Genomic DNA, 451215 nt, shown 5'->3' with positions numbered 1-451215 from the left:
CCTCGGATTTCGATGGGGTCCGTGCAATAGCGAGGACGTTGGAAAAATGCATCACGTTGCTCCCTTTTCCGGCATGCGAGGCCGTCAATTCAATCGCTGCAGGCGTTTAGATGTTAATCGAATTGAATACGCCAAAACGTGACAAATTTTAACATTCGGCACTTTATTTACGGGGGTAAGGCGGTTTGCTGGCGGGTGTTGAAAGCGGATTTCTGGACGGGAGTACTCATATGCTAGTGCAAATTTTTTAGTGTGCGATAAGTATTTTAGGCTGGCTTGATTTTTTTGGCTGGAATGATTTAACCGTTCTAGTCCTTAAGCTCTAAAAATGCTTATACCTGACTATTTATAATAATCCAGCAAGGCGATAGCGGGCGTTGTGTGCTCGGATGTGCCCGCGCGGTCTGCCAGGTAGCGCGCCGGAGGTTTGCCGATGGCCTTGCGGAACATGGTGATAAAGCCGCTGGCGTTCTCATAGCCCAGGTCCAGCGCTACCCTCTGCACACTTTCGCCTTTGGCCAGGCGCTGCAGCGACAGGATCACATGCAACTGCCGGCGCCAGCGCCCGAAACTCAGGCCGATCTCCTCCAGCAACAGCCGCGTCATGCTGCGTTCGCTCATGCCGATGCGCACCGCCCATTCGCCGAGGGTGGCCTTGTCGCCGGGGTTGGCCAACAAACTGTCGGCCAGGCGTCTCAACCTTGGGTCCTGGGGCATGGGCAGGTGCAGCGCCTCGACCGGGGCCAGCGCGAGTTCGTCCAGCAACGTGGCCACCAAGCGGCCTTGCGCGCCCTCGGTGTCATACAGCGGCGGAAAGCTTACGGCCTTGCTGATCAACTCGTGTAACAACGGCGACACGGCCAGCGTGCAGCATTGCCGGGGCAGGGCGCTGGCGGCATCGGGGTCTACCAGCAGGCAGTAGACATCCGCAGGTCCCGAACCGCGTGCCGCATGGGAGAGGCCACCCGGAATCCACAGCGCGCACTGGGGCGGCACGATCCAGATACCTTCTTCGATGACGCAATGAATCACCCCGCGCAACGTGTACATCAACTGACCCTTGCGGTGCTGGTGCGGCATGTGCTCCCAGCTGGCGGAAGTGCTTGAGGCGCTCACCGCTACCACGGCTCGGGGAATCGCATCGGCCATGGCCGGGCGCAGCGGGTCACGGGTTTCGAGGCGGTGGGTATACATGGCAGAGGTACGTCTTGGCTGGAATGCGAAACATTCTGGCTATTCTGTGCAATGGCGTCCAGTGATGGCATGGCTATTATGAGAAACATTCTCGTTAAAGGAGCTTCCCATGCAACTCGACAGTGCAATGTTCCCCGTGGTGAAAATCGTCTTCGACGCCCCGAGCGACACGCCCCCGCAAGACACCTTTGTCGCGTTCGAGGCCTTGCTGCGGCGCCAGGAGCCCTTCGTTTTGCTTCACGAAAAAGCCGTGGATGAAAGCGCTCACGAGCACTCCCACGAAGAGCGCAAACACGCCTCGATCTGGATGAAGAAGAATAAGGTGGCCTTGCGCGCGTTCGTCAAAGGCATGATTCAGGTGGAGCCCAGCGCGGCCAAGCGCCTGGCGCTCAAGCCGTTTGCGGTGATGTTTGGCAAAGCGTGGGGCTACCCGCTGCTGGTGGTGGAATCCCGGGATCAAGCCTGGGCTTTGGCGCGGGACGTGCTGGACACCCAGGTGTCGGACGTGGCGCACTATTGAGTGTTGGGCGCTGCCGTACTGCCACGCAAGGCGAGTTCGAACGGCAACACCACCTGGCGTTCCGGCAGCGGGGTTTTCTCGATCAGGGCGATGAGCATCTCGACCGCCTTGCGCCCGAAGGTTTCGGCTGGCTGGGCGATGGTGGTCAGCGGCGGGTCGCAATAGGCGGCGAAGGGGATGTCATCAAAGCCCACCAGGGAAATATCCTGGGGCACGCGCAGGCCCTGTTGCTTGATGCGCTTCAAGGCGCCGATGGCCATTTCGTCGTTCTCGCAGAACAGCGCGGTGGGGCGCTCGGGCAAGGCAAGCATGCTGCCTGCGCCTTCGAAACCGGCGTGCAGGGTGAAGTCGCCGTGGCAGATAAGCGCCGGGTCGCGGGGGATGCCGGCCGCGAGCAAGGCATCTTCATAACCGGCCACGCGGTCACGGGTCAGCGGGCTGCTTTTCGGGCCTTTGATCAACCCGATGCGGCGGTGGCCGAGGTCGATCAAGTGTTGGGTCATGGCCCTGGCTGCACCACGGTTGTCGAGGCTGATGGTGGGATGGCGACCGTTCTGGATCACCTCGCAGGCGTTCACCAGTGGCGGTGAGTCGCTGCAGTCGCTGAACGGGTCAGAGGCCCGCAACTGAATCACCCCATCGGCCTGATGGGCGTGGACCAGTTCGGCGAACTGCTTTTCGATTTCAGCCTGGCCCCGGGTGTCGCACAACAGCAACCGGTAACCCGACGCCTGCGCCGCCTGTTGTGCACCGCTGATGACCCGGGCGAAAAACGTGTTGGCAATCGCCGGTACCAGGATCACCAGGTTACCGGTGCGCCGCGAACGAAATTGCACCGCCATGCGGTTCGGCCGGTAGCCGGTCTGTTCCACGGCGGCGTTGACCTTGTCGCGGGTCTCGGGGAGCACGCGTTCAGGGCTGGCCAGGGTCCTGGACACGGTGGCCACCGAAACCCCGGCCAAGCGGGCGACTTCGCGAATATTGGACAAGACAACCTCGTTATCAGAGCAGCAGCCGCCAAGTTTACCGCAGTCGGGGTTTGACACCGCGAGCAACTGGGCCTAAATTTCCGGCACGATGTAACCGGTTACATCATGATCCGTAATAGCCCAAAAAGAGAAGACTTGCGATGACGGCTGCAGTGCAAAAAATAAGAATGGGCTTTGTTGGCGGCGGCGCGGGCGCCTTCATCGGCCAGGCCCACCGCCAGGCGGCGGGGCTGGATGGCGGTTATGAACTGGTGTGCGGGGCCTTCAGCCGCGAGCCCGAGAACAACCGGAACACTGGCAGCGCCCTGGGCTTGTCCGCGTCCCGTTGCTACAGCGACTGGCAGCAGATGCTGACGGCGGAACAGGCATTGCCGGCCGATCAGCGCATGCAACTGCTGGTGATCGTCACCCCCAATCATCTGCATGCTCCCATCGCGACCCTGGCGTTGCAGGCTGGCTTTCACGTGTTCAGCGAGAAGCCTGCCGCGTTGAATCTCGCCGAGGTGCAGGCGTTGGCAAACGTCGTCAACACCAGTCCCGGACGTTATGGGCTGGCACATACCTACCTGGGCTATCCGATGGTGTGGCAAGCACGTGAGATGGTGCGCAGCGGTGTCATCGGCACCCTGCGCAAAGTCATCGTCGAGTACCCCCAGGGCTGGCTCAGCCAGGACGCGGCCGGGGAGGGCAATAAGCAGGCTGACTGGCGGAGCCGGCCCGAGCTGTCGGGGCTGGGCGGCTGCATCGGCGACATCGGCACCCACGCCTTTTCCCTCGCGGAGTTCGTCGCCGACCAACCGATCGAACAGCTCTGCGCCAGCCTGGGCACCCACGTACCCGGCCGCCAACTCGATGACGATGCCGCCATGCTGTTCAAGATGGCCTCCGGTGCCAGCGGCGTGCTGATCGCAAGCCAAGTGTGTGCCGGTGAAGAGAACCCGCTGAAGATCCGCCTCTATGGCGACAAGGGCGGCCTAGAATGGCGCCAGGAAGAACCCGCCAGCCTGATCCATCGCTCCCTCGATCAACCCCTGCGCATCCTGCGTTCCGGCGTCGGCCAGCCCTGGCTGTGCGACGCGGCCTTGCAACGCATGCGCCTGCCCGCCGGGCATCCCGAGGGTTATCTGGAGGCCATGGCCAACCTCTACCGCGACTTCGCCACAGCCATTCGCCAAGGCACTGAAGCCGTCGGCGTGCCCGGCATTGAAGTCGGCGTACGCGGCATGGCCTTTATCGAAGCCGTGATCGCCAACCATCGCGGCGACGCGAAGTGGACGACCCTGGCCAGCCACTTATGAAGGAGATCACACACATGCGCGGCCCCGGTATTTTTCTCGCCCAGTTCATCTCGGACGAAGCGCCTTTTGACACCCTGGCCAACATCGCCGAATGGGCGGCCTCCCAGGGCTACAAGGCAATCCAGTTGCCCACCCTTGGCACACGCTACATCGACCTGGCCCGCGCCGCAGAAAGCCAGGCCTACTGCGATGAACTCAAGGCGACCTGCGCCCATGCCGGCGTCGAAATCAGCGAACTGTCGACCCACCTGCAAGGCCAGTTGGTGGCCGTGCACCCGGCCTTCGACACGCTCTTCGACGACTTCGCCCCGGCCCACCTGCGAGGCCAACCCCAGGCACGCACCGAGTGGGCCATCGAGCAACTGAAACTCGCCGCCCGCGCCAGCCAACGCCTTGGCTTAAGCGCACACGCGACCTTCTCCGGCGCGCTGCTCTGGCCCTACCTCTACCCGTGGCCACAACGCCCCGGCGGCCTGGTGGAGCAAGGCTTCGCCGAGTTGGCCAAGCGCTGGCTGCCGATCCTCGATTGCTTCGAAGCGGCCGGTGTCGACCTGTGCTACGAAATCCACCCCGGTGAAGACCTGCACGACGGCGCCTCCTTCGAGCGCTTCCTCGAAGCCGTCGACCACCATCCCCGGGCCAACATCCTCTACGACCCCAGCCACCTGCTGTTGCAGCAAATGGACTACCTGGGCTTCATCGACCGCTACCATGCACGCATCCGCATGTTCCACGTCAAGGACGCCGAGTTCCGCCCCGATGCACGCTCCGGCGTGTATGGCGGCTATCAAGGCTGGGTCGACCGCCCCGGGCGTTTCCGCTCGTTGGGCGATGGCCAGATCGACTTCAAGTCAATCTTCAGCAAGCTCACCCAATACGACTTCAACGGCTGGGCCGTGCTGGAGTGGGAGTGCTGCCTGAAGGACGCGCAACAAGGCGCGGCAGAAGGGGCGGCGTTCATCCAGCAGCACATGATCCGCAAGACCACCAAGGCGTTCGATGACTTTGCCGGCGTGACGTCCGACGAACACTCCAACCGACGGCTGCTGGGCCTGCCCGACGCCTGAACACCGCTTCGCTTACCAAAATAACAATAAACCGGTGACCACAATGAAAGCGCGACTGAGCGTCATGATGTTCCTGCAGTTCTTTATCTGGGGCGGCTGGTTCGTCACCCTGGGCACCTTCCTCGCCAGCAACCTGGGGGCCAGTGGCGGGCAAATCGGCATGGCGTTTTCCACCCAGTCCTGGGGGGCGATCATCGCGCCGTTTATCATCGGCCTGATCGCCGACCGCTACTTCAACGCCGAGCGCATCCTGGCGATGCTGCACCTGATCGGCGCAGTGCTGCTGTACCAGCTGTACCGCGCGCCGGACTTTGTCGGCTTTTATCCCTACGTGCTGGCGTACATGGTCATCTACATGCCGACCCTGGCACTGGTGAACTCGGTGGCGTTCCGGCAAATGAGCGACCCGGCCCAGGAATTTTCGCGCATCCGTGTGTGGGGCACCTTGGGCTGGATCGTCGCGGGGTTGGTGATCAGCTTTGTGTTCGCCTGGGATTCCCAGCAGTCGATCACCACCGGCGCGTTGCGCAACACCTTCCTGATGTCTGCCATCGCGTCACTGGTGCTGGGTTTCTACAGCTTCACCTTGCCGCCTACCGCTCCGTTGAAAGCCGAGGCGGGCAGTGGTGGTGTCAAGCAACTGCTGGGGCTGGATGCGCTGGGTTTGCTCAAGGATCGCAGCTACCTGGTGTTCTTCATCGCCTCGATCCTGATCTGTATTCCCCTGGCGTTCTACTACCAGAACGCCAACCCGTTCCTCGCGGAAATCGGCGTGACCAACCCCACGGCAAAAATGGCTATCGGGCAAGTGTCCGAGGTGCTGTTCATGCTGCTATTGCCGCTGTTCATCCAGCGCTTCGGCATCAAGGTCGCGCTGCTGGTGGGCATGCTGGCCTGGGCGCTGCGCTATGCACTGTTCGCCTATGGCAATAACGGCGAGCTGGCCTTCATGCTGTTTACCGGGATCGCGCTGCATGGCATCTGCTATGACTTCTTCTTTGTCTCGGGGCAGATTTACACCGACGCCAAGGCCCCGGAGCGCTTCAGGAGTTCGGCCCAGGGGCTGATTACCCTGGCGACCTACGGCGTGGGAATGTTGATCGGGTTCTGGGTAGCGGGGCAGGTGACCGACCACTATGCGGCGGCGGGTGGCAGCCATGACTGGCGCAGCATCTGGCTGTTCCCGGCGGGGTTTGCGTTGCTGATCTTTTTTGTTTTTCGGTGGCGTTCAAGGGGCGGGAGCGGGCGTGACAGGTACAGCATGGGCATCGGCCAAGCCAGCTTTCTGGTAACGTCGTTGCCCCAGTCCCCTGTTCCGGAGTAGATACCAATGGCTTATGAGATCCACATCGAGAGAGCCGAAAGCAGCACAATCGCGCCTGAAGAATGGCATTCGTTTTGCGCGAATGACCCCTCGATGAACCTCGAAAGCGAGACAGTCGGTGTCAATCCAAAGACCGGTGAAACCATCACCGTCAGCGGCAATGAAACCGCGTTCTGGACCTCTCCGGCGACGCAGCAGCAGTACTACTTCGATTATCGCCGTGGCTCCATAGCGTTTGTCTACAGCGATGAGGCCCTTGCAAAAGCCAGGGAAATAGCCCGCGCCTTCTCTGCCAATATTCGGGGAGACGAAGGCGAGGCCTATTAACCCAAGGCCTGCCTGGGCCTGATGTTTCAGGTATCCTCCGCGCCCGCCAATCACTATTTTCCAAACCATGCCCGAACAAAACATGCAGGCCCTGTTGGAGTCGATCCTCGACGAAGTCCGCCCACTGATCGGCCTCGGCAAGGTCGCCGACTACATCCCCGCACTCGCCGATGTGCCGGCGCAGCAGCTGGGCATTGCCGTGTACGGCAATGACGGCTCGTCCTACTGCGCGGGCGATGCTCACACGTTGTTCTCCGTACAGAGCATCTCCAAGGTATTCAGCCTGGTGCAGGCCATCGACCATGGCGGCGAAAGCATCTGGGAACGCCTGGGCCACGAACCGTCGGGGCAGCCGTTCAACTCCATGGTGCAGCTGGAGTTTGAGCGTGGGCGGCCACGCAACCCGTTTATCAACGCCGGTGCGCTGGTGATCTGCGACATCAACCAGTCGCGCTTTGCCGTGCCGATCCTGTCGATGCGCGACTTCGTGCGGCGGCTGTCGGGCAACCCACAGATCCTGGTCAACAGTGTCGTGGCCGAATCCGAAGCCCAGCACGGTGCGCGCAATGCGGCCATGGCGTACCTGATGAAGTCGTTCGGCAACTTCCACAACGATGTGGACGCGGTGCTGCACAGCTACTTCAACTACTGCGCGTTGCAGATGAGCTGCCTGGACCTGGCCAAGGCGTTTTGCTTCCTGGCGAATGAAGGCGTGTGCACCCACAGCGGTGAGCAGATTCTGACCGCGCGGCAAACCAAGCAGGTGAATTCGATCATGGCCACCAGCGGGCTGTATGACGAGGCGGGGAATTTTGCGTATCGCGTCGGGTTGCCGGGCAAGAGCGGGGTAGGCGGCGGAATTCTCGCGGTGGTGCCGGGGCAGTTCACGGTGTGCGTATGGTCGCCGGAGTTGAATGCAGCGGGGAATTCGTTGGCGGGGATGAAGGCGCTGGAGTTGTTGAGTGAGCGGATTGGGTGGTCGGTGTTTTGAAGAGACTTGATCGCTCCCACGCTCTGCGTGGGAGTGACGCCCAGGACGCTCTGCGTCCGCCTTTGTGACGCGGAGCGTCACCGTAGGCATTCCCACGCAGAGCGTGGGAACGATCATTAGCGCGGGCTGGTTTCCGCGCATCGATCCAGCGCTTTGTCGACCAGCATCTGCACACCTTCCAGCATCCTGCAAATGCCCAGCGCCACATTGCGTTGAGTCCCGTCGACTTCGAAGGCCAGGTGAGCGGCGATGACATTGATCGACGCCAGGTCTTGCGAGGCATTGGCCAGCAAGGTTTCTGTGTCCAGGTCCTTACGCACGGTAAACAATCCATCGAACGGTAGCTCGGCGGGTTCAGGCGGTTGGGGTTGGGCGTCAGGTTTCAGATAGTGATGAATGGCGCGGTAAGCGGCTTCTTGAAGCCGGTCGGCATGATTTGGGGGATTTGGACTGTCTTTAATCATGGTGAAGCTCCGTCGATAAGTGGAGCTACCACCGTTCGCGGTCAAACGAGGAGGGTGGCAGCTGTACGCGGGTTGACCGACCGGTTATCAACGAACCCGGCATACCCGAAGGTATCCCGCGTACAGCCGCCGCGACACGATAACTCAGGCACAAAAAAAACGCCTGAAATAGGTGTTGGGCGTTGCGGTCGTTGATGGGTCGGACGGTCAAATCCGGCCGCTGAATGGGCAGCGACTGCGGGAGGTTAGTCAGCCCGAGTCCGACCGACAACCTGAAACAGTTGTCGGAAAAATCCGCGCGGGCCTCCCTGTCATTGAGGAGGGTGCTGATACTATCGACGCAATCACCCATCAGTCAGAGACGGTCCATGTTGCCCAATCGTGTCGTCCAGGCCGCCGCCAAGTCGGTATTGCAGCAGCTCGTTACGCGAATCACCCCACATTCAACCGAAGCGTCCATCGCCGAAATGGCAGCGCAGATGCTTGCGGATTCCGGCTATCCGAAGACCTGGTATTACGACTGCCCCGCCTTCGTATTACTGGGTTCACGCAGTGCACTTTCGGTGTCGGGCCGCGACTATCGTCCCAGTGACGAAGCGGTCGGTTTGCACAATCTGATTACGGTGGATTTGAGTCCACGCTCCGGCAATGTGTGGGGCGATTGCGCGCGCTCTTTCTATGTGGAGGAGGGCGTGTGCAGGGCGGTGCCAACGGGTGCGGAGTTCAGCAAGGGCTATGAAGTGGAGCACCGGTTGCACGCGATGATGCGCACCTTCGCCCGCCCCGGGACCACGTTCAACGACCTGCATGCGTTCGCCAATGAACTGATCGCATCCGAGGGTTTCGAGAACCTCGATTTCGCCGGCAACGTCGGCCACAGCATCTGTGAGCAGCGTGACCAAAGGCTCTACATCGAGGCGGGCAATCATCGGCGCCTGGAGGAGGTGACGTGCTTTACCTTCGAGCCGCATGTTCGCGAGCGGGGCGGTCGCTGGGGCTACAAGCATGAAAATATCTATTTCTTCAGTGATGAGGGAGAGGTTTGCGAGCTTTGACGAAGGCGCCGGTCTCCTGAGGAAACGCGGCGCCTTCGGGTTTTTCGCGAGCAGGCTCGCTCCTACAGGGATAGGCGGTCCAGCAGGCTGTACCACGCAACACCAGCGCCGATGTAGAAGCGTTGCAAGCCATGCAGTGGCAACCGCTGCAAAAGCGTTACCGGGTACGCGAAGTCGGAGCGGCTGTCACACAGGCGTCCGGCCAGTTGCTGGCCGAGGCTGGTGCACAGGGCTATCCCGCGTCCGTTACAGCCCAATGCCAGGGTCAAGCCGGGTGCGGGTTCGTGAACGTGAGGCATAAAGTCCCGGGTGATCGCGATCCGGCCCGCCCAGCGGTACTCGAATTCCAGCTTGCCCAACTGCGGAAACAACAACGCCAGCGAGCGTTCCAGGTGCGCAAAATCCGCTGGCCCGGTGGGGTCTTCGAACAACCCGCGCCCGCCCATCAGCAGGCGACCGTGGGCGTCCTTGCGAAAGTACAGTAGCAGGCGTTGGGCGGTTGAGACGGTTTCCTGCCCCGGCAAAATGCTCTCGGCCGCAGGCCCGCTCAAGGGCCGGGTAGCAACGATAAAGCTGTTGGCCGCCAGCACGCTCTGAGCCATGCCGGGCCACAGGTCGCCGCTGTAGCCGTTGGTGGCCAATACCACCTGGCCGGCCGACACCTGTGCGCCGCTGGCGGTCTGCAGCTTCCAGCCGGCGCCCGCCGGTTGAATCGCGGTCACTGCGCTTTGTCCGTGAATGCGCACGCCCGCCGCCTGCGCTGCACGCACCAGGCCGCGCGCATAGGCCAGGGGTTGGATGGCGCCAGCGCGGCCATCCAGCCAGCCGCCGGCAAACGCCTGGCTGCCCATGCGAGCGGATACCGCGTCGGCATCCAGGCGCTGCACCGGTACCCCGCGTCGCGCCCACTGTTCGGCCCGGGCATGCAGGCCCGTCACGCCTTTTTCAGAATAGGACACCTGCATCCAGCCCTTGCGTGTGGGCGCGCAGTCGATGGCGTGGCGCTCGATCAGGTTGAACACCAGGTCGGCCGAGTTGGACACGGTATGGATCAGCGGCTCGGCGCGCTCGGCGCCGTACCTCTGCACCAGTTGATCCGGGTCGTATTTGAGTGTCGGGTTGACCTGTCCGCCATTGCGCCCGGACGCGCCCCAGCCGGGCTCGTTGGCTTCCAGCACGCACACGCTCACGCCGCGTTCCGCCAGGTGCAGGGCCGTGGACAAACCGGTGTAGCCGGCACCGACGATGGCCACGTCGACCTTGATGGATTCAGCCAGCGCGGGTGTCGGCGGTGCGGCGGGGGCTGTCGCTGCCCAGAGTGACTTCATGACAGGCTCCGGGTGTTGGCCGTCGGGTGCAGCACGCGGCGCAGGAAGTCCTGGGTGCGCGGCTGTTGCGGGTTGCCCAGCACTTGCTCGGCGGGCCCGCTTTCCACGATGTAGCCGCCGTGCAGGAAGCACACGCGGTCGGCCACTTCGCGGGCAAAGCCCATTTCGTGGGTCACTACAATCATGGTCATGCCTTCATCGGCGAGGGTGCGCATCACTTCCAGCACATCGCCCACCAGTTCCGGGTCGAGGGCCGAGGTGGGTTCGTCGAACAGCATCGCATCGGGCTTCATCGCGAGGGCGCGGGCGATGGCGACGCGTTGCTGCTGGCCGCCCGAGAGTTGTTCCGGGTAGGCATCGGCCTTGGCCGACAGGCCGACTTTATCCAGCAGCGCCAGGGCTTCTTCCCGGGCCTGTTGCAGCGGTTCGCGTTTGACGTACACCGGACCTTCCATCACGTTTTCCAGCACGGTGCGATGGGGGAACAGGTTGAAGCGCTGGAACACCATGCCCATGCGGCTGCGCAGGGCGTGTACGGTCTTGCTGCCGCGTTGCACGGTTTCGCCGAACACATTGATGGTGCCGCCGTCGTAGGCTTCCAGGGCGTTGATGCAGCGCAGCAAGGTGGATTTGCCCGAGCCGGACGGGCCGATCAGGCACACCACTTCGCCCTTGGCCACGTCCAGGTCGACGCCGTGCAGCACACGATGGGTGCCGTAGTGTTTTTGCAGTTGGCGAATCTCGATCATGCTTTTTTCCTCCGGCCCAGGTGCTGTTCCATGCGGCGCAGGCCATACACCAGCGGCAGGCTCATCAGCAGGTAGAGCAGGGCGACCAGGGTGTAGACGGTCATGTTCTGGAAGGTCGACGAGGCAATCAGTTGGCCCTGGCGCGTCATCTCGGCCACGGTGATGGTCGACACCAGCGAGGAGTCCTTGAGCATCATCACCAGGGTGTTGCCGTAGGGCGGCAGGGCGATGCGAAAGGCCTGGGGCAGGATCACCCGGCGCATCATCAGCACCGAGCGCATCCCTAAGGCTTCGGCGGCTTCACGTTGGCCTTGTTCGACCGCGATGATGCCGGTACGAAAGTTCTCCGCCTGGTACGCCGAATAGGCGATGCCCATGCCGATCACACCCGCCTGGAACGCGCTGAGGTGCACGCCCATGTCCGGCAGCACGAAGTAGATGTAGAACAGCTGCACGATGATCGGCAGACCGCGAATCACGTTGATCACCGTGCTCGCCGCCCACGACAGCGCCTTGATCGGCGACAGCTTGAGCAACGCCAGCACCAGGCCGATGGCGCTGCTGAGCAGGAACGACAGCACGGTAATCTGGATCGTCACCCAGGCGCCCTGAAGCAGGATCGGCAGGAAGTCCCGGGCGTTCTGCAGGAATTCAGCCGGGTTCATGGCTGCACCTGGGCATCAAGCCCCCACTTCTTCAGGATCGCCTCCAGGGTACCGTCAGCCTTGATGCTGGCGATGGCCTGGTTCAGGCGTGCGAGGGTTTCGCTGTCGCCCTTGCGCACCACCAGGCACACCTCGCCGACGTTGACCGGCTGGTAGTCGGCGGCGAGCTTCACGCCTTTGAACAGCTTCTGGCGGATCTGGTACGCCACCACCGGCTGGTCACCCACGGCGGCCTTGATGCGGCCCAGGCTCAGGTCCCGGACCATTTCACCGATGGAGTCATAGGTGCGGATTTCCTTGAAGATGCCCAGCTTGTTGAGCATGTCGTAGAAGATCGTGCCGGCTTGCACACCCACCACTTGGTCCTTAAGCGAACTGAGGTCGGTATAGGTTGCGTTGTCATCGGCACTCACGATCAGCCCTTCGCCGTAGGCGTACACCGGCGCGCTGAAGTCCACCACCTGGGCGCGCTCAGGGGTCTTGAGCATGCCGGCGGCGATGAAGTCGAGCTTGCCGGAGGTCAGCGAAGGAATCAGCGCGGCAAAGTTGGTCTGCTCGATTTCGCTGGTGAAACCACCGGCCTTGCCCACGGCATTGGCCACGTCGACCATCACGCCCTGGATGCTGTTGCTCTTGATGTCGAGGAAGGTAAACGGCGAGCCGCTGGCCGTTGCACCGACTTTGTACGAGGGCGCACCGGCGGCGTGCACGGTGGCCACGCAAAGGGTGGCGCAAAGACCGAAGGCGAGGCGGCGAAACAAGGGCGAAAGACTGTTCATCGGGTTACTCCAGAAGGAAAACGGATCGTCAGTACCGCAAGCGGCTGGAGACGAAACCGCAAGCTCTGTGCCATTTCGATTCAATAAAATCGTTTAGTGGTACAGAAAATCGACAAAATGAACCTTTCGTATCGGTATGCGATTTTAAGTAGTCGAATTTCGCAGTTTGGTGTAGAAATATCGCCACGCTTGATCGACCTGACCGCGAGTCCGCCATGTCTGAAGAACGCAATAGCTTGCACAACCAATCCCTGGAAAAAGGCCTGTCGGTGCTCAAGGCATTCAGCGCCCAGCGCCGCAGCATGAGCCTTGCAGAGGTGGCCGAGGCCGCCGGCATGACCAAAAGCTCGGCCCAGCGCATGGTGTTTACCCTGGAGAGCCTGGGTTACCTTCGGAAACACTCGCGCACCCGCCATTACCAACTCACACCCCGGGTACTGGAGTTGGGCTTCAGTTATCTGGATGCGCATTCGTTGATTGAAGTGGCCAACCCGTTCCTCTCGGAACTGACCCGCCTGACGGGAGAAACCTCGTGCCTGACGGAGCCTGCGGGTTACGACATGACGTACATCGCGCGCTTCGTCAGCTCGGGCTTTGTGCCGGTGCACATGCCGATTGGCTCGCGGGTGCCGATGTACTGCACGGCGTCGGGCCGGGCGTATTTGAGTGCGTTGCCGCAGGAGGAGGCACTGGCGTTGATCGAGCACAGCCAGCGGGTGGCGCATACCAGCCAGACGTTGACGGAGGTCGACAGGATCATGGAGTCGTTGCAGCAAGTGCGCGAACAGGGCTACGCGGTGAATGGCCAGGAACTGTTCCTGGGCGACATGACCATCGGCGCGCCGGTGCTGGGGGCAAATGGCCGGCCGGTGGCGGCGGTGCACGTGGTGGCGCCCACCAGTCGGTGGAGCCGGGCGGATGCAGAGAAGCAGCTGGCGCCGGCGTTGTTGCAGTGTTCGAGGGCGTTGAGCAATTCTGCGCGCAATCTTGAATAGCCCCATTCTCAAGAACACAGCAAATCCAATGTGGGAGCGGGCTTGCTCGCGAAAGCGCTGGGTCAGCCGGTACATGTGTGACTGCGCCACCGCTTTCGCGAGCAAGCCCGCTCCCACATTTTGATCTTCAGTATTCTTTGAAATTTATGGGTGCCTGTAGGAAAGCAAACATCTCTGTCAGTTAAATCTTAATAAGGGTAGGGGTCCTTCACATTCTCAAGGCATTGCTCGACAATGCGCCCACTGTTCCGGAGTAGTTCAGCGGTAGAACACTCGGCTCTTAACCGGGTGGGCGCTGGTTCGAATCCAGCCTCCGGACCCATCCATTACACAGCAGTCTGGACATACTTCCAGATCACACGGAGTGACTAGCATGGATGCAGGTTATGCAGTCTTCCAGTTGTCCAGGGCACTGCTTGCGCACGATCAAACTTGTAGCCCTCTCGCCCGTTTTAATGCCCGCAGACGCATCTCGCGCTGGAAACAGGTTATTGCGCACATTCTGCAAAGCACTGCAGAGTATGGCTCTCGTACCCCGATTGCTGAGGTTCCCGCCTGGGTTACGCTGGAAGTAACTACAGGGGGTTCGCTACCGGTAATCTGTTGGCAGGTGGCGAATTGACCGACTATGAGCGTGAACTGGCCGCCTCCCTCCCGGGGATTCGTCGAGGGTTTGAGCGGTTGGATATCAATGCCTGGCATCTCACAGATGACGGTCTTGATGCGCTGCAGCAGCTCCTGGCCAGTTGTGACTATCGAGTTGATGTGCCGGAAGAGGCAGCGTTACTGACCGTGGCTTGGTTGTCAGGCCAGCGGCGTACTGACGAGGCGCGTGCCCTCATAGAGGCCATTGTTCCTTTTTTTGACCGATTGCGTTTCTTTCCGTCGATCTCTACGCAGCTTCCGATCTCCGCCACGCAGGTACATGTCGTTGACGCGGGTGAGGTGAAGCAGTCTCTTATAACCTTGCCTGCTCAGACTCAGATCGCTGTGCAGAAACAGGCGATCACAAGACGGTTACCCCTTTATGATTCAGCCATCGCACATTTCCTCCTGACTTATCAGGCTGGCTGGCCTTGCCGTCATTACCCACCTCAGTGGCACGAGCAGGCGGCCGAACTGGAGGAAAATTATAAAAAACTTGGCATCGACAGGTGCTCCCCTGACCGCTTGGCGGAACTGTTTTCTTTACTGGAGCAATGCTCCCGCAATGCTGAATCGCTCACAGGGCGTCAGGTAGGTCGTATACGACGAATTGTCGATGACTTCGTGCGCAAACATGGCACTCCGGACTCTGCCTCTCACTTAGCGTTCCGCGCGAACCAGCTTCGCCAGGTGGCGGGGCCAGAGCATCATCTAATTGCGCGTGTCGTGGCAAAGCGTCTGTCCAGGTATCCAGCGCAAAGTGGCATTTCGGATTTTGTCGATTTGGCCGCGCCGCTCACTGCTGCGGAGGCATCGGAATGTGCACAAGCCGAGGGTGTCGCGATACCAACGGCGATCCTGCGCCGTATTCAACGCTGTCGCAGCGGGACGATTAGCGAACTGATCAAGCATGGGCTGATCACTTCGGGTGACACAGTCGCACGGGTGCTGCCCGCGATGACCGCTCAGCTTAGTAGCTCGGGGTTGCGGGACGAAGCGTTGAGGATGGTCTACGCCTCGACCTACCGGGCGTTCCGTCGGCGGCGTTCATTATTACTGTTGAATCTTGAGCGTCAGGTTGGCCTGAGTGAGTTGCCCTGGATTGCTGCAATTGAGCGCGATCGTCAGTCAGGCATTGGTGCAGCCAGTGTCGCCAGACAATCCCTCGTTGAGTCAGCGGCATTAACGCTTCATGCCTTCCCTTACGCTATCCTTCCTAACAAGCTTCTCAAGGAGTATGGAGCACTGGCGGACACTGCGGAACTAGATCTTCCCTTCGTGGAAGAGGTCGCTGCAGATATCTTCATGGGGCAGTTTTCCAGTAAGTTTGCTGACGCTGCCAGGCGAACGGGGCCGGTGATAGCAGGTTCACTTTATATACGTTACTACGCCATTGATACCGACGAGCTGGCCGGCCTCGTCACCCGAGGGCGGCGACAAGCGCGAGTGGCGAGCGATGCGTTCGCGGCCTTGTGCGCGAGGCGTGCGGGAGCTGAGTTAGGCACTTGGCATCCGGCAACCAATGGCACCATTCTTGAGCAGCAGCAGATTTTAACCACGCAGAACCTTGCGGTATTGTTTGAATCGCTTGGGTTGAAGGTTTTGCTACGGTCTAAATTAGGCAGCATGGTGCAGGCGTGTTTTGAGTGGATATGTAGACGGCATCAGATGAAGATCGAGCATTATCATGCTCGGTTGATAATGCTCAAAAATACCGCCTATGCCTGGCGCCAGATGGTGTTCTACCTGGCGATGCTCGATGAAGATGATCGCAGAGAAGCCTTGGCGTCTATTGAGGCTTATTTCGCCATTCAGCCAGTGGCTTTTCGAGAAAGATTCCTGCCGCTGATGAGCGGCTTGCGCAAGGCTTGTGCTGGCGAAGTATTGCCTCAGCGCGCTCCAACTGAGGATGGTGCGAGAGTTTTTCTGGGATGGACAACGACGCGGCATTGGTTACTACCCCCGCAGGAAGTTACTTCAATCCGAGCTGTTGAGCAGTAGTGACGCTAAAGATTCAAGTGTGGGAGCGGGCTTGCTCGCGAAAGCGCTGGGTCAGCCGGTACATGTGTGACTGCGCCACCGCTTTCGCGAGCAAGCCCGCTCCCACATTTTGATCTTCATTGTTCTTTGAGATTTATGTGAGCCCCAACAAAAAATGCGCCCCTTCGGGCGCATTTTTTTGTTCAGTCAGCTATCACCCTCAGGCAATCGCATCCCAGGCACGGTCACCGTTCTCGTCTTTGATGCGAGTCGGCAAGCCCATCACGTCCAGCGCTTTCAGGAACGGCTCAGCCGGCAGTTCCTCGACGTTGGCCATGTGCTTCACATCCCATTCGCCACGGGCAACCAGCAGCGCTGCGGCCACCGGTGGTACGCCGGCGGTGTAGGAGATGCCCTGGCTGTCGGTTTCGGCAAAGGCTTCTTCGTGGCAGGCCACGTTGTAGATGAACAGCTCGCGTGGCTGGCCATCCTTGGTGCCCTTGACCAGGTCGCCGATGCAGGTCTTGCCGGTGTAGCCCGGTGCCAGCGACGACGGGTCAGGCAGCACGGCCTTGACCAGTTTCAGCGGCACGACTTCCAGGCCTTCGGCGGTAGTGACCGGTTTTTCGGAGAGCAGGCCGAGGTTTTTCAGCACGGTGAACACGTTGATGTAGTGTTCGCCGAAGCTCATCCAGAAACGCACGTTGGGCACGTCGAGGTTTTTCGACAGCGAGTGCACTTCATCGTGGCCGGTCAGGTACAGGTTCTGCGAACCGACCACAGGCAGGTCGTCGGTGCGTTTGACTTCGAACATGGTGTTGCTGGTCCACTGGCTGTTCTGCCAGCTCCACACCTGTCCGGTGAATTCGCGGAAGTTGATTTCCGGGTCGAAATTGGTGGCGAAATATTTGCCATGGGAGCCGGCATTGACGTCGAGAATGTCGATCGAATCAATGCGGTCAAAATGCTTTTGCTGCGCCAGCGCTGCATAAGCGTTGACGACACCCGGGTCGAAGCCCACGCCAAGAATGGCCGTGATGTTCTTCTGTTTGCACTCTTCCAGGTGGTTCCATTCGTAGTTGCCGTACCACGGCGGGGTCTCGCAGACCTTGCCCGGCTCTTCGTGGATGGCGGTGTCGAGGTAAGCCACGCCCGTGTCGATGCAGGCACGCAGTACCGACATGTTGAGGAACGCAGAACCTACGTTGATGACGATCTGCGATTCAGTCTCGCGGATCAGTGCCTTGGTCGCTTCCACGTCCAGAGCGTTCAGCGCGAAGGCCTGGATATCGGCGGGTACCTTGAGGCTACCCTTGGCCTTGACGCTGTCGATGATGGCCTGGCATTTGGAGATGTTGCGCGACGCGATAGCAATACGACCGAGTTCGTCGTTGTGCTGCGCGCACTTGTGGGCCACCACCTTGGCGACACCTCCTGCACCAATGATAAGAACGTTCTTTTTCAATTGCTTTATCTCTCCTTTATCTGTCCGCTTTACGAAAGGCTGGACAGGTAGTCGTCGTAACCAAATTCACGAACCACTTCGACTGTACCGTCGAGTTGTTTCACTACGATGGACGGCATTTTCAGGCCGTTGAACCAGTTTTTCTTGACCATGGTGTAGCCTGCCGTGTCGATGAACGACAGTCGATCGCCGATGGCCAGCGGCTGATCAAATTGGTATTCACCGAAGATGTCCCCGGCCAGGCACGACTTGCCGCACACCATGTAGGTGTGTTCACCGTCGCTCGGTGCCAGCTTGGCGTTGAGGCGGTAGATCAGCAGGTCCAGCAGGTGGGCTTCGATGGAGCTGTCTACCACGGCGAGGTTTTTGCCGTTGTAGAGGGTGTCGAGCACGGTCACTTCCAGGGAGGCGCTGTTGGTGATCGCCGCTTCGCCGGGTTCCAGGTACACCTGCACGTCGTACTTCTGCGAGAACGCCTTGAGGCGCTGGCAGAAGGCGTCGATGGCGTAGCCTTCACCGGTGAAGTGGATGCCGCCGCCGAGGCTGACCCAGTTGACCTTGTGCAGCAGCGCGCCGAAGCGTTCTTCGATGGTGTTGAGCATCTGGTCGAACAGGTTGAAGTCACCGTTCTCGCAGTTGTTGTGGAACATGAAGCCTGTGATCTGCTCGATCACGCCTTCGATCTTCACCGGGTCCCACTCGCCCAGACGGCTGAACGGGCGCGCCGGGTCGGCCAGCAGGTAGTCGGAGCTGCTCACCTGCGGGTTGACGCGCAGGCCGCGGGTCTTGCCTTCGCTGCGTTCGGCAAAGCGCTGCAGCTGGCTGATGGAGTTGAAGATGATCTTGTCGCAGTTATCCAGCATCTCTTCGATTTCATCGTCGGCCCAGGCCACGCTGTAGGCGTGGGCTTCACCTTCGAACTTCTGGCGACCCAGCTTGAGCTCGTACAACGACGACGAAGTGGTGCCGTCCATGTATTCCTGCATCAGGTCGAACACCGACCAGGTGGCGAAGCATTTAAGGGCCAGAAGAGCCTTGGCGCCGGACTGTTCGCGCACGTAGGCGATCTTCTGCATGTTGACCAGAAGCTTCTGTTTGTCGATGAGGTAGTACGGCGTTTTGATCATTTTCAGAGCCTGCGGCGGTGCCTGCCAAAAAAGGACACGCATTGTGCCCGCACTTGGGACAGATCGAAAGGTTAGTCAGCGGAATTTGCTGGCCCGGTTATAAGCTGGCCTGTGAATATGACAGCCTGTGGGTATGATGAGCCGCATTGCAAACGGATCCCGGCTTTGGCGACGAGAGGTGAGAATGGACGCATGGACACTGCATTGGCTGGAAGCTTCGGGGCGCCTGGCGGAGTTTCGCCCCGAGTTGATCCGTGAATTTGAGGCCGCCTACGGGGCGATTGCCGAGCTGATGCCGCCGCCGCGCCTGGATGTCCTGATCCAGCGATTGCCTGGGGAAACCCTCCCGGAGCTGGGCCTGGTCGGCCGCGCTTATCGCAGCACGATGTTCAGCATGACCCTTGACCCCGACAATCCGAATTTCCTGGCCAGTTTGCGCAGTGGCTCGCTGCGTCGGCATGTGGTGCATGAGGTGCATCATTGCCTGCGCATGGCGGGGCCGGGTTATGGGTGGACGCTGGGTGAGGCGATGATCAGCGAAGGGCTGGCCGGGCAGTTTGTGCGGCGGGTGCTGGGCAGTGAGCCGGAGCTGTGGGAGAGGGCGCTTACACCCGAGGAGCTGCTGGGTTCGCCGGTAGAGCTCCAGCTTCTGGAGGCGACGTATTACGACCACAGCGAATGGTTCTTCGGCACCGGGGCAAGGCCCAGGTGGTTGGGGTACACGCTGGGTTATCAGATGGTGGGTGCCTGGCTGGCGAAGCAAGGCGAGGTGGACGCCGCCACATGGGTCAACGTGCCCGCAAAAGACATACTCGCCAACGCTACCAGGGAAGGGCTAGTGACCCAGCCTTGAAACACAAAACCACCAAGCAACCCCCATCCCCTGTGGGAGCCGTCGAGCTTCAGCGAGGCCGCGAAGGCGGCGGCACGGCCGATAAACACGCTGCCTGACACCCCGCTATCGCAGCCTCGCTAAAGCTCGACAGCTCCCACATAAGACTTTCAGCGGATGACAAAAACCCATTCACGCTGACATCAAACCGTCATCTCCCCATCGCCTGACTGCCACATTCCCCCGTTACTGTCCTCGCCAATGAGATCGATCTCAAGCGAGTGACAATGACTGATTTGAAAGACGTAGCCCGGCTCGCTGGTGTATCCCGCGCCACCGCCGCGCGCACCTTCGCTTCCCCGGAACAAGTGCGCCCGGCCACCCGCGAGCAGGTATTCGCCGCCGCCCGCGAGCTGGGTTTCAGGCCCAACCTGCTGGGCCGTCAACTGCGCCTGCAAACCACCCAGCTGATTGGCGTGGTGGTGCCCAACCTGCTGAACCCGGTGTTCGCCGAGCAGTTCCAGGCCATGGAGCGCGCCGCACGCCTGCGGGGCTATAACCTGCTGCTGGCGACCACCGACTACAGCGCCGAGCGCGAAAGCAGCGTGGTGGAAGAACTGCTGCGTCAGCGCGTCGATGGCCTCGTGCTGACCGTTACCGACGCTGAAAGCAACAGCGTGCTCCACAGCCTGGCCACGGAAGAAACCCCGTTCGTGCTGGCCTACCACCAACCCGACAACCCCAACTACAGCGCCGTCTCGGTGGACAACCGCGCCGGCATGGCGCTGGCCACCCGTTATCTGCTGGAAGCGGGCCATCGCCGCATCGCCATGGTCGCCGGCCCCGCGTTGCAGTCCGACCGGGCGCGCCTGCGTTACGCCGGGTATTGCGATGCCATGGGCGAGCACGGCCTCGACAGCCGACCGGTGATCGAAATGCCGGCCCACACCCAAGCCGAATTCGCCGCCATCGAGCCCTTCCTGCAAGGCTCGCAGGCGCCCACCGCGCTGGTGTGTTCCAACGATTTTCTCGCCATCAGCCTGATCGCCGAACTGCGCCGCCATGCCTGGAACGTGCCTGAGCAACTTTCGGTGATGGGCTTTGACGGCATTTCCCTGGGCACCCAGATGCACCCGACGCTGTGCAGCGTGGTGCAGCCCATCGCGCTGCTGGCCAGCACCGTGATTGACCAACTGCTGGCGCAAATCGCCGGCAACGCCCCGGTTTCCCATTGCCTGCCGTGCCATATCCGGCCGGGCGAAAGCACCCAACCCCATAAAGGAGACGCTTGATGAGCATGCTCAGTAAAACGCTGGCGGCATTGCTGCTGTGCGGCGCGGCCAGCCTGGCCCAGGCCGCCGACACCGCGATTTGCTACAACTGCCCGCCAGACTGGGCAGACTGGGGCACGCAACTCAAGGCCATTGCCACGAGCACCGGCGTGCAGGTACCGCTGGACAACAAGAACTCCGGCCAGTCCCTGGCGCAGTTGGTGGCCGAGAAAGCCGCGCCGGTGGCGGATGTCGTCTACTACGGCGTGACGTTCGGCCTGCAAGCGCAAAAGGCGGCGGTGGTGGAGGGCTATAAGCCCAAAGGTTGGGAACAGATTCCCGCCGGCCTGAAAGACCCGGACGGCCAATGGTTCGCGATTCACTCCGGCACCCTGGGCATCATGGTCAACGTCGACGCCTTGGGAGGCCTGCCAGTGCCGCAAAGCTGGGCTGACCTGCTCAAGCCCGAATACAAAGGCATGGTCGGCTACCTCGACCCATCCAGCGCCTTCGTCGGCTACGTCTCGGCGGTGGCGATCAACCGCGCCATGGGCGGCGACCTCGACAACTTCGCCCCGGCCATCGACTACTTCCAGAAGCTCTCGAAAAACGCCCCCATCGTGCCCAAGCAAACCGCCTATGCGCGGGTGCTTTCCGGTGAGTTGCCGATCCTGGTGGACTACGACTTCAACGCCTACCGCGCCCGCTACAAGGACAACGCCAACGTCGCCTTCGTGATTCCCAGGGAAGGCAGCATCAGCGTGCCTTATGTGATGAGCCTGGTGGCGAACGCACCGCACCGCGCCAACGGCGAAAAGGTCCTGGATTTCGTGCTGTCCGATGAAGGCCAGGCACTCTGGGCCAAGGCCTACCTGCGCCCGGTGCGGCCGGTGAAGATGCCGGCGGACGTTGCCGCGCAGTTCCTGCCAGACAGCGACTACGCCCGCGCCGGTGTGGTGGACTACCAGAAAATGGCCGCCGTGCAGGAAGCTTTCGCCGCGCGTTATTTGAGTGAGGTCAAGTAAGTGAAGGCACTCTTGCGGCCAAACCCTGCCTGGGCCCTGGCCCCGGCGTTTGCGGTGCTGCTCGCTTTCTGGCTGTTGCCGCTGGCGCACTTGATCGTGCTGGGTGGCGAAAGCCGCGACAGCCACGGCAGCGGTTACTGGCAAGTGCTGAGCAGCGCGCAATACCTGGGCAGCCTGGCGCAAACCTGCGTGCTTGCGGTGCTGGTGACGTTGGCGGCGCTGCTGGTGGGCGGCATCACGGGCGTGTTTCTCGCACGCCAGCACTTCTTCGGGCGTTCGGCGCTGGTGGCGTTGCTGACATTTCCCCTGGCGTTTCCCGGCGTGGTGGTGGGCTTCCTGGTGATCCTGCTGGCGGGCCGCCAAGGCTTGTTCGCCTCGCTCGGGCTTCAGCTGGCCGGTGAGCGCTGGATCTTTGCCTATTCGCTGGCGGGGCTGTTTGTCGGCTACCTGTACTTCTCGATTCCACGGGTCATCCTCACGGTGATGGCAGCGTGTGAAAGCCTCGACCGCAGCCTGGAGGAAGCGGCCCATTCACTGGGGGCCGGGCATTGGCGGGTGGTGTGCGATGTGATTGTGCCGGGGCTGGCGCCGGCGTTGGCCTCCTGCGGGGCAATCTGTTTTGCCACGTCCATGGGCGCTTTCGGCACGGCGTTCACCCTGGGCACGCGGCTGAACGTGACGCCGGTCGCCATCTACAACGTGTTCACCAACTACGCCAATTTTGCGGTGGCGGCGGCGCTCTCGGTGGTGCTCGGCGCGGTGACCTGGGCCGTGTTGTTGCTGACGCGGCGCCTGGTGAAAAACGCGGGGACGGTCCTGTGAAGCGCTCATCGCTGTTTGTCATCCAACTGCTGTTTACCTTGCTGGTCTGCGCCTTCATGTTGGTGCCGGTATTGATGTCATTGCTGGCGGGGCTGACGCGCAATTTCTTCGTCGGCCTGTCCAGCGGCCTGACCTTCGACTGGTTGATCCAGGTGTGGCAGGCCTACTCACCGACGGTCTGGCTCTCGCTGCAACTGGCCCTGGCCTGTGCGGTGTGCGTCTGCGTGATCGGCGTGCCGGCGGCATACGCCCTGGTGCGCATGAACAACCGCTTCAGTCGCGCCTTCGAGGAATTGATGGTGCTGCCGGTGGCCATGCCTGGCCTGGCCAGTGCGCTGGCGTTGTTGCTGACCTACGGCCAGTTCGGCGGGTTTCGCAGCAGTTGGCTGTTCATCCTGGTGGGGCATGTGTTGTTCACCTTGCCGTTCCTGGTGCGCCCGGTGATGGCGGTGATGCAACGCCAGCAACTGCCGGTGCTGGAAGAGGCGGCGGCCAGTCTGGGTGCGGGGCCGATCAAGCGCTTTTTCAGCGTGGTGGTGCCCAACTGCCGGGCGGGGATTCTCGCCGGGGTGTTGATGGTCGTCACCCTGTCCCTGGGTGAGTTCAACCTGACCTGGATGCTCCACACGCCGATGACCAAGACCCTGCCGGTCGGCCTCGCTGACAGCTACGCCTCGGCGCGTCTGGAAATCGCCAGTGCCTACACCCTTATCTTTTTGCTGATGATCGTGCCGCTGCTGATTGCGTTGCAGGCCATCAGCGCTCGACTGTCCCGTGGAGAGCGTCGATGACCGCTATCACCCTTCGCCTGAAGGGATGCCGCAAGGCATTCGCCGACGGCACCGTTGCCGTGCAGAACCTCGACCTGACCATCGAGGGCGGCGAAACCCTGGCCATTCTCGGCCCGTCCGGTTGCGGCAAAACCACCACCTTGCGCCTGATCGCCGGCCTTGAGCGTCCCGATGTGGGCCAGGTGTTTTTCGGTGACCACGACGTCACCCGCCTGCCCATCGAACGGCGTGACGTGGGCATGGTGTTCCAGAACTACGCGTTGTTTCCCAACCTGGATGTGGCCGGCAACATCGTCTACGGCTTGAAGATTCGCGGCATCGCGCCGGCGCAGCGCAACAAGCGCTGTGACGAACTGCTGGAGTTGGTGGGCTTGCAGAATCACGGCAAGCGCAGCATCCATGAACTGTCTGGCGGCCAGCGCCAGCGTGTGGCACTGGCCCGCGCGTTGGCGCCGCGGCCCAAAGTGCTGTTGCTGGATGAGCCGTTGGCCGCCCTCGACGCACAGTTGCGTGAGCGCCTGCGCAGCGAACTGGATCAGCTGTTGCGTGGCCTGGGCATCACCTCGGTGTTCGTCACCCACGACCAGGGCGAAGCCATGGCCCTGGGCGATCGCATCCTGGTGATGGAGCAGGGGCGTATCGCGCAACTGGCCAGCCCACGGGAGATCTACCAGCAACCGGCCAACGCGTTTGTCGCAGGCTTTGTGGGCAACCTGAATGCCTTTTCGGTGCTGGATCGCACGGCCCATGGCTTGACCGTGTGCGGCGGTGAACTGCCGTGGCACGAACCCCATCTGCCGGCCACCGTGTACTGCCGCCCCGAACACCTGCGGGTGATGGAGCGCGAAGGGCACCTGCACGGGCACCTGCTGGCGCAGTTTTTCCAGGGCGCGCAAAGCCGCCTGCTGGTGGACGTCGGCGCCCCGCAACCGCTGCTGGTGGACAGCAACGACAACCTGCTTCATGCCGTCGGCGCACCGATTGCCCTGTCTATCGCCCCACACAAGCTGTTCACCCTGCATGCCTGAATTCAGAGAGCCTATTTTGAACCGTCCGTTTCTTGTTGCGCAGATCAGCGATCTGCACCTTAAAGCCGGCCAGCGCCTGACCTACGGCGTGGTCGACACCCTCGGTGCATTGCGCCGTGCGGTGGACCATTTGAATGCCAGCTACCCACGGCCCGATATCGTGGTGGTCAGCGGCGACCTGGTGGACTTCGGTCGCGCCGATGAATACGCCGTGCTGCACCCCGAACTGGCCCGTTTGCAGATGCCTTGCTACCTGGTGCCGGGCAATCACGACCACCGCCAGCATTTACTTGATGCCTTCAGCGATCACGCTTACTTGCCGCATGGCGCCGACGGCCCGCTGGACTGGGTGGTGGATGACTACCCGGTGCGCTTGATTGGCCTGGACTCGACGATTCCCGGTGCCCATGGCGGCCAGTTACTGGACAGCCAATTGCAGTGGCTTGATGAGCAACTGGCGCTGCGCCCTAACGTGCCGACCCTGTTGATCTTGCACCACCCGCCGTTTATCAGCGGCATCGGCCATATGGACCGCGAGCCGTTCCGTAACGCCGCCGCGCTGGAAACGGTCATCGCCCGTCACCCACAGGTGGAGCGCCTGCTGTGCGGGCATTTGCACCGGCCGATGCAGCGACGTTTCGGCGGCAGTGTGAGCTGTGTATGCCCGGGCACGTCCCATCAGATCGTGCTGGATTTGCAAGAGGCCGCACCGGCCCATTTCAACCTGGAGCCTGCGGGTTATCTCTTGCACCGTTGGGATGAACAGCAAGGGCTGGTCAGCCACAACGGCGTATTCGGGGACTACCCGGGGCCGTATCCGTTTTATGACGCTGATGGGTTGATTGACTGAAGTCTGTTAATGCTTCTGGGCACTTAATGGTTTGGCATGAGTTGCGTGCTCATCCATTACCGGCTCAAACCCGCAGCGCAGGTAAAAGGCGGCGCCTTCTCGGGTGTCGGTAGACAAGCGCACAACACTGAACCGCTGCGCAGCGTGTTCCAGAAGCCGACTGACCAGGGCCTTGCCCACATTGCGCCCCCTGGAAGCCCGGGCGACGTACACCCGGCGTAGTCTGCCGACGTCCGGCCCGGCGTAAGGGTCATGGGACAGCCCGCCAATGGCGATCAACTGCCTGTTGCTGAATACGCCCAACAGACATTCGCCGGGTCGAGCGAAACGGTTGGTGCCGCTATGCCATTCTGCAATCAGGCGCGTTAGAAACCTGAAACCTTCAGCTATCGCCTCTGTTTCCAGTGCCTGGATTTGTTCGGGCAATACCGAGATTGCGCGTATCGACAACCCATTCGTTGGTTCACCCATTGCTATTTTCCAGCTCAAACCACCCCGCCTTGGATTCAACGCAGGAGTGCTTCTGCTTGCCAGGAAGGAAGGGTGTATCGAGTGTGGCGATCGCTATCGAAATCCAGTCGGGGTAAGCGCCGTTGGCATCAGACCAGAACAGCGGCGAGCCGCAGTGTGAACAAAATTCACGAAACACACCCTCGGAAGATTCGTAAGCCTTGAGCGTTTGCAGCGAAGACGTGATGTGCACCGACGATTTCGGGGCGCTCGCGTACGTCGCAAACGCGGCGCCATGAACCTTCTGGCACTTTTTGCAGTGGCAATGAGTCACGGCTTTCAGCGGTGTGGATACTCTGTAGCTGACTGCGCCACACAGGCAGCTACCTTGGTGAAGTCCTTCCATGTTGATTCAATCCCAAGCTCAATGGAGTGACTATAACGCTCTCCCATGAGCCTGGAGCAAGTCCGGTCTCACGTATTGGTCTTCAACTTCGTCCACAACCGCGTCGCTAACCGCGCGATCGCCGGCGGCAGGTCCTCGACGATAAACAGCTTGTCCATCACGCTCTTCGGCGGGTAGATCGCCAGGTCTTGTTTTACCTCCGGGGTCACAAACTCATCCGCCGCGCTGTTGGGGTTGGCGTAGTGAATGCTGTTGCTGATGTTGGCAATCACCTTCGGTTCCAGCAGGTAGTTCATGTAGGCGTAGCCGTTCTTCTCGTGGGGCGCGCCCTTGGGCATCACCACCATGTCCAGCCACAACGTCGAGCCTTCGTCCGGGATCGAGTAGGCGATGTTGATACCGTTTTTCGCCTCCTTGGCGCTGGCGGCGGCTTGCACCACGTCACCGTTGAAACCGATCACCGCGCAGATATTGCCGTTCGCCAGGTCGCTGATGTACTTGGAGGCGTGGAAGTACTGGATGTAGGGTCGGATCTTCAACAGTGCCTGCTCGGCCTTTTTGTAGTCGGCCGGTTCGTGGCTGTGGTGCGGCAAGCCCAGGTAGTTGAGGGTGATCGGCAGGATCTGCGTGGGGTTGTCGATGATTGCCACGCCGCAGGCGCTGAGTTTTTTGATGTTGTTTTCATCAAAAAACAGGCTCCAGGAATGGGTGACGTCGGTGTTGCCGAAGATCGCCTTGATCTTCTCGACGTTGTAGCCAATCCCCGCCGTGCCCCACATATAGGGGAAGCCGTACTGGTTGCCGGGGTCGTTGGTCTCCAGCTTCTTCATCAGCAGCGGGTCGAGGTTTTTCCAGTTGGGCAACTGGCTTCGGTCGAGTTTCTGGATGGCCCCGGCCTTGATCAGCCGCGACAGGAAATGGTTGGACGGGCTGACCACGTCATAACCGGTGTTGCCGGTCATCAGCTTGGACTCCAGCACCTCGTTGCTGTCGTGAATGTCGTAGGTCGCCTTGATCCCGGTCGCCTGGGTGAAACGGGTCAAGGTGTCGTCGGCGATGTAGCCGTTCCAGTTGGAAATGTTCACCTCTTCGGCGGCGTAACTGGCTGCCGGGAGCGCGCTGAGGATAACCGCCAGGGACAGACTGTTGATGTGCATGTGAATCACCTTTGTTGAGGTTTTTTTGTTCTAGATTTCGGTCCGCGCCCGCACCGTTTCCACGCCCATACGCAGCAGGGCACCGATGTCGAACAGCGGGCGGGGAGGCAGCCAGCCGGGTTGCGCCCGGTGCATCACGGATTGCAGCAGCGAGGAAGCCTGGCCCGACGCCCATTCGGCGAGCAGCCGGCCCCACAGCGTGCCGCGGGCAACGCCCGAACCATTGCAGCCGGCGACGGCGTACAGGTTGTTTTCGACCTTCGCGAAATATGGTTGCCCGCTGCGGGATGCGCTCAGGTGGCCGGTCCAGGTGTAGTGGATGTCTTGTTCGGTGAGCCACGGGAAGCGCCGTTGCAAGCCCTTCACATGGTGTTGGCGCCGGTGCAGCAGCTCGCCGTTGGACAGGTCGCGGGTGCGGTATTCCGCCGTATTGCGGATCATCACCCGACGGTCCGGTGTCAGGCGCACGGTGGCGCCCAGTGGCCGGGTGGACAGCACGCCCCACGGTTCCACCGCGCCGATACGACGGTATTCCTCGTCGCTCAGAGGGCGGGTGAGGCTGGCGCTGAGTTCCATCGGGAACGTCGCGCTGGCCTCAAGGCCCACCCGTGGAATAAAGGCGTTGAGGCACACCAGCACCTGGCCGGCTTCAATGCAGGCGTCCAGGCCGTTGGCGCGAATGCCGCCATTGGCCATGCGCTCAAGGCTGGTGATGTCGGTGTTCTCAAAAAGCGTGACGTTGTCGGGCAGGGCTTCCAGCAAACCCTTCACGTACTTCGCCGGTTGCAGCAGGGCGTTGCCGTTGCCGCACCAGATGGCGGCCTGGTAATGCTCGGTGCCAAGTGTTTGCGCGAGCGCCTCACCTTCCAGGAAGTGCGCTGAAGCGCCGACTGCCCGCAAGGTCGCCAGCTTGGCCTCCACATGATTGAGCTTGTCGGGATCATGCACGGCGAAGAAGTAGCCGCTGTCCCGGAAATCGCAGTCGATGGCATGGCGGGCGATGCGCTGGCGCACCTCGTCGCTGGCGACGCGGGAGATCGAGGTGTCGACTTCGAAATCCGTGAAGCCTGCGTTGCCCATCAGTTCACTTTCAGCAGGGTGCTCATGGGCCACCACAAAACCCGAATTACGCGCCGAGGCGCCTTGGGCTGCACGCTGGCGGTCGACAATCACGATGCGGGCCTCGGGGTGCATCTCCGCCAGGTGATGGGCTGCACATGAACCGGTGATCCCGGCGCCGATCACCAGCCAATCGGCTTTCTGCACGCCGGTCAGTCGGTCCCGGACGGGGAGGCTTTCAGTCTGGGCAATCCAGCCACAGGTGTTTTCCATGATGATCCTCGGCTGTATGCGTTGTTCGCATGACTAAGTTCGGGCGACAGCTGGAATCTATAGGGCCTGGGGTGATACAACCAACGTTATAAAATCATCCAGCCATTCGGAAAACGCATGGATAACATCCGTCATGTGCCCTCGTTGCAAGGCTTGCAGGCGTTGGTGGAAGTCAGCGACTGCGCCAGCTTCACCGTGGCGGCACAGAAGCTGTGCCTGACCCAAAGCGCGGTGAGCCGCAAGATCCAGCAACTGGAAAGCCACTTCGGCGTGCCGATGTTCACCCGGACCAGTCGCAGCCTGCGCCTGACCGCCGAGGGTGAACAGGTGCTGGCCAGCGCGCGGAGCATCCTGGCGCAACTGAAGGGTCTGGAGGACCGGCTTTCGCCGCACAAACGCCCGTTTCGCATCCGCCTGCATGTGTCGCTGGCGGTGCGCTGGCTGCTGCCCAAGCTCAGCGACTTCTATCGCAACCATCCCGATATTTCCCTGGCGATTGAGACCGTCGCCACGGAGGTGGTTGAGCCGGCCAGTGACAGCGACGCCTATATTCTTTACCTGCCCAAACCCGACAACGACCCTGCGCGCCTGACCTTGTTCCACGAGTCGCTGGTGCCGGTCTGCGCGCCGGGGTTGGGTCCATTGGTTGCAATGGAACAGCTGGCGAACTTTGCGCTGCTGCATCGCTCGGCCGACAAACAGGACTGGATGACCTGGCTGGCCGCCAACGGTGCGCGGTCGCTGGATGATTATCGGCACATCCCGTTCAACCTCGACGAGCTGGCACTGGACGCCGCCGCGCGCGGGCTTGGGGTGGCGATGACCGACCTGACGCTGGCGGCGGAGTCGATCGAGCGCGGTGTGCTGGTGGTGCCGTTTGGAGAGCCACTGACGACCGGCGGGGTGTATGCGTTGTGCTTGCAGCCATCGGCCGCCTCGCACCCGGGCTGCGCGCTGATCATGCAGTGGTTTGGGCAGCAGGCGCGGCATGCTAACGTCACCGCTTAACTTTCCAGCGTCAGTCTATCCATGAAAATGCCCGATATCGACGCCATCCAGGCGTTCGTCCTGGTCGCCGAACTCCAGAGTTTCACCCGCGCCGCCGATGCCATTGGCGGCACCCAGGCCGCCATCAGCCTGAAGATCAAGCGCCTCGAAGACAACCTCGGCCGCAAGCTGCTGGAGCGCACGCCGCGGCGGGTCACGCTGTCGGCCCATGGCCAGATGTTCCTCGCCAGCGCCCGGCGTTTGCTCGACAACTACCAGGATGCAATGAACTGTTTTGGCCCGCAGAAACGCACCTTGCGCGTGGGCGTCAGCCATCACATTGTCGGCGCCGACCTCAGCCTGTGGCTGCGACGGTTGGCCACCACCGACCCGGACGTCATCGTCGCGTTCAGCCTCGGCACCTCGCGGGACATGCTGATGAGCTACGAGCAAGGCAAGCTGGATGTGGCGATGATCCTGCGCCACGACAACCGTCGCCAGGACGGTGAAGTGGTGGGCGTCGAACGCTTTGGCTGGATGGCTTCACGGGATTTCGAATTGCGCCAGGGCGGGGCGTTGCCCCTGGCGATCCAGCCGGAACCCTGCGGCATGCGCAGCATGGTGATGGCGGCCTTGGCCGAGCAGAACCGTGCCTGGGAAGAGGCGTTTGTGGGCAGCGGCATCCTGGCGATCGGTGCTGCGGTGGTGGCGGGGATTGGCATCGGTGCGATGGTGGGGCGGATGGCGCCCAGTGGCTGCGTCGACGTGGAGCAGCGTTTCGACCTGCCGCCGCTGCCCAGTCGCGAAGTGGTGCTGTATACCGCGCAGCGGGACGCTCAGGCGCAGGCGCTGATCCGCACCTTGAGCGCTGATATTGCGGCCGACTGACCTAGAAAATCAGGCGCCCGGCCCAGGCCATCAACACGGCCAGGCTGCCGATGCCGAGGATGGCCACGCCCAGGGCGGTGAGGTGAACGAGGAGGGTGGTCAGCGGCGGATGCTGTTCCATGTGAGGGCTTCCTGGGGTGTTCGGGAAGCAAAAGTATGCTGAGCGGGCAGGTGTCAAAACAGACGCTGCCGGCTATTTCAGTGATAAGCAAAACCGAAGACTCATCCGGTCATCATGAGTGGAACTTGTGATCATCTGGAATAAAATGAGTTTGTCTCACTATCACCTCGTCTCGACAATGGCTCCCATACCCACGCATTGGAGCTTTACGTCATGGCCGTTGCCCATTCCCTTGGATTCCCGCGCATTGGTCGCGATCGTGAACTGAAAAAAGCGCAGGAAGCGTTTTGGAAGGGTGAACTCGACGAAGCCGGTCTGCGCGCCGTAGGCCGCGAGCTGCGCAAGGCGCACTGGGACCTGCAAAAGACAGCCGGCATCGAGCTGCTGCCTGTCGGTGACTTCGCCTGGTACGACCAGGTGCTGACGCACTCATTGATGTTCGGTGTGATCCCTGAACGCTTCCGCCCGGTCGACGGCAAAGCCACCCTGCACACGTTGTTCGGCATGGCCCGTGGCGTCAGCGACAACCGCTGCGGCGGTGCCCACGCCCAGGAGATGACCAAGTGGTTCGACACCAACTACCACTACCTGGTCCCTGAGTTCAGCGCCGACCAGCAGTTCCAGTTGGGTTGGGATCAACTGTTCGAAGAGGTCAAGGAGGCCCGCGACCTGGGTCACACCGTCAAGCCGGTGGTCATCGGCCCGCTGACGTACCTGTGGCTGGGCAAGGCCAAGGGCGGCGATTTCGACAAGCTCGACCTGCTGGACCGCCTGCTGCCGCTGTACGGCCAGATCTTCCAGCGCCTGGCGGACCTGGGGGTGGAGTGGGTGCAGATCGACGAGCCGATCCTGGTCCTGGACCTGCCACAGGACTGGAAAAATGCGTTTGAGCGCGCCTACAACCTGATCCAGCGCGACCCGCTGAAGAAGCTGGTGGCCACCTACTTTGGCGGCCTGGAAGAGAACCTCGGCCTGGCCGCCAACCTGCCGGTGGACGGCCTGCACATAGACCTGGTGCGCGCTCCGGATCAGTACCCGGTCATCCTGGATCGCCTGCCGGCTTACAAGGTGCTGTCCCTGGGCGTGGTCAATGGCCGTAACGTGTGGCGCTGCGACCTGGAAAAAGCCCTGGCCACCTTGCAGCACGCTCATCAGCGATTGGGTGATCGCCTGTGGGTGGCGCCGTCCTGCTCCTTGCTGCACAGCCCGGTGGACCTGGGCCGTGAAGACAAACTGGATGCCGAGCTGAAAAGCTGGCTGGCGTTTGCGGTGCAAAAGTGTGAAGAAGTCGCCGTACTGGCCCAGGCCGTGAATCAGCCTGAAGCGCCAAGCGTGGTGGCCGCCCTGGCCGAAAGCCGCGCCGTACAGGCGGCCCGTGCCGCTTCCCCGCGCATTCACAAGCCGGCTGTGCAAGCGCGTGTGGCGGCGATCACCGCCAAAGACAGCCAGCGTCACTCGCCGTTTACCCAGCGTATCGAGAAACAACGTGCCGGCCTGAACCTGCCGCTGTTCCCGACCACCACCATCGGCTCGTTCCCGCAGACCGCCTCGATCCGCCTGGCGCGCCAGTCGTACAAGGCCGGCAAGTTGAGCGAAGCCGAATACGTCGAAGCCATGCACAGCGAGATTCGTCACGCGGTAGACGTGCAGGAAAACCTCGGCCTGGACGTGCTGGTGCACGGTGAAGCCGAGCGTAACGACATGGTCGAATACTTCGCCGAGCAGTTGGAGGGTTATGCCTTTACCCGCTTCGGCTGGGTGCAGAGCTACGGTTCGCGTTGCGTGAAACCGGCGGTGATTTTCGGTGACCTGAGTCGCCCGAACGCCATGACCGTGGCGTGGATCCGCTATGCCCAGGGCCTGACCAACAAAGTGATGAAGGGCATGCTGACCGGCCCGGTGACCATGCTGATGTGGTCGTTCCCGCGCGAAGACGTGAGCCGCGAAGAGCAGGCCCGCCAACTGGCGATGGCGATTCGTGACGAAGTGCTGGACCTGGAAGCGGCCGGCATCAGGATCGTGCAGATCGACGAAGCCGCCTTCCGCGAAGGCTTGCCGTTGCGTCGGGCGCAGTGGCAGCACTACCTCGACTGGGCCACCGAAGTGTTCCGCCTGTGCGCCTGCGGTGTGCGTGACGAAACCCAGATCCACACCCACATGTGCTACAGCGAGTTCAACGATGTGATCGAGTCCATCGCCGCCATGGACGCCGACGTGATCACCATCGAAACCTCGCGCTCGGACATGGAGCTGCTGGACGCGTTCGAAGCCTTCGCGTACCCGAATGACATTGGCCCGGGCGTGTACGACATCCACTCGCCCCGGGTGCCGGACGCCTCGGAAATGGCCAACCTGCTGCGCAAGGCGGCCAAGCGTATTCCGGCTGAACGCCTGTGGGTCAACCCGGATTGCGGCTTGAAAACCCGCGGCTGGCCGGAGACGGAAGCGGCGTTGATTCACATGGTGACGGCGGCGCGTCAACTGCGGGCTGAACTGGCGTGATCCAGGCACCCGGTATAACACGCCGGGTGAAGACCAGAAATGTGGGAGCTGGCTTGCCTGCGATAGCGGCGGACCCGCTTGCATCGTTGGCGACTGATACACCGCCATCGCAGGCAAGCCAGCTCCCACAGGAATTTCCAGCGCTCAAAAAACCGTGAAATTGCCAGCACCGCCGATGCAGATTAGAATGCGATCAATTCTTAATTACGCTTGAGCCTCACCGCTCCGGCGCGCCCCGGTGATCGGCATGTCGTCTCCCCTCAATCTGCATATCCAGGACCTGTACTGCGAACACCATGGATGGTTGTACCGCTGGCTGGACCGCAAGCTGGGCAACGCCAGCGATGCCGCCGACCTGGCCCACGACACCTTTATGCGCCTGCTGACCCGCCAGGCCAGCAGCAACCTGGGCGCCGAACCACGGGCGTTGCTCACCCATATCGCCAAGGGCTTGATGATCGACAGTTGGCGCCGCCAGGAAGTGGAGCGCGCCTACCTGGAAACCATCGCGCACCTGCCCGAGCAGCATGTACCGTCGCCGGAAACCCGCTGGTTGATCCTCGAAGCGCTGTACCGCATTGAGGCGATGTTGCGGGACCTGCCGGAAAAGACCCGCCAGGCGTTCCTGATGTCGCAGATCGACGGCCTGACCTATCAGCAGATCGCCGATGCGTTGGGCGTGTCGCTGATCTCGGTCAAACGCTACATGCGCGACGCCTTCCTGGCCTGCCTGAGCGTGGCATGAGCCAGTCGATCGATCCGCTGATCCTCGGTGAAGCCGCCGACTGGATGGTGCAGTTGCAGTCCGGCAGCGCCACCGACGAAGACCGCCGCGCCATCGCCCAATGGCAGGGCCGCAGCGCCCAGCACGCGCAGGCCTGGCAACGGGCGCAGGCGATTCTGGGGGATTTCAACACGGTGCCGGCGGCGATTGCCGGCGATACCCTCAAGCGCATCGGCCGCAAGAAGCCCCTCGGCCGACGCCAGGCGCTCGGGCTGTTGCTGGCGGCAGGCCCGGCGACCTGGCTGGCGTATCGGCAGTTACCCTGGCAGCAATGGACCGCCGACCAGCACACGGCGATCGGCGAACAAAAGAACCTTACTTTGCCCGATGGCACGCGTTTGCTGATCAACACCGGCAGCTCGTTGAACATCGCGTTCTCCGAGCAGGTACGGCGCATCGAGTTGCTCAAGGGTGAGGTGTTGATCACCACCGCCAAGGACGCAGCCCACCGCCCGTTTATCGTCCAGACCCGCCACGGCACCGCCCGGGCCTTGGGCACGCGGTTCAGTGTGCGGGTGGGTGAGCAGCGCAGCCGAGTGGCGGTGACCGAAGGTGCGGTGGAGTTGCTGCCGGAGCATGCCAGCCAGGGCGTGATCGTCAAGGCGGGCGAGCAGGGCGCCTTCAGCGCAGACGGTGTGGCTGCTGTGGAGCCGTTGGACATCAGCGCCCTGACCTGGGAAAACGGCATGCTCCTGGCCCAGCACATGCGCCTGGCGGACTTGCTGGATGAGTTGGGGCGCTATCGCGCCGGCGTGCTGCGCTGCCATGACTCGGTGGCCAACCTCACCGTGTCGGGGGCGTTTTCCCTGCACGATACCGACGCCAGCCTGCACCTGTTGCAGGAAACCTTGCCGGTCACGGTCAGCAGCCTCACCGGGTATTGGGTGACGGTCGAGCCGCGCTGAACTTTTTTCAACGTTCGCTGATACCTTTTTCGTTGTCGTTCGGTGTAGGGGAGAACCCTCAACTTTGCGCCGCGCCGACAGGAATGCCCATGACCGCCAGATCGCTCCCGAACTGCCCCCGCCCCCTGAAAGCACTGAGCCTGGCAGTCGCCCTGGCGGCCATCGCGCCGCTGCAAAGCGCGCAGGCAGAAGACGCGGCGCAAAGCAGTGCGGCGCGCAGCTACAACATCGCGCCGGGGCCGCTGGGGAATGTGCTGGCGCAGTTTGCAGCACTGTCCGGGGTGCCGTTGTCGTTCGATTCCACGCTGCTCAACGATCAACAGAGCCCGGGGTTGCAAGGCAGCTACAGCGCGCAATCGGGCTTTGCCCAGTTGCTGCAGGGCAGCGGTTATACCCTGCAGGGCACCGGCGCCAATGGCTACACCGTGGTGCCTCAGGCCAGCGGTGGCGCATTGGAGCTGGGCGCCACCACCATCAGCGGCGAGGCGAGCGGGGCGCAGGCGGACACGTACGGCGGCGGCCAGGTGGCACGTTCGGCACGCCTGGGCGTGCTGGGCAACCGGTCCATCAGCGACGTGCCCTTCAGCGTGGTCAGCTACACCTCGAAAACCATCGCCGATCAGCAGGCGCGAACAGTCGGCGACGTGCTGCTCAACGACGCCTCGGTGCGCCAGTCGGCGGGGTTCGGTAACTTCTCCCAGGTGTTCACCATTCGCGGCCTGCCGCTGAGCACCGATGACATCGCCTTCAACGGCCTGTACGGCGTGCTGCCCCGGCAGATCATCACCACCGAAGCCCTGGAGCGGGTGGAGCTGTTCAAGGGCCCCAACGCGTTCGTCAACGGCGTGTCGCCCTCGGGCAGCGGGATCGGCGGCAGCGTCAACCTTGTGCCCAAGCGCGCCGAAGATACGCCCACCCGCAGCGTGACGCTCGATTACGCCAGCGACAGCCAGACCGGCGGCCACCTGGACCTCGGCCAGCGCTTTGGCGAAGACAACCGCTTCGGCGCCCGGGTCAACCTGGCCAGGCACGGTGGCGACACCGGCGTGGATGACGAAAACAAAAGCTCGCAGTTGATTGCCGTCGCGCTGGATTACCGCGGCGAGCGCCTGCGGGTTTCCACCGACTTTGGCTACCAGAAAGAGCGCATCAATAACGGTCGTGCGGTGGTGTACCCGACCGGTACCCAGGTGCCCCATGCGCCGTCGGCCAACGACAACTACGCCCAGAACTGGAGCTGGTCGGAGCTGGAAGACACCTACGGCATGGTGAATGCCGAATATGATTTGAACGATAACTGGACGGCCTACGCCGCAGGCGGCGCCAAGCACACCCGGGAGAACGGCCAGTATTCATCGTTGTATGTCGGCAACGATGGCAGCGCCAAGGTGGGCTTCCTGTATTCGCCCCACGACGAAGACAACAAAAGCGCAATGGCCGGCTTGAACGGCCACTTCGCTACCGGGCCGGTGACCCATCAGATGAACCTCGGGCTGTCGGGGATCTGGGGCGAGCAACGCTCGGCTTATGAGGCGATCCTGGTGGCGAACCGTCAACCCGGCAACCTGTACAACCCGACGCAAACACCGCGGCCGACCAACACCTATTTCGGCAGTGATATTCACGACCCGCGGGTTGTGGGCAAGAACCGGATCAAGAGTGCGGCGGTGTCCGACACCCTGGGCTTTATTGATGATCGGGTACTGTTGACCCTGGGGGTGCGGCGCCAGACGATCGAGGTGGACAGCTGGAACACCGCCTCCGGTGTGCGGGGCACGCCGTATTCGGAGTCCATCACCACGCCGGTCTATGGCCTGGTGATCAAGCCGTGGGAGCACGTGTCGTTCTACGCCAACCGCATTGAAGGCCTGGCCCAGGGCCCGACGGCACCGCTCACGAACGTCACCAACCCCGGCGAGGTATTCCCGCCCAAGCGCAGCAAGCAGACGGAAGCCGGGGTCAAGCTGGACTGGGAAAACTACGGCGCCACCCTGGGCGTGTATCGCATCGAACAGCCGAACAATGCCACCACCCGCTTCCCGGGGCAGCGGCTCGACACCTTTACTGTCGACGGTGAGCAGATCAACAAAGGCGTAGAACTCAACGTGTTCGGTGAGCCCATCGACGGCCTGCGCCTGCTGGCCGGCGCCACCTGGATGGACACCGAACAGAAGAGCACCTCCAACGGCGCCACCGACGGCAACCGCGCCGCCGGCGTGCCGCGCTTCCAGTACAACGTCGGCGCGGATTGGGACGTGCCGGGCCTCCAGGGCGCGGCGGTCAGCGCACGGATGCTGCGCACCGGGGGCGAATACGTCAACGCCGCCAACAGCCTGAGCATTCCGGCCTGGACCCGCGTCGACCTGGGCGCGCGGTATGGCTTCAAGGCCGACGACAAGTACATCACCTTGCGCGCCAACGTGGAGAACGTGGCGAACAAGGCGTATTGGTCGTCGGCGTCGACGGCCAATAACTACCTGACCCAGGGCGAGCCGCGGACCGTGAAGTTATCGGCGACGGTGGATTTCTAAGCCGCCCAAACCTATGAATACCTTGTGGCGAGGGGACTTGTTGTGGTGAGGGGGCTTGCTGTGGCGAGGGGGCTTGTCCCCGTTGGGCTGCGCAGCGGCCCCAAAAAAGCTGGGAGCGCTGCGCACTCCAACGGGGGACAAGCCCCCTCGCCACAACAAGCCCCGCTAACCACAACAAGCCCCCTTTGCCACAAAAGTCCCTGCACCACACCTCCAGCTGGAACAGGCTGCACAGCCAAAAGGTCAACCCGCCTTCACTTCAATCCGGTCAAACCCCTTGAGGCGATACAGCATTACCGAGATCGCCCAACTGGCCACAAAGATCCCGATGATCATGTAGCCCAGCATCCCGAAGCTGTCGTTCAGCGCGCCGATAAAGCCCCAGAACGCCCCCTTCAAATCCAGCTGGTCACCAATCAACCCCAGCGCTTCAATACTGCCGATCACCACCGCGACCACCACCGACACCAGGGTGATGGTCATGTTGTAGTAGATCTTGCGGATCGGCTTCATATACGCCCACCCATACGCCCCCAGCATCAGGTGACCGTCGAGGGTGTCCACCAGGGACATGCCGGCACTGAACAGCAGCGGGAACACCATGATCGCCCACGGCGAAAGACCCTGTGATGCCTGTGTTGCAGAAATCCCCAGCAGGCCGATCTCGGTGGCGGTGTCGAAACCCAGGCCGAACAGGAAACCCAGCGGGTACAGGTGCCAGCTGCGGCTGATCAGGCGAAACACCGGGCGGAACAGCCGCGCCATAAAGCCACGGTCTGCCAGCAACAGGTCAAAGTCATCCTCCACGTACGCGCCGCCCTGGCGCACATGACGCCAGGCCTTGTAGATCGCGTGCAGGATCACCAGGTTCATCAAGGCGATCACCAACAGGAACGAGGCCGAGACCGACGTGCCGATCACTCCGCCGATGGCCTTGAAGCCTTCAAACCGGTCCTGCATCGCCGACGCCGCAAACGCGACGCCAATGGACGCCAGCACCACCACCGAAGAGTGCCCCAGGGAGAAAAAGAACCCGACCGCCACCGGGCGTTTGTTTTCCTGCATCAGCTTGCGGGTGACGTTGTCGATGGCAGCAATATGGTCAGCATCCACCGCATGCCGCAGCCCGAAACCGTAGGCCAGCAGCGCCGTGCCGAGCAGCACCGGATGATCATGGAACGCCACCAGCGCCCAAACCCAGGCGGCCACGTTAATGCCGATCAATACCCCGTAGATGCCAAACAGCTTGGTGCGAACCTGGGTGTTGGAGTCACTGAAAATCTGGGCGAGGCGTAGGATCATCAACAATACCTTTGTGCAGTAGAAACATTCAGACACATTCCGAAACTTTAAAGGTTTTGTTTAGAGTGATGATGAAATTTGGGGCGTGAGTGAGGAGAGGGTTGTGACGACGATGGAAAATGGATCGCGGGCGGTTATTGAGTTCTGGAAGCAAGCGGGGCCCAAGCTGTGGTTTGCCAAGGATGAGGCGTTTGACCAGCGCTTTCGGGAGGCTTTTTACACGTTGCATTTACAGGCGGCCCGGCGTGAGCTGGAGGGCTGGATGCAATCACCTGAAGGCGCGTTGGCGTTGCTGTTGCTGCTGGACCAGTTCCCGCGCAATACCTTTCGTGGCACGGCGCATATGTTCGCCACCGACCCGCTGGCGCGCCTGTATGCGCGGCAAATGGTCGAGGCGGGGATGGACACGTTGATTGAAACCCCGTTGCGGGCGTTTTGTTATTTGCCGTTCGAGCATTCTGAAGACCCCGAGGATCAGCAATTGTCGGTGGCGCTGAACAAGGAACTCGATGCCAATACCTATCACTGGGCAAAAGAGCATGCCCGCATCATCGAGCGGTTCGGGCGCTTTCCCCATCGTAATGAGGTGCTGGCCAGGGTCACGACAGAAGAGGAGCGGGCGTTTCTGGAGAGCGGTGGCTTTTCGGGCTAGGCCTCTGATTCGGCCACGATGTCCCTGGCGCCCGCCTGGCGAAAACGCCGAACACCTTTGAGATCGATCGCCCAACGCAGCGCTTGCGTCGCCGACGGGCGTTCGCCGAGGGTGATTGCCGCCTCATCGGTGGCCAGTTTACCGAGGTAGCCCTGCTTGCCGCCGCGTTCGCTCCAGTAGTGGGTGTGGCTGAGCCAGGACTTGGCCAGCCAGCCTTTCCACTTGCCCACGGTGACCGGCAGGTCCAGCACGCCGGCGCCCATCACCGGGCTGACCGGGCCGCCGACGATGTCGCCAAACAGGCCCATTGGCGCTGGGAAATAGAGGTTGGTCCAGCGGGTCACGGCGAACGCGGCGGCGTGGTGCAGGTACAGCGGTGAAAAGGGGCGCTGGCCCACCGTGAGGGAAAGCCGGCCGCTGTAGCCATAGCCCTTTTCGTCGAGTGTGGGCGGGCAGGCGGGCGCTTCGCGGCGTTCGATGCGGCGCTGGAAGTCGCTCACGCTGCGGCCCAGCAGCAGGCTGGCGTGGGCCATGGGGCTGCCGACGGTGACGAGGTCGGTGATGCGCCACGGGTTGCCGAGGTTGCGTTGTTCGATAAAGGCTTCGGCCTGTTGCTCGCGAAACCGCAGCAGGCTTTGCAGGCGACCGTCGAGGGCGTTTCCGGCCTTGGGCAGCGTGTCCTGGACCACCGGTTGCAGGCGCTCGTGGTTGGCGTAGCGGTCGGCGAGTTCCGGGCTGGTGGGATGCAACTGGTCGTGATGTTCGTGCCACAGGTAGCCGACGATGTCGTAGGCAATCACGCTGCCCAGGCTGTGGCCGACGACGATGATGCGGTCGTAGTCGCCCTTGTCGTGCAGGGCCCGCAGCAGGTCGACGCCATCGGCGCGGATCTGTTCGCGCACCGCCACGTTCTGCGGGTTGGGGCTCAGGTAGCGGGCGGCGTCGCCGAGGTACGACAGCGCCGAGTACTTCAAGCCCAGGCCGATCACCGCCAGCAGCACCGGGATCAGGGCAAAGGGATTGTCACTGTGGGGGAACCGGCCATACAGCGTCGCCAGGGTGCCGCTGACCAGCAGCACGAGCAGGGCCAGCACGGTCCAGCGGGTGGCGCGCCAGATCGGCACGATGGCGGTGGGAATATCCCGGCGCGGGCGCTTGAAAATGTCCCAGAGCCAACTCAGCAGGTGGCCGACCTTGGTGCCCTGCATCTTGTGGGCCCAGTAGTACTCGTAGAAATCCGTGGTGTTGCGGCCCGCCGACTTCAACACGCGCAAATCGAAGTTGCGCGAAAAACGGTCGGGTTTGCTCCAGTAGAACGGCGTGGCCTCGGGGGTGTCCGCCGGGATCATCGCTTCCACGAAGCTGCGCAGGGTGTCCATCGGGCGCTGCTCGCCGATGCCGTGGATGACGACTACCGCTTGTTTCATCTATTGATCGTTCCTTGATCTGTTTTTGGGTGTAAAGGGCAGGGTGGCTAGACGCCATAGTATTGCCATTATCGCTGGTATTCCAGACAGGAATGCCCCCATAAAAACCCTGCATTTCATTTGCGTCCCGGGATCTCGTAGTGTGGCGTTCCAGCCAAGGAGATCCCGTCGTGAACAATCGCTCGCTACGCCTGTACGTTGACGCCCACTTCACCAGCCCCTACGCGATGTCGGCGTTCGTGACCCTGCGGGAAAAAGGCCTGGAGTTCGAGCTGGTCACCCTGAACCTCGACACGGGCGAGAACCAGTCCGAGGCGTTCGCCCAGTTGTCGTTGACCGGGCGTGTACCGACCCTGGTGCAGGGTGAGTTTGCGTTGTCCGAGTCCTCGGCGATTACCGAGTACCTGGAAGAAGTGTTCCCACAGGTCCCGGTGTACCCGGCAGAACCTCGCCAGCGGGCGAGGGCGCGCCAGGTTCAGGCGTGGTTGCGCAGTGACCTGATGCCGATCCGCCAGGAGCGTTCGACCCTGGTGGTGTTTTACGGGCTCAAGGGCGAGCCGCTGTCGGCGGCAGCGCAATCGGCAGCGCAAAAGCTGATCAGCGCGGCACAGGCGCTGCTGGCTGACGGGCGCGACTACCTGTTCGGCGAGTGGTCGATTGCCGACGTGGACCTGGCCGTGATGCTCAACCGGCTGATCCTCAACGGTGACAGCGTGCCCGCCAACCTGGTGGCGTACGCCCGGCGCCAATGGCAACGGCCTTCGGTCCAGGAATGGGTCAAGCAGGCACGACCGTCGCTGTAGTCACCTTCTCAATTACAAAGTGAATCCTGGTCCATGAATATACTGTCGAGTGACTCCCGCCTGCCGCTGTACCAACGCTTTCGGGATCATCTGATTGAGCAGATTGCCAATAACCACTGGCGAGCCGGGGCGGCGATTCCCCCTGAGGCGGTGCTGTCCACCCAATACCAGCTGTCCACCGGCACCGTGCGTAAAGCCATCGAGGCGCTGGTCGGTGAAGGCATCCTGGAACGCCAACAAGGCCGGGGTACGTTTGTGCGCCGCCCGAAGTTTCAATCGTCGTTGTTCCGGTGTTTCCGCTTCCAGGGCCCGGGCGGAGAATGCCAGCTGCCACAGAGCCGGATCCTGTCGGTCAAGCCGGTGAAGGCGCCGTTGTCGGTAAGCGAGGTGTTGGGGCTGGAGCCGGATGCGCCGGTGATTTGCATCGTGCGGGTGCACGTGCTGGACACCGGGCCGGTACTGGCCGAGGAAATCTGGCTGCCGCGTGCGCGCTTCCAGGCGCTGTTGGACGTCGACCTGACCCGTCAGGGCTTGTTGTTGTACCCGACCTACGAAGAGGTCTGCGGGCAGGTCGTGGCGTCTGCCGAGGAAGCCCTTACCGCCGAGTCCATCGATGAGGTGTGGGCGCGCTGGCTGCAGGTGCCGGTGGGCAGCCCGGTGATGGTGATCGAGCGGCTGGCCCGGGATTACGCCGGCCAACCCCTGGAGTTGCGACGCGGCCGTGGCCATGCCGAACACTTCCGTTACCGCGTGGATATCCGCTGAGCCCGTTGCGCGCGGCTATTCGGCTTCCAGCAACACCAGCCATGTCTGTACCACCCGGCGGTCAAGGTCCTCCCAGTCGGCCATGCCCAGCACCCGGGTGGTGTTCAAACCGCGCAAGTACCCGCGCAGTTGCTGGGCGATGGCGTAGACCACTTCCGGTTCTGCGGCGTTGTGCAGCAGCACGTCCTCATAATCGACCAGGTACTCGGCAACCCGGTCGCGAAATTCCGGCAGCACGGCTTCACGGATGCGGTCGAAGGTTTTCTGATGGGGGTTCATAGGCATTCCTTATCATTTTGTGTGGGGCGGCCTGCACGACACTATTGCTCCAGATAATAGTCACCATCAAGTATTGCGAGTTCTGTTTTTCTGGAAAAGGAGGACAATTGCCTTCATCGGAAATGATGTGCAAGGACCCTGCGATGAGGACTTTTACTGGATTGGCCCTGGTGGCGCTGCTGATGAGCGGGATTGGCGCAGCTGCGTCGGCGGTGGCCGGGGGCCTGCAAGCCAGTCATTTATCGCCCATCGCCGCCAGCCCGCTGAGTTTGCAACACTCGCAATCGGTCGGCGTGCTCTACAGCGACAACACCCTCGATAACCTGCAGTACCTGGCGCGCTACCACGACATGGCGGTCAATGGTGCCAAGGGCCAATTGGACGAGGAAATTCGCCAGGCGTTTGTCGACAGCTCCGACCCGGACCTGGCGATTGACTGGCTGATGACGTCCCTGCGGCACACCTTTGCCTCGGTCACCCGTTACGACACCCTTGATGAACTCTTGCAGGCGCATCCGGATGTGGTGGTGCTGCTCGACACCTACAACCAGTTGTTGACCCAGCGCAATGACGTGGTGGAGGCGCGGTTTGTGGCCAAATTCTATGACATTGACCTGCAATACATCGCCAAAGCCGAGGGTTCGATGCAAATGCACTTGCCTTCTGTATGGGTACATGACAAAACGGCGCCCCAGATCGCTGCACAGATTGGGCAGCAGCGCGACGTTCAGTTGAATGCATTGAAACAGTTCGATGCCTCGCTCAAGGCGTTGGTCGCCGCCGGTTAGCCCACTTCTTCTATTTTTCAGGATTTTTTATGCGCGTGTTGTTAGTGCCTGCGATGGCTTTTGCTTCTGTTTTGATGACGGGCTGTGCGTCCGCCCCCAACGCTCCAACCCTCACCCTGCAAACTGCCAAGGAACCCGAGGCCTATGTGCAGTGCGTGGTGCCCAAGTTCGAGAAATACGAGATGACCGCCACCGTGACGCAGAACTCGCGGCACGCCCGGATCGTGGTGAGCAGCAAGATCGCCGCAGACAACATTCTGGAGGTCTACAAGGCGCAGGACGGCGGCAAGGTGTTCCTGTACGAGCGCAAGCCGGTGGCGTCGCCGTTCAAGCCGTCGCGTTTCGAACATGCGGCGCGGGATTGCCTGTAATCGACTGGCGCGGATCCAGTGTGGGAGCTGTCGAGCTTTAGCGAGGCTGCGATGGCATCGCTGCGGTCTTACAGTGACACCGAGGTGATCCCATCGCAGCCTCGCTGGGGCTCGACAGCTCCCACATTTGATCTTCATTGCCTTGAGCGAATGAATCAGCTCGGCTTTGGCTCGCTGCTGAACGCATCGACCGCCTTCACCAGGCCTTTTGCCGCCAACGCCACCAACTCACCGCCTTTTTGCGGGGTAGCCAGTGCCGGGTCCGAACCCATGCGGCCATCCGGGAAGCGGGCGCGGAAGTCGCGGGCTTCGCGGATCGGGCCCGTGTTGGCGATTTGCGGCGAGTAGTCAGCCGACTTGATCGCGTGCGGGTAGGCCCATTGGGTCACCGCGATCTCCGACGGCGTGGCATGGCTGCCGTGGCCGACCGGAAATTGCTGATGCGCCAGTTCGTTCACGCCTTCCAGGTCCCACCAGTTGCACAGCTTCAGCGCATAACCCGACGGGCGCCCGGTGAAGCTCGCTTCAGCGTACAGCTCGGAGAACGCCGCTTCGATCGACGCGATATTGCCGCCGTGGCCATTGAGGAACAGGATCTTTTCGAAACCGTGGCCCGCCAGCGAGCGCACCCAGTCACCAATCGCCGCGATAAAGGTGGAAGGGCGCAGGGAAATGGTGCCGGGAAAGCCCAGGTGGTGTTGCGCCATGCCGATATTGAAGGTCGGTCCGATCAGGATGTCGGCGTTTTTTTGCGCTTCATGGGCGATGATTTCCGGGCACATCCAGTCGGTGCCCAGCAGGCCGGTGGGGCCGTGTTGCTCGTTGGAACCGATGGGAATCACGATGCTGCGGCTGCGTTCCAGAAACTGACCAATCTCGATCCAGGTGGATTGATGTAAAAGCATCTAGGGTCTCTCTCTCATCAAGCCCAGGAACACGGTGAAGTTCCTGGTGGCGTGAGCCGCATGGTGCACGGCAACGGCGAGACCATCAACCGCCTTTGACGGTGCCGGCACTCGCCATCTGGCGTGGCTTGCAGTTGAGGTAGGCCGAGGACTTCAGCCAGCGCTGGTCGGGGTACCAGGAAAACATGAACTGGCCGTCCTTGAGCTTATCCACCACCTGGCGCGCCACTTGCGGGCGCACGGCCGGGCAACCCTGGCTGCGGCCGATGCGGCCTTCGCGCTTGCTCCACAAGGGGCTGACGTACTCGGCGGCATGAATCACGATGGCGCGGTCCCGCGCACGGTCATTGAACCCCGGCTCCAGGCCGTCCATGCGCAATGAGTAGCCATGGGCGCCTTCGTAGCTCTCCTGGGTGCGGAACAAGCCAATGCTGGACTGGTAGCTGCCCTCGCGGTTGGAGAACTGCGTGGCAAAGTTTTCCCCGGATTTTTGCCCGTGGGCCACCAGGTCCCGCAGCACTAACGTCTTCTTGCGCAGGTCGAAGATCCACAGGCGACGGGCGGTCGATGGTTGGGAATAGTCGATGACGGCCAGTCGATCGGACTGCTCAAGGCCGTTTCCTACAGCGCACTGCATGGCCGTGAGGGCACTTTTAAGCACAGCGGGGTTGAGTTCTGGAGCCGCGTGGGCGAGGCTGCTATACAGAGTATGAGGTTTACCCGTGTCTGCGAGCGCAACGGTGCTCAGCGAGGCAAAGGTCGAGATGATCAGGCCGAGTCGGCAGCAAAAGGTCAGCATGTATAGAGCATCTCCGCCGTGGATGGGAGCTAAGCGATTGTTCAAAAAACACGCATGTTACTTGAGCATTTGCCTGCTCGTTGCACCGCTGGTCGCGACAGCCGAAGACCTGTTGGTGGTGTCGCCGGCCCCGGTGCAGCTGGCGCTCTCGCAATTGTCGACGGTTTGCCCCGGCCTGGCCGGGCAAGTCGACGCCCCTTCACTGGCGCGCTTGCAGGCTTTTTATCAGCAGCAGGGGGACGTGGTGCTCTGGTCGGAGGGTGAGCGCCGCACCGCGTTGCAAGCCCAACTGCTGATGCTGGCCGATGACGGCTTGGATCCGACTCACTATAGACTGCCTTCGCTGGAGGCCACGGGGAACGTGCTGTGCAGCGACATCGGCAGCAGCCAGCAATACCTGCAAGCCCTGCAGGACCTGCATTTCGGCCGCCTGCAGCAGTCGCGCTTCGAACCCCTCTGGCATTCGCAACCACCGGCCCAGGACCCCGACACCCAGGTGCTGGCGATGGCCGAGGCCGGCCTGCAGAACATTCCCCAAGCCTTCGATCAGGCCCGCCCCAGCGCGCCGTTATACCTCAGCCTGCGCAGTGCCTACGCCGCACTGCGCCAGCAACCGTTGCCCCATTGGGACGCGGTCGCCAGCGGCCCGCTGTTGCGTCCGGGCATGGACGATGCGCGGGTGCCGCAACTGGCGCGGCGAATGGTCAATGGCGGCTACCTGAGCATCACCTCGTCCGGTACGCAGTACCGGGGTGAACTGGTGAACGCGGTCAAGACCTTCCAGTTGAGCCACTCCTTGCAAGCCGATGGCGTGATCGGGCCCGGTACCGTCACCGAGCTGAACATCAGCCCGGCGATTCGCCGCGAACAGTTGCGCATCAACCTTGAACGGTTTCGCTGGCTGTCCCGGGACTTTGAGCCCGAAGGCGTACTCGTCAACGTGGCAGCGGCGCAATTGAGCTTCTACCAGGGCGGCGTACCGGTGTGGCAAACCCGCCTGCAAGTCGGCCGCGCCGACCGCCAGACGCCGCTGCTGAAGTCGCGCATCACCCGGCTGACCCTGAACCCCACCTGGACCATTCCGCCCACCATCATGCGCGAGGACAAGCTGCCGGCCATCCGCCTGAACCCCGAATACCTGCGTCAACAGAACCTGCAGGTGCTCGACAGCCAGGGCAACCCGCTGGCGCCGGAACAGGTCGACTGGTCGCACCCCGGCAACATCCTGCTGCGCCAGGGCGCCGGCCCGCGCAACCCGCTGGGCCGGATCGTGCTGCGCTTTCCCAACCCGTATTCGGTGTACCTGCACGACACCCCGAGCCAGCCGCTGTTCTCCAAGGGGCCACGGGCTTTCAGCTCCGGGTGTGTGCGGGTTGAAAAGCCGCTGCAACTGCGGGACTTGCTGGTGAGCCCGGCAGAGAAGATCCGCACCGAAGAACTGCTGGCGACAGAAACCACCCACGAGTTCCGGCTCGCGACGCCGGTACCGGTGTTGTTGGGGTATTGGACGGTGCAGGTCGATGGCAAGGGCGCATTGCTGTACGCGCCGGATATCTACGGGCGGGACCCGGTGTTGATGAAGGCGATGGAAAGTGCGCTCTAAACCCTGAGCTGCGCGCTGATCATTGTCAGCGCCTCGCTGGGCGACACGTGCGCGGTGTCGACGGTAAACGGCGATGCTTGCCACGGCTCATATTCATGGGCCAATACGGATTGCCAGGTGGGCGGCGTGAGCCCGGGAATATCGCCGGTGCGTGTTTCCACCCGGCGTTGGTGTTCACGTGGGTCTGAGCAAACCACCTGGATATTCACCAGCGGCATACCCGCGCGCAGAGCGGTTTCGCGCCACGCCTGACGGCTTTCAGCCACCGGATTCACGCAATCAACCACCACCCTTTGGCCCAGAGCCAGATTGCTCAACGCCAGCGCATTGGCCACCTGATAACCGCTGCTGCCCACGCCCTGTACCAGGACCCCTGCGTCCCGGATGGCCTGCTCGATGGTGTCGATGCGCAGGTAAACAGCACCGGTCTGGACAGCAAGGGCCTTGGCAATTGTGGTCTTCCCGGTGCCGGGCAGGCCGCTGAATACGATAAGCATTGTCGATCCTTCGAATGGGTGAGTCGGCTCAGTCTAACGGACGGCTCACTTCAAATAACAGGCGCTGATCCAGTCCGAGGGTTTGGGCGCGAGCTGTTCAGCCACCGGCAAATACCGCGCGTCCAACTGCGCCGCCAGCCAGTACAGCGTATTGCTGCTTTTCGGGTTCCATTCGCCGCTGTAGCCCGGCTCGCCGACGCGGGCGCGGTCTTTGTCGAACTGCACGTGGGTGTGCACGAACTCTTCGTGGCTGCGCTGGCCCTTGGCATACGGGGCAAGCCAGTCCAGTGCTTCACTCAGGGAGCCACCGTGGGCGGCGGTATAGTCCAGCCAGTTGCCGCCAATGCCGTAGGGCTTGGCCGCCAACGCCGCCTGCACCAGCGGCTCCAGGTCGTAGACCACGTAGTGCAGGGCATCACGGTCCTGGAAGTCGGTGACCGAGCCGTCGGGCAGCACGTTGTCGGTGATCTGTTGTTGGAACAGCCGAAAGGCCTCTTCCAGCATCTCGCGGTCGCCCAATGCGGCGGCGGCCACGGTGACCAGCTTCACGCGGTGGCTTTGCCAGTTATTGGTGTTGGTGGCTTTCTTTTCGCCATGGAATTGCTTGATGCGCTCGATGTAGCCGTTGCCCAGGCTGGTCAGCAGCGCGCGGGTGGCGTCGCGGGTCTGGGGGCGAAGGTCGCTGGCGGTGAGCGCGTAGGCACCCATCAGCATGTCGAGGTTGGTCTCGTCGATCGGGTTGAAATCCGGCTGATAGGTGCTGGCCCAGGCGCTGAGGTAGTCGTCGACTTGCTTGAGGTAGCGCGTATCACGGCTCAGGCGCCAGGCCAGGGCCGCCTGGCGCATCACCGGCCAGTCCTTCTCGGCGGCAATGCTTTGCTCGCGGATGCCCTGGTTGGGCAGCGTGCCCTCGGTGTGCAGATGGGGCAGGGCGTCGGGCTGGTCGCCGAGGTGGCGCTGGGCGGCGGCGAGCAGCGATTTGGAGGTCGGGTTCGAGCTGGCGGGTTGGCACGCGCTCAGCACGGGGGCGCGGCCACCGCAGCGTGGGCGAACGAGGCGAGCAGCGCGGCCAGAACCACGGTTGTCAGGGGGCGTTGTAGCATGCTTTCTCTCTGGGATTGAGTGGCCATGGCGCAATCGCGCGACGTTAACATGAGCTTGCCGGGTATTTGATGAAATACCCATTACGTCCGTATGCTTGGGCGCAGAGACAGCTCTGGAACAGGACGCCCATGACCTTGCAGTTCGTAAAGATGCACGCCCACGGTGATGACTTCATCGTGATCGACCGGCGCGGCCAGCATGACCCGATAACGTCTGACGTCGCCCGCCGCCTGGGGGATCGCCATCGCGGCATCGGCTTCAATCAACTGGCCGTGGTGCTCGATTGTGCTGACGCCGCCGCCCGCATCCTGTTCTGGAACCCCAATGGCACGCCGCTCGACACCTGCGGCAGCGCCACCCGTGGGGTGGCAGACATGCTGATGCGCGAAGCCGGCACCACTTCCGTGCTGCTGCGTACCAACCGGGGCCTGCTGACCTGCGTGCGCGAATCGGGCCAGCGGGTGTCGGTGGACATGGGGCCGCCGTCATTGGGCTGGGAAGCCATTCCGCTGGCGCAAGCAACGAACACCGAACACTTGCCGCTTGAGGGCGACCCGGCGGCGTGCAGCATGGGCAACCCGCACTGCACGTTCTTTGTCGACGATCTGGCGGTCATCGACATTGCAGCCATCGGGCCGGTGCTCGAAACCCATCCGCTGTTTCCCGAAAAAACCAATGTGCACTTCGTGCAGGTGCTGGACCGTGGCCATATTCGCCTGCGCATCTGGGAACGTGGCGGCGGCATTCCGCAGGGCTCGGGCTCTTGCTGTTGTGGCGCAGTGGTCAACGGGATCCGTCGCGGGCTGCTGGATCACACCGTCGACGTGCAATGCGACGGCGGTACGTTGACGGTGCACTGGGCCGGGCACGGCGGGGTGGTATTGACGGGCGCCGTGCAAACCATTCTCCACGGCATTGTCGAGGATGCGGTTATGGGGTGCGCAATGGAAAGTGCACGCTGAAGGTTGTGCCCTGGCCCAGGCTGGAACTCACTGAAACATCACCCCCATGGGCCTGGGCGATTTCCCGCACGATGAACAGCCCCAGGCCTACGCTGCGCACCTCACTGTCCTGGTCGGCGCCACGGGTCATGGGTTCGAACAGTACGGCAATCAACGCTTTAGGAATGACCGCGCCCTGGTTATGCACCGACAACCTGCTTTCTTGCTCGTCCTGGTGCGAGGTGACCGTTATCGGGTGTTGCAGGTCGCCGTAGGCCACGCTGTTCGCCACCAGGTTGCCGATGATTTGCTGGACGCGGTCGGCATCCAGGAAGGCATTGGCGCTGCCGGTGGCCTGATGGTTCAGGGTTGCCTGGGGAAGGCCACCCGCAACTCATCGAGGCTGTCCCGGGTGACCGTGTGCAGGTCGATGACCACCGGGCTAATGCCGATGCCCTGGCCGACTCTGGCCAGGGTGAAGTCCAGCAGGTCGGCGATCATTCGCTGTGCCCGGTCGCTGGACAGGCCGATATGCCCCAGCAGTTGGCGCTCCTTGGGGCTGCGTTCGCCGCGGGCGAGGATTTCCGAGGCCATTTTGATCGCGGTGAGTGGGTTTTTCAGGTCATGGCTGACGATCGCCACCATTTGCTCGGCAAACAATGCCCGGCGCTGGGCAATTTCATAGGCGTTGTTCAGTTCGGCCTGAGCCTGCTGCAGCGCCATTTCGGCGGCGGTCTTTTCCAGCAGCAAGGCTTCAGCCAGCTTGCGGGCGTTGAGCAGTTCACGCTCATACTTATCGCGGTCGGTGGTACCGAACAGGGCCAACTCGTTGTAGACCGTGCCCGCCTGTTCATGCCGCACGCCGTTGAGCAGCACCGTGACGGTGTGCCGGTCGCGGTGCAGCAGGTCGAGTTTTACTTCGGCGATGGAGCCTTGCATTTTCATCAGCGGGGCGAGGTGGGTCTGATGGAAGATTCGCCCGCCCATCGTCAGCAAGTCCTGAAACCGCCGGCCCTTCAATTCGCCGGCACTGAAGCCGGTCCAGTCGCTGAAGCACTGGTTGGCCTGCTCGATCGTGCCGTCTTCCCGGGTGACCACCAGTGCGCAGGGCGCGCCGTCGAACAGGCGCTGGGCGTCCGGCAGTGACAGGTCATCGGCTGGCATCGGCGCCCACCCATGGCAACAGGAAACTGTCCATGGCCGCCGAACAGGCGCCGGGTGCACTCATGTGCGGGCAGTGGCCCACGTTGTCCACCAGGCAGTAGGTGCTGGCAGGCATTGCGGCGTGCAGGTACTCGCCCACACAGACCGGTGCGATCAAGTCGTCGGTGGACTGCAAAATCAGTGTGGGGGTCATCAGGCCGGCGATGTCCTGGCGGTTGTCCGACAGGAAGGTCACTCGGGCGAAGCGCTTGGCGATTTCAGGCTCGGTGCGGCAGAAGCTGTTGGTCAGTTCTTCACCGAGGGCCGGTTGCCCGGGGGCGCCCATGATCACCGGCGCCATGGTGCTGGACCAGCCGAGGTAATTGCTGTCGAGGGTATCGAGCAACGAATGGATGTCGTCGAGGGTGAACCCGCCCGTATAGGCACCCGAGTCGATATAGCAGGGCGACGGGCCGATCATCACATGCGCGGCGACTTTCCCGGGGACTGACGGTCGGCCAGCGCACCGATCATGGCGCTGACGGAGTGCCCCACCAGAATGACCGGGCCAATGGCGTATTCCTCAATGATTTCGCCCAGGTCGCGGGCGTAGCCGGCCAGCGAGCCGTATTTTTCCGCGTCGTACGCGCCCAGGTCGGACTGCCCCGCACCCACCAGGTCGTACAGCACGACGCGAAAGCGCCCGGTGAAGTGATGAAACAGATAACTCCACATGGTTTGATCACAGCCGAAGCCATGGGAGAACACCAGCGTCGATGGACCGTCGCCAAGTACCCTGACGTTGTTGCGTTGCTGAAGCTCCATGGGTTTCTCGTGTTGATGCGGGCGGTGACGAGAGTCTAGATAGTCGATGGCGTCGGGTCACCTGTTTATCGCGTCGATAGGGTAAAGTCGGCCCATTCAGGATGAAACTTCAGGTAACAAAACATGATGGTGTTCCTACGGCAGTGTGTGCTGGGCTTGCTGGTGATTTTTTCCGGCACGCAGGTGTTGGCCGATACCGCGCCCCCTGGGCTGGTCACGGTCCCCCTGGACCAGCGGGTGATCGACCTGACCAACACCCTCGACGCCGCCAGCCAATCCCGCATGACCGGGCAGCTTGCCGGCCTTGAGCAACGCAAGGGCGCCCAGGTGGCGGTGATGCTGTTGCCGAGCACCGGCGAGGCAAGCATCGAGGACTTCGCCAACCAACTGTTCCGCGCCTGGAAACTGGGGCGCAAGGACATCAACGACGGCATCCTGCTGCTGGTGGCGAAGGACGACCGCAAGGTGCGCATCGAAGTCGGTTACGGCCTGGAAGGCGTGGTCACCGACCTGCTGGCCCACCGCATCATCGAAGAACACATCACCCCGGCCTTTCGCCAGGGCGATTATGCGGGTGGCGTCCAGCAAGCCGTGGATGACCTGACGGTGCTGGTGGACGGCGGCAACTTGCCCGACGTGGCCAAGGCCGGTTTCCCGCCTGAGGCTTATGCGGTGCTCCTGGCGTTTATGTTTGGCGGGGTGGTCGGCGTGCTGATGGGCGCTGAAAAACTCCCTTGGCGCCGGGCGCTGATGGCGGTGGTGATTGTCACCGTGGCGCTGGTCGCGGTGGCGGGCGGCAAAGACTGGCCGGTGTACCTGCTGTTGCTGCCCTTGTGCATGTTGATCGGCGGCGCCACGTTCGGCGCGCTGTGGCAGGCGCGGGCGGCGTTTTATACGGTGCTGGCGCTGCTGGGCTATATCGCCGGCGTGCTGCTGACCGACCACTTTGTGCGCGACCTTTCCCTGATCCACTGGCTGGCCTATCCCATGGGCGGGCTGGTGATTCTGGGCCTGTACTTCGGCCTGTTCCTGGTGATGAAGGGCATGTGGCAAGAGAGCCAGGTTGGCTTTATCGCGCGGCTGGTGGCAGTGCTGGTGGTGTATGGGGTGGCCGGCACATTGATCGACAAGGGTGCCACGGGATGGCTGCTGGCGTTCCCCTTTGCGTCGTTCGCCGCGCTGTTCATCTTTGCCCATGGCATTAGCGACGGGTCGGGTTCGGGTTCGGGCGGGAGTTCGAGTTCCTCCAGTTCAAGCTCCAGCTCCAGCAGCAGTTCATCGGGTGGTGGCGGTTCCAGCGGTGGGGGTGGGGCGTCGGGGAGTTGGTGACGGCTTGCCTAGGCGCCAGCGCGAACACTCATTCCGCCATCTGCCATAACCACTGCGCCTACCATGTATGACGCGCGGCCTGATGCCAGGAACGCCACCACTTCGGCGATTTCCTCGGGTTGTGCGGCGCGCTTGATCGGCGTTTTTGTGCCGTGTTGTGCGAGGAACGATGGGCCGTCCTCAACCACGTTGTTGAGGATGTTGGTGACTACATCCCCGGAACCGACGGCGTTGACGCGTATCCCATGGTCAATGACCTCCAGCGCCAATGTGCGGGTCAACTGCGCCAGTGCACCCTTGGACGCCGTATAAGCGGCGATGGTCGGGAAGGCTTGGTAGGCCGCGTAAGAGGCGATGTTCACAATGGCGCCGCCGCGGTTGGGGATCATCACCTTTATCGCTTCGCGCGAATGCAGAAACGCTGCGGTTACATTGACGGACTGGATGGCTTCCCAGTCTTCCCGGGTCATGTCGATCACCCGCTTGTTGATGATGATGCCTGCGTTGTTGACCAGGATATCCAGGCGCCCAAAATGCTTGATTGCCGTGGCGACGGCTGTTTCGGCTGCACCGTCCCGGGTGATGTCTGCCACCAGGGGCACCAGGCCGGGTCTGGCCAGTTGTTCCACTGTCGCGTTCTTGTCTTCGGCCACGACTTTCGCGCCTTTTTCATGCATTAACAGGGCGACAGCGCGGCCTATTCCGCTGGCGGCACCGGTCACTAACACCACTTGGCCTTCAAATTCATTGCGGTTATCGGAAGTCATAAAGCTCTCCAGTTCAGGTGTCCAGCGACAGGGTGGCGCTGTAGACGTCCTTACTTTCGCCTATCCCGGGGGTTGAATCTGGCGCCGTCTTGCCTGACTGTCGCGATATTGCTTTTTTATCCACTATGATGGGGCATTTTCCACCGGTCTGGTGACCTGTCATGCAACCGCACAAGCCCGTGAAACGCCCGGATCAACAGGCCCGCATCCCTGCGCACAAGATGCCCGAATACCTTCCGGGGGCGGCCCATCAGGCGGTACGTCCGCGTCTGGATGCCGACGTGCAGATTCAACTCTACCGGCACCACAGCACCACTCAGGACCTGATCATTCCGGCCGTCGCCGAGCCTTTGCTGGTGCTGGTGATATCGGGTGGTGCGCGGGTGGAAGAGCGGGCTGTCGGGCAGGCGTGGACGGCGAATGTGGTGACGGCTGATGACTTCTTCCTCACGATGTCTCCCGAGCCCTATGAGATGCGTTGGCGTACCGAGCAGGATGCGGTGTTCGAAGTGGTGCACGTGTACTTGAGCCAGCGGTTGCTCGGGCTGGCGGCGCGCGAGGTGTTAGTGGGGCAGGCGGGCGCAGTCCGGTTGCGCGACGTGTCCGGCGCGCGGGATGCGCAGGTCTCACAATTGATGCGATGCCTTTATCAGGAGGTGATCAAGCATCGGGAAGCCAGCTCACTGTATCTGCAGAGTATTGGCCAGGCGCTGGCGGTGCATCTGGTGAGGCACTACCGGGATGACAGTGGTGACCTCAAACAGGCGAATGCGTTGCCTGCCTACAAGTTGCACGGCACCATTGAGCACATGCGTGCGGGGCTGGATCGTGATTTCAGCTTGTCGTCACTGGCCATGGCGGCGGGCATGAGTGACTTCCATTTCAGCCGCCTGTTTCGCCGGGCCACCGGGCTGTCGCCGTCGCAGTATTTCATCCAGATGCGGATGAACGCGGCGCGCCTGCTCCTTCTGGAGTCTACCTTGAGCATCGTGGATATCGCACTTGAAGTGGGCTACGGCAGCCCGAGCCACTTTTCCCAGGTATTCAGGCGCCATACCGGCGTCACGCCTCGCGAATATCGCCGCAAGTAAGTCGGGCTAGGCGGGTTTGTAGGCAATCCAACCCTTGAAGCTGAAACCCGCATAGAACAGCTCGACACCTTCAAAACCTGCCGCCCGCAGCAGTGCCTCATCGTCCTCGGGCGACAGCACCGGCAAATGGCTGCTGATCGCGGTAATCGCCCGCTGGGCATCTTCGGCCGGTACGCCGGAATCCACCGCATAGGCCGCATACCGCTTCAGCCAGCGGGCTTTTTCCTCTGGCGAGGACTGCGGGAAGCTGTGATGCGCTGCAATCAGCGGTGCCCCCGGCAACAAGCGTCGCCACAGTGCTTTCAAGGTTTGCAGGCGCTCTTCGGCCGGGATGAAATGCAGGGTCAGCAGGCAGGTAGCAGCATCAAACGGACCTTCGGGTGCGGTATGAATATAACCCTCATGCAACTGCACCCGCGTCATCAACGGGCCCAAGGTGGCTTCGGCCAGTTTCAGCATCTCGGCAGAGGGGTCCACGCCCACAAACTGCCACTGGGGCTGGCTGTCGGCAAACGCCTTCAACTCCAGCCCGCCACCCGCACCCAGCACCAAGACATCGCCGGTGGCCGGGACGCTTTCGCGCAGCAGCAGGGTGGTCATGCGTTGCAGCGACTCGAAACCCGGCACCAGCCTCACCGGGCCTTCGGCGTAGCGGGCAACAGCGTCGGGGTCTGAAAACCAGGTCATGGTGGCTCCTGTTGGCGGGGGGAAGCGATAACCCTACTGGGGCGAATTCCGGCTGGCAATTGCAGAGATGTGCAGTTGTGTTAAAACGTTGCCCTTCCTGAATTAAAGAGCGCCTATCGAATGCTCCCCGACATGCTTATCCGCGCTGCGCGGCCTGAAGACGCGTTATGCCTTGGCGTGCTGGGCATGCAGGTGTTTCTCGACACCTACGCCACCGAAGGCATTCGCGATTCAATCGCCGCCGAGGCGCTGCAAGCGTTTTCGCCCCAGGCGATCGCCGCGCTGATTGCCCAGCCGGGCACGGCGATTATCGTCGCTGAATCCAACGCGCATCTGGTGGGGTTTGCCCAGGTGGCGCTGGATACGGGCCATGCGCTGATCTCGACACCGAACGCAGCCGAGCTGCAGCGGCTGTACATCCAGGAACGGTTTACCGGCCTGGGCCTGGGTTACCGCTTGCTGCAAGCGGCGGAACAGCGTGCCGGGGAGGGCGGTGCGTCGTTGTTATGGGCGACGGTGTGGATTGGCAACGAGCGGGCCCTGGGGTTTTATCCGCGCCGTGGTTATGAACTGCTGGGTGCGCCGATTTACACGTTCCAGAATGAGAGCCATGAAAATCGGCTGTTTGGCAAAAGGCTTGAGGTTTAGCTGCCGTCAAACAGGTCGCGGGATTACCTCACCTGCATGATTTTCATCTGCTTGCCAATGTCGTCGCTCTGGTCGATGTTGGCCTGGTAGAAAAAACCATAATCAACCAGATAATAGTAATGCTGCATCGGGAACGGCGGCAGGTTTTCCCGGGGCTCGCGGCAGCTCAACGCCTTGGCGTTGCCACTCAAACCGGGGTTTAACTGACTGGCCGAGACCTCGCTGTCGATGGTGCAAACCGTCTTCCATGTTGCGTTGACCAAGGGCCCGAGGTAGTTGTCGCTGAGGGTTTGCTGAAGGGTGTAACTCACTTGACTGCCAACATTCATCTGCTTCCAGTCGCCTTCAAAACTCAGGCTGCCGACCTGGGTTGTGGTTTGTGAGCGGTTGTTCCACTGGCTGCTGGCGAGGGTCAGCAGGCCGCGCCAGCTGATTTGGCGCCCGTTGTGACCGTTCTCCGTGTAGTTGATCGCCAACTGCCCGGTCGCCGGGTCGGGTGCTATAAACAACTCGATACGTTCCGGTTTCGAGGTTTTGAGATAGGTAGAGGTGCCGGCCAGTTCCAGGTAGCTCAACGCCTTGGTCGGTGCCGGCATCTGTAACTGCTCGATGTCCCGGATCACGGCCGGATTGATGTCGGGCAGCTTATCGGTCGTGACACCGCCGTGGCTGACGGTGGTCGCGGGTTTGGAACAGGCACTCAGGGCGAGGCAGGCGAGGGGCAGGATCAGGCGTTGCACGGGTGTCTCCGTTGAGTCCGTCCGGTGGCGCGCCGCCGGGGGGGCGCGTAAAAAGGCGCACAGCATAGCGCCTGAGTGTTGCAGGCGTCAGCTAGCCACAGGGTTGAGTGTGATGGCTAGATATCCATCACCATCTCATGCCACGCCATCCCGCCATGGTCAGACGCCGACGGCTGCACATAGCGATAGCCCATGCGTTTATACAAGTCCACATGCCGGTCCTTGCACATCAGGTGAATGGTCTTCTTGCTCATCGCCTGCATGCGTTGCACGAACTCCGTCATCAAGCGCGTGGAGTAGCCCTTGCCTTGCCGGGCGGGGTCCACCACCACCGACATGATCACCACATTCGGCGCGTCGGCAGAATGCCCCACCAACTCCTTTAAGGCCTCATCCGACATCACCACTTCATCGGCGCATCCGCAGTTGATGAAACCGACCACAACGCCGTCCGCTTCCAGAATCAGAAAACCTTGCGGGTACAGGGCAATGCGCGTGGCGATCTTTTCCAGGGTGGCGGCTTCGTCGCCTTCGTAGGCCGAGATTTCGATCTCGTAGCAACGGTTGGCGTCTGCGGGGGTGGCGTTACGGAAGGCGAGGGTGGGCATTGGGTTTCCTGAGGGAAAATGGAACGACAGCCCCCATGATAAAGAAAGAACGCCCCGACAGCACCGCCGAACACAAACCCCACAAACACCCCGATCCCCTGTGGGAGCCGTCGAGCCTTAGCGAGGCCGCGATGGCGGCCGCATTAACAACACCAATACCCGCTACTCACCCACTTCGTAGCAACTGTCGAGCCCCGGCGAGGCTGCGTCAGCCCAACTCGGTCCGGCGTCCGGCTCGATAGCGGTGGCGCGCCCCACGTAGCCTCGCCTGGGCTCGACAACTGCTACGGCAGGCCTGCTTTCGTGCGGATACAAAAACCAGAAAACCCGCTAAAGCACTTTTTCTCACAACGCTGCCGCCGCCGGTAACCAATTTTTGATACCTTCGGGTTCCCATCGACAGTGAAAAATGCCCAGCCCTTTATAAGGAAATATCGTAGTGCTCACCTTCGAAATCATCCCGTTGGATTCCATCGGCCCTTTGAAACTTGGAGTGACCCGCGCAGAAGCCAGGGAAGCCATGCGAGCCATGGGTTTCCCTCTTGAGAGCGCCCGAGAGTCCCTCGATTATTTCCATCATTCCTGTATCCAGACCGAATGTGGCACAGACGGTAATGTCGAATTTATTGGCATTTCCTCCAGCCCGGAAATCACCGTCAGCTACAAAGGGCTGGATGTTTACTCGCTACCAGCGCCAGAGCTGTTTTCGTTTATTGCCGACCATGATGCATCGGGTACTCACATCTACAACACCTACCAATACCTGTTCCCCAATCAAATCATCACCTTGTGGGACGCTGACGAACAGTACGACCGGCAAGGTGAAGAAACCAGGCCAGTCTGGGCTCAAGTCGGTATCGGTAACAACGCCTACCTGGAAGCTATCAAGGCAATCAAATCAAAGTAGCGGCGATCGCGAGCCTCGCTCCGCACGCTGGCGCACACATAAAAACACCCCTGTCCTGCGGGTTTTTGAACCCGCAGGACAGGGGTGGAATAGACGCTATATCAACGCGATGGGTGGGTCACTCAAACCCCACCCACCAACTTCCCTCCCTCCAACCGACGCTTATACGCACTGTCCCGACTCGCTAACCAGAAATACAGCGGCGACGTCACCACCAACCCCACCAGCCAGGACAAATCCGCCCCGTTGATGTGTGCCGAAATCGGCCCCACATACAGCGGCGTATTCATAAACGGAATCTGCACCACAATCCCCACCGCATACGCCAACAGCGCCTGTGGGTTGTAGCGTCCGTAGATCCCGCCATCCACCCGAAAGATCGAACCGATGTCGTACTTGCCCTTATGGATCGCATAGAAGTCGATCAGGTTGATCGCCGTCCACGGCACCAGCACCACCAGCAGCACCAGCACCATGTCCACGAAGTGCCCGATGAAGTCTTTCGAGGCAAACACCGCTGCAATCGAGCACGCCGCCAATACCAGCACCGATATCACCGCACGAGCCTTGGCCGTCGGGATCCAGCGGTAGGCAAAGGTCTGCACCAGGGTGATCAGCGACAGCACCGCGCCGTACAGGTTGAGTGCGTTGTGGCTGATCACGCTGAGCAGGAACAGCAACAGCATCAGCGGGCCAATGGAGCCGGTCGCGAGTTTGACCGCGTCCATGGTGTCCATGCCCACCGGCGTAGCCAGTACCGCCACGGCACCAAAGATGAACGACAGGCTGGAACCCAGCACGGTGCCCAGGTAAGTAGTCCAGAACGTCGACGCCACCGGCACGTCCGCCGGCAGGTAACGGGAATAGTCCGAGACGTACGGCGCAAACGCGATTTGCCACAGCGCCGCCAGCGACACGGTGGCCAGCCAGCCGGAGATGTTGAAGTTACCGCGCGTCAGGAAGTCGGCCGTTTGCACGTGGGTGAAGATGTAGCCGAAACCCAGCACGATGCCCGCGCCCAGCACCCAGGTGCCGATGCGGTTGAGCACGTGGATGAAGCGGTAGCCGATGATGCCGATGATGCCCGAACCAATGGCGCCGATGACGATGCCCACCGGCACCGGGATGACGTCCACCACGCCGTGCAGGGATTTGCCCGCCAGCACGATGTTGGAGGCGAAGAAGCCGATGTACATCACGCCGGCGATCACCACCACCAGCAGCGCACCGAGGGAGCCGAACTGGGCGCGGCTCTGGATCATTTGCGGGATGCCCATTTGCGGGCCCTGGGCCGAGTGCAGCGCCATCAGCACGCCGCCGACGAGGTGGCCGACGAGGATCGCGATGATGCCCCACACCAGGTTCAGGCCGAACAGTTGCACCGCCAGGGCGCCAGTGACGATTGGCAGCGGCGCGATGTTGCCGCCGAACCACAGGGTGAACAGGTCTCTTACCTTTCCGTGGCGATCTTCCGGGGGCACGTATCCAATCGTGTGTTTTTCGATAAGCGGGGCGGAGGATGTTGCAGTGGTAACCATGACGAGCTCCAAGGCAAGGTGAGTACGTTGACGTACTTCGCTGGGCGGCGCGTGTGCGTCGCTTTTGTTGTTGGAGTGATCATGTGCAATGGCCACGGGGAGGTAAATTAGTAAGTTTGTTGCTATAGACCTTAAAAAAAGTATCTCGCGTGATTTTTTGCTCCGGTATGTTGCATGTACTTGAATCAGTGTGAAAAAGCCGATTTTCACGCACTTGTTTGGGGCGAAATCCCACGTTTATGGAGGTCCCGATGGCGGCCTATAACCTGCGTCAGCTCAGATATTTTGTAACCACCGCCGAGTGCGGCAGCGTGGCAGAGGCCTCGCGCAAGCTCTATATCGCGCAACCGTCGGTGTCGACGGCCATCAAGCAACTGGAAGACAGCTTTGGCGTGCAGCTGTTTATCCGCCATCACGCGCAAGGGGTGTCGCTGACCCCCAGTGGTGCACGGTTTTATCGCAAGGCCCTGGAGCTGCTGCGGGTGGCCCATGAATTTGAGCAGAACGCCCTGGCCGACAACGACGTAGTGGCCGGGCAGATCGACATCGGCTGCTTTGAAACCGTGGCGCCGCTGTATTTGCCGCGTTTGATTGCCGGCTTCAAGGCGCTGTGGCCAGGGGTGGAAATCCGTATTCGCGACGGCGAGCAGCAGGAGCTGGTACAGGCCCTGACCGCCGGCAGTATCGATGTGGCGATGCTGTTCGAGCATGACTTGGGTGGCACCATCGAGACCACGCCGTTGATGCCGCCGCAGCAGCCGTATGCGTTGTTGCCGGCGGATCACCGCTTTGCGCAGCAGGCCAAGGTGTCGTTGGCGGACCTGGTGCTGGAGCCGATGATTTTGCTGGATGTGCTGCCGAGCCGGACGTACTTTGTGAGCATCTTTGAAGAGCGCGGGTTGACGCCGAATATTGTGTTCAGCTCGCCGTCGATCGAGATGGTGCGCGGCATGGTGGGCAGGGGGTTCGGGTTTTCGATTCTGGTGACCAAGCCGTTTACCGAATACACCTATGACGGGCAGAAGGTGGTGTGTGTGCCGTTGGCGGAGACGGTGACGGGGTCGGGGCTGTCGGCGGTGTGGCTACGGCGGGCGCCGCTGACCAAGCCGGTGCAGCTGTTTGTGGACTACTGCCGCGAAGAGCTGGCGCGGTTACTGGGTTAGACACAAAACCAAAAATGTGGGAGCCGGGCTTGCCCGCGATGGCGGTGGATCAGTTTGCAAATCTGCTGGCTGATACACCGCCATCGCGGGCAAGCCCGGCTCCCACAGTTGATTTGAGTTGTTTGGGGAATCAGGTACGGATCGAGAGCAACATCCGCTGCAGCATATCGTCGCAGCCCTTCAGTTGCTCCACGCTCACAAACTCATCCGGCTTATGCCCCTGGTCCATGCTCCCAGGCCCGTACACCACGGTCGGAATGCCCGCCGCATCAAACAACCCACCCTCAGTCCCAAACGCCACGGTGCCAAATGCCCGCGAGCCGGAAAACGCCGCAATCAGCTCTGCCGCCTGGCTGCGCTGATCGGTGGCCAGCCCCGGATACGCCGACAACTCGCTGAAGCGAATCGAACTCTGCCGGCTCACCGCCTGCATCCGTGGCAACACCTGCTGCATCGCATAGGCTTGCAGCTCCTCAGCCACTTCGCCCGGGTCCATCGAGGGCAGGGCGCGCACTTCAAAGTCGAAGCGGCAATCCGCCGGCACGATATTCAACGCCTTGCCGCCGGAAATCACCCCGGTTTGCACGGTGCTGAACGGCGGGTCGAAGCGCTCGTCCTGGTGGGCCTTGAGGCGCTGGCCAATCCGGCCCAGCTCACCAATCAGCTCGGCCGCATACTCGATCGCATTCACCCCGGAAGGCGCATACGCCGAGTGGCAGGCCTCGCCATGCACATCACAGCGCATCGCCAGCTTGCCCTTGTGACCGAGCACCGGTTTCAGCTCGGTGGGCTCGCCGATAATGCACAGCAGCGGTTTCACCGGCCATTGCTCCAGCACCTTGAGCAACGAACGCACCCCAAGGCAACCGACTTCCTCATCGTAAGACAGGGCGATATGCACCGGCATCCGCAAGTTGGCCTCGACCAGTGCCGGCACCAGCGCCAGCACACAGGCGATGTACCCCTTCATGTCCGCCGTGCCCCGGCCAAACAGCTTGCCGTCGCGCTCGGTCAACTCAAACGGCGGCAACGTCCACGGCTGGCCATCCACCGGCACCACATCGGTGTGCCCCGACAGCACAATCCCGGGCACATTCGCCGGGCCGAGGGTGGCGAACAGATTGGCCTTGCTGCGTTCTTCGTTGTAGACCAACTCGCTGGCGACATCGAAGCCCGCCAGGTAGTCGCGCACAAACTCGATCAACATCAGGTTGGATTCGCGGCTGGTGGTATCGAACCCCACCAGCGTCTGCAGCAGTTCGCGGCTGGTGCTCATCGGTCGTCTCCGGCCACGCCGTAGCCCGGGGAACGGTCGGGGGCGAGGGCGCGGTCGATGTAGTCCTGCACTTGCGGGCGATAGGCGTCCCAGAGCTTTTGCAGCTCGGCGATCGGCTGCTCATCGGCCCAGTCCACCCGCAGGTTGATGATCGGCCAGGTCAGCTCGCCCACCACCACCAACGCTGCCGAGTGCACCGGCCCGGCTTCACCGCCGGCGGCGATGGCCGCGTGCATCGCCGCCAGCAGTCGGTCTGCCAATTGGCCTTCGCCTTGCTCGAAAGCCTTGACCATCGCCTCGATCACCGCGCGGTCGGCGAGCATATTGCCGGCGGCCACGCACTGTTCGCCCGACACCGCGTTATGGGTGCCGAGGGTTTCGCTGCCGCTGAAATGCACGGTGCGGCCCAGGTGATCAATCGCCGTCAGTTGCCGGTATTGGCTGTAGCCGTTGCGGGTCAGGGCTTTATCGACAGCGTCGGCGGGGGCAAGGCCTTGCTCCAGCAAGTCGAGCACGTCCGGGCCCAGGGCCGGCAGGGTGATGTTCTGGGTCGAGACCGCACCCACGCCGGGCCGCAGCCATGGGCAACGGGCGCCCACGGCGATGCTCGATGAGCTGATGGCAATGCCCATCTGGCCGGTGTCCGCGCAACGGGCGACGATTGAAAAGGTCATGTGCAGCTCCTTATTCGGGGATAACGGCGATCACATCGATTTCCATCAGCCATTGTGGCTGGCCCAGGGCCGACACCACCAGCCCGGTGGAGATCGGGAACACGCCCTTGAGCCACTTGCCGACTTCCTGGTACACCGGCTCGCGGTAGCGCGGGTCGATCAGGTAGGTGGTGGTCTTGACGATGTGGCTCAGGTCGCTGCCGGCTTCTTCCAGCAGTTGCTTGACGTTGCGCATGGCCTGCTCGGCCTGGGCGCGTGGGTCGCCGAGGCCCACCAGGTTACCGTCGAAATCGGTGCCCACCTGGCCACGCACATACACCGTATTGCCGGCGCGTACGGCCTGGCACAGGTCGTTGTCCAGGCTCTGGTTAGGGTAGGTTTCCTTGGTGTTGAACATGCGGATACGAGTGTGAGTAGACATCAAAAAAACTCCAGAAATAAGTGATCAGGCGCTGACAGGTGAGGTGTGAACAACCGGCGCGGGTTCGCGGTACTCAAGGTATTGGCGCTGGATGGCGATATGGTCGGCCACGTACTTGGCGTCATGCCAAACGCCCCAGATAAACGACGAGCCCCGGCGCGACTGCCATGGCAAACCGAGGAAGTAGATGCCCGACTCGCTGGCCACGCCGCGCTGGTGCTGCGGCTTGCCGGCGGCGTCAAACGCATCGACTTTCAGCCAGCTGTAGTCCACGGCAAAACCGGTGGCCCAGATGATTGAAGTGATACCGGCCTTGGCCAGGTCCAGTTCAAGGATCGGGTGCTTGATGCACTCGGCATCGGGAAACACGCGGCGCGCTTCAGGCTCTACCGGCAGGTCCAGTCCGTTGCGTTCGATATAGGCATCCGCCGCATCCAGCAGGGCCAGGTAGTTCTCATCGCCGCGCGCCAGGTTGTCCACCAGGTTGGGCTGGAAGCTCGCAACGCTGCCGTTGAAGGATTGGGTCAGGCCAACCAGGGTCATGCCTTGCTGGGCCAGCTCACGGAAGTCGATGGTCTTGCCGCCGTGGGCGCCGCTTACCGCAATGGTCACGTGCTCACGACCGGGTTTCATCGCCGCCTGGTCCCACTCGCCCAGCACCCCCAGCCACCAGCAGAAATCGCGGTTGCGATAGGCACGCGGTGGGCGGTCGTGGGCGCCGACCGAGAGGTACACCTGGCGGCCGGAGCGTTGCAGTTCATCGGCAATCTGTACCCCGGAGGAACCCGCACCCACCACCAGCACGGCGCCGGCCGGCAGTTGGGCGGGGTTGCGGTAGTCAGCGGAGTGGATCTGGTGCAGCGCAGTGTCTTTAGGCGCAATCGCCGGAATCACCGGCTTCTGGAACGGCCCGGTCGCCGCCACCACACGGTTGGCTTCGATCACGCCTTCGCTGGTGTGGATGGTAAAGCCTGGGCGGCCGACATTGCGCACCACGGACGTCACGTCCACGCCGGTGCGAATCGGCGCATTGAACTTGCGTGCATAGGCTTCGAAGTAATCCGCCACCCGCTCTTTTGGCGCAAAGCCATCGGGGGCGACGTTATCGAAGGCCAGGCCCGGAAAACGGTCGTGCCAGGCGGGGCCGTTGGCAACCAGCGAATCCCAGCGGCCGGTGCGCCAGCGCTCGGCGATACGGCTGCGCTCCAGCACCAGGTGCGGCACGCCTTGCTTGCTCAGGTGCTCGCTCATGGCGACGCCAGCCTGACCGGCTCCCACCACCAGCGTGTCTGTTTTTGTTATTGCTTGAGTCATGTGTCTGTCCTTGCGTAATGCAGTTGGATTCAGCTTGGGCATGGCTTCAAGGCTAGGGGGAGGGCGGTTTTTAATAAAATATTATTAAGCTGGGAAGTGAGCATAAATATCGAATGCAGGCTCACCCTATCGGGTGATTTCGAGGAGGGGAGGAGTGTGTGACCATCCTTGCAGTTCTTTCAGTGAGTCTTTGAAGTGGAAAACGACCGGCTTTCTTCTGCGCAATGGTTCGAACAGATGGCGCGGGTGACCGATAGCATCGGGCAACCGGGGTTCGCCGCGACCTTGTTCGAGGCCCTCGGTTATCTCCAGCCGATCCAGGCCACCACGCTGTATTTCTACCCGCGTGGCGGCATGCCCAGCGCGCTGTTCGAGCTGGAAGGGCCGTGGCTGCCACAAGGCAACGTGCGCCAGTACCTGTCGGGGTTTTATTTGCTCGACCCGTTTTACGGGGCCTGCGTGGAAGGCGTCAGCTCCGGGTGTTACGACCTGGCCGACGTCGCCCCCGATCACTTCGAGCTCAGTGAATATTTCCAGTCGTTTTACCGGCACTCCCATCTGGAGGATGAGCTGAACTACATCCTGCAGTCGAGCAACGGGTCGAGCCTGGCGGTGTCACTGGCCTTTACGCAAAAGCTCGATGCCGCGGTCACCCGGCAATTCAAGCGCATAGCCCCGTGGGTGCTGGCGGTGCTGGGCAAGCATTTCGTTGGCCTGGATGCCCACGGTGCGCGCTTCGAAAACCTGCTGGAACAGCGCATTCACTCGGCGCTGAACAACTTTGGCTCGTCGATCTTGACCGAACGGGAATGCCGGATCGCCCAACTGATCCTGCGTGGGCATTCCACTCGCTCGTTGGCCGAGCGCCTCGACGTCTCGGAAGACACCATCAAGTCCCACCGCAAACACATCTACACCAAGCTCGATATCGGCGCGCAATCGGAACTGTTTGCCTTGTTTATCGACTCGTTGGCCGAAGCCCAGGGCGTCCTGAGCAAAGACCCTCTGGAAAGCTATATGAGCAAGAACCGCTGAGCGGCGTTGCTCCCCTTTGCGTCACCACTAATAAGAGAGAGATACCATGAATGTACCCGCCCAACTGAACCGCCTGACCGAGGATTACCAGACGTCTGATGCGGCCCACCACATCCATGCATTTGTCGACCAAAAGGCGCTGAATGCCGAAGGCCCGCGTGTGATGGTGCGCGGTGAGGGCCTGTACCTGTGGGACAGCGAAGGCAAGCGTTACCTGGACGGCATGTCGGGCCTGTGGTGCACCCAGCTGGGTTATGGGCGCCGGGACTTGACCGCTGCCGCCGCCGCGCAAATGGATCAGCTGGCGTACTACAACATGTTCTTTCACACCACCCACCCGGCGGTGATCGAGCTGTCGGAGCTGCTCTTCAGCCTGTTGCCGGCGCACTACAGCCACGTGATCTACACCAACTCCGGCTCCGAGGCCAACGAAGTGCTGATCCGCACCGTGCGCCGCTACTGGCAGGTGGTCGGCCAGCCGCAGAAGAAAATCATGATCGGTCGCTGGAACGGCTATCACGGCTCCACCCTGGCCGCGTCGGCGCTGGGCGGCATGAAGTTCATGCACGAGATGGGCGGCCTGATTCCGGACGTCGCGCACATTGACGAACCTTATTGGTATGCCCATGGCGGCGAGCTGACGCCTGCCGAGTTCGGCCGCCGCTGCGCCCTGCAGCTGGAAGAAAAATCCTCGAACTGGGCGCGGAAAACGTCGCCGGGTTTATCGCCGAGCCGTTCCAGGGAGCGGGCGGCATGATCTTTCCGCCGGAAAGCTACTGGCCCGAGATCCAGCGCATTTGCCGTCAATACGATGTGCTGCTGTGTGCCGATGAGGTGATTGGCGGGTTTGGCCGTACCGGCGAGTGGTTCGCCCACCAACACTTCGGTTTTGAGCCCGATACCCTGTCGATCGCCAAGGGCCTGACCTCCGGCTACCTGCCAATGGGCGGCCTGGTGCTGAGCAAGCGCGTGGCCGATGCGCTGGTGGAGCGCGGCGGTGTGTTCGCCCACGGGCTGACCTATTCCGGGCACCCGGTGGCGGCGGCGGTGGCGCTGGCCAACCTCAAGGCGCTGCGGGACGAAGGCATCGTGCGCCAGGTGAAGGACGACACCGGGCCGTACCTGCAGAAAATCCTGCAGGAAGTGTTCGGCAACCACCCGATGATCGGCGAGATCCAGGGCACGGGCCTGCTCGCGGCCTTGCAGTTCGCCGAAGACAAGGCCACGCGCAAACGCTTCGAGCATGAAAACGACCTGGCCTGGCAGTGCCGCACCTTCGGTTTCGAAGAGGGCGTGATCATTCGCTCCACACTGGGCCGCATGATCATGGCACCTGCGCTGGTGGCCACGCGCGCGGAGTTGGACGAGCTGGTTGAAAAGACCCGCATTGCGGTAGATCGCACCGCACGGATCGCGGGAAAACTGTGAAGTGACCTGCGCGCCACTCCCCTGTAAGGGGTGGTGCGCACCCTCCATCAGGCAACGCTTGAACGGCATCGAGGTCATCGAATGCCGCGACGCCCTGCATCCCCATTTCCAGGAGTCACCCATGAATACAATAACAAACGTGACCGATACACCCGCTCATCAAACCTCACCCAAAGGCGCTTCATCCCGGCGCTTTCGTCAGCCGCTGGGCCTTGTGGGGCTGGTGCTTTTCGGCCTGGCGTACATGGTGCCGCTGGCGGTGTTTACCACCTACGGCCTGGTGACCCAAATGACCAAGGGCCACTTGCCGACCGCTTACATGCTGACCCTCGCCGCCATGCTGCTGACGGCCTACAGCTATGGGCGCATGGTCCAGGCGCATCCCTATTCGGGCTCGGTCTATTCTTATACCCGCAAGGCGTTTGGCGCTTACTTCGGTTTTATCGCCGGGTGGACCCTGTTGCTGGACTACATCTTTTTGCCGCTGCTCAGTTATCTGCTGATCGGCATCTACATGTCCGAGTACTTTCCCGCGGTACCGACCGCCGTGTGGGTGCTCGGCTCGATTGCGCTGGTGACCACGCTTAACCTGGTGGGCATCGAGTCCATCACCCGGGTCAACTGGATACTGATCGTGGCCCAGTTGGTGTTCATCGTGGTGTTCGTGGCGTTGTCGGTGCAGACCCTCAACGAGCAGTCCGGACCGGTGTCGCTGCTGGCGCCATTCCACCACGAAGGCTTCAGTGCACCGTTGATCATGGCGGGTGCTGCGGTGTTGTGCCTGTCCTTTCTCGGTTTCGACGCCGTGTCGACCATGGCCGAGGAAACCCCCAACCCGCGACGCACCATTCCTCTGGCGATCATGGTGGTCTCGTTGTTCGGCGGCCTGCTGTTCCTGCTGGTCTCGTATTTCGCGCAAATGGTGTTCCCGGAATGGAACAGCTTCGTCGACCCGGATGCGGCGTCGGTGGACGTCATGCGCCGGGTGGGCGGCGAACTGCTGGTGACGGCCTTTACCGCGACCTATGTCGCCGGTTGCTTTGCCTCGGCGATGGTCTCCCAGGCCAGTGTGTCGCGGGTGTTGTTCGCCATGGGGCGTGACGGCGCACTGCCCCGCGTGCTCGGCAAGCTGGTGACCAAAAAGCGCGTGCCGGCCACGGCGATCGTGCTGGTCAGCCTGTTCTCGCTGATTGCCCTGGTGATCACGCTGGACACCGTCGCCAACATGATCAGCTTCGGTGCGCTGTTCGCGTTCTCGGCGGTGAACCTGGCGGTGATCAAGCATTACCTGGTCGACCAGAAGTTGCGTGGCACCAGGAACTACTTGCTGTACGCGGTTGTGCCGGCGCTTGGGTTCCTCAGCACGATCTGGCTGTGGAGCAGCCTTTCCAGCCTGTCGTTCACCATCGGCCTGTGCTGGATGGGGCTGGGCCTCATTTGTTTGCTGGGCATCACGCGAGGGCTGCGGGTGAAGATGCCGGAACTGCAGATCGCCGAGTGACCCGCCCGTTTATCCAAAGCCATTTATCGGGAGTACAACGTGTTCGACCTTAACTACTGGCAACAGCGTGTTGCCCGCCAGACGTTCATCAACACCGCCTTAATCGGTGGCCGCTCAGTGAGCGCGGCCACCGGGGCCACCTTCGATGCAATCAATCCCGCCACCCAGCAGTTGCTGGCGCGTGTGTCGGCCTGCGGTGACGCCGAGGTTGACCTGGCCGTGCGCAGCGCTCGGCAAGCGTTCGACACCGGCCCCTGGCGACGGATGCCGCCGGTGGAACGCAAGAAAATCCTGGTCAGACTCTCCGAGTTACTGATGACCCACCGTGAGGAACTGGCGCTGCTCGATTCGCTGAACATGGGCAAGCCGGTGATGGACGCCTACAACGTTGACGTACCCGGCGCCGCCAATGTGTTTGCCTGGTACGGCGAAGCCCTCGACAAGCTCTACGATCAAGTGGCACCCACCGCTCACAACGCGCTGGCAACCATCACCCGCGAAGCCTTGGGCGTGATTGCAGCGGTGGTGCCGTGGAACTTCCCGCTCGACATGGCCGCCTGGAAGCTCGCGCCGGCATTGGCGGCCGGTAACAGCGTGGTCCTGAAGCCCGCTGAGCAGTCACCATTTTCTGCGTTGCGCCTGGCCCAGCTTGCCCTGGAAGCGGGCATTCCGGAAGGCGTGTTGAACGTGGTGCCCGGCCTCGGCGAAAGTGCCGGCAAGGCCCTGGGGCTGCACCCTGATGTGGATTGCCTGGTCTTCACCGGCTCCACTCAGGTCGGCAAATATTTTATGCAGTACTCCGCCCAGTCCAACTTGAAGCAGGTGTGGCTGGAGTGTGGCGGCAAGAGCCCGAACCTGGTGTTCGACGACTGCCAGGACCTGGACCTTGCGGCGGAGAAGGCCGCCTTCGGCATCTTTTTCAACCAGGGCGAGGTGTGCTCGGCTAACTCCCGCCTCTACGTGCAACGCTCCATCCATGACGAGTTCGTTGAGCGCCTGATTGCCAAATCACGGGCCTGGATGCCGGGTGATCCGCTGGACCCGGGCAGTGCTGCCGGTGCAATCGTCGACGGTGAGCAAACCACCCGCATCATGAACGCCATCGTCCAGGCCCAGGGCGAGGGCGCCAGGCTGGTGTGCGGTGGCGAACAGTTGAGCATCAATGGTTCCACCAACTTCATCCAGCCGACCATTTTTGCCGGCGTGACCCGCGACATGGCGCTCTCCCGTGATGAAGTGTTCGGCCCGGTGCTTGCCGTCAGCGCCTTTGACACGGAAGAACAGGCGATACAACACGCCAATGACAGCCTCTACGGCCTGGCGGCGTCGGTATGGAGTGATGACCTCAACCGTGCACACCGCGTGGCCCGTGCGCTGAATGCCGGGACTGTTTCGGTGAACACCATTGACGCCCTGGATGTCGCGGTACCCTTCGGTGGCGGCAAGCAATCCGGGTTCGGTCGTGACCTATCACTGCATGCCTTTGACAAGTACACGCAGCTGAAAACCACCTGGTTTCAGCTGCGTTGACTCAAGTTGTCATCCGGTCGTGTATTTATGGGTGTTCGGCCGGCGTCCATGCAGGCAAACTTCACCCGAACTCAGAGGGCTTTCAACAGCATGTCCACTCTTCGCGTAATGAGCGCTGCCGACTACGACGCCGTGCTCGAACTGATGCAAAACACCCCCGGCATCTCCCTGCGCGATGCGGACTCCCGCGAGGCCACCGAGCGTTACCTGGAGCGCAACCCCGGCATGAGTTTCGTGGCCGAGGTAGAGGGTCGGCTGGTGGCGTGCGTGATGTGCGGGCACGATGGCCGTCGGGGCTATTTGCAGCACCTGCTGGTGTTGCCGGAGTATCGGCGCCAGGGTATTGCGAATGCGCTGGTTGAGCGCTGCCTCAACAGCCTTGCGCAGCTCGGCATTCGCAAATGCCACCTGGATGTGTTCAAGACCAATGACAGCGCCGCCCGTTATTGGCAAGGCCAGGGCTGGCAGTTGAGGACCGATATTGACCGCTATTCGTTTACCCGACCGGGTGACGAGAATGCCTGATGTCCATGGAGGGACAGATGCTCGAGATAAGACGCGCCACGCAGGACGATGCACAGACCGCGTTTGATATTCGCTTGTTGGCCATACGCAGCCAATGCATCGGCGCCTATACGGCGGAACAGATGATGCTGTGGACCCGGGGCTGCGCCGAGGATGGTTATGACACGCTGATGGACAAGCATTTTTACCTGGGATGTATCAACGGTGAGCCGGTGGCTACCGGCATGCTGGACCTGGCGAACAACGAAATCGGTGCGCTGTTCGTGCTGCCCGGGTTTACCGGACGCGGGATTGGCAAGCAGATGGTGGCGTATCTGGAGGCGCTGGCGCGGGAATTGGGGATCGAGGAGGTGATCCTGGACGCGACGTTGAACGCGGCGGATTTTTACCGGCGACACGGCTATGTGGGCAGCGAACAGGCGATTTACCATTCGCCATCGGGGTTGCAACTGGCGTGTATTCCGATGCGCAAACACCTGTACCGTTCGCACTGACACCCCAAAAAAAACTGTGGCGATGGGGCTTGCTGTGGTGAGGGGGCTTGTCCCCCGTTGGGCTGCGAAGCGGCCCCAATAAGGCGACTGCGGTCTTGCAGGCAGAACTCAGTGACTGTTTTGGGGCTGCTGCGCAGCCCAACGGGGGACAAGCCCCCTCGCCACAGGTCATGTCTTGAATGCCCCACGCAAACGCTTGATCACCTCGTCTACAGCGGGACCTTGTACCGCCGGTGGAGTAGGGCTCTCACCAAACTCTCGCCAGATAAAAAATGTCAGTTCGGCTCCGTCGGTAGCCTCCTGCGGCACCCCGAAACTCTGCAACACCCGATAGCGCTCATCCCCCCAGAACAACGCTTCCACCCACTCGTAAACCGGAATGAAATGAAAGTGCAGCGGGAAGCCCGGCATATGCCCGAACCGGCTGATATAAAGCCACTTGGGCTGCAGTTGCGCCTCCATGATTCGCTGGGTTTTGGCCAATAACCCACCCAGCTCTGCGAGCGCCGCCTCGGGCATGTCCGCCAGTGAGTGGGCCGGCACCTTGGCACCCAGCATCAGGTAGCCCGGCAGTGCGGATGACAGGTGATGATTGAGCAGCCAATGCTCGGTCTCATGCACAACAAAGGATGGATCGATCTTCATCGACGGGCGTCCATGCGGAGGAGGGTGCAGGATACTGTATCCCGCAAATGCAGTGGATCTGTCTCTATCGCTGTGCGCACCTGTTCAGTAGGTTCTGACCATCTGCATTCACCGCCGAGACCCTCATGAACCTGACCGCAATTCCCTTTGGCACCACCGACTGGTCGACCCTCGAACCGGTGCTGCATCCCGGCGAAACCGGCAGCGCGTATTGGCGCACCTGCCAGTTCGGTTCAACCCGCGTGCGCATGGTCGAATACAGCGCCGGTTACCTCGCCGATCACTGGTGTTGGCGCGGGCATATCCTGCTGTGCCTGGAGGGCGAGTTGCACACCGAGCTGGAGGACGGCCGGCAGTTCACGCTGACGGCCGGGATGAGTTACCAGGTGGGCAACGACATGGAGGGACATCGCTCATCCACAGCCATCGGGGCGAAGTTGTTTGTGGTGGATTGACGTTTTATCGGCCCTCACCCCTTGCGGTAAACCCCCGCCAACTCCCGCGCCAACCCAATGAAGTTCTGCAACGGCGCTGACGGATTGAACGTGCGCCTGACCAGGGTGATCGGCGCCAGCAACCTTGGTCGCGCATCGCTGATCCGGCAGTACACCACGCTCTCGCGGTGCACATCACGCATCGACGCCGGCACCACCGAGATGCCCTCACCGGCGGCCACCAGGCTGACGTTGGTCAGCATGCGTTCCACTTCAAAGGCAATCTTCGGCTCGAAGCCGGCGTTCTGGCAGGCCTTGATCAGGTTGGCGTACATCCCCGGTGCGCCGGGGCGGCGGACCAGGATGAAGCGTTCGTTTTTGAGGTCGGCCATGGTGATCTTGGGCTCGGCACCCTTGAGCAACGGGTGCCCGACGGGCAGGGTCAGCAGCATTTCTTCGTTGAGCAGGCGGTGGAACGTCAGGCTCTGGTGGTCGCCCACCGGGGCGCGCAGGATGCCGATGTCGATGCGTTTTTCGATGGTGTCTTCGGTGACTTCCCGGGCGCTGCCTTCGTTGATCGAGAGTTCCACGCCGGGGTATTGCTCGCGGTAGGCGCGGATGATTCGTGGGATCAGCGGGTGGGCGGCGGCGGAGCTGGTGAAGGCGATGACCAGGGTGCCTTCGATGCCCTGGGCGGCGCGGGCAGCCTTGAGCGAGCCTTGCTCGACACGGGCGAGGATGATCCGCGCTTCATCGAGAAACACCAGGCCGCCGGCGGTCAGGTCGACACCCTTGGGGTGACGCTTGAACAGGTCGAACCCCAGCTCTTGCTCCAGAGCGCGAATCTGTTGGCTGAGGGGCGGTTGCTGCATGTTCAGGCGGGCGGCGGCGCGGGTGAAATGTCGCTCTTCGGCCACCATGATGAAATAACGTAAATGGCGAAGTTCCATGGTGGTATATCCCGTGACAAGACTTTATTATTTGTGGCCTGATGCGCCTTGGCGACCAATATGCCGAAAGTGGCCTGATCCGACAATAACAATAAATAAAAAGACCATGGAGCATTGATGTCGAGCCGATTTTTCAATAACGCCACCCTGCCTATTTTGATTGCCATTGCACTTGGCATGGTGTTAGGGCTGTTTTATCCGGGTGTCGCGGTTGAGATGAAACTGCTCAGTGACACCTTTATAAAAGTGGTCGGGTTATTGATGCCGTTTCTGTTGTTTGTGCTGGTATCGACCGGTGTCGCCGGGATCAAGCGCGAACCCCACCACCGGCACGTCGTGGGCCGAATTGTCCTGTATTTTCAGCTGATGTCCCTGGCCGCGCTGCTGCTGGGGATGGCGACGGGGTGGCTGTTCAACCTCGATCATGGGGCGGTGGCCAACCTGGATTTTGATCACCTGACACCGCCCGTCGCGCCGGAAACACTGCTGCACGAGCTGTCGATGACCTCGATTTCGTCCAGTCTCTACAAGGTGTTCACCCAAAGCCTGGTGCTGCAGGTGATGCTGGTGGCGGTGCTGTGCGGGCTGATGCTGGGGCGGGGCGGCCAAGTCGGCAACCGCTGCCTGGGCTGGCTGGAAGCAGCCGTCGCCGGGTTGTTCTGGCTGCTGCGGGTTATCTTGAAATTCGCACCGTTGGCGGCGTTCGGTGCGATGGCATTTGTGGTGGGAAAGTACGGTTTAAGTTCGGTGTTGCCGCTCTTGAAGTTCATTGTGGTTATTTATCTGGCGTGCGCCGTTTTCGTTATTTTAGTGTTCGCCACGATTACACGCCTGCTCGGCGTTAAATTGACTCGGCTCATTGTTTACTTGAAAGAAGAGTTGTTGTTGGTGACGTTTACCGGCTCGTCAGTGGCTGCACTTCCTGGTTGTGTGAGCAAACTTGAGGCGTTGGGCTGTGATCGCCAATTAGTGCGCCTGGTGCTGACCACCGGTTATACCTTCAATTTGGCGGGCACCAACATTTACCTGACCACCGCCATCATGTTCCTGGCGCATCTGGCTGGTGTGGAGATTGCCGTGCCCGAGTTGCTGGCGGTGCTGGTGATCTGCCTGTTCACCTCGCTTGGGTCCACCAGCGTCGCGGGCTCGGCGCTGTTTACCCTGATTGCGACGTTGAACATCCTGCAACTGGTGCCGCTGGAAGGGGTGGGATTGTTGTTGGGGGTGGAGCGGCTGATGAAGTGTCGGTCGTTGACCAATGTGCTGGGCAATTGTGTGGCGTGCCTGGCGATTTGCGGGTGGCAGGTGGCGATTGATCGTGAGGTATTGAAGCGGGAGCTGAGTCACTGAGCCAAACACAATGTCCAGCCCCATACTCGGTCAAATGTGGGAGCGGGCTTGCTCGCTCCCACACAAGCCCGCTCCCACATTCAGATTGCATTTCAGCCCTTGGCGTTCAGCAACTTGTCGAAGGCCTTGTCCAGATTGCCTTCCGCACCTTTCAATTTCTCACGTCGTTCCTTCAACCAGCTCTGGTCTGCGTCGAGGTTCTTGCGCGCTTCCACCAACATCCGCTTGACCTCTTCCGGCTGCGGCCCACCCGTGCCTTTACGGGTCTTGACCATCGTCGTCGGCGACAGCGCCGCACGGAAACCCGCCTCATCCAGCGGCAAGGCATTCGGTGTCCATTTGTATTTGTCCGCTGCCTGGGTGTACAGCTTCTGCGCGTCCGCATACGGGAAGGTCTTCGGCGTGGTGCCGTTGCTGCGCGCCTCGGTGACGATCAACGAAGCGAAGCTGTGGCCAATGCGGAACGGCACCTTGAACTGACGCTCCAGGGTGTCGGCCAGCTCCATCGAGGTGGTCCACTCCGACTCCAGTTCATCCAGCGCACGCTGCGGGTTGATTTGCAGCGCGTCCAGCACGGCATCCATGCTTTTGAACATCTCGTCGGTGGACTGGAACAGGCCCAGTGAATCAAACGCGAACTTGTAGTCGGTCATGCCGGTGGTGACGTTATGCGCGCGCAAGGTCACGGTTTGCGCCAGGCCCACCACATCCGAGGCCGATTCGCGGGTGCGCATCAACAAGCCCGGGTTGCGTTTTTGCGGCATTGCACTGCTGGTGTAAGTGGACTCTTCGTCCAGCAGCAGCCATGGGCGGATCTGATGGTATTGGGTATGGATATCGCCAATCATCGCGCCGATGCGGATCGCCGAAGACGCCGCCAGGTTGGCCGCTTCGATCGGGATGTCATAGGTCGACACCTGGCTCGAGTCCAGGGAGTTTTCCCGCACGCCGTCAAAGCCCAGCAACTCGGCCAGGCGTTCGCGGTTCAGCGGGTAGGCGGAGTTCGCCAGCACCGCGGTGCCCATCGGGCTCTGGTTGAGGCGGGTGTAGAGTTCCCGGATGCGCTGGCCGTCACGGTCAAACGCGGCTTCGAACGCCAGCAGGTAATGCGCATAGCTGATGGGCATCGCCTGCACGCCGTTGGTGTAGGCGGGCACCAGGGTGTCGATGTTCTTGTCGGCGATGTTCAGGATGCGTTGGCGGGTGGCGTTCAGTGCGTCGCTGTAGGCCAATACCTGTGAGCGCAGTTTGGCCAGGCGGTAGGTGGCGAGCATGTCCTGGCGGCTGCGGCCGGAGTGGATCAGGGAGGCTTCCGGACCGATTTTGTCGGTCATGATTTTTTCCAGTTGCAGCACGTCTTCCGGGCGTTTGCCGTCAGGCTGGTCGGCCTGGTCGATGGCAAAACGTACACCGCCGGCGATCTTGTGGCCCATGTCCGGTTTCACGATGCCTTCTTCGGTGAGCATCACGATCGAGGCTTTGTTGATGCGGTTCAGCCAGGCGAACTGGGTTTGGGTCGGGTCACCCTTGGCCTTGTGGGCCGTTTGCGAAGAGCCCGGCGTGGCGCCGACTTTGGCCGCCTGGGCCGCGCACTCTTCGGTGGTCTTGCAGGGCAGCGCACCGGTGTCGGCGGCGTAGGCGCCGTAACTGCTGAACAGGGCAAGGGCGACGGCCAGGTGGATCAGGCTTTTTTTGGTATTCATGTGCAACGCTCCGGGAAAAATCACAGCAAGGGCAGGGTGTAGCTGACGATAAAGCGGTTCTGGTCGATATCGCTGCCGCTGCCATTGCTGCGATACGTGCCATTGCGCCATTTCACTTCAAGGTTCTTCAGGGCACCGCTCTGGAACACGTAGCCGATATCGGTATTGCGCTCCCACTCGGTGCCTTCCAGGGTGCGAGTCCGCACGAAGTTGTCGCCTTTGAGGTAGCGGGTCATGAAGGTCAGGCCGGGGATGCCGAGGGCGGCGAAGTCATAGTCGTAGCGGGCCTGCCAGGACTTTTCCTCGGGGTTGGCGAAGTCCGGCGAGATCATCACGTAGTTCACGAGGTAGGAGTCGGTGCCGTCCAGGTGGGGGAAGCCGGTGGTGCCTTTCATGCGCTGGTAGGCGGCGCCGAACGAGTGGCCATGGATGCTGTAGGTGAACTTGGCGCCGAAGGCCTGGTTGTCGATGTTGCTGTTGCCTTCCTTGCTGGAGTCGGCGTATCGCAGGTCGGTCTTGAACGACTGGGCGTCGCCCAACGGCAGGGTGTGGACCAGGTTGAAGATGTGCTGCTTGTAGTTGTTCTCGAGGTTGGCGTAGTGGTAGCCGGTGACGAGGGTTTTGGTCCAGGCGTAGCTGGCACTGGCGAAGTCGAATTTATCGCTGGGCACGGCGCCCTTGATGCCTTTGCCATCGACTTCGATGTCGGCATGGCCGCTGTCGTTGCGCAGGGTGTTGCTGGTCAGGCGCCCGGCGTCGAAGGTCAGGCCGGCGATGTCCTGGCTGGTCAGTTGGGTGCCGCGAAACGTCTGGGGCAGCAGCCTGCCGTCGTTGGGCAGCACAGTCGGCAGCTTGGGGATCAACGTGCCGAATTTCAGCACGCTTTTGGAGATGCGCGCCTTGGCCGTGGCGCCCATTCGGCTGTAGCTGTCCGGCGCGCCGTCCTCGCCCACGGGGAGCAGGCCGGTGTTTTGACGGTCGGGGCTGGAGTCCAGTTTCAGGCCCTGCAGGCCGATGGCATCGAGGCCAAAGCCCACCAGGCCTTCGGTATAACCCGACTGGTAATTGAGGATCAGCCCTTGGGCCCACTCATCGCGTTTGGACTGGCTCGCGTTGGGCTGGCGGTAATCGCTGTTGAAGTAGAAGTTGCGAAATTCGAGGTCGGCCTTGCTGTCTTTGAAAAAGTCAGCTTCGGCAAAGGTAGGGAAGGCAAGGGTCAAACCGAGGGTGGCCGAAGTCAGTCCCAGGGTAATGGGGGATTTGTTCATTGTTATTCCCGTTGTCTGCTGCTTGTTTTTAGAATTATTTGGCCGGACGGCGACAGGGAGACGCGTCCGGCTTGCGCAGGCTAACGAGTTGTTTTGCAGATTGAAAATATATAGAAAGTGTTGAGGCGAGAGGTTTTAAATATGAGGGTGTTTCGCTGTGGTGAGGGGGGCTTGTCCTGTAGCGAGGGGGCTTGTCCCCCGTTGGAGTGCGCAGCGCTCCCGCTTTTTTGGGGCCGCTACGCAGCCCAACGGGGACAAGCCCCCTCACCACAAGTAACGGCGATCAATGCATCTTGCTGTGATCCATCGTTTCCATCGCATTCAACGCACGGGCTTCGGCCTTGACTTCAATCAGCTGCTTTTCACCCTTGGCATTTTCCACGGTGACGGTCAGCGGTACCTGGTCGCCTTCCTTGATCTGGGCTGTGAGGTCGATCAGCATCACGTGATAACCGTCCGGGTCGAGCTTCACGGCCTTGCCGGCCGGCAATGGCACCGAATCCACCGGGCCCATGCGCATCACGTCGTCCTTCATGGTCATCTCATGAATCTGCACGGTCTTGGCGACCGGCGACGCCACACTGAGCAGTTTGCTGTCGGTGTCGGCCGTCACGGTCATGAAGGCGCCGCTGGACGGCTGGCCCGGTACCGAGGCGCGTACCCAGGCGTCGGTGACCACTGCCTGTGCACTGGCGTGTGCCGCGAGGCCCAGCAGGGAGAGACCGAGGGCGATGCGCTTGAAGTGTTGAACGGCAGTCATTAGCAGACCTCCATGACGGTGAGCAGGTCTTCTGCGCACTCTTTGGCGTTAAGCGAAGCGGACAGGCCCAGGCGCAGGGTGCCCCGGGTGTCGAACACAAAGCTGGTGGCGGTGTGGGAGAGGGTGTAGCTGTCGCCGGCGGGGATCTTTTCATAAAAGATCCCGAATTCCTTGGCGGCCACGGCGATTTCTTCCGGGGTGCCGTACAGCGCCTTGAAGCTCGGGTCGAAGGCCTTGACGTAGGCGTCGAGAATCTCGGGGGTGTCGCGCTCGGGATCGAGGGTGATAAACACCACCTGCATGATCTTGCCGTCGCGGCCCATCAGTTTTTTCGCCTGGGCCATGCGTGCCAGGGTGGTCGGGCACACGGCCGGGCACTGGGTGAAGCCGAAGAACACCACCGGCATCAAGCCGCGGAAGGAACTCAAGGTGACGGTTTCACCGTCGGTGTTCTTGAGCTTGAAGGTACGGCCCATGATCTTGTCGCTCAGATCCTTGCCGTACTTGAAGTTCAGTTTCGGGCTGTTGTCACAGCCGGCCAGCAGGCCCAGGCCCAGCAATCCCATGCCGGTGAGGACCTTGCGGCGGGTGAATAACGTACTCATCAACTGTGCATCCTGTGAAGCGCCTGGGTACCACGAAGCGTTAAATCAGGCGAGGAGAGCGTGGCATTCTAACAACCCCTGCCTGCGGGCGTAATCTGCGACGTTCTGTCACAGGTGTGGCAGGGCAAGGCCAAATGTGGGCGCTGTCGAGCTTTAGCGAGGCTGCGAAGGTATCGCTTCGGTGCCCCTGCAAGGTCGCGGCGCCTGCATCGCAGCCTCGCTAAAGCTCGACAGCTCCTACAGGGGGAGTGGTAAAGTCGCCGCCATGAAACTGACCCGCCCGGACCGTTCACTCATTGCCTGGACCTTGTATTTTTGCGTCCTGTTCAATGTGTTCGTCTGTGGTTTGGGCCATGGGCAGATGATGGGCCTGGAGCTCAACGGCCTGGGTGGGCAATTCTGTTCAAGCCTGGGCACCAAGGCGCCGGCCTCGGACTCAGGCCTTGGCAACCCGACGGCCAGCAGCTGGTCGAACTTCTTCGCGTGCCCGGTGTGCTCCGCCGTGACCCTGGGCATCGTCTTCCTGTTTGGCCTGGCCTGGCTGTTGGGCCTTGGGCAAAAGCCGCGCCCGGCCCATGAGCGGCGCAACAAGGCCCCTCCGCGTTACTCCTGGCCCTCGGCCAACCCTCGCGCTTCCCCTGCATTCTGACGTGTGCCCCGGGCTTCCTGTTACCAGGAGGCGTTCTATCGTCACGAGTGTGAGTGCGTTCCATGAGCTCTATCCTGCCTTCCGGCGCTGCCCGCCTGGTCAGCAAGGCGTCGCGCCGTCCGACACGCGGCGAAGTATTGTTGCCGTCTGTCGAATACCCGAGTAATGCCCGCTGTTTCGTCCACCTGGACGCACGGTTGCTGCCGTACTGGCACACCTTGTTCGACATCTGCCCCGGCTTGCTCAAGCTCGACCCGCCAGAGGGCCTGAACCTGTTTCGCAGTTTCATGACCTGGGCGTACCGCAACCGTCCGTCGCTGAACTGGACCTATCACGTGAGTGTGTGCCGTTGGTTGCTCGGTTCGGTGTATCGCACGCAGATCGATGAAGAACCCATCGAAGCGTTCATGACGGCGGCAGCGGCCCGCTGGGTCAGTGATGACTCCAGCCAGGCCCGGGGCGTGGTCGTGGCCTGGCAAGGTTCGCCCCTGCCGGTGGTGGACTGGAAGCCGGGCTGTGGCGGGCAACTGCCAACGTTGCCGCCGCCGCCCGGGGATTTCGCCTGGTGCGCGCTGGATGGGCAGGGGCGGTTCAGCGGGTGGTTGCCGGTGCCTTGAGGTTCTGCCCGATCCACTGGGCAACGCTGGTCACGGCGATTTGCCGTTGCGCGTTGAAGGTGATGGCGGGGTCCCAGGACACGCCGTCGCCTTGGGCGAAGGCCACCCGGTATTTCATCAGGTTGTCCCCGGGCACGGCGGCCAGTTCGGCCTCCAGGTAGGGCACCGACCAGCGTTCGCGTTTCAGCGTGCGACCCAGTTGCGCATCCACCGTATCGGCCAGCTCGCCATAGGTCAGGGTGTCGCCGGCGGTGTACACCACCTGATTGGCGATCGGCGGTTCGCTGAACAGGATGCGCGCGGTCAGCAGCCCTATGTCTTCCGGGGTGGTGACGGTGACGGCGGTGTCCCAGTCCCCCAGTGCGTGCACGGTATTTTGCGCCAGGTCGACGACGCCGAAGGACGGTTCAAACAGGAAGCTGGTGAACATCCCGGTGGAGACGATTACCCAGTGCGTGCCTTGCTGGGCGCGCAGCAAGTCGCGCACGTCGAGCTGTTCATCCCACAGGTCCTGGGCCGAGCCGCGGCCGATCACGTCGTAATCCACACCGAACTGCCACGGCACGTAGCGCTTCACACCGCCCGCGATGGCGGCGCGGGTCAGTTTGCGCTGGGTACCGGCGCCGGCGGCAAAACCGATGCAACTGATCACGGTGTGATAGTCGGCGAACACCGTTGCCAGTTCAGCCTCGGAGTCGTTGGCCAAATCACCGGCCAGCAGCTCGATGCCCAGGGCGCGCAGCTCAGTGATTTCCTTTTGTTTGGCGGGGTCGGTGGCGTTCAGTGTGGCGGGGCGCAGCAACACGGTGACCGGCACGTTTTTCGGGGCGGCCAGGCGTGACAATTGGCGCAATACCGCCAGGCCCAGTTCGCCGGCGCCCAGTACAAGAATCGAAGCAGTCATAGGGTTCTCGGTTCAGGTGAAAGTCGTGCCATGCTTGCAGAATTGCCGACCGCGCATAAGAAGGCACACCAGTGATACCGGGAGTAGAAGGTGGATAACGACGAGATCATCAGGCGTTCACAAGCCGCCTGCGACGCCCTTAGCGCCGATGAAGACGGACTCAAGCGCCAGGTGTTGACCCATGCGGGAAACCGCTGGTCACTGGGCATCGTGCACCTGTTGGGGGTGAACGGGCGACTGCGTCACGCCGAGATTGGCCGGCGCATGGAGGGCGTCACCCAGCGCATGCTCACGCGCACCTTGCGCCAACTGGAACGCGACGGCCTGGTGTTGCGCCATGACTTTCAGGAGGTGCCGCCCAAGGTCGAATACCAGCTGTCGGAGCTGGGCAAACAACTGCTGGTGCACATGATTCCGCTGTGGACCTGGGTGGTGGAAAACGCCGGTGAGTTCAGGCGTTCCCGGGAGCAGTTTGACGTTGAGCAAGCACCCTGATCAGGGCTTGGGCCGGCAGTCTGCACGGGTGCTGCCAGCTCCATCCTCGGGAAACAGGTGGGCATGCAGGAAGTCGATAAACACCCGCAGCTTTGGCGTTGGATGCCGGCCCGAGGGCCACATGATCCGGAAGTTCTCCGCTTCCGAACAGTCCTTGAGTACCGGCACCAACTGCCCGCTGTCGAGCCATTCACGGATGGCAAAATCCGCCAGGTAAGCGATGCCGATGCCCTGCAACGCAAAGCAGATGCGCGCTTCCAGGTTGTTGCAGACCATCGCGGCGGGCAGCGGGAAATCGGGCTCAGCACCGTCCTGGCCCAGGGGCCAGCGTTGCATCTTGCCGGTGTTGGGATAGCGGAATTTGATGCATGCATGGTGGGCCAGGTCTTCCGGCTGTTGCGGCGTACCGCGTTCGGCCAGGTAAGCCGGTGACGCCACCAGCAGCATCCGATAGCCGCCCAGCAGGCGCGAGGTAAGGCGCGAGTCGGGTGCTTCGCCGCTGCGCAGTACGGCGTCGTAACCTTCCTCTACCACGTCCACGCGGCGATCGGTAAAACTCAGGTCCAGCTCGACCTCGGGGTAGGTCTTCTTGAACTGCGCGAGCACCGGCAGAAACGGGTGGCCCACCAGCGGCAGGCTGACTTTGAGCCGGCCACGGGGCGCCGACACGGTTTGCGAAAGCTCGGCTTCGGCCTCGTCGATCTCCATCAGGATGCGCCGGCTGCGCTCCAGGAACAGCTCGCCCTCGGCAGTCAGCGTGACGCTGCGGGTGCTGCGGTTAAACAGGCGCACACCCAGGCGTTCCTCCAGGCGCACCACGCTCTTGCCGACCGCCGAGGCCGTCACCCCCAGTACGCGCCCGGCGGCGACAAAGCTGCGGGTTTCGGCGACCTGCACAAAAACATTCAGGGTGTTGAGGCTGTCCATCGAGGCTCCGGTTTGGCTGAGGCGAGGCCTGGCTACCTTATCCCGATTGCGGAACAAAAGCTCCGTAGACAGTGGAGCCGGCGCCCCCTTAATCCCGTGAGGCCAGGCCCATATCCTTGTGGCATTGCCCATTCACGAGGAATACCAAGATGATCGACACCATGAAACGCTGGGAAATACCTGCACTGGGACTGCACACACTGCGCCTTGCCGACGTGCCACGCCCCACCGCGAAGGCGGGGGAAGTGCTGGTGCGCGTCGAGGCCGTCTCGCTCAATTATCGCGACGGTGAAGTGGTGGATAACAGCATGGGGGCGGAACTCACTTTTCCGTTCACGCCTGCCTCCGACATGGCGGGGACGGTGGTCGCCGTGGGCGAGGGCGTTACGCGTTTCAAGGTGGGCGACAAGCTGCTGTCGACGTTTTTTGCCGGGTGGGTCGATGGCGCTCCGCTGTCCTGGAGTGAAGCGCCGCCTCAGGGAGGCCCGCTCCCCGGCATGCTCGCCGAGTACGTGGCAACGCCTGCCGAATGGTGTGTGCATGCGCCCCTCAGCCTCACCGCCGGGCAGGCCAGCACCTTGCCAGTGGCCGCCTTGACGGCGTGGATGGCGCTGTTCGAACTGGGCCACCTGCACGCCGGACATACCGTGGTGGTGCAGGGCACCGGTGGCGTCTCGCTGTTTGCGGTGCAACTGGCAGCGGCCAATGGTGCCTGCGTTATCATCACCAGTAGCAGCGATGAAAAGATTGCGCGCGCCATCGAGCTGGGTGCCACCCATGGCATCAACCGCAGCCGGGTACCGGAATGGCACACGGCGGTGCAGGCGCTGACCGATGGGCGTGGCGCCGAACATATCCTGGAAATGGCCGGCGGTGACAACCTCACGCGTTCCCTGCACGCGGTAGCCAACGGCGGTCGCATCTCGGTGATCGGCTTGTTGGAGAGTGATCAATTGACTGCCCCGGTCATGGCGTTGCTGGCCAAGCGGGCGTCCATCATCGGCATCTCCGTGGGGCCGCGCCGGGCGTTGGAAGACCTGATTGCCATGATCGACCGCCACGGCATCGAGCCGGTAATCGATCACACCTACGGTTTCGATCAAGTGCCCGAAGCCTTCGCTCATCTCGGGCACGGTGCCTTCGGCAAGATCGTGATCGAGGTCGGCCGGTGATCTACATCAGATAAGGCGGAATTTTGTGCCAGATCAAAAGGGCTGTAAAGCCGCAGGTTGGCCTACTGAAAAACCGTCGGATTGGCTAGGGCGCTTGGGTTTCCGGTTGGGTACTGTCGAGGCTTTTGGCGTGCGCCCTTCAAGGAAACCCCACCGATGTCCATCGGAAAAAACTTCGCCGGCGTCATCGCCTTCATGAAAGTCGCGGCCAGCGAAAGCTTCAGCGAGGCAGCACGCGACCTGGGCATTTCAGTGCCTTCGGTGAGTCGCAGCATTACGCGCCTGGAAACCCAACTGGCAATCAAGCTGCTGGAACGCACGACCCACAGCGTGGCGGTCACGCAGGAAGGGCGACGGTTTTTTGAAGAGTGCCTGCCCAGTGTCGAGCATCTGTTGCGCACGACCGAAGCGCTGAAACACGCTACCCAGTCGCCGTCCGGCGTAGTGCGCGTGAGCTCTACCGTGGGCTTTGGGCGCAAGTGCATTGCGCCGTTGCTGCCTGGGTTCTGTAACGCACACCCGGACATCACCCTCGAATTTGACCTGAACGATCGCCACGTGGATTTCTCCGAGGGCCGGGTGGATGTCGCGATCCGCAACGGTCGGCTTGAGGACGCCGATGTCATTGCCAAACAGCTGGCGCCGATGAGTTTCGTCACCTGTGCCGCGCCCGAGTATCTGCAGCGAGCCGGTTACCCGCAGACCCTTGAAGACCTGGCGGCGCACAAAACCATCGCCTTTCGCCTGGCGCAATCGGGCAAGCCGCATGTGTGGGAGTTTGAAGTCAATGGGCAGTTCATGCGCCTCCCGTTGCCTTACAACCAGTTGTTCAATGACCCGGAGCTAGTGGCGCTCGCGGCCGTAGCCGGTGGTGGTGTGGCACAGCTGGCCGGCTATCAGGCGCAGCACTGGATCGCGCAACAGCGTTTGATCGTTTTGCTGCCGGGTTATGCGGCGAAGGCGCGGGGCAGGGGGCATTACATCTGCTATCGGCAGCGCGACAAGATACCGCTGCGGGTCAAGCTGTTCGTCGACTACATGGTGCAAGCCTTCCAGGCATGACCATTGGGTAAAAGGCTTTTGCCTGGGTGCCTAATTGTCGCGGGTGGCGATGGCTGGGCACTATCCGGTGATATTTATCACCGGGAAATCAATATGTTAAGCAAAGCTATCAAACCCTGGCTGGAGTGGCTATGGGTGCTGCCCTTCGCTGCGGCGCTGTACTATCCGTGGGCGCTGGCGTGGAGTAACCAGGCGCATGTGGCAGGCGCCGGCACCCCGGTCGTCCTGGCGTTGATCCTGAGTGCCTATGCCGTGCCGCTGCTTGCGTTTGCCTGTGTGTATGTGACCGGTGTCCAGCCGGTGATGAGCACGCGTCTGGTGCTGGCGCGGCGCTTGTCGTGCCTTGCGGTGGCGGCGCCTCCCGCGTACACGCTGATGGGCGTCGTGCTGTACCTGATGAAAATCTACGGCCACGACATCGCGGTATGGAGCAGCCTGTGGCTGGCACTGACGGGCTTTTTTGCGATGGTGTCGTCAACGGGCCCGAGCATCAGCCTGGTGACCTCCGACAAGACCTATATCAAGCTGCGTGTCGCCCACGGCATCACCTCGGTGGCGATCCTGTTGGTGTTTCTCGCGCCGCACCTGTTCAACCACCTGCTGGGTGTACTGGGTACCGATGTGCATAAGTCGGTGATGGAGGCGCTGCGAGTGGTGTATCGCAATGGCGTGTTGGAGCCGGTGATCATCGTCACGTTTTTCTTCCAGATTCTCAGCGGGCTGGTGTTGATTCGCCCGAAAACCGTCACCCGCGCCGATCTGCTGGATGCCTTGCAGACTGCGTCAGGTGCGTATTTGTCGCTGTTTATCGCGTCCCATATCAACTCGGTGTTTACCCTGGCGCGTTATTTCGGCACCGACACCGATTACGCCTGGGCCGTGGCCGAGCCGGTAGGGTTGCTGGCGGATCCGTGGAGCATTCGGCTGCTGCCGCATTACTCCCTGGCGGTGTTCTTGCTGATTGCGCACTTGGGTTGCGGTTTGCGTGGTGTGTTGCGTAACCACAATGTCATCGAGTCGCGCAGTTTGCTGGCGACCTGGTGGGTTATTGGGGTGGGCGGCGTGATCACAATCATCATTACCAGCGGCATGCTCGGCGTGCGGGTTTAGGCCGTTGGCGGCACCTGCAAAAAGTAATGTCTTGTGTAAGTTAAAGCGCTCACCGTATTATCCAAGCAAGTTCTTGTGTATATGGCTGAAACCCGATTTGCCCTTTCAGTGAATATGGAGGTTTGGATGAGCGTGGACGCATTGCTGCCGGGTGGTTCCACCGGTCTGTTCCTGGGGACGCAGGCCCTGGGCTTGAGTGTCTGGCTGACCGTCGCGGTGCTTAACAACGGGCAGGCTTTTCGCAGCTCGGTGGGTGCCGTGGGCGCGACCATGGCCATGGCGCCGCTGCACCAAGCTCCGGCTATCGATACGCCCTTGTTGAGGCGTGCGGTGCGCTCGCCACGCCTCCATCAGTGGGCACTGCTGATAGTGCTGGCCCTGCAAGTTGTCGCGGCAGTGGCGGCGTGGGCCGGCAGCTACCAATTGGTCCTCGGCGACGGCCTGGCGGCGGCCCGGCCATGGCTCAATCTCGCCCTCAGCGGCTTCTCGGCGTTCGTTTTCACGATGCTGCTGGGCGGCTTGTGGTTCGGCTATTGGATTCGCCAGGAGGGCTTGCAGCTGACGCATTTGGTGCTGCTGGTCTGGGCGCTGTTGGCATTTGCCTTGTTCAATCTGCAAGGGGCCTGACCTTGGCTTGAGGCCGAGGCTGCGATGGACTGCGCAGCTTTCGTGAAGCCTGACCCGTTGGTGTATCCGGGACACTGCGGTGATGGAATTACGGTTGCTGCGCAGCCCACCGCAGCCTCTTTTTTACTTGCGGGGCTGGATGCTGTAGGCGCAGCGCCGGTCCCCGGAAATCAAATGCTCGCACCGCTCCACCACATTCTCGTCCCCCAGCGCCGCCTGGAAAATCTGCAGCTCCGAGCGGCAGAAGCCCTGGCACTTGCGCGCAGCCACGCAGATGGGGCAGTGGTTTTCCACCAATAGCCAGCCATCGTCCAGCGGCTCCATCTGTGCCATGTACCCGGCGCGCTCGCGAATCTGCACCAGGATCTCGACTTTCTCCTGCAGGTTCGACGCGGCGGAGCAGGCCTGGATGTATTCGTGTTTGGCCGCCGCCTCCATGCTGGCGATGACTTTTTCCACGCCTTCGCTGCCAAAAATTCCTTCGATGGAGTCGATCAGGTGCAACGTCAGCACGCTGTGGGAATCGGGGAATTTGCTCTGGGCGGTTTCGGTCAGTGTCCACTTCAGCGATGGCCGACCGGCACCCGAGATGGGGGCCGATACGCCGACGATCAACTCCGCGACCTGTAGCTTCTGGATTTGCTGGCGGGCGGCTTCGGAGGTGATGTCCAACAGCGCAGCCAGGTCCGTGGTTTTCAGTGGGCCACGGGTCTTGAGCAGGAACAGGATGCGGTCCCCGGTGGATGCCTGGCTGTCGTCGGTGGGTGTGGCGTTCATAGATCGGGAATAACCATGGAAGTGACCGGTCCATTTGACCACAGGAGCCACGCCGGGGCACCTCTTGATCTGCATTAAGCCACGCTCATGGAGGGTTCCAGCAGATTTGTATCGAAAGCATTCTGCTGGCCCACTCTGCATTTTTCCCTCGCTACCATCGGCCGCCTGCCAAACCCACGAGGGAAAAGGAATGAGTGAGACCTGCGAAAGCCTGACCACACCACCCGAGGGGTACAGCGACTGGCTGACTGACCTCAAGGGTCGAATCCACTCGGCCCAGCAACGCGCCACGTTGGCGGTAAACCGCGAGCTGGTGCTGCTCTACTGGCAGATCGGCCAGGATATTTTGACCCGGCAAGCGCGGCAGGGCTGGGGGAGCAAGGTGATTGGGCGACTGGCGCAGGACCTGCGTTCAGCCTTTCCGGAGATGAAGGGTTTTTCGCCGCGCAATCTGAAATATATGCGTGCATTTGCGCAAGCGTGGCCGGATCCCGAATTTGTGCAAGGGGTGCTTGCACAATTGCCGTGGTATCACCAACTGGCGTTGCTGGATAAGCTGCCGGGGCCCGAAACTCGACGTTGGTATGCCGCCCAGGCCATCGAGCACAACTGGTCGCGCAACGTTCTCGTAATGCAAATCGAAGGTCGCCTGCTGGAGCGCAGTGGAAATGCCGTCAGCAACTTCGAGGGGCTGCTGCCCAAGGCCCAGTCCGACCTGGCGCGCGAATCGCTCAAGGATCCGTACCGTTTTGACTTTCTCGGGCTGACGCTCGATGCGCAGGAGCGCGAAATCGAAAACGCGCTGGTCAAACATGTCACCGATTTTTTGTTGGAGCTGGGCGCAGGTTTTGCCTTCGTAGGGCGGCAAGTCTTGCTGGATGTGGGCGGCGAGGAGTTTTTCGTCGACCTGCTGTTTTATCACCTCAAGCTGAGGTGCTATGTGGTGATCGAACTCAAGGCCGGCAAGTTCAAGCCCGACCACCTGGGGCAGTTGGGTTTTTACCTCGCGGCGGTGGACGCCCAGCTCAAGCACCCGCAGGACAGTCCTACCATCGGCCTGCTGCTGTGCAAGAGCAGGAATGAAGTGGTGGCCGAATACGCCTTGCGTGACAGCTCCCGTCCGATTGGGGTTGCCGAGTATCAACTGGTGGAATCGCTGCCGGCAGAGTTGCAAACCAGCTTGCCCAGCATCGAACAGATTGAGCGTGAGCTGGCAGGCGCTTCGTAACGCGGCGCCGCCAGGCTGGACATTGGCAATTGCCTCGGCACAATGGGCGCCTTGAAAGGAACTCATCCAAGGAAAGTCATGGCCCGCCGTATGAATACCGTCTACCCAACGTTGTTGCTCGCTGGCGTGCTGATGGGCGCAGGCATGCCCGCCAGTGGCGCGTCTTTCGAGTGTAAAAAAGCCTCCACACCGGTGGAAAAGGCCATTTGCGCCAGCCCCGAGTTGAGCGAACTCGACAGTTTTCTTGGCATTTACTACGGCCAGGCAATGGCCAAACTGGCCCCCGATCAGCGCGACGAATTGCGCCGTGGCCAGCGCACCTGGCTGCAGACTCGCAACGAGTGTGCCCGTGAGCCGGAGACACTGGTCGGTTGCCTGCAATCGAAACTGAGCCAGCGAGTGGTCGAGGTGGGTTCGATCACCCACAAGGACACGGCCGCTGTTGACGCAATCATTGCCAGCATTCCTTACCATCCGGCTCAGGCGGCAGAGGGGCTCAGGCGCTTTCCGATGAATGACCTGGCGGCCGCCTGGCTGGTCTACCTGCAGCGTTTTGAACCCGACAGTGGTGTCACGGCGAGCGAGGCCGAGGAGAATCGCAAGCAGGTCCTCGTAGCGCTCAAGGAAGACAATTTTCCCTGGTCGATCTGGCAGGACCTGCAAAACGATCCCGCCGTCAGCCGTGACCGGGTGATGTTGACGTTGCTGCGCATGATGATCGAGCGCGAACGGTATGAGCTGTTCGCTGACCAGCGTCCCTATGTGCACTGCTTTGTTTTCAGCCGTCAGGGCGAGGTCGCGTATGAGTCGTTCGGATCGCTGTACGGCTCCACCCGGGACAGCTTCGCACCGATTTGCGCGCCGCAGGGCGACCTGTTTGCGCAGCCGGCGTGGAAGCGGCTGGACGATAGTTTGACCGAGCCGTTGTCCACGGCATCGCAGAACGAAGGCACCATCCGCTTTGCCAGCTATGCCGACTGGAGCGCTCTTTCGCTCAAGGCTACCGCGTCGCCTCGGCTGTTTCTCCAACCGGGCACCGCCGGGCGGACCCAGGACCCTGAACTTACCCTGCGCGACTGGGGTGTTGATAAGCAATGGCCCGCCCAGCAACGCCGGCAGACGCTGGCGGCCGTTGAGCCAGCGCGGCAAGCGACGAGCGACTGGTTGCAGCGCGAGCGCGGCTTTTCTGCTGATGATGCCCGGCAAGCAGCTCGGGAAATCGTTCGGCAGTGGTTGAATCTGCGACTGGACTTTATCGGCGGCCCAAGCGAGCTCTAAGGGCTCAACTGCCCGATTCAGAAGCGGCTTTCTTGCCGGTCTTGCTGGCGGGATGCTGGGTCGAGGGGCTCTTGTGGCGCGTGCTCTTCACGCTTTTTGACGGCGCAGGCGCTTTGGTTTCAGCGTCCTTGCTGCCGCTGCTGTCGGCTCCGGACGGGCTGCTGGGGTAGGTGCCCGGCGGGAGCGCCGAGCCAGGGGCGCTGTTGCCGCTCAAGGCGGGTGCCTCGGGGGCGGTGTTGTCGCCGAAGGCTGCATAGGCGGGGGCATACAGTAGGAGCGTCAGGCTGGCGGCAAGTACAATCCTTTGGGAAATACAGGTCTTCATGACTCAATCCCTCTTGTTGGCGGTAAGGACCGAAGCCCGGAGCATCTCCAGGCTTCGGCAACGCCTCAATCAAGGCTTCCTGGAAGCAGGGGCGTGGCTTTGGGCCCCGCCATTTTCAAACCCTTCAGTGACGAGCGAATCAATGGTGTTGCCTGATTGGGAATCCGCCAGCCAAGTCAAAGTTTGAAAAAGTTTGCCTGCAAGCGACGAATGGGCATCACGCGGCCAGTGGCTTGGCGCCGAGGGCCTTCTTGTGCGCGGCTTTCATCGCTTCCATCTCTGCACCAAGCTCCTCCAGCAGCGCCTTGCCCAGCAGCTTTTTCGCCTGCGGGAACATCTCGCTTTCTTCTTCCTCAATGTGGTGCTCCAACAGTTCCTTGACCACTTTGACGCGCCCGGAAAACTCGGTGGTGGACGGGGAAGTCTGTTTCAAGTCCGGCAATACCAGAGAGTCGACAGTGCGATGTTCCTCCTTGGCTTCGTGGTACATGATTTCCTGGTCCTTGCCCCCAGCCTTGCGGAAAGCCGGGTAGAGGATTTCTTCCTCAAGCCGGGTATGAAGGCTGATTTCCATCTCCAGTTTGGCCAGCAACTCCGTACGCTTCTTGACGCCGCGCTCGGTCGACTCACTCAGTTGGCTCAAGATGGCTTTGACGCGTTCGTGGTCGGCCTTGAGAAGATCAATGGCGTTCATGGGTGACACCTCACGGATAGCGGAAGGGCGGGTCGAAATGCCCGCCTGTCCAGAGCTCTACAGCATGAGTTGTACCAAGTTGAACTGAATATTTATTTGTTTATAAAACAATGAGTTATTGATAGTCAAAGCGAGCTTGGATCGTGCAGCTTGCACGGACGGAGGGTGGCTTGCATGCATTAAACAATGCCTATCCTCCGCTGACTTTCCATTGCTGGATGTCTTCTGCGAGCACAATCTGCTCAACCTCATGGGTAATTCGGTAGACCAGCGACTCGTGGGCGGCAATCACTTTTTTCTCGGCCGACAAGCACTTGAAAATATCCAGGTGCGTCTCTGCCGTGGCGGCTCCCAGTTCGTGGATTTTCACGTGGCGCGTCAGGTCATCGGATGGACCTGCCGCAACCGTTGGGCGAGAGCCATCCGCTGCAATTTTAATGAACCCTCAGGCGTGTTGATTGACCTAACCCATACGACCTCAGGAGGATGAATCATGCAAATCGAATATGTCTGGATTGGCTTGGCAGTGATTCTGGTACTGCTGGAACTGTGGGCGATCAACAGCGTGCTGCGCAGTGGCAGTGGCTGGGAAACCAAGGGGTTATGGCTGGTGGTGCTGATCTTCATGCCGCTGTTGGGGCTGATCCTCTGGGCGCTGTTTGGACCTAAGGGCGTCAACCGTGCAACTCATGTCACCGGGCATGGCAAAGGCTGATACAGAATTGGAAAAAAAACAGGCGCCCGAGGGCGCCTGTTTGCATGGGCTGGCGTTAAGCCGCCAGTGCGTTGGCAATCGCCTGGTTGAACGCTGGCAGGTCATCCGGTGTACGTGAAGTGATGAGTGTCCAGCCGTTGGCGGGGCATTCTTTCACCTCAGTATCCACCCAGTTTTCTGCACCGGCGTTGACCAGGTCGGTGCGCACGCTTTTGTAGGAGGTGAGGGTTTTGCCGCCGATCACCCCGGCATCGATCAGGGCCCACGGGCCGTGGCAGATGGCGGCGACGGTTTTCCCGGCCTTGACGAAGTCGTTGATCAGCCGCAAGGCGTCGGCGTCCTGGCGCAGGGTGTCGGCGTTGACGGTGCCGCCGGGGATGACCAGTGCATCGAAGTCACTGCCGCTCAGCTCTGAGAGCTTGGCATCGGACTCCACGGTCCGGTCTTTCTCGGTGTCCTGAAGGAAGGTCTGCGTTCTGCCACCCTTGCTCGAACCGTGGGTTACCGTAGCGCCGAAACCACGCAGGGCTTCCAGCGGCTTGAGCAGCTCGTCGCGCTCGATGCCGGTGTTGGAGGTGATGATCAGAATCTTCTTGCCGTGCAGTTGCGAACTCATGGTCGAGTGTCTCCTGAGTAGGGTGTGCGAATGCTGCTACCGGACTGTTGAGCGGATGCCTGAGCAAAAGGTTTAAATTAATTTGCGCTTATTTCCCGGGGCCCCACCCGGGACAATTTCCTTGAACTATCGAAAACCCAAGGGCTCTGCTGCATAACGGCTCCGTGCTGGAGCGTTATGTTTTCAACAGGAGGAACACCCCATGGGCACCGCAAAAAACGCCGACAAAACTCCCGATGCCATCAGCTCCGAACAGGCGCAGAAAGGTCGCCAGGTTGATGAACAGGACAGCTCCCTGCAGCGCCCCAACCCCAAGACGGAAACCGTCGACAAGGTGATCACGCCGACGTCGATCAAGGACACACAACGGCAAACCGACCAGATCAAAGAGAAGGCTGCTGAAGTCGAGCGCAAGCTGGGTCAGTGAGGGACGGAGGCAGTCATGGGCCGATGCACTTAACCTGCAAGCATTGCCTGGCGAAAGGCATGAATGTGGTCAACGATTTGCCTTGATGCCTCGCTGATTGCGGTGCGTGTGTTGCCGGCGATATGCGGCGTCAGGATCGCGTTGGCAACGCCAGTCAAAGGCGATTCGAACTGGTCCTTTTCCCGGGCGAAGGTATCGATGGCGACCCCCTTGATATGGCCGGGAAAGCGCTGCATGAACGTCGCCAACTGGCCCTCGTCGACGATCCCGCCACGGGCGGTATTGATCAGGATCGACCCGGGTTTCATCCGTGTGAATGCGGCAGTGCCGAACAAGCCTTTGGTCTGTGCCGTGAGTGGCGTGTGAATGGACACCACGTCGGCCTCCTCCAGCAACGCGTCGAGCGAGGCGCGCCATTGCAGGCCCAGGTTCGCAGCGGCCTGTTGGGTGAATCGCTCGGAGCCGGTGGCGATCACGTTCATGCCCAGGGCTAGTGCCTTGTGGGCAAGCGACTGGGCGATTCTGCCGGTGCCCACCAGCCCCAGGGTCAGCTCGGCAATTTGCGGCGCGGGTGCGAGCAGGCCTTTTGACCACTGGCCTTGATGGGTCTTGGCGTTGTAGAGATTCAGGTCACGAGACAGGAACAGCGTTTGTGCCAGTGCATATTCAGCCACGGCCGTCGCGTTGGCCCCTGGGGTATTGAGCACGGTCACGCCACGCTCGGCGGCGGCCTTCAAGTCAATATGGTTAAGCCCGACACCCGCCTGGGCGATCGCCTGTAACGGGCTGCCCAGATCCGGCGACGCGGCGGCGTTGATCAGCGCAGCGCCCAGGGGAATGTTCAAACGGGTCTTGAGTACGCTGTAGCCGCCGGCCTCTACCACGGCACCGATCAGTGAAGGCGTGTCGTGGCAATTGATATCCACGAACTGAACGCGCCCGGCGTAGTGCGTCTGGACACTGTCCTGGTCGGCGAAGTAGTGCAGGTTTAGGGTGATTTCCAGCCCGTATGCCAGGCATCGCTCGATTTCGTCATGCAGTAAGGGCGGGCTGGGTGCATCCAGAATCAGGACGGGAAACGCCATGGGTCTATTCCTCTGCAAAGCTATCGGGCCAAGCCTGTGTCAGGCGTCCACTTGCATCACTTCCAGGCCCAGGCATTCATAAGCCTCGACACTGCCCGGCGGCACGTGCCACTCGGTAATCAGCGTGTGAATGCGGCTGCACGGCGCCACCACGAATGGCTCTACGGCCCCCAGCTTGTCGGCCAGGGTGACAGCCACCACGTGGGAAGCGCTGTCGAGCATAGCCTGTTTCACCGCAACTTCTTCGAAGTGCAACGAGCTGATGCCGACCTGTGGATGCAGTGCGCACACGCCCGTAAACAACAAGTCTGCCTTGATGCCCTGGATCAGCCGCAACGCCTCGTGCCCGCTGGCGGCCATGGTCACCGGGTTGAGCTGCCCGCCGGCAAGGATCACCGTCACATTGGGGTGCTCGGACAACGCGATGGCAATCATCGGTGAGTGGGTGACGGCGGTCAGCTTGATGGCGTGCGGCAAGGACTGGGCGATTTGCAGGGTGGTGGTGCCCGAGTCGAACAGCACGATCTGGCCGTCTTCCACGCGATCGGCGGCGAGCTGCGCCAGGTGGCGTTTCGTCGCGGTGGTTTCGCCAAAACGGGTGAAGAAATCCTTGCCGGTGTCCTTGGGCCTTGGCAGCGCGCCGCCATGCACGCGTTGCAGCAAGCCGGCGGAGGCAAGTTCGCCGAGGTCGCGGCGGATGGTGTCCTGGGAAACGGCGAAATGCTCCACCAGGTCCGAGGCGGTGACTTTGCCATCGCGCTCCAGCAGCAACAGGATTTTCTGTTTGCGCAAGGAGGGCAGGTCGATGGCGGCATGGGTATTGTGCATGTTTATGCTCGTTATTGCGTGTTTATGCGAGATTAATCAGGCGAAGAACTAAACGCAATGGGTGGCCGCATGTGGGCGGCACCGGAGCAGTCGGTGAACCCGAGGTGACGCAGGAGATTTTGCTCCCGAGGACCGTTCCGACAGGACGTTACTGAGCAAAAAAATCGTAAAAAAGTAAAAAGAGTTGTCCACGAAAACCGTGGGTATCTCTGTGGATAACTTCCCTTGAGCCCGGCGGGTATGGCGATTTAACCCGCGGTTAATATTTGATCAGCCGCTGTTTATGGCCAGTATGGGCAGGCTTTTCGTCTTGACAGGCACCGGCGAAACCGGTGCCGAAATGCACATTTAAGAGTCGTTGGGGCGCACGGTGGAGGGGCCGGCGACCTGTGTCGGCCGCTTCGTTTGCATCAGGTTGTTGAGGGCCTGGCGATAGCTGCTGCCGCCCAGGCGCATGCTGTCATTGTGAGTAGCGCCGGGCACCAGCAACAGGTGTTTGGGTTCTTGTGCGGCATCAAACAATTGCTGGCTGAAGCGCGGTGGCACAAAGGCATCGGCGAGCCCATGGACCACCAGCAGCGGCATGTGGATATCGGCGATCTTGTCGATGGAGTCGAACTTCTGCGACAGCAGCCAACGTACCGGCAGCGAGGTGTTGGCGACGGCCGTGGCCACATCCGCCAATGAGGTAAACGTGGATTCGATCACCAACCCACGCACCGGCGGCGGCCTATTATTCTGCGCGGCCTGCTTGCCCAGTTCTGCCGCCAGGTCGATGGCCACCGCGCCGCCCAGGGAGTGACCGTAGATCAGGCGCTTGGCAGGGTCGGGTTGCAGCACCTGGAAACGCTCCCAGGCAATGCGCGCGTCTTCGTAGACACTGGTTTCGGAAGGCAGGTCGCCCTGGCTCTGGCCGAAGCCGCGATAGTCGATAGCCAGTACCGAGAAACCCAGGGCCCGCAGTTGCTCAATGCGAAACAGCTGACCGGTGAGGTTCCAGCGTACGCCGTGCAAATAGAGGATCGCCGGCGCGTCCTTCTGCGCGGCCGGCCACCACCAGCCATGAATGTTTTGCCCGGACTTGAAACTTGCGGGTTTCAGGTCAAATTCCTGCACATCCCGGGGCAACCCGCTGTACCAGCTGGCAGTGCCCGGTTCCACACGAAACAGCAGCTCGCGCTCCTTGTGCTGCAGCACGGCGCAACCCACTGGCAGGCCGATGATCACCGCAGCCATGCACAGCAGGGGAAACCAGCGCAGGCCGAGACGGGACATAAAACGTGAAAGCATGAAGGTTCCAGAACAGGGGCAAAGCACGGGTTTTAACAGATGCCCTGGCCGTGCAGGAAATATTTAGACAGTCGTCACCGGGCATTGCTTGCAAAGTATTACAGCGTGCCTTCCAGCAATGAGACGAAGTGCCCGGGCAACGGTGACGGATTGTCGGTGTTCCTATTGAGGTAGAGGCCGATACTGGAAGACGCCGCGGTGAGGGGGCGAAACACCACCTTGTCGCTGTTCATCGAGCGCGCAATCGACTCCGGCACCAGCGCTACGCCAAACCCGCACGCGACCAGGCCGATCAGCGTGTGCAATTGATCGGCTTCCTGGACCACCCGTGGAGAGAACCCCGCGGCCTCGCACAGCCCGATCAATTGATGGTGGTAGCCACTGCCCAATACCTGTGGCGTGAACACAAAGTCGGCGCCGGCGAAATGCTTCAACTCGATAGCGGCGTCGTCGGCATTGGGATGGTCTACGGGAAGTGCCATCAGGATCGGTTCATCCAGCAGCAGCCGGGACTCGATGTGATCCGCCTGGCCCGGGAGATAGCGCAAAACGGCCAGATCGGCCTCGCCAGCCGAGAGTGCCTTGGCCTGGCTGGCGGAGGGCATTTCCTTGATCACCAACTGTACCTTGGGGAACGCGAGCCGAAATTGCCGCAGGGTTTCGAGCAGCCACGGGTAACCGGCAATCGACACCGACGTGATGGTAAGTGTGCCGGCGGTGCCTTGTGAGACTTGCCGGGCATTTTCGACACCGTGCTGCAGTTGCCCGAGGACCGCGTACGCCGTTTCAAGAAACGCCGTGCCCGCCGGCAGCAACTGTACCCCGCGGCGGTCACGCTCCAGCAGGGCAAACCCCAACTTCTCTTCCAGCCGATTGATTGCCTGGCTCAGCGCGGGCTGTGCCATGTGCAGGCGCAGCGCAGCCTTGTGAAAGTGCAGCTCCTCGGCGACAGCAATGAACTGGCGCAGCAGGCGGGTTTCGATCATCGGGTCTGTTCCTTCAGAGAGAGGGGCTGATACGTCGTGGGTATCAACATCGCTGTTTTTCAGTATTAAACAGGGCGGTCGCGGGTTGTTAGGGTGGAGTGCCTATCAGGAGAACGCAACGATGGACTTTACAGCTAAAACCGTAATCGTGACCGGTGCCGCCCGGGGCTTGGGCTTCAGTTATGCGCGCGAGTTGGCGCGCCTCGGTGCGCGGGTGGTGATCAGCGACATCGGCACCGACGCGCTCGGCGAGGGCGCTGACCCCCGGGTGGTTCAGGCGGCCGCGCTGGCGCTTCAGAGCGAGGGTTTGCAGGTGGTCGGTCACGCAACCGATCTGTCGGGTGAAGCGGGTTGCCGAGCACTGATCGAATGCGCCATCACCCATTTCGGGCAGCTCGATATCCTGATCCACAATGCCGGCTGGGTGGGCTATCAATCCATTGAGGCCGCCGACGCAGCGTTTATCCGGCGAGCGATGGACATCAACGTCTATGCGCCGATCTGGCTGGGCAAGCATGCCTGGCCCTACCTGAAGCGATCCGCCGCACCGCGCATCGTGCTGACCACCTCCGACCGTGCGATGTACACGCACTATGCCCAGCCGGGCCTGGTGGCCTACAGCGCCGGCAAGATGGCCCAACTGGGCATAATGAATGCGTTGAGCGGGGAAGGGGCCGAGGCGGGGATTCGGGTGAATGCCATCTCACCCGTGGCCAAGACCCGCATGTGGGGCGTAACCGGCGAGCCGGACAACCTCAAGCCGGAATGGGTAACTCCCGGCGTACTCTTCCTGGCCTCGGCGCAGTGCCAGGACAGCGGCTACATCCTGCGGGCCAGTAACGGTCAGTTCACCGCCACGCGTTTCGTTGAAAACCCGGGTGTCGAGTATCCGCTCGACCTGGCGCGGATCAACGCCGCCAGTGCCGAGCAGGTCGCTGCCCGCTGGCATGCCATCAAGCAGGGCTGACGCGCAGTCGTTCAAGCGCCAGGAACACCACCGGCGTGGTCAACAATGTCAGGGCCTGGCTCAGCAGTAAGCCGCCCACAATCGCCACACCGAGCGGCTCACGCAACTCGGCGCCGGTACCGAACGCGAGCATCAGGGGGACGGCGCCGAGCAAGGCCGCCAGCGTGGTCATCATGATGGGTCGAAAGCGCGCAATACAGGCCTGATAGATCGCGTCATGTGCACTCAGGCCTTGTTTCCGCTGGGCTTGCAACGCGAAATCCACCATCAGGATGCCGTTTTTCTTGACGATACCGATCAGCAGGATCAGCCCGATCAGCGCCATGATCGAGAAGTCCAGTTGCCAGGCCCATAGCAGCAGGATGGCGCCGACGCCTGCTGCTGGCAGCGTGGAGAGGATCGTCAGTGGATGCACCAGGCTTTCATACAGCACTCCCAAAATAATGTAGACCGCCACCAGTGCCGCCAGAATCAGGTAGGGCTGGCTGGCCAGGGACGCCTGGAATGCCTGCGCCGAACCTTGAAACGTTGCACTGATTGAGGCGGGCATTTCGATCTCCCGTTCCACTTGTTGCAGCGCCTCGACGGCCTGGCCCAGCGCGACACCGGGTGCCAGGTTGAACGACAGGTTGGCAGCAGGCTGCATACCATTGTGATTGATCAGCAGCGGCCCGCTGACCGGCGGCTCGATCCGGGCAAATGCCAGCAGGGGCACGGCCTCTCCGGTGAGAGGCGAGCGCAATTGCAGGTAGTTCAGGCTGTCGGCAGTGCCTCGCGCCGAAGGGGCGAGTTCCAGGATGACCTGGTACTGGTTGACCTCGGTCTGGTACTCGCTGATCTGCCGCTGGCCAAACGCGTCATACAGCGCGTTGTCCAGGTCGCGGGGAGTGAAGCCATAACGTGCGGCCTCGTCGCGGTCCAGGGTAATACGGGTGACGTTTGCGTCCAGTTGCAGGTCATGGGACACGTCGCTGAACAACGGGAGCGTTCTCAGTCGATCAGTCAACCGGGTGGTCCAGGTGGCGAGTTCGCCGCTGTCTTCGGCGCGCAACACATACTGGTATTGCGCTCGTGGCTGGCCGGCGCTCAGGTTGATATCTTGCACGGCGCGAAGATATACCTGGATACCGGGCACCTGTGCCAGTTGCGGACGCAAACGGTCGATGACCTGGCTGATGGTTGCATCGCGTTGCCCGGGGTCGTTGAGGACCAGCCACATCCGGCCATTACTGATGGAGTCGGTGATGCTGCCGCCGACGGCATGGTTGAAGTCGGTGACGTCCGGGTCCTGGCTGACGATAGCGGCCAGTTGCTGATGTTTGTCCAGCATGTCCTCATAGGAAATATCCGCCGAGGCCTGGGTCACGCCCTGTATGAATGCCGTGTCTTGCAGGGGGAAGAAACCCTTGGGAATCATCACGAAGCTGGCAACGCTGAGCACAACACTCGCAAAAAACACCCCGAGCATGCTGCGCTGATGCCCCAGCGCCCAGGTCAGTGCGCGTGAGTAACCGTTACTCAGCCACGCGAGAAACCCCTTGTCTGGCGGCCGGTGTGCGGGCGCATTCATGAACAGTGATGCCAGCGTAGGGGCCAGCGTCAGGCAGAGCACCACGGAAATCACAATGGCGGCGGTGGCGGTGAGCGCGAACTCGCGAAACAGTCGGCCGATCACCCCACCCATGAACAGCAACGGAATAAATGCGGCAATCAGCGACAGGCTGATGGAGCACACCGTGAAGCCGATTTCGCTGATGCCCTTGAGCGCGGCGGTGCGTCTGTCTTCACCGCGCTCCAGGTGTCGGTGGACGTTTTCGATGACCACGATGGCGTCGTCGACGACGAATCCGACCGCGATGACGATGGCCACCAGGGTCAGGTTGTTCAGGCTGAAACCGGCCACATACATGACCGCACACGTGGCCACCAGCGAGATACCGAGTACGGCGGTGACGATCAGGGTTGCCGACCATTGGCGCAGGAACAACGCCATCACCCCAATCACCAGGACAATTGCGATACCCAGGGTCAGTTGCACTTCCTGCAAGGATGAACGGATGGTGCGCGTACGGTCGTTCAGCACGTCGACCGTCACATCGGCCGGCAGTGATGCGCGTAGCCGGGGCAGGGCTTGCCGGATGCTGTCAGCCGTCGCGACGATGTTGGCGCCGGGTTGGCGAAGAACCACCAGCACCACCCCGGACTGTCCGTTGGGCCAGGCACGGGCATAGTCATTTTCAGCGCCCAGTGTGACGTCGGCGACGTCACGCACGCGCACGGCCGCGCCATTGCGATAGCTGACGATAACGTCGCCATATTCGGGGGCCGAAAACAACTGGTCATTGACCTCCAGCGTCGACACACGTGTGTCACCGAACAACGCGCCCTTGGGCAGGTTGATGCTGGATTGCCGCACGGCTTCGCGGATGTCCTGCAAACTGACGTTGGCTGCCGCCAGCGTCTCGGGGCGCGCCTGGATGCGGATCGCCGGGCGGCGCTGGCCGACCACGATGACTTGGCCGACTCCGCCGATCTGGCTGAGTTGGCGCGATAGCACGCTTTCGGCAAGGTCGCTGACGTCGATCAACGAACGGCTGCCGGACACCACGCTGATGATCAGCACCGGTCCATCCGCCGGGTTGACCTTGCGCCACACAGGCAAGCTGGGCATGTCACTGGGCATGCGTGCCGAAGCGGCGTTGATCGCCGCCTGGACTTCCTGGGCAGCGGTGTCGATATCCTTTTCCAGGGTGAATTGCAGGGTCAGGGTCATCTGGCCGAGGGCACTGGTGGACGTCATCTCGGTAATGCCGGGCACTGAACTGAACGCCACTTCCAGAGGCGTTGTGACTGACGAGGCGATGGTCTTGGCACTGGCGCCGGGCAGGCGTGCGGTCACCTGGATGGTCGGGAATTCGGCTTCCGGAAGGGGCGCGATGGAGAGGCGCGGGTAGGCGATCAACCCCAGTAGCAACAGGGCAACGCTTAACAAAAGGGTGCCGGTGGGGTGGTCGATGCACCAGGTGTAGACCTTGCGCGCCGCCATCAGAAAGCGGCTCCGCCATCAGACAAACCGGCAGTTTCGGCCGCGTTGAGTATCTGCACCGTGGCGCCGGGACGCAGTCGCGAATAACCATCCTCAACGATCAGGTCGCCGGGTTGCAGGCCTGTGACCACGGCGATAGAAGCATCGGCGTACGTCACCTGCACGGGCTGGGGCGCCGCCTTGTCCTCGGTGATTCTCCAGACAAAGGTGGTTTCCTGGCCCTGGCGCAGTGCGCGTTGTGGCACCACCAGGGCGTTGCTCAACGTGTCGGTTTGCAAGTTGATGACGACTGACTGATCCGGCCAGAGCGCCCCTTGTGGGTTGGCAAAAGTGCCCTTGATACGCACCGTCCCGGTGGCATTGGATACCCGGTTGTCGATCAGTGATAACTGCCCCTCGCTCAACAGGGTGCCGCTGTCGCTTGCATAGGCACGCAAGCTCGCTGCGGTTTGGCTGGCATCACCCAGCAGTGCCTGCAATTGCCCCAGCATGGCCTGGGGCAGGGCGCTTTCTATACCGATGGGGTCCAGTTGCACGACGGAGAACAAGGGCTGGGCATCTCCTGCCCGTACATAGCTGCCGGGGTGAATATTGCGAATGCCGACGTGTCCGTCGGTCGGCGACTGAATCCGCGTATACGATAGCTGCACCTCGTTGGCGGTGACGATCGCGTCGCGGCTGTGCAGGCCGGCGCGTAACTGGGCCACCAGTGCGGTTTGCTGGTCAAGGATTTGCTTCGAAATGGCCTGGCCGCTGGCCAGGGCGCGATAGCGCGCGAGGTCGCCATTGGCAGAGGTCAATTGTGCCTGGGCCATATCCCGTTCCGCCCGGGCTTGTTGCAGGGCGGCGAGAATCGCTCGATCGTCGATCTGTGCCAGCAGCTCGCCCTGGCGGACGAACTGGCCTTCGCTGACGGGTACGTCCAGCAGCAGGCCGTCGACTTGAGGCCGGATATCGACACTGCGCAGTGAACGCACATTCCCGATGGCCTGGACGATCACCGGTACGTCGCGCTGCTCCACGCTTGCCGCGCGGACCGGGACGGCGGCAGGGCCGGGAGGCGGCGCGGCGTCCGACACGTCCGGGGATAGCCAGTGCACGGCAAGCCCTATCGTCGCGAGGCTGGCAATTGAAAAGACAAGACTGAAAAACGTCGAGGATGTGCGGTGTTTCGGCATAACGGCAACTTCCTGTGCGAGTGGAGTTCACGCCCGAAAAACGCTTTCACCTTGAATGCCAGGTTGGCCCTGCGTAGTACTGCGCGCATTCCCAGGGTGGGGCATTCTGACCCTGGCGGAAAAAAGCGACGACTGGCCATTCGGCTAGGTAGTCGCCTGGATACGCATGGGCCTCACAGGCTCGACTTGACGATAACGACGCTTGAACCACATGCTCCCTGTCCCACGATAAAAGGACCGCTCATGGACAACAGCCCCGTTCGCATCCACACCGAAGAGTTGCTCTCGGATAACTGGTACGTGCTGAAAAAGTACACTTTCGACCTGCGCCGCCGCGACGGCAGTTGGCAGTCCCAGACCCGCGAGATCTATGACCGGGGCAATGGTGCGACCATCCTGCTGTACAACCGCGAGCGGCGCACGGTGTTGCTGATTCGCCAGTTCCGCATGCCGACTTTCGTCAATGGCTACCACGGCTACCTGATCGAATCCGCCGCCGGCCTGCTGGACAACGCCAGCCCCGAGGAACGCATTCGTCTCGAAGCGGAAGAAGAGACGGGCTACCGTGTGGGCCATGTGGAAAAAATCTACTCGGCCTTCATGAGCCCGGGCTCGGTGACCGAGCGCATCCACTTTTTCATCGGCGAATATTCGCCGGCCGACCGGGTCAGCGATGGCGGCGGGCTGGAAGATGAGGGTGAGGACATCGAGGTGCTGGAGCTGGGGTTCGAGGCCGCTCTGTCCATGGTGCAAAGCGGCGAGATCGTCGACGGCAAGACCATCATGCTGCTGCAGTATCTTGAGTTGCGGATGTTGAAAGAGGGCTGGTGATGGCGCGTCGGTTTTCCCTGGCGTTGGCGGTGTTGCTGGCGGGCTGCAGCGGCGTGAGTGCGGCGCCGGCGCCCGTCGGCGACGGCGGTGTTCCTGCGTTCTATACCTGGGCCGACAAGGTGCCTGCATCACCCGGGCAGATGCTGCGCAGTGAACCGTTGACGGCTCGGCAAAGCCTGGCCGATGCCGGGCAGAACCTGCGGATCCTGTACACCTCCACCGATGGTCTCGACACCCGCAAACACCTGGTCGTCTCCGGTGCGCTGTTCCTGCCAAAGGGCACGCCGCCACCGGGTGGCTGGCCGCTGATGGCGTGGGCCCACGGCACGGTGGGCAGCGCTGATGTTTGCGCGCCGTCGTTCGCCGGTCGCAGCGCGCGGGATACGCGTTATCTCAATTATTGGCTGGGGCAGGGCTACGCCATCGTCGCCACGGATTACCAAGGGCTGGGGACGCCTGGACTGCATCCGTATGGGCTGACCAGCCCGCTGGCCTATGGCGTGCTCGACAGCATCCGTGCGGTGATGGCCGGTGGTTTTGGGCTCTCCAAAAAAGTGGTGGTGTTCGGCCAGTCCCAGGGCGGGCGTGCCGCGTTTGCCACGGCGGTCTACGCGAAAGACTACGCGCCTGAGTTGAACATCGTCGGCGTGGTAGCTACCGGTACGCCTTACGCGGCCACCCATAAAACCGGCGACAGTGCCGAGCTGGAAAAAGCCCGCAGCTCGGTGGTGCCGACCTTTGCCTACAACCTGTTGCGGCTGAGTACGGCCACCTTGTTTGATCCGTCGTTTGTCCCTGCCGACTACTTGAGCGAGCGCGCAATGCCGGCGTTTGAGATCAGTCAGCGCGATTGCTTGCATGCCATCGAGCAGCGGGTGGTGGCGGATAAACTTACCTTCAACGACAGCTTCAAGCACTCGCCCAAAGCAGCCCTCGACAGGGTCTATCGCGAGTCGGCGTATCCAACCCTGAAGACGGACATTCCGGTGTTTGTCGGCACGGGTGGCAAGGACCGGGATGTGTTTGTGCCGGGGCAAAAGGCCTTGGTCAGGGACGCCTGCAAGGCAGGCGACCGGATCGAATGGCATTTCTATCCCGAGCTTGATCACTCAGCCACGGTGAATGGCTCGCTGGCGGATTCGACGCCGTTTGTGCGCCGGGCGTTTGCCGCTGAAGTGATCCCCGGCAACTGCGGGTTGTAGCAGCAGGAGCCGCTCGGCTCCTGCGACGGCCTTCAGGCCAGCTTCACGTCCATGGTGATCCGTGCGGTAAACACCAACTTTCCTTCCGCATCGAGCATGTCCACCGGCACCACTTTGTCACCCGCCGTCAGCCAATCAATCCCCTCGCCATTGGCGGTCGCCGTGACGCTGCTTTTGGCCTTGGCCAGGTATTCCACCGTCATCCCCTTGGGAATCCAGCGCGCGCCGGTTGGCACGGACACATCCGTCATTGTCCCGGCCGCCAGTTCCGCGGCGTTGCACATGGCGATCGCATGCACCGTCCCCAGATGGTTGGTGACGGCCTTGCTGAACGGCACCTCCACCGCCGCCAACCCCGGGCGCAGCTGGGTGATCAACGGATTGATGGTGCTGAAGTAGGGCGCCATCTGGCACGCCAGTTTGCTGAATGCTTCGGGGCCGACGCTGTTGAACATACTCAGGTACTGACTCATGAGGTGCCTCACTGAAGGTCTGAATTTACGGAATGTTGTTCCGTTACAGAATAATGTTCTGTGACGGAACAGTATTCTGCCCATGGGAAATCTGTCAAGCTGCGCCGACGTGTCCTCTCAATGAATGAGTTCGTGTTCAGCATGCAAACCCCGGATCTGCTCCAGCGCTGCTTCCCAGGTCGAAGGGCCGAATTGAAGCGCGATATCTTCAAGACTGCCCTCGACCTGTTCAACGAGCAGGGCCTTGAAGCCACCACCATCGAGATGATTCGCGCCGGGTGCGACACCAGCGTTGGCGCGATCTACCATCACTTCGGCAACAAGGAAGGGTTGGTTGCCGCGCTGTTCTTCACTGCACTGGATGACCAGGCCGAATTGCGTGCGCGCTACCTGGAGTCGGCCAGGACGGCGAAGGAGGGCGTGTACGCGCTGGTCCACAGCTATGTGGATTGGGTGGACAACGAACCGCAGTGGGCGCGTTTCCAGTACCACGCGCGTTTCGCCGTGACCAAGGGGCCGTTCGCCGCCGAACTGGAAAGCCGCAACCAGTCGCGCAACGCGGTGCTCAAGGAGTGGATGGCGCTGCCCGGGCGGGGTGATCAGCTCAAACAATTGCCCGCAGAGCTTTGGCCGTCGCTGATCATCGGGCAGGCCGACAGCTACTGCCGTGCCTGGCTGGCCGGGCGGGCGACCAGCAGCCCGCGGGTTTACCGCGAGGTGCTGGCCGAGGCGGCGTGGCGTTCGGTGGGCGGGGTTTAGCCAGACTCACGCACACGGCACCGGCGTCATCGCCACCTGATAGCGCTCATCAAAATCCTCCGCCAGCTGCGCCAGCGTCACCTCTCCCAAACGCTGCAGCAGCAACGCCTGGGCGTCATCAAAGGCCTGGTTCAGTGCTGCGTTGACGGCCTGTTCCACCAGGCACTGCGGGTGATCGGTGGACAGGCCGACGGCAAAGATCGACGACGTGCCGAGGGCGTTGTGGATGTCCAGCAGGGTGATTTCACTCAAGGGCTTGCCGAGCGTCCAGCCGCCCTGATGGCCTTTTTCCGAGCGCACATAGCCCTTTTCCTTGAGCAGGCCGAGGGTACGGCGCACCACCACCGCGTTGGTGCCGAGCATCTGCGCGATGGTGTCCGAGGTGGCGCGTTCCTCGTGGCGGCCCATGTGGATCAGCACGTGGAGCATGCGCGAAAGCCGGGTGTCGTTTCTCATCTGCAAGCCTCGGGAATTCCTGCGCGAAAGTATCGTTCGTAACGATTGGAGTTGCGAGACTCTTGACGAAGTATTTTTATGTAACTTATGGTGTGTCGTGACTGCCCGGCAACCGATGCACGGGCCACCAGAGAGGTCATCTTCATGGTTTACGACGTGATTATCGTGGGCGGCAGCTACGCCGGAATGTCGGCCGGCCTGCAACTGGCGCGGGCCCGGCGCAAGGTGCTGGTGATCGATGCCGGGCAGCGGCGCAACCGCTTTGCGGCCACCTCCCATGGCTTCCTCAGCCAGGATGGCCAGCCGCCGGAGATGATCGCGGCTGAAGGGCGAGGGCAGTTGATGGAGTACCCAACCGTCACCTGGGTGCAGGACGCGGCGGTCGAGGCGACTCAGGGCCCGCAGGGTTTTGTGGTGCAAACCCGGTGCAATGGCAGCTTTAACGCTCTGCGGCTGATTCTCGCCTCCGGAGTGGTGGATGAGTTGCCCGAGGTCGAAGGCCTGCACGAGCGCTGGGGCAAGTCCGTATTCCACTGCCCGTATTGCCACGGCTATGAGCTGGACCAAGGCCGCATCGGCGTGCTGGCGACTTCACCGCTGGCGATGCATCACGCCATGCTGCTGCCGGACTGGGGCACCACCACGCTGTTCACCAATGGCGTATTTGTGCCGGATGCCGAGCAGCTGGCGCAGTTGGATCGGCGCGGGGTTCGCGTCGAAAGCCAGGCGGTGCGGCGGATTGTCGGTGAGCGGGCGGACGTGGAATTGGCAGACGGTCGGGTGATCGCGCTGGACGGCATCTTCACGATGTCCCGCACGCGCCTGGCCAGCCCGCTGGCCGAGCAGTTGGGGTGTGAGTTTGTCGAAGGACCGACCGGGCCTTATCTCCTCACCAACGACACGCGCCAGACCACAGTGCCCGGCGTGTTTGCCTGTGGTGACGCCAACCTGGCCGGCGGTTCGGTGGCGCTGGCGGTGGGCGAGGGCGTGCGCGCCGGGGTGGGTGCGCACTTCTCGATGATCTTCAGCTGAGGTCAGCGCACCAGGCAGGGCCGCTTGTTATCGAACGTCCAGCCCGGAATCATGAACTGCATCGCCACGCTGTCATTGCGCGCACCCAGGCCCATGCCTTTGTACAGTTCATGGGCGTGGGCCACGGCGTCCATGTCGATGTCGACGCCAAGGCCCGGTTTGGCCGGGACCTTGATATGCCCGTCGACAATCTTCAGCGGCGCCTTGGTCAGGCGCTGGCCGTCCTGCCAGATCCAGTGGGTGTCGATGGCGGTGATCTCTCCCGGCGCGGCGGCGGCCACCTGGGTGAACATCGCCAGGGAAATGTCGAAGTGATTGTTGGAGTGTGAGCCCCAGGTCAGGCCCCATTCGTGGCACATCTGCGCCACCCGCACCGAGCCTTGCATGGTCCAGAAGTGCGGGTCGGCGAGGGGAATATCCACCGACTGCAACTGGATGGCGTGACCCATTTCCCGCCAGTCGGTGGCGATCATGTTCGTGGCGGTGGGCAGCCCGGTGGCACGGCGGAATTCGGCCATGACTTCGCGCCCGGAGTAGCCGTTTTCCGCGCCGCACGGGTCTTCGGCGTAGGCCAGTACGTGATGTTGGTCGCGGCACAGGGCGATGGCTTCTTTCAGTGACCAGGCGCCGTTGGGGTCCAGGGTGATGCGTGCGTCGGGGAAGCGTTCGGCCAGCGCAGTGACCGCCTCGATTTCCTCGGCGCCGCGCAACACGCCGCCCTTGAGCTTGAAGTCATTGAAACCATATTGCGCCTTGGCTGCCTCTGCCAGGCGCACGATGGCTTCGGGCGTCATGGCCTGTTCATGCCGCAGGCGGAACCAATCCTCGGCGTGCGCTTCACTGCGATAGGCCAGGTCGGTCTGCTGGCGATCACCGATGTAGAACAGATAACCAAGCATCTTCACCGCGTCGCGCTGCTGGCCTTCACCCAAGAGTGCGGCGACCGGAACTTCTAGGAATTGGCCGAGCAAATCCAGCAGTGCAGCCTCCATCGCGGTGACGGCATGGATAGTGATGCGCAGGTCAAACGTCTGCAAACCCCGGCCCGCCGAATCCCGCGCGGCGAAGGTCTGGCGCATGGCATTGAGAATGCTCTGGTACTGGCCGATGGGCTTGCCGATCACCAGGTTGCGGGCGTCTTCCAGGGTCTCGCGGATGCGTTCGCCGCCGGGCACTTCACCGACGCCGGTACGCCCGGCGCTGTCGGTGAGGATCACGATATTGCGCGTAAAAAACGGCCCGTGGGCGCCGCTGAGGTTGAGCAGCATGCTGTCGTGGCCGGCCACCGGGATAACCTGCAGGCCGGTGACGACCGGGGCGCCGTTGGCGTGGTGCTGGTGTTCTGTGTTCATGGGGTATTCCTTATTTGCTCAAGACGGGGGCGGGTTGCAGCACGCTGCTGGTGGTCGGGCCGGGCAGGGTTTTGGCGAAAAACACCAGGATCGCCGCGAGGATCGACGTGCCCGCCAGGCCATACAAACCGCCCTGGATCGAACCGGTGGTCTGTTCCAGGAAACCAAAGGTGGTAGGCGCGACAAACCCGCCGAGGTTGCCGATGGAGTTGATCAGCGCGATCACCGCTGCAGCGATCCGCGCATCGAGGTAACCCTGGGGAATCGGCCAGAACAGTGAAGACGCCGACTTGAAGCCGATCGCCGCGAAGCAGATCGCGATAAACGCAAAGATCGGCCCGCCGGTGGTGGAGAGGAACATGCCGACCGCAGCGATCAACAGTGCAGCAGCGACCCACGCCTGCTGGAACTTGAACTTGCCCGCCAGCGCGGCGAAGGCGTACATCGCGATGATCGAAATCAGCCACGGGATCGAGTTGTAGAAACCCACCTGGATGTCGCTCAGGTCGCCCATCTTCTTGATGATGCTCGGCAGCCAGAAGGTGGCGGCGTAGATCGTCAGCTGGATGCAGAAGTACAGGGCGCAGAACAGCATGATCTGGCGGTCCTTGAGCAGTTTGCCCAGGGTTGGCTTGACCGTGGTGGCGGCGTCACGCTCACGTTGTTCGCGGTCGATTTCGCCCACCAGCGCATCCTTCTCTTCAAGGCTCAGCCACTTGGCGTCATGGGGCTTGGAGTCGAGCCAGAACCACACGAAAAAGCACAGCAGCACCGAGGCCATGCCTTCGATGATGTACATCCATTGCCAGCCGTGCAGGCCCAGGCCGGTGATTTGCAGCAGCACGCCAGACAAGGGGCCGGAGATCAGCGAGGCGAGGGCCGAGCCGCTGAGGAAAATCGCAATCGCCTTGCCGCGTTCGACGCCGGGCAACCAGCGGGTGAAGTAGTAGATCACCCCGGGGAAGAAGCCGGCTTCGGCCACGCCCAGCAGGAAGCGCAGGATGTAGAAGTGGGTTTCGTTCTGGATAAACGCCATCAGCGTGGCGGTGATGCCCCAGGTGAACATGATGCGGGTCAGCCAGATACGCGCGCCGACTTTTTGCAGGAGCATGTTGGAGGGGACTTCGAACAGCGCGTAGCCGATGAAAAACAACCCGGCGCCGAAGCCGTAGGCGGCTGCACCAATGCCCAGGTCGTGCTCCATATGGGTACGCACAAAGCCGATGTTGACGCGGTCGATATAGTTGACGATGAACATGATCACGAAGAGCGGGAGCACATGGCTCTTCACTTTCTTGATCGCGCGGGCCAGGACCGGGTCGGTGGCAGGCGCAGCTGTCGCAGGGCTTGAAGGGGTCACGAGGTAAAACTCCCACTGATTATTGTTGTGCGGGGGATAGGCTCGGGTTGCCGGAGCTGTCTGACAACTTGATAGACATCATACAACTGCAATTTCAGAGATAGCAACACTTTGTAGGTGCAAGCTTGCACGCGGTAAACGTCAACGATTACACGGTTATATTGAAGGGTCACGGTGTGGCGGGCTTTTTCGCGAGCCAGCTCGCTCCTACAAGTATTTGTTTGTTGTCATACAAGTTGGTGCGCATAAAAATGCTAGTATCGCCAGGCGCCCCTGAACGGAATTCCTGATGCAAACCCCAACCTCGGCACCTCATCGCAAGCGCTCCCCGGGCCTTGCCCACGACATCGTCACCGCGCTGACCCAGCAGATTCTGTTGGGGCAGATGGCGCCGGGTGAGAAGCTGCCGTCCGAGTCCGCCATCGTCGGCGAGTACGGCGTCAGTCGCACGGTGGTACGTGAAGCGCTCTCCAAATTGCAGGCGGCCGGGCTGGTGGAAACCCGTCACGGTGTCGGCACCTTTGTGCTGGAGCGCGACGAACGCCAGGGCCTGCACTTGACCCACGACACCGCCGCCAGCGTGCGCGGCATTCTTGAGTTGCGCATGGGCCTGGAAACCCAGGCGGCCGCCCTGGCAGCCTTGCGCCGTACCGACGAACAACTGCAGCAGATGCGCCAGGCGCTGGATGATTACCAGGATTCACTGGCGAACAACGACAGTGCCGTTGAGCCGGATGTGCGGTTCCATCGACTGATCGCCCAGGCCACCGGCAATACCTATTTCACCGACGTGATTTATCACCTGGGCCACTCGGTGATCCCGCGCACCCGGATCAATGCCGAAGAGCGCGGGGATGTGGACTTGATGGCGTTGGGGCGTATGGCGAACCTTGAGCACGAAGCGATCCTGAAAGCCATCCGCCGCCAGGACCCGGACGCCGCGAGAGCCGCCATGCTGCTGCACCTGAGCAACAGCCTGGAGCGTATGACCGGGGAGTAGGCGTGTCTATTTGCTGTCCAGGAAGTCCAGCAGCGCGGCGTTGAACAGCGCCGGGTCTTGCAGGAATGCGAAGTGGCTGGTGTTCGGCAGAATCAGCAGGCCCGCCCCCGGAATGGTCGACGCGATGTATTCGGTGTGTTCACGCTTGATCGCTTCATCGTGGTCGCCGTCGACAATCAGAATCGGGGTCTTGATGGCCGCCAGTTGCGCGTCTGTCCAGTCAGGCTGGCTGGCCCACATATGGCTGATCTGCTCGACAAACGCGTCGTACTGTTTTGGCGTTGGCGAGAGCTTGGCGTACTCCTTGCCGGCGCGTTCGATGAAGGCGGCGAAGGTCGGATTTTTCTCCACGCCGTCCTTGACCCCGGACGTCTGGGTGTTGGCGGCAAAGGCAAATACCTTGCCGATTCGGTCCGGGTGGCGCAGGGCGAGGTCAATGCCGATGATAGCGCCATCGCTCCAGCCGACGATATCGGCACGGGGGATTTTCAGGCTGTCGAGCACGGCGACCACGTCATCGGCCATCAGGTCGTAACCGTAGGGTTTCTCGTCCCGGGAGCTGCGTCCGTGGCCACGACTGTCGAGGCTGATGACCGTGTATTTGGCTGCCAGCGCCTTGACCTGGTTGCCCCAGTAATCAGAGTTGGACAGGCCGCCGTGCAGCAGGATCACCGGCGAGCCATGCCCGGTTTTGGTGTAGTAGACCTTGATGCCGTTGACGGCTGCATAGCCGGTTTTGGCTCCCACAATCGGTGCCGGGGTCGGCGGAAGGGTTTCCCACCGTTCTGTGGCGTGAACCGCAGAGAAAGACAGCAAAAGGCAGACGGTTGCCAATAAGCGAAGTGACATGGCGATTCCTTTTTTAGTGGGAGGCGTGAGGTCATCCCGACGGATGTGTGCTCGACTCTAGCACCCAGCCAGCTGTCAAAAACATGCATTTTTTCCTATCAAAAACCGCCGTTGAAAAGAAAAAAATAGCGTTATATCAATGGAATAAAATCGTCTTTTGGATTGGCAGGCTAAAGGGTTCAACTAGTGGTTTTTGCGTCCATTTTGTCCAGGGGCATTTTCTTCAATACCAGGATTCATCTTGCCCTTAAGGTTCAGCTCATACCGCACAACAAAAAGGAACCGCAATGAGCTTGATCATTTCCATGGCCGCCTTCGCCCTGGCCACGTCCATCACGCCGGGACCGGTGAATGTGGTAGCCATCAGTTCAGGCGCACGCTTCGGGTTCGCCGCCAGCCAAAAGCATGTGGCCGGGGCGGCGCTGGGGTTCACCTTGTTGCTGGTGCTGATCGGCCTTGGGTTGCATGAGGTGCTGGTGCGCTGGCCGCTGCTGACCCAAGTGATTCAATGGGGCGGGGTGGCGTTCCTGTTGTACATGGCCTGGAAACTGGCGGTCGACAATGGGCGCCTGGAGGCCGACGGCACAGCCACGGCACCGTCGATGCTTTATGGGGCGATCATGCAGTGGCTCAATCCCAAGGCCTGGCTGGCGTGTGTGGCGGGGATGGGCTTGTTCGTGGCCGATGGCGATGCGCAACAGGTCTGGCTGTTTGCGACGATCTATCTGGTGATTTGCTACCTGTCGGTGGCGTGCTGGGCTTACGCCGGGACCTTCCTGCGACGCTACCTGAGCAACCCCCAGGGCATGCGCCTGTTCAATCGCTCGATGGCCGCCTTGCTGGTGGCCAGCGTGGGGTATCTGCTACTGGCCTGAGTCAGCCGCGGTATTGCCCCGGCGTCGCCGCCAGGTGCTGTTTGAACGTGCGCTGGAAATGCGCCTGGTCGGCAAACCCGGCGGCCAGTGCCACGTCGGCGATCAGCTCGCCATTGCGCAACTGGATGCGGGCAAACTGAATGCGCCGATTGACCAGGAACGCGTGGGGCGTCATGCCGTAATACTGCTTGAACGCGCGGATCAGGTACGACGGCGACAGTTCGGCGGCCTGGCAAATGTCCTCCAGCTTCAGGGCCTCGGTGCAGTGTTCGCGAATGTACTCGGCAGCCCGCTCCAGCTTGTGATTCACCTCACGCACCGGCGTTGTCGACGGGTTGAGGCGTTGCTGGACCTCGGTGAAAAAACTCACCACGGCGCTCTGCTTGTGCAGGTGTTCGGCCTGCTCGTCGACCAGGACTTCATACAGTTCGATCAAGCCGTCATATAGCACGACGTCACGGGTATGAGTGGCGGTGAAGGCGCGAAAGCCTTCGTCGGTGCTGAAGCCGAGCTGGTGCTGCAGGTCCGTCAGCCAGGCCGTGTCGATGTACAGCATGTGATACGACCAGGGCTGATCGTACAGGGGGTTGCAGGCGTGGACATCGCCAGGGTTCATCAGCACCACGGTGCCGGCGCTGATCTGGAAGGTGGACTGGCCATTGATGTACAGGCTTTTGCCAGCGGTGATTGCGCCGATGGAAAAGTGTTCATGGGAATGCCGGGTATAGCAGACCTTGCGCCCATCGGAGATGGTCCGGGCCTCGATAAAAGGCAGGGCCTCATCGCGCCAGAAGCGTGGTGCCCGTGACAGTGGGTCAATGGCGTTCAGCGACATGTCTGCAGCTCCATCCCGAGCAAGATCGAGCGCAGATCATTACACAGCCATGGGCGCAGCCGCCATGGCCGTCAGGTCAGAAATCCCAGCGGGTCGCCAATTGCAGGCTGCGCGGCTCGCCGTAAAAACCGGTGCCGAAGTTGCCAAGCCCGGTGTAGTACTTTTTGTCGAACAGGTTTTTCACGTTCAAGGTGGTGCTCAGGTGCTCGTTGAAGCGGTAGCGCGCCATGAGGTCCACCAGGAAGTAGCTGTCCTGGGTAATGCGTGAGTTGTGGCCGAAATTCACCGCGTCATTGGGATCCGGCTGGAACACGTTGCCGAAGAACTCGCTCTGCCAGTTCACGCCGCCGCCCACGGTGAGGTTCTCCAGGGCGCCGGGCAGGCGATACGTATTGAACAGCCGCACCACTTGCTGGGGCGTGGTGGTTTGCAGCACAGAACCGTAGACATAGTCACCGTTGGCGTCACGGGTGTGCTGATAGGTATAGCCCGCCGAGACGTTCCAGCCGTCCAGCACTTCACCGGCCAGTTCGACTTCAAAACCCTTGGTGGTGGCGCCGGCAATCGGGCGATACACCGAGTCGGTTTCAAACCCGGAGACGTACTGCGCGACGTTGTCCTGTTCGATGCGGAACGCGGCAAAGCTGGCGTTCAGGCGGCCGTCGAAAAACGCCGCCTTGAGCCCGGCTTCATAGGTATCGCCTTCAATCGGATCAAGCAACTTGCGGTCGGCGTCCTTGCTGTTTTGCGGCTTGTAGATCTTGGTGTAGCTGGTGTAGACCGACCAGATGTCATTGAGGTCGTAGACGATGCCGGCATAGGGCGTGACGATGCCGGTCTGGCGGTAGGTGAGGCGGTTGTCGGCCTTGGTCGGGTCATAGAAGTCGGTGTTGTCGGTGCCGCTGAAATTGCTCACACGGGTGCCGAGAATCACAGACAGGTCGTCGGTGGGTTTCAAGCGTGTGGCCAGGTACGCGCCGGTCTGGCGCTGCACGATATCGTTCTGGCCGCTGCGGGGGATGTCGGGTTTCGGGTATTCGCCGCGCCAGTCATAAATGCTGCCGCCCACCGGCGGGTAGACTGAGCCGTATACCGGCACGTCCTGTTTGGCCCGGCTGGCCATGAAGCCCATGATCAACTCGTGCTCCCGACCGAACAGGCTGAAGGGGCCGTTGAGGTTGATGTCCAGGGTGTTTTGCAGCTGGTCACCCTTGTACTTGCCCATGAACATGAACATACCGTCGCCGGTGGCCTGGTCCGGGTTGCCGCCGCTGGCGGAGGCGAGCAGGGTGTCGTGCTGGCTGCGCTTGCGGTCCAGGCTGACTTTCAGCGACCAGTCGTTCGCCAGCTTGTGTTGCACCGAGGCAAACAGGGTCTGGTTCTGGAAGTCACGGCGGCTCCAGTCGGCGGCCGGGTTGAAGGACCGCGAGAAATCGGTGCGCGAACCGTTGCTGAAGTACATCGGGAAGCCGGTCCAGCTGGCGCCACGGGAGCGGGTGTCTTGCTGGTCGATGCCGAAGGTCAGCAGGGTGTCGGGCGTCAAGTCGGCTTCGAGGATGCCGTAGGCGATGTCCTTGGTGTTCTGGTAGTGATCCTGGTACGACTGGCGATCCTGGTACACCCCGACAAAGCGCCCGCGCACGTTGCCGGAATCGGTCAGCGGCCCGGAAATATCGCCTTCGGTGCGGTAGTTGTCCCACGAGCCGAACGTTTGGGTGACCGAAGCCTTGAATTCCCGGGTGGGCTTTTTGCGAATCAGGTTGACCGTGGCCGAAGGGTCGCCGGAGCCGGACATCAGGCCCGCCGATCCCTTGATGATTTCCAGGCGGTCATACACCGCCATGTCGGTGCTGGTGGTGCCGTAGTCATACACGCCGTCGTAGGTGGAGTTGACGCCGTCGTACTGGAAGTTGGTGATCGGCAGGCCACGGCTGGAAAATTCCCAGCGTTCGCTGTCGTAGTTCTGCACGCTCACACCGGGCGCGCGGCGCAGGGTGTCGGCGATGCTGGTGGAGCCCTGGTCGTCCATTTGCTGGCGGGTGATGACCGTCACCGATTGCGGCGTCTCGCGCATCGACAGGGCCAGGCCGGTGGCCGAGGCCATGGCGCCGGTGGTGTAGGAGTGGGTGTCTTCGGTGGTGGCGCCCAGGCCTTCGCCGGAGATGGTGGTGGCGCCCAGCTCCAGGGCGCCGGTGTTGGCCGGAATCGATTCCAGCACGTATCCGTTGTTGCCCTGGGACAGGGCTTGCAGGCCGCTGCCCTGTAACAGGCGCTGCAAACCGCTGGCCGGGGTGTAGCTGCCATTCAGGCCCGGGCTGGTCTTGCCGGCTGCCAGGCTGTTGTGGCCGACGATGAATATCCCGGATTGCTCGGCAAAGCTGTTCAGCACGTTGACCAAAGAGCCCGCCGCAATGCTGTAGTTGCGTGCGGCTTCCTGGGTGGATGGAGCTTCGGCGGCCTGCACGTTGAGCGCGCCCAGGCACACAAAGGTGGTGGTAACGGCCAGCGCCAGGGGGCGCAAGGCAAAGCGAACGGGTTGCGACATGAACATTCCCTTTGGATCAAATCGATCGGCTGATTGAAAGCATCTGCTGGGTTAACCGAACGAGTTGTGGAAAAGGGAACTGACGGCTGAAAGTTTTTTATGCGGTCGGGTTTTTGGGCCTGACCGTGGCCCACCACGGCATGAGCGTGTCGACCCGAATCGGCAGGGCGGCCTGTAGCAGGCGCAGGGCGTGGTCGCTGTCCTTGAGCGGGAACGCGCCCATCACGGGCAAGTGGGCCACGGCCGGATCGCACCCCAGATGGCCCTGGCGATAGCGGTTGAGTTCGGCGATCAGTTGGCCAAGCGGAAGGTTGTCCGCCAGCAACACGCCACGGCTCCAGGCTTCGCGGGTGGCGGATGCCGGTAAGCGGGCAGTGAACCCGTCACGGGTGAAGGACACTTGTTGCCCGGCCTCGGTGATTTGCACCTGATGGCTCGCGGCGGTGCGCACTTCGACCCGGCCTTCAAACACATTGAGCAGCGTGCTGTCGCCGTCCTGCAACACGCTGAACCGGGTACCCAGCGCCCGCAGGCGACCCTGTTCGGTCTCCACCAGGAACGGACGGCCTGGGTCGCTGGCGGTCTCGATCAGTACTTCACCGAAGCGCAGGTGCAACAAGCGCTGCACGCTGTCGAAACGCACATCCAGGGCGCTCAACGCGTTCAGCCACAGGCGGCTGCCGTCCTCCAGCACGGCCTCGCGGGTTTCGCCGTCGGCGGTGGCGTAATCGGCACGCCAGCCGCCCACCCGCCGGGGCAGGGTGGTGTTGCGCCAGGCGCCCCAGGCCAGTGTCGAGCCGGCGCACAGCACCAGAAGCGTCTTGAGGGTTTGCCGCCGGGAACTGCGCAGGGCGCGGCCGGCGCCATGGGCTTGCTCGGCTAGCGGCGCAAAGCGTTGGCTGACCCGCTCTACATAACCCCAGGCGGCCTGGTGCTCGGGACTTTGTCCAAGCCATGCCTGCCAGTGCTGGGTCGCGTCTGGCTGGTCCTGCAGGCGCACGTACCACTGGGCCGCCTGTTCCAGGCTGGCGTGGCTGAGTTTTCCGGGGCCGTTCATTCCACCAGCATCCCGTCCAGTTCCGCTTCCAGCACTGCGCAATGCAGCAGTGCCTGGGCCATGTACTTTTTCACCATGCGTTCGCCCACCCCGAGCTGAATGCCGATCTGCTTGTAGGGCAGGCCTTGCAACTGCGCGAGCAGGAACGCTTCACGGACCTTGTGGGGCAGGCGCGCGAGCATGGCGTCCACTTCGTACAAGGTTTCGACAATGATTGCCCGTTGCTCCGGCGACGGCTGCAACGCCACCGGCCGATCCGCGAGGCTTTGCAGCCACGCGTGTTCCAGTTGGCGACGGCGCCAGTGATCGATGCACAGGCCCCGGGCGATGGTGGCCAGGTAGGAGCGCTCCCGGGTCTCGTCGGCCTCGTCGGGCGGGCGCTTGAGCACCCGGATGAAGGTGTCGTGGGCCAGGTCCGCCGCATCCCAGCGATTGCTCAGGCGCCTGCGCAGCAGCCCCAGCAGCCAGGAATGGTGATTGCCATAGAGGTCGCTGAACGAGGAGGGCGAGGTCGACACAGTATCCATCTGGCGCAAAAGCCTTGGGGTAAATAAGAATTGGTCGCGATTAAACCAAAGGGCCGGGCACGGCGCAAATGATATTGGTTTGCTTTTGCACGGGCTTAGCCGATGCGCTGCTCGGCGACCCAGGCGGTCGCCAGGTCGATAAAGGCCCGCAGTTTCGGCTGGCTCTGGGTTCGGGCGGGAAAATACAGGTACAGCCCGCTGCTGGGTGGCACAAAGGATTGCAGCACTTGCACCAGCGTGCCTGCGGCCAGGTCGTCCATCACCTCAAAGTCACTCACATAAGCCAGGCCCTGGCCGGCGCGGGCGGCGGCGATCATCAGGTTGCGATCATTGACGATCAGCCCGCCTTGAACGCCGACGGTGAACTCCCGGCCCGCCCGCTCGAATTCCCAGCGGTGCGCAGTACCGGCGGTCAGGAAGCGATAGCCGATGGTTTGATGGGCCGTCAGCTCCTCGGGCGTCGCCGGTTTACCGGCCTTGGCGAAGTAGTCGGGAGCGCCCACCACCGACCAGTTCAGATCCGGTGTGAGGCGCACGGCAACCATGTCCTTGTCGATGGATTCCCCCAGTCGAATCCCGGCATCGAAGCCCTCGGTCACCAGGTCCACGGTGGCGTCGTCCAGGGAAATGTCCAGCACCACATCCGGAAATGCCTCACGAAAGCGTGGGATCAACGGCTCGATCAACAGCTTGCCCGACAGGCGCGGCACCGTCAGGCGCAGGGTGCCCATGGGCCGGTCGCGGTAGCCGCTGAGGGCCGCCAGGGCTTCGTCGATTTCCCCGGCGGCGGGGCGCAAGCGGCTGTAAAGCGTCATCCCGGCCTCGGTCAGCGCCACCCGCCGCGTGGTGCGCTGAAACAACACCACGCCTGTGCGTTTCTCCAGGGTTTTGACCGCATGGCTGACGGCCGTGGGTGTTACCCCAAGGCGTGCGGCGGCCTGGGTGAAGTTCTTCAATTCGGCGACGGCGAGAAATTCGGTCAAGCCATTGAACGGATCAAGGTTCATCGGATTTCCATTATGAAGTTCAGTTTCATAGTGCTTGTAGCACGAGAGGGTTTTTCAGGCTAATGCGGCGGCGTACCTTGGCTTCACTTTCACTCCATCAGGTACGGATCATGACAACGGCACATTCCTTCAAGCGTGTTTGGCTGGTGACCGGGGCTTCCCGGGGCATCGGTGCAAAAATCGTCGCGGCAGCGCTGGCCCACGGCGACGCGGTAGTGGCGACCGCCCGTAATGCTCAAGCGGTGATTGAGCGATTTGGCGAGCAACCCGGCCTGCTGGCGGTGCAACTGGATGTAACCCACGAATCCCAGGCCGCTGACGTGGCCCGCGCCGCTGTCGAACACTTCGGGCGTATCGATGTGCTGGTCAATAACGCCGGTTTCGGCTTGTTGGGCGCGGTGGAGGAGGCGTCTGCCGATGAGATTCGTCGGCTGTATGAAACCAACGTGTTCGGCCTGCTTAACGTCACACGCGGCGTGTTGCCCTTTATGCGCAAGGCGCGCAGCGGGCATGTGATCAATATTTCGTCGGTGGGCGGCTTCCAGTCGGCGCCGGGCTATGGGGTTTATTGCTCCACCAAGTTTGCCGTCGAAGGCTTGAGCGAAGCATTGCATGGCGAACTCGCGCCGCTGGGCATTAAGGTCACCGTGGTTGAGCCGGGGTATTTCCGCACGGACTTTCTCGACAGCAACTCCCTGGTGGAGTCGCCGGCGAGCATCGAGGACTACGCCGCCACCTCGGGCGAGGTGCGCAAACTGGCCAAGGCCTACAACCAGCAGCAGCCCGGCGACCCGGACAAGCTGGCGGTGGCCATGCTCAAGCTGGTGGAGGCTGAACAGCCACCGCTGCGCCTGGCATTGGGCACTGATACCTTGCGGGTGACCGAGGCCAAGCTGGCCTATGTCCAGCAGGAGCTGAGTACCTGGCGGGGGCTGTCGGCCTCTACGGACTTTTGAGGGCTGAATCAGTCCTGAGTTTCGAACCAACCGGGCGCGGTGGGAACATACACGCCGCGTTGCGGCCAATACGAATCGGTGCGCAGTACGGTGAGCTCTCCGGCTTGCGCCCAGGTGGAAATGAAAATTTCCAGGGAAAGGTCCCCTGCATTCAGGTCGTTCTGTATCTGACTGGCAGTGTCAGGCGATGCGGGGACCATCATGCCGCCAAATACAAACTCTTCAATGGAGTTGCGTGAGGTGTACTTGATCAAGCCGCCCTCGTTGCTCGCCCAGTAGGCCTCGCTTATACCTAGGCCATAGGCCCTGAGCTGGAAGAAAAACTCAAAGGCCTGCGGGTGGAAAAAAGTGCCGGCGTTCGGATAGGGCTCCGGCGTTGGAGTGAGGTCTGAGTGCCGGGGACGGAAGTAAATCCCTCGCGGCACATAGCCTTGGGGCAGGGCCGGGCGTCGAGAGGCCTGCGGGGAAAAGGGCCCGATGTAGCGGTAGTCAAGCGTGCTCCCGGACAGTCCGATGCTTGTGACGTAGGTGTCCTGTAGGGGGTTCTCTAGAACAATTCCGATGATGGCCAGATCGTAGGCTTCAAGCTCTTGGGTCATGGCGTGCACAGCGTCGTCGGCGTCGATAAAGCGTTGCCGCATGACTGGCGTGAGGGCGCGATCATTGATCAGGGTGGGGGTGCAGGTGCCCAGTCGGCCGGGATCCGGCCGTGGCGGGTCCATGAGCCATGAGGGTGCAGTACGCGTAATTCGCCCGCCGCTGCCACTTGCCGAATGAACGCTTCGGGGCTCAGGGTGCCATTGGCCAGGGCGCGATGCACCTGGCAGCGGCTGCCGCCGAACGGGATGAGGACGTCGAGAAGGTGTTTTTCTTCCGGGGTGCCCAGGGAGGTGTATTGAAAAAGTGTCGCCTCCTGGGTGTAGAAGTAGGCGGACAGGTCGGGGTGCTGGAGCAGTTTTGACAACAGGGCGAATATCAATTCGGGCGAGACAAACAGACCCTTGCCGTTCAGAGCCAGGACGCTACTGTCGGAGCGGTTGCGCAACGGTGCGAAGTAGACGCCGCTGATGGTGTAGTCCGTTGGCAACTCCACCACTCCCACATCATTGCCCGGCAACAGGCTCTCGATGGCAAAGCCCGGGTCATTGATTGCCAGTGGGTAGGTGGGCACCACATGTTTCTCATGGGTGTGGGTCAGCAACAGGCCCGCGCTGAGTGTATGGGTGGTTGAGTGGGGCAGGTGTTGCAGTAACCAGTTCAGTGCTTCTACCGGCTTGAGGAAAGACGGGCCCAGGCGCTCGGCATTGATCAAGTCGTTGCCGTCGTGCAGCGGTTGCCATTTGGGCGATACGTCGCCCACAAAACGCCACAGTTGGCTGGCACGGATGACTTGCAGGCGTCCGGCGCCGGCCACCTGTTGAACGAAGCTCAACCGGCTGGCCGTCCCGGCAGCCAGCTCCTCGCTCAGGGGGCTGATCTTGCCGTTGGGTTTCTTGGGGGTGACGCGCAGCAGCAGGGCCTGGGTCAGGTCGGAGTCCGCGGGGGTAAATTTGAGTAGCGAACCGTCCGGATTCGACAGATAACAGGCTGCTCCCGGTGTCTGCTCGTAGAGCTTGATGGCCGCATAAATGTCGCCGGTGGAAAAGGAGTTGATTTCCAGCGGATCGGTGAGGACGTTGGGGTGGGAATGATAAATGCCCACCAAGTCCAAGTGGCGGGGCCATGTTGGGTGTCCGGCTGCGGTCCTGGGATAAACGTCGGCAGGTGTGAAACTGAAAGTCGAACCGCTCAAGGGCGTTGTGGCAATAAACCGCTCGCCGCGTTTGAAGATATAACCGCCATACTCTCGATCTCGCTGCTCGCCAATCAGTGCATGGGCGTAGGCGACGACGTCCTCGTCGCTGATGAATTCCGGCGTGTAGGTTGGGCGAAACGTCGGAGGTGAAACGGGTTCTGGTGGGGGCATGGTGACTTCACTGTGTGATAGATGAAGTCGAGCAGTATCAACAGCGTGAACCCCACGCAGTCGGTACTTATGTAGCCGCGCCCCGGAGCGCCCGGGGCACGTGCGAAGAGGTTACTGCGGGGTGGCGGGCACCAGAAACGCCGCCTCCAGCAATTGCCGCGTGTAGGCATGCCGGGGGTTGGCGAAGATCGCAGGTGCATCCCCTTGCTCTACCGCCTGCCCGTGCTTGACCACCATCAACTGGTGACTCAAGGCCTTGACCACCGCCAGGTCGTGGCTGATGAACAGGTAGGTCAGGTTGTACTTGGTTTGCAGGTTGCGCAGCAGCTCCACCACCTGGCGTTGTACGGTGCGGTCGAGGGCCGAGGTGGGTTCATCCAGCAAGATCAGGCGGGGCTTGAGCACCAGGGCCCGGGCGATGGCGATGCGCTGACGTTGACCTCCAGAGAATTCATGGGGGTAGCGATGCCGGCTTTCCGGGTCCAGGCCGACTTCCTTGAGCGCGGCGATGATCGCTGCTTCCTGTTCGGCCGCAGTGCCCATCTTGTGGATGCGCAGGCCTTCGCCGACGATCTCGCTCACGCACATGCGCGGGCTCAGGCTGCCGAACGGATCCTGGAACACCACCTGCATTTCCCGGCGCAGCGGGCGCACCTGCTGCTGGCTCAGTTTGTCCATCTGATGGCCTTCGAACCGAATGCCGCCTTTGCTCGCGATCAGCCGCAAAATCGCCAGGCCCAGAGTGGATTTGCCCGAGCCGCTTTCACCGACGATGCCCAGCGTCTGGCCCTGGGGCAGGCTGAAGTTGATGCCGTCCACCGCCTTGACGTAGTCGACGGTGCTGCGCAAGAAACCTTTCTTGATCGGGAACCAGACTTTCAGGTCCTCGACTTCCAGCAACGGCGGGCCGATTTCATTGGTGGCAGGGCCGCCGCTGGGTTCCGCCGCCAGCAGTTCCTGGGTGTATGGATGTTTGGGCGACTGGAACAGGGTTTCGCACTCGGCCTGTTCGACGATGCAGCCTTTTTGCATCACGCATACCCGGTGGGCAATGCGCCTTACCAGGTTCAGGTCGTGGCTGATCAGCAGCAAGGCCATGCCCAGGCGCGCCTGCAGTTCCTTGAGCAACTCCAGGATCTTTAACTGCACCGTGACGTCGAGTGCCGTGGTCGGCTCGTCCGCAATCAGCAACTCCGGCTCATTCGCCAGGGCCATCGCAATCATCACCCGCTGGCGCTGGCCGCCGGACAGCTCATGGGGCAGGGCCTTGAGGCGCTTGTGGGGTTCGGGGATGCCCACCAGTTCGAGCAACTCCAGGGTGCGTCGGGTGGCGACCTTGCCGGTCAGCCCCTTGTGCAGGCCCAGCACTTCGTTGATCTGCTTCTCGATGGAATGCAGCGGGTTCAACGAGGTCATCGGCTCCTGGAAAATCATCGCAATGCGGTTGCCGCGAATATGCCGCAGGGTCTTTTCTTTGAGCGTCAGCAAGTCATGGTTGGCGTACTGGATCGTGCCCGAAGGGTGGCGTGCCAGCGGGTAGGGCAGCAGGCGCAGGATCGAGTGCGCCGTCACCGACTTGCCCGAGCCGCTTTCACCCACCAGCGCCAGGGTTTCCCCGCGCTTGATATCGAAGCTGACGCTGTTCACCACCCGCTGGTGGCTGTTGCCTACGACGAACTCGACAGAGAGGTCGCGGACTTCGATCAGATTGTCCTGATTCATCTCATTTCCTCGGGTCGAAGGCATCGCGAGCGGACTCGCCGATAAACACCAGCAAACTCAACATGATCGCCAGTACGGCAAAGGCACTCATGCCCAGCCACGGCGCTTGCAGGTTGGATTTACCCTGGGCCACCAGTTCGCCCAGGGACGGCGAGCCGGCGGGCAGGCCGAAGCCCAGGAAGTCCAGGGCGGTGAGGGTACCGATGGCACCGGTCAGGATGAACGGCATGAAGGTCATGGTCGAAACCATGGCGTTGGGCAGGATATGGCGAAACATGATCGCGCCGTTCTGCATCCCCAGCGCCCGGGCCGCCCGCACGTATTCCAGGTTACGCCCACGCAGGAACTCGGCGCGCACCACGTCTACCAGACTCATCCAGGAAAACAGCAGCATGATCCCCAGCAGCCACCAGAAATTGGGCTGCACGAAACTGGCGAGGATGATCAACAGGTACAGCACCGGCAAGCCGGACCAGATTTCCAGGAACCGCTGGCCGGCCAGGTCGACCCAGCCGCCATAGAAACCCTGCAACGCGCCGGCGATCACGCCGATGATCGAACTGAGCACGGTGAGCGTCAGCGCAAACAGCACGGAAATCCTGAAGCCGTAGATCACCCGTGCCAGCACATCGCGGCCCTGGTCATCGGTGCCCAGCAGGTTGTCCCGCGACGGCGGGGCCGGGGCCGGAACCTTCAGGTCGTAGTTGATGCTCTGGTAGCTGAACGGGATCGGTGCCCACAACGTCCAGGCATCCTTGGCTTTGAGCAGCTCCTGGATATAGGGGCTTTTGTAGTTGGCTTCCAGCGGGAATTCACCGCCGAAGGTGGTCTCGGGGTAGCGCTTGAGGGCCGGGAAATACCAGTCGCCGTCGTAATGCACCGCCAGTGGCTTGTCGTTGGCGATCAACTCGGCGCCCAGGCTCAGGCCGAACAGGATCAGGAATAGCCACAGCGACCACCAGCCACGTTTGTTGGCCTTGAAGCGCTCGAACCGGCGACGATTGAGGGGGGATAGATTCATCTCAATGCTCCCGGCTGGCGAAGTCGATGCGCGGATCGACCAGGGTGTAGGTGAGGTCGCCGATCAACTTCACCACCAGCCCCAGCAGGGTGAAGATGAACAGCGTGCCGAACACCACCGGATAATCGCGGTTGATCGCCGCTTCAAAGCTCATCAGGCCCAGGCCGTCGAGGGAGAAGATCACTTCCACCAGCAAGGATCCGGTAAAGAAGATGCCGATGAAGGCTGACGGGAAGCCGGCAATCACCAGCAGCATCGCGTTGCGAAACACATGGCCGTACAGCACGCGGTGGTTGGTCAGGCCCTTGGCCTTGGCGGTGACCACGTATTGCTTGTTGATCTCGTCGAGGAAGCTGTTTTTGGTGAGCAGGGTCATGGTGGCGAAGTTGCCGATCACCAGCGCCGTCACCGGCAGTGCCAGGTGCCAGAAGTAATCGAGGATCTTGCCGCCCCAGCTCAACTCGTCAAAGTTGTTGGAGGTGAGCCCGCGTAACGGAAACCAGTCGAAGTAACTGCCGCCGGCGAACACCACGATCAGCAGGATCGCAAACAGGAACGCCGGGATCGCGTAGCCGACGATGATCGCCGAACTGGTCCACACGTCGAAATGGCTGCCGTGTCGCGTGGCCTTGGCGATGCCCAGCGGGATCGACACCAGGTACATGATCAGCGTGCTCCACAGCCCGAGGGAGATGGACACCGGCATCTTTTCCTTGATCAGGTCGATGACCTTGGCGTCACGGAAGAAGCTGTCGCCAAAATCCAGCCGGGCGTAGTTCTTGACCATGATCCACAAGCGTTCCGGCGCCGACTTGTCGAAGCCGTACATCTTCTCGATTTCCTTCACCAGCGCCGGGTCCAGGCCCTGGGCGCCGCGGTAGCTGGAGCCGGCCACCGAGACTTCGGCACCGCCACCGGCGATACGGCTGGTGGCGCCTTCAAAGCCTTCCAGCTTGGCGATCATCTGCTCCACCGGGCCACCGGGGGCGGCCTGGATGATCACAAAGTTGATCAGCAAAATGCCGAACAGGGTCGGGATGATCAGCAGCAGTCGGCGAACAATATAGGCCAGCATCTCAGTCGCCCCCGCTCGCCGGATCGGCGGTCTGGTTGGTGTCCAGGGTTACCGCAGGTTTGGCGTCGGGTTTGCTCCACCAGGTGGCGGTGCCGACGTCATAGCGCGGTGAGACTTTCGGGTGGCCGAGGTGGTCCCAATAGGCCACGCGGAAGGTCTTGATGTGCCAGTTGGGAATCACGTAGTAGCCGAACTGCAGCACGCGGTCCAGGGCCTTGGCGTGGGCTACCAGGCTCTTGCGCGAGTCGGAGTCGATGAGTTCTTCCACCAGTTGGTCGATGGCCGGGTCTTTCAGGCCGATGTAGTTGCGGCTGCCGGGCTTGTCGGCGCTGGACGACTTCCAGTACTCACGCTGCTCATTACCCGGCGAGGAGGACTGCGGGAAGCTGCCCACCACCATGTCGAAATCCCGCGAGCGGATGCGGTTGATGTACTGGGAGATATCCACCCGGCGAATCACCAGGTCAATCCCCAGGTCGGCCAGGTTGCGCTTGAACGGCAGCAGGATGCGTTCGAACTCGGTCTGGGCCAGCAGGAACTCGATGGTCACCGGCTTGCCCGTGGTGTCGACCATCTTGTCATCGACGATCTTCCAGCCGGCCTCTTGCAGCAACTGATAAGCCTCGCGCTGCTGGGTGCGGATCATGCCACTGGCGTCGGTCTTGGCAGGCTCGAAGGCATCGGTAAACACCTGGGGCGGGATCTTGTCCCGCAGCGGCTCAAGAATCGCCAGCTCGGCCGGGCCGGGCAGGCCGGTCGCGGCCATCTCGGAGTTTTCGAAATAGCTGCGGCTGCGGGTGTAGGCGCCGTTGAACAGCTGCTTGTTGCTCCATTCGAAGTCCAGCAGCAGGCTGATGGCCTTGCGTACCCGAACGTCCTGGAACATCGGCTTACGGATGTTGAACACGAAGCCCTGCATCCCGGTGGGGTTGCCGTTGGGGATTTCTTCCTTGATCAGGCGGCCCTGGGCAACGGCGGGGGTGTTGTAGGCGTTGGCCCAGTTTTTCGCGCTGATCTCCAGCCAGTAATCGAACTGCCCGGCCTTCAGCGCTTCAAGGGCCACGGTGTTGTCGCGGTAGTAGTCGGTGACGCGGTAATCGAAGTTGTAGAAGCCCTTGTTGATCGGCAGGTCCTTGGCCCAGTAATCCTTGACCCGCTCGTAGCGGATCGAACGCCCGGCCTTGACCTCGGCCACCTTGTACGGGCCGCTGCCCAACGGAATCTCCAGGTTGCCCTTGGAAAAGTCCCGGGTCTCCCAGTAATGCTTGGGCAATACCGTGAGTTGCCCGAGGATCAGCGGCAGTTCGCGATTATTGGTGCGCTTGAACTTGAACAACACGCGCAGCGGGTCTTCGGCGACCACTTCATCGACGTCGGCGTAGTAGGTTTTGTAGATCGGCGAGCCGTCTTTCATCAGCGTCTGGAAGCTGAACACCACGTCTTCGGCGCGAATCGGGTGGCCGTCGTGAAAGCGCGCTTCGGGGCGAATGTAGAAGCGCACCCAGCTGTTGTCCGGGGCCTTTTCGATCTTGCCGGCTACCAGGCCGTATTCGGTGATGGGTTCGTCCAGGCTTTGCTGGGCGAGGGTGTCGTAGATGAGGCCGATGTTGTCGGCCGGCACGCCCTTGCTGATGAACGGGTTGAGGCTGTCGAAGCCGCCCATGCTGGACTCGCGGAAGGTGCCGCCCTTGGGGGCCTCCGGGTTGACGTAGTCGACATGCTTGAAATCGGCGGGGTACTTGGGTGGTTCGTTGTAGAGGGTCAGGGCATGTTGCGGGGCCGCATTGGCGGCGCCGCACAACAACAGGCTGCCAAGGATCGCAGTACGCAAAGGTATCATTGGGCTTTCTCCGAAGCTTTCAGCCACCATGCGCTCAGGCCCAGGCTGTAGGGCGGCGTGGTGACGAAGGCGAACCGGTTGCGGTACGCCAGGCGATGATAGTTGAGGTACCAGTTGGGAATACTGTAGTGCTGCCACAGCAGGACGCGGTCGAGCGCCCGGCCGGCGGCCAATTGTTCTTCGCGGGTTTGCGCCGCCAGCAGTTGGTCCAGCAGATGGTCGACCACCGGGTTGGCGATGCCTGCGTAATTTTTGCTGCCCTTGACCGCCGCCTGGCTGGAGTGGAAATACTGCCACTGCTCAAGGCCGGGGCTGAGGGTCTGGTTGAGGGTCATCAGAATCATGTCGAAGTCGAATTGATCGAGGCGCTGTTTGTACTGTGCGCGGTCTACCGTACGCAAGCGGGCATCGACGCCGATGCTGGTCAAATTCTCGACATAGGGTTGCAGGATGCGCTCCAGGTTCGGATTCACCAGCAGGATCTCCAGGCGCAGCGGCTGGCCGTCACTGTTGAGCAGGCGTTGCCCGGACAGCTTCCAGCCGGCTTCGCCCAGCAACGCGAGGGCGCGGCGCAGGGTGTCCCGGGGGATGCCGCGACCGTCGGTCTGGGGCAGGCTGAAGGGTTGGGTAAACAGGTTGGCCGGCAGTTGATCGCGATAGGGCGACAACATCAGCCACTCATGACCGGTGGGCACGCCGGTGGCGGAGAATTCGCTGTTGGGGTAGTAGCTGAGGGTGCGTTTATAGGCGCCGCTGAACAGGGTGCGGTTGGTCCACTCGAAATCAAACATCAAGCCCAGGGCTTCACGCACCTTGGCCTGGCTGAAGGTCGGGCGCCGGCTGTTCATGAACAGGCCCTGGCTCTGGGTCGGAATCTGGTGGGCGATCTGCGCCTTGATCACATCGCCACGGTTGACCGCCGGGAAGTTGTAGCCGTTGGCCCAGTTCTTCGCCTGGTGCTCGATATAGATATCGAACTCGCCGGCCTTGAACGCTTCGAAGGCCACGTCGCTGTCACGGTAAAACTCCACCTCGACCTTGTCGTAGTTATAGAAACCACGGTTGACCGCCAGGTCCTTGCCCCAGTAATCCTTGACCCGTTCGAACACCAGCTGGCGTCCCGGCGAGACCTTTGTGATGCGGTAAGGCCCGCTGCCCAGCGGCGGCTCGAAGGTGGTGGCCTTGAAGTCACGGTTTTTCCAGTAATGCTGGGGCAATACCGGAAGCTCCCCAAGGCGCAGGATCAGCAACGGGTTGCCGGCACGCTTGAACACAAAACGAATGCGATGCCGATTGAGAATGTCGACCCGGGCGACTTCCTGCAGGTTGGTGCGGTACTGCGGGTGGCCTTCGGTCAGCAGCGTGCGATAGGAAAACGCCACGTCGTAGGCGGTAATCGGCTTGCCATCGTGGAAGCGTGCTTCAGGGCGCAGGTTGAACACTACCCAACTGCGGTCTTCGCTATATTCCACCGACTGGGCAATCAGGCCGTAGCTGGACGTTGGTTCATCGCCGGACGGGGCGTACTGGCCGGTGCCGACCATCAGCGGCTCATTGAGCTCGTTGACGCCGTATTGCAGGAAGTTGGCGGTGGAGACCGGGCTTGAGCCCTTGAAGGTATAAGGGTTGAGGGTGTCGAACGTGCCAAACGCCATCACCCGCAGTGTGCCGCCTTTTGGCGCTGCAGGGTTTACCCAGTCGAAGTGGGTGAATTTGGCCGGGTACTTGAGCATGCCGAACTGCGCATAACCGTGGCTCTCGGTAATGGTCGCGTTCGCGGAAAAGCTCAAGGCCAGACTTATTAGTAGAAGGAGGGGACGCTTCAAGTCAGAGATCCGATCCAGGCGGCTTGGACTTTATGAACCGTACAGTAACAGCTTGTTCCGATTGGAAAAAGGCTGGTGCCGTGGGAGGAAGACTACAGGCTTGGGGGGTGATAAGGAGGGCGAACAAAAAAGGGGGAACGGTCGCCCGTTCCCCCCTGTATTTGCTGCTTAGCGTGGCCCGGAAACCACCAGCATCTGCCCGGGCTTCAGCGCCTGGCCAGTGCGCGGGTTCCAGCGCTTGAGATGTTGCATCTCGACGTTGAAGCGCTTGGCGACGATGTACAGCGAGTCGCCTTTCTTGACCTTGTATTGCACCGGCTTCTTGCTGTCGGCCTTGGCCACCAGCTTGCGGGTGTCCTGCATCACCAGGGTCTGGCCGACCTTCAGCGCCTGGCCATTGAGCTTGTTCCAGCGCTGCAAATCATGCACGTCGACCTTGTTGGCCTTGGCAATCAGCGTCAGGTTGTCGCCGCTGCGGACCTTGTAGTTGCGGGTGCGACCGGCAATAGCCTTGTGCTCAACGTCGTCGAACACCGGCTTTTTCGGGCGCATGCTCAGCAATTCTTCCGGCTTCATCGCCGAAAGGCTGCTGGCCAGCAACTGCGCCTTGGAGGTGGGCACCAGCAAATGCTGCGGGCCGTCCAAGGTGGTGCGCTGCTTCAGGGCGGGGTTGAGCTGGAACAGTTCGTCTTCGTCAATCTCGGCCAGCGCGGCGACCCGTGACAGGTCCATGCTCGTTTTGATTTCTACCACTTCAAAGTACGGCGTGTTGGCAATCGGGTTCAGGTTGACACCGTATGCCTCGGGGGCCAGCACCACCTGGGACAGCGCCAGGAACTTGGGCACGTAGTCCTTGGTTTCCTGGGGCAGTGGCAGGTTCCAGTAGTCTGTCGGCAAGCCGAGCTTCTCGTTACGCTCGATGGCCCGGCTGACCGTGCCTTCACCTGCGTTGTAAGCCGCCAGGGCCAGCAGCCAGTCGCCGTTGAACATGTCATGCAGACGTGTCAGGTAGTCCAGGGCGGCGGTGGTAGAGGCGGTGATGTCGCGGCGGCCGTCGTAGGCGCGGGTCTGGCGCAGGTTGAAGTAGCGCCCGGTGGCGGGAACGAACTGCCACAGGCCGACCGCATCGCTGCGGGAATAGGCCATCGGGTTGTAGGCGCTTTCAATCACTGGCAGCAGCGCCAGCTCCAGGGGCATGTTGCGCTCTTCAAGGCGTTCGACGATGTAATGAATGTAGAGGCTGCCGCGTTCGCCGGCGTTCTCAAGAAAGGAAGGGTTGCTGGCAAACCACAATCGTTGCTGTTCAATGCGCGGGTTGACGCCTAACCCGTCCTGCAATTGAAAGCCCCGACGCATGCGCTCCCAGACATCCTGGGGCACTTCCGGGCTTGGCTTCTCTGATAGCCAAAGGGGTTTTTGCTTGATCTTGGCGGTAAGGTTTGGCTTGGGTTGCACGGTGGATTGTGCGGCAAAATTAGTCGATTGGCAGCCCGCCAGAGTAGCGGACACAGCCACCGCCACGGCTTGAGCCAGGCGGGTCAATGCGTCTGAATGGTTGGTTTTACGAATAGATGACGACATTGGCTGGAAGTAAGTTCCGGGCAAAAATGTCGGGCGATTCTAGAAAGCGCGTGGGTTGCGGTCAACCATTCAGAAATTACGTACTAAATTCCGCGCGCTTAGAACGTATCTTTCCAAGACCTCAAGCTAGCAAACACCTCGCTCCCGGCCCGGTTATCCCGGCCATTCCGTTCGTCTGCTTTTTCTTTAACGGATGTTTCAGAGGTCCGCAAAAAAGGGTTAGTGAGTTTTTCCAGGGCCAGGTTCGAGGGCAGCGTCATCTCGCCGTTGGCCCGCAGTTGCCGGACGTTCTCCACCCGTTCGGCGATATCCGCGTTATGCGGTTCCACGGCCTGGGCGAATTTCAGGTTGCTTTGTGTGTATTCGTGGGTGCAGTACACCAGCGTGTTCGCCGGCAATGCCGCCAGGCGCTCAAGGGAGGTGTGCATTTGTTGCGGGGTGCCTTCGAACAGGCGGCCACAACCGGCGGCGAACAGGGTGTCACCACAGAACAGCACGCCCTGGTGATAAAAGGCGATATGGCCGAGGGTGTGGCCGGGTACGGCAAACACCTGAAGTCCCAGCCCAGGACGTTGATCCGGTCGTTATCCTGGAGTGCGACGTCCCGCGCCGGGATCTTTTCATTGGCCGGGCCGTAGACCGTGGCGCCCGAAACACTTTTAAGTTGCTCGACGCCGCCGACATGATCATGGTGATGGTGAGTCACCAGGATGTCGCTGAGGGTCCAGTCGGGGTGCTGCTGGAGCCAGGCCAGCACGGGCGCGGCATCACCGGGGTCGACCACGGCGCAGCGCTTGTTCGGCTGATCCTGTAACAACCAGATGTAGTTATCGGTGAAGGCGGGCAGGGCACTGATCTGTATCATTCTTTGATTCGCCAAGCTGAACACATTGGTGCATCTTAGAACTTCTTGGCGAGTTGGAGAATGCAATGACTGATAAAGCGTTCGCCCAGGCCGATCCCGAGTGGCTGGCACTGATCGGTGCCGCCCGTGAATGGCTGTCCGGGCCTATCGGGCAATTTTTGCTGGATGAAGAGCGGCGCATGCTCGAAGACGAGCTGGGCCGGTTCTTTGGCGGTTACCTGGTGCATTACGGTCCGTCGGCACAAACCCCGCCGTCGGCGCCTCAGGTGCAACGCAATGTGCGCCTGGGGGCGCCATTGCCGGGTGTTGAAATCGTGTGCGAGGAGCAGGCCTGGCCGTTGAGCGAGCATGCCGCCGACGTGGTGGTGTTGCAGCATGGGCTGGATTTCTGCCTGTCGCCCCACGGTTTGCTGCGTGAAGCGGCCAGCAGTGTGCGCCCAGGTGGCCATTTGCTGATCATTGGTATCAACCCCTGGAGCAGTTGGGGGTTGCGCCACGTGTTCGCCCACGACGGGCTGCGCCAGGCGCGCTGCATCTCGCCGTCGCGGGTGGGCGACTGGTTGAACCTGCTGGGCTTTGCGCTGGAGAAACGCCGCTTCGGGTGCTATCGTCCGCCGCTTGCGTCTGCCAAGTGGCAGGGCCGGCTGGCCGGCTGGGAGCGCAGGGCCGGTGCCTGGCAATTGTCCGGTGGTGGTTTCTACCTGTTGGTGGCGCGCAAGATCGTCGTTGGCCTGCGCCCGGTGCGCCAGGTACGCCGCGAACCGATGGGCAAGCTGGTGCCGATGCCGATGGCCAAGGTCAATCGCAAGCAGAGCGAGCAGTAAACCTACCTTTTTTGATTTCAGGTCGAGCCTCTCGACCTCGGGCCTTTGTCGGTCGATTATCGGCAACCCGCTTTGATGGATCCCGCTTTGATGGATAGTGAAATGACCGATAGCGTAGAACTCTTCACCGATGGCGCCTGCAAGGGCAACCCCGGTCCCGGCGGATGGGGCGCCTTGCTGGTGTGCAAGGGCGTGGAGAAGGAACTGTGGGGCGGCGAGGCCAACACCACCAACAACCGCATGGAGCTGATGGGCGCGATTCGCGGCCTTGAAGAGCTCAAACGCCGTTGTGACGTGTTGCTGGTGACCGACTCCCAGTACGTGATGAAGGGCATCAACGAGTGGATGGTCAACTGGAAGAAGCGCGGCTGGAAGACCGCCGCCAAGGAACCGGTGAAAAACGCCGACCTGTGGCAGTTGCTCGATGAGCAATGCAACCGCCACAACATCACCTGGAAGTGGGTGCGCGGGCACATCGGCCACCCGGGTAACGAGCGGGCCGACCAGTTGGCCAACCGTGGCGTGGATGACGTGCGCGGCTACAAGCAGAGCTGATGACGGCTGACGTGTTAAGATCCCGCCCCTTGAAATGTACCAAACCGTTGAGAGCTGAACCCTGATGGCCATCCGATCTGTTGTACTCGATACCGAAACCACCGGCATGCCGGTGACCGACGGCCACCGGATCATTGAAATCGGCTGCGTCGAACTGATGGGCCGCCGCCTCACTGGCCGGCACTTCCACGTCTACCTGCAACCGGATCGGGAAAGTGATGAAGGCGCCATCGGCGTCCACGGCATCACCAACGAATTCCTGGTGGGCAAGCCGCGGTTTGCCGAAGTGGCCGATGAGTTCTTCGAGTTCATCAACGGCGCGCAGCTGATCATCCATAACGCGGCGTTCGACGTTGGCTTCATCAACAACGAATTTGCGCTGATGGGCCAGACCGATCGGGCTGACATTACCCAGCACTGCTCGATCCTCGATACCCTGATGATGGCGCGTGAGCGTCACCCGGGCCAGCGCAACAGCCTCGATGCATTGTGCAAACGCTATGGCGTCGACAACTCCGGTCGTGAACTCCACGGCGCGTTGCTCGACTCCGAGATTCTCGCCGACGTTTACCTGACCATGACCGGCGGCCAGACCAGCCTGTCCCTGGCCGGCAACGCGTCGGATGGCAACGGTTCGGCAGAAGGCTCGGGCAATCGCCCTTCGGGAATCCGCCGCCTGCCAGCGGATCGCCAGCCCACCACGATCATTCGCGCCAGCGAGCAGGACATGGCCGAGCACGCAGCGCGTCTGGAGGCGATCGCCAAATCTGCCGGCGCCCCGGCGCTGTGGACCCAATTGACCCAGCAATAACCGTCACCCCAGTGCCAGCCCCTGGCTGGCCCTGATCAAGTCATACGCCTTGCGCGCAATCGGGTTCGCCGTGTTCGGGCGGATCCACAGGTAGTACGTCACCTCTGGCATCCTCGGCAGCCCATCGTTCTCCCCCAATACCCGCATGTCCGGCCCGAGCATTTCCATGCTCCGTGGGGTCACGCCCAACCCTGCGCGGGTGGCGGCCTTGATCCCGATCAGGTTCGACGCCAGATACGCCTGGCGCCACGGGATATTCGCCCGTTCCAGCGCCTCCAGTGCATAACGTCGATAGATACTCGGCTCATCCACCAGAATCAGCGGCAGCGGTTCGCTCGGCGAATGAATGTATTGCGCCGAACAGATCCACCACACCGGCGAAGTGCGCAACGCAAAGCCTTCCAGGTTGGCGTCGGCGCGGGTGGAAATCACCATGTCGACCTTGCCCCGGTGCAAGTCATCCATCAGGAACGGGCTGCGGCCCACATCGATCTCCAGGCGCAGGCGCGGCGCCGAACGGGCGATGTGGCTGAGGATCGGCGGCAGGATGGTGTCGGCGATGTCATGGGGCGAGCCGATGCGCAGCACGCCGCTGAGGCTGCTTTCCCGCAGGGAATTAAGCGCGTCGTCATTCAGCGACAGCATCTGCCGCGCATGCCGTAATAACTGCAAGCCCGGTTCCGTCAGCTGTTTTTGCCGGCCGCGTTTCTCAAACAGGCTGACCCCCACTTGCTGTTCGAGGCGCTGCATATGCTGGGTAACGGAGGATTGCGTGCGTGCCAGGTGGGTGCCGGCTTCGGCAAAGCTGTGGTGGTCGACCACGGCAATAAAGGTGCGGAGCAGTTCGAGATCGAGGGTCGACATGGCCATTCCAGGGCGTTTTTTATATCAAGGGTGCGAAGATAAACATTACAGATGTTTATGTTTTGTCGCGTCGAATTTTTGCGAGGGCTAATGATTTCGAGTATATGGCCAAAAAGCAGCGCGTCCATATACGGGAAGTTATAACGATATTAGATATTTGAATTTCCGTTACCCCGGCACTCTCCCTAGCATGCCCCCACATCAGGTCGGGGTACGCCGATCGCTAATGAGGGGAGTTCCATGGGTTTTGTGCGCGCGGCGGTAAAACGAAGGTTGCCTGTGGTCCTGGGCGCATTGATTGCCCTGGGCGGCAGCGTGGTGGCTCAGGCCGATGCGACCCTGGACAAGATCCAGCAGCGCCATGTGCTGGTGGTCGGCGTGCTGCTCTCCGGCGGGCCGTTTGGCGGCATCGACCCTGCTACCCAGAAGCCCAAGGGCCTTAACGTCGACCTGGCCAACGAGCTGGGCCGTCAGTTGGGCGCCGAAGTGCAACTGGTGCCGGTATTGCCGGCCAACCGCGTGCAGTTCCTGCAACAGGGCAAAGTCGATCTGCTGATCGCGAATATGGAATGGACCGCCGAGCGTGGCGACATCCTCGGTTTCGTGCCGACCCCGTTCTACAAGATCGGCGGCACCGCAGCGGTGCTCAAGGACAGCAAGATCACCCGCTGGGCAGACCTCAAGGACCAGCCGGTGTGCACCTCCCAGGGCAGCAGCTACGTTAAGCCACTGACCGAGCTTGGCGCGCAGATCAAGGCCTTCAAAAGCTCCTCCGAATCCCTGCTGGCCCTGCGTGGCAACAACTGCGTCGCCGCCGTGCATGACTCCACGCTGGTCAACCCGCTGATCAACGACAGCGCCGAATGGAAGGATTACCGCACCCTCAGCCCCGAGTTGAATCCTGCACCGTCGGTGATCTGGACTCGCCGTGGCGAGAGCGACACCCAGGCCAGACTCGACCCGATCGTCAAGGAGCTGCACCGCAGCGGCTGGCTGATCGACGCCCAGACCCGCAACCACATCACCCCGGCTTCCCCGGCGCTGGTGGAGTTGCAGAAACAGTTCAAGGGCGCCTGAGCATGCGATTGAAATCCCTGACCGTTCTCGGCCTGGCCCTGTGCGCAAGCCTGGCCCACGCCGACGCCACCCTCGACAAGATCCAGCAACGCCACGCCATCAGCGTCGGCGTGATTCTCAGCGGCCCGCCGTTTGGCACCATCGACCCCAAGACCGGCGAACACCTGGGCTACAACGTGGAGTTGGCCAAGGGCCTCGGCCAGGCGCTGGGTGTGGAGACCAAGACCGTTTCGGTACTGGCCCCCAACCGCGTGCAGTTCCTGCAGCAAGGCAAGGTCGATGTGCTGATTGCCAACATGCAATACACCGACGAGCGCGCCGAGATTCTCGACTACGTGCCCACGCCCTATGAAGAAGTCGGCGGCGCGGCGTTGATCCGCAAAGGCGCCGGCATCACCCAGTGGGCCGACCTCAAGGACAAGCCGGTGTGCGTGTCCCAGGGCAGCAACTTCATCAAGCCGCTGCAGGAAACCTACGGCGCGCAAATCAAGGCGTTCCGCAGCCAGTCTGAATCCCTGTTGTCGTTGCGTGGCAATGGCTGCGTGGCGGCGGTGCACGTCAGCCCGACCATGCACGCGTTGCTGGACGATGCCGAATGGTCCGGCTATGAGATCCCGTTGCCGGGAGATCTGATCCCTTCCAAATCGGTGATCTGGATCCGCAAGGGCGAACACGATACCCAGGCCAGGCTCGACGCCATCGTGCGCGACTGGCACCGCAGCGGCTGGTTGATCGCGCTGGGCGAACGCACCGGCATGGCGCCGTCCCAAGCGCTGCGTGATTTGCATGAGCAGTACAGCCATGAGTGAACCGCTATTTGCCACCCTGCGACAACTGCTCGGCACCGCCCATGTGCAGCGCAGTGACGAGGCCGCCCAGTACCTCACCGACAAACAGGGCCGCTACACCGGTCAGGTAATCGCCGTGGTGCACCCGGCCAATACCGAAGAAGTCGCCGCCGTGGTGCGTGCGTGTGTGGCCCTGGAGGCGCCCATTGTCGTCCAGGGCGGCAACACCGGCCTGATGGCAGGCGCCACGCCGGACGCCAGTGGCCGCGCGGTATTGCTGTTGCTCGACCGCATGAACCGGGTCCGCGTGATCGACACTGATAACGACACCCTGACCGTCGAAGCCGGCTGCATCCTGCAAAACGTCCAGGACGTGGCCCGTGAAGCCGGCCGGCTGTTTCCGCTGAGCTTGGGCGCCGAAGGCAGCTGCACCCTTGGTGGCAACCTCGGCACCAATGCCGGCGGTACTGCCGTGCTGCGTTATGGCAATACCCGCGAGCTGACCCTGGGCCTGGAAGTGGTGACCGCCGAAGGCGAAATCTGGAACGGCCTGCGCGGTTTGCGCAAGGACAACACCGGCTATGACCTGCGGGATTTGTACGTCGGCAGCGAAGGCACCCTCGGGATTATCACCGCCGCGACCCTGAAGCTGTTCCCGTTGCCCAAGGCCCAGGCTACTGCGCTGCTGGCCTTTGATGAATTGGCCCAGGCGGTTGCATTCCTGTCCCACGCCCGCGCCGGTTTCGGTGCGAATCTCACTGCGTTCGAACTGCTCAGCGCCGATTGCCTGGCACTGCTGCGCGAACAGTTTCCCGAAGGCCCGCAACCGTTCCTGAAAGCCAGCCAGCCCTGGTTCGCCTTGTTGGAACTGTCGGATAACCACGGTGAAGCCCACGCCCGTGAAGCCTTCGAAACCGTCCTCGGTGAAGCCTTCGAACAGTCATTACTGGCCGACGCACTGATCGCTGAAAGCCTGGCGCAAAGCGAAGCCCTGTGGCTGCTGCGCGAAAACATGAGCGAGGCGCAGAAGCGCGCCGGGCGCAATATGAAGCACGACATCTCGGTGCCCATCTCGCAAATCGTCGCCTTCGTCGCCCATACCGATGCGCTGTTGCAGACGCATTTTCCCGGGGTGCGCAACTTCACCTTCGGGCACCTGGGGACGGCAACCTGCATTACAACGTTGCCCATCCGCTGGACTCGACGGTGGACGAGCACATGCGAAACTACGCCGAACTGAGCCTGCTGGTGCACGACAGCGCCCACGCCCACGGCGGCTCCATCAGCGCCGAGCACGGGATTGGCCAGCGCAAGGTCGGCATGCTGGGCCGCTACAAAAGCCCGGTGGAGCTGGACCTGATGCGCCGCATCAAACGCGCCCTCGACCCGAAAAACCTGCTCAACCCGGGCAAAGTCCTGGAGGTGCAGCCATGACCGTTCGCCTGTCCAGGCGCGTGCAGCGGGTGTCGCTGTCGGCCAACGCGGCAGCCAAGTCCCGCGCCACGGAACTGCGTGACGCCGGCCGCGACATTCTTGACCTGACCACCGGCGAGCCGGATTTCGATACCCCGGAGCACATCAAGCAAGCCGCCTACGCCGCCATCGCCGCGGGCGCCACCAAATACACGCCGACACCCGGGGTAAAAGCCTTGCGCGTGGCGGTGCAGCGCAAGCTGGCCGGAGAAAACCACCTCGACTATTCGCTGCCCAGCATCGTGATCGCCAACGGTGCGAAACAGATCATCTTCAATGCCTTCGCCGCCACCCTCGACGAGGGCGATCAAGTGCTGGTACCCACGCCGTATTGGCCGTCGTTCCCCGACAGCGTGCGCTTCAACGGTGGCGAACCGGTGTTTATCGAGTGCGGGCTGGAGCAAGGCTGCAAGTTGCTGCCGGCGCAACTCGAGCAGCACATCAACGAGCGCACCCGCTGGCTGATCCTGAACGGCCCGGGCAACCCGAGCGGTGCGGTCTACAGCGAGGCTGAACTGCAAGCGCTGGGCGAGGTGTTGCGTCGCCATCCCCAGGTGCTGGTGCTGCTGGATGAGCTCTACGAACACATCCGCTTCGACGGTCGCCCGGCCCAGAGCCTGCTGAACGTCGCGCCGGATTTGCAGGACCGCTGCCTGTTGGTGGGCGGCGTGTCCAAGACCTACGCCATGACAGGCTGGCGCATCGGCTTCGGCGCCGGGCCGCAAACCCTGACCAACGCCATGGCGGTGGTGCAATCCCAATCCACCTCCGGTGCGTCTTCCGTCGGGCAGGCCGCCGCGTTGGCCGCCTTCACCGGCGGGCTGGGCTTTTGGCCGAGCAGGTGGCGGCCTATCAACTGCGCCGGGACCTGCTGATGATGGCCCTCGGCACCGTTGACGGCCTGGAAGTGCTTGAGCCTCAAGGCGGGTTCTTCGTGTTTGTGCGCTGCGCCGGTCTGCTCGGCCGCTACCGCCCGGACGGTCAGCCGTTGAAGGATGACGGCGATGTCGTCGCGTACTTGTTGGAGGAGGGCGTCGCCGGTGTGGCGGGCAGTGCTTATGGCCTGTCGCCGTGGTTTCGCCTGTCCATCGCCACGGCCACCGACAGCGTGGCCGAGGCCGGCCGCCGTATCGCGGTCGCCTGCGGCAAGTTGCGGGGCGTCGAATGAGTCATTGGCTGGAGATGTTTGTGCACTGGGCCGCCGGCATTGGCCTGAACTACAACTTCCTGCTGGATGCCTATCAGCGCGGCACCCTGGCGCAGGGCGCGTTGACCACCGTGTTGTTGTGCCTGTTCACCATCGTCGGCAGCCTGCTGGCCGGGATCAGCCTGGCGGCGCTGCTGACCTCGGGCAACCCATGGCTGGCCAAGCCGGCGCGGGTGTTTATCGAAGTCACCCGCAACACCCCGACCCTGGTGCAGCTGTACTGCGCGTTCCTGGTGTTGAACATGCTGCTGACCCAGGCGGTCGGCGCGGCCAACCCGCTGACGCCGTTTGCCTGGGTGGTGATCGTGATCTCCCTGCATAAAGGCGCGTTTCACGCCGAAGCCCTGCGCGCCGGCATCGAGGCGGTGCCTGCGGTGACGCTGGAAGCCGCCAGTTCCCTGGCTTTCAGCAGCCGCCAATTGCTGTGGAATGTGCAGTTGCCGTTGGCCTTGCGCTTTGCGTTGCCGTCGCTGATCAACAACCTGATCGACCTGGTGAAAATGACCGCCGTGGCCTCGGCCATTGCCGTGGGCGATATCACTTACGCCTCGATCATGATCTGGACCCAGAGCGACAACGTGCTGGAGCTGATGATTTTGATCCTGAGCTTTTTCGGCTTGCTGAGCTTTACCGTCAATTGTGTGGGGCGCTGGCTGGAAGCGCGCCTGAGGATGCCCGGCTATGGCCATTGATTCATTCCCGGTGCTGTCGGCGTTGCTGCAATGGTCGCCGGCGCTGGTCAGCGGTTTTGGCCAGAACATCCTGATCAGCCTGGTGGCGATCGGACTCGGCTCGCTGCTGGGCCTGATGGTGGGCGCGCTGGCCATGTCGCCCGTGCGCCTGCTGCGGTTGCCGGCGCGGGTCTGGGTGCAGGTTTTCCGCAACGCGCCGTGGCTGGTGCTGATCTATTTCACCACCTACGTGTTCCCGTTCGAGATCCATATCGGCAGCAGCTACGTGTCGTTCCCCGACTGTGTCAAGGTGACCATTGGCCTCGCGTTGCCGGCCAGCGCCAACGTGGCGGAGATTTTTCGCGGTGCCATCGGCTCGATCCCCAGCACCCAGTGGGAAGCCGCGCGTTCACTGGCGTTCACCCGTGGCCAGATCTTCCGCTCGATCATCCTGCCCCAGTGCTTCAAGCGCATGTTGCCGCCGTGGATGAACCTTTACGCGGTGGTCACCATGGGCACCGCCCTGGCTTCGCTGGTGGGCGTGCACGACGTGATCGACACCGCGCAGATTGCCAGCAACACCGTGAACATGACCGGCTTTACCGTGGTGATCTACCTCAGCTTGCTGGTGTTGTTCTTCGCCTATTGCTACCCGATTTCCCGTTTGACCCAACGCCTGGAGCGCCGTTATGCCTTCTATTGAACCCCTGGTCAGCCTGCGGGACTTGCAGCTGTCGTTCGGTGACAACCGGGTGCTCAAGGGCATCGATCTTGATGTGCATCGCGGTCAGGCGGTGTCGATCATCGGCCCGTCGGGCTCGGGCAAGTCGACCATCCTGCGTTGCATCACCGGCCTGTTGCAGCCCCAGCGCGGCACCATCCGCGTCGGCGAAACCCGGGTCGATACCCTGACCCAGGAAGCCCAGCGCATCGAGTTGCGCAAGCGCGTCGGTTTTGTGTTCCAGCAATACAACCTGTTCCCGCATTTGTCGGTGCTGGAAAACCTGGTGATCGCCCCGCGCAAGGTGCTCGGCCGCAACCGCGCCGACGCCGAGAAAGACGCGCGGGCGCTGTTGGCCAAGGTGCGCATGGAGCACAAGGCCGATGCCTATCCCGGCCAACTTTCCGGCGGGCAGCAGCAGCGGGTGGCGATTGCCCGCGCGTTGGCGATGCGCCCGGAACTGATTCTGTTCGATGAAGTGACCTCGGCCCTGGACCCGGAAACCGTCGGCGAAGTGCTGACGGTGATTCGCGAGCTGACCGAAGAGGGCATGACCTGCGTGCTGGTGACCCACGAGATGCGCTTCGCCGAAGAGATCAGCGACATCGTCTACTTCACTGAAAACGGCGTGATCGTCGAGCACGGCAGCGCCGAGCAAATCTTCCAGCGCCCCACCAGTGAACGCACCCAGGAATTCCTGCGCCATGCCTTGGGCGATCCGGGCCGCCGTCCGCCGATCGCCAACGATCCGTACCTGTTGACCAACCTGAGCCGCTACACCCTGTCTGTCTAATAAGAGGAACCTCGTCATGAGTACCGCAAACCGTGCCGCCGTTATCGAAGACTTCCTGCAGCAGATCCGCGTCATCAACCAGCGTGGCGTAGACCGCGCGGCCCTGGTGGAAATCGTCGGGCTGCTGGAAACCCTGGCCGAGCGCCGGGACCTGTTCAACTTCAGCGAATTCCCCGCACCGGTGCCGGGGCAGGGCAGTACTGCCTTCCGTTATCGCCTGAACGACGATGGCGACACACCGACCCTGTACCTGAACTCGCTGCTGCCGGGCAAAAGCACCATCCCCCACAACCATGAAACCTGGGCGATCATCAGTGCCGTTGAAGGCCAGGAGATCAACTACGTCTATGGCCGCAACGATGAAGGGCGTGACGCAGGCTTCACCACCCTGACCCTTGAGAAAGAGGTCATCGTGCAGCCGGGTACTTCCATCTCGTTCCTCGGTGAAGACCTGCACGGGATTCGCGTCGAGGGTGAGCAGCCGACCTTGCACTTCCACCTGTATGGCTTGCCGCTGGAGTCTCTCAATGGCCGTTATGGCGTTGAAGCCGACGGCCGGATTCTCAACTACAACGCCTCGCAGATGGCCCCGTCGATCAAGGCCTACGCATGATCGACCTGTATTACTGGCCTACCGGCAATGGCCTGAAAGTCGGCATCCTGCTTGAAGAGCTGGAAGCAGAGTACCGCCTGATTCCGGTGAACATCCGTGAAGGCGCGCAGAAGCAGGAAAGCTTCCGGCGCATCAGCGCGAACGGGCGGATTCCGGCGATTGTCGACCACAGCCTTGAAGCACCACTGAGCCTGTTCGAGTCCGGGGCGATCCTGAATTACCTGGCCGACCAGGCCGGGCGTTTCCTGCCGCCCGCCGGCACCGCCGAGCGCCAGAAAGTCCAGGAGTGGCTGTTCTGGCAGGTGGGGCATATCACCCCGTACCTGAGCCAGTTGCAGCTGTTCAAGGAGAAGGCGCCGGAACCGATTCCCTTCGCCCTGGACCTGCTGAACGCCGAAGCCGCGCGCCTGTATCGGGTGCTGGAGCAACGCTTGGCCGAGGTGCCGTACGTGGCGGGCGAGTACTCGGTGGCCGACATGGCGATCTTCCCGTGGATCCAGCCCCTGCGCCAAGGCCAGGACCTGGCGGACTACCCGAACATCCAGGCCTGGCGCTTGCGGATCAAGGCGCGCCCGGCGGTCCAGCGGGCCTACGCCAAGGGGCGTGAAGTGGCCGCTGGCGAGCGCTCGTTGGCCTTGCAGTAATTCATCTCTTTTTTGCGGGACTTTCATGAGCCAGACCATCACACCCGGGCAATTGCAACAATGGCTGTTCGACGGCCAGGAAATCGCCCTGTTCGACGTACGCGAGCACGGCCAATACGGCGAGGCCCACCTGTTCCACGGGGTGAACCTGCCCTATAGCCGCCTGGAGCTGGAGGTGCAGCGCCTGGCGCCGAATCCTCAGGTGCGCCTGGTGATTTACGACCAGGACGGCGGCGAGGTGGCTGCCCGGACAGCGCAGCGCTTGCAGGCGTTGGGTTACAGCAATGTGCATGTGCTGCAAGGCGGCGCGGACGGTTGGCAGGCAGCGGGCCTGCAACTGTTTGCCGGGGTGCATGTGCCGTCAAAAGCCTTTGGCGAGTTGGTGGAAGAGGCCAGCCACACGCCCCACGTCACCGCGCAGCAACTGGCGGACTGGCAGGCCAAGGGCGAGCCGCTGGTGGTGCTGGACGGCAGGCCGTTCGATGAGTACCGCAAGATGACCATTCCCGGTTCCATCTGCTGCCCCAACGGTGAACTGGGCTACCGCGTGCACGACCTGGTGCCGGATGAGACCACACCGATCGTGGTCAACTGCGCCGGTCGTACCCGCAGCATTATCGGCGCCCAGACGCTGATCAACCTCGGCGTGAAGAACCCGGTCTATGCGCTGGAGAACGGCACTCAGGGGTGGTACCTGGCGGATTTCAAGCTGGAGCATGGCAGCACCCGGCGGTATGCCGATCAGGTCTCCACTGATCTGGTGCAGCAGCGCGAGGCTGCCCGGCAATTGGCCGCGCGGGCAGGGGTGGTCACTGTTGGGGCGGATCAGGTTCGCCAGTGGGCGCAAGATCTGTCCCGCAGCCTGTTCCTGTGTGATGTGCGCACCGCCGAAGAGTTTGCCGCCGGCAGTTTGCCGGGGGCGCAACATACCCCAGGCGGGCAGTTGATCCAGTCCACCGACCTGTACATCGGCGTGCGTCAGGCGCGGGTGGTGCTGGTAGACAGCGACGGCGTGCGTGCGCCGATTGTCGCCAGTTGGCTGCGGCAGTTGGGGCATGAGGCGTATGTGCTCAAGGACGGTGTCCAGAGTGGCCTGGCGTTACCGGTCAGGCAGGCTGTGCCGTTCAAGGCGTTGCCATTGATCTCGGTGCAGGCGCTGGCCGATGCCCTGAAAGACGATGCCGTGGACCTGGTGGACCTGCGCCCGAGCATGACCCATCGCAAGGGCCGGATTGCCGGTTCGCGCTGGTCGATTCGCTCGTTGTTGGCCGCCGGTGCGCGACCGTTGGTGCTGCTGGCGGATGACCCGGCGCTGGCCGCGTTTGCTGCGCTGGAGTTGGGCGAAGAGGTGCGCGTGCTCGACGGAGGCTATGCCGCCTGGGTCGCAGCCGGTTTGCCGGTGACCGAGGACGCGCAGACGCCCGCGGATAATCAGTGCATCGACTTCCTGTTCTTCACCCACGACCGCCACAGCGGCAACAAGGATGCCGCCCGCCAATACCTGGCCTGGGAAATCGGCTTGTTGGCGCAGATGAGCGAGGCGGAAATCGCCAGCCTCAAACCGTTGGCGCCCGTATCGCGCGTGCGCACCCGGCTGATTCATGCGGCACGTACCGAAGGCGGCAATGGAGGCCGGGCGGTGAACGTCCCCATCACCCGTTTGAGCACCGTGCTGTTCGACAACCTCGCCCAGATGCGTGACGCGCGTTCCCGGCGCGACAGCGAGCGTGTCCTGAGTTACGGCGCGCGTGGCAACCCCACCGCGTTCGCCCTGGAAGATTTGGTCACCGAACTCGAAGGCGGCTATCGCACGCGGCTGTATGGCACCGGCCTCGCCGCTGCGGCGCAGACGTTCCTGGCCTACCTGCGACCCGGCGATCATGTACTGATCACCGACGCGGTGTATTCCCCGGTGCGCAAGCTGGCTCGTGAGTTCCTGCAGCCATTCGGCATCGAAGTCAGCTACTTCACCCCGGACGGCAGCGGTCTGGAAGCGCAGTTACAGGCCAACACCAAAATGGTCTATGCGGAAGTGCCGGGTTCGCTGCTGTATGAACTGTGTGACCTGCCCGCGATAGCCGCACTGTGCAAGCCGCGCGGGATTCTGCTGGCGGTGGACAATACTTGGGGCTCGGCTTACCTGTACCGCCCGCTGGCCTTGGGCGCCGACATCTCGATCATGGCCCTGACCAAATACCTCGGCGGCCACAGTGACGTGATGATGGGCAGTGTCTGCACCAGCGAAGCAGCATGGCCGGCCCTGGCGAAAATGAGCGACACCTTTGGCAATGCGGTGAGTGCCGACGATGCCTACCTGATCCTGCGTGGCGCGCGCACCCTGGCTTCCCGGCTGGACGTGCACGAGCGCCAGGCGCTGAAGATTGCCCAATGGTTGCAGGCGCAGCCGCAGGTCAAGCGGGTGTTTCATCCGGCCTTGCCCGAGCACCCTGGCCATGCGCTGTGGAAGCGCGACTTCAGCGGCAGTAACGGTTTGCTGTCGTTTGAACTCACCCGCGCGGATGCCGGTTACGTCGAACGGTTTATCGACGGCTTGCAGCTGTTTGGCCTGGGTGCGTCCTGGGGCGGTTTTGAGAGCCTGGTGACCCTGGCCGACACCCAGGATCGCCAGAGCGCCGCCGACCGTGGACTGAACCCCGTGGTGCGTCTGCATGTGGGGCTTGAGGATGTGGAGGCGTTGATCGAGGATTTGCAACGGGGGTTCGTGGCGGCGGGGCGTTGAGTCCCGCTCCATGACAATTTGCGTCCGACCATAGGTGCCAATCGAACTTTGTGTTTAACTTCGGCACCTGAAATTCGTTTCACTACCACCACTAGAAGGATTCCGTTCATGGCTCAAGTTACCCATAAAGGCAACCCTATCCAGGTCGACGGCGACTTGCCACAAGTCGGCGCCAAAGCGCCAGCCTTTACCCTGACTGCTGGCGATCTGTCGGACGCGACTCTGGCTACCTTTGCCGGCAAGCGCAAAGTGCTGAACATCTTCCCAAGCATCGATACCCCGACTTGCGCGACTTCGGTTCGCAAGTTCAATGCCCAGGCCAACAGCGTGGACAACACCGTGGTGCTGTGCATTTCCACGGACCTGCCATTTGCCCAGGCACGCTTCTGCGGCGCCGAAGGCCTGGAAAACGTGAAGAACCTGTCGGACTTCCGCGATGCCGGCTTTGCCGTTGACTACGGAGTTGCGATCGCCGCAGGCCCGCTGCGCGGCCTGACCGCCCGTGCCGTCGTCGTGCTGGACGAAAATGACAACGTGCTGCACAGCGAGCTGGTCAGCGAAATCGGCCAAGAGCCGAACTACGAAGCAGCCCTGGCTGTTTTGAAGTAACTGTTACTACGCATTACTGTCGTTTTGCAGTAACACGCGTGATGCAGTATTACGGCCTGGCCTAGTCCAGGCCGTTTTTATTTGTGCTTCAGAGGCTTAGTCAGATAGCGAATGGACTAAGCAAATAAGTTAAAAGTTGTAATCCAAGGTAAATAGCCGGTAAAGGCGCTTTTCTTAACGCGCCCCAGTGCTTATCTTTCAGCCTCCCAAAGAAGAAGCTCTCGCGCCCAATGGTTGATCACTCCATGCAATCCACCCCTCGTCACTCCCGCCGCTGGCTGTTCGGCCTCCTCGTGCTGCTGGTCATTGCCGGCCTGTGCTGGAAATTCTGGCCTGGCAGCCACAAAGACAGCGCCGAGAAGAAGCCCGCCGGGCATGCCGGCAAGTCGGGCATGATGCGTCCGGGCTTTGGTGGTTCTACCGGCCCGGTGCCGGTGCGCGTGGCGCCTGCGGTGCTGGGTGAGTTCCCGGTGTACTACAAGGCACTGGGCACGGTCACCGCATTGAACACCATCAATGTGCGCAGCCGGGTAGGGGGAGAACTGGTCAAGATCGCCTTTGAAGAAGGGCAGATGGTCAAGGCCGGTGACCTGCTGGCGGAAATCGACCCGCGCAGTTACCAGAATGCCTTGCTCCAGGCCCAGGGCACGTTGCTGCAAAACCAGGCCCAGCTGAAAAACGCCCAGGTCGACGTGCAGCGTTATCGCGACCTGTACGCCCAGGACAGTATCGCCAAACAAACCCTCGACACCGCCGAAGCGCTGGTGCTGCAGTACCAGGGCACGGTCAAGACCAACCAGGGCGCGGTGGATGACGCCAAGCTCAACCTCGAATTCACCAAGATCCGCGCCCCGATCACCGGGCGTGTCGGCCTGCGTCAGGTGGACGTGGGCAACCTTGTGGCGGCCAACGACACCACCTTCCTGGCAGTGATCACCCAGACCCAACCGATCAGCGTGGTCTTCACGTTGCCGGAAAACACCCTGGAAACCGTACTGGCGCGTTATCACGCCGGCAACAAGCTGCCGGTGGAAGCCTGGGACCGTGGCGATGTGGCCCTCAAGGCCAGTGGCGTGTTGCAGAGCCTGGACAACCAGATCGACGTCACCACCGGCACCCTGAAATTCAAGGCGCGGTTCGATAACAAGGACCAGGCGCTGTTCCCCAACCAGTTCGTGAACGTGCACCTGCTGGCCGACACCCTGCATAACGTGGTGCTGGCGCCGTCGGCGGCGATTCAGTTCGGCAACACCGGCACCTTTGTCTACGTGCTGGATGGCGACAAGAAGGTCAAGGTACGTCCGCTGGTGATTGGTGATTCCGACGGCGACAACACCGTGATCAAGCAAGGCCTGGCCGCCGGCGACCGCGTGGTGCTGGAAGGCACCGACCGCTTGAAGGACGGCAGTGAAATCGAAGTGGTCAACGACAGCAGTGAAGTGCCGACCACCCCGACCGAACACCTCCAGGGCCAGCCGGCAGCCAAGACGCAGCAAGGCCCGGCTGATGCCGGCAAGGCGCAAAAGGGCGGCGCATGAACCTCTCGCGGCTGTTCATCCTTCGCCCGGTAGCCACTACCCTGAGCATGCTGGCCATTGTTTTGGCCGGCGTGATCGCCTACCGCCTGTTGCCGGTCTCGGCCTTGCCCCAGGTGGACTACCCGACCATCCGGGTGATGACCCTGTACCCCGGCGCCAGCCCGGACGTGATGACCAGCGCGGTGACGGCGCCCCTGGAGCGTCAGTTCGGGCAAATGCCCGGCCTGACCCAGATGGCGTCCACCAGTTCCGGCGGCGCCTCGGTACTGACCCTGCGGTTCAACCTCGACATCAACATGGATGTTGCCGAGCAACAGGTACAGGCCGCGATCAACGCCGCCACCAACCTGCTGCCCAAGGACCTTCCGGCACCGCCGGTGTACAACAAGGTCAACCCGGCGGATACCCCGGTGCTGACCCTGGCCATCACCTCCAAGACCATGCTGTTGCCCAAGCTCAATGACCTGGTCGACACACGCATGGCGCAAAAAATCGCGCAGATCAGCGGCGTCGGCATGGTCAGCATTGCCGGTGGCCAGCGCCAGGCCGTGCGGATCAAGGTCAACCCCGAGGCCCTCGCGGCCAACGGCTTGAACCTGTCGGACGTGCGTACCCTGATCGCCGCCTCCAACGTCAACCAGCCCAAGGGTAACTTCGACGGCCCCACCCGGGTGTCGATGCTCGACGCCAATGACCAGTTGGTCTCGCCCAAGGAATACGCCGAGCTGATCCTGGCCTACAACAACGGTGCGCCGTTGCGGCTCAAGGATGTGGCGCAGATTGTCGACGGCGCCGAAAACGAACGCCTTGCAGCCTGGGCCAATGAGAACCAGGCGGTGTTGCTGAATATCCAGCGCCAGCCCGGGGCCAACGTCATCGAGGTGGTGGACCGGATCAAGGCGCTGTTGCCGAGCATCACCGACAACCTGCCGGCGGGCCTGGACGTGACGGTGTTGACTGACCGTACCCAGACCATCCGTGCCTCGGTCAAGGACGTGCAACACGAATTGCTGATCGCCATTGCCCTGGTGGTGATGGTGACGTTCCTGTTCCTGCGCCGCTTCAGCGCGACCCTCATTCCGTCCATCGCCGTGCCACTGTCCCTGGTGGGCACCTTTGGGGTGATGTACCTGGCCGGCTTCTCCATCAATAACCTGACGCTGATGGCCCTGACCATCGCCACCGGCTTTGTGGTGGACGACGCCATCGTGATGCTGGAGAACATCTCCCGCTATATCGAGGAGGGCGAGACGCCGATGGCGGCTGCGCTCAAGGGCGCCAAGCAGATCGGCTTCACCCTGATTTCCCTGACCCTCTCGCTGATCGCAGTATTGATCCCGCTGCTGTTCATGGCTGATGTGGTCGGGCGTTTGTTCCGTGAGTTCGCCATCACCCTGGCGGTGGCGATCCTGATTTCCCTGGTGGTGTCCCTGACCCTGACGCCGATGATGTGCGCGCGGTTGCTCAAGCGTGAACCCAAGGAAGAAGAACAGGGACGCTTCTACAAGGCCAGTGGCGCCTGGATCGACTGGCTGATCGAAGCCTACGGGCGCAAGTTGCAGTGGGTGCTCAAGCACCAGCCGCTGACCTTGCTGGTGGCCATCGCCACCCTGGGCCTGACCGTGGTGCTGTACCTGGTGGTGCCCAAGGGTTTCTTCCCGGTGCAGGACACCGGTGTGATCCAGGGTATTTCCGAAGCGCCGCAGTCGATCTCCTTCGCGGCCATGAGCCAGCGCCAACAGGAGCTGGCGAAGATCATCCTCGAAGACCCGGCGGTGGAGAGCCTGTCCTCCTATATCGGGGTGGACGGTGATAACGCCACCCTCAACAGTGGCCGCCTGCTGATCAACCTCAAGCCCCACGGCGAACGGGACCTGAGCGCGGCGCAGATCATCACGCGCCTGCAGCCGCAACTGGACAAACTGGTGGGCATCCGCCTGTTCATGCAGCCGGTGCAGGACCTGACCATTGAAGACCGCGTGAGCCGCACCCAATACCAGTTCAGCATGTCCTCGCCGGACGCCGAGTTGCTGGCCCTGTGGAGCGACAAGCTGGTGCACGCCCTCAGCCAGTTGCCGGAACTCTCCGACGTTGCCAGCGACCTGCAGGACAAAGGCCTGCAGGTGTACCTGGTGATCGACCGCGACGCCGCTTCGCGCCTTGGCGTGACGGTATCGACCATCACCGATGCGCTGTATGACGCCTTCGGCCAGCGGCAGATTTCCACCATCTATACCCAGGCCAGCCAGTACCGCGTGGTGCTGCAGGCCCAGTCGGGCGAAACCCTCGGCCCGGCCGCCCTGAACCAGATCCACGTGAAAACCACCGACGGCGGCCAGGTAAGGCTGTCGAGCCTGGCCCATGTGGAACAGCGCCAGGCACAGTTGGCGATCGCGCATATCGGCCAGTTCCCGGCGGTGATGATGTCGTTCAACCTGGCCCCCGGCGTGGCGCTGGGCAAGGGTGTGGAGCTGATCAACCAGGCCCAGAAAGACATCGGAATGCCAGTGGGCGTGCAGACCCAGTTCCAGGGCGCGGCCCAGGCGTTCGAGGCGTCGCTGTCGAGCACCTTGCTGCTGATCCTGGCGGCGGTGGTGACCATGTACATCGTGCTGGGGGTGCTCTACGAGAGCTACATCCACCCGATCACCATTCTCTCGACCTTGCCGTCGGCAGCGGTAGGGGCCTTGCTGGCCTTGCTGCTCAGTGGCAACGACCTTGGGATGATCGCGATCATCGGCATCATCCTGCTGATCGGCATCGTGAAGAAGAACGCGATCATGATGATCGACTTCGCCCTCGACGCCGAGCGCAACCAGGGCCTGGACCCGCAAACCGCGATCTATCAAGCGGCGCTGTTGCGTTTCCGGCCGATCCTCATGACCACCCTGGCCGCGCTGTTCGGTGCCGTGCCGTTGATGCTCGCCACCGGTTCCGGTGCTGAGTTGCGCCAGCCCCTGGGCCTGGTGATGGTCGGCGGGTTGCTGGTGAGCCAGGTGCTGACCCTGTTCACCACACCGGTGATCTACCTGTATTTCGACCGCCTGGGGCGTCGCTGGCGCAAAGAGCCTGTGCGCCTGGAGCCGGTTGAGTCATGAACCTGTCCGGACCTTTCATTCGCCGGCCGGTAGCGACGATGCTGCTGAGCCTGGCGATCATGTTGCTGGGCGGCGTGGCGTTCAACTTGCTGCCGGTGTCGCCGTTGCCGCAGATCAACTTCCCGGTGATCGTGGTCTCGGCCAGCCTGCCCGGGGCCAGCCCCGAGGTCATGGCCTCCACGGTGGCGACGCCGCTGGAACGCTCCTTCGGCGCGATTTCCGGCATCACCACCATGAGCAGTTCGTCGAGCCAGGGTTCGACCCGGGTGATTCTCGCGTTCGACTCCAACCGCGACATCAACGGCGCCGCCCGGGAAGTGCAGGCCGCGATCAACGCCTCGCGCAACCTGCTGCCCAGCGGCATGCGCAGCATGCCCACCTATAAAAAGATCAACCCGTCCCAGGCGCCGATCATGGTGCTGTCCCTGACCTCGGACGTATTGCCCAAGGGCCAGTTGTACGACCTGGCCTCGACCATCCTGTCCCAGAGCCTGTCCCAGGTGCCGGGCGTAGGTGAAGTGCAGATCGGCGGCAGCTCCTTGCCCGCCGTGCGTATCGAACTTGAACCCAAGGCCCTCGACCAGTACGGCGTGGCCCTGGACGATGTGCGCAACACCATTGCCAATGCCAACGTGCGCCGGCCCAAGGGCTCCCTGGAAGACAGCGAGCGCAACTGGCAGATCCAGGCCAACGACCAGCTGGAAAAAGCCAAGGACTATGAGCCGCTGCTGATTCGCTACCAGAACGGCGCGGCCCTGCGCCTGGGGGATGTGGCCAAGATCAGCGACGGCGTGGAAGACCGCTACAACAGCGGCTTCTTCAACAATGATTCGGCGGTGCTGCTGGTGATCAACCGCCAGTCCGACGCCAACATCATCGAGACGGTCAAGCAGATCAAGGCCCAGTTGCCGGCGCTGCAGGCGGTGCTGCCGTCCAGCGTCAAGCTGAACCTGGCCATGGACCGTTCGCCCGTGATCACCGCGACCCTGCACGAAGCCGAGATGACGTTGTTGATCGCCGTGGCGCTGGTGATCCTGGTGGTGTACCTGTTCCTCGGTAACTTCCGTGCTTCGTTGATTCCTACCCTGGCGGTGCCGGTGTCCCTGGTGGGCACGTTTGCCGTGATGTACCTGTTCGGCTTTTCCCTGAACAACCTGTCGCTGATGGCGTTGATCCTCGCCACCGGCCTGGTGGTGGACGATGCCATCGTGGTGCTGGAGAACATTTCCCGGCATATCGACGAGGGTGTGCCGCCGATGAAGGCAGCGTACCTGGGGGCCAAGGAAGTCGGCTTTACCTTGCTGTCGATGAACGTATCGCTGGTGGCCGTGTTCCTCTCCATCCTGTTCATGGGCGGGATCGTCACCAGTTTGTTCCGCGAGTTTTCCATCACCCTGGCGGCGGCCATTATCGTCTCGCTGGTGGTGTCGCTGACCTTGACCCCGATGCTCTGTGCCCGGTGGCTCAAGCCCCACGTCCCGGGGCAGGAAACCGGTTTGCAGCGCTGGAGCGAGAAGGCCCACGCGCGCATGGTCGCCGGTTATGCCCGCAGCCTCGACTGGGTGCTGCGCCATCGGCGCCTGACCCTGCTCAGCCTGTTGGTGACCATTGGGGTCAACGTGGCCCTGTATGTCGTAGTGCCGAAAACCTTCATGCCCCAGCAGGACACCGGCCAGTTGATCGGTTTTGTGCGCGGTGATGACGGGCTGTCGTTCGGCGTGATGCAGCCGAAGATGGAGATCTTCCGCCAGGCCGTGCTGAAGGACCCCGCGGTGCTGAGCGTGGCCGGCTTTATCGGCGGCAACAACGGCACCAACAACGCGGTGATGCTGGTGCGGCTCAAGCCCATCAGCGAGCGCAAGATTTCTGCCCAGGGAGTGATCGAGCGTTTGCGTAAAGACGTGCCGCTGGTGCCGGGCGGGCGGCTGTTCCTGATGGCCGACCAGGACCTGCAATTTGGTGGCAGCCGCGACCAGACCACTGCGCAGTATTCCTACATCCTGCAAAGCGGTGACCTGGCCGCCTTGCGCCTGTGGTACCCGAAAGTGGTCGCCGCGTTGCGCGAGTTGCCGGAGCTGACCGCCATCGATGCCCGCGAGGGTCGCGGCGCCGCGCAGGTGACGCTGATTGTCGACCGTGACCAGGCCAAGCGCCTGGGCATCGACATGAGCATGGTCACGGCGGTGCTGAACAACGCCTACAGCCAGCGGCAGATTTCCACGATCTATGACAGCCTCAACCAGTATCAGGTGGTGATGGAGGTCAACCCGAAATACGCCCAGGACCCGATCACCCTCAATCAAGTGCAGGTCATCACCTCCACCGGCGCGCGGGTGCCGCTGTCGACCATTGCGCACTACGAAAACAGCCTGGCCGATGACACCGTGCGCCATGAAGGTCAGTTCGCGTCGGAAAACATTGCGTTCGACATGTCCCCCGGCGTCACGGTAGAGCAGGGCACGGCCGCCATCGAGCGGGCGATTGCCAAGGTCGGCCTGCCGGAAGACGTGATCGCGAAGATGTCCGGTACCGCCGATGCCTTTGCCGCCACGCAAAAAGGCCAGCCGTTCATGATCCTTGGCGCGCTGGTGGCGGTGTATCTGGTACTGGGGATCCTCTACGAGAGCTACATCCACCCCCTGACCATTCTCTCGACCTTGCCTTCGGCAGGTGTGGGTGCGCTGCTGTCGATCTACGTGCTGGGGGGCGAGTTCAGCCTGATCTCGCTGCTGGGGTTGTTCCTGTTGATCGGGGTGGTGAAGAAAAACGCGATCCTGATGATCGACCTCGCGCTGCAACTGGAGCGCCACGACGGCATGAGCCCGCTGGAGTCGATTCGCGCGGCCTGCCTCGTGCGGTTGCGGCCGATCCTGATGACCACCCTGGCCGCGATCCTTGGTGCCTTGCCATTGCTGCTGAGCACCGCCGAAGGCGCGGAAATGCGCCAGCCCCTGGGCCTGACGATTATCGGCGGCCTGGTGGTGAGCCAGATCCTGACCCTTTACACCACGCCTGTGGTTTACCTTTATCTCGACCGCCTGCGCCACCGTTTCAACGGTTGGCGCGGAGTGCGTACCGATGCTGCCCTGGACACTGCGCTATGACCGATTCAACGTTTCCCGCTGTGCAACGCCTGGCCTTGACGCGCGGCTCCAAGCTGCTGAGCCTGGCCCTGTGCGGCGTGATGCTCAGCGCCTGCGCTGTCGGCCCGGATTACAAACGCCCCGAGTTGACCGAGCCGGCCCAGTACAAGGAAGCCGAGGGCTGGCGTCAGGCAGCCCCCAGCGACTCGTTGGCCCGCGGCGCCTGGTGGGAGTTGTACGGCGACCGGCAGTTGAATGAGCTGGTAGAAAAACTCAACAGTGCCAACCAGACCGTGGCCCAGGCGGAGGCGCGCTATCGCCAGGCTGCATCGCAGGTGCGCAGTGCCCGTGGGGCGTTCTTCCCGACCGTCGACCTGAGTGCCACCAAAACCCGGGCCAGCCAGGGCACTGGCAGCAGTAACGCCAGCCTGAGCAGTTCCAGCAGCGGTATCCGCGACACCCTGAACACCCAATTGGGCGTGAGCTGGGAAGCCGATATCTGGGGCAAATTGCGCCGCGGCCTGGAAGCCAATGAAGCCAGCGCCGAAGCCAGCGCCGCGGACCTGGCGGCAATGCGCCTGAGCCAGCAGTCGGAACTGGTGCAGGATTACCTGCAACTGCGGGTCATGGACGAACAGACCCGTTTGCTGCAAGCCACGGTAGACACCTACCAGCGCTCCCTGCAAATGACCCAGAACCAATACCGCGCCGGTGTCTCGGGCAAGGACGCCATCGCCCAGGCCCAGACCCAGCTGAAAAGCACCCAGGCCAGCATGATCGACTTGATCTGGCAGCGCGCACAGCTGGAAAACGCGATCGCCGTGCTGATCGGTGTGCCGCCGGCCAACTTCAACCTGGCGGTGAGCAAGGACATTCCGGCCCTGCCGCAGATTCCGGTGAGCCTGCCGTCGCAACTCTTGGAGCGCCGCCCGGACATCGCCCAGGCCGAGCGCTCGGTGATTGCCGCCAACGCCAATATCGGCGTGGCCAAGACCGCCTACTACCCGGACCTGACCCTGAGCCTGGCCGGTGGTTATTCCAGCAGCACCTACGCCGACTGGATCAGCCTGCCGAACCGCTTCTGGTCCGTGGGGCCGAAACTCGCCATGACCTTGTTTGACGGTGGCCAGCGTTCGGCCGAAGTCGACCGTGCCGAAGCGTCCTATGACGAAACCGTGGCCAAGTACCGCCAGACCGTACTCGACGGTTTCCGCGAGGTGGAAAACTACATGGTCCAGCTCAAGGTCCTGGAAGACGAGGCGGTGGTCAGTAACGAGGCCCTCGACGCCGCCCGGGAATCCCTGCGCCTGACCCAGAACCAATACAAGGCCGGTTTGATCGCGTATCTCGATGTGGTCACCGTGCAAGCCACGGCCCTGAGCAACGAGCGCACGGTGCTGACCCTGCTGCAAACCCGGCTGGTTGCCAGTGTGCAACTGATCGCTGCATTGGGCGGTGGCTGGGATGGGCAGATGCAGTTGAGCGACAAGAAATAGGCACCGGTCTGGCAGGTGTTCGGGCTTGTTTGGGAGCGGGCTCGCTCGCGAAAGCGGTGGGGCAGTTGATACATCGTTGACTGGCACTCGCCTTCGCGAGAAAGCCCGCTTCCACAGGGTTTTGCGCTGTTTTTGAGCCAGCCGATTGGCGTCAAATTTTGAATGATGGCTATACGACAATATTTCAGGTGTACAAGAATTATTCTCGCTACAATCCCTGACTTTTCAGCCCGGCACGGATGCCGTTCGGCCCATTGGTCACGAGAAGTCCCATGCTCACCGGTAGTTATTCCCCCGCCCTCGTCCTGATTTCCCTGTTTGTCGCGATCCTTGCGTCTTATACCGCGCTGGACCTGACCGGCCGCATTGCCACGGCCAAAGGGCGTGCCGTCTACCTGTGGATGGGCGGTGGCGCGCTGGCGATGGGGGTGGGTATCTGGTCGATGCACTTTATCGGCATGCTCGCCTTTCGCCTGCCGATCAGCCTGGGTTATGACATCGAGATCACGGCGCTGTCATTGCTGATCGCGATCCTTTCCAGTGGTTTTGCCTTGTGGCTGGTCAGTCAACCGCGTTTGCCGGCATGGCAACTCGGGTTTGGCGCCTTGATCATGGGCGCCGGCATCAGCGCCATGCACTACACCGGGATGGCCGCCATGCGCATGACGCCCGGTATCGACTACGACCCCACACTGTTCACCGCCTCGTTGCTGATTGCCGTGGGGGCGTCGGCGGCGGCCTTGTGGATTGCCTTCAACCTGCGGCGCAACACGCCTTACGTGCGTTTGGCCCGGGGCGGCGCGGCGATGGTGATGGGCGTGGCGATCGTTGGCATGCACTACACCGGCATGGCGGCTGCGCGTTTCGCCGATGGCAGTTTTTGCGGCGCGGCCCTGAACGGCTTGAGTGGCAAGGGCCTGGACAACCTGGTGCTGGTGACCACCCTGGCGGTATTGATCATTGCGCTGCTGACGTCTCTGCTGGACGCACGCCTGGAAGCCCGCACCGCAGTGTTGGCGGACTCGCTGACCCAGGCCAACCAGGAACTGACCCACCTGGCCCTGCACGACATGCTCACCGGCTTGCCCAACCGCACCTTGCTCGCTGACCGGATTCAACAAGCGATACAGCGGGTGAACGAAGAGGGCGGTTGCTTTGCGCTGATGTTTATCGACCTGGACGGCTTCAAACCGGTCAACGACGCTTTCGGTCACCACATGGGCGACCAGTTGTTGCAGCAAGTGGGCCTGCGTCTGCGGGAAGACTTGCGCAGCCAGGACACCCTGGCCCGTATCGGCGGTGACGAGTTCGTGTTGCTGGTGCAGTTGGGTCAGCCTGACGATGCGTTGCGCCTGGCCGAGCGCCAGGTGGGTCTGATCAACCAGGCCTTCCGCGTCGCCGAGCATGAGCTGAAAATTTCCGCGAGCATCGGCATTGCGCTGTTCCCCGGCAACGGCGCCACGCCTCAGGAACTGCTGATGAACGCCGACGCGGCGATGTATCACGCCAAGGGCATGGGCAAGAACGGCTACAGCTTTTTCGACGTCTCGATGAACACCAACGCGCGCAAGCAACTGCAACTGCTGCAGGATTTGCGCAACGCTGTGGAGCACGAGCAGTTCCGGTTGTACTACCAGCCCAAGTTCGACGCCATCAGTGGCCGCCCGGTCGGTGCCGAGGCGCTGCTGCGCTGGGAACACCCGCAACAAGGTCTGTTGTTGCCGGACAAGTTTATCGAACTGGCGGAAAAGACCGGGCTGATCATCCCCATCGGCGAATGGGTGCTCAACGAAGCCTGTCGCCAGATGCAGGTGTGGTACGCCCAGGGCTACCACGACTGGCGCATTGCAGTGAATCTGTCGGCGTTGCAGTTCTGCCATGCCGGGCTGGTGAAGAGCGTTGCCAATGCCCTGGAGCGTCACCGGTTGCCGGCCAACAGCCTGACCCTGGAAATCACCGAAACCACCGCCATGAGCGATGCCGATGCGAGCATGACGGTACTGCAGAAGCTTTCGGACATGGGCGTCGACCTGTCCATCGATGACTTTGGCACCGGCTATTCGAGCCTGATGTACCTCAAGCGCCTGCCGGCCAATGAGTTGAAAATCGACCGGGGGTTTGTCCGCGACCTCGAGCACGACAGCGACGACGCGGCGATTGTCTCGGCCATCGTCGCCCTCGGCCAGGCCCTGGGCCTGCGCATTGTGGCCGAAGGCGTGGAGACCGACGTACAGCAGAATTTCCTCACGCGGCTGGGCTGCGATTCGTTGCAGGGGTATCTGCTGGGGCATCCGTTGCCGGCCGAGGGGTTCATGGCCGACATCCAGAGTGCCGAACAGGTGGTGCGTGCGCATTCGGTGACGTGAGCCCATGCAAAACCTGCGGGGCGCAGGTAGTATTGGATCCATCAGCTCACGTTGAATCAGGAGACCTAACACATGGATAAAGTCGTCGTCATCACCGGCGGCAGTCGTGGGATCGGCGCTGCCACGGCGTTGCTGGCCGCTGCCCAGGGCTACCGCATCTGCATCAACTACCAGGCCGATGAGGACGCTGCCCACCGCGTACTTGAGCAAGTGCGCGCCCTCGGCGCCCAGGCCATTGCGGTGCGGGCCGATGTCAGCATCGAAGACGAAGTGATCGGCTTGTTCCACCGGGTCGATACCGAATTGGGCCGGGTGACCGCGCTGGTCAACAACGCCGGTACCGTCGGGCACAAGTCGCGGGTCGATGAGATGTCCGAGTTCCGCATCCTGAAAACCCTCAGAACCAACGTGTTGGGGCCGATTCTGTGTGCCAAGCATGCGCTGTTGCGCATGTCGCCCAAGCATGGCGGGCAGGGCGGCAGCATCGTCAACGTGTCGTCGGCCGCCGCGCGTCTGGGCTCGCCGGGGGAATATGTCGACTACGCCGCATCCAAGGGCGCGCTGGACACCTTCACCCTCGGGCTTTCCAAGGAAGTGGCGGGTGAGGGGATTCGGGTCAATGGTGTGCGTCCCGGCTTCATCTTCACCGACTTCCATGCCCTGAGCGGCGACCCGGACCGGGTCAGCAAGCTGGAGCCCGGGATTCCCATGGCCCGTGGCGGGCGTGCTGAAGAAGTGGCGGAAGGGATTATCTGGCTGCTGTCGGACAAGGCGTCCTATGCCACCGGGACCTTTATTGACCTGGCGGGCGGTCGCTAGGTCTGTGCTCGTTGTGGCAAGGGGCAAGCCCTTGCCACACGCTCAATAGCCGGCCCAACGCAGTACCGTATAGCCCTTGTTCGAGAACTCGCTGAGTAGCCGGCCCTCGGAGTTGTCCTGGGTGCTGTAGCCTGAGTCAGAAAACCCGTCTACCACTCCATTTCGAGTGTGGCTGGCGTTCAGCTTGCGGTCGTCGAGGTTGTCAATGAACCGCAGCACTTTGTCCAGGTTGTAGGCGGCATCGGCGCGTGAGTCTGGATCCGGATTGGCTTCGGTCCAGTCGCCGACTTGCCGCTTGAGGTCATCGCCCACTGCAAGATGATCGTGCCCCCCAAGGAAATGGCTAAGTACGCTGCTTTGCTCAATGATCCTTTCTGCTGAACGATGGTCGCCAGCCGGGCGACCTATGGGGCCAGTCATTTCACGTACCTGGTTCTGTTCTGCTGCCGTCATGTAGTTAGGTGGGCCGGGTAGCGGTGTCAGGCCCGCCGGGGGAGAAATATTCATCGAGTACCTTTGATGTGGGTCAGGGAAAGGACGTTTTTCGTGGAGAGAAATGTCCCACTCCTGTGTGGTCCAGCACTCCGCGTGGTTCCAAGGTTTTAAAACGAACGCACAATCTTCCCCAGCGTTTCCATCGCCTTTTCACTCGACTCATCCCACGGGCTGCCGTAATTCAAACGAATGCAGTTCCTGAAGCGCTGCGTCGGCGAAAAAATCGGCCCGGGAGCGATACTGATGCCCTGTGCCAACGCCATCTGGAACAACTTCAATGAGTCGGTCTGCTCCGGCAACTCCAGCCACAGGAAATATCCGCCTGCCGGCTGGCTGACCCGTGTCTGCGCCGGGAAATAGCGCGCGATCGCCGCGAGCATGGCGCTTTGCTGCTCCTCCAGCGCATACCGCAACTTGCGCAGGTGCCGGTCGTAGCCGCCGTGTTGCAGGTAATCGGCAATCGCCGCCTGGGCCGGCATCGAGGCGCACAGCGAGGTCATCAGCTTCAGGCGCTCGATCTTCTGCGCATAACGCCCGGCGGCGACCCAGCCAATGCGGTAGCCGGGGGCCAGGCTTTTGGCGAAAGAGCCGCAGTGCATCACCAGGCCTTCGGTGTCGAACGCCTTGGCCGGTTTCGGAGCCTGTTGGCCGTAGTACAACTCGGCGTACACGTCGTCTTCGATCAGCGGCACCTGATGGCTGCGCAGCAACTCCACCAGCTCCTGCTTCTTGGCCTCGGGCATGGTTGCGCCCATGGGGTTCTGGAAGCTGGTCATGCACCAGCAGGCCTTGATCGGGTAGCGTTCCAGGCTTTGGGCGAGCACCTTGAGGTCAATGCCGTCGCGCGGGTGCACGGGAATTTCCACCGCCTTGAGTTTCAGGCGTTCCAGTATTTGCAGGCTGGCATAGAACGCCGGCGCTTCGATGGCCACCAGGTCGCCCGGTGCGGTCACGGCCTGCAGGCACAGGTTCAGCGCCTCAAGGGCGCCGTTGGTGATCAACAGTTCTTCCATTGGCAGCATCAGCCCGCCGACCATGTAACGCAGGGCGATTTGCCGGCGCAGCTGCGGGTTGCCCGGCGACATGTCGGTAACCACCATGCGTGGGTCCATTTCCCGGCTGGCGCTGGCCAGTGAGCGGGCCAGGCGCGGCAGCGGGAACAGCGTCGGGCTGGGGAACGCCGAGCCGAAAGGCACGGTTTGCGGGTCTTTGATGGAGTCGAGCACCGAGAACACCAGCTCGCTGACGTCCACCTCGGTGGTCTCGTGCACGTGGGCACTCACCACCGGCTCGGAAAACGGGCTGGGCGCATGGGTGTTGACGAAGTACCCGGAGCGTGGCCGGGCGCGGATCAGCCCGCGACGCTCCAGCAGGTAGTAGGCCTGGAACACCGTGGACGGGCTGACGCCATAGGTCTGGCTGGCGTAGCGCACCGAAGGCACGCGCTGGCCCGGGCCGAGGACGCCGGAGCGGATCAGTTCTGCGATGTCGTCGGCGAATTTTTCGTAGCGTTTCATTGGGGCCTAGTGCTTTGAACAGATTTTGCTGATTGAACACAGATCAAAAGGTGGGAGCGAGCAAGCCCGCTCCCACATTTGATCTCCAGTGTTTCTGAAACCCGGTTTTTAACGATTCAACGGCGCTACAAACCGGCTATCCGCCGCGCTGTAAACCCATGGCTCATCCACGTCCGTTACCTTGAAACGAATGGTCTGGGAACTGCTGGCCGGCTTCTCTGCGGTCATCGCCACCGACACCGGCACATCGGTGATTTCCCCGGGCGCCAGGCTGATGTCGGTCTTGCCCTGCAACTGGAAGCCGTCTGCGTCTACCAGCCCCAGGCGGTAATCCTGGCGCTGCTGGGTCTTGTTGATGACCTTGAGGCTGTAGATATTCTCGATCAGGCCTTCACTGTTCTCCCGGAACATCCCACGGTCCTTGGTGACGTCCAGCGACACCATCGGCCGTACGACCAGGGCCACCACCAACGCCCCGATCATCACCAGCAACACGGCACTGTAGCCGATCAGCCGCGGCCTGAGCAGATGGGTCTTGCCCCCTTGCAGCTGATGCTCCGAGGTATAGCTGACCAGGCCGCGGGCATAGCCCATTTTGTCCATGATCGAATCACAGGCGTCGATGCACGCGGCGCAGCCGATGCATTCCATTTGCAGGCCGTCGCGGATGTCGATGCCGGTGGGGCATACCTGCACGCACAGTTGGCAGTCGATGCAGTCACCGAGGCCGACGTCCGCCGGTTGCACATCACGTTTGCGCGGGCCGCGGTGCTCGCCACGGGCCACGTCATAGGAAATGGTCAGGGTGTCCTTGTCGAACATCACACTCTGGAACCGCGCATACGGGCACATGTGCATGCACACGGCTTCGCGCAGCCAGCCGGCGTTGAGGTAGGTGGCACCGGTAAAAAACAGCACCCAGAACAGGCTCACGCCGCCCATCTGCCAGGTCAGCAGTTCTTCGGCCAGGGGGCGGATCGGCGTGAAGTAGCCGACAAACGTCAGCCCGGTCAGCACGCTGATGCCCAGCCACAGGGTGTGCTTGGCCGAACGCCTGGCCAGCTTGTTCAAGCTCCAGGGCGCGGCTTGCAGCTTGATGCGCTGGTTGCGCTCGCCTTCGGTGACTTTTTCGCACCACATGAACAGCCAGGTAAACGAGCTTTGCGGGCAGGTATAGCCGCACCACACGCGGCCTGCGAACACCGTGATCGCGAACAGGCCGAACGCACAGATGATCAACAGCGCCGACAGCAGGATGAAGTCCTGGGGCCAGAACGTCGCGCCAAAAATGTGGAATTTGCTTTCAGCCAGGTCCCACAGAACGGCCTGGCGTCCGCCCCAGTTCAGCCACACGGTGCCGAAAAACGCCAGGAACAGAAAGCCCGCGCCCACCACGCGCAAGGTTCGGAACAGGCCCGTGAAGCTGCGGGTGTGAATCAGGTTGTCGCTGGAGGTGGCCTTCATCTTCTTTGGATGTGCAGGCTCATACATTTCTACGGTTCGGACGGGGATTCTATCGCTCATGGTCTTTCGCTCATCAGCCTCCATCAGGCAGATGAACTATGACCGGCGCTCTGTTTGCATAACAGGCTCAGGTATGGCGATTAAAAGCGGATCAGATGGGCCTGTGATGCGCGCCTGCGACAATGTGCTGCACCCTGTGGCGCGTGGGGTGCAGCGCTTTTGCGGGCGTGATGATCCAGGTCAATCAAATCACCGAATCACCGTCGGTGGCCTTCAGATGCTTACGGCCGTCGGTGGCACCTGCGACGGTCAATGCGTCGGCTTCTGCTTCGGTGATGTAGACGCGATCGCCATTCAACTCCACGGCCGACATGGACTTGGCGCTGTCGGTAATCACCGTGACATCGGTGGCGGGGAGGCTTTGTTCGTCGCCGTGCTCATCGACCTTGAAGTAACAGGTCTGGTTTTCGATACGTACGGGCATGGTGCTGTCCTTTTCCGGGGGTACTGAGGGTTAGGCGTTGCCCGTGGTTGAATGGTTCTGCGCAACTGACTGACGGTCAGCGTTGTCCATCCCGTATCGACCCTTGAAAGGACACGACCATGGACGCCTGGTGGCATGAAGTCTGGCAAACCCTGCAAGCGGAATTTGCCGACATTGGCGATGCCCGGCAACTGACACAGATCACCGTGCGGTTGCTGATTGCGGCCATTCTGGGCGGCATTCTGGGTTTTGAACGGGAACAGAAGGGCAAGGCCGCCGGGGTGCGCACCCATATGCTGGTGGCCATGGGGGCAGCGCTGTTTGTGTTGGTGCCGAATTTGTCCGGCTCCCAGGCCGACGCCATGAGCCGCGTGTTGCAAGGTGTGATTGCGGGCATTGGTTTTCTCGGCGCCGGTACCATCCTCAAGGGCAAGGAAGACGAGGAGGGCCAGCACGTCAAAGGCCTGACCACCGCCGCCGGCCTCTGGATGACCGCCGCCATTGGCGTGGCGGCCGGGATGGGACGTGAGTCGACGGCGGTGTTGAGTACGGTGCTGGCACTGATGGTGTTCAGTGTGATGCCAAGGATTGTCAGGTTGCTGGAGAAGGATTAGCTGGAGCCCATCCCTGCATTGATGTTGTGCTTGCTGAGGCGCGAGCCCAGATCTGTCAAGGTGTTAGCCATCGTCCCGGAGTGTCGAGCGCTCTGACGTGCCTGGGCCGCCGATTGGCGCCAGTCTGCCAAGGATTTCAGTATCGCGCTGTCGTCATCGGGGTCGGTTGCCATTTGAAAGAGCATCTCGGTTTTTCGTCTTTGAGTGTCCTCATCGATCGCTTTTTCCATGGCTTGCGTGGCGGCGCTCAGTCCAGGGTTGATAGCGTCTTTATTCAACAACTCGCCGATATCCATCAGCGTCTGGGCATTCGCCTGGGCATCGGGACCACGCAGCAGGGTGCTGATGTTCGCCGGGGTCAATAGATCACGGAGCCTGTTCAGGGTGTTGACGCTTCCTTGAGCGTCAGGATTGCGCAACAGCTGATCAATGTTGTCCTTGGTCAGCAGCGCTTTCAGGTCGTTAAGGGGTTGCCCGGTCTGGGGCCCGCTCGGGGGCAGCGCATTTTGCGGAGAGGGGTGGTAGGCACTCGGCTGGGTATTGATCGTCGACATGATGTTTTCTCGCAGGATGATGGAATAAACGCTACATCCCGAGGGCGTGCGTTTTCGCGAGATAAGTCTTATGGGGCGTATAGGCTCTGACTCTAAGAGTCATCTCTGTTGCCGGTAGGAAGTTTCGGTTTTGACGATCAGCCTGGATCGTCAAAACCTCAACTGTCACGTTCGCTTCAGACAATCACTGGCGGCATCGTCGTCGGTGGCTCCTCCACCGGTGGTGGCTGAGTGCCAGGCGGTTCTTGCTCGGGAATCGGGTCCGGTTCGGTGGGTGGCAGGGTGGGCTTGTCAATGTTCGGGTCCGGGGTTTCAGCCGGGATCGGGATATTCATCGGTGTGGCCTCCTTTGTGCTTTGCTCTATAGGTGGACAATCGAGCGGTGGATTTGATTCCCCGCCCGATGGCGGCATATCCACCTGAACTTTTCATCCGCCGGTACGCTCGGAACCTATACGGCCCTGCTCAGGGAGAGCGGTGCCGTTTCAGAATTTGGATCAGGCACAAGAGCGTCCACTGGGCGTTAAGGGGAGATGCTCGATGACTGCTGAAACACTGACGCACGATGATTCAACCTCCACGTTACCGCTGTCCCAGGCACTGTTGCTGCCAAGGATTGCGATTGAAAGCACCACCCCGGTCATCGATGGCGGCGAGTTTGCCGTCAAGGCTGTGGTCGGCCAGCGCGTCCAGGTCGCCAGCAAGGTGTTTGCCGATGGTCACGACAAGCTCGCGGTGCTGATCCGCTGGCGCCCGCGCAGTGAAGAAAGCTGGCACAGCGTGGTGATGACCGATGTTGGCAACAACGGCTGGGAAGGTGCGTTCACCGTGACCACCCAGGGCCCGCATGAGTATTGCATCGAGGCCTGGATCGACACGTTTGCCAGCTTCCGCTACGAATTGAGCAAGAAACACGAGGCCGGTGTGCCCGTCAGCCTGGAATTGCAGGAAGGCCGCAGCCAGGTACTGCAAGCGGCCGAGCGCAGCGACAACGAATTGCGCGACCGCCTGATGCTGCTGCACCACGAACTCTCCGGCCTGCTGGAAACCGAGCAAGTCGCGCTGTTCCTGCACGAAGACAGTGCACACCTGATGACCCAGGCCGACCACCGCGCCTATTTGAGCATCAGTGCCGTATACCCGATTGATGTAGAGCGCGAGGCGGCGCAGTTTGCCAGCTGGTACGAGCTCTTTCCCCGCTCGATCACCGATGATCCTGCGCGCCATGGCACCTTTAACGATGTGCACTCACGGCTGTCGATGATCCATGACATGGGTTTTGACGTGCTGTATTTCCCGCCGATTCATCCCATCGGCCGCAGCCATCGCAAGGGCAAGAACAATTCCCTGACCGCCGGGCCGGATGATCCGGGCAGCCCGTACGCCATCGGCAGCGAAGAAGGCGGCCATGAGGCCATCCATTCGCAGCTGGGCACCCGCGAAGACTTCCGTAACCTGGTCAAGGCCGCCGCTGAGCATGGCCTGGAAATCGCCCTGGATTTTGCCATCCAGTGCTCTCAGGACCACCCGTGGCTCAAGCAGCATCCGGGCTGGTTCAACTGGCGGCCCGACGGCACGATCAAGTACGCCGAGAACCCGCCGAAGAAATACCAGGACATCGTCAACGTCGACTTGTACGCCGCGGACGCTATCCCCAGCCTGTGGGTCGAGTTGCGCGACATCGTGGTCGGCTGGGTGGAAGAGGGCGTGAAGACCTTTCGTGTCGACAACCCCCACACCAAGCCGCTGCCGTTCTGGCAATGGCTGATCAGTGATGTGCGTTCCAAATACCCTGAAGTGATCTTCCTCGCCGAAGCCTTCACCACCCCGGCGATGATGGCGCGCCTGGGCAAGGTCGGTTACTCCCAGAGCTACACCTACTTCACCTGGCGCAACACCAAGGCCGAGTTGAGCGAGTACCTGAGCGAGCTGAACGAATCCCCGTGGCGCGAGTGCTTCCGGCCGAACTTCTTCGTCAATACGCCGGACATCAACCCGGGTTTCCTGCATGAGTCCGGCCGCGCCGGCTTCTTGATCCGTGCCGCGCTGGCCACCATGGGCTCCGGCCTGTGGGGCATGTATTCCGGCTTTGAACTGTGCGAAGCCGCCCCGGTGCCGGGCAAGGAAGAGTACCTGGACTCGGAGAAATACGAGATCCGCCCACGGGACTTCACGGCGCCGGGCAACATCATTGCCGAGATCGCCCAGCTCAACCGCATCCGCCGACAAAACCCGGCGCTGCAGACGCACCTCGGGCTGACGCTCTACAACGCGTGGAACGACAACATCCTGTACTTCGGCAAACGCAGCGAGGACGGCAGCAACTTTATCCTGGTTGCCGTGAGCCTCGACCCGTTCAACGCCCAGGAGGCCAATTTCGAGTTGCCGCTGTGGGAGATGGGCTTGCCGGACGACGCCCAGACCCAGGGCGAGGATTTGATGACCGGCCACCGCTGGACCTGGTACGGCAAGACCCAGTGGATGCGGATCGAACCGTGGCACCAGCCGTTTGGTATCTGGCGCATTACCGTTTCCTGAAGCTGATTGAGATCGTTCCCACGCTCCGCGTGGGAATGCAGCCCCGGACGCTCTGCGTCCCCAAGCGTGACGCGGAGCGTCGCAACAGGCATTCCCACGCAGAGCGTGGGAACGATCAGCGACCCCACGAATTTTCCAGGAGTTTCCAATGGCGAAGAAACCCAAGGCTGCCACCTTTATCAAAGACCCGCTCTGGTACAAGGACGCGGTGATTTATCAGGTTCACGTCAAATCCTATTTTGACTCCAACAACGATGGTATCGGTGACTTTCCAGGGTTGATCGCCAAGCTCGACTACATCGCCGACCTCGGCGTGAACACCATCTGGCTGCTGCCGTTTTATCCCTCGCCACGCCGCGACGACGGCTACGACATCGCCGAATACCGTGGCGTGCACAGCGACTACGGGACCATGGCCGACGCCAAGCGCTTTATCGCCGAAGCCCACAAACGCGGGCTGCGGGTGATCACCGAGCTGGTCATCAACCACACCTCGGACCAGCACCCGTGGTTCCAGCGTGCGCGCAAGGCCAAGCCCGGCTCGGCCGCGCGGGACTTCTACGTGTGGTCCGATGACGACCAGAAATACGACGGCACCCGCATCATTTTCCTCGACACCGAAAAGTCCAACTGGACCTGGGACCCGGTCGCCGGCCAGTACTTCTGGCACCGCTTTTATTCCCACCAGCCGGACCTCAACTTCGACAACCCGCAAGTCATGAAAGCCGTGCTGTCGGTGATGCGCTATTGGCTGGACATGGGCATCGATGGCCTGCGCCTGGATGCCATCCCGTACTTGATCGAGCGGGACGGCACCAACAACGAAAACCTCCCGGAAACCCACGACGTCCTCAAGCAGATCCGTGCCGAGATCGACGCCAACTACCCGGACCGCATGCTGCTGGCCGAGGCCAACCAGTGGCCGGAAGACACGCAACTGTACTTCGGTGACAAGAAGGGCGATGACGGCGACGAATGCCACATGGCCTTCCACTTCCCGCTGATGCCGCGCATGTACATGGCGTTGGCCCAGGAAGACCGTTTCCCGATCACCGACATTCTGCGCCAGACCCCGGAAATTCCGGCCAATTGCCAGTGGGCAATCTTCCTGCGCAACCACGATGAACTGACCCTGGAAATGGTCACCGACAAAGAACGTGACTACCTCTGGAACTATTACGCCGCCGACCGCCGCGCGCGGATCAACCTGGGGATTCGCCGCCGCCTCGCGCCGTTGATGGAACGTGACCGCCGACGCATCGAGCTGCTCAACAGCCTGCTGCTGTCGATGCCGGGCACGCCGACCCTGTACTACGGCGATGAAATCGGCATGGGCGACAACATCTACCTCGGCGACCGCGACGGTGTACGCACGCCAATGCAGTGGTCCATCGACCGCAACGGCGGCTTCTCCCGCGCCGACCCGGCGAGCCTGGTGTTGCCGCCGATCATGGACCCGCAATACGGCTACCAATCGGTCAACGTCGAAACCCAGACCCAGGACCCGCACTCGTTGCTGAACTGGACCCGACGCATGTTGGCCGTGCGCAAACAGTCCAAGGCCTTTGGTCGCGGCAGCCTGAAAATGCTCTCGCCGAGCAATCGCCGCATCCTGGCCTATACCCGTGAATACACGGGCACCGATGGCAAGAATGAAATCATCCTCTGCGTGGCCAACGTGTCCCGCAGCGCCCAGGCGGCGGAGCTGGACCTCTCGGCGTTCGCCGGCATGGTCCCGGTAGAGATGCTCGGCGGCAACGCATTCCCACCCATTGGCCAGCTGAATTTCCTGCTGACCCTGGCGCCGTATGGCTTCTACTGGTTCGTGCTCGCGGCAGAAAACCAGATGCCGAGCTGGCACGTGGAGCCGGCGCAAAGCATCCCGGACTTCACCACCCTGGTGCTGAAAAAGCGCCTGGAAGAACTGCTCGAAGCGCCATGCCGCACCACCCTGGAACAAAATGCCTTGCCGGCGTGGCTGCCCAAGCGCCGCTGGTTTGCCAGCAAGGACACCGCGATTGATAGCGTGCACATCGCCTACGGCGTGCGTTTTGGCGACCCCCAACACCCGGTCTTGCTCAGTGAGATTGAAGTCACCAGTGCCGGGCAGGTCAGCCGTTATCAGTTGCCATTCGGCTTCCTGGGTGAAGACCAGTTCACCAGCGCCTTGCCGCAACAACTGGCGCTTGCCCGTGTGCGGCGGGTGCGTCAGGTCGGTTTGGTGACGGACGCGTTCAGCCTCGACACCTATATCCGCGCGGTGATCCAGGGCTTGCAGGCCAACACCGTGCTCAGTTCCACCGACGGCGAGATTCGCTTCGAGCCCACGGCGCAGTTGGCCAAACTGGAATTGAACGACGAGTCGGAAGTGCGTTACCTCGCCGCTGAACAGTCCAACAGTTCGGTGGTAGTGGGCGGCAGCCTGGTGCTCAAGCTGATCCGCAAAGTCAGCGCGGGTGTGCACCCGGAGCTGGAAATGGGCGCCTACCTGACGGAAGCCGGCTACGAACATATCTCGCCGCTGCTGGGCTCGGTGATACGCCACGACGCCGACGGCCAGGACAACCTGCTGATGATTGCCCAGGGTTACCTGAGCAACCAGGGCGATGCCTGGGGCTGGACCCAGAACAACCTGGAACGGGCGATTCGCGACGAACTGGCAGAAGCCATGTCCGAGCAGGAGCAGCACTACAACGCCCTTGGCGAACTGGCGGACTTCGCCGGCTTGCTCGGCCAGCGCCTGGGTGAAATGCACGCAGGTGCTGGCAGCGCCCACCACCAACAAGGCCTTCAAACCCGAGGTTACTTCCCTCAAGGATAGCCAGGGCTGGGCCAGGCACGTGGGTGCACAAATCGACCGTGCGCTGCAGTTGCTCAAACAGCATCAAACCCAGTTGAACCCTGCTGACCAGGCATTGGTCAGTGCTTTACTGGAGCAGAAAAAGGCGATTGCCAGTCATGTTCAGGACCTGGCGAAAGCCACGGTGGGCGGGTTGCGCATTCGCGTGCATGGCGACCTGCACCTGGGCCAGGTACTGGTGGTCAAGGGCGATGCCTACCTGATCGACTTCGAGGGCGAACCGGCGCGACCGCTGCATGAACGTCGCGGCAAACACAGCCCGTACAAGGACGTGAGCGGGGTGCTGCGCTCGTTTGATTACGCGGCGGCCATGGCGGTGAATGTGCAGGGCGTCGACCAGTCGCCTGAAGCCAATGCGTCCCGGCAGCGGGTCGCGGATCGCTATTTGCATGAGGCCAGACAGGCATTTATCCAGGCCTACCACGCGGCCACGACTACACTGGGCCATGACTGGCAGGATGCCAAGGGCCAGGACGCAGCGCTGGCGTTGTTCAGCCTGGAGAAGGCCGCGTACGAAGTGGCCTACGAAGCAGAGAATCGCCCGAGCTGGTTGCCGGTGCCGTTGCAAGGTTTGCACGGGCTGCTCAGCGGGTTGAAACCAATATCGAAAACTGCACGCGGTGGGGAGACGTCATGAGTTTTACAAGCAAAGAACCGCTGCAGCCAAAGTTGACTGCGATGCCGGCGTCCAAGGACATCGAGGCGCTGGTGCGCGCAGAGCACCATGACCCGTTTTCAATCCTCGGGCCCCATGATGACGAGCAGGGCGGCCAGTTCATTCGCGCCTTCCTGCCTGAAGCCTTGAGTGTCCAGGTACTGGCCAAGGACAGCGGCGAGCACATTGGCAGCCTCGACGCGACTCAAGTGCCAGGCCTGTTTGTCGGGCATTTCGGCAGCCGCCAGGCGTACCTGCTGAAGATCCAGTGGGCCGGCGGCGAACAGATTACGGAAGACCCTTACAGCTTCAGCCAGCTGTTGCTGGGCGAAATGGACCTCTACCTGTTCGCCGAAGGCAATCACCGCGACCTCAGCAGTTGCCTCGGTGCACAAGTGACCAGCGTCGACGGCGTCCAGGGTGTGCGCTTTGCGGTGTGGGCGCCGAATGCTCGCCGTGTGTCGGTGGTGGGCGACTTCAACGTCTGGGACGGGCGCCGTCATCCGATGCGCCTGCGCCACCCGTCCGGGGTCTGGGAAATCTTTATCCCGCGCCTGCAACCGGGCGCGGCTTACAAATACGAAATCCTCGGGACCCACGGGATTCTGCCGCTCAAGGCCGACCCGATGGCCCTCGCCACGCAGATGCCGCCGGACACCGCCTCCAAAGTCGCTTCGCCGCTGCAAGTCGACTGGCAGGACCACGACTGGATGCAGTCCCGTGGCGAGCGGCAAAAGCCCAGCGCGCCGTTGTCGATCTACGAGCTGCATCCCGGCTCCTGGCAGTGCGAACTGGATGAAGTCGGCGAAGTGGCCCGCCAGTACACGTGGCGCGAGCTGGCCGAGCGGTTGATTCCCTATGTGCAGCAACTGGGCTTCACCCATATCGAACTGATGCCGATCATGGAGCACCCGTTCGGCGGCTCCTGGGGTTACCAGGCCCTGTCGCAATTCGCCCCGACGGCGCGCTTCGGCTCGCCGGATGATTTCGCGTTTTTCGTCAACGCCTGCCATCAGGCTGATATTGGCGTGATCCTCGACTGGGTACCGGCGCATTTTCCAACTGACACCCACGGGCTGGCGCAATTCGACGGCACCGCGCTGTACGAATACGCCAACCCGCTGGAAGGCTTCCACCAGGATTGGGACACCCTGATCTACAACCTCGGCCGCACCGAAGTCCACGGCTTCATGCTGGCGTCGGCGTTGCACTGGCTCAAGCATTTCCATATCGACGGCCTGCGGGTGGATGCCGTGGCGTCGATGCTGTATCGCGACTATTCGCGCAAGGCCGGCGAATGGGTGCCGAACCGCCATGGCGGGCGGGAGAACCTCGAAGCCATCGACTTCCTGCGTCACCTCAACGACGTGGTGGCCCTGGAAGCCCCCGGCGCCCTGGTGATCGCCGAGGAATCCACCGCCTGGCCGGGCGTGAGCCAGCCAACCCAACAGGGCGGCCTGGGTTTCAACTACAAGTGGAACATGGGCTGGATGCACGATTCGCTGCACTACATCCAGCAAGACCCGGTGTACCGCGCCCATCATCACAACGAGCTGAGTTTCGGTTTGGTGTATGCCTGGTCCGAGCGCTTTATCCTGCCGATTTCCCACGACGAAGTGGTGCACGGCAAACACTCGCTGATCGACAAGATGCCCGGTGACCGCTGGCAGAAATTTGCCAACCTGCGGGCCTACCTGAGCTTCATGTGGATGCACCCGGGCAAGAAGCTGCTGTTCATGGGCTGCGAATTTGGCCAGTGGCGTGAATGGAACCACGATCAGCAACTGGACTGGTACCTGCTGCAATACCCGGAACACCGGGGCGTGCAGAAGCTGGTGGGCGACCTCAACCGCCTGTACCGCGAAGAGCCCGCGTTGCACGACCAGGACGACGCGCCTCAGGGCTTCCAGTGGCTGATCGGGGATGACGCCATCAACAGCGTCTACGCCTGGCTGCGCTGGAGCAAGGACGGCCGGCCGGTGCTGGTGGTGGCCAACTTCACACCGGTGCCGCGCGAGGCCTACAAGGTCGGCGTGCCGTTTGCCGGGCGCTGGAGCGAGGTGATCAACAGCGACGCCGATACCTATGCCGGTTCCAACTTCGGCAACGGTGGCGGGGCGTTTACGGAGGATGAGCCCAAGCATGGGCAGCCATTGTCGCTGTCGTTGAACCTGCCGCCGTTGGGTGTGTTGATCCTGCGGCCTGAAGGCTGATCATCCAGGCGATGAAGACCAAATGTGGGAGCTGGCTTGTTGTGGTGAGGGGGCTTGTCCCCCGTCGGGCTCACCACAGCAAGCCCGGCTCTCACATAGAGGATTTGTTGTTTCTTAGAAATCGACTTTCAGGCCAATCGTGCCCTCCCGCCCATTGAGCGAATGGCTGTCCAGGTTCCGGTTGTACCCCACCTCGCCATACACCTTCACTGAACTGGACACCTGCAGCGTCGCCCCGGCGCTCAGGTCCATCGTGGTGGATTGCTGGTCGGTATTGATATCTGTCGACCGATTGAATGTGACGGTGTTGGTGCCCGCGCCGGCATGCCACACATTGGCCCGCACATAAGGTTGCACCGGCATCCCGCCGACCCTGTAGTCGCCCCGCAAGCGAACGCCGACGCGTGTGGTGACGTTCGTGTCGGCCTTGAACGAAATATCCGAAATGCCATCGTTCTGGCTGTCCAGCCAGGTACGGTCAATGATCACCTGGGCCTGCGGTTCCACCTCCCAATGTGCGGACACGGCGAACGGCATGCCGACTTCTGCCGAGCCCGCCACGTTATGCCCCTTGGTCTGCAATTTCACGCCCCGACTGGATTCGTCGTGGCCGTCGAACCGGGTGCCCATTACCACCAGGTCCAGGTAAGCACGGTTGGCACCCATCAGGGTCCAGTAGGTACCCAGGCTGTCGGCGCGCAGGGTAATGTCGCCGGTGTCGGTGTTCTGGAAACCACCGGCAAAGCCCTTCACATTCCCGGTCAGGCGGCTGTGGCCGACAAAGAATCCGATGCGCTGGTTCAGGCCATTGTCCGAGGTCCAGGCGTAAAGGTCGGTGCCCACCTGGAAGCCCGACAGCGAACTGTCCAGGGTCGGGCTCACGGTACCGGAGAAAGACTGGCGCGTGCTGCTGCCAAATACCCTGGCCCAGCCGGCAGGTGCCGCACCGGTCGATTGTGGCGGGCCCTGGTCACCCATGCGCTCGTGATACGTACTCAACATGCCCTGGACGATTTGCTGCACGGCGGGAAACAGCACCGAGTAGTCCGCCACTTCCGGGCGGTAGATGGGAATGGGTTCTTCACCCGGGAAAATCCCCGGCGTGTCTGGTGTTCCGTCGGCCGGAACCGGTGGAAAGATACCGACGTCGGGTGGGACTGGTGGAGTGATGCCGCCGTCGGGCGGGACCGGTGGAATCACACCCACAGGCCCTTCCGGGGTAGGAAGTGGCGGTGCTTCGATGGCCGAACGCAGGTACCAGTTTTGCGCTGTGCCGGGGGTGACGCCGCCTTTGTACAGGTAGTACTCGTAAGCCCCGGCAGACACTGCACCGCCTCTCAGGGAGAACGCCAGGTCACTGGCCGTCGCCCCGTTGGCCGCCTGGACCACCAGGATGCCGTTCTGCACCGTCATGGCGCCGGGGCCGGCGAGGTTGGTCACGTTGATCGTGGTGCTGCCTTGCATCGCGCCTGTGTTCACCACCAGCTTGTCGCTGGGCGCGTTGTCCCCGGCCAGGACACTTTGCAGGGCCAACTGTCCATGGTTGCCGGTGTAGTTGCCGTTGATGGTCAGGCTGTCGGTGGCGCTGGCGCTGTTGCTGGTCAGGTCGATCAGGCCGGCGTTGTTGACGTTGACGAGCTGGCCGGCGGTAAACGGGCTGATGCTGCCCTGGGTGACCAGCAACGTACCGACATTGATGTTCAGGGTGCCGGTGTGGGTGCCGGCGTCGCCGAGGGTGAAGGTGCCGCTGCCCAGGGTAAAAACCGAGGTGTTGTTCAGGGTTACGGTTTCCCAGTTGGCATAACGCGACGGTGTGGCAGCCCGGGTGTTGTCGAACGTCAACGAGTCATCGCCCAGGCCGCCATCCAGCAGGGGCGTGGAGGCAATGGTCGGCTCCGTCAGGCTGGTCAGGAATGCCCGGTCGGTACCGCTGCCTGTCACGATGGGGCCGTGAATCAGCCCGGCGTTTTGCCAGGTAAAAATACTGTTGCCATTGCCGGCCTGAACACCGCCGGTGATATCGCCGCCCTTGACGATGATGTCGTTGTCGCCGTTGCCGACGTGGATCTTGCCGCCAATGCTGCCGTTGGCAATGGTGATCTCGTTATTGCCATTTCCGGCCGCCATGTCGCCGTCGATTCGGCCGGTGCTCAGGGTCGCTTTATTGTCGCCGTCGCCCTGGGTCACGGACGCAATGGTCCCGCCACTCATGGCAAAGTTATTGCTGCCCAGTCCCTGGATGACAGCCCCGGCGCTGCCCTGGCTGATTTGCACAATCTCGTTGCCGGTGCCCTGGATGATGCTGCCGGTCACCGTGCCGCCGAACAGTTGGAAGATATTCGCACCGTCGCCCATGTCCACCGCACCCTCAACTGTGCCCGAGTTCATGGTCACGAGGTCACGCCCTGGCCCGAATGTCACGTCGCCATTGATCACGCCAGTGCCGGCGGCGGGAAACAGCAGGGTGTTGTTGCCGGCGGTGTCGACAACGCCTGCGCTGGTGCCGCTGCTGCAGGTGAAGGTGTCGTCACCGGCGGTGGGTACTACGGCGCAATCGGCGAGCGAAGCCAGCGGCCATCCCGCCAGCAAGGCTGAAGAGACAATTCCCAGGTGCATCAGGGTTGCAAGCCGTGCGGTCATGATTTGCCCTCGCTGGATGCCGCGAGGGCAAGCGTGGGCTTTCACGTTAGCGCCGCACGGGCAGCGCCGCTACTGTGAAAAGTAACAGGTACAGACGAGTACGCCGGAGCTACAGGAACACGATCTCGTACGGTTCGCGCATCCGTTCCAGCAGCACCTGCGCGAGGATCGGCTCCAGGCCGATTTCCGGGTCACCGGCCAATTGGCTGGCATAGGCGTGGGCAGCATGCAGCTTGCGGGCGACGCTCCAGGTGTCGAGCCTGACCTTGCGGGCGCGTTGCCAGGGGATGGCGGCAGTTTCCCGGACCGGCCAGTGCCACGCCCAGATCGGCAGCTCGTGCAGGTGCACGCCCTTGACCGCGCAGGCTTTGGCGGCGGCGCGGCCGACGGCGTCATGGTCGTCGTTGCCGTCATTGCGCCAGGTGGTGAACACCACGTCGCCGGGTTGCAGGTAGCGCGCAATGAACTGGCTCATTTGCTGTTCCCGCGCGGCCAGGGCGTTGTCGGCAAAGCCGCCGCGAATCCATTTCAGGCTGTGCAGGGGCACACCGAGCCGTCGCAGCGCCTCGACACTTTCCTGGGGGCGGACCACGCTCAGGCGCTTGGCCGGCCACACGGTAGAGCCCGGATGGCTGGCACTGCCGTCAGTGATGGAGATCAGCTGCAGGGCGTATTCGCGGGTGCTGAGCAATTGCAGCAGGCCGCCACAGGCGATCACTTCGTCGCCGGGATGCGGGGCGATGACGACTACGCGGCTGCCTTCGGGCACCAGGGTTGCGGGGTTGATAGCAGGGATTTGCGCGAGTTGCGGGGCGCTGTTCCAGATTTGCGCGGGGCCCCGGCGGCTGTCGGTTAACGGTGCAGGTTTCATGGGTATCACGTCCTTGTTCATCGGTGATGCAGGCCGTACCCCGTTGTCGGGACGGCTCTTGTTGATACACGAGCGTCGGGCAACCGACGCTCGCGGCGCGACGGCGTTCCAACCCTGGATTGCCGTGCAAGGAGTACTGATGATAGTTACGAATCGTCGCTTTTACATAGCCGGATGTCGCTATTTTTTCAGGAGGCCTGCATCAGGCTCTTGAGGTAATCCCCAAAGCCGCCCTGGGCGCGGCAATCCAGGCGGGCGCTGGTGATCACCTGGGGCGAGTGGCTCCAGGCAATGGACGCGCCGCAGCGCTCGAGCTGGCGCACCAGCTCGACGTCTTCATGGCACGGCAGGGGGTCGAAACCGCCGGCTCGCACGTACGCACCAGCGCTCACGCCGAGGTTGGCGCCATGGATATGCCGATGCCCGTCCCGCGCCTCATAGGCCTGGTGATAGCGGATTTGCGCCGCCGGGTCGAAGCCTTCGCTCCAGGCGTCCACGGTCACCGTGCCACACACCGCGTCCACTCCCAGGGCGAGTTGCGCCACCAGCCAATCGGGAGCCACACGGCTGTCGGCGTCGGTGCAGGAAATCCAGCGCGCGCCGTTGTTCAGCAAGTGCCGCGCGCCCACGCCGCGTACGTGTCCCACGTTCCGCGCCTGCACTTCAAGACTGTGCACCTGGTATTCGCGGGCGATGAGGGCGCTGCGATCGCTGCAGCTGTCGAGCACCGCCAGAATCTGCACCTCTTCACCCAGCAGGCCCGGATGACTGGCCGCGACCATCGCGGCTTTCAGGCATTCAGGCAGTAGTGTTTCTTCGTTGTGCACGGGTATCAGGATGCCGATCATCGCAGTCCCTCCAAGGTTGCAACCGTGGTGCCGTCACGGCTCCACAGGTCCAGTAGAAAATCGCTTTCGTGATGCTGTATCAAAGGCGGCATGCCCAGGCGCTGTCCGAGGCGCGCATGCACCTGTTCCGCCGTTTGCGGGCAGCCTTCGATGGGTGGTCGCCAGTGGCAGGCGAGGATTTGTCCGTCAGGTGTCAGCGAGGCGAGGGCGCGATCGATCAGCCCGTCGAAGTCCTTCGGGTCGAGGTAGTAGCACAGCTCGCTGAGCACAATCAGCTCGAACGTCTCGCTGGGCCACTGGTCCGGCAAGCGGCTCTGCTGCACCGTGGCATGGCTGAAACCGAGCAACCGCGCCTGTGCCAGGCTGACGGCGGCCTGCGCGGTGTCACAGCACAGCAGGCGGTCGCAGCGCGTGGCCAGCTCGAAGCTCAGCTCACCGTTGGCGCAGCCGGGTTCAAAGATCGAGGCGTAGCGCGGCCGGGTCAGCGCGGCAAGGGTCAGTGCCCGCTTGCGGCGTTCGTACCAGCGTTGGCGAAAGGCCCAGGGGTCGTCGTTGCCGGCAAACAGCTCATCGAAGTAGGGCGTGGCGACGCTCATACAAACACCACTTCAAAGGGTTGCAGCAGGCGCTCCAGCACGTAGGGTGCGAGCACCGGCGGCAGGCCGATCTGCGGGTCACCTTCCAGCTGGCTGGCAAATGCGTGGATCGCGTGGCGTTTGCGGGCCACGGCTTCAGGCGTCAGGAGGATTTTGCGCGCGCGGTGCCAGGGCACCTGGCTGTCTTCGGGGGTCGCCCAGTGCCAGGTCCACACCGGCAGTTCCAGCAAGCTCGCGCCCACGGCCCGGGCCGCCTTGGCACTGGCACGGCCCACGGCTTCATGGTCGCAATGGCCGTCTTCGCGCCAGGTGGTGAAGACCACGTCGCCGGGCTTGAGGTAGCGTTGAATGAATTGCCCAAGGTCCTCTTCGCCAGCCGCGACCTGGCTGTCAGAAAAACCGGCCCGCAGCCACTTCAGGCTGTGCAACGGCAAGCCCAGGCGATGCAGCGCCTGGGCCGATTCCTGCGGCCGCACCACGCTCAGGCGTTCCACCGGCCAGCGACGCGAGCCCGGGTGGCTGGCGCTGCCGTCGGTGACGGAGATCAACAGCATGGGCCGGTCCAGGGCGGCAAGGCCTTGCAACAGGCCACCGCAACCCAGCACTTCATCGTCCGGATGAGGCGCAATGATCACCGCGCGGCTGCCCTCGGGCACCAGCTCGGCAATCTCGACACAGGCCAGTTCGGCCAGCCGCAAGGAGCTTTGCCACAGGTGCAACGGTGTGCCCTGGCCGACGATAGGGTTGGTTTTCATAGTTGCCACTGCCCTGTGGTTTGTTCAGCGATTTGTTGGCCGAGGGCGCCCAGGTCACGCTCGGCGTGGCTTTGGCGGATGTACACCGGCAAGTCCGCCATCAGTTGGGCAAAGTGCGGGTCCTTGCAGTAAGGGCCGGCGCCCAGCGCGCGACCGACATGGCGCACCACCTGGTCGACCGAATCTTCGATACAGGCCCGCGACTGCTGAGCCAGCAGTTGCGCATTGGCCTTGGGTTGCCGGTCGATCTGTACCGCACTGTTGCGCAGCACGCAGGCGGCGCTGTGCAGGGCACTGTCGACCGCGCCCAAATGGGCCAGCGCGTGGGGCTCCTTGCTGCGGGCACAGTGTTCGCGCAAGGCTTCTGCCAGGCGTTGGGCGGCGCCGTACCAGCACGCCGCGATACCGATCCCGCCCTGCCAGAAGCCGGGCCGCGCCAGATAATCCCCGGGGCCGCCCACCGCCAGCCCGGTGGCCCGGTCGAAAATCACCTCGACACTGCCCGTCGCCGCCATGCCCACGGCCTGCCAGCCGTCATCGGTGACGGTCACCCCGGGCTGGTCCATTTGCACCGCCACCAACTGTTGACGATCCTCGTCATCCCAGGCTGTCAGCAAACCATGGCTGACCACCGCCGCGCCGGAGCACCAGGCCTTGCGGCCTTCCAGTACCAGCCGATGGCCGTCGCGCCGCACCCTTACCCGGGCGGTGGGCGGCTCGGCGGCCCACATGCCCCACGTACTGCCGATGGGCGGGAGCTCGCTGCCCAGTTCGGCGATGATAGCGAGGGCATCGGTATGCCCCTCGAACAGTTTGCACAGGCCCAGGTCATGGCCCGCCACTTGGGCCAGGCGACTGAACCGTTGCAGGGTATCGCCGCTGCCGGGCCGGGGCAGTTGGTCCAGCCCGGTCTCCACCAGCGTGCTTAGCGCTCGGCCCAGTGCCGCCGTGTCCGGGTAGCCTGGGGTATGTTGCAGGAAATCGTGCAAATCCATTTCACACCTCGTCCTCATGCTGCAGTTCAAACAACAACAGCGAGCGCCCGGTGACCGCGTATTCGTGGTCGAAATCAAAGCGCTCCTGGCCACGCACCGACGGCTGGTTGGTGTCGAGCATGCAGGTCCAGAAGCCGCCATCCGGTACCGGTGGCAGGCGGAAATTGACCATGTCGTGGTGGGCGTTGACCACCAGCAACAAGGTGGCATCGGCCCCGGGGCGACGAATCCCGGTTTCCTGGGCGCGGCCATCCATCAACATGCCCAGGCAGCGGCCATGGCCGTCCTGCCATTGTTCGGTGGTCATTTCATCGCCGCTTGGCGCCAGCCAGGTGACGTCCTTGACGCCGATGTCTTCGTTGTAGTCGCCTACCAGGAAGCGCCCGCGACGCAGGATCGGGTACGCCAGGCGCAACTTGATCAGGCGCTTGACGAACTTGAGCAGGGCCTTGCCGTCTTCATCCAGTTCCCAGTTGATCCAGCCGATCTCGCTGTCCTGGCAGTAGGCGTTGTTATTACCGTGCTGGGTGCGGGCAAATTCGTCGCCGGCCACCAGCATTGGCGTGCCCTGGGCCAGCAGCAGGGTGGCGAAGAAATTACGCATCTGGCGCAGGCGTAGTGCGTTGATTTCCGGGTCGTCGGTGGGGCCTTCGACACCGTGGTTCCACGACAGGTTGTTGTTGCTGCCGTCCTGGTTGTTCTCGTCGTTGGCTTCGTTGTGCTTGTCGTTGTAGGACACCAGGTCGTGCAGGGTGAAACCGTCATGGGCGGTGATGAAGTTCACCGAGCTGTACGGGCGCCGGCCACGCTGGTTGAACATCTCGCCCGAGGCGGTCATGCGCCCGGCGAAGTCGGCCAGTTGGCCGTCGTCGCCTTTCCAGAACGAGCGCACGGTGTCGCGGAAACGGTCGTTCCACTCCACCCAGCCCGGCGGGAAGCCGCCAACCTGATAGCCACCGGGGCCGCAGTCCCAGGGCTCGGCGATCATTTTCACCTGGCGCAGCACCGGGTCCTGGCGGCAGGCCACGAGGAAGCTGTGGCGCTCGTCGAAACCGTCGCGGTAGCGGCCGAGGATGGTTGCCAGGTCGAAGCGGAAACCGTCGACGTGCATCTCGGTGGCCCAGTAACGCAGCGAGTCGGTGACCATTTGCAGCACGCACGGGTGACTCAGGTCGAGGGTGTTGCCGGTACCTGAATCGTTGATGTAGAAGCGCTTGTCATCCGGCATCAGGCGGTAGTACGACGCGTTGTCGATGCCGCGCATGGACAGGGTGGGGCCCTGCTCGTTGCCTTCGGCGGTGTGGTTGTAGACCACGTCCAGAATCACTTCCAGCTTGGCTTCATGCAGGTGCGCGACCATCTCCTTGAACTCGGCAATCTTGCCGCTTGCCAGGTAGCGCGGGTCTGGCGCGAAGAAGGCAATGCTGTTGTAGCCCCAGTAGTTGGTCATGCCTTTTTGCAGCAGGTGCTGGTCGTTGACGAAGGCGTGCACTGGCAGCAGTTCTACCGACGACACGCCCAACTGGCGAATGTGTTTGAGCACGTCATCGACCATCAGCCCGGCGCAGGTACCGCGCACTTCTTCAGGCACCGAAGGGTGGCGCATGGTGATGCCGCGCAGGTGGGTTTCATAAATGATCGTGCGGTCCCAGGGCGTGCGCACTGGCTGGTCGTTGCCCCAGGTGTGGGCCGGGTCGATGACTTTGCACTTGGGCACGAAGGGCGCGCTGTCGCGCTCGTCGAAACTCAGGTCGGCGTCTGGATGCCCGATGGTGTAGCCGAACAGCGCCTCGGACCATTTGAGTTCGCCCACCAGTTGTTTGGCATAGGGGTCGATCAGCAATTTGTTGTGGTTGAAGCGATGACCGTTGGCCGGGTCATAAGGACCGTACACGCGATAGCCGTAAATCAGCCCTGGATGGGCGTCGGGCAGGTAGCCGTGGAAGGTCTCGTCGGTGTATTCCGGTAGTTCGATGCGTTCCAGCTCGACTTCGCCGCTGTCGTCGAAAATGCACAGTTCGACTTTGATGGCGTTGGCCGAGAACAGTGCAAAGTTGACCCCCAGACCGTCCCAGGTCGCGCCGAGGGGGAAGGGCAAACCTTCACGAATCCGCGACGGCTCGTTTTCCGGCGTCGAGTTGGGCTTGTTGGGTTTGCTCATTGAGATGCTCCTGCAAGTAGATTTTCCGGGCCGAACGAGGCCGTTCCGGCGTGAAGCCAGTTAAATATCGGTGTCTGGATAGCCTCCTGCGGTGCGGGCGCAGCCGCAGGAGGGGCTTTGGCTCAGGGGGCCTTGGGCTTCTTCGCCGCAGCGGGTTTTTCGGCGCCGGTGCCGCGCCTGGCTTGGGTGCAGCGGCCGGCTTGGCCGCGGCAGCCGCTGCCGGCTTGGCTTTTGGCTTGGCCTTGGCGGCGGCCTTTGGCGTCTTGGATGGCGTCAGCGCTTCGGCTTCTGCCAGTTTGCGCGCCATCTCCCAGTGTCGCGCGTCCTCGCCGTGGGGTTTACCTTCAGACTCCCAGATCTGATGCGCTAATTCGCGTATGCGTTTGTCTTCAGTACTCATCACAATGCTCCTCGCAGAAAATTTTCAGCTTTCTTGACCATCAGGATTGATAAAGACATTGACCGGGAAATCCCCCAGGGCAGCGCTGATCATGAGCTCCTTGTTTGGTGTGACTGCGCCTGTTCGGAAAAGTCCCTTCCAATTTTGGGTTGGGGCGGCGAACGGTAATCGGACCCGGGTATCGCCCCAAATCTGCGCGTTGATCAGGGGGTACACACCGTTTTCAAGCAGACGGTGCGGCCAGCGTGGCACCACCACCAGCAGCTGTTTGCCCTGGTATTCGCGGTAGAAGGCGACCACCCGTTCAGCGTGTTCGCCGACCACTTCCAGCGGCTCGTAGCTGCCCTGGCGAAACAGTTGCGCATGCGCCTTGCGCAACGTCAGGACCTGGCTGATCACCGCCTGTTTTATACGCCCGTCATGCCAGTTGAACAGCAACTCGCCGATGTCCGGCGGTGTGTGCAGCCCCTGTTGCCGTGCGTGAAAGTCCACGGGCCGGCGGTTATCCGGGTCTACCAGGGTGAAGTCCCAGAACTCATCGCCCTGATACAGATCCGGCACCCCCGGCACCGTGAGGCGAAGCAAGGATTGCGCCAGCCCGTTGAGCGCACCCGCCGGGGCGATGGCCTGGGCGGCTTCGCCGATGGCGTCGCGCAGGACCTTGCCGGAGTCCTCCAGCAGCAGCCGTGACAGGAACGCTTCGACACCTTGTTCATACAGCTCGTTGGGTGCGCTCCAGCTGCTGTTCAACTTGGCTTCACGCAAGGCTTTCTGCTGCCACTGCCAGAGACGCCGGTGATAGTCCGCCAGGCCCTCGGCATTGTCGCGGTGCAGGTCCAGGGGCCAACTGCCGAGCAGCACCTGATAGAGGATCAGTTCGTCACCCGCTGAAGGCGTCTGCCCATCGCTGCGCAGGCGGGCGGCGAGGGGGCGCCATTGCTCCACCTGTTCGGCGTACCACTCGGAGCATTCGCTGAGCACGGCCAGGCGCGCGCGGGTGTCTTCGCCGCGCTTGTGGTCGTGGGTGGCGGTGGCCAGCAGGTTGTCGGGGAACGTGCACAGGCGTTGCTGATTAACCGCATGAAAGTCGTCCAGCGGTGCGCTGAATTGCTCGGTGCTGAAACCCACGTCATTGCGCGACAGCAACACGCCCGAGCGATAGAACGCGGTGTCTTCCACGGCCTTGGCCGCTGCCGGCGAGGTCAGTTGCTGGAAGCGTACGCAGGCGTGCTTGAGCATCTTGCGTTCACGGCCCAATGGACGGTCACGCCAGGGTTGGCCACCGAGCCATTTTTCCAGGTAGTCGAGCACTGGCCAGTCGGCTTCGCTCAGGGTGCTGCGGGCACCGGCCAGGGCTTGCAGGAAAAACACGTCATCCAGTTCGCTGCGGCCCCGGGCGCTGATGTAGGTGCGGTATACCGGGAAGTGCACGATCAGTTCCTGCAACGCGCGGCGAATCGCACCCAGGGTCAGGTCGCGGCTCATCACATCGTCCCGGGCCACTTGCAGCAAGGCCTGGGCCACGCTTTCAAAGTCGCCGGCGAGGGAGCCGTTGAGGATCTGCTGACGGGCCAGCCAGGCTTCTTCGATAAACGAAGAGGGGCGTTCGGTATGGCGAGTCCATAACTCAGCCAGAGGCTCGAAGCCTTTGGGGTCTTGTTGCAGCAACGACAACTGGTTCATGAATTCGTAGCCGGTGGTGCCATCCACGCGCCAGTCTTCGCGCAGGGTTTCGCCTTCGCCGAGGATCTTCTCGACGAAGATCGGCAGGTGCCGCCCACCCGCCAGGGAATCCACCCGGCGCCGCAGTTTGCGGCAGTAACCACGCGGGTCGGCGAGGCCGTCGATATGGTCGATGCGCAGGCCGTCGATCAGGCCTTCGCTGATCAGTTGGAAGATCTTGCCGTGGGTGGCTTCGAACACCGCGCTGCGTTCAACCCGCAGGCCGCCCAACTCGTTGACGTCGAAGAAGCGCCGCCAGTTGATGTCGTCTGCCGCCGTGCGCCAACTGGCCAGGCGATAGCTTTGTTGTTCCAGCAGGGTATGCAGGCGGGCAAAACCGTCGGGCTGGCGCGCGTCGTAGAGCCCGAGGTTGTCTTCGATAGCCTTCAGGGTCTCGGGATTGCGGGCCGCCTCAGCCAGCTCCCGTTTCAGCGCGACCGCCTGAGGGTAGGCGTCCGGCTGGTAGGCCAGGCTGCTGAAACGGTCGGCCAGGGCCTTGATGGGCACCAGGTCGCCGTATTCCCGCGGGCAGATCGGAAAACGGTGTTCGTAATGCTCCACAAAAAAGCTGCCGTGCTGTGGGTCGAAGCGCAGGGGCAGGGCGCCGGATTGCAGGGCTTCGCCGTAGTCGCTGCCGAGAAACGGCATCAGCAGTTGGCCTTTGAGCAGCGGGTCCGGCGAGTGCCATTGAATGTCGAAGAATTCGCTGTAGGGGCTCAGTCGGCCCCATTCCAGCAGGTCCAGCCACCACGGATTATCGGCACCGCCGACGGCCATGTGGTTGGAGACGATATCGAGGATCAGCCCCATCTCATGCTCGCGCAGTGCGGCTACCAGACGGCGCAGCGCCGGTTCGCCGCCGAGCTCGGGATTGACGGTGGTCGGGTCGACCACGTCATAGCCGTGCATCGAGCCGGCGCGGGCGCTCAGCAGCGGCGAGGCGTAAAGGTGGCTGATGCCCAGTTCGGCGAAGTACGGCACCAGCGGCACGGCGTCGTCGAGGGTAAAGCCCTTGTGAAATTGCAGGCGTTGGGTAGCCCGCAGGGTCAAGGGCTTCATCGGTCACGCTCGTGGGCCTGGAGGCGCGCCACGGCCAGCAGCTCAAGGCGGCGGGCGGCGTTTTCATCGTCGAGCAGGGTGGCTGCATCGCCCGCGAGGCGGCGCCGCCAATTCGGGTGGGTGTCGGTGGTGCCGGGCAGGTTGGCTTGCTCCTCCACGCCCAGGGCATCTTCCAGGGGCAGCAGCACCAACGGCGCACGGGTGTGGCCCAGGTAGCGCACGCTGGCGTCGATAACGTGGTCGGTTTCGTTGCGCACTTCATCGGTGAAGTTCTGCGGGTCCTGGCTCAAGGCCTGGCGCAGCGCCTGGCGTTCCCGCAGGCGGTGCTCGCTCCATTGTTCGACGGTGGGGGCGTCGATCAGCCCCAGCTGGATGTTCCAGTCGATATCGCGGCTGTGCCACCAGCCGTTGAGGGTGGGCAAGTCGTGGGTGCTGGTGGTGGCCAGTGCGTTGTCCGGCCAATCCAGAATCGGCTTGAACTGCCCGCCATGGTCTTGCTCGAACAGCAGCACGCGCATGCCGAGGATCGAGCGGGCGATGAGTTTTTCCCGCAGGCCGTCGGGCACGGTGCCGAGGTCTTCACCGAGGACGATTGCCTGGTGGCGGCTCGACTCCAGCGCCAGGAGCCGTAGCAGGTCATCCACCGGGTAATACAGATAGGCCCCCTCCCGCGGCGAGGCATCCATCGGGATCACCCACAGGCGTTGCAAGCCCATCACATGGTCGATACGCAGGCCGCCGGCATGGGCAAAGTTGGCCCGCAGCATTTCGATAAACGCACGAAAGCCGTTGCGCTTGAGGCCTTCCGGGGAGAAGGCGGAGATGCCCCAGCCCTGGCCGGCACGGTTGAGAATGTCGGGTGGCGCACCCACGGTGAGGTCTGCCAACAGTTCATCCTGGCGGCTCCAGGCCTGGCTGCCGCCGCCGTCCGCGCCCACCGCGAGGTCGGCGATCAGGCCGACGCCCATGCCACTGCCGCGCGCCGCTTGTTGCGCACGCTCCAGGCAGCGGGCGATCAGCCATTGGTTGAACGCATAGAAGCCGATTTCAGCCCGATGGGTTTCGGCGAATTGCGCCAGTGCCGGGCTTTGCGGGCTGTGCCAGTCCTCGGGCCAGTGACGCCAGTCGAGGCTCTCGCCATTGGCTGCACGCTCGGCTTGCACGGCTTCAAAGCGGCAGTGGTTTTCCAGGGCTTCGCCGCCGGCCTGGCGGAAGCTCAGGAAGTCGGCGTACTGCGGGTGGTCGCCCTGGCGAAAGTCTTCATACAGGGTGCGCAACAGGCGCTGCTTGGCTTTGGCGGCGGCCGGCCAGTCGATCAGGCTTTGCTGCTCAAGGTCTTGCAGTTCGTCGGCCAGGCCGCTGGTTTCGATGGCGGTTTGCACCGCACGTTCGCCGAGGATGCAACCGGGGGAGGCGTACAAACTGTTGAGGAACAGCCGGCTGGAAGGGGAATATGGGCTGAAGCGGTCGGTGTCGGCGCTGAACATTGCGTGCATCGGGCTGATGGCCAGGGCATCGGCGCCACGTTCGGCGGCGGAACGGGCCAACTGCTCCAGTGCCTGGGTGTCACCAAAACCACCGTCGCCGCTGCGGCGCAGGGAATACAGTTGGGCGCTCAGGCCCCAGGCCCGGGCGGTTTGGGTGTCGACCGCTTCAGCGACGGTGTAGCAGTGGGTCGGTGCCACGGCCAGGGTGAAATGCTGGTCGGCGATATGCACCTGCTGGTAGCCGACCGGAATCGACCCGGGCAGCACCGCGTCATCGTCCAGCTTCAGGTCGAGCACGCTGGCGTCTTCGAGGTGAATCTGGCACGGCGTGCCGGGGGCGAAGTAGCGCGCCAGGTCCAGGCCGGCACCGCTGTCGACGGTCATCAGCGGTGGCAGGTGCTTGTCTTGCTGCACGCGTTCCAGGTCCAGCAGGCTGGCTTCGATGGCGGCATCGCTGTCGGCCGGGTGGCCCAGGCCTTTGAGCACGGCGCGCAGGGCGTCGGGTTTGACATGTTGCGGGCGGCCATTCGCGTCGATCCAATCGACGGCCAGGCCCGCTCGGCTGGCGAGTATTTCCAATTGCGCGTCGCTCAAGGGTGCTCTCCAACAGGGGAATGGGTGAGACTGACGCGGGCGCTGAACGGGGCCAGTTGTTGGGCCCCGCTGGCCTGCGTCACAAATAGGAGGTGCTCGGCCGCTGGGTAGTTCAGAGAATCGGCGCTCAGGTTGAGGTCGATCTGCAGCAGGCTGCCATTGCCCAGGCGCCAGCGCGCCGTGACCGCGCCCACCGCCAGTACGTGCGCACCCAGGGCCACGCTGCCCGGCAGGTGCGGCACGATATGTTGGTGGCGCAGGCTCAGCAGTTGGCGATAGAGCTGTGAGTCGCCGCAATCGGCGAGGGCGGGTGCCGAGCGGCGGAAGGTTTGCAGGGAATTGGGATCGGGAATTCGTTCGCGGCGTTCCGGGTCGCTGAACGCGGCAAAGTCGGCAAACTCGTTGCGCCGGCCCTCGCGTACCGCCTCGGCCAGTTCACCGTGGTGGTCGGTGAAGAACAGGAACGGCTCTTCGGCGTTGACTTCGTCACCCATGAACATCAACGGGATCATCGGCGACATCAGCAGCAAGGTCGTCGCAGCGCTCAAGGCCTGGGGCGAGCACAGTTGATGCAGGCGCTCGCCCAGGGCGCGGTTGCCGATCTGGTCGTGGTTCTGCAGGAACAGCACAAAGGCACTGGGCGGCAGGTGACCACTGGGCTCACCGCGTGAGTGGCCGTGGCGGGTGGTGTGGCCCTGGTAGATGAACCCTTCGCCCAGGCAGCGGGCCAGTTTGCCGGTGGGGTCTTCGGCGAAGTCGGTGTAGTAGGCGTCGGTTTCGCCGGTGAGCAGCACGTGCAGGGCGTTGTGGCCGTCGTCGTTCCACTGCGCATCGAACCCGCGCTCCAGCAGGCTGGCCTGGTTGAATTCGTTTTCCAGCACCAGCCATACATGGCGCCCCGCGTCGACTTGCTGGCGCACGCGTTCGGCCAGTTCCTCCAGGAATTCGGGGTCGTTGATGGCGTGCACCGCGTCCAGGCGCAGGCCGTCAAAGCGGTACTCCAGCAGCCACATCAGGGCGTTGTCGATGAAGAAATCCCGAACTTCCCGGCGATCAAAGTCAATGCCGGCGCCCCAGGGCGTGTGCACGTCTTCGCGGAAGAAACCTTTGGCGTAGCTGCCGAGGTAATTGCCGTCGGGGCCGAAGTGGTTGTAGACCACATCCAGGATCACCGCGAGGCCGTGGTGGTGGGCGCTGTCGATCAGCTGTTTCAACTGTTCGGGCGAACCGTAGGAAGATTGTGGTGCGTAGGGCAGGACACCGTCGTAGCCCCAGTTGCGTTCGCCGGGGAACTGGGCGATGGGCATCAGCTCAATGGCGGTGACACCCAGCTCCGCAAGGCGCGGCAGTTGTTTCTCGACCTCGGCGTAGCCCCCCAGCACGCCCACGTGCAGCTCGTAGATCACGGCTTCGTGCCAGGGCCGGCCTTGCCAGTGGCTGTGGCGCCACTGATAGGCCAGAGGGTCGACGACCACGCTGAAGCCGTGAACGTCCGTGGCCTGTGCCCGGGAAGCCGGGTCGGGAACGTCCTGTTCACCGTCGATGCTGTAGCGGTAGCGTGTCCCGGCGGGACATTGCAGCTGCACCACAAACCAGCCATCGGCCTGGGGCAGCATCGCTACCGATTTACCTTCTTCAAATTCAACGCTGACATAAAACGCGTCGGGTGCCCACAAGGCGAAACGGGTGTGTTCCGCATCCAGCATGATCGCGCCGTGGGGCCATGTTTCCAGAGTCCTTGACGGCATCTATGAAGACCTCTTTTTTAATTTTTCCCCGATCTTTCCAGTGATTTCGCCACCAGTTGTTCGTAAAGTTCGGCGTAGGGTTCCACCGCCTTGCACCAGTTGAACGGTGCGGCCATGGCCCGGCAACGCATGGCGTTGAGCAGGCCGGGAAAGGCGAAGACCTTGAACGCACGGCTCAGGGCCGCTTCGTAGCTCTCGACGGTGGATTCGTTGAACAGGAAACCGGTGACGCCATCCTCGATGGTGTCGGCCAGGCCGCCGGTGTTGCGGGCAACGGGTAGGGAACCGAAGCGCTGGGCATACATCTGGCTCAGGCCGCAGGGTTCATAACGGGACGGCATCAGCAGGAAGTCGCTGCCGGCGAACATGCGCCGGGCATCGGTCTCGTTGAAGCCGATGCGCACGCCAATCTGGCCCGGAAAGCGCAGGGCCAGGGCGCGCATGGCTTGTTCTTCTTCAGGCTCGCCGCGACCGATGATTGCGATCTGGCCGCCATTTTCGACGATAAAGCTTGAGACCGCTTCGGTGAGGTCCAGGCCTTTTTGGTAGACCAGGCGCGACACCACGGCAAACAGTGGGCCGGTGGACTCTTCCAGGCCGAACAGGTTGCGTACATGGGCGGCGTTCAGCGCCTTGCCTTCCCAGTCACCGATGTTGAAGGGGTGGGTCAGGTGCGGGTCAGTGGAGGCTTCCCAGCTCTCGTCGATGCCGTTGGGAATACCGCTGAGCAGACCTTGCTGGGTCTTGCTGGCGAGGAAACCGTCCAGACCGCAGCCGAATTCGGGGGTGGTGATTTCCTGGGCGTAGGTCGCGCTGACCGTGGTGATATGGCTGGAATACGCCATGCCGGCCTTCAGGAATGACAGCTTGCCGTAGAACTCCATGCCTTCTTGTTGCAAGGCGTGTTCGGGAATTCCCAGTTCCGGGCACGAGGCCAGGCTGACCACACCCTGGTAGGCGAGGTTATGAATGGTGAACAGGGTCGGGGTACGTGACCCGCGCCAGTGCATATAGGCCGGCGCCAGGCCAGCAGGCCAGTCATGGGCGTGCACCAGGTCCGGGCACCAGTGGATCTGCGCCAGGTTGGCGGCAATATCGGCAGCGGCCAGGCCCAGGCGGGCGAAGCGAATATGGTTGTCGGGCCAGTCGCGGCCGTTGTTGGCGCCGTAGGGCGTGCCTTCGCGCTCATACAACTCGGGGCAGATCAGCACGTAGATGACCAGGCCATCCTTGAGGTCCATGCGCCCGATCTTGCACGGTGGCAACGCAGCGTGGCCGCCCAGCTCACCGATGATATGAATGGGGTTGTCGCTGTCAAGCACCTGCGGGTAACCAGGGATCAGCACGCGCACATCGTGCAGGTGCGCCATGGCACGGGGCAGGGCGGCGGACACGTCACCCAGGCCGCCGGTTTTCACCAGGTCAGCCAGCTCGGATGTCACGAACAATACTTTCTTGCGATTGGGATTCTGACTTGGGACCGGCCGCAGCGTGTTGGGCAGGTCGGCCAAAGAGGTCGGCCCGCCAACCGGCTGACTAAAACGCTCTCCCTGAGTATCTAAAGCGGCACTGATCATAGTTCTCTCCCATGTATTGGTCGGCTGATGGCATATGGCAATCAGCGAAGGTTGACCGCATCCTGCGGCCAGGCGCACAAGCGCTACACAGACTGGCAAGGCTTATGCCAGTTGTGTTGGAGTCTTAAATAGAGTGGATGGACGGGCGTTTGGTGTGAACCGTCAGCGCTCGCCTTACCTTAAACCTGACCTGCGGCAGAGTTCGAAAGTTTCGATTTTTTGCGGGGTTTTTGTTTTGGAACGGACCCATCGGTCATGAGTCTAGGACAAGATCCCGGAGCCTGCGGGGTCTGTGGGGAATTTTGTAGGACAAATTTTTTTTCATGTACAAAAGCGCCCACTTCCTGGCCACCAGGAAGCGGGCGCTCTTAATTGGTGCGTGGAGTGATCAGGACAGCGGGCGAACGGGCACCCCTTTGGCCCACGCTTGAATGTCTTCAATCATCTGTTCGTAGAACTGGCGGTAATTCTGCTCGCTGACATAACCGACGTGTGGCGTGGCCAAGACATTCGGCAACTGGCGGAACGGGTGCCCGTCCGGCAACGGCTCCTGGGCGTACACATCCAGGGCAGCGCCTGCGAGCCGGCCATGGGTCAAGGCGTCAATCAGGGCCGCCTCATCGACAATCGGCCCGCGGGACGTGTTCACCAGGCGCGCAGCAGGTTTCATCCAGCCCAGCGCCTCGGCGTCCACCAGCCCGCGGCTGCGGTCACTGAGTACCAGGTGAATCGACAGTACATCCGCCTGTTCAAACAGCTCGCGCTTGCTGACCCAGGTTACGCCGGCTTCGGCGGCGCGTTCCGGCGTGAGGTTTTCGCTCCAGGCAATCACCCGCATGCCAAATGCCTGGCCGTATTTGGCGATCTTCTGGCCGATGCTGCCCAGCCCGAGGATCCCCAGGGTCTTGCCGTACAGATCGCCACCCAGGCCCACTTGCCAACCGCCTGCCCGCAGGGAATTGGCTTCGGCCAGCAGGTTGCGGGTGGAGGCCATGATCAGCGCCCAGGTCAGTTCCGGGGCGGCGTGCTTGTAACTGTCGGTGCCGCACACCTGGATGCCCAGGGCCTTGGCGGCGGGAATGTCGAGGGCGGCATTGCGCATGCCGCCGGTCACCAGCAGCTTGAGCCGGGGCAAACCTTGCAGCAGTGCCTGATCGAAGGGGGTGCGTTCGCGCATCACGCAAATCACCTCGAAGCCCTGCAAACGCTCGATCAAGGTGGCGGTGTCCGCCGGGTAGTCGTGGAGGAAGTGCACCTGGCCCACCGACGCCAGGACTGACCAGTCCACCACGCCACTGGCCACATTCTGCCAATCATCAATCACTGCGATCTGTACCGACATTCACGCGTGCCTCGAAAAGGTTGGATTAAAGGGCATTCAGCCCTTGCAACAGTGCCTTGTGAAACTGTGCCGGCTCTTCCATTTGCGGCGCATGGCCCAGGCCCGGGAATTCCACCAGGGTGGCGTGGGGGATCAGCTTGGCCACTTGCTTGCCCAACACGGCGTAGTTGCCGATCTTCGCCTTGACCGCCGGTGGCGCGATGTCTTTGCCAATGGCGGTGTTGTCGGCGGTGCCGATCAGCAGCAGGGTGGGCATCTGCAGGTCCTTGAACTCGTAGTACACCGGCTGGGTGAAGATCATGTCGTAAATCAGCGCCGAGTTCCATGCCACCTGGGTGTGGCCGGGACCCTTGTTCATGCCGGCGAGCATCTGCACCCAGCGCTCGTATTCGGGCTTCCAGTGGCCGGCGTAGTAGGTGTCGCGCTCATAATTGCGGATGCCGTCGGCGGTCAGTTTCAGCTCGCGCTCGTACCATTGGTCAACGCTGCGATAGGGCACGCCAATGGCTTTCCAGTCTTCCAGGCCGATAGGGTTCACCAACGCAAGCTGTTCGGTTTGTTGCGGATAAAGCAGGGCGTAGCGCGTGGCAAGCATGCCACCGGTGGAATGGCCGAGAAGCGTGGCCTTTTGAATGCCGAGTTTTTCCAGGAGTTGGTGGGTGTTGATCGCCAATTGCTGGAAGCTGTACTGGTAATTGTCCGGCTTGCTGGAGGTGCAGAAACCGACCTGGTCGGGGGCGATCACCCGGTAGCCGGCGTCGCTCAGGGCCTTGATCGAGGCATCCCAGGTGGCGCCGCAGAAGTTCTTGCCATGCATCAGCACGATGCTGCGGCCATTGGCTTTGCCCTTGGCCGGCACGTCCATGTAGCCCATTTGCAGGGATTTTCCCTGGGACTGGAAGGTGAAGTGCTCCACCGGATAAGGGTATTGGAAGCCTTGCAGTTCGGGGCCGTAGGTCGGGCCCTCGGTGGCGGCGAAGGCGGGAAGGGCGCTGCCGAGCAGCAGGCCGGCGACGCAGAATGAGCGGATGTTGGGCATGGGGACAGGCTCCGGAAACAGTGCCCGGATGCTGTGGCGGGGGATTAACGGGAGATTAAATCCAGTGCAGGGTCAGCAGGGCCAATACCCCGTAGCGCGCACCTTTGGCCAGGGTCACCAGCAGCAGGAAACGCCAGAACGGTTCGCGCATCACCCCGGCCACCAGCGTCAGCGGATCACCGATGATAGGCACCCAACTGAGCAACAATGACCAGTGGCCCCAGCGTTGATAGTGGGTGCGGGCCTTTTCCAGGTGTTTCGGGCTCACCGGAAACCAGCGTCGTTCCTTGAAGCGTTCAATCGAACGCCCCAGCAACCAATTGACCAGCGAGCCCAATACGTTGCCCAGTGTTGCAACCGCAAGCAGCAGCCACAGGCTGTAATGCCCGCTGAGCAACAGCCCCACCAGCACCGCCTCCGACTGCATCGGCAACAGCGTGGCGGCGCCGAAGGCGGCGAAAAACAGCCCCAGGTAACCGGCGAGCATCAATCAGCGGGCCGGGTAGTCAGCCACGACGACGTCTTTGCCTTCACGGGTCAGGCCGATCACCTGGTAGGCATCGCTGCTGCCGTCCATCTCCATGCCCGGCGAGCCCAGCGGCATGCCCGGCGCCGCAATGCCCAGCAAATCGTCGCGCTTGCGCAGGGCCAGCACCTGATCGGCAGGCACATGGCCTTCGACGAACTTGCCGTCGATCACTCCGGTGTGGCACGACGCCAGGCGCGGCGCCACGCCCAGGCGTTGCTTGACCTCACTCATGTTGGCTTCCACATGGTCATTGACCTTGAACCCGTTGCTTTCCAGGTGGGCAATCCACTTTTTGCAGCAACCGCAGTTGGCATCGCGGTGCACATCAATCGGGATCAGCTCGGCGGCCTGGGCCAGGGGGCTCATGAGCAGGGCCGACAGCACGGCCAGTCGCAGGGTGGTTTTCATCGTCATCTCATCAGGTAAAGGGCAACAGCCGGGCATTCTCCCTGCTTTTCAGCAAAGGGTTTTCCGGGAGTGTTACGAGGTTTTACGAAAAACCGACAGCACCAGAATAACGGCCTGGTGCTGTCGGAAAACTGAGGGGGAGATGACGGTTTTGTCAGGTAATCGAGGATTCCAGGCGCTGCTTGAGTTGATCAAGGGCCTGGTTGGAGAGCGCGACCATGCGTTCATGCAGGGTGGTCAGTTGCAGTTCGGTTTCATAGGTCAGGATGCGCTTGAACAGCGTGCCGCTGCCCCGTGTTTGCAGCAGGTAGTGGATACAGCCGTCGACGGCCAGGGACGTGAATGCGGTCTTGAACTCCCGCGGTCGCTGCGCAATCTGTACGCGATAGCTCATCGGCACCCGCACACCCAGCAGGTCGATGGTCTCGGTAAAACGGTGGCCGGTGGGTAACGAGCCGGTGATGCCGGTGTCGGCACCCAGGGATGTCGGATGCCATTCATGCCAGCGATCCGGTTGGGTGACGTAGTCGTAAACCGCTTCGATAGGGACTTGGATAAAGCGTTCCTGACTGATCTGCTCAGTGCGGATCGGGTGCTCAACTGCGTGCATGACACACCTCCTGTGTGGCGAGACTAAGCACTTTGAGCTGTCAGAATAGTCCGGCTCCCGCACATTGCACGGGAGTCGGCAGGCTATTTTTCAACGAACCTTGAAGCGTCCCATCAACGCAATTACCCGGCCATTTGCATCCAGCAGGCTCTGGGTGTTGTGTTCCGTGGCGTGGCCGCTTTGCACCAGTTCTTCGACCATGTGGCGGATGTGCACCATGCTGCGGTTGATTTCCTCGGTCACCGCGCTTTGCTGTTCGGCAGCCGTGGCGATCTGGGTGCTGAGGTTATTGATATGGCTGACAGAGCCGGCCATCTCGTCCAGACCTGTGTTGACCCGTGCGGTAGCGTCCGCGGCGGACTGGCAGCTGGCCTGGGTGGCTTCCATGGCGGTCACCGAAGAGCTCACGCCGGTGGTCAGGCGCGCGAGCATTTCGTTGATTTGCGAGGTGCTGGCCTGGGTACGGGCGGCGAGGGCACGGACTTCGTCGGCGACCACCGCAAACCCCCGGCCCTGTTCGCCGGCGCGGGCGGCTTCGATGGCCGCATTGAGTGCCAGCAGGTTGGTCTGGCCAGCGATGGCGCCGATCACACCGAGGGTTTCGGTAATGCGGGCGGCGTCCTGGCGCATGTTTTCCACGGTGTGAGTGGCGCTGGAAACCTCACCGATCAACGCGCTGACGCTGCGCGAAGCTTCCCCGACCACCACCCGCGAACGGTCGGCGTGCTCGTTGGCGCGCTGGGTGAACGCGGCGGTTTCGGCGGCGTTCTCGGCCACGGTGTCGGCGGTAGAGCTCATTTCGGTGATGGCGGTCACCGTCTGATCGGTCTCCGAGGCATGGCGCACCAGGATCTGGTTGGTCTGGGCCGACGTCTGCTGCAACTGTGCCAGGCTCGACGACATGGCGCCGGTGGCCTGGGTCACTTCACCGATCATGTTCTGCAGGTAGACGATAAAGCGGTTCACCGAATGCCCGATCGCCCCCAGTTCGTCCTCGGCGCGAATGGTAATGCGTCGTGTCAGGTCGGCATCGCCGTTGGACAGCGCGTCGATATTGGTCTTCAGCGCGGTCATCCGTTTAATCAATTGGCGGATGGCATACACCTGCAACAGCACCAGCAGCAGAATCATCGGGATTTGCAGCATCGCCAGGGTGCCCAGCACGTCATCCCGCTGGGCGGTGATCAGCGAGGTCGGGAGTGCCGTGGCCAGGAACCACGGCGTGCCTTCGATCGGGCGCATGAAGAAGGTGCTGGCCACGCCCTGGTTGTCGAACTCACTGCGCTGCAGGGTCTGATCGCGATGGGCAAGGCCCGCGCTGACCTGGGCGGCAAAGGCTGAGGTGCCGACCAGTTCGCTGATGTTTTTCAACACCACCGGGCTGCTGAGGCGCGTGCTGTTGCTGATGATCTTGCCGTCGCCTTCGACGATCAGCATTTGCCCGCCGAGGTCTTTTTCCTTGCTGGCCACCAGGTCGTTGAAGAAGCCCAGGGTCACGTCGATGGTGGCGACGCCGTACGCCGCGCCGTCACGTTGGATCGCCATCGCGCAGTTGGTGCGAGGCTCCTGGCTGGCGTCATCCTTGTAGGCTGCCGCCCAGGCGCACTGGCCGCGGGGTGAGGCGAGCCCGCCCTTGTACCAGCTCTGGTCGTAATAATTGGGGGCCGCGTCGCTGTTCCAGAAGGTATTCACGGCCAGCTTGCCCGAGGCATCGCGGTGCCAGAAGGTGCTGTGCTTGTTACGCCCCGGCGTGCGCTGGTTGGGCAGGGGCCAGATGCCGCCGCCGAACACTTTCAGTTCGCCGTACTGGTCCACCAGGCCTGGCAGCACCTTGTCGATGGCGTCGCTGTCCAGCAGTGGGATGGTTTGGGTGATGCTGCGTTGCTGGGCCTGAACCTTGTTCAGCTCGCCCTGGATCTGCTCGGCCACTTCGGCAATGCGATTGAGGGCCACCTGTTCTTCGGTGTGGCGCAGCTTGGGGGCCACCAACTGTCCGATGCCCACCACCGTCAATACGAATAACAACAGGACGAACAGCACCAGAAACAGGGTGTAACGGGCTTGGATAGAGCGCAATGAGGGCATGGGGTCGTCCTTACGAAGCGTTTATTGTGCGACGCGGCTTTGTTAGAGCTTCGAAGGGCTATCGGCTTGGGAGGGAGGAGCTTTAGGTACTATGGTGCAAGAAAGTAGTACGAATAAATAAAACTTGTAGGAGGCTTCTATTTTGGGTGGCCGGAGTGTTTGATGCGGGCTTGAATCTGCGACGGATCCCCCGGTAAAACATGGACGAAATCATCTATCAGGTGGTGAATTGGCTGAGCATTGAGCACCACACGCGCAGAGGCACCACCAACAACTACCTGGCGCTTTTATACCTGGCCGTCACAATTGGCGGCGTGGTCGTCGCCAGGGAGCTTGCCGCCAAGCGCAAGGCCCTCAAGGCACGCGCCACTGAGGCGTTAACCACTGCGCCATTGACCGCCACCTCATTTACCGAGGAGAACGGCCTACCGGTCAAGTGCACGGGCACCCTGCGACAGGACGCCGACGGCTATACCGTCAGCATCACGCGCAACAGTGTGGAGTCCCACAGCGAGCGGTTGGCGTCGCTGGACGAGGTTGATACCTGGCTGAGAGCCCACACGCCCTTCATCCTGTCGGACTTTCGCAAGCACCCTTGAGGGGGGTTATTTGTCGAGCATCTGCATGACGGCTTCCGGGTAACGCAATCCGGCGGTTGCATTGGCCGGGAAGATCGCTTCCAGCGCCGCCAGCTCGGCCGGGCTCAGCTTGACCTCCAGTGCGGCGACGTTCTCTTCGAGGTACTTGCGTTGCTTGGTGCCGGGGATCGGGATCAGGTAATCCCCTTGCGCCAATACCCAGGCCAACGCCAGCTGCCCGGCGGTCACGCCCTTATCGGCGGCCAGTGCCTGCACCTGTTCCACCAGCAACAGGTTCTTCGCAAAGTTCTCGCCCTGAAAACGCGGGCTGAAGCGGCGGTAGTCATCCGCTGCAAAATCGTCCGGGCTTTTCAGCGCGCCGGTGAGGAAGCCCCGGCCCAGCGGGCTGTACGGCACAAACGCAATGCCCAGGCGCTGGCAGGCTGCCAGGCAGCCGTTGTCTTCCTGGTCGCGGCTCCACAACGAATATTCGCTTTGCAGGGCGCTGATGGGATGAACCTTGTGCGCGCGCTCCAGGGTGGCGGCCGACGCCTCGCTCAAGCCCAGGTAACGCACCTTGCCTTGCTTGACCAGCTCGGCCATGGCGCCCACGGTTTCTTCAATCGCCACGTCGGGGTCGATGCGGTGCTGGTAGTACAGGTCGAGGGTTTCCACGCCCAGGCGTTTCAAGGTGCCATCGATGGCATCCCGAATGTATTCCGGGCGGCCATTCACGCCGCGTATCGTGGGGTTCGACGGGTCGCGCACGATGCCGAACTTGCTGGCAAGGAACACCTGGTCGCGCTTGCCGGCGATGGCCTTGCCGATCAGCGCTTCGTTGGTGTGGGGACCGTACATGTCGGCGGTGTCCAGCAGGTTGATCCCCAGTTCCAGGGCGCGATGCAGGGTGGATAGGGCTTCGGCGGTGTCGGTGCCCGTGGTGTAGAAATCGGTCATGCCCATGCAGCCGAGGCCGATGGCGGAAACCTGGGGACCGTTTTTGCCGAGTTGACGAGTGTGCATGGGTCCAGCTCCTGTGTGGGGAAGGGCTCCATTGTTGCCCTCGACAAAAGCGGGATAAACCGGCTAAAACCACTATCACTATTATGAAATTCTAAACAATCCTCGAAGGAAACCCGCCAGTGGACCGTTTTAACGCCATGCGTGTGTTTGTGCGGATCGTCGAACTGGGCGGTTTTGCCAAGGCCGCCGACAGCCTGCAGCTGCCGCGCGCCTCGGTGACGATCCTGATCAAGCAACTGGAAGCCCACCTTGGGGTGCAACTGTTGCAGCGCACCACGCGCCAGGTCAGCCCGACCCTGGACGGTGCCGCCTACTACCAGCGCTGTGTACGGCTGTTGGCCGACCTTGAGGAAACCGAAGCCGTATTCTCCACCAGCCGGCGTAACCCGCGCGGCACGTTGCGCATTGATATGCCGTCGGGGATCGGCCGTTTCCTGGTGATTCCGGCGCTGCCCGAGTTCACCACCCGCTACCCGCAGATCGACCTGGAAATCGGCCTCAACGACCGCCCTGTGGACCTGATTCGCGAAGGCGTGGACTGCGTGTTGCGCGGTGGCCTGGCGCTGGACGAGTCACTGGTGGCCCGGCCGCTGGCAATGATGGATCAGGTGACCTGCGCCAGTCCCGGCTACGTGCAGCAGTTCGGCCTGCCGTCGACACTGGATGATTTGGCCGGCCATCTGGTGGTCGAGTACTTCTCCAGCACCAGCGGCAAGCGCTATGGCCTGGAGTTCCAGATGGGCAATGACATACGGTTGGTGGACCTGCCCAAGCAAGTCGCGGTGAACAGCGCCGACGGTTACCTGGCGGCCTGTGAAGCGGGTTATGGCTTGGTGCAGACGCCTTACTATCACGCGGTTCGCCAGTTGGAAGCAGGCACCCTGGTGGAGGTGCTGGCGGACCTGCAACCGCCGAAGTTGCCATTGACCGCGCTGTACCCGCCGCACCGCCAGTTGTCGCAACGGGTGCGGGTATTTGTCGATTGGCTGGTGGAGTTGTGTGCGCGGCCGGGCAACGGGTTGCAGCGTCAGCCTTGAGCCTTGCGATAGGCGCCGGGCTGAAAGCCGGTGACTTTATGGAAGGCGCGGGTGAAGGCGGCCACCGATTGATACCCCACGGCCAGGGATACGTCTGCCACGGTCTGGTCCTGCTTGAACAATTGGCAGGCGTGGCGCACGCGCATCATCAGCAGCACTTGCCCCGGCGACTGGCCGCACAGTTCATTGAAGCGCTTGAAGAACGCCGAGCGCGACAAGCCGGTGCATGCCGCCATGCTTTCCAGGGTCCAGGGATCGGCCGGGCGGGCGATGAGTTGTTCCAGCAGGCGCGCGAATGCCGGTTGCCGGGCCAGCGCCGCGAGGCCGCCGAGTTCGGTGTTGTCCAGTACCTGTTGGCGCAGCACATACAGAAACAACAGGTGGCACAGGCGCTCCAGCAAGGCGGGTGAGGGCGCGGGTGTGCGCTCGCATTCCTGCAGGATCAGTTCGAACAGGTTGCGTGCGGCCGTCAGCGAAGGATCGCCCGCTCGCAGAATGATCCAGGCGGGCAGGGAGTCGACAATCATCGCCGACAGCCCGGATTGAAAATGAAAGAACCCGCACACCAGGCCCACACCGTCGCTTGCCTGGCTGTCCAGTGGCAGCATTGGCTTGCGCGGGCATTCCTGGGCGCCGGCGGCGGTGCCATCGCTGGACAAGCGATACGCCAGGTCCCGCAGCAGGAACACCGCGTCGCCGTTGTTCAGCGGGTAAGGGGTGGAGTTGCCATCGATGTGCATCCAGCAGTGCCCCTGCACCACCAGATGAAAACTCGCGCTCGCCAGGCCGTGGGTGCTGGCACGCCAGTCGCCGCAGTAGCGCCCGACGTGAAACAGGCTGGTGTTGAGTTCGAGGCTATCTAATAACCAATCGACGAGTGAACTGGACGAATTCATCTAATGGAAAGACTCAAGAGCAAGTAATCGCTACTTTAGACTATTGAGCGGATTTTTTATAACCAACAGACTGGGTGCACGAATCCATGAGGAGACCACTCCATGTCCCGCGTACCGATGCTAACCCTGGAAACCGCCCCTGAAGCGGCCAAGCCCTTTCTGGAAAATGCCCTGAAGGGTTCCGGGTTCATCCCCAATCTGCTGGCGGTGCTGGCCAACGCCCCGGCGGCACTGGAAACCTACATCACCGTGTCCGGCCTGAACGCCAAGTCGGACCTGAGCCTGGCCGACCGTGAAGTGGTGCAATTGATTGCTGCCACGACCCACGGTTGCGATTTCTGCGTCGCCGGGCACACTGCCGTAGCGCGCAACAAGGCCAAGCTTCCGGAAGACGTGATCGACGCCTTGCGCCAGCGCGGTGAATTGCCCAACGAGCGTTATGAGACACTCGCCGAGTTCACCCGCGAAGTGATCGCCACTCGCGGTGATGTCAGCGACGCCGGTTATGCCGCGTTCCGTGAGGCGGGTTACACGGACGGTCATGCGCTGGAGGTTATCCTGGGCGTCAGCCTGGCGACCCTGTGCAACTTCGCCAACGTGTTCGCCCGTACCCCGCTGAACCCGGAGCTGGCGCAATACCGTTGGGAAAAACCGGCAAGCTGAAGGCGCGCAAGCGTTCGCGATGGTAAACATGCTGTAACAAGGAGAAACATGAATGCTTGACCCAATCTTGAGCCGTTGGCTCGATGTTCAAGCGCAGGCCCTGGATGTGGGCAGTTGCGATCCGCAGGAAGTGCTGCCACGGCTGGCAGAGGCCAATGTATTACGTATCGGTGTGCCCAAGGACCTCGGTGGCCTGGGCGGCGATGTCACGGGCGCAGTGGAAGCCATTGCCGACGTGGCCAGCCATTCCCTGGCGTCGGCGTTTGTCTGCTGGGGCCAACGCTCGTTTATCGAGTACCTGCTGCAAAGCCCGAACCAGCGGCTGCGCGAGCAACTGCTGCCGGACCTGCTGAGCGGCAAGCTCGCCGGGGCGACCGGGCTGTCCAACGCGATGAAGTTTTTGTCTGGCATCGAGACGCTGCAAATCAGCGCCGAGCCGACGGATGACGGCTGGAACCTCAATGGCCGCCTGCACTGGGTGACCAACCTGCGCAAGAACGGGTTTGTGGTGGCAGCTGCCATCGAGCATGCCCAGGGCGGCGCGCCGTTTATCCTGGCGATTCCCGATTCGGTGAGCGGCTTGCAACGCTCCCGTGACCTGGAGCTGTTGGGTCTGCAATCAAGCAATACCGCCGCCCTCGGCTTTGAAGCCGTGGAACTGAGCCGCGACTGGCTGCTGCATGACGATGCGCGCAAGTTCCTGCCGGCGGTGCGCCCGGCGTTTCTCGGTTTGCAGTGTGGCATGTCCATCGGCCTGGCCCGGCGTTCGCTGGCTGAGGTGGCCAATCACTTGGGCTCCAGCCGCACCGTATTGCGCGAAGAACTGGAAGTGCTGCGTACCTCGCTGGAACAGGCAGTCAACGACCTCAAGAAAGGCCTGCTGAGTGGCCGTTTCGGTACCGAGCCGGTGCCGTTGTTCCGCCTGCGCATTGCCCTCGCCGAAATTGCCGCCAGCGCTGTTCAGCTTGAGTTGCAAGCCAGCGGCGGCAAGGCCTACCTGACCGCCCACGGCAGCGGTTTTGCCCGGCGCTGGCGCGAGTCGGCATTTGTGCCGATCGTGACCCCGAGCCTGGTGCAGTTGCGCACCGAGCTGAACCGTCAGGCCAATCTATGAGCCAGGCGGTATTGCACGCCCAGGGGATTTGCCTGGGGTACGCGGGCAATTCGGTGCTGGAAGGTTTCGACCTGCAGCTGCAGCCGGGTGAAGTGGTGTCGATCCTGGGCCCCAGCGGTGTTGGCAAGTCCAGCCTGCTGCGGGTGCTCGCCGGTTTGCAGACGCCCCAGGGCGGCAGCATCAGCCTGCTGGGCGAGCCGTTGAACGGCCCGCATCCACGGGTGGCGGTGGCGTTCCAGGACCCCAGCCTGCTGCCGTGGCTGAGCCTGGAAAAGAACGTCGCCTTCGGCCTGGACTTTGCCCGGCAACCGCACCTCAGCCCTGAAGAGCGACGCCAGCGTATCGACCACGCAATCAACGCCGTAGGCCTGGAACACGCCCGGCAGCAATTCCCGGCGGCGTTGTCCGGCGGCATGGCCCAGCGCACCGCGTTGGCGCGCTGCCTGGCCCGCCAGCCGCAGGTGTTGCTGCTGGACGAGCCCTTCGGCGCCCTGGATGAAGTGACCCGTGCCGACATGCAGCACCTGCTGCTCAAGGTCAACCGCGAGCAAGGCTCGGCGGCGGTGCTGATCACCCACGACATCGACGAAGCGCTGCTGCTGTCCGACCGGATTCTGCTACTGGGTAACCGCCCGGCGCGGACCCTCGGTGAATGGCGCATCGACCTGCCGCAACCGCGGGAAGAACAGGTAGAGGCCATCGGCATCCTGCGCATCGAGATTCTCAAAACCCTACGGCAGGCGAGCCGCACTAACCCCCAACCCACTGAACTGCTGGAGCCTTGCCATGTGTCTGGATGACCTCACTCACTCGCGCCGTGACTTTCTCAAACTCTCGGCCGTGCTCAGTGCCGCCGGTGCCTTGCCACTGCTCAGCAGTTTGCAGGCTCGGGCGGCCAGTGAGCCGGACGCACCGGTACGTATCGGCTACTTGCCGATCACCGACGCCACGCCGTTGTTGGTGGCCCACAACAATGGCCTGTTCGAAGCCGAGGGCATCAAGGCCGAGCGCCCGGTGCTGTTGCGCAGTTGGGCGCAGGTGATCGAGGCGTTTATCTCGGGCCAGGTCAACGTGATTCACCTGCTGTCGCCGATGACGGTGTGGGCGCGTTATGGCAGCAAGGTCCCGGCCAAGGTCGTGGCCTGGAACCACGTGGGCGGCTCGGGTTTGACCGTGTCCCCGGGCATTACCGACGTGAAGCAACTGGGCGGCAAGTCGGTGGCGATTCCGTTCTGGTACTCGATCCACAACGTGGTGGTGCAGCAGTTGTTCCGCGACAACGGCCTGACCCCGGTGGCGCGTGCCGCTGGCAGCGCGATTGCCGCCAATGAAGTCAACCTGATCGTGTTGCCGCCTTCCGACATGCCGCCGGCCCTGGCCAGCAAGCGCATCGACGGCTACATCGTCGCCGAGCCGTTCAACGCCCTGGCTGAAAACCTCAACGTGGGCCGGGTGCAGCGCTTTACCGGCGACGTGTGGCGCAACCACGCGTGCTGCGTGGTGTTCATGCATGAGCACGACCTGACCAACCGCCCGGAATGGTCGCAGAAGGTGGTGAATGCCATCGTCAAGGCCCAGGTCTGGACCCGTGACAATCGCGAAGAGGCAGTGAAGCTACTGTCCAAGGACGGCGAAAACCGCTACACCCCGCACGCCGAACCGGTGCTGCGTAAAGTCCTCGCGCCGGCGGCCAGCGACCGTGCCGCGTACCTGGCCGACGGCGCGATCCAGCACGCCAACTGGGACGAGCACCGCATCGACTTCCAGCCGTATCCATTCCCCAGCTACACCGAGGAACTGGTGCGCCGCTTGAAGGACACGCTGATCGAGGGCGACAAGAAATTCCTCGCCGACCTGGATCCTGCCTTCGTCGCCAAAGACCTGGTGGACGACCGCTTCGTACGCAACGCCATCGCGGCGGTCGGCGGCATGAAAACCTTCGGCCTGCCGGAAGGCTTCGAGCGAAACGAGGAGATTGGCGTTTGAATCACGGCAAAACCTTGGGACTGCCGGGCTGGTTGCTCGGCTTGAGCGGGCTGGCAGGGTTGTTGTTGCTCTGGTGGCTGGGGGTGAAGGTATTTGGCAGTGCAGACGGTTTGTCTGCGCGGTTCTCGCTGTCGGCGACCTTCGCCAGCCTGTGGGAGTTGCTGGGGCGCAGCGAGCTGTACCTGAACATCGCCGTGAGCCTCAAGCGAATCTTTGTCGGGCTGTTCCTGGCGTTGCTGATAGGTGTGCCCTTGGGCTTGCTGGTGGGCAGCTCGCGCAAGCTGGAAGCGGCGACCACGCCGGCCTTCCAGTTTTTGCGGATGATCTCGCCGCTGTCGTGGATGCCCATCGTGGTGATGTTGATGGGCGTGGGCGACCAGCCGATCTACTTCCTGCTGGCGTTCGCGGCGGTGTGGCCGATTCTGCTGAATACGGCGGCGGGTGTGCGTCAGCTTGATCCGCGCTGGCTGCAACTGAGCAAAAGCCTGAGCGCGACACGCTGGGAGACCTTGCGCCGGGTGATTATTCCCGGGGTGATGGGGCACGTGCTGACGGGTGTGCGCCTGGCCATCGGCATTCTGTGGATCGTGCTGGTGCCGTGCGAGATGCTCGGGGTCAGTGCGGGGCTGGGTTATTACATCCTCGACACCCGTGACCGGCTGGCTTACTCGGAGCTGATGGCGATGGTGTTGCTGATCGGCTTGCTGGGCTTTGCCCTGGATGCGTTTGCGCGGTGGTTGCACCAGCGTTGGGTGCATGGCGCCAACAGTTAGGCCTGGCCCTTCAAAACAAACCCGACTGGATGTCGGGTTTGTTGTTTATGCAGCGTGATCAGCGATGGTAATACCCCGGTCCGCCGTCGTAGTAGCGATGGTCATGCCACCCGCCACCGCCGTGGGGGAAAATAATGCAGCCGCTCATGCTCAGCATGATCAGCAAGGGAATCAGCAGTGTGATTCGACGAAGCATTTCCAGATCCTCTAGGGTACTCACAGGTTCAATCAGGCGTTGGACAAGCCAAAGTTTTTCATCGCCTGTAACATGAGACCCCGCCGACCCCATTCCATCCCCGCCAAAGGGTATGCGCTTGGTGTGGCAGTCGATACAAAGTGGATACAATTTTTCAGCTTCAGGAACCCGTCATGACCCAAAAGCAACGTTTGAAATACTCGATTCTGATCTCCCTGGTGGTGCTGGGGACGATGTTTGGCCTGTCCTACCTGCAGAACAACGGGGTCATCAGCGAAAAAACGTTCCAGTACATCGCCATTGCCGTGGCGGTGACCGTGGTGGTGATCAACGGTGTGATGCGCCGCAAGGTCAAGCCTAACCTCTGAGTCAGGCCCGGCCTTCCAGGACTTTGGCAGCCTGCTCGTGCAGGCTGTAGCTCTTGTCGGCGTTCAGGGTGATCACGCCTTCGGTGCACAGGCGCTTGAGCACCTCACGCACGCTGAGAAACGACAACGGGATGCCCAGCTCCAGCAAATGGCTGTGCACACCGCGCACGCCGAGGGTGCGCTGGTTGTCGGCGGCGGTCAGCAGGGCGTCGATGACCTTCAGCCGGATCAGGCTGGTGCGCAGGCCAAAGCACTTGAGCAAATGACGAATGCGCTGGTTGCCATGTTCCGGCGCCTTGCCGAACGCCTGGTTGCCGGAGCCAAAAGCGCCGTCATGCATGGATGAGTGTCCTTCCGTGGGCAGTTGCGAGTTGTACATGCAGAAACTCCTTATCAGAGCCTGATCAGGAAAATGATGGTGCTCTTAACTAATAAGACGTACGAGCAGCCGAAATCATGAAGCGCGGGATGTAGAAATTTTGTCGGTAACATCCCGGAGACATACCGACATGTCTGAATAAACGCCTGCGGCTGCTAAATTATTCCCGGTTTTTACGTCTTAACTGAGGTGTTGGCGAAGCTGTCCCTCGTCACGGTGTTTAATTTGGCTGTGGAGTCTGCGTGATTATTACCAACGGGTTGTTCAGGGTGTGCGTGGCGGGTGCGTTGCTGGGGCTGAGTCTTTCGGCCACGGCGCGGGTGCAGGAGCAGCAGGCCACGGCCGAGATCCGCCGCACCGGTTTTGGTGTCCCCCATATCCGGGCCAGCGACGAGCGCGGGCTGGGGTTTGGCATCGGCTATGCCTATGCCCAGGACAACCTGTGCCTGCTGGCCAATGAGGTGGTGACGGTCAACGGTGAGCGCGCCAGGTACTTCGGCCCCGAGCAGGCGACCCTGGAGGGGCGCAACAACCTCGCCAACGACGTGTTCTTCACCTGGCTCAACACGCCCGAGGCGGTTGCGGCGTTCTGGAAGGCACAAACCCCGGCAATGCGGCAGCGCATTGAAGGCTATGTGGCCGGCTACAACCGTTACCTCAAGGAGCGTACCGCCCAAGGCTTGCCGGCGCAGTGCCAGGCCGCGTGGGTACGGCCCATCACGCCGCAAGGCCTGGTCAAGCTGACCCGCCGCTTGCTGGTGGAGGGCGGCGTCGGGCAGTTTGCCGAGGCCTTGGTGAGCGCCGCGCCGCCGAATGCCGTCGCTCAACGGGATGCCAAGGCATTTGAGGTCGCCGCTGCCAACCAGCAGCGTTTCGCCCTGGACCGTGGCAGCAACGCCGTTGCAGTGGGCCGCGACCGATCATTCAACGGCCGTGGCATGTTGCTGGCCAATCCGCATTTTCCGTGGGTTGGTGGCATGCGTTTCTACGAGATGCACCTGACCATTCCCGGCCAACTGGATGTGATGGGCGCCGCCTTGCCGGGCCTGCCGGTGATCAACATCGGCTTCAACCAGCATGTGGCCTGGACCCATACGGTTGATACCTCCAAACACTTCACCCTGTACCGCCTGACCCTGGACCCGAAGGACCCGACCCGTTATCTGCTGGATGGCAAATCCGTGCCCATGGATAAAACCCACCTCAAGGTGACGGTGAAAGCCGCCGACGGCAGTACCCGGGAAGAGTCGCGCACCGTCTACAGCTCGCAGTTCGGCCCGATGGTGCAATGGCCGGGCAAGCTGGACTGGGATAAAAAATATGCCTTCAGCCTGCGGGACGCCAACCTGGGCAACGATCGGGTGCTGCAACAGTGGTACGCGATGAACCGCGCCGCGAACCTCAAGGAACTGCAAACCTCGGTGCACACCCTGCAAGGCATCCCGTGGGTCAACACCCTGGCGGCGGACGACCAGGGCCAGAGCCTGTACATGAACCTGTCGGTGGTGCCCAACGTCAGTGCGCAAAAACTCACGCAGTGCAGCGACCCGCGCGTGGGCCTGCAGTTCATCATGCTCGACGGCTCCCGCAGCGCCTGCGCCTGGGACGTGGACCCGCGTGCCGCCCAGGCCGGGATCTTCCCGGCCGATCAACAGCCGCAACTTGAGCGCACCGACTACGTGCAGCACTCCAACGACTCGGCGTGGATGGTCAACCCCAAGGCCCCGCTGACCGGGTTCTCGCCGGTGATCAGCCAGGAGAACATCGGCCTGGGCCCACGCGCCCGTTTCGCCTTGCAACGCTTGCAGGAACTCGACAAACAGCCGATCAAGGTCGTCGACTTGCAGAACATGGTCATGGACAACCAGGTGTACCTCGCCAGCCAGGTCATGCCGGACTTGCTGAAATTCTGCGCGGGTGCCGATGCCAGCGTGAAGTCGGTGTGCGACAGCCTGAAAAACTGGGACCAGCGCGCCAACCTAGACAGCGGCCTGGGCCTGGTGCACTTCATCAACCTGGCGGAACAACTGGCCCAAGCGCCAGACGCGTGGAAGGTCGGCTTCGACCCGGCACACCCCTTGACCACACCGCGTGGGCTGGCCATTGAGCGGGCAGGGGTGGCCAAGGCACTGCGCGAGGCGATGCTGGCGTCCGCCGCCGACGTGGCCAAGCGCGGGCTGACCGCCGACAGCCATTGGGGTGATATCCAGGTCTCGGGACAAACACCGATCCATGGCGGCCCGCAGGAACTGGGCGTGTACAACGCCATGCAAAGCGTGCCCCGGGCGGATGGCAAACGCGAGGTGGTCAGCGGCAGCAGCTACTTGCAAATCGTCACGTTCGACGAGAAGGGGCCGCAAGCGGTTGGCGTACTGGCGTTCTCCTTGTCCAGCGACCCGGCGTCGAAATACTTCAAAGACCAGACCCAGGCGTTCTCCGAGAAAAACTCGGGCCGCTGCCGTTTACCGAGCAGCAGATCAAGGCTGATCCGCAGTACCAATTACAGGTTGTCCGTGACAAGGAAGAAGCCGGACGGTAGGGTAGGCCACCGGCAACGGCCGCCCCTTGAGAGAATATTTTTTGAAATCAAGGGGTTGCAAGCCCTGGCAAATGAGTACATAATTGCGCCCATCGAACGCACTGAAGCATTAAAAACTTCAATGTTTTCAATGAGATAGAGTAGAGGCAAGCTTCACATAGCCCACTCAAGTTTGTATGCGGTGAATGTCGGTTGTAAGGCATTAATCGTTTGAGGCCGAGTAGCAAAATGGTTATGCAGCGGATTGCAAATCCGCCTACGCCGGTTCGATTCCGACCTCGGCCTCCACTCTTAAAACCCCGTAGATCAATGATCTACGGGGTTTTTTATTGCCTGTAATTTGGGATCGTTTCCGCAACTTTTAAGATCGTTTCCGCAACCCCGCGCTGATTTGATGTATCTAGAAGAGATTTTTTGGGGTGGAAGAGCCTTATGGGATCAGGGTTTTGACATCATCCAGCTTTATAGGGGTGGCTATATCGCCGGATTTCAACTGGCGCGGAGCGTATGTATTTTCATGCGCGTTTCGATAGGCCAGCCAGCAAAGGTCATTTTGTACTTTGCTTGTGATTTGTGTCTGTGCTTTATATTGGCTTGTGCCGGGACATTTTATTATTTTTGCTTCTTATTTTCTGGTTTTTATTTTGTTTTTATGGTTTCAGGTAGGGTTGTATAGAGGGTTTAAAACCGTCTAGATATTTATCGAAAGAAGTTTAAGCACCTCCAAATGGCTAACATGCCGGTTAACTCTTGGGGAGAATACGTTTTATCATATCTGTGCCTTTATTCCGCGCATTACCCGCCATCAGAATAGCATCGCGCTGCAAGTCGGTACTCTATCGATCCGAGTCCGAGGAAACACGCATGTAGCCAACCAACATAAGCGGATAACCATGAAAATTAGATTTCCGCATGGTAGTCCATAGCGACAAGGTTTTCCGTACATTTTTTGTTGCATTACAGCCAGTGTTTTGTAAATGGCTGCCGGCCTGTCGTAAAATATGTGTTTTCCGACAGGCCGGCAGCAACACTTTTTCCAAAAAAGCAACTCATTGTGAGATTTTTGAAACTGCTCACATTTTGTGTATGTCACGCAACCCATAGGTCATTGTTTGTATAGGCTAATCCTGGCATTGTAACTGTTGGTGGCTCGGCGGAGATAACAGTAGAAAAATTAACGGCAACTGCTTCTTTAACTATATCTTTTTGAGTAAAGCTACTAACCCCAACTATATCATTGCCATTTCTTGTATCTACCAACGGGCTGATGAATCTCAGGTCGATTTGAGAAATGCCAAGCTCATCCAATGAGTACAGCTCACTTACCTCCTGAAACTCATGGGTTCCATCTATAAAACTTTGGCCATCATGATTGGCATCAATCCAAACTTTCACATCCTTCCATTGCTCATCTTGGCTATCAAATATGAGGTCTTGGTTGCTATCTAAACTACGTAGCGCATAGAAAGCATTCTCAAACGTCTTTTCACTTGGCGACTCATTACTTCCTTGTACGGCGCCAAAATACTCTGACATTAACTCTGAAATATCATCAATCTTGCCATTTTTATTGAGGTCTAAAACAACAATCCCTTCTTTGATACTGCTCCACCCAGTTTGGACCTTCTGGCCATCGTTGTTCATGTCGAACTGAACGGGAAATACATGAGCACTGGTAAGTTTTACGCCTGATCCATCCAAATCCAAAATTAAAGGATCTACTTTGCCGTCTAGCTTGCATTTCATTCTTGCAATTTGTTCTGGGCTAACATACTCAAGACCACCGACACTCTCAAAAAAAATATCAACATTAGCAGCAGGCTTTTCGCCATTTGTCACAGGAATCCCGCCTCCTGTGCCGTAGTCGTTCGACCCAGAAGTGACTCCGCCTGGCCCTCCACTTCCGCCTCCGTCACCAACTCCCCCACCAGGTATAACGGGTAGTGATATGTTGATTTCTTCGTCACCGATTAATAAATCGCCAAACAGTTTCTTCGCGGCTATAGGCAAAATCATTGAGGCATTACCCAAATGATTTTCGAAAATCATTCCAACAGCTGCGAGGTTTTGTACGATAACCGTGGCCCAATTATTCATGCCTTCTAGAAATGTATCTCCTGGTACCTCAACGAAATTTTCGCCTAGCCCTCCCATCCACGTGGGGAAAACATCCCCAAGGGTCCCACCCCATTGCCATGGCTGCAATCCTAATTTTTGTACTGCCGACTGAACGTCTCTTTCGATCACTTGTTGAATTGGCAAAACGCCTTTAGCGTCAATAAAATCCGTAATTACATTTCGAGCCAATTCGTTGGAAGCATTTTGAAACATGGCCCCGGTAAAGTTTCTTCCGGATTGTTCAACTGCATATTTCATAGAGTTCAACACCATCTCGCTAACAAAAGTCCCATCATGATTATTAATAGACTTTGCAGAAATGAGCCAGTTGGCTGTCATTAGTAACTGATCTCTCTCATTTTGATCAGTTTGGTTGGGAATGGCGTTCTGCACAACATCATATAAGTATTGATACCCTCCTGCGTAATCATATACGGACAATCTACCTTTAAGATAGCTAATCTCGGCATCTGTCAATGGCATTTGTGTCATGCAAGTTACCTTTTCAATCAGTTAAAAAACGTTCTAGGAAACCCAGCACAAACTCATTCGCAGTTTTTATGTCTGAAACTCCATGTTTAAATATATACCGAACTATCAATTTATCCTTGTAAGCCAATTTTCCAACAAAAATCGTTCCCCAGTCAGAAATGTAAGCATTACCCCCATCGCTACCTAATACCCTATAGGTTTTCTCTCTTCCCTCTAATAATTCAACACCATCGATAGATCTGACAGTTTTTGTTTCGCTGTGTGCACGATTAATATCAAATGGAGGAACTGAGATCGGAGAGATCATCAAAGTCATTATGTTGTCAGATCTGTCTTTATAGCTCACTACTTTCATTGTTGGATACTCAACATGAATAGTGACCAAGCTTTCGCCATTAAATTTAATAAGTTTGCAGTCCTCATCTGAAACGCTATATGCAAAGTTGCTGGTATTTGTTTTTTTATCTACAAAAGAGCAGGCTGCATTGGCAGGCATAAATGTCCCACTGAGCGTAAGTGCTATGAATCCGTTTAGCATGTATCTCCTCATTAATGCGCTCCCGATTTAACTCTCAATAAAGTTTACTGGTTTCGACAGCAGACGGCCCTGAACACATAGCATTCTGGCGCTTTTAGAATAACGAATGGGGTACGATAAAGGTTATACAGCGGTCGCCTGAAGGCCGTTACAGAATATTTCAATAGCGCCCTGACAAGCTCGCGTTAAGGCAATCGCATTGAGAGTGCCGCTTCAACCTCCTTCTCATGGCGGCCAGTGGCTCTACTGCTTGTTCGCCCGACTGGCCTGGCGCCTCGGCGGATGTGCTCCCTAATAGCCCAATATGCTCTGCCACCGTCGTACACTCACGGTCACTAGAAAATAGCTTGTGACGCAGGGAATTTGGCCTGCTCCAATGAGGTGACGGAATTTTCTGGGGGGCCGGCTTACACCCCCAAGTAGGGCTGCTTTTTAGGGCCGCCTTCATCTACCCATTCAAACCAGTTGTCGATGGGCGTGATTGTCCGGTGAGGCCAGATCGCGCGGAAGAACGGACCGAGGGCCACCTTCTCGACGCGGGCATTGATCGGCGCGGCGCGGTCCGTGGCCCAGTGCGGGCGCCACCCCCAGCGCACCAGGTCGGCGTGCAGCAGATCGCCCTGCAGGTGGAGCAGGGCGACCTGGGTGGACGGTGCCACGTTGTAGCGCTCCAGCGGCAATTCACCCACGGAGTTCGCCAGGGCATTGGGCATGCTCAGCGCTGCTACAAAGTCGTGAATGCCGCTGTACTGGGAAAGTCTTCCGCACATGGTCATAACCTCCGAGGTTCAACTCAGGTTAGTTGCTGATCGTGGTTTGCCCAATACGGATCTGCCGCAGTAGCTCCTGGTTCTGGTGGAGAATGATATCCCGCTGGTTTTTAACGACCAGCAGGCTTCCAATTTGGCCATCAAGCTCTGACACTTTGCTTTTTAGCCCGGCAATCTCGGCTTGTGCTTTTTTGAGCTTGAGCTCAGCCGTGGCCTTGTCGTGTAGAGCACCAGCTTGCATCTGGATCAGCCCCTGAATGTCCTGCCTGGCTTTTCGCAATTGCAGGCTCTGCTCCTGGTACTCGTTCTCCAGCATGAGCGCGTGTTGCCTGCACATTTCTAGGGGTGTGGGGCTGCCAAGCCACCAATCGGTGTCTTCATCGATGTTCATGGTCGGGTATTCCGAATACTGTATGCACATACAGTATTCGAGATTCCGTGAAGAGGAAGGCTTGAAGCGACGAAATGCAGGTTTACCCGACGATCAGTCAGGCGTCATGAGGACCGCCAGAGTCAGCTTGATGAACTCTTCGTTCTCGTCGATGGTGTGCAGGGCGCCGCGCACGTTTTCCGCCACATCAGCGGAGCCACGCTGCTCGACTCAGTTCGAGATCTCCATGATGGACGCCTCAAGGGCCAGCTGGTTTTCGTAGAGCTTGGAGAGCAGAGAAGGGAGCAGGTCTGAGTTGGGCATCGGCGTTCCTCTTGTGGAGTGAACAGCGTAGCAGTTGGTGCTTGGGATCCCATTCTAAGGTCATGAGTGGCCGTTCTCGACCCAAAGCTGACGGTGGCGGCAGGTAGAAATCGGCCTTGAGCAGACATTCAAGAGGCGACGTCAGTGGGACTGCTACTAAGCACCTCATAGGTCAACCCAGACTCAAAATATGATGCTCTCCACTCAAGGAATCCTACTTCTGGCTCGCACAACAAGAGAACGGTACATCTAGCCTCCCCCATTGAAACCCTTTCCACCACGGCGATATCTCCAGGAGCCGCCTCCCGAGAACTCATCCAGTCCCTGAGTACCGCCGCCGCCCGGTCAATAGTGATCAGTTTTATGATACTGCCCTTGGAAAGTGTCATGCCGTCTTGCCTAAACTTGTAAACGTATCTGGCTTGTAAACCTATTTGGAGATTTAAGGAAGGTCTGCTCCTGGCCGATTTCTGCCTGTCACGACTGACCGAAATCGACCCAGAGCTGCGTCTCAGAGAGCTAAAACTGAGGTTGTCACTCGTCAAACAGAGTCCAGCCATGGCAAATGCCGTCAAAGTCTTTTGCCGTAAAAAATAATACAAGTTCCTCTGGGTCAAATTTTGTGTATAGCCAGTGTCCAGGAACAGGGCCTCTCGTTATCACGTATTCCAAGCGGTACTTTTGAACAACTGCAGAACTGAGAGAAGCTGAATTCAACTCAAATCTGTCACCTTGATTGAGTGCCCATAGCTTTCCAACAAGGCTATCATCAAGTACCACCTCTTCAGCTGTCTCCATCAGATGCCGTGTATGCAGTTTTTTTTGAAGCCTAACGCTTCTGGCCATGGATCAACCTACCTATAAACATTCCGAAGGCCGGCATAATAATACTGGAACGCGGAGATGACCGCTTTGTGGCTACTTCAGCCGATTCCGACAGGCAGCTATTGGCCGATTTTTGCCGTTTGTGACGGGCAGCAATCGGCCAGAGCAGGGCTTCGCTTATCGGCCCAAACCTGACCTTCTGTAAGGAGTGACAACCAGGTCTGGTGGACGATGCCCAATCGAACCCACTACCGCCTAAGTGGTAACCTTGTGTATGACACGTACTAATCCGTCTTTGAGTTTTCAGCTCGTGCTTGAGTAATATCGCAAATCTCAGCCCTGATATCGGTGCAGCAATGCCAGCAGAAATAAAGCAAGAGGATGGGCTGACACTGACCATCATTCCGTGTCCAAGCGGCCGGACTGGCTGCATTGTCGTTCGACTCTCGGGGACTGATCTGCACGCAGAAATCACATCAGAATGGATTTCCGCTGCGGATAACCAGCATCTACTTGACGGGTTCTTCACCACGATAGCGCAACTTGAGGAAGGCGACTCGAAAGACTGGCTTTCTGAAAGCGAGGATTTTGCGATCTCGGCCTGCCTGGATCCTGCTTTTCCGGGATTTGTTTTCTTGCGCATCTACTTGGGTTCAACGTCAGATGACGGCTGCGATTGGCAAATAAATGCTTCTCTTTTGGTCCTCCCGAGCCAAGTCGAGCTTTTTGCCAAAGACTTGTCCGCCCTTTAACTACGTGGTCTAACTCAAGGTATTGAAGAGCAAATGAGCAAACTGGGTTGCAAGTGTGGCCATGTGATTACCGATCAGACTGAATCACCCCGGGTTTCGTAGATACCCGACGGCCGCTTTTGGCCGAAATCGCTTGGGAAGGTTGTGCCTATGGGGGATCAGACCTTCTCATCAGATCGTTGCCCGATCCCACCTGGCGCGAGTTGCCAGGCTGAAAGCGCACTGATGGTGCGCTATGCAAATACCCATTCAGCTGTTTCTTTGAAAAAAACGACCGCGCAGAAAACTTTCAAATCCCTGCAATGTTACGTCCGGATACTGATTATTCCGCAGCGATGTCAACGCTGTTTGCCCGTTGAGCATGTACAGCTGATAAGCGAGCATGATCGCTTCCATCGGGTTGCTACCGGCCGCGTGGTCGAGGGCCGCACGCAGTTCTGCCTCGGTGCCCTTGGAGCGTCGCTCAAAGCGAATACCCGTAATTTTTTCCGCAGTGTCAGCTACTTGATGGAATGACACGTGGTCACCTGCAAATGCAAACTTGCCGCTTGTAAGGCTGCGATCCAGGGCGACATGCGCGGTCATTCGCGCAGTGTCGTCAACGGTGGTGACTTCGATTGGCCGCTCACCGTCGCCCCAGAAACTGATCACGCCTTTTTCGTAGTCCACCAAGGGGGAGCCGGGACCGAACATGTCCATGAAGCCGCCTTGCAGTACATGGATGTGCTCCATGCCTAAGGCCGCAATCTTTTCGTCAGCGCTGGCGCGCCAATTGAAGGCAGCATGCTCACCAGGGGTCGCCTTGAACAAATCCAAGCCAAAATCTGATGGAAGAATACGACGTACTCCATTGCGTCTACCTGACTCGGCCAAAGCCACTTGGCCTTCAACGACGACATCAGGTCCTCCCTGCACCGCAGAGACGATAACGTCAACGCCTTGAGTCGCACGGTCGAGTGACGTCGTATCTGTAAGATCGCCTTCGACCAGTTCGGCGCCACGCTTGACCAAGCCCTGAATGGTCTCACTCTTTTCCTTGTTGCTGACGTTGCGCACCAGCAAACGCACGTGTGTTTCAGGTTGTTCGAGCAGATGGTGAGCAATACGCCCGCCCAACATGCCTGTGGCGCCTACAAGAAGAACGGTCTGAGTCATGATCACTATCCTCGGGGTGGGTTTAGAGTCACGATACATCGTTCCAGTAATTTCGATTAGATGGCATTATGTAGACAAGCTGTGCCATTTTTGGAACAACAACTTTATGCTCAATCTATCTGACCTCACAGCTTTCGCTCGCATTGCCGACCTGGGGAGCATATCTGCGGCAGCCCGCTCACTGGCAATGCCAAAGTCATCAGTCAGCCGTTCGCTTATGCGCCTAGAGGAGACGCTGGGGGCTGTGCTTGTTGAACGTTCCACTCGCCATCTTCGGATGACGGATGCGGGGCTGTTACTCAAACAGCATGCCAAGCGAATCCTTGATGATGTAGCCGAAGCAGAAAACCGCATTAGCGGCTTGATCGGTAAACCCAGCGGGGACTTGCACATCAATGCGCCTTTCACATTCGCGGTAGGCCCATTAGCCGAGATGCTTCCCGCTTTCATGGAATATCATCCACAGGTGCGGATTGTCCTAAGCGTTGATAACCGACCGGTTGATATTCAAATGGAACATGTTGACGTTGCAATCAGGATCGGACCGTTGCAGGACTCAAGCTTGATTGCCAGGCGTATCACTTCCTTTGAGCTTTGGCCATGTGCCAGCCCTTCCTACCTAGATACTCGTGATCCAATCGTCAAGCCAGACGATCTGCGCCACCACCGAATCATTGCCCATGCCGATCGCCATGAAACTTGGCGGTTTTATGCTAAAGGAGGTGGGTTGCGAGAGTTTGAGTTCTCCAACCGATCGGTCATTCCGGAGCCCGATGTGCTGAAGGCCATGCTGATGAAGGGGGCGGGGATCGGTCTGCTCCCAGACTTTCATGCCAGGGACGCCGTTGAGGATGGCCGCCTCAGACGAGTATTGCCAGATCTGAGCACAGGATGCGTTGATGTCCATGCGCTTTATCCCAGTCATCGAAGCCTTTCAGCAAAAGTTAAAGTCTTCATCGATGAACTCATTGCCTACGTCGCGACAGTCTAGGCAAGCTGCCCGTCACACCTCCCAGTCTGGATCCGCTGGGTAGCCCCTCTGGCGCTTGCATGAACCACACATCCCGCTGCTGGCACTTGCTTTCAAAGTTTAAATACTCGCCCATGATCAATCGATCAACGACCGCTATTGGCCGATAGCTGCCAGGCGTTCCTTTTATGCAGTGGGCCAGTTGTGTGAAGCGACTGCGACGATGCCGGCGAACCAAGATTGGATCAAAAATCAGTTCCGCAATGAAAAATGAACGTCGCGCAAACAAAGGCCTCCCGCCGTTTTGACGCGTTACAAATGCGGAAAAGAATATTGTTTAAGTGATTGATTTATATTGTTTTATTTGTGGATTGAAAATCCGCCTACGCCGGTTCGATTCCGACCTCGGCCTCCACTCTTAGAAACCCCGTAGATTAACGTCTACGGGGTTTTTTATTGGGCGCGGGAAAGTATTAGGTGCCGGGGGATGATGTCGGGAACACTGGTCTGACCCTGAGGGATCCCGCTCGCCGGAAAGCGCCTGCACCTTTCGCTCGGCGGCGCTGACCGTGGCTTTCTGAATCATCCTGGCTCTCAGTGAACCGCCGAGGGCTTGATGCTGGGAGCCGGTTCATATTTGGAAATTTCTTTGACCCAGAAACGACGGTAGTTAGTCTGGTCTGGCGGGAGCGGTTTGTGATTTGACCATGAATGCTCACGGTTGATGGCGGCATGGTATGCCTCCCACTCCTTCATTTCGGCCACCTCCTTGGCCTTTTTCTCATTATCGAACCAGCCGAGTATGTACACCTCGCCTTGATCCATGCCGTGCTCGACCAATAGATAGATTTCTTTCATATGCTTGCACCCGCTACAACATTTCTTGAAGCCCCGAACGATGAGGCATTGGTTTGGTTATCGGCAAGTGCGTTTCAAACGGCGCCCGCAGCCTTGGCTTCCAATCCCAACCCGACTAGTATCGCGTTTTTTTACTCTAAGGATGGACAGATGTTTCCAAGGTACTTGCGATGGGTGTTTCTTGTTTGCGTGATAGGCAACGTCTTGCAGTTGCTGCTGCTCGGCTTCCAGGCCTACTCGGGCTCGGTCCCGCCAAGCAAGATGATCATGCCGATTGTGATGGTCGTCGTATTTGGCTGGATGGCCACCCAATCGACTAAAACGAAGTAGCCTGCGCCTGCCTCTCGAAGATTGCCTTCCGGATATATCTGGCAAGCATTCATAAGCCGCTCCCTACGGCAGCCAGGGGGGGCTTTGTTCATCAGCGTTTACATCCTTGAGGGCCGAGATGATCAAGCCCTCAGGAGCCGCTGACTATTTACCGGCAGTAATGCGCGCCATGAACAGGCGCGTCAGGCTGGCGATCTGTTCGGTTTTTTCATCGAGTGCGAAATGGCCCGCCTCCAGGATATGCACCTCGGCACCCGGCACGTCATCCTTGTAGCGCAGGGCCCCCGGCACAATGAACGACGGGTCGTATTTTCCCCACATGACCAGCATGGGCGGTTGGTTGTCTTTCAACCATTGCTGCCATTTAGGGTAGGAGGCGACGTTGTTCTGGTAGTCCAGCAACAACGCCGACTGTATGGCCCGCTGGCCCGGACGGGATAAGGCGGCAAACTCGTCTTCCCAGGCATCCGGGTTATAGCGCTCGGGATGGGTGCTGGTGCCCAGATGACGCTGCTTCGTGCCCTCGTACCCCGTGAACGCATCGACTTGCTCGGGATGTTCGGAAGGGGCCTTCCAATACTTGGCGATGTTTGCCCATTTGGCACCCAGGCCTTCGTTATAGGCATTGGCGTTCTGGATGATGATGCCGTGCAGTTTTTGCGGGGCGTTGAGGATCATCCGAAAGCCTACCGGGCCGCCGTAGTCCTGCATGAACAGGGTGTACTCATCGATTTTCAATTGTGTGAGCAGCTTGCTCATGGTCTCGGCCAGATGGTCGAAGGTGTAGGCGTAGGTCGCAGTGGAGGGCGCGTCGCTTCTGCCGAACCCGGGGTAGTCGGGGGCGATCACGTGATACCGATCGGCAAGCAGCGGTATCAGTGAGTCCCACATGCGCGACGACGAAGGGTAGCCATGCAGCAGCACAAGGGTTGGCGCGTCCCTGGGGCCGGCCTCACGATAGAACACCTTCACGCCGTCCACGCTGGACCAGTGATAGGCAGTGGACTCGCTGGTATAGGGGAGGGAAGGTACAGGTCCGGCCGCTTGCGCCGGTTCGGTCATCGACAGCGTCGTCATAAGTACTCCCAGTGTGCAAAAAGTCGCGATGTTCATTGAGGCCTGAGCTCTGAATTGCGCATTTCCCGGTGAAATGCAGCTGAGGTCAGAGTGGACGTATCTCAGTATCGGCACCATTGGCCCAATAACCATTTTTCATTAGAATCGGGCCAATCTTGATCAGGCCCGTCTCTGTGAAAAAAAGTGTGAGAGTGGCGGTCATCGCCTTTAATCGAATCAGTCCCTTTCACCTTTCCGTTCCCTGCCTGGTGTTCGGTAAAGACCGTAGGGTGGGGGATTCACCCTGGTTTGAACTGGTGGTCTGTGCTGGCGAGGATGGGGTGCTGATGACCAACGCCGGTTTTGCCGTCCAGTGCGACCATGGTCTGGATCAGGTCGTCGGGGCCGATATTGTCATCGTCCCCAGCTGGCGTGATGTCGCCGAAGCGCCGCCGCAAGCACTGGTCGAAACCCTTAAGGCCGCCCATGCAAGCGGCGCGTTGGTGGTGGGGCTGTGCCTGGGGGCGTTCGTACTTGCCCACGCGGGCCTGCTGTGCGACAAGCGGGCAACCACGCACTGGGCCTGGGCTGCGCATCTGGCGCGAGATTTCCCACGTATCGAAGTGGACCCCAAAGTGCTGTATGTCGAAGCAGAGCAGGTGCTGACCTCGGCGGGCGTGGCAGCGGGGCTCGATTGCTGCATCCACATCGTCAGGCGTCTCTACGGGCGGGGGTTGCCAACGCGTTGGCGCGCCAACTGCTCGTCTCGCCTCATCGCGACGGCGGCCAGGCTCAGTTCATCAGCCAGCCGGTGCCTCAAGGCGCCAGCGACCAGCGTCTCGGCCAGTTGCTCGACTGGCTTCGGGCCAATCTGGGCCAACCGTTGTCAATCGATCACGTCGCGCAGAGGCTGGCGATGAGTCGACGCAGTTTCACCCGGCACTTCAAGCAACTGACCGGCTCGACGTTTGGGCAGTGGCTCACCAGCGAGCGAATCAAAGCCGTTCAACTGCACCTCGAAACCACCGACCATAGCGTTGAGGCAATCGCTGACGCCTGCGGGTTTGGTACAAGCCTCTCTTTGCGTCAACACTTCTTGTCGATCGTGGGCGTGAGTCCCACCACCTACCGAAAGGCTTATCACCGGTAGGCTGGCAGAAAAAGCGCGCGGTTTCAGGCTATCAACCGCCGCCCCGACTAGGCCCGGTTGGCCTCACCAATCAGGATGTCCTCGAAGAACGCCCCGATCGGCAGTGTGGGATGGCACAGCTGTATCTCCAGCACCCAAACCATCTCGCTCGGTACGATCTCCACTTCAGCCAACTTGTCCTGCCCGAACAGCGCATGCGGGAAGTCGGCGATGCGGTGCCCGGCCAGGTTGCGTTCAAGGCGCCAGCCTTTGGAGAGGGCACTGTGCTCGGCGAAGTCATAGAGCTCGCGTCCGGTCAGCCCGCGGTGCCAGGCGTCGCGGGTTTCGTCGAACACTTGGTGCAGTGCCTTCACGCATGCGTCATGCAGCGGGTGCTCGCCGAACACGAAGGTGTCGCCATAGTCGCCTTCATAGCCGTCCCACACCGGGCCCAGGTCGACCACGGCGATATCGGTGGCACGCAGCTCGCGTAGCAGGTCGACGCCCTGGCGCGGGGTACGGACGGTGTCGTCGCCAAAACGTATATAGGTGGGGTGCCAGGTGTGAGACGCGCCCATGTCCTGCAATGTCTGGCTGGCCATTTGCAGCGCTTGCGCAGTGGTCATGCCGACTTTCAATTGGTCGGCGATGGCGGCCAGGGCTCTCACCGTTTGCTCGCGGGCCGCGAGCATGCCGTCAAGCGAGTAGCGCGGGCCGACTTTTTCCAGCACCGGGTCCAGCGTCTTGAGTGACGACGCCTGGGTCGACGCACCGCTGGGGACGAAGGCTTCGGCGACAAACCGATGCGCCTGCGCACCCGCTGCCAGGCAGGTTTCGCGGACCTGGTTGATCATCGTGCTATTGCCGCAGGCATAGATTTGGCTATCGGCCCAGTTATGGGGCTGTGCCAGTGCGACCTGTTGCACGCGGGCGTCTGCCGCCTGGACTCGATGCCAGTGAAAGCGTGGATGGGCCTCGCTGGCCCATTCGAGAAACTCGGCGTCGTAGAAGTCCGCCGGTGCCGAGTTACCCCAGTACAGGGTGACCTCGGCTTGGCGGGCCAGGGCTGTCAGCAACAAGGGTTTGACGCCGGCATAGCCGGTGCCGGTCGCGAACAGCACCACAGGGCGCTCATCTTCGTGTTGCCAGGTGCAGGCGCCCACGGGGCCTTCGAGTTTCAACGCATCGCCCGCTTGCAGGGTCGACAGGATGCGTTCGGAAAACAGGCCGCCGCTGACCTGGCGAATATGAAACACCAGCCGGCCGTGCTCCTGCGCGGGCAAATTGGCCACGGAGAAACAGCGGCTGTCGCCATCGTCGAGGCGAAACCTGAGGTACTGGCCGGGCCGCACTTCCAGTGGCTGGGCCGTCTGCAACACCAGCTCGACGATATCGCCGCTCAGTGCGCGCTTGCCGATCACCTGTGCGCTGACTTCCAGCGCGGGCGTGTCCAATGACCATCCGGGAATTTCCAGGCGCATGTCGCTGCAGGCATGGCTCTGGCACAGCAACATCTCGTCAGCCGCGAGCGGGTAGGAGGGCGCCGGGGTGTCTGGTGTGCGCATCTTTTCTCGATACTCGCCTGACACCACCTTGACCTTGCACGACCCGCAGGCGCCGCGCCGGCAGGAAAAGGGCACGGCGAGACCGCTGGCCAGCATGGCGTCGAGCAGCAATTGATCGGCGGCTTCGAAGGACCTGCCCGAGGGCAACAATTCAACGACATGGCGGTTATGCATAAATACCTCGGGGCAATTGAGGTTCGATTATTGCGGTAGACTAGGACCATAAGAACCTCCAGTTTTGGATAATTCACATGGTCCAGCTTCGCAAATGGCGCCCTCTGCTCAAGCTCGACGGGGCGCAGTCGCAGGCGTCGTATCGAAAAATCATTGAGGGCCTGGTGAGCGCGATTGCCGAGGGCCGCCTGCGCCCCGGAACGCTGTTGCCCGGCACGCGGGAAATGGCGCAGCTGTTGGACGTCAACCGCAAGACGGTGATCCTGGCCTACGAGGAGGGCGTGACCAAGGGCTGGCTGGTCAGCATTCAGCGGCGTGGCACGTTCGTCAGTACGCAGCTGGCGACAGGCACGGTGGCTGCCCCCCGCGCACCAAAGGCATTTGCCCTGGCGCTGCGGGAGACGCCGGCGGCGGTCTATTTCACGCCGGGCGAGCAGGTGACTGCGCTGCAACAGCGGCCGGGCGCGCTGTTCTTCGACAATGGCGCCTGTGACCATCGCTTACTGCCGCAAGCCGTCCTGCACCGCTACTACCGTAATGCCTTGCGCTACAGCTTTACTACCAACACGGTGCGCCATGGCAGCGAGGGCAGCGGTCAATACCTGCGCAACGCCCTCGCCGAAATGTTGCGCCATAATCGCGGCCTGATGGTCGCAGCGGACCAGATTTGCCTGACCCAAGGTGTCCAGATGTCGCTGTACCTGGCGGCCAGCGTGCTGATCAAACCCGGTGATGTGGTGGTGGTCGAACGCCTGAGTTACCCGCCTGCCTGGGAGATTTTCCGCCAGTTGGGCGCGCAACTGGTCACCGTGGACCTGGACGACGAAGGTTGCCGGGTCGATCAACTCGCCGAGCTGTGCCGGATGCACGACGTGCGGATGATGTATGTCACCCCCCATCACCAGTTTCCGACCACCGTCAGCCTGCGTGCCGGGCGTCGGCAGCAACTTCTGGAATTGGCCCGGCAGCATGACTTCTGCATCATCGAGGAAGACTACGACCACGAGTACCACTTTGCCGGACGGCCCTATTTGCCTCTGGCCAGCGACAGCGCGCAGCGTCATGTGATCTACATCGGTTCGCTGTCCAAATCCCTAGGCAGCACCTTCCGTTGCAGCTACATCGTTGCGCCATCGAATGTCATCGAAGTGCTCGAGCGCAAGGCGGCGGTGAGCCTGGGGCAGGGTGATGCAGTCATGCAACGGATGCTCGCGGACTTGATCAACAATGGCGAGCTGAAGAAGCATCTGCGTCGGGTTTCCAAAGAATACCGTCGGCGTCGGGAAACCCTGCTCGATTGCCTGCTGGAGGCTTTTGGCGAGCAGATCTCCGTGCAGGAACCGGAAGGCGGGCTGGCGCTGTGGGTAAGGTTCGCCGACTCAATCGACGTCGATCAACTGGCTGAAAAAGCGCTGGAGCTGGACGTGGTGGTGCGCGGTGGTCGGCTGTTTTCACCCTTTGATCACCCAGAGAATGCCCTGCGCCTGGGATTCGCCTCGCTCAACCAGGAGGAAATCCGCATCGCCACGCAGCGCTTGGCTCAGGCGGCGCAGGCGCTTCCCAAGTTTGATCTGTCTTAAATGCCCTGTGCATTGGTGGTCGACATGACTTCACCAGACGAAGTCTTACACACCGCGACGTTTCGATAGGCGAATAAAAGGCCCGCGATCGCAGGCCTTTCTCACCGGGCATTCCACCTTATTTGAACAGGCCGCCAATGGCGTTGATCGCATCCGCTGCCTTGTTCACGTTTTGCTGGTGTTGGGGGTTGGTGTTCACTTGCGCCTGGGTGTTGTAGGTGCTGTTGCTGCAGCTTTTGTTGGTTTGTGTCAGCGCCGCCTGAAAGGCCGTCGCGCGCAAGGTGTCGCCCTTGGCATTGGCCGCATTGATATTGGCCTGCAGATCACGGACCTGTTGCTGGCAGGAGGCGGTATTGGCGTTGACGGTGTTGGTGTTGCTGTTACTGGCGCCACCCAAGGCAGACGACAGGGCTCCCGTGAGGGCAGACAGATCGGCGGCATGGACGGGCAGGGTGAGCAGGCTGAACAGGGCGGCGGCTGGCGCGAGTGTGGAAAGACGCATGGCAAACCTCAATGTTTGATTGCCTGCGCACGTGTCGGAGCCCGAGCAGGCGCAGAACAATATCCGTATAGAAGTGAGCGCCCGGGTGGAGCCCGATATTATTTGGTCAATTTTTGACCTTCAATATTGGAATTCCATAAATGTGCGTTGTTTCACGTTGTTTGTAGGGCGCTGATGAGGCACTGCACCGAGCGATCCTTGCTGGTTCACCTGGCGCCTCACACACCCGAAAGCTTTGCCAGCAACGTCAACGCAACAAGCGCCCAGCCAACGTTAAGCGCCACGAACATCCATTCGGGCGGCTGCGCACCCAGCAAAATCACTGATGTAACCGCGATAAAACCCATCAAGCCCCCAAGGGGCAGCCAGCGCCAGAACCCTCGTGGGGGCTGACGTACAGTGGCTGCCGATGGGTTTTCTTCATGGAGCGTCATGGTTATTTCGCCTCGGTGGCCCTCTGCTTCAAATACTCGACAAAGGGCTTGATGTCAGTGCTGCACAGCAGGTGCGCCACTTCACGTACTTCTGCAACCGGCCAGTGCCACCAGGCCGATTGCTCAAGGATCAACCGGGTAGGCTCATCAAACCGCCAGCGGATAGGCTTGGCCGGGTTGCCACCCACGATGGCGTAAGGCGCAACGTCCCTGGTCACTACGGCCCCTGCGGCAACCACGGCTCCGTCACCAATGGTCACGCCCGACAGGATGATCGCCTGCGAGCTTATCCAGCAATCATTACCAATGACCACGTCACCTTTGCTGCCGCCGAAGTCAGTGATGTGCGCAACTTCCTCGATCTTGGCGGGGAAGGGGTAGCAACTCAGCCAGTCGGTACGATGATGGCCGCCTAGAAACACTTCGACGTTGCCGGCAATGGACGTATAAGCGCCTACGCGTAGTGTGGTGCCTTCATTCCAGTCGTGAACCTTCAAGTCGCCGTAGGTACCAACACCAAACGTGTACTTCGGGTAGCGATTGCGCAACTTTTGCGTAGCACGCTCAAGTTGGGGGAGTGCGCGCAGTGCCTTGCGCTCTTGATGTTCACGCCATTTACGCAACAGCTTCATGCAGTAGCCTTTTGCCGGTGTTGAGATGAAGAGCGCTATCCTGAGGAATGAGGCGGGGCGATGCAAGGCTCAATACTCCGCAGGCCCTTAACATCCTTCAACATAACGGCGTACCGCTCGGAAAGGCCGATGACCTGCCGCACAGGTTCGCTTGCATGCGTGCGCAATAGGCTCCTATCCGAATGAATGGACCCTGCTCCTGCACATAAGCGTATGGTGGGTGTTAAACACGCTTATTGAGGTACCCACCATGGACGATCGGCTCGGCGCCCGCCTGAAAGAAGAACGCAAGGCTCTCGGGCTCTCCCAGCAGGAATTCGGTGCGATTGGCGGTGTCGCCGCCAATGCCCAGGTGCACTATGAAAGTGGCGCGCGGATGCCCAAGTCCGATTACCTGATCGCCATCCGGGGCAAGGGCGTAGACGTGCTTTACGTGCTGACGGGGGAGCGGGCGGTCATTAGCCAGGACGACTTGAGCGACAAGGAAACGTTGATCATCAACCACTATCGCACGCTGGACGGGATGGATCAGGACGCGATTGCGCAAATCACTTCCTCGCTGTCCGACAGTTAACGGCGCCGGGCCAGTCACCGGTCGACGAAACACGAACCATCGACCGTTTGTTGGATGGTATTCATAGGCATGCTGTAATTCTTCTCGTCGTACGCAGTCTGGAATCGTGTATGTCGTTTCCATGTCCGGAGAAGCCTTGATGCTCGTGATCGCCGTCTTGCTGGTGGTGGCTGCAGTGTGGGTGTGGTGGACCTACCCACGGGTCGGGAACCTGTTGTTTGCGCTCATTGCGACGGTGGAGGCCAGGCGCGCCCGGCTGAAAGAGGTGCTGGTGTCCATTCAGCGTATGACTCTGGCAACCTATCAAGGTGGCCCTGTCAGCTCGCCGCCGCTGCTATTGATCCACGGTTTCAGCGCCGACAAAGGCGTGTGGTTCGGCTTTGCCCGGCACTTCACGGCGGACTATCGCGTTGTCATCCCTGACCTTGCCGGGCATGGCAAAAACCGTTTCGAGCACGGCGCGGACTACAGCATCGCGGCCCAGGCGCAGAGGTTGATCGAACTGTTGGATGCTTGCCGGATCGATGCCGTCCATGTGGTCGGCAGCTCAATGGGCGGTTATGTCGCCACCTGGCTGGCCGCACATCACCCCGAGCGTGTGGTGTCACTGGCGTTGATCGGCCCGGTCGGCGTGCTCTTGCCCCAGCCCAATGAAGTGGAAGAGTTGGTGAACCAGGGCGACAACCCTTTCCTGATTCACTCGCGGGCACAATTCGACCGGTTTTTCTCGATGACCATGGCATCTGCGCCGTGGATACCGGAAGTGCTGCTGGCCGCTGAAGCACAGGCCTATATCGAGCGACGCGATGCGCTTGCGGAAATTTTCTCGGATTTTTCCGGCAGCCCGCGACTGGAACCCTGGCTCAAGGATGTGCAGGTTCCCACGCTATTGCTGTGGGGCCGCGAGGACCGGATGGCGCCAATCGCCAGTGCGCAAACGTGGACCCACGGCATTGCCCATGCCCGGCTGGAATGTATGGACGGTGTGGGCCACTTGCCGATGGTCGAGCAAACAGCGCAAACGGTGGCGCGCTATCGGGAGTTTTTGAACGCTCAGGCCTGACAAAAAGTGTATGCCTGTATCTCCCCGTAGCTGTACGGGGCGCACACCGGTGCAACGTTCTAGTGTCGTGGCCACCGTATTTCGTTTGGATGTCGCGCCATGTTCATGTCTTCAAGCCTGTTGTCAGCCTTTGCGCTGTTCGCCTTCGTTTCCTCGATCACGCCCGGTCCCAATAACACGATGTTGTTGGCGTCCGGGGTGAACTTCGGTTTTGTCCGTTCGATTCCCCATGCACTGGGCATCAGTATTGGCTTCATGTTGTTGGTGATCGCCGTGGGGCTGGGGCTGGGCGAAGTGTTCAAGGCGCTGCCTTGGGCCTATACCGTATTGCGTTATGTAGGGGCCGCGTATTTGCTGTACCTGGCCTGGAAGATTGCGACCTCCAGCGCGATGTCCGATGACACCGATGACAAGCGCAAACCCATGACCTTTCTCGGTGCGGCAGCGTTCCAGTGGGTCAACCCCAAGGCCTGGGTCATGGCGTTGGGCGCGATCACCACCTACACGCCGGCCGAGGGTTATGTCACCAACGTGCTGTTGATTGCAGCGGTGTTTGCCCTGGTGAACCTGCCCAGCGTCTGTGTATGGGCCGGGTGCGGCAGCGGCTTGCGCAATGTGCTGCGCGAGCCACGCTGGTTGAGGGTGTTCAATTGGTCCATGGCGGGGTTGTTGGTGCTGTCGTTGTATCCGATGTTTTTTGCCAGCTGAAGCACTGCCGGGCATAGCCACAGGCCGCCATTGACGCTTTTTGGCGGCTTATTGCATGCTCGCCGTTGTTTTCAGGCCTGCTACGGGATGTTGCGGCACGAAGCGATTGAACGGGAGGTTGGTTCGACGTATCGCTTCCAAACTTCCTTATCCGAGATGCCCGACCGTGCTCCCAATCCCTGGTCGTTATCAGAAACACCTGCGTTTTTCGTTCCTCACGTTTACCCTCGCGATGGCGTCTGCCGGCACAGCCGTTGCCGCTCCCCAGGTTGGCATTCGCGCTATTGAAACCACCTACCATCAACTGCTCCAGGCCCTGGACCAAAGCCGTGGCGCCCGACCGGACGACGCCACACGCCAGCGCATCATCGTTGCAGCACAGGCGTTTCAGGACGCGATGAAGCGGGACGGCGGCGCCCGGGAGAACCTGCGCACTGATGTAAAAAACATCGTCGTGTCCCTGAGTGACGGCAGCTACAGCGCCGATGGCAGCATCAATGCACTGCGCCGCGATGCCAAGGGCAGCGTGATCGACGCCGGTCCGTGGAAGCCAACGCTGGGCGGGGCGTTGATCGCAGAGCCGGTCGGCACCCATCTGAATCAGACCAGCGAAGGTGATTGCGTCGGCATCTCGGTAGTCAGGGCGTTCGCCAATACGCGCACGGGGGCGGCGATCCTGCACAAGGGCGTTACCAGGAACGCCGATGGCAGCTTCAATGTCAGCCTGCCGGGCGACCCCGCCACGGTCTACCATTTACAGGCGGGCGACCTGGACCAATACGGCAAGGGAGATCCGCCTGCCGCTGCAGTGGTTGGCGCGATGTTCCAGTACTTCAAGCTCGACCCGGCCAAGGGCGCATTGCCCACCAATAAAGTCATGGAACTGCTGGCGGGCCAATACGGCGATCACCAGCGCCTGGCCGATGCCGAAAACACCCCCCAGGGCATCACCGATTTCCTGCTGAAAAGCGCCAGTGCCGTGGGCAGCCAGGCGGCGGTGGTGTTCGGCGGCAAGCCGGCGCGCAATGGGGATTGGTCCAGAGGCGACGGGCACGCCTTTGCGATCATCCAGATCAACCCGGCGACGGGCATGCTGAGCTACACCAACCCGTGGAACGAAGGGGCACAGGTACGCACGATAGCGATCAGTGAACTGGCAAGGCAGTCGTCGGGAACGTCAGCGGACTTTGAGATGGTTACGTTTCGCTGAGTACGCTGACGGTGAACCCTAGACCGGTGAGATGGTGGCAAGCAGACCAATCGCGATGGTCAGTGCAAGAAAACCGAACAGGAAAAATGCCATCTTAGCCATAAGGCCTCCGAAATGAACGGGCCGGCAGGACGTTTCCTGTCGGGCTCCACGGGCGTGTCGGGAGTGGGAGTATTGTCAGGGCTGGGCGAATTTCGATACAGGGGCAGATGCACAAGAAAAAAGCGTATCAGATGGCTCCGGGAGCCGCAGGAGCTGTAAAGCCGGGGAGGGCGATTTTCGGGTATCAGGGAATAAACAGCGGCTCAGTGGCGTTATGAAAGAGGGTGCGGGCCTATCCCGTTCATTTTTCCATTGAGGTAATCCCATGTTGGGTGTGACTGATTACGGCTCGTTTGTGCTCGCTTTTATCATCCTGTTGCTGATTCCGGGCCCGGGAAACTTGGCGCTGATTACGTCGACGGGCAAGGGCGGATTCCGCGCCGGTATGGCGGCGACCTTTGGCGTGATCCTCGGCGACCAGGTACTGATGTGGCTGGCGGTGGCCGGCGTGGCGGCGATTCTGCAGACCCACCCGGTAGCGTTTCATGCCGTGCAATGGCTGGGGGCGGCGTACCTGATGTGGCTGGGTGCCAGCTTGCTGTTCGCCAAGCCTGGCGCGGCACCGATCCTCGACATCAAGCCGCGGCACTACCTGCGTCAGGGCGCAACCATCGCGCTGCTCAACCCGAAAACCATCGTGTTCTACATGGCTTTTTTCCCGTTGTTCATCGACCCGGCGGCCAACCCTGGCCTTCAGACGTTCGCCTTGATGGGCGCCACGGTGGCGACGTTGACCTTGCTGTATGGCCTGATCGTAGTGACGCTGACCGGCTTTTTCGCGGCGAAACTGCGCGCCAACGCCAAGGTCTCCCAAGGGCTGCAGAAGTTGGCGGGCGTCTTCCTGATCGGCTTCGGGCTGAAACTGGCGGCCTTGCGGGCTGGTTGAGTTTGCTTAGGCAGAACGTGCCAGGTTTGGCTATTCTCACGCGGCGCGGGATAGCGCCACGGAGCACCCGGGGACGGTATAAGGGCGACTCACTGAAGCAATTTTCATCGGGGCGAGTAGGCAAATGGGCAAAACGTTGGCTGCGCTGTCGTTTTTGATGACCCTGGTTTGGGTTTCGGTGGTTATTGCGGTGATGACTTATTTTTCGTAGTGCGCCTGGGGGCGAGTGCCGGACGTGGCGAACCGGTGCGCCTCGCCATTGCCCGCTACCGCCGACTAAATCTGTAGATCACTGATCTGGCGAGCTTTTTTGTTTGCCGGGGTGCAGCTTGTTTGTTTGAAAAAGGCCGCCCCCGACCTTGCATCGAGGGGGCTGGATCTATATATTCCCTAGCCTGCTGCAACGCTCAACGGCTTTAGAAGCTGCTTGGCACGCTGTATAGCGCTACCGCCCGAATGGCGAAACTGGTAGACGCATGGGACTTAAAATCCCCCGCTCGTAAGGGCGTGCCGGTTCGATTCCGGCTTCGGGCACCATCATATTCAAGGGTTTGCGGGGTTTTAGGACTTGGCTGGCTCTTTGTTTTTTTCCGCAATATTCTTCTCCTTTCCGCAATTCACTTCGTCGGCGTAACTTTTTTGCCGATGCGTTTGCGGATGTAGTTCTCTGTCATCACCACGGTTGTGTGCCCAAGCTGATCTCTGGCTTGCAGAATATCCCCGCTTGATTCCGCCTTATCGGTACCAGCCTTTGCGCGCAGGTCCCGCATCTGAAAGTCTGCCTTTTTTACGCCGGCAGCTTCTCTCGCAGCATCAAATCTCCCCCGTAACATACTGCTGGTCATGGGCTGCCCGTTGTCCATAACAATGAGTTTGCTGGACCGGATTTTATGACTGTCTTTCCTGGCCAGTATTCGGTCGATAACAACCTTCAACTCCCCAACGATCTCAATTCGTCGCTTGGCTTTGGTTTTTCCTTGCTGCACAGCCAGGCGATCTTCCCTGATATCGCGCTCATCCATTTTGAGGGTGTCAGCGATACGCTGACCTGTCAGGTAGAACAAATCGAGCGCGTCTTTTAGTGGCTGGTCTGCGTGCAAATACACCATCGCGAGCATTTCATCTTCGACGTAGATGTCACGTCCGCTTTCCTTATTGCCTTTAACACCGGCGCAGGGATTGGCCAAGGACGTGTAGCCGCTGGTCCTGGCGAAGTTCCAGATCGAGCTGAGCAACGCTTTCTCGCGATTTGCACGAACAGGTGCGGTCTTTCCTCGATGTCTCAAGTACTGGGCAACGTGCTGGGGCTCAATAGCTTCCAGTGGGGCAGGTGGGTCATTGAAAAAGGCAAGTAACTGCTTAAGCTCTCTGGCGTTGTCTTTCTGCGTCGCCGGCGCTTTTGTTGGAACAACTTCCAGCATGTATTTTTCAGCGACATAGGCGAAAGTCAGTACGTCCTGCGCCATGGCCTGGGATACGCGGCTCTTTTCAAGCTTTGCATACTCCAAAATTGCCAGACCATAGTCCTTGCCCAATGGTATTTCTTTGCGTGGCGTCCCGCCTGTGTCGTAAAGGTAATACGTCGTGTCGCCGCGCTTCCTTTCGCGTAGCCGGGGAATACTCCCCGGCCGGGTTGGTTTGCGTCCCATTTACCCCACCAGCCGCGGTTGCCATTTCGGCTTTTCTATTACACCGGTAGCTTCACCGGTGAGTGCCGATGCGATGACGCAAGGCCACCCGCTGCGTTTGATGGTGTGGCGAATGCCGTTTCTTTTGAGAACCTGCACTTGGCCGGCTTTCGTTTTCGCGCCGGTTAGCGTGCAAACCTCTTCATGCGACAGGAAGTGAATTCCGTCCATAACTACCTCCCGCCGGCCGCCGTGGGCCGCGCTGTCTTGATGATGTGAATGACCAGGCCGAAGGTGATCAGCATCCAGCCGCAGGTGCCGGCGAAGGCGTAGAGGATGTCGGCCGTTTCGCCGTCCGCCAGAAGGCGAGGAGCGATCCAGAAGAACCAGCAGCCGCTACCGACTACAGGTACAGCAAAGCGCCCAGTAGTATGAGGGTGAGTTTTATTGCGAACATGTGGTGTCCTTGCCGCGCTGGGCGACAGAAGTCGGCGCACCGCTCTGCGATGGCCATTGGGGTATGGAGTAATAGCGTTTTGCCGGGATTTCTGAGCCCTTGGGATGGGTGTAAAACAGGTGTCCAATTCGTTGCGACTGTGGGAGGACGCGTGTCACACAACCTCGATGTGCCGATTGCTCATGAGTACCGAGGTCACACGGTATTCCTCAAGTTCGTCTGGAAAAGACCTAACGACCAGGTGCCTGCCTCCGCAAAAATCATCGAGCCTGTGGACACACATGGAATGGGTGAAGTCGCGGCTGAGTTGGCAGGGCCATGGACCGATTATCCAGCCGCCCTGGACGAAGCAATGTCAGCGGCTGAACGCTGGGTAGATAGTCAACTCAAATAGCACTCATATGGGTGGATCTTTCTATGCGTGTGGTTGTCATCTGAATAGGCGGGTACAACACACGGCATTTCCGTTGAGGCCCCTCATAGGTCCAACACATGTGCGGAATTGACGATTTCAGGCTTAGGTCTCATCAACTACTTATTGAGCTTGATGCCTCGACCACCAAAATGATGATGCTGGTTTCTTCAAGAGAAGTTCGGGGCGTCAATTGGGAAGCGGCAACGTTGCGTCATCGTCAAGCTTTTGAAGCGTGGGAGTCCTTCCTGAACTCGCCTGATTCAGCGCTGGATAGGCCACTGTCACCGCCTCAGATAGCTGAAGGTATGTAGGGGGATTGGGGTTAGGTTTTCGCTTCGGACTTTCGCTTCCGGGCCGCGATGACCAGCGCTTTCGATGTGCTTGCTACTCCGCCGGCAACGTCTTCGGGGAGAATCGCAGTCATGCAGTGGGGGCAGAGCGGTGCCATCTTCGTGCTGCGCCAGGCCTCGTCCATTACCTTCGCGGCGCGGCTACGTATCTGGAAAGTTTCGGCCTCTGCCAATTCACGCTGCCGCCGCTTCAGGGAATTCATGCCGCCACTGAAAACCCCGACAATGCCAACGAATGCGTCGAAGGGCTCGACCTCGGATTCGCAATCGCTGCACCAGACGCGGCGCTCTTTCTCGTCGTACACCAGTTTCTTGTGCTGGCAGGAGCTGGTCGGCCGTCGCGTCATACCCCGGGCAACACGCAAGTCTTCGATCTGCACGACCTTCACGCCGTACACGTAGTCCTGCGGCTCAATGGGTACGTCGCTCATGGCCTCGGCCCCTTGTAGATGAAGACGTAGGTGAACCAGAGGGTGGCGATCATGGCGTCACCCCATCGGGTTTGTATTTGGTGAGCCGCCACTTGGTGTTGTTGCTCTGGCTGTGGTCCGACTCGACCAGGCCTTCGCGCTTCATCTGCTCCAGTTCGCGGCGGATTTGCTTGGTAGTGAACGGCTCGATGTGGAAGCGGAACCACCAGGTGCAGAACCAGTTATCCCGGGAGCCGCCAACGCCGCTCATGTATGTGGTGATGCGCTGGCGTAGGGTCATGGCCTCACCCGCTTGCGCACCCAAACGCACATGGGGCCGTCGTCGGTATCGTGAATCGAGAAGATGAACCAGCCTTCGCCAGGAGGATTGGAGGGGTTCCAGGCTGCACAGTCGGCGATACCTTCAGCAAGCCAAGACGCCTGGACCTCTTCTGACGCGTCGTATTCGAAAGCCAGTTCGCGTACTTCCAGGCCGCGCGAGTCAAACCAGGCGTATGGGATCAACTCGTCTTCGGTGGATGGCCAGGCCGGGTGGGTCCAGTAGCCGTTTGCGTCGCGCTCAACTGGTAGCGGCTGGATCAAAACAGTTTCTTCAGGCATGACTTCGTCCTTGCCGCTAAAGCGGCTAGTGGCTTTTTGATTTGGTTATGCGACTATCCGCCGCTAATTTCTAAGGAGCGGATATGAAAGATATGAAATGGACAGAGCACCTCAGTGTTGTGAGCTCTGTTGCCTCCATTACTGGCGTATCACTTGTTTGGCTGGATAAGTCTACAAAAGACACGACTTTTATGACCGTACTATTTGGTGGTATGTCCAGCGTAGTAGGGGCGCTTGTTTCTATTGGCGTGCTGGTGGTAGTCGTGCAGTTATTTGCCATGGGACACCGAGTACTCAGGTCTAAGTGGCCATCGGCCGTTCCAGCCTATTGGCTCCTCGCAGGAGCTGCCATTATCTGGCTCGTATTTTGGGCGCAATTCATTATCTGGTTCATGGTTAAAGAGGCTTGGGCGACCCGGTTCTCGGCATTAGGCTGACTCGGCCTTCTCGGCCAGGCGCGCCTTGAAGCGATCGTATGGGCCGTGGGGTAGAGAGGCGATCTTGTTGGCGGCCTTGATCAGCAAGTCGCCAAGTGCCATCTCGGTTTTCGGCGTGAATAACTTGAAGTGGGCACCGGTCGGGTAGTGCGCTTCATAAGCCATGCGACTGAAAAGCGTGGAGGCGCCTCAAGCCCATAGCTACGACCTTATGCGATCAGGCTGTCCCGTAGATGCTTTGGGTTCAATCCTGGCAACGGGGTTTTGGTGAAGGTATTCGATGGCACGTGGTCGTTCGAGAGGTAGGAGTGACAGTTTTCTGTGGGCATGGGTATTGCTCGGAAGTATGATGCCGGCTTGACGGATCAAATTTAGAAACGGAGTTATTAATGAAATTCGAAACATCTCTTGTTTATCTTGAACAGATTCCCGAGATTGTAGTTAATTCGGGTTTTGATTGGGCAACGTTTTGGAGTTTCTCTGCAACCGTCTCTATCTTTGTTCTTGGTACATATTTGACAATAAAAAACTTTAATAAAACTATTGTTAGTCAAGAAAAGGTTGCTCTGGAGAATTTTGAATTACAACGAAAATTGATTTCCAGTCAAGAGACATCAGCGAATCAAAATTTCGAGCTTCAAAAGGAAATGATAGCCAGTCAAGATCTAGCCGCTAAGCAAACTTTCGAAATCCAAAAAGAAATGATTGCAAGTCAAGAAATTGTTGCTGCTCAAGCCTCTTTAAAAACTAGCAGGCAAAACTGGATCAACGACCTTCGCGATGCGTGTGCTACTTATATTTCCGCTGCTCTAAATCTTCAGAGACTAAACTTGTATCGAGAGGCTGCGCCGTCTTGGCACTCGGGAGATACAGCTTTACGCGAATGGTCTTTCTCACATATTCAAGCAATGAAAGAGCTAGTCAGCCTGAAGGCAAAAATTGAATTGTTATTAAACCCAAGCGAGCCAGAAAGTCAGGAGCTGCTTGAGTGCGTCAATGAACTTCATAATGCGTGCGATCAGGCCGGTGGCCCTGCTAAATCAATTTGCGAGAATGTAGTGGCACGTTGTCAGATTATCCTTAAGAAGGAGTGGGAGAAAGCCAAAGCCGGCCGGTAGACTATTGTCCTAGCCTTGACCTGACGGTTGAGTGACGTAGTTCAGAGTTGTTGCAAAAGCCTTCGCCCAAGCCAGCGAACCACAGTTACGGCCTTGCTGTTGCCGATCGCCTTGTAGCGGGGGCCATCCGGGCATTCGCTGGCTGGCTTGCCGCGCCATGGGATCCGGGTGTAGTCGTCGGCCATGCCCTGAAGGCGTTCGCACTCGCGTGGAGTGGAGCGCCGAATCCTGGAGTCCGAGAGGATATGTGGCGTGCCTCCCGGGTCTGGTGCGTGATATCCCGCTTGGAGGGTGTGGGTGAGCTCGCCAGTCAGCGAGCCGTTGCGAACATCCACTCCGTGCACGAAGAACGTCTCGCTTTCAATATCAAGTCGACTGTCCTTGGCGGTGAGCGTTGCCGAGCGTTCGATCGAGCCACCCAGACTATGCCCGCCGAACGCCGGAATGCCGCCGAACATATCTACTGCTGGTCCCTCATCACCCTCGCAGTCCGGGCAGCCGTATTGGCCTAGGGATTCAGCGAAGACGGATCCACATCCGCACTGGAGTGCAGGGCCGAAAGGAGCTGTTCCGGTAACGTCTTGCCCCTCGCCTCGGCGCGGCGCAGTATCCCGGCGCACGCCTTCGCGCTCAAAAAGTACCTCGGCAGGATCGAACCCGTCTCGAGCACTTGCGACAACGAACACACGACGGCGTCGTTGGGCCAGGCCGAAATATTGGGCGTCCAGGACCCGCCACGCGATTGTTCTTTTGGGTCCATACACACAACCAGCGTCCTGCCATTTCTTCCCTGGAGGCTGCAGCTCGCAGTCTTCCCCAGCAAGCGCGCCAAGAAAGCATCCGAAGGCGTTCCCTTTGTCGCTGAGGACGCCGGGGACGTTTTCCCAGACGATGACGCTGGCGGGCTTTCGCTGGCTGGCGCGAACATAGTCAACTGCATCTGCAAGCTCCACGTATTTGATTGTGAGGGCGCCGCGCGGGTCAGTGAGGCCTTCGCGCATACCGGCTACCGAAAAGGCCTGGCATGGGGTGCCTCCGACCAGAACGTCCGGCGCCGGGATCTTGCCGGCCAGCACCAGGGCGGCCAGCTTGGTCATGTCGCCGTGGTTCGGCACGTCGGGATAGTGGTGGGCCAGGACCGCCGAGGGGAACGGCTCAATCTCGGCAAACCAGGCAGCGCGCATGCCCAGCGGGTGCCAAGCTTGGGTGGCGGCTTCGATGCCGCTGCATACGCTTCCATAAGTAATGGGCATAGTGGCTCCTGGCCGGTATAGTCGGACAAATTTTCAAAGGAGGTGAAGATGAATATTGTGAAAGGTTTATTCAAGGTCGTTTTAAGTTTGTGGTTCACTTTATCGCTTATTGCTTGTTTTGGCGTATACACCGCACTTTCTGTATACCGCCAGGAGTTTAGTGGCGGATATTCTTCCAAGTCTGCCGATTGGTCGGCATTCGGTAGTTATATGGGGGGCGTATTAGGGCCGCTAGTTTCGTTTCTTACACTTGTAGCAGTTGTCAGAACTGTATATTTACAGCGGGAGTTGTTGAGCGCCCAGAGGGAGGAAGCTCTGGCGCTCAAAATTGCAGCAGCTCAAGACACTTCTGTAAAGGCTATTGACATGCTTATGGCTATGCAGGAAAAAGACTATGATAGGTATTTAGAGTTAGCGTTTAAGTATCATGAAGAGCATCGCGATGAGTTGGGTGACGATCCTGACATAGATACTGCAATTAAAGAAAAAAGAAATACAAAGCTTCGTAGTCTGCTTGACTGTAGAGATAGAGCTAGGCGTGGGGTTGCTTTGTTTTCAATGTTGGCTCTAAATATTGCAACTGGAAAATTTTATGGAGTTGAAGAGGTTCGAGAGAAACTGAAGTTTGAAGTTGAAAGTGTGTATAAGAAGCTGGATGAGGAGTATCCAAGTACGGCTAACAAAAAAGTCCCGGTCGTTTAGCTACTGAATAGGGGCCGGGGCGGGTGGGTAGACCCGGAGGTTCAGGCCAGTCCGAAAGAGGTAGAGGTGCCTAGGATTGATCGGCATCCCCTGCAGGGGGCATAGTCTTGAAGCCCATCTCCACCGCCACCAGATCCTGCGAATAGAGCCAGCTCATGCGTTTATCCTCCGTGCTGCCGACATCCTCGCCGGCTGGCGTGATTCGTTGATATGGGGTATTACGGGTGACCGGCATGGAGCCGGATCAAGGAGATCAAAATGACGAAGCGCGCTCAGCCATTGTTCACCGTGAATCAATACGCAAGCCACGTCCCATACATCAATATTGAATATGCAACTGCTGATGAAGGGATGCCCACCGAATTATTCGGCTTTGATCTTAAGCCTGGAACGTCGTTTGAGCGGGCCAGGGAGATCGCTCAATACATGAGCGATAATCTCGGAGATTTCACGATTACAGAGTGACCGGAAGCATCCAGCGTAATGGGCAATGTTGGATCAAGGCCTGTTGTTCGCCCCGCAGTTACGGCAGTCCTCCCGATAGCGCTGCGCGTCGCTGATGAACCGGCCGCAGCCATCGCAATTGAACATCATCATTTTGGGCTTCTTCGGCTTCTTCGGCTTGGTCAGCTTAATGCCGGTGCCGCTCAGGGCTTCTTTGATGTTCACATCATCGCGTTCAACCAGGCGACGGCTATGCTCGTCGATGTAGGGCTTGGGCCAGGCCACCGCACCTGACTGACCGAGTTTACCGATCCAGGTCACGGTGTGAGCTCTCTGTACCACCACGGCCTTGGCAAGGTCGCTTGTGAACACTCCGTCCTCACAAAGCCAAATCAGGTTGTTGCCGTTCCAGCACTGCGGCTTCTGGATGTAAAACTCGGCTGCGTCGGGGTGTTGGTCCAGCGCTTCGCTCAACGTCACACACTGGCAGTCGACACCAATACGCGCCCGGGCATCGACGTAGGCCTTGGGCCATGGGATGTCAGTGTCGCGGTGATCGCAAGCGCCGTCCCGGGTGAACACCTGGGCCTTGGCCAGGTCGGTGACATATCCAGAGCCGCCAAAGCCCCAGAAGGACAATCCATCGCCGACGTAGGCGTGGCTGCGGCTGTCTTGCAGGTAGAACTGGTCGTTCATGGACTATCTCCAGTCAGGCGCCGCCCACCGTTACCGGCCGCAACAAAGGTGTGGTGGCGTTTTGATTTTGTATGGGGTATTTGTTCTGTTCCGGCATGGAGTCGGAACAAGGAGAGAAACGAAAATGCCAATAAAAATTGATCGCAGCGGACTCGACCGATTAATCAAGAATGCAAAGGAATTGGAAGGCAAGCATCAAGTAAAGATGGTTGATGTGCTGAATCCTGAGTTCGTATCAGCTCACAGCAAGTTTGATGACCTCGAATCTCTTTTTGCGGCGTCCGGTTTCAAAATCGATGGTCCTGATGATTTTGCGGCAATACCCGATGACCAATGGGATGCGTTCATCACGGCAAATACTGACTTCGATAACTGGGCAGAAATGCAGAAGGCCGGCCACTTGCAGTATGTTTCGGGCAGGCTAAAAAAGGGCTCTAGCGCTTGGTCAGGCTCTATGATCTCGTCGCCCGGGTCTTTCTGGATGGCGAGCAGGCTTTTATTGCGGAATTCCCGCGCCACGTTTTTCGATATCTCGATTTCGTGGCGCGGCGGATTCAGCAGCGGCTGGCACTTCGCGGAGCCCATGGCGTGCAGGTGATGAATCATCAGTGTCATCGCCTCGCCCTGCTCAGTAATGCCTGACCACTCCATCAGGTCGGCCAGCGCCTGGCGGGTGCCGGGGCGAACCCTTAGCCTCAATTCCTCTTCGGCATTCGCCACGCGCTTCCTGGCAGACTTGGCCGAGCGTTCTTTCTGCGGTACTGCTGCCATGGCCTACCTCTTCTATTCCGCTGGTCGGCAGTGCGAGCCAGATTTGGCGTTTGCGTTGCTGGGTGCGGGCTATGCGGCGCATGAATCGACCTTCACCTGGTGCCAGGCGCCGACCGCTTCGAAGATTCGCGCTGCGTGCGCCTCATCGAGCGAAATCGCTTCAGGTATGGCAATCCAGCCCGAAGCCACCATCTGGCTTTGGTTGGCCTCGTCGCGCAGCTTCTTGTAGCAATGCTCGATCACGTCTTCCAGGTGGTCGGAGAGGTAAACGCCATCGGGCGCCACCTCCACTGACTTGCTGTATCGGTCACCGCGGGCATCGATGCAAAGGGCGCTGAGGTAGATCGTCCACCGGTGGGGGATACCGCAGACGGCCTGGCCGATCTTTCCCGGTGCGATGCTCTTCAGCGATTTGTAGTTGATCATGCCCTGGCGGCCGCTGGGGTCGATGTTCACCACTGCTACGTGGTTGGCGGCCAGCAGCGACCGGCAGGACCGGTCAATGCGGGCTTTGAGGTTGTGCGGCTTGCGCTTGCTCATAAAGCCTCCGCGAGTTTGCGCAGCGCTTCACGCTCGGCCCGGGTGATGGGCGGCTTGCGGCGCTTGAGGATGGTCTCGGGGTCGATCTTGGTGGAGCGCTTCGCCGGGGCGGGATTGATCGCCGGGCTCTCGCCGATTGTGAGCTTGCCGCCGGCGGCCAGGTGCTGATGTACCTGGCTGGAAAGCTCCAGTGCTTTCTCGCGTCGGAACTCGATATCAGATCTGAGGTTGCTGATCATGCTGCCGCCTTGCCGAGTGTCACCCCGGCCATGCTGAAGTTTGCACCTTGCGCTGCGACCATCGCGTCGAGCGCTTCCCAGTTGACCAAAAGCAGCGTGACCGGCGCCTGACCATATGCAACCGCTTTGATCAGTGCCTCGAAGTCCGTCACGCTGGCCTGCAGCGCTACCTGCTCGACCACGTGGCTCTTTACTGGCTTTGTAGCCTGGGCGACGGGTGCCGTTGTCTGAACTGGCGTAGCGCGGACTGGCTCGGGTGTCGCCGCTTTCTCAACGACTGGCTCAGGCTTGATGGCTGCCAGTCGCTGGGCTTCCTGCTCTTCGGCGATGCGCTTCGCGTCGGCCTTTGCCTGCTCCGCCTGCTGGTGTTCGGAGATGCGGAATTTGATCAGCGTTACCAGGTCATCGTTGGCCTTGGCCACGAGCTGCTGCACGTCGCTGAACAGGAAGGCATGATCAACGGCGAGCTCTGCCAGACTGGTCAGGTTCAAGCGGATGCCGTCCGCTGCCTGGCTTGCATCGATCTTCGCCCGGGCCAGCTCGGTATCTACCGCGTCCTGGAGGCTCGCGATGGTGCGCTTGTTCTTCATGGCGCCGGCGAAGTCCGAAACAACATGAGGCAGCGTGACTTTGCCGAGGGTCTTGTTGATTGCGGCGATGTGGTCCGCCAGGGCGAGTTCCGCCTTTAGCTTGATGGCGTTCTTCACCAGCAGCTCTTGAGCTTTCACCAGCTTGTCGACCTTCAGGCGGGTCTCGCGGGCATGAGCGCTGATGCGATCCAGCGATGAAAACAGCTCGTCGATGCTTTGGGTCTGCGACAGGGCCTGCTTCTTGGCGACGGCGACAGCCTCTTCAACATCTCCGCACCATTTGACCGCCTTCTTGGCGTCGGCGAAGTCCTGGTCGGTGGAGAGCGTGGTTTTCACTGAGTCGATGACAGCCAGGGCCGAGTCTTCAAACACCTTCAGGTTGCTGGCGGTGACCATGCCGGTCAGCTCGATGCGAAGGGCTGGCAATTCATCAGGTGCCTTGCCGACGACGATTGAAGGCGCGTCGGCCATCTCGAAGTTGGCCAGGTCTGCCTCGAACTGTTTCCATCCTTCGATCAACTGGGCCGCGCGGCCGGCGACTGGCCGGTACTCCATATGCACGAAGTTCTCCGGCGTGCCGTCGGAGCAAACAAAGATCACCCGCTCAGCGCCGCTGACCAAGAGTTGCTGCTCAAGCTGCCAGTAGTAGTGCGGAGCCAGTTCGCCGGCTTTCACCTGGGCGACAACCGACTCATTCCACAGCTTGTGCTCGAACAGAGTCTCGCCGAGCATCGTGGCGCCATCCATCGAGGCGAGCAGGTTGCCTGAAGTCCCAACGACCGGATACAGCTCTTCGCCGATCATCCCCTCAACCAGGGGGCGAGCCATCGCTTCGGTAGAGTGGCCTTTGTCGAAGATGTACTGCTGCGACTGCGTGACTTCTGGCGCAATGCCTGTCTTTTTCAGCGTCAGGAGGTCGGTGCGGGTCTGGTACTTCGAGGCGCCCATCATTGCCGGCGCTTCGGATGCGGTGAAGTGCTTGCCGCGTAGCGCATGCCATTCGGCGGAGCCTTGAGCTACGTTATGGATTTTCATGCTGACTCTCCGTCGATAGGTGTCATTCGATTGATTCTGTCGATTTGCGCTTCGCTGAGCGTGTATCGGGATTGAAGAAACGCGATCAGCGTCTCCGAGTTGGTTTTTCCTTGATCAATGCCGGCCTGCCAGGTCGGAAGCATCGTTTCGAACTTTTCATCCGAATAGCTTGGATTTTCTTCAGTCTCTTTGGCCGCCGACGGCTTTGGTGTTACATCGCGCGGCGCTTCCTCGAAGGTCTTGCCTTCCATTTCGTCGGCGGTTGGCGCCGATCCGACTTCTGGGAATGCTTTGCGCAGCGCCTGGGCCTCGGCGCATTTGGCGAGCTGGGCAAAGGCTCGACGTTTCCACATGGCGTTAGGCGCCGCAGTGTCCTTGCTTGATGTCGCGTAGTTCTCAAGCCAGCGCTCGTTGGCGGTGTACTCGGCCACCAGGCCGTTGCTCATCTGCCGCTTGACCGTTACGCGGCACCATTCGGGATACGTGACTTCCACGCCGCTCAGCTTCGCCGTTACTGGAGGGCCATATTCAGGCTCGCTGATTCCGGCGTACTGGCCGGTGCGTGCCGCTTGAATGCGGTACAGGCCGATGCCAGGCATCACCGTGTCCTGCATCTTTTTCGTCTTCGAGTTCCAGATCGGGACGATGTGCACCGGCTTCAACATTGGGTCCAAGTGCGCGGCCTGGCAGTAAGCCAACACCATCACTACAGAGTTCTTTTCTGCGCCGGGATAGAGGCTGCTGCTCAGCACTTCAACGAGCGCGGCCTCCGACATCGCAGGAGTGTTGTCGTCCTGCTTCATTACTGCGGACATGGGGGATCCTTGCCGCGATGCTCGCAGCGATTGAAGGTGTTGGTTACTGGGTGATTCGATCAGCGAGGGCGCTGAGCAACATCAGGAAGGTGCAGACGGAGAGGGCAGAGAAGGAGCCGCGCCAGATGAGTAGGCGCCGGGTGCGCTGGTGGGTGGTCACGACCGAACCCTCACCGCGATCCGCCCGCCCTTCATGGTTGCCGCCAGGCGCTTCGGCAGGGTGGCCACAGCACGCTCGCGTGGCTGGCCGATCACTTCATTGAAGGGGAGGCCGAAGCCCAGCATGATCAACTTCGACTCAACGTCGTCGAGCTGCTCGTCGATCAGTGATTTAACCGGTGCGGTGGTCATGCGGCTCTCCCTAACCGGCGCTCGTAATCACGGCGCAGGCTCTCGGTGTAGTTGGCGTCTTCCTGCGCGCTGATGATGCCCAGCGTGCGCAGGATCAGAATCGCGGTGCTGGACGAAGCCTTGACTGCGGAAGGGTTGCAAAGCGGATCACTCATCGCCCTGACGTACCCTTCAAGCATTCCGATTGCCACGTCGTGGTGTTCGCTCATGCAGCCCACCGTTGCCGGCGCTTTAGCGCGTCGATCTCGATCCACAGTGCGCTCTCGATTTGCGAGTCGTACTGTCGGGCCAGCAGGTACAGCAGGTGCCGCTCAACATCCATCCGGACGCCGCTTTCGTCATAGCAAATCGCAGAGTGGATCTTGAACTCGATTTGCCGGTCACCCCGGGCGTCCCAGTCACTGTTCGAGTTGCCTGGGCTTGGCGGCTCATTGATGCAATGGGTCACCTCCACCTGAAGGACAAAGCCCTCAACAATCACTTCGTGTTCCATGGTCACCTCCAAGGTGGCGGGTTGTTCACCTGTATTCGTCAACACTCATGCCTCCCGCTGGTTGCCGATGGGCGCGGGGGAGGAGTGCTGACGTAATAGAGGCGGGGAGGGGGTTGCGGGAGTGTTGGCAGAGGAAGGTCAACAGTCTGCTAGGATTCAAGGCGGTATTCGGGAGAAAGGCTGATCCTTTCTGCCCGCCATGAATGACTACTTAGGGAAAAGATATGTCGGTTTACTCAGTTACCATCCCGTGTTTCGCGCAAATGCTGAGATCGTTATCGGCTCTTTTGTCTAAGGGTGAGGCCGCAGCTCTGGAGCGCGGTTATGACCCGCAAATTCTGCTTGGCGCTCGACTAGCACCTGATATGCACGATCTGGCCCGACAAATTCAGTACGCTTGCACTCAAGCCCAGGAGGCGGTGCAGCGACTTACACAACGGCCGGTTGGCTCGCTCACTCCTCCGGAAAATTTGGTGGCAGCGAAGGAACTGATCGAACGCACTTTGGCTGTTCTTGATTCGGCGGACCGCGCTCAAATAGAGGAAGGGGCTGAGCGCGAAATAGCTATCGAATTACCGAATGGCATGGCTTTCGATATGACCGGCAACGAATACGCTGTGAACTGGGCTACTCCACAGTTCTACTTTCACTTGATCACTGCTTACAACATCTTGCGCCATAACGGTGTACCTCTCGGAAAAGCCGATTATGTACAGCACATGTTTGCTTACCTGCGTCAGTAACCTCGCAACACCCAGTCCCGCTACTTGCGACGACCTGGGTTAGTTGCGTGCCTATCAGGCGAAAAGCTCGGTGCATTGCGCCCTGCGCACCATCCGCACCTGAGCCATTCGCCTTTCCGGCGCCCGGCGATCACGACGCAGCGAGTCGTCACTGATCATAGAGTGCATGGCAATCAGCGCCGCCAGCACAAAGCAGACCGGCGTGATGATCTGGCGCTTCATGGCCTCGGCCACCAAAGCAGTGCGCTTCGTCACTCCCAGTTTGAACATCGCATTGGTTAGGCGCTTCTTGACTGTGCCGGCCTCTATGCCTGCCTCCCGGGCGATCTCTTTCGAGGTGAAACCCTGGGCAATCCAAAGCAGAAACTGAAGCTCTCGCGGCGCCAGGCCACGTCCGAGGTGGCCCTTCCATCCGCCGTTGATGATCGTTGCTTCCATCGTCGTGATCCTCGGTTGGTTTCCCGTTAGGCCCTGTTGCCAAGGACTATCGGTGAAACCCCCGACCTCGCTACTGGCGACAGGCCGGGGTTGTTACGTCAGCGGTGCGTGTTGCTGGTGCCTATTCCCCGCTGCTGATGGCAGGTTTCGGTAGTCGTGTGCGGCGGCGGGCTTCCCTGGTCACTCCGGCTGGATCAGCAGCGTTGTCGGCGTGGTCATTGGGTATCTACAACATGCGGCGTACAGCCCTGTGCCTGGGTAGTTTGTTCGGCACACCGCATGAGGTCCGGCGCTCCTCATAGCCGAGGCTCAGAGCGCTAATTCTGTTCATTTGAATCTCCCTTCTGCCGCTGGGATTCGCGGAGTGCATTGCTTGCCAGGTCATTCGCACGGTTCGAGCGTTTCGCTCTCGATCAGCCGTACAGGGTTCTCCTGTCGTGGGCGGGCTATCTGACCCGTCTGATCGCCGGTCGCCGGTAGAGGCAATGCGGTCTGTTGGTATTTCTGTATTGCGCTGACTGTTAAAGAGCGGCGCAGCTCTCGCTGCTGGCCGGCGATGTTCGTTGCTGGCCTGAGATGAAATATAAGCCAGCTTATTTTTAGCGTCAATAAGCAAGCTTATATATTTTCATGAGGACGATAAAAAGCCCGCTCACTGGCGGGCTCATTTAGGAATCGCAGTACTCGCGCCAGCCGATCCTGACAGCGCCGCCATCCAAATGCTCAATCCTGATGCCGGCGGTGTCGCCGATATCCTGAATGACCTGGCGCCAGGCTTCAGGGCTTTCGTCGTCGCGCCTGGATACCTCGACCAGCTGAATCCTCTGGACCCGAGGAGAGGAGATCAAGCGTTGGAGGCGGTGGCCCACAAGCTCGTAGGAATTTCTCGGTTTGGGTGTGGGGTAGGGTGCCTGGTTCATGCCTCGCTCCTTGCGAATGCTGTATGTATACACAGTATTTGCGCTGACATATCTTGGCAATAGGGCGACAAGAAGTTTCATGCATAAATGCATAGATTGTTCCCTTCCTGTCGTCTGTGCAGATTCTGCAAATGAGGTGCAGAGAGGAGGCAGGCGAAGCAAATTCTGCTGTGAGCCAACAAAAGATTTGATTGATAGCCCATCAGTGTTGATCATCAGTCGCTTAATGAGGATGGAGCAGTTATGACTCAAGCACGGAAGATCTCAGTATTCGTCTTATTGGGGCTCCTCAGCTCCTGCACGATGACAGGACCAAAATTCACGCCACTTGAAAACGTTGATTCTCAAAAAGGTGTTCTCTATGTCTACCGGCCCAGTAATTACGATATGGGCCTAATGACCGCCTTGATTTCTTTGGACGGAAAGCAGATAGCGTCTCTAGAGAACGGCGGTTACGTAGCTGTGCCTGTTACGCCAGGTGAGCACACGATCACCCAGAAATGGAAGGCTGGAATTTTGGGCAATTCCGATCTTGAGGGGGGCACCACGACCACTGTAGTCGGTGTTAAACGATCAGATGCCTCCTACGTTAGCCTCACATCCAACAGCACGAGAGTGCAGGCAAAACGATTCAATGCTGTCGCTGTTGACCTGCAGTGGCAGCTCAATAAAGTGCCTGCAGATCAGGCATTGCCCGAGATTTCTCAATGTAGAAAGGTTGAGGCAATCTAGCCCCACGGCGGGCGATATCTAGAGCCAAATCGAAGACAAAGAAAAGCCCGCGCAATGGCGGGCTTTCTGTAACACCTGGGGCGCCGATCCTTCAGCGCAACCAGTGTGCAATCTCGCGGTTTGCCAGCTCAATGGTGGCACGACGAAGGGCAGAATCGAGTAGCTCGGCGCTGGTTCGGCCTCGATGATGGATGTCTATGCTTCTACCGATAAGGCGTTATGCTCCACAAGCACCCGGATCTTTGTATGCTTCGCACCAGGCGGCCTTCAGAAGAATTCTGCATTCCGCGTCGTATTTTTCACGTAGCTTGGCAGTGCTAGCTGGCGTCATCGGCCCGGGTGTCTCTTTGTGCAAGTCCACCATTTTCTGCGCAACGTCATCCTGAACCTTCGGGCTATCGCCAGCATGCACCAAAAGTGCATAGAAGGCTTTTGAGGACTGCTTGCGGCTTATGTCGGGCTGGTCACCAGCTACTGAAAGCAATTCGTAGTAGGCCGCGCAGTGGATGTCTCTATCATTTTGAGATTCGGCTTGGGCGGTTAACGAACCGCTGGTGAACATGGCGAAGAAGGCCAGCGGCATCGGGGATATGCGCATGAAAACGAGTCCATTCGAGAGAGGCCCGGATTTTATCAGCTCGGGGGCATAGAGACAAAAAGCCCGGCGTTAGGCCGGGCTTCGATGTAACAACGCTAGAAACTAACGATGCTTGTTCTTGTGTTTATGCTTGTTGTTGCCTTTGTGCTTCTTGCCATCTGATCGATGATTGCTCTCATCATCCGCCAGGTTGTTTCCTAGCGCACCGCCCGCAGCGCCGCCGAGACCTGCACCAATAGTGGAGCCAGTCGTGCCGCCGAGGCGGTTACCAATGAGTGAGCCACCGGCCGAGCCGATACCGCCACCAAGTGCGGCTTCCGCCCTGTTGCCTCTCTGGGCGCCGACAGCACTGCCTGCAGCACCACCTACGCCAGCACCTACAGCCGCGCCCGTTGAGCCGCCGAGCTGTTGACCTACGATGTTGCCAAGTGCACCACCAACGCCACCTCCAAGAGCGGCTGTGCCATCTCCGGCTGCCATCGCTCCTTGCGAAATGAGGACACCCAGAACTAGGGCGGGTAGTGTCATTTTCATTTTTTGAACCTCTATGGGTTGTCAGCAGGCGCTCACGGTTTAAAGCACGCCTAGCATTAGGACTGGAGTAGAAGTTTGTAGTTCTCTACGGGCTGTGCCTGCGGGCGAATGGTTGTAACAAGATATGCCGTGATGGATTCGGCTACGGAGGGCGGGCTTAAGCGGGTGCTGAGAATTGGGATGACCAAAGGAGCCCGGCGCTGGGCCGGGCCTTTGATTGGTAGGAATCAAGTTTCTGTAATGAAAAGCCTGTGCAGCTCCCCGTCCTTGAAGACCGGACGCGCACGCACCTTGAGGCTCGCGTGACTGCCCATAGCTTGTGTGTATGCGTTATTTGGAAAGGACAACACCAGTCATCTCATTCCAACCGACCATTGCACATCCTTGAATTTGAAATGACTTATTCCGCTTGGGTTATTTCGTTCCCGCGATTCGCCCCGGCCTCACCTCATCCGCACTCCGTAGAAGTGGTTCAGCGCTATCAGCTCAAACACAGCCACGAAAACGCACAGAGCAATGAAATTAGGGCTGAACACCCGCTTGCGGCCGGATGAGCCTCCGCCCAGTCCAGCGACGTCGGAATAGCCGGGGAGCATCATTAGGAAAGCCAGGCAAGCAATGACTCCAACCTTGCTCCAGAAGCTCTGCTCTCGCCATGCAGTCATTGGCTGAGCCTGGGCAGCAGCATCAGGAAAACCAGCCATACCCAGGGCACTTCATGGCTCTGAGGCGACGCAAAAGCGCTCGAGACTCTGTAAATTCATAATCCGAGTCTCCGAGTTTGGATCGCTGCGCGTACTGCAAAAGGTCCACAATCCGCTGGTGATCTGCGCTTTGCTGGAAGTTACGACACTGCTCAACTCGTTCAGCTTCCGTAGCAGGCATCGGTACGGCATCGATCTGTTTCTCGTACTCAGTTTTTTCTTTTGGCGTGCTGTAGCAGCCGGAGACAAACAGCGGAGCGACTAGCAGTGCCGCGACCCGAAAGGCATTCATTCCACGTTCCCTTGTGTATACGAGCACTACTCAGCTCGCAGTAGTTCGATTTATGTTGCCGCGTAAGACCGTTCGCCTACTCGGGCTTGCTCCGGATTATTTGCCCCGCCTTCACCTCATCCGCATACCCGGTCAGTCGATCCTCGTCCGCATGTAGCACCGTGCACATTTTCAGCACGGCCTGGGCGTCCGCCTCATTCCCGGCAAGGCTCAGTCGCTCTGCAATCCTCATCAGCTCTACCGCTGACCACTTGAGGTCGGAGGCAACGCCTTGCAGGTCCCGCTTAAGGTCTTGGTTTGGCTTGGTGAGGGGCACGGGACTCTCTCCGAATCGATAGGCGCTATTGGCGCCGGCTCAGTATAAAGATGAGACGAAGGCCTCGATGGGCTCAGGCAGCAGATCCTGCGGGTGATCACCGCCAAATGTTGCAATACCGCTCTCACCTGACGCGATTCCTGAGCTAATTACAGCCCCTGACGAAACCTGAATTACGCTTATTTTGACCTCTACCTGGTCAGGGATCATCGACCATTCAGTTGCGCGATCTTCCCAATGCAGGATGGTCGGAAGAACCAGGATGTCTTGCCCGCTGCGCTTCGCCTTTTCTAAGGCGAGATCATAGCTCGAGGCTTCTGGATCTACCGTTACTGCTGCCGATCGCCGCGCAAACGCCGCGTAGAGGATTTGTGCTGTATTACGACCGGAGCCTTTGTACACGTGGTCGCCGTATTCACCATCTACCGGAGTAGCGATGTAAATCTTGTCCGTTCGATTGAGCTGCTGAATAGTGCCAGACTGATTTGGTAGCCATTGATGGGAGTCGGCGCAGCCAGCAAGTGCTGCGACCAAGATCAGAACTGCGGGCATTCGCATCTCGATTTCCTTTTCAGATGTCCTGCAAAATTGAATCAAATCCCTTGATCAGTAAAACTTCTGCAGCGCCTGCACAACCACGCCAACGATCCTGCAGTTCTCGTCGACTGCCTCGATGGGGTAGCTCGGGTTCAGCGGCTTCAGGAACAGTCGGCCGCCGTCGCTGACCAGCTTCTTGAATGTCGCTTCGTTGCTGTCTGGCAGCTTGGCCACGACCAGCTTACCTGGTGCGACCTCGGCCTCTGTGTCCACCAAGATCAAAGTGCCCTCGGTGATGCTCTGGCCGGCAGGCGCTGTCATCGAGTCACCTTTAACCGTCAGCCAGAACGCCGGGCCTTTGGAGTCGTACTCCGAAAACTCGTAGGTGTCCGAGATTCCAGCTGGGTAGGGCTCTACAGCTTCCGCCCAGGCGCCGGCGGCTACCCAGCTCACTACCGGGTAGCGGAATGATTTGGTGGGCTGGGCGGCAACTGAAATGTTCGATTCCGAGGCGCTCACTCCAGTCATTGGACCGGTGTTTTCCGAGAGCCAAATAGCGTTCACACCGCACACGTGCGCGATCTTCGGGAGGTGTGCGCTTTGAAGGTTTTTTCCGGTCTCCAGCTGGGAGATTACCGGCTGCTCAACACCCACTTTTAAGGCGAGAGCCTTCTGCGTCAGCTTGGCGTGGTTGCGTGCGGTTTTGATTCGTTCGGCGAGTGTGCTCATAACTGAAATTTATAAGTTCCCTTATTGCCTTGCAAATAAGTGTCCTTCTACTTAGGATATAAGCAGGCTTATCAGGAGGGCGCTCTTATGACCCCTATCGAAAGGCTCGTCGACTTCTTCGGCGGGCAAACCAAAACAGCTTTGGCGCTCGACGTCTCGCAGGCCGCGGTTTCGTACTGGGTTTCCGGGATTCATCCGATGGGCGCTGAAAAAGCATTTAAGGCTGAAGAGTTAACCGGCGGACAGATAACGGCTCGCGAGCTGTGTATGCGCCAAAGAGACATCCAGTCGGTCGCGTGACTCCCGCGCTCACTTGATCCGTGTAGCCAGTATCGGCCCAGTCGGTCTGCGAAGTAAGAAACCTGAAGTTGCTGGAGTTTTATCCAGTGGGGTTTGAGAGGGGCGAAATGGGGAGCAGGGCGGGGAGGTTGGCGCTTCCGCACCGAATTCCAGGCAATAAAAAAGCCGACGTACGAGGTCGGCTTCTTCAACAGCTTCAAGCGAGAGAAATCATGCCAAACATTGTTGCGCTACACAACCCTCGGGGATTCACCCGTATGGATAATAGTCTTATGGAGGCTTTGGCTACGGTTGACCTGCCAGCGCGTGAGCTGCGCGTGCTCATGGCCATTGCACGCCAGACCATCGGCTATCAACTGGAAACTAAACGCCTGACTGCCGACGATATCGGCAAGCAGACCAACTTGCGCCGCGACGTCACGTCGAAAGCGATCAGCCACCTCCTTGAGCGCCGGATCATTTTTCGCGTTGGCGGGAGCCGTGGGGATATCGGCATCGCGCCTGTCCGCGAGTGGTCTTTCTTCGAAGAAAAACAGCCGAGTCTCACTGAGACCAAAACGTCTCACTCAGACAATATTGTCTCACTGAGACCGCCTGCGAGTGAGACCAAAACTGCTCACTCCCTTCTTTATACAAAGAAAGAACCCCTATTAACTCTTTCTACGAAAGAGATTAATCCGCCCCAAGAGCCAGTCGAACCTCCGAAGCCTGATCGCAAGACGCCGTTCGGCATGACCCAGTTGCTGGCAGACAACCCGCACAAAGTTCCAGAGCAACTGCTCGCTGACTGGCTGACTCAGCGCAAGGCCAAGCGCGCTGCCGTGACAGCCACCGTCTGGTCGACCGTGAATACCGAGCTATCCAAGTGCGCCGAGGCCGGGATCACCGCAGACGATGCAATCACCGAAGCGCTGAATTCCGGCTGGCAGGGTTTCAAGGCTTCCTGGGTGATCAAGCGTCTGGCTGAATCCGCACCGGTGCCGGCCTCTCAGTCTCGCCACACCGGTTTTGCTGACCGCAACTACACCGATGGCCTGATTCAGCGTGAGGACGGTTCCTATGCGATCTGAGCCCGCCCAAAAAAGCCCAGAACTCCCGCCGGGCACCCGCATCCAGCCCGCCGAATGCGAGACCCACGGCCACTACGACCAGAAGATTTTCCCGGTACTGGGCAAGGAGCTGAAGAGCGGTTGCCCTGAGTGTGGCCGGATCCTTCGCGAGAAGGTCGAAGCGGCAGAACGGGCCAACAAGGCGATGGAGTTGCGTATGGCTATGGAGCGCAAGCTCGGCGCCGCGCTGATCCCCAAACGCTTTGCGAGCAAGACGCTGGACGGCTACGTCGCCACCACCACGGAACAGCGAAAGGCGCTGAACACCTGCCGCCGGTATGCCGCTGAGTTCGCGCAGATCGCCGAGACTGGCCGCTGCCTGTTGCTACTGGGCAAACCCGGCACCGGCAAGACGCACCTGTCCGTGGCTATCGCCAACGAGATCATGGCCAAGTCCAGCGCAACCGCGGTGTATCGCACCATCGGCGCCGTGCTGCAGGCCATCCGCGCGACCTACGATCACTCCAGCGACCAGAGCGAAAGCCAGATCTTGTCGAGCCTGATCAGTCCCTCGTTGCTCATCCTGGATGAGATCGGCGTCAGCAAAGAGAAGCCCAGCGACTTCGAGCTGACCACGCTTTTCGCAATCATCAACGGCAGGTACGAGCAAATGCGTCCGACGGTGATCGTTTCCAACCTGGATGGGCAGTCGCTGCCAGGGGCCATCGGCGAGCGCTGCATTGATCGGCTGCGGGAGGGCGGGGTGATCGTCATTCCATTTGAGTGGGAATCGCAGCGCGGGAAGGAGGGTTTCTAATGTCCGACAAAATCAGCGTCAACTGCCAGGCCAAGCTCTCCGAAGTCATCACCAAAATCAGCGCCATGTACAAAGACAAGAAGTTTGTGGTGGTGACAATGCGCCCGGGCAAGGACCGCACGCTTGACCAGAACCGGTTGTGGTTCGGGATGTACAAGCGCATCGCCGAAATGACCCAGATCGGTGACGCGGCTGACGCCCGGCGCTACTGCAAGCTGCACTTCGGCGTGCAGATCCTGTTGAACGAGGATGCCGGGTTTCAGGCTGAGTGGTACCGGGTCATGCGTCATCTGCCGTACGAAACGAAGCTGGCCATGATGGGGGAGTGTCATTTGTTCGGCCCCGACGGCTTCCCGGTGACCAGCCTGTTCAACCGTGCCCAGGGCATCAATTACACCGACCGCATCGCCACCTACTTCACAGGCCAAGGTGTGGTTTTCACTGATCTACTCAGCAAGGAGGCTGCATGATCGCCAAGCAACCCAAACCGAAGAAGTGCAAGAACCCGGCATGCGGCATCAGCTTCCCGCCGCAGCGTCTCGGACAGTCCGTATGTAGCCCGAAGTGCGGCCTCGCCATCAAGGACGTGAACCAGGCCAAGGCGCGCAAGTCCCTAGCTCAAGTTGAGCGCCGCGAGATCAAGGTTCGCAAGGAGAAGCTGAAGAGCCGCGGCGAACATATGCGCGAGGCTCAGCAGGCGTTCAACGAATACATCCGCACCCGGGACCAGGCCGCCGGGCACCCCTGCATCTCCAGCGGCAAGCCGTTGGACTGGAGCGGCAACGCAGTCGATGCCGGCCACTACCGCAGCGTTGGCTCCGCGCCGCACCTGCGTTTCGATGAACGCAACTGCCACGCCCAGAGCAAGCAGGACAACCGATTCCTTTCGGGCAATGCCGTGGATTACCGGATCGGCCTGATCGCGCGAATCGGCCAGGAAGCGGTTGACGCCCTGGAAGCCGACCAGAGCGTGCGCAAGTACTCCGTCGAGCAGATCAAGGGCATCAAGGCCTACTACCGGGCAAAGACCAGAGAACTGAAGAGGGCTGCAGCATGACCTATCGCAACGTTGTTTCAGCAGTAGTTCGAGCCCTCGCGGCCGAGACCATTAGTTCCGCCGGCGGGTGCGACTTTGAGCCCAAGGTGCATTGTGCCAAGCAGAAGGGGGAGATCGTCGGCAAGGAGGCGGCGTTTCTACAGGACTGCTGGGTGTTCGGTCGGCTGCATAAGGCGCTAACCCCGGCGCACTGGCGGGCGCTCGTGGCGAAGTACTCGACGCACCAGGAGCGCAAGCATGGCGCCATCCTGGAACTGTTGAATTCGGTGAAGACGCCGGCGCCGAAGCGCTTCCGGGAATGCGCGGTGCTGACCTGGGCCATTCCGCAGGTTGCTGGTGCCGAAGGCAAGCGCTCCGCCGCAGTGCTGCCGGCAGCCTGGTACGACATCACAAATTGGGATAACGACGGCAAGCCTGAATCTACTCGGTACCGGTGGCGCTCAGGGATCCGCAAGACTCTGGATGACCAGGTGAACGAGGCGCTCACTGCCGCTCAGGAACTCCTCGACGCAGAGGGACTTATCGAAAGTTGCGCGGCGTAGCAAAAAGTCATTGCACTGAGTGAGAAAGTGAGAGAGTATTTATCCATCCTGTCGATCTTGCGCGTTAAGGATTGACACTAAAAAGCCTCGCCACTGTGCGGGGCTTTTTTGTAAGTCATTTTGCATTCATAACAGGGCAAGACGCGCCTTTGGCGCAACCTCCGCTTGCCTCCGTAGGGCCGTTCCCCGCCCCGAGCGCCGCAGCGGCATCATTTAAAGGGCCAGTTGTCGGAGTGCCGATCATTCCTGGCGGGCCAGCTACGACAGGAGTTGCCGGGGTCGTCGTGGATTTTGCCTGTGCCGGCGTGGCTGCGGGGTTGCGGCTTGCCTCCTTGGCGGTTGCATGTTGACCGCTCAGTTCCACGTTCTTAGAAGCACCAAAAGAATCTGCAAGCGCGGCGGTAGACGTCGCGGTTAAAACGATCAACATGAGAGCGATACGCTTCATGGCTGACTCCTATTTGTGAGTGATAACTGAATATAGCCTTTAACCCGCCCGACGCGGCGGCAGCAGCTATTTCGTAGATTAAGAAAGGGTAGAGTTTTGCAAGCTCGGGGCTTTTTATTGCTCGCCGAAAAGACAATGCAAAAGGAATTTGCAGATGTTGAAAGAATTCAGATGCGGTAACTGCAACCGACTTCTCGCCCGTACGGGTGAGTTTACAGAGCTCCAGATCAAGTGTTCCCGGTGCGGGACGTTGAATCATGTGAAGGCCGCGAGCCTCGAGCAATCGCCGATGAGCGCCATACGCCCAATACAGAGGCCTGAACTTAAATCAGCTAAGTAACGGAGTTTAAAATGGAAAACGCAAATTCGGCGTCTCAAACCTTGCAAGATCTTTGGACCCAAGTGCAACCGGTGGATAACACCGACATGCTTAGGCGCGTGGTTTTTGGGGACGGCAAGTTTTATGCGGCTGGTGGCAACGGTCTTCCCACAACCACTCAGCTTGTCAGCGGAGGCGCGACTGGTACAACTTGGACCAGGCTTAAGGACGTCGTCACCTCTGATAGCGGAAAGGTCCTCAACGATCTGTACTGGAACGGTATTGGGACACAGCTTCAAGCCCTTTCTCAATCCGGCAATGTGGCCTACGGCAGCACAGCACGCCCTGAAAGGGCTTGGACAAACATTACGGCAACTGTTCGCGTGTCCGGAGACTTGCAAGGCATTGCTTATTATCAACCAATTTCCGGCAGCGACGCGACCTGGATACTGGTTGGGTCTAACGGTAAAGTCTTTTCCCGTTATGGCGATTGGTCAGGCCAGGTGGAGCGCACTACGACCTTCACTTCTGACGAGACTGTGTACTGCGTCAACGTCATTGGCGTTTTTGTGTTGGTTGCGGGATCGAATGGGAAGCTGCTTAGCGCTGTGAAGATGGCGACGGGTAATCCGCAATCATTCTCGACCGTAACCAGCACCTTCGGCACTAGCACCATCTTTTCCATGAAGCTTTGCAACGGGAAAATGTTTATCGTTGGTGCGGATGGCAAGATGGCATATTCACCCGATGGGCTTAACTGGACTGCTGTTGCAGATACCAGTTTCGGTGGAACCATCATCCGCGACATTGCTTACGGTAATGGCAAGTATGTAGCTGTCGGCGACGGCGGCAAGACAGCCGTTTCCGAGGATGGGATCGGCTGGGTTCAGCAAGCCAACACTTTCGCAGGAACCGATATCCGGAGCGTCGCCTACGGCAACGGCAATTTTGTAGCTGTTGGTGCAGGCGGCAAGATTGCTTACTGGACTCCATGATCTTCTATCTGCTTGCGTAATAGAGCCCAGCCATCGCGCTGGGCTTTTCATTTTCGGCCCCGCCACACCCTTCGCACTGAGCAGGGTGTGCCGCCGGGGCTGACCTATTACTGGCCAAGGCCATTTTCTTCATGGAGTGACGATGGATCCTACTGACCTCGGCCCAGGCACAGCTACCTGGCTGGGCGGTAGTGCCACCGTTGTGCTGGGCGGCCTGCTTTGGCTGCGCCGCTTCCTTTCCAAGGATGCGACCGACCGGGCAATGGACAGCGCCGATATCGGCACGCTGAAGCGCCTGAACGAGTTGCTGAACCAAGAGCGCGCCGCCCGCAAAGAAGCCGAGGCCCGCGCCGATCAGTTCGCCAAGGAGCGGAACGACCTGGCCGCCGCTGTTGGGCGTATGGAAGGCAAGATCGAAGCGCTGACCAGCCAGGTCGCTCAACTCACTGACCGCGTGACGCAGCAGAGCGACGAGATCACTCGCCTGCGTACCAAGCTGGGAGGAATCGCCTGATGGACAGATGCGCATTGGAATTTATCGCACGCCGCTGGTGGCGCCGGGCCGAGGTCTGGGCCATTGCTGTGGTGCTGGTGGGTGGAGGATCTGTTCTCGGCTACCAGGCCGCTTACTGGTCGCTCGCCGAGAAACAGAGCAGTCAGGTGACCGACATCCGAAAGGCTTACGACACCGCAATGACTGAGCGGGACAAGCGCCTGGAAGAACTGACTCGCCAAACGGGTACCGCTGCCGACAAAGCCACAAAGGCTGCAACCACTGCTGCCCAGGCTGCCGACAAAGCGGACGAAGCCCTCAATCGGGTATCGCAGTAATCCGCGCCACGTTTATGGATGCGCCAGATCGTGGCGCTTGCCTAAGCGTCGGAGGAGCGCTACTCATGGGCGGCGCGCTAGGGTCTACTGATGAAATAGTGTGTATAGTGGTTGAAACTGATAGATAGCTTGCAAATATGAATTTTTAGGTTACGATGTCAGCGTTCTTTATGAACAAGCTCCGAACACTTGAAATAAAACCCCTTGTCAAAAATCTGAGGATTTATCAATGACCCGTCGCACGAAACTTAATGCTTATTCCACTGCGCAAGCACTCCTAATTAATGCCGATTTGTATGCGGAGGAGAAGGGTAGGGAAATGTCCCGCTTTCGCTTCACCCGGCAAGGTTTGCGCATGATTTCTGGCTGGTCCCGTCTGTCTGTGCCCTTTCTGAGCGAGCTCCTCGGTGAACTCGACTCTATGGGCTGGACGGCAGTGGAGCTAGCCGACTCCGAGTTTGCCGTTATTCAAACGTCTAAACTTTCGGTGTGGCCCCGGCTTGGCTGGGGTCGCTTGAAACCTCTTCTCCGCTCCGAGGATCCGGAGCAAGCACTTGATGATGCGTTCGAGGAGCGCTTCCCGGACTTTGAGAGCGAATTGAGCCTCGAGGACTGACCTCTGCGTTGTATGAAGCCGCCTTCTGGGCGGCTTTTTTGCATGCGTAAACCCATCTGGCAGGTAGCAATGAAAAGACCGATGCCGCCTTCCTTACTGTTAGAGCAGTCAGAGTTATCCGACTTCGGCATCCGCCTCTCCCCAGCCCCCAAGTATGGGAATGGCTCCAAGCCGAGATCTTTGCCGGCACCGGCACCATTCACAATGAAGACCATGCCCATCTACTGGATGCAGACATCCGGATCATGTGGGCCTCGTCGAGCTTCGAGAAGCAGGGCAGAACAGTCCTGGGCCAGGCCGAACAGGTAGCGTTCCGTGCTGGCGGCTGGCAGAAGGCGCGGATGGAACAACAGATGCGTGATTGGTTCGGTGATGTGCCGGCCTTCATCATCACGTTGGCTGCTGATTACTGCGCGCAGTGCAGCGACCTTGAGTTCTGCGCACTGGTAGAACACGAGCTTTATCACCTGGCTCACGCGACCGACAAGTACGGTCAACCAGCATTCACCCAAGACGGTGCACCGAAGATCAAGCTGCAGGGCCACGACGTCGAAGAGTTCGTCGGTGTGGTCCGCCGCTACGGTGCAAGCCCTGACGTTCAAGCGTTGGTGGATGCTGCAAACAGTCCTGCTGAGGTGGGGAAATTGAACATTGCGAGGGCCTGCGGAACCTGTCTGCTCAGATCGGCCTGATTCTTGACAGGCTCTAGACGGATGAGAATTTATGGCAGTCCTGAAAAATGAGGTGAAGAGCTTCATCGTTCAGGCGCTGGCGTGCTTTGACACACCGTCCCAGGTGGTGGAAGCCGTCAAGAACGAATACGGGGTTGTGGTCAGCCGCCAGCAGGTGGAGACGCACGACCCAACCAAGTCTGCGGGGAAGGGGCTTGCGGTGAAGTGGGTGACCTTGTTCCACGACACTCGCAAGCGCTTCCGCGAAGAAACGGCAGAGATTCCAATCGCGAACCGCGCCTTCCGGCTACGTGGCCTGGGGCGCATGGCCGAAAAGGCCGAGAACATGCGCAACCTGGCGCTCACCGCTCAGTTGTACGAGCAGGCCGCCAAAGAGGTGGGCGACGTCTACGTGAACCGCCGCCTTGAAACTGAAAAACCCCTTGGCTCCCACGCGGACCAGCAGCACGCCGTTGCTGAATACACGCTGGAGCCTGATGAGCATGTCCCGACTTCCCCGCACCTTTGATCCACCGGTCAAACTGACGCCCAAGCAGGCGAACATTTACTGCTGGGGCTTCCAGCCTGAGGCCCGCTTCCGCGATGCGGTGTGTGGCCGCCGGTTCGGCAAGACGTTCTTGGGCAAGGCCGAGATGCGCCGTGCTGCGCGATTGGCTGCCGAGTGGGGTGTGAGCGTTGAGGACGAGATCTGGTACGGCGCGCCGACCTTCAAGCAGGCCAAGCGCGTGTTCTGGCGCCGGCTGAAGCAAGCCATCCCTGAAGCGTGGCGTGCGCACCGCCCGAACGAGACTGAATGCTCGATCACGCTCAAGTCCGGTCACGTCATGCGCGTGGTGGGGCTCGACAACTACGACAACCTGCGCGGCTCCGGTCTGTTCTTCGTCCTGGTGGATGAATGGGCGGACTGCCCGTGGGCTGCCTGGGAAGAAGTGCTGAGGCCGATGCTTTCGACCTGTCAGTACACGATTCCGGGCGTCGGAGTGCGAAAGGGCGGCCATGCGCTGCGGATTGGCACACCGAAAGGCTTCAACCACTGCTACGACACATATCTGGACGGCAAGCCAGGTGGCGAACCCGATCACAAGAGCTGGCAGTACACGTCATTGCAGGGTGGCAACGTTCCTCCTGAAGAGCTTGACGCCGCTCGTCGCAAGATGGACCCGCGAACGTTCCGGCAAGAGTACGAAGCCGGCTTCGAGAACTACGCGGGCGTCGTTTACTACACGTTCAATCGCACGGATTGCCGCACCAGCGAGCGAATCAAGCCAGGTGAGGCGCTGCATATCGGTATGGACTTCAACGTCATGAAGATGGCGTCCGTTGTCTATGTCGTGCGGGACGACCTGCCGCTGGCCCTGGATGAATTTCATGGGGTGCGCGACACGCCGGAGATGATCGAGAAGATTCAGACACGGTTCCCTGGTCATTCGGTGGCGGTCTATCCCGATGCCAGTGGACAGAACACCAGCAGCAAAAACGCGAGCGAGTCCGACCTTTCGCTACTGAAGAAGGCCGGGTTCACGGTGGTCGTTGACTCAACGAATCCAGGAGTTAAGGACCGCGTTAACTCGTTGAACGCCATGTTTCTGAACACTTATGGTGAGCGCCGCCTGAAGGTGAATATTGATCAATGCCCACAGCTAATGCTGTGCCTTGAGCGACAGACCTACACCGACAGGGGTGAGCCGGACAAAGACCCGAAGAAGGGTCACGACCACATGAACGATGCCGCCGGCTACTTCATTGCCAAGCGCTACCCGATCAAAACACGCACAGGCGGAACACGCCGAATTGGAGGCTTGGCCTGATGCCAGTGCAATCGACAAACCCCGACTACGACGTGCACATCGCCGAGTGGGAGATGATGGACGACGCGCTCGAAGGTGAGTGCGCCGTGAAGCGAAACGAGCGCAATCTGCCCATGCCGAGCGGTATGGTTGAAGCTGAAAAGATCGACGGCGCCGGCAACAAGTACCTGTATCAGAACTACACCGACCGGGCTCAGTACGAGCACTGGGTGCGCGACTCACTTCGCTCGATGATGGGCCTGGTCTCACGGCTTATTCCTGAGATCGAATTGCCCGGCGGCTTGAAAGGGCTGGAGGAGAATGCCACTGCCGACGGCTTCGGCCTGAAGCAGTTGTTCTTTCGCATGGTGCGCCAGGCCATTTCACACGGCCGGGTACCGCTGGTGGTGAATATCGACGAGAGCGGTGAACCGTATTTCTCGACGTACGCCACCCGCAACGCGATCAACTGGGACACGGCTGATCAAGGCGGCCGACAGGACCTGGTGCTTTCTGTGTTCCGCGAGTTCCGCAAGAAGGGCGGCGATCGCTACAGCCATGACTGCGACACGGTGTTCCGTGAGTTCTTCATGCTCAACGAGGTCTGCTACACCGCCGTGCGAAATGAAGGCGGTGAGCTGGTTGAGGGCGAAACGCCGCTGGGCACAACAGGAACTGACAACCGTCTGGTTAAAGGCCTGCCGTACTTGCCGGTGATCTACTGCGGTTCCACCGACAACTCCCCGGATGTCGATGAGGTGCCGCTGCTCACCATGGCGCGGGCCGCGCTGAAGTCCTACCAGTTGAGCGCTGACTACTTCACGTCGTTGCATCAGACCAGTCACCCGCAGCCGTGGGTTTCTGGCCTGGATGAGACTGTGGAACTGAGCGTTACCGGACCGTCGGCAGCCTGGGACCTGGGCCCGAACGGCGAATGCGGCTACTTGGAGTTCCAGGGCGCAGGTATCGAAGCCGTGCGCAAGGCGATGGACGACCAGAAGAACGCCGCGCTTGAGGCCGGTGCCAAAGTTATGGACGTCGCCGGTACCGAGTCGGGCGAGGCGCGCAAAACACGCCAGAACGATCAGCACGCCACGCTGCACAGCATCGTCATCACGGTGGCGGAGGCGGTAGAGCAGGGGCTGCGGTACGCCGCTGAGTGGAAGGGCTACGACCCCAAGCAGGTTAAGTTCAAGGTGAACCCTGAGTTCGTGACCCCAGTGGTCGACGCGCAGGTGCTCGCCGAGCTGCTCAAGGGTGTGATGGCCGGCACGATCAGCGCCGACACCTACTGGCAGTACCTCACCACCGGCAAGCTGCCGGACCGCCCATACGAAGACGAAGCCGAACTGATCAGCGATGAGCGCGAGTCTGCCGGCATCAACTTGGATAAAGACGATGCCATCGACAAACCTGGTGCAGGCGGACAGCCAACTGCTGGAGCAGACGACTCGCCACTCGGTAATGCTGGAGCGGCTTAAGGCCGGTGAGGTCAAGAAGTTCGAGAAGTACCTGCGCCAGATCGACAAGCTGGTGCGGGAGCAACTCACCCGCAAGGAGCTGACGACCTACAGCCGCGACCGCCTTGAGCAGTTCCTGGCCCGAGTGGACGGCAAGCTGCTTGAGATCTACAAAGCCTACGGCGACCTGGTGCAGGCCGATATGGTCGACATCGCGCTGTATGAGTCGAGCTTTGAGGCCAAAAGCCTGAGCAATGCACTCTCCATCGACGCAGTGGTGCCGACCAATACGGTGATCCGGGCGGCGGTGTTCTCCTATCCGCTGCAGGTGAAGGGTATCGATGGCGGCAAGCTGCTCAAAAGCTTCGTCAGCGGCTGGACTCGCACCGAGACGATGCGTGTCACGAACACGATCCGGCTTGGCTTCGGCCAGGGCCAGACCAATGCCCAGATCATTCAGGCGATTCGCGGTACCGCTGCGCAGAACTTCACGGATGGCGTCCTGGCGGCTAGCAACCGCAACGCCGCCTCTGTGGTGCAGACGGCAATCCAGCATGTGGCCACAACAGCGCGGATGGAGACACTGAAGGCAAACAGCGATGTAGTGCTGGGCTACCGGTGGGTGTCGACGCTCGATCGCAAGACCTCGCAGCAATGCAAGGGCCTGGACGGGATGCGCTTCGACTTGGGCAAAGGTCCGCTGCCCCCGGCGCATATCAACTGCCGGTCAACTACGGTGCCGACCACCAGGCTTTCGGAGATGTTCGCGAAGGACGCCACGCGCTCCTCGGTGGGCGGTAACGGCGGGGCCCAGGTCGACGCTGGCCTGAATTATTACGAGTGGCTGGCAACGCAACCGGCGAGCTTCCAGGATCACGCCCTTGGGCCGGTCCGGGGCAAGTTGTTCCGCGACGGAGGGCTGACGCCGGAGAAGTTCGCCAAGCTGCAGCTCGACAAGTCGTTCAAGCCGCTGACCTTGGCGCAACTGAAGGACGCAGAGCCCGACATGTTCACCCGAGCAGGCGTTACACTCGGCGCTCAACCAGGTTGAGATAGCACATGCACATCATCGTTGAGGACGGGAAGGGCAGGCCAGACTCGAATAGCTTCGTGCCGCTGGAGAAACTGATCTTCTATAGCGACTACTACGGGTTCCGGATACCTGAGGCTGAGGCTGACCAGGTCGAACTGTTGCTGCGCGCTGCGGCCGACATCAACAGTCGCCAGTGGAAAGGGCGCAAGGCCAAGCCTGAACAGGCAATGGCCTGGCCTCGGCGTGACTGCAAGATCGAATACCACACGCTGTCCGAGACATTCGTGCCCTTTGAACTGGAGTGGGGCCAGGTGCGGCTGGCGGTCGAGCTATATGCTGTCGAACAGGGCTTCCAGATCGAGGAGCCAACGCATTGCACTGAGCCCAATGGCCGGCGCACGCGCCTCAACCGAAATACGCCCGGCCTGCGCATGCGGCCGCCGCCATACGCGCCGAGCAGGACGCAGTTCGCTGATCATCTGATAATGCGCGGACTATATGTGGTGGATCGTCACAGCTAACGTAGATGATCCGCGCGCCGTCTGATATAAAGCCGATCTCAAAAGGAGTGGCTAATGAGATGGACTCTGTACTGTATCGTTCTTGGATTGTGTCTGTGTTCGGGCTTAGCGGGCCTGAATGCTGGAATAATCTTCAATCCGAAGAATACTGTTGAATTTTTACCTGTCTGGGGCAGTTTAGGGGACTGGGTGGCTGGGTTAGGCACTCTTTTCGCTGTTGGCGTCGCTCTAGATCAGTCAAAGAGGCAGCAAGATAGAGAGCGGGCAAACTTAAAAATCACTGTCGAGCACGGCACTGATTTATTTTCAGTTCGGCTCCTTTCAAATGGGCTCACCCCTGTTACGGTATTGGCAGTCCATATGGAATTTGACGACTATGAATCGTCTATCAATCTAGCTACACAATCTTCCGGGAACATTAAGCTACCGCAGAAGCTAGTGCTCGGAGACACGCTGGATCTGGTCGATTTTCGGAATACTGAATTCTCACATTTCGGGCAGAAATTAGCTGAACCGATCATTGGTAGGCTCTCAGATAGTGGCGTGCGCCCGAGCGATGGTAATTTCGGGGTCAACGAAGCTTTTTTCAGGCGCTAGAAGCTGCAGGATCTCGGAAGGCCAGGTTATTTATCAGAGCCGCCCACGAAGATATCGTCTATGAACTCCCACAGGAACTGATCATTAAGCTTGTGGACGTGGCGCTGAAACAGCAAAGAAAGCGCCGAGAAGACGAAATAGCCGGACTTAAACGCGACCTGACTGAGATGGCTCAACTTGCCGGATTACTCAGTGAGAGCGAAACCGATAATCCAAAAGATTAACCGCTCTCCAAAGCACACCTAAATTTCCTAATTCTTTCAACCTCGGCCATGCCGGGGTTTTTTTATGCCCGCAAAGCGGGCTGACCAAACCCAAGGGGTGTACCAAGTGGCAGATGAAAACCAGATTGATCTTGAAGACCCGGCAGTTCAGACCGCCATTGCTGCAGCTGTCGAGGCTGCGACCCTGGGCCTCAAGAACAAAAATACCGAGCTACTTGGCTCGCTCCGGACCACCAAAACCGAGCTGGATGGCTTCAAGTCCCAGTTTGAAGGCCTGGACATCGCAGCCGTGAAGGGCCTGCTTACTAAGGTAGGCCAGGATGAAGAGACCAAGCTGATTGCCGAGGGCAAGCTGGACGAGGTCATCACCCGCCGCACCGAGCGTCTTCGCACTGACTACGACACCAAGTTGGCCGCCGAGAAGACTCGCGCCGACAAGGCCGAGGCCTTTGCTGCCAAGTACAGCGACAAGGTGCTGGCCGATTCCATCCGCGCTGCTGCCATCAAGGCTGGCGCGCTCCCAGAGGCCGCCGAGGACATCATCCTGCGTGCACGGGGCACTTTCAAACTAAGTGAAGACGGCGAGGCGATCGCCACCGACCGTGACGGCGAGGTCGTTTACGGGAAGGACGGGAAAACCCCGCTTTCGCCGCTCGAATGGGCGGAATCTCTGCGTGAAACCGCAACACACCTGTGGCCAAGGGCTCAGGGCGCCGGGCAGACCGGCGACAACGGTGGCAAGGCCACGAAAAAATGGGGCGAGTACACGGAAACCGAGCGCGCTGCGATCGCCCGTGACAACCCTGAGCTCTTCAAGAAAATCCAGGCCACCAAAGGAACCTAATCCATGGCAACTACCCAACTGACCGACATCTTCGTCGGTGATTACTACGCCTCCCTGGCGCCGGTTAACAGCCCGGAAAAGACCGCTGTATACGAGTCGGGCATTGTGACCCGTTCTCCTGTGCTGGATGCGATCGCTTCCGGCAGCCAGGGCACCGCCGAGATCAGCTACTGGCAGGATCTGAACGCTGATGAAGCACCGAACATCAGCAACGACGACCCGAATGACCAAGGCGAAGTCGGCAAGGTCACCCAGGACAGCATGCGCGCTCGCGTTCTGTACCTCAACAAAGGCTACGGCGTCACCGACCTGACCGCTGAGCTGGCGAACACCGAGCCCCAGCAGCAGATCCGCAACCGCTTCGGCACCTACTGGACCCGCCAGTGGCAGCGTTACACTCTGGGCGCGGCTCGCGGCATCATCGCCTCGAACATCGCGAACAACGGCGGTGACATGGTCATCGACGCCGGCGCCACAATCAGTGCGAACGCCTTCCAGGATGCCGCCTTCACCGCCGGTGATGCGGCCGACCAGTTCGGCGCCATCGGCGTGCACTCGGTGGTGATGAACCAGATGGTCAAGCAGGACCTCATCGAGTACCTGCGCGACTCCGACGGCAAGATCATCCTGGCCACCTACCTCGGCAAGCCAGTGTTCATGGACGATGCCCTGGTGTATGGCGCCGGCAAGTACCTGTCGGTGTTCTTCGGCCAGGGCGCTTTCGGCTACGGCGAAGGCACGCCGAAGGTTCCGGTAGAGCTCGAGCGTAAGCCGGGCGGCGGCAATGGTGGCGGTGCAGAAGTGCTGTGGGAGCGGAAGACCTACATCCTGCAGCCCGCAGGTTTCAGCTGGAAGGGCTCCGAGGCTCAGAACCTCAGTCCGACCGCTACCCAATACGCCACTGCCGCGAACTGGCAGCGCGTATTCAGCCGCAAGCAGGTCCCCTTCGCCGCTGTGATCAGCGGCACCACCACGCCGTAATCCGGCCCCCACAACCTGGCGTCTTTATGGTCGCCGGGGTGCTTTTGAGGTGACTCATGAAAGTGATCTACACGGACAAGCCGGGCAAAGAGCGCGGCGTGTGCTACCGCCTGCTGAGCGAATTCTTCGGTGTCATCGGTTCCGCTACCGAGGTGGTGGTCGATGGCGATGCCCCGGACATCTTCGACGCCTACCAGGCGGCCGGCATCAAGGTGTCCGACGGCAAGGAGCCAGAGAGCAAAGAAACCGACCCTCTGAAAATGAAGGTCCCCGAGCTGAAAGAATGGCTGACCGAGAAGGGCATTGCCTTCGACCCGTCCGCCAAGAAAGAAGACCTGCAGGGCCTGGTGCCAGCGGAATAAGGACAAGCACATGACCGATTACATCACCGTCGCCGATGTTGACGCCCAGCTCGGTCCTGACTGGGCCGGCTCCGGTGATCCGGTCCTTGCTGTGGCCATGGCCAACGCCTGGCTCACGGCCAAGATTAAGCGGGTTGTTCCCGATCCGGTACCTGCCGAGATCAAAACAGCCGGCGCCCAGGTCGCCAAAGAGGCGGCGGCGGGCAAGCTGTACACAGCAACGCAGAAGGAAGTGCAGAGCAAGACGGTCTCGGCTCAGTCCGGGACATCGGTGAGCAAAACCTACGTGGCGGGCTCTACCGATCAGTCGGCGGGAGTCAACTTCGCTCTGGCCCTGCTGGAACCGTGGATCAGGCGCTCCGGCGTGATGATGCTGAAGAGGATCTGATCATGGGTATGCGCGAAGAGATCCAGGCTGAATTGGCCGAGTCGTTCGACGATCCTGATGGCCTGGCCGATGCAGTCAAGCCGGTGACGGGCGTGCGTAAGGTTGCGGGCGAGTATGACCCCGACTTGGGTGGCGAAACACCGGAGACCACCGTGACGTACTCGGGGCGCGGAGTTCTGGGCAGCTACCTGTCCAAGGAAATCGACGGCTCTCTCATCCAGACCACCGACAAGAAGCTGCTGGTGCTGCAAAACGAGCTGTTCGTGTCGGAGGCCGGCGTGCCGACGGCGGTACCGGCTACCCCGGCCATTGGCGATATCGTCAACGGGCTGCGGGTGATGAACGTGTCCGCCGACCCGGCTGATGCAACTTGGACGGCGCAACTGAGGAAATGACATGGCGACCCAGTCCGGCAGCTTCGCCCTGAGCCTGGCTGAGTTCGCCGCCCAGACCAGTGAAGCCATCGACGCCAGTGTGCGCGAGATCATTATCGAGGTCGGGAGCAGCCTGATCCGGATGTCCCCCGTGGGTAACCCGGAGATCTGGGCGCAGAACGCCGTGGCGACCCAGTACAACAAGGCGGTTGACGATCACAACAGCGCGCTGCGCAGTGACCCGGCCAACCTCACGAACGGTGGCAGGCTGAAGAAGGGCCGCAAGCTCAACGACGGCATGGACATCAAGGCGCCTGAAGGCTACGCCGGCGGCCGGTTCCGTGCGAACTGGCACATATCGCTCGGCGTGGTCGAGAACGTCACGTTTGACGAAGTAGACCCCAGCGGCGCCGAAACCACTGCGGCGCTGGTCGCAGCTATGAGCGACTTCACCGCCGGCCAGATGGCCTACATCATCAACAACTTGCCCTATGCCATCCCGCTGGAGTTCGGCCATTCCACCCAGGCCCCCAGCGGCATGGTCCGGTTAACCGTGGCTCGCTTCCAGCAGATCGTGCTGGAGGCCATCAGGAACAACCAGGTATGAGTCACGCAATCATCGCCTCGATCTACGAGGCCAAGCTCATTGCCTGGAACGCTGTCAGGTCTGAAAAGCTGAAGATCGTCTTCGAGAACACGGCCTACACGCCGGTGGCGGGCGAGACATACCTGAGGGCTTTCACGATCCCGGGCGACACCACGAGCAACACTCTTGGCGGTGATCATCGGCTGTTCACCGGGGTCTTCCAGGTGAGCATCATCGCGCCGGCGGGCACGGGTAAGACCAAGACGAACCCCATCGCGGAAGAACTGATCAACCTGTTCCCGCTGTACGCCAGGGACACGAAGGCCCCGGTCACCGTGGTGACGATGTCGCCGGTCGACCAGGGCCCCGGCATCACCGGCGATTCCATCTACACCGTCCCGGTCTCGTTCTTGTACCGAGCCGACACGAACTGATCCCGCCCATTGGGCAAACCCACGAGCCCGCCATTGAGCGGGTTTTTTCATATCTGCAAAGAGGAAATACCCATGGGCTACAAACTCCCGAACGGTGGCACCTTCCAGCACGCCGCAACCTACGGCGCGGCACTGGCGTTCGCTGCCATCAGCAATGCGAGCGAGGCGGTGGCTACTGTAGTCGGCGGCACCATTGCCGCCGGCGATATCGTTCTGCTCACGTCCGGCTGGAGCAAGCTGGATAGCAAGGTTGTACGCGTGAAGGCGGCCACCGCGACGGCTATCACCCTGGAAGGTATCGACACCACCGATACTCAGGTTTTCCCGGCAGCAGGCGGTGCAGGCACTATGCGCAAGGTGCTGACCTGGGTGCAGATCCCGCAGATCTCCGACGTTGCCTTCTCCGGCGGTGAACAGAACTACCTGGATGTGGTGTTCCTCGAGGATGACCAGGGCAAACAAATCCCCACCGACAAATCGGCGGCAAGCATGGTGCTGACCATCGCTGACGACCCGGCCCAGGCCTTCAACAGCGTTCTGCTGAAAGCTGACGCCGGTAAGCAGATTGAAGCGGCGCGCCTCAACCTGCCCGGCAATGACACCCTGCTGTACGGCACCTACACGTCGTTCTCCAAGCAGCCGGCAGTCTCCCGCAACAACCTGTTGACGCGCACCGTCAACCTGGCGCTGCAGGCCGAGCCGACCCGTTACCTGACTGCGGTGGCGTAACCCATGGCAAAGATCAGAATTGCCCAAAACCCGACGTTCAAGGCCTTCGTGTCGATCCCTATCGTTGGGGGTGAGCCCGAGAAAATCGAGTTCACCTTTAAGTATCGGGATCGCCCGGGGCTTGCCGCTCTGTTTGATGAGTGGAACCTGAAGCGCGATGAAGCTCGGACCGCCCTGGGCGAAAGCCCAACGTTTTCCGAAATCGTTGCTGCTGACACTGAGCAGCAGTCGCAGCAGATCAAGGACCTGGTAGTCGGCTGGGGCTTCGACGACAAGTTCGACGACAAGAGCATTCGTGCGCTGGTGACGTCCTGCCAGGGCGCCGCTGAGGCGGTCGTGAATGCCTACCAGAGCGCATTCAATCAGGCCCGCTTGGGAAACTGACGGACGCCGCCCGCGCACTCTACGCGCCGGCGGCACCGGCTGAACTGATGGGCCTGTTCGGGCTTACCCCGGGTGACCTTGAGGAGGCGACCGAGGTCTGGCCCTGCAACTGGCCGGCGTTCTTCCTGTTCAACCGGATGTCGACCCAGTGGCGGGCTGGCGCTGGTGGCGCGATCGGCCTCGACTACACCTGCATCCGCGACGTGGCCGGGTTCCTCGGCATCAAGAAAAAGAAACTCGCTGAAATCTTCCCTGACCTTCAGGTGCTGGAAGGTGAAGCCCTGCGCGTTATGGCGGAGGAAAGGGAAAACAGCCCGTAACTACGGGCACTTATTCAAGGTGAGTCGATGAACATTGCAGAACTCGGCGTCAAGATCGACTCGGCCGATGCAATCCAGGCGAAAACGAGCCTGGATGAGATGGCGAAGGCCGGCGGCCGGGCCGAGCAGTCCGCCGTTTCGCTGATGAACGAAATGCAGGCGCTGGAGAAATCGCTTTCCACCAGCGCCAAGACCACACAGGACCTGGCAAAGCAGCGTGATGCCCTGGCGAAGCTGACCAAGACCGGCGCCTATGGCGAGGCCGAGGCGGCGAAGATATCGGCGCAGCTCGATAAGCAGCAAATCGCGCTGGCTAAGTCTGCGATGGACGAGCAGAAGGCCCTCAACAGCCTGTTGGGTGCAATTGACCCGGCCCGTGGCGCGCTGGCCAAGCTGGACACACAGGTCGAGCAGCTCGGCAAACACCTGGACGCCGGCCGCATCAGCCAGGACCAATACAACACTGCCCTGAGCAAGATCGACAAGGACTACGCCAAGCTCGAAAAGACCACCACCGGTTTCGACAAGCTGCGCCTCGGTACCCGCCAGGCGCAGGAAAACGTCGTGCAGCTGGGCAATGCTCTTTCCTCGGGTGACTGGGGCAGCGGCGTGCGTGCTGTTGCTCAGTTGGGCGCCGGGGCTGGCGCAGGTGCTGCCGGGTTGCTCGCCATCCTGGGGCCGCTGGCGCTTGCAACGGCTGCTGTTGGCGGCCTCGCATACGCCTACTACAAGGGCAGCGAGGAGCAGGACAGTTACAACAAATCGCTGATCCTCACCGGCAACTACGCGGGGGTGAGTGCCGGGCAACTGGGCGATATGGCGCGCCAGGTGAGCGCAACAGTCGGCACCACCGGTCAGGCCGCCGCTGTGCTGGCGCTGCTGGCCGACAACGGCAAGATCGCCGGAGACAGCTTCACCGGCATCACCCAGGCTGCCGTGTCGATGAAGGAAGCCACCGGCAAGGCCGTGAGCGAGACTGTCGCCGAGTTCTCCAAGCTGGCAGACGACCCGGTAAAGGCGTCTGCTGCACTGAACGACCAGTACCACTACCTGACGGCCTCGGTTTACTCGCAAATCGCCGCATTGGAGCAGCAGGGTGACCACGCCGGCGCCGTGAAGCTTGCAACCGAATCCTATGCCGATGCGATCAACGAGCGTACGCCGAAGATTCTCCAAAACCTGAGTTTCTGGGAGCGAGGCTACAACGCCGTTGCGCGTGCTGCCGACAATTTCAAAAACATCGGCCGGCCGGACATTGGTGCAGACATCGAGCAGGCTCGCCGCGACCTGACCGATGCGCAGAAAGGCAATATCGGCCTGTTCCAAAACCAGAAGGAAATGATCGAGTTCCGGCAGAACCGCCTGAACATGCTTGAGGACGAAAAGGCTGCCCAGGCCGATATCGCCAAGTGGGAAGGCGAGCAGGCGAAGGCGCAGGGCGATGCCGTTTCGTCGATGGCCAAGATCGATGCCCTGACCAAGTCGTCGTGGACGAACGAGCAAAAGCGCACTGAGGCGATCAAGGAATATAGGCGGCAACTCGACGATATCCGCAAGGTTGACCCGAAGGACTCGCGGCTCGATCAGTCGGCGATCGACAAGAATATTTCCAACATCAACGACAAGTTCAAGGACCCGAAGGCGGCTGTAAATCAGGTTGACCTGACCGGCTTCAACAACGCCAAAAACAACCTCGCAGCCATTGTTGATGCGTACAAAAACACCCAGAAGGAACTGGATGCGGCGGAAAAGGCCGGGCTGATTTCTCAGTCCGAATACGCACTGAAGCGTGAAGCCCTGATCGGCAATCAGCGTGATGAGGTGACCGCAGCCTATGAGGCCGAGATCGCAGCGCTGGAAGCCACCAAGGGCAAGAAGGCGACGACGGCCGCGCAAAGCATCCAGCTGGATCAGAAGATCGCTGACGCGCGCGCAGGGATGGTCAAGGCGCAGAAGGAGGCCGACAGCCAGCTTGAGGTGTTGGCCACTAACGAGACCGGGCGCCTTGCCAAGCAGGAGCGGTCGATCACCACCTACGTGCTGGCCCTGGCTCAGCAACAACGAGCCCTGGAGCTTGCCGGCCAGCGCGCAGTTCTCGGCGTGGGCCAGGGTGACCGCCAGAACGCACTCAACGGCGAACTGAACAGCCAGCAAGACCGGTTTGCTCAGCAGTCGCTCGAGCTGGCCAACCAGAAGTCCGACCCGTCGCGGAATATGTCGGAGGAGGAGTTCAAGCGTAAGTCCCAGGCGCTCGCAGACGCGAACAAGGCTGCTACGGACCAGATCCGACAGAACTACGCGGATGTGGAGAACGCCCAAGGCGATTGGACGAAGGGCGCGACGTCGGCCTGGGCCAATTATCTGGATTCGGCGAAGAACATCGCGGGCCAGACCAAGAGCCTGTTCGGCAATGCCTTCAGCTCCATGGAAGATGCGGTGGTTAATTTCGCGCTGACCGGGAAGCTTTCTTTTGCTGACTTTGCAAAATCGATCCTTGCCGACATGGCGCGGATTGCCACTCGACAAGCGAGCTCGCAGCTACTCAGCAGCTTGTTTGGCGCAGGGCTGAGCTACTTCGGCGGAGGCGGTGGTTCTGGCGGGGCGAGTCAGGCCGGATACACCGGTACCGATCTGTCCAACTTCACCCCGGGCAGCATTCAGGCCAAGGGCGGCGCCTGGTCGGGCGGTGTGCAGATGTTCGCCGACGGCGGCGCCTTCACCAACTCAATCGTCAGCAAACCAACTGCATTCGGTATGGCCGGCGGCAAGACGGGGGTCATGGGCGAGGCGGGTTATGAGGCAATCATGCCACTCACGCGGACTGCCAATGGCAAGCTGGGTGTTTCTGCGGTTGGCGGCGGCAGTGGCGGGGTAAACCTCAGTCTCAGCATGCCGATCATCCTCACTGACCAGGAGGCCGGCCGCCCAGACGGGGCTGAGTTCGACGCCGAGCTGTTCCAGCGCAACATGGAGTCGCGCACCCGACAAATCGCAACAGAAGAGATCGCCAAGTCTTGGCGCCAAGGCGGCGTGAGCAGCCGAAACGTAAAAGGATGATTTATGGCAATCGAGCGATTCACCTGGGCCACTGAAAAAGGCGTAGAGGGGGACATCAAGCAGCGCGTACGCACGAAGCAGTTTGCCGACGGCTACGCGCAGTCGACCGAGGACGGGATCAACAACAAATCCCAGTCCTGGCCGGTCACCTTCACCGGTATGAAGGGCCGGATCAAGGACATCACGGACTTCATCGACCGGCACAAGGGTGCAAAGGGCTTCCTCTGGGAGCCGCCCCTGGGAGACCTGGGCCTCTACAAGTGCAACGGCTACAAGCCAGTGCACCGCGGCGGCCAGGTGTACGCGATCACCGCGACCTTCGAACAAACCTTTTCACCCTGAGATAACCACCCATGGCACTGATCACGGACATCCAGAAACTGGAGCCCGGCGCCGAAATTCGCCTGTTCGAAATCGACGGGACCGAATACGGCGCGGATTACCTGCGCTTCCACGGTCACGCCATCCCGCACACGCCCGAGGAACTACTGGCCTACGAGCATTCGGAGGAGGATCTGCCGGCCAAGTCGATTTGGTGGCAGGGCGAGGAATACGCCGCCTGGCCCGTACAGATCGAGGGCATCAGCTCCAATAGCGACGGCACCGCCACCAGGCCGACTTTCGCCGCCGGCAACATCAACGGACGTGTCACCGCGCTGTGCCTGGCCTTCGAGGATCTGCTGAAGTTCAAGCTGACCGTCCGCGAAACCCTGGCCCAGTACCTGGATGCGGCGAACTTTCCCGAGGGCAACCCAACGGCCGATCCGACTCAGGAAGGCCTGGAGATCTGGTACATCGACCAGAAAACCAGCGAGGACGGCGAGGCCGTGGTCTGGGAGTTGTCCTCGCCTGGCGAGATCGATAACCACGGATTGCCCGGGCGCCAGATGACGACGTTTTGCCACTGGGCCATGACCAATGGTTACCGGGGGCCGGACTGCGGCTACACCGGCGCTGCCATGTTCGATGACGAGGACAACCCCACGGATGACCCGGCCCTGGACCAGTGCAAGGGCTGTCTGTCGTCATGCAAGAAGCGCTTCGGCGAAAACAACGAACTCGCCTTCGGCGGATTCCCCGCTGTTTCCCTGATCGCCAGGAGCTGACCATGCGCAAGCACATCATCGCGGCCATCCAGGCACACGCGACGGCTGAATATCCGCGCGAATGCTGCGGCCTGCTGCTGGCCGTTGGGCGAGCGCAGAAGTACTTCCCGTGCCGGAACATCGCCACGGAGCCGAACGAAGAATTTCGGCTCGATCCCGAGGACTACGCTGCTGCGGAAGACCTGGGCGAAGTCATCGGCATTGTCCACTCGCACCCAGACGCTACCAGCCGGCCGTCACCGCACGACCTGGCCATGTGCGAGGCCACGGCCTTGCCCTGGCACATTCTGTCCTGGCCCGAGGGCGACATGCGCACGATCACACCAACCGGCAGCACGCCGCTGCTCAAGCGTCCGTTTGTACACGGCGCCTGGGACTGCTGGCAGGTCTGCGCTGATTGGTACCAGCGCGAATGGGGGATTGAGTTCGAGGCCTTCCAGCGCACTGATCGCTGGTGGGAGAGTGCGGATAACGCAAGCCTGTACGAGCAGCACTATGAGGTCGCTGGCTTTGTTCGCGTCGACCGGCCGCAGCGCGGCGATCTGATCGTTATGCACGTGGGCCGGACAGTTCACCCGAATCATGCCGGGATCTACCTGGGCACTGATCCGGTGCTACCCGGCGAAGAGTCGGGCACCTTCGGCCCGGGCCCATTCCTGCTGCATCACCTGTACGGCAGGCCGTCCGAGATCATCGTCTACGGCGGGCCTTGGCATGATCGAACACGCCTGATCCTCAGGCACAAAGACGCAAAACAACCAACATGACGCGGCAGAGCCGCAAGGGTGAGCTATGCAAGCCAGCCAGCGCTACACACTGAATATTCAAGATTTATTTATCAGCTCAAGCGAGGGCCTTTGCGGCGCCGAGGTGGTTGTCGCCATTCTAGACGGCGATACCGAAGTCGACCGATTGAGCTTCAAGGGCAAAGTTGGGCCGGGTGGTGATGGATATAGTCGAAGCTATAGCGGAAAGCCTGACCTGAAAGCTGCTGTAGTCGCCGGAGTTGGCCGGATCACGTTCACAGAGATCCGGCCGTAATCCTCACCCGCGAGGCTCCTCCTCAACTATGAACTCATCAGAACCGGGCAGATGAGTGACGTAGGCCGCATAGTACCCGTCGCCAAGTGTTATTGCCTTGGCTTGTGCCGCATCTTTGCTCGGAAATGCTCCAGCAAAGCTTACAGGGTTCTTCTGAACCACTGCCCAACTGAAGAACCATCCTTTCTTGCGTGGATCTTTTTGTTGATCGCTCACATTGACCTCCAGGTCATAAACGCGCCGAAATTGGCGCAACCCCAGTCCTTGAGCTTGCAGGCGAAGGACTGGGGAAATCCTTTAGCCTTTCGTTTGGGTTTCGACGATCAGCCGCCAGCCAATGGTCTTCGCTGATCCGGGATGCTGGTGCGTATTCTGAGGCGGGAACTGCGTGTCTTTGTTGGACGTGATTTCATCGCCGCAGGTCTCGCACCGGTAAATTCCAGATACGGGAACGTTGTCGCCAATGGAGTGCACAGTACTCCAAACGACCGAGCCAAGAAGAGAGACAGGTGTCCTTTTGAGGTACTGCTCAGTTTCGGGTGTGTAGCGCGCCATATTCCGTCCTGCCCTGGTTAGAAATGAGGCACAAAGCTACTACGCCGACGTTCACCACAGTTACTGGCATTCCATCCACGCTGGATGCCTGGCCAGGTCCGGGGTAATCTGATCGAACAGATCGAAATGGATGTTTCCCTATGGGTGAAATAGCAGGAACGCTAATGCCAATATTGCAGGCCTTGCTGCCTGGTTTTTTGGCGACTGTTGTTTTTTACTGGCTCGCTGATGCAAAGAAACCCGGTCAGTTCGAGCAGGTCATTCAGGCTCTAATTTGCACAGGCTTGATTAAGCTGCTTGTTGATGGCGTTGAATTACTAGCTGTTTGGTTGGGGCAGTGGTTTGTATTGGGTTCGTGGTCAGAAAATACCGCGACAGGTTGGTCTTTAGGTCTAGCGGTCTTTACAGGCCTTCTGCTTGCGTATTGCTCAAACCATGACCATCTATACAGCATTGCAAGGCGGTTTGGCTTGACCTCTAGGGCGTCTTCTGGCGAGTGGCGTTACGCGTTTAGACGCTTTCGTGATCGGGGTATTGTTTTGCACTTTGTGGATGGGCGGAGGTTGTTGGGCTATCCTCTGGCGTGGCCAGGCGATCCAGCCACAGGGCATTTCTTAATTGAGCATCCGCATTGGATTGTCGATGAGACGATGACTCCGTGCACCGGCTTGACCTACTTTATGGTGGCGAATTCCGATATTTATTGGGTTGAGTTTTTGGAACGACAGGGGAGTTGAGCGCTTGAATGATCAAAACGGCAAGAATGGACTAGTTGACCTCGGCAGAGGTATAGCCAAGGACGGTTTAAACCTCAACCCGGGAACTCCGCGGAGTATTCTACCGACAAAACCCCCTGCGGCCCCGCCACCACCTCCATTGGCACCACCACCGCCAACGAGTAACAGGAAAAGTGATTGAGAAAACAAGCCCAGCCCAGCCCCGTGCTGGGCTTTTTGCATCTGGCGGTGAGGCTTGGGACAGTTTTCGCTGCCAGTGGCATCATCCTATTTCCAACAACAGGAGTTGCCCGATGACGTTCATCGCTGTGATCAGCATGGAGGACTGTACAGTCCTTGCCGCCGATCGCGAGACATTCGCTATCTATTCCGATGGTTCATCAGAGCGCGTCGGCCCCACGGCTCGGAAAATCACTGAAACTGCTTCGGGCTACATCACTGCCTCTGGCTGGGAAGCTCTTATCGAACCAGTGAAGGAGCGATTCAAGCGTGAATGTCCGGCGGACGTAGGGCGGATGCTATCAATCATTGGAGAAGAGCAAGCGGCATTCGAGCGACGCGACTCCAACCTGGCTGCGGTATGGATCCCGAAATCTACGTGGAAACTCTCAATCCCAACGGGCGGAGGAGTGGTCACAGCATATTACGACTATCAGGCCAATAGCATGGCCGGGCTCGCGCCGGGTTATTCGATGATGACTTTCCCCTCCGATGTCACTACGGAGGAGCAGGAGTATGTAAACAGTCTGCTCCCTAAAGGGCAGTTTCTAGAGCCATCTGAGCTGGCGATATCGAATGCTATCCAGCGGGTTCTCTCGGCCGTGACATATCTGAGGGCGCGCGGACGTTCGGTTTCGCAGGAAATTGACTTCGCTATCCACTGGGGCGATGAGATGAGAGTGCTTGAGATGGTAGCCCCATGAGCTTGGGCGCTGAGGTCGATGCCTTGGTTTTAGCTGGCATGAAAAAGCCGGGGAGGCCGGGCTTTCGTGTTACTCCCTCGTTGGTGATAAAGTCCCTTGATGTCTAAACGAGGGAACGACATGCGAATTTTGATAGCGGCGGTAGTGGTGGCGATGCTGGCGGGGTGCGCCTCCACGGCAATCTCAGTGCGCGACGCAAAGCCGGTACCGGCGGATGAGATTTATGCCTTCCAGTCCAAGCCATCTGGCGAAAGTGGGAAAATTACGGTTGTGCGCGACTCCGGCGCCGTCGGTTCGGGCTGCGATATCGTCGTCTATGTAGATGGGCGCAAGGCTGCGAAAATTGGTACTGGTCAGCGCGCTACCTTTTACCTTCCGCCGGGATCGCCAAATCTCGGCGCTGGCCTGGCAGGATCTGGTCTATGTGCCGGCGCGGCGATCCGAACTATTGCGGCGACCGTGCAGCCTGGGAAGGAAAGTCTGTACAGGATCAGCGGTGATATAGGCGGCTTCTACATCGGCCCCTATGTCGACTACAACTGAAAAACGAAAATCATAAAGCCGCCTCCGGGCGGTTTTTTATTGCCCGGAGAAAAAGATGCAGGCATCAGCGATCAACTACCAACCAATGACAACCATTCGCCTGCATGGGCAGCTACGTCAGTTCGGGAAGTCCTTCAGGCTTGCGGTGAAATCGCCTGCCGAGGCTATTAAGGCTCTGTGCATCCAGATTCCCGGATTTGAACGCTTCCTGTCGAACGCCAAATCGCGAGGTCTGGAGTTCGCAGTCTTTCGCGATAAGCGCAACATCGGCGAGAAAGAGTTGAGCTACAGGGGCGCCGGTGACATTCGGATTGCTCCTGTAGTGGTGGGTAGTAAGCGAGGCGGGGTCCTTCAGACCATCGTCGGCGCGATCCTGATTGTTGTCGGGGTTATTTTCGCGGCAACTCCGTTCGGTACCCCGTTAATTGGAGCGGGTATCGGACTGGTAGCCGGCGGCGTAATCCAAATGCTCAGCCCGCAGGCTGGGGGCCTCAAGACCAGCGCCGCGCCGGAGAACACGCCGGGTTACGCCTTCGGCAGTGCCAAGAACACCACGGCTTCCGGCAACCCGGTGCCTCTGTGCGCGGGAAGGCGCCCATGGGGCGGAGCGATCATCAGTGCCGCCATCTATGCGGAAGACCAGATGTAGCCCGAACGTGAAGCACCGCAGCCGCCCTTGAGGCGGTTTTTTATTGCCTGGAGGAAAGCATGGGCGCAGTACGAAAAATTGATGTCCACGGCGCCAAGGGTGGCGAAGCAAAGCCTAAAACCCCAACTGAGGCACCAGACAGTCTGCGCTCAGTGGCAATTGCAAAGATGTTGATTGCTGTGGGTGAGGGCGAGTTTGAAGGCACGCCTACGGATCGCGATATCCGCCTCGACGGGACCCCGTTGCAAGACCCCCAAGGCAACATGAACTTCCCGAACGTGAAGTGGGAGTGGCGTACCGGGGCGGTGGACCAGACCTATATCCAGGGCATCCCGTCGATAGAAAACGAAACGACGATCAGCACTGAGCTGCGCAGCGGTACGCCTTGGGTTCGATCGATCAGCAACACCCAGCTTTCTGCCGTGCGCGTACGATTCGCTTGGCCGGCGCTCCAGTCCATGGACGCCGGGGGCAACATCAATGGGTACCGGATCGAATATAAGGTTGAGCTTGCTACTGATGGGGGGGCCTATCAGCAGGTGTTCAGCGAAGCTGTCGATGGCAAGACCACCAGCGTGTATGAGCGTACGCGCCGTATCGATCTGCCGAAGGCCACTACTGGCTGGCTGATGCGCATCACCCGTATAACGCCCAACCAGAACAACAACAAAATCTCGGACACCATGCAGATCGCCGGTTTCACCGAGGTGATCGACGCAAAGATCCGCTACCCGAACACCGCGTTGCTCTACATCGAGTTTTCCGCCGAGCAGTTCCGCAGCATTCCTGCCGTGACTGTCGTATGTGATGGCCGAAAGTGGCAGGTTCCAAGTAACTACGACTCGCGCTCTCGCAGCTATACAGGCGTGTGGGATGGCACCTTCAAAGAGGCTTGGACGGACAACCCCGTCTGGCACACCTACGGCATCACCACGAACGACCGCTTCGGCCTTGGCCGCCGCATAAAGCCGTGGATGGTCGATAAATGGGAGCTCTACAGGATCTCCCAGTATGCGGACCAGTTGGTGCCCGACGGTAAGGGCGGCATGGAGCCGCGCTTCATCTGCAACCTGAACCTGCAAAGCAAAGCTGATGCCTGGACTCTGCTCCGCGACATTTCGGCTATCTACCGGGGCATGACCTACTGGGCCCAAGGCCAGGTGTTCACCCTGTCGGATATGCCACGGGCCACTGACTTTGACTTCGCCTACACCGGCGCGAACGTGATCACCGAGGGGCGTCAGCCATTCACCTATTCGAGCGCATCAGAACGTACTCGCTACAGCCGGGCCCTGATCAGCTACGACAATCCGGCGAACAACTACGACACCGACGTCACTGCGGTGACCGATCAGAAGCTGCAGCGGCGCTACGGCGATAACCCGCTGGAGATCAGCGCGATCGGCTGCACGCGTGAGTCTGAGGCGCAGCGCCGCGGCAAGTGGGCGTTGCTCACCAACTCCAAGGACCGGGCGGTAACGTTCCGTGTCGGCCTGGACGGTCGTATCCCGCTGCCTGGCTACGTAATCCCTATCGCTGATGAGCTGTTGGCCGGCCGGCCCGTGGGCGGGCGCATCTCGGCGGTGAACGGAAAGGTCATCACCTTGGACCGCGACACCCAGGCCAAGCCCGGTGACCGCCTGATCCTCAACTTGCCCGACGGCAAGTGCGAGGGGCGCACCGTGCAGTTGGTTAGCGGCCGGCAACTCACGGTCACCACGGCGTACTCCGTGGCGCCTGAGCGTGAACTGGTGTGGGCGCTCGACGCTGACGACCTGGCCATCCCGCTGTACCGGGTGACCAGCGTTTCCCGGCCCGAGCCTGGCGTGTTCGAAATTTCCGCCGTGCAGTACGACCCGAGCAAGTTCGCGCACATCGACACCGGCGCTCGGCTGGAAGAGCGGCCAATCAGTGTTGTTCCGGTCACCGTGGTACCGGCACCGGCAAGTGTAACGCTGACGTCGAGCTACGCCGTGAACCAGGGCATCGCGATCAGCACCATGAACATCTCGTGGCCTGCCGTGAATGGCGCGACCGCCTATGACGTGGAGTGGCGCAAGGACAGCGGCAACTGGATCAAGGTGCAACGCACCGGCTCGACCAGCGTCGACGTGACCGGGATTTACTCGGGCGCCTACGTGGCCCGGGTACGCTCGGTGAGCGCCTTCGAGATCTCGTCGATCTGGAAAAGCTCCAACCTGACCAACCTGGAAGGGAAGGTCGGACTGCCGCCGGCGGTAGCATTCCTGGCCACCACCAGCGAACTGTTCGGCATCGGTATCAAGTGGGGTTTCCTGCAAGGCGCCGAAGACACCCAGCGCACCGAGTTGTGGTATGGCCAGGCCAATGACCTGTCAGTGGCCACCAAGCTGGCCGACCTGGCCTACCCGCAATCTGACTACCGCATGCAACAACTGCTGGCAGGTGCAACCCTGTTCTTCTGGGCGCGCCTGGTGGACCGGACCGGCAACGTCGGCCCGTTTTATCCGGTCGGCAATGGCGTGATGGGCCAGGCCAGTTCGGATGCTGGGCCAATCCTTGGCATGCTCGCCGGCAAGATCAGCAAGACCGAGCTCGGCCAGGACCTGCTTAGCGACATCGAGAAGATTCCGGGCCTGCAGGATCAGATCGACGCGCTGGATGGGCTGAAGGGTTATGACAAAGATGCGACCTACCTGAAAGGCCAGATGGTCGTAGAGGGTGGGCGCATTTATCAGGCCTCCAAGGACGTCCCGTTCAACAGCCCTCCGCCGAACGTCACCTACTGGGTGGACGTGGGCCAATCGGTCGAGACGGCGAACGGTCTGGCTCAGCAGGTCACCACAAATACCGCTGACATCAGCAAGCTCGACGGGGTGGTCACGGCTCAGGCCAGCTCCACCAACGCGCTGCGCGCCGCGGCACGTGATGACAGCGGCAACCGGGCGAAGGCTGACGCGTTGAAAGGGTGGGCCAGCACGGCCGCCATTGTTCAGGAGAGCAAGGTTCGAGCTACTGAAACGGAGGCTGCGACACAGCGCACCACTACCATTGACGCCAAGGTCAACCAGAACGCCGCGAATGTGACGTTCCTGGAGCGCACCGTGGCGAACAATAAGGAGGCTTCCGCACAGCAGGTCGCTCAGGTCAGCGCGGAAGTAGCCAGCAACAAGTCGGCAATCCAGCAAACGTCTTCGGCCCTTGCTGATACCAACGGCAAGTTGTCGACGCTCTGGTCGGTGAAGATGGAGACCACCGCCGGTGGCCAGAAGTACGCGGCCTCGTTCGGTCTCGGCCTTCAGGTCGATCCGTCTGGTGTGTCGTCGCAGTTCGTGGTCAGGGCTGACACGTTCATGTTGCTGAACCTGGCCAACGGCACGCCGGTGTCGCCGTTCTCGATTACTGGTGGGCAGACGTTCATCAGTTCAGCTTTCATTCAGGACGGCACGATCACCAACGCCAAGATCGGCAACTACATCCAGTCGAATAACTACGTGGCTGGCACCAGTGGCTGGAAGTTGTTCTTCGACGGGACCTTTGAAATCAACGGTGCATTCGGTGGGCAGGCGCGCCAGGTGATCAATAACAGGGGTGGCAAAGTCTTCGATGAAAACGGTGTGAAGCGCTACCAGTGGGGAGATCTTTCCGCATGAGTTTCGGGATAAGAATTTGGAGCGCCACTGGTGCCCTTGAGCTGGATGAGACTTCGTTTACTGTGAGGGTGGTGTATTCGGCTGTGGTTGAGGCTGGAGTTCCTGCTCCCGGCCGCAGCAGAACTATCGCCATACCTGGAGTCTCTCCTTCAACCCATTCGGCTGTTTGCGTCCCTATCGGTGCTTACCCTCAAGATCCAAGCGCGCAAAACCTATATGCCATTCAATATGAGCCCCAGGTTTACGAGGGAGGCGTAGTTGTTTGGTTCGCAAACCGGGCGCAGCCGAGCGGAACCCTTGGGCTTGGACCTCAGAGACTTTTGGTTATGAGGTATCGATAGATGAGCTACGGCGTACAGTTCACTAATAACAATGATGTTGTGACGCTTGATTCAGAGTTCTCGCGGTTAGTGGTTTTGCAAAGAGGCAGGTATCAAGGGGGCGCGTCATTTAGCGCCCCTATAACCAGCGCGGAGCCGCCACTGGTATTCGTAAGGCCGGATGCCACCACTACGTTCAGCTACGCCACGATCGCCGGAAGCCCGGGAAACTGGACGGGGTTTTCGTTTCTTGGTGGAGGAGCAGGAAACTTTTTTGTTGCTGCCTATAGTTCAACCCCTACCGCAACCTATGGGATCAGGATATGGGATGGCTCGGCCAAGTTGCTTTTTGACAGCGGCACCCCCTGCGCCCAGTTCACTCGGACTATTTCAGCATGGACCTATCTCGGCTCTAGCTCTACCGGCCAGGGGACCACGCGTAGCAATTGGACGGCAACCAGCCCCTTGGATACAGGGGACTTCATGCTCATCAATAACATAGGCATGGATGTGGCAGGGGCAAGCACACGAGCTGCAAAACTGTATTGCACTTGGGACTATGGGACAAACAGCATATTGATGTGGGTGGTCGGGGTAGCCAACTCCACGTCTTTCTTCGTTCCAGTTGTATTTGCAAAACCAATAACTTGAATTAGTGCCAACTACCTATGCCGCCTTGAGCGGTTTTTTATTGCCTGGAGAAAAGTATGGTTTGGCAAAGAGCCGGAACAGTGTCCGTTCAAGCGGGCAGCACAACTGTCGTGGGGGCCAACGTCGACTTCGCTGCAAGCTCGCGCGTGGGGGACTCGTTCATAGGCCCGGATGGTGTGAACTACGAGGTGGCGAACGTTGCCAGCGCTACGGTGATTTCGATCCTGCCTGCGTACAAAGGCCCAACTGCCAGCGGCGCTGCCTACGCCATCATGCCTGTGCAGGGCTACGACAAGATGCTGTCGGATGCCTTCAATGCACTGAACAACCAGTTCGGGGCGAAGCTGGCAGCGCTGGGGACGACCGGTAACTACGACACCTTGCCTCTGAACAAGGGCGGAACTGGCGCAACAGATCAGGCAGGCGCAAGGTCGGCGCTGGGGCTCGGAAACGCAGCAACTTCGACGCTCGTTACATCGACATCGGACACTACGTCGGGCCGGTCTCTAACCGTCGGCTATGGCGGCATCGGGGCGCTTAATAATGCTGAGTATGTTGGCGTAGGAATAGGGCCTGAATATTTTAGAACTGGAGGTACCGTAACAGGTAAGTTCTACATCGTCGGGGTGTCTACAGTTCTTCTAGAAGGCTCGCTAACCACCTTTGCCGGAAACAGTTCTTCGTCAGGTTCACAGATGTTTTTTTCTTGGGATAACGGTGAACAGTACTTCCGCGCCATGACAAGCGGTACGTGGCGGGCATGGCGAAAGACGTACACCGACGCTAACACCACCCGTGCCGCAGACGGCACCTTGAAGGCGATCTGACCATGGCAAGAGCAGCAATCAACGTTCTTGGCGCCACTGGCGCTACTTACGATTTCGTGACCAATGGATCGGGGGTGATTCAGTCTTCGCGTGAAGGTATCGGTCTGTACCGCGTCACCGGCTGTCTAGGCATGGTCCCGTTCCCGCCGATCGACGAAGGCTGGGGTTACACCGTCAACCAGGTGGACTCTCGGGCGGATGTGGACATCCAGTTAGTTGACGATGTGCTGGTCGTGACAGTGACCAAGGACGATAAGCCTTACGACCTGAAGCACATGATCACGCTGCACATCCTGGTGCCGGATGCGGTTGTAGTGGAGATGCCATCTCCACCGCCAGTTGCTGGGTCGCAGGGCATCGCGGAAGAGACAGAGGCCTGACCATCACCCGAACACCGATGCCGCCTTGAGCGGTTTTTTTTCGCCTGGAGAAAAGTATGCTGACCACTGAAACGCGCGGGGTGCGCAACCGCAACCCCGGCAACATCGATTATGTCCCGGCCAACCAATGGCAGGGCCAACTCAAGCCCGACCCGGCCATCGAGAAGCGCTTTGCCCGGTTCGACACTCCCGAAAATGGTATCCGCGCCCTAGGCAAGCTGCTGCTGACCTATCAGCGAAAGCACGGCTTGAAGACGGTGAAGGCGATCATCAGTCGCTGGGCGCCTTCTGTGGAGAACGACACCGTTGCCTACGTTCGCGCCGTTGAGGCGAACACCGGCACCCAGCCCGGCGCCGAGATCGATCTGGGCCGAGCGCCGGTAATGGCTGGCTTCGTCAAGGCAATTATCCACCACGAAAACGCGGGCTATGCCTATCCCGACGCGGTGTTGGCCGAAGGCGTGCGGCGGGCACTGGCATGACGCCGGTGCAGAAACTGGCCGGGCTGGCGGTGCTGATCCTGCTGGCCATGGCCTTGAGTTTCGGTGCGGCCTGGCAGGTGCAGGACTGGCGGTACGACGGGAAGCTGGCAAAGCAGGCGGGGCAGTTCCAGACGGACCTCGACACGATCGGCAACGCCGCTACCGCCCAGGCCCGCGCCGAGCAGGACAAGCGCCTGGCCACAGAGAAGCAACTGGCCGCCTCCGACCAACAACACACCAAGGAATTATCCGATGCCCAGCGCAACCAAGCTCTGCTGCGTGACCGCCTTGCTACTGCTGATGTGCGGCTGTCAGTCCTTCTCGACGCCACGGATTCAGCCAGTGGCTGCGACGTGCCTGCCACCCCCGGCGCCGTCCGCGTGGTTCATGCAGCCCGTCGAGCCCAACTTGACCCAGCGCATGCTCAACGAATTCTTGCCATCACCGGCGCCGGGGATAACGGACTGATCGCGCTACGGGCGTGCCAGGCGTACGTGAGAGCCATGGTGCGTTAACGTTGCAGTGCAGGGGACCGGTGCGGCGAAGCCCGAGGGGCGACAAATTATTGCAGTTAAGGCAGGTGCTCAAACCAACGATTTATTCTCGTACGTGAGACTTATAACGCTCTACAGCCAGGCACGGCTGAGGGCCTTCATGTCATATTCAATTCAGCATTAGAGGAGCACTTTCAGCCCTAGAGCTTCGACGAGCAATTTCTAAGCCTAACTTGAGCAAGCAGCTTTGAGAGTCAATCCCAATTATCTGAAATCTAAGGAAATTGTATACATATGCCGCCGCCAGGAATGCCCGCTTAACGGCGATCTGTAGTGGTTGCATGCTTAGGATTGGAAACGAAAAGGTACTATAGTATGCTTGTGTCACTATGACTGATATGGATATTAAGGACTTAAATGAATAATAATGTCTGCCCCATATGTAGTAGTAATCTTTCAGTTGGTATTCAAGTTTGGCACTTCAGATGCACTAGTTGCGGTTATGAGAAGGGTGATCTACAGCCGGTGATCAATGAATTGTCTCCGCATAATCTCGTTAATGAGTCTGTGAGAGCAACTGGTCTTCGCGATATTCGTGTTGGTAATTTTAAAAAGCTTATTGATGTTATTTCATCGTTCAAACCTGGTGGCGGTAAGTTGATTGATGTTGGATGTGCTCACGGGTGGTTTTTAGAAGCTGCAATGGGCAAGTTTGAGACCCTGGGTGTTGAGCCTGACGAGGCTGTATTCAATGTGACATCTGCAAGAGGTTTGCCAGTACGCAAAGGATATTTTCCTGATGCGCTGAAAGACGGAGAAATGTTCGATGTGATTGTGTTTAATGACGTTATTGAGCATATCCCAGAAATAGGAGGAGTCCTTTCTGAGTGTTATGAGAGGTTGAATGGCGGCGGCTTGCTTGTGTTGAACTTGCCTAGCAGTGATGGGGTTTTCTACAAAGTATCTAGATTATTTTGTCGGGTTGAAAAGTTTGGCTATTTTGAAAGGTTATGGCAAAAGGATTTGCCGTCACCGCATGTCCACTATTTCAACTCAAAAAACCTTTCCGAGTTACTGACTAAAAACAATTTCGCCACAATAAAAACAGGCACGCTGCCCACGCTCGGATTGGCTGGCCTGTATTCCAGAATTTCATGCGCTGGGAATCTTGGGGCGTTTTCAAAAGCCATAATCTATTGCGCCGTCGCTGCCTCCCTGCCGGTTTTACGCTTGCTGCCAAGTGACATTGTTTACGTTGTGGCTAAGAAAGCTTAGCTCGTTTCGCTATCTGTTCGGCGCGCTCCTTAGGCGTGGCCGGGTCCAGCCATTCCCGGGCTAGGTCCGGCATTAGCACTACGGGCCGCTGACCGTGGATGTCCACCATGCCGCCGGCGCTGTCGGCGGTGATGATCACGAATCCGTCATGCTCGCCTGGTCCTTCATCGCTGTCGGGCAGTTGGCCAATGGCTGCGCACAGCACGGGTGCACCATCCCGCCGGCGGATCAGATATGGCTTTTTCTTCGGGCCGCCTTCGTCCACCCACTCAAACCAGTTGTTGATCGGCGTGATTGCCCGGTTCGGCCAGATCGCCCGGAAGAACAGGCCGTGGGCCACCTTCTCGACGCGGGCGTTGATCGGCGGTGCGCGATCCTTGGCCCAGTGCGGTCGCCATCCCCAGCGCACCAGGCCGGCATGCAGCAGGTCGCCCTGCAGGTGGAGCAGGGCGACCTGGGTGGACGGTGCCACGTTGTAGCGCTCCAGCGGCAGATCACCCACGGAGTTCGCCAGGGCATTGGGCATGCTCAGCGCTGCTACAAAGTCGTGAATGCCGCTGTACTGGGAAAGTCTTCCGCACATGGTCATAACCTCCGAGGTTCAACTCAGGTTAGTTGCTGATCGTGGTTTGCCCCATACGGATCTGCCGCAGTAGCTCCTGGTTCTGGTGGAGAACGATATCCCGCTGGTTTTTGACGATCATCAGGCTTCGAATTTGGCCATCAAGCTCTGACGCTTTGCTTTTTAGCTCGGCAATCTCGGCTTGTGCTTTCTTGAGCTTGAGCTCAGCCGTGGCCTTATCGCGTAGAGCATCAGCTTGCATCTGGATCAGCCCCTGAATGTCCTGCCTGGCCTTTCGCAGTTGCAGGCTCTGCTCCTGGTACTCGTTCTCCAGCATGAGTGCGTGCTGCCTGCACATTTCCAGAGGCGTGGGGCTGCCAAGCCACCAGTCGGTGTCTTCGTCGATGTTCATGGTAGGTATTCCGGGCACTGTATGTGTATACAGTATTCGAGATTTGGCGAAGCTGAAGGCTTGAGGCGACGAACTGCAGGTTTACCCGACGATCAGTCAGGCGCCATGAGGACCGCCAGAGTCAGCTTTATGAACTCTTCGTTCTCGTCAATGGTGTGCAGGGCGCCGCGCACATTTTCCGCCACATCAGCGGAGCCACGCTGCTCGACCCAGTTCGAGATCTCCATTATGGATGCCTCAAGGGCCAACTGGTTTTCGTAGAGCTTGGAGAGCAGGGAAGGGAGCAGGTCTGAGTTGGGCATCGGCGTTCCTCTGGTGGAGTGAACAGCTTAGCAGTCGGTGTTATTTGGGGAGTTTGTGTTCGGTCGGCAGGACGCCGGGAGGGTGAATTCCTTTCCGCAAAAAAATGGCAGCCCTTGAATTTGCCGGGCTGCAGAGGACCATTTTTATCTCTGGTGCGGAAAGGAATTGCTTCTATGTCTATGTATTAAAAGGATTAGTTTGCGGACTTAAAATCCCCCGCTCGTAAGGGCGTGCCGGTTCGATTCCGGCTTCGGGCACCATTTTCGATTCTCAGGGGTTATCAACCCTTCTCAAAAAGCCCCGCAGGCACTGGCCGGCCGGGGCTTTCTTGTTGTTATCCCTTCTCAATATTTTCAGTACATGGGTCAGCACATCTGAATTCGACTGACTAAAGCGATGTACTAAATGCCTCTTGCTGACACGGCCGTCAGGCAAGCAAAGCCCAAAGACAAGGATTACAGCCTCAGCGATACCGCCGGGCTGGCATTATTCGTAGCCGCCAAAGGCTCGAAACCTCGCATATTCCTGGGCACCTCTTCCGAAACACTTTGAGCGAAGCGCGCCAGCGCCGCGACCAGGCGAGAGCCCTCACGCAGTAAAAACTGTAGTCTGCGCCTATCGACAGTGAAGCCTTGGAGAGACGTTCTTGGCCAGTAGCCGAATGTATTCGTCACTGTAGAACGACATCCTGATGCTCTTCGGCGGAGGCGACTAGCACACATTCGAGTACCTGGAAGACATCGAGTCCGCTGCTCGACACAAAGTAGTTGCCAAGGCTCGTGATGTGCGCAGAGATGTCATTGCCCCAAGGTGGTATGGACTGACGATTCTCAATGTCCCAGACGACAGAAGAGGGGGGTAAGTTGTCCAGCGTGGCTTTCGCCAGCCTTAGTTCGGCCAGTGCAGGCAAGGCACTCATATGAGGAAGGCGCCCTTGGTAGAGTTCATTCATCAGATGTGGCAGATGGGAGCCCCAACCGTGGGGTTCACAATGCACGCTGATCGTTGAGAAAAAAGAGTGCACGAACGACGGAGCACCGAACTCTTCCGTGATTGACCCTACCGTTACTTCGACTGTCATCTGCACTCTTCCCAAAGTGGCGTTGCCGCCGATGTGATAAGTATCGAGTGAATGTTCCCTGAAAATGACTGCTCGTGGCTGCATTAAGCCACGGGAAACTGAGAATAGCGATTTCCCGTTGGCATCACTAATGTCTGGATTTGAATCCAGACCTTTGGCGTATCAGAGTCTCTCAATATGGCTGCAGCCAAAAAATCAAAAAAGGCTGCCCATCAGGGTTGTGGGCCCAACCGTAGATGGATTTTCTCAGACGGCCACCAGCTCCATGAGGGGCGAGGGGTGTAACACCCTGGCTGGTTTGGGGGGGAAGCGTCACATCTAACCGATTCACCATTCTTTCCGTTCTTGCTGCCACCTTCATCACTGCCTCGCTCGCTGTAAGCAGAGCAGCCGGCGAGCAGAGCAGCGAGAAGAAAAATTGCCTTGTGCTTCATAAATGCCTCCGTGCGTTGAGCTCATAGACTACCCGTTGATTCCCGCCTTGAGCGTTTTTTTTCGCCTGGAGAAAAGGATGCCGATCACTGAAGCCCGCGGGGGGACGGTGAAGGGTAGGGCTCCCCAAGTTCCCATCGCGATTGCCAGTGCGCAACGTACTGGCGTGTTACCTCCGGCCTATCGCGAATGACTACAACATTCTCGGAGTTGGCCGTCTCGGCGGACTGGGCAAAATTGAAGGAGCCGGTTTCGACGGTGTTGCCATCGACAATGATCGTCTTATCGTGGTGGAGGTGAAATTGGTCGTTGGTCCGCAACTCCACCCCGTTGCGGGTCACAAAGTCCATGGCGGCTTTACTCGTTTTACCCAGGTTGCGCTTCTTGTCGATCACCACCCGTACCTGCACGCCACGGGTCTTCGCGTCTACCAACGCTTGCATGATGTCGGGCGCCTGAAAGGCGTAAGCAAGCATCTGGATGCTGTGCCTGGCACCCTTAATCGTTTCCAGAACGAGTTTCCTGGCGGAGCCTTCCGGGGAAAAACCAACTTGAATAGTGGGTTCCCCATAAGAAAGACAGGGGGCGCCGAGCAGGGCCACCAGGGCTACGTGTCGCAATCTCATCATGCCGAAAGACCTTGCATTCATGGGCAGGCCCCCTTTGGACCTGCCACGTCTGAGATTACCTGAGGTGCCGCCCAAGGCAACGTGAATCCTTCAGTGCGGTGCGTACCGCGAAGGCAGTGATCAGCGTTGGGTGATTTGTGCTTGGCCTGCCTCAGTAAACCTGAGGCACGATGAGTTCCGGTGGCGTCGGGCTGCGGGAATAGTCCTCCTGCCTGACGCGTTGCGGCAGTTCGATCACCGGTAGCTGCACTTCCTCATAAGGCATCTGCCCGAGCAGGTGATGGATGCAGTTGAGCCGGGCCTTCTTCTTGTCATCGGCCTGCACCACCCACCAGGGGGCTTCTGCGATGTGGGTGCGCTCCAGCATGATTTCCTTGGCCTTTGTGTAGGCTTCCCAGCGCCGGCGCGACTCCAGGTCCATCGGGCTGAGTTTCCACTGTTTGAGCGGGTCGTGAATGCGACTCAGAAAGCGCAGGTGCTGTTCCTGGTCGGAGATGGAGAACCAGTACTTGATCAACTGGATGCCGGAGCGGGCGAGCATGCGTTCGAACTCCGGGACGGTGCGGAAGAACTCCTCGTACTGATCCTCGTTGCAAAACCCCATGACCTGTTCGACGCCTGCACGGTTGTACCAGCTACGGTCGAACAGCACGATTTCACCGGCGGCCGGCAGGTGTGAGACGTAGCGCTGGAAGTACCACTGCGTCTGTTCGCGGTCGTTGGGGGCGGGCAGGGCGGCCACACGACAGACTCGGGGGTTGAGTCGTTGGGTAATTCGCTTGATGACACCGCCCTTGCCGGCTGCATCGCGCCCTTCAAACAGAATCACCACTTTGTGGCCCGTCTTGACCACCCAGCTTTGCAGCTTCACCAGTTCGCCTTGCAGGCGGAACAGTTCGCTGAAGTAGATCCGTCGCGCGGCCTTCTCGCTGCTTTCCTCAACGTGCTCATCAAACAGGGCATTCAGGTCATGCCCGTCTTCGGATAACTCCAGTTCCAGCTCTTCGTCACTGTGATCCAGCAGCTCACGGTGGATGCGTTGTATCAAGGCTTCTTCTGTTGAAAACATGGGAGGCGCTCGCGTCGGGAGGGGAGTGGCTGAGTGTTAGTCGCAACTTGTTACGAAGTAATTACATCGGAAAACCCGGCTATTGAGGTGGCAAATGGGGACAAAAGCGCGTCGCCACCCAATTTTCATAAAACTGTAACAACCCTATTGCAGAGTGCGGAGGCCAATTATCACAAGGAGTTTCCTTAATGAAGAGCTTGATGAAGTCCGCTGCACTCGCCGTTTCGGTATCTCTTTGTGCCAGCTCTATGGCTTTTGCTGCGGAAAGCGTTCGCCTGACCGGTTCCGGTGCGAGCTTCCCGGCGCCGATCTACCTGACCTGGCTCAAGGATTTCAGCAAGAAGACCCCAGGTGTCACGGTGGATTACCAATCCAAGGGCAGCGGCGCGGGTGTACAGGACTTCCTGAATAAAACCGTCGATTTCGCTGCCAGCGACTCGGCCATGAAAGACGAAGACATCGCCAAGGTTGCCGAAGGCGTGCAGCTGCTGCCGATGACCGCGGGTGAAATCGTGCTGGCCTACAACCTGCCAGGCAACCCAAAAGGGCTGAAATTGCCACGGGACGTCTACTCCAACATCTTCCTGGGCAAGATCACCAAGTGGAACGATCCACAGATCGCCGCTGCCAACCCGGACCTGAAGCTGACCGATACGCCAATCACCGTGGTCGTGCGTGCAGACTCCAGCGGTACCACCGCGGTATTCACCAAACACCTGGCAGCGATCAACCCGGAGTTCCAGAAGGCGCTGGGTGAAGGCAACACCGTCAACTGGCCAGCCAGTGACAAATTCATCAAATCGCCTAAAAACGACGGTGTGACCGCCACCGTGCGCCAGACCCCGGGCGCCATCGGCTACATCGAATACGGCTTCGCCAAGCTGGCCAAGGTTGACTTCGCCCAGCTGCAGAACAAGGCCGGTCATTACGTAGTGCCGACCGCTGAAAGCGGTGCCGAGGCACTGGCCGCGGTGAAAATGCCGGAAAACCTGGTGGCCTGGCTGCCGGACCCGGACGGCGCCAAGTCCTACCCGATCACTTCCTACACCTGGATGATCTTCCGCAAGGACAACGGTAACCCGGCCAAGGCCAAGGCCATGCGTGAAATGGTCGAATACAGCCTGACCGAGGGGCAGAAAATCGCCGACTCGATGGGTTACATCCCTCTGCCGCAATCGGTTGTCGAACAGGTTCGCAAAGCGTCCGCCAACATCCAGTAATGCGCGTGAGGTCTCTCCCGGTGTGTGCTGTCAGCCATGCCGGGAGCGTTTCCCCCTGGTCCGGAATTAGCCAATGAACAAACCTTTCGTCGTACCGGTTAACCCGGATTCTGCCTGCCAGCCACCGTCGGCAAAGGACTTCCTGGTGGATCGCACTTTCCGTGCGCTTGCACGAATCGGGGTGGTACTGATTCTGGCGTTGGTCGCCGCCTTGGTGTTCGAGGTGGGACGCAAGGCCCTTCCCGGCATGGAAAAGCACGGTTTTGACGTGATTTTTGGCAGTGTCTGGGACGTTAACCAAGGCAAGTACGGCATTCTGCCGGCCATTTGGGGCACGCTCTACAGCGCCCTGATCGCGCTGCTGATTGCAGGCTTTTTTGGCGTCAGCATGGCGATTTTCCTGACCCAGGATTTTCTGCCGGCAAAGCTGGCAGCCGTGTTTCGCACCATCGTCGAATTGCTCGCAGCCATCCCCAGCGTCGTCTACGGCCTGTGGGGCATCTATGTAGTGATCCCGGCGATTCGTCCACTGACGGCTTGGCTGAACAGCGAGCTGGGCTGGATACCTTTTTTCGGCACGTCCTTGAGCGGGCCTGGGTTGCTCCCGGCCGCGCTGGTACTGGCCATCATGATTCTGCCGACGATTGCCGCCGTTTCCCAGGATGCCCTCACCAGCGTCCCGATGAAAACCAAGCAGGCTGCCTACGGCATGGGGACCACCCACTGGGAAGCCATTCTCAAAGTGATGGTGCCGTCCGCCGCCACCGGCATTTTCGGCTCCCTGGTTCTCGGCCTCGGCCGCGCACTGGGTGAAACCATGGCGCTGGCCATGCTGGTGGGCAACGCGAACAACATTTCGCTTTCCCTGTTTGCACCGGCCAACACGCTGGCCGCCTTGTTGGCGCTGAACTTCCCGGAAGCCGGGCCCAACGAGATTGAGGTGTTGATGTATGCCGCCCTGGTGCTGATGTTCATCACGCTGCTGGTGAACGTCATCGGTTCGATGATCATGCTCTACGCCCAGCGGGGTACCAAACAATGACTGACCTCACGTCCCCCCTCAGCGCGGTGCCCAGCCTGCAGCGCAAGTTTGAAGGTCGTGCCCTGCGCAGCCTGGTGCTGACCACGCTGGTGTGGCTTGGCGCACTGGTGGCCAGCGTGCCACTGATTTCCGTGCTCTACATGCTGATCACCCGTGGCGGCGCACGCCTGAGCCTGGAGGTGTTCACCGAACTGCCACCGACGGGCTTCGAGACGGGCGGCGGTTTCGGCAACGCCATGGCCGGCACCTTTGTGATGGTCGGTATCGCTGCTGCCATCGCGGTTCCGGTCGGCATCATGGCCGCCATCTTCCTGGCTGAGCTGGGGCCGGACAGCAAATTGGCGAACGCCTCGCGCTTTGCCGCCAAAATGCTCACCGGCCTGCCTTCCATCCTGGCCGGGGTGTTTGCCTACGCCCTGGTGGTGATGACCACCGGCACCTACTCGGCGCCAGCAGGTGGCGTGGCCCTGGCGGTACTGATGCTGCCCATCGTGGTGCTGACGGCGGAAGAGTCGATGCGCATGGTGCCCAAGATCATGAAGGACGCCGCCTACGGCATGGGCTGCACCCGCTCGCAGGTCATCTGGAAAATCATCCTGCCCACCGGCATGCCGGCGATCCTCACGGGCGTCATGCTCGCCGTGGCACGTGCTGCCGGTGAAACCGCGCCGTTGCTGTTTACCGCGCTGTTCAGCAACTACTGGATCTTCCACGACGGCAGCCTGGAGGTCATGAACCCGACGGCATCCCTTGCCGTGCTGATCTACAACTTCTCCGGCATGCCTTTCGACAACCAGCTCGAGCTCGCATGGGCGGCCTCGCTGGTATTGGTGATGATCGTGCTGGTCGTGAATATCGTGAGCCGGATTTTCGGCAAGCCCAAGTATTGAGAACGGGAGCACCTGAATTTTGAACGTATCAACTGCGCAAATAGCCGCTCCGTTTGTCACCCAGGAACCAGTGGTCATGGACTGCAAGCTGGACCGGATTTTCTACGGCAACTTCATGGCGGTGCGTGACAGCCATGTGCCGATCGAGAAAAACAAGATCACCGGCTTCATCGGTCCTTCGGGCTGCGGCAAGAGTACGGTGCTGCGCAGCCTCAACCGCATGAACGACCTGGTGAAGGGCTTTCGCTTCGAGGGCCACGTGCATTTCCTCGGGCAGGACGTGTATGGCAAGGGTGTAGACCCGGTGGTCGTCCGCCGCTACATCGGCATGGTGTTCCAGCAGCCAAACCCGTTTTCGATGAGCATCTTCGACAACGTCGCCTTCGGCCTGCGCCTCAACCGCTACAAGGGCGACCTGGGCGACCGCGTCAAGCACGCCTTGCAAGGCGCCGCGCTGTGGGACGAGGTCAAGGACAAGCTCAAGGTCAGCGGCCTGTCGCTCTCCGGTGGCCAGCAGCAGCGGCTGTGTATTGCCCGCGCCATTGCCACCGAGCCGGAAGTGTTGCTGCTGGATGAGCCCTGTTCCGCACTCGACCCGATCGCGACCCGCCGGGTCGAAGAGCTGATGATCGAGTTGAAGAAGGACTACACGATCGCCCTGGTGACCCACAACATGCAGCAGGCCATTCGTGTGGCTGACACCACCGCGTTTTTCTCGGTGGACATCTCCCAGGGCACGCGCACCGGGTACCTGGTTGAAATGGGCCCGACCACCCAGATCTTCGGCAGCCCGCGTGAACAAATGACCGAGGATTACATCAGCGGCAAGTTCAGCTGACCGGCCCCTTTACCGTTTCCCAGGATTGCCAATGTCTGCTCCACGTCGCCTTGATTTGCCTGCGATTGAACGCGCACTGCGTGAGGTACAGCGCCGCTTTGCAGAGCTCAGCCGGCACTTTACCGAGCCGCGCGACCCCTTTACCGACGAAGTGCTGCTCAACGTGCTTGAGGGCTATGCGCTGATTGACGATTATGTCGCACGGGGTGTCGACCTGTTTGACCTTCAGCACCTGGACCTGATGCTGGAGATCAATGCCACCGTGCTCTGCGGCACGGATCCGGCACGTCGCCAGGAGTACAGTCATCACCTGGAGGCGACCGAGCAGCACTTTTTCAACAACGTTGAAGGCGGCATCAAGGACTTGTACAACTGGTACTGCGCGTATCGCAGTGAATCCGTCTGGAAGCGCGCAGCCGGTGTCTATGTACGAATCCTCAGCAAGCCGCAATTGTTCATCGAAGGCAACAACCGCAGCGGGTCGCTGATCGTCAGCTATTTGCTCATGCGCGCAGGTTTGCCGCCGTTCGTGTTGACGCTTGAAAATGCCGAGGGCTACTTCAATCCCTCCTCGGTGATCCGCAACTCTGCCAAACATGGAGTCAAGGCGTTGTATGAATTGCCCAAGATCAAGAAAAAATACGCCGCCTTCCTGGAGGAACAGGCTCCTGATCCCGAGGTGTTTTTCTTGAGCGACGCACCGCAGACCCTCTACCGGGGAGGCCATTAATGAGCGGGTATCCAACGCTTGCCAGCAAATGCCGGACCTCCGGCAGGAGCGTCTTGCAAGCCGTCCGGCAGGCCATGCCCATGCGCGTGTTCAAGCGCCCGCGCATCCGTATCTCGTTTGATATCGATGACACGCTGGCCTGCCAACTCCACCATTCTGCCGTCGAGCCAAGCTGGCTGCCGGACTGTGTTCACCGCTGGCTGGGTGAGCCGTTGCGTATTGGCACACGCTCCCTGACCCGGGAGCTGCGCCGGCAGGGCTGCAGTATCTGGGTCTACACATCGTCCGGCCGAGAGCCTTCCTACATCAGGCGCTGGTTGATGCTCTACGGCATTCGCGTCGACGGGGTGGTTAACAGTGTGCTGCATAACCGCGCCCTGACGGTGCGCGGGCTGTCGAACACGCCCTCGAAATTCCCGCCGGCCTTTGATATCGACTTGCATGTCGATGATTCCGAGGGTGTGCAGCTTGAAGGTCATGATCACGGCTTTCGTGTGGTGGTCGTGAACCCGCAGGATGAGCACTGGGCGCAGAGGGTCCTGGATGCGGTCGCTGTAGTCCAGGCCCAACTGGCTGGTCAGCAACGCCTCAGACGTCCCCAGGCCGCACCACAGCGCTCGGAAGTGCTTTCTCCGGCTGCCTGAAAACACACCTTTCGGCAGCAGGAATCGGGGGGCGGTTGACCCTGACTGAGGGTGGGCCCGGCCTGGTGCCGGGCGTGCCCGGGTTGATTTCGTTGCGGCTGTTAATCGCCACTTCCCATGTTATTGCCGGCGACGATGTCCGTCTGAACGACCGGGTTCGGCTTCGCCTCAGGCCTGGATTCTACAAACGTTGCCTTTACCCTTTTAGAGACGAGCATGTAAGGAATCCATAGGGTGGCGGACACTAATCCCCGCATAAATTCTTTTACGGAGTTGACGTCGAATGTGGGTTGACCAGGCATGATAAGTGAGACAAACCAGGCGTCCAAAGGGATGAAAATAACGGCGGCGGTGAGTGTGGCTATATAAATTTTTGGGAATAGGTAGTGCTTTGAGAAAAACAGATAAGCCAGATACAGATACGTCAAGGTCAGCAGGGAGTTGAAGACCGCTTCAAAAATCAACAGCGCGCCCCAGAACGGGTTGTAAAACGTTGTTCCAGGGGTCGTGACGCTGTCAAATGTGCCGTTTGTGAAAATAGAGTAGTACAACGGGATGAAGAGATAGGCCAGGCGGAAAACGCTAAAGATCAAGCCGATTCCAACTAATATCAGCCAGCCACTCAATCCCTTTAAATCTGTATTGTTTTGCATGTTCATTCCGTAAACAGTTGAGTTACTGACGAGGGGTAGATCACCCGTGGCGCACGGCTCTTCGCGCGGAAGAGGACGTTCGTTTAGCTTCCAGCAAATGGGGTGGGTGATAAGTCGGCATACTATATCGGATTGACCCGGCATGCCCATCGAGCAATACCTGCCTCCCGCACCAGCCCGGTGCGCTGCACCATCTAAACGCGTACACACCGGGATCTGCACGCGAATGCCCGGTCCTCATCGGCTTTGCACCCGCCGCTCGCTGATCCAGGCGAATCAAAGAATGAATCAGGCCAATCGAATTTGGGTGGCAGGCGGCTGAGCGCGTGCCACCTGCGCCAAAACACGCGCCGCGAATACTGGTTCATTTGAATCACTCGATTTTTTTCTGGCACAGCTGTTGCAATTTCACCTGCATCTTCCGCAGTCATTCGTGGTTATGCCGATGGACCGTGATCGTCTTTGCGCACATCTGAAACAGCAGTTCGACACCTTCCCCGACAGGAGCGCGCTGCCGCCAGTTTTATTCTGGATAACCCGCACGAGGTCGCGGTGATGTCCATGCGGGATCTGTCGCGCCTGGCCAATGTGCCACCTTCGACCATGACCCGCCTGGCCAAACGAGTGGGCATGGCCGGGTATGACGAGCTGCGCGAAGTGTTCATCGATTCATTGCGCGGGCATAACAGCGCCTATGGTTCCCGGGCCCATGATCTGGTGGAACTCAAGCAACGTGTCGGCGCGCACCGGGTGATTGAGGACATGGCCAACAACGCCATCGAACAGATCCAGTTGATGTGCAGCCAGGACAATCTCGAATCGATTTCCCGCGCGGTGGCTCTGCTGGCGGGTGCCCGCCAGGTCTATTGCCTGGGCATGCGCTCATCGTTCGGCGTGGCGTTTCAGTTCTCTCACGTGGCCTCGTATTTCGCGAAGAACGTGCGCCTGGTTGAAGGGGCCGGCGAAAGCGGCGTGATGTCGATCATCAACCAGACCAGCCCGAAGGATGTGGCGCTGGTGTGCAGTTTGCCGCGCTATTCACGGCGCCTGATCACCTTGACCAATTACCTGCACCAGCAGGGCGTGCGCGTCATCGCCATCACCGACAGCGTCACATCTCCCACCGCCCGGTTGGCGGCGGCAACCATCATCGTGAAAAACCAGACACCGTCCTTCTACGACACCATCGTGCCGGCCATGTTGGTCAGCGAAATCCTCGTGGCGTTGATGTCGGCCAGCTCCAGCCAGAACACCGAAGCCTCGGTCACCCACACCGAAGAACAACTGCTGAGCCTCGGCGAGTGGTGGGACCTGGGGTGAACGGTCGTCCGCCTCAACCGCAGCTGTTTTCGAACCCTGAGCCGTTTAACCCTTGGAGCATCCGCATGAACGTGAACCCGCACCAGCCATTTAAGACAACCCTGATCGTGACCGCCCTCTGCGCACTGTTTTCCAGCCCGTTCGTGCAGGCTGGCGACGCGCTGAATCACATTCTGCAAAGCAAGGAACTGCGTGTTGCGGTGCCGGTGGACTATCCACCTTACGGTTATGTAGGCCCCGACATGATGCCCCAGGGCCTGGATATCGACGTCGCCAACCTGATGGCGAACAAGCTGGGGGTGAAGCTTGAGCTGGTGCCTGTCACCGCGCCTAACCGGGTGGCCTACATCCAGTCGGGCAAGGCCGATTTCACCATCTCGTCGCTGGGCAAGACCCCGGAGCGAGAGAAGGTGATCGACTACAGCATTGCCTACTCGCCGTTCTTCGACGCGGTGTTCGGTGCCGCTGGATTACCGGTCAAGTCCCTGGCCGACATGGCGGGCAAATCGGTGTCGGTTACCCGGGGCTCGATGCAGGACCGCGAGCTGACCGACACCGCACCACTGGCTGTGGCCAAGCGGTTCGAGGACAACAACAGCACCATTTCCGCGTTCATGTCGGGCCAGACCCAAATGGTCGCCATCGGCACCACGGTCGCGGCCTCCCTCAAGCAGAAAAACCCGAACCTGGACATCGCGCTCAAGGTAGTGCTGTCCAACTCGCCGAACTACATCGGCATGAACAAGGATCAGCCTGAGCTGCGGACCAAGGTCAACGAGATCATTCGGGCGGCGAAGGCCGACGGGACACTCGACGCGATTTCGCAGAAATGGCTGGGAGCCCCGGCCGGTGAGCTTCCAGAGTAACCATGAGCGACTTGACCCCAACCCTCGTTGCGCTATCGCGCTGGAGCTCGACCGTGCGCCTGGAGCAAATTCCGCTGGCGGTGCAGCACGCGGCCAAGCGCTGCCTGATAGATACGCTCGGCGTCATGCTGGCGGGCAGTCACAGTGACGTCGCCAACCAGGCGCGAACCATCAGCCTCGCCGTCAGCGCCGCCGGGCATTCAGCGTTGCCGGGGCATGCCCAATGCCTCAGCGCGCCGGCAGCGGCCTTCGTCAACGCGACGGCCGGGCACGCGCTGGATTTCGACGATAACTGCTACCCGGGCGTGGTCCATGGCTCGGTGGTGATCATTCCGGCGGCCCTGGCCGTGACGCAGATGCGTGACCTGGATGGCGCAGCCTTGCTGACGGCGTTTGTGGTGGGGGCCGAGTGTGAGTACGCACTGGCCGGGGCATTGACGGGGCAGCTCTATGAGCGCCGCTGGTGGACCACCGGGTTGCTCGGCGTCGTGGGCGCCTGCGCGGCGGCGTGCCACGCCCTCGGCCTTGACGCTGAACGCACGGCTTCAGCGCTGGGGATTGCACTCTCCAGCACGGCGGCCACGAAGGCCTGCTTTGGCACCGACGCCAAGGCTCTGATGGCCGGGCGCACCAGCGAGGCGGGCGTGATCGCGGCGTTGCTGGCGGAGCAGGGCAGTCGAGGGCCGGTGGATATCGTCGAACATGCCAATGGCCTGGCGGCGATGTTCAACGCGGGCGTACTCAAGGCGTTGCCTCTGCCGGGGGCACACTGGAACCTGCTCGATCCGGGCGTCGACATCAAGCGCATCCCGCTTTGCCTGTCATCCCATGCGGCCGTGGATGCCTTAAAGGACCTGCTCGGGAGCGGCGCGGTCGCGCTCCCCGACATCGCCGAAATCATCTGCGACGTCCCGCCCATTGTGATCCAGAACCTGACTCACGACTCGCCCACCCAGCGCCAGCAAGCGCAATTCAGCATGCCGTTCGCCATGGCCGGCACCTGCCTGTGGGGGGACATCACCCTCGCGGCGCTGACGCCGGAAATCATCAATCGCCCGGACATGCAGCGCCTGATGCAACGAGTGAGCATGCACAGCAGCGAACGCTGGAGCACCGAGCGGCTGGATCAGGCCCCGGAAGGCGCATGGGTCAAGGTTGTGCGCACTGACGGCGGCAGCGTCGAAGGGTTTTGCGCACGGCCCCTGGGCTCGGCGGTCAACCCGCTGTCCCGGGCCCAACTGCACGACAAGTTCATGGCCTGCGCCACACCGGGAATGCCCGCCGCTCAGGCACAGGCACTGCTTGAACATCTGGAACAGCTGGAGCGTATCCCAAGGGTTCGCCGCCTCCTGCCTTACTCACATGCGGTGGAGCAGACCGACTCATGACACTGGATTTTTCCGTGGTACTGACGCAATGGCCGTTGTTGCTGAACGGGTTGCTGTTGACGGTATGCCTCACGCTGTTGTCGGCGGTTTTTGGTACCGCGCTCGGCATCGCCTGCGGGCTGGTGCGCAGCAAAGGGCCCGGGTGGGCGCGCTGGACAGTGGGGCTGTACGTCGAGCTGATCCGCAATACCCCGTTCATCATTCAGTTGTTCTTCATCTTCTTCGGGCTGCCGGCCCTGGGGCTGAAAATGACCGCACTGACCGCCGCGATCCTGGCCAACGTGATCAACCTGGCGGCCTATGTCAGCGAGATTGCCCGCTCGGGAATCGAGGCCACGCCGGATGGGCAGATCGAGGCGGCCCAAAGCCTGGCGCTGGACCGCTGGCAGATCTTCTCCCGGGTGATCCTGCCGCCGGCGCTCAAGCGCGTGTGGCCGGCGCTGGTGGGCCAGATGGTAATCATCATGCTCGGCTCGGCCGTGTGCAGCCAGATCTCCACCGAAGAGCTGACCTACGCCGCCAACCAGATCGCCAGCAACTCATTCCGTAATTTCGAAACCTACATCGTGGTCGCGGGCCTGTACCTGCTGCTGGCCATCGCCCTGCGCCGCCTGCTGAACTGGGTCGGTCCGCGCTTTATCTTCGGCCGCTGAGGAAAAACCCATGTTCGAATTCTCTGCCTGGGATATCGCCCGCAACCTGTTGTTGGCCATGCGCTGGACCATTGGCCTGTCGCTGATCGCGTTTATCGGCGGCGGGCTGGTGGGCGCGCTGCTGGTGGTCATGCGCCTGACCGGCAACCGCCTGGTGCGCGGGCTGGTAATGCTGTACGTGCAGCTGTTCCAGGGCACGCCGCTGCTGTTGCAGTTGTTCCTGGTGTATTTCGGCCTCGCCATGTTCGGGGTAAGAACCACGCCGTTGGTGGCCGCGTCGGTGTGCCTGACCCTGTACGCCAGCGCCTACCTCACCGAGATCTGGCGGGGCAGCGTCGAGTCTGTGCACCTCGGCCAGTGGGAGGCCTCCGCCAGCCTGGCACTGAGCTTCAGCGAACAGATGCGCCACGTGATTCTGCCCCAGGCGATGCGCGCCGGCATCGCACCCACCGTCGGCTTCATGGTGCAGGTGGTCAAGGCCACGGCGCTGACCTCGGTCATCGGGTTCGTCGAAATGACCCGCGCCGGGCAGATCATCACCAATGCCACGTTCCAACCCTTCCTCATCTATGGCTCGGTCGCGCTGATGTACTTCGCGCTGTGCTTTCCGCTGTCGTGGTACAGCCGCGTACTTGAACAGAAACTTCGCCGATAGGGGCCTGCCGATATGAATCCCTCCCACACCCATGACCCCAGGGCCGATTTTGCCCTGGTGGATATCCGCGGCCTGCGCAAACGCTTTGGCAACAACGAAGTGCTCAAGGGCGTCGACCTGCAGATCGCCCGCAAGGAAGTGGTCTGCATCATCGGCAAGAGCGGTTCGGGCAAGAGCACGCTGCTGCGCTGCCTGAACGGGCTTGAAGCCTTCCAGGAAGGCAGCGTTGTGGTCGATGGCCAGCCGATCCGCCACGACGACCGCCAGGCCATGCGCGAACTGCGCCAGAACGTCGGGATGATCTTCCAGGGGTTCAACCTGTTCCCGCACCTGAGCGCCGGTCAGAACGTGATGCTCGCCCCGCGCCTGGTGCAAAAAGCCTCCCGTGCGGGCGCCGAACAACAGGCGCGCAAATTACTCGACCGCGTAGGGCTGGGCGAGCGTTTTGATGCCTTCCCCGACCTGCTTTCCGGCGGCCAGCAACAGCGCGTGGCGATCGCCCGCTCCCTGGCGATGAACCCTCATGTCTTGCTCTGCGACGAGATCACCTCAGCCCTGGACCCCGAGCTGGTGGGCGAGGTGCTGAGCGTCGTCGAAGGGCTGGCCAGGGAGGGCATGACGCTGATCATGGTCACCCACGAAATGGCCTTTGCACGCCGGGTCAGCGACCGGGTGATTTTCATGCATCAAGGCCTGGTGCATGAGGCCGGCGACCCCGAGACCCTGTTCACCACCCCGAAAACCGCTGAGTTGCGACGTTTCCTGTCCATGGAAGTGTGATCGCCCAGCCCGTCATTTCACGCATTCATCCTGCCTTCCCACTGCCCGTCCAGGAGACACCCATGGATTTCCCATTGACCGTACCGCCGTCGAAAAAACACCAGAGCTTTCTGTGGTCACCCATCTGCACCGACCTCGACCAGCTCGACGCTCACGTCGCGATTATCGGCATGCCTTTCGGCAAGGCTTATGTGGCCGAGCACATCACCAATGATCAAAGCCGCGCACCGGACGCGATTCGCGCCATGAGCGACCGCATCTGCCGTGCGCTGCACCATTACGACTTCGACGTGGGTGGCCCGATCTACGACAACCGTGCGTTGAAGGTCGTCGACTGCGGCAACGTGCCCGCCGACCCGAGCGACCTCAGCAGCCATGGCGCGCGGGCCGAGCAGGCGGTACGCAAGATCCTCGACGCAGGCGCCATGCCGATCGTGCTGGGGGCGATCACAGCATCCCGATCCCGATTCTGCGCGCCTATGAGGGCCGCGGGCCGATCACCCTGATCCACATCGACGCGCACCTCGATTGGCGAGATGAAATCAACGGCGTGCGCGATGGCCTGTCCAGCCCGATCCGCCGCGCCTCGGAGATGGAGCACGTTGGCGAAATCTTCCAGATCGGCCTGCGGGCCCAGGGCAGCGGCCGGCAGACGGATTTCCAGGCGGCGGTGGACTATGGCGCCCACCTGATCACTGCCTATGAGGTGCATGACAACGGCATGCAGTCGGTGCTCGACTGGATTCCCGACAATGGCAACTATTACCTGACCATTGATGCCGACGGCCTCGACCCGTCGATCATGCCGGGTGTTGCCGGCCCGGCGCTGGGGGGCGTCACCTACGTGCAGATGCGCAAGCTGATTCATGGCCTGGTCAACAAGGGCAAGGTCGTGGGCATGGACATTGTCGAAATCACCCCGACGACCGACGTCAACAACATCAGTTGCATCACCGCCGGCCGGCTGATCGTGAACCTGATTGGCGCCGCCGTGCGCGCGGATTATTTCGACGCACCACCGCTGTAATTACACGCCGTTTCCAGATCTGGAAACGGCGTTTCCCGATTATTATTCTTGTCGATAAAGCCAGGTCAATCATGCCCACTCATACGCGTATACGGATGTTCAACACCAAGGACACTTACCCCAACCAGTCGCTGGACAACGACCTCTGCCAGGCCGTGCGCGCCGGCAATACGGTGTACGTCAGGGGCCAGTTGGGCACCGACTTCGACGGCAACCTGATCGGCCTGGGCGATGCCCGGGCGCAGGCCGAGCAGGCGATGAAAAACGTCAAGCAACTGCTGGAGGAAGCCGGCAGCCAACTGCAGGATATTGTGAAAATCACCATTTACCTGATCGACCCGCGCTATCGGGAAGAGGTGTACCAGGTCGTCGGTCAATGGCTCAAGGGCGTGTACCCGATCTCCACCGGGCTGGTGGTGTCTGCCTTGGGCCAGCCGCAATGGTTGATGGAAATCGACGTGATTGCGGTGATTCCCGGTTGAGCAGAGACATGGCCGGCGACTTTCCGGATAATCACCGCCAGCCCGGGCATTACCGCGGTTAACGCGTTAAAGTATTGCGCTAAAGCGCCGATGAACCAGGATCTATAGCGGAATTGGATATTTGAGATGATCACTAACGTCAGCAGTCTCGCTTCAGTCCCCACCAGCCCAACCCCAGCCGGCGTTAGCGACAGCTCCAAGACGGATGACCCTGGCGCCTTGAGCGTAAGCCCGGGCGCAGAGGCCAAGAGTGCGCCGGCTGCAGGTGGCGGCCAGGCGGCATCGACGTCCCAGGAGTCCGACACCGTCAAGGAGCTGAAAAAGCAAATTGCGGAGCTGCAAAAGCAGCTTCAAGAGCAGCAGCAAAACATGCAGAAGGCTCAGGCCAGCAATCAAAGCGCCGACGCCAAAGCTGCAGCCGTGGCAGCCGCCCAGACGCAGATTGCCGCCACGGCAGCAGCGTTGCAGTCGGCATCTTCGGCGTTGTTGCAAGCCGTCACTGCCGAAGGTGGAAGCAGTACCGGTTCAATCGTCAGTACCACTGCCTGAGACGCAGCATAGCGTCGGCTGATTAGCCTCACTTAGTACACCAGAACGTCAACGGAACTGCGTTTATGAAATACAGCTGGATCGCACTTGTCTTACTGCTTTGTGCCTGCACAAGCGGGCCCAACCATCAGGAACAAAGGGCAGAGCAGCGCTTATGGGAATATCAGTTGCTCACCCACCTCAACCGGTTCAAGTCCTATCCTGAAGAAGCTCGCCTGCAAGGGCTGACCGGTCTGGTCAGAGTGGCCTTTGTCGTCGACGCCAAAGGCAACCTGATACGCCACAAAATCGTCAGCCATACCGGCTCGGATGTGTTCGTGGGGGCAGTGGAGGCATTTATTCCGGCGGCATCGCCAGTGCCTGCGCCTCCACCCTCAATGCTGCTCAAAGGTGAAATTGAAGTGGTGGCCCCGTTTGTATTCTGCCTTGAGCAGACATGCAGCGGTATGGCGCCACGCAGCTCCAGCAATAACGTCATCGCTCGCTAGGGGCAAATCCCGGGCAAAGAAAAGCCCGCGATGGGGAGCGCGGGCTTAAAGGTTTTCACCAGGAGCTGAGGTGACCATAGGCGCCCGACTGTGAAAGAGTTGTGAAAGGGCGCCAACTGCACTCATTTCAGTAAGCGCCCGCAGCCGCCTTTGCACCGCTGACGATGGCGATCCCGGAACTGCTGCCCAAGCGGGTGGCGCCGGCTTCGATCATCGCCTGGGCCGTCGCCAGGTCGCGCACGCCGCCTGAAGCCTTCACGCCGATCTGCCCACCCACCACGCTGCGCATCAGGCGCACATCCGCCAACGTCGCGCCGCCATGGCCAAAGCCGGTGGAGGTCTTGACGAATGCCACGTTCAGCTCGCGGCAGACGGTGCAGGCGTCGGTCTTCTGTTGGTCATCAAGCAACCCGGTTTCGAGGATGACTTTCAGCGGCACCGCGCCGCAGGCCGCCAGTACCTGGGCAATATCGTCGCGAACCTGATCCAGCAGGCCGTCCTTCAGCCAGCCGATGTTCAGCACCATGTCGATCTCGCCGGCACCGGCCTCGATCGCAAGCTTTGCTTCATACGCCTTGGCTGCACTCAAGGCCGCACCCAGCGGGAAACCCACCACCGCGCACACCAGCGGGGCGGCATTGCGCAGGCATTCGGCGGCCAGCGGCACGTTGGCACTGTTGACGCACACGGACTTGAAGCCATGCTCGCGAGCCTCGTCGCACAGTTGGCGAATGCTCGCCTGGGAGGCATCGGCGGCCAGCAGGGTGTGGTCGATATAGGCCGCGAGCGGCAACGGATCAGTCGGCATGGCAAGTGTCCTGTCAGGATGAGGTGCTGGGAAAAGCCGGTTTGTGTTAAGTTGGATGCATTAAATGTGAAATAAATAACATTGTAAATGGAATTTGTGACTGCCCTGATCAAGGGCGCGCATTCAACGAGGGCTGGAACGCAGTGGATTCAAAGAAAAGCGAAAGATTTCGGGCCATGCACAAGGCCTTGCAGGGCGAGTCGGCGGTTCACCTGCGGGACATGGCCGCATTGCTGGGTGTATCGGAGATGACCTTGCGCCGCGACCTGGCAGACAGCCCGCAGGGCCTGCGTTTGCTGGGCGGTCACGTGACCCGCAGCGGGCCGCCGGAGCCTGATTACCAAGTGGCCGAACAGGATCAGCGCCACGTCGCCGAGAAGCGTCAGATCGGCGCACTGGCCGCCAGCCTGGTACGGCCCGGCGACACGGTGTTTATTGATTGCGGCACCACCACGCCGTTCATAATCGAGGCGTTGCCGGATGACCTGGAGTTCACCGCACTGTGCAATTCCCTCAACGTATTGCTCAAGCTCCAGCAAAAGCCCCACTGCACCATCATCCTCTGCGGCGGCACCTTTCACCGGCGCAACATGGTGTTCGAAAGCCATGCCGAAGCGGGCATCCTGGACGGCATCCGCGTGGCCTGGGCCTTTATTTCCGCGGCGGGCGTGAGCGCGGCCCACGGCGTGACCTGCTACAACCTCAATGAAGTGGAGGTCAAGCGCCGGGTCATGGCGCGGGCACAAACCTGCGTGCTGGTGGCCGACCACAGCAAGTTCGACGAGGTACGTGCCGCGCACTTTGCCGAGCTGTCGGACTTCCAGCGGGTGGTCAGCGACCCCGGCCTTCAGGCGGCACAGCAGCAGGTGATCAAGGACAGCGGGGCGATCCTGTTGATCTGATTCAAATAGTATTGTGATTTTTATTTCATTTGTTTGGAATTTAACAAATTAGCCTTGACACCCTCGGGAGCAAGGCATAGTTTTTCAAATGTGATCGCGGTTCACATTTGTGAGCATGGCCTCGCTGAAGGCCATGCCCGACTCCTGACAACAATAAAAAATAGGAATCACCATGCTCCAGATAGCCCGTAAACCTGTTCATGTGCTGGCCCTTGCACTGGCTGTCGCGGCCTCGGCGCTGGCGCTGAATGCCCAGGCCAAGGATCTGAAGATCGGTTTCAGCCAGGTCACCCTGCAATCTCCCTTCTATGTACAGCTGCGCGATGGCGCCAAGGCCGCCGCGGCCAAGGGCGGCGACGAGCTGATCTTCCTCGACGCCAACGGCGATATCAGCAAGCAGAACAACGACATCCAGGACCTGCTGACCCGCAAGGTCGACATCCTCATCATCAATGCCGTGAACCCTGACGCCGTGGGCGCCGCCCTCGACGCGGCCAAGCGCGCCAAGGTGCCGGTGATTGCCGTCGACCGCGCAATCAATGCGCCGGTGGCCACCACCATCGGCCGCAACAATGCCGAGATGGGCGAGCTGTCCGGCAAGGCCTTGCTCGCCGCCCTCAAGCAGCGCGGCGTGACCAAGGGCAAGATCATCGAGATCCAGGGCGATGCCGGCGGCACGGTGATGAAAGAACGCCGCAAGGGCTTCCACACTGCCCTGGCCGGCACCGACTTCAAGATCATCGACGGCCCTTACAGCGAGTACATGCGCGCCAACGCCGTCACGGCGATGCAGGATTTGCTGCAAGCGCACCCCGACCTCAAGGCCGTGATCGCGCATAACGACGACATGGCCATGGGCGCGCTGCAAGTGCTCACCGAAAGCGGCAAGAAAGACGTGCTGGTGGCCGGGATCGATGGCTTGTCCGAGGCCTTGAATGCCATCCAGAGCGGCGATCAATACGTGGCCACCGCCCTCAACGACCCGCGCTACCTGGGCGAGGTCGCCATTGAGGCCGCGCGGGCCCTGGCCGCCGGCAAATCGGTGCCGAACTTTGTCGACGCCGGCACTCAGGTGGTGACCAAGGCCAACGTGGCCGAGGTCAAGCATGACTCTACCTTCGGCGAATACCGCCCCGGCGCGCTCTAACGGATCTGCGCCGCCACGTTATGGATTTTTGCGGGCACCTCTTGCAGGAGGTGCCTGTTCGAACGCACTCGTCACTCAACAGAGGAATTCACTGTGAAAGCTGCCGTCATGTACCAACCGGGCGATATCCGGGTCGAAGAGGTTCCAAAACCGGCGGTCAAGGCCGGCCATGCGCTGGTCCGGGTCGCAGCCTGCGGCGTGTGCGGCTCGGATATCCCGCGCATGCTGAGCAAGGGCGCCCACGTGATGCCGCTGATTTGCGGCCATGAATTCGCAGGCTTCATCGAAGAGATCGGCAGCGGCGTCGAAGGCTACGCCATCGGCGAGTTGGTGACCGTGCCGCCGATGATCCCGGACGTCAGCAGCGACCAATATGCCCGTGGCTTTCCGTCCCGTTCGGAGCGCTACGATTACTTTGGCAGCCGCCGCGACGGCGCGTATGCCGAGTACGTCAATGTGCCCCTGAGCAACCTGATCAAGGTGCCCCAAGGCATGGACCCGATTGCCGCGTCCCTGGTGGACCCGGCGGCGATTGCCCTGCATGCGATCTGGAAAGCCGACTTCAAGGCCGGGCAGAGCGGGGCGGTGGTGGGTTGCGGGCCGATCGGCCTGTTTGCGATTCAATGGCTGCGGATCATGGGCGCCAAGGACATCGTCGCCATCGACATCGCCGAAGAAAAACTTGCCATGGCCCGCGAAGCCGGCGCCACCCACACCCTGCTCAGCGGCGCGGCGGATGCCGAGCTGCCGCGTTGCCAACTGGTGATTGAAGCCGCAGGCCACCCAAGCTCCATCAACCAGGCCGTGCAACTGACCAAGGCGGGCGGGCACGTGGTGTTCATCGGTATCCCCACCAGCGACGTGGCCCTCAGCACCGCGACGTTCTCGCACTTCCTGCGCCAGGAAATCTCCCTGCACGGCGCGTGGAACTCGTTCTCGGCACCGTTCCCGGGTGACGAGTGGACGGCTTCCATCGACAAACTGGCTTCCGGTGAATTGCAGTGGCAGTTCATGATTACCCACGACTTGCCGCTGGATGAGTTGCCGGCGATGTTCAAGCGGTATGCCGATCGCAGTGAAGTGGCGGCCAAGGTGATTTTCCGTCCCTGAGCCATGCCGTTTGCTGTGTGTCGCCAAGCCCGACAGCGCGGAGCGTTGCCGGGCTTAAAACAAAAAGCGTCGTCGTAAAAAGACGCAGGAGGACTACCGATGACCTTGTTGTTGGGACTGGATTTCGGAACAGGTGGGGTGCGGGCCGGTTTGTATGACCTGCACAGCCACAAACTGGTGCACGTCGCCGAGGCGCCGTATGCCACGCAATACCCGCAGTTGGGCTGGGCCGAACAGGCGCCGGCGGATTGGTGGTCGGCATTGGGCAAAGCCTGCCGGCAGTTGATGGCCCAGGCCGGGCACCCGCAGGTGGCGGCAGTGTGCGTCGCCACCACAGCCTCCACCGTGGTCGTCGCCCAGGCGGACGGCCAACCCCTGGCCCCGGCACTGTTATGGATGGATTGCCGCGCCGCGGCCGAGTCGGCGCGCACCGCCCATGTCAGCCACCCGATGATGAACCAGGGCGGTGACGCCGTGGAGTGGCTGGTGCCCAAGGCCATGTGGCTGGCCGAGCACGAGCCCCAGGTGTACCAGCGCGCCGAGCGCATCTGCGAGGCGGTGGACTGGATCAACTTCCAGCTGACCGGGCGCTGGGTCGCCTCCCAATTGAATGCCAGCTGCAAGTGGAACTACGACACGCTTCAGCAGCGTTTTCCGGTGGAGCTGTACGCCGAACTGGGCGTGCCGGAGCTGGCGCAAAAACTCCCTCAGGAAGTGATCAAGGTCGGCGGCCGCATTGGCCCGTTGAGCGCCGATGCCGCCAACCATCTGGGCCTGGGCCGCGACACCCTGGTGGCCCAGGGCGGCATCGATGCCCACATGGCAATGCTCAGTGCCGGCACCACCGGCGCCGGCGAGCTGTTATTCATCGGCGGTACTTCGGTGGTGCAATTGATGCACACCCCGCAACGGATCGACGTGCCGGGCATCTGGGGGCCGTACCCCGGCGCCTTGCTCGACGGTCAATGGTTGATGGAAGGCGGGCAGGTGTCCGCCGGTTCGATCCTCAACTGGCTGGCGCAAAAGATGTTCGGCCTCGACGATGCCGGTCACCAGCGCCTGATCCGCCAGGCTGCGCAACTGCAGCCAGGCTCCACCGGCTTGCTGGTGCTCGATTACTGGATGGGCAACCGCACGCCGTACCGTTCGCCGGACATGCGCGGGGCGATCATGGGCCTCTCGCTGAACCATGACCGGCATGACCTGTACCGCGCCTCGGTGGAAGCGATTGCCCTGGGCTCGGCGAACATCTTTCATACCTGGCGCTCCGAAGGCATCGAGATCACCCGTGTGGTTGCGGCAGGCGGCTTCCAGAAAAACCCGCTGTGGTTACAGGCCACGGTGGACGCCACCGGTGTGCCGTTCGAAATGGTGCCCCACGACAACCTCACCCTGATCGGCACCGCAGCAGCGGCGGCTTGCGCCTTGGGCGAGTTCGGCAACCTGCAGGAAGCCGCCACCGACTTCACCACCATCGGCCGGCTGGTCGAGCCGGACCCTTACGCCCACGAACAATACATCGAGCTGCTGGGCCGCTACCGCGCCGCCACCGACAGCGTCGCGCCCATCAGTTGCAAGCCGCCGGCGAACCGCACGCTCGGCGTAAGGCCGGCAGCATGAGCGCCCATCCTGAAGAGTCATTTGCCACGCGGTTGTCGGCAGATTCCCAGCGCGATGACCTGATGGTCCAGGTGGCCAAGCTGTATTACGACCTGGAGAAAACCCAAAGCGATATCTCCCGGGAAACCGGCCTGACCCGCTGGCAGGTCAGCCGCCTGCTACGCGAAGCGCGGGATTGCGGGGTGGTGCGCATCGATATCGTCGCCCGCTCGGCCCGCCTGCCGCAGCTGGAAGTGGCGTTGCAACGGCGCTTCGGCCTGCGTGAAGCGCTGGTGCTGGATGTGGAGGACGCTGACACCGCGCTGAACGTGGTGACCCAGGCCGCCGCCCGGTACCTGTGCAATTTGCAGCCGATGCCGGCACTGATCGGCGTGTCGTGGGGCCGCACCCTGACCAAAATGGCCCAGTGGTTGGTGCCGCGCTGGAACGAGGGGGTCAACGTGGTGCTGCTGAACGGCGCGATCAATACGCGCTCGATGGGGAGCCCAGCCATAACGTTGCCGAACGCTTCGCCCAGGCGGCCCGTGGCCAGGCCACGTTGCTGCCGGTGCCGGCGATCCTGGGGCATGCCCACACCCGCGAAGCGCTGGAGCAAGACCCGGTGATCGCCCAGGTTTTGCGCCTCGGCCAGCAGGCGCCGGTGGCGTGTTTCAGCCTGGGGGAGTTGTCTGATCATTCGGTGCTGATGGAGTCGGGTTACATCGACCGCCCGCTGCTCGAAGCGCTGGAGCGCCTGGGCGCCGTCGGCGACATCATGGGCCGTTTTATCGGCATGGATGGCGAGCCGGTGATGCCCGAACTCGACGCCCGCACCCTGGGCCTGCCGTTGGCCGCGTTGCGCGACAAGGCCTGGTCCATTGCCGTGTGCGTCGGCGCGCAGAAGCACCGCATCGTCCACGCCAGTGTCAAGGCCGGCTACGTCAATGTACTGGCCACCGACACGGCGACCGCCCGCTATTTGCTGGAGCAGGATCATGAGTGAGTTGGCCCTGGATATCCGTCATGTCAGCAAGCGTTTTCCGCCCAATGTGGTGGCGCTGACTGACGCGTCCCTCGACGTTCGGCCGGGGGAGGTGCATTGCCTGCTCGGTGCCAATGGCGCGGGCAAAAGTACCTTGTTGAAAATCGTCGCCGGCGCTCATCGCCCGGATGGCGGCGAGATGTCGGTGGCCGGGCAGCGTGTGGAGTTGAAGAACCCGCAACAGGCGCGTCAGGCCGGGATCGCGATGATCTATCAGGAACTCGACCTGATCCCGCAGATGACCGTCGAAGAAAACCTGATGCTCGGCTACGCGCCCCAGCGCTTCGGGATTATTTCCCGGGGCAAGCGCAGTGCCTTGGCCAAGGCCGCGCTGTTGCGGGTGGGGGCGAATTTTTCGAGTACCGACCGGGTGGGCAGCCTGTCGATTGCCAATCAGCAATTGGCGGCCATTGCCCGGGCACTGACCTGTGAGGCCCGGCTGGTGGTGATGGACGAGCCTTCGGCGGCGCTGAATGAGACCGAACTCAAGCGGGTGTTCCAGGTGATCCGCGAGATCACGGCGGCCGGGGTGGCGGTGCTGTATGTCAGCCACCGGCTGAATGAAATCCGCGAGATCGGCGACCGGGTCACGGTGCTGCGCGCCGGGCGAACCCTGCAAACCCATGAGCTGGCGCAGATCGATGACCAGGCGCTGATTGCCGCCGTGGTCGGCGAACACCGCGATTTGCTGGAGCGCAGCCCGCGCCAGGCGCCCCGGGAAAACCTCGCGCTGAACATTCGCCGCTTGCGGGGCGAGCAGGGCCTCGACGTGCAAGGACTGGAGGTGCGCCAGGGTGAAATTGTCGGGCTTGCCGGGCTGAACGGAGCGGGGCGCAGCACCTTGCTCAAGGCCTTGTTTGGCGTGGGCCGCAACGACAGCGATGTCGAGCTGTTCGGCCAACCTTATCACCCGCAAACCTCGCGCCAGGCCATTCGCCAGGGCGTCGGGCTGGTGCCGGAAAACCGCAAGACCGAAGGCCTGCTGCTGGACGCGCCGATCTACCGCAACGCGTGCCTGGTGCACACCCGACACCTGAACTGGTTTTCCCATCGCCAGGCCAAGGACCGCGCCGGCCCGGTGCTGCAACGCTTACAGACCAAGCTCGACAACCTGGAGCAGCCGGTGCGCCAGCTCTCCGGTGGCAACCAACAGAAAGTGGTCATGGCCAAGTGGGTGATCGACGGCGCGCGCCTGTTGCTGCTGGACGAGCCCAGCCGCGGCCTGGATGTCGGCGCCAAGGCCGACCTCTACGCCCTGGCCCGCAGCCTGGCGCAGGAAGGGGCGGCGGTGCTGGTGGCCAGCAGCGAGCTGGATGAGTTGTACGTCAATTGCGACCGTATCTGGGTGATGCACGAGGGGCGCAATGCGCTGTGTTTCGACCCCTTGAGTGCCAGCCGCGACCAGATCGACCAGGCCATCCTTATCGGTAAAACGAGTGTAGAACCATGACTATTGCGAGCAATCCAAGCCCGGTTTTCGATAAGCCTGTCGCCCTCGCCAGCCGCCGTCGCAGTGCGGTGCTGGAATGGGTGATGCGCTACAACTTCGTGTTCATTTTCCTGTTTGCCGTGGTGGTGGCGACGTTCCTGTCGGATGACTTCCTGACCTTCGGCAACATCGCCAACCTGTTCCAGCAGGGGGCGATTGTGGGGATCATTGCCATCGGCATGACCTTCGTCATCCTCACGGCCAATATCGATCTTTCAGTGGGCAGCCTGTGTGCCTTCGGCGGGATTCTGGTGGCCGTGCTCCTGCAACAGCAGGTCAGCGGTTGGCTGGCGGTGCCGGCCACGTTGCTGGTGGGCCTGGCCATCGGCACCTTGATGGGCAGCCTGACGGTGTTTGGCAAAGTGCCGAGTTTTATCATCACCCTCGCCGGGTTGGTCTCGTTGCGCGGGGCTACGTTCCTGGCGTCCGATGGAGCGCCGATTGGCGGGTTGCCGGCCAGCTTTACGGCGTTCGGCTCGGCGATGATCGACATCTTGCCCAGCGCGGGTATCGCGTTTCCGGTGCTGGGGCTGATCTTTATCCTGATTACCGTCATCGCCTGGCTGGTGCTGCGCTACACGGTGTTTGGCGAGTATGTGCTGGCCACCGGCGGCAACCTGGAGGCTGCGCGGCTGTCCGGGGTGCCGGTGCGTGCGGTGACGATTGCGGTGTTCGCCATCTGCGGCGGCCTGGCGGCGTTTGCCGGCTTGTTGATGACCTCACGCCTGCACGTCGGCCAACCGACCGCCGCCCAAGGCCTGGAGCTGGATGCGATTGCCGCCGTGGTGCTGGGCGGCACCAGCCTGTTCGGCGGGCGCGGCAGTGTGGTGGGCACGGCGGTGGCGGTGATGCTGCTGCAGGTGCTGCGCAACATCTTCAACCTGCTGGGGCTGGGCTCGTTCTATCAGATGGCGATCACCGGGGTGATCATCGTGCTGGCAATTTTGCTCAACCGCTTGATCGATCATTATGCCGGCCGCACTTGAGGGCACCTTGATGAACGCATCGCGATCCGCGCCGATCAAGGCTGTGATCTTCGACATGGACGGCCTGCTGCTCGACACCGAAGGCATCTACACCGAAGTCACCCAGATGATTGCCGACCGCTATGGCCTCACGTTTGACTGGAGCATGAAGCAGAACACCATCGGCCTGGGGGCCTATGAGCTCGCCAGCTATATCGTGCAGGCCGTGGGCTTGCCGATGAGCCCCGAGGCGTTCCTGCAGGAACGCACGCCGTTGATGAATGCGCGCTTTCCCCAGGCGGCGGCGATGGCCGGGGCCCAGGCGCTGGTGCGGCATTTGTCGGCCCACGGTGTGCCGATAGCGGTGGGCACCAGCTCTTCGCGGCACTATTTCGAGCTGAAAACCACCTTGCACCGTGAGTGGTTCGCCTTGTTCGACGCCATCGTTACGGCGGATGACCCGCAGGTGGGTGCCGCCAAGCCGGCGCCGGACATCTTCCTGGTAGCCGCCGAACGGCTGGGCGTGGCGCCGGCTGACTGCCTGGTGTTCGAGGATTCGCCATTCGGCATCACGGCGGCCAAGGCGGCGGGGATGTACGCCGTGGCCATCCCGGACCCGGCGATGCCGCAGGAGAAGTTCCTGCATGCGGACGGTCGACTGCTGAGCCTGGAGGCGTTTGACTTGCAGGCTTGGGGTTTGCCGTTACCCGATGCAGGATGAGCCTTTTACCGGTCCAAGCGGTGGGACATGACCACCATTGGGATCGCTGTGATGTCGGTGCTGAAAGGGATTTCTGCCAGGCGTTCAAACCCGTAGCGTTGATAAAAGCGCTGGGCGCTTTCGTTGGTCTTGAGTACTTCGAGCCATAACAGCGGTTGCAGGTGGGTGCGTGCGAGCTGGTGTACGTGGTCCAGCAACTGCTGGCCGTAGCCATTACCGGCCGCGGACTTCAGGAAGTAGATTTTTTGCAGTTCGGCGCCTGCTTTATCGCTGCCCGGAACCTCCCGGTTCCAGTTGACCTTGGCGAACCCGACGGCACGTGCCTGTTCATCCAGGGCGAGTAACCAACAATGCGCCGAGGGACGCTCAAGGGTGTCTTGCAGCGATTCGGGGGAGAAGTCCTTGTCCAGGAAGCCATCCATGCCCGCCGGGCTCCAGATGGCCGAGAAATGCTCGGTGTAGGTCTGGATGCCAATGTCACGCAGCACTGCAACATCGCTGACCGTCGCCTGTTTGATAGTGATCATCTTCCCTGCTCCATGAAGTGCACGCCTGTGCGACGCCCGGTAGGTTACACCGCTTTGCCCGGGTGTATGGTAGACCGGGCAAACACCTGGATTATCTCTGGAGAGAGAGGTGACTATGAGCACTCCCATGCTGAACAAGCTGCATCTCAACGGCTACGACATCGTGCAGGTCAACAGTGGTCCGTGGAGGGTCTGTACCAAGGCTGATCGGCTGGCGTCCTTCGGTTCCCGTGAGCAGGCACTGGCGTATGCTGCTGCACTGCCGGGTTACAAGGCGCGGTCGAGGCCCGTTGCCAATGATGCGTGAACCCTCAACAGCCTCGGTCAGTCCGGGGCTTTTTATTGGGAGGTGATTGGGTAATGCATACCTGTGGCGAGGGAGCTTGCTCCCGCTGGACCGGGCTGGCGCTCAAGTGCGAAGCGCTCCCCGGATTTTGGGGCCGCTACGCAGCCCAGCGGGAGCAAGCTCCCTCGCCACGGTGTGGCCTGTACAGCCTAGACGAATGGCTGGCCGCGGAACCCGCGTGGCAGGCGCTGACGGCCTGGCAGATCGGTCAGGCGTTGGGTCCAGGCGCTGCGCCAGTCACCGGCGGCATGGGCGACTTTGGATCGGCGTGCGGCACGCCGGGCGGCGTTGCGTTGAGTGCGGCGGGCTTCCTTGTAGGCTTCGGTATTGCGGCAGGTACGGCATTTGACCCGCTTCAGCTCGGTGCTGGAAGGGAGGTTGTTGCCGTGATGACCGCAGGCAAGATGCCCGGCGACCTTGAAGTGAATGACCATGTAAGCGTCTCCTTCTTGGGGGATGCGTCGCACCGGTAATCTGCTGATGCGCGCGGGCAGGGCGGGCAGCTGTTGGCTGATTTCACCGCTCTGTCTTTTTTATGACAGTTCGCTGCCCCAGGCGTTCGTTTGAGGGTATTGCGCCCCCGTCGATACCCGTAGCGCCTGCTGGTAATGCAACGGCGAGCTGCCGATCTCGCGTTTGAATGCGTGGCTGAACGCGCTCTGCGAGCTATAGCCCAGCGAAAGCGCGATATCGATCAGCGAGCTGTTGCCTTCAGCCAGCGCCCGGGCAGCGAGGCGCATGCGCCACTGGGTGAGGTAAGCCATGGGCGACACGCCGGCGACGTCCTTGAAGTATGCCGCGAAGCTTGCTCGCGACATCGCACACGCCTTGGCCAATACCGTCAGTGGCCGGGTTTCTCCCGGCTCTCCATGGATCAGGCGCAAGGCTGGCTCCAGGCGTTTGTCGGTCATGGCGCGCAGCCAACTGCCCGACAGCGGCGGCGCCGTCTCGAAATGCAATCGCAGGATTTCGATGAACATCAGGTGCGCCAGTTGCGATGAGGCCACCGCTGCACCGGGCCGATCGTGGTCACGTTCACGCACCAGTTGATTGAGCAACCAATGCAGCGTGTCCAGTGCGTGGGTCTTGGCGCTCAGGTGGATAAAAGGTGCGAGGGCGGCACGCAGCAGGTGCTCGGAGTCGGTGCTGAGTTCAACCTTGCCACCAATCATGAAGAACTCGTCGCCAGCGCCGTGATAAGCCAGGGCACCCACTCGTTTGTCGAGGATTTGCTGCAGGTCTACCGGTGTTGCACCAAGGTCACTGGCCATGACGTGAGGCCTCTCGGCCGACAGCAGAAACACGTCGCCTTCGTTCACCGCAATGGGCGTGCTTTCGCCCTCCATCTTCAGCCAGCACGTACCCCTCAGCACGCCCCAGAACTTCAACTGGGTGGCGGGTGGAAAGGCGATGGCCCAGCGCCCGCCCGCGACCAGGCCGCCGGACATCACGGAGCGGGCTTGCATGAACGTGAGCAATTCGGAAAACGGATCGGTCATGATTTAGACGATGGCGTATAAAACCAGGAGTCTAGCGCATTCATCGTCCAGGCAGGATGAATAGACTGGGGGCTCCAACGTAACGACAGAGGATTGGATCATGACACCACGCACCTGGTTGATCACCGGCGCCAACAGTGGCTTTGGCCGCGAGATGACCGAGCAGTTATTGGCACGGGGGAGCGCGTTGCGGGCACGGTTCGGGATGTGGCGAGCATGGCCAACCTGCAAGCACGCCATGGCGAACAATTGTGGCTGGCCGAACTGGACCTGACTGATACCCCGGCCATTCGCCGGGTGGTCGATCAGGCCTTCAAGGCGCTGGGGACTATTGATGTGGTAGTCAGCAACGCCGGTTATGGCTTGTTTGGCGCCGCAGAGGAAATGACCGACCCGCAGATCGAACATCAACTGGACACCAACCTGCTAGGTTCCATTCAGCTGCTGCGTGCTGCCCTTGCGCACCTGAGAGCCCAAGGCGGCGGGCGCATTCTGCAACTGTCCACCATGGGCGGCCAGGCCGTGTTCCCGGGCGGCTCGCTGTACCACGCCAGCAAGTGGGGAATTGAGGGTTTCGTCGACGCTCTGGGAGAGGAGGTGGCCTGCTTCAACATCGGCTGCACCCTGATCGAACCGGGCAGCGCACGCACGGATTTTCGCTACCGCAGCGCCCAACTGGCGGCACGCCTGGAGGACTACGACCGCTCGCCCTCAAGCCACGCGCGGCGGATGATCGAAGACCGCACCAGGGTCTCGTCGGGTGACCCGGCCAAGATGGTTGCGATCATGATTGCCAGCGTCGACCAGCACCCCGCGCCCAAGCGCATTGCCCTGGGGCCAGATGCTTATACCGTGATGCACAAGCAACTCAGTGACCGCCTGGCGGCACTGGACGCGCAAAAGGACTTGGCATTTTCCACGGACTTTTCTACGCCGTACCCCAACCGGCATCACTGTTCGTGACGCACCCGCTCGTTTATTCTCCGGGCACACACACAATGTGACTGGAGTGGAAGATGAGTAATCAAGAGTCCCAGGAAGGCGGCTGCCGTTGTGATCGGGTGCGGTTTACCGTGACCGAAAAACCGTTGATCACAATGGCGTGCCACTGCACCGGCTGCCAGAAGATGTCGTCCAGCGCGTTCTCCCTGAGCGCGCTGATCCCCAGCAGCGGATTTACCATCACCCAGGGCAACCCGGTGATCGGCGGGCTGCACGGCGTAGACCGCCATTACTGCTGCCCGCACTGCATGAGCTGGATGTTTTCCCGCCCCAACGGCGTCGAGGATTTGATCAACCTGCGGCCCACCATGTTTGATGATGTCAGCGACTATGTGCCGTTCATTGAAACCTGGACCAGTGAAAAGCTGCCGTGGGCGACGACCCCTGCGCAGCACAGCTTTGCGCAGTTGCCGGAGCGAGAGAATTTCCCGGCATTGATACAGGCCTACGCCGAGTTCAGCGCCGGTTGAACTAGTCGATCAGCGCCAGCAGGTCGGTGTCGCCCACGTCGCGCCCGGCCTGCGTCAGCAGCGTTGTCACCTGGCCCCGGTGGTGGGTCTGGTGATTGAAGAAATGCACCATCAGTGCATGAAAATTCTTGTTCATGGCCGTGCCTGCCATGTTGCGGTACTGCAGCGGCTGCTCCAGGTCCGGCTCAGTGATCGATTGTGCCCATTCGATGATGAGTCGGTCGAGCCAGGCGCGGTGGGCCGACAGTTCTCGAATGTCGGCGAACGCCAGTTGGTCCAGGCGTGGCGGCACTTCCAGCGCGCTTAACGGCGCCAGCGCGGTAAATTGCGCCGGATGCTCGGCGAAACGCTTGAGCCAGACGCGATCACCCAGGGCGAGGTGGTTCAGCGTGCCCAGGATCGAGCTGAAGAACGCGCCACGGTCGGCCATTAACGCCTCGTCGCTCAGGCCGCCGGCAGCCTCGTACACCTTGCGGTTCATCCACTGGTTGTAGCTCGCCATCAAGACAATCTGCTCGGTACGGGTCACGTGGTGCGTCCTCCATGGGGGGTTGGCAGCATGATAGTGCGTGCCTGCCGGGCGGTCATGGTGTTCTGGCGCAGCCGGTCTATTGTTGTTGATCTGGAACTCTGCGCCCTGGGAGGGTGACACCATGAATACCGGCGATCTACTGGAACAATTGCTGCGCGCAGGCCAGGCCTCGACGCGTCAGCAGGGCGGCGCTGCTCCGGCGTCCCAGGGCGGGCTCGGCGATTTGGGCGGGTTGCTCGGCGGCTTGCTGGGCGGCGGTGGCGCTTCAGCTTCCGGCGGTGGCGGCCTGGGCGGTTTGCTCGGCGGGCTGGGTGGCCTGTTGGGCGGAAGTCGTGCGGCGCCCCAAGGTCGCACCAGCGGCACCAACTATGCGGCGCTGGCTTCCCTGGGGATGATGGCGTTCCAGGCGTATCAGGCCTGGCAGCGGCAACAGGCGTCGGCACCGCAGCAGACCTTGCAAACGGTTGACCAATTGTCCGGCGCTCAGGTCGAGGAACACAGCCACGCCGTGCTGCGTGCGTTGATCGCGGCGGCCAAGGCCGATGGCGAGATTGATCAGCGCGAGCAGCAGATGATCTCGGCCGAGATCGGCAAGCACACCGATGATCCGCAGTTGCAGGCATGGCTGGATGCCGAAGTGGCCAAGCCGCTGAATCCGGCGGACTTTGCCGAGTTTGCCGCAGACCCGGCGGTGGCGGCCGAGGTGTACCTGGTCAGTGTGATGCTGGTGGATGACCAGCAGGATGCGGAGCGCAATTACCTGGATGAGCTGGCGGGGCAGTTGAAGATTGATCCCGCGTTGCAGGTGCATCTGGAGCAGCAGGCCAAGGGGCAGGTTTAGCCGCTGCGGCAAGTCTTGCGTGGTGAGGGGGCTTGTCCCCCGTTGGGCTGCGAAGCGGCCCTGATTCATCCACCGCTGTATTTCTGAAAGATCGCGGCTGCCTTTCTGGGGCCGCTTCGCAGCCCAGCGGGGGACAAGCCCCCTCACCACAGGTTGTGTGTACTTCCCTTGGTTTTTAGAACCTGAATGTAGCGCCGGTTGTCAGCCATTGATGCTGATCCCCGATCAAACTGCGCCCCACCACCAGGTCCACATCCACATTCTTGCCGATATGCACCCTCGGCCCGGCTTGCCAGGCCTGGTCGCCGCCTTGCTGGCCGTAACGTTCGGCGATCAGCGTCAGCGAGTCGGCGAGGGTGTATTCAAACCCGGTGCCCCAGGTCGGTCGATGGGTTTGGTCGCCGTCGTTATAGGCATGGCTCCAGCCCGCATTGAAGTTCAGTCGCAGGGCCTCCATGGGCTGCCAGGTAAACGGCACATTCAAGTCCGCACCATCAAACGAATGCTGCCGGTTCAGCGCGTAATGCACGCCGGCAGACGCGGCCAGTTCCAGGCCCAGGTCTTCCCGGGCCCACAACTGCGCCTTGAGCTGCGGATTCACCTGGGTTTCGCCCTCGCCATCATGGTTGGCCCGCGACACGGCGGCAGTCCACTGCAACCACGGAATGGCCGTGGAGGTGCACGCCGGCGCCAGGGTTTCGCTGTGGGTTGAGCCGTCGTGCCGATTGGCGGTGAACCAGGCGTCGACATTGCATTCGCCCGGGGCATTGATCGCGCCGTCGTCGACCACGTAGGAGCCGCCGGCCGCATAGGCATTTGACATCAGGCTGAGCACCAGCACGACGCCCAGGGTCACGCCAACGAAGATCAGATTGCGCCGCACCGCACGTAGCTTCGAGGCGGGCAGGGGATGGAAGGTAACGTGGGTGCTGCGGTTGCGGTATTTGGTGAAACCGTCAGGGGTGTGTTTCTTGTACATGGTGAACCTCGATCAACAGCCTGAGGCGGGTCCCGGCCGGATTTGGCAGGGACGCGCCGTGATTCAAATAGAAAAGGGTGTGCAACTGGGTACCGCTACAACTGGGTTCTTCGTTCATGTCTGGATGCTCCAGTAAGGGTTGATTCAGCTGTCTACCGTCAGCACATGGATGCCGCAGGCCTTGGCCTGGCTCACCAGTTCCGAGGTGTCGTCGCCACCGGGCAGCGCGATGATCACGTCGGGCCGGCTGTCGGTGAGCATGAACTGGTTGCGATGACGCTCGGCCTGCTTGCCATGGCGTTGCCAGTTGGGTGGGTAACGCACCACATCCACGCCGGTTTCCCGGGCCCAGTCCTCCACGTCGCTGCCCAGGAACTGGCTGCCGCCGTGGATCAATACCTGCACCGGGCGCAGGCGGTGGTAGGCGTCCAGCACCTGGCGGGACATTTTTGTATCGGCGTAATGACGACCTGCACAGATCAAGACGCGCATGGTGATGTTTCCTTGTATTGCGTATTGCCATTTATCGACGCGGGCGCAGCAAGCGGAGGCAGGTGCTGTTCAACGTGCTGGAAAAGCCCAGCATGAAGCGCATTTCCACGGCGCTGAGCAGGTTGCGTACGTAAAGCCGCACGCCCAGCACCATCACCGCCTTGGCGGCTTGGGCGAGGCCGTACACCAGGACCGCGCGTGCGGCGTTGTCGAGGTAGCTCATGAGTCGGTTCATTGTCAGTCTCCGCAGGCGCTGGCTATCCATCGATAGCCAGCGCTTTTCAGGGGCGGTTGATCAGTACCACTGCTTGAAGCGGCGGATGTAGAGGGTTTTCATCAGCTGTGCCACGCAGCAGTAGGCGACCAGGGTGCCCACCAGCCATGGGAAGTACGCCAGTGGCAGCGGCTCCAGGCCCACCATCGCGCCCAGCGGCGAGAACGGTACGTAGATGCCCAGCCCGATCACGATGCACGTCATCATCATCACCGGCCATGCGGCGTTGCTCTGGAAGAACGGGATCTTGCGGGTGCGCAGCATATGCACCACCAGGGTTTGCGAGAGCAGCCCCTCGATGAACCAGCCGGACTGGAACAGGGTCTGCATTTCCACGCTGTTGGCCGAGAACACGTACCACATCAGGGCAAAGGTGGTCATGTCGAAGATCGACGAGGTCGGCCCGATCCAGATCATGAAGCGGCCAATGTTTTTCGCATCCCACTTGCGCGGCTTGGCCAGGTATTCCTTGTCCATCTTGTCCCACGGCAAGGCCAGCTGGGAGATGTCGTACATCAGGTTTTGCAGCAGCAGGTGGATCGACAGCATCGGCAGGAACGGAATGAATGCGCTGGCCACCAGCACCGAGAACACGTTGCCGAAGTTGGAACTGGCGGTCATGTTCAGGTACTTCATGATATTGCCGAAGGTCTCACGGCCTTTCAGCACGCCTTCTTCCAGCACCATCAGGCTCTTTTCCAGCAGGATGATGTCGGCCGATTCCTTGGCGATGTCCGTCGCGCTGTCCACCGAGATACCCACGTCGGCGTCCCGCAGGGCCGGTGCATCATTGATGCCGTCGCCGAGGAAGCCCACGGTGTGACCGTTGGACTGCAAGGTCTTGAGCACCCGGGACTTTTGCAGCGGCGTCAGCTTGGCAAACACCGTGCGTTCCTCAACCCGCAGCTTGAGGGTGGCGTCGTCCATCGCTTCGATTTCCACGCCCAGCAACGGCACGCCGGGTTCCAGTCCGACCTGGCGGCAGATCTTGCTGGTGACGATGGCGTTGTCGCCGGTGAGCACTTTGACCGCCACACCAATTTCGCGCAGGGCAGCGATGGCCGGGCCTGCGGTTTCCTTTGGCGGATCGAGGAAGGTCAGGAAACCACGGATCACCAGGTTGCGCTCATCGGCGGTGGTGTACTGGTTGCGCGCCAGCGCCTTTGGAATGTTGCGGGTGGCAACCACCAGCACCCGGAAGCCGTCTTCGTTGTAATCCTGGGCAATCGCCAGCAACTCGTTGCGACGACGATCATCCAGCTCGACGGCAACGTCACCTTCCATCACGTGGGTGGAAATGCTCAGCATCTCCTCGACCGCGCCCTTGCACACCAGCAGGTGATCGTTTTGCGCATCCTTGACCACAATCGACAGGCGACGGCGGATAAAGTCGAACGGCAATTCATCGACCTTGCTGTAGGCGAACGGCACCTGGAACTTCGGGTTCTGTTCCGAGAACTGTACGACCGCCTGGTCCATCAGGTTCTTCATGCCGCTTTGGTGATGGCTGTTGAGCCAGGCCAGGGTCAGCACCGAGTCATCACGGTTGCCAAAGGCGTTGACGTGGTGCTCGAGGATGATCTTGTCCTGGGTCAGGGTGCCGGTCTTGTCGGTGCACAGCACGTCCATTGAACCGAAGTTCTGGATCGCGTTGAGGCGCTTGACCACCACTTTGCGCTTGGCCATGGCGGTTGCGCCCTTGGCCAGGTTGGCGCTGACGATCATCGGCAGCATTTCCGGGGTCAGGCCCACCGCAACTGCCAGGGCGAACAACAAGGCATCGCTCCAGTCACCCTTGGAGAAACCGTTGAGGAAGAACACGATCGGCGTCATCACCAGCATGAAGCGGATCAACAGCCAGCTGACGCTGTTCACCCCACGGTCAAACGCGGTTTGTACCCGGGAACCGACAATCGCCTTGGCCAGGGAGCCAAAGTAGGTGCGTGGGCCGGTGGCAACCACCACGGCTTTCGCCCGGCCGCTGACCACGTTGGTGCCCATGAAGCAGATGTTCGGCAAGTCCAGCAGGTTGCCCTGGTCTGCCGCCGTGGAGGTGGCGGATTTTTGCGTGACATCGCCCAGGGTGTCGTACTTCTCCACCGGCAAGGCTTCGCCGGTCAGCACGGCCTGGCTGATGAACAGGTCGCGGGACTCGATCAGGCGGATGTCGGCCGGGATCATGTCGCCGGCTGACAGTTGCACGATATCGCCGGCCACCAGGTCGCGCATCGGCACTTCCCGCAGGGTCGGCGTGGAGCCCACTTGTTCGCGGCGCAACACCGTGGCAGTGGTGCGCACCATGGCTTTCAAGGCTTCGGCGGACTTGGCCGAGCGGTGTTCCTGCCAGAACCGCAGCAGGCTGCTGAGCATGACCATGGTCATGATAATGATGACCTTGGTCAGGTCGGCTTCTTCACCGGCCTGCAGCGGCAGCCAGTAATCGGTAACGAAGCTGATGCCGCCCAGGGTCAGCAGCACATAGATGAACGGGTTGTTCAGTGCCTGGAGGAATTGCACGATGGCGTGAGGCGGCTTGTCGTGGGCCACCTCGTTGTAGCCTTCACGTTGCAGGCGGGCAGAGGCGTCCAGTTCGGTCAGGCCATCCTTGGTTGCCCGGACATTGGCGAGGGTTGCCGAGAGGCCGTTCTGGGCTTCGCGGGCAGCACGCATCGACAGCTTGGTGTCGGTGTCGGTGCCGTTTTTCTTGTGCAGTTTCGGGTTTTTTACTGCGCTCATTGTGTGTACTCCTGTCGCCAATTTTTCGACAAAACATACCCGGTACTTACCTGATGACAGGCGAGCGAAAGCATGCCGAGTCGCTGACTTCGCGATCGGTTTAAATAAAGTGTTGAGTAACTTTCTAGAGGCCCGCTAACAGCGTGTTAGTTAAATAGCGCGCAGCGGGCTACTACTGGCTTCGTCCATAGAGAACTCCAGCGAATCAATTAACGGATAATCAGGAAGTTGCTGTTTCCAGCCGGCTTACGCCGCGCGAGCGTCCACGTAGAGGCTCAGCATCAGGCTCGCTTGCGCGACCAGGCCGGAAACGTCCCGTCTCTGTGGGTCTTGAGGGTCGGCGTGATCCCATTGCTGGACCAGGTGGCCGGTGGTGGGGCAGATACGCCAGTGGGCCAGGGGAGCCGGGCACACGCGGGGGGATGAGGTCACAAAAGCGCTGCGGGTAGGCGAAAAGCCTACGGGCTCGCGGCACAATTTGGCACGCAGGGCCGACGCCAGCGTACGCAGATCAGGCAAAGCAATCAGTTGAAAGGTCATAACACACCTCGGGACCGGACTGGCATCCGGTGAGGCAGTTACGTTGGAGCGTCAGGCTCTAGCGCAGCTTACTCGGCCGGAAAGGCGAGTCCCGTCATTTTCTCTGGGTTTTGCGCCCGATTCGCCGCATTCACGGTGATCGGACAGCGACTAGATACTGTGTCCATTGGCTTCTTTTGTGAGGTTAAAAAATGGCCCGGAGTTGCAGGCACGGGCAATCTACTCAGGCAGTTGCTGCCTGTCAACATTTAATGACTTAATTTGTTACCGGTTCAGAGTTCGTTCAGACAAAAGGGGAGGGAAGTTCTAGTATCCAACGCACTTATTGATAAATGATCTGTACCGGGTGGATAAAGCGGAGTGACAATACCGCAACAACATCCTGATGTATTTGCGCACGAGGCAACTTCCCATGTTTGATGTTCTCGGCAATAGAACCTATCGCCACTTGTTCCTGGCGCAGATCATCGCGCTGATCGGCACCGGCTTGACCACCGTTGCGCTGGGCTTGTTGGCGTTCGACCTGGCGGGTGCCCAGGCGGGCGCGGTGTTGGGCACGGCGCTGGCGATCAAGATGGCCGCCTATATCGGCGTTGCCCCGGTGGCCGCGGCCTTCGCCGAGCGCCTGCCACGTCGGGCGATGCTGGTGACCCTGGACCTGACCCGGGCGCTGGTGGCCCTGGCGCTGCCGTTTGTGACGCAGGTGTGGGAGATCTACCTGTTGATCTTTGTCTTGCAGTCGGCCTCGGCGGCGTTTACCCCGACCTTCCAGGCGACCATCCCGGACATCCTCACCGATGAAAAGCAGTACACCAAGGCGCTGTCCCTGGCTCGTTTGGCCTACGACATGGAAAGCGTAGTGAGCCCGATGCTGGCCGCCGCATTGCTGACGGTGATCAGCTTCCACAGCCTGTTTGCCGGTACGTCAGTGGGGTTTGTGGTGTCGGCGCTGCTGGTGTCTTCGGTGCTGCTGCCTCAGGCCCGGGCGATGGTGCCTCGCAGCATTTATGAACGCACCACCCGCGGCGTACGGATCTTCCTTGCGACACCGCGCCTGCGCGGGTTGTTGGCGTTGAACCTGGCGGTGGCGGCGGCCAGCTCCATGGTGATCGTCAACACCGTGGTGCTCGTGCAGTCGCGCTTTGAATTGCCGCAACGGTTTACTGCGATGGCGCTGGCGGCGTTTGGTGCGGGGTCGATGATTGCCGCATTGGCGTTGCCTGGGCTTCTGAAAAACATCAGTGACCGGGTGGCGATGTTGGCGGGGGCGGGTTGTTGATAGTGGGGTTGAGCGCCGGTATCCAGTTGTCGGGTTACGGCCAGTTGTGGGTGTTGTGGTGTGTGCTGGGGGTTGGTTACTCGTTGGCGCAAACACCGGGAGGGCGTTTGTTGCGTCGTTCTGCGCACGCTGAAGATCGTCCGGCGTTGTTTGCCGCACAATTTGCGCTGTCTCACGTTTGCTGGTTGATCACTTATCCGCTGGCGGGTTGGTTGAGTGCCAATGCGGGGTTGGTGGCGTCGTTTGCCGCGATGGCGGTGATAGCGGTGTTGGCGCTGATGGCTTGCGTTTTTCTGTGGCGACCGGGTCATGAGCAAATCCAGATGCTCCATCGTCATGATGATCTGCCGGTGGGGCATCCGCACTTGGCGCTTAACCATGGCGGGGTGCACAGGCACGACTATGTTATCGATGATCTGCACCGGCGGTGGCCGGCTTGATCAGCGGCGTGGCTTGATTTTTCCGGGGGCATATCCGTTGTTTTTGTGATGGCTGATATGGGTTCCGCTCTTACAGCGGGTCACTTTTGAAAGGAGCCCAAAAGTAACCAAAAGGCTCTTGCCCCACCACTCGGCACCTCGCCTAGGCTCGGTGTGCCCTCACTCCGGCTTTGGACCGTGGGCCGCCGCGATGGGCCATCCTTGGCCCAGCGCGGCTAACCCGGCGTCCTGCCGGGTTAGCCACGCTCCAAAGCCTGCGTTCGGCCAGCGTGGTTTAACGGGGCGCCTAAGATCAAGATCAAAAGCAGATCAACAGCGCAGCGGCCTACAGGCCGGCTTGAGTGGTGTGAAGCAAAAGCAACATCAAGATCAAAAGCTACAGCGGGCACGGTCAAATGTGGGAGCTGGCTTGCCTGCGATGGCCTCGCCTCGGTGTACCTGAGAGACCGAGTTGTCTGCATCGCAGGCAAGCCAGCTCCCACAGAAAAGCAGAGCTGCATCAGTTTCAGATTTGGCTTTCGCTTTTGATCTAGCTTCTACCACTCAAGCCGGCCTGTAGGCCGCTGTGCTGTAGATTTTGATCTTGATCTGACTGCCCCAATAAGCCCGAGGCCGAACGCAGGGATTGAGGAGCGGGTAAACCGGCAGGACGCCGGTTTAGCCGCGATGGGGCAGGGACGCCCCGTCGCGGCGGCCCGCGGAGCAATGCCGGAGTGAGGGAACACCGAGCCTAGGCGAGGTGCCGACAGGCGGGGCAGAGCCCTTTGCTTACTTTGGGGCTTTTCCAAAGTGAGTCGCTGTAAGAGCGAAACCATAGGAGGCCGTGACCGCAGCAACGGATATGCCCACCGCCCAACCCCTCCCTCAAATCGCACGCAAAGCCAGAATCGCGAGATACAGCAACACCCCCCACACGCCCCATAACTGACACGCTGCCATAGGGGTGACGCGTTCTGGCGCAGCAGGTTGACGAGTGCCGCAATCAGAAAGCACGAAAGCACCGACGCCACCATAAACCCCGCAAAAAACATCAACGTCTGCCCATGGCTCGGCGTCGCCCCGACTATCCCCGACAACGCACTGCCCAGCGCCCCCCAATAAACAATGTTCTTCGGATTAGCCAACGAAATAGCCGCCCCCACCACCAGCGCATTCTGCCCGGACCCGGCCGGTGCACTTTCGGCCTCTGGCAAGCGCCAGGCGTCCATCAGGCTGCGAACCCCGAGCCAGGCCAGATACAACCCACAAACGGCCGTCAGCGGCACCCGCACCGACTCATGCTGGATCAATAACGCCATGCCCGTCAGCCCAATCACCGCCCACACGGCATCCCCTACCAGCGATCCAATCTGCACCAGCAGCGCCGGCGTAAACCCATGCAACAGCCCACGGCGCAGCGTCTCCGCCAACACCGCCCCCGGTGACAGGCAAAACACAAAACCAAATACCAGCGCCGAAAAAAGATCGTCAACATGCCTGCCTTCCTTCAAGTGATGGCCGGCATTTTGCGCGAGGGCAGGTGAGGCGTCTTGAACCAGATTGCGCTTTTCAGCCCTTGAGTACGCTTTGATAGCGCCCCGGTGTGATGCCGTAAGCCGCCCGGAAATGCCGATTGAGATGGCTCTGGTCGGCGAACCCAAGGGCGTGTGCAACCTGCGACGCTGCAACGCCCGAGCGCAGCAGGCCCTTGGCGCGCCGGGTGCGCAGTTGCATCGCCCACTGGCGCGGACTCAGTCCGGTTTCTTTCTGAAAGGCCCGCAGCAGATGGAATTTCGACAGGCCGAGTTCATCACCGAGGGTGTCGAGGGCAACGGCCTGATGCAGGTTTTCGGCGAGCAGCTCCTGGGCCTTGATCACCAGCCCGCGACCCGCTGCGGTGCTACCGGGCAGGCGCACGCCGCTGCAACTGACCACCTCGCCGAGCAGCACCACGAGGGCTTCTTCGCTCAGCTCGCGGGCCATTGGATCGGCACTCAACGAGCCTTCGATCGCCCCGGCCAGCTTCATCGCCAATTCCGGCTGGAAGCACAGCGAACGGTCGAACTCCAGGTGCGCCAGGCCCAGGTCGGTCGCCAATTGGTCAGCGGTCGCATACAGGCTGACAAAGCGCCACGGCTGCCCCTCGGCCGCGCCGCCGCCCTGAATTTGCCCCGGGTTGTACAAGGTGATGCTGCCGGGGCCCGCCTCGAAGGTGCGGCGGTCCAGCCACACCTGTTCCTCGCCGAGCAGGTTGACGCCGATCACACATTCATCATGGCTGTGGCGGGCAAACGTCAAGCCGGTGCAGGAGGTACTGCTGACTTCGTAGTTGCCCAGCCAGGCGTGTTGCATGGAACGCATTGAGGTGGCTCGCAGTGACGGTTGCCCGCGAGCATACGCCGGAAAAGGGCTTCAGATCGACCGTTGATTGACCCGTTTCGACAGTGCTTCGCTGCTCTCCTTGCGCTCCGAATAGCGGTCGACCAGGTCCGGGCGATCCCGCAGCAGCAGGGTGAATTTCACCAGCTCTTCCATCACATCCACCACCCGGTCATACAGTGCCGACGGCTTCATGCGGTCCTGGTCGTCGAACTCCATATAGGCCTTGGGCACCGACGATTGGTTGGGGATGGTGAACATGCGCATCCAGCGTCCCAGCACCCGCAACTGGTTGACGGTATTGAACGACTGCGAGCCGCCGGATACCTGCATCACTGCCAGGGTTTTACCCTGGGTCGGACGCACAGCGCCGAGGGCCAATGGCACCCAGTCCAGCTGTGCCTTGAACACCGCCGACATCGAGCCGTGACGCTCCGGCGAACACCAGACCTGGCCGTCGGACCACTGCATCAGTTGCAGCAGTTCCTGGACCTTGGGGTGGTCGTTGGGCGCATCGTCCGGCAGTGGCAAGCCCGATGGGTTGAAGATGCGTGGCTCGGCGCCAAAGTGCTGCAACAGGCGCGCGGCTTCTTCCACCAGCAGGCGGCTGAACGAGCGCGGTCGGGTGGAGCCGTAGAGCAGCAGGATACGCGGCGGTGGGTCCAGTTGCTGCGGCTTGGACAGGTCGTGGTTCAGGTTGGGCAGGGTACTCATCAGTTGCTCCGGTTACAGCGCCGCGATGCGATCGAGTTCGGCCTTGATTTCGACCGGACCCAGGCTGGCAAACGGAATCTCGAAAAAGGCCCGGCAACGGCGTTCAATAATGTCCAGGGTGGCGTGAAACGCAGCGTCGATCTCAGCTTCATCTCCTTGAACATCTGACGGATCTTCCAGCCCCCAGTGTGCCTTGAGCGCCGGGCCGAAATACACCGGGCACGCTTCCCCGGCAGCCTTGTCGCACACCGTGATCACGATGTCCGGCGGGTTGCCTTCAAAGGCGTCGTTGCCCTTGCTGTACAAACCCTCGGTGCTGATGCCGGCGGCCTTCAGGGTGGTCAGGCTGCGGGGCAGCACCTGGCCCTTGGGAAAACTGCCGGAACTGTTGGCCTGGAATCCTTCTGGCGCCAGGTGATTGAACAACGCTTCCGAAAGAATGCTGCGGCAGCTGTTGGCGGTGCACATGAACAGGACTTTCATTGAGTGGACTCCGTCAGAAACTCAGGCGCAGGGCGAGGGCGGCGAGGGTGATCAACAGCACGGGCAGGGTCAGCACAATGCCGACCTTGAAGTAGTAACCCCAGGTGATGGTGATGCCTTTACGCGCCAGGATATGCAGCCAGAGCAAGGTGGCCAGGCTGCCGATGGGGGTGATTTTGGGGCCGAGGTCGCTGCCGATCACGTTGGCGTAGATCATCGCGTCCTTGACCACGCCCACGGCATGGCTGGCCTCGATGGACAGCGCACCGATGAGTACGGTCGGCAGGTTGTTCATCGCCGAAGACAGCAGGGCGGTCAGCACGCCAGTGCCCAGGGCTGCGCCCCATATGCCGTAACCTGCGAAGGTGTCGAGCCAGGTGGCGAGGTAGTCGGTCAGCCCGGCGTTGCGCAGGCCGTAGACCACCAGGTACATGCCCAGGGAGAAAATCACGATCTGCCAGGGCGCTTCCTTCAGCACCTTGCGGGTGGAAATCTTGTGGCCCTTGGCGGCGATCACCAGCAGCAAGGTGGCGCAAGCGGCGGAGATGGCGCTGATGGGAATGCCCAGCGGTTCCAGGGCAAAGCAGCCCACCAGCAGAATGCCCAGCACCCACCAGCCGGCCAGGAACGTCGCGCGGTCGTGGATCGCACTGGCGGGATCGTCGAGGTCTGCCGGGTCGTAGGTTTGCGGAATATCGCGTCGGAAAAACCACAGCAATACCGCGAGGGTCGCGGCAACGCTCACCAGGTTTACCGGCACCATCACGGCGGCGTATTCGTTGAAGCCAATCTTGAAATAGTCGGCCGAGACGATGTTCACCAGGTTGGACACCACCAGCGGCAGGCTCGCGGTGTCGGCGATAAACCCGGCGCCCATGACAAACGCCAGGGTCGCCGCCGGGGAAAAGCGCAACGCCAGCAGCATCGACATCACGATGGGGGTGAGGATCAGCGCCGCACCGTCATTGGCGAACAACGCCGAGACCAGCGCACCCAGCAGTACCATATACGCGAACAATCGCCGACCGCGCCCACGGCCCCAGCGCGCCACATGCAAGGCGGCCCAGGCGAAAAAGCCGGCCTCGTCCAGCAGCAGGCTGATGATGATCAGTGCGACGAACGTGCCGGTGGCGTTCCAGATGATGTGCCACACCACCGGAATATCCGCCAGGCTGATAACGCCAAGCGCCAGGGCCAGGATCGCGCCCATCGTGGCGCTCCAGCCTACGCCCAGGCCCTTGGGCTGCCAGATGACCAGGATGATGGTGAACAGAAAGATAGCAACGGCAACAAGCATGAAAAGCTCTCCGCAGGGTCAGCAGCAGGCGCTGGCCCGTTGTGGTCGGTCGCCCATGGTGTCCAGACGCTGGGCGTCTGTTTTTAACCAGGCTTGGTTGGCTTGCAGGGTGGTGTCGAGCACCGCCGTCACCCACTCAGGCAATGCCGGATTGAGGCGGTAATAAATCCACTGGCCCTGGCGACGGTCCAGCAGCAACCCGCAACTGCGCAGTTGCGCCAGGTGGCGGGAGATTTTTGGCTGGCTGTCGTCCAGAGCATGGATCAACTCGCACACGCAAAGTTCGCCTTCGCGCACAATCAACAGCGTCAGCCGGACGCGGGTGGCGTCGGCCAGGCATTTGAAGACGTTGGGCGGGGAGAAGGGATCGGCCATGTGAGACGCCTTGATACATATGGAAATTCGAATATACGTATTTCCATATGTATCGGTCAAACCCTGTTTCGATTGATCTACGTCAACGGCCCGACAATCGACGACAAGTGGTTGAAATTAAACTGAAACACAAATGTCCTAAAGTGCCTGCCCATTGGTGATGAAGGAAGAAAACGTGTGACCCGTGCCACTCGCAACCTGCGCAAGACCCTCGATTCCGTCGCGGACAATAACGAAACCGCGGCCTTTGACCTGATGCGCGCCGTCGAAAAACTCAGTGATGAAGTGCTGCGCCAGCGCCTGCTCAATACCATCCACCGGCTCAACCAGGACGCCCACGAACTGCGCGAAGCCCGGGATGCGGTGGAGCGGGTGTCGGTCAAGCTGGCGTGAGCACGATCGTTCAAGACAATCCCTGACACCGCTGGCATGCTTGTCGACTGACTGTCGATGAGCCCGTTGTGTATGCCTGATGCTCTGCCTCTAAACGCCTTTTCCCGTGGCGCGATTGCGATCATTCCGTTGTCCCTGGCCTGCGCGCCCTGGGGATTGCTGGCCGGTTCCACTGCAATTGACGCCCAATTCACCCCGCTGGAAGCCCAGGGGCTGTCGACCATCGTGTTTGCCGGTGCTGCGCAACTGGTGGCCATCGGCATGGTCAAGAGCGGTGCCAGTCTGATTTCGATCCTGCTGACCACCTTGTTGCTGACCTCCCAGCATTTGCTCTACGGCATGCACATGCGTCCCACGCTGTCGCCGCTCAAGGCCCGGTGGCGCATGAGCCTGGGCTTTCTGCTGACCGACGAATTCTTCGCCCTGGTCAGCCAATATGACCGCCAGACCTTCAACCGCTGGTACGCCCTGGGCGTTGGCCTGACGTTCTATATCATCTGGAACGTGTTTACCTTCGCCGGCATCGTGCTCGGCAAAAGCATTCCTGGTCTGGATCAGCTGGGCCTGGAGTTCTCGATCGCCGCAACCTTTATCGCCCTGATCACCCCGGTGGTGCGCGACGTGCCGACCATCGTCTGTGTCGCCGTGTCGTTGCTGTGTTCGGTATGGCTGAGCTACCTGCATTGGGAATCGGCGGTGGTGGTGTCCGGTGTATTGGGGATGAGCGCGGGGTTTGCCTGCAAGCGGCTGGGAGTGGGGCAACAATGATCTTCGTGATGATTTTTGGCATGGGCCTGATCGTGTTTCTCAACCGCTACCTGTTTATCGAGCCGCGCCTGCCGGTGCGCCTCAATCGCGGGGCGCGGGAATTTCTCGGCTTTGCCGTACCGGGAATGCTCACCGCCATCTGCGGCCCGATCATTTTCCTCGCCGACCACACACTCAACCTGAGCGTGAGCAACCCCTACCTGCTGGCCGGGATCAGCGCGGTGGCGCTGATGTTCTGGACCCGCAGCGTGTTGATTACCGTGCTGTTGAGCATGGCGCTGTTCTATCTGTTCCGCTGGCTGCTCTGAAAAACAGGCAAAAAAAAGCCCGCGGGAGGGCGAGCTAGAAGGGAGACTTCTTAAAAATGAGCCTGCCGACTATAGGCGGCAAGGTCTCCCTTCACAGTGAAACAAAGTTCATGAATCTGTCAGCTATTCGATAACCGGAGCGGCGGCTTTCTTGTTGGCCTTGGCCTCGGCCGCCAGGCACTCCAGGGCAAACTGCTCGGTGTAGGTCATCTGGATCGGCGTGCTCTCGCCCTTGACGGTGCGCATCCCGTCGAGGATGTAGCGGATGCGCTTGTCGGTCACACCGATGCGTTTGGCGATCCACGAAGGCGTTTGGCCGATGCGGCTGATCAGCTTGTCGGCGTAGTCGGTGGAGGGGTTGTAGCGCTCGGCGTTGGGTGTCATGGGGTTTCCGGGTAAAAGCGGGTTCGTAAGTAGGCGGCAGGGTGACGCAATAATCATTCGGTGTCGCCTGCTAATGGTACAGTCGCGTTTTTTCCAAGGAAGCTACGGTATGCGGATGGTGGTCATTGGCGCATTGGTACTGGCATCGCTGGCCGGTTGCGCGGGCTCTAAGATGAAAGAGGCGCGTACCGGTACGCCCTACAAAACCCTGGCCTCGGACAAGGCGCCGCTGGTGGTTGCCCAGTGCATCCAGTTCGGCTGGCAGGACGAAGCCGTATTCGGCGTGGACGCCGGTGGTTTTATGGAGCCCGCACAGGCCGGCGGCTTCACCATCTACACCACGGCGGGTGATTACTTTGTCGATGTACGCAGCGCAGGCGCTGGTGCCACCGTCAACTATTACGCGGCCCAGGATGACTACCCGGCCAAGCGTCGCCTCGCCGCACTGGCGACTTGCCTGTAATCCCTTACGTTAGAAAAATTCAGAAATGCCCTGCGGACAGCCCCGCGGGCATTGTCTTAGTATTCCCGTGCTCACCCGGCGTGACGGCTCTTTACCGGTACAGGGACGTCGAGGCCGGAGCGCCGGGAGGGCAGTCTTTTTCTAGCGTGGCATATACCCCAGGTGCCAGCGCCGCGGAATTTTCAACGACACCAGCCCCAGCAGCGTCGACAGCACACCGCTGACCAGCAGCGCACGAATCCCCATGTGATGCTCCAGCACCGCGCCGATCACCGCACCGGCCAACATCCCGGCCCAGGGGATCAGTTGCACGCGCCAGCCATTGCGCCGTTCACCGAGCATCCAGCGGCCCAGCCCGCGCCCGAATCGCGACAGCGCCCCGGTGACGTAGGTCAGGCCTACCGGTAATCCATTCACTTCTTCGACGGCGGCGTTAAGCATGCCCATGGCGATGATCGCCGCCAGCAACGCCGGCAACTGATCCTCGAACGGCCAGGCCGCGGCCCCGCACAGCAAGGTGGCGATGCACAGCAACAGCGGCAGGGCATGGCGGCGGCTGATGCGGCTGACCATCACGCCCAGCGCGTTACCGGCGATAAAGGTCGCCACCAACAGCGTCAGGCGCCCGGTGAGTCCCAGGTCGCCTTCGCTGATCGCCACCGCGAGGCGCGTGGTGTTGCCGCTCATGAACGAGACAAAATCCCCGCTGGCCATGAAGCCGATGGCGTCGGTCATCCCCGCCAGTACGGAAAGGCTGGCCACCAGCATCAGCCCGACACGCCCGCGCCATTTGTGGCGGTGCAACAGGGCGGCGTTGGTGTAGGGCTTCAGGGATGAAGGCAGCATGGGGCCGGGTTCCTCGGTGAGATTATCCGGCCACTACCGTAGGGTGCTTTGCGTTCGGCTGCAATGACCTGGCGCAGGCCTTTCACACCGGTTCCAGGCGCCAGCCCGCAGGTTGCCATGTCAGGGTGTGGCTGGGGTGGAGTGCGGCGATAAACTCGGCATCGTGGGACACCGCAACCATCGCCCCGGTAAACCCCTGCAATGCCTGCTCGAAGGCGATCACTGATTGCATGTCCAGATGGTTGGTCGGTTCGTCCAGCAGCAACAGTTGCACCGGCGTTTTGCGCCACAGGGCAATTGCCATCGCGGCCTTCAGTCGCTCGCCGCCGCTGAGCCGCGCCACGGGTTGTGTCACGCGCAAGGCGTCCAGTTGCAGCAAGGCCAGGCGTGTGCGCAGTTCACCCTCGGCCAGCGGGGTGTCCAGCAGGTTGAGCTGTTCGACGATCGAGCGCTGGTCGTCCAGCAGCGCCAGGTGCTGATCAATGTAGGCCGCCGGTACATGCACCGTGCAGTCACCGCTGACCGGCCGTAACTGCCCCGCCAGCAATTTGAGCAACGTGGATTTGCCGCAACCGTTCGGCCCGTGGACGGCCACCCGCATCGGCCCCATAAGCTGGGCACTGAGGAAGGTGGTCGGCCGTTGCGGATCCAGCCAGGGCAGTTGCGTGTGCTCCAGGGTCAACACCTGCCGACCGCAAGGCACCGCCGTGCCGGGTAATGCCAGCAGAGTGGGCGTCTCATCCACCACCTGTTCGTAGGCTTTGCGCACCCGCTCATCCAGCGCGTCCTTGTGTTGCTGATGGGCACTGCGCACGGTGCTGACGATTTCGGTGGCGGCGCCTTTCCAGCGCGCTTTGGTGAAACGGTCCACGTTCGCGGTTTCGGCGTGCTTGCGGGAGCGGGCGGCATGGCGCTGGATGTCATCGTTGCTTTGCTTGAGGCGCTTGCGTTCGCGGCTGCGCACCAGGCGCGCATGTTCGAGGGTGGCCTGGGCGGCGTGTTGTTCGGTCTCACGCTGAGCCTGAAACGCCTCGTAGTTACCGCCGTAGACCTGGGTGCCCAAGGGCGACAGCTCAATGATTCGCTGCATGCGGTTGAGCAATTGCCGGTCGTGGCTGACCACGATCAAGCCGCCACGCCACTCGCCCAGTATGCCCAGCAGCCATTCGCGGCCTTGGCTGTCCAGGTGATTGGTGGGTTCATCGAGAATCAGCAGTTGGGGATTCGCCAGCAGGGCGCCGATCACCGCCAGGCGGGCCAGTTGGCCGCCACTCAACTGATCGGCACGGTCCTCGAAACCCACGTCGGCCAGTCCCGCGGCGTCCAACGCCCGGCGCAGCCGCTCGGCCAGGTCCCAGCGTTCATCGATCCGTTCCAGGTCGTCGGTGTGCGCTTCGCCCCGGGCCAACCGGTCCAGGGCGGCCAGCACGTCGGCGGTGCCGGTGGTTTGCGCGACGGTTTGCCCGGGAGAAAGGCTCAGGGTCTGTGGGACATAGGCCAGCCGGGCGCAGGTCTCAAGCGTACCGGAAGACGGCGCCAGCCTGCCGGCAATCAATTGCGCGAGCACGCTTTTGCCCGCGCCATTACGCCCCACAATCCCGCTGGGCGTGCGATCGAAAGACAGGTTCAGGTCGTCCAGCAGGATTTCGCCATTGGCGAACTGGAAATACACATGTTGCAGGGAAACAAGCACAGGCAGCCGTTTGACGTCAGTCATCAGCACCTCCAAAACAATGTGGCACAAGCCAACAAGCGCGCCAGGCGGCTCGTTGCGTTTACATGTTGGAAGGCTTAGTGGTTCACGTCAGCGGTCATCCCGGGATCAGAAAGGACGGGCAGGTTAACCCGGTTTGGATTTGTTCTACAAGCGCTCGGCCAGTTGCTCCAGAAACATTGCCAGCCCCACTTCCTCGGCTTTCAGGCCTTTGCGCACCCGTGGCTTGGGCAGTTTTGCCAGCTCGCCAAGGCTGAAATGCTCCAGCACGGCCGGGTGGATATAGCACTTGCGGCACACCGCCGGGGTATTGCCCAACTGCTTGGCGACGTTCTTGACCATTTCCACCACGTGCTTTTTGGCATCGGATTCCGGCTGCCATTCAAGCTCGCGCAACACCGCCAACGCCAGGGCGCTGCCGGCCCAGGTGCGGTAGTCCTTGGCGGTAAAGTCCGCGCCGGTAAGGGTGTGCAGGTAGGCATTCACGTCGGTGGAGCTGACCGTGTGGCGCTCGCCGTTCTCGTCCAGGTACTGGAACAGGTTCTGCCCTGGCAGCTCCAGGCAGCGTTTGATCACCGTGGCCAGTCGCCGGTCCTTGACGGTGATCTGGTGTTCGATGCCGCTCTTGCCGCGAAACTGGAACAGGATCTCGCTGCCCTTGACGTCCACATGGCGCGTGCGCAGGGTGGTCAGGCCGTAGGAACGGTTGTCCCGGGCGTATTGGGTGTTGCCGACGCGAATCAGCGTGGCATCGAGCAACAGCACCACCGTGGCCAGCACCTTCTCCCGATTGAAGCCGGGCGCGGCGATCTGCGCCTCCAACTGCTTGCGCAACTTGGGCAGGGCGCTGCCGAACTGTTGCAGCCGGGAGTATTTGTCGGTGTCGCGCACTTCGCGCCAGCGCGGGTGATAGCGGTATTGCTTGCGCCCTCGGGCATCGCGCCCGGTGGCTTGCAGATGGCCGCGCGGGTCGGCGCAGATCCACACATCGGTGTAGGCCGGCGGCACCGCGAGTGCGTTGATGCGCTTGATTTCGTCGGCGTCACTGATGCGTGTGCCATCGGCCTTGAAGTACTGGAATTTGCCCCGCAGCTTTTTCCGGGAAATGCCGGGCTGGGTGTCGTCGACGTAATGCAGGTCGCGGGGCAGGTCGGCAAGCAACGCGGGATCGGGCATGGCGCAAATTCCTTGGCAGGTATTTCTGATTGACCGCAGGTTTTTGCGGTCGTGCCAATGGATTCAGGCGAGTACCGCCACCGCCTTGATCTGCGCCCACAACGTTTGGCCCGGATGCAGTTGCAACTGGTCCCGGGAGTACCGGGTAATACGCGCCAGCAACGGTGTACCGCCCGCGTCGAGGCTTACCAGCACGTGTGCTGCGTTGTCCGCAGGAATTTCCTGGGTCACGGTCACCGGCAGGCGATTGAGGATGCTGCTGTGTTCCTCGGCCTGCAGGCTCAGGCTGACGTCCCGGGCCTGGATCTTGAAGCGCAGCTGTTTGCCCAGCGCCAGCGGTGCATGGGCCACGCGCATCTGCAATCGGCTGGCGGGCAGTTGCAGGGTCAGCAGCTGGTAGTGCTCGTCGTAGGCACAGACTGTCCCATTGATCACCACACCGGCATCGTCACCCAGGGCCATGGGCAGGTCCAGCCGGGCCAGGGTTTCGCCAATGGGGCCGCTGGCCAGGGCCTTGCCGTCGCTGAGCAACACGATGTGATCGGCCAGGCGCGCCACTTCGTCCTGGGCATGACTGACGTACAGCACCGGAATCTCAAGCTCATCGTGCAGGCGTTCGAGGTACGGCAGGATTTCGCTTTTGCGTTTGCTGTCCAGCGCCGCCAAGGGTTCGTCCATCAGCAGCAGGCTCGGGCTGGTGAGCAGCGCGCGGGCGATGCCGATGCGCTGGCGTTCGCCGCCGGAAAGGTGCTGCGGATGGCGGTCCAGCAGGTGGCCGATGCCCAACAGTTCGGTGGCGTGGCTCATCTCCACGCGCCGTTGTTGGCGCGGGATGCGCTTGAGCCCGAATTCCAGGTTGGCCAGCACCGACAAATGCGGGAACAGGCTGGCTTCCTGAAACACGTAGCCCAGGGCGCGCTTGTGCGGTGGCACGAACAGGCCTTTACGGCTGTCTTGCCAGACTTCGTCGTTGATTTGCACGAAGCCTTCTTCGGCCCGCTCCAGCCCGGCGATGCAGCGCAGGCAGGTGGTCTTGCCGGAGCCGGAATGACCGTACAGCGCCGTCACCCCGCGGCCGGGCAGTTGCAGGTCGACGTCCAGGGCAAACCCGGAGTACTTCAGTTGCAGGCGCACCTCGATCATCGACATCAGCTCCAGCCCGCTTTGGTTTTACGGCTGGAGTAGAGCGCCAGCAACACCAGGAAAGAAAACACCACCATGGACCCGGCCAGCCAATGGGCCTGGGCGTATTCCATGGCTTCGACATGGTCGTAGATCTGCACCGAGACCACCCGGGTCTTGTTCGGAATATTGCCGCCGATCATCAGCACCACGCCGAACTCGCCGACGGTGTGGGCAAAACCGAGAATCGACGCGGTGATAAACCCCGGGCGCGCCAGGGGCAGGATCACCGTAAAAAATGTGTCCCAGGGATTGGCCCGCAAGGTCGCGGCCACTTCCAGTGGGCGAGTGCCGATGGCGGAGAACGCGTTTTGCAACGGCTGCACCACGAACGGCATGGAGTAGATCACCGAGCCGATCACCAGCCCGGCAAAACTGAAGGTCAGGGTACCCAGGCCCAGCCATTGGGTGAACTGGCCGAAGTAGCCGTTGGGCCCCATGGTCAACAGCAGGTAAAAGCCGATCACCGTGGGTGGCAACACCAACGGCAAGGCCACCACCGCGCCAATGGGGCCGCGCCACCACGAACGGGTGCGCGACAGCCACAGGGCGATCGGAGTGCCGATGATCAGCAGGATGACCGTGGTCAGTGACGCCAGCTTCAGGGTCAGCCAGATCGCGGAAAAATCGGCACTCGACAGCGGCATCTACAGCTCGTAACCGTAGGACTTGATCACCGCGGCGGCTTTCGGACCTTTGAGGTATTCAACCAGGGCCTTGGCGGCTGCACTGTCCTTGCCTTTGGTGAGGATCACCGCGTCTTGCTTGATCGGGTCATGCATCGAAGAGGGCACGATCCAGGCCGAACCGCTGGTGACTTTGCCGTCCTTGTAGATCTGCGACAGCGCGACAAAACCCAGCTCGGCGTTGCCGGTGGACACGAACTGATAGGCCTGGGTGATGTTCTGGCCTTCAACGATCTTGTCCTTGACCTTCTCGGTCAAGCCTTCCTTCGCCAGTACCTGGGTGGCGGCCAGGCCATACGGCGCGGCTTTCGGGTTGGCGATGGACAGGTGCTTGAATTCATTCTTCTTCAGCACTTCGCCTTTGGCATCCACGTAGCCTTCCTTGGCCGACCACAGCGCCAGGGTGCCGACTGCGTAGGTGAAGCGCGAACCCTTGACGGTGTCGCCTTCGGCTTCGAGTTTCTGCGGGGTAGTGTCGTCGGCGCTGAGGAACACTTCAAACGGCGCGCCGTTTTTGATCTGGGTGTAGAACTGGCCGGTGGCGCCGTAGGCCGCGACCAGTTTATGGCCGGTGTCTTTTTCAAAGTCGGCGGCGATCGCCTGGATCGGTGCGGTGAAGTTGGCAGCCACGGCCACCTGTACTTCATCGGCATGCGCCGAGGAGAAGGCAAACGCAGCGATCAGGGTAGCGAGGGCCGTGGGGGCCAGGCGTGAGGCGCGAATCATCATCAAGAAGCTCCTTGGGGTTTGCGGCTTGTTATAGGCAGAGGGAGGCGACCGCTATGTATGGGAATATATAGCGGTTGGCCACTGCCGGTACAGTGCAAAGTTGTCCCGGGAGTTCAGGTTCAGCGTCGGCCGAGTTTTTCCAGGGTTTGCGCGGCCAGTTCCAGTGTCAGGTCATAGGTGGAGATGTCTTTGCCCAGGCGCAGTGCCTGGCCTGACCACAAGTTACTGAAGCCGGCTTCGTCCTTGGCCTTGAGCGGCATCAACGCACCGCCGGACAGCGGAAACGCCGGTGCCGTCGGGTTGATCGCGCCCAGTTCACGCATCACCCGGTTGACGATGCCCCGTGCCGGGCGCCCGGTGAACAGGTTAGTCAGCGCGGTTTCACTGGCCTGGGCGTTGCGCAAGGCGTGGTGGTGTGACTTCGACACCGTTGCTTCAGGGGTAAACAGGTACGCCGTGCCGATCTGCACCGCCGAGGCGCCGAGGGCAAAGGCGGCGACAATGCCCCGTGCATCACCGATGCCGCCGGCTGCGATCACCGGCACGCTCACCGCGTCGACGATCTGTGGCACCAGGGCCATGGTGCCAATCTGGGTATTGAGGTCGTCGCTGAGGAACATCCCGCGATGGCCGCCGGCTTCGGCGCCCATGGCAATGATTGCGTCGCAGCCGTGCTGCTCCAGCCAGATGGCTTCTTCAACGGTGGTGGCCGACGACAGTACTTTCGCGCCGGTGGCCTTGACCCGGTCCAGCAGGGATTTTTCCGGCAGGCCGAAGTGAAAACTCACGACTTCCGGACGGAACTCTTCCACCACTTCACACGCGGCATTGTTGAAGGGTGCGCGGTTGGAGACGGGCGTAGGCGCGTCAAAGTCGGCGCCCAGTTCGCGGTAGTAGGTTTCCAGCAGGTTCTTCCACTGAAGGTCGCGGTCAGCATCCGGCGCCGGTGGCTGATGGCAGAAGAAATTGACGTTCAGCGGCCGCGAACTGGCCTGGCGGATAACAGAGATCGCTTCGCGCAATTGCTCGATGCTCAGTGCTGCGGCGGGCATCGAGCCGAGAGCGCCGGCCTGGTTGACGGCAATCACCATCGCCGTGCTGGTGGCATTGGCCATGGGCCCCTGGATGATCGGTAACTCAATGCCCAGCAGGTCAAGAATTCGGGTGTCTGGCCAGGTGCTCATGGGACGCTTCTCCAACGGTGGAATGCTGTTCCGTCGTTTTAGCAGGGCCAGGCAGCACCAGGCGAGTCTGTATTATTCACTGGACGAATCCAGTGTTTCGTGCGCGGCCATCAGTCGATGGCGTGGCCCAATACCTCATGAATCCGCTGGGCAATATGCGCGGCGTGGGTTTCCAGGGCGAAGTGGCCAGTGTCGAGTAATTCCACCACCGCGTTGGCGTTGTCGCGGCTGTAGGCATGGGCGCCCGGCGGGATGAAGAACGGATCGTTCTGGCCCCAGATCACCAGCGCCGGCACTTGCGTGGCCTTGAAAAACGCCTGGAACGCCGGGTACAGCGTCAGGTTGTTGCGGTAGTCGAGGAACAGGTCCAATTGGATCTCGTCATTGCCGGGGCGCTGCATCAAAAGCACGTCGAGCATGTAGGACTCCGGTGCGACCAACTCCGGTTGCGGGACGCCATGCAGGTACTGATAGCGCGTGCCTTCCAGGCTGATGACGGCATTGCGTATCACCTCTCGATTGGCCTGGCTGGGTTCGGCCCAATAGGTACGGATCGGCGCCCAGGCGTCACCCAAACCTTCCAGGTACGCGTTGCCGTTTTGCGACACCAGCGCGCTGACCCGTTCCGAGTGCGCCACCGCCAAGCGCAGGCCCACCGGCGCACCGTAGTCGAACACATAAAGCGCGTAGCGGCTGAGCTGCAAGGCGTCGACGAAATGGCCGACGGTGAGCGCCAGGTTGTCGAAACTGTAGTGGTAATTGCGTTCGGTGGGGACTTCGGTGAAGCCGAAACCAGGCAGGTCTGGCGCGATGACCCGGTAGCGGGTGGCAAGCAGCGGGATCAGGTCGCGGTACATATGGGACGAACTGGGGAAACCATGCAGCAGCAACATCACGGGGGCGGACGGGTCGCCGGCTTCGCGGTAGAAGATGCGCACGCCATCGGCATCAACGTGCTGGTAGCGAACCACTGGGGTTGAAATCGACATGATCGGAGTCCTCTTTGTAACTGGATAAGATTGTTTGTCGGGTTACTGATTTTTAGGCTGCGCCCGAAATAGTAACCTGTCAAATTAATTTAAGAGGTTACTTTTATGTGGGCTTGGTAACTATCCAAAAGCCCAGTCAGCGGTTACGATGACCCGGACTTGAAGAGGATTCGCCATGACCGCCATCACCCCATCCCCGTTGGAACCCTACGTTCTGGCCGACCATCCGGTGCTGGACATGCTCAATACCCGGGCGAATGTCGACGGCGTGCCATTTGAATTCTGGCAAGGCGATGGCGATGTCGAGCGCTGGCTGGTGCGGCTGGGCTGGTGCGATGAGGGCACGGTGCCGGTGTTCGAGGAGGGCGCGCTGCTGGGCGCGGCGCGGGGCTTGCGGGAGGTGATCCGGCAGTTGCTCGAACAGCGCAAGGCCGGCGAGCAGGGCGACCCTGGCGCACTCAATGCATTTTTGCGCAAGGCGGTCAGTCACCCGCAGCTGGCTTGGCCGGCACCTGGCGAGTTGCGCCTGGAGCGCCAGCGCAAACAGCAAACCGCCGAGCAGTTCCTGGCACCGATTGCCGAAGCCGCTGCGACGTTGCTGGTGGAAGGGGATTTCGGGTTGATCCGCACCTGTGAGCATCCCGAGTGCGTGCTGTGGTTTTACGACCGTACCAAGGGGCACAAGCGCCGCTGGTGCAGCATGGCGCTGTGTGGCAACCGGCATAAGGTGGCGGAGTTTCGCAAACGTAAACTCCAGTAACCGTCTTCAGGATTCTGCCGGGCTTTCGCGCTCCAGCAGTTGGCGTTTGCGTTCAACGCCCCAGCGATAGCCCGACAGGTTACCGTCGGCGCGCACAACGCGGTGGCAGGGAATCGCCACGGCCAGGCTGTTGGCGCCACACGCTTGAGCCACGGCGCGGTAGGCAGTTGGGGCGCCGATGCGCTGGGCGATCTCGGCGTAGCTGGCGGTGCAACCCACCGGGATTTCCCGCAAGGCCTGCCAAACCCGTTCCTGAAACGCGGTGCCACGCAAATCCAGGGGCAAATCCAGGCCCAGGGCCGGCGCTTCGATGAAGCCCACCACCTGGGCGATCAATTGTTCGAAGTCGTGATCGGCGCCCAATAGATTGGCACGGGGAAACTGGTCCTGAAGGTCGCGCACCAGTTTGTCCGGGTCATCTCCCAGCAGGATCGCGCATACGCCACGATTGCTCTGCGCCACCAGGATCGCGCCCAATGAGCATTCGCCGACGGCAAAACGGATGTCTGTGTTGGTGCCGCCGGCTTTGTAGTCGCCAGGCTTCATGCCGAGCAATTGGTCGGCAGCTTCGTAAAAGCGGCTGTTGGAATTGAAGCCTGCGTCGTACAGCGCGTTGGTTACCGAGTGTTGGTCCTTGAGCCCGTCACGCACCTTGCGCGAGCGATGGGCGCTGGCGTAGCGCTTGGGCGTCAGGCCGGTCACCGCTTTGAACACCCGATGAAAATGGAATGGGCTCAAGCCGGCGAGGGCGGCCAAGGCTTCAAGGGACGGCAAGGTTTCGGCTTGCTCGATGTGTCGGCAGGCGCTTGCCACCAGCTGCGCATGGCGTGCGGCGACTTGGGTCTGGTCGCCCGAATAGCGTTTGTTGGGGCGGTAGCCCGCGGCTTCGGCCTGTTGCGGGGTGTCGAAGAATTCGACATTCTCCGGGCGCGGCCGCCGTGCGGAGCTGCTGGGGCGGCAGTACACGCCGGTGGTTTTCACACCGTAGACGAAGGTCAAGTCAGCCTTGGCGTCGCGGGCGACGATGGCGGCCCAGCGCGGGTCTTGTTCGGTGGCGTGGCGCGCGGTCATGGTGGTGACTCCTGTTTGAGGAATGCCAGGTTAGTCCCGTGCGGCATTCCTATCACTCCGATGCTTGCGGTCAAATTCATCCGGCGGTTCGAAATGTCAGGTTGATACGCTGCGGCCCCATCACCGGATGAGTGCCGGGCTTGATCGGCATCACGCCGTGAAAGCGCAGGCGATCCACGCCGCCCCACACCACCACATCGCCATGGAACAGCGAGACCTTTTGTGGCTTGTCGCTCCGTTCATGGCCGCCGAACAGAAAGATCGCCGGCAAACCCAGGGACACCGATACCACCGGGGCTGCGTAGTTGCGCTCGTTCTTGTCCTGATGCAGGGACATTTTGGCCCCCGGCACGTAGCGGTTGATCAGGCAGGCATCCGGCTCGAAATCAGCGAAACCCGCATCTGCTGCGGCCGTGATCGCCAGTTGGCGCAGTGCCTCGGGCAGTGCTGGCCAGGGTTGTCCGCTGTTGGGGTCAACCGGGGAGTAGCGATAGCCCGTGGGATCGGTTGTCCAGCCCAACTCCCCACAACTGCTCAACGCCGCCGACATGGTAAAGCCGCCCGGCGTGACCATTTGCCGGAACGGCGACTGGGCCAATATGCGCCGCAGTTCCGGCAGCAAACGCTCGACCCACGGCAGGGCATAGCCCTTGAGCACGCAGGACTGCTCGCCGATTTGCTCGCGCCCCGCGGGTTGCTGCAAGGCCTCGTCGGCAAACAGATCGAGGGTGGGGCCGGGATTGCTCTTACTGTGCATCGTGAAAAATCACTCCCAAGGTATGGCGCCTGCCACTGTGCAGAACACTGACCCCATGGCGCAAGGTGACCCGATGAAAGCCCCTCGCACTGGGCACGGGTCGCTGATTGACCGCGAAGACCACCGCGTCGCCCTTGTTCAGCGGTACGACATGGGCACGGGATTGCATTCTTGGCCGCTGTTCGGTCAGTACCAGTTCGCCGCCACGGAAATCCTCTCCCGGCTGCGACAACAAGATGGCCACTTGTAAGGGGAATACATGTTCGCCGTACAGATCCTGGTGCAGGCAGTTGTAGTCACCGGGGCCATATTGCAGCAATAACGGCGTAGGGCGTTGCTGCCCGGCGGCGTGGCAGCGGGCGATGAAGTCGGCATGGTGCGCCGGGTAGGTGATCGGCAGGTTCATCCGCTCGTTCCAGCGATTAGCCTGGGGCGCCAGGTACCCATACAGCTGTTCACGCAGCTCGCTGATCGGCGAGGGCAACGGGTAGCGGAAGTACTTGTACTCGCCACGGCCAAAGCCGTGCCTGGCCATCAGCACGTGGGAGCGAAACAGGTCCTGTCGGGGATAATGGCTGCTGAGTGCTGCGCATTCACAGTGCTCCAGCAGGCCCGGGATCAGCGCATTGCCCTGTTGATCGAGGTCTCGCTCGATCGCGTCCCAGTTCAGGTTGGCCAGGCGTTCTTGCAGTGGAGTAGGAGGCATCGACGAGTTCCTGTGGCAGCGGGTAAAGGCTGCCAGTCTAGGAAGTCGTCAGCGGCGTGACACTCCGATGCTTGCGCTCGAATTACAGGGCCTTGCTCACATTGATATCGGTGATTTCATCGCTGGCGTCGTGGATTTTCGCCAGGGCTTCCTTGGCTTCTTCGAGGCTGCCGGCCTGCAATTGGGCGAATTCGAAGCGGCGTTCACCGTTGAGTTTGTACTTGATCACATATTTGGTGGTAGTCACGGGCATTCCTGTCAGCTCAGTTTCGAATTGGTGCGGCGCACGATGCGGATCTTGTGGGACAAGGTCGGCTTCTTGGTCACGCTGATGGCACGGCGGGTCACGACGTCCAGGGTAATGTTCCAGAACCCGGTGCTCGGCGCGGTGATTTTTGCCGGGAACTTGTCAAATGCGCCGCCGTGGTAGGTATGGCGGCCACCGTTCTTGAAGCTGCGAAAGTTCGCGTCGCTCATCAGGCGGATGTTGCAGGTTTGCGAGCATTCAATGACGACAATATCTCCTTCATTAAGGTGTTCGCGCTGGTGGATGAATTTCATGGGGTGTCTCCAGAAGGGCTTTTTCTGAAAAATCAGAACGATACGTAGGTTAAGATGGAGTTTATCAGCCCCAGCACGTTTATTATCGGACCGTCGTCGACGACTTCGACAATTTAAAACAGTTATTTACCGAGTTATCAGGGATAAATCCAACGTGGGCGGGAGAAAAATACCTTCCTCGCTGTCGTAGGGTCTTTATCGGAGGTTTTTTATATGAAGTGGAGTGTGTTGGTTCTGGCCCTGGCGTTGGGTGGATGTGCTTCGGTGGCGGATATCAAGCAGACCCCACCGACGCTGGCAGTGATCTCTGGCAAAAAGCCGCAGGAATACGCGGCGTGTGTGGTTCAGAAATTGTCCAAAACCCGCAGGCCGTCCCAGATCGAGCCCCACAAGGAGGGTGTTCAAGTGATTGTGCCGCAGAAGTTCTCTGCTGATCCGTCGGCTATCTTTGAAATTGAAGAGCGCTCCAGCGGCAGCAGCATCAAGCTCTACGAGAGCATGTCCAATGTGCCGATTCGCCCGGGTGACGTGAAGGCCGCCGGCGAGGCATGCATTTCCGGTTAATCCGGTAGGCCACCCACTTTCGAATCCGATCAGGAAGCCCGACCTGCCAGCGCAGTGTCGGGTTTTTTGTGCATGTTTTTTTGTGTGTGGTCCTTTTCTGTAGGTTTTGAGTGTTGTGGCTGTCGGATCATTACCCTACCATTTGTAGGCTTATGCCTAATTCGCCTAAGCATATAACTATAAAAATGGAGTCGTGATGATGTCTCTGGAACGAGTTCTGATGGGTAGCGCGTTGCTGCTGATAGTGGGCAGTGCCCACGCGCTAGAGGGAAAAACGTGTTTACACAGGGCGGTTCCCAGCCGGGAACGGCGCCCTGTGTGGCTTGCCACGGGGCGGATGGCCTGGGGCTGGCGGCGGCGGGTTTTCCGCGCTTGGCTGGTTTGCCTGCGGGTTATTTGCGCAAGCAACTGCAGGATTTTAAAAGCGGCGCGCGTAACAGTCCCGTGATGCAACCGCTGGCCAGCGCACTGACGGAAGAAGAAATCAACGCCGTGACCGAGGAGCTGGCGGCAATGCCCGCGCCGGCGCCTGTCCCGGTGCACCGCAGCAATATGCCAACTGACGCTGCGCAAAAGATTGCCCTGCAAGGCGCGTGGGAGCGCCAGATTCCGGCCTGCGTCAGTTGCCATGGCCCGGCCGGCGTGGGTGTCGGCGAGGCGTTTCCACCCTTGGCCGGGCAATCGGCAGCCTACCTGGCAGCGCAGTTGAACGCCTGGCGCAGCGGTACACGTCATAACGATCCGAACGATCTGATGGGGCATGTCGCCAAATCCCTCAGCGCTGAAGAAGTGCAGGCGGTGGCCACTTATTTCGCGTCGCTGAGCGGCCAGGAGGCCAAGCCATGAAGCGTTTCTTGTGTGCGCCGTTGCTGGGAACCCTGATCAGTGTGCCGGCCCATGCGGCCACCATCGCCATGGAGGACCAGTCACAGTTGCAGCCATCTCCTCATTCCTCGGCCGCGCAGTTCCAGCCGCCGAAAGAGAGTGAGCTGCCGGACAACGCCTACGGCAAGCTGGTGAAACAGGGTTACGCGTTGTTTGTCGACACCAAGCGCCTGGCGCCGCAGTTTGTCGGCAATGGCCTCAATTGCAGCAACTGCCACTTGGACCAGGGACGCCTGGCCAACTCCGCGCCGCTGTGGGGTGCCTATCCGATGTACCCGGCGTATCGAAAAAAGAACGACAAGGTCAACACCTTCGCCGAGCGCCTGCAGGGTTGCTTCCAGTTCAGCATGAATGGCGGCACGCCACCGGCAGCAGACAGCCCGGAGATTACTGCGTTGTCGGTGTATGCCTACTGGCTGGCGAGCAAGGCTCCCTTGGGCGTCGAGCTGCCGGGGCGTGGCTACCCGGACGTGCCGGCCCCCGACAAGGGGTATGACCTGGCCCAGGGCGCTGAAGTCTATAAGGGCCAATGTGCCGTTTGTCATGGTGCCGAGGGCCAGGGCCAGAAAGTCGGCGACAGCTACGTGATGCCGCCACTTTGGGGTAAAGACTCCTACAACTGGGGCGCCGGGATGCACCGGATCAACACGGCAGCGTCCTTCATCAAGCACAACATGCCCCTGGGCAAGGGCGGCAGCCTGACCGACCAACAGGCCTGGGACGTGGCGGCCTACGTCAATCGCCACGAGCGGCCTCAGGACCCGCGCCTGGTGGAAGGCTCCGTGGAGAAAACCCGGGTGAAGTTTCACGCCAATGACGGCATCAATCTTTACGGGCAGACCGTCGATGGCGTGCTGATTGGCCAAGGCATCCGTTAAACTGTCGATCACCCATAAAAAATGCCGCTGAATCAGCGGCATTGTCTTTTCGGATATTCAGTCATGAAGCGTGAGCAAGTCAGAGAGCGACATGCAGGGGGTCATATTTCTGCGACCCATGTGATTCAAAATCCTGCGGATACAGGCGAGTGGATCGTATTCTTCAAGAAGAGCGGCGGTCGCAGCTATTTCCTGGTAGATGACCAGGATGAGGTCGAATCCTTCTCTCGCCTGGACGACTTGATCGAGACCATTCGCGGCCTGGGCATCAAGTTCGCCGAAATTCACATGTAATTACTTACAGACCACGGTCACGCTGCGGGTTTTGTAGTTACCGACATCCTTGCCCAGGGTCTTGTCGCTTTCTTTCAGGGCCGGCGTACCCTCAGTGCCGACAATCCGGTAACCGGTGCCCGCGCAGGACGCATCCGCCTTTTCATAGCAGCTGGCCCAGGAGTTGGCTTCGCCGGAGCAGTCGATAGCCAGTCCTTGTTCGCCGTTTTTCAGGACGGTGTCGGAGGTGGTGGTGCAACCACCGGTAAGCGCCAGTACCGCAATCAGTGCCAGGATCTTGTTCATGTAGGAGTCGTCATCAGGGTGTTGGAAGGGGAGCGCTGACACTGTCTTGTGGTGAGGGGGCTTGCCCCTGTTGGGCTGCGAAGCAGCCCCGGAAACAGGCCTTACTTGGTCTTGGGACGTTTGCTCGACGCGTGGCCTGCTTCATCCACAAACACTTCGGCCACTGCAATGGCTTGGGCTTCGCTCGCGAATGCCCCGGCAACGCTGTCGCCGTGGAAGTTGATCAAGTGCCAGCCGTCCGCTCGCTTGGTGATCAGGTAGCCGTTCACGCCTTTTGGTTCTGACATCTATCAATCTCGTTGTTTGGTTCAGGCTGCAATGATAGCGCCAAACGGCGTGGGGCGGCGCAAGTTGTTGCTGGTCAGTGCCGATCGCGATAAAGCGTGCTAAAAAGGTTGAAGCCCTTTGAATGACGGGCGCAAGCCGACGATTTTTAACAGCGACGAAGGCACTTGATTGAATGCCGGCGGAACTTACGCCGACATTTTTTCTCTATGTTGACATCGCAACGCCAGCAGGACCCATTGTAAGGTGACTGCGGCCTGATTAGACTGCGCCGAATTTCGTACGCACAGCCCTTTGTAAGGACTCATATGATCAAGAAATGCTTGTTCCCAGCAGCCGGTTACGGCACTCGCTTCCTGCCAGCGACCAAGGCCATGCCCAAAGAGATGCTGCCGGTGGTGAACAAGCCACTGATCCAGTACGGCGTTGAAGAGGCACTGGATGCCGGCCTGAACGAAATCTCGATCGTGACCGGCCGTGGTAAGCGCGCCCTGGAAGACCACTTCGACATCAGCTACGAGCTGGAAAACCAGATCAAGGGCACCGACAAGGAAAAATACCTGTAGTCGGCATCCGTAAACTGCTCGACGAGTGCTCGTTCTCCTACACCCGCCAGACCCAAATGAAAGGCCTGGGTCACGCGATCCTGACCGGTCGCCCGCTGATCGGTGACGAACCGTTCGCCGTGGTACTGGCCGATGACCTTTGCGTAAACCTAGAAGGCGACGGCGTGCTGACCCAGATGGTCAAGCTGTACCAGAAGTACCGTTGCACCATCGTCGCGGTTCAAGAGGTTGACCCTCAGGAAACCAACAAGTACGGCGTGATTGCCGGCGACGACATCGGTGATGGCCTGATCCGCGTACGCGATATGGTTGAAAAACCGGCGCCGGAAGATGCCCCATCGAACCTGGCGATCATCGGCCGCTACATCCTGACCCCGGACATCTTCAAGCTGATCGAAGAGACCGAGCCAGGCAAGGGCGGCGAGATCCAGATCACCGACGCCCTGCTGAAGCAGGCAAAAGACGGTTGCGTGATTGCCTACAAGTTCAAAGGTCGTCGTTTTGACTGCGGTGGCGCTGAAGGCTACATCGAAGCAACCAACTTCTGCTACGAGCACTTCTACAAGACTGGCAAGGCTTACTGATTCACGGTTGCCTGCTTGATCTGGGAAAGCCACCTTCGGGTGGCTTTTTCGTTTTTCGGCCCCATGTAAGCAGGTATGCTGTTGTCCTGCCGAGGAGAGTGAAATGGCCTACGATTTTGACCTTTATGTAATTGGTGCCGGTTCCGGCGGTGTGCGCGCTGCGCGATTCGCTGCAGGTTTTGGCGCCAAGGTGGCGGTAGCGGAAAGCCGCTACCTGGGCGGTACCTGCGTGAATGTGGGCTGCGTGCCGAAGAAACTGTTGGTGTACGGCGCGCATTTCGCCGAAGACTTCGAGCAGGCCAGCGGTTTCGGCTGGTCCCTGGGTGAAGCCAACTTCGACTGGGCGACCCTGATCGCCAACAAGGATCGCGAGATCAACCGCCTCAATGGCATCTACCGCAACCTGCTGGTCAACAGCGGCGTGACCCTGCACGAAGGGCATGCGCGACTGGTGGACCCGCACCAGGTGGAAATCAATGGCGAGCGCTTCACCGCCAAACACATTCTGGTGGCCACCGGTGGCTGGCCGCAGATCCCGGAAATCCCGGGGCGCGAGCACGCCATTGGCTCCAATGAGGCGTTCTTCCTCAAAGAACTGCCCAAGCGTGTGCTGGTGGTCGGCGGGGGTTATATCGCCGTGGAGTTCGCCGGGATTTTCCACGGCCTGGGCGCGCAGACCTCGCTGCTGTATCGCGGTGACCTGTTCTTGCGCGGTTTTGACGGCTCGGTGCGCACGCACTTGAAGGAAGAGCTGACCAAGCGCGGCCTGGACCTGCAATTCAATGCCGACATCGAGCGTATCGACAAGCAGGCCGACGGCAGCCTCAAGGCCACCTTGAAAGACGGTCGCGTACTGGAAACCGATTGCGTGTTCTACGCCACCGGCCGGCGCCCGATGCTCGATAACCTGGGGCTGGAGAACACCGGCGTCAAGTTGGACAAGCGTGGTTTTGTCGAAGTGGACGACCTGTACCAGACCGCTGAGCCGTCGATCCTGGCGATTGGCGATGTGATCGGTCGTGTGCAACTCACGCCGGTGGCGCTGGCCGAAGGCATGGCCGTGGCGCGTCGATTGTTCAAGCCTGAGCAGTATCGCCCGGTGGATTACGCGATGATCCCGACGGCGGTGTTCAGCCTGCCGAACATCGGCACCGTGGGCCTCAGCGAAGAGCAGGCGCGTGCAGACGGCCACAAGGTGCAGGTTTTCGAAAGCCGCTTCCGGCCGATGAAGCTGACCCTGACCGAGTGCCAGGAAAAGACCTTGATGAAGCTGGTAGTGGACGCCGAGACTGACAAGGTCCTGGGCTGCCACATGGTCGGCCCTGACGCTGGCGAGATCGTGCAAGGCCTGGCAATCGCACTCAAGGCGGGCGCGACCAAGCAGCATTTCGACGAAACCATCGGCGTGCACCCTACGGCGGCGGAAGAGTTCGTCACTATGCGCACGCCGGTGGCGCAGTAATCAGCACTCGGTAGTTGCCTCTGGCACCGTCGCAATGACGGCTGCCAGGCGCAGCGCCTCGATGCTGGCCTGGGCTTTGACCAGGTCCAGCTCCAGGGTCTTGTTGACCTGCTGGTGTTCGGCCAGCGCTTCCTGGCGTGCCTGATTCTCCAACTGTGCAACCCGCAAGCGTTCCTGCAACAGGGTGCGCTCGCTGTCGATCACATTCACCTGTTCGCTCAACTGGCGCTGCTGTTCGCGGTCCTGGCGGGCCTGTTCCTGCAAGGCACTCAGCTCTTTCACCGTCACCCGGTGCTCAATCAGCAGGCGCTCGTTATCGCGGTGCAGTTGGGTGATCTCATCCTGGCGCACCATCGCGCTCTGCTGGGCCTGGCGCAGCTCTGCCTGTACCTGCTGCAACTGTCCTTCATGGCGGCGCTGTTCCTGCTCGCGCTGATCCTTGATCGCGTTGCGGTAATGCTCAAGGGCATCCCGTGCATGCAGGTGCTTCTCTTCCAGTGAGCGAATCTGCTCGTCTTTATCGTTGATCCGCAGCTCGTAATCGCTGCACGCCTGGCTCAACCCGGCGTTGCGGGTTTGCTCGGTTTGCAGGCTGGAGCGGGTGCTTTGCAGGGCCGCGCTTTCATCGGCCAGGGCGGCCGCCTGGATATCGAACTGTTGCTTGAGTTGGCTGTGGGCGGCTTCCAGCGCTTCGGTCTGGGCGAGCAGGGCGGCTTGCTGTTGCTGGAACTGCGCCAGGGCCAGGTCGATCGGCTCCTGCGCCTTTTCCTTGAGGCGCTGGGCCAGGCGCGCCACTAGTTCGCCCAGCTCGTCGTCGATGGGCGCTTCAGTAATGGTCTGGCGGGTTTCGCTTTCGTCCAGCTCCTTCAAATAGCGATGAATCGTGGTTTTCGAGCCGGTATTGCCCATCTCGATGCGTACGGCATCGATGCTTGGGTTTTCGCCGCGGGCGAGGATCGCCAGGCGTGCCGTTTGAACTACTGCTTTATTGATGCCGCCGCGAGCCATGGAGTCTCCGTCGATTTAGTACTGTGGTACGTAGTATGTATATACGTACTATATCATGATTGTATTTAGTCTTAAATTGTTGATTTAACAGATGGGATATTGGCGTATTATCCCGTGTGATAAGGGTTTTGAAGTGGATGTCGCCCAATGGCAGTACAGGTATGAGTGAACTGGACCGTTATCTGAATGCGGCCACCCGCGATAACACCCGCCGCAGCTATCGGGCGGCGATCGAGCATTTCGAGGTGAATTGGGGTGGGTTTCTGCCGGCCACCAGCGACAGCGTGGCGCGCTATCTGGTGGCGCACGCGGGCGTGCTGTCGGTCAACACGCTGAAGCTGCGCTTGTCGGCGCTGGCTCAGTGGCACACAAGCCAGGGTTTTCCCGATCCGACCAAGGCGCCGGTGGTGCGCAAAGTCCTGAAAGGCATTCGGGCCGTGCACCCGGCCCAGGAAAAGCAGGCTGAGCCTTTGCAGCTACAGCACCTGGAGCAGGTGATTGATTTCCTTGAGCGGGAAGGCAGCGACGCCCGAAGCGCTGAAGATCATCCGCGCTGGCTTCGGGCCAAGCGTGACGCGGCGTTGATCCTGCTGGGGTTCTGGCGCGGCTTTCGTAGCGACGAGTTATGCCGGTTGACTATCGAGCACGTGCAGGCGGTGCCCGGCTCGGGCATCACCCTGTATTTGCCACGCAGTAAAAGTGATCGGGAAAATATCGGCCGCACCTACCAGACACCAGCGTTGTTACGCCTGTGTCCAGTCCAGGCCTATAGCGAGTGGCTCAGTGCTTCGGCGCTGGTGCGCGGCCCGGTGTTTCGCGGCATTGACCGCTGGGGCAACCTGGGTGAGGAGGGCTTGCACCCCAACAGCGTGATCCCGCTGTTGCGCCAGGCCCTGGAGCGCGCCGGCATTGCGGCCGATCAATACACCAGCCACTCCTTGCGCCGGGGCTTTGCCACCTGGGCCCATCGCAGCGGTTGGGACTTGAAGTCGCTGATGACTTACGTCGGCTGGAAAGACATGAAATCCGCCATGCGCTATGTTGAAGCGACGCCCTTTCTCGGCATGACCCGCGCATCCCTCGAGTGATTGAAGGTTTCTTCTATTAATACAGTCCCTTGATAGCGAAAACCAATCGTCAGCATGAGGTTTGCCAATGAGCCATCGGCCGGGAGAGTGGGTAGGATTCACCCCATCAACTTACTAAGCCCTTCTACAAAACCTGACGGAGAGTCAACGATGCCTATCATCAACAGCCAAGTAAAACCGTTCAAAGCTACCGCCTACAAAAACGGCAACTTCGTAGACGTGACTGATGCTGACCTGAAAGGCAAATGGTCTGTCGTCTTCTTCTACCCAGCCGACTTCACCTTCGTCTGCCCGACCGAACTGGAAGACCTGGCTGACAACTACGCCGAATTCCAGAAACTGGGCGTCGAAATCTACAGCGTTTCCACCGACACCCACTTTGCCCACGCTGCCTGGCACAACACTTCGCCAGCCATCGGCAAAATCCAGTACACCATGATCGGCGACCCAACCCTGACCATCTCCCGCAACTTCGACGTACTGATCGAAGAAGCTGGCCTGGCAGACCGTGGCACCTTCGTGATCAACCCTGAAGGCCAGATCAAAATCGTTGAACTGAACGATGGCGGCGTAGGCCGTGACGCTTCCGAGCTGCTGCGCAAAATCAAGGCCGCTCAGTACGTTGCTGCTCACCCGGGCGAAGTGTGCCCAGCCAAGTGGAAAGAAGGCGAGGCCACCCTGGCTCCGTCCCTGGACCTGGTCGGCAAGATCTAAGTCTGTGAAGTGCCAAGGGCGGGTTACCGCACCTAAGTAAGCTGCATCCGCCCTCAAAACGCCCGGGCGAGATTCGCTCGGGCGTTTTTTTGTCTGCAATAAACCGAATTAATAGGAAATCGCCCGTATGTTGGACGCCAATCTTAAAGCTCAGTTGAAGTCATACCTGGAACGGGTCACCCAGCCGATCGAGATCGTCGCCTCCCTCGACGACGGTGCGAAATCCCAGGAAATGCTTGCCCTCTTGCAGGACGTAACCAGCCTCACCACGCTGATTACCCTGAAAACCGATGGCAATGATGCGCGCAAGCCATCGTTCTCCATCAACCGCCCGGGTGCCGATATCAGCCTGCGTTTCGCCGGCATCCCCATGGGCCATGAATTCACCTCCCTGGTGTTGGCGCTGCTGCAAGTCGGCGGCCACCCCTCGAAGGCGAGTGTCGAAGTGATTGAACAGATCCGCGCCCTTAAAGGCGAGTTCAGCTTCGAGACTTACTTCTCGCTGTCGTGCCAGAACTGCCCGGACGTGGTCCAGGCGTTGAACCTGATGGCAGTGTTGAACCCGAATATCCGCCACGTCGCCATCGACGGTGCGTTGTTCCAGGCCGAAGTCGATGATCGTCAGATCATGGCGGTGCCGAGCGTTTACCTGAACGGTGTGAACTTCGGCCAGGGCCGTATGGGCCTGGAAGAAATCCTCGCCAAGCTCGACACCAGCGGCATCGAAAAGGCCGCCGAGAAAATCAGCGCCAAAGATGCGTTCGACGTACTTGTCGTCGGCGGCGGCCCGGCGGGCTCGTCAGCTGCTATCTACGCTGCACGTAAAGGCATCCGCACCGGTGTTGCGGCTGAGCGCTTCGGCGGGCAGGTACTGGACACCATGTCGATCGAGAACTTTATCTCGGTACAGGAAACCGAAGGGCCGAAACTGGCCAGCGCCCTGGAAGCCCACGTGCGTCAGTACGACGTGGACATCATGAACCTGCAGCGCGCCACTGCGCTGGTCCCGGCGAAGAACGCGGGTGAACTGCACGAAATCCGTTTTGAAAGCGGTGCGACCCTCAAGTCCAAGACCGTGATCCTGGCCACTGGTGCCCGCTGGCGCGAAATGGGTGTACCGGGCGAGCAGGAATACAAAGCCAAGGGCGTGTGCTTCTGCCCGCACTGCGATGGCCCGTTGTTCAAGGGCAAGCGTGTCGCGGTGATCGGCGGCGGTAACTCTGGCGTTGAAGCGGCCATCGACCTGGCCGGCATCGTCAGCCACGTGACCTTGCTTGAGTTTGACAGCAAGCTGCGCGCCGACGCCGTGTTGCAGCGCAAGTTGTACAGCCTGCCGAACGTTGACGTGATCACCAGCGCGCTGACCAGTGAGGTCAAGGGCGATGGCCAGAAAGTTACCGGCCTGGCCTACAAGGATCGCGACAGCGGTGAGTTCAAGACGATCGACCTCGAAGGCATCTTTGTACAGATCGGTTTGCTGCCCAACACCGACTGGCTCAAAGGCACTGTGGAACTGACTCCACGTGGCGAGATCATCGTTGATGCACGTGGTGAGACGTCGCTGCCAGGTGTTTTTGCCGCCGGTGACGTAACGACTGTGCCGTACAAGCAGATCGTGATCGCAGTAGGCGAGGGCGCCAAGGCTTCCCTGAGTGCTTTCGATCACCTGATCCGCACTTCCGCCCCGGCGTAAATTCTGGCCCGGAAATGAAAAACCCCATGAGTGATCATGGGGTTTTTTATTGCCTGCCAAATCTTACAGCGGTGTTGGCTGAATGATCTCAACCCAGTACGCGTCCGGGTCTTTCACGAAGGCCAGGCTTTTCATGCGGCCATCACTCAGGCGCTTCTGGAAGTCGCAACCCAGCTCTTCAAAGCGTGCGCAGGCCGCGACGATGTCCGGTACCGAGATGCAGATATGGCCAAAGCCACGCGGGTCGGTGTTGCCGTTGTGATAGGCAAAGTCCGCGTCATTTTCGGTGCCGTGGTTGTGGGTCAGTTCCAGGATGCCTGGAATCGACTTCATCCACTGGGTGCGCTCGGCCGCGTCGGCCGGGATCTGGGCCTTGTCGACCAGGGCCAGGAAATACAGGCTGAATTCGGCTTCCGGGAAGTCACGTTTTTCAACCAGGGAAAAACCCAGGACGCGGGTGTAGAAATCCAGCGACTTGGTGATGTCCTTGACCCGCAGCATGGTGTGGTTGAACACGAAGTTCGAGGTGGCGGTGTCAGGTTGGGCGGTGACGCCCGGGAATGTGTTCAGTTCGTGCAGGCTCATGGGCCCTCCAGAGAAGAATGGGGCAAACGTGGCTCCGGTTGGAGCATCCCTTGGCTTGCGGCTGGCATCCTTGCAGCCGGTCCATGATACGCAGCCATGCCTGCTGCGCCAAATGAAAAAGGTCACGCAGCCCTTGCGAGCAGCGGGTGCGGGGGCCAAACTTTGTCGCTTGAACCTTGAGTGTTTTTCGCAATGATCGGATTTCGCGCACCGCTGTTAACGACCCTGGGCCTGTTGTTGGGCAGCACCGCCGTATGGGCGGCTGACCCGGAAATTCATTGGCCCAGCGGCTGGCAGGTGGAGGAGGTGGTGCCCGACGATCAGGCGCCGGCTCAGCCTTCCACAGTGTCGCGCCAGCGTGCAATAAAGAATGATGAAAATGGTGCGACGTTAATGGTCATGGAGTTGACGGGCACCCCGATCGAAGTGGGGCATACGGTCAACCTGCAAGGTGTGCTGCTGGAAATGCGCAAATCCATCCAGAAGGACTTTGCCCAGGGTGGTTATCAAAGTGTGTGCACCAAGATGCACCCCACAACATTGAGCCGGCTTGAAGCATTGGAAACTACCTGTGTCATCACCGAGAACGGTCGGCACGTGCTGTCGCAAACGTTGGTCGGGGCGGTTGATACCGATAAGGCCTATGTTTTTTCATACGCAGGCCAGGCCGAAGCTTACGAGTCCAGCAAGGATGAAGTCAGTTCGGTGCGCGACAGCCTTAAACTTTGAGCGCTGTAGCCAAGGCAGAAAATATTCGAATTGAACAAAGTGAAATGTTTTTTAAAGTTCGTTTTTGAAGATGCCACGGTACTATTTTGTTTCAATATTGCTGCCCGAAAACAAGAAAGCCCTGCATGTGCAGGGCTTTTCTTAGTGCGTTTGTACTAGTCGCAAGGCATTAGCCGCGAAGCCAGGAATCTACAGTGGCTGCGCCGTACTGTTCTTTCCATGCCTTCAGGCCGCGGTGATTGCCGCCCTTGGTTTCGATCAGTTCGCCAGTGTGCGGGTTGTGGTAAACCTTGACCACACGTGCACGGCGCTGTTTTGGTGCGGCGGCGACGGAAGCGCCGGACTTGCTCGGGTTAGGATCCAGGATGGAGATGATGTCGCGCAGGCTTTTGCCGTAGGTTTTCATCAGCCCTTGCAGCTTTTCTTCGAATTCGATTTCTTTCTTCAAACCAGCATCGTTCTTCAGGGATTCCAGCTGGGCAAGCTGCTCTTGAAGGGCTTTTTCTGCTGCGCGAAATTCGGCGAGTCTGGACAAAATCTATACTCCAATAGTGTATTTGGCTGATATCTACTGCAAACAAAGCGATAAGCCAAGAGCCTTAAGGCGACTCAATGAAAGTGGCCCTCCTGCCAATTCAGCACAGGCAGGAAAAATTGTAGTAGTTAATCAGCCATGAGTAAATCATGTCTTTTGTATAATTAACAATATTTCCATTGAAGTGGCTGGCTATTCAATGGCCGTTCAGGAATCTAATGAACTCGTCGCAAGGAACAGGCTTGCCAAACAGGTAACCTTGCAAGAAATCCACGCCTTGAGCGGCGAGGTAATCGCATTGTTCTTGTGTTTCGACGCCCTCTGCCACGATGCCCAGGTCGAGCTTGGCGGACAGTTCAATGATGCTGTCGAGTATATGCCGCGAGAGTGCATCAACACCGATCATCGCTACAAAGCTTTGATCTATCTTCAAGTAATCGACATTGAAGTTGCGCAAATAACCCAGGCTGGAATGGCCGGTGCCGAAGTCGTCGATCGCGATCATTACCCCCATTTCATGCAGAGCCTGGAACAACTGGCGGGTGATGTCGGTGGGCTCGATCAACTCGCGCTCGGTCAATTCAAGTACCAGGATCACCTTGCCCGGCGGGAAGGCGGCGAGGAATTCCCGGCAGTCCTCCACCAGCTCCAGGTCGTGACAATGGCGAGCGGTGATGTTGATACCTACATGGAAGTTGTCAGCAAATTGCTCGGCGTGGGGCGCCAGTTGTGCGGCGGTCCGGCGCATCAGGGCGCGGGTCATTGGCACGATCAGGCCGGAATGCTCGGCCAGGGGAATGAACAGGTCCGGGCGCACCAGGCCTTCCTTGGGGTGATTCCAGCGCATCAGCACTTCGCAGCCGGCCCACTGGCTAATGTTGTCGCCACGCACCACCGGCTGATAATACGGAATGAATTCATTGGCGCCCAAGGCCCGTTGCAGCTCATGGGTCGGTGCTGACGAGCGTTTTTGCAGCCAGTGCGCGAGCAGGCCCGCCAGTACGCCAAAAAACACCACCAGGACGAACAGCGCCGGAAACCGGTCTTTCATGTAGCGCCATGTTTCGCCTTCCGGCATCCCGACTTCCACGCTGTAGGTATACCGCTTGGAATCGAGATGATGCTGGGCCACGGCAAAGGCCGGCAGCGCCGTGTTGTGAACCTTGCCATCGGCCGACAGCCAGTTGGGCCCGACCTGCAGCACCAGGTCGGCGAAACGGCTGATCAGGCGCAGGGCGTTGGTCAGGTGGTAGCCATCGATAGACGCAAACGCGCCCCGGTCACCTTCGGTGAGGCGATACACCAGCAAGGCGGTGTCGGGCGTGACCGGGTTGCCTTTCATCAGCCAGAGCCGCCCGTTGACGTAGTCTTCAGGGTTGACCGGCGACTGGTAGTTGCCGCCAAACAATGAGCTGCAATAAATGTTTCTCTGCCAGGACAAGGTCGTGGCGCGCACGAAGGGGCGGCGGGTGACTTGTTCGCGCAAGGCCAACTGTGTTGGAAGATCGCATTCGTGGCCTGCCAGCGGCAACAGCTCCTGGGCGGCGAGGGCAGTGTTGTCGAGCATCAAGTCAAACTGGCGCACGGCTTCTTCGGCGGTTTGTGCGGTGCTTTGTTCCAGTGTGCGTTCGGCCTGCCAATACAGAATGAGCACACCCAGCAAGATCGGCAGTGCCCCGCAAAGTGCGGTGACCAGGACACGGGTGGAGCGGTTGCGTGGTTTTTTTGCGGTCAGGGGCATGGCAGCTGCCTTCGGCATGAGACGGGAAGGGTACGTAAAATCGTTAAACAACTTTCCCATGCACATAAGCCAAAAAACGGCGATTTACCACTGCGCGGGCCTTTCTGGTTCTCCAGTCCGCCCCTCCAAGGGCTTTGACATATGTAGATATAGTTGTGAATGGATCGAATCTCAACGTGGGCGCCACGTAAACCTACGAAAGCTTTGGCCAAAGTACCACATTGCCTTGGAAAGCTTTCGTTAGCCCATTCTATTAAGGAAGCGTTGATGATGAAGAAACAACTATTGGCGATGGCATTACTGGCAGCCTCTGGGGTAATGGCTACTGCCGTGTCTGCCGAAGACGGCACCATCACAATTTCCGGCGAGGTGAAAGGCACGACTTGCACCATCAGCGGTGGCACTGGCGTTTCGCCGGGTTCGGGCAACAACTTCCCGGTGGTCCTGCAGACGGTCCAAACCTCGGCCCTTTCGACTGCGGGGCAAACGGCTGGGGCAAAACCGTTCTATGTGTACGTCGGGGGTAGCCCAACGTGCCCGGACGGGACTGTTGTTGCTGTCTTGTACGAGGCTGGCAGCCCGAACATCAATCCAGCCACCGGCAACTTGCGTAACGTTGCAGCCGCAACCCCGGCGGCCAACGTTGAAGTACAACTTGTCGACGGTGCTGTGAACAGGCCAATCGACCTGCGGTCCGGTCTCAATTCCACGCCTGCAACCATCGTCGGCGGCTTGGCGACCTTGCCTTTCTCGGCACGCTATATCGCCACGGGTGGTCCCGCGGGTGCGGGCCTGGTCAATACCAGCGTGCAGTACTCCGTTACTTTCCCTTGAATAGGCCGGGCTGATTGCTCCGGCACTTTTGCCTGAGGTTCTCACCCGGTGGCGTGATTGCCGGGTGCAGACAATTGTCTATCAAGGAATACACAATGTTCGATCTTTCAACGACACTCAGCCGTTTTCTGACGTGGGCTGTAGTGGGGCTCGGCCTGAGCCAGGTGGCCCAAGTGGCCTGTGCCGGGGTCGTTATCAACGGTACGCGGCAGATTTATCCAGAGCAGCGCCGTGAGATCACGATCCAGCTGAGCAATGATGACCAGCAGGCTCCTCGCTTGGTACAAGCCTGGGTGGATGCCGGTGATCAGCACCAGGCTCGAGAGCTGAACGACGTTCCTTTCAGTCTTTCGCCTCCGGTCTTTCGCCTGGATGCGGGGAAGGGGCAGGCCATGCGCCTGGCCTACAACAAGGAGCCACTGCCCAGCGACCGGGAGTCCTTGTTCTGGCTGAATGTGCTGGAAGTGCCCGCCCGGGTTGACGAGTTTGACAAATCAACGGAGGAGAGTGAGCGCAATCATCTGCAATTTGCCTTCCGTATCCGTACCAAGGTGTTCTTCCGGCCGACCGGCTTGCCCGGCAAGGCAGATGAGGCGCCGACACAGCTGCGCTTCAGTCTGCAGCGCAACGCCAAGGGCGTCGTATTGCAGGTTCAGAACCCTTCGGCGTATCACGTCACGTTCAATGAAATAGCCGTGTCCATGGGCGCGCAGCCGGGCGCGAGAGTACTCCCGGTGGAGGCGGGCATGATCGTGCCGCGCGGAACGCTGAGCCTGCCGATTCGCGGGGCGGTGGCCGTTATCCCTGCCGATGCCGAAGTGCATTTCAAGTACATCAATGACTACGGCGCGTTTTCGCCCACGCAGCGCGCCGCCCTGCAATTGTGATCGCGAACACCTGGCTGTTGACGTCGGCTGCATGGCAGCACCCACCGTTCGCTGTTGAAAACAGATTGCCCTAACGCCCTTTCTGAAGTCCTGACTATGCCTACTTACGTTCAACTACGGGTGTACCGTTGCGCCCCGGTTTTGCCCTTCAAACCTGGAAGGTTGATGCTTGGCGGGCTGTTCGGCGCGGTATTGATCTCCTCCGAGATGGCTTTTGCGACCACGCCGACCTTTGATCTGGGAGCGTTCTCCGGCGGTACGGCGGCCACGGTGGACATGTCCCGTTTCAATACCGGCAACGTCATGAGCCCGGGTGTTTACCGCGTTGATATCATCGTCAATGGTCAGCGCGTGGGGCGGCGCGATGTCGACTTTATCGCCCTCGATACGAAAAGCGGCGCCGTGCCCTGTTTTTCCCCGCAAATGCTGGAGCAGCTGGGTATTGCGTGGGACAACGTTGATCGCGACGCCGGCCCTGACGTGAAAACCAGCCCGCGGCTGGACGGCGCGCTCTGCGGCGACCTGGGGCAATGGATCCCGCTGGCCAGCAGCAGTTTTGATGCCTCGACGCTGGAGTGGTCTGCCAGCGTTCCGCAGCTCTACCTCAAGCAATCCGCCCGGGATTATGTCGATCCGGCCTATTGGGATGACGGCGTCACCGCCGGCTTGCTCAATTACAACTTCAGTACGTCGGCCCGCACCTCGGGCAACGTAGACGACCGATCCTACCTGGGCATCAATACGGGCGTTAACCTGGGCAGTTGGCGTTTGCGGCACCAGGGCGCCCTGAGTCAAAACTCTCGCACTGGCTTGCAGCCTTATCAAAATACCGCGACTTACGTGCAGCGCAGCATCGCCCCCTGGAAGTCACAGCTGACCATTGGCGACAGCTTCAGCAGTGGGCAGATTCTCGACGGGGTCCGCATACGCGGCGTGACCCTGGCGACCGACGAGCGCATGTTGCCGCAATCGCAACAAGGCTATGCGCCGCAGGTTCGTGGTGTGGCAAGCAGCAATGCCACCGTCACGGTCAGCCAGAACGGTTACACCATTTATGAAACCAAGGTTGCTCCAGGTCCCTTTGTCATCAGTGATTTGTTTGCCACTGGCTCCGGTGGCGACCTGACCGTCAGCGTGACCGAAGTGGATGGGCGCCGGAACACCTTTGTAGTGCCTTACTCCGTAACCCCACAGTTGTTGCGTGCCGACGCCACCCAATACAGCGCGACCTTGGGCGAGGTGCAGCAGCGGGGAATCGAAGGCAAGGCTCCATCGGTGTTCCAGGGCACGTTACAACGAGGCCTGACCGACGAGCTGACGTTGTATGGCGGCGGCTCATTTTCTGAAGGTTATAACCAGGGCAAGGTCGGCGTGGCGGTGAGTACGCCCCTTGGCGCGTTTTCCCTGGACGGCAGCGGGTCACGCACGAGTGTGCCGGGGCAGGGCAATTTATCCGGCCATAGCTTTGGCCTGGGCTACAACAAGAACTTGCCGAGCTCGGGTACGCATTTTTTGCTGGGGGCCTATCGTTTTTCGTCGGACGGTTTTCTCAGCTTGCCCGATGCAATCAACGTGCGTGATCTCGGGCGCCGGAACGAAGACATCAATGGCTATGCCCGTCAGAAAAGCCGTATTGACCTGACCGTCAGCCAAAAATTCGGGGACGGTACGTTGAGCCTGTATGGCAGCTCGGTCGATTACTGGGGGCAGCAGCAAGGCCGCCAGACCTCGTTTACAGTGGGCTACGGAGCGAGTTGGAAAAAAGTCAATTGGAACCTTTCGGCCCAGCGTTCGCGGATCGAGGACACCCGCCGACTGACTGATGGTGAACTCGCTGACGAGGTGTTTTTTGGGCGCACCGCGCAACAGGGCCGCATTGACAATCGCTTCATGCTGTCCCTGTCGATGCCATTGGGCAGTGACTTCAATTCGCCCAGTATCAATACCTCGTTATCCCGTGACACCGGTTCGTCCCGCTCCACCCAGCAGCAAGTGGGGATCAATGGTTTGTACGGGGAAAATGCCGAAGGCAGCTACGGGATTTCCGCTAACCGCAGCACCAGCGGGGACAGCACTTCAAGCGACGTCAATACCTATGCGGGCTACCGCACGCGTGCGGCCAACGTGCGGGTGGGTTATGGGCAGAGCAGGGACAGTTCGCAGCTGTCCTTCAGTGCCGATGGTGCGGTTGTTGCTCACGCGGGTGGCATGACCTTGTCCCAAAGCCTGGGGAGGCCTCGACGCTGGTTCATGCGCCGAATGCCGAAGGCGCGATGCTGGGCGGCGCTGGCGGTACTCGTATCGACAGCAGCGGCTACGCAGTCGTGCCGTCACTCAGGGCTTTCCAGAACAACGTGGTTGAAATCGATCCCGAAGGCACCTCCCTCGATGTGGAACTGAAGGAGTCAACCCAGACGGTGGCGCCGACGTTGGGCGCAGTGACCTTGATCACCTTCGAAACCATCAGCGGGCGTGCCGTGATACTCAAGGCCACGCAGAAAAACGGCCAGCCACTGCCATTCGCCGCCCAGGTGTTCGATGAGCAGGGCCGGGAAGTGGGCGTGGTCGGCCAGGCCAGCAAGGCGTTTGTGCGGGGGATCGCGGACAGCGGAGTGCTGACCGTGAAATGGAGCGATGCGGCGGGCGGGCAATGCAGTATCGACTATCAGTTGCCGAAACAAATCAGTGGCGAGCGGCAAGTCAATACCGATTTTCTGCAAGGCCAATGCGTGGTGATGCGGGCACCGCACGCGGTGACAGGAATATGAAAATGTACGATTTATTGGAACACTCAAACTATTCTTGGAGAGTTGGGAACATGGCCATCCGCTTCTGTCGTTCAATGGTCACCAAGCTTGGGCGCCGAACGTGGACCAAGGCAGGGAATCGGTTTGGGCGCGGCGTATTGATACTGTGCGGTCTGGTGGCATCGTCCAGTGTTTTCGCATTTGGAACCTGTCAGCCAAGCGGGGCGAGAGACATTGTTATCTCCATCCCGTCGCCCATCACAGTACCTCCCGGAACGGCAGTCGGGCAGGTAATCGGTAATACGAGCGGGTATGCCTTCAACAGTCAATCCGTGATGCGCTGTACTTACACGGACATATTTCACCCCAGATATGCTGAGTCGGTTATGCGGGGCTATGTGGGTGGGGAAGACTCACTCGTTCGCCTTAACGCGTTGGGTCTGAGCATACGTGTCTATCGCACGAATGTGCCGGGGGTGGGGATAGCAGTGGCGGCTCAGGACCCCAACCGTCCAATGGTTGCACTGAGTGACAGACTCACCGTTCTTTACGGAACCACGCAAAACAAACCCGGCGCCTGGGGGGCGAACGTACGCGTCTTTCTTGTGGCGATTGGGCCTACAGTCGGAGGAACCATCAGGTCCCAGGAGGTAGCAACTTTTGATCTGCGTCCCCTCGATTTGATCATCCACAATGACGTCCGATTCATCATTCCCGGGGTTGTTATAAACGCTCCGCTAAAACCCACCTGCAGCGTTACCACGCCTTCCGTGCCAATGTCTCTGGGGCAAGTGACGGTCAGCGCATTCAAAGGGGTCGGCAGTCATGCCGGCAGTGCCACCGAAAGCATCCGACTCAATTGCGGGGGCGGTGGCGGCAGCACGCTCGATGTATTCGTCACGGTGACCGACCAGACCCAACCGGCCAACCGTACCGACGTGTTGTCCCTGGCCGGAGGCTCAACCGCCGGCGGTGTGGCGTTGCAACTGTTGCGCGGGCCTACGCTGATCCGCTATGGCGCCGACTCCTCGGCCATCGGTAACCCCAACCAATGGTTGGCAGGCAGCACAGGCAACGGTACGTTTTCTATCCCGCTGACCGCCCGTTATATCCAGACCGGTTCCAGCATTACCCCAGGCACGGCAAACGGTGTGGCAACGTTCACCATGGCCTATCGCTGATGCCGGGGATTTTGAACCCGGCGGGATTTGCATCAGGCCTGGCGTTGCTGCTGTTTTCGAGCTTGCCCCGCGCGGAAATCGTGATTGATCGCACCCGGGTGGTCTATGCGGCGCCGGCACGGGAGGTCACGGTCAATCTGAAAAACGAGAGCAGTGGTCCGCGCTTGGTACAAGCCTGGATCGACGACGGGGATGCGCAGCTGGCACCCGAACTCAGCGATGTGCCTTTTAGCCTGAGCCCGCCCATCGTGCGCATGGAGCCGGGGCAAGGCAAGGCGTTGCGACTGACGTTCAACGAGAGGGAGGGCGCCGCGCTGCCCACGGACCGGGAGTCGGTATTCTGGCTCAACGTACTGGGCGTTCCTCCCAGCCCCGAAGGCCACGCCAATACTGTGCAAGTGGCGTTTCGCACGCGGATCAAGCTGTTTCTGCGGCCCAAGGCGCTGTCGATGTCCAGTCTGGAGGCTGCCCGGGCGCTGAAATGGCGCAAGCTTGCGGGGCCGGAACCGAGGCTTGGGGTCAGCAATCCCAGCGCCTATTACGTGACCCTTTCCAACGTAGTGTTGACCGTCAATGGCGCGCAAAGCAGTAGCGACGACCCGCCGATGATCGCGCCGCATTCGGCCGAGGTGGTGCTTCTGACAGGGGCGGACCGGTCCCGGGACAAACCCGGGATAAGCTTCACGACCATTGACGACAACGGCTCAACACAACGCCATCAAGCCGAATGGACGTCCGATGAGTAATCCAGTTGGGTTGCCAGCTTTATAAACGCCAGGGTGGCGGGAGACGATTGGCGTTGATCCAGCACCGCCAGCCCCACCTGGCGCTTGACGGCAGGTGCCAGTGGCTTTTTCAAATAACCTGGATCGTTCGTCTGCGGCAGTGACAACTCGGCAACGATGGTCACGCCATCCCCGCGCCGGACAGTGTCCAGCGTGCTCAGCAACTGCGAGCAGCGGTAGCGGATGTCCGGTTTGAGCCCGGCCCCGAGGAACAGGCGCGACACCAGCTCGGCAGACCCGGCCTGGGTCAGGATAAACGGGGTGTTGCATAGCTGCTTCAAGCTGATCCAGGGCTGATGGGCTGAAGGATGGTTTACGGGCAGAAGGGCCACCAGTTGATCCTCGATCAACGGGAACGTATCGAAACGTTCCTCGGGCATGACCACGAACGCCACGTCGACGCGCCGCTCTTCCAGCCACTGCATTACCTGCCGATCCGGCCCTTCATCCACATGCACCTCAATGCCCGGATGCAACTGGCGAAAGCGCTGCAGAATCCTGGGTAACAATCGAATCGACGAAGTGGGCCCGAACGACCCGATGCGTAGCGTGCCGCGTTTCATGCCGCGGGCGTCGGCGGCTTCCTGTTGCAGTGTGTTGGCCAGCCCGAGCATGGCCCGGGCGCGCAACAGCAGTTGTTGGCCGATATCACTGAGTTCGACCTGGGATTGATGGCGGCGGATCAACTCCACTCCCAACTCCTGCTCCAGGGATTTGATTGCGTGGGACACCGCCGACTGGCTGATGCCCAGGCGATTGGCAGCGCTGGTGAAACCTTGCAGCTCGGCCACCAGGGAGAAGATTTCCAGCTGGGTAAGGGTCATGAGTATTTACTCATTTTACGATGACAAAGGATTAGCCAAACAATAAGCCAATCCTGAATGTTTGAGTAGAAATCCGATGACACCGACCTCCGACCGTCTCACGTATCTGAAACTGGCGGCCGTGACCATGATCTGGGGGGGCACCTTCGTTGCCGGGCGTTATCTGGCCGCTGGCCTGGACCCGCTGCTGGCGGCGACCGTGCGTTTTGTGCTGGCCAGCCTGGCGTTGCTGGTCTTCCTGGGCGCGGCGCGAATTCGACTGGTGCGCCCGACCAACGCACAGCTTGCGCAACTGACCGTCCTCGGCTTTTTCGGGATCTTTTTCTACAACCTGTGCTTTTTCTTCGGCCTGCAGTACATCAACGCGTCCCGTGCATCGCTGATCGTGGCGCTGAACCCGGCGGTGATTGGCCTGGCTTCGTGGGTGTTGTTCAAAGAGCGCCTGGGGTCGCTCAAACTGCTGGGAATCGCGCTGTGCCTGGGCGGTGCGGGGCTGGTGATCGTCAGTCGCAACCCGCAGCTATTGCAGGGCGCCGCGAACGCCTGGATCGGTGACCTGCTGATTTTTGGCTGTGTGGTGGGGTGGGGCGTGTATTCGCTGTTTTCCCGCCACCTCAACCAGAGCCTGGGCCCGCTGCAAACCGTGACCTGGTCGATCCTGTTGGGCACACTGATGCTGACGATCACCACGCTGGCGACGGGCCGGTTGACGGTGGCCGCGCTGGGCGCCATCGATCTGCCCCAACTGACGAGCTTGTTGTACCTCGGCGTGCTGGGCTCGGCGCTGGCCTATATCGGCTATTACGATGGCCTGCGCCGTATCGGCGCCACCCGCGCGGGCGTTTTCATCGCCCTCAATCCGCTGACGGCGGTCATCTGCGGCGCTTTGCTGCTCGGTGAGCAACTGACCGCACCGATGCTGATGGGCGGGGTCGTGATCCTGCTGGGCATCTACCTGTGCAACAAACCCCTTGCGCGCGCCCGGGCAATGGGGATTTGATAAGAGTACGGACAAATCTGTTTACGCTGTGTAGAATCGATTTACGCATACAAGAATAAGGACTTGCGCTAACGCAAGCCTCGCCCGTAAGAGACTGATGTAATCATGAAGCTACTCGGGTCCGCCCTCATCTTTGGTGACTTCCTCGCCCGCAGCGTGCGGGGTATCTCCTGTGCGCCGCCTGCCCACCTCATCCTTGCTGGCAACTAACGACATCCGTTAATGACAAGAATGATGAGGCACCGAAAATGACAGACCTGTACGAAAACCCAATGGGCCTGATGGGCTTTGAGTTCATCGAATTCGCATCGCCAACCCCGGGCACCCTGGAGCCGATCTTCGAGATCATGGGCTTCACCAAAGTGGCGACTCACCGTTCCAAGAACGTGCACCTGTACCGCCAGGGCGAGATCAACCTGATCCTCAACAACGAACCCAACAGCATCGCCTCCTACTTTGCGGCCGAGCACGGCCCGTCGGTGTGCGGCATGGCGTTTCGCGTCAAGGACTCGCAACAGGCCTATAACCGGGCTCTGGAACTGGGCGCCCAGCCTATCCATATCGAAACCGGCCCGATGGAACTGAACCTGCCGGCGATCAAGGGTATCGGCGGCGCGCCGCTGTACCTGATCGACCGCTTCGGCGAAGGCAGCTCGATCTATGACATCGACTTCGTGTACCTCGAAGGCGTCGAGCGCAACCCGGTGGGCGCCGGCCTGAAAGTCATCGACCACCTGACCCACAACGTGTACCGCGGGCGCATGGTCTACTGGGCGAACTTCTACGAGAAGCTGTTCAACTTCCGTGAGGCGCGTTACTTCGACATCAAAGGCGAGTACACCGGCCTGACCTCCAAGGCCATGAGCGCCCCGGACGGCATGATCCGTATCCCGCTGAACGAAGAATCGTCCAAAGGCGCCGGCCAGATCGAAGAGTTCCTGATGCAGTTCAATGGCGAGGGCATTCAGCACGTGGCGTTCCTCACCGACGACCTGATCAAGACCTGGGACGCGCTGAAGAAGATCGGCATGCGCTTCATGACCGCGCCGCCAGACACCTACTACGAAATGCTCGAAGGCCGCCTGCCGAACCACGGTGAGCCGGTGGACCAACTGCAAGCGCGGGGCATCCTGCTGGACGGCTCGTCGGTGGCGGGCGACAAGCGCCTGCTGCTGCAGATCTTCTCGGAAACCCTGATGGGCCCGGTGTTCTTCGAGTTCATCCAGCGTAAAGGTGATGACGGTTTCGGCGAAGGTAACTTCAAGGCGCTGTTCGAATCCATCGAGCGTGACCAGGTACGTCGTGGTGTGCTCACCGCTGACTGATGGTTGATGTAAAAAAGCCCGGTCGTGGATATCCGCGACCGGGCTTTTTTTTGCCTGCAATCAGGCTTTGCGCTGGCGAACCAGGTGCTTGAACCCTTCGTACACCAGCACCATCACCGCCAGCCAGATGGGTATATAGGTCAGCCACTCACCGGCCTTGATGCTTTCTCCCAGCAGCAACGCCACCCCGAGCAACAGCACCGGCTCCACATAGCTGAGCAGCCCGAACAGGCTGAAGGCCAACAAGCGGCTGGCGACGATGTAACACACGAGTGCCGATGCACTGATCACGCCCAGCATCGGGATCAAGGCGTACAACCCCTTGTGGGCATCGAGCACCGCAAAGCCCTGTTCGCCGCTTTGGACGAACCACAACGCCACCGGCAACATCAGCGCCATATCGAGCCACAGCCCGCCAAGGTGGTCGGTCTTCAGGCGTTTGCGCACGATGAAGTAGATCGGGTAACCGATGATTACCACCAGCGTGGCCCAGGAGAAACCGCCTACCTGGTACAACTCGTTAAGCACGCCGCAGGCTGCAAAAAACACCGCGACCTTTTGCAGGCGTGACAGCTGTTCGCCATACACCAGGCGCCCGGTGAGCACCATGGTCAACGGCAGCAGGAAATACCCCAGCGATACATCCAGGCTGCGACCGTTGAGCGGCGCCCACATGAACAGCCACAACTGCACCCCCAGCAAGGCCGAAGACAAAACCAGCCCGCCGATCAAACCGGGTTTGGCTGCGGCCAGCCGAACCAACTCCCAGGCGCGGCGCCACTCGCCGCTGACGATCATGAACACGGTCATGCAGGGCACTGTCAGCAGCATCCGCCAGCCGAAGATCTCCAGGCCGCTCAAGGGCGTGAGCAGCGACGTGAAGTAATACATCACGGCAAACAACACCGAGGCCAATACCGATAACACAACACCTTTAGACACGCTGTCCTCGCGAAAACCGATGGCTACAAAAGAGGGGAGATTTCAGGGAGGGAATATAGTGCTTTTGCGGCGAGATGTTTGCGCTGTTTTGTGGTGAGGGGACAAGCCCCCTCACCACAGGGCAGGTGTAGGCCGCTCGGCTATCGTGCAATCCGACCCGACACGAAATGGCTCACATCATTGAATCCCGGCGTCGAGGCATGCCCCGGTGTCACCAGCGAATCAATAAACGCCTCATCCTCCGCCGTGATCTTCACCTCCAGCGCGCCGGTGTAGGCGTCCCACTGCGCCTCGGTGCGCGGCCCGACAATCGCCGAGCTGACCGCCGAGTTGTTCAGCACCCAGGCAATCGCGAACTCGACAATCCCTACGCCGCGGCCCTGGGTGTATTGCTGGATCTGCTGGGCAATGCGCAGGGACTCGACGCGCCATTCGGTTTCCAGGATGCGCTTGTCCTGGCGCCCGGCGCGGCTGCCGGCTTCAGGTGTCACGTCCGGCGCATATTTGCCACTGAGCACGCCACGGGCCAGCGGGCTGTAAGGCACCACACCGAGGCCATACGCGGCAGCGGCGGTGATCTGCTCCACCTCGGCCTGGCGGTTGACGATGTTGTACAGCGGCTGGCTGATGATCGGCTTGTCCACCCCCAGGCGCTCGGCCACGCGGATCACTTCAGCGATGCGCCAGCCGCGGTAGTTGGACAGGCCCCAATGGCGGATCTTGCCCTCGCGGATCAAGTCGCCGATGGCCGAAACCGTCACCTCCAGCGGCGTATTGTGGTCTTCACGGTGCAGGTAGTAGATGTCCAGGTAATCGGTGTCGAGGCGCGTCAGGCTGGCTTCGAGCGCATTGAAGATCCGCTTGCGGTTCAAGCCGCTGCGGTTTGGCAGGCCATCCACCGGGCCGATGCCCACCTTGGAGGCCAGCACCCAATCCTGGCGCTGGCGGGCGATGGCTTCACCGACGATTTCCTCGGAGCGCCCGCCGGTGTAGACGTCGGCGGTGTCGATAAAATTGATGCCTTGGTCCCAGGCCTTGTCGATGATGCGCAGCGAATCCTCAGTGTTGGTCTGCTCGCCAAACATCATGCTGCCCAGGGTCAGCGCGCTGACTTTCAACCCGGACTGGCCCAGTGTGCGGTAAATCATCGTGAACACCTCAAAAGGGGGAGACAGTACTTACCCAATACCAGAGAGCAAGGCTCTGGAACAAGCCCTGCGACGGTTATTGCGGTAATAGTTCGGCGCAGCGCTGTTGCAGGAAGCGGTGCAGGACCTTGACCCGTTCCGACACTTGCAGCCGGTGCGGGCACATCAAATTGAACGGCGTCGGCTCGCCTTGCCAATCGGTGAGCAACGGCACCAGGCGCCCGGCCTTGATATCGCGGGCCACATCCAGCCGCGCTTTGTAGGCGATGCCGTGGCCGGCCAGCGCCCAGCGCCGCACGATCTCGCCGTCATCGCTCAGGTAGTCGCCTGTCACCTCGACTTCCTGGAGCAGGGCGCCCTGGCGAAAGTACCAGGTGTTGTTCGCACGGCCCTGGCGCATGTAGCGCAGGGTGCTGTGTTGCGCCAAGTCCTGGGGCGTGCGCGGTGTGCCATGGCGTGCCAGATACTCAGGACTGGCACACGCCACGCGCTGGTGATCGGGCACCACCGGCAGGGCCACCAGGCTGGAATCCCGTGGCACGCCAAAGCGCAGGGCAATGTCGACGGTCTCGCGGAACAGGTCGGCATTGCTGTCGTTGAGCAGCAACTGAAGGCGCACGTTCGGGTGTTCGAGCTTGAACTCGTCCAGCCAGCCCAGCAGCACATTGCGCCCGAAATCCGAGGGCGCCGCCAATTGCAGCAAGCCACTCAAGCTCTGGCCTTGCTGCTTGATCGCCTGTTCGCCTTCAGACAACGCCTCCAGGGCCACACGCACGCTGTCGAGGTAGCGCCGGCCTTCTTCGGTCAGCCGCATGCTGCGGGTGGAGCGCGCCAGCAGCCGGATGCCCAAGCGGGTTTCCAGGCGCTTGAGGGCGATACTGGCTGCGGCCGGAGTCAGGCTGAGGCTACGAGCCGCAGCGGACAGGCTGCCCGTATCGGCCGTACGCACGAAGACTTCAAGGTCGAGGATCGAACTCATCTGTAAAAATCCTTTAAAGATCTTGTCGTTTTACCGGGATTTTTCAAGGATTGCCAAGCTGGGAAGATGAAACCTCATTTTCCCAACCAGGTATTTCTCCATGACTTCTCCCCTCAACGGCAAAACCGTCATCGTCATCGGTGGCAGCAGCGGCATTGGTGCAGCCGTGGCCAAACAGGCTGTGGCACGCGGGGCCCACGTGGTGCTGGCCGGACGGCGCTTGTCTTCAACCGTGGAGAACGGTGTGCGCAGCGAGCAGGTGGATGTGACCGACGTCGCCTCGTTGCAGCGCCTGTTTGAAACAGTGGGGCGTTTTGACCATCTGGTCTACACCGCAGGCCCTGCGGTGCAGGCCAAGACGTTGATCGAGACTGACCTGAACCTGGCGCAAGACAACTACAACGTGAAGCTCTGGGGTTCGCTGCGGGCGATCCAGGCGGCGCTGCCATTTCTCGGCGAGCACGGCAGCATCACGCTGACCTCGGGCCAACTGGGTCGTCGAGCGGTGGCGGGGCAGTTCATCAAGACCGGGATCAATGCGGCGACTGAGGCGCTGGGCAAGCAGTTGGCCAAGGAGCTGGCGCCACGTCGGGTCAACGTGATCAGCCCGGGGGTGATCGACACCGAGGCGTATGCCGGGTTGTCCGAGGAACAGCGGCTGGCGATGTTTGCCAAGGCCGGCGGGGCGTTGCCGGTAGGGCGAGTGGGGCAGGCCGAAGAAGTGGCTGCCGGGTATGTGCTGGCGATGGAGAACGGGTTTATCACGGGCAGCGTGATTGATGTGGATGGTGGCGGCTTGTTGTAAGTCGAAAAAAGTCGCCAGCGTTATTGCACCCAGCCGTCTGAGGCTGGGTGTTTTTCTCCCGCAAGGGTGCTCAACATGCTTTATCGGTCAACGACATCGAACGTGCCTTCTGCGTAAAACTCGCGATCGTCTGCGGTCCTGAATTGTGCTTTGAAATCGCCTTTGGCATGACCCGTTTCCGGCAAAGATTCCAGGCTGATTTTGCCGCTGTACGCGTTGTAAATGCCGATGCCTGCGCGCTGGCCGATGATGACTCTTACCTTCGCGTCATTGTCGCCGAGGCTATATTCTCCCGGAGCAACGCCTTGCTCTACGTAGACCGTAAAGAAGTGCTGATCGGGCGGCCAGTCGATGAACTCCCTGCCTATGACCTGGTAGTAGGGTGGGATAACTACAGGATCTTCATAAACAATAGTGACGTCTTTCGCGCGAAATTCAGCAAAGGGAGGGGACGCGCCGCTCAGCGCCACGAGAAATTCGCCAGTTCCGTTATGTACGTCAAAAACGCCCCTGGAAACGTTGACGGTATAGGTCTGCCCGTTTTGCGTGGTGGTTGCGAAAAAGTTAAAAGTCGCATTCATCCTGTTGTTCTTCAGGGAAACGGTTATTTCGCCTTCCGTCGCCTGAAAATTAATGCCTTGAGAAAACAGAATCGCGCCCGCGCCGGAGGCGCCAAAGCGATAGGTGTGTTTGCTCCCATCCTGGGGAAGGTCCAGCGGCAATATAATTGTGAATGTATACGATTGATAAGGGTGCTCGATGACCTGGCGCGCGGTGAGGGTCCAGGCATAGGGCTCTTGGTGCAGCTCAAAAACCTGGCCATCAAATTCATGTGCAAAATAGCCCCTGATCTCGGCAGTAAAGGAGCCCTTCGCAAAGGGGATAACAGGGGAGGGAGTGGGCCGATTCATTGTGATTGTCCTCGTCTGTCAGATTGGAAATCTGATGACTCGATCCTAATGAATGCCAAGGAGGCGAGATACTGTCAAAGTTGACAGGTGTTAAACGGGGTTTTTATATAGCCAACTGACAGGTTGGCAAGATGCCCTCCCTGAGAGGGCATCTGGATAGAGCTGATAATTCTGCAAAGAGCGCGTCATACGAAACGCCCGAGGTCGTATACGAACCTGCAGAATTAGTACCGCGGCGCCGGAACCGGTTGTGGCGGGTAGTAGTAGCCTGGAGGCGGCGGCGCCTGGTAGTACACCGGCGGAGGTTGCTGGATGTACACCGGCTGCGGCTGGACGTAAACCGGCTGTTGCACGTAGACCGGCGGCTGGGAGTTGGCGACGACCGAGCCTACGACGAGCCCGCCGACCACGGCCCCCAGCAACGCCGGGCCCCCCAGCCCCAACCACCACGGTAGCCACCGTGACCCCATCCATAGCCGTACCCGCCACGGGCTTCTGCCTGCCCCGCGATAGCGAGGGTGGCAATCAGCACGAGGGCTACTTTCACTTTTGAGAGTCGACTGATCATGACAAGTCCTCTACTTATGCATCGAACCGGTTTTAATCATATTCCCGGGCATACGTTTCAGACAGTGCTTTTTGAGGGGATTACGCGGCGCCAGAGTAAAGGTTAGGTAAGGTTTGTAGCCTGTTTGTTACCTGGCCCTGGCGTTGAAGTGAATACGGGTGTCCGGCGGTATTTTGAATATAAAAACACCGGCGCCGCCGTGGAGGTCGACAGCGCCGGTTTACCCTGATGTCAGGCCTTGAGTGTCCGTGTCATCCGCAACGCCAGCACACTGCCCGCCACAATCACCGCCGCCAACAAGTACAGCGCCATGTCGGTAGACCCGGTGGCATCCTTCACAAACCCGACGATATACGGGCTGAGGAACCCGGCCATCTGGCCCATGGAGTTGATCAGCGCCAAGCCACCCGCCGCAGCGCCTGCGCTGAGCATGGCGGTCGGTACCGGCCAGAACATCGGCAGACCGGTGAGGGCGCCCATGGTGGCGATGGTCAGGCCGAGGATCGCAATCGCCGGCGTGGTTGCAAAGTTGACCGCAATCACCAACCCGATCGCGCCCATCAGCATCGGCACCACCAAGTGCCAGCGACGCTCCTTGCGCAAGTCGGCAGAGCGGCCCACCAGCAGCATGAACACCGCCGCCAGCAAATACGGGATTGCACTCAACCAGCCAATCACCAGGTTATCGCTGAAACCCATGTTCTTGATGATCGACGGCAGCCAGAAGTTGATGGCGTACACGCCGCTCTGGATGCAGAAGTAGATCAGGCCGAACGCCCAGATGGCCGGGTTCTTGAACACTTCCAGCAGCGAGTCGCTGGTGGTTTTCGGCTTGTTGGCCAGGTCGGTCGCCTGGTCGGCTTCGAGTACTGCGCGTTCATGGGCCGTGAGCCATTTGGCGTTGGCAAAGCTGTCGCTGAGCAGGAAGTAGGCGAGGGCGCCGAGGATCACCGTCGGGATGCCTTGCAGCAGGAACATCCACTGCCAGCCTGCGAGCCCGCCCTGGCCGGCGGCGAAGTGGTTGAGGATCCAGCCGGAGAACGGGCTGCCGAGCAAGCCGGACACCGGGATCGCCGACATGAACAGCGCCATGATCCGCCCACGGCGGAAGGTCGGGAACCACTGCGAGAGGTACAGCACCACACCCGGGAAGAAACCGGCTTCAGCGGCGCCGGTCAACAGGCGCAAGCCGTAGAAATGGGTGGGAGTGGTGACGAACAGCAGGCAGGTGGACAGGGTACCCCAGACGATCATCATCAGCGCAATCCAGCGCCGTGGACCAAACCGGGTCAACGCCAGGTTGCTCGGTACGCCGCACAGCACGTAGCCGATAAAGAAAATCCCGGCACCGAGGCCGTAAACGGTCTCGCTGAATTTCAGGTCGTCGAGCATCTGCAACTTGGCAAAGCCGACGTTGACGCGGTCGAGGTAGTTGAACAGGTAGCAGATGAAAATGAAGGGGATCAGGCGCAGGGTAATGCGCTTGTATACGGCGTTTTTATCGTCATCGGTGGCCTGGGTGACAGCGGCGCTCTGTGACATGGCAGTCTCTCTTTATTATGATTTTTCGCGATGCGAGGGTAACGTTGATCGCCCAATGAGTCTCGGCCACCTCAAGGGGTGATGTCTTTGTGCTCGCGCACAGTCAGGCATGGTTTGCGCTGTGCCTATGAACAACCCGTTTTTTCAGGAATTTAGCCCCATGTTCGAGCTGGATCATGACCTGGCGCAGGATATCGTCAATCGCACCATGGCGATCCTGCCCTACAACGTCAACGTCATGGACAGCCAGGGCCTGATTCTGGGCAGTGGCGAACCGGAGCGTATCAACACCCGCCATGAAGGCGCGCAACTGGTGCTGGCGAACGTGCGCGTGGTGGAAATCGACAGCCAGACCGCCAAGCACCTCAAGGGCGTGCAGCCCGGGATCAACCTGCCGTTGTTGCACGATCAGCGCCTGATCGGCGTGCTGGGTATTACCGGCGAGCCGGAAGTGCTGCGCACCTATGCCCAGCTGGTGCGCATGACCGCCGAAATGCTGGTGAGCCAGCGCCACCAGCAAGCCGAGCAGCAATGGCGCCGCCAGCGTTGCGATGATCTGTTGGCGCTGCTGCTGGCCGAGACCGGCGATTCGCCGCGCCTGGTGGACGAAGCGCAGCAACTGGGCCTCAAGCCGCAATTGGCGCGCACGCCGTACCTGTTTGAACTGGGCAGCGGCCAGTCGGCCGAGGCCTTGAGCGCCTGGCTGACCTCGCGCTACCCCGACAGCTGGTGCGTCAGCTCCGCGCAGTTTTCCCTGCTGTGGTGCCGGCCGGCGTCAGTGCAAGTCGACAACCCGCGCCTGCTGGAAAAGCTCGAAGGCCTGGGCTGGAACATCCTGAGGGTTGCCGTCGGCGGCCAGGCGGACGGCCTGGCCGGGCTGCGCCGTTGCTACCGACGCGTCGGCGATCTGCTCGCCTATGGCCGCGATGTGTTGCCCGAATCACGCTTGCTGACCCTGACCCGTTACCGACTGCCGGTGATGCTCTGGCGCCACCGCAACGACGATGCCCTCGACGAACTGCTCAACCCGCTGCGCAAGGTGCTGGCCAAGGACAGCAACGGCCAGTTGCTGGCGACCCTGCGCAGCTGGTGCGACCACGACGGGCAAAGCCAGGCCTGCGCCGATGCGCTGGGCATCCACCGCAACAGCCTGCGCTACCGCATGGAGCGCATTGCCGAGTTGAGCGGCGTTGACCCGCTGACCCTCGACGGCATGCTCGCGTTGTACCTCGGCGTGCAGCTCTTGCCCCAGGCTTTGTCGAAATGAACAACAAACCCCAGCCACTCTTGTGCAATGGACCGGCGTTATTGCCTGAGCCAACTGGCAGCATGGGCGTTATAAAAACCGGAGAAAGCCCATGAAAATCATCATCGCCCCCGACTCGTTCAAGGACAGCCTGAGTGCCGAAGGCGTGGCGAATGCCATTGCCGAGGGGTTGGCCACGGTGTGGCCCGACGCCGAGCTGATCAAGTGCCCGATGGCGGACGGTGGTGAGGGCACGGTGGAGTCGGTACTCGCCGCCTGCCAGGGCGAGCTGCGTAGCACCAACGTGCAAGGGCCGTTGGGCGCCCGCATTGATGCGCATTGGGGCTGGTTGGCCGAAAGCCACACTGCAATCATCGAAATGGCCGAGGCCAGCGGCTTGCAGTTGGTGCCGCCGGGTAAGCGGGATGCCTGTTCCAGCAGCACCTTTGGCACTGGCGAACTGATCCGCGCGGCACTGGATGCCGGCGCCCGGCGCATCATCCTGGCGATTGGCGGTAGCGCCACCAACGACGGCGGCGCCGGCGCGATGCTGGCCCTCGGTGTGCAATTGTTTGATGCCGAAGGTGCCGCATTGCCCTTGGGCGGACTGTCACTGGCCAAGCTGTCGCGCATCAGCCTGGAACAACTGGACCCACGCCTGGCCGAGGTGAGCTTCGAAATCGCTGCCGACGTGAATAACCCGCTGTGCGGCTCCCACGGTGCCTCCGCGATTTTCGGCCCGCAAAAAGGTGCCAATCCCCAACAAGTCGAGCAGTTGGACGCCGCCCTCGGCCATTTCGCCGATCACTGCGCGAAAGTCTTGCCGAAAGACGTGCGTGACGAGCCCGGCAGCGGCGCCGCCGGTGGCTTGGGGTTCGCCGCCAAGGCGTTCCTGGGCGCGCAATTTCGTGCCGGGGTTGAAGTCGTCGCTGAACTGGTGGGACTTGAACACGCCGTGCGCGGCGCCGACCTTGTGATCACCGGCGAAGGCCGTTTCGACGCCCAGACCCTGCGGGGCAAAACCCCGTTTGGCGTGGCGCGGATTGCCAAACAGCACAACGTGCCGGTGATCGTGATCGCCGGCACGTTGGGTGAGGGTTATGAGCAGATGTACGCCCACGGTGTGGATGCCGCGTTCGCCTTGCCGTCCGGCCCGACTACCCTGGAGCAGGCCTGCAGCGAGGCGCCGCGCCTGTTGCGCGAACGCGCCTCGGACATCGCCCGGGTCTGGCGCCTGGCGGCCTCGGCGGTTTAAGCCTCAAAGCCCTGCGCCAGTTGGTCGACCCACTGGCGCTGAAAGCCCAGCAGCGCGTCCTTGGGCTGCTGCAGCTGGACAAACGCCAGCATCGGGTCTTCCACCGCCGTGCGCACGCCGGCCAATTCCTCCAGCGCCGCCAGCCCGCAAAACGGCACGTAGGCCTCGCTGTAGCCGCCTTCATGCACCAGTACCAGGCGGCCCTGGCACAGCCGCTCGGCAGCCTCACGCACCGTGCGGGTCATCAGGCGGAACGACTCGCTGTGCAGCAGCATCCGCGCCAGCGGGTCGACGGCGTTGGCGTCGTAACCGCAGGCGACGATGATCAGTTCGGGCTCGAACCGCTCCAGGGCCGGCACCACGATGCGTTCCATCGCATGCAGGTACGCCGCGTGGCCGCTGCCGGGTGGCAACGGGATATTGATATTCGCACCCAGGCCCGCGCCGTGGCCACGATCCTGTTCACCGCTGTAACCCGGCGGATAGCAACCGTCCTGGTGCAGGGAGATCGTCAATACATCGCCGCGTGCTTCGAAGATGGACTGGGTACCGTTGCCATGGTGCACATCCCAGTCGATCACCGCGACCTTGCCCAGCCCACGGCGCGCCTTGGCCGCCTCGATGGCGATGGCGATGTTTGCCAGGAAGCAAAACCCCATGGCGCCGTCCGCCAGGCAGTGATGCCCCGGTGGCCGCGACAGCGAGTAGGCATTCCCGACGTGCCCGCTCAGCACCGCGTCCACCGCAGCGATGGTCAACCCGGCAGAGAGTTTGGCGATCTCGTAGCTGCCCGGGCCAATCGGCGCCTGGGGCCCCAGCTCGCCGCCGCCGGCATCGCTCAGGGCCTTGAAGCGTTGCAGGTAGTCGGCGCCGTGTACTCGCCGCAAATCCTCCTCCGTGGCCGGGGCGGCACTGTGCTGTTGCAGGTGACGGCTCAGCCCGGACACGTCCAGCAGGCTTTTCAAACGCCGCTTGGTCTCCGGTGACTCGGCATGCCCGGTGCCGGCAGGCGGCTGCACCCAGCCGCCCACCGGCAAAGTCAGGGCGTGGGGGCCGGCGCTGTGCCAGAGGCTTAGTTCATCAAAGAAAAACGCAGTGGATCGGTTCATCAGAGTCTCCAGTTCAGCGGGTTAAAACAGCGTCAGGCGGGGTGCGGCTGCCGAGCATCAGCGCCAGGGACAACAAGGTGATGGCGGCGCCGCCCACCAGTAGCGAGGTAAACCCGCCGCTGGCCTCGATCAGCCGCCCGGCAATCGCCGGCCCGATGGCCAGGCCGGCGCCGATCACCAGGTTGGAGGTGTTCATCAGCTTGCCGCTGCGGTCGAGGTCAGCCAGGCAGGCGAGAATCAGCGGCAGGATGAAGGTCCAGGTGAACTTGAACAGCAGCGCCGCCAGGGCAAAGCGCATCAGCGTCGGCGTTCCGCTCAGCAACAGCACGGCACCCGCCATCAGGGCGTAGCCGGCCAGCAACAGCAGCAGGCGCGGCAGCCGCGTACCGATGACTGAGGCACACCCGGCGCCGACGATTCCCATCACCGTGGCCAGGGCCAGCACTTCACCGCTGTGTTGTGCGGAGATCCCCGCGCTGCTGCCGATGGCGCCGATAAAGGTCCAGACGCCGCCGAGGCTGATATAGAAAGTCAGTATCCCGGCGATGCCCAGCGCAGCCTTAACCCGGGAGCCCGGCAATGGCGCGGCGTCGGTTGGCTGGCGCGGCGGGCTGCCGGATGGAAAGCAGCGGGCCAGGGGCAGCAGCAGCGTCATCAACCCCGCAAGAATCAAGTAGCAGGCGCCGAGCCCATAGCGCGCAAACAACCCGGGCAACACCCCGAGGCCGACGGCGCCGACCACCAGTTGCCCCATCACCCACAAGCCGTAGATCCGGCTGGGGTTGGCGGTGGCGGCCGCGCTGGCCAGGCAGATGATCATCAGCGACCCGCCCGCCAGGGCACTCATAAAGCGCAAGGCAAGCAAGGTGGCGTAGGTGTCGGCGAGCATCGACAGCAGGTTGGCGGCAATGAACGCAATGGCGGCCACCAGCGCTGCCAGGCGCCAGTCCACCCGCTTGAGCCACCAGAACGCAGGCAAGGTGGCCAGGCTCATCGCCCCCAGCTCGGTGGAGAACAGGTCGCCGATGTGTGACGGGCTCAGTTGCCATTGGCTGGCCAGTTGCGCGGCCACCGCCGGTGCGGTCATCAGGATGGTCGGGGTGATGGCGGCGAACAGGATGATCGCCGCCAGCAAGGGCCAGGAACGCGCCGAATAGCCGGCGGTTGCAGCGTGGGTCTGAGTGTTCATGGGCAAGCTCCGGGAAAGTGATTCAGAACACATGGACCAGCCGCAGCAGGGCGTCGGTGCCCGCGTAGCCGTTGGACGCCGCGACGTTTTGCGAAAGGCTGAACATCAGCTGGTTCTGCCGGTCGAGCCAGTGACCCACCTCGAAACCCACCTGGGTGTAGCGTTTATGGGTGTCGTCGATGCGCTGGTCGTTGATGCGCAGGGCGCCGCCATCGGCATGGATCAGGCGCAGTGCGCCGTAGGTGGCGGGGCTGAAGTCGTAGGAGGCGAAGGCTTGCAGGCGGTACAGGGGGTCTTGCTTGAGGTCGCTGCCGAAATAGTCGTCATTGGTGCCGTACAGCTGGGCTTCGAGGTTGGCTTCCAGCACCCATTTCTCGCCCATGCCCTGGGTGTAGTTGTAAACGAAGGTCGCGCCCCAGCGATTGGCGCCGGGGGACACGTCGGGGTTTTTGCTGTGGTACTCGCCCACCGGCACGGTGATCAGGCTCAACAGCCCGCTGTAAGTGCGCGAGGCCGGGTCGTTGATGAAAAACAGCGTGCCGCCGACCTGCGGATCACCAAAGCCGCTCTCGCCGGTGTGCTGGCTGGCGCCGGGCAAGCGTGCGTTGATGTCGGCGAAGGGCAGGATAAATTGCGGGGTGCACAGCGTGCCGCAGACGTCAGTGAAAAACACCTGGCGGTACGCCACGGCGTTGACCTTCAAGTCGGCCTTGCCCGTGGTGTCGGCCGGGCCGTGGAAATCATCGTAGCGTGAGGCGGGCAAGTACAGCACGCCGAGGCTGGTGCCGGACGGCGCGCCGAAAAATCCCGGGCGTTGAGGTCGGCAGCCTGGCTGTCGAGGCTCAGCAGGGTACCGCCCAGCAGCATGGCCAGGTGACGCAAGGTAGGGTGATTCATCGCAAGGCATCTCTTATGGACTGTTATGGATGGCAGCGGAAAATGGGCAAAGGGCGCCCGTGGCCGTCAAAACGACAGCGCAAAAAAGCAATGGATAAAGGGCTGAGATCAGTCGGGCGGGGCGTGCAGCAAGTGCGCGATGCGCGCCTTGTCCTTGACCCCAAGCTTGCTGTAGATGGCGCGGATGTGATGACGCACGGTGTTCGGCGACAAGCCCAGGTCGCGGGCGACTTCCTTGTAGGTCTTGCCTTCGCCAAAGCCCTGAGCCACGTCGTTTTCCCGCGGGCTCAGTTGGGGCAGCGCGCGGTTGATGCGCGCCGCCAACAGAAACTGGTCACCCACGGCCGAGGCCTCGATGTGGATGTGCTTGCCCTCATGCCCGCGTTCATCCAACGGCAGCGGCAGGGTGGGACCGCTCCATTGCGGCCACTCACTGAGCAACAGGTCGACAAACCCGCGTTCGGCACACTGCAACACCCCGCGCTGGTCGCATACCGCCAGGGCCAGGTTGCGCGGGCTGGTGAGGGTTTCGCGCATGGCCACCAGGGTGCGGATCTGATTCGCCGAAACCGACGCCACCAGGTGCAGCATCAGGTTGTTCAGCAGTTGGCAGTCGTCCTGGTTGTAGCGGGGCGCGCCGGGCTTGCGGTACAGGCTCAAGTGATCGCTGAGGCGGGTTTGCGGGTCGACGTGAATCACGCACAACAACTCGCCAATGCCGTAGCGCTGCCCCAACCAGTTCTGGCCCGGGCCGTTGGCGGGGTCGAGCATGTCGACAATCACCGCCTGGCCGGGCGCTTCGTGCACCAGCCCGACCGTCACGTCCACATGGCGGATCGATTGCCAGTCGGCCAGGTACGTGGCGGGCAGATGATGCAGGTAGCTGCTGTGTTCCTCCGGCAGGCCATCGATGATCGCCGCACGGCCCCACCAGGCGCTGTCGAAAGGCAGCAACTGGCTGATGCGCGTCAGGGCATGGCCATGAAACTGTTCAATGTCCTGGTGTTGGGCCAGGCGTTGCAGATCAAGCGTCAGGGTGCTGAAAGCCTGTAACAGGCCAGGAAGATCAAGGCGGCTCATGGGCGTTCCTCTGTGGGACTTTTTTATTGTTTTAGTCACAGGGTTTGAAGGCCGAAACGGGGCAGGGCCTGGGTGAAGTATCGGCGCTGCGAGGGGCGATCGCTATCCTACAGATGCACGATGTGCGGCTGGATTTGTGCTCGCCAAAAAGCCGCTGTGCCGCCTACACTGGTCGGCCACGTGTTTTTCACAGGACGAAACACCATGCACACACCTGAACCCAAAATCGTTATCACGCGCTTCACCGAGGCCCACCTTGAAGGCGTCACTGCGCTCTACAACGATCCGGCTGTCTGCCGTCAGGTGCTGCAAATGCCTTTCCAGTCGGTCGAGGCCTGGCGCAAACGCCTGGTGCAGGACAACGAGCGGCGGCTACAGCTGGTGGCGCTGCATGCCGGCGAGGTGATCGGCCAGCTCGGCCTTGAACAGTACTTGCGGGTGCGCCAAAGCCACGTCGGTTCGTTCGGCATGGGCGTGGCCACCGCCTGGCAGGGCCAGGGCGTGGGCTCCCGGTTGCTGGGCGCCGCGCTGGAGGTGGCGGACAACTGGATGAACCTGCACCGGGTGGAACTGACGGTGTACGCCGACAACGAAGCCGCCCACCGCCTGTACCACAAGTTCGGCTTCGAGACCGAAGGCCGGCTGCGGGATTACGCCGTGCGTGACGGCGTATTCGTCGACACCCTGACCATGGCGCGCATCCGCAAGCCTGCCTAGTCGTCCTGCAACGCAAACGCCACCGCAGCCTGCGCATGCAGCTCGGTGGTGTCCAGCAGTGGCAGGTCGCTGTGCTGCGGTTTGATCAACAGGCTGATTTCCGTGCAACCGAGGATGATGGCCTGGGCGCCGCGTGCCGCCAGGGACCCGATCACCCGTTGGTACACCTCGCGCGATGCGTCGCTGATCACCCCGACACACAACTCCTCATAGATGATCCGGTGCACGGCCTGGCGCTCTTCTGCGTCCGGCACCAGCACGGTCAGCCCCTGGGCCGCCAGGCGTGACTTGAGAAATTCCTGTTCCATGGTAAACGCGGTGCCCAGCAGGCCGACGGTGAGGGTGCCGGCCTCTACCGCCGCCGCGCCGGCCGCGTCTGCAATATGCAGAAACGGTATGGACACCGCTGCTTCAATACGCGGTGCCACCAGATGCATGGTGTTGGTACACAGCACGATGCATTCGGCGCCACCGGCTTGCAGGCGACGGGCGGCGTCTTCGAGGATCAGCGCTGCGTCATCCCAGCGGCCTGCATGCTGGGCCTGCTCCACCGGGCCGAAGTCGACGCTGTACATCAACAGTTGCGCCGAGCGCAGCGGCCCGAGTTGGTCGCGCACGCTCTGGTTGATGATGCGGTAATACTCGGCGCTGGACTCCCAGCTCATGCCGCCGATAAGGCCGATGGTGCGCATTCGATGCTCCTGAAATGGACGGGCGAGGGCACCACATTACCCAAGCGCGGTGCTTTAGTCATACGCCGGTGTGCCGCATCTGCCATGATCAAGGCTCGCAACCTGGGTCACCCAAGGAACACGGCAATGGACGATGTACAACAACTGGGCGAGATGCTTCGTCATTACGCCGACAGCGAAGCCCACAAGAAGCAGCAGTTCGACGTGCAGTCGGCCCATTGGGCGCAGAAGATCGGCGAGCTGTTCGGCCAGATCGAGCAGTGGCTGGAGCCGGTGAAAACCGTCGGTTTGCTGGAAGTGCAGCGCGAAGCGTATGTGGCTTCCGGCCCGAGCGTACCGGTGGAGACCTCCACCTTTAAAACCGAGAAACTGACCATCCATATTGCCGGCAAACCCGTGGAGTTCGTGCCGGATGTAATGGGCGCCGGCGGCCTGATTTCGCTGTCGGTGATGGGCTTGACCGCCGCCCGCTACGGCAGCATTTCCCTGGTGCTGCTGCCGGGGAAAAACGACTGGTTGTGGAAGAAAACCAACGGCCTGAAAGATCCGGACACCTTCGGCTTCGATGCCAACTTCCTGGCCTTGCAGTTGCAGAGCCTGATTCCCCGCGAACGCGGGTGAGTCATGGCTTCTGTGGGAGCTGGCTTGCCTGCGATAGCATCACCGCGGTGTTTCATAAGCACCGAGTGGCCCGCATCGCAGGCAAGCCAGCTCCCACATTGATCGTATTCCTTTTTCAGATATCGACATTGCCCCAACCCGGCTTTGCCTCTTCAGGCGCCACCGCGTTGACCCGCTTGCCCGTTGCCAACTCCACCCGCCGTGCCACTTCCGGGTCGTCGGCGAACGGCATCAGGCTGGCCTCATCCAGGCTCTCCCTCGACTCACCCCGCAAGCAATACTCCACCGCACCATACAGGCCGATCACCGCCGCCAGGTTCAGCACGACCTCCCACATCAGGCGATCCGCGCGTCAAGCTGCGCCACCTTCAAGTCCGCCACCCGCACCGTGCGCCAGGTGTTGTACGCCATCAGCAACATGCCGCTGAGGAAAAATACCCCGCCGACAAAGCGCACCACAAACCCCGGATGGCTGGCCTGCAAGGCTTCCACAAAGGAGTAGGTGAGGGTGCCGTCATCGTTCACCGCCCGCCACATCAGGCCCTGGGTGATGCCGTTGACCCACATCGAGGCGATGTACAGCACTGTGCCAATGGTCGCCAGCCAGAAGTGCATATTGATCAGCCCTACGCTGTGCATCTGCGTGCGCCCGAAGACCTTCGGGATCATGTGGTACAGCGAGCCAAACGTGATCATCGCCACCCAGCCCAGCGCGCCGGCGTGGACGTGGCCGATGGTCCAGTCGGTGTAGTGGGAGAGGGCGTTGACGGTCTTGATCGCCATCATCGGCCCTTCAAACGTCGACATGCCGTAGAACGCCAGCGACAGCACCAGGAAGCGCAGGATCGGGTCGGTGCGCAATTTATGCCAGGCCCCCGAGAGCGTCATCATGCCGTTGATCATCCCGCCCCAGCTGGGCGCCAGCAGGATCAGCGACATCGCCATGCCCAGCGACTGTGCCCAGTCCGGCAGCGCGGTGTAGTGCAAGTGATGGGGGCCGGCCCAGATATACAGGGTGATCAACGCCCAGAAGTGCACGATGGACAGGCGATAGGAATACACCGGCCGCCCGACTTGCTTGGGCACGAAGTAGTACATCATCCCCAGAAAGCCCGTGGTCAGGAAGAAACCCACGGCGTTGTGCCCGTACCACCACTGCACCATGGCGTCGGTGGCCCCGGAATACACCGGGTAAGACTTGAACCAGTCCACCGGGATCGACAGGTGATTGACCACGTGCAGCATCGCGATCACCACGATAAACGCACCAAAGAACCAGTTGCCGACGTAGATGTGCTGGGTCTTGCGCTGCACCACGGTGGTGAAAAACACGATCGCATAGGCGACCCACACCACGGTCATCCACACGGCGCCGCTGAACTCGATCTCGGCGTATTCCTTGGTGGTGGTGTAGCCCAGCGGCAGGCTGACCAACATGATCACGATCACCGATTGCCAGCCCCAGAATGTGAAGGCTGCGAGCTTGTCCGAGTACAGCCGTACCTGGCAGGTGCGCTGTACTGCGTAGTAGCTGGCGGCGAATTGCGCGCTGCCGGCAAAGCCGAAGATCACAAGGCTGGTGTGCAGCGGGCGCAGGCGCCCGAAGGTGGTCCAGGGCAGGTCGAGGTTCATCTCGGGCCAGACCAGTTGCGAGGCGATCCACACGCCCATGGCCATGCCGACCACGCCCCAAACGATGGTTGCAATGACGAATTGACGCACGACCTTGTAGTTGTAGGCCTGTGCGGTTGATGGTGGTTGCATGCTTAGTCCTCCCACGGTTCCAAGTGGGCGGCACTGTAGGAAGGATGGGCGGAACAATACAGACTCAGACCCGGGTCATTAATACGGATCAGCCACTAACCTGCATTTTTCGCACGTTACCCCCGTCAATAAATCATTTGTCCAACCCCCGCCCAATGACAAAACTGCAAGTCACTCGCAAAACAACAACGATTGGGCAAAAACCACATGCAAATCGAGCGCAACTTTTTCAACGGCCAGTTTGCCGAACCTGCCACCACCGCACGGATCGCGGTCTATAACCCTGCGACCGAGGCCCAGGTAGGCAAGGTGTCCGCCGCCACCCCCGACGAGGCCATTGCCGCCGTCGACGCCGCCGCAACCGCACAGAAAACCTGGGGCAAGCTCACCAGCATCCAGCGCGCCGAGCACCTGCGGGCTTTCGCCGACGCCCTCGAAACCTGCGCTGAAAGCATAGGCAAGGCGCTGGCCAGCGAGTCCGGCAAGAGCCTCGACGACGCCAGCAACGAAGCCCGCTACGCCGCACAAATCACCCGTTACCACGCCGAATGGGCTCGCCGCATTGAAGGCGAAATCATCCCCAGCGACACCCCGGACGAAAACCTGTTCCTGCAACGCGAGCCGATTGGCGTCGTGGCGTGCCTGATCCCGTTCAACTACCCGGTCTACACCCTGTTGCGCAAAATCGCCCCGGCGCTGATTGCCGGCAACACCGTGGTGGTGCGCCCGAGCAATAACACCCCGTTGTCCGCCTTCGAAATCGCCCGCGCGGTTGAGCAGTCGGGCATGCCGGCCGGCGTGATCAACATCCTGACCATGGACCACGCCACCGCCGCCGCCCTGTGCACCCACAAGGCCGTGGGCTTGATCACGCTGACAGGCAGCGTCAACGCCGGGCGCATCGTGCTGGATTACTGCAAGGCCAACATCGCCAAGCCGTCCCTGGAACTCGGCGGCAAGACCCCGGCAATCATCGAGGCCGACGCCGACCTGGAAAAAGCCGCCAGCGATATCATCGCGTCCAAGACCACCCACTGCGGCCAGTTGTGCACGGCGGTCGAGCGCGTGTACGTGCAGGAAAGCGTCCACGACCGATTCCTGGCCCTGCTCAAGGCCAAGATCAGCGCCGTAAAATTTGGCAATCGTGCCACGGACGCCGGCCTGATGGGCCCGCTGGTCAACGCCAGCTCCCGGCAGAATATTCACGCCATGGTCGAGCGCGCCGTCGCCGACGGTGCTGTACTGGAAACAGGCGGCGTACTGCCCGAAGGTCCTGGCCATTTCTACCCGCCGACCCTGCTCAGTGGCTGCCGCCAGGCCATGGAAATCATCCAGGAAGAAATCTTCGGCCCGGTGCTGCCGGTGCTCAAGTACCGCGACATCGACGAAGCCCTGGCCATGGCCAACGACCACCAGTTCGGCCTGTCGTCGGTGCTCTACACCGAGAACTACCGCACGGCCATGAAAGTCGCCAATGCCATTGAGGCCGGCGAGTTGTACGTCAATCGCACCCCGGCGGACCCTTACCAGGGCTTCCACGCCGGCTGGAAACGCTCAGGGCTGGGCGGCGATGACGGCAAGCACGGGATGCTTGAGTTCACCCAGACCCGTTTGGTGGTCATGAAGTACTGAGTCACCGACCACCGGCTTTACCTCAATAAAAACAATTATCGGGGCACCCGCGCATCGGGTGCCCGAGGTCTACAAGATGTCCAAGCCTGCACCCGTTGCCCAGGGTTTCGATGCCGTGTCCGCGGCCAAAAGCGACAAAGCCAGTCGCTACTTCCAATTGATGTTGCTGGTGCTGGCCGCCGGGGCGATCTACCCGATCCTCTACCTGCGCCAGGTCTACCAGACCACCATGCTCGACGTGTTCCAGATCAACCACAGCCAGCTGGGTTATCTGTATTCAATGCTCGGCACGATCTTCCTCCTCAGCTACCTGCCCAGCGGCTGGTTGGCGGATCGCCTGCCGCCGCGCTTCCTGATCTTTTTTCACTGGTGGCCACCGGCGCCCTGGGCATCTGGTACTCCACCGTGCCGTCGATGACCGGCCTGATGATTATCTTCGGCTGCTGGGGCCTGACCACCGGCCTGACCTTCTGGGCTTCGGTGCTCAAGCGGGTGAAGATGATTGCCCATCACAGTGAGCAAGGCCGGTTCTTCGGCATCCTCGACGGCGGCCGTGGCCTGGTGGAAGCCTTGCTGGCCACCGTGGCCCTGGGGCTGTTCGCCTATGCCACCGAAACCCGCAGCCAGACGGCCGCCGAAGGTTTCAAGCATGTGGTGTACCTGTATTCGTTCGTGTGCATCGCCATTGGTTGTGTGCTGGTGCTGCTCAAGGACCCCAAGTCCATGGCCGAAACCGCGGCGGTGGAGAAGGGCAAGTTCAACCTGATCGCCGACCTCACCACCCTGGTGAAAATCCCTGAGCTGTGGCTGGTGACTGCCATTGTGTTCTGCGGTTATCACATGTTCTGGGCCACCTACAGCTTCTCTGACTACCTGCAAGGCAGCGGCATGACCGCCGTGATGGCCGGCACCATCACCACCATCAAGCTGTGGATGCGGCCTATCGGCGGGATCGGCGGCGGCTGGCTGGGGGACAAGTTTTCGAACATCTCGGTACTGATCGTCGCGCTGGTGCTGGTGACCCTGGCGATGGTCGGCCTGATCGTGTTCCCGGCCATTGGCAGCCTCGGCTTGCTGATCGGCACGGTGATCTTTATCGGCCTGATGACCTATGCGATTCGCGGCCTGTACTGGGCGATCCTCGACAGCTGCGATATCCCGCTGCGCATCACCGGCCTGGCCATCGGCATTGTCTCGGTGGTGGGTTACCTGCCTGACACCTTTATCCCGCTGATCAATGGCTACCTCACCGACACGTACCCGGGGCAGGTCGGCTACAACCTGTACTTCGGCTACATCGCCTTCATCGGCGTGCTCGGGACCCTCGCGGCCCTGACCTTGCGCGCCCGGATCAATCGTAAAAAATTCAACCAGACAGGTGCCTGAGATGAAAATCGTCGCCCTTGAAACCCATATTGTCGCCGTACCGCCACCCCACATCGGCGGCATGTACTGGCTGTTCGTCAAACTCAAAACCGACTGCGGCATCGAAGGCGTGGGCGAGATCTACGCCGCTACCTTCGGCCCCAAAGCCATGCTGCCGATCATCGAGGACGTGTTCGAGCGCTACCTGCTCAACCACGACCCGCACCACATCGAGCGTTTCTTCCGCCAGGCGTATTCCAGCGGGTTCACCCAGCGTCCCGACCTGACCATGATGGGCGTGGTCAGCGGCCTGGAAATGGCCTGCTGGGACATCATCGGCAAAGCCGCCAACAAGCCGGTCTATGAGTTGCTGGGCGGCAAGGTCAACGAGCGCCTGCGCTCCTACACCTACCTGTACCCGGTCAACAGCAAGGGCGAGTACGACTACGACGACCCGGACCTGGCCGCCGAGTGCGCCGTCGAGAACATGAACAAGGGCTTCACCGCAGTCAAATTCGACCCGGCAGGCCCCTACACCGCGTACTCCGGCCACCAGATTTCCCTGGAAGTGCTGGAGCGCTGCGAAACCTTCTGCCGTAAGATCCGCGAAGCGGTGGGTGACAAGTGCGACCTGCTGTTCGGCACCCACGGGCAGATGGTGCCGTCGTCGGCCATCCGCCTGGCCAAGCGCCTGGAGAAGTACGACCCGCTGTGGTTCGAAGAGCCCGTGCCACCGGGCCAGGAAGAGGCCATGGCCCAGGTCGCGGCCAAGACCACCATCCCCATCGCCACCGGCGAGCGGCTGACCACCAAGTACGAGTTCTTCAAGCTCTTGCAGGCCGGTGGTGCATCGATCCTGCAAATGAACGTGGCGCGCTGCGGCGGCCTGCTGGAAGCCAAGAAAATCGCGAGCATGGCCGAGGCCTACTACGCGCAAATCGCCCCGCACCTGTACAACGGGCCGATTGGCGCAGCGGCGAGTTTCCAGCTGGCCACGTGCACGCCGAACTTCCTGATCCAGGAAAGCATCATGACCTGGGGCGGCTTCCACGCCGAAGTGCTGACCAAGCCGCTGCAATGGGAGGACGGCTACATCATCCCGTCCACCGAGCCGGGCCTTGGGGTGGAGCTGAACATGGACGTGGTGCGCAAGCACACGCCGTACACCGGCGAACGCCTGCACCTGCAAATGGCGCCTACGCCGGCTGACGTGAAAGACACTTCGCCCGCCAAGGGCTAAAAAAAACGACTGATGCGGTAACTGTGAATGACATACGACTACATCATCGCCGGTGCCGGCGCCGCAGGTTGCGTCCTGGCCAACCGACTCTCCGCCTCGGGCGAGCATTCGGTGTTGCTGCTGGAAGCCGGCGGCAAGGACAGCTCCTGGTGGTTCAAGATCCCGGTCGGTTTTGCCAAGATGTACTACAACCCGACCTTCAACTGGATGTACTACAGCCAGCCGCAAAAACAGCTGGCCGACCGCGCCATCTATGCCCCCCGCGGCAAAGTGCAGGGCGGTTCCGGCTCGATCAACGCCATGATCTACGTGCGCGGCCAGGCCCATGACTTCAATGACTGGGCGGCCAACGGCAACGACGGCTGGGGTTTCGAGGACGTGCTGCCGTACTTCCGCAAGCTGGAAAATCACCCGTTGGGCGACACCGAATACCACGGCAGCAGCGGCCCCATCAGCATCACCCCGATGAAGGGCCAGACCCACGCTATCTGTGATGTGTTCCTCAAGGGCTGCGAGCAGTTGGGCTACGGCCTGAGCGATGACTTCAACGGGCCGGACTTCGAAGGTGCGGGCCTCTACGACGTCAACACCCGCAACGGCGAGCGCTGCTCCAGCAGCTTTGCGCACCTGCACCCGGCGTTGGGTCGACCGAACCTGACGGTGGAACTGCATGCGCTGGTAGACCGTGTGCTGTTCGACGACCAACAGCGGGCCACCGGCATCAGCGTGACCCAGCACGGCGTGGTCCGCACCTTCACCGCGCGCAAGGAGGTGATCCTGTGCGCGGGGGCGGTGGATACGCCAAAGATCCTGCAACTGTCGGGCGTGGCGGACAAGCAACTGCTCGCCGAACACAACATCCCGCTGGTCAAGGACCTGCCGGCGGTGGGGCAGAACCTGCAGGATCACCTGTGCGCGAGCTATTACTACAAGGCCAATATCCCGACCCTGAACGACCAGCTCAGCTCGCTGTTCGGCCAGTTCAAGCTGGGCCTCAAATACCTGCTGACCCGCAAGGGCGCGCTGGCCATGAGCGTCAACCAGGCCGGCGGGTTCTTCCGTGGCAACGCGGAACAGGCGCACCCCAACCTGCAACTGTACTTCAACCCGCTGTCGTACCAGATCCCGAAAAACAACAAGGCCAGCCTCAAGCCCGAGCCGTATTCAGGCTTCCTGCTGTGCTTCAACCCGTGCCGGCCCACCAGCCGCGGGACGATTCGCATCGCCTCGAAAAACCCACGGGATGCGGCCTTGATCGACCCCAACTACCTGAGCACCCAAAAGGACATCGACGAGGTGATCCAGGGCAGCCGGCTGATGCGCACGATCATGCAGGCCCCGGCGCTCAAGGGCGTGACCGTGGCCGAGGTGTTGCCGGGCGCCGCGGTGGAAACCGATGAACAGATGCTGCAGTACTTCCGCGAGAACAGCGGCTCGATCTATCACCTGTGCGGGTCGTGTGCCATGGGCTCGGACCCGTTGGTGTCGGTGGTGGACAAGCGCCTGAAGGTGCACGGGATGCAAGGGTTGCGGATTGTCGATGCGTCGATTTTCCCGAACGTGACGTCAGGGAATACCCACGCAGCGGTGTTGATGGTGGCGGAGAAGGGCGCGGATCTTATCCTGCAGGATGCCTGAACCGATCGTTCCCACGCAGAGCGTGGGAACGATCATAGAGAGGCGGTGTTTTGCCACTGGGCAACCGTTTCTGCGCTGATACTCACCCCACCACACACAATCACCACCACATCCTCAACCCCGGCAATCGCCCCATGCTCCAGATACGCCACGGCCAACGAAACCCCGCACGCCGGCTCCACCAACTGGCGTAAATCATCGGCATACCGCGCCACGCCCATCATCGCCTCGGCATCACTCAGCACCACGCACTGATGGGCAAACTGGCCGATATGTTCAACCGGCCATGCTGCCACCTGGGTCGCGGCCAACGACTTGGCCACGGTATCGATCTTCGCCAGGCGCACCGGCTTTCCAGCCTCCACAGCGGCCGCAAACGAAGCCGCGCCCGCCGTTTCACAGGCAATGACCTTGCAGTCGAACCGTCCATGGCGCTCCAGCCCCGTCAGCACCCCCGCGAGCAATCCACCGCCGCCCACGGAGGTCACGATGGCGCCCACCTGCGGGCAATCCTCAAGAATCTCATCGATCATGCGGCTGTGACCTTCCCACAACAGCGGGTGATCAAAAGCCGGTACATACAACGCGTCCGGCGCTTCGGCGAGTTGCAGCGCCAGCTCGTTGGATTGATCCCACAGATCACCGTGCACCACCACCTCGGCGCCCGCCTGGCGGATACGCTCGCGGGTGGCTTCGGGGGTGGTGGAGGGCACCACGATCCGCGCCTGCAACCCCAGGCCTCTTGCTGCAAAGGCCGTGGCCAACCCGGCATTGCCGCCGGAAGGGCACACCACCGTGGTCTTGCCCTGGCTGGCCGCGTAGGCGCACAGCGTGGTCATCCCGCGCAACTTGAACGAGCCACAGGGTTGCAGGTTCTCAAGCTTCAGCCAGATGCGCCGGGTAGGGGTGGACAGGCCGGGGTGCAGGATCAACGGGGTGCGGATGGGCAGCATTGCGCAACTTCCTTATTGGGTGGGCTGCCATCCTACCTCAGTGAGCGGCCGCCGCCAGGGGTTCGGCCGGTGTCTTGCGGCGCGTCAAATGGCTGATACCCATGATGATCAGCGGCGTAAACAGGGCGATGTACGCGTTGTCGATGCCCCACGGATTACCGGCGAGGAACCAGCCCACGGTCGCCAGCAACGAAGCAATGATGCTCAGGAATGCCCCGGCCGCCGTGCCGAATTTCGGCGCGTAGAACACCATCAACACCAGCACGGCCAGGGAGGCGCGTAACGCCTTGCCGAGGAAGGCAATCATCAGCACCTTGTCAGAAGTCAGCGCCAGGGCAATCGGCAACAGGCCGACGGCGATGGTCGCCAGACGCACGAAGCGCAGCGACTTGGCGTCGCTTTTTTCCGGGTTGAACCAGGGTTCGTAGAAGTCCCGCAGCAACAACGTCGCCGAGCCCATGCTCACCGCCGAAATGGTGCCGAACAGTGAGCCGGCAAGGCCTGCTACCACCAGCCCGGCCGTCAGTTGGTCCATGCTGGCGATCAGAGTCGGAAAGGCTTGCAGCGAATCCACATTGGGAAACAGCACCGCGCTGCACATCCCGATCAATGCCGCGCCGATGCCGAACGGCACCATCAGCACTGCCACGTAGAAACACGCACGCTGGGCCTTGCCCGCATGGCTGACGGTGTTCACCGCCTGGATCACGTATTGGGTGGAGAAGATCGAACCGATACCGGCGATCATCCAGGCGACGATCTGGCCCCAGCCGACGGTGGTCCAGTCAAACATGCTGGCGGGCAATTGCGCCTGCAACTGGCCGATGCCGCCCACTTGCTTCAAGCCAAACCACAGGGCCAGGCCGACGCCCAGGTACTTCAAGGCGGCGTGGACGAAGTTGGTGTAGATCACTGAGCGCATGCCGCCGATGCTGACGTACAGCACCGAGACCACGCCGACGATCACGATCGCGAGGGTTCGGTCCACTTGCATCACACTGGCCAATACCGCGCCGCCGCTGGCGTAGATCGAGACGGCGACGATCTCCAGGGCAAAGATCGTGATGATCGAGGTGGCGAAGCGGGTGCGTTGGCCGTAGTTGCGCGCGAGTACGCCGGAAATGGTGTTGTCGCCCAGGTCCTTGTATTTGCGCGCCAGCAGCCAGGCGAAGAGTACGAAGCCGAGGGCCAGGGCGAACAGGTTCCATGCGGCGGAGATGCCTACCTTGAAACCGGTTTGGGCGGTGCCGATGCTGACTGCGGTGCCGATAAATTCGGAGAGCATCAGGAAGCCGATCAGGAACGCCGGGAAGTGGCCACCGCCGGTGGTGTAGTTGTTGGCGCTGTGGGAATGGCGGCGCACGCCGTAGCTGATCAGTGCCAGGCTCAGCATGTAGAGGCCGGTGATGGACAGCACGATCCAGGAGGAGTGGGTGGGCATTTTTATACTCTTTAGGTATTTTTGTAATTGTGGGTAGTTTCCTCTGGTGGTTTTGCTTTCGTCTAATATCGGGTTGGTATGGTTTGATACTCTTTTGGTATGGGTGAATATCCGTTAGTTAGGTCATGGCGGCTTATGGTTCCGCTCTTACAGCGGGTCACTTTGGAAAAGCCCCAAAGTAACCAAAGGGCTCTGCCCCGCCTGTCGGCACCTCGCCTAGGCTCGGTGTTCCCTCACTCCGGCGCTGCTCCGCGGGCCGCCGCGATGGGCCATCCTTGGCCCAGCGCGGCTAAACCGGCGTCCTGCCGGTTTACCCGCTCCGCACCACCTGCGTTCGGCCTCGGGCTTATTGGGGCAGTCAGATCAAGATCAAAAGCAAGAGCACAGCGGCCTACAGGCCGGCTTGAGTGGTAGAAGCCACAGCAAAAGCCAAAGCGAAAACCAAATCTGAAACTGCTGCGGCTCTGCTTTTCTGTGGGAGCTGGCTTGCCTGCGATGCAGACACCTCGGTTTTTCAGGTACACCGAGGCGATGCCATCGCAGGCAAGCCAGCTCCCACATTTGGACCGTGGCCGCTTTAGATTTTGATCTTGCCTTTGCTTCACACCACTCAAGCCGGCCTGTAGGCCGCTGTGTTCTTGATCTTGCTTTTGATCTTGATCTTAGGCGCCCCGTTAAACCACGCTGGCCGAACGCAGGTAGTACGGAGCGGGTAAACCGGCAGGACGCCGGTTTAGCCGCGACGGGGCAGGGACGCCCCGTCGCGGCGGCCCGCGTAGTAATGCCGGAGTGAGGGCACACCGAGCCTTAGCGAGGTGCCGAGTGGTGGGGCAAGAGCGTTTTGCTTACTTTTGCGCTGTTCAAAAGTGAGCCGCTGTAAGAGCGGAACCCATCGAAGCCATCACCCAAATAACGGATATGTCCCCAATCTACCACCCCCGCAACCGCCCCCAAACCTGCACATCCCCGTTCTCCAACAACGCGCTATAGCTGCCGAACTGCGTCCCCGTAGCACACGCATGGTTAGGCAAAACCCTGAGCCGCGTCCCCAGCGGAAATCGCTCAACCACATCCACCGAAACGCCGTCGAACCAAGCCACCCCATGCTCCTGATTCGCGCTGCCCACCACCAACCCCTCAATCACCTCACCGCCCTCGGTACACACCTGCCCGTACCCAAAATCCCGCTTCTGCGACTGCGTCCCACGGTCCCGACTCATCGCCATCCACCCCGCATCGGTAATGATCCAGCCTTTCTCCGGCTGATGGCCGATCACCGTAGTCAGCACACTCAACGCCAGCTCATCAACGCGGCACACCCCAACGTTATGCATCACCAAATCAAAAAACGCATAAACCCCGGCCCGCAGCTCAGTCACACCCTCCAGGCTGACCGCCGACAGCGCCGTCGGCGTCGAACCCACACTCACCTGCGAACAAGGCAAACCCGCCCCCGAATCACCTCGGCCGCTGCAACACAGCGCTCTCGTTCCTGCTCGGCAATCGCCCGCAACGCCTCAGGCGTATCCAGCCCGTAGCTTTCCCCGGCATGGGTCAACAGCCCGGCAAGCATCCCGCCGCCATGCAGCAGCCTCGCGATCTCCAGCAACAACGGATCCTGAGGCTTCACCCCGGACCGGTGCCCATCACAGTCAATCTCAATCAGCACCGCAAAAACCTCACCCCGCAGCGCGCCAAACTCGACAATCGCCCGGGCCCCGGCAAGGCTGTCGGTGATCAGCGTCAGCGCACACCCCTGACGACGCAACGCCAACGCCTGGGGCAATTTATGCGGCGCCATTGCCACCGCATACAGAACGTCGCGAATGCCGAGGTCGAAAAAATACTCGGCCTCCTTCAACGTCGAAACCGTAATCCCCGTGGCCCCTGCAGCGATTTGCGCCGCCACCACCCCGGCGCATTTATGGGTCTTCACATGGGGCCGCAAGCTCACCCCCAAGTCGTCGGCGCGCCGCTGCATACGCAGGATATTGCGCTGCATCCGGCTCACATCCAGCAAAGCGGTCGGGGTATCCATCGTGCACACTCCAAAAGGTAAATTGACGGTCTATCCAGTACTGGATATGTTGTCTGAATGAAAAAACACACTCCCGAACAAGCGGCCCTGATCAGCCAACTCGAACAGATTGCCGAAGGCCTGAGCAAGACCTTCAGCCCGTTTTGCGAGGTCGTGCTGCACGACCTGCGCGACCCGCAGCACGCAATCATGGCCATCCACAACAACCTCTCCGGGCGCCAGCCGGGAGACCCTGCGACCGAGCTGGGCCTGGCGCGGATTGCCGATCCCGAGTACCCGCAGGTGATCGCCAACTACCAGAACCAGTTCGCCGATGGCCGCCAGGTCAAGAGCACTTCCATCGGTATCAAGGACTCCACCGGCAAATACGTCGCGGCTTTGTGCATGAACGTCGACCTCTCGTTGTTCCGTGGCTTGCAGGGCATGCTGGAACAGTTCGGCTCGGTCAGCGGCGACCGGCCCGCCGAGTCTCTCGACCCGTCCGGTGCCGATGCCATTCGTGCGCGTATCGACCAGTTCGCCGCACGCCTGGCGACCACGCCACGTGCGCTGAAGGCCGCCGACCGCCGCTTGCTGATGCAAGAACTCAAGGACGCCGGCGTGATGGACATTCGACGGGCCATGGAAACGGTTGCCTCGCACCTTGGTGTCTCGCGGGCGGCGGTCTACACCTACGCCAAATGACCTACGCCGAACGCGCCACGGCTTCGATTTCAATCAGGTAGCCGTGGTGCAGTTCCGGCACCGGCACCACCGCGCGGGCAGGGCGGTGGTCCCCCAGCGCGGCAGCGTACAAGCCGTCGAATTCAGGCCAGTGTTTTACCCCCACCACATACACCGTGACTTTCACCAGGTCTGCGGGTGAGCCGCCTGCGGCCTTCAAAATCGCCAACAGATTGTCCAGGGCCACTTGAGCCTTTTCGGCAAACGACGCTTCAATGTTGTGGCGCCCGTCCGGGCTCACCGGCAATTGCCCGGAGATGTACAGCGTGCCCTGATGGCTGACGGCCTGGGCGTAGTGACCGGCAGGCTGGGAGGCAGTGGGTGTGTGGTGAGTCTTCATGGTCGGCAGTGCTCAGGCAATGGCGGGCAGCAGGAAACCGTGTGGCAAGCACGCTCGCCACAGTCGGATTCAGTGTTTTTTGTTGGAAGGCTTAGCCCTGTAGCAGGCTCGCGTACTTCTCGATATCGACGTTGCCGCCCGTCACGATGATGCCCACGCGCTGGCCCTTGAATTGATCCTTCACGTTGCGCAACGCCGCGAGACCCAGGCAACCGGTGGGCTCCACCACCATTTTCATGCGCTGCATGAAGAACTTCATCGCCGCCACCAATTCGGCGTCCGAGACGGTAAGGATGTCAGTGACCTGCTCGCGAATGATCGGAAAGGTGTGGTGGCCCAGATGCTGGGTCTGGGCGCCGTCGGCGATGGTGGCGGGAGTGTCGATGTGCACGATGCTGCCGGTCTGGAAGGAGCGCTGGCCGTCATTTCCGGCTTCGGGCTCGACCCCGTACAGCAGGCAATCGGGCGACAGCGCGCGGGTGGCCAATGCCGTGCCGGAGAGCATGCCGCCACCGCCCAGGCCAACAAACAAGGCGTCCAGGGGGCCGGTGAATTCCAGCAGCTCCTTGGCGGCAGTGCCCTGGCCGGCGAGTACGTCCGGGTGGTCGTACGAAGGAATCAGGGTCATGCCGTGCTGCTCGGCCAGGGTGCGGCCGATCTGTTCGCGGTCTTCGGTGATGCGGTCGTAGAACACCACGGTCGCGCCGTACTCCCGGGTGGCGGCGACCTTGGCGGCCGGTGCGTCGGTGGGCATTACGAGGGTGGCCGGCATCTGCAACAGGCGCGCGGCCAGCGCGATGCCCTGGGCGTGATTGCCCGAGGAAAACGCCACCACACCGGCTTTGCGCTGCGCCTCGTCAAACCGTGAAAGCGCATTGAACGCGCCGCGAAACTTGAACGAACCGGTGCGTTGCAGGTTTTCGCACTTGATGAACACCTGGGCCCCGGTCTCGGCGTCGAGGGTGCGCGAGGTGAACACCGGCGTGCGGTTGGCGAAGCCCTCCAGGCGTCCGGCGGCTTTGATCACGTCATGGTACGAAGACAGTTGCATGGAAAGGACCTCTGAAAATGAACCGGGCACGGGCGCATTGCATTTGCTGTCTGGATAAAATATCCAGAACTATACAAAATGTAAAGCGCTGCATGCCCAGGGTTTTCAGTGCCCGACCAGCTCCTCCAGCAACTGCTCTTTGTAGCCTTGCAATACCGATGAGCTGCGCTCCCTCGGATGCGGCAAGTCCACCCGGATTTCATGTTTTATTCGTCCTGGGTGGGCATCCATCACGATCACCCGGTCCCCCAGGTACAACGCCTCTTCGATGTCATGGGTGACCATGATCACCGTGCAGCGCTGCTGCACCCAGATCCGTTGCAGTTCGCGCTGCAAATGCACCCGGGTCAGGGCATCGAGGGCGCCCAGTGGTTCATCGAGCAACAGCACCTTGGGTGTGTTGATCAGCGCCCGGGCGATCGCCGCACGTTGCGCCATGCCGCCGGAGAGCTGGTGGGGGTAGGCGTTTTCGAAGCCGGTGAGGTTGACCAGGGCGATGTGTTCGGCCACCTGCCGATCCTTTTCGGCCTGGGCCAGTTTGTGATTTTTCAGGGCCAGGGCGATGTTCTGGCTGACGGTCATCCACGGGAACAGGCGGTGGTCCTGGAACACAATGCCGCGCTCCAGGCTGGTGGCGGCAATGCGTTGGCCGTCCAGCAGGATGTCGCCTTCGTACTCGGCCTCCAGCCCGACAATCAGCCGCAGCAAGGTGGATTTTCCGCAGCCGCTGGCGCCGACGATGCTGACAAACTCCCCGGGGCGCACGTCGAGGTTGATGTTGTGCAACACCGGCAGCGGCTTGCCTTCGATCCGGTAGGCCTTGGTCAGGCCGCGAATCTGCAGGGCGCCGGTCTGCACGGCGGTGTGGAGGGCGTGGTGGGCGATTGCGTTCATGTTCATGGCCTTCAACGAAGATTGCGCCAGCGCAGCACGTGGCGGCTGAGGCGGGTAAACAGCAGGTTCATCAGGTAGCCCAGCAGGCCGATGCACAGCACGCTGAGCACGATCACTTCCATGCGCGAGCCGGCCTCGGCGTTCATCATCAGGTTGCCCAGGCCGGCGCCGGAGGACAGGAACAGTTCGCTCCCGATGGCGGTGACCCAGGCGAAGGCGAGGGCATGCAGCACGCCGGTGGCGATACTCGGCAGCGCCGCCGGCAGCAGCACATGCACGAACTGCTGCACCGGGCTGAGCACCAGCACCTGGCCGACTTCACGATAACGCCGCTCCACATGGCTGAAGCCCTGGTAGGTGTTGAGCACCATCGGGTAGAAGGCCGCGAGGCTGACGATCAGCACCTTGGAAAATTCGCCATTGCCGAACCACATGGCAATCAGCGGAATCCAGCCCAGCATCGGCACTTGGCGGATCGAATGGAACAACGGGCCGATCAAACGGTTGGCCACGCCGGACAGCGCCATCAGCACCCCCAGCACCACTCCGAACAGGATGCCCAGGGCCAGGCCACTGCTGGTGCGGGCCAGGCTGGCCAGCAGGTTGACCAGCAGCTCGCCGTTGCCGAGCATCTCCAGCAACGCCGAGCCAATCGCCGACAGCGGCACGAAGGCATACGCGCCGGCCGCGTCCTGGCGCGAGGCGTATTCCCAGGCGAGGATCAACAACAGTGGCAGCAACAGGCCGCGGGACTTTTTCAAGAGGTTCATGCCGGGCTCCTAGCGGGTTTGCCAGCGAAACAGCCGCTGTTCCAGTGAGCGAAAGCCAAAGTCGAGGGCAAAACCGATCACCCCGGTGACCACCACGCCCACCATCACCACGTCGATGCGCAGCATCTGCCGGGCCATCTCGATCATTTGCCCCAGGCCGCTGTCGGCCGCCAGCAACTCGGTGGCCACCAGCACCACCCAGGCGCGGGTCAGGCTGATGCGAAAACCGGTGATGATCGGCGGCGCGGCAGCGGGCAGGGCGATGCGCCAGACGAAGGTCGGCCAGCGCAGGCGGTACACGTCGGCCACTTCGAAGTAGCTGCGGGGAATGCCCTTGACCCCCTCGCTGGCGGCCAGGGCCACCGGGAAAAACGCGGTCTTGGCGACGATGATGATCTTGAAGGTTTCATCAATGCCGAACAGCAGCACAAACATCGGGATCAGCGCGATGCTGGGGATCTGGCGCAGGGTGTGGAACAGCGGCGCGCAATACACCTCGACGTTCTTGGACAAGGCCATCAGCACGCCAAAGGCCAGGCCGCACAGCGAACCGATGCCAAAGCCCAGGCCGAGGCGCGACAGGCTGTTGCCCAGGTGTTCCGCGAGTTCGCCGCTGGCGAGCAGTTCTTCGAAGGTGTGCAGGACCTGGGCCGGCGGTACCAGCAGGTTGCGCGGGAAGATCCCGAGGTGCGCCACCAGCGTCCAGGTGGCGAGCAGGGCCAGGGGCGAGATGAGCCAGGTCAGGGCAGTCAGTAATCGGTAGGGGCGCATGGTGGGTCTTATTTCAGCGAAGTACTGGGTGAGCATCGCAAGACATGTGCCAGTGAACACAACAGGGGAGAACAATGAAGGCCAAATGTGGGAGCTGGCTTGCCTGCGATGACGGTGGGCCAGTAAACATTGAGGCTGGCTGATCCACCGTCATCGCAGGCAAGCCAGCTCCCACAATGCATGGGTGTACATCCGAATGCCCGAATGATGCCTGGCCAACAATGGGCTGCTGCTCCAGCAACACCCCATCAGCAATCCCCTCAGAAGTCGTAGCTCACACTGGTGTAGTAAAACGCACCCTGCGCACCTTCAGGGCTGGTGATCGAGTAGATCGGCACTCCATACAGCTGCGCGCCGGAGGCCTTGTCCGGGTGGGTATTGAACAGGTTGGTCGCGCCGGCGGAAAGCTTGATCCCCTTGCCGAGGTTGTACGACACGTCCAGGTCGGTGACCCATTGCGGGCTGAAGGTCTGGTCGAGGTTGGGGTTGGCGGCGTTGAGGCTTTTCCATTCGCCATAACGGCGCTGGGCCACGGTGACGCCCCATTGTTCATAGGCCCAGTTGGCGCTGAGGGTCAGCTTGTAGTCCGGCGTACCGTGTTCGATCAGGCCTTGGGTGGTGCGGCCGATGATCTGGTTGCCGGCGATGTTGCCGACGTTGCGCAGGTCGGTGATTTGCGTGCGGTTACGCGCGTAGCCGGCATTGAAGTTCACCCGGCCCCATTGCTGCAGGTCCAGCTTGTAGTTGCCGGTCAGCTCGATACCGTCGGTGCGGGTGTCGGCGATGTTGGTGTAGAACGCCGCGCTCTGGATATTGGCGTAAGGCGTGCCGGCGAAGATCGGCGAGACCACCGAGGCCGGCAATTGGTCGGAGAGCGTGATGCGGTTATTGATGTTGATGCGGTAGGCGTCCACCGTTACCGATGCGTTATCCAGCGGTTGCCAGACCAGGCCCAGCGAGTAGTTGGTCGACTCTTCGGGCTTGAGCTGCGTGCCGCCCAGGGCCTGGGCTTCCGGGCTGTTGGCGCGCAGCGTGCGCTGTTGCACCTCGACGTAGTTGCCGCTGCCCGGCGGCTGCTCCACCACCTGCACACTGAACGACGACATGCCGCTCTGGGCAAGGGACGGCGCACGATAGCCGGTGCTGGCGCTGGCCCGTGCGGCGATCTGCGGGGTGAAATCGTAGCGCAGCGACAGCTTGCCGTTGGTGGTGTCGCCAAAGTCCGAATAGTGTTCGGTGCGCACTGCAACGCCGGCCTGGAACTTCTCGGTGACCTGGCCTTCGACATCCACATACGCGCCCAGCACCTTGCGTTGCAGCGAGGCGGCATCCACCGGGGTGATCCCCGAGTAATACCCGGCAAGCCGGCGCCCGGTCACCGGGTCGATGGTGTTGAACAGCGGGCCATTTTGCGACGCCGCCGGCGCGCCTGCGCTCAATTGGTAGTTCTCCTGGCGCCAGGCAAGGCCTGCGGAAACGGTCAATGGCTTGAACAGCAAGTCGGTGGGGAAATCCCGTACCCAGTCCAGGGTCACGTTGGTCTGGTCGTTCTTGCGCTCGCCGGTGTAGATCGTCGCCGGGCTGTTGGTACCCCAGCTGGGGTTGATCGCGTTGTAGTCGGTGGACTTGACGATGTTGGTGCCGTGGTTCAGCGCCAGGTCGAACTTGCCCAACTGCTCGTTTTCATAACGCAGGCCGCCGGTGGCAGCATAGTCTTCCAGGGTGTAGCGGGTGATCGGCAAACGCCCGTCCGGGTAGCGCTGCAAGGAAACGCTGCCGTAGTTGTTGTACAGCGCGGTGGGCGGGTCGAAGAAACCGGTGGAGTCGGTGTTCTTGTGGGAGTAGGTGGCAAAGCCGTAGGCGGTCAGCCCCTCGCCAACGCCCATCTCGCTGTTGGCCAGGAAGTTGTACTGGTCGGAGACACTGTTGGAGCCCCAGTTCCAGGTGCGGTAGCGGTTGTTCTGTTCGCGCGGTGTGTTGACGCTGGTATCGCCGCGATAAAAGATCCGGTTGTCCGGGTTGGTGTCGCTGGCCGGGTCCTGGCTGCCGGCATCGAAACTCAGGGTCAGGAAGCCGTCGTTGGGCAGCTCGAAGCCTTTCCAGCCGCTGTACTTGCGTTGCATGCCGTCGCCCTTGTTGTAGCCACCGAAGCGATAGCCGACGTTGCCGCCGTCGTCCTTTTGCTTGAGCACGATGTTGATCACCCCGGCGATGGCATCGGAGCCATATTGGGCGGCGGCGCCGTCGCGCAGGATCTCCACGTGGTCGATCGCGCTCAACGGGATCAGGCTCAGGTCCACCGCCGCCGCGCCCCGGCCGTTGGCGAGGCTTTGGCGGGTGATGTTGGCGCTGGTGTGGCGGCGCTTGCCATCCACCAGCACCAGCACCTGATCGGACGCCAGGCCGCGCAGCGAGGCGCCTTGGGCGATGGACCCGGCGAACGCGCCTTGAGGCGACTGCGGGAAGCTGAAGGACGGCGACAGCGCGGTCAGGGCGCCGGACAGGTCGGCAGCGCCGGTTTGCTGCAACTGCTCGCCGCTCAGCACATCCACCGGCGCGGCGCTTTGCAGGGCGGTGACATCGCTGCGACGGGTACCGAGTACCACCACGGTGTCGAGGCTGTCGTTTTTGGCGGTGGGCTGTGTCTCGGCGGCTACAGCGGGCACGGCAAGGCTGCCCATGACCAGCGCGATGGCGCCGGCCAACGGAGTACGTTGGAACATAGAAAGGTCCTTTCGAAGAGTGTTGGCGATGGCGGGCCGGACGCTATGGTTCAAACAAAGAAGGTCAACTGTGGGAGCTGGCTTGCCTGCGATGATGGCGGCACAGCCACATAGTGGTTGGCTGACCCACCGCTATCGCAGGCAAGCCAGCTCCCACATTTGATCTCCGGCGTTTGGTGAATAGTGTCCGGCGGCTGAAGTTAGAAGCGGCTGGTCACGCTCAGCCCCACGGTGCGCGGGTCGCCATAGGTGATCACGTACTGCCCCAATCCACCGTTTGGCCGGCCATGCACCTGGTAGCGGCGATCGGTGAGGTTGTTCACGAACCCGGTGACGCTGAGTTTTTCGTCGGCGCTGTACCAGGTCAGGCGGCTGTTGGCCAAGGTGTAGTGCGGTTGGCTCAAGTCCTTGTCGGCGCTGCTCTGGCGGTCGGCGAGGAAGTATTCCTTGTCGCGGAAACTCACGTCGGCACCGGCCACCAGCTTGCCGCCGATCTCCAGCGGGATGGTGTAGTCGCCACCCAGGGACACCACGTTGCGCGGCGAGCGCACGAAGCTGTTGCCGCTGTAGTCACCGGTGACCGCACCGGTGTTGGGGTTGGTGTTCTTGAAGTCGGTGTATTCGGAGTCAAGGAACGAAATCGCCGCCCGCAGGTGCAGGTAGTCGGTGGGCTGGCCTTCCAGTTCCAGCTCGGCACCCTTGACCTTGCCTTTGGCGCCGTTGGTCAGCGCGGTGGTCAGTACGCCGTTGTTGACGGTCAGCAGGTTGACCTGAATGTCCGAGTAGTCGTAGTAGAAGATGTTCGCGTTGGCCGTCAGGCGGTGGTTGAACCACTCGGACTTGACGCCGAATTCGTAGGCGTCGAGTTGTTCCGGGTCCACCGTGGTCAGTTGCGACAGGCTGGTGGACAGCCCGGTGTTGAAGCCGCCCGAACGGAAGCCGTGGGCATAGCGGAAGAACACCCGCACGTTGTCGTTGATCCGGTATTCCGGGGTCAGGTCATAGGTCAAGGCTTCCCAGGTCTTGTCTTCCTGACGGTTGCCGTTGGTGCCGACGCCCGCCAGGGGAATCAGCGGGCCGTTGGCGGTGGCGCGGGTCAACTGGGTGAGGTTGAGGTCGATGTCTTTCTTTTCCTGGGTCCAGCGCAGGCCACCGGTCACGCTGAAATTGTCGGTGAGGTCGTAGGTCAGGTTGCCAAACAGCGCGTAGCTGTCGGTGGTGTGGTTGTAGTTCAGGTCACGAAAATCTGTCGCGCCGTTGATTTGGTTGGAGCCGGTGCCATTGGGTGTCGGGCCCGGGGCGATAAAGCGTCCGGCGCTGCTGTCCAGGCCTTCATGGAAATAGTGCGCACCGGCCAGCCAGCGCAGGGTTTCCTGCTGGGGCGAGGCCAGGCGGATTTCCTGGGAGTACTGGGTGTATTTGTTGTCGGCGGTGGAGGTGCCGTTGACCTCGTAAGGTGTGTAGTCGGCATCACCGCTGGACTGGCCACGGATGTAGTCGTAGGCGCTGATGGACGTCAGGGTGTAGTCGCCCAGGTGCCAGTTGAGGGTCAGCGACGTGCCGTCGTGGTTGAGCTTGGAGTCGTCGTCCACGTTCAGCGCAATATTGCGTCCGGCGGGGCGCGTGTAGCCCACGTTGTAGTAACGCCCGAGGGTCAGCGCACCGTTGGCGCCGTCGCCCTTGAACTCGCGGCTGTGGATCTTCCACAGCGCATCCAGGTCCGGGTTGAGCTGGGCGAAGAATTGCAGGCGCACGGCCTTCTTGTTGACGTCTCCGTAGGTGTGATCGTCGATCAGGTTTTTCTGGAAGCCGTCGCGCTCCTCGGAGTACAGCGAGATCCGTGCCGCGAGTTTTTCCGGCACCAGGGTGCCACCGATGGCGCCGTTCACGATGCGCTCGTTCTTGCTGCCAAAGCCGATCGTGCCGTAGCCATCGGTGTCGAAGGTCGGCTTCTTCGAGATGATATTGACCGCGCCCGCGGTGGTGTTCTTGCCATACAGCGTGCCCTGGGGGCCGCGCAGAATCTCGATGCGTTCGAGGTCAAACAGCGGGCCGCCACCGGCAATCGGTGCGTTCAGGTACACGTCATCGGCGTAGATGCCCACCGGGTACACGGTGGCCGCGCCGGTGTCGCCGGTGCCCAGGCCACGGATGTACCAGCGTGGTCGACCGTCGCCGTCGGGGTTCTTCGCCGAGGCGTTGGGAATAAAGGTGGTGATGTCGCCCATCGAGCGTACGCCGTCGGCAATGATACTGGTGCCCTGGACCGCCGATACCGCCACTGGAACCTCTTGCAGGGTTTCTTCCCGGTGTTGTGCGGTGACGGTCACGGTCTTGAGCGACGGCTCGGTGTTGCTGGCGTCGTTTTCGGCTGCTTCGGCGGCCAATAAAGGTTCACTGGCGGTGCCGCCTGCCAGCAGTAAAGCGAGCCACAGGCCCTTGGTGATCGGATTAAGTGTGTGCATGAAATCTCCCCCGGAAAAGTTTCCTTGAAGGGGCTAGAGCAGAGATCGTGCCAAGCAGATTTCAGGGTCGATACATGATTGTAAGGTATTGATATATAACGATTAAAAAAATAAATAAGCGGGCGTTTTCGACCAATTGAAAGCGCAGCCGAAGGCCGCTTGAAAAGCGTGTCGAAGATTCAGCAGAAGTTGCTTGGAGGGTGCTGCTGGAGCAGCAGGGGAAGTGTTGCCAGGCAAGCACCGCAGGAGCCGGCAAGCCGGCTCCTGCAGAGGGGTTAGACGGCCACGCGAGAGGTGGAGCCGATGACCTTTTCCAGCACGCTGAAATCAATCCAGTCGCGTACATCGAAGCGCCGTGGAATGAAGTTCCAGCGATGCAGGAAATCGGTGAAGTCCTGCAAGGCTTCGATGGAGCGTGAGTCCAGTGTGGTACGCAGCCGGCGATGGGCATCTTCGCCATAGGCCGCGGTCACCCAGTACTCGCTGGTGTTGAGTTCCTGGGCCAGGAAACGCCGGGTTTCGTCCGGATTCGCCCAGGCCCATTGCTCGGTACGCAGCACGGTGTCGACGATTTTCACGCTGGCGTCGAAGTGCTCCTGCAACAGGTTGATGTCCACCGTCAGGGTACGCGGCGTACCGTTGTTGGAACGGATCAGCGGGTCCGGGTGCGAGCCGGTGTCCACCACCACATGCAAGCCAAACTCGTTGGCCAGGTGCACGGCGTGGGCACCCTTGAGGAAGATCGCGTCGATATCACCGCGCAGCAGGCCGATCAGCTCGTTGTTGCGCCGGCTGAAGCGGCTCACCCCAAGGCTGGCCGGAGAACCATAGACGTATTGCACCTGGTTGTCGCTGTAGGTGCCGCCGTAGGGATAGTCCACCAGCTCCACGTCCGAGACTTCCAGGCCTTCGAGCTTGAGGGCATTTTCCAGGCCGCGCAGGGCCTGGGCGCGGGTGAAGTCGATCTGCACGTTGGCCCATTTCGGCAGGCCGAAGCGCCGGTTTTTCAAGTCGCGCACGCTGCGCACACCGCTCTCGGCGGTGGTCAGGATCAACTGCACCTCGTCGCTCCACGACAGCCCCAGCACCCGGGTTTCCACGCCACTGGCATAGGCCCAGATCGCCGGGATGTTACCGCCATGACGCACCGAGTTTTTCAGGTGATGGTCGTAATGCGCTTCGCGAACTTCGCGCTCCGTGGACTCGCGCAACGACTGGATATTGGTGCCAAAAGGCAGGAAAGCCTCCGCCAGGCGGCCGGACTGCACCGCAATGCCGAGGCCGGTGGGAACCGGACTGTGGGTGTACCAGAGAGTATCGAGTGGTTTGCTCATAAGGGTCTTCGTTCAAATCCATGAAATAGGAAACCTTTGCAGGAGCCCGGCTTGCCGGCGATGAGGCCCGAAAGGTCATTGCCGCATTCAAGGCCGTCATCGCCGGCAAGCCGGCTCCTGCACGGGTTAGCCTGCCAGCGCGGTTTTGCCGTTCAAGAGTGCTTCCAGCGGCCGTGCATCAATCCATTCACGCACATCATAACTTTTCGGGATAAAGCGCCAGCGGTGCAGGAAATGCGTGAAGTCCTGCAGCGCGGCAATCGCCTGTTCATCGAGTTCGGTGCGCAGGCGCAAGTGGGCGTCGTTGCCATAGGCGGCGGTGACCCAATACTCACTGCTGTTGGTTTCCTGGGCCAGGTAGCGCCGGGTTTCCTCCGGGTGGGTGTGGGCCCATTGCTCGGCGCGCAGTACCGAATCGAGGATGCCGGTGGCCACGTCAAAGTGATTTTCCAGCAGGTTCAGGTCCACCGCCAGGGTGCGTGGCGTGCCGTTGTTGCTGCGGATCAGCGGGTCCGGGTGGGAGCCGGTGTCGATCACCGTGTGCAGGCCGAAATCATGAGCCTGCTGGGCGGCGTGGGCGCCCTTGAGGAAGATCGCATCGACCTCACCCCGCAGCAGGCCGATCAGCTCCAGGTTGCGTTCGCTGACTTTCTGCGTGACCGGCGTACCGGCGATATTGCGCACCGGGGTATCGCTGAAGGTGCCGCCGTAGCGGAAGTTCTTCAGCTTCACGTCGCCGACTTTCAGGCCTTCCAGTGACAGCGCGTTCTCCAGCCCGCGCAGAGCCTGGGCGCGGGTGAAGTCGATCTGTGCGCCGGCCCAGTCCGGCAGGCCGAAGGTGCGGCCCTTGAGGTCCTTGACGGTTTTGATGCCGCTGTCCTGGCGGGTCAGGATCAGTTGCACTTCATCTGCCCACGACAACCCGATCACCCGGGTTTCCCGGCCTTGGGCGCGGGCCCAGATCGCCGGGATATTCCCGCCATGGCGTACCGAATTGCGCAGGGTGTGATCGAAGTGCGATTCGCGCACCGCTTTGTCATCGGACTCACGCAGCGACTGCACCTCGGTGCCGAGGGCACCGACGGTGTCTTGCAGCCAGCCTTTTTGCACCGCAATGCCCAGGCCGGTGGGCACGGGGCAGCGGGTGTACCAGAGCGTATCGAGAGGTTGGGTCATCAGGGGTTCTCCCACAGCGTTCAGGCGCTGGCTTTCAAAGGTTGGATGGCCGGGCGTTGGTGCACCAGCGGCAGGACTTCCTGGCCAATGCGCAACGCTTCTTCCAGGTGTGGATTGCCGGCGAGGATAAAGGTCGAGAAACCGGCGTCGCGGTACTCCACCAGGCGCTCGGCGATGTTCTGGTGGCTGCCGACCAGGCCCACGGTGGGGCCTGGCTTGGCCTTGGCAAACCCGGCCCACAGGTTGGGGCCGATGATCAGGTCGTCGAACCGGTCGACGTTCTGGTGGTACGCGGTCTGGCGCGCGCCGCCGACCGAATCCGAGCCGCTGGTAAAGCCCTTGGCGACCTGGCTGCTCTTGCCTTCGAGCTTGTCGAACTGGCGGCGCAGGTCCTTCCAGGCTTGCTCCTCGGTCTCCCGGGCGAACAGATCGACCCGCAGGCCGAAACGCACGGTGCGGCCTTGTTTGTCGGCCAATTCGCGTACGCGCTCGATGTGTGGCTTGAGCTTGTCGATGGGTTCGGCCCAGTTCAGGTACACGTCGGCGTGCTTGGCGGCGACGTCGAGGGCGGCGTCGGAGAAACCGGAGAAGTACACGCCGGGCTTGCGTTCGTGGTGCAGGCCGTGGGGCAGGGCGCCGTTTTCCAGTTGGTAGATATCGCCGTCGTAGGAGAATTTTTCGTTCTCCCAGAGGCCCTGGATGATGTCGAGGAATTCGCCGGTGCGCTTGTAGCGCAGGTCGTGTTCGAGGAAGTCACCGTTGGCGCGCTGGCTGGCGGGGTTGCCGCCGGTGATGATGTTCCATTCCACGCGGCCGCGGCTGAGGTTTTGCAGGATCGCGGCTTGTTGGGCGGCGTAGGCGGGCAGGGTCCAGGTGGCCTGGAAGGCGATCAGGAACTTGATGCGCCGGGTTTCCCGGGCCAGGGCGGCGGCGACGATCCACGGCTCGGGGCCAGTGGGCAGCAGGGCGCCTTCGAAACCGGCGAGTTCGGCGGCCTTGGCGACCTGGGCGATGTAGTCGATGTAGGTGAAGTCGTCGGGTTGGCCGTTGGGCAGGCGGCCCGGGGCGATATTGCCGGGGCGGTAGTCCGGGTTGCCCCGGTTGTGTTTGTCGGTGGTGAGTTGGGGGCCGTCGGTGCCCAGTGGCAGGCGCCAGAAGAATTCAGTGGTCATGGGTGCTCCGGAGTCAGTCGCGTGAGGTGCGGGGACCTTTTGGTATTGGGACTGCAACGGGCATGCCATGGGGGCTTGGGCCAATGGGGGCGGGGGTTTTGGGTTTTCTGGGTGGGTGGGGTGCGTCTGTAGCAACACTGGGTCAGCAGTGGGTGTTGGGGGTGAAGCAGTCGCTGTTTTGGGTGTACATATCCGTTGCTGCGGTAACGGCGGCTTAGGGTTTCGCTCTTACAGCGACTCACTTTGGAAAAGCCCCAAAGTAAGCAAAAGGCTCTGCCCCGCCTGTCGGCACCTCGCCTAGGCTCGGTGTTCCCTCACTCCGGCATTGCTCCGCGGGCCGCCGCGACGGGGCGTCCCTGCCCCGTCGCGGCTAAACCGGCGTCCTGCCGGTTTACCCGCTCCTCAATCCCTGCGTTCGGCCTCGGGCTTATTGGGGCAGTCAGATCAAGATCAAAAGCAAGAGCACAGCGGCCTACAGACCGGCTTGAGTGGTAGAAGCCAGATCAAAAGCCAAAGCGAAAACCAAATCTGAAACGGATGCAGCTCTGCTTTTCTGTGGGAGCTGGCTTGCCTGCGATGCAGACACCTCGGTTTTTCAGGTACACCGAGGCGATGCTATCGCAGGCAAGCCAGCTCCCACATTTGACCGTGCCCGCTTTAGATTTTGATTTTGATTTTGCCTTTGCTTCACACCACTCAAGCCGGCCTGTAGGCCGCTGTGTTCTTGATCTGCTTTTGATCTTGATCTTAGGCGCCCCGTTAAACCACGCTGGCCGAACGCAGGCTTTGGAGCGTGGGTAACCCGGCAGGACGCCGGGTTAGCCGCGCTGGGCCAAGGATGGCCCATCGCGGCGGCCCACGGTCCAAAGCCGGAGTGAGGGCACACCGAGCCTAGGCGAGGTGCCGAGTGGTGGGGCAAGAGCGTTTTGCTTACTTTTGCGCTTTTCAAAAGTGAGCCGCTGTAAGAGCGGAACCAATAGCGGCCATCACCCAAATAACGGATATACCCCCAATCACCCAGCCACCAAATCCCCCACCCGAGCACTCCGCAAATACGTCTGATACAACGCCGCATAAGCCCCCCACGTTCAATCAACGCATCATGCGCCCCAAGCTCCACCACCTGCCCATGCCTCACCACGGCAATCCGGTCCGCGTCCCGTATGGTCGCCAACCGGTGGGCAATGATGATCGCTGTGCGCCCCAGACACAGCCTGCGCAACGCCCGCTGAATCCGCCGCTCCGTGTGAATATCCACCGCCGAAGTCGCCTCATCCAGCACCAGCACCGCCGGGTCCGCCAGATACGCCCGCACCAGGCAAACGAGCTGCCGCTGCCCATGGCTCAAATGGGCACCCAAAGGCCCGACCTCGGTGTGGTACTGATGCGGCAACCGCTCCAACACCTCATCCGCCCCTAGCTCCCGGGCCGCCGCGATCAATGTCGCGTCATCCGCCAGTGGTGCCGCCAACCGCAAGTTGTCGAGAATGCTCCCGCTGAACAACACATTGTCCTGCAACACCACCCCGACATTGCGCCGCAACGCATGCTGGGCCAACTCCCGCACATCAATCCCATCCAGCCGCACCGCGCCCGACTGCACCTCGTAAAACCGCGTCAGCAACTGCACCAGCGTGCTTTTCCCGTGTCCCGACGGCCCGACAATCGCCAACACTTCACCCGCCGGGATATGCAAATCCAGCCCGTTGATCACCGGCGTCTGCGCACTCGGCACATAGCTGAAGTCCACTTTTTCAAACCGCACCTCACCCCGCGCCCGGCCCAAGTGCCGGGGAGTAGCGCTGTCGGTGATCTGCGCCTGGGTATCCAGCAACAGGAAAATCCGCTGCGCCGACGCCGAGCCGGTGGCATAGCGCTCAAACAGGTCCGACAGTTCCTGCAACGGCCCCAAAAACAAAAACACGTAGAACAGACTCTCCGCCATTTGCCCGACCGACACCTCGCCCGCTGCCAGTCCATAACCGCCCACCAGCAGCAACAAGGCGATCCCCGCCGAACTCAGCAACGCCGTAAAGGGTGCGAACCACCCCGACCGCAGGCTGCCGCGAATCAGCGCCTGGTTGAAGTCATCCAGCAGCCCGCGATAACGCCGCAGGTTCGGTGCCTCCTGGGCGCACTGCTGCAGCATTCGGGCGCCGCTGACGCTCTCCACCAGGTGCGCGGTAAAGCGGCTGCGGTTTTCCGCGACCCTGGCCCAGTTGCGCTGGGAGATCCGCTTGAAACTCCAGGTCGCCAGCACCAGCAACGGTACGGTGGCCGCCAGGCTGAGGAAGAAGCGCGGGTCGATACGCCATAGCATCACCGACGCCAGGCCGCAGCGCAGCACGGCACCGAGCAGCTCCGGCGGGCCCTGGATCACCAGGGGCTCAAGGGCATCCACGTCGCGGTCAACCCGGGAAATGATCCGCCCGGCGCGGGTCTGGTCGAAGTAGCTCACGCTCAAACCCTGGACATGCGCAAATACCTGTACCCGCAGGGCATTCAGCACGCGGATCGCCGCGCCTCCGGCGACGAACTGCGAGACCCCGGCCAGCAGGAAGCGCACCAGCCAACTGGCGGCCAGCCCAAGGCCCAGCCACAGCACCAGGCGCTCATCCAGCAGCCAGTGGTCAGCTTGTTGAATCAAGCCACGGTCCAGCAGTTCACGCACGAACCAGGGTCGCAAAAACACCGTGAATACCAGCAATAACTCAATGCCGATCACCGCGAAAATCGCGCGGCGGATTGGCCTGAGCAGCGGCAGCAAGCGTTTGAACATGCTGCGGTCGAGGGCCTTTTTCGCGAGCATTTCTTCGATTTCGATATCGCTCAAGGCTTTGCCGGCGATTGGATTAGCCATGGTCGATCCCCAGCAGGTCGCGGTAGTGCGGGTTGGTGTGTTGCAGCTCGGCGTGTGGCCCTGCGGCGGCGATTTTGCCGTGCGCCAGCATCAGCACCCGATCGGCCAGGAGGATGGTCGACAACTTGCTGGAGATCACCAGCACCGTGGTGCCACGCAGTTCCCGCAGGTTATTCAGCACGCGGCGCTCGCTGATGGCGTCGAGGGCGCTGGTGGCGTCGTCCAGGCACAGGATGTCCGGTTTGCCGAGCAACGCCCGGGCCAGGCACAGGCGCTGGCGCTGGCCGCCGGACAAGGTCACGCCACGATCACCCAGCGGCGTGGCGAGGCCGTGGGGCAGGCGCAGCAAGATGTCGTCGGCGGCGGCGAGGTGCAGGGCCTCGAGCAATTGTTCATCGGTGGCGTCGGGGGCGGTCAGGCGCAGGTTGGCGGCGAGGCTCCCGGCAAACAGGAAGCTCTCTTGCGGCACCACGTGCACCCGTTGGCGCAACGCGCCCAGATCCAGTTCGCGAATGTCTTGCCAGCCAGCGTCGTCATCGCCGAGCACCACACGTCCGGCGCTGACATCGGTGAGGCGCGGCAGCAGGCTGGCCAACAAGCTTTTTCCGGTACCGGTGGCGCCCACCAACGCGACAATTTCACCGGGCACCAGGGTCAGCGAACAGTCATGCAGAATGTCCCGGCCACCGCCGGGAGCGCTCACACTGACGTGCTCCAGGCGCAGCCCCAGGGGCGAAGCGGGCAGGGTGGCGCTGCCGCTGCGGATGGCGGCCGGGGCGTCCAGCAGTTGCCAGATTCGCTCGGCACTGGCCCGGGCATCGGCGAAGGTCTGCATCACCCGGCCAATGCCTTCGATGCGAAATACCAGGGTGGTGGCGATCAGCAGCGAGGTCACCAGTTCGCCGATGCCCAGTTGGCCGGCGGCGACCAGATGGGCGCCGTAGACCAGGATCCACACATGGCCGAGAGCGACCACTGCCTGGGGCAGCGGAATGCGTGAGCTGGAATAAGCCAGCGCCTGGCGGGCCAGCCCGGCGAACACCGCGACCTGTTCGGAGAAGCCCTGGATACGGCTCTGCTCAAGGGCGAAGGATTTGATCACCCGCACGCCGCCGATGCCTTCGCTGAGGTCCTGGTTGACGCGGTCGTAGGCCGCGCCGACGTTGCGGTCGAGTTCAACCAGGCGTTCGGTCTGCAGCACGAAAATCCACAGCCCAGTGACGGTCAGCAGCAGCGGTACCAGCCCCAGCCACGGGTTGTACCAGCTCAACAGGCCAACGGTGGCCAGCACTACCAGCGGGGTTTCCACCACCTGGCGCCAGAAGGTGATCAGGGCGTCCCGTACCTTGTCGGCGTCACGGGTGGTGCGGGTGATCATCTCGCCCATGCCGTGCTGCCAGTGATAGCCCAGGTGCAGGCTTTGCACCTGGGCTAGGATGCGTTCGCGCAGGCGTGTCAGCAGTTCCTGGCTGAGCACCAGGGACAACACGCTGGCCGCGTATTGGAGTACGCCACGGCCCAGGGCCACGGCGAGCATCAGCCATAGCCAGTGCCAGCCCAGACTGGCGTCGAGGCTGCCGTCGGCCTGGCGGATCACGGCGCGGCCGGCGCTCACGTCGTTGACGGCATGGCCGATCAGCCATTGTTGCCAGACCAGGCCGAGGTTGATGGCCACGAACAGCCCGGCGACCAGAGCGAAACGCCAGGGCATTTCGCGGTAGATCGCCAGGCTGCGCAGAAGAGGGTGTCTTTCGATCATGAAAAGCTCAATGGGGGTTATTGATCGTTCCCAAACTGTGGCGAGGGAGCTTGCTCCCGTTGGGTTGCGAAGCGACCCCAAAAGAGGGGCCTGCTGCGCAGTCCAGCGGGAGCAAGCTCCCTCGCCCCAGGGATGTGCCGGGCGGGTCTAGCGAGTGGTAGCTCCCTGGGTTTCCTTGGCGTTCAAGATCGCCGTGTACTCCCCCGGATCAATCCCGTTCAGGTAGTAATTGCCCACATGGTGCAAACGCCACCGAATCGGGTCATGGGTGGTGTGCACCCGCGCGTTGCGCCAGAACCGGTCCAGGTTCCATTTGCTCAGGGACGAACTGGCCCCCAGCAACGAGAAAATATCGCTGGAGATCTTCAACGAGGCGCTGTCCGAATGCGCCCGTGCGGTGGCCACCGACAGGATCAATTCGTCCTGCAGTGCCTTGTTTTCCGGGTCCAGTTCATGCTCGTCAAACACCCGCGCCGCATCCCGCAGCAGTGACTCGGCCGCACGCAGGGCCACCGCGTATTCGCCGATCTGCTTGATGATGTGCGGCTCTTCATTGGCGTGGTCCACGCCGCTTTCCACCCACGGCCGGGCGTTGTGCTTGAGGTAGTCCACCGCAGCGGTCAGCGCGCCCGAGGCAATCCCGGTATCGATCGCCGCGTGCAGGATCTGCGGGAAGGTCAGCCCGGTGCGCTTCATCGGGCCCTTGCGCCGGGAGACGAAGTCTTCGTCCAGTTCGATGTTGTCGAAATTCACCGTGCCGCTGACCGAGTTTTTCTGGCCGAAGGCTTCCCAGTCGTCCACCAGGGTCAGGCCCGGGGCGTTGCGGTTGAGCAGCACACCGGCACCGCCATCATCGGAGGCGGCGGTGAGGGAGATCCACTCGGCAAGGTAGGAACCGGTGGAGTAGAACTTGCTGCCATTCAGTACCAGCTTGCCGTCGGCACGCCGCTCGACGCGGGTCTTGAGGGCGAACTTGTTCTTGCCACCGACTTCCGCCAGGGCGTTGCCAAAACGCTTGCCGGCCAATACATCAGCCACCAGGCGATCACGCACCGCATCCGGATAGCCGTTGAAGATGCCCCGCAGCATCACGTTGTGAATCTGCAGCAACTGCCCCACACCGCCATCGGCCACCGAGACCAGGCGCACGGTTTCGACGATGGTTTGCACCGAGGCACCCAGCCCGCCAAACGCCTTTGGCACGCCGATGGCGGTCAGGCCGCTCTGGGACAGCAATTGCGCCTGGCGCCACGGCAGTTGGCCGTTCTGGCTGCTGTCGGCGGCGATCGCGGCGATTTCCACGGCGATCTCTTTGGCCGCGGCAATCGCCTCGGCCTCGCTGTGCAGTTGGTGTACCGGTACCTGTTCGAACGTACTCATAGTTTCTTCCCCTGATTTGGCCCGTGCGTTCAAGCCCCTCTGTAGGAGCTGGCTTGCCAGCGATGGTGGTTAACGATGACGCGTACTGACGGGTTTACGCGGTGCACTTGAGGCCATCGCTGGCAAGCCAGCTCCTACAAGGGATTGCGCTGGATGTCGGGCATTGAAGGTGCCTTGAGCAAGTTCTGCGCCAATGCCGAAAACCACGCCTGGCGGGGCCTGCGATAACGGGGTGTTGCTGGGGCAGCAGTGGCGGCCGGGTGACTGCTGGGCCAGCAGCAGCGCTGCTGACAGTCCAGCAACAGCGCTTTGGCTGTTTGCGCCAAAGCCTTGTAAACCGGGGCTTTGGCCAATTGGCACGGCCTCTGCAATACCCCCATGGACTGCCTTGCCCAATTCAATGGAGCTGCCCATGACCCTTTCCGCCATCCTGCCCAAGCCTGCGCTTGAGCAGATCTGGTTTACCCGCTGCCCGGTGCCGACCGCTTCCGGCATCGCCTACAAACTCGGTTGGCTGAGCGAGGAATTCGCCGCCGACGGCCTGCCGGTCTCGACCTTGCAGGAGGCCCGCCAACTGGGGCATCACCACTACGATCACGAGCTGCCCGGGCTGTTTCGCGAAGGCGGCAACGTGCCGGCACTGGCCGCCCGTGCCGCCGGTGCGCCGAGCCGTTTGATCGGCCTGACCTGGATCGAGGAATGGCAAACTATCCTGGTCCGCCCGGACTCCGGTATCACGCGTCCCGAACACCTGAAAGGCAAGCGCCTGGCCTTGCCGGCCTGGGGCGACAGCCGCCCGGGCAGCATCGCCCGGGCCATGAGCCTGCACGGCTATAAAGGCGCGTTGAGCCTGGCCGGCCTGGGCTTTGATGATGTGCAACTGGTGGAGGTGGCGCTGCACGATCAGGAGCAGGCGTCCAACCCACAGGAAGGTTTGCAGCGCCTGTGGTCGGGCCTGGATTACCTGGCGCGCGGCGAAGTGGATGCGGTGTACGTCAAGGGCGCTTCGGCCGCCGATGCCGCACGCCGTCTCGGCCTGGTGGTGGGCATCGACCTGGACCTGATCGCCGAGCCGCGCTACCGCATCAACAACGGCACGCCGCGCCCGATCACCGTCCACCAGAGCCTGCTGGACAATCACTTTGACCTGGTGGTGCGTTTCCTCGCGCAAACCCTCAGCGCGGCAGACTGGGCTGCGAACAATCGCGAGGGCCTGAACGCGATTCTCGAAGAAGAAACCCGCGCCGGCAGTGCCGGGGTGGCCGAGGCCTATCGCGGCGATTTCCATACCACCCTGGCGCCGGACCTGTCGGCCCAGCGCCTGGACTTCCTCGGTATCCAGAAAGACTTCCTGTACCTGCACGGCTTCCTGGAGCGCGATTTTGCAATCGCCGACTGGGTCGACTCGCGCCCCCTGCAAGCTGCCCATGAACTGTTGGCCAAGCGCCGCGCCTGAACCCGGAGAAACTGCCATGACTGCCATTGTCCACGCCCAACCGATCACCCAGGAACTGCAGGACTTTATCGACAAGGTCCTGCTGGAAGCCGAAGAAGCCTTCACCGTCTTCCGTGAGACCAACACCATCACCGCCAACGGCACCGTGGGCTTTATCGAGCGTGTGCCGGGCCAGGAACTGCTGGTGTCGGTCAACTACGGCGGCCCGTGGAACTACCGAAAGCCGCTGCAGGCCACCGTCACCGACTTTGCCGGCAACGTGATCTTCGGCAAAGGCAAGGGCGGCCTGGGGCGCTACACCAAACTGTTCCAGCAGCATGCGGACGTGACCACTGTGTCTCACGTGCACTCGCCGTACCTCGGCGCCTGGGCCCAGACCCATCGCACGCTGCCGTTCCACTACGTGCCGGTGCAGCGTTACCAGCTGGCGCGCGAGCTGCCGGTGTACATCGACCGTCGCCAGCAGGAAGTGGACTTCATCCTCGACAAGATCGCTGAAAACCCCTTCAACCTGGCGATCCTCGAAGCCAACGGCGGCTCCACGGTGTGGGGCAAGCAAGGGCTGCGGGCCACGGCTGAATTCATCCTGTTGCTGGAGGAGGGCGCGCAGCTGCAATTGCTGGCAGATGCCCTGGGTGGTTCGCGGGCTTACGGGCCTGGCGTGTTGACCCAGCAGTGGAAGATGAGTGGCCTGTTCGAACACGCCACCGCACTGGGGTTGGTCCCGGCCATCGACCGCAAAAACTGAACACACCCTCATCACGGTGACTGAAACCACCACGACCCCTGTAGGAGCCGGCTTGCCGGCGATAGCGGTGCATCAGGCGACATTCCTGTTGGATGTGCCACCGTCATCGCCGGCAAGCCGGCTCCTACAAGGGGCGGTTCCATTCAAGGATGTCTGTCATGGCTGTAAAGATTCTCTGGTACCTCACCACGCCCGATGGGCCTTATCCGTGGGAGCCTGAAGGCCGCTGGAAGACCGACTTCCAGCACCTCAAGCAACTCGCCGTCGCCAGCGACCGCCTGGGGTTCTACGGCTCGCTGCTGGGCTCCAGCCCGAATGAAAGCCTGGCGGTGGCCGCGTCGTTGATTGACGCCACCCAGCGCCTGCGTTTCCTGGTGGCGCAACACCCGGGCGAACTGTCGCCGGCGGTGTTGGCCAAATGGGCATTGACCTTCGACCAGTTCTCCAATGGCCGCCTGCTGTTCAACGTGGTCAACGGCAATGACGCCGGCCTGGCCACGTTGGGCGTGCATTATGCGCATGACGAGCGTTACGCCTTCAGCCTCGAATACTGGCGCGCTTTCCAGGGCTTCTACGCCGGGGACACTCGGGGCTATGACGGCGAATACGTCAAGCTCGCCCCGCGTGCGCCGGGGGCGGCCAAACATCCGCTGGGCGGCTGGCACCCGCCGTACCAGAAGCCGGGCATCCCGCTGTGGGGCGCCGGCACGTCGGGGCCGGGGGTTGAGCATTCGGTGCAGTTGCTCGACGTGTACCTGAGCTTCGCCAACACCCCGCCAAAACTCGGCGACAAGTTCCGCAAGGTCGCCGCCGAAGCAGCAAAGATCGGCCGTGAACTGACCTTTGGCACCCGCCTGCAAATCATCGTGCGCGAGACCGAAGAAGAGGCCTGGGCCCACGCCGAGAAACTGCTGCAACGCACCTCGCTGCAAACCGCCCGCACTGCCATCGAACGCCAGTTGCCCCCCGGCGTGAGCTTCGAGGATTTCCACAGCGACGACCCGCAAACCCAACGCAACGTCGATACCATTCGCGCCGGCCGCCTGCCCAAGGCCCGCGACCTGGAGATTTACCCCAACGTGTGGCTCGGCCCGAGCCTGTTCGGCTTCAATATCCTCGGCCCGGCCGCCGGCACTTACCTGGTGGGCAGCGCCGAACAGGTGGCCGAGCGCATTCGCGAGTACGAAGCCCAGGGCACCTCGGCGTTCATCCTGTCGGGCTTCCCGCTGATCGATGAAGCGCACCGGGTGGCGGACCTGCTATTCCCGCTGCTGGACCTGGACCACGGTTTTGAAGTGCCGCGTCTGAACGCCGTGCAACACCAAGAGGCGTAACGGATGAGCGAAGGATTTTCCCGCCGGGTGTTCCTCGGCAACAGCCTGGCCATCGGCGGCGGTTTGCTGCTGGGTGGCTGTGACAGCGGCGCAGCGCCGGCAGCGGTGCTGTCGACCACACCGACCACCGGCGGACGCCTGCGCATCGGCATCATCGACGGCGACCAGTCCGGCAACCTCGATGCCCATAAACCGGTGGGCGGCGGGATCATTCGCGGCTGGGCGCTGTACAGCAAGTTCTGGGAATGGAACACCGACGTCAGCACGCGCCTGGCCCTGGCCGAGTTCGCCGAGCCGAACGCCGACGCCAGCGCCTGGACCATCCGCATCAAGCCAGGCCTGGAGTTTCACCACGGCAAGACCATCGGCGCCGACGACATGCTGTTCTCGCTGCTGCGCCTCACCGACCCGAAACTGGCCTCGCCGTTTGCCGGCCTGGTGGGTGCCATCGACCGCAATGCGCTGCGCAAGCTGGATGAGCGCACCATCGAAATCCGCTTCAAACAGGGCCAGAGCTTCTTCCCGCTGGATGAAACCCTGATCAGCTTCGGCGGCATCGTGCCCACCGACTACGACCCCATCACCAATCCGGTGGGCGCCGGCCCCTACAAGCTCAAGCGCTTCGTGCCCGGCCAGCGTTCGCTCTACAGCCGGTTCGAGAATTACTACAAGCCCGGTCAGCCCTACGCCGACGAACTGGAAATCATCGAGTTCAAGGACCAGGTGTCGCGGGTCGCGGCCTTGCGGGCCGGGCAGATCGACGTCGCCAGTGGCGTGCAGGCTGAGCACAGCGCATTGCTCAAGGCCGACTCGCGCCTGGCGCTGTGCGTGTCGCCCAGCACCTCGTTCACCGGCTTCAACCTGAACCTGGCCAAGCCGCCGTTTGATGACGTGCGGGTACGCCAGGCGTTCCGTTTGCTGGCCGATCGGCAGGAACTGATAGACCGTGGCCTCAACGGTTTCGGGCGCATCGCCAACGACCTGTATTCGCCCCATGACCCCACCTACAACCATGACATTGCGCAGCGTCCCCATGACCTGGACCAGGCACGCTCGCTGCTGCGCCAGGCCGGGCAGACCGATCTGCGTGTTGAACTGACGACCCCGTCCGGCCCCGGCGTGAATGCCGCGCTGGTGTTTGCCCAGCAGGCGAAGAAGGCCGGGGTGGAGGTGCGGGTGACCCAGGTCGACGGCGCCGTATTCAACGGCCCGCAGCGTGAACAGTGGCAGCTGTCGCCGGGTTCTACGCCGGCCCGTGGCTTCCTCGCGTCGGCGTTGCACAACGACGCACCGTTGGCGATCTACAACCGCAGCAATTTCCACGACGAGCGCTTCGACGCGCTGTACCGCCAGGCCCTGGCCCAACCGGATCTGCAACTGCGCAAAGGCCTGGTGCACGAGGCCCAGCAGATTCAACACGAGCGCGGTGGCCTGCTCATCTGGGGCTTCAACGACGTGCTGGACGCCGCATCGGTACGGGTCGGCGGCCTCACGCCGGAACAGACCACCTTCGCCTCCTGGCGCTTTGACGAGTTGTGGTTGAACCATGTCTAAGCCCCTGCGAACGCCGGCCTGGCTGTCGTGGTTCGTCGGCCGCCTGGGCTACGGCCTGCTCACCGCCTGGGTGATCAGCCTGGTGGTGTTCATCGCCACCCAGGCGCTGCCCTCGGACCCGGCCCGGGTGATTCTCGGCCCCGACGCGCCGCTGCAAAGCATCCTCACCCTGCAACATCAACTGGGGCTGGACCAGCCGATCCTTCGGCAGTACCTGCGCTGGCTCGGCTCGGCCCTGAGCGGCGACCTCGGGGTGTCACTGGACTCCAACGCGCCAGTCAGCAGCATCCTGTGGGGCCGTTTCGGCTACACCCTGGCGCTGCTCGCCGGGGTCATCGCCGTGGTGGTGCCGGCGGCGCTGGGCCTTGGTGTGTACCTGGCACTGCGCCGCGACAACTACCTCGACCGCTGGAGCCTGTCGCTGCTGATTTTCCTCAAGGCCACGCCGGGCTTTCTGTTGGCCATCGGCCTGGTGCTGCTGTTTTCCATGCCGCATATGGACTGGTTGCCGGCGGTGTCGATCCTCGACCCGGACCAGTCGCTGTGGCGCCAGTTGCCGTTCCTCGTGCTGCCGGTGTTGGCCCTGAGCCTGTCGGCGCTGCCGTACCTCACGCGGATGGTGCGTGCGGCGATGATCGACGCGCTGGAGTCCGACTACGTGATTGCCGCACGGCTGCGGGGCATTCCCCATTGGCGGATCGTGTGGCGGCACACCTTGCCCAATGCGCTGGTGCCGGCGATTCAAGGTGTGGCGCTGACCCTGCGCACGCTGATCGGCGGCGCAGTGCTGGCCGAGGTGATCTTCAGTTACCCCGGCATCGGCACGGCCCTTAACGCGGCGATCCAGATGCGTGATTTGCCGATGATCCAGGCCATCGTGCTGGTGATCAGCCTGGCGGTGGTACTGATCAACCTATTGGCTGACCTGCTGACGGTGCTGCTCACGCCAAAGCTGCGCACGGCCCGTCGCGTGACAATGATTTCGCGCAACCGCCGGGGCATTACCCCGTGGTGGCGGCGCTCCCGAGGTGATGCATGAGCAAGAGTCGAGTTTCCCGCTGGCTGGCCGAGCCGCAGACCCGCAAAGGTGCGCTGATCACCGTGCTGGTGATCGCCGTGGCGCTGTTCGGCCCGTTGCTGGCGCCCCATGGCTCGACGGACATGGTCGGGCCGGTGTACGGCGCGCCAACGGGTCGGGCGTTGCTCGGGTATGACTTCCTCGGGCATGACGTGTTGTCGCGGCTGCTCAGCGGTGGCCTGTCGGTGTTGTGGATGTCAGTGGCGGCGGCGAGCATTGCCCTCGCGGTAGGCAGCACCCTTGGCTTGCTCGCCGGCCTGTCGCGGCGGCGCCTGGACCAGTTGATCACCTGGCTGGCGGACGTGTCCCTGGCGTTTCCCGACCTGATCCTGGTGCTGTTGATTGTCTCGATGCTGGGTCGTGCGCCGTGGTTGATCGTGCTCACGGTGTCGATTGCATTTATCCCGGGGGTGATTCGCCTGGCGCGGGCCAGCGCGGTGGCGGTGGCGGGGCAGGAATTTGTCGAGGCGGCGCAGATGATGGGCTATTCGCGGCGGCGGATCCTGTTCAAGGAGATCCTGCCGAACATCCTCACACCCTTGCTGGTGCACTTCGGCAACATGCTGACCTGGGGCGTGGGCATGCTCTCGGGCCTGAGTTTTCTCGGTTATGGCGTGGCGCCGCCGACGGCGGACTGGGGCTTGATGATCAATGAAAACCAGGCCGGGTTGCTGGTGCAGCCCTGGGCCGTGCTGGCACCGGCGGTGCTGATCGGCGTATTTGCCTATGGCACCAATATCCTCGCTGAAGGCATCGGCCGCAGCAGCGCGCGCCTGGGAGAAAAACAGCCATGAATGCGATCGCGGAGATTACGACAACCGTGCTGCAGGTCAGCGGCTTGCGGGTTGAATTGCCGGGGCAGGTGGATGTGCTGTCCGGGGTGTCCTTCAGCCTGGAAGCCGGCGAAATCCTCGGGTTGGTGGGGGAGTCGGGTTCCGGCAAGACCACGCTGGCCACCGCGCTGCTGGCCCATGCCCGGCGCGGCGCGCGGATTGTCGGGGGCCAGGTGCACATCGCCGGCCAGGCGCTGTTGGGCCTGGAAGGTGAAGCCTTGCGCCGCGCCCGTGGCAGCCTGATCGGCTATGTTGCCCAGGACCCGGCCACCGCGCTCAACCCGGCGCTGCGCATTGGCGGCCTGCTGCGCGAAACCCTGGCCGTGCATCCACTCCAGCTGGACAAGGCTGCGCAGCAACAGCGGATTATTGAAACCTTGCGTGATGTGGGCTTGCCGGATGACCCGGAGTTTCTACGGCGCTTTCCCCATCAACTGTCCGGCGGCCAGCAACAGCGGGTGATGCTGGCCCTGGCGTTTGTGCTGCGGCCCCGGCTGATCGTACTGGACGAGCCCACCACCGCGCTGGACGTCACCACCCAGGCGCATATCCTCGCCACCTTGCGCCGCTTGTGCAAAAGCCAGGGCGTGGCGGCGGTGTATGTGTCCCATGACCTGGCGGTGATCAAGGACCTGGTGGACCGGGTGATGGTGATGTACGCCGGGCGGATTGTTGAAACGGCCAGCCGGGACGGGTTGTTCAGTCGGCCATCCCATCCCTACACCCGAGGCTTGCTGGCGGCGATTCCCGATGTGGCCGGGCGCCGTGAATTACGGGCGATTGGCGGGCATGCCCCGGCACCGGGGCAGCGCCCTCAAGGCTGTGGCTTCGGGCCGCGGTGTGAGCGTTTTGGGCCTGAGTGTTCACAGCAGGAACCGCTATTGCAGACGCAGTCGGCGGGGCATGAAGTGGCGTGTTTCACGCCCCATGATCAGCCGTTGCAACGCATCGCCCTGGCACCGATTGCCGCCGTGGATGCGCGCACCGATACCGCCTTGCTGGAGATCAGCGGGTTGAACGTGGCGTATGACCGGCAGGTGCTGTTTGACGTGTCGCTGCAGCTGCTGCCGGGGGAATGCCTGGCGCTGGTGGGCGAGTCCGGCTCCGGCAAGACCAGCCTCGCGCGGGCCGTTGCCGGGTTGGGGGAATGCCGAAGGCGAGCTGCGTTATGCCGGGCAACCGTTGCCGCTGCAGGCACGGCAGCGTGAGGCGGGGTTGCGGCACCAGATTCAGTACATCTTCCAGAACCCGTACCGGGCGCTGAATCCGCGGCAGACGGTGTACCAGACCTTGAGTGCACCGCTGGCGCATTTCTTTGCAGTGAGCGGCGCCGCCGCACGGGAACGGGTGGAGGCGGTGCTCAAGCGCGTATCGCTGCCGGCGTCGGTGGCCGGGTTGTATCCCCACAGCCTGTCTGGCGGTGAGCGCCAGCGCGTGGCGATTGCCCGGGCGCTGTTGTGTGAGCCGAAGCTGCTGATCTGCGATGAGATCACCTCGGCGCTGGACGTCTCGGTGCAGGCGTCGATCCTGGATTTGCTGCGCCAGTTGCAGCGGGACGGTTTGACGTTGTTGTTTGTCACCCACGACCTGGGCGTGGTGCGGGCGATTGCCGACCGGGTGCTGGTGCTGAAGGTCGGGCGGGTGGTGGAGCAGGGCGCGGTGGATAGCGTGCTGGATCAGCCGCAGGCGGCGTATACGCAGACGTTGCTGGAGCATTCGCCCTCGCTGGGCTGACCGACACTGCTGCGCAGTGATCGCCGGCAAGCCGGCTCCTACACGAAACCTGTAGGAGCCGGCTTGCCGGCGATGGCGTCCGTCCGTTCACACCCAAATGGCATCCCACAGCGGATAGTCATGTACCCGCCGCACCAGCCCCGCCCGTATTGGGTTGGCGATGATGTAACGAGCCACGGCCTGCAGGTCTTCCTCCCGGCGAATCGCCCGATCGTGAAAACCTTTCTGCCAGAAACGCCCCGAGCGCCCCAAGTGCGCGTTAACCGCACGCGCACTGCGGGACTTTGTTGCAAGCATCAGTTGCGGCAACGTGCTGTGTTTGAGCTCGACCAGCCAATGGAAATGATCGGGCATGACGACCCAGGCGAGAGAGTCAACCAAACCTTCGGTTGGGGCCTGACGGAATTGATGAACGACTAATCGGCCTACCCGCCAATCGGTGAAGACTGGATCGCGGTGCTGGGTGACTGCTGTCAGCATGTAAATCTGCCCGGGTTCGGAATAGCGGCCGGTGCGTAGGTGTTTGGCGTGGGGAAGCGTGGACATTCCTTGTCCTCCTGTTGGAAATACAGGCAGGGAAGGCTAGTGCGTAACGTCGAGATTTGGGGCGGGCTTTTGGCTCAGGGTGTGTCTGTGGGGGCGCCATCGCCGGCAAGCCGGCTCCTACAGGTGTGCGCGTTTTACTGTAGGAGCCGGCTTGCCGGCGATGGCGGAGGCCGTCTTTACGCGGCCTTTCTGCGCCGGGCTTCCTCGCGCACTGCCGGAATGATCCACCGCCCATAATCCACGGTGTCATACAGCGGGTCATACCCCCGATTCAAAAACGTCGTGACCCCCAGGTCCACATAATCCAGCAGCGCCTGGGCCACGGTCTCCGGTGTGCCTACCAATGCCGTGGTATCGCCATACGCCCCCACAGCCGTCGCCGTCGGCATCCACAACGCGCGGTCATGCCGATCGCCTAAAGCCGCCGCTGCCAGCAAGCGTTCCGACCCCGTTCCCTTGATTCGCTTCTGCCACGGACTGCCCGCTGCAAACTGTGGATTGGCCTTGATCTGCTCCAGAATCTGCTCGGCCCGTTGCCAGGCCAGTTCCTCGGTCGCGCCCAAAATCAGGCGCACCGACAAACTCACCCGCGGCGCCTGCACACCCGCTGCACTGGCCGCCGCCTTGAGCTTGGCAATCTGCTCCGCCACACCGCTCAACGGTTCGCCCCACAGCGCATACAGATCCGCATGCTTGACCGCAATCTGATACGCAATGTCCGATGAGCCGCCAAACGAAATCGGGATATGGGGCTGTTGCAGCGGCTTGACCGGCGAAAACGCGCCCTTGATGTTGAAGTACTTGCCCTCGAAGTCGAACGGCTCTTCGGCGGTCCAGGTGCGCCGCACAATTTCCAGGTATTCGTCGGTGCGTTGGTAGCGCTCGGTCTTGTCCAGCAGGAAGTCGCCTTCCTGGGGCTCGGCGGTGATGCCGGTGATAGCGTGCAGGCGAATGCGCCCGCCGCCGGTGGTGTGGTCCAGCGTGGCGAAGGCTCGGGCGGCGACTGTCGGGGCAGTGAGTCCCGGGCGGTGGGCGATCATGAAACCCAGGTGTTCGGTGTGCGCCGCGGCGTAGGCGGCGATTTGCAGGCTGTCGGCACTGCCGGGCCCGCTGGCGATCAGTACCCGGTCAAAGCCGGCGTGTTCATGGGCGCGGGCGTGGTGGCGGATAAAATCGAGGTCGAAATCCGGGCTGCGCACGCCACGGGTCTCGGACCATTGGCGGGGGAAGATCATGCCGACAAATTCAATGGACATGCTGAGGCTCCTTTGAGGGTTAGAACTGGTAGTCGACCTGGGCCAGCAAGGTGCGGCCCGGCATCGGTTGCAGGAAGGTATTGGTGGAGCCGGCCAGGCCGCTGACGAAGTTCAGCTCGTTGGTCAGGTTCAGCACACGCAAGGTGGTGCTCCACTGCGGCTGGCGGTAGTACACGGCAAGGTCGAGGTTGTATTCGTTGGGGATCTTTACGGTCTTGCTCAGGTTCAGGTACCAGTTGCTGGTCCACCAGCCGGACAGCTCGGCGCCAAAGCCCGAGTCGAAGCGGTAGTCGACGTAGCCACTGGCGGTGTATTCAGGAATCTGCACCGCGTCGAAACGCCCGGACGGCCGCTGGTTGAGGCTGTTGTTGTCGCCGAACACCGTGCCGTTGTCGGGCACGAACCCGGCCGAGGCAAAGCCCGCCTGGGAGGTGAATTCGTTGTAGGCGTTGAGCTTGGACAGGTTCAAGCCGCTGCGCAGGTGGTCATCCGGCTGATAGCGCACGGTGGCTTCCACGCCCTTGATCACCAGCCGCGCGATGCTGTTGTTGCTGTCTGGCGCCTGGTCCCGGGCCTGCTTGAACGCGGCGAGGGTCATGAACAATTGGTTGGGCACCGCTTCCACCTTCACGCCCACTTCGTGCAACACGCTCAGGCTCTGGAACGCCAGCGGGTTGAGCAGGTTGGCGCCACTGCCGCTGCCCCACCCCAGGCCGTTGGAAAAGAACCCGGTGTTGACCGCCAGCGAGCGATCGAAGGTGTAGTAGAGCGTGGTGTTTTCCGTGGGCTTGACGTAGGGGCTGACCTGGAATGCGAACAGCCGGTAATTGTCACTGTCCTTGCGCGGGTTGCCGCCGGCGAGCACGAAGGGGTTATCGATCTCGGCCTCGATCCAGCTGCGGCTGGCACCGATGTTCAGGCCGAAATAGTCGCCGTACTTCAGGTTGTGCTGGCTGAACAGGGTCTTGGTGGTCCAGGTGCTTTCGGCGGTGTAGGGCGCCACGGACTCGGCATAGAGCCCGTGCCCGGCCGGGTACATCGGCGGCAGGTTCAGCCAGCCGTAGTAATTCGAATACTGCGGCACGCCGGGCTGGCCGATCCACGCGCCATTGCCCCCGGCCGGGTTGGCACCGGTGAGGCCCAGCAGGTCGCCGGGGTTCTTGCCCGAAGGGTCCTGGGTCAAGTCATAGGCGTTGATGGTGGAGCCGAAGCTGTTGTTGGCAGCGATCGACTGGTTGAACTCGCGGCGATAGATCAGGCCGGTGTTGCTGTCATCCCGCAGGGTCCAGCCGCCCAGGCGGGTTTCATTGCGTGAGCGGAATTCGAAGCGGTTGTCGAAGATGTTGTCTTTGGATTGCACCTGGAACGAACCCACGGCATCGGTGATGTCCTTGGAGCGTTGGTAGAACGTGCTGTTGGCCACCGTGATGGTGGGCGACAGGTCGGCCTCGATGCGCAGCTGCGTGGTAAAGCGCCGGGAGCTGCTCTCGTCTTCCTTGCGTTGCCCGGTTTGTGAAGACAGCGAGCGTTCGCCGTTACCCGCCAGCGTCGGGTCATACACCCAGCCCCGCAGGCTGCCGGGGTTGCTCTGGGTGTTGGGCGAGGCGGTCTGGAAGCTGCCATCCACCACGCTGTATTGGCCCTGGGCATTGCGTTGGCGTTTGACCCAACCGAGGGTTGGCGCATCGGCGGCGCCGGAGGCCAGCACCGGTGACCACAGGGTGTTGCCGTTCTGGATAATCGGCGTGGCGCGGCCGGCGTAGTACTTGCCGTTGTCCACCAGGTCCTGGGTGGCGCGGTTCCAGCCGTGGGTGATGTTGTAGTCGTAGTAGTTGTCGTAGCTGGCGTTCCAGTCCACCCGCACGTTGTCGTTGCGCCAGGCGAGGGCGCCGTAGAAAGCGTCGAAGTTGTTGTCGACGTTGTCGTAGAAGTCCTGCTGGCGCTGCTTGGTGATGCTCAGGCGGTAGGCCAGGTTGTCGCTCAAGGGGCCGGTGTTGTCGATGCTGAACTTGTTGGAACTGCGGGAGGTGCCGTCCGGTATCCACGAGCCCAGTTCACCGCTGAGTTTGGTCTTGAACGCGTCGAAGTCGGGCTTCTTGCTCAGGTAGTTCACATAACCGCCGCTGCCGGACACCGAGCCGTAGGTGACCGAGGACGGTCCGGCGACGATGTCGGCACCTTCATAGGCGTTGAAGTTTGCCGGGTGGCGCACGCCATAAGCGCGCTGGCCGTCCTGGAACACCTCGGAGCCCTGGGCGCGAAACTGCGGGGCGATGCCGGCGTTCTGGCCGCCGCCCCGGGTGATGCCGGGGGCGTACTTGACCAGGTCGTCGGCGCTGCGGATCGAGTCGTTGGCCAGTTGCTCGGCGTTGATTTGCACCACTGAGCGCGGCGTATCGAGGACCTTGGTCTCGGTGCCGCCGTACACCGACGTTGGTGGGCGAGTGGGCAGGGCGTCGTCATCGGACTGGCTGGCACTGGCCTGCACGGTCACGGTTTGCAGTTGGGTATCGGCGGCAAAGGCCTGGATTGGCAGGCTTGCGGCGAGCAGCAGAGGTAAACGCAAGGCGATAGCGTGCATGGCAGAAATGCCCCATAAAAAGAATGAAGAGCGCACGGTCCCTTGTAGGAGCCGGCTTGCCGGCGATAAGGCCCTTGAGCCCTGCGCCGATCGACCGGACGCCATCGCCGGCAAGCCGGCTCCTACAGGGCGATACGGTGTAAGTGGCTCAGGCGGTGTCTTTGAGCCAGAGCTTTTCGAAGCGCCAGGTGCTGAACAGCGACTCTTCGGATTGCGCGCCGCCGACACGGGTGGAGACGCTGTCGAGCAAGTCGGCATAGCCCCAGATCAGCATCCCGCCGCGTTCGTACTGGATCTGCTGGACCTGATGCACCAGGGCCTTGCGTTTTTCCAGGTCGGGCTGGGCCATGGCGGCCAGGAACAGCTCACTGAATTGCGGGTCGTTGAAGTGGGTCTTGTTGGACACCGCAAACGGCGCGTCGGTATGGATCGCACTGGCCAGGAATGGCGCGCCGATGCTGCCGCCGGTGCTCAGGGTCCAGTCGTTTTTCAGCGGCCCCTGGAAAGTCGCCAGGTCCACCTGCTTGACCTTGAGGGTCACGCCGATACGTTTGGCCTGTTCGGCCAGCACCAGCGCCGAACTCAGGCCCGGCCCCGGGGTGGTGATCAATTCCACCAAGAGGTTTTCCTGGCCGGCGTCCTTCAGCAGTTGCGCCGCGCGTTGCGGGTCGTAGGGGCGTGGGCCGAGGTCGTGGTTGAACGTCGGGTCGCTGGGTGCATACAGGTCGTTGGCCACCCGGCCCTGGCCGTTCAGTGCGCGGCGCACCAGCTCTTCACGGTCGGCCATCAAGCGAAACGCTTCGCGCACCCGTGGGTCGTTGAACGGCGGTTTGTCGAGGTTCATGTCGAACGACAGCCAGTTGCCGGTCACCGAGGTGATGACCTTCAGGCGTGGGTCCTTTTGCAGGATCGGCAACTGCTCGGTGGGCATCACGTTGGCCATGTCGATTTGCCCGGAACGCAGGGCGGCCAGGCGCGAGACCTGATCCTTGAAGTCGATGATCTCCAGCTCATCGGCGTAGGGCTTGCCGTCCTTGTAGTAGTTCTCGAAGCGGGTAAACAGTGAGCGCTGGCCTGGGGTGAAGCTTTTGAGCTTGTAGGGGCCGGCACCCACCGGGTTGGTCACCGGGTGGTAATCCACCGGCACGATGCCGCCGAAGTTGACCCAGGTTTCTGCCAGCGGCATGTAGCTGCGCCCGTCGCGAAAGCTCAGGCGCACGGTGCGGTTGTCGAGCTTGACCAGGTTGTCGCGGTCCACCCAGTGCAGCAGCGCCGCGTAGGGCGAGGCCAGCTGCGGGTCGGTGAGGCGTCGGATCGAGAAGATCAGGTCATCGGCGTCGATGGTCTTGCCGTTGTGAAACTCCAGGCCGGGGCGCAGGCGCAGGGTCCAGCTGCTGGCGTCGGCATTCGGCTCGGCAAACTCGGCCAGGGCCAGGCGCGGTTGCATCTGCTCGTCCCATTCCCAGAGCTTGCTGTACAGCGCAAAGCCGCGAACGATGCCACTGCCCACGGGCTTGTGGGCATCGAGGTTGCCACTCTGGTTGCCATCCAGGATCCCCAGGCGCAGGCGCCCGCCGTAGCGCGGTTGGTCATTGGCGGTGACGCTTTTGGGCGTGTCCCCGGGACCGCAACCGGCCAGCAGCAAGCCGCCGCCGACGGTCACGCTGTAGCCGAGAAAGTCCCGGCGGCTAAGCAGTAGGCTCATGGCATCAGACTCCGGCCGGACCGTTGGCGGAGCGCAGTTCCAGCACGGGCTCCTGGGAGCGGCTCAGTTCGGCGCGTTCATTGAAAAAGTGCGGCAGGATGTGCTCGCCCAGGCGGTAGGCTTCCTCCAGGTGCGGGTAGCCGGCAAGGAAGAACAGGTCGATGCCGATGGCGTTGTACTCGCGAATTCGCGCCACCACGTTCTCGTAGCTGCCCACCAGCGCGCAGCCCGGCGGAATGCCGGTGTAGCCAAAGCCGGTCCACACATTGGGGTGGATGAAGAAGTCATCGAAGCCCTGGGTTTCGGTTTTTCGCTGAAGCCGTGCTCATAGCTGAGCTTGCGTGCTGTACGCAACCCGGCATGGGCCGCCACGGCCTTGACCGCGCCCCGGGCGATGCCTTCGTCGAAGAAACGCTTGGCTTCGGTGCGGGCCAGTTCTTCGGTTTCCCGGGTGATCACGTCAATCGACAGGCCGAAGCGAATGTCGGTGCGGCCCCATTTCAACGCGCGCTCGCGCAGGTCGGCGATCAGGGCGGCGATTTCGTCCGGGTGTTCGGCGCGCATCAGGTAGAAGTCGGCGTGCTTGGCGGCAAACTCCCGGGCGGCGATGGACGAGCCGGCGGTGCAGATCAGCGGCAACTGGGCTTTCTTCAGCGGCCCGCGCAAGCCGCCACCGTCGGCCTTGTAGAACTTGCCGTCGTAGTGGAAGGTTTCGTTGTGCCAATAGCCCTTGACCACGTCCATGAATTCGGTGGCGCGTTCGTAGCGTTCATCGTGGTCGCTGAAGTCGCCCACTTGGCGTTGAATCGCGTCCGAGCCGCCGTTGATGATGTTCCACACCAGGCGGTTGCCGGTGGCGCGCTGGTAGGTTGCCGCCTGCTGCACGGCCACCCAGGGGGTGTAGTGGTAGGGCTGGAACGCGGTGACAAATTGCAGGGTGCGGGTTTCCCGGGCCAGCAGCGCGCAGACGGTCCATGGCTCTTCGCCGGTGGGCGCGTTGACCATCAGCGCGCCGCCAAAGCCGTTGATTTCCGCAGCCCTGGCGATTTGCCCGAGGTAGTCGATGTACGTGAAGTGATCACCGACACTGAAGCCCGACACCGCGCCGGTGCTGGGGCCGCCGCGATGCCAGTCGCCACGGTTGCGTGGGTCGCCGGGCAGGAACTGGGTTTCGCCGTGCAGTGGCAGGCGGGTGAAGAATTCGATGCTCATGCAAGCCTCCTGCTTATTGCGCGGTGGGGGCGCAGATCGGGGTGATCGGCTGGTCGTTGATGACCTTGTGGGCAAACGGGATCGAGTCCTTGAGTGACGCATTGACCGTGGCGCTGTGGCCCAGGCCTTTGTACAGGTGGCCTTCGACGATGGAGCCGGCCTTGCACGCGTCCTGCATCAGCTTGACCTGGGTCGCGGCGGCCGGGGTGGTGTCTTCGGCGCCGGTGCCGATGAAGATCGGCTTCGAGGTTTTCAGCGTCGGGTAGGACACTTGCGCCAGCCACGGGGCGAGCTGCTTGCCCTTGTAGTCTTTCTTGGTGTTGGCGATGCTCAGGCCGAGGCCTTCCACATCGCCTTCGAGGGCGAACAGGCAACTGGTGCGGGCCTGCTCGAATATCGGCAGGGCTTTTTCGGTGTAGAAGTCGGCCGGGTTGATGCTCGGGTCGTATTGCTGGGCGGCGAGCAGGGTGTAGAAGCCGTAGGCCAGGGTTGGATCGACCTTGTTGCGCACTTCTTCGCTGGGGTTTTTCGCGTAGTCGAGGGTGTAGATCACACCGGTGCCGATGCTGCCTTTCACTCCCAGGTCCGGGGCGTAGGTGGCGGCATACGCCGCGGCAGCGAAGGCACCGGCACCGCCCTGGGATTGACCGACGATCAACACCTTGTCGGCCAGCCCGGGTACCCCGGCGACCACGGCCTTGGCGGCGTCGAGAATTCCGTAGGCGGCCATGCGGCTATTGAGCAATGGGTGGCCGCCGGGCACGCCGAGGCCCTGGTAATCGGTGGCGACGACGGCAAAACCTTCGGCCAGCCAGCGATTGAGGTAGGCCACGTCACGGTACGAGCGACCTTGCCAGGACGGTGCGCACACGTCCGCCACGCCCACGGTGCCATGGCCCCAGCTCGCCACCGGCCAACCACCGGCAGGCGGCGTGCCTTTTGGCAGGAACAGTGCGCCGGACACCACGATCGGCGTCTTGTTATCGATGCCGTCGGTGGAGGTGTACAGAATCCGTTGGGCGCTGGCGGCGTTGGCCAGGCTCAGGGTGCTGTCCAGGGGCTCGCTGCGCAGCAGTTTGCCGGGAGCGGCCGGGATGGCTTTTTCCCAGGTGTAGAACGCCGAGACGCGGCCATCGCCTTGCAGCGGGTCGGGTTTGGGGGCGTAGGTGTCGGCAGCAAACACGCTCATGGACAGGGCCAGAACGCTGAGGCCAAAGGCAAAGGAGTGCGGCAGTTTCATGCTCAATTTCCCTATTACGGATTAGTGCTGACCTGGCCACGCAGGGCTGGCCAGTAGTCGGTGAGTTTCAGGTCGATCAGGGCCTGGTTGGTAAAGCCGGTGGCCAGTGACGGGCCGATGTCGTAGGTGTCGCGAATCAGGTGATTGGCCAGGGCGTAGGTGGTGAGGGCCTGGTAGTGCGCCTTGAGTTGCTGGTCGCTTTTTGGCGCCCAGCGATCCTTCCAGGCCACCGGGTCGTCCTGATCGTCGCGGCGCAGCACGCTTTCGGCGGTGCCGGCGCGGGAAGACAACTGGTAATAGGCGTCCTGGTTCTGTGGCTGGGAAATCCACCACGCGGCTTTCACCCAGGCCGTGGCGAGCAATTGGGTGATGTCCGGGTGCTGCTGCACGAAGGCCTCGGTGCCCCACAGGTCGGAGACCAGGCGCCAGTCGTTACTGCCTTGCTTGGTCGACCAGATGATCTTGCCCACGCCCTTGTCTTCCAGGGCATAGGCCTCGCTGAGCAACACCGCCGCGTCGACCTTGCCGGCAGACACGGCCGCGGCGCCGACTTGCGGGTTGAGGTTGGCGATCTTGAAGTCGTCGAGCTTCAGGCCCTTGCTGGCCAGGAAGTTGCTGAAGGCGAACTCCCATGGCCGGCCGCGATGCAGCGCCAGGCGCTTGCCCTTGAGGTCTTCGATGGTTTTCGCGGGGGAGCCTTCGGGCACCACCAGGTAGATATTGTTGCCGCTGCCACCGGGCACGATCAGCTTGCCCGGCACACCGCCGGCCCCGGCGATTACCGAAGGCAGGTCACCGCGCACGGCGAAGTCCAGGCTGTTATTGCTGAAGCCTTCGTTGATCTGCGGCCCGGCGCCTGCGTGGGGCAGGGCGATCCACTCCAGCTTGACCCCGCGTTCACGCAGTTGTGCTTCGAGCCAGCCGTCTTCGATGACGCGCCCGGCGATGCCGCCGAACACCGGCTTGCCCCCTTGCGTGTAGGCGACGATGGCGATCTTCACCGACGCCGGTGGCGCCTGTTCAGCCAGCACGCCGGTGCTGACCAGCACACCGAACACGGTGGCAATGCTGTTGCGCCAGAAACTTTTCATTGGGATCTCCCTGCTAAGTGATCGCGACCCCTTGTAGGAGCCGGCTTGCCGGCGAAAGCGTCCGTTTAGTCGGTGCAAGGCTTGAGGGCCTCATCGCTGGCAAGCCGGCTCCTACAGGGAGGTGGCGTTGACAGGGAGAGAGCAGATTGCATGCCATCAGCGGAAAAACGCGCTGCACGCCTTGTAGAACGTGGCTTTGCGGGTTTTCGAGGAGTTGGCTGGCAATGGCTTGGTGCTGATCTGCGCACAGGCAGGTGCTGGCCGATTGCTGCTCCAGCAGCAGGTGGGGTGCGATGTGTTGGTATATTCTTTTTGGGAATATATAAATATTAATTAATAATTAAATGGTATAGAAAACTTCATGCACTATTGACACGCGCTTTTACTGCCAGGAATGCACCATGTCGCTGATCACCCACCCCAACGCCCGTGAATTGACCAAGTCGGTGCGCGCCACCGTGCTGGTCTTCAAGGACCCGCGCTCACAGGAATTGCTCGCGCGTATCGAGCGCCTGGCCCCCAGTGAGGCCAACACCTTGATCATCGGCGAGACCGGCACCGGCAAGGAACTGGTCGCGCGTCATATCCATCATCTGAGCCGTCGCGGGCGTGAGCCGTTTGTGGCGGTGAACTGCGGCGCGTTTGCCGAAACCCTGGTGGAAAGCGAGTTGTTCGGCCACGAAAAAGGCGCGTTCACCGGCGCCACCACCCACAAGGCCGGCTGGTTTGAAGCCGCCAACGGCGGTACGTTGTTTCTGGATGAAATCGGCGATTTGCCGTTGAACATGCAGGTCAAATTACTGCGGGTGCTACAGGAGCGCGAAGTGGTGCGCCTGGGTTCGCGTACGCCGATTCCGATCAACGTACGGCTGGTGGCGGCCACCAACGTCAACCTCGCCGACGCGGTGGTGGCCGGGCACTTCCGTGAGGATTTGTTCTACCGCCTGCACGTCGCCACCATCCGCCTGCCGCCCCTGCGGGAACGTCCCGGCGACATCCTGCCGCTGGCGGAATTTTTTCTTGAAGAACACTGCCAGCGCCTGGGTTACAACCGCGCTTCGCTGAGCATCGATGCCGAGCGCAAGCTGCTGGAACACAGCTGGCCGGGCAATATTCGCGAGCTGGAAAACGCGATTCACCATGCGTTGCTGGTGTGCCGTAATCAGTTGGTGCAGCCGCCGGACCTGCACCTGGTGGACATGCGTTCCTCGGGCATCCGCCAGGACGAGGCAAACCAGGCCGCGCCCGCGATCACCGGGCCGGTGAGCCTTGAGGCGGCGCTGAATGCGTTGTTCGAGCAGAACATTCCGGACCTTTACGAGCACATCGAGGAGACGGTCTTTCGTGCGGCCTATCGTTACTGCCATGGCAATCAGTTGCAGACCGGGCGCTTGCTGAATATCAGCCGCAACATTGTGCGGGCGCGGTTGGAAAAGATCGGCGAACTGGGCAAGCCGGTGCTGCTCGACGGGCAGTGACGGGGGTGTTAGCGTTTCGGGCTTCGCTGATCTGTAGAGGGCTCGACGTTGATTCGACTCACCGATTACATCGCTGATTTTTCCCGTTCGCCGCTGGCACCCTGGGTTGACCTTGCACCCTGGGAACTGGTGAACCAGGCGCCTGGCATCGTGCGTCAATTGCTGGCGGGGCTTTCTGACGACGATTACGAGATTCATGACGAGATCGCCGTGCACCGTACTGCGGTGGTTGAAGCGGGCGCTGTTTTGAAAGCGCCGCTGATCATTGGTGCCCACTGTTTTATCGCGGCCGGGGCTTACCTTCGTGGTGGTTGCTGGGTGGATGAATATTGCATCTTAGGGCCGGGTGCGGAGCTCAAGACGTCCTTTGTTTTCAGTGGCAGCAAGTTGGCGCACTTCAACTTTGTGGGTGATTCGGTGTTGGGGCGCGGGGTGAATCTGGAGGCGGGCAGTATCGTTGCGAATTACCGTAATGAGCGGGATGACAAGGAGGTCCAGGTGCGGGTTGATGGGCAGTTGCAGCGTACCGGGTGCGACAAGTTTGGGGCGCTGTTGGGGGATCAGTCGCGGGTTGGAGCCAATGGTGTGTTGGCACCGGGGGCGGTGCTTGCGGCGGGTAGTGTGGTTAGGCGGGGGGAGGTTTTTGATTGTGAGGGGTAGGGGGCTTTTGGGGTACATATCCGTTATTTAGGTAACGGCGGCTTATGGTTTCGCTCTTACAGCGACTCACTTTGGAAAAGCCGGAATGCCGGCCCAGCCCAAAGTAAGCAAAGGGCTCTGCCCCGCCTGTCGGCACCTCGCCTAGGCTCGGTGTTCCCTCACTCCGGCATTGCTCCGCGGGCCGCCGCGACGGGGCGTCCCTGCCCCGTCGCGGCTAAACCGGCGTCCTGCCGGTTTACCCGCTCCTCAATCCCTGCGTTCGGCCTCGGGCTTATTGGGGCAGTCAGATCAAGATCAAAAGCAAGAGCACAGCGGCCTACAGGCCGGCTTGAGTGGTAGAAGCCAGAGCAAAAGCCAAAGCGAAAGCAAAGCTGCTTTTCTGTAGGAGCCGGCTTGCCGGCGAAAAACCTGAGAGCGCCGCGTTGAATCAGTATGCCCGCGTCATCGTTAACGACCTTCGCCGGCAAGCCAGCTCCTACAGGGGATCGTGCCCGCTTTAGATCTTGATTTTGTTTTTGCTCCACACCACTCAAGCCGGCCTGTAGGCCGCTGTGCTCTTGATCTGCTTTTGATCTTGATCTTAGGCGCCCCGTTAAACCACGCTGGCCGAACGCAGGTAGTACGGAGCGGGTAAACCGGCAGGACGCCGGTTTAGCCGCGACGGGGCAGGGACGCCCCGTCGCGGCGGCCCGCGGAGTAGTACCGGAGTGAGGGCACACCGAGCCTGAGCGAGGTGCCGAGTGGTGGGGCAAGAGCGTTTTGGTTACTTTTGCGCTGTTCAAAAGTGAGCCGCTGTAAGAGCGGAACCCATATCAGCCATCACCCAAAAAACGGATATGCCCCCCCAAAAAAGCTACTGCAAGTTGACAAACAACCCCCCGTCTACCAACAGCGAAGCCCCCGTCACATACCGCGCCATATCCGAAGCAAGAAACACAATGGGGCCAGCAACGTCGTCGGGCTCGCCCAACCGCCCCAGCGGTGTACGCGACGTCATGTACGCCAACTTCTCTTCATCCGCCAAATCCTCCTTGTTGATGTCGGTAGCAATCGTCCCCGGCAACACCGAATTACAGCGAATGCCATACGGCCCCAACGCAATCGCACAGGACTGCATCAACGAGTGCAGCCCGGCCTTGGTCGGCGTGTAATGCGTTTGCATCCCGCCACCCACCAGCGCGCTGATGGAACTGACGGCGATGATCGCGCCGCCCTTGCCCTGGTTTTTCATCTGGTTGGCCGCCGCCTGCACGGCGAAGTAGGCGCCGTTGAGGTTGGTGTTGACCGTCTTGAGGTACACCTCGCGCGGCATGTCGAGGAAGGAATGAAACGGGCAAATCCCGGCATTGTTGACGAACACATCCACACTGCCGAATGCCTTGAGCGCACCCGCCACCAGCTTGTCACCGGTGTCCGGGTCAGCGGCATCACCGCCCACTTCCACCGCCTGCCCACCAAACCCCTTGATCTCCTCGATCAACGAAAACGCCGCCTCAGTCCCCTGGCCACTGCCACTATGACCAATCACCACACGAGCCCCCTGGCGCGCGCACTCACGGGCAGCAGCGCGTCCGATACCCCGGGAAGCGCCAGTAATAATCACGGTTTTATCTGCAAGTAACATAAATGAACTCCTCGAAAACAAACGGCCTCAGCCGAGATAGTTGCCGTAACCGACCATGGCGATAGCGCCGAGAATCACCGCGATACCGGCAACCAATACGCTTTTATTGGTAGCGCTGGTGCCTTGCCATTCGCGGAAATACAGGCCCCAGCCGTTGGACACGATGATGATGAACGACATGTGCAGCACCCATGAACTGGCATCGTTCTGCAGGCGGCTTTCGCCCATGCCGTAGAAGAAAAACTGCAGGAACCACAGGGTTCCGGCGCACGCCACGAGCAGGTAATTGCTTAACAGCGGGGTGCTGCGGTCGGTGTAGTTGTGGAACGTGCGGTTGCGCCAGTTCAGCCACAGGCACCAGAGGCCGTTGGTGGTCAGGCCACCCCACATGATCACCATGAAGGTCACGTTGTTCTGGAACAGGCTGTTGGCGCCGTGCTCGACAGCCGCGGCAGCCAGCGGACGCCCGGCGGAAATGCCGTAGCTGAAGCACGCGCTCAGCACCCCGGAGATCACCGCTACCAGCATGCCCTTGGCCACCGAGAACTCGCTGATGCTGGCGAATTTCACCGCTTCCGGCACTTCCCGTTCCTTGATCAGCCCGGCCTTGCCGCACACGGCGATGCCCACCAGCGATACCGCCACGCCCCACAGCACCCAATGCCCGCCCTGGGAGGCGAGCATTGAGGTCAGGGTGCCTTCGGTGGCGTCGGTGAACAGGTCGCGGTACAGCGCCGGCATCAAGGCGCCAAGGGCCGAGGTCAGGCCCAGTACCAACGACATGCCCAGGGACAATCCGAGGTAGCGCATGGTCAGGCCGAACGTCAGCCCGCCAATGCCCCAGAGCACGCCGAACAGGTAGGTCCAGAGCAGGGTGCTGGTGTCGGCCTGGCGCAGGATGTCGGCCCAGCCGGGCACGGTCAGTTGCGCGGCAATCAGCGGCACGATCAGCCATGACACCAGGCCGCCGGTGATCCAGTAGCTTTCCCAGGCCCAGCCGCGGACTTTCTTGTAGGGGATGTAGAAGCTGCCGGAGGCGAAGCCGCCGATGAAGTGCAGGATCACACCGAAGAGAATGATTTCCACGTAGTCGAATCCTTTTTTATTGTTGTGGTACCGCGCTGATTCAGCCTGGAGTGAGGCTGAACATCGGGATCAAATCCACGCTGACGGGCGAGGCGTCCGGGTGGCTGGGCATGATGTCTTGCATGTAGTGCCACCAACGCTGCATCAGCGCGGTGCCAGGCAAGGTGTCGAGGCGGTGCTGGTCTTCGTGGGTCATCACGGCGAACAAGGCGTTGCTGGCCTCGTCGAGGTAGATCCGGTAGTCCACCACGCCGGCATCGCGCAGGGCCTGGGCCAGTTCCGGCCAGATCTCGTCATGGCGTCGACGGTACTCGGCGTGCTGCCCGGGGTTGAGGTTCATGCGAAAGGCTCGGGTCTGCATGACTGGCCTCCGTGGGGTGGCGTGGGGCTGTAGATCCGCACCGCGTTGTGCAGGAAAAACTTGCCCTGTACGTCCTCGGGTTTGCCCGCCAGGCAGGCTTTCACCAGGCCCAGGGTGGTGGCGAAATTGGCCAGGTGATCGCTGTTGGGCCAGTCGCTGCCAAAGAAGCAACGGTCTTCGCCAAAGGCTTCCCACAGCACCGCCAGGCGGTCGTTATAGAAGGCCGGGTCAAGGATCAGGCCCTGCGGGCCGACCTGGGGGATTTCCGCCAGTTTGGCAAACACATTGGGCCGCTCGGCGAGGCGCATCAGGTCGGCGTGGTACGCCGATGCTTCACCGGCCGGCACGCTGGCGTTGGGCAGGTGATCGACAATGATGCGCAGCTCGGGCAAGGCATCGCTCACGTGCAGCAGCCCTTTGATCAGGCGTGGGTTCGGGTTGGCGCTGTCCAGGCTGCGCCCGTATTCGGCGAGGCGGCGCAGGCCGTCGATAAAGCCGGGGCGCGTCTGGTCGTCGAGCAGATCGCGGTCCCACAGGTTGCCGTAGCGCAGGCCGAGGAACAGCGGTTCATGGGCCAGGGCTTCAAGGTCTGCTGCAAAGCCGTTGTGCAGCGGGTCGAGGTTGCCGACGAAACCCAGCAGGCGTGGGTCGCTGCGCAAGGTTTCCAGGAGCCAGCGGTTGTCGTCGCGCCACGGGCTGGCCTCCACGGCAATTGCACCGATCACGTTATGGTCGCCCGCCAGCGCCCAATAATCCGCCGGCAAATGCGCGGCATACAGCGCGTTACCGGGTTCGGGCCAGGGAATGCCCTGGGGGCGGCGCGGATCGAACAGGTGCAAGTGGCTGTCGATGATCGGGCCGTTGTAAGGGGTAAGAGGCATTGCGCAATCCTTGTCGGAAGAATTGATCGGGAAGGGCCTTCACGCTACCGCGCCAGGGCCCGTTGCACCACCTCAGCCCTGCAGGTACACCGCGTGGGTATGGGTGTACTCATACAGGCCGTGCTTGCCATCGGCGCCGCCGATCCCGGATTTGCGCACACCGGCATGGAAGCCTTGCATGGCTTCGAAGTTCTCGCGGTTGACGTAGGTTTCGCCGAACGACAATTCGCGCACCGCCTGCATCGCCTTGCCCAGGTCGCGGGTGTAGATCGACGACGTCAGGCCGTAGTCGCAGTCGTTGGCCAGGGCGATGGCCTCATCCAGGTCGTCGACAATCTGGATCGGCAGCACCGGCCCGAAGATCTCTTCGCGCATGATTTCCATGTCGGCGCGGCAACCGGCCAATACCGTGGGCTGGAAGTGAAAGCCCTGGCCCAGGTCGGCAATCTGCCCACCGGTGACCAGCGATGCACCCTGGCCCAGCGCGGTGCGCACCTTGCGATTGACGCTCTCCAGGCCCTGGCGGTTGATCAGCGGGCCCATCTCCACGTCGGCCTGGGCAATGGGGTCGCCGTAGCGGGTGGCAGCCATCGCGGCGCTGATGCGCTCGATAAACTGGTCCGCCACCTTGCGCTCCACGTACACCCGTTCGGCGCAGTTGCACACCTGGCCGCTGTTGATGATCCTTGAGTCGCGAATGGCGTTTACCGCGAGGTCCAGGTCGGCATTGGCGAGGACAATGGCGGGGGCCTTGCCGCCCAGTTCCAGATTGAGCTTGGTGATGTTCGGCGCGGCGGCGGCCATGATCCGCGAGCCGGTGGCGACGCTGCCGGTGAAGCTGATCATGTCCACGCCCTTGTGGGCGGTGAGGGCGCCACCGACGTGGCCATCGCCGCAGACCACGTTGAACACCCCGGCTGGCAGATCGGTTTCGGCCACCAGTCTGGCGAATTCAAAGCAGTTGTTGGGCGTCTCCTCGCTGGGCTTGATCACGATGGTGTTGCCAGTCAGCAACGCCGGGGCCATCTTGCGGGCGATCAGGAAGAACGGGAAATTCCACGGCAGGATGCCGGCCACCACGCCCAGCGGCTTGCGGAACAGAAAGATGTTTTCGTTGGGCCGGTCGCTGGTGATGATCTCGCCTTCGATGCGTCGCGCCCACTCGGCCATGTAGTCGAGGTAGTCGGCGGTGAAGTTGACTTCGACTTCCGCCAGGCCCGTGACCTTGCCTTGCTCCAGGGTAATGGTGCGTGCCAGGTGGGCGACGTTTTCCCGCAGCTTGGCGGCAATGCGGCGCAAGTGCCCGGCGCGTTCGATCGCGGGTTTGCGGGCCCAGTCTTTTTGCGCATGACGGGCAGCGGCCAGGGCCTGGTCGACGTCTTCAGCGGTGGACGCCGGGACCTTCGACAGCAGGGCGCCGGTGGCCGGGTTCAACACCTCCAGGTGGGCATCGCTGGGGGTAAAACGGCCGTTGATGAAGTTCTGGTAGACCGGTACGGATGACATGGGCAGCTCCTCAGTAAGTGCGTGACGGCGCCTGGGTGTCGGCGACGGGGCGGTAGCGGGCCAGTGTGGCCATGGCGCTCTGGCGCAACAGGCTGATGTCGATGGCCACTGCGATGAACTGGCAGCCCCAGGCTTGGTACCGTCGGGCGTCGTCTTCGTTGGGGGCGAGGATGCCGCAAGCCTTGCCGGCCGCCAGCGTGGCGTCGACCGCGTGCCGGATACGTTCCTGCACCTCGGGATGCCCGGGGTTGCCGGCGTGACCGAGGCCGATGGACAGGTCGGCCGGGCCGATAAATACCGCGTCCACACCCTCGACGGCCGCAATCGCCGCGACGTTTTCCACCCCGAGACGCGACTCCACCTGCACAATCAGGCACAGCTGTTCATGGGCGGTATTGAGGTAGTCGGCCACGCCGTCCCAGCGGGTAGCGCGGGTCAAGCCGCCGCCGACACCACGAATGCCGTGGGGCGGATAACGCATTGCACGCACCAGGGCCTGGGCCTGTTCGGCGGTTTCCACCATCGGGATCATCAGCGTCTGGGCGCCCACATCCAGCAGTTGCTTGATCAGGTTGGCGTCGCTGCTCACCGCGCGAACCACCGGCGCGGTGCCATAGGACGCCACGGCCTGGAGCTGGTTGAGCACGCTGGGCACGGTGTTGGGGGCGTGTTCGCCGTCAATCAGCATCCAGTCATAACCGGTGCTGGCGACGATTTCGGCGGCATAGGCCGTGGCGAAACCGGCCCAGATCCCGTATTGCGCGGCGTCTTTACGCAGCGCGGCCTTGAAAGCGTTGTGGGGCATGTTCATGGCAGGAGTCCTCAGCGGTTATACGGACGGTGCAGTTGGCAATCGGGGTTGAGGTCCACGCCAAACCCTGGCTTGTCGAGCACCGACAGGCGCATGCGGCCATTCACCGGCACTGGCTCGCCGAGCAATTGCGGGTGAAACATCGGCACCACTTCGTCGGCCTTGGGCGCCATCATCAGGAACTCGGCGAACGGGCTGTTATGGCGGGTGGCGACAAAGTGGTAGCTGTAGACCGACGAGCCGTGGGGCACCACCAACGTGTTGTGAGCGTCGGCCAGGGCGGAGATTTTCACCAGTTCGGTGAGGCCGCCGCACCAGCCCACATCCGGCTGGATAATGTCGCAGCAGCCCATCTCCAGCAGCATGCGAAAGCCCCAGCGGGTGGCTTCGTGTTCGCCGGTGGTGACCAGCATGCCCTTGGGCACGTTGTTGCGCAGGGCGGCATAGCCCCAGTAGTCGTCAGGCGACAGCGCTTCCTCGATCCACTTCAAGCCAAATTCGTGGGCGCCGGTTGCCAGTCTGGTGGCGTAGTTCAGGTCCAGGCTCATCCAGCAATCGAGCATCAGCCAGAAGTCCGGGCCGACCCGTTCGCGCATGGTCGCCAGCTCCTCGAGGTTTTTGCGCAGGCCTTCTTCGCCCTCCGACGGGCTGTGGTGCAGGGGCATCTTGCCGCCGATAAAGCCCATCTTCTGCGCCAGGTCCGGGCGGGCGCCGGTGGCGTAGAACTGCAACTCGTCCCGCACCGCGCCGCCGAGCAACTGGTGCACCGGCTCCTGGCGGATCTTGCCGAGCAGGTCCCACAGCGCCAGGTCCACACCGGAGATCGTGTTGATCACCAGGCCCTTGCGTCCGTAGTACAGGGTGGACTGGTACATCTGGTCCCAGATTTTCTCGATATCGGTGACACGGGCGCCTTCCAGGAAGCGCGCCAGGTGCTTCTCGACGATGTAGGCGGCGGGCTCGCCACCGGTGGTCACGGCAAACCCGACCGTACCGTCGCTGGCCTCGATTTCCACCACGAGCGTGCCGAGTACGTTGATCCCGAAACTGCGGCGGCTCTGGCGGTACTCGGGGTATTTGCTCATGGGGGTGCTGATGTGATCGTCGATCCAGTGGCCGTCTGCCTGGTCGTGGTAATCCGCGCCGCCGCCGCGCAGCACAAAGGCGCGTACGTGCTTGATAGTGATGTTGCCCATGGTGTGACTCCTTGATTAAACAGTGGCCGGCGTGTTCGTCGCTTTTTGGCCTGGCGAATGGATACCGAGTACCAGCAAGGCGGCGAGCACGGTGGTGGCGGACAGCAGGTAGAGGCCGGCCGCAGGGGAGTGGAAGGCGGTTTCTGCCCAGTTCTTCAGCACCGGGGCGATAAACCCGCCGAGGGCGCCGAAGGAGTTGATCAACGCGATGCCGGCGGCCGCGGCGCTGCCCGCCAGATAGCTGGAGGGGAAAGTCCAGAACACCGGTTGCACAGCGATAAATCCCGAGGCGGCGAAACACAGGGCGAGCATGCCCAGCAGCGGGTTGGCGAAGGTCACGGAGCAGGCAATCCCGGCGGCGGCCATCAACAGGGTCAGGGACGCGGTTTTGCGGCGCTCGCCGGTACGGTCGGAATAGCCGGGAATCCACCAGGCGGCGAACAGCGCGCACACCCACGGAATGGCCGAGACCAGGCCCACCATCAAGCCGACCCTGGTGCCCAAAAGGCCGCTGACCTGAGTGGGCAAGTAGAACACCACGCCGTAGACGCTGGCCTGGATCAGCAGGTACACCAGGCACAGGTACAGCACGCTGGGCTGGCACAGCACATTCAGCAGGCTGCGCCCGTGGGTGGTTTTGTGTTGGTCTTCGCGGTCCAGCAGGTCCTGGATCTGGCGTTGCTCTGCCACGGTCAGCCATTTGGCATCGGCGGGGCGGTTGTCCAGGTACCAATAGGCCCAGATGCCGACCGCCGTGGCCATCAGGCCTTCCACGGCGAACAGCCATTGCCAGCCGTGCAGCCCGGAGAACCCGTCCAGCTCCAGCAACAGGCCCGACAGCGGGCTGCCGAAGATGAAGGCCAGGGGCGCGCCAAAGTAGAAGAACCCCATGGCCTTGCCGCGTACCGCAGACGGGAACCAGTAGGTGAGGTAGAGAATGACACCGGGGAAAAACCCGGCTTCGGCCACGCCCAGCAGGAAGCGCAACACGTAGAAGCTGGTTTCGTTATGGGCAAACATCATGGCGGCGGACACCAGGCCCCAACTGACCATGATCCGGCACATCCACAGGCGGGCGCCGACGCGATGCATGATCAGGTTGCTCGGCACTTCCAGCAGCGCATAGCCGACAAAAAACACCCCGGCGCCAAAGGCGAAAGCGGCATCACTAAGGCCGGTGTCGGCCTGGAAGGCTTGCTTGGCGAACCCGACGTTGGCGCGGTCGAGGAAGGCCATGATGTACATCAACAGCAGGAAGGGCAGCAGCCGCCAGGAAATCTTGGCGAGCAGAGACGCAGGCAGGGTCTTCATGGGTCAGTCCGGTTGTTTTGTTCTTATGGGAAGGACTGTACGGCGCTCGATCTATGCGCTACAAATCGAATCTCGCTTACAATTGATAACCTCAGGGTATCGATAACAAGGAAAACAATGAGTAGTCCCGCGATCTCCCGCAGCCTGTTCAACCGCCTGCGCTACAAGCATCTGCATATGCTGGTGGCCTTGAGTTCCAGCCAGAACCTGCACCGCGCGTCCCAGAGCCTGAACATGTCGCAACCGGCGGCGACGCGCATGTTGCGGGAGATCGAGGACATGTTCGCCTGCGACCTGTTCGAGCGCCTGCCCCGGGGCATGCGCCCCACGGCGCTGGGCAAGGAGCTGATCCGCTTTGCCGAATCCGCCCTCAGCGGCCTCGATCGCTGCGCCGAGGAATTGAGGGTGCGCCAGCAGGGCGGCTACGGGTATTTGTCGATCGGCACGATCATGGGCGCGGCGCCGGACCTGGTGATGGACTCGATTGCGCAGATCAAGTCGCTCAACCCGCAGATGCGCATTCGCATCATGGGCGACACCAGCGACCAGGTGATCCAGTTGCTGGAACAGGGTCGCATCGACCTGGCCATCGCCCGGCGCAATGCCGCCACCGACAGCGAGCATTACAGTTTCGAGCCCCTGGGTAATGAACGCATGCTGGTGGTGGTGCACGCCGGCCATCCCCTGGCGCAGCGCGAACACTTGCCGTTGGCGGAGCTGGTCAGCGACTGGCCGTGGATCCTGCAACCGCAAACCAGCCCGGCGCGTATCGGGTTTGACGAGGCGCTGCAACACCTGGCCTTGCCGCAGCCGGCGGACATCATCGAGTGCAGTTCGGTGTATTCCATGCAACAACTGATTCAACTCACCGACGCAATCATGGTGCTGTCGGAAAGCGCCCTGCGGGATTACCTGAAAATGGGCCTGGTGGTGGCCTTGCCGGTGGTGCTGGAGGTGCAGCTGGCGCCGTTCGGGATGCTGTTGCGCAAGGGCGACCCGGTGAGCCGCGAGCTGGGGCTGTTTATCGACATGCTCCGACAGAAAGCCGCGATGCTTTAAACGCTGCGTGTAAAAGAACGTGGTATGCCGGCGGGATATTAAATAGAATGAATCTCATTTGAGATTAACTCGCGCCGCGCAGGTTACTTGCCATGAATGATGCTGTATTGCCGACGCACCTGGCTGAAGCGAGTCTTCACACCTTGTACCGCGACCACCGCAGCTGGCTGGAAAGCTGGCTGCGGCGGCGCCTGGGCAATGCCTGGGATGCGGCCGACCTGAGCCAGGACACGTTCCTGCGGGTGCTGGCCAGCGCCCAGCCGATTGCACAATTGCAGGAGCCCCGGGCTTACCTGGTGACCGTGGGCAAGCGCTTGCTGGTCAACTTTCACCAGCGGCGCAGCCTGGAGCAGGCGTATCTCAACGCGCTGATGCACTTGCCGCAAGACTGCGTGCCGTCCCCGGAGCAGCGCTGGTTGCTGCTGGAAACCCTGCAAGCCCTGGATGAACTGCTCGACGGTTTGCCACCGGTGGTGCGTCGCGCGTTTCTGTGGAGCCAACTGGAAGGCCTGGGCTACCGGGAGATAGCCGAGCGGCTCAAGGTCTCCGAGCGTACGGTCAAGCGCTACATGGCCCAGGCCTATGAGCATTGCCTGCTGGTGGACCTGTGAGCCGCAGCGCGCCGGATCTCGCCCGTGCGGCGGCGCAGTGGCTGGCGTTGCTGGAGTCTGGCAGTGCCACCGAGCGTGATCACGCCAGCCTGCAACAGTGGCGCGACAGTCATCCCCAGCATGAACAGATCTGGCAAAAAGCCCAACTGTTGCGCCAGCGATTTACCGAGTTGCCACCGGCATTGGCCATGGCCAGCCTTGATCGCCCGCAACCGGGACGGCGCGCGGTGCTCAAGCGTGCGTTGGGCGTGGCCGCGCTGGTGCCGGCTGCGTGGTTGCTCAGCCGACAATTGCCGATCGATGCATGGCGCGCCGATTTGCATACTGCCACTGGCGAACGCAAGCGGGTGTCGCTGGCGGACGGCAGTAGTCTGCAACTGAACACCGCGAGTGCGGTGGATGTGGACGTGGCCCAGCGCCGTGTGACGCTGGTGGAAGGCGAGATGGCGTTGACGGTGCCGGGGGCTGGTGCACTGACGGTGCAGACGCGTTATGGCCAGGTGATTGTCAGCCAGGCTGAGGTGTGTGTGCGGCAGCTGTCTTCCGGGTGCCTGGTGTCGGTCTTGAAGGGCGCGGTGCAGGTGCAGGACCTGCGGGGGCAAGTGGCGACGTTGCAAGGTGGGCAACAGGCGCGTTTGCAGGCGTCCGGTATGGGCGCAGCCGTGGTGTTTGATGCGCTGCAACTGGGTTGGCGCGAGGGTGTGTTGACCGCGCAGAACCAGCTGTTGGGCGATTTTTGCGGGAGTTGGAGCGGTATCGGCCGGGGGTGATGCGTTGGGACTCGAGCCTTGAAGCGCTGCGGGTGACCGGGAGTTTTCAGTTGGCCGATACTGATCGCATTCTTGCGTTGCTGGCGTCGACGATGCCGCTGGAGGTGCAGTCGCGTACGCGGTATTGGGTGACGCTGACGGCGCGTAAAACGGCTGCCTGATGACATATCCGTTATTTAGGTAACGGCCGCTTATGGTTTCGCTCTTACAGCGACTCACTTTGGAAAAGCCGGAATGCCGGCCCAGCCCAAAGTAAGCAAAGGGCTCTGCCCCGCCTGTCGGCACCTCGCCTAGGCTCGGTGTTCCCTCACTCCGGCGCTGCTCCGCGGGCCGCCGCGATGGGCCATCCTTGGCCCAGCGCGGCTAAACCGGCGTCCTGCCGGTTTACCCGCTCCGCACCACCTGCGTTCGGCCTCGGGCTTATTGGGGCAGTCAGAGCCAGATCAAAATCAAAAGCAAGAGCACAGCGGCCTACAGGCCGGCTTGAGTGGTAGAAGCCAGAGCAAAAGCCAAAGCGAACACGAAATCTGAAACTGATGCAGCTCTGCTTTTCTGTGGGAGCTGGCTTGCCTGCGATGCAGACACCTCGGTTTTTCAGGTACACCCAGTTGATGCCATCGCAGGCAAGCCAGCTCCCACATTTGACCGTGCCCCCTGTAGATTTTGATCTTGATGTTGCCTTTGCTTCACACCACTCAAGCCGGCCTGTAGGCCGCTGTGCTCTTGATCTGCTTTTGATCTTGATCTTAGGCGCCCCGTTAAACCACGCTGGCCGAACGCAGGTAGTACGGAGCGGGTAAACCGGCAGGACGCCGGTTTAGCCGCGACGGGGCAGGGACGCCCCGTCGCGGCGGCCCGCGGAGTAGTACCGGAGAGAGGGCACACCGAGCCTGGGCGAGGTGCCGAGTGGTGGGGCAAGAGCGTTTTGCTTACTTTTGCGCTGTTCAAAAGTGAGCCGCTGTAAGAGCGGAACCCATATCAGCCATCACCCAAATACCGGATATACACCCCAGCCTGACTTACCCCCCCCCAACACGTGCGTTTCAGATCACATGCGCCCGCTGCAACTCGGTCAACGCCAGTGCCTTGAGGCGCGCCAACAGCGGATCCCGCCGGTCCCGCGGATGCTCCAGCTCCACCGCCAGTTCCTGGCGAATACTGCTGGGCCGGTTATCCATCACCAGTACCCGGTCACTCAGGTACAGCGCCTCGTCCACATCGTGGGTCACCAGCAACAGGGCGATCCCGTGATGCTCAGCCAATTGCAGCAGCAAGTCCTGCAGCTTCATGCGGGTAAACGCATCCACCGCGCTGAACGGCTCGTCCAGCAGCAACACCTGCGGCCGCGAATACAGCCCGCGAGCAATCGCTACCCGTTGCGCCATGCCGCCCGACAACGCCTTGGGCAACGCCTGGGCAAAGCCGGTAAGCCCCACCTCGTCAATCAACTGCGCGACCCAGGCTTTGTCATAGCCGTTGTCATCGCTGAAGCCGATGTTTTGCTCCACCGTCAGCCAGGGCATCAGGCGCGGCTCCTGGAACACAAACGCGACCTCGCCACCGCCCTGTAACAGCTCACCCTGGTAGTCCTTTTCCAGCCCGGCAACGATCCGCAGCAAGGTGCTTTTGCCGCAGCCGCTGGGCCCCAGCAAACTCACCGCCTCCCGCGGTTGCAGGGCCAGGTGGACGTTGGTCAGCACCGTGGTGGCGCCGAAATTTTTACGCTCGACACGAATGTCCAGTAGCGCTTCGCTCATGCTCAATTCTCCGGGCCTTGGCCGTTGAAGGTGTCGCGCCAGGCCAGGCAGCGTTTCTCCAGGGCGGCCAGCAGGCCGTCGCTGATCTTGCCCAACAGGGCCAATACAATGATCGCCGCCAGCACAATGTCGGGCCGTGAGGTTTCCCGGCCATCGCTGAGCAGGTAACCCAGGCCCTTGGTCGCGGCGATCAACTCGGCCGCCACCAGGAACATCCAGGCCAGGCTCAAACCGCTGCGCAAACCGGTGAACAAGCCGGGCAGGGCGGCGGGCAACAGGATGCGGCGCACCAGGCGCGTACGGCTGAAGCCATACATCTGCCCGACTTCCACCAGCTTGCGGTCGATGTCGCGAATCGCCGCGACGCCATTGAGGTACACCGGGAAGAACGCGCCGATGGCAATCAGCACGATCTTCGAGGTCTCATCAATGCCCAGCCACAGCAGCAACAGCGGCACCCACGCCAGGCTCGGGATCGAGCGCAGGCCGGCGAAGGTCGGTTCCAGGTACGCCTCGGCCTCGCGGCTCAAGCCGACCCAGGCGGCAAACACCAGGGCCAGGCTGGCGCCGATGGCGAATCCCAGCAGTACCCGCAACAGGCTGGCGCTGATGTGTTTCCACAACGCGCCTTCGGCGAGGTCGGTGAGGGTCACCGCGATCTCGCTGGGGGCCGGCATCTGGTAGGACGGCAGCCAGCCGATACGCACCACCACTTCAAGGATCACCAGGATCAACACCGGCAACGCCAGGCCCTTGAGCCGGCGTGGCCAGGCGCTGCGCTGGACAGTGATCGTGGGCGTCCGTGGGACCGGCAGGGCTTCGCTTTTGCTGCTCATGACGCTCCCCTTATGGACGAGGCAAGGCCTGGCCGAAGCTTGGGTCAATCAACTGGTCGATCACCTGATCCACATTCACACCACGGCGCACCAGTTCTTCCGATACCAGGATCGGCGCAGCAGCCTTGGAGGACACCACGTCCTGAGCGGTGAGCAATGGGCTGCTCAGGTCGGTGCGGGACAATTGCAGCTTGGCCACTTCCAGCGGCAGGCCGGATTCGTCCGCCAGCAGCTTGGCAAATTCATCCGGGTGCTGGACCGCCCAGTTGCGGGCTTTTTCATAGGCGCCGAGCACTTTGGCGATGGTCTGCGGATGCTCCTTGGCGTACGTCTCGGTGACGCTGACCACGCCGTAGCTGTTGAAGTCCTTGTTGCGGTACAGCAGGCGCGAACCGGCCTGGATTTCACTGGCGGCCATGTGCGGGTCAAGACCGGCCCAGGCGTCGACATCACCTTTCTCCAGGGCGGTACGGCCGTCCGGATGTTGCAGGTGCACCAGTTCTACGTCGTCCTTGGCCAAGCCGGCTTTCTGCAGGCTGCGCAGGGTGAACAGGTACGGGTCGGTGCCTTTGGTGGCGGCAATTTTCTTGCCCTTGAGGTCGCTCACGCTCTTGAAGGTTGAATCCTTGCGCACCACCAGTGCGGTCCACTCGGCGCGGCTGTACACATACACCGACTTGATCGGGCTGCCGTTGGCCCGGCTCAACACCGCCGACAGGCTGGCGGACGAAGCGAAATCGACACCGCCGCTGTTGAGGTATTCCAGGGAACGGTTGCTGCCCTGGCTCAGCACCCAGCCGACCTTGGTTTTTGGCAGTGCTTCTTCGAGCCAGCCGAAGTGCTTGAGCACCAGGCTCACCGGCGAGTAATAGGCATAGTCCAGGTTGACTTGCGCAGGGTCGGTTTCCGCGGCATGGGCCAGGGGTTGCAGGCTGAGGGCGAGGGCGCAGGCGCCCAGAAGGGTTTTGGCGAAGGGTTTCATGGAACAGCTCCGGGCAAGGCGGGAAAGAGAAGGCTTTTCTTATATTCAGAAAATTCATATGGCATGTTCCATCATGCGTTATGGGAATATGCAGTCTCTGTGCCAGCAGTCGCGGGGCCGTTTCTATTGGGGTTGGGGGCAGGGGCGTTGTGATGGGAGAGGGCACTTTGTTGAATCACTGTTGGCTGCGCAACAGCTTGCATATGTCTTTATAGAATAAATAAAGAGTTATTTATTCCTTTTGTTGTTTTCACGAATAGGGCACTTTGAGTGCCTGCGCATTCGTGCGGATTGACCCAACAGACCAAAGGAAAGCCGACATGACCATTAAAGCGATCAACGTGCGCAACCAGTTCAAAGGCGTGATCAAGGAAATCCTGATCGGCGAAGTGGTGTCCGAGATCGACGTGCAAACCGCGTCGGGGATCGTGACGTCGGTGATTACCACGCGCTCGGTGCGCGACCTGGAATTGAAAGTGGGCAGTGAAGTGATTGCCTTTGTGAAATCGACCGAAGTTTCGATCGCTAAGCTGTGACTGCAATCCAGTTGTGAACCCAATCCAAATGTGGGAGCTGGCTTGCCTGCGATGACGGAGTGTCAGTCGACCTATTTGTCGGCTGATACACCGCTATCGCAGGCAAGCCAGCTCCCACACTGATTTGTGTAGATTTAGTTGAGCCGAGGGCCGCCTCCAGACGGCCGGGACCCGGGCTTCTCACCCGAAGCATCCGGCAGTTCCTTGGGCTTTTCACTCGGGTCCTTGTAGTCCTTGTGCAAATCCCCATCCAGCCGGTTGCTCGACGAGCCGCCGCTTTGCGGTGTCGCGTCAAAGTGCTCCCACTCCGATTGCTGGAAGCGGAACAGGCTGTCATCGGTCGGCGTGTCGCGGCCGTGGTAGTGGTGGATTTCGTAGTGGGCGTATTCGACCTTGTCCGCCCAGTTGTCCTGCAATAAACCGTCGCCCGCCAGGTCGCGGTACCAGTCGTTTTCCTTCTCGGTGGCCTTCTGTTTTTTGTTGTGGTCGACGAAGTAGCCGATGATCCCGCCCACCACCGCCAACACCACGCCCACCAGGAACAAAGGGCCGGTCAGCGCTGCCGCCGTGCCTGCGCCAAACAGCGCTGCTGCACCCAATACGCCGGCCGATGCGCCGAACGCACCGCCCGCCACCTGCAAGCCACCCGCCGCCTGAGCCAACGGGTCTTTGCTGTCCACGCCGCTCTTGATCGCCAGGGCGCCGAGTACGATGTCGGCAAAACCACCGGCGATATCCGTGGCCGGGCCCAGCACCTTGATCACTGAACCTGCGATCTTCGCCGACTGGGAAGCGCCGAGCTTGGCCGCACCCGCTGCCGCAAGGCCATCATCCAGGTGGGTGGCGAGACCTTCGGTGGCTTCGGTCACGGCTTTATCGCCTTCGCCAAACAGTTTGGCGACGCCGTCGTACTGGCTGTCGGGAACCGCGTCCAGGGCCGCGGCAATTTCCTTGCTGACCTTTGAGTCAATCTCCGTGGGCTTGCTGAAGTCGATGACTTTGCCGGCCGCACCTTCCTTGCCCCAGATTTCCGGCAGGGTCTTGTCCAGGCCGAGGAAGTCCACCAGGCCGCCCTTGCCCAGGGCTTCGCCGATCTTGTCGCCGAGCTTGACGAAGTGGCTCGCGCCGCCGGCAAAACTCAGGAAGTCCTTGGCGATGGTCATACGCTGGGCCGGGGTTTCGCCGAGCTTGCCGCCTTTGCCCACCAGTTGGTAAATCCCTGAAAACAGGCTGACGCCGGCGCCCATGGAGCCGAGGATGCCTTTGCTGTTGAGGGTGTTGAACACCTCGCCGAGCATGCCGCGATCCGCCACCGGGATATACGGTTTGCTCAGGGCGGTTTTCACGTCGGCTTCGCTGATGGTGCCGCTGTTCTTGTAGACATCGCCGAGTTCTTCCAGGGCCTTGGTCACGGCCGAGGATTTCTCCTTGCCCTCCAGGCCTTCGTTGAGGAATTTCTCCAGCACTTCCTGGCTGCGTCGCGGCAAGTCCAGCAGGTTGCCCTTGAGCACGC

The 451215-nt window shown here is 61.1% G+C and carries 432 protein-coding genes, 3 tRNA genes and 30 pseudogenes (2 of these 465 running past the window's edge); 232 read left to right on the top strand and 233 right to left on the bottom strand.

Translation table 11 applies throughout. The features are described 5' to 3' along the window. Both JFV30_RS15520 and JFV30_RS15515 read right to left on the bottom strand, forming a co-directional pair. Positions 1 to 52, bottom strand: partial view of a winged helix-turn-helix domain-containing protein gene (locus tag JFV30_RS15520; RefSeq protein WP_010171902.1) — the 5' portion only. 677 nt of this gene lie to the left of the window's left edge; 52 of the gene's 729 nt are visible here — the first part of the coding sequence; its start codon is at positions 50 to 52; the stop codon falls past the left edge of the window. A 290-nt stretch (positions 53 to 342) separates the two neighbouring features. Further along, positions 343 to 1194, bottom strand: a complete 852-nt coding sequence (locus tag JFV30_RS15515; RefSeq protein ID WP_201124521.1) for an AraC family transcriptional regulator — start codon at positions 1192 to 1194, stop codon at positions 343 to 345. A gap of 109 nt (positions 1195 to 1303) precedes the next feature. On the opposite strand from JFV30_RS15515, the gene JFV30_RS15510 reads away from it, so the two are divergent. Further along, entirely contained in the window at positions 1304 to 1714 is a 411-nt protein-coding gene (locus tag JFV30_RS15510; protein ID WP_201124520.1) for a hypothetical protein, read from the top strand. On the opposite strand, the gene JFV30_RS15505 is transcribed toward JFV30_RS15510, so the two are convergent. Then, entirely contained in the window at positions 1708 to 2703 is a 996-nt protein-coding gene (locus tag JFV30_RS15505) for a LacI family DNA-binding transcriptional regulator (RefSeq protein ID WP_201124519.1), read from the bottom strand. The two genes, JFV30_RS15510 and JFV30_RS15505, sit on opposite strands and share 7 nt — an antisense overlap. 167 nt (positions 2704 to 2870) lie before the next feature. Here JFV30_RS15505 and JFV30_RS15500 point away from each other — a divergent pair, with 167 nt between their 5' ends. The 5 genes and pseudogenes from JFV30_RS15500 to glsB all read left to right on the top strand — a co-directional run bounded on the left by JFV30_RS15500 (position 2871) and on the right by glsB (position 7710). Further along, positions 2871 to 4001, top strand: coding sequence for a Gfo/Idh/MocA family protein (locus JFV30_RS15500; protein ID WP_201126201.1), 1131 nt, complete (start codon positions 2871 to 2873; stop codon positions 3999 to 4001). Between the two features lie 14 nt (positions 4002 to 4015). Next, entirely contained in the window at positions 4016 to 5068 is a 1053-nt protein-coding gene (locus JFV30_RS15495; RefSeq protein WP_201124518.1) for a sugar phosphate isomerase/epimerase family protein, read from the top strand. Positions 5069 to 5102: 34 nt separating this feature from the next. Beyond that, positions 5103 to 6319: pseudogene (locus tag JFV30_RS15490) on the top strand (nucleoside permease). 79 nt (positions 6320 to 6398) lie between these two features. Continuing rightward, positions 6399 to 6719, top strand: coding sequence for a hypothetical protein (locus JFV30_RS15485; RefSeq protein WP_201124516.1), 321 nt, complete (start codon positions 6399 to 6401; stop codon positions 6717 to 6719). Positions 6720 to 6801: 82 nt separating this feature from the next. Continuing rightward, complete coding sequence (gene glsB, locus JFV30_RS15480; RefSeq protein ID WP_003211397.1) at positions 6802 to 7710, top strand: glutaminase B; 909 nt, start codon at positions 6802 to 6804, stop codon at positions 7708 to 7710. 116 nt (positions 7711 to 7826) lie between these two features. Here the strand turns inward: glsB and JFV30_RS15475 are convergent, their stop codons facing one another. After that, complete coding sequence (locus JFV30_RS15475) at positions 7827 to 8174, bottom strand: DUF6124 family protein (protein ID WP_201124515.1); 348 nt, start codon at positions 8172 to 8174, stop codon at positions 7827 to 7829. A 368-nt stretch (positions 8175 to 8542) separates the two neighbouring features. Here JFV30_RS15475 and JFV30_RS15470 point away from each other — a divergent pair, with 368 nt between their 5' ends. Continuing rightward, the gene (locus tag JFV30_RS15470; RefSeq protein WP_201124514.1) at positions 8543 to 9229 is read left to right on the top strand and encodes a M24 family metallopeptidase; all 687 of its coding nucleotides are present in this window, start codon (positions 8543 to 8545) and stop codon (positions 9227 to 9229) included. Positions 9230 to 9291: 62 nt separating this feature from the next. Here JFV30_RS15470 and JFV30_RS15465 read toward each other — a convergent pair whose 3' ends face one another. Genes JFV30_RS15465 through JFV30_RS15450 form a run of 4 tightly spaced genes read right to left on the bottom strand, consistent with a single transcriptional unit; the run spans position 9292 to position 12750 of the window. Further along, complete coding sequence (locus JFV30_RS15465; protein ID WP_201124513.1) at positions 9292 to 10557, bottom strand: NAD(P)/FAD-dependent oxidoreductase; 1266 nt, start codon at positions 10555 to 10557, stop codon at positions 9292 to 9294. After that, entirely contained in the window at positions 10554 to 11306 is a 753-nt protein-coding gene (locus JFV30_RS15460) for an amino acid ABC transporter ATP-binding protein (protein WP_010171879.1), read from the bottom strand. Before JFV30_RS15460 ends, JFV30_RS15465 begins: the two co-directional genes overlap by 4 nt. Then, positions 11303 to 11971 (bottom strand): ectoine/hydroxyectoine ABC transporter permease subunit EhuD, encoded by a 669-nt coding sequence (gene ehuD, locus JFV30_RS15455; protein WP_003211406.1) that lies wholly within the window; start codon positions 11969 to 11971, stop codon positions 11303 to 11305. The genes JFV30_RS15460 and ehuD overlap by 4 nt, the downstream gene beginning before the upstream one ends. After that, a complete protein-coding gene (locus JFV30_RS15450) occupies positions 11968 to 12750 on the bottom strand; it encodes an ABC transporter substrate-binding protein (protein ID WP_201124512.1) in 783 nt (260 codons plus the stop codon). Before JFV30_RS15450 ends, ehuD begins: the two co-directional genes overlap by 4 nt. Before the next feature lie 215 nt (positions 12751 to 12965). On the opposite strand from JFV30_RS15450, the gene JFV30_RS15445 reads away from it, so the two are divergent. The 3 genes from JFV30_RS15445 to JFV30_RS15435 all read left to right on the top strand — a co-directional run bounded on the left by JFV30_RS15445 (position 12966) and on the right by JFV30_RS15435 (position 16391). Further along, positions 12966 to 13745 carry an IclR family transcriptional regulator gene (locus tag JFV30_RS15445; protein WP_201124511.1) on the top strand — a complete coding sequence of 260 codons (780 nt, stop codon included), beginning with the start codon at positions 12966 to 12968 and terminating at the stop codon, positions 13743 to 13745. 247 nt (positions 13746 to 13992) lie between these two features. Further along, positions 13993 to 14067: transfer RNA gene (locus JFV30_RS15440), tRNA-Lys, on the top strand. A gap of 296 nt (positions 14068 to 14363) precedes the next feature. Next, positions 14364 to 16391 (top strand): hypothetical protein, encoded by a 2028-nt coding sequence (locus JFV30_RS15435; protein ID WP_201124510.1) that lies wholly within the window; start codon positions 14364 to 14366, stop codon positions 16389 to 16391. A 199-nt stretch (positions 16392 to 16590) separates the two neighbouring features. On the opposite strand, the gene JFV30_RS15430 is transcribed toward JFV30_RS15435, so the two are convergent. Then, positions 16591 to 17835: a saccharopine dehydrogenase family protein gene (locus tag JFV30_RS15430; RefSeq protein ID WP_003211412.1), complete on the bottom strand. Its 1245-nt coding sequence runs from the start codon at positions 17833 to 17835 to the stop codon at positions 16591 to 16593. Positions 17836 to 17864: 29 nt separating this feature from the next. Beyond that, a complete protein-coding gene (locus JFV30_RS15425; protein WP_010171870.1) occupies positions 17865 to 18962 on the bottom strand; it encodes a carboxynorspermidine decarboxylase in 1098 nt (365 codons plus the stop codon). Positions 18963 to 19146: 184 nt separating this feature from the next. Here JFV30_RS15425 and JFV30_RS15420 point away from each other — a divergent pair, with 184 nt between their 5' ends. The 7 genes from JFV30_RS15420 to JFV30_RS15390 all read left to right on the top strand — a co-directional run bounded on the left by JFV30_RS15420 (position 19147) and on the right by JFV30_RS15390 (position 25581). Beyond that, on the top strand, positions 19147 to 19815 hold the full coding sequence (locus JFV30_RS15420; RefSeq protein ID WP_201124509.1) for a DUF2268 domain-containing putative Zn-dependent protease: 669 nt from the start codon (positions 19147 to 19149) through the stop codon (positions 19813 to 19815). 266 nt (positions 19816 to 20081) lie between these two features. Continuing rightward, complete coding sequence (locus tag JFV30_RS15415; protein WP_201124508.1) at positions 20082 to 21086, top strand: LacI family DNA-binding transcriptional regulator; 1005 nt, start codon at positions 20082 to 20084, stop codon at positions 21084 to 21086. Then, positions 21086 to 22090: an ABC transporter substrate-binding protein gene (locus JFV30_RS15410; protein WP_201124507.1), complete on the top strand. Its 1005-nt coding sequence runs from the start codon at positions 21086 to 21088 to the stop codon at positions 22088 to 22090. The genes JFV30_RS15415 and JFV30_RS15410 overlap by 1 nt, the downstream gene beginning before the upstream one ends. Then, positions 22091 to 22912 (top strand): ABC transporter permease, encoded by an 822-nt coding sequence (locus JFV30_RS15405; protein WP_169388836.1) that lies wholly within the window; start codon positions 22091 to 22093, stop codon positions 22910 to 22912. Beyond that, on the top strand, positions 22909 to 23703 hold the full coding sequence (locus tag JFV30_RS15400; protein WP_177047623.1) for an ABC transporter permease: 795 nt from the start codon (positions 22909 to 22911) through the stop codon (positions 23701 to 23703). The genes JFV30_RS15405 and JFV30_RS15400 overlap by 4 nt, the downstream gene beginning before the upstream one ends. Further along, a complete protein-coding gene (locus JFV30_RS15395; RefSeq protein ID WP_201124506.1) occupies positions 23700 to 24731 on the top strand; it encodes an ABC transporter ATP-binding protein in 1032 nt (343 codons plus the stop codon). Before JFV30_RS15400 ends, JFV30_RS15395 begins: the two co-directional genes overlap by 4 nt. Before the next feature lie 16 nt (positions 24732 to 24747). Beyond that, complete coding sequence (locus JFV30_RS15390) at positions 24748 to 25581, top strand: phosphodiesterase (protein WP_201124505.1); 834 nt, start codon at positions 24748 to 24750, stop codon at positions 25579 to 25581. A 6-nt stretch (positions 25582 to 25587) separates the two neighbouring features. On the opposite strand, the gene JFV30_RS15385 is transcribed toward JFV30_RS15390, so the two are convergent. The 4 genes from JFV30_RS15385 to JFV30_RS15370 form a co-directional block, all read right to left on the bottom strand. After that, positions 25588 to 26052 carry a GNAT family N-acetyltransferase gene (locus tag JFV30_RS15385; protein ID WP_010171854.1) on the bottom strand — a complete coding sequence of 155 codons (465 nt, stop codon included), beginning with the start codon at positions 26050 to 26052 and terminating at the stop codon, positions 25588 to 25590. Continuing rightward, positions 26045 to 26437 carry a GFA family protein gene (locus JFV30_RS15380; RefSeq protein ID WP_201124504.1) on the bottom strand — a complete coding sequence of 131 codons (393 nt, stop codon included), beginning with the start codon at positions 26435 to 26437 and terminating at the stop codon, positions 26045 to 26047. Before JFV30_RS15380 ends, JFV30_RS15385 begins: the two co-directional genes overlap by 8 nt. Before the next feature lie 68 nt (positions 26438 to 26505). After that, the gene (locus JFV30_RS15375) at positions 26506 to 27594 is read right to left on the bottom strand and encodes a polyamine ABC transporter substrate-binding protein (protein WP_169388832.1); all 1089 of its coding nucleotides are present in this window, start codon (positions 27592 to 27594) and stop codon (positions 26506 to 26508) included. A gap of 30 nt (positions 27595 to 27624) precedes the next feature. Next, the gene (locus JFV30_RS15370) at positions 27625 to 28926 is read right to left on the bottom strand and encodes an NAD(P)/FAD-dependent oxidoreductase (RefSeq protein WP_201124503.1); all 1302 of its coding nucleotides are present in this window, start codon (positions 28924 to 28926) and stop codon (positions 27625 to 27627) included. Between the two features lie 117 nt (positions 28927 to 29043). Between JFV30_RS15370 and JFV30_RS15365 the strand changes: the two genes are divergently transcribed. The 6 genes from JFV30_RS15365 (at position 29044) to JFV30_RS15340 (ending at position 37644) form a co-directional block, all read left to right on the top strand. After that, positions 29044 to 29934 carry a LysR substrate-binding domain-containing protein gene (locus JFV30_RS15365; RefSeq protein WP_201124502.1) on the top strand — a complete coding sequence of 297 codons (891 nt, stop codon included), beginning with the start codon at positions 29044 to 29046 and terminating at the stop codon, positions 29932 to 29934. Between the two features lie 21 nt (positions 29935 to 29955). Then, positions 29956 to 30801, top strand: coding sequence for a LysR family transcriptional regulator (locus JFV30_RS15360; RefSeq protein WP_029615953.1), 846 nt, complete (start codon positions 29956 to 29958; stop codon positions 30799 to 30801). Positions 30802 to 31135: 334 nt separating this feature from the next. Next, a complete protein-coding gene (gene metE / locus JFV30_RS15355) occupies positions 31136 to 33424 on the top strand; it encodes a 5-methyltetrahydropteroyltriglutamate--homocysteine S-methyltransferase (protein ID WP_201124501.1) in 2289 nt (762 codons plus the stop codon). A 247-nt stretch (positions 33425 to 33671) separates the two neighbouring features. After that, positions 33672 to 34169 (top strand): sigma-70 family RNA polymerase sigma factor, encoded by a 498-nt coding sequence (locus tag JFV30_RS15350; RefSeq protein WP_201124500.1) that lies wholly within the window; start codon positions 33672 to 33674, stop codon positions 34167 to 34169. Then, positions 34166 to 35113 (top strand): FecR domain-containing protein, encoded by a 948-nt coding sequence (locus JFV30_RS15345; RefSeq protein WP_201124499.1) that lies wholly within the window; start codon positions 34166 to 34168, stop codon positions 35111 to 35113. Before JFV30_RS15350 ends, JFV30_RS15345 begins: the two co-directional genes overlap by 4 nt. Positions 35114 to 35202: 89 nt before the next feature. Continuing rightward, entirely contained in the window at positions 35203 to 37644 is a 2442-nt protein-coding gene (locus JFV30_RS15340) for a TonB-dependent receptor (RefSeq protein ID WP_201124498.1), read from the top strand. A 243-nt stretch (positions 37645 to 37887) separates the two neighbouring features. Here JFV30_RS15340 and JFV30_RS15335 read toward each other — a convergent pair whose 3' ends face one another. Next, positions 37888 to 38946, bottom strand: coding sequence for a HoxN/HupN/NixA family nickel/cobalt transporter (locus JFV30_RS15335; protein ID WP_201124497.1), 1059 nt, complete (start codon positions 38944 to 38946; stop codon positions 37888 to 37890). 112 nt (positions 38947 to 39058) lie between these two features. Between JFV30_RS15335 and JFV30_RS15330 the strand changes: the two genes are divergently transcribed. Then, positions 39059 to 39598 (top strand): DUF924 family protein, encoded by a 540-nt coding sequence (locus tag JFV30_RS15330; RefSeq protein ID WP_169389392.1) that lies wholly within the window; start codon positions 39059 to 39061, stop codon positions 39596 to 39598. Here the strand turns inward: JFV30_RS15330 and JFV30_RS15325 are convergent. Then, positions 39595 to 41025: a hypothetical protein gene (locus tag JFV30_RS15325; RefSeq protein ID WP_201124496.1), complete on the bottom strand. Its 1431-nt coding sequence runs from the start codon at positions 41023 to 41025 to the stop codon at positions 39595 to 39597. The two genes, JFV30_RS15330 and JFV30_RS15325, sit on opposite strands and share 4 nt — an antisense overlap. A 170-nt stretch (positions 41026 to 41195) precedes the next feature. Between JFV30_RS15325 and yfcF the strand changes: the two genes are divergently transcribed. Continuing rightward, positions 41196 to 41828: a glutathione transferase gene (gene yfcF / locus JFV30_RS15320; protein WP_169388824.1), complete on the top strand. Its 633-nt coding sequence runs from the start codon at positions 41196 to 41198 to the stop codon at positions 41826 to 41828. Positions 41829 to 41861: 33 nt separating this feature from the next. Next, positions 41862 to 42593, top strand: a complete 732-nt coding sequence (locus JFV30_RS15315; protein ID WP_010171832.1) for a GntR family transcriptional regulator — start codon at positions 41862 to 41864, stop codon at positions 42591 to 42593. Between the two features lie 15 nt (positions 42594 to 42608). On the opposite strand, the gene JFV30_RS15310 is transcribed toward JFV30_RS15315, so the two are convergent. Next, entirely contained in the window at positions 42609 to 42872 is a 264-nt protein-coding gene (locus tag JFV30_RS15310; protein ID WP_010171830.1) for a hypothetical protein, read from the bottom strand. Between the two features lie 143 nt (positions 42873 to 43015). On the opposite strand from JFV30_RS15310, the gene JFV30_RS15305 reads away from it, so the two are divergent. Both JFV30_RS15305 and JFV30_RS15300 read left to right on the top strand, forming a co-directional pair. After that, a complete protein-coding gene (locus tag JFV30_RS15305; RefSeq protein ID WP_169388822.1) occupies positions 43016 to 43660 on the top strand; it encodes an ATPase in 645 nt (214 codons plus the stop codon). Positions 43661 to 43689: 29 nt separating this feature from the next. Further along, positions 43690 to 44031 carry a hypothetical protein gene (locus tag JFV30_RS15300; RefSeq protein WP_169388821.1) on the top strand — a complete coding sequence of 114 codons (342 nt, stop codon included), beginning with the start codon at positions 43690 to 43692 and terminating at the stop codon, positions 44029 to 44031. 155 nt (positions 44032 to 44186) lie between these two features. Here the strand turns inward: JFV30_RS15300 and JFV30_RS15295 are convergent, their stop codons facing one another. Together JFV30_RS15295 and JFV30_RS15290 are read right to left on the bottom strand one after the other, a co-directional pair. Then, positions 44187 to 44936 carry a creatininase family protein gene (locus JFV30_RS15295; RefSeq protein ID WP_201124495.1) on the bottom strand — a complete coding sequence of 250 codons (750 nt, stop codon included), beginning with the start codon at positions 44934 to 44936 and terminating at the stop codon, positions 44187 to 44189. Between the two features lie 85 nt (positions 44937 to 45021). Continuing rightward, on the bottom strand, positions 45022 to 45735 hold the full coding sequence (locus tag JFV30_RS15290; RefSeq protein WP_010171825.1) for a murein L,D-transpeptidase catalytic domain family protein: 714 nt from the start codon (positions 45733 to 45735) through the stop codon (positions 45022 to 45024). A 37-nt stretch (positions 45736 to 45772) separates the two neighbouring features. On the opposite strand from JFV30_RS15290, the gene JFV30_RS15285 reads away from it, so the two are divergent. Then, the gene (locus JFV30_RS15285; RefSeq protein ID WP_201124494.1) at positions 45773 to 47338 is read left to right on the top strand and encodes a L,D-transpeptidase family protein; all 1566 of its coding nucleotides are present in this window, start codon (positions 45773 to 45775) and stop codon (positions 47336 to 47338) included. On the opposite strand, the gene JFV30_RS15280 is transcribed toward JFV30_RS15285, so the two are convergent. Together JFV30_RS15280 and JFV30_RS15275 are read right to left on the bottom strand one after the other, a co-directional pair. Then, entirely contained in the window at positions 47335 to 47835 is a 501-nt protein-coding gene (locus tag JFV30_RS15280; RefSeq protein ID WP_201124493.1) for an AAA family ATPase, read from the bottom strand. The two genes, JFV30_RS15285 and JFV30_RS15280, sit on opposite strands and share 4 nt — an antisense overlap. Before the next feature lie 45 nt (positions 47836 to 47880). Then, on the bottom strand, positions 47881 to 48858 hold the full coding sequence (locus JFV30_RS15275; protein WP_342215120.1) for an alginate lyase family protein: 978 nt from the start codon (positions 48856 to 48858) through the stop codon (positions 47881 to 47883). A 209-nt stretch (positions 48859 to 49067) separates the two neighbouring features. On the opposite strand from JFV30_RS15275, the gene dapF reads away from it, so the two are divergent. Continuing rightward, on the top strand, positions 49068 to 49901 hold the full coding sequence (gene dapF / locus JFV30_RS15270; protein WP_201124492.1) for a diaminopimelate epimerase: 834 nt from the start codon (positions 49068 to 49070) through the stop codon (positions 49899 to 49901). Here the strand turns inward: dapF and JFV30_RS15265 are convergent. Both JFV30_RS15265 and JFV30_RS15260 read right to left on the bottom strand, forming a co-directional pair. Further along, positions 49870 to 51044 (bottom strand): annotated as a pseudogene (locus JFV30_RS15265) (ATP-binding protein). The gene dapF and the pseudogene JFV30_RS15265 overlap by 32 nt on opposite strands. After that, positions 51031 to 51746 (bottom strand): annotated as a pseudogene (locus JFV30_RS15260) (alpha/beta fold hydrolase). The pseudogenes JFV30_RS15265 and JFV30_RS15260 overlap by 14 nt, the downstream one beginning before the upstream one ends. 225 nt (positions 51747 to 51971) lie before the next feature. Here JFV30_RS15260 and JFV30_RS15255 point away from each other — a divergent pair. Continuing rightward, on the top strand, positions 51972 to 53177 hold the full coding sequence (locus JFV30_RS15255; RefSeq protein WP_201124491.1) for a TPM domain-containing protein: 1206 nt from the start codon (positions 51972 to 51974) through the stop codon (positions 53175 to 53177). Positions 53178 to 53185: 8 nt separating this feature from the next. Here the strand turns inward: JFV30_RS15255 and JFV30_RS15250 are convergent, their stop codons facing one another. Then, complete coding sequence (locus JFV30_RS15250) at positions 53186 to 53944, bottom strand: SDR family NAD(P)-dependent oxidoreductase (protein WP_201124490.1); 759 nt, start codon at positions 53942 to 53944, stop codon at positions 53186 to 53188. A 161-nt stretch (positions 53945 to 54105) separates the two neighbouring features. Here JFV30_RS15250 and JFV30_RS15245 point away from each other — a divergent pair, with 161 nt between their 5' ends. Then, on the top strand, positions 54106 to 55035 hold the full coding sequence (locus tag JFV30_RS15245) for a helix-turn-helix domain-containing protein (RefSeq protein WP_242487089.1): 930 nt from the start codon (positions 54106 to 54108) through the stop codon (positions 55033 to 55035). Between the two features lie 6 nt (positions 55036 to 55041). Here JFV30_RS15245 and JFV30_RS15240 read toward each other — a convergent pair whose 3' ends face one another. Further along, positions 55042 to 55722 carry a class I SAM-dependent methyltransferase gene (locus JFV30_RS15240; RefSeq protein WP_201124489.1) on the bottom strand — a complete coding sequence of 227 codons (681 nt, stop codon included), beginning with the start codon at positions 55720 to 55722 and terminating at the stop codon, positions 55042 to 55044. A gap of 120 nt (positions 55723 to 55842) precedes the next feature. Here JFV30_RS15240 and JFV30_RS15235 point away from each other — a divergent pair, with 120 nt between their 5' ends. Beyond that, positions 55843 to 56370, top strand: a complete 528-nt coding sequence (locus JFV30_RS15235; RefSeq protein WP_201124488.1) for a GNAT family N-acetyltransferase — start codon at positions 55843 to 55845, stop codon at positions 56368 to 56370. Between the two features lie 23 nt (positions 56371 to 56393). Here JFV30_RS15235 and JFV30_RS15230 read toward each other — a convergent pair whose 3' ends face one another. Then, positions 56394 to 57110 carry a hypothetical protein gene (locus JFV30_RS15230; RefSeq protein ID WP_201124487.1) on the bottom strand — a complete coding sequence of 239 codons (717 nt, stop codon included), beginning with the start codon at positions 57108 to 57110 and terminating at the stop codon, positions 56394 to 56396. Between the two features lie 116 nt (positions 57111 to 57226). Next, on the bottom strand, positions 57227 to 57718 hold the full coding sequence (locus JFV30_RS15225) for a GNAT family N-acetyltransferase (RefSeq protein ID WP_201124486.1): 492 nt from the start codon (positions 57716 to 57718) through the stop codon (positions 57227 to 57229). 439 nt (positions 57719 to 58157) lie between these two features. Here JFV30_RS15225 and JFV30_RS15220 point away from each other — a divergent pair, with 439 nt between their 5' ends. Further along, the gene (locus tag JFV30_RS15220) at positions 58158 to 58625 is read left to right on the top strand and encodes a hypothetical protein (RefSeq protein WP_201124485.1); all 468 of its coding nucleotides are present in this window, start codon (positions 58158 to 58160) and stop codon (positions 58623 to 58625) included. A gap of 122 nt (positions 58626 to 58747) precedes the next feature. On the opposite strand, the gene JFV30_RS15215 is transcribed toward JFV30_RS15220, so the two are convergent. Continuing rightward, positions 58748 to 60163 carry a purine-cytosine permease family protein gene (locus JFV30_RS15215; RefSeq protein WP_010171800.1) on the bottom strand — a complete coding sequence of 472 codons (1416 nt, stop codon included), beginning with the start codon at positions 60161 to 60163 and terminating at the stop codon, positions 58748 to 58750. 251 nt (positions 60164 to 60414) lie between these two features. Between JFV30_RS15215 and JFV30_RS15210 the strand changes: the two genes are divergently transcribed. After that, a complete protein-coding gene (locus JFV30_RS15210) occupies positions 60415 to 61326 on the top strand; it encodes a LysR substrate-binding domain-containing protein (protein WP_010171799.1) in 912 nt (303 codons plus the stop codon). Positions 61327 to 61456: 130 nt separating this feature from the next. Here JFV30_RS15210 and argE read toward each other — a convergent pair whose 3' ends face one another. Genes argE through JFV30_RS15190 form a run of 4 tightly spaced genes read right to left on the bottom strand, consistent with a single transcriptional unit; the run spans position 61457 to position 65053 of the window. Continuing rightward, the gene (gene argE / locus JFV30_RS15205) at positions 61457 to 62602 is read right to left on the bottom strand and encodes an acetylornithine deacetylase (protein ID WP_201124484.1); all 1146 of its coding nucleotides are present in this window, start codon (positions 62600 to 62602) and stop codon (positions 61457 to 61459) included. After that, positions 62599 to 63276, bottom strand: coding sequence for a DUF1028 domain-containing protein (locus tag JFV30_RS15200; protein ID WP_201124483.1), 678 nt, complete (start codon positions 63274 to 63276; stop codon positions 62599 to 62601). Before JFV30_RS15200 ends, argE begins: the two co-directional genes overlap by 4 nt. Before the next feature lie 10 nt (positions 63277 to 63286). Continuing rightward, the gene (locus JFV30_RS15195) at positions 63287 to 63697 is read right to left on the bottom strand and encodes a RidA family protein (RefSeq protein ID WP_201124482.1); all 411 of its coding nucleotides are present in this window, start codon (positions 63695 to 63697) and stop codon (positions 63287 to 63289) included. Between the two features lie 24 nt (positions 63698 to 63721). After that, on the bottom strand, positions 63722 to 65053 hold the full coding sequence (locus JFV30_RS15190) for a flavin-containing monooxygenase (RefSeq protein ID WP_446739858.1): 1332 nt from the start codon (positions 65051 to 65053) through the stop codon (positions 63722 to 63724). 153 nt (positions 65054 to 65206) lie between these two features. Here JFV30_RS15190 and JFV30_RS15185 point away from each other — a divergent pair, with 153 nt between their 5' ends. From JFV30_RS15185 to JFV30_RS15160, 6 genes and pseudogenes are all read left to right on the top strand, one after another. Further along, on the top strand, positions 65207 to 66046 hold the full coding sequence (locus JFV30_RS15185) for a helix-turn-helix transcriptional regulator (RefSeq protein ID WP_169388801.1): 840 nt from the start codon (positions 65207 to 65209) through the stop codon (positions 66044 to 66046). 46 nt (positions 66047 to 66092) lie between these two features. Further along, a pseudogene (locus JFV30_RS15180) lies at positions 66093 to 67474 on the top strand (aspartate aminotransferase family protein). Positions 67475 to 67595: 121 nt separating this feature from the next. Next, positions 67596 to 68975, top strand: a complete 1380-nt coding sequence (locus JFV30_RS15175) for an APC family permease (protein WP_201124480.1) — start codon at positions 67596 to 67598, stop codon at positions 68973 to 68975. Between the two features lie 39 nt (positions 68976 to 69014). Further along, positions 69015 to 70505: an aldehyde dehydrogenase gene (locus JFV30_RS15170; RefSeq protein WP_201124479.1), complete on the top strand. Its 1491-nt coding sequence runs from the start codon at positions 69015 to 69017 to the stop codon at positions 70503 to 70505. A gap of 48 nt (positions 70506 to 70553) precedes the next feature. Continuing rightward, positions 70554 to 71030, top strand: a complete 477-nt coding sequence (locus JFV30_RS15165) for a GNAT family N-acetyltransferase (RefSeq protein ID WP_169389391.1) — start codon at positions 70554 to 70556, stop codon at positions 71028 to 71030. A gap of 17 nt (positions 71031 to 71047) precedes the next feature. Further along, a complete protein-coding gene (locus tag JFV30_RS15160; RefSeq protein ID WP_201124478.1) occupies positions 71048 to 71524 on the top strand; it encodes a GNAT family N-acetyltransferase in 477 nt (158 codons plus the stop codon). Between the two features lie 168 nt (positions 71525 to 71692). On the opposite strand, the gene JFV30_RS15155 is transcribed toward JFV30_RS15160, so the two are convergent. Next, positions 71693 to 72169, bottom strand: coding sequence for an HIT family protein (locus JFV30_RS15155; RefSeq protein ID WP_201124477.1), 477 nt, complete (start codon positions 72167 to 72169; stop codon positions 71693 to 71695). Positions 72170 to 72294: 125 nt separating this feature from the next. Between JFV30_RS15155 and JFV30_RS15150 the strand changes: the two genes are divergently transcribed. Further along, positions 72295 to 72624: a DHCW motif cupin fold protein gene (locus tag JFV30_RS15150; RefSeq protein ID WP_169388795.1), complete on the top strand. Its 330-nt coding sequence runs from the start codon at positions 72295 to 72297 to the stop codon at positions 72622 to 72624. A 14-nt stretch (positions 72625 to 72638) separates the two neighbouring features. On the opposite strand, the gene JFV30_RS15145 is transcribed toward JFV30_RS15150, so the two are convergent. Then, positions 72639 to 73553, bottom strand: coding sequence for a LysR family transcriptional regulator (locus JFV30_RS15145; protein ID WP_169388794.1), 915 nt, complete (start codon positions 73551 to 73553; stop codon positions 72639 to 72641). Positions 73554 to 73670: 117 nt separating this feature from the next. Here JFV30_RS15145 and JFV30_RS15140 point away from each other — a divergent pair, with 117 nt between their 5' ends. Continuing rightward, positions 73671 to 74903 carry a cation:dicarboxylate symporter family transporter gene (locus JFV30_RS15140; RefSeq protein WP_201124476.1) on the top strand — a complete coding sequence of 411 codons (1233 nt, stop codon included), beginning with the start codon at positions 73671 to 73673 and terminating at the stop codon, positions 74901 to 74903. Between the two features lie 92 nt (positions 74904 to 74995). Here JFV30_RS15140 and JFV30_RS15135 read toward each other — a convergent pair whose 3' ends face one another. From JFV30_RS15135 to JFV30_RS15120, 4 genes are all read right to left on the bottom strand, one after another. Continuing rightward, positions 74996 to 76606 (bottom strand): argininosuccinate lyase, encoded by a 1611-nt coding sequence (locus tag JFV30_RS15135; RefSeq protein ID WP_201124475.1) that lies wholly within the window; start codon positions 76604 to 76606, stop codon positions 74996 to 74998. A 20-nt stretch (positions 76607 to 76626) separates the two neighbouring features. Continuing rightward, positions 76627 to 77874 (bottom strand): OprD family porin, encoded by a 1248-nt coding sequence (locus JFV30_RS15130; protein ID WP_010171774.1) that lies wholly within the window; start codon positions 77872 to 77874, stop codon positions 76627 to 76629. 283 nt (positions 77875 to 78157) lie between these two features. After that, positions 78158 to 78634, bottom strand: a complete 477-nt coding sequence (locus JFV30_RS15125) for a copper chaperone PCu(A)C (RefSeq protein ID WP_201124474.1) — start codon at positions 78632 to 78634, stop codon at positions 78158 to 78160. Continuing rightward, on the bottom strand, positions 78634 to 79239 hold the full coding sequence (locus JFV30_RS15120; protein WP_010171770.1) for an SCO family protein: 606 nt from the start codon (positions 79237 to 79239) through the stop codon (positions 78634 to 78636). Before JFV30_RS15120 ends, JFV30_RS15125 begins: the two co-directional genes overlap by 1 nt. Before the next feature lie 265 nt (positions 79240 to 79504). On the opposite strand from JFV30_RS15120, the gene JFV30_RS15115 reads away from it, so the two are divergent. Both JFV30_RS15115 and JFV30_RS15110 read left to right on the top strand, forming a co-directional pair. Continuing rightward, positions 79505 to 79888 carry a DUF2946 domain-containing protein gene (locus tag JFV30_RS15115; protein ID WP_201124473.1) on the top strand — a complete coding sequence of 128 codons (384 nt, stop codon included), beginning with the start codon at positions 79505 to 79507 and terminating at the stop codon, positions 79886 to 79888. A 62-nt stretch (positions 79889 to 79950) separates the two neighbouring features. Then, on the top strand, positions 79951 to 80505 hold the full coding sequence (locus tag JFV30_RS15110; protein ID WP_201124472.1) for a putative natural product biosynthesis protein: 555 nt from the start codon (positions 79951 to 79953) through the stop codon (positions 80503 to 80505). Here JFV30_RS15110 and JFV30_RS15105 read toward each other — a convergent pair. Continuing rightward, a complete protein-coding gene (locus tag JFV30_RS15105) occupies positions 80480 to 81409 on the bottom strand; it encodes an aromatic alcohol reductase (RefSeq protein WP_201124471.1) in 930 nt (309 codons plus the stop codon). The genes JFV30_RS15110 and JFV30_RS15105 overlap by 26 nt on opposite strands. Positions 81410 to 81499: 90 nt before the next feature. On the opposite strand from JFV30_RS15105, the gene JFV30_RS15100 reads away from it, so the two are divergent. After that, positions 81500 to 81904 carry a winged helix-turn-helix transcriptional regulator gene (locus tag JFV30_RS15100; protein ID WP_010171762.1) on the top strand — a complete coding sequence of 135 codons (405 nt, stop codon included), beginning with the start codon at positions 81500 to 81502 and terminating at the stop codon, positions 81902 to 81904. Here the strand turns inward: JFV30_RS15100 and JFV30_RS15095 are convergent, their stop codons facing one another. After that, on the bottom strand, positions 81905 to 82831 hold the full coding sequence (locus JFV30_RS15095; protein ID WP_201124470.1) for a LysR family transcriptional regulator: 927 nt from the start codon (positions 82829 to 82831) through the stop codon (positions 81905 to 81907). It lies immediately after the preceding gene. Between the two features lie 149 nt (positions 82832 to 82980). Between JFV30_RS15095 and JFV30_RS15090 the strand changes: the two genes are divergently transcribed. The 4 genes from JFV30_RS15090 (at position 82981) to JFV30_RS15075 (ending at position 86802) form a co-directional block, all read left to right on the top strand. After that, complete coding sequence (locus JFV30_RS15090) at positions 82981 to 84003, top strand: zinc-dependent alcohol dehydrogenase family protein (protein ID WP_201124469.1); 1023 nt, start codon at positions 82981 to 82983, stop codon at positions 84001 to 84003. Positions 84004 to 84159: 156 nt separating this feature from the next. Further along, positions 84160 to 85065 carry a LysR family transcriptional regulator gene (locus JFV30_RS15085; RefSeq protein WP_201124468.1) on the top strand — a complete coding sequence of 302 codons (906 nt, stop codon included), beginning with the start codon at positions 84160 to 84162 and terminating at the stop codon, positions 85063 to 85065. Between the two features lie 93 nt (positions 85066 to 85158). Continuing rightward, complete coding sequence (locus JFV30_RS15080; protein ID WP_201124467.1) at positions 85159 to 86175, top strand: hypothetical protein; 1017 nt, start codon at positions 85159 to 85161, stop codon at positions 86173 to 86175. Between the two features lie 126 nt (positions 86176 to 86301). Continuing rightward, positions 86302 to 86802 carry a DUF2165 family protein gene (locus JFV30_RS15075; RefSeq protein WP_201124466.1) on the top strand — a complete coding sequence of 167 codons (501 nt, stop codon included), beginning with the start codon at positions 86302 to 86304 and terminating at the stop codon, positions 86800 to 86802. A 123-nt stretch (positions 86803 to 86925) separates the two neighbouring features. Here the strand turns inward: JFV30_RS15075 and JFV30_RS15070 are convergent, their stop codons facing one another. Continuing rightward, the gene (locus JFV30_RS15070; protein ID WP_169388776.1) at positions 86926 to 87579 is read right to left on the bottom strand and encodes a helix-turn-helix transcriptional regulator; all 654 of its coding nucleotides are present in this window, start codon (positions 87577 to 87579) and stop codon (positions 86926 to 86928) included. 190 nt (positions 87580 to 87769) lie between these two features. On the opposite strand from JFV30_RS15070, the gene JFV30_RS15065 reads away from it, so the two are divergent. Together JFV30_RS15065 and JFV30_RS15060 are read left to right on the top strand one after the other, a co-directional pair. Then, positions 87770 to 88807, top strand: a complete 1038-nt coding sequence (locus JFV30_RS15065) for a PDDEXK nuclease domain-containing protein (protein ID WP_201124465.1) — start codon at positions 87770 to 87772, stop codon at positions 88805 to 88807. 78 nt (positions 88808 to 88885) lie between these two features. Further along, positions 88886 to 90085, top strand: a complete 1200-nt coding sequence (locus tag JFV30_RS15060; protein ID WP_201124464.1) for a lysozyme inhibitor LprI family protein — start codon at positions 88886 to 88888, stop codon at positions 90083 to 90085. Between the two features lie 4 nt (positions 90086 to 90089). Here the strand turns inward: JFV30_RS15060 and JFV30_RS15055 are convergent, their stop codons facing one another. The 3 genes from JFV30_RS15055 to JFV30_RS15045 form a co-directional block, all read right to left on the bottom strand. Beyond that, positions 90090 to 90410, bottom strand: a complete 321-nt coding sequence (locus tag JFV30_RS15055) for a hypothetical protein (RefSeq protein ID WP_201124463.1) — start codon at positions 90408 to 90410, stop codon at positions 90090 to 90092. A gap of 217 nt (positions 90411 to 90627) precedes the next feature. Beyond that, on the bottom strand, positions 90628 to 91104 hold the full coding sequence (locus JFV30_RS15050) for a hemerythrin domain-containing protein (protein WP_010171742.1): 477 nt from the start codon (positions 91102 to 91104) through the stop codon (positions 90628 to 90630). 190 nt (positions 91105 to 91294) lie between these two features. Then, positions 91295 to 91474, bottom strand: a complete 180-nt coding sequence (locus JFV30_RS15045) for a peptidase (protein WP_275964196.1) — start codon at positions 91472 to 91474, stop codon at positions 91295 to 91297. A 123-nt stretch (positions 91475 to 91597) separates the two neighbouring features. Here JFV30_RS15045 and JFV30_RS15040 point away from each other — a divergent pair, with 123 nt between their 5' ends. Beyond that, complete coding sequence (locus tag JFV30_RS15040) at positions 91598 to 91819, top strand: PLD nuclease N-terminal domain-containing protein (RefSeq protein WP_201124462.1); 222 nt, start codon at positions 91598 to 91600, stop codon at positions 91817 to 91819. A 55-nt stretch (positions 91820 to 91874) separates the two neighbouring features. Here the strand turns inward: JFV30_RS15040 and JFV30_RS15035 are convergent, their stop codons facing one another. Further along, complete coding sequence (locus tag JFV30_RS15035; RefSeq protein WP_201124461.1) at positions 91875 to 92435, bottom strand: type 1 glutamine amidotransferase domain-containing protein; 561 nt, start codon at positions 92433 to 92435, stop codon at positions 91875 to 91877. 202 nt (positions 92436 to 92637) lie between these two features. Between JFV30_RS15035 and JFV30_RS15030 the strand changes: the two genes are divergently transcribed. Continuing rightward, positions 92638 to 92862 carry a hypothetical protein gene (locus JFV30_RS15030; protein ID WP_201124460.1) on the top strand — a complete coding sequence of 75 codons (225 nt, stop codon included), beginning with the start codon at positions 92638 to 92640 and terminating at the stop codon, positions 92860 to 92862. Positions 92863 to 92891: 29 nt separating this feature from the next. Here JFV30_RS15030 and JFV30_RS15025 read toward each other — a convergent pair whose 3' ends face one another. From JFV30_RS15025 to JFV30_RS15010, 4 genes are all read right to left on the bottom strand, one after another. Next, positions 92892 to 93947 carry an NAD(P)-dependent oxidoreductase gene (locus tag JFV30_RS15025; RefSeq protein WP_201124459.1) on the bottom strand — a complete coding sequence of 352 codons (1056 nt, stop codon included), beginning with the start codon at positions 93945 to 93947 and terminating at the stop codon, positions 92892 to 92894. A gap of 39 nt (positions 93948 to 93986) precedes the next feature. Further along, positions 93987 to 94775 (bottom strand): DeoR/GlpR family DNA-binding transcription regulator, encoded by a 789-nt coding sequence (locus JFV30_RS15020; RefSeq protein WP_010171729.1) that lies wholly within the window; start codon positions 94773 to 94775, stop codon positions 93987 to 93989. A gap of 348 nt (positions 94776 to 95123) precedes the next feature. After that, positions 95124 to 96065, bottom strand: a complete 942-nt coding sequence (locus JFV30_RS15015) for an alpha/beta hydrolase (protein WP_029615946.1) — start codon at positions 96063 to 96065, stop codon at positions 95124 to 95126. A gap of 98 nt (positions 96066 to 96163) precedes the next feature. After that, positions 96164 to 97051, bottom strand: coding sequence for a LysR substrate-binding domain-containing protein (locus JFV30_RS15010; RefSeq protein WP_201124458.1), 888 nt, complete (start codon positions 97049 to 97051; stop codon positions 96164 to 96166). A gap of 121 nt (positions 97052 to 97172) precedes the next feature. On the opposite strand from JFV30_RS15010, the gene JFV30_RS15005 reads away from it, so the two are divergent. Further along, positions 97173 to 98018, top strand: a complete 846-nt coding sequence (locus JFV30_RS15005; RefSeq protein ID WP_201124457.1) for an SDR family NAD(P)-dependent oxidoreductase — start codon at positions 97173 to 97175, stop codon at positions 98016 to 98018. Here the strand turns inward: JFV30_RS15005 and JFV30_RS15000 are convergent. Continuing rightward, positions 98005 to 101064 (bottom strand): efflux RND transporter permease subunit, encoded by a 3060-nt coding sequence (locus JFV30_RS15000; protein WP_201124456.1) that lies wholly within the window; start codon positions 101062 to 101064, stop codon positions 98005 to 98007. The genes JFV30_RS15005 and JFV30_RS15000 overlap by 14 nt on opposite strands. Beyond that, positions 101064 to 102164 carry an efflux RND transporter periplasmic adaptor subunit gene (locus JFV30_RS14995; protein WP_275964194.1) on the bottom strand — a complete coding sequence of 367 codons (1101 nt, stop codon included), beginning with the start codon at positions 102162 to 102164 and terminating at the stop codon, positions 101064 to 101066. Before JFV30_RS14995 ends, JFV30_RS15000 begins: the two co-directional genes overlap by 1 nt. Before the next feature lie 321 nt (positions 102165 to 102485). Here JFV30_RS14995 and nudK point away from each other — a divergent pair, with 321 nt between their 5' ends. Beyond that, positions 102486 to 103073: a GDP-mannose pyrophosphatase NudK gene (gene nudK, locus JFV30_RS14990; RefSeq protein WP_201124455.1), complete on the top strand. Its 588-nt coding sequence runs from the start codon at positions 102486 to 102488 to the stop codon at positions 103071 to 103073. Beyond that, the gene (locus JFV30_RS14985) at positions 103073 to 104275 is read left to right on the top strand and encodes a lipase family protein (protein ID WP_201124454.1); all 1203 of its coding nucleotides are present in this window, start codon (positions 103073 to 103075) and stop codon (positions 104273 to 104275) included. Before nudK ends, JFV30_RS14985 begins: the two co-directional genes overlap by 1 nt. A gap of 32 nt (positions 104276 to 104307) precedes the next feature. Here JFV30_RS14985 and JFV30_RS14980 read toward each other — a convergent pair whose 3' ends face one another. Continuing rightward, complete coding sequence (locus tag JFV30_RS14980; RefSeq protein ID WP_010171714.1) at positions 104308 to 104748, bottom strand: hotdog fold domain-containing protein; 441 nt, start codon at positions 104746 to 104748, stop codon at positions 104308 to 104310. Positions 104749 to 104889: 141 nt separating this feature from the next. Between JFV30_RS14980 and JFV30_RS14975 the strand changes: the two genes are divergently transcribed. Then, positions 104890 to 105507 carry a TetR/AcrR family transcriptional regulator gene (locus tag JFV30_RS14975; protein ID WP_201126197.1) on the top strand — a complete coding sequence of 206 codons (618 nt, stop codon included), beginning with the start codon at positions 104890 to 104892 and terminating at the stop codon, positions 105505 to 105507. Positions 105508 to 105513: 6 nt separating this feature from the next. Here JFV30_RS14975 and JFV30_RS14970 read toward each other — a convergent pair whose 3' ends face one another. Beyond that, entirely contained in the window at positions 105514 to 105963 is a 450-nt protein-coding gene (locus JFV30_RS14970; protein ID WP_201124453.1) for an Rrf2 family transcriptional regulator, read from the bottom strand. 144 nt (positions 105964 to 106107) lie between these two features. Here JFV30_RS14970 and JFV30_RS14965 point away from each other — a divergent pair, with 144 nt between their 5' ends. Next, complete coding sequence (locus JFV30_RS14965) at positions 106108 to 106995, top strand: NAD(P)/FAD-dependent oxidoreductase (RefSeq protein ID WP_201124452.1); 888 nt, start codon at positions 106108 to 106110, stop codon at positions 106993 to 106995. A gap of 2 nt (positions 106996 to 106997) precedes the next feature. On the opposite strand, the gene gudD is transcribed toward JFV30_RS14965, so the two are convergent. Next, the gene (gene gudD / locus JFV30_RS14960; protein WP_201124451.1) at positions 106998 to 108347 is read right to left on the bottom strand and encodes a glucarate dehydratase; all 1350 of its coding nucleotides are present in this window, start codon (positions 108345 to 108347) and stop codon (positions 106998 to 107000) included. Between the two features lie 10 nt (positions 108348 to 108357). Continuing rightward, on the bottom strand, positions 108358 to 109707 hold the full coding sequence (locus JFV30_RS14955) for an MFS transporter (RefSeq protein ID WP_010171704.1): 1350 nt from the start codon (positions 109705 to 109707) through the stop codon (positions 108358 to 108360). A gap of 289 nt (positions 109708 to 109996) precedes the next feature. Between JFV30_RS14955 and JFV30_RS14950 the strand changes: the two genes are divergently transcribed. Next, entirely contained in the window at positions 109997 to 110707 is a 711-nt protein-coding gene (locus JFV30_RS14950; protein ID WP_169388764.1) for a FadR/GntR family transcriptional regulator, read from the top strand. Positions 110708 to 110713: 6 nt separating this feature from the next. On the opposite strand, the gene JFV30_RS14945 is transcribed toward JFV30_RS14950, so the two are convergent. Further along, positions 110714 to 111556, bottom strand: a complete 843-nt coding sequence (locus tag JFV30_RS14945) for an alpha/beta fold hydrolase (protein ID WP_201124450.1) — start codon at positions 111554 to 111556, stop codon at positions 110714 to 110716. Positions 111557 to 111843: 287 nt separating this feature from the next. Between JFV30_RS14945 and JFV30_RS14940 the strand changes: the two genes are divergently transcribed. Next, complete coding sequence (locus JFV30_RS14940) at positions 111844 to 112431, top strand: LysE family translocator (RefSeq protein WP_201124449.1); 588 nt, start codon at positions 111844 to 111846, stop codon at positions 112429 to 112431. Between the two features lies 1 nt (position 112432). Here the strand turns inward: JFV30_RS14940 and JFV30_RS14935 are convergent, their stop codons facing one another. The 5 genes from JFV30_RS14935 to JFV30_RS14915 all read right to left on the bottom strand — a co-directional run bounded on the left by JFV30_RS14935 (position 112433) and on the right by JFV30_RS14915 (position 118402). Next, positions 112433 to 113266, bottom strand: coding sequence for an AraC family transcriptional regulator (locus JFV30_RS14935; RefSeq protein ID WP_201124448.1), 834 nt, complete (start codon positions 113264 to 113266; stop codon positions 112433 to 112435). A 76-nt stretch (positions 113267 to 113342) separates the two neighbouring features. Next, complete coding sequence (locus tag JFV30_RS14930) at positions 113343 to 115811, bottom strand: TonB-dependent siderophore receptor (protein ID WP_446739857.1); 2469 nt, start codon at positions 115809 to 115811, stop codon at positions 113343 to 113345. A 97-nt stretch (positions 115812 to 115908) separates the two neighbouring features. Further along, positions 115909 to 116868: a FecR domain-containing protein gene (locus JFV30_RS14925; RefSeq protein ID WP_201124446.1), complete on the bottom strand. Its 960-nt coding sequence runs from the start codon at positions 116866 to 116868 to the stop codon at positions 115909 to 115911. After that, complete coding sequence (locus JFV30_RS14920; protein ID WP_201124445.1) at positions 116865 to 117395, bottom strand: sigma-70 family RNA polymerase sigma factor; 531 nt, start codon at positions 117393 to 117395, stop codon at positions 116865 to 116867. Before JFV30_RS14920 ends, JFV30_RS14925 begins: the two co-directional genes overlap by 4 nt. A 95-nt stretch (positions 117396 to 117490) precedes the next feature. Beyond that, positions 117491 to 118402 carry a LysR family transcriptional regulator gene (locus JFV30_RS14915; RefSeq protein ID WP_169388757.1) on the bottom strand — a complete coding sequence of 304 codons (912 nt, stop codon included), beginning with the start codon at positions 118400 to 118402 and terminating at the stop codon, positions 117491 to 117493. 110 nt (positions 118403 to 118512) lie between these two features. On the opposite strand from JFV30_RS14915, the gene JFV30_RS14910 reads away from it, so the two are divergent. Beyond that, positions 118513 to 119358, top strand: coding sequence for an oxidoreductase (locus JFV30_RS14910; RefSeq protein WP_201124444.1), 846 nt, complete (start codon positions 118513 to 118515; stop codon positions 119356 to 119358). Between the two features lie 8 nt (positions 119359 to 119366). Here the strand turns inward: JFV30_RS14910 and JFV30_RS14905 are convergent, their stop codons facing one another. From JFV30_RS14905 to gloB, 9 genes and pseudogenes are all read right to left on the bottom strand, one after another. Next, positions 119367 to 119957 (bottom strand): hypothetical protein, encoded by a 591-nt coding sequence (locus JFV30_RS14905; protein ID WP_201124443.1) that lies wholly within the window; start codon positions 119955 to 119957, stop codon positions 119367 to 119369. A gap of 68 nt (positions 119958 to 120025) precedes the next feature. After that, on the bottom strand, positions 120026 to 121324 hold the full coding sequence (locus JFV30_RS14900; protein ID WP_201124442.1) for a DUF4329 domain-containing protein: 1299 nt from the start codon (positions 121322 to 121324) through the stop codon (positions 120026 to 120028). Between the two features lie 111 nt (positions 121325 to 121435). After that, positions 121436 to 123046: an ABC transporter ATP-binding protein gene (locus JFV30_RS14895; RefSeq protein WP_201124441.1), complete on the bottom strand. Its 1611-nt coding sequence runs from the start codon at positions 123044 to 123046 to the stop codon at positions 121436 to 121438. A 1-nt stretch (position 123047) separates the two neighbouring features. After that, entirely contained in the window at positions 123048 to 124067 is a 1020-nt protein-coding gene (locus JFV30_RS14890) for an ABC transporter permease (RefSeq protein ID WP_010171680.1), read from the bottom strand. Position 124068: 1 nt separating this feature from the next. After that, positions 124069 to 125142, bottom strand: a complete 1074-nt coding sequence (locus tag JFV30_RS14885; RefSeq protein ID WP_017477557.1) for a microcin C ABC transporter permease YejB — start codon at positions 125140 to 125142, stop codon at positions 124069 to 124071. A 1-nt stretch (position 125143) separates the two neighbouring features. Beyond that, positions 125144 to 126982, bottom strand: a complete 1839-nt coding sequence (locus JFV30_RS14880) for an extracellular solute-binding protein (protein WP_201124440.1) — start codon at positions 126980 to 126982, stop codon at positions 125144 to 125146. Beyond that, positions 126979 to 128808: an extracellular solute-binding protein gene (locus tag JFV30_RS14875; protein ID WP_201124439.1), complete on the bottom strand. Its 1830-nt coding sequence runs from the start codon at positions 128806 to 128808 to the stop codon at positions 126979 to 126981. Before JFV30_RS14875 ends, JFV30_RS14880 begins: the two co-directional genes overlap by 4 nt. A 168-nt stretch (positions 128809 to 128976) precedes the next feature. Next, a complete protein-coding gene (locus JFV30_RS14870; RefSeq protein WP_010171672.1) occupies positions 128977 to 130389 on the bottom strand; it encodes a lytic transglycosylase domain-containing protein in 1413 nt (470 codons plus the stop codon). Between the two features lie 98 nt (positions 130390 to 130487). Next, a pseudogene (gene gloB / locus JFV30_RS14865) lies at positions 130488 to 131254 on the bottom strand (hydroxyacylglutathione hydrolase). A 65-nt stretch (positions 131255 to 131319) separates the two neighbouring features. Here gloB and JFV30_RS14860 point away from each other — a divergent pair. From JFV30_RS14860 to dnaQ, 3 genes are all read left to right on the top strand, one after another. Further along, a complete protein-coding gene (locus JFV30_RS14860; RefSeq protein WP_010171669.1) occupies positions 131320 to 132078 on the top strand; it encodes a class I SAM-dependent methyltransferase in 759 nt (252 codons plus the stop codon). Between the two features lie 102 nt (positions 132079 to 132180). Then, complete coding sequence (gene rnhA / locus JFV30_RS14855; protein WP_010171667.1) at positions 132181 to 132633, top strand: ribonuclease HI; 453 nt, start codon at positions 132181 to 132183, stop codon at positions 132631 to 132633. Positions 132634 to 132703: 70 nt separating this feature from the next. Next, complete coding sequence (gene dnaQ / locus JFV30_RS14850; RefSeq protein WP_201126196.1) at positions 132704 to 133444, top strand: DNA polymerase III subunit epsilon; 741 nt, start codon at positions 132704 to 132706, stop codon at positions 133442 to 133444. A 3-nt stretch (positions 133445 to 133447) separates the two neighbouring features. On the opposite strand, the gene JFV30_RS14845 is transcribed toward dnaQ, so the two are convergent. Next, positions 133448 to 134308, bottom strand: a complete 861-nt coding sequence (locus JFV30_RS14845) for a LysR substrate-binding domain-containing protein (RefSeq protein WP_371132002.1) — start codon at positions 134306 to 134308, stop codon at positions 133448 to 133450. A gap of 240 nt (positions 134309 to 134548) precedes the next feature. On the opposite strand from JFV30_RS14845, the gene JFV30_RS14840 reads away from it, so the two are divergent. The 17 genes and pseudogenes from JFV30_RS14840 (at position 134549) to JFV30_RS14760 (ending at position 158044) form a co-directional block, all read left to right on the top strand. After that, complete coding sequence (locus JFV30_RS14840; RefSeq protein ID WP_201124438.1) at positions 134549 to 135385, top strand: transporter substrate-binding domain-containing protein; 837 nt, start codon at positions 134549 to 134551, stop codon at positions 135383 to 135385. 2 nt (positions 135386 to 135387) lie between these two features. After that, positions 135388 to 136194, top strand: a complete 807-nt coding sequence (locus JFV30_RS14835; protein ID WP_201124437.1) for a transporter substrate-binding domain-containing protein — start codon at positions 135388 to 135390, stop codon at positions 136192 to 136194. Then, positions 136172 to 137607 (top strand): annotated as a pseudogene (locus tag JFV30_RS14830) (FAD-binding oxidoreductase). Before JFV30_RS14835 ends, JFV30_RS14830 begins: the two are co-directional and overlap by 23 nt. Further along, positions 137604 to 138814: pseudogene (locus JFV30_RS14825) on the top strand (aminotransferase class I/II-fold pyridoxal phosphate-dependent enzyme). The pseudogenes JFV30_RS14830 and JFV30_RS14825 overlap by 4 nt, the downstream one beginning before the upstream one ends. Then, positions 138811 to 139545 carry an amino acid ABC transporter permease gene (locus JFV30_RS14820; RefSeq protein ID WP_029615941.1) on the top strand — a complete coding sequence of 245 codons (735 nt, stop codon included), beginning with the start codon at positions 138811 to 138813 and terminating at the stop codon, positions 139543 to 139545. The pseudogene JFV30_RS14825 and the gene JFV30_RS14820 overlap by 4 nt, the downstream one beginning before the upstream one ends. Beyond that, positions 139535 to 140227: an amino acid ABC transporter permease gene (locus tag JFV30_RS14815; protein ID WP_201124436.1), complete on the top strand. Its 693-nt coding sequence runs from the start codon at positions 139535 to 139537 to the stop codon at positions 140225 to 140227. The genes JFV30_RS14820 and JFV30_RS14815 overlap by 11 nt, the downstream gene beginning before the upstream one ends. After that, a complete protein-coding gene (locus tag JFV30_RS14810) occupies positions 140214 to 141038 on the top strand; it encodes an amino acid ABC transporter ATP-binding protein (protein ID WP_003207489.1) in 825 nt (274 codons plus the stop codon). The genes JFV30_RS14815 and JFV30_RS14810 overlap by 14 nt, the downstream gene beginning before the upstream one ends. Positions 141039 to 141054: 16 nt before the next feature. Beyond that, positions 141055 to 141651: a cysteine dioxygenase family protein gene (locus tag JFV30_RS14805; protein ID WP_010171652.1), complete on the top strand. Its 597-nt coding sequence runs from the start codon at positions 141055 to 141057 to the stop codon at positions 141649 to 141651. Continuing rightward, positions 141648 to 142295: a glutathione S-transferase family protein gene (locus JFV30_RS14800; RefSeq protein WP_201124435.1), complete on the top strand. Its 648-nt coding sequence runs from the start codon at positions 141648 to 141650 to the stop codon at positions 142293 to 142295. The genes JFV30_RS14805 and JFV30_RS14800 overlap by 4 nt, the downstream gene beginning before the upstream one ends. Before the next feature lie 25 nt (positions 142296 to 142320). Then, the gene (gene metC, locus JFV30_RS14795) at positions 142321 to 145035 is read left to right on the top strand and encodes a cystathionine beta-lyase (protein WP_201124434.1); all 2715 of its coding nucleotides are present in this window, start codon (positions 142321 to 142323) and stop codon (positions 145033 to 145035) included. A gap of 108 nt (positions 145036 to 145143) precedes the next feature. Then, positions 145144 to 145644, top strand: coding sequence for a thiol peroxidase (gene tpx / locus JFV30_RS14790; RefSeq protein ID WP_010171646.1), 501 nt, complete (start codon positions 145144 to 145146; stop codon positions 145642 to 145644). A gap of 230 nt (positions 145645 to 145874) precedes the next feature. Beyond that, positions 145875 to 147182, top strand: coding sequence for an MdtA/MuxA family multidrug efflux RND transporter periplasmic adaptor subunit (locus JFV30_RS14785; protein WP_201124433.1), 1308 nt, complete (start codon positions 145875 to 145877; stop codon positions 147180 to 147182). Continuing rightward, a complete protein-coding gene (locus JFV30_RS14780; protein ID WP_010171642.1) occupies positions 147179 to 150280 on the top strand; it encodes an MdtB/MuxB family multidrug efflux RND transporter permease subunit in 3102 nt (1033 codons plus the stop codon). Before JFV30_RS14785 ends, JFV30_RS14780 begins: the two co-directional genes overlap by 4 nt. Beyond that, a complete protein-coding gene (locus JFV30_RS14775) occupies positions 150277 to 153384 on the top strand; it encodes an efflux RND transporter permease subunit (RefSeq protein WP_169388739.1) in 3108 nt (1035 codons plus the stop codon). The genes JFV30_RS14780 and JFV30_RS14775 overlap by 4 nt, the downstream gene beginning before the upstream one ends. Then, complete coding sequence (locus tag JFV30_RS14770) at positions 153381 to 154859, top strand: efflux transporter outer membrane subunit (protein ID WP_201124432.1); 1479 nt, start codon at positions 153381 to 153383, stop codon at positions 154857 to 154859. The genes JFV30_RS14775 and JFV30_RS14770 overlap by 4 nt, the downstream gene beginning before the upstream one ends. A 272-nt stretch (positions 154860 to 155131) precedes the next feature. Then, the gene (locus JFV30_RS14765) at positions 155132 to 157225 is read left to right on the top strand and encodes a putative bifunctional diguanylate cyclase/phosphodiesterase (protein ID WP_010171634.1); all 2094 of its coding nucleotides are present in this window, start codon (positions 155132 to 155134) and stop codon (positions 157223 to 157225) included. A 72-nt stretch (positions 157226 to 157297) separates the two neighbouring features. Continuing rightward, a complete protein-coding gene (locus tag JFV30_RS14760; protein ID WP_169388737.1) occupies positions 157298 to 158044 on the top strand; it encodes an SDR family oxidoreductase in 747 nt (248 codons plus the stop codon). A gap of 42 nt (positions 158045 to 158086) precedes the next feature. Here JFV30_RS14760 and JFV30_RS14755 read toward each other — a convergent pair whose 3' ends face one another. From JFV30_RS14755 to JFV30_RS14740, 4 genes are all read right to left on the bottom strand, one after another. After that, positions 158087 to 158551: a hypothetical protein gene (locus JFV30_RS14755; RefSeq protein WP_242487086.1), complete on the bottom strand. Its 465-nt coding sequence runs from the start codon at positions 158549 to 158551 to the stop codon at positions 158087 to 158089. Between the two features lie 95 nt (positions 158552 to 158646). Beyond that, on the bottom strand, positions 158647 to 160056 hold the full coding sequence (gene mapR / locus JFV30_RS14750; protein ID WP_201124431.1) for a GntR family transcriptional regulator MpaR: 1410 nt from the start codon (positions 160054 to 160056) through the stop codon (positions 158647 to 158649). A gap of 108 nt (positions 160057 to 160164) precedes the next feature. After that, complete coding sequence (ccoG, locus tag JFV30_RS14745) at positions 160165 to 161580, bottom strand: cytochrome c oxidase accessory protein CcoG (protein WP_201124430.1); 1416 nt, start codon at positions 161578 to 161580, stop codon at positions 160165 to 160167. Positions 161581 to 161764: 184 nt separating this feature from the next. Next, a complete protein-coding gene (locus tag JFV30_RS14740; RefSeq protein WP_010171627.1) occupies positions 161765 to 162004 on the bottom strand; it encodes a DUF3203 family protein in 240 nt (79 codons plus the stop codon). A 119-nt stretch (positions 162005 to 162123) separates the two neighbouring features. Here JFV30_RS14740 and JFV30_RS14735 point away from each other — a divergent pair, with 119 nt between their 5' ends. Next, on the top strand, positions 162124 to 162618 hold the full coding sequence (locus JFV30_RS14735) for an MgtC/SapB family protein (RefSeq protein ID WP_010171626.1): 495 nt from the start codon (positions 162124 to 162126) through the stop codon (positions 162616 to 162618). On the opposite strand, the gene JFV30_RS14730 is transcribed toward JFV30_RS14735, so the two are convergent. Both JFV30_RS14730 and JFV30_RS14725 read right to left on the bottom strand, forming a co-directional pair. Then, positions 162615 to 163172, bottom strand: coding sequence for a hypothetical protein (locus tag JFV30_RS14730; protein ID WP_201124429.1), 558 nt, complete (start codon positions 163170 to 163172; stop codon positions 162615 to 162617). The genes JFV30_RS14735 and JFV30_RS14730 overlap by 4 nt on opposite strands. A 176-nt stretch (positions 163173 to 163348) precedes the next feature. Continuing rightward, positions 163349 to 163507: a hypothetical protein gene (locus JFV30_RS14725; RefSeq protein ID WP_167664995.1), complete on the bottom strand. Its 159-nt coding sequence runs from the start codon at positions 163505 to 163507 to the stop codon at positions 163349 to 163351. Between the two features lie 205 nt (positions 163508 to 163712). Between JFV30_RS14725 and JFV30_RS14720 the strand changes: the two genes are divergently transcribed. From JFV30_RS14720 to glgB, 3 genes and pseudogenes are all read left to right on the top strand, one after another. After that, the gene (locus JFV30_RS14720) at positions 163713 to 165710 is read left to right on the top strand and encodes an alpha-1,4-glucan--maltose-1-phosphate maltosyltransferase (protein WP_201124428.1); all 1998 of its coding nucleotides are present in this window, start codon (positions 163713 to 163715) and stop codon (positions 165708 to 165710) included. A gap of 148 nt (positions 165711 to 165858) precedes the next feature. Then, positions 165859 to 169207 (top strand): annotated as a pseudogene (gene treS, locus JFV30_RS14715) (maltose alpha-D-glucosyltransferase). Continuing rightward, positions 169204 to 171438 carry a 1,4-alpha-glucan branching protein GlgB gene (glgB, locus tag JFV30_RS14710; protein ID WP_201124427.1) on the top strand — a complete coding sequence of 745 codons (2235 nt, stop codon included), beginning with the start codon at positions 169204 to 169206 and terminating at the stop codon, positions 171436 to 171438. The pseudogene treS and the gene glgB overlap by 4 nt, the downstream one beginning before the upstream one ends. A gap of 114 nt (positions 171439 to 171552) precedes the next feature. Here glgB and JFV30_RS14705 read toward each other — a convergent pair whose 3' ends face one another. The 18 genes and pseudogenes from JFV30_RS14705 to JFV30_RS14620 all read right to left on the bottom strand — a co-directional run bounded on the left by JFV30_RS14705 (position 171553) and on the right by JFV30_RS14620 (position 194904). Then, positions 171553 to 174078 (bottom strand): autotransporter family protein, encoded by a 2526-nt coding sequence (locus JFV30_RS14705; RefSeq protein ID WP_201124426.1) that lies wholly within the window; start codon positions 174076 to 174078, stop codon positions 171553 to 171555. 109 nt (positions 174079 to 174187) lie between these two features. Further along, complete coding sequence (locus JFV30_RS14700) at positions 174188 to 174949, bottom strand: PIG-L deacetylase family protein (protein ID WP_201124425.1); 762 nt, start codon at positions 174947 to 174949, stop codon at positions 174188 to 174190. A 188-nt stretch (positions 174950 to 175137) separates the two neighbouring features. After that, complete coding sequence (locus JFV30_RS14695) at positions 175138 to 175797, bottom strand: glycosyltransferase (protein WP_201124424.1); 660 nt, start codon at positions 175795 to 175797, stop codon at positions 175138 to 175140. Continuing rightward, positions 175794 to 176393 carry an SAM-dependent methyltransferase gene (locus tag JFV30_RS14690; RefSeq protein WP_169388732.1) on the bottom strand — a complete coding sequence of 200 codons (600 nt, stop codon included), beginning with the start codon at positions 176391 to 176393 and terminating at the stop codon, positions 175794 to 175796. Before JFV30_RS14690 ends, JFV30_RS14695 begins: the two co-directional genes overlap by 4 nt. After that, complete coding sequence (locus JFV30_RS14685; protein ID WP_201124423.1) at positions 176390 to 177148, bottom strand: PIG-L deacetylase family protein; 759 nt, start codon at positions 177146 to 177148, stop codon at positions 176390 to 176392. Before JFV30_RS14685 ends, JFV30_RS14690 begins: the two co-directional genes overlap by 4 nt. Next, positions 177145 to 178143 carry an acyl-CoA dehydrogenase family protein gene (locus JFV30_RS14680; protein WP_201124422.1) on the bottom strand — a complete coding sequence of 333 codons (999 nt, stop codon included), beginning with the start codon at positions 178141 to 178143 and terminating at the stop codon, positions 177145 to 177147. Before JFV30_RS14680 ends, JFV30_RS14685 begins: the two co-directional genes overlap by 4 nt. A gap of 1 nt (position 178144) precedes the next feature. Beyond that, positions 178145 to 180304 carry a glycogen debranching protein GlgX gene (gene glgX, locus JFV30_RS14675; protein ID WP_201124421.1) on the bottom strand — a complete coding sequence of 720 codons (2160 nt, stop codon included), beginning with the start codon at positions 180302 to 180304 and terminating at the stop codon, positions 178145 to 178147. Positions 180305 to 180461: 157 nt separating this feature from the next. Continuing rightward, positions 180462 to 180704: pseudogene (locus JFV30_RS33230) on the bottom strand (DUF2934 domain-containing protein); the annotation flags it as partial. A 24-nt stretch (positions 180705 to 180728) separates the two neighbouring features. Further along, complete coding sequence (locus JFV30_RS14665) at positions 180729 to 183485, bottom strand: malto-oligosyltrehalose synthase (RefSeq protein WP_201124419.1); 2757 nt, start codon at positions 183483 to 183485, stop codon at positions 180729 to 180731. Continuing rightward, a complete protein-coding gene (gene malQ, locus JFV30_RS14660) occupies positions 183482 to 185566 on the bottom strand; it encodes a 4-alpha-glucanotransferase (RefSeq protein ID WP_201124418.1) in 2085 nt (694 codons plus the stop codon). The genes JFV30_RS14665 and malQ overlap by 4 nt, the downstream gene beginning before the upstream one ends. Further along, complete coding sequence (gene treZ / locus JFV30_RS14655; protein WP_201124417.1) at positions 185563 to 187314, bottom strand: malto-oligosyltrehalose trehalohydrolase; 1752 nt, start codon at positions 187312 to 187314, stop codon at positions 185563 to 185565. The genes malQ and treZ overlap by 4 nt, the downstream gene beginning before the upstream one ends. 17 nt (positions 187315 to 187331) lie before the next feature. Next, a complete protein-coding gene (glgA, locus tag JFV30_RS14650) occupies positions 187332 to 188891 on the bottom strand; it encodes a glycogen synthase GlgA (protein ID WP_201124416.1) in 1560 nt (519 codons plus the stop codon). A 388-nt stretch (positions 188892 to 189279) separates the two neighbouring features. Next, positions 189280 to 190233, bottom strand: coding sequence for a D-2-hydroxyacid dehydrogenase family protein (locus JFV30_RS14645; RefSeq protein WP_201124415.1), 954 nt, complete (start codon positions 190231 to 190233; stop codon positions 189280 to 189282). Positions 190234 to 190258: 25 nt separating this feature from the next. Next, the gene (locus JFV30_RS14640) at positions 190259 to 191272 is read right to left on the bottom strand and encodes an alpha/beta fold hydrolase (protein ID WP_010171592.1); all 1014 of its coding nucleotides are present in this window, start codon (positions 191270 to 191272) and stop codon (positions 190259 to 190261) included. Positions 191273 to 191327: 55 nt separating this feature from the next. Then, a complete protein-coding gene (locus tag JFV30_RS14635; protein WP_201124414.1) occupies positions 191328 to 191759 on the bottom strand; it encodes a YqaA family protein in 432 nt (143 codons plus the stop codon). Positions 191760 to 191762: 3 nt separating this feature from the next. After that, positions 191763 to 192209, bottom strand: coding sequence for a DUF411 domain-containing protein (locus JFV30_RS14630; protein WP_201124413.1), 447 nt, complete (start codon positions 192207 to 192209; stop codon positions 191763 to 191765). Between the two features lie 154 nt (positions 192210 to 192363). Beyond that, positions 192364 to 192819 carry an SRPBCC family protein gene (locus JFV30_RS14625; RefSeq protein WP_201124412.1) on the bottom strand — a complete coding sequence of 152 codons (456 nt, stop codon included), beginning with the start codon at positions 192817 to 192819 and terminating at the stop codon, positions 192364 to 192366. 90 nt (positions 192820 to 192909) lie between these two features. Beyond that, entirely contained in the window at positions 192910 to 194904 is a 1995-nt protein-coding gene (locus tag JFV30_RS14620; protein WP_169388722.1) for a methyl-accepting chemotaxis protein, read from the bottom strand. A 200-nt stretch (positions 194905 to 195104) separates the two neighbouring features. Between JFV30_RS14620 and JFV30_RS14615 the strand changes: the two genes are divergently transcribed. Next, a complete protein-coding gene (locus JFV30_RS14615; RefSeq protein ID WP_201124411.1) occupies positions 195105 to 195503 on the top strand; it encodes a hypothetical protein in 399 nt (132 codons plus the stop codon). A 6-nt stretch (positions 195504 to 195509) separates the two neighbouring features. On the opposite strand, the gene JFV30_RS14610 is transcribed toward JFV30_RS14615, so the two are convergent. Further along, positions 195510 to 196505 (bottom strand): aldo/keto reductase, encoded by a 996-nt coding sequence (locus tag JFV30_RS14610; RefSeq protein ID WP_201124410.1) that lies wholly within the window; start codon positions 196503 to 196505, stop codon positions 195510 to 195512. A 119-nt stretch (positions 196506 to 196624) separates the two neighbouring features. Here JFV30_RS14610 and JFV30_RS14605 point away from each other — a divergent pair, with 119 nt between their 5' ends. Further along, positions 196625 to 197542 carry a LysR family transcriptional regulator gene (locus JFV30_RS14605; RefSeq protein WP_201124409.1) on the top strand — a complete coding sequence of 306 codons (918 nt, stop codon included), beginning with the start codon at positions 196625 to 196627 and terminating at the stop codon, positions 197540 to 197542. Here the strand turns inward: JFV30_RS14605 and JFV30_RS14600 are convergent. Next, positions 197533 to 198438, bottom strand: coding sequence for an AraC family transcriptional regulator (locus JFV30_RS14600; protein ID WP_201124408.1), 906 nt, complete (start codon positions 198436 to 198438; stop codon positions 197533 to 197535). The two genes, JFV30_RS14605 and JFV30_RS14600, sit on opposite strands and share 10 nt — an antisense overlap. A 102-nt stretch (positions 198439 to 198540) precedes the next feature. Here JFV30_RS14600 and JFV30_RS14595 point away from each other — a divergent pair, with 102 nt between their 5' ends. From JFV30_RS14595 to JFV30_RS14575, 5 genes are read left to right on the top strand one after another with little or no spacing between them, the layout of a single operon-like run. Further along, positions 198541 to 199101 (top strand): carboxymuconolactone decarboxylase family protein, encoded by a 561-nt coding sequence (locus tag JFV30_RS14595; protein ID WP_169388718.1) that lies wholly within the window; start codon positions 198541 to 198543, stop codon positions 199099 to 199101. A gap of 52 nt (positions 199102 to 199153) precedes the next feature. Continuing rightward, complete coding sequence (locus JFV30_RS14590) at positions 199154 to 200215, top strand: acyl-CoA dehydrogenase family protein (RefSeq protein ID WP_010171572.1); 1062 nt, start codon at positions 199154 to 199156, stop codon at positions 200213 to 200215. Beyond that, positions 200212 to 201015, top strand: coding sequence for an ABC transporter ATP-binding protein (locus tag JFV30_RS14585; protein WP_201124407.1), 804 nt, complete (start codon positions 200212 to 200214; stop codon positions 201013 to 201015). Before JFV30_RS14590 ends, JFV30_RS14585 begins: the two co-directional genes overlap by 4 nt. Beyond that, on the top strand, positions 201002 to 202201 hold the full coding sequence (locus JFV30_RS14580; protein WP_010171568.1) for an ABC transporter substrate-binding protein: 1200 nt from the start codon (positions 201002 to 201004) through the stop codon (positions 202199 to 202201). Before JFV30_RS14585 ends, JFV30_RS14580 begins: the two co-directional genes overlap by 14 nt. Positions 202202 to 202215: 14 nt before the next feature. Next, on the top strand, positions 202216 to 202974 hold the full coding sequence (locus JFV30_RS14575) for an ABC transporter permease (RefSeq protein ID WP_201126194.1): 759 nt from the start codon (positions 202216 to 202218) through the stop codon (positions 202972 to 202974). Between the two features lie 58 nt (positions 202975 to 203032). Here the strand turns inward: JFV30_RS14575 and JFV30_RS14570 are convergent, their stop codons facing one another. Beyond that, positions 203033 to 203170: a hypothetical protein gene (locus JFV30_RS14570; RefSeq protein WP_010171564.1), complete on the bottom strand. Its 138-nt coding sequence runs from the start codon at positions 203168 to 203170 to the stop codon at positions 203033 to 203035. A gap of 173 nt (positions 203171 to 203343) precedes the next feature. Between JFV30_RS14570 and JFV30_RS14565 the strand changes: the two genes are divergently transcribed. Continuing rightward, positions 203344 to 203538 (top strand): hypothetical protein, encoded by a 195-nt coding sequence (locus tag JFV30_RS14565; protein WP_010171562.1) that lies wholly within the window; start codon positions 203344 to 203346, stop codon positions 203536 to 203538. Position 203539: 1 nt separating this feature from the next. Here JFV30_RS14565 and JFV30_RS14560 read toward each other — a convergent pair whose 3' ends face one another. Then, the gene (locus JFV30_RS14560) at positions 203540 to 203917 is read right to left on the bottom strand and encodes a hypothetical protein (RefSeq protein ID WP_010171559.1); all 378 of its coding nucleotides are present in this window, start codon (positions 203915 to 203917) and stop codon (positions 203540 to 203542) included. A gap of 242 nt (positions 203918 to 204159) precedes the next feature. Here JFV30_RS14560 and pvdQ point away from each other — a divergent pair. Together pvdQ and JFV30_RS14550 are read left to right on the top strand one after the other, a co-directional pair. Next, positions 204160 to 206456: pseudogene (pvdQ, locus tag JFV30_RS14555) on the top strand (bifunctional acylase PvdQ). 214 nt (positions 206457 to 206670) lie between these two features. After that, positions 206671 to 206744: transfer RNA gene (locus tag JFV30_RS14550), tRNA-Cys, on the top strand. Between the two features lie 801 nt (positions 206745 to 207545). Here JFV30_RS14550 and JFV30_RS14545 read toward each other — a convergent pair. The 6 genes and pseudogenes from JFV30_RS14545 to JFV30_RS14520 form a co-directional block, all read right to left on the bottom strand. After that, positions 207546 to 209066, bottom strand: a complete 1521-nt coding sequence (locus tag JFV30_RS14545; protein ID WP_201124406.1) for a hypothetical protein — start codon at positions 209064 to 209066, stop codon at positions 207546 to 207548. A gap of 13 nt (positions 209067 to 209079) precedes the next feature. After that, positions 209080 to 209604 (bottom strand): hypothetical protein, encoded by a 525-nt coding sequence (locus JFV30_RS14540; protein WP_201124405.1) that lies wholly within the window; start codon positions 209602 to 209604, stop codon positions 209080 to 209082. A 416-nt stretch (positions 209605 to 210020) separates the two neighbouring features. Continuing rightward, positions 210021 to 210374 (bottom strand): annotated as a pseudogene (locus tag JFV30_RS14535) (SOS response-associated peptidase family protein); the annotation flags it as partial. A 28-nt stretch (positions 210375 to 210402) separates the two neighbouring features. Beyond that, entirely contained in the window at positions 210403 to 210765 is a 363-nt protein-coding gene (locus tag JFV30_RS14530) for a hypothetical protein (RefSeq protein ID WP_201124404.1), read from the bottom strand. A 93-nt stretch (positions 210766 to 210858) separates the two neighbouring features. Then, positions 210859 to 211068, bottom strand: a pseudogene (locus JFV30_RS14525) (hypothetical protein). A gap of 534 nt (positions 211069 to 211602) precedes the next feature. Then, on the bottom strand, positions 211603 to 211914 hold the full coding sequence (locus JFV30_RS14520; protein WP_128591920.1) for a hypothetical protein: 312 nt from the start codon (positions 211912 to 211914) through the stop codon (positions 211603 to 211605). A gap of 293 nt (positions 211915 to 212207) precedes the next feature. Between JFV30_RS14520 and JFV30_RS14515 the strand changes: the two genes are divergently transcribed. After that, complete coding sequence (locus tag JFV30_RS14515; protein ID WP_242487085.1) at positions 212208 to 212645, top strand: DUF6228 family protein; 438 nt, start codon at positions 212208 to 212210, stop codon at positions 212643 to 212645. Between the two features lie 249 nt (positions 212646 to 212894). On the opposite strand, the gene JFV30_RS14510 is transcribed toward JFV30_RS14515, so the two are convergent. After that, the gene (locus JFV30_RS14510; protein ID WP_201124403.1) at positions 212895 to 213800 is read right to left on the bottom strand and encodes an NmrA family NAD(P)-binding protein; all 906 of its coding nucleotides are present in this window, start codon (positions 213798 to 213800) and stop codon (positions 212895 to 212897) included. Between JFV30_RS14510 and JFV30_RS14505 the strand changes: the two genes are divergently transcribed. After that, positions 213799 to 214791: a LysR family transcriptional regulator gene (locus tag JFV30_RS14505; RefSeq protein ID WP_201124402.1), complete on the top strand. Its 993-nt coding sequence runs from the start codon at positions 213799 to 213801 to the stop codon at positions 214789 to 214791. The genes JFV30_RS14510 and JFV30_RS14505 overlap by 2 nt on opposite strands. 573 nt (positions 214792 to 215364) lie before the next feature. Here the strand turns inward: JFV30_RS14505 and JFV30_RS14500 are convergent. Beyond that, the gene (locus tag JFV30_RS14500; protein ID WP_201124401.1) at positions 215365 to 215628 is read right to left on the bottom strand and encodes a hypothetical protein; all 264 of its coding nucleotides are present in this window, start codon (positions 215626 to 215628) and stop codon (positions 215365 to 215367) included. A 474-nt stretch (positions 215629 to 216102) separates the two neighbouring features. After that, a complete protein-coding gene (locus JFV30_RS14495; protein ID WP_242487084.1) occupies positions 216103 to 217035 on the bottom strand; it encodes an alpha/beta fold hydrolase in 933 nt (310 codons plus the stop codon). A 185-nt stretch (positions 217036 to 217220) separates the two neighbouring features. On the opposite strand from JFV30_RS14495, the pseudogene JFV30_RS14490 reads away from it, so the two are divergent. Continuing rightward, positions 217221 to 218164 (top strand): annotated as a pseudogene (locus JFV30_RS14490) (GlxA family transcriptional regulator). A 47-nt stretch (positions 218165 to 218211) separates the two neighbouring features. On the opposite strand, the gene JFV30_RS14485 reads toward JFV30_RS14490, so the two are convergent. Beyond that, the gene (locus JFV30_RS14485; RefSeq protein WP_201124400.1) at positions 218212 to 219882 is read right to left on the bottom strand and encodes a M24 family metallopeptidase; all 1671 of its coding nucleotides are present in this window, start codon (positions 219880 to 219882) and stop codon (positions 218212 to 218214) included. A 77-nt stretch (positions 219883 to 219959) separates the two neighbouring features. Between JFV30_RS14485 and pdxR the strand changes: the two genes are divergently transcribed. After that, positions 219960 to 221462, top strand: coding sequence for a MocR-like pyridoxine biosynthesis transcription factor PdxR (gene pdxR / locus JFV30_RS14480; protein ID WP_201124399.1), 1503 nt, complete (start codon positions 219960 to 219962; stop codon positions 221460 to 221462). 118 nt (positions 221463 to 221580) lie between these two features. Here the strand turns inward: pdxR and JFV30_RS14475 are convergent, their stop codons facing one another. Both JFV30_RS14475 and JFV30_RS14470 read right to left on the bottom strand, forming a co-directional pair. Continuing rightward, positions 221581 to 221964: a DUF1090 family protein gene (locus JFV30_RS14475; protein ID WP_201124398.1), complete on the bottom strand. Its 384-nt coding sequence runs from the start codon at positions 221962 to 221964 to the stop codon at positions 221581 to 221583. A gap of 436 nt (positions 221965 to 222400) precedes the next feature. After that, positions 222401 to 223030, bottom strand: a complete 630-nt coding sequence (locus JFV30_RS14470; RefSeq protein WP_201124397.1) for a CatB-related O-acetyltransferase — start codon at positions 223028 to 223030, stop codon at positions 222401 to 222403. A gap of 250 nt (positions 223031 to 223280) precedes the next feature. On the opposite strand from JFV30_RS14470, the gene JFV30_RS14465 reads away from it, so the two are divergent. The 6 genes from JFV30_RS14465 (at position 223281) to JFV30_RS14440 (ending at position 228110) form a co-directional block, all read left to right on the top strand. Then, positions 223281 to 223604 (top strand): helix-turn-helix domain-containing protein, encoded by a 324-nt coding sequence (locus JFV30_RS14465; RefSeq protein ID WP_201124396.1) that lies wholly within the window; start codon positions 223281 to 223283, stop codon positions 223602 to 223604. A gap of 139 nt (positions 223605 to 223743) precedes the next feature. Then, positions 223744 to 224667, top strand: coding sequence for an alpha/beta fold hydrolase (locus JFV30_RS14460; protein WP_201124395.1), 924 nt, complete (start codon positions 223744 to 223746; stop codon positions 224665 to 224667). Between the two features lie 99 nt (positions 224668 to 224766). Further along, positions 224767 to 225375, top strand: a complete 609-nt coding sequence (locus JFV30_RS14455) for a LysE family translocator (RefSeq protein WP_201124394.1) — start codon at positions 224767 to 224769, stop codon at positions 225373 to 225375. A 166-nt stretch (positions 225376 to 225541) separates the two neighbouring features. Beyond that, positions 225542 to 226585, top strand: coding sequence for a hypothetical protein (locus tag JFV30_RS14450; protein ID WP_342215117.1), 1044 nt, complete (start codon positions 225542 to 225544; stop codon positions 226583 to 226585). Between the two features lie 367 nt (positions 226586 to 226952). Then, complete coding sequence (locus JFV30_RS14445; RefSeq protein WP_201124393.1) at positions 226953 to 227573, top strand: LysE family transporter; 621 nt, start codon at positions 226953 to 226955, stop codon at positions 227571 to 227573. Positions 227574 to 228023: 450 nt separating this feature from the next. Beyond that, positions 228024 to 228110 (top strand) — tRNA-Leu (locus JFV30_RS14440). 80 nt (positions 228111 to 228190) lie between these two features. Here the strand turns inward: JFV30_RS14440 and JFV30_RS14435 are convergent. The 6 genes and pseudogenes from JFV30_RS14435 to JFV30_RS14415 form a co-directional block, all read right to left on the bottom strand. After that, the gene (locus JFV30_RS14435) at positions 228191 to 229222 is read right to left on the bottom strand and encodes a site-specific integrase (RefSeq protein WP_102368912.1); all 1032 of its coding nucleotides are present in this window, start codon (positions 229220 to 229222) and stop codon (positions 228191 to 228193) included. Then, on the bottom strand, positions 229223 to 229432 hold the full coding sequence (locus JFV30_RS14430; protein WP_177117075.1) for a DUF4224 domain-containing protein: 210 nt from the start codon (positions 229430 to 229432) through the stop codon (positions 229223 to 229225). It abuts the gene before it with no gap. Between the two features lie 2 nt (positions 229433 to 229434). After that, positions 229435 to 229658, bottom strand: a pseudogene (locus JFV30_RS33225) (hypothetical protein). A gap of 737 nt (positions 229659 to 230395) precedes the next feature. After that, the gene (locus JFV30_RS14425; RefSeq protein ID WP_201124392.1) at positions 230396 to 230854 is read right to left on the bottom strand and encodes a hypothetical protein; all 459 of its coding nucleotides are present in this window, start codon (positions 230852 to 230854) and stop codon (positions 230396 to 230398) included. A 49-nt stretch (positions 230855 to 230903) separates the two neighbouring features. Beyond that, the gene (locus tag JFV30_RS14420; RefSeq protein WP_201124391.1) at positions 230904 to 231134 is read right to left on the bottom strand and encodes a hypothetical protein; all 231 of its coding nucleotides are present in this window, start codon (positions 231132 to 231134) and stop codon (positions 230904 to 230906) included. Then, complete coding sequence (locus tag JFV30_RS14415; protein WP_201124390.1) at positions 231131 to 231454, bottom strand: hypothetical protein; 324 nt, start codon at positions 231452 to 231454, stop codon at positions 231131 to 231133. Before JFV30_RS14415 ends, JFV30_RS14420 begins: the two co-directional genes overlap by 4 nt. An 83-nt stretch (positions 231455 to 231537) precedes the next feature. Between JFV30_RS14415 and JFV30_RS14410 the strand changes: the two genes are divergently transcribed. Beyond that, entirely contained in the window at positions 231538 to 231891 is a 354-nt protein-coding gene (locus tag JFV30_RS14410; RefSeq protein ID WP_201124389.1) for a hypothetical protein, read from the top strand. On the opposite strand, the gene JFV30_RS14405 is transcribed toward JFV30_RS14410, so the two are convergent. Further along, a complete protein-coding gene (locus JFV30_RS14405; protein ID WP_201124388.1) occupies positions 231883 to 232056 on the bottom strand; it encodes a hypothetical protein in 174 nt (57 codons plus the stop codon). The two genes, JFV30_RS14410 and JFV30_RS14405, sit on opposite strands and share 9 nt — an antisense overlap. 224 nt (positions 232057 to 232280) lie before the next feature. Between JFV30_RS14405 and JFV30_RS14400 the strand changes: the two genes are divergently transcribed. Beyond that, the gene (locus JFV30_RS14400; RefSeq protein WP_201124387.1) at positions 232281 to 233009 is read left to right on the top strand and encodes a hypothetical protein; all 729 of its coding nucleotides are present in this window, start codon (positions 232281 to 232283) and stop codon (positions 233007 to 233009) included. A 41-nt stretch (positions 233010 to 233050) separates the two neighbouring features. On the opposite strand, the gene JFV30_RS14395 is transcribed toward JFV30_RS14400, so the two are convergent. Beyond that, positions 233051 to 234262: a DNA cytosine methyltransferase gene (locus JFV30_RS14395; protein WP_201124386.1), complete on the bottom strand. Its 1212-nt coding sequence runs from the start codon at positions 234260 to 234262 to the stop codon at positions 233051 to 233053. A gap of 48 nt (positions 234263 to 234310) precedes the next feature. Between JFV30_RS14395 and JFV30_RS14390 the strand changes: the two genes are divergently transcribed. Then, the gene (locus tag JFV30_RS14390) at positions 234311 to 234964 is read left to right on the top strand and encodes a hypothetical protein (RefSeq protein ID WP_201124385.1); all 654 of its coding nucleotides are present in this window, start codon (positions 234311 to 234313) and stop codon (positions 234962 to 234964) included. A gap of 70 nt (positions 234965 to 235034) precedes the next feature. On the opposite strand, the gene JFV30_RS14385 is transcribed toward JFV30_RS14390, so the two are convergent. Continuing rightward, entirely contained in the window at positions 235035 to 235199 is a 165-nt protein-coding gene (locus tag JFV30_RS14385) for a hypothetical protein (protein ID WP_201124384.1), read from the bottom strand. A 23-nt stretch (positions 235200 to 235222) separates the two neighbouring features. Between JFV30_RS14385 and JFV30_RS14380 the strand changes: the two genes are divergently transcribed. Beyond that, the gene (locus JFV30_RS14380; RefSeq protein ID WP_201124383.1) at positions 235223 to 235429 is read left to right on the top strand and encodes a hypothetical protein; all 207 of its coding nucleotides are present in this window, start codon (positions 235223 to 235225) and stop codon (positions 235427 to 235429) included. 33 nt (positions 235430 to 235462) lie between these two features. Here the strand turns inward: JFV30_RS14380 and JFV30_RS14375 are convergent, their stop codons facing one another. From JFV30_RS14375 to JFV30_RS14335, 9 genes and pseudogenes are all read right to left on the bottom strand, one after another. Beyond that, positions 235463 to 236104 (bottom strand): hypothetical protein, encoded by a 642-nt coding sequence (locus JFV30_RS14375; RefSeq protein ID WP_201124382.1) that lies wholly within the window; start codon positions 236102 to 236104, stop codon positions 235463 to 235465. Between the two features lie 447 nt (positions 236105 to 236551). Next, a pseudogene (locus JFV30_RS14370) lies at positions 236552 to 236875 on the bottom strand (hypothetical protein); the annotation flags it as partial. 69 nt (positions 236876 to 236944) lie between these two features. Beyond that, a complete protein-coding gene (locus JFV30_RS14365) occupies positions 236945 to 237415 on the bottom strand; it encodes a hypothetical protein (protein WP_201124381.1) in 471 nt (156 codons plus the stop codon). Continuing rightward, complete coding sequence (locus JFV30_RS14360; RefSeq protein ID WP_201124380.1) at positions 237412 to 237654, bottom strand: hypothetical protein; 243 nt, start codon at positions 237652 to 237654, stop codon at positions 237412 to 237414. Before JFV30_RS14360 ends, JFV30_RS14365 begins: the two co-directional genes overlap by 4 nt. Further along, entirely contained in the window at positions 237651 to 239279 is a 1629-nt protein-coding gene (locus JFV30_RS14355; protein ID WP_201124379.1) for a YqaJ viral recombinase family protein, read from the bottom strand. The genes JFV30_RS14360 and JFV30_RS14355 overlap by 4 nt, the downstream gene beginning before the upstream one ends. Further along, the gene (gene bet / locus JFV30_RS14350) at positions 239276 to 240082 is read right to left on the bottom strand and encodes a phage recombination protein Bet (protein ID WP_201126190.1); all 807 of its coding nucleotides are present in this window, start codon (positions 240080 to 240082) and stop codon (positions 239276 to 239278) included. The genes JFV30_RS14355 and bet overlap by 4 nt, the downstream gene beginning before the upstream one ends. Positions 240083 to 240250: 168 nt before the next feature. Then, positions 240251 to 240445 (bottom strand): hypothetical protein, encoded by a 195-nt coding sequence (locus JFV30_RS14345; RefSeq protein WP_201124378.1) that lies wholly within the window; start codon positions 240443 to 240445, stop codon positions 240251 to 240253. Further along, positions 240442 to 240654 (bottom strand): hypothetical protein, encoded by a 213-nt coding sequence (locus JFV30_RS14340; RefSeq protein WP_134326507.1) that lies wholly within the window; start codon positions 240652 to 240654, stop codon positions 240442 to 240444. Before JFV30_RS14340 ends, JFV30_RS14345 begins: the two co-directional genes overlap by 4 nt. Next, positions 240651 to 240983, bottom strand: a complete 333-nt coding sequence (locus tag JFV30_RS14335) for a hypothetical protein (protein ID WP_342215116.1) — start codon at positions 240981 to 240983, stop codon at positions 240651 to 240653. The genes JFV30_RS14340 and JFV30_RS14335 overlap by 4 nt, the downstream gene beginning before the upstream one ends. 179 nt (positions 240984 to 241162) lie before the next feature. Here JFV30_RS14335 and JFV30_RS14330 point away from each other — a divergent pair, with 179 nt between their 5' ends. Further along, on the top strand, positions 241163 to 241681 hold the full coding sequence (locus JFV30_RS14330; protein ID WP_201124377.1) for a DUF1993 domain-containing protein: 519 nt from the start codon (positions 241163 to 241165) through the stop codon (positions 241679 to 241681). A gap of 54 nt (positions 241682 to 241735) precedes the next feature. Here JFV30_RS14330 and JFV30_RS14325 read toward each other — a convergent pair whose 3' ends face one another. Then, complete coding sequence (locus JFV30_RS14325; RefSeq protein WP_201124376.1) at positions 241736 to 242119, bottom strand: response regulator transcription factor; 384 nt, start codon at positions 242117 to 242119, stop codon at positions 241736 to 241738. A 668-nt stretch (positions 242120 to 242787) separates the two neighbouring features. After that, positions 242788 to 243039: a DUF1654 domain-containing protein gene (locus JFV30_RS14320; RefSeq protein WP_201124375.1), complete on the bottom strand. Its 252-nt coding sequence runs from the start codon at positions 243037 to 243039 to the stop codon at positions 242788 to 242790. Between the two features lie 243 nt (positions 243040 to 243282). Here JFV30_RS14320 and JFV30_RS14315 point away from each other — a divergent pair, with 243 nt between their 5' ends. Then, positions 243283 to 243771 (top strand): DUF2846 domain-containing protein, encoded by a 489-nt coding sequence (locus tag JFV30_RS14315; RefSeq protein WP_201124374.1) that lies wholly within the window; start codon positions 243283 to 243285, stop codon positions 243769 to 243771. A 217-nt stretch (positions 243772 to 243988) separates the two neighbouring features. On the opposite strand, the gene JFV30_RS14310 is transcribed toward JFV30_RS14315, so the two are convergent. The 8 genes from JFV30_RS14310 to JFV30_RS14290 all read right to left on the bottom strand — a co-directional run bounded on the left by JFV30_RS14310 (position 243989) and on the right by JFV30_RS14290 (position 247481). Beyond that, complete coding sequence (locus JFV30_RS14310; RefSeq protein WP_201124373.1) at positions 243989 to 244369, bottom strand: hypothetical protein; 381 nt, start codon at positions 244367 to 244369, stop codon at positions 243989 to 243991. Between the two features lie 102 nt (positions 244370 to 244471). After that, the gene (locus JFV30_RS14305; protein WP_201124372.1) at positions 244472 to 244903 is read right to left on the bottom strand and encodes a hypothetical protein; all 432 of its coding nucleotides are present in this window, start codon (positions 244901 to 244903) and stop codon (positions 244472 to 244474) included. A 227-nt stretch (positions 244904 to 245130) separates the two neighbouring features. Continuing rightward, on the bottom strand, positions 245131 to 245253 hold the full coding sequence (locus JFV30_RS33670) for a DUF7947 five-stranded beta-barrel domain-containing protein (RefSeq protein WP_446739856.1): 123 nt from the start codon (positions 245251 to 245253) through the stop codon (positions 245131 to 245133). Between the two features lie 93 nt (positions 245254 to 245346). Then, positions 245347 to 245568: a hypothetical protein gene (locus JFV30_RS33215; protein ID WP_242487082.1), complete on the bottom strand. Its 222-nt coding sequence runs from the start codon at positions 245566 to 245568 to the stop codon at positions 245347 to 245349. A gap of 22 nt (positions 245569 to 245590) precedes the next feature. Beyond that, a complete protein-coding gene (locus tag JFV30_RS14300) occupies positions 245591 to 245899 on the bottom strand; it encodes a hypothetical protein (protein ID WP_201124371.1) in 309 nt (102 codons plus the stop codon). Between the two features lie 76 nt (positions 245900 to 245975). Then, positions 245976 to 246215, bottom strand: coding sequence for a hypothetical protein (locus JFV30_RS33210; RefSeq protein ID WP_275964448.1), 240 nt, complete (start codon positions 246213 to 246215; stop codon positions 245976 to 245978). Between the two features lie 39 nt (positions 246216 to 246254). Continuing rightward, on the bottom strand, positions 246255 to 246767 hold the full coding sequence (locus JFV30_RS14295) for a DUF4823 domain-containing protein (RefSeq protein WP_242487081.1): 513 nt from the start codon (positions 246765 to 246767) through the stop codon (positions 246255 to 246257). 54 nt (positions 246768 to 246821) lie between these two features. Next, complete coding sequence (locus JFV30_RS14290; protein ID WP_201124369.1) at positions 246822 to 247481, bottom strand: LexA family protein; 660 nt, start codon at positions 247479 to 247481, stop codon at positions 246822 to 246824. Between the two features lie 87 nt (positions 247482 to 247568). On the opposite strand from JFV30_RS14290, the gene JFV30_RS14285 reads away from it, so the two are divergent. From JFV30_RS14285 to JFV30_RS14260, 6 genes are all read left to right on the top strand, one after another. After that, complete coding sequence (locus tag JFV30_RS14285; RefSeq protein WP_178955860.1) at positions 247569 to 247781, top strand: transcriptional regulator; 213 nt, start codon at positions 247569 to 247571, stop codon at positions 247779 to 247781. A gap of 212 nt (positions 247782 to 247993) precedes the next feature. Then, the gene (locus tag JFV30_RS14280) at positions 247994 to 248851 is read left to right on the top strand and encodes a replication protein (protein ID WP_201124368.1); all 858 of its coding nucleotides are present in this window, start codon (positions 247994 to 247996) and stop codon (positions 248849 to 248851) included. Next, a complete protein-coding gene (locus JFV30_RS14275) occupies positions 248841 to 249647 on the top strand; it encodes an ATP-binding protein (protein WP_201124367.1) in 807 nt (268 codons plus the stop codon). The genes JFV30_RS14280 and JFV30_RS14275 overlap by 11 nt, the downstream gene beginning before the upstream one ends. Continuing rightward, on the top strand, positions 249647 to 250117 hold the full coding sequence (locus JFV30_RS14270; RefSeq protein WP_201124366.1) for a hypothetical protein: 471 nt from the start codon (positions 249647 to 249649) through the stop codon (positions 250115 to 250117). Before JFV30_RS14275 ends, JFV30_RS14270 begins: the two co-directional genes overlap by 1 nt. Next, a complete protein-coding gene (locus JFV30_RS14265; RefSeq protein WP_201124365.1) occupies positions 250114 to 250704 on the top strand; it encodes a recombination protein NinG in 591 nt (196 codons plus the stop codon). Before JFV30_RS14270 ends, JFV30_RS14265 begins: the two co-directional genes overlap by 4 nt. After that, the gene (locus JFV30_RS14260; protein ID WP_201124364.1) at positions 250701 to 251246 is read left to right on the top strand and encodes a hypothetical protein; all 546 of its coding nucleotides are present in this window, start codon (positions 250701 to 250703) and stop codon (positions 251244 to 251246) included. The genes JFV30_RS14265 and JFV30_RS14260 overlap by 4 nt, the downstream gene beginning before the upstream one ends. 115 nt (positions 251247 to 251361) lie before the next feature. Here the strand turns inward: JFV30_RS14260 and JFV30_RS14255 are convergent, their stop codons facing one another. Continuing rightward, positions 251362 to 251694, bottom strand: a complete 333-nt coding sequence (locus tag JFV30_RS14255) for a hypothetical protein (protein WP_201124363.1) — start codon at positions 251692 to 251694, stop codon at positions 251362 to 251364. 154 nt (positions 251695 to 251848) lie between these two features. On the opposite strand from JFV30_RS14255, the gene JFV30_RS14250 reads away from it, so the two are divergent. The 27 genes and pseudogenes from JFV30_RS14250 (at position 251849) to JFV30_RS14120 (ending at position 271375) form a co-directional block, all read left to right on the top strand. Then, positions 251849 to 252034, top strand: coding sequence for a Com family DNA-binding transcriptional regulator (locus JFV30_RS14250; RefSeq protein WP_201124362.1), 186 nt, complete (start codon positions 251849 to 251851; stop codon positions 252032 to 252034). Positions 252035 to 252045: 11 nt separating this feature from the next. Next, positions 252046 to 253008: a hypothetical protein gene (locus JFV30_RS14245; protein ID WP_201124361.1), complete on the top strand. Its 963-nt coding sequence runs from the start codon at positions 252046 to 252048 to the stop codon at positions 253006 to 253008. A 142-nt stretch (positions 253009 to 253150) separates the two neighbouring features. Beyond that, on the top strand, positions 253151 to 253522 hold the full coding sequence (locus JFV30_RS14240) for a chemotaxis protein (RefSeq protein WP_025856073.1): 372 nt from the start codon (positions 253151 to 253153) through the stop codon (positions 253520 to 253522). Further along, positions 253522 to 253839: a hypothetical protein gene (locus JFV30_RS14235; RefSeq protein WP_201124360.1), complete on the top strand. Its 318-nt coding sequence runs from the start codon at positions 253522 to 253524 to the stop codon at positions 253837 to 253839. Before JFV30_RS14240 ends, JFV30_RS14235 begins: the two co-directional genes overlap by 1 nt. 229 nt (positions 253840 to 254068) lie before the next feature. Further along, a complete protein-coding gene (locus tag JFV30_RS14230) occupies positions 254069 to 254455 on the top strand; it encodes a hypothetical protein (protein WP_060765010.1) in 387 nt (128 codons plus the stop codon). A gap of 69 nt (positions 254456 to 254524) precedes the next feature. After that, positions 254525 to 255147: pseudogene (locus tag JFV30_RS14225) on the top strand (putative metallopeptidase). 31 nt (positions 255148 to 255178) lie between these two features. Beyond that, positions 255179 to 255655 (top strand): DUF2280 domain-containing protein, encoded by a 477-nt coding sequence (locus JFV30_RS14220; RefSeq protein WP_201124359.1) that lies wholly within the window; start codon positions 255179 to 255181, stop codon positions 255653 to 255655. After that, positions 255630 to 256955 (top strand): phage terminase large subunit family protein, encoded by a 1326-nt coding sequence (locus tag JFV30_RS14215; RefSeq protein WP_201124358.1) that lies wholly within the window; start codon positions 255630 to 255632, stop codon positions 256953 to 256955. Before JFV30_RS14220 ends, JFV30_RS14215 begins: the two co-directional genes overlap by 26 nt. Next, positions 256955 to 258415, top strand: a complete 1461-nt coding sequence (locus JFV30_RS14210) for a DUF4055 domain-containing protein (RefSeq protein ID WP_201124357.1) — start codon at positions 256955 to 256957, stop codon at positions 258413 to 258415. Before JFV30_RS14215 ends, JFV30_RS14210 begins: the two co-directional genes overlap by 1 nt. After that, positions 258333 to 259445, top strand: a complete 1113-nt coding sequence (locus tag JFV30_RS14205) for a minor capsid protein (protein ID WP_207201872.1) — start codon at positions 258333 to 258335, stop codon at positions 259443 to 259445. Before JFV30_RS14210 ends, JFV30_RS14205 begins: the two co-directional genes overlap by 83 nt. Before the next feature lie 8 nt (positions 259446 to 259453). Next, the gene (locus JFV30_RS14200) at positions 259454 to 259948 is read left to right on the top strand and encodes a DnaT-like ssDNA-binding protein (RefSeq protein WP_201124356.1); all 495 of its coding nucleotides are present in this window, start codon (positions 259454 to 259456) and stop codon (positions 259946 to 259948) included. 54 nt (positions 259949 to 260002) lie between these two features. After that, positions 260003 to 260545 (top strand): hypothetical protein, encoded by a 543-nt coding sequence (locus JFV30_RS14195; protein WP_201124355.1) that lies wholly within the window; start codon positions 260003 to 260005, stop codon positions 260543 to 260545. A 330-nt stretch (positions 260546 to 260875) separates the two neighbouring features. Then, a complete protein-coding gene (locus JFV30_RS14190) occupies positions 260876 to 261613 on the top strand; it encodes a hypothetical protein (RefSeq protein ID WP_201124354.1) in 738 nt (245 codons plus the stop codon). A gap of 3 nt (positions 261614 to 261616) precedes the next feature. Beyond that, positions 261617 to 262594 (top strand): major capsid protein, encoded by a 978-nt coding sequence (locus JFV30_RS14185; RefSeq protein ID WP_047280211.1) that lies wholly within the window; start codon positions 261617 to 261619, stop codon positions 262592 to 262594. A 56-nt stretch (positions 262595 to 262650) separates the two neighbouring features. Continuing rightward, the gene (locus JFV30_RS14180; RefSeq protein WP_177054266.1) at positions 262651 to 262956 is read left to right on the top strand and encodes a HeH/LEM domain-containing protein; all 306 of its coding nucleotides are present in this window, start codon (positions 262651 to 262653) and stop codon (positions 262954 to 262956) included. Between the two features lie 10 nt (positions 262957 to 262966). Beyond that, a complete protein-coding gene (locus tag JFV30_RS14175; RefSeq protein ID WP_201124353.1) occupies positions 262967 to 263344 on the top strand; it encodes a hypothetical protein in 378 nt (125 codons plus the stop codon). Positions 263345 to 263346: 2 nt separating this feature from the next. Further along, the gene (locus JFV30_RS14170) at positions 263347 to 263739 is read left to right on the top strand and encodes a hypothetical protein (protein ID WP_201124352.1); all 393 of its coding nucleotides are present in this window, start codon (positions 263347 to 263349) and stop codon (positions 263737 to 263739) included. Between the two features lies 1 nt (position 263740). Next, positions 263741 to 264325: a hypothetical protein gene (locus tag JFV30_RS14165; RefSeq protein WP_201124351.1), complete on the top strand. Its 585-nt coding sequence runs from the start codon at positions 263741 to 263743 to the stop codon at positions 264323 to 264325. Beyond that, positions 264322 to 264738 carry a phage tail terminator-like protein gene (locus JFV30_RS14160; protein WP_201124350.1) on the top strand — a complete coding sequence of 139 codons (417 nt, stop codon included), beginning with the start codon at positions 264322 to 264324 and terminating at the stop codon, positions 264736 to 264738. The genes JFV30_RS14165 and JFV30_RS14160 overlap by 4 nt, the downstream gene beginning before the upstream one ends. A gap of 72 nt (positions 264739 to 264810) precedes the next feature. Then, positions 264811 to 265467, top strand: coding sequence for a phage tail protein (locus tag JFV30_RS14155; RefSeq protein WP_063030564.1), 657 nt, complete (start codon positions 264811 to 264813; stop codon positions 265465 to 265467). 3 nt (positions 265468 to 265470) lie between these two features. Continuing rightward, the gene (locus JFV30_RS14150) at positions 265471 to 265851 is read left to right on the top strand and encodes a phage tail assembly chaperone (protein WP_201124349.1); all 381 of its coding nucleotides are present in this window, start codon (positions 265471 to 265473) and stop codon (positions 265849 to 265851) included. A 47-nt stretch (positions 265852 to 265898) separates the two neighbouring features. Then, entirely contained in the window at positions 265899 to 266171 is a 273-nt protein-coding gene (locus JFV30_RS14145; protein WP_201124348.1) for a DUF1799 domain-containing protein, read from the top strand. Positions 266172 to 266198: 27 nt separating this feature from the next. After that, complete coding sequence (locus JFV30_RS14140) at positions 266199 to 269228, top strand: phage tail tape measure protein (protein WP_201124347.1); 3030 nt, start codon at positions 266199 to 266201, stop codon at positions 269226 to 269228. 3 nt (positions 269229 to 269231) lie between these two features. Next, positions 269232 to 269570 (top strand): phage tail protein, encoded by a 339-nt coding sequence (locus JFV30_RS14135; RefSeq protein WP_201124346.1) that lies wholly within the window; start codon positions 269232 to 269234, stop codon positions 269568 to 269570. Between the two features lie 11 nt (positions 269571 to 269581). After that, positions 269582 to 270334 (top strand): phage minor tail protein L, encoded by a 753-nt coding sequence (locus JFV30_RS14130; RefSeq protein ID WP_201124345.1) that lies wholly within the window; start codon positions 269582 to 269584, stop codon positions 270332 to 270334. A 2-nt stretch (positions 270335 to 270336) separates the two neighbouring features. Beyond that, positions 270337 to 271101 carry a C40 family peptidase gene (locus JFV30_RS14125; RefSeq protein WP_201124344.1) on the top strand — a complete coding sequence of 255 codons (765 nt, stop codon included), beginning with the start codon at positions 270337 to 270339 and terminating at the stop codon, positions 271099 to 271101. Between the two features lie 25 nt (positions 271102 to 271126). Beyond that, entirely contained in the window at positions 271127 to 271375 is a 249-nt protein-coding gene (locus JFV30_RS14120) for a hypothetical protein (RefSeq protein WP_201124343.1), read from the top strand. Between the two features lie 3 nt (positions 271376 to 271378). Here the strand turns inward: JFV30_RS14120 and JFV30_RS14115 are convergent, their stop codons facing one another. Continuing rightward, on the bottom strand, positions 271379 to 271591 hold the full coding sequence (locus JFV30_RS14115) for a hypothetical protein (protein ID WP_201124342.1): 213 nt from the start codon (positions 271589 to 271591) through the stop codon (positions 271379 to 271381). Between the two features lie 479 nt (positions 271592 to 272070). Between JFV30_RS14115 and JFV30_RS14110 the strand changes: the two genes are divergently transcribed. The 11 genes from JFV30_RS14110 (at position 272071) to JFV30_RS14060 (ending at position 282843) form a co-directional block, all read left to right on the top strand. After that, positions 272071 to 272667 carry a DUF6338 family protein gene (locus JFV30_RS14110; RefSeq protein ID WP_201124341.1) on the top strand — a complete coding sequence of 199 codons (597 nt, stop codon included), beginning with the start codon at positions 272071 to 272073 and terminating at the stop codon, positions 272665 to 272667. A gap of 293 nt (positions 272668 to 272960) precedes the next feature. Then, positions 272961 to 273590 (top strand): hypothetical protein, encoded by a 630-nt coding sequence (locus JFV30_RS14105; protein ID WP_201124340.1) that lies wholly within the window; start codon positions 272961 to 272963, stop codon positions 273588 to 273590. 120 nt (positions 273591 to 273710) lie between these two features. Beyond that, positions 273711 to 274133, top strand: a complete 423-nt coding sequence (locus JFV30_RS14100; RefSeq protein WP_201124339.1) for a hypothetical protein — start codon at positions 273711 to 273713, stop codon at positions 274131 to 274133. A 55-nt stretch (positions 274134 to 274188) separates the two neighbouring features. After that, positions 274189 to 274782, top strand: a complete 594-nt coding sequence (locus JFV30_RS14095; protein ID WP_201124338.1) for a tail assembly protein — start codon at positions 274189 to 274191, stop codon at positions 274780 to 274782. A 59-nt stretch (positions 274783 to 274841) separates the two neighbouring features. Next, entirely contained in the window at positions 274842 to 278414 is a 3573-nt protein-coding gene (locus tag JFV30_RS14090) for a host specificity protein J (protein WP_201124337.1), read from the top strand. A 341-nt stretch (positions 278415 to 278755) separates the two neighbouring features. After that, entirely contained in the window at positions 278756 to 279385 is a 630-nt protein-coding gene (locus JFV30_RS14085; RefSeq protein ID WP_201124336.1) for a hypothetical protein, read from the top strand. 56 nt (positions 279386 to 279441) lie between these two features. Further along, positions 279442 to 280212, top strand: a complete 771-nt coding sequence (locus JFV30_RS33205) for a pyocin knob domain-containing protein (protein ID WP_242487079.1) — start codon at positions 279442 to 279444, stop codon at positions 280210 to 280212. Between the two features lie 2 nt (positions 280213 to 280214). Then, positions 280215 to 280592 carry a phage tail protein gene (locus tag JFV30_RS14075; RefSeq protein ID WP_201124335.1) on the top strand — a complete coding sequence of 126 codons (378 nt, stop codon included), beginning with the start codon at positions 280215 to 280217 and terminating at the stop codon, positions 280590 to 280592. 56 nt (positions 280593 to 280648) lie between these two features. Continuing rightward, positions 280649 to 281074 carry a structural protein gene (locus JFV30_RS14070; RefSeq protein ID WP_201124334.1) on the top strand — a complete coding sequence of 142 codons (426 nt, stop codon included), beginning with the start codon at positions 280649 to 280651 and terminating at the stop codon, positions 281072 to 281074. Continuing rightward, a complete protein-coding gene (locus JFV30_RS14065; protein WP_201124333.1) occupies positions 281071 to 281589 on the top strand; it encodes a lysis system i-spanin subunit Rz in 519 nt (172 codons plus the stop codon). Before JFV30_RS14070 ends, JFV30_RS14065 begins: the two co-directional genes overlap by 4 nt. A gap of 396 nt (positions 281590 to 281985) precedes the next feature. Continuing rightward, complete coding sequence (locus JFV30_RS14060) at positions 281986 to 282843, top strand: methyltransferase domain-containing protein (protein WP_201124332.1); 858 nt, start codon at positions 281986 to 281988, stop codon at positions 282841 to 282843. On the opposite strand, the gene JFV30_RS14055 is transcribed toward JFV30_RS14060, so the two are convergent. The 6 genes from JFV30_RS14055 to ppk2 all read right to left on the bottom strand — a co-directional run bounded on the left by JFV30_RS14055 (position 282830) and on the right by ppk2 (position 287331). After that, complete coding sequence (locus JFV30_RS14055) at positions 282830 to 283426, bottom strand: SOS response-associated peptidase family protein (protein ID WP_201124331.1); 597 nt, start codon at positions 283424 to 283426, stop codon at positions 282830 to 282832. The two genes, JFV30_RS14060 and JFV30_RS14055, sit on opposite strands and share 14 nt — an antisense overlap. A gap of 28 nt (positions 283427 to 283454) precedes the next feature. Next, a complete protein-coding gene (locus JFV30_RS14050) occupies positions 283455 to 283817 on the bottom strand; it encodes a hypothetical protein (protein ID WP_201124330.1) in 363 nt (120 codons plus the stop codon). 92 nt (positions 283818 to 283909) lie between these two features. After that, the gene (locus tag JFV30_RS14045; protein WP_046383000.1) at positions 283910 to 284119 is read right to left on the bottom strand and encodes a hypothetical protein; all 210 of its coding nucleotides are present in this window, start codon (positions 284117 to 284119) and stop codon (positions 283910 to 283912) included. A 671-nt stretch (positions 284120 to 284790) separates the two neighbouring features. Beyond that, complete coding sequence (locus JFV30_RS14040) at positions 284791 to 285201, bottom strand: Imm70 family immunity protein (RefSeq protein WP_201124329.1); 411 nt, start codon at positions 285199 to 285201, stop codon at positions 284791 to 284793. Between the two features lie 518 nt (positions 285202 to 285719). Further along, the gene (locus JFV30_RS14035) at positions 285720 to 286283 is read right to left on the bottom strand and encodes a phospholipase D family nuclease (RefSeq protein WP_242487078.1); all 564 of its coding nucleotides are present in this window, start codon (positions 286281 to 286283) and stop codon (positions 285720 to 285722) included. A gap of 130 nt (positions 286284 to 286413) precedes the next feature. After that, a complete protein-coding gene (gene ppk2, locus JFV30_RS14030; protein WP_010171505.1) occupies positions 286414 to 287331 on the bottom strand; it encodes a polyphosphate kinase 2 in 918 nt (305 codons plus the stop codon). A gap of 188 nt (positions 287332 to 287519) precedes the next feature. On the opposite strand from ppk2, the gene pstS reads away from it, so the two are divergent. The 6 genes from pstS to JFV30_RS14000 all read left to right on the top strand — a co-directional run bounded on the left by pstS (position 287520) and on the right by JFV30_RS14000 (position 292695). Continuing rightward, positions 287520 to 288551: a phosphate ABC transporter substrate-binding protein PstS gene (gene pstS, locus JFV30_RS14025; protein ID WP_029615931.1), complete on the top strand. Its 1032-nt coding sequence runs from the start codon at positions 287520 to 287522 to the stop codon at positions 288549 to 288551. Between the two features lie 73 nt (positions 288552 to 288624). Beyond that, a complete protein-coding gene (gene pstC / locus JFV30_RS14020; RefSeq protein ID WP_010171502.1) occupies positions 288625 to 289593 on the top strand; it encodes a phosphate ABC transporter permease subunit PstC in 969 nt (322 codons plus the stop codon). After that, entirely contained in the window at positions 289590 to 290483 is an 894-nt protein-coding gene (gene pstA, locus JFV30_RS14015; protein WP_201124328.1) for a phosphate ABC transporter permease PstA, read from the top strand. Before pstC ends, pstA begins: the two co-directional genes overlap by 4 nt. Positions 290484 to 290559: 76 nt before the next feature. Further along, a complete protein-coding gene (pstB, locus tag JFV30_RS14010; protein ID WP_010171496.1) occupies positions 290560 to 291321 on the top strand; it encodes a phosphate ABC transporter ATP-binding protein PstB in 762 nt (253 codons plus the stop codon). 31 nt (positions 291322 to 291352) lie between these two features. After that, entirely contained in the window at positions 291353 to 292051 is a 699-nt protein-coding gene (locus tag JFV30_RS14005) for a hypothetical protein (RefSeq protein WP_201124327.1), read from the top strand. Beyond that, positions 292051 to 292695 (top strand): hypothetical protein, encoded by a 645-nt coding sequence (locus tag JFV30_RS14000; protein ID WP_201124326.1) that lies wholly within the window; start codon positions 292051 to 292053, stop codon positions 292693 to 292695. Before JFV30_RS14005 ends, JFV30_RS14000 begins: the two co-directional genes overlap by 1 nt. A gap of 101 nt (positions 292696 to 292796) precedes the next feature. Here JFV30_RS14000 and JFV30_RS13995 read toward each other — a convergent pair whose 3' ends face one another. Beyond that, a complete protein-coding gene (locus JFV30_RS13995; protein WP_201124325.1) occupies positions 292797 to 293348 on the bottom strand; it encodes a DUF2569 domain-containing protein in 552 nt (183 codons plus the stop codon). Positions 293349 to 293810: 462 nt separating this feature from the next. Here JFV30_RS13995 and JFV30_RS13990 point away from each other — a divergent pair, with 462 nt between their 5' ends. The 10 genes and pseudogenes from JFV30_RS13990 to JFV30_RS13945 all read left to right on the top strand — a co-directional run bounded on the left by JFV30_RS13990 (position 293811) and on the right by JFV30_RS13945 (position 301556). Then, the gene (locus JFV30_RS13990) at positions 293811 to 294668 is read left to right on the top strand and encodes a MurR/RpiR family transcriptional regulator (protein WP_242487077.1); all 858 of its coding nucleotides are present in this window, start codon (positions 293811 to 293813) and stop codon (positions 294666 to 294668) included. 65 nt (positions 294669 to 294733) lie between these two features. Then, the gene (locus tag JFV30_RS13985) at positions 294734 to 295534 is read left to right on the top strand and encodes a transporter substrate-binding domain-containing protein (RefSeq protein ID WP_201124323.1); all 801 of its coding nucleotides are present in this window, start codon (positions 294734 to 294736) and stop codon (positions 295532 to 295534) included. 2 nt (positions 295535 to 295536) lie between these two features. Next, the gene (locus JFV30_RS13980; RefSeq protein ID WP_201124322.1) at positions 295537 to 296922 is read left to right on the top strand and encodes an MmgE/PrpD family protein; all 1386 of its coding nucleotides are present in this window, start codon (positions 295537 to 295539) and stop codon (positions 296920 to 296922) included. After that, positions 296919 to 297575, top strand: a complete 657-nt coding sequence (locus tag JFV30_RS13975; RefSeq protein WP_078742485.1) for an amino acid ABC transporter permease — start codon at positions 296919 to 296921, stop codon at positions 297573 to 297575. The genes JFV30_RS13980 and JFV30_RS13975 overlap by 4 nt, the downstream gene beginning before the upstream one ends. 10 nt (positions 297576 to 297585) lie before the next feature. After that, positions 297586 to 298230, top strand: coding sequence for an amino acid ABC transporter permease (locus JFV30_RS13970; RefSeq protein ID WP_201124321.1), 645 nt, complete (start codon positions 297586 to 297588; stop codon positions 298228 to 298230). A 12-nt stretch (positions 298231 to 298242) separates the two neighbouring features. Continuing rightward, positions 298243 to 299010: an amino acid ABC transporter ATP-binding protein gene (locus JFV30_RS13965; RefSeq protein ID WP_201124320.1), complete on the top strand. Its 768-nt coding sequence runs from the start codon at positions 298243 to 298245 to the stop codon at positions 299008 to 299010. Positions 299011 to 299072: 62 nt separating this feature from the next. After that, positions 299073 to 300037: pseudogene (locus JFV30_RS33665) on the top strand (agmatinase). 71 nt (positions 300038 to 300108) lie between these two features. After that, the gene (locus JFV30_RS13955) at positions 300109 to 300519 is read left to right on the top strand and encodes a RidA family protein (RefSeq protein ID WP_201124319.1); all 411 of its coding nucleotides are present in this window, start codon (positions 300109 to 300111) and stop codon (positions 300517 to 300519) included. Positions 300520 to 300645: 126 nt separating this feature from the next. Next, the gene (locus JFV30_RS13950) at positions 300646 to 301068 is read left to right on the top strand and encodes a hypothetical protein (RefSeq protein WP_201124318.1); all 423 of its coding nucleotides are present in this window, start codon (positions 300646 to 300648) and stop codon (positions 301066 to 301068) included. A 65-nt stretch (positions 301069 to 301133) separates the two neighbouring features. Continuing rightward, positions 301134 to 301556, top strand: coding sequence for a TonB family protein (locus JFV30_RS13945; RefSeq protein WP_169388635.1), 423 nt, complete (start codon positions 301134 to 301136; stop codon positions 301554 to 301556). A gap of 127 nt (positions 301557 to 301683) precedes the next feature. On the opposite strand, the gene deoC is transcribed toward JFV30_RS13945, so the two are convergent. Next, positions 301684 to 302364 carry a deoxyribose-phosphate aldolase gene (gene deoC, locus JFV30_RS13940; RefSeq protein WP_201124317.1) on the bottom strand — a complete coding sequence of 227 codons (681 nt, stop codon included), beginning with the start codon at positions 302362 to 302364 and terminating at the stop codon, positions 301684 to 301686. A 143-nt stretch (positions 302365 to 302507) separates the two neighbouring features. On the opposite strand from deoC, the gene deoR reads away from it, so the two are divergent. From deoR to JFV30_RS13900, 9 genes are all read left to right on the top strand, one after another. Then, a complete protein-coding gene (deoR, locus tag JFV30_RS13935; protein ID WP_201124316.1) occupies positions 302508 to 303266 on the top strand; it encodes a DNA-binding transcriptional repressor DeoR in 759 nt (252 codons plus the stop codon). Between the two features lie 172 nt (positions 303267 to 303438). After that, the gene (locus JFV30_RS13930; protein WP_003207745.1) at positions 303439 to 304413 is read left to right on the top strand and encodes a substrate-binding domain-containing protein; all 975 of its coding nucleotides are present in this window, start codon (positions 303439 to 303441) and stop codon (positions 304411 to 304413) included. Positions 304414 to 304506: 93 nt separating this feature from the next. Further along, positions 304507 to 305523 (top strand): galactitol-1-phosphate 5-dehydrogenase, encoded by a 1017-nt coding sequence (locus JFV30_RS13925; RefSeq protein ID WP_342215113.1) that lies wholly within the window; start codon positions 304507 to 304509, stop codon positions 305521 to 305523. 99 nt (positions 305524 to 305622) lie between these two features. After that, a complete protein-coding gene (locus JFV30_RS13920) occupies positions 305623 to 307143 on the top strand; it encodes an FGGY-family carbohydrate kinase (RefSeq protein ID WP_201124315.1) in 1521 nt (506 codons plus the stop codon). Next, entirely contained in the window at positions 307140 to 307748 is a 609-nt protein-coding gene (locus JFV30_RS33450) for a sugar-binding domain-containing protein (RefSeq protein ID WP_274610278.1), read from the top strand. The genes JFV30_RS13920 and JFV30_RS33450 overlap by 4 nt, the downstream gene beginning before the upstream one ends. Beyond that, positions 307691 to 308125, top strand: coding sequence for a sugar-binding domain-containing protein (locus JFV30_RS33445; protein WP_342215112.1), 435 nt, complete (start codon positions 307691 to 307693; stop codon positions 308123 to 308125). The genes JFV30_RS33450 and JFV30_RS33445 overlap by 58 nt, the downstream gene beginning before the upstream one ends. Further along, complete coding sequence (locus tag JFV30_RS13910; protein WP_010171472.1) at positions 308118 to 309614, top strand: sugar ABC transporter ATP-binding protein; 1497 nt, start codon at positions 308118 to 308120, stop codon at positions 309612 to 309614. The genes JFV30_RS33445 and JFV30_RS13910 overlap by 8 nt, the downstream gene beginning before the upstream one ends. Next, the gene (locus JFV30_RS13905; RefSeq protein ID WP_169388630.1) at positions 309611 to 310639 is read left to right on the top strand and encodes an ABC transporter permease; all 1029 of its coding nucleotides are present in this window, start codon (positions 309611 to 309613) and stop codon (positions 310637 to 310639) included. Before JFV30_RS13910 ends, JFV30_RS13905 begins: the two co-directional genes overlap by 4 nt. Positions 310640 to 310649: 10 nt before the next feature. Then, on the top strand, positions 310650 to 311339 hold the full coding sequence (locus JFV30_RS13900) for an HAD-IA family hydrolase (RefSeq protein ID WP_201124314.1): 690 nt from the start codon (positions 310650 to 310652) through the stop codon (positions 311337 to 311339). Between the two features lie 5 nt (positions 311340 to 311344). Here JFV30_RS13900 and JFV30_RS13895 read toward each other — a convergent pair whose 3' ends face one another. After that, positions 311345 to 311866 carry a GNAT family N-acetyltransferase gene (locus JFV30_RS13895; RefSeq protein ID WP_201124313.1) on the bottom strand — a complete coding sequence of 174 codons (522 nt, stop codon included), beginning with the start codon at positions 311864 to 311866 and terminating at the stop codon, positions 311345 to 311347. Between the two features lie 115 nt (positions 311867 to 311981). On the opposite strand from JFV30_RS13895, the gene JFV30_RS13890 reads away from it, so the two are divergent. Further along, entirely contained in the window at positions 311982 to 312173 is a 192-nt protein-coding gene (locus JFV30_RS13890) for a hypothetical protein (RefSeq protein WP_023658809.1), read from the top strand. A gap of 188 nt (positions 312174 to 312361) precedes the next feature. Here JFV30_RS13890 and JFV30_RS13885 read toward each other — a convergent pair whose 3' ends face one another. Beyond that, on the bottom strand, positions 312362 to 312646 hold the full coding sequence (locus tag JFV30_RS13885) for a hypothetical protein (protein ID WP_201124312.1): 285 nt from the start codon (positions 312644 to 312646) through the stop codon (positions 312362 to 312364). A gap of 99 nt (positions 312647 to 312745) precedes the next feature. After that, a complete protein-coding gene (locus tag JFV30_RS13880; protein WP_201124311.1) occupies positions 312746 to 313711 on the bottom strand; it encodes an AraC family transcriptional regulator in 966 nt (321 codons plus the stop codon). A 93-nt stretch (positions 313712 to 313804) separates the two neighbouring features. Here JFV30_RS13880 and JFV30_RS13875 point away from each other — a divergent pair, with 93 nt between their 5' ends. Together JFV30_RS13875 and JFV30_RS13870 are read left to right on the top strand one after the other, a co-directional pair. Continuing rightward, entirely contained in the window at positions 313805 to 314674 is an 870-nt protein-coding gene (locus JFV30_RS13875; RefSeq protein WP_446739855.1) for an SDR family oxidoreductase, read from the top strand. 53 nt (positions 314675 to 314727) lie between these two features. Further along, entirely contained in the window at positions 314728 to 315183 is a 456-nt protein-coding gene (locus tag JFV30_RS13870; protein WP_201124310.1) for a GFA family protein, read from the top strand. A gap of 1 nt (position 315184) precedes the next feature. Here JFV30_RS13870 and JFV30_RS13865 read toward each other — a convergent pair whose 3' ends face one another. Then, positions 315185 to 315712 (bottom strand): DinB family protein, encoded by a 528-nt coding sequence (locus JFV30_RS13865; RefSeq protein WP_201124309.1) that lies wholly within the window; start codon positions 315710 to 315712, stop codon positions 315185 to 315187. Positions 315713 to 315836: 124 nt separating this feature from the next. On the opposite strand from JFV30_RS13865, the gene JFV30_RS13860 reads away from it, so the two are divergent. Beyond that, entirely contained in the window at positions 315837 to 316556 is a 720-nt protein-coding gene (locus tag JFV30_RS13860) for a tellurite resistance TerB family protein (RefSeq protein WP_201124308.1), read from the top strand. 175 nt (positions 316557 to 316731) lie between these two features. On the opposite strand, the gene JFV30_RS13855 is transcribed toward JFV30_RS13860, so the two are convergent. From JFV30_RS13855 to JFV30_RS13835, 5 genes are all read right to left on the bottom strand, one after another. Beyond that, entirely contained in the window at positions 316732 to 317535 is an 804-nt protein-coding gene (locus tag JFV30_RS13855) for a hypothetical protein (protein WP_201124307.1), read from the bottom strand. Positions 317536 to 317679: 144 nt separating this feature from the next. Beyond that, complete coding sequence (locus JFV30_RS13850; protein ID WP_010171459.1) at positions 317680 to 318027, bottom strand: DUF2493 domain-containing protein; 348 nt, start codon at positions 318025 to 318027, stop codon at positions 317680 to 317682. 31 nt (positions 318028 to 318058) lie between these two features. Continuing rightward, positions 318059 to 318262, bottom strand: a complete 204-nt coding sequence (locus JFV30_RS13845) for a hypothetical protein (protein WP_238535539.1) — start codon at positions 318260 to 318262, stop codon at positions 318059 to 318061. Between the two features lie 60 nt (positions 318263 to 318322). Next, positions 318323 to 321037, bottom strand: a complete 2715-nt coding sequence (mgtA, locus tag JFV30_RS13840) for a magnesium-translocating P-type ATPase (RefSeq protein ID WP_010171455.1) — start codon at positions 321035 to 321037, stop codon at positions 318323 to 318325. 246 nt (positions 321038 to 321283) lie between these two features. Beyond that, entirely contained in the window at positions 321284 to 321577 is a 294-nt protein-coding gene (locus JFV30_RS13835) for a hypothetical protein (protein ID WP_010171453.1), read from the bottom strand. Between the two features lie 412 nt (positions 321578 to 321989). Here JFV30_RS13835 and JFV30_RS13830 point away from each other — a divergent pair. Further along, positions 321990 to 323296: pseudogene (locus tag JFV30_RS13830) on the top strand (MFS transporter). Between the two features lie 864 nt (positions 323297 to 324160). Here the strand turns inward: JFV30_RS13830 and JFV30_RS13825 are convergent. From JFV30_RS13825 to JFV30_RS13800, 6 genes and pseudogenes are all read right to left on the bottom strand, one after another. After that, positions 324161 to 324770 (bottom strand): annotated as a pseudogene (locus JFV30_RS13825) (LysE family transporter). A gap of 74 nt (positions 324771 to 324844) precedes the next feature. Further along, the gene (locus JFV30_RS13820; protein ID WP_010171447.1) at positions 324845 to 325636 is read right to left on the bottom strand and encodes an AraC family transcriptional regulator; all 792 of its coding nucleotides are present in this window, start codon (positions 325634 to 325636) and stop codon (positions 324845 to 324847) included. Between the two features lie 51 nt (positions 325637 to 325687). After that, positions 325688 to 326371 carry an arsenical resistance protein ArsH gene (gene arsH / locus JFV30_RS13815; RefSeq protein ID WP_446739876.1) on the bottom strand — a complete coding sequence of 228 codons (684 nt, stop codon included), beginning with the start codon at positions 326369 to 326371 and terminating at the stop codon, positions 325688 to 325690. Between the two features lie 9 nt (positions 326372 to 326380). Further along, positions 326381 to 326851: an arsenate reductase ArsC gene (locus tag JFV30_RS13810; RefSeq protein WP_201124305.1), complete on the bottom strand. Its 471-nt coding sequence runs from the start codon at positions 326849 to 326851 to the stop codon at positions 326381 to 326383. A 13-nt stretch (positions 326852 to 326864) separates the two neighbouring features. Next, complete coding sequence (locus JFV30_RS13805) at positions 326865 to 328148, bottom strand: arsenic transporter (RefSeq protein ID WP_201124304.1); 1284 nt, start codon at positions 328146 to 328148, stop codon at positions 326865 to 326867. A gap of 18 nt (positions 328149 to 328166) precedes the next feature. Continuing rightward, positions 328167 to 328523: a metalloregulator ArsR/SmtB family transcription factor gene (locus JFV30_RS13800; RefSeq protein WP_010171437.1), complete on the bottom strand. Its 357-nt coding sequence runs from the start codon at positions 328521 to 328523 to the stop codon at positions 328167 to 328169. 177 nt (positions 328524 to 328700) lie between these two features. On the opposite strand from JFV30_RS13800, the gene JFV30_RS13795 reads away from it, so the two are divergent. The 3 genes from JFV30_RS13795 to JFV30_RS13785 all read left to right on the top strand — a co-directional run bounded on the left by JFV30_RS13795 (position 328701) and on the right by JFV30_RS13785 (position 329992). Continuing rightward, entirely contained in the window at positions 328701 to 328916 is a 216-nt protein-coding gene (locus JFV30_RS13795) for a hypothetical protein (protein ID WP_003212603.1), read from the top strand. A gap of 72 nt (positions 328917 to 328988) precedes the next feature. Further along, complete coding sequence (locus tag JFV30_RS13790) at positions 328989 to 329684, top strand: AzlC family ABC transporter permease (protein WP_010171435.1); 696 nt, start codon at positions 328989 to 328991, stop codon at positions 329682 to 329684. Next, the gene (locus JFV30_RS13785; RefSeq protein WP_010171433.1) at positions 329681 to 329992 is read left to right on the top strand and encodes an AzlD domain-containing protein; all 312 of its coding nucleotides are present in this window, start codon (positions 329681 to 329683) and stop codon (positions 329990 to 329992) included. The genes JFV30_RS13790 and JFV30_RS13785 overlap by 4 nt, the downstream gene beginning before the upstream one ends. A gap of 123 nt (positions 329993 to 330115) precedes the next feature. On the opposite strand, the gene JFV30_RS13780 is transcribed toward JFV30_RS13785, so the two are convergent. After that, positions 330116 to 330376 carry a hypothetical protein gene (locus JFV30_RS13780; RefSeq protein ID WP_010171431.1) on the bottom strand — a complete coding sequence of 87 codons (261 nt, stop codon included), beginning with the start codon at positions 330374 to 330376 and terminating at the stop codon, positions 330116 to 330118. Between the two features lie 109 nt (positions 330377 to 330485). Here JFV30_RS13780 and JFV30_RS13775 point away from each other — a divergent pair, with 109 nt between their 5' ends. Continuing rightward, on the top strand, positions 330486 to 330839 hold the full coding sequence (locus JFV30_RS13775; protein WP_010171430.1) for a hypothetical protein: 354 nt from the start codon (positions 330486 to 330488) through the stop codon (positions 330837 to 330839). A gap of 141 nt (positions 330840 to 330980) precedes the next feature. Here the strand turns inward: JFV30_RS13775 and JFV30_RS13770 are convergent, their stop codons facing one another. From JFV30_RS13770 to JFV30_RS13735, 8 genes are all read right to left on the bottom strand, one after another. Beyond that, the gene (locus JFV30_RS13770; protein ID WP_201124303.1) at positions 330981 to 331685 is read right to left on the bottom strand and encodes a YoaK family protein; all 705 of its coding nucleotides are present in this window, start codon (positions 331683 to 331685) and stop codon (positions 330981 to 330983) included. A gap of 82 nt (positions 331686 to 331767) precedes the next feature. After that, the gene (locus tag JFV30_RS13765; protein ID WP_201124302.1) at positions 331768 to 333402 is read right to left on the bottom strand and encodes an ABC-F family ATP-binding cassette domain-containing protein; all 1635 of its coding nucleotides are present in this window, start codon (positions 333400 to 333402) and stop codon (positions 331768 to 331770) included. A 144-nt stretch (positions 333403 to 333546) separates the two neighbouring features. Beyond that, positions 333547 to 334575, bottom strand: coding sequence for a DNA topoisomerase IB (locus tag JFV30_RS13760; RefSeq protein WP_169388616.1), 1029 nt, complete (start codon positions 334573 to 334575; stop codon positions 333547 to 333549). A 63-nt stretch (positions 334576 to 334638) separates the two neighbouring features. Continuing rightward, a complete protein-coding gene (modC, locus tag JFV30_RS13755) occupies positions 334639 to 335724 on the bottom strand; it encodes a molybdenum ABC transporter ATP-binding protein (RefSeq protein ID WP_201124301.1) in 1086 nt (361 codons plus the stop codon). Beyond that, a complete protein-coding gene (gene modB / locus JFV30_RS13750) occupies positions 335724 to 336404 on the bottom strand; it encodes a molybdate ABC transporter permease subunit (RefSeq protein WP_003212595.1) in 681 nt (226 codons plus the stop codon). The genes modC and modB overlap by 1 nt, the downstream gene beginning before the upstream one ends. Further along, complete coding sequence (gene modA, locus JFV30_RS13745; protein ID WP_201124300.1) at positions 336405 to 337172, bottom strand: molybdate ABC transporter substrate-binding protein; 768 nt, start codon at positions 337170 to 337172, stop codon at positions 336405 to 336407. A gap of 119 nt (positions 337173 to 337291) precedes the next feature. After that, the gene (locus JFV30_RS13740) at positions 337292 to 338356 is read right to left on the bottom strand and encodes an NAD(P)H-dependent flavin oxidoreductase (RefSeq protein WP_010171415.1); all 1065 of its coding nucleotides are present in this window, start codon (positions 338354 to 338356) and stop codon (positions 337292 to 337294) included. Between the two features lie 110 nt (positions 338357 to 338466). Beyond that, on the bottom strand, positions 338467 to 339345 hold the full coding sequence (locus JFV30_RS13735; RefSeq protein WP_201124299.1) for an alpha/beta fold hydrolase: 879 nt from the start codon (positions 339343 to 339345) through the stop codon (positions 338467 to 338469). A gap of 175 nt (positions 339346 to 339520) precedes the next feature. Between JFV30_RS13735 and JFV30_RS13730 the strand changes: the two genes are divergently transcribed. Continuing rightward, positions 339521 to 340105, top strand: a complete 585-nt coding sequence (locus JFV30_RS13730) for a CGNR zinc finger domain-containing protein (RefSeq protein ID WP_201124298.1) — start codon at positions 339521 to 339523, stop codon at positions 340103 to 340105. A gap of 6 nt (positions 340106 to 340111) precedes the next feature. Here JFV30_RS13730 and ada read toward each other — a convergent pair whose 3' ends face one another. From ada to JFV30_RS13705, 5 genes are all read right to left on the bottom strand, one after another. Continuing rightward, positions 340112 to 341176: a bifunctional DNA-binding transcriptional regulator/O6-methylguanine-DNA methyltransferase Ada gene (ada, locus tag JFV30_RS13725; RefSeq protein ID WP_201124297.1), complete on the bottom strand. Its 1065-nt coding sequence runs from the start codon at positions 341174 to 341176 to the stop codon at positions 340112 to 340114. A 76-nt stretch (positions 341177 to 341252) separates the two neighbouring features. Continuing rightward, positions 341253 to 341933 (bottom strand): DNA oxidative demethylase AlkB, encoded by a 681-nt coding sequence (gene alkB / locus JFV30_RS13720; RefSeq protein ID WP_201124296.1) that lies wholly within the window; start codon positions 341931 to 341933, stop codon positions 341253 to 341255. Then, positions 341923 to 342639: a 2OG-Fe(II) oxygenase gene (locus JFV30_RS13715; RefSeq protein ID WP_201124295.1), complete on the bottom strand. Its 717-nt coding sequence runs from the start codon at positions 342637 to 342639 to the stop codon at positions 341923 to 341925. Before JFV30_RS13715 ends, alkB begins: the two co-directional genes overlap by 11 nt. A gap of 82 nt (positions 342640 to 342721) precedes the next feature. Next, positions 342722 to 342886, bottom strand: coding sequence for a hypothetical protein (locus JFV30_RS13710; protein ID WP_169385834.1), 165 nt, complete (start codon positions 342884 to 342886; stop codon positions 342722 to 342724). Positions 342887 to 342897: 11 nt separating this feature from the next. After that, positions 342898 to 343200 (bottom strand): DUF1883 domain-containing protein, encoded by a 303-nt coding sequence (locus JFV30_RS13705; RefSeq protein WP_003212586.1) that lies wholly within the window; start codon positions 343198 to 343200, stop codon positions 342898 to 342900. A gap of 213 nt (positions 343201 to 343413) precedes the next feature. Here JFV30_RS13705 and JFV30_RS13700 point away from each other — a divergent pair, with 213 nt between their 5' ends. From JFV30_RS13700 to JFV30_RS13685, 4 genes and pseudogenes are all read left to right on the top strand, one after another. Continuing rightward, positions 343414 to 343764, top strand: coding sequence for a hypothetical protein (locus tag JFV30_RS13700; RefSeq protein ID WP_010171399.1), 351 nt, complete (start codon positions 343414 to 343416; stop codon positions 343762 to 343764). Between the two features lie 220 nt (positions 343765 to 343984). Continuing rightward, positions 343985 to 344610: pseudogene (locus tag JFV30_RS13695) on the top strand (c-type cytochrome). Next, positions 344607 to 345527: a c-type cytochrome gene (locus JFV30_RS13690; protein WP_201124294.1), complete on the top strand. Its 921-nt coding sequence runs from the start codon at positions 344607 to 344609 to the stop codon at positions 345525 to 345527. Before JFV30_RS13695 ends, JFV30_RS13690 begins: the two are co-directional and overlap by 4 nt. A gap of 63 nt (positions 345528 to 345590) precedes the next feature. Beyond that, positions 345591 to 345821 (top strand): hypothetical protein, encoded by a 231-nt coding sequence (locus JFV30_RS13685; protein ID WP_010171395.1) that lies wholly within the window; start codon positions 345591 to 345593, stop codon positions 345819 to 345821. On the opposite strand, the gene JFV30_RS13680 is transcribed toward JFV30_RS13685, so the two are convergent. Further along, on the bottom strand, positions 345822 to 346106 hold the full coding sequence (locus JFV30_RS13680; protein ID WP_003212581.1) for a hypothetical protein: 285 nt from the start codon (positions 346104 to 346106) through the stop codon (positions 345822 to 345824). Between the two features lie 101 nt (positions 346107 to 346207). Next, on the bottom strand, positions 346208 to 346393 hold the full coding sequence (locus JFV30_RS13675; RefSeq protein WP_010171394.1) for a hypothetical protein: 186 nt from the start codon (positions 346391 to 346393) through the stop codon (positions 346208 to 346210). 306 nt (positions 346394 to 346699) lie between these two features. Here JFV30_RS13675 and galU point away from each other — a divergent pair. Both galU and gorA read left to right on the top strand, forming a co-directional pair. Further along, positions 346700 to 347541 (top strand): annotated as a pseudogene (gene galU / locus JFV30_RS13670) (UTP--glucose-1-phosphate uridylyltransferase GalU). A 103-nt stretch (positions 347542 to 347644) separates the two neighbouring features. Continuing rightward, positions 347645 to 349003, top strand: a complete 1359-nt coding sequence (gorA, locus tag JFV30_RS13665) for a glutathione-disulfide reductase (protein ID WP_177046421.1) — start codon at positions 347645 to 347647, stop codon at positions 349001 to 349003. Here the strand turns inward: gorA and JFV30_RS13660 are convergent, their stop codons facing one another. Then, positions 349004 to 350011 carry a DNA-binding protein gene (locus JFV30_RS13660; RefSeq protein ID WP_201124293.1) on the bottom strand — a complete coding sequence of 336 codons (1008 nt, stop codon included), beginning with the start codon at positions 350009 to 350011 and terminating at the stop codon, positions 349004 to 349006. It abuts the gene before it with no gap. Positions 350012 to 350172: 161 nt separating this feature from the next. Between JFV30_RS13660 and JFV30_RS13655 the strand changes: the two genes are divergently transcribed. From JFV30_RS13655 to ahpF, 3 genes are all read left to right on the top strand, one after another. Continuing rightward, positions 350173 to 351099 carry a site-specific integrase gene (locus JFV30_RS13655; RefSeq protein WP_010171391.1) on the top strand — a complete coding sequence of 309 codons (927 nt, stop codon included), beginning with the start codon at positions 350173 to 350175 and terminating at the stop codon, positions 351097 to 351099. 150 nt (positions 351100 to 351249) lie between these two features. Continuing rightward, positions 351250 to 351813, top strand: coding sequence for an alkyl hydroperoxide reductase subunit C (ahpC, locus tag JFV30_RS13650; protein ID WP_003173835.1), 564 nt, complete (start codon positions 351250 to 351252; stop codon positions 351811 to 351813). 127 nt (positions 351814 to 351940) lie between these two features. Further along, the gene (gene ahpF, locus JFV30_RS13645) at positions 351941 to 353506 is read left to right on the top strand and encodes an alkyl hydroperoxide reductase subunit F (protein WP_201124292.1); all 1566 of its coding nucleotides are present in this window, start codon (positions 351941 to 351943) and stop codon (positions 353504 to 353506) included. Positions 353507 to 353569: 63 nt separating this feature from the next. Here ahpF and gloA read toward each other — a convergent pair whose 3' ends face one another. Beyond that, a complete protein-coding gene (gene gloA, locus JFV30_RS13640; RefSeq protein WP_010171387.1) occupies positions 353570 to 354091 on the bottom strand; it encodes a lactoylglutathione lyase in 522 nt (173 codons plus the stop codon). 192 nt (positions 354092 to 354283) lie between these two features. Here gloA and JFV30_RS13635 point away from each other — a divergent pair, with 192 nt between their 5' ends. Then, positions 354284 to 354820 (top strand): DUF4946 domain-containing protein, encoded by a 537-nt coding sequence (locus tag JFV30_RS13635; protein WP_201124291.1) that lies wholly within the window; start codon positions 354284 to 354286, stop codon positions 354818 to 354820. 169 nt (positions 354821 to 354989) lie between these two features. Here the strand turns inward: JFV30_RS13635 and JFV30_RS13630 are convergent, their stop codons facing one another. Beyond that, positions 354990 to 355355, bottom strand: coding sequence for a histone-like nucleoid-structuring protein, MvaT/MvaU family (locus tag JFV30_RS13630; protein WP_010171383.1), 366 nt, complete (start codon positions 355353 to 355355; stop codon positions 354990 to 354992). Between the two features lie 196 nt (positions 355356 to 355551). Next, the gene (locus JFV30_RS13625) at positions 355552 to 357096 is read right to left on the bottom strand and encodes an EAL domain-containing protein (RefSeq protein WP_201124290.1); all 1545 of its coding nucleotides are present in this window, start codon (positions 357094 to 357096) and stop codon (positions 355552 to 355554) included. A gap of 267 nt (positions 357097 to 357363) precedes the next feature. On the opposite strand from JFV30_RS13625, the gene JFV30_RS13620 reads away from it, so the two are divergent. The 6 genes and pseudogenes from JFV30_RS13620 (at position 357364) to JFV30_RS13600 (ending at position 363491) form a co-directional block, all read left to right on the top strand. Next, on the top strand, positions 357364 to 357930 hold the full coding sequence (locus JFV30_RS13620) for a fimbrial protein (protein ID WP_201124289.1): 567 nt from the start codon (positions 357364 to 357366) through the stop codon (positions 357928 to 357930). A 95-nt stretch (positions 357931 to 358025) separates the two neighbouring features. Next, complete coding sequence (locus tag JFV30_RS13615) at positions 358026 to 358817, top strand: fimbrial biogenesis chaperone (RefSeq protein WP_201124288.1); 792 nt, start codon at positions 358026 to 358028, stop codon at positions 358815 to 358817. A gap of 96 nt (positions 358818 to 358913) precedes the next feature. Then, positions 358914 to 361213 (top strand): annotated as a pseudogene (locus JFV30_RS13610) (fimbria/pilus outer membrane usher protein); the annotation flags it as partial. Further along, positions 361208 to 361585 carry a FimD/PapC C-terminal domain-containing protein gene (locus JFV30_RS33190; protein WP_446739875.1) on the top strand — a complete coding sequence of 126 codons (378 nt, stop codon included), beginning with the start codon at positions 361208 to 361210 and terminating at the stop codon, positions 361583 to 361585. The pseudogene JFV30_RS13610 and the gene JFV30_RS33190, both read left to right, overlap by 6 nt. After that, entirely contained in the window at positions 361468 to 362745 is a 1278-nt protein-coding gene (locus JFV30_RS33515) for a fimbrial protein (RefSeq protein ID WP_342215107.1), read from the top strand. The genes JFV30_RS33190 and JFV30_RS33515 overlap by 118 nt, the downstream gene beginning before the upstream one ends. Then, complete coding sequence (locus JFV30_RS13600) at positions 362745 to 363491, top strand: fimbrial biogenesis chaperone (protein ID WP_201124286.1); 747 nt, start codon at positions 362745 to 362747, stop codon at positions 363489 to 363491. The genes JFV30_RS33515 and JFV30_RS13600 overlap by 1 nt, the downstream gene beginning before the upstream one ends. On the opposite strand, the gene JFV30_RS13595 is transcribed toward JFV30_RS13600, so the two are convergent. After that, a complete protein-coding gene (locus JFV30_RS13595; protein ID WP_201124285.1) occupies positions 363464 to 364354 on the bottom strand; it encodes a LysR family transcriptional regulator in 891 nt (296 codons plus the stop codon). The genes JFV30_RS13600 and JFV30_RS13595 overlap by 28 nt on opposite strands. A gap of 76 nt (positions 364355 to 364430) precedes the next feature. Here JFV30_RS13595 and JFV30_RS13590 point away from each other — a divergent pair, with 76 nt between their 5' ends. Together JFV30_RS13590 and hppD are read left to right on the top strand one after the other, a co-directional pair. Continuing rightward, entirely contained in the window at positions 364431 to 365354 is a 924-nt protein-coding gene (locus JFV30_RS13590; protein ID WP_201124284.1) for a DMT family transporter, read from the top strand. A gap of 248 nt (positions 365355 to 365602) precedes the next feature. Then, positions 365603 to 366679 carry a 4-hydroxyphenylpyruvate dioxygenase gene (gene hppD / locus JFV30_RS13585; RefSeq protein WP_201124283.1) on the top strand — a complete coding sequence of 359 codons (1077 nt, stop codon included), beginning with the start codon at positions 365603 to 365605 and terminating at the stop codon, positions 366677 to 366679. Between the two features lie 60 nt (positions 366680 to 366739). Here hppD and rarD read toward each other — a convergent pair whose 3' ends face one another. From rarD to JFV30_RS13570, 3 genes are all read right to left on the bottom strand, one after another. Next, positions 366740 to 367621 carry an EamA family transporter RarD gene (rarD, locus tag JFV30_RS13580; protein WP_169388597.1) on the bottom strand — a complete coding sequence of 294 codons (882 nt, stop codon included), beginning with the start codon at positions 367619 to 367621 and terminating at the stop codon, positions 366740 to 366742. Positions 367622 to 367761: 140 nt separating this feature from the next. Then, the gene (locus tag JFV30_RS13575) at positions 367762 to 368769 is read right to left on the bottom strand and encodes an aldo/keto reductase (RefSeq protein WP_169388596.1); all 1008 of its coding nucleotides are present in this window, start codon (positions 368767 to 368769) and stop codon (positions 367762 to 367764) included. Positions 368770 to 368845: 76 nt separating this feature from the next. After that, entirely contained in the window at positions 368846 to 369748 is a 903-nt protein-coding gene (locus JFV30_RS13570; protein ID WP_010171369.1) for a LysR family transcriptional regulator, read from the bottom strand. Between the two features lie 100 nt (positions 369749 to 369848). Here JFV30_RS13570 and JFV30_RS13565 point away from each other — a divergent pair, with 100 nt between their 5' ends. After that, positions 369849 to 370553: an SDR family oxidoreductase gene (locus JFV30_RS13565; RefSeq protein WP_201124282.1), complete on the top strand. Its 705-nt coding sequence runs from the start codon at positions 369849 to 369851 to the stop codon at positions 370551 to 370553. A gap of 80 nt (positions 370554 to 370633) precedes the next feature. On the opposite strand, the gene JFV30_RS13560 is transcribed toward JFV30_RS13565, so the two are convergent. The 3 genes and pseudogenes from JFV30_RS13560 to JFV30_RS13550 form a co-directional block, all read right to left on the bottom strand. Beyond that, the gene (locus JFV30_RS13560) at positions 370634 to 371464 is read right to left on the bottom strand and encodes a hypothetical protein (protein ID WP_201124281.1); all 831 of its coding nucleotides are present in this window, start codon (positions 371462 to 371464) and stop codon (positions 370634 to 370636) included. A gap of 224 nt (positions 371465 to 371688) precedes the next feature. Continuing rightward, positions 371689 to 372032 (bottom strand): annotated as a pseudogene (locus JFV30_RS13555) (hypothetical protein). A 231-nt stretch (positions 372033 to 372263) separates the two neighbouring features. Continuing rightward, positions 372264 to 373574 (bottom strand): MFS transporter, encoded by a 1311-nt coding sequence (locus JFV30_RS13550; RefSeq protein WP_201124280.1) that lies wholly within the window; start codon positions 373572 to 373574, stop codon positions 372264 to 372266. Between the two features lie 160 nt (positions 373575 to 373734). On the opposite strand from JFV30_RS13550, the gene JFV30_RS13545 reads away from it, so the two are divergent. Together JFV30_RS13545 and JFV30_RS13540 are read left to right on the top strand one after the other, a co-directional pair. Next, a complete protein-coding gene (locus tag JFV30_RS13545; RefSeq protein ID WP_010171361.1) occupies positions 373735 to 374841 on the top strand; it encodes a sugar diacid recognition domain-containing protein in 1107 nt (368 codons plus the stop codon). 91 nt (positions 374842 to 374932) lie between these two features. Further along, positions 374933 to 376075, top strand: a complete 1143-nt coding sequence (locus JFV30_RS13540) for a glycerate kinase (RefSeq protein WP_201124279.1) — start codon at positions 374933 to 374935, stop codon at positions 376073 to 376075. Here the strand turns inward: JFV30_RS13540 and JFV30_RS13535 are convergent. The 4 genes and pseudogenes from JFV30_RS13535 to JFV30_RS13520 all read right to left on the bottom strand — a co-directional run bounded on the left by JFV30_RS13535 (position 376072) and on the right by JFV30_RS13520 (position 380350). After that, the gene (locus JFV30_RS13535; RefSeq protein ID WP_201124278.1) at positions 376072 to 377184 is read right to left on the bottom strand and encodes a class II histone deacetylase; all 1113 of its coding nucleotides are present in this window, start codon (positions 377182 to 377184) and stop codon (positions 376072 to 376074) included. The genes JFV30_RS13540 and JFV30_RS13535 overlap by 4 nt on opposite strands. Positions 377185 to 377197: 13 nt before the next feature. Further along, positions 377198 to 378373, bottom strand: coding sequence for an MFS transporter (locus JFV30_RS13530; RefSeq protein ID WP_201124277.1), 1176 nt, complete (start codon positions 378371 to 378373; stop codon positions 377198 to 377200). 22 nt (positions 378374 to 378395) lie between these two features. Then, positions 378396 to 379270, bottom strand: a pseudogene (locus JFV30_RS13525) (transporter). Positions 379271 to 379378: 108 nt separating this feature from the next. Continuing rightward, positions 379379 to 380350, bottom strand: coding sequence for a helix-turn-helix transcriptional regulator (locus JFV30_RS13520; protein WP_201124276.1), 972 nt, complete (start codon positions 380348 to 380350; stop codon positions 379379 to 379381). Positions 380351 to 380554: 204 nt separating this feature from the next. Here JFV30_RS13520 and JFV30_RS13515 point away from each other — a divergent pair, with 204 nt between their 5' ends. Next, positions 380555 to 381067 (top strand): GNAT family N-acetyltransferase, encoded by a 513-nt coding sequence (locus JFV30_RS13515; RefSeq protein ID WP_201124275.1) that lies wholly within the window; start codon positions 380555 to 380557, stop codon positions 381065 to 381067. Here JFV30_RS13515 and JFV30_RS13510 read toward each other — a convergent pair. Then, on the bottom strand, positions 381064 to 381759 hold the full coding sequence (locus JFV30_RS13510) for an aspartate/glutamate racemase family protein (RefSeq protein ID WP_201124274.1): 696 nt from the start codon (positions 381757 to 381759) through the stop codon (positions 381064 to 381066). The two genes, JFV30_RS13515 and JFV30_RS13510, sit on opposite strands and share 4 nt — an antisense overlap. A gap of 126 nt (positions 381760 to 381885) precedes the next feature. Here JFV30_RS13510 and JFV30_RS13505 point away from each other — a divergent pair, with 126 nt between their 5' ends. After that, complete coding sequence (locus JFV30_RS13505) at positions 381886 to 382380, top strand: hypothetical protein (RefSeq protein WP_010171343.1); 495 nt, start codon at positions 381886 to 381888, stop codon at positions 382378 to 382380. A gap of 115 nt (positions 382381 to 382495) precedes the next feature. Here the strand turns inward: JFV30_RS13505 and JFV30_RS13500 are convergent, their stop codons facing one another. Both JFV30_RS13500 and ccoN read right to left on the bottom strand, forming a co-directional pair. Continuing rightward, positions 382496 to 382717 (bottom strand): cbb3-type cytochrome c oxidase subunit 3, encoded by a 222-nt coding sequence (locus JFV30_RS13500; RefSeq protein ID WP_169388588.1) that lies wholly within the window; start codon positions 382715 to 382717, stop codon positions 382496 to 382498. Further along, entirely contained in the window at positions 382717 to 384144 is a 1428-nt protein-coding gene (ccoN, locus tag JFV30_RS13495; RefSeq protein ID WP_201124273.1) for a cytochrome-c oxidase, cbb3-type subunit I, read from the bottom strand. Before ccoN ends, JFV30_RS13500 begins: the two co-directional genes overlap by 1 nt. Before the next feature lie 207 nt (positions 384145 to 384351). Between ccoN and aldA (JFV30_RS13490) the strand changes: the two genes are divergently transcribed. The 4 genes and pseudogenes from aldA (JFV30_RS13490) (at position 384352) to JFV30_RS13475 (ending at position 390019) form a co-directional block, all read left to right on the top strand. Beyond that, positions 384352 to 385776 carry an aldehyde dehydrogenase gene (aldA, locus tag JFV30_RS13490; protein WP_201124272.1) on the top strand — a complete coding sequence of 475 codons (1425 nt, stop codon included), beginning with the start codon at positions 384352 to 384354 and terminating at the stop codon, positions 385774 to 385776. Positions 385777 to 385852: 76 nt separating this feature from the next. Then, positions 385853 to 387162 (top strand): annotated as a pseudogene (locus JFV30_RS13485) (MFS transporter). Position 387163: 1 nt separating this feature from the next. Next, positions 387164 to 388381 carry a mandelate racemase/muconate lactonizing enzyme family protein gene (locus JFV30_RS13480; RefSeq protein ID WP_201124270.1) on the top strand — a complete coding sequence of 406 codons (1218 nt, stop codon included), beginning with the start codon at positions 387164 to 387166 and terminating at the stop codon, positions 388379 to 388381. Positions 388382 to 388408: 27 nt separating this feature from the next. Beyond that, positions 388409 to 390019 (top strand): GMC family oxidoreductase, encoded by a 1611-nt coding sequence (locus tag JFV30_RS13475; protein ID WP_201124268.1) that lies wholly within the window; start codon positions 388409 to 388411, stop codon positions 390017 to 390019. 32 nt (positions 390020 to 390051) lie between these two features. Here the strand turns inward: JFV30_RS13475 and JFV30_RS13470 are convergent, their stop codons facing one another. The 3 genes and pseudogenes from JFV30_RS13470 to JFV30_RS13460 form a co-directional block, all read right to left on the bottom strand. Next, positions 390052 to 390972, bottom strand: a complete 921-nt coding sequence (locus JFV30_RS13470) for a pyridoxal-phosphate dependent enzyme (protein WP_201124265.1) — start codon at positions 390970 to 390972, stop codon at positions 390052 to 390054. A 37-nt stretch (positions 390973 to 391009) separates the two neighbouring features. Continuing rightward, the gene (locus tag JFV30_RS13465) at positions 391010 to 392413 is read right to left on the bottom strand and encodes a sodium:solute symporter family protein (RefSeq protein WP_201124263.1); all 1404 of its coding nucleotides are present in this window, start codon (positions 392411 to 392413) and stop codon (positions 391010 to 391012) included. A gap of 929 nt (positions 392414 to 393342) precedes the next feature. Continuing rightward, positions 393343 to 394451, bottom strand: a pseudogene (locus JFV30_RS13460) (DSD1 family PLP-dependent enzyme). 57 nt (positions 394452 to 394508) lie between these two features. Between JFV30_RS13460 and JFV30_RS13455 the strand changes: the two are divergent. Further along, positions 394509 to 395135, top strand: a complete 627-nt coding sequence (locus JFV30_RS13455; protein ID WP_010171318.1) for a helix-turn-helix transcriptional regulator — start codon at positions 394509 to 394511, stop codon at positions 395133 to 395135. Position 395136: 1 nt separating this feature from the next. Here the strand turns inward: JFV30_RS13455 and JFV30_RS13450 are convergent, their stop codons facing one another. From JFV30_RS13450 to JFV30_RS13390, 13 genes and pseudogenes are all read right to left on the bottom strand, one after another. Further along, positions 395137 to 395514, bottom strand: a complete 378-nt coding sequence (locus tag JFV30_RS13450) for a RidA family protein (RefSeq protein ID WP_201124260.1) — start codon at positions 395512 to 395514, stop codon at positions 395137 to 395139. Positions 395515 to 395605: 91 nt separating this feature from the next. Continuing rightward, positions 395606 to 396565, bottom strand: a complete 960-nt coding sequence (locus JFV30_RS13445) for a threo-3-hydroxy-L-aspartate ammonia-lyase (protein ID WP_201124258.1) — start codon at positions 396563 to 396565, stop codon at positions 395606 to 395608. 105 nt (positions 396566 to 396670) lie between these two features. Beyond that, positions 396671 to 397459: an ABC transporter ATP-binding protein gene (locus tag JFV30_RS13440; RefSeq protein WP_201124256.1), complete on the bottom strand. Its 789-nt coding sequence runs from the start codon at positions 397457 to 397459 to the stop codon at positions 396671 to 396673. Positions 397460 to 397470: 11 nt separating this feature from the next. Then, on the bottom strand, positions 397471 to 398229 hold the full coding sequence (locus JFV30_RS13435) for an ABC transporter permease (protein WP_010171307.1): 759 nt from the start codon (positions 398227 to 398229) through the stop codon (positions 397471 to 397473). A gap of 9 nt (positions 398230 to 398238) precedes the next feature. After that, positions 398239 to 399000, bottom strand: coding sequence for an ABC transporter permease (locus JFV30_RS13430; protein ID WP_169388577.1), 762 nt, complete (start codon positions 398998 to 399000; stop codon positions 398239 to 398241). Positions 399001 to 399260: 260 nt separating this feature from the next. After that, on the bottom strand, positions 399261 to 401723 hold the full coding sequence (locus JFV30_RS13425; protein WP_201124255.1) for a TonB-dependent receptor plug domain-containing protein: 2463 nt from the start codon (positions 401721 to 401723) through the stop codon (positions 399261 to 399263). Positions 401724 to 401923: 200 nt separating this feature from the next. Then, positions 401924 to 404188, bottom strand: a complete 2265-nt coding sequence (locus JFV30_RS13420; protein WP_201124252.1) for a TonB-dependent receptor — start codon at positions 404186 to 404188, stop codon at positions 401924 to 401926. 275 nt (positions 404189 to 404463) lie between these two features. Then, positions 404464 to 405522 (bottom strand): ABC transporter substrate-binding protein, encoded by a 1059-nt coding sequence (locus tag JFV30_RS13415; RefSeq protein ID WP_003212534.1) that lies wholly within the window; start codon positions 405520 to 405522, stop codon positions 404464 to 404466. 126 nt (positions 405523 to 405648) lie between these two features. Next, positions 405649 to 406698 carry an ABC transporter substrate-binding protein gene (locus tag JFV30_RS13410; RefSeq protein ID WP_201124250.1) on the bottom strand — a complete coding sequence of 350 codons (1050 nt, stop codon included), beginning with the start codon at positions 406696 to 406698 and terminating at the stop codon, positions 405649 to 405651. Between the two features lie 20 nt (positions 406699 to 406718). Continuing rightward, a complete protein-coding gene (locus JFV30_RS13405; RefSeq protein ID WP_169388574.1) occupies positions 406719 to 407870 on the bottom strand; it encodes an LLM class flavin-dependent oxidoreductase in 1152 nt (383 codons plus the stop codon). Between the two features lie 1013 nt (positions 407871 to 408883). Then, positions 408884 to 410730: pseudogene (locus JFV30_RS13400) on the bottom strand (ABC transporter ATP-binding protein). Next, positions 410723 to 412489, bottom strand: a complete 1767-nt coding sequence (locus JFV30_RS13395; protein WP_201124248.1) for an ABC transporter ATP-binding protein — start codon at positions 412487 to 412489, stop codon at positions 410723 to 410725. The pseudogene JFV30_RS13400 and the gene JFV30_RS13395 overlap by 8 nt, the downstream one beginning before the upstream one ends. A 147-nt stretch (positions 412490 to 412636) precedes the next feature. Beyond that, on the bottom strand, positions 412637 to 413869 hold the full coding sequence (locus JFV30_RS13390; protein ID WP_201124246.1) for an acyl-CoA dehydrogenase family protein: 1233 nt from the start codon (positions 413867 to 413869) through the stop codon (positions 412637 to 412639). Between the two features lie 412 nt (positions 413870 to 414281). Between JFV30_RS13390 and JFV30_RS13385 the strand changes: the two genes are divergently transcribed. The 7 genes and pseudogenes from JFV30_RS13385 to JFV30_RS13355 all read left to right on the top strand — a co-directional run bounded on the left by JFV30_RS13385 (position 414282) and on the right by JFV30_RS13355 (position 422606). Then, a complete protein-coding gene (locus JFV30_RS13385; protein ID WP_201124244.1) occupies positions 414282 to 415325 on the top strand; it encodes an ABC transporter substrate-binding protein in 1044 nt (347 codons plus the stop codon). Positions 415326 to 415341: 16 nt separating this feature from the next. Continuing rightward, positions 415342 to 416073, top strand: a complete 732-nt coding sequence (locus JFV30_RS13380; RefSeq protein WP_201124242.1) for a class II aldolase/adducin family protein — start codon at positions 415342 to 415344, stop codon at positions 416071 to 416073. A gap of 158 nt (positions 416074 to 416231) precedes the next feature. Continuing rightward, positions 416232 to 417407: an LLM class flavin-dependent oxidoreductase gene (locus tag JFV30_RS13375; protein ID WP_201124240.1), complete on the top strand. Its 1176-nt coding sequence runs from the start codon at positions 416232 to 416234 to the stop codon at positions 417405 to 417407. 3 nt (positions 417408 to 417410) lie between these two features. Continuing rightward, a complete protein-coding gene (locus JFV30_RS13370) occupies positions 417411 to 418961 on the top strand; it encodes an ABC transporter substrate-binding protein (protein WP_201124238.1) in 1551 nt (516 codons plus the stop codon). Beyond that, a complete protein-coding gene (locus JFV30_RS13365) occupies positions 418954 to 420000 on the top strand; it encodes an ABC transporter permease (RefSeq protein WP_201124236.1) in 1047 nt (348 codons plus the stop codon). The genes JFV30_RS13370 and JFV30_RS13365 overlap by 8 nt, the downstream gene beginning before the upstream one ends. Continuing rightward, positions 419997 to 420833: an ABC transporter permease gene (locus JFV30_RS13360; RefSeq protein WP_201124234.1), complete on the top strand. Its 837-nt coding sequence runs from the start codon at positions 419997 to 419999 to the stop codon at positions 420831 to 420833. Before JFV30_RS13365 ends, JFV30_RS13360 begins: the two co-directional genes overlap by 4 nt. Further along, positions 420830 to 422606: pseudogene (locus tag JFV30_RS13355) on the top strand (dipeptide ABC transporter ATP-binding protein). The gene JFV30_RS13360 and the pseudogene JFV30_RS13355 overlap by 4 nt, the downstream one beginning before the upstream one ends. A gap of 87 nt (positions 422607 to 422693) precedes the next feature. Here JFV30_RS13355 and JFV30_RS13350 read toward each other — a convergent pair. From JFV30_RS13350 to JFV30_RS13320, 7 genes and pseudogenes are all read right to left on the bottom strand, one after another. After that, positions 422694 to 423152 (bottom strand): REP-associated tyrosine transposase, encoded by a 459-nt coding sequence (locus tag JFV30_RS13350; protein ID WP_201124233.1) that lies wholly within the window; start codon positions 423150 to 423152, stop codon positions 422694 to 422696. A gap of 176 nt (positions 423153 to 423328) precedes the next feature. After that, a complete protein-coding gene (locus JFV30_RS13345; protein ID WP_201124231.1) occupies positions 423329 to 424408 on the bottom strand; it encodes an LLM class flavin-dependent oxidoreductase in 1080 nt (359 codons plus the stop codon). 19 nt (positions 424409 to 424427) lie between these two features. Further along, positions 424428 to 426989 carry a TonB-dependent receptor plug domain-containing protein gene (locus JFV30_RS13340; protein WP_201124228.1) on the bottom strand — a complete coding sequence of 854 codons (2562 nt, stop codon included), beginning with the start codon at positions 426987 to 426989 and terminating at the stop codon, positions 424428 to 424430. Positions 426990 to 427137: 148 nt separating this feature from the next. After that, positions 427138 to 428694: an ABC transporter substrate-binding protein gene (locus tag JFV30_RS13335; RefSeq protein WP_201124226.1), complete on the bottom strand. Its 1557-nt coding sequence runs from the start codon at positions 428692 to 428694 to the stop codon at positions 427138 to 427140. 4 nt (positions 428695 to 428698) lie between these two features. Beyond that, positions 428699 to 429906: pseudogene (locus JFV30_RS13330) on the bottom strand (LLM class flavin-dependent oxidoreductase). 13 nt (positions 429907 to 429919) lie between these two features. Further along, positions 429920 to 431146 (bottom strand): alpha/beta hydrolase family protein, encoded by a 1227-nt coding sequence (locus tag JFV30_RS13325; protein ID WP_201124223.1) that lies wholly within the window; start codon positions 431144 to 431146, stop codon positions 429920 to 429922. A 14-nt stretch (positions 431147 to 431160) separates the two neighbouring features. After that, a complete protein-coding gene (locus JFV30_RS13320; protein ID WP_010171258.1) occupies positions 431161 to 432237 on the bottom strand; it encodes an ABC transporter substrate-binding protein in 1077 nt (358 codons plus the stop codon). A gap of 401 nt (positions 432238 to 432638) precedes the next feature. Here JFV30_RS13320 and JFV30_RS13315 point away from each other — a divergent pair, with 401 nt between their 5' ends. After that, on the top strand, positions 432639 to 433715 hold the full coding sequence (locus JFV30_RS13315) for a sigma-54 interaction domain-containing protein (RefSeq protein ID WP_010171256.1): 1077 nt from the start codon (positions 432639 to 432641) through the stop codon (positions 433713 to 433715). A gap of 48 nt (positions 433716 to 433763) precedes the next feature. Continuing rightward, complete coding sequence (locus tag JFV30_RS13310; protein ID WP_201124222.1) at positions 433764 to 434375, top strand: LpxA family transferase; 612 nt, start codon at positions 433764 to 433766, stop codon at positions 434373 to 434375. A gap of 853 nt (positions 434376 to 435228) precedes the next feature. On the opposite strand, the gene JFV30_RS13305 is transcribed toward JFV30_RS13310, so the two are convergent. From JFV30_RS13305 to JFV30_RS13270, 8 genes are all read right to left on the bottom strand, one after another. Further along, complete coding sequence (locus JFV30_RS13305; RefSeq protein ID WP_201124220.1) at positions 435229 to 435999, bottom strand: SDR family NAD(P)-dependent oxidoreductase; 771 nt, start codon at positions 435997 to 435999, stop codon at positions 435229 to 435231. A 27-nt stretch (positions 436000 to 436026) separates the two neighbouring features. Then, positions 436027 to 437085 carry an L-rhamnose/proton symporter RhaT gene (gene rhaT, locus JFV30_RS13300; protein ID WP_169388561.1) on the bottom strand — a complete coding sequence of 353 codons (1059 nt, stop codon included), beginning with the start codon at positions 437083 to 437085 and terminating at the stop codon, positions 436027 to 436029. A gap of 40 nt (positions 437086 to 437125) precedes the next feature. Continuing rightward, the gene (gene rhaM, locus JFV30_RS13295) at positions 437126 to 437446 is read right to left on the bottom strand and encodes an L-rhamnose mutarotase (protein ID WP_201124218.1); all 321 of its coding nucleotides are present in this window, start codon (positions 437444 to 437446) and stop codon (positions 437126 to 437128) included. After that, the gene (locus JFV30_RS13290; protein ID WP_201124216.1) at positions 437422 to 438327 is read right to left on the bottom strand and encodes an amidohydrolase family protein; all 906 of its coding nucleotides are present in this window, start codon (positions 438325 to 438327) and stop codon (positions 437422 to 437424) included. Before JFV30_RS13290 ends, rhaM begins: the two co-directional genes overlap by 25 nt. Positions 438328 to 438399: 72 nt before the next feature. Beyond that, on the bottom strand, positions 438400 to 439833 hold the full coding sequence (gene aldA, locus JFV30_RS13285; RefSeq protein ID WP_201124215.1) for an aldehyde dehydrogenase: 1434 nt from the start codon (positions 439831 to 439833) through the stop codon (positions 438400 to 438402). Positions 439834 to 439843: 10 nt separating this feature from the next. Continuing rightward, entirely contained in the window at positions 439844 to 440644 is an 801-nt protein-coding gene (locus JFV30_RS13280) for an HpcH/HpaI aldolase family protein (protein ID WP_201124214.1), read from the bottom strand. Positions 440645 to 440655: 11 nt separating this feature from the next. Continuing rightward, complete coding sequence (gene rhmD, locus JFV30_RS13275) at positions 440656 to 441840, bottom strand: L-rhamnonate dehydratase (protein WP_201124213.1); 1185 nt, start codon at positions 441838 to 441840, stop codon at positions 440656 to 440658. A 15-nt stretch (positions 441841 to 441855) separates the two neighbouring features. Then, positions 441856 to 443151 (bottom strand): MFS transporter, encoded by a 1296-nt coding sequence (locus JFV30_RS13270; RefSeq protein WP_010171228.1) that lies wholly within the window; start codon positions 443149 to 443151, stop codon positions 441856 to 441858. Positions 443152 to 443268: 117 nt separating this feature from the next. Here JFV30_RS13270 and JFV30_RS13265 point away from each other — a divergent pair, with 117 nt between their 5' ends. From JFV30_RS13265 to JFV30_RS13255, 3 genes and pseudogenes are all read left to right on the top strand, one after another. After that, entirely contained in the window at positions 443269 to 444210 is a 942-nt protein-coding gene (locus tag JFV30_RS13265) for a LysR family transcriptional regulator (RefSeq protein WP_010171225.1), read from the top strand. 92 nt (positions 444211 to 444302) lie between these two features. Beyond that, positions 444303 to 444821 carry a sigma-70 family RNA polymerase sigma factor gene (locus tag JFV30_RS13260; protein ID WP_169388556.1) on the top strand — a complete coding sequence of 173 codons (519 nt, stop codon included), beginning with the start codon at positions 444303 to 444305 and terminating at the stop codon, positions 444819 to 444821. Then, a pseudogene (locus tag JFV30_RS13255) lies at positions 444818 to 445752 on the top strand (FecR domain-containing protein). Before JFV30_RS13260 ends, JFV30_RS13255 begins: the two are co-directional and overlap by 4 nt. A gap of 882 nt (positions 445753 to 446634) precedes the next feature. On the opposite strand, the gene JFV30_RS13250 reads toward JFV30_RS13255, so the two are convergent. The 3 genes from JFV30_RS13250 to JFV30_RS13240 are packed head-to-tail and all read right to left on the bottom strand — an operon-like array spanning position 446635 to position 449166. After that, on the bottom strand, positions 446635 to 447348 hold the full coding sequence (locus JFV30_RS13250; RefSeq protein WP_201124212.1) for an ABC transporter ATP-binding protein: 714 nt from the start codon (positions 447346 to 447348) through the stop codon (positions 446635 to 446637). Positions 447349 to 447350: 2 nt separating this feature from the next. After that, complete coding sequence (locus JFV30_RS13245; protein ID WP_010171216.1) at positions 447351 to 448184, bottom strand: ABC transporter permease; 834 nt, start codon at positions 448182 to 448184, stop codon at positions 447351 to 447353. A 10-nt stretch (positions 448185 to 448194) separates the two neighbouring features. Then, the gene (locus JFV30_RS13240; RefSeq protein WP_010171214.1) at positions 448195 to 449166 is read right to left on the bottom strand and encodes an aliphatic sulfonate ABC transporter substrate-binding protein; all 972 of its coding nucleotides are present in this window, start codon (positions 449164 to 449166) and stop codon (positions 448195 to 448197) included. 320 nt (positions 449167 to 449486) lie between these two features. Between JFV30_RS13240 and JFV30_RS13235 the strand changes: the two genes are divergently transcribed. After that, positions 449487 to 449702, top strand: coding sequence for a TOBE domain-containing protein (locus tag JFV30_RS13235; protein WP_003217010.1), 216 nt, complete (start codon positions 449487 to 449489; stop codon positions 449700 to 449702). 134 nt (positions 449703 to 449836) lie between these two features. Here JFV30_RS13235 and JFV30_RS13230 read toward each other — a convergent pair whose 3' ends face one another. Beyond that, positions 449837 to 451215: the final stretch of a hypothetical protein gene (locus JFV30_RS13230; protein ID WP_201124211.1), read on the bottom strand. It continues 1969 nt past the right edge of the window; only the last 1379 of its 3348 coding nucleotides appear in the window; the start codon falls outside the window, past its right edge; its stop codon occupies positions 449837 to 449839.

Source organism: Pseudomonas sp. TH32 (genome assembly GCF_016650855.1).
Classification (GTDB): Bacteria; Pseudomonadota; Gammaproteobacteria; order Pseudomonadales; family Pseudomonadaceae; genus Aquipseudomonas.
Note: the sequence above shows the minus strand (reverse complement) of the source record. Positions and strands in the feature narration are given on the sequence as shown.

Bases quoted from the DNA above. Each gene is read 5' to 3' on its own strand.
- JFV30_RS15515 (WP_201124521.1), bottom strand. From the start codon at position 1,194: ATGTATACCCACCGCCTCGAAACCCGTGACCCGCTGCGCCCGGCCATG.
- JFV30_RS15510 (WP_201124520.1), top strand. From the start codon at position 1,304: ATGCAACTCGACAGTGCAATGTTCCCCGTGGTGAAAATCGTCTTCGAC.
- JFV30_RS15500 (WP_201126201.1), top strand. From the start codon at position 2,871: ATGGGCTTTGTTGGCGGCGGCGCGGGCGCCTTCATCGGCCAGGCCCAC.
- JFV30_RS15495 (WP_201124518.1), top strand. From the start codon at position 4,016: ATGCGCGGCCCCGGTATTTTTCTCGCCCAGTTCATCTCGGACGAAGCG.
- JFV30_RS15485 (WP_201124516.1), top strand. From the start codon at position 6,399: ATGGCTTATGAGATCCACATCGAGAGAGCCGAAAGCAGCACAATCGCG.
- glsB (WP_003211397.1), top strand. From the start codon at position 6,802: ATGCAGGCCCTGTTGGAGTCGATCCTCGACGAAGTCCGCCCACTGATC.
- JFV30_RS15475 (WP_201124515.1), bottom strand. From the start codon at position 8,174: ATGATTAAAGACAGTCCAAATCCCCCAAATCATGCCGACCGGCTTCAA.
- JFV30_RS15470 (WP_201124514.1), top strand. From the start codon at position 8,543: ATGTTGCCCAATCGTGTCGTCCAGGCCGCCGCCAAGTCGGTATTGCAG.
- JFV30_RS15465 (WP_201124513.1), bottom strand. From the start codon at position 10,557: ATGAAGTCACTCTGGGCAGCGACAGCCCCCGCCGCACCGCCGACACCC.
- JFV30_RS15460 (WP_010171879.1), bottom strand. From the start codon at position 11,306: ATGATCGAGATTCGCCAACTGCAAAAACACTACGGCACCCATCGTGTG.
- ehuD (WP_003211406.1), bottom strand. From the start codon at position 11,971: ATGAACCCGGCTGAATTCCTGCAGAACGCCCGGGACTTCCTGCCGATC.
- JFV30_RS15450 (WP_201124512.1), bottom strand. From the start codon at position 12,750: ATGAACAGTCTTTCGCCCTTGTTTCGCCGCCTCGCCTTCGGTCTTTGC.
- JFV30_RS15445 (WP_201124511.1), top strand. From the start codon at position 12,966: ATGTCTGAAGAACGCAATAGCTTGCACAACCAATCCCTGGAAAAAGGC.
- JFV30_RS15425 (WP_010171870.1), bottom strand. From the start codon at position 18,962: ATGATCAAAACGCCGTACTACCTCATCGACAAACAGAAGCTTCTGGTC.
- JFV30_RS15420 (WP_201124509.1), top strand. From the start codon at position 19,147: ATGGACGCATGGACACTGCATTGGCTGGAAGCTTCGGGGCGCCTGGCG.
- JFV30_RS15415 (WP_201124508.1), top strand. From the start codon at position 20,082: ATGACTGATTTGAAAGACGTAGCCCGGCTCGCTGGTGTATCCCGCGCC.
- JFV30_RS15410 (WP_201124507.1), top strand. From the start codon at position 21,086: ATGAGCATGCTCAGTAAAACGCTGGCGGCATTGCTGCTGTGCGGCGCG.
- JFV30_RS15395 (WP_201124506.1), top strand. From the start codon at position 23,700: ATGACCGCTATCACCCTTCGCCTGAAGGGATGCCGCAAGGCATTCGCC.
- JFV30_RS15385 (WP_010171854.1), bottom strand. From the start codon at position 26,052: ATGGGTGAACCAACGAATGGGTTGTCGATACGCGCAATCTCGGTATTG.
- JFV30_RS15380 (WP_201124504.1), bottom strand. From the start codon at position 26,437: ATGGAAGGACTTCACCAAGGTAGCTGCCTGTGTGGCGCAGTCAGCTAC.
- JFV30_RS15375 (WP_169388832.1), bottom strand. From the start codon at position 27,594: ATGCACATCAACAGTCTGTCCCTGGCGGTTATCCTCAGCGCGCTCCCG.
- JFV30_RS15370 (WP_201124503.1), bottom strand. From the start codon at position 28,926: ATGGAAAACACCTGTGGCTGGATTGCCCAGACTGAAAGCCTCCCCGTC.
- JFV30_RS15365 (WP_201124502.1), top strand. From the start codon at position 29,044: ATGGATAACATCCGTCATGTGCCCTCGTTGCAAGGCTTGCAGGCGTTG.
- JFV30_RS15360 (WP_029615953.1), top strand. From the start codon at position 29,956: ATGAAAATGCCCGATATCGACGCCATCCAGGCGTTCGTCCTGGTCGCC.
- metE (WP_201124501.1), top strand. From the start codon at position 31,136: ATGGCCGTTGCCCATTCCCTTGGATTCCCGCGCATTGGTCGCGATCGT.
- JFV30_RS15350 (WP_201124500.1), top strand. From the start codon at position 33,672: ATGTCGTCTCCCCTCAATCTGCATATCCAGGACCTGTACTGCGAACAC.
- JFV30_RS15345 (WP_201124499.1), top strand. From the start codon at position 34,166: ATGAGCCAGTCGATCGATCCGCTGATCCTCGGTGAAGCCGCCGACTGG.
- JFV30_RS15340 (WP_201124498.1), top strand. From the start codon at position 35,203: ATGACCGCCAGATCGCTCCCGAACTGCCCCCGCCCCCTGAAAGCACTG.
- JFV30_RS15335 (WP_201124497.1), bottom strand. From the start codon at position 38,946: ATGATCCTACGCCTCGCCCAGATTTTCAGTGACTCCAACACCCAGGTT.
- JFV30_RS15330 (WP_169389392.1), top strand. From the start codon at position 39,059: ATGGAAAATGGATCGCGGGCGGTTATTGAGTTCTGGAAGCAAGCGGGG.
- JFV30_RS15325 (WP_201124496.1), bottom strand. From the start codon at position 41,025: ATGAAACAAGCGGTAGTCGTCATCCACGGCATCGGCGAGCAGCGCCCG.
- JFV30_RS15315 (WP_010171832.1), top strand. From the start codon at position 41,862: ATGAATATACTGTCGAGTGACTCCCGCCTGCCGCTGTACCAACGCTTT.
- JFV30_RS15310 (WP_010171830.1), bottom strand. From the start codon at position 42,872: ATGAACCCCCATCAGAAAACCTTCGACCGCATCCGTGAAGCCGTGCTG.
- JFV30_RS15305 (WP_169388822.1), top strand. From the start codon at position 43,016: ATGAGGACTTTTACTGGATTGGCCCTGGTGGCGCTGCTGATGAGCGGG.
- JFV30_RS15300 (WP_169388821.1), top strand. From the start codon at position 43,690: ATGCGCGTGTTGTTAGTGCCTGCGATGGCTTTTGCTTCTGTTTTGATG.
- JFV30_RS15295 (WP_201124495.1), bottom strand. From the start codon at position 44,936: ATGCTTTTACATCAATCCACCTGGATCGAGATTGGTCAGTTTCTGGAA.
- JFV30_RS15290 (WP_010171825.1), bottom strand. From the start codon at position 45,735: ATGCTGACCTTTTGCTGCCGACTCGGCCTGATCATCTCGACCTTTGCC.
- JFV30_RS15280 (WP_201124493.1), bottom strand. From the start codon at position 47,835: ATGCTTATCGTATTCAGCGGCCTGCCCGGCACCGGGAAGACCACAATT.
- dapF (WP_201124492.1), top strand. From the start codon at position 49,068: ATGACCTTGCAGTTCGTAAAGATGCACGCCCACGGTGATGACTTCATC.
- JFV30_RS15255 (WP_201124491.1), top strand. From the start codon at position 51,972: ATGATGGTGTTCCTACGGCAGTGTGTGCTGGGCTTGCTGGTGATTTTT.
- JFV30_RS15250 (WP_201124490.1), bottom strand. From the start codon at position 53,944: ATGACTTCCGATAACCGCAATGAATTTGAAGGCCAAGTGGTGTTAGTG.
- JFV30_RS15245 (WP_242487089.1), top strand. From the start codon at position 54,106: ATGCAACCGCACAAGCCCGTGAAACGCCCGGATCAACAGGCCCGCATC.
- JFV30_RS15240 (WP_201124489.1), bottom strand. From the start codon at position 55,722: ATGACCTGGTTTTCAGACCCCGACGCTGTTGCCCGCTACGCCGAAGGC.
- JFV30_RS15235 (WP_201124488.1), top strand. From the start codon at position 55,843: ATGCTCCCCGACATGCTTATCCGCGCTGCGCGGCCTGAAGACGCGTTA.
- JFV30_RS15225 (WP_201124486.1), bottom strand. From the start codon at position 57,718: ATGCCCACCCTCGCCTTCCGTAACGCCACCCCCGCAGACGCCAACCGT.
- JFV30_RS15215 (WP_010171800.1), bottom strand. From the start codon at position 60,163: ATGGTTACCACTGCAACATCCTCCGCCCCGCTTATCGAAAAACACACG.
- JFV30_RS15210 (WP_010171799.1), top strand. From the start codon at position 60,415: ATGGCGGCCTATAACCTGCGTCAGCTCAGATATTTTGTAACCACCGCC.
- argE (WP_201124484.1), bottom strand. From the start codon at position 62,602: ATGAGCACCAGCCGCGAACTGCTGCAGACGCTGGTGGGGTTCGATACC.
- JFV30_RS15200 (WP_201124483.1), bottom strand. From the start codon at position 63,276: ATGACCTTTTCAATCGTCGCCCGTTGCGCGGACACCGGCCAGATGGGC.
- JFV30_RS15195 (WP_201124482.1), bottom strand. From the start codon at position 63,697: ATGTCTACTCACACTCGTATCCGCATGTTCAACACCAAGGAAACCTAC.
- JFV30_RS15190 (WP_446739858.1), bottom strand. From the start codon at position 65,053: ATGCCCAAGCTGAATCCAACTGCATTACGCAAGGACAGACACATGACT.
- JFV30_RS15175 (WP_201124480.1), top strand. From the start codon at position 67,596: ATGAATACAATAACAAACGTGACCGATACACCCGCTCATCAAACCTCA.
- JFV30_RS15165 (WP_169389391.1), top strand. From the start codon at position 70,554: ATGCAGGCAAACTTCACCCGAACTCAGAGGGCTTTCAACAGCATGTCC.
- JFV30_RS15160 (WP_201124478.1), top strand. From the start codon at position 71,048: ATGCTCGAGATAAGACGCGCCACGCAGGACGATGCACAGACCGCGTTT.
- JFV30_RS15155 (WP_201124477.1), bottom strand. From the start codon at position 72,169: ATGAAGATCGATCCATCCTTTGTTGTGCATGAGACCGAGCATTGGCTG.
- JFV30_RS15150 (WP_169388795.1), top strand. From the start codon at position 72,295: ATGAACCTGACCGCAATTCCCTTTGGCACCACCGACTGGTCGACCCTC.
- JFV30_RS15145 (WP_169388794.1), bottom strand. From the start codon at position 73,553: ATGGAACTTCGCCATTTACGTTATTTCATCATGGTGGCCGAAGAGCGA.
- JFV30_RS15140 (WP_201124476.1), top strand. From the start codon at position 73,671: ATGTCGAGCCGATTTTTCAATAACGCCACCCTGCCTATTTTGATTGCC.
- JFV30_RS15135 (WP_201124475.1), bottom strand. From the start codon at position 76,606: ATGAATACCAAAAAAAGCCTGATCCACCTGGCCGTCGCCCTTGCCCTG.
- JFV30_RS15130 (WP_010171774.1), bottom strand. From the start codon at position 77,874: ATGAACAAATCCCCCATTACCCTGGGACTGACTTCGGCCACCCTCGGT.
- JFV30_RS15125 (WP_201124474.1), bottom strand. From the start codon at position 78,634: ATGACTGCCGTTCAACACTTCAAGCGCATCGCCCTCGGTCTCTCCCTG.
- JFV30_RS15120 (WP_010171770.1), bottom strand. From the start codon at position 79,239: ATGAGTACGTTATTCACCCGCCGCAAGGTCCTCACCGGCATGGGATTG.
- JFV30_RS15115 (WP_201124473.1), top strand. From the start codon at position 79,505: ATGAAACTGACCCGCCCGGACCGTTCACTCATTGCCTGGACCTTGTAT.
- JFV30_RS15110 (WP_201124472.1), top strand. From the start codon at position 79,951: ATGAGCTCTATCCTGCCTTCCGGCGCTGCCCGCCTGGTCAGCAAGGCG.
- JFV30_RS15105 (WP_201124471.1), bottom strand. From the start codon at position 81,409: ATGACTGCTTCGATTCTTGTACTGGGCGCCGGCGAACTGGGCCTGGCG.
- JFV30_RS15095 (WP_201124470.1), bottom strand. From the start codon at position 82,831: ATGGACAGCCTCAACACCCTGAATGTTTTTGTGCAGGTCGCCGAAACC.
- JFV30_RS15090 (WP_201124469.1), top strand. From the start codon at position 82,981: ATGATCGACACCATGAAACGCTGGGAAATACCTGCACTGGGACTGCAC.
- JFV30_RS15085 (WP_201124468.1), top strand. From the start codon at position 84,160: ATGTCCATCGGAAAAAACTTCGCCGGCGTCATCGCCTTCATGAAAGTC.
- JFV30_RS15080 (WP_201124467.1), top strand. From the start codon at position 85,159: ATGTTAAGCAAAGCTATCAAACCCTGGCTGGAGTGGCTATGGGTGCTG.
- JFV30_RS15075 (WP_201124466.1), top strand. From the start codon at position 86,302: ATGAGCGTGGACGCATTGCTGCCGGGTGGTTCCACCGGTCTGTTCCTG.
- JFV30_RS15070 (WP_169388776.1), bottom strand. From the start codon at position 87,579: ATGAACGCCACACCCACCGACGACAGCCAGGCATCCACCGGGGACCGC.
- JFV30_RS15065 (WP_201124465.1), top strand. From the start codon at position 87,770: ATGAGTGAGACCTGCGAAAGCCTGACCACACCACCCGAGGGGTACAGC.
- JFV30_RS15060 (WP_201124464.1), top strand. From the start codon at position 88,886: ATGGCCCGCCGTATGAATACCGTCTACCCAACGTTGTTGCTCGCTGGC.
- JFV30_RS15055 (WP_201124463.1), bottom strand. From the start codon at position 90,410: ATGAAGACCTGTATTTCCCAAAGGATTGTACTTGCCGCCAGCCTGACG.
- JFV30_RS15050 (WP_010171742.1), bottom strand. From the start codon at position 91,104: ATGAACGCCATTGATCTTCTCAAGGCCGACCACGAACGCGTCAAAGCC.
- JFV30_RS15040 (WP_201124462.1), top strand. From the start codon at position 91,598: ATGCAAATCGAATATGTCTGGATTGGCTTGGCAGTGATTCTGGTACTG.
- JFV30_RS15035 (WP_201124461.1), bottom strand. From the start codon at position 92,435: ATGAGTTCGCAACTGCACGGCAAGAAGATTCTGATCATCACCTCCAAC.
- JFV30_RS15030 (WP_201124460.1), top strand. From the start codon at position 92,638: ATGGGCACCGCAAAAAACGCCGACAAAACTCCCGATGCCATCAGCTCC.
- JFV30_RS15025 (WP_201124459.1), bottom strand. From the start codon at position 93,947: ATGGCGTTTCCCGTCCTGATTCTGGATGCACCCAGCCCGCCCTTACTG.
- JFV30_RS15020 (WP_010171729.1), bottom strand. From the start codon at position 94,775: ATGCACAATACCCATGCCGCCATCGACCTGCCCTCCTTGCGCAAACAG.
- JFV30_RS15015 (WP_029615946.1), bottom strand. From the start codon at position 96,065: ATGCTTTCACGTTTTATGTCCCGTCTCGGCCTGCGCTGGTTTCCCCTG.
- JFV30_RS15010 (WP_201124458.1), bottom strand. From the start codon at position 97,051: ATGATCGAAACCCGCCTGCTGCGCCAGTTCATTGCTGTCGCCGAGGAG.
- JFV30_RS15005 (WP_201124457.1), top strand. From the start codon at position 97,173: ATGGACTTTACAGCTAAAACCGTAATCGTGACCGGTGCCGCCCGGGGC.
- JFV30_RS15000 (WP_201124456.1), bottom strand. From the start codon at position 101,064: ATGGCGGCGCGCAAGGTCTACACCTGGTGCATCGACCACCCCACCGGC.
- nudK (WP_201124455.1), top strand. From the start codon at position 102,486: ATGGACAACAGCCCCGTTCGCATCCACACCGAAGAGTTGCTCTCGGAT.
- JFV30_RS14985 (WP_201124454.1), top strand. From the start codon at position 103,073: ATGGCGCGTCGGTTTTCCCTGGCGTTGGCGGTGTTGCTGGCGGGCTGC.
- JFV30_RS14980 (WP_010171714.1), bottom strand. From the start codon at position 104,748: ATGAGTCAGTACCTGAGTATGTTCAACAGCGTCGGCCCCGAAGCATTC.
- JFV30_RS14975 (WP_201126197.1), top strand. From the start codon at position 104,890: ATGCAAACCCCGGATCTGCTCCAGCGCTGCTTCCCAGGTCGAAGGGCC.
- JFV30_RS14970 (WP_201124453.1), bottom strand. From the start codon at position 105,963: ATGAGAAACGACACCCGGCTTTCGCGCATGCTCCACGTGCTGATCCAC.
- JFV30_RS14965 (WP_201124452.1), top strand. From the start codon at position 106,108: ATGGTTTACGACGTGATTATCGTGGGCGGCAGCTACGCCGGAATGTCG.
- gudD (WP_201124451.1), bottom strand. From the start codon at position 108,347: ATGAACACAGAACACCAGCACCACGCCAACGGCGCCCCGGTCGTCACC.
- JFV30_RS14950 (WP_169388764.1), top strand. From the start codon at position 109,997: ATGCAAACCCCAACCTCGGCACCTCATCGCAAGCGCTCCCCGGGCCTT.
- JFV30_RS14945 (WP_201124450.1), bottom strand. From the start codon at position 111,556: ATGTCACTTCGCTTATTGGCAACCGTCTGCCTTTTGCTGTCTTTCTCT.
- JFV30_RS14940 (WP_201124449.1), top strand. From the start codon at position 111,844: ATGAGCTTGATCATTTCCATGGCCGCCTTCGCCCTGGCCACGTCCATC.
- JFV30_RS14935 (WP_201124448.1), bottom strand. From the start codon at position 113,266: ATGTCGCTGAACGCCATTGACCCACTGTCACGGGCACCACGCTTCTGG.
- JFV30_RS14930 (WP_446739857.1), bottom strand. From the start codon at position 115,811: ATGTCGCAACCCGTTCGCTTTGCCTTGCGCCCCCTGGCGCTGGCCGTT.
- JFV30_RS14925 (WP_201124446.1), bottom strand. From the start codon at position 116,868: ATGAACGGCCCCGGAAAACTCAGCCACGCCAGCCTGGAACAGGCGGCC.
- JFV30_RS14920 (WP_201124445.1), bottom strand. From the start codon at position 117,395: ATGGATACTGTGTCGACCTCGCCCTCCTCGTTCAGCGACCTCTATGGC.
- JFV30_RS14915 (WP_169388757.1), bottom strand. From the start codon at position 118,402: ATGAACCTTGATCCGTTCAATGGCTTGACCGAATTTCTCGCCGTCGCC.
- JFV30_RS14910 (WP_201124444.1), top strand. From the start codon at position 118,513: ATGACAACGGCACATTCCTTCAAGCGTGTTTGGCTGGTGACCGGGGCT.
- JFV30_RS14905 (WP_201124443.1), bottom strand. From the start codon at position 119,957: ATGACCCAAGAGCTTGAAGCCTACGATCTGGCCATCATCGGAATTGTT.
- JFV30_RS14900 (WP_201124442.1), bottom strand. From the start codon at position 121,324: ATGCCCCCACCAGAACCCGTTTCACCTCCGACGTTTCGCCCAACCTAC.
- JFV30_RS14895 (WP_201124441.1), bottom strand. From the start codon at position 123,046: ATGAATCAGGACAATCTGATCGAAGTCCGCGACCTCTCTGTCGAGTTC.
- JFV30_RS14890 (WP_010171680.1), bottom strand. From the start codon at position 124,067: ATGAATCTATCCCCCCTCAATCGTCGCCGGTTCGAGCGCTTCAAGGCC.
- JFV30_RS14885 (WP_017477557.1), bottom strand. From the start codon at position 125,142: ATGCTGGCCTATATTGTTCGCCGACTGCTGCTGATCATCCCGACCCTG.
- JFV30_RS14880 (WP_201124440.1), bottom strand. From the start codon at position 126,982: ATGATACCTTTGCGTACTGCGATCCTTGGCAGCCTGTTGTTGTGCGGC.
- JFV30_RS14870 (WP_010171672.1), bottom strand. From the start codon at position 130,389: ATGTCGTCATCTATTCGTAAAACCAACCATTCAGACGCATTGACCCGC.
- JFV30_RS14860 (WP_010171669.1), top strand. From the start codon at position 131,320: ATGACTGATAAAGCGTTCGCCCAGGCCGATCCCGAGTGGCTGGCACTG.
- rnhA (WP_010171667.1), top strand. From the start codon at position 132,181: ATGACCGATAGCGTAGAACTCTTCACCGATGGCGCCTGCAAGGGCAAC.
- JFV30_RS14845 (WP_371132002.1), bottom strand. From the start codon at position 134,308: ATGTCGACCCTCGATCTCGAACTGCTCCGCACCTTTATTGCCGTGGTC.
- JFV30_RS14840 (WP_201124438.1), top strand. From the start codon at position 134,549: ATGGGTTTTGTGCGCGCGGCGGTAAAACGAAGGTTGCCTGTGGTCCTG.
- JFV30_RS14835 (WP_201124437.1), top strand. From the start codon at position 135,388: ATGCGATTGAAATCCCTGACCGTTCTCGGCCTGGCCCTGTGCGCAAGC.
- JFV30_RS14820 (WP_029615941.1), top strand. From the start codon at position 138,811: ATGAGTCATTGGCTGGAGATGTTTGTGCACTGGGCCGCCGGCATTGGC.
- JFV30_RS14815 (WP_201124436.1), top strand. From the start codon at position 139,535: ATGGCCATTGATTCATTCCCGGTGCTGTCGGCGTTGCTGCAATGGTCG.
- JFV30_RS14810 (WP_003207489.1), top strand. From the start codon at position 140,214: ATGCCTTCTATTGAACCCCTGGTCAGCCTGCGGGACTTGCAGCTGTCG.
- JFV30_RS14805 (WP_010171652.1), top strand. From the start codon at position 141,055: ATGAGTACCGCAAACCGTGCCGCCGTTATCGAAGACTTCCTGCAGCAG.
- JFV30_RS14800 (WP_201124435.1), top strand. From the start codon at position 141,648: ATGATCGACCTGTATTACTGGCCTACCGGCAATGGCCTGAAAGTCGGC.
- metC (WP_201124434.1), top strand. From the start codon at position 142,321: ATGAGCCAGACCATCACACCCGGGCAATTGCAACAATGGCTGTTCGAC.
- tpx (WP_010171646.1), top strand. From the start codon at position 145,144: ATGGCTCAAGTTACCCATAAAGGCAACCCTATCCAGGTCGACGGCGAC.
- JFV30_RS14785 (WP_201124433.1), top strand. From the start codon at position 145,875: ATGGTTGATCACTCCATGCAATCCACCCCTCGTCACTCCCGCCGCTGG.
- JFV30_RS14780 (WP_010171642.1), top strand. From the start codon at position 147,179: ATGAACCTCTCGCGGCTGTTCATCCTTCGCCCGGTAGCCACTACCCTG.
- JFV30_RS14775 (WP_169388739.1), top strand. From the start codon at position 150,277: ATGAACCTGTCCGGACCTTTCATTCGCCGGCCGGTAGCGACGATGCTG.
- JFV30_RS14770 (WP_201124432.1), top strand. From the start codon at position 153,381: ATGACCGATTCAACGTTTCCCGCTGTGCAACGCCTGGCCTTGACGCGC.
- JFV30_RS14765 (WP_010171634.1), top strand. From the start codon at position 155,132: ATGCTCACCGGTAGTTATTCCCCCGCCCTCGTCCTGATTTCCCTGTTT.
- JFV30_RS14760 (WP_169388737.1), top strand. From the start codon at position 157,298: ATGGATAAAGTCGTCGTCATCACCGGCGGCAGTCGTGGGATCGGCGCT.
- JFV30_RS14755 (WP_242487086.1), bottom strand. From the start codon at position 158,551: ATGAATATTTCTCCCCCGGCGGGCCTGACACCGCTACCCGGCCCACCT.
- mapR (WP_201124431.1), bottom strand. From the start codon at position 160,056: ATGAAACGCTACGAAAAATTCGCCGACGACATCGCAGAACTGATCCGC.
- ccoG (WP_201124430.1), bottom strand. From the start codon at position 161,580: ATGAGCGATAGAATCCCCGTCCGAACCGTAGAAATGTATGAGCCTGCA.
- JFV30_RS14740 (WP_010171627.1), bottom strand. From the start codon at position 162,004: ATGCCCGTACGTATCGAAAACCAGACCTGTTACTTCAAGGTCGATGAG.
- JFV30_RS14735 (WP_010171626.1), top strand. From the start codon at position 162,124: ATGGACGCCTGGTGGCATGAAGTCTGGCAAACCCTGCAAGCGGAATTT.
- JFV30_RS14730 (WP_201124429.1), bottom strand. From the start codon at position 163,172: ATGTCGACGATCAATACCCAGCCGAGTGCCTACCACCCCTCTCCGCAA.
- JFV30_RS14725 (WP_167664995.1), bottom strand. From the start codon at position 163,507: ATGAATATCCCGATCCCGGCTGAAACCCCGGACCCGAACATTGACAAG.
- JFV30_RS14720 (WP_201124428.1), top strand. From the start codon at position 163,713: ATGACTGCTGAAACACTGACGCACGATGATTCAACCTCCACGTTACCG.
- glgB (WP_201124427.1), top strand. From the start codon at position 169,204: ATGAGTTTTACAAGCAAAGAACCGCTGCAGCCAAAGTTGACTGCGATG.
- JFV30_RS14705 (WP_201124426.1), bottom strand. From the start codon at position 174,078: ATGACCGCACGGCTTGCAACCCTGATGCACCTGGGAATTGTCTCTTCA.
- JFV30_RS14700 (WP_201124425.1), bottom strand. From the start codon at position 174,949: ATGAAACCTGCACCGTTAACCGACAGCCGCCGGGGCCCCGCGCAAATC.
- JFV30_RS14695 (WP_201124424.1), bottom strand. From the start codon at position 175,797: ATGATCGGCATCCTGATACCCGTGCACAACGAAGAAACACTACTGCCT.
- JFV30_RS14690 (WP_169388732.1), bottom strand. From the start codon at position 176,393: ATGAGCGTCGCCACGCCCTACTTCGATGAGCTGTTTGCCGGCAACGAC.
- JFV30_RS14685 (WP_201124423.1), bottom strand. From the start codon at position 177,148: ATGAAAACCAACCCTATCGTCGGCCAGGGCACACCGTTGCACCTGTGG.
- JFV30_RS14680 (WP_201124422.1), bottom strand. From the start codon at position 178,143: ATGGATTTGCACGATTTCCTGCAACATACCCCAGGCTACCCGGACACG.
- glgX (WP_201124421.1), bottom strand. From the start codon at position 180,304: ATGAGCAAACCCAACAAGCCCAACTCGACGCCGGAAAACGAGCCGTCG.
- JFV30_RS14665 (WP_201124419.1), bottom strand. From the start codon at position 183,485: ATGAAGCCCTTGACCCTGCGGGCTACCCAACGCCTGCAATTTCACAAG.
- treZ (WP_201124417.1), bottom strand. From the start codon at position 187,314: ATGCCGTCAAGGACTCTGGAAACATGGCCCCACGGCGCGATCATGCTG.
- glgA (WP_201124416.1), bottom strand. From the start codon at position 188,891: ATGATCAGTGCCGCTTTAGATACTCAGGGAGAGCGTTTTAGTCAGCCG.
- JFV30_RS14645 (WP_201124415.1), bottom strand. From the start codon at position 190,233: ATGTCGGTACAGATCGCAGTGATTGATGATTGGCAGAATGTGGCCAGT.
- JFV30_RS14640 (WP_010171592.1), bottom strand. From the start codon at position 191,272: ATGCCCAACATCCGCTCATTCTGCGTCGCCGGCCTGCTGCTCGGCAGC.
- JFV30_RS14635 (WP_201124414.1), bottom strand. From the start codon at position 191,759: ATGCTCGCCGGTTACCTGGGGCTGTTTTTCGCCGCCTTCGGCGCCGCC.
- JFV30_RS14630 (WP_201124413.1), bottom strand. From the start codon at position 192,209: ATGAAAACCACCCTGCGACTGGCCGTGCTGTCGGCCCTGCTCATGAGC.
- JFV30_RS14625 (WP_201124412.1), bottom strand. From the start codon at position 192,819: ATGCACGCAGTTGAGCACCCGATCCGCACTGAGCAGATCAGTCAGGAA.
- JFV30_RS14620 (WP_169388722.1), bottom strand. From the start codon at position 194,904: ATGCCCTCATTGCGCTCTATCCAAGCCCGTTACACCCTGTTTCTGGTG.
- JFV30_RS14615 (WP_201124411.1), top strand. From the start codon at position 195,105: ATGGACGAAATCATCTATCAGGTGGTGAATTGGCTGAGCATTGAGCAC.
- JFV30_RS14610 (WP_201124410.1), bottom strand. From the start codon at position 196,505: ATGCACACTCGTCAACTCGGCAAAAACGGTCCCCAGGTTTCCGCCATC.
- JFV30_RS14600 (WP_201124408.1), bottom strand. From the start codon at position 198,438: ATGAATTCGTCCAGTTCACTCGTCGATTGGTTATTAGATAGCCTCGAA.
- JFV30_RS14595 (WP_169388718.1), top strand. From the start codon at position 198,541: ATGTCCCGCGTACCGATGCTAACCCTGGAAACCGCCCCTGAAGCGGCC.
- JFV30_RS14590 (WP_010171572.1), top strand. From the start codon at position 199,154: ATGCTTGACCCAATCTTGAGCCGTTGGCTCGATGTTCAAGCGCAGGCC.
- JFV30_RS14585 (WP_201124407.1), top strand. From the start codon at position 200,212: ATGAGCCAGGCGGTATTGCACGCCCAGGGGATTTGCCTGGGGTACGCG.
- JFV30_RS14580 (WP_010171568.1), top strand. From the start codon at position 201,002: ATGTGTCTGGATGACCTCACTCACTCGCGCCGTGACTTTCTCAAACTC.
- JFV30_RS14570 (WP_010171564.1), bottom strand. From the start codon at position 203,170: ATGCTTCGTCGAATCACACTGCTGATTCCCTTGCTGATCATGCTGAGC.
- JFV30_RS14565 (WP_010171562.1), top strand. From the start codon at position 203,344: ATGACCCAAAAGCAACGTTTGAAATACTCGATTCTGATCTCCCTGGTG.
- JFV30_RS14560 (WP_010171559.1), bottom strand. From the start codon at position 203,917: ATGTACAACTCGCAACTGCCCACGGAAGGACACTCATCCATGCATGAC.
- JFV30_RS14545 (WP_201124406.1), bottom strand. From the start codon at position 209,066: ATGACACAAATGCCATTGACAGATGCCGAGATTAGCTATCTTAAAGGT.
- JFV30_RS14540 (WP_201124405.1), bottom strand. From the start codon at position 209,604: ATGCTAAACGGATTCATAGCACTTACGCTCAGTGGGACATTTATGCCT.
- JFV30_RS14530 (WP_201124404.1), bottom strand. From the start codon at position 210,765: ATGAACATCGATGAAGACACCGATTGGTGGCTTGGCAGCCCCACACCC.
- JFV30_RS14520 (WP_128591920.1), bottom strand. From the start codon at position 211,914: ATGGCCAGAAGCGTTAGGCTTCAAAAAAAACTGCATACACGGCATCTG.
- JFV30_RS14505 (WP_201124402.1), top strand. From the start codon at position 213,799: ATGATCACTATCCTCGGGGTGGGTTTAGAGTCACGATACATCGTTCCA.
- JFV30_RS14510 (WP_201124403.1), bottom strand. From the start codon at position 213,800: ATGACTCAGACCGTTCTTCTTGTAGGCGCCACAGGCATGTTGGGCGGG.
- JFV30_RS14500 (WP_201124401.1), bottom strand. From the start codon at position 215,628: ATGAAAGAAATCTATCTATTGGTCGAGCACGGCATGGATCAAGGCGAG.
- JFV30_RS14495 (WP_242487084.1), bottom strand. From the start codon at position 217,035: ATGACGACGCTGTCGATGACCGAACCGGCGCAAGCGGCCGGACCTGTA.
- JFV30_RS14485 (WP_201124400.1), bottom strand. From the start codon at position 219,882: ATGCATAACCGCCATGTCGTTGAATTGTTGCCCTCGGGCAGGTCCTTC.
- pdxR (WP_201124399.1), top strand. From the start codon at position 219,960: ATGGTCCAGCTTCGCAAATGGCGCCCTCTGCTCAAGCTCGACGGGGCG.
- JFV30_RS14475 (WP_201124398.1), bottom strand. From the start codon at position 221,964: ATGCGTCTTTCCACACTCGCGCCAGCCGCCGCCCTGTTCAGCCTGCTC.
- JFV30_RS14470 (WP_201124397.1), bottom strand. From the start codon at position 223,030: ATGAAGCTGTTGCGTAAATGGCGTGAACATCAAGAGCGCAAGGCACTG.
- JFV30_RS14465 (WP_201124396.1), top strand. From the start codon at position 223,281: ATGGACGATCGGCTCGGCGCCCGCCTGAAAGAAGAACGCAAGGCTCTC.
- JFV30_RS14460 (WP_201124395.1), top strand. From the start codon at position 223,744: ATGCTCGTGATCGCCGTCTTGCTGGTGGTGGCTGCAGTGTGGGTGTGG.
- JFV30_RS14455 (WP_201124394.1), top strand. From the start codon at position 224,767: ATGTTCATGTCTTCAAGCCTGTTGTCAGCCTTTGCGCTGTTCGCCTTC.
- JFV30_RS14445 (WP_201124393.1), top strand. From the start codon at position 226,953: ATGTTGGGTGTGACTGATTACGGCTCGTTTGTGCTCGCTTTTATCATC.
- JFV30_RS14435 (WP_102368912.1), bottom strand. From the start codon at position 229,222: ATGGGACGCAAACCAACCCGGCCGGGGAGTATTCCCCGGCTACGCGAA.
- JFV30_RS14430 (WP_177117075.1), bottom strand. From the start codon at position 229,432: ATGGACGGAATTCACTTCCTGTCGCATGAAGAGGTTTGCACGCTAACC.
- JFV30_RS14425 (WP_201124392.1), bottom strand. From the start codon at position 230,854: ATGAGCGACGTACCCATTGAGCCGCAGGACTACGTGTACGGCGTGAAG.
- JFV30_RS14420 (WP_201124391.1), bottom strand. From the start codon at position 231,134: ATGACCCTACGCCAGCGCATCACCACATACATGAGCGGCGTTGGCGGC.
- JFV30_RS14415 (WP_201124390.1), bottom strand. From the start codon at position 231,454: ATGCCTGAAGAAACTGTTTTGATCCAGCCGCTACCAGTTGAGCGCGAC.
- JFV30_RS14410 (WP_201124389.1), top strand. From the start codon at position 231,538: ATGAAAGATATGAAATGGACAGAGCACCTCAGTGTTGTGAGCTCTGTT.
- JFV30_RS14405 (WP_201124388.1), bottom strand. From the start codon at position 232,056: ATGGCTTATGAAGCGCACTACCCGACCGGTGCCCACTTCAAGTTATTC.
- JFV30_RS14400 (WP_201124387.1), top strand. From the start codon at position 232,281: ATGAAATTCGAAACATCTCTTGTTTATCTTGAACAGATTCCCGAGATT.
- JFV30_RS14395 (WP_201124386.1), bottom strand. From the start codon at position 234,262: ATGCCCATTACTTATGGAAGCGTATGCAGCGGCATCGAAGCCGCCACC.
- JFV30_RS14390 (WP_201124385.1), top strand. From the start codon at position 234,311: ATGAATATTGTGAAAGGTTTATTCAAGGTCGTTTTAAGTTTGTGGTTC.
- JFV30_RS14385 (WP_201124384.1), bottom strand. From the start codon at position 235,199: ATGCCGGTCACCCGTAATACCCCATATCAACGAATCACGCCAGCCGGC.
- JFV30_RS14380 (WP_201124383.1), top strand. From the start codon at position 235,223: ATGACGAAGCGCGCTCAGCCATTGTTCACCGTGAATCAATACGCAAGC.
- JFV30_RS14375 (WP_201124382.1), bottom strand. From the start codon at position 236,104: ATGAACGACCAGTTCTACCTGCAAGACAGCCGCAGCCACGCCTACGTC.
- JFV30_RS14365 (WP_201124381.1), bottom strand. From the start codon at position 237,415: ATGAGCAAGCGCAAGCCGCACAACCTCAAAGCCCGCATTGACCGGTCC.
- JFV30_RS14360 (WP_201124380.1), bottom strand. From the start codon at position 237,654: ATGATCAGCAACCTCAGATCTGATATCGAGTTCCGACGCGAGAAAGCA.
- JFV30_RS14355 (WP_201124379.1), bottom strand. From the start codon at position 239,279: ATGAAAATCCATAACGTAGCTCAAGGCTCCGCCGAATGGCATGCGCTA.
- bet (WP_201126190.1), bottom strand. From the start codon at position 240,082: ATGAAGCAGGACGACAACACTCCTGCGATGTCGGAGGCCGCGCTCGTT.
- JFV30_RS14345 (WP_201124378.1), bottom strand. From the start codon at position 240,445: ATGACCACCGCACCGGTTAAATCACTGATCGACGAGCAGCTCGACGAC.
- JFV30_RS14340 (WP_134326507.1), bottom strand. From the start codon at position 240,654: ATGAGCGAACACCACGACGTGGCAATCGGAATGCTTGAAGGGTACGTC.
- JFV30_RS14330 (WP_201124377.1), top strand. From the start codon at position 241,163: ATGTCGGTTTACTCAGTTACCATCCCGTGTTTCGCGCAAATGCTGAGA.
- JFV30_RS14325 (WP_201124376.1), bottom strand. From the start codon at position 242,119: ATGGAAGCAACGATCATCAACGGCGGATGGAAGGGCCACCTCGGACGT.
- JFV30_RS14320 (WP_201124375.1), bottom strand. From the start codon at position 243,039: ATGAACCAGGCACCCTACCCCACACCCAAACCGAGAAATTCCTACGAG.
- JFV30_RS14315 (WP_201124374.1), top strand. From the start codon at position 243,283: ATGACTCAAGCACGGAAGATCTCAGTATTCGTCTTATTGGGGCTCCTC.
- JFV30_RS14310 (WP_201124373.1), bottom strand. From the start codon at position 244,369: ATGCGCATATCCCCGATGCCGCTGGCCTTCTTCGCCATGTTCACCAGC.
- JFV30_RS14305 (WP_201124372.1), bottom strand. From the start codon at position 244,903: ATGAAAATGACACTACCCGCCCTAGTTCTGGGTGTCCTCATTTCGCAA.
- JFV30_RS33215 (WP_242487082.1), bottom strand. From the start codon at position 245,568: ATGACTGCATGGCGAGAGCAGAGCTTCTGGAGCAAGGTTGGAGTCATT.
- JFV30_RS14300 (WP_201124371.1), bottom strand. From the start codon at position 245,899: ATGAATGCCTTTCGGGTCGCGGCACTGCTAGTCGCTCCGCTGTTTGTC.
- JFV30_RS14295 (WP_242487081.1), bottom strand. From the start codon at position 246,767: ATGCCCGCAGTTCTGATCTTGGTCGCAGCACTTGCTGGCTGCGCCGAC.
- JFV30_RS14290 (WP_201124369.1), bottom strand. From the start codon at position 247,481: ATGAGCACACTCGCCGAACGAATCAAAACCGCACGCAACCACGCCAAG.
- JFV30_RS14285 (WP_178955860.1), top strand. From the start codon at position 247,569: ATGACCCCTATCGAAAGGCTCGTCGACTTCTTCGGCGGGCAAACCAAA.
- JFV30_RS14280 (WP_201124368.1), top strand. From the start codon at position 247,994: ATGCCAAACATTGTTGCGCTACACAACCCTCGGGGATTCACCCGTATG.
- JFV30_RS14275 (WP_201124367.1), top strand. From the start codon at position 248,841: ATGCGATCTGAGCCCGCCCAAAAAAGCCCAGAACTCCCGCCGGGCACC.
- JFV30_RS14270 (WP_201124366.1), top strand. From the start codon at position 249,647: ATGTCCGACAAAATCAGCGTCAACTGCCAGGCCAAGCTCTCCGAAGTC.
- JFV30_RS14265 (WP_201124365.1), top strand. From the start codon at position 250,114: ATGATCGCCAAGCAACCCAAACCGAAGAAGTGCAAGAACCCGGCATGC.
- JFV30_RS14260 (WP_201124364.1), top strand. From the start codon at position 250,701: ATGACCTATCGCAACGTTGTTTCAGCAGTAGTTCGAGCCCTCGCGGCC.
- JFV30_RS14255 (WP_201124363.1), bottom strand. From the start codon at position 251,694: ATGAAGCGTATCGCTCTCATGTTGATCGTTTTAACCGCGACGTCTACC.
- JFV30_RS14250 (WP_201124362.1), top strand. From the start codon at position 251,849: ATGTTGAAAGAATTCAGATGCGGTAACTGCAACCGACTTCTCGCCCGT.
- JFV30_RS14245 (WP_201124361.1), top strand. From the start codon at position 252,046: ATGGAAAACGCAAATTCGGCGTCTCAAACCTTGCAAGATCTTTGGACC.
- JFV30_RS14240 (WP_025856073.1), top strand. From the start codon at position 253,151: ATGGATCCTACTGACCTCGGCCCAGGCACAGCTACCTGGCTGGGCGGT.
- JFV30_RS14235 (WP_201124360.1), top strand. From the start codon at position 253,522: ATGGACAGATGCGCATTGGAATTTATCGCACGCCGCTGGTGGCGCCGG.
- JFV30_RS14230 (WP_060765010.1), top strand. From the start codon at position 254,069: ATGACCCGTCGCACGAAACTTAATGCTTATTCCACTGCGCAAGCACTC.
- JFV30_RS14220 (WP_201124359.1), top strand. From the start codon at position 255,179: ATGGCAGTCCTGAAAAATGAGGTGAAGAGCTTCATCGTTCAGGCGCTG.
- JFV30_RS14215 (WP_201124358.1), top strand. From the start codon at position 255,630: ATGTCCCGACTTCCCCGCACCTTTGATCCACCGGTCAAACTGACGCCC.
- JFV30_RS14210 (WP_201124357.1), top strand. From the start codon at position 256,955: ATGCCAGTGCAATCGACAAACCCCGACTACGACGTGCACATCGCCGAG.
- JFV30_RS14205 (WP_207201872.1), top strand. From the start codon at position 258,333: ATGCCATCGACAAACCTGGTGCAGGCGGACAGCCAACTGCTGGAGCAG.
- JFV30_RS14200 (WP_201124356.1), top strand. From the start codon at position 259,454: ATGCACATCATCGTTGAGGACGGGAAGGGCAGGCCAGACTCGAATAGC.
- JFV30_RS14195 (WP_201124355.1), top strand. From the start codon at position 260,003: ATGAGATGGACTCTGTACTGTATCGTTCTTGGATTGTGTCTGTGTTCG.
- JFV30_RS14185 (WP_047280211.1), top strand. From the start codon at position 261,617: ATGGCAACTACCCAACTGACCGACATCTTCGTCGGTGATTACTACGCC.
- JFV30_RS14180 (WP_177054266.1), top strand. From the start codon at position 262,651: ATGAAAGTGATCTACACGGACAAGCCGGGCAAAGAGCGCGGCGTGTGC.
- JFV30_RS14175 (WP_201124353.1), top strand. From the start codon at position 262,967: ATGACCGATTACATCACCGTCGCCGATGTTGACGCCCAGCTCGGTCCT.
- JFV30_RS14170 (WP_201124352.1), top strand. From the start codon at position 263,347: ATGGGTATGCGCGAAGAGATCCAGGCTGAATTGGCCGAGTCGTTCGAC.
- JFV30_RS14165 (WP_201124351.1), top strand. From the start codon at position 263,741: ATGGCGACCCAGTCCGGCAGCTTCGCCCTGAGCCTGGCTGAGTTCGCC.
- JFV30_RS14160 (WP_201124350.1), top strand. From the start codon at position 264,322: ATGAGTCACGCAATCATCGCCTCGATCTACGAGGCCAAGCTCATTGCC.
- JFV30_RS14155 (WP_063030564.1), top strand. From the start codon at position 264,811: ATGGGCTACAAACTCCCGAACGGTGGCACCTTCCAGCACGCCGCAACC.
- JFV30_RS14150 (WP_201124349.1), top strand. From the start codon at position 265,471: ATGGCAAAGATCAGAATTGCCCAAAACCCGACGTTCAAGGCCTTCGTG.
- JFV30_RS14145 (WP_201124348.1), top strand. From the start codon at position 265,899: ATGGGCCTGTTCGGGCTTACCCCGGGTGACCTTGAGGAGGCGACCGAG.
- JFV30_RS14140 (WP_201124347.1), top strand. From the start codon at position 266,199: ATGAACATTGCAGAACTCGGCGTCAAGATCGACTCGGCCGATGCAATC.
- JFV30_RS14135 (WP_201124346.1), top strand. From the start codon at position 269,232: ATGGCAATCGAGCGATTCACCTGGGCCACTGAAAAAGGCGTAGAGGGG.
- JFV30_RS14130 (WP_201124345.1), top strand. From the start codon at position 269,582: ATGGCACTGATCACGGACATCCAGAAACTGGAGCCCGGCGCCGAAATT.
- JFV30_RS14125 (WP_201124344.1), top strand. From the start codon at position 270,337: ATGCGCAAGCACATCATCGCGGCCATCCAGGCACACGCGACGGCTGAA.
- JFV30_RS14120 (WP_201124343.1), top strand. From the start codon at position 271,127: ATGCAAGCCAGCCAGCGCTACACACTGAATATTCAAGATTTATTTATC.
- JFV30_RS14110 (WP_201124341.1), top strand. From the start codon at position 272,071: ATGGGTGAAATAGCAGGAACGCTAATGCCAATATTGCAGGCCTTGCTG.
- JFV30_RS14105 (WP_201124340.1), top strand. From the start codon at position 272,961: ATGACGTTCATCGCTGTGATCAGCATGGAGGACTGTACAGTCCTTGCC.
- JFV30_RS14100 (WP_201124339.1), top strand. From the start codon at position 273,711: ATGCGAATTTTGATAGCGGCGGTAGTGGTGGCGATGCTGGCGGGGTGC.
- JFV30_RS14095 (WP_201124338.1), top strand. From the start codon at position 274,189: ATGCAGGCATCAGCGATCAACTACCAACCAATGACAACCATTCGCCTG.
- JFV30_RS14090 (WP_201124337.1), top strand. From the start codon at position 274,842: ATGGGCGCAGTACGAAAAATTGATGTCCACGGCGCCAAGGGTGGCGAA.
- JFV30_RS14085 (WP_201124336.1), top strand. From the start codon at position 278,756: ATGAGCTACGGCGTACAGTTCACTAATAACAATGATGTTGTGACGCTT.
- JFV30_RS33205 (WP_242487079.1), top strand. From the start codon at position 279,442: ATGGTTTGGCAAAGAGCCGGAACAGTGTCCGTTCAAGCGGGCAGCACA.
- JFV30_RS14075 (WP_201124335.1), top strand. From the start codon at position 280,215: ATGGCAAGAGCAGCAATCAACGTTCTTGGCGCCACTGGCGCTACTTAC.
- JFV30_RS14070 (WP_201124334.1), top strand. From the start codon at position 280,649: ATGCTGACCACTGAAACGCGCGGGGTGCGCAACCGCAACCCCGGCAAC.
- JFV30_RS14065 (WP_201124333.1), top strand. From the start codon at position 281,071: ATGACGCCGGTGCAGAAACTGGCCGGGCTGGCGGTGCTGATCCTGCTG.
- JFV30_RS14060 (WP_201124332.1), top strand. From the start codon at position 281,986: ATGAATAATAATGTCTGCCCCATATGTAGTAGTAATCTTTCAGTTGGT.
- JFV30_RS14055 (WP_201124331.1), bottom strand. From the start codon at position 283,426: ATGTGCGGAAGACTTTCCCAGTACAGCGGCATTCACGACTTTGTAGCA.
- JFV30_RS14050 (WP_201124330.1), bottom strand. From the start codon at position 283,817: ATGAACATCGACGAAGACACCGACTGGTGGCTTGGCAGCCCCACGCCT.
- JFV30_RS14045 (WP_046383000.1), bottom strand. From the start codon at position 284,119: ATGCCCAACTCAGACCTGCTCCCTTCCCTGCTCTCCAAGCTCTACGAA.
- JFV30_RS14040 (WP_201124329.1), bottom strand. From the start codon at position 285,201: ATGACAGTCGAAGTAACGGTAGGGTCAATCACGGAAGAGTTCGGTGCT.
- JFV30_RS14035 (WP_242487078.1), bottom strand. From the start codon at position 286,283: ATGAATGCAAGGTCTTTCGGCATGATGAGATTGCGACACGTAGCCCTG.
- ppk2 (WP_010171505.1), bottom strand. From the start codon at position 287,331: ATGTTTTCAACAGAAGAAGCCTTGATACAACGCATCCACCGTGAGCTG.
- pstS (WP_029615931.1), top strand. From the start codon at position 287,520: ATGAAGAGCTTGATGAAGTCCGCTGCACTCGCCGTTTCGGTATCTCTT.
- pstC (WP_010171502.1), top strand. From the start codon at position 288,625: ATGAACAAACCTTTCGTCGTACCGGTTAACCCGGATTCTGCCTGCCAG.
- pstA (WP_201124328.1), top strand. From the start codon at position 289,590: ATGACTGACCTCACGTCCCCCCTCAGCGCGGTGCCCAGCCTGCAGCGC.
- pstB (WP_010171496.1), top strand. From the start codon at position 290,560: ATGGACTGCAAGCTGGACCGGATTTTCTACGGCAACTTCATGGCGGTG.
- JFV30_RS14005 (WP_201124327.1), top strand. From the start codon at position 291,353: ATGTCTGCTCCACGTCGCCTTGATTTGCCTGCGATTGAACGCGCACTG.
- JFV30_RS14000 (WP_201124326.1), top strand. From the start codon at position 292,051: ATGAGCGGGTATCCAACGCTTGCCAGCAAATGCCGGACCTCCGGCAGG.
- JFV30_RS13995 (WP_201124325.1), bottom strand. From the start codon at position 293,348: ATGCAAAACAATACAGATTTAAAGGGATTGAGTGGCTGGCTGATATTA.
- JFV30_RS13985 (WP_201124323.1), top strand. From the start codon at position 294,734: ATGAACGTGAACCCGCACCAGCCATTTAAGACAACCCTGATCGTGACC.
- JFV30_RS13980 (WP_201124322.1), top strand. From the start codon at position 295,537: ATGAGCGACTTGACCCCAACCCTCGTTGCGCTATCGCGCTGGAGCTCG.
- JFV30_RS13975 (WP_078742485.1), top strand. From the start codon at position 296,919: ATGACACTGGATTTTTCCGTGGTACTGACGCAATGGCCGTTGTTGCTG.
- JFV30_RS13970 (WP_201124321.1), top strand. From the start codon at position 297,586: ATGTTCGAATTCTCTGCCTGGGATATCGCCCGCAACCTGTTGTTGGCC.
- JFV30_RS13965 (WP_201124320.1), top strand. From the start codon at position 298,243: ATGAATCCCTCCCACACCCATGACCCCAGGGCCGATTTTGCCCTGGTG.
- JFV30_RS13955 (WP_201124319.1), top strand. From the start codon at position 300,109: ATGCCCACTCATACGCGTATACGGATGTTCAACACCAAGGACACTTAC.
- JFV30_RS13950 (WP_201124318.1), top strand. From the start codon at position 300,646: ATGATCACTAACGTCAGCAGTCTCGCTTCAGTCCCCACCAGCCCAACC.
- JFV30_RS13945 (WP_169388635.1), top strand. From the start codon at position 301,134: ATGAAATACAGCTGGATCGCACTTGTCTTACTGCTTTGTGCCTGCACA.
- deoC (WP_201124317.1), bottom strand. From the start codon at position 302,364: ATGCCGACTGATCCGTTGCCGCTCGCGGCCTATATCGACCACACCCTG.
- JFV30_RS13930 (WP_003207745.1), top strand. From the start codon at position 303,439: ATGCTCCAGATAGCCCGTAAACCTGTTCATGTGCTGGCCCTTGCACTG.
- JFV30_RS13920 (WP_201124315.1), top strand. From the start codon at position 305,623: ATGACCTTGTTGTTGGGACTGGATTTCGGAACAGGTGGGGTGCGGGCC.
- JFV30_RS33450 (WP_274610278.1), top strand. From the start codon at position 307,140: ATGAGCGCCCATCCTGAAGAGTCATTTGCCACGCGGTTGTCGGCAGAT.
- JFV30_RS13910 (WP_010171472.1), top strand. From the start codon at position 308,118: ATGAGTGAGTTGGCCCTGGATATCCGTCATGTCAGCAAGCGTTTTCCG.
- JFV30_RS13905 (WP_169388630.1), top strand. From the start codon at position 309,611: ATGACTATTGCGAGCAATCCAAGCCCGGTTTTCGATAAGCCTGTCGCC.
- JFV30_RS13900 (WP_201124314.1), top strand. From the start codon at position 310,650: ATGAACGCATCGCGATCCGCGCCGATCAAGGCTGTGATCTTCGACATG.
- JFV30_RS13895 (WP_201124313.1), bottom strand. From the start codon at position 311,866: ATGATCACTATCAAACAGGCGACGGTCAGCGATGTTGCAGTGCTGCGT.
- JFV30_RS13890 (WP_023658809.1), top strand. From the start codon at position 311,982: ATGAGCACTCCCATGCTGAACAAGCTGCATCTCAACGGCTACGACATC.
- JFV30_RS13885 (WP_201124312.1), bottom strand. From the start codon at position 312,646: ATGGTCATTCACTTCAAGGTCGCCGGGCATCTTGCCTGCGGTCATCAC.
- JFV30_RS13880 (WP_201124311.1), bottom strand. From the start codon at position 313,711: ATGACCGATCCGTTTTCCGAATTGCTCACGTTCATGCAAGCCCGCTCC.
- JFV30_RS13870 (WP_201124310.1), top strand. From the start codon at position 314,728: ATGAGTAATCAAGAGTCCCAGGAAGGCGGCTGCCGTTGTGATCGGGTG.
- JFV30_RS13860 (WP_201124308.1), top strand. From the start codon at position 315,837: ATGAATACCGGCGATCTACTGGAACAATTGCTGCGCGCAGGCCAGGCC.
- JFV30_RS13855 (WP_201124307.1), bottom strand. From the start codon at position 317,535: ATGTACAAGAAACACACCCCTGACGGTTTCACCAAATACCGCAACCGC.
- JFV30_RS13850 (WP_010171459.1), bottom strand. From the start codon at position 318,027: ATGCGCGTCTTGATCTGTGCAGGTCGTCATTACGCCGATACAAAAATG.
- JFV30_RS13845 (WP_238535539.1), bottom strand. From the start codon at position 318,262: ATGAACCGACTCATGAGCTACCTCGACAACGCCGCACGCGCGGTCCTG.
- mgtA (WP_010171455.1), bottom strand. From the start codon at position 321,037: ATGAGCGCAGTAAAAAACCCGAAACTGCACAAGAAAAACGGCACCGAC.
- JFV30_RS13835 (WP_010171453.1), bottom strand. From the start codon at position 321,577: ATGACCTTTCAACTGATTGCTTTGCCTGATCTGCGTACGCTGGCGTCG.
- JFV30_RS13820 (WP_010171447.1), bottom strand. From the start codon at position 325,636: ATGCGTTCCATGCAACACGCCTGGCTGGGCAACTACGAAGTCAGCAGT.
- JFV30_RS13810 (WP_201124305.1), bottom strand. From the start codon at position 326,851: ATGAAAGTCCTGTTCATGTGCACCGCCAACAGCTGCCGCAGCATTCTT.
- JFV30_RS13805 (WP_201124304.1), bottom strand. From the start codon at position 328,148: ATGCTTGTTGCCGTTGCTATCTTTCTGTTCACCATCATCCTGGTCATC.
- JFV30_RS13800 (WP_010171437.1), bottom strand. From the start codon at position 328,523: ATGGCCGATCCCTTCTCCCCGCCCAACGTCTTCAAATGCCTGGCCGAC.
- JFV30_RS13790 (WP_010171435.1), top strand. From the start codon at position 328,989: ATGCCTGATGCTCTGCCTCTAAACGCCTTTTCCCGTGGCGCGATTGCG.
- JFV30_RS13785 (WP_010171433.1), top strand. From the start codon at position 329,681: ATGATCTTCGTGATGATTTTTGGCATGGGCCTGATCGTGTTTCTCAAC.
- JFV30_RS13780 (WP_010171431.1), bottom strand. From the start codon at position 330,376: ATGACACCCAACGCCGAGCGCTACAACCCCTCCACCGACTACGCCGAC.
- JFV30_RS13775 (WP_010171430.1), top strand. From the start codon at position 330,486: ATGCGGATGGTGGTCATTGGCGCATTGGTACTGGCATCGCTGGCCGGT.
- JFV30_RS13770 (WP_201124303.1), bottom strand. From the start codon at position 331,685: ATGCTGCCTTCATCCCTGAAGCCCTACACCAACGCCGCCCTGTTGCAC.
- JFV30_RS13765 (WP_201124302.1), bottom strand. From the start codon at position 333,402: ATGACTGACGTCAAACGGCTGCCTGTGCTTGTTTCCCTGCAACATGTG.
- JFV30_RS13760 (WP_169388616.1), bottom strand. From the start codon at position 334,575: ATGCCCGATCCCGCGTTGCTTGCCGACCTGCCCCGCGACCTGCATTAC.
- modC (WP_201124301.1), bottom strand. From the start codon at position 335,724: ATGTCGATGATCGAGGTGCGCCTGCAACTGAAGTACTCCGGGTTTGCC.
- modB (WP_003212595.1), bottom strand. From the start codon at position 336,404: ATGCCGCTGTCGAGTGCCGATTTTTCCGCGATCTGGCTGACCCTGAAG.
- modA (WP_201124300.1), bottom strand. From the start codon at position 337,172: ATGATGATTCGCGCCTCACGCCTGGCCCCCACGGCCCTCGCTACCCTG.
- JFV30_RS13740 (WP_010171415.1), bottom strand. From the start codon at position 338,356: ATGAGCACCTGGCCAGACACCCGAATTCTTGACCTGCTGGGCATTGAG.
- JFV30_RS13735 (WP_201124299.1), bottom strand. From the start codon at position 339,345: ATGTCGATTTCAACCCCAGTGGTTCGCTACCAGCACGTTGATGCCGAT.
- JFV30_RS13730 (WP_201124298.1), top strand. From the start codon at position 339,521: ATGACCGCCATCACCCCATCCCCGTTGGAACCCTACGTTCTGGCCGAC.
- ada (WP_201124297.1), bottom strand. From the start codon at position 341,176: ATGACCGCGCGCCACGCCACCGAACAAGACCCGCGCTGGGCCGCCATC.
- alkB (WP_201124296.1), bottom strand. From the start codon at position 341,933: ATGCACAGTAAGAGCAATCCCGGCCCCACCCTCGATCTGTTTGCCGAC.
- JFV30_RS13715 (WP_201124295.1), bottom strand. From the start codon at position 342,639: ATGCCTCCTACTCCACTGCAAGAACGCCTGGCCAACCTGAACTGGGAC.
- JFV30_RS13705 (WP_003212586.1), bottom strand. From the start codon at position 343,200: ATGAAATTCATCCACCAGCGCGAACACCTTAATGAAGGAGATATTGTC.
- JFV30_RS13700 (WP_010171399.1), top strand. From the start codon at position 343,414: ATGAAGTGGAGTGTGTTGGTTCTGGCCCTGGCGTTGGGTGGATGTGCT.
- JFV30_RS13690 (WP_201124294.1), top strand. From the start codon at position 344,607: ATGAAGCGTTTCTTGTGTGCGCCGTTGCTGGGAACCCTGATCAGTGTG.
- JFV30_RS13685 (WP_010171395.1), top strand. From the start codon at position 345,591: ATGAAGCGTGAGCAAGTCAGAGAGCGACATGCAGGGGGTCATATTTCT.
- JFV30_RS13680 (WP_003212581.1), bottom strand. From the start codon at position 346,106: ATGAACAAGATCCTGGCACTGATTGCGGTACTGGCGCTTACCGGTGGT.
- JFV30_RS13675 (WP_010171394.1), bottom strand. From the start codon at position 346,393: ATGTCAGAACCAAAAGGCGTGAACGGCTACCTGATCACCAAGCGAGCG.
- gorA (WP_177046421.1), top strand. From the start codon at position 347,645: ATGGCCTACGATTTTGACCTTTATGTAATTGGTGCCGGTTCCGGCGGT.
- JFV30_RS13660 (WP_201124293.1), bottom strand. From the start codon at position 350,011: ATGGCTCGCGGCGGCATCAATAAAGCAGTAGTTCAAACGGCACGCCTG.
- JFV30_RS13655 (WP_010171391.1), top strand. From the start codon at position 350,173: ATGAGTGAACTGGACCGTTATCTGAATGCGGCCACCCGCGATAACACC.
- ahpC (WP_003173835.1), top strand. From the start codon at position 351,250: ATGCCTATCATCAACAGCCAAGTAAAACCGTTCAAAGCTACCGCCTAC.
- ahpF (WP_201124292.1), top strand. From the start codon at position 351,941: ATGTTGGACGCCAATCTTAAAGCTCAGTTGAAGTCATACCTGGAACGG.
- gloA (WP_010171387.1), bottom strand. From the start codon at position 354,091: ATGAGCCTGCACGAACTGAACACATTCCCGGGCGTCACCGCCCAACCT.
- JFV30_RS13635 (WP_201124291.1), top strand. From the start codon at position 354,284: ATGATCGGATTTCGCGCACCGCTGTTAACGACCCTGGGCCTGTTGTTG.
- JFV30_RS13625 (WP_201124290.1), bottom strand. From the start codon at position 357,096: ATGCCCCTGACCGCAAAAAAACCACGCAACCGCTCCACCCGTGTCCTG.
- JFV30_RS13620 (WP_201124289.1), top strand. From the start codon at position 357,364: ATGATGAAGAAACAACTATTGGCGATGGCATTACTGGCAGCCTCTGGG.
- JFV30_RS13615 (WP_201124288.1), top strand. From the start codon at position 358,026: ATGTTCGATCTTTCAACGACACTCAGCCGTTTTCTGACGTGGGCTGTA.
- JFV30_RS33515 (WP_342215107.1), top strand. From the start codon at position 361,468: ATGCAGTATCGACTATCAGTTGCCGAAACAAATCAGTGGCGAGCGGCA.
- JFV30_RS13600 (WP_201124286.1), top strand. From the start codon at position 362,745: ATGCCGGGGATTTTGAACCCGGCGGGATTTGCATCAGGCCTGGCGTTG.
- JFV30_RS13595 (WP_201124285.1), bottom strand. From the start codon at position 364,354: ATGACCCTTACCCAGCTGGAAATCTTCTCCCTGGTGGCCGAGCTGCAA.
- JFV30_RS13590 (WP_201124284.1), top strand. From the start codon at position 364,431: ATGACACCGACCTCCGACCGTCTCACGTATCTGAAACTGGCGGCCGTG.
- hppD (WP_201124283.1), top strand. From the start codon at position 365,603: ATGACAGACCTGTACGAAAACCCAATGGGCCTGATGGGCTTTGAGTTC.
- JFV30_RS13575 (WP_169388596.1), bottom strand. From the start codon at position 368,769: ATGATTTACCGCACACTGGGCCAGTCCGGGTTGAAAGTCAGCGCGCTG.
- JFV30_RS13570 (WP_010171369.1), bottom strand. From the start codon at position 369,748: ATGAGTTCGATCCTCGACCTTGAAGTCTTCGTGCGTACGGCCGATACG.
- JFV30_RS13565 (WP_201124282.1), top strand. From the start codon at position 369,849: ATGACTTCTCCCCTCAACGGCAAAACCGTCATCGTCATCGGTGGCAGC.
- JFV30_RS13560 (WP_201124281.1), bottom strand. From the start codon at position 371,464: ATGAATCGGCCCACTCCCTCCCCTGTTATCCCCTTTGCGAAGGGCTCC.
- JFV30_RS13550 (WP_201124280.1), bottom strand. From the start codon at position 373,574: ATGTCACAGAGCGCCGCTGTCACCCAGGCCACCGATGACGATAAAAAC.
- JFV30_RS13545 (WP_010171361.1), top strand. From the start codon at position 373,735: ATGTTCGAGCTGGATCATGACCTGGCGCAGGATATCGTCAATCGCACC.
- JFV30_RS13540 (WP_201124279.1), top strand. From the start codon at position 374,933: ATGAAAATCATCATCGCCCCCGACTCGTTCAAGGACAGCCTGAGTGCC.
- JFV30_RS13535 (WP_201124278.1), bottom strand. From the start codon at position 377,184: ATGAACCGATCCACTGCGTTTTTCTTTGATGAACTAAGCCTCTGGCAC.
- JFV30_RS13530 (WP_201124277.1), bottom strand. From the start codon at position 378,373: ATGAACACTCAGACCCACGCTGCAACCGCCGGCTATTCGGCGCGTTCC.
- JFV30_RS13520 (WP_201124276.1), bottom strand. From the start codon at position 380,350: ATGAGCCGCCTTGATCTTCCTGGCCTGTTACAGGCTTTCAGCACCCTG.
- JFV30_RS13515 (WP_201124275.1), top strand. From the start codon at position 380,555: ATGCACACACCTGAACCCAAAATCGTTATCACGCGCTTCACCGAGGCC.
- JFV30_RS13510 (WP_201124274.1), bottom strand. From the start codon at position 381,759: ATGCGCACCATCGGCCTTATCGGCGGCATGAGCTGGGAGTCCAGCGCC.
- JFV30_RS13505 (WP_010171343.1), top strand. From the start codon at position 381,886: ATGGACGATGTACAACAACTGGGCGAGATGCTTCGTCATTACGCCGAC.
- JFV30_RS13500 (WP_169388588.1), bottom strand. From the start codon at position 382,717: ATGTGGGAGGTCGTGCTGAACCTGGCGGCGGTGATCGGCCTGTATGGT.
- ccoN (WP_201124273.1), bottom strand. From the start codon at position 384,144: ATGCAACCACCATCAACCGCACAGGCCTACAACTACAAGGTCGTGCGT.
- aldA (WP_201124272.1), top strand. From the start codon at position 384,352: ATGCAAATCGAGCGCAACTTTTTCAACGGCCAGTTTGCCGAACCTGCC.
- JFV30_RS13480 (WP_201124270.1), top strand. From the start codon at position 387,164: ATGAAAATCGTCGCCCTTGAAACCCATATTGTCGCCGTACCGCCACCC.
- JFV30_RS13475 (WP_201124268.1), top strand. From the start codon at position 388,409: ATGACATACGACTACATCATCGCCGGTGCCGGCGCCGCAGGTTGCGTC.
- JFV30_RS13470 (WP_201124265.1), bottom strand. From the start codon at position 390,972: ATGCTGCCCATCCGCACCCCGTTGATCCTGCACCCCGGCCTGTCCACC.
- JFV30_RS13465 (WP_201124263.1), bottom strand. From the start codon at position 392,413: ATGCCCACCCACTCCTCCTGGATCGTGCTGTCCATCACCGGCCTCTAC.
- JFV30_RS13455 (WP_010171318.1), top strand. From the start codon at position 394,509: ATGAAAAAACACACTCCCGAACAAGCGGCCCTGATCAGCCAACTCGAA.
- JFV30_RS13450 (WP_201124260.1), bottom strand. From the start codon at position 395,514: ATGAAGACTCACCACACACCCACTGCCTCCCAGCCTGCCGGTCACTAC.
- JFV30_RS13445 (WP_201124258.1), bottom strand. From the start codon at position 396,565: ATGCAACTGTCTTCGTACCATGACGTGATCAAAGCCGCCGGACGCCTG.
- JFV30_RS13440 (WP_201124256.1), bottom strand. From the start codon at position 397,459: ATGAACGCAATCGCCCACCACGCCCTCCACACCGCCGTGCAGACCGGC.
- JFV30_RS13435 (WP_010171307.1), bottom strand. From the start codon at position 398,229: ATGAACCTCTTGAAAAAGTCCCGCGGCCTGTTGCTGCCACTGTTGTTG.
- JFV30_RS13430 (WP_169388577.1), bottom strand. From the start codon at position 399,000: ATGCGCCCCTACCGATTACTGACTGCCCTGACCTGGCTCATCTCGCCC.
- JFV30_RS13425 (WP_201124255.1), bottom strand. From the start codon at position 401,723: ATGTTCCAACGTACTCCGTTGGCCGGCGCCATCGCGCTGGTCATGGGC.
- JFV30_RS13420 (WP_201124252.1), bottom strand. From the start codon at position 404,188: ATGCACACACTTAATCCGATCACCAAGGGCCTGTGGCTCGCTTTACTG.
- JFV30_RS13415 (WP_003212534.1), bottom strand. From the start codon at position 405,522: ATGAGCAAACCACTCGATACTCTCTGGTACACCCACAGTCCGGTTCCC.
- JFV30_RS13410 (WP_201124250.1), bottom strand. From the start codon at position 406,698: ATGACCCAACCTCTCGATACGCTCTGGTACACCCGCTGCCCCGTGCCC.
- JFV30_RS13405 (WP_169388574.1), bottom strand. From the start codon at position 407,870: ATGACCACTGAATTCTTCTGGCGCCTGCCACTGGGCACCGACGGCCCC.
- JFV30_RS13395 (WP_201124248.1), bottom strand. From the start codon at position 412,489: ATGATCGAAAGACACCCTCTTCTGCGCAGCCTGGCGATCTACCGCGAA.
- JFV30_RS13390 (WP_201124246.1), bottom strand. From the start codon at position 413,869: ATGAGTACGTTCGAACAGGTACCGGTACACCAACTGCACAGCGAGGCC.
- JFV30_RS13385 (WP_201124244.1), top strand. From the start codon at position 414,282: ATGACCCTTTCCGCCATCCTGCCCAAGCCTGCGCTTGAGCAGATCTGG.
- JFV30_RS13380 (WP_201124242.1), top strand. From the start codon at position 415,342: ATGACTGCCATTGTCCACGCCCAACCGATCACCCAGGAACTGCAGGAC.
- JFV30_RS13375 (WP_201124240.1), top strand. From the start codon at position 416,232: ATGGCTGTAAAGATTCTCTGGTACCTCACCACGCCCGATGGGCCTTAT.
- JFV30_RS13370 (WP_201124238.1), top strand. From the start codon at position 417,411: ATGAGCGAAGGATTTTCCCGCCGGGTGTTCCTCGGCAACAGCCTGGCC.
- JFV30_RS13365 (WP_201124236.1), top strand. From the start codon at position 418,954: ATGTCTAAGCCCCTGCGAACGCCGGCCTGGCTGTCGTGGTTCGTCGGC.
- JFV30_RS13360 (WP_201124234.1), top strand. From the start codon at position 419,997: ATGAGCAAGAGTCGAGTTTCCCGCTGGCTGGCCGAGCCGCAGACCCGC.
- JFV30_RS13350 (WP_201124233.1), bottom strand. From the start codon at position 423,152: ATGTCCACGCTTCCCCACGCCAAACACCTACGCACCGGCCGCTATTCC.
- JFV30_RS13345 (WP_201124231.1), bottom strand. From the start codon at position 424,408: ATGTCCATTGAATTTGTCGGCATGATCTTCCCCCGCCAATGGTCCGAG.
- JFV30_RS13340 (WP_201124228.1), bottom strand. From the start codon at position 426,989: ATGCACGCTATCGCCTTGCGTTTACCTCTGCTGCTCGCCGCAAGCCTG.
- JFV30_RS13335 (WP_201124226.1), bottom strand. From the start codon at position 428,694: ATGAGCCTACTGCTTAGCCGCCGGGACTTTCTCGGCTACAGCGTGACC.
- JFV30_RS13325 (WP_201124223.1), bottom strand. From the start codon at position 431,146: ATGAAACTGCCGCACTCCTTTGCCTTTGGCCTCAGCGTTCTGGCCCTG.
- JFV30_RS13320 (WP_010171258.1), bottom strand. From the start codon at position 432,237: ATGAAAAGTTTCTGGCGCAACAGCATTGCCACCGTGTTCGGTGTGCTG.
- JFV30_RS13315 (WP_010171256.1), top strand. From the start codon at position 432,639: ATGTCGCTGATCACCCACCCCAACGCCCGTGAATTGACCAAGTCGGTG.
- JFV30_RS13305 (WP_201124220.1), bottom strand. From the start codon at position 435,999: ATGTTACTTGCAGATAAAACCGTGATTATTACTGGCGCTTCCCGGGGT.
- rhaM (WP_201124218.1), bottom strand. From the start codon at position 437,446: ATGCAGACCCGAGCCTTTCGCATGAACCTCAACCCCGGGCAGCACGCC.
- JFV30_RS13290 (WP_201124216.1), bottom strand. From the start codon at position 438,327: ATGCCTCTTACCCCTTACAACGGCCCGATCATCGACAGCCACTTGCAC.
- aldA (WP_201124215.1), bottom strand. From the start codon at position 439,833: ATGTCATCCGTACCGGTCTACCAGAACTTCATCAACGGCCGTTTTACC.
- JFV30_RS13280 (WP_201124214.1), bottom strand. From the start codon at position 440,644: ATGAACATGCCCCACAACGCTTTCAAGGCCGCGCTGCGTAAAGACGCC.
- rhmD (WP_201124213.1), bottom strand. From the start codon at position 441,840: ATGGGCAACATCACTATCAAGCACGTACGCGCCTTTGTGCTGCGCGGC.
- JFV30_RS13270 (WP_010171228.1), bottom strand. From the start codon at position 443,151: ATGAAGACCCTGCCTGCGTCTCTGCTCGCCAAGATTTCCTGGCGGCTG.
- JFV30_RS13265 (WP_010171225.1), top strand. From the start codon at position 443,269: ATGAGTAGTCCCGCGATCTCCCGCAGCCTGTTCAACCGCCTGCGCTAC.
- JFV30_RS13260 (WP_169388556.1), top strand. From the start codon at position 444,303: ATGAATGATGCTGTATTGCCGACGCACCTGGCTGAAGCGAGTCTTCAC.
- JFV30_RS13250 (WP_201124212.1), bottom strand. From the start codon at position 447,348: ATGAGCGAAGCGCTACTGGACATTCGTGTCGAGCGTAAAAATTTCGGC.
- JFV30_RS13245 (WP_010171216.1), bottom strand. From the start codon at position 448,184: ATGAGCAGCAAAAGCGAAGCCCTGCCGGTCCCACGGACGCCCACGATC.
- JFV30_RS13240 (WP_010171214.1), bottom strand. From the start codon at position 449,166: ATGAAACCCTTCGCCAAAACCCTTCTGGGCGCCTGCGCCCTCGCCCTC.
- JFV30_RS13235 (WP_003217010.1), top strand. From the start codon at position 449,487: ATGACCATTAAAGCGATCAACGTGCGCAACCAGTTCAAAGGCGTGATC.